Origin of the sequence: uncultured Algoriphagus sp. (assembly GCF_963974365.1) — a bacterium.
GTDB lineage: Bacteria > Bacteroidota > Bacteroidia > Cytophagales > Cyclobacteriaceae > Algoriphagus.
Genome location: NZ_CAXBBX010000002.1, coordinates 1 through 461,373 on the forward strand (window position 1 = coordinate 1; position 461,373 = coordinate 461,373).

General features: G+C 39.7%; 398 protein-coding genes, 5 tRNA genes, 1 pseudogene and 2 riboswitches (1 of these 406 only partly in view). Of the genes and pseudogenes, 201 read left to right on the forward strand and 203 right to left on the reverse strand.

Features of this window, described 5'->3' with window-relative positions; all coding sequences use genetic code 11:
* Positions 1–84: 84 nt before the first annotated feature.
* The 5 genes from AACZ87_RS02500 to AACZ87_RS02520 form a co-directional block, all read right to left on the reverse strand.
* A complete protein-coding gene (locus tag AACZ87_RS02500; RefSeq protein WP_339864530.1) occupies positions 85–2,190 on the reverse strand; it encodes a M28 family peptidase in 2,106 nt (701 codons plus the stop codon).
* A 2-nt stretch (positions 2,191–2,192) separates the two neighbouring features.
* Positions 2,193–3,362 carry a C40 family peptidase gene (locus tag AACZ87_RS02505; protein ID WP_339864532.1) on the reverse strand — a complete coding sequence of 390 codons (1,170 nt, stop codon included), beginning with the start codon at positions 3,360–3,362 and terminating at the stop codon, positions 2,193–2,195.
* 84 nt (positions 3,363–3,446) lie between these two features.
* A complete protein-coding gene (locus AACZ87_RS02510) occupies positions 3,447–4,748 on the reverse strand; it encodes an amidohydrolase family protein (RefSeq protein WP_339864534.1) in 1,302 nt (433 codons plus the stop codon).
* 20 nt (positions 4,749–4,768) lie between these two features.
* Positions 4,769–6,154, reverse strand: a complete 1,386-nt coding sequence (locus tag AACZ87_RS02515; protein ID WP_339864536.1) for an amidohydrolase family protein — start codon at positions 6,152–6,154, stop codon at positions 4,769–4,771.
* Positions 6,155–6,158: 4 nt separating this feature from the next.
* The gene (locus tag AACZ87_RS02520) at positions 6,159–7,850 is read right to left on the reverse strand and encodes an amidohydrolase family protein (RefSeq protein WP_339864538.1); all 1,692 of its coding nucleotides are present in this window, start codon (positions 7,848–7,850) and stop codon (positions 6,159–6,161) included.
* 320 nt (positions 7,851–8,170) lie between these two features.
* Here AACZ87_RS02520 and AACZ87_RS02525 point away from each other — a divergent pair, with 320 nt between their 5' ends.
* The 5 genes from AACZ87_RS02525 to AACZ87_RS02545 are packed head-to-tail and all read left to right on the forward strand — an operon-like array spanning position 8,171 to position 13,958.
* Positions 8,171–8,533, forward strand: coding sequence for a response regulator transcription factor (locus AACZ87_RS02525; RefSeq protein ID WP_339864539.1), 363 nt, complete (start codon positions 8,171–8,173; stop codon positions 8,531–8,533).
* Between the two features lie 5 nt (positions 8,534–8,538).
* On the forward strand, positions 8,539–10,089 hold the full coding sequence (locus AACZ87_RS02530) for a hypothetical protein (protein ID WP_339864540.1): 1,551 nt from the start codon (positions 8,539–8,541) through the stop codon (positions 10,087–10,089).
* Positions 10,090–10,108: 19 nt separating this feature from the next.
* Entirely contained in the window at positions 10,109–11,545 is a 1,437-nt protein-coding gene (locus AACZ87_RS02535; RefSeq protein WP_339864542.1) for a glycosyltransferase family 2 protein, read from the forward strand.
* Positions 11,546–11,547: 2 nt separating this feature from the next.
* Positions 11,548–12,777: a YaiO family outer membrane beta-barrel protein gene (locus tag AACZ87_RS02540; protein WP_339864544.1), complete on the forward strand. Its 1,230-nt coding sequence runs from the start codon at positions 11,548–11,550 to the stop codon at positions 12,775–12,777.
* A complete protein-coding gene (locus AACZ87_RS02545; protein WP_339864545.1) occupies positions 12,777–13,958 on the forward strand; it encodes a hypothetical protein in 1,182 nt (393 codons plus the stop codon). Before AACZ87_RS02540 ends, AACZ87_RS02545 begins: the two co-directional genes overlap by 1 nt.
* A 13-nt stretch (positions 13,959–13,971) precedes the next feature.
* Here AACZ87_RS02545 and AACZ87_RS02550 read toward each other — a convergent pair whose 3' ends face one another.
* Positions 13,972–15,975 carry an LTA synthase family protein gene (locus AACZ87_RS02550; protein ID WP_339864546.1) on the reverse strand — a complete coding sequence of 668 codons (2,004 nt, stop codon included), beginning with the start codon at positions 15,973–15,975 and terminating at the stop codon, positions 13,972–13,974.
* 80 nt (positions 15,976–16,055) lie between these two features.
* Here AACZ87_RS02550 and AACZ87_RS02555 point away from each other — a divergent pair, with 80 nt between their 5' ends.
* From AACZ87_RS02555 to AACZ87_RS02575, 5 genes are all read left to right on the forward strand, one after another.
* Entirely contained in the window at positions 16,056–16,598 is a 543-nt protein-coding gene (locus tag AACZ87_RS02555; RefSeq protein WP_339864547.1) for a methyltransferase, read from the forward strand.
* A 9-nt stretch (positions 16,599–16,607) separates the two neighbouring features.
* Complete coding sequence (locus tag AACZ87_RS02560; protein ID WP_339864548.1) at positions 16,608–16,847, forward strand: DUF3253 domain-containing protein; 240 nt, start codon at positions 16,608–16,610, stop codon at positions 16,845–16,847.
* A 36-nt stretch (positions 16,848–16,883) separates the two neighbouring features.
* On the forward strand, positions 16,884–17,462 hold the full coding sequence (msrA, locus tag AACZ87_RS02565) for a peptide-methionine (S)-S-oxide reductase MsrA (RefSeq protein ID WP_339864550.1): 579 nt from the start codon (positions 16,884–16,886) through the stop codon (positions 17,460–17,462).
* Between the two features lie 38 nt (positions 17,463–17,500).
* Complete coding sequence (locus AACZ87_RS02570; RefSeq protein WP_339864552.1) at positions 17,501–19,168, forward strand: hypothetical protein; 1,668 nt, start codon at positions 17,501–17,503, stop codon at positions 19,166–19,168.
* Positions 19,169–19,230: 62 nt separating this feature from the next.
* A complete protein-coding gene (locus AACZ87_RS02575) occupies positions 19,231–19,575 on the forward strand; it encodes a hypothetical protein (RefSeq protein ID WP_339864554.1) in 345 nt (114 codons plus the stop codon).
* A gap of 318 nt (positions 19,576–19,893) precedes the next feature.
* Here AACZ87_RS02575 and AACZ87_RS02580 read toward each other — a convergent pair whose 3' ends face one another.
* Positions 19,894–21,270, reverse strand: coding sequence for a prolyl oligopeptidase family serine peptidase (locus AACZ87_RS02580; RefSeq protein ID WP_339864556.1), 1,377 nt, complete (start codon positions 21,268–21,270; stop codon positions 19,894–19,896).
* Positions 21,263–21,754 (reverse strand): GyrI-like domain-containing protein, encoded by a 492-nt coding sequence (locus AACZ87_RS02585; protein WP_339864558.1) that lies wholly within the window; start codon positions 21,752–21,754, stop codon positions 21,263–21,265. The genes AACZ87_RS02580 and AACZ87_RS02585 overlap by 8 nt, the downstream gene beginning before the upstream one ends.
* 297 nt (positions 21,755–22,051) lie before the next feature.
* On the opposite strand from AACZ87_RS02585, the gene AACZ87_RS02590 reads away from it, so the two are divergent.
* The 3 genes and pseudogenes from AACZ87_RS02590 to AACZ87_RS02600 all read left to right on the forward strand — a co-directional run bounded on the left by AACZ87_RS02590 (position 22,052) and on the right by AACZ87_RS02600 (position 24,799).
* Positions 22,052–23,446, forward strand: coding sequence for a DEAD/DEAH box helicase (locus AACZ87_RS02590; RefSeq protein ID WP_339864560.1), 1,395 nt, complete (start codon positions 22,052–22,054; stop codon positions 23,444–23,446).
* A 75-nt stretch (positions 23,447–23,521) separates the two neighbouring features.
* Positions 23,522–24,346, forward strand: a pseudogene (locus AACZ87_RS02595) (N-acetylmuramidase family protein).
* 9 nt (positions 24,347–24,355) lie between these two features.
* On the forward strand, positions 24,356–24,799 hold the full coding sequence (locus AACZ87_RS02600) for a DUF1572 family protein (RefSeq protein WP_339864562.1): 444 nt from the start codon (positions 24,356–24,358) through the stop codon (positions 24,797–24,799).
* A 71-nt stretch (positions 24,800–24,870) separates the two neighbouring features.
* Here the strand turns inward: AACZ87_RS02600 and serA are convergent, their stop codons facing one another.
* The gene (gene serA, locus AACZ87_RS02605; protein ID WP_339864564.1) at positions 24,871–26,763 is read right to left on the reverse strand and encodes a phosphoglycerate dehydrogenase; all 1,893 of its coding nucleotides are present in this window, start codon (positions 26,761–26,763) and stop codon (positions 24,871–24,873) included.
* Positions 26,764–26,988: 225 nt separating this feature from the next.
* On the opposite strand from serA, the gene AACZ87_RS02610 reads away from it, so the two are divergent.
* From AACZ87_RS02610 to AACZ87_RS02620, 3 genes are all read left to right on the forward strand, one after another.
* Positions 26,989–27,507, forward strand: a complete 519-nt coding sequence (locus AACZ87_RS02610) for a DUF4920 domain-containing protein (RefSeq protein ID WP_339864566.1) — start codon at positions 26,989–26,991, stop codon at positions 27,505–27,507.
* A gap of 1 nt (position 27,508) precedes the next feature.
* Entirely contained in the window at positions 27,509–27,715 is a 207-nt protein-coding gene (locus AACZ87_RS02615; protein ID WP_339864568.1) for a hypothetical protein, read from the forward strand.
* A 78-nt stretch (positions 27,716–27,793) separates the two neighbouring features.
* Positions 27,794–28,168, forward strand: a complete 375-nt coding sequence (locus tag AACZ87_RS02620; RefSeq protein ID WP_339864572.1) for a DUF983 domain-containing protein — start codon at positions 27,794–27,796, stop codon at positions 28,166–28,168.
* Here AACZ87_RS02620 and AACZ87_RS02625 read toward each other — a convergent pair.
* On the reverse strand, positions 28,162–29,700 hold the full coding sequence (locus AACZ87_RS02625; protein WP_339864574.1) for a BCCT family transporter: 1,539 nt from the start codon (positions 29,698–29,700) through the stop codon (positions 28,162–28,164). The genes AACZ87_RS02620 and AACZ87_RS02625 overlap by 7 nt on opposite strands.
* A gap of 82 nt (positions 29,701–29,782) precedes the next feature.
* On the opposite strand from AACZ87_RS02625, the gene AACZ87_RS02630 reads away from it, so the two are divergent.
* From AACZ87_RS02630 to AACZ87_RS02655, 6 genes are all read left to right on the forward strand, one after another.
* Positions 29,783–30,163, forward strand: a complete 381-nt coding sequence (locus AACZ87_RS02630; protein ID WP_339864576.1) for a MauE/DoxX family redox-associated membrane protein — start codon at positions 29,783–29,785, stop codon at positions 30,161–30,163.
* Positions 30,164–30,279: 116 nt separating this feature from the next.
* Positions 30,280–30,957, forward strand: coding sequence for a TetR/AcrR family transcriptional regulator (locus AACZ87_RS02635; protein WP_339864578.1), 678 nt, complete (start codon positions 30,280–30,282; stop codon positions 30,955–30,957).
* Positions 30,958–30,976: 19 nt separating this feature from the next.
* Positions 30,977–32,659, forward strand: a complete 1,683-nt coding sequence (locus AACZ87_RS02640) for an ATP-binding cassette domain-containing protein (RefSeq protein WP_339864580.1) — start codon at positions 30,977–30,979, stop codon at positions 32,657–32,659.
* 4 nt (positions 32,660–32,663) lie between these two features.
* Complete coding sequence (locus AACZ87_RS02645; protein ID WP_339864582.1) at positions 32,664–34,016, forward strand: HlyD family efflux transporter periplasmic adaptor subunit; 1,353 nt, start codon at positions 32,664–32,666, stop codon at positions 34,014–34,016.
* A complete protein-coding gene (locus AACZ87_RS02650; RefSeq protein WP_339864584.1) occupies positions 34,016–35,404 on the forward strand; it encodes a TolC family protein in 1,389 nt (462 codons plus the stop codon). The genes AACZ87_RS02645 and AACZ87_RS02650 overlap by 1 nt, the downstream gene beginning before the upstream one ends.
* Positions 35,405–35,449: 45 nt before the next feature.
* Positions 35,450–35,734: a DUF1330 domain-containing protein gene (locus AACZ87_RS02655; RefSeq protein ID WP_339864586.1), complete on the forward strand. Its 285-nt coding sequence runs from the start codon at positions 35,450–35,452 to the stop codon at positions 35,732–35,734.
* 67 nt (positions 35,735–35,801) lie between these two features.
* Here the strand turns inward: AACZ87_RS02655 and AACZ87_RS02660 are convergent, their stop codons facing one another.
* Positions 35,802–36,437, reverse strand: coding sequence for a peroxiredoxin (locus tag AACZ87_RS02660; RefSeq protein ID WP_339864588.1), 636 nt, complete (start codon positions 36,435–36,437; stop codon positions 35,802–35,804).
* A gap of 237 nt (positions 36,438–36,674) precedes the next feature.
* Between AACZ87_RS02660 and AACZ87_RS02665 the strand changes: the two genes are divergently transcribed.
* From AACZ87_RS02665 to AACZ87_RS02680, 4 genes are all read left to right on the forward strand, one after another.
* Positions 36,675–37,268 (forward strand): TIGR04282 family arsenosugar biosynthesis glycosyltransferase, encoded by a 594-nt coding sequence (locus AACZ87_RS02665; RefSeq protein WP_339864590.1) that lies wholly within the window; start codon positions 36,675–36,677, stop codon positions 37,266–37,268.
* Positions 37,269–37,378: 110 nt separating this feature from the next.
* Positions 37,379–37,993: a DUF6134 family protein gene (locus tag AACZ87_RS02670; protein ID WP_339864592.1), complete on the forward strand. Its 615-nt coding sequence runs from the start codon at positions 37,379–37,381 to the stop codon at positions 37,991–37,993.
* Positions 37,986–38,693 carry a TIGR04283 family arsenosugar biosynthesis glycosyltransferase gene (locus AACZ87_RS02675; protein ID WP_339864594.1) on the forward strand — a complete coding sequence of 236 codons (708 nt, stop codon included), beginning with the start codon at positions 37,986–37,988 and terminating at the stop codon, positions 38,691–38,693. The genes AACZ87_RS02670 and AACZ87_RS02675 overlap by 8 nt, the downstream gene beginning before the upstream one ends.
* Positions 38,694–38,711: 18 nt before the next feature.
* The gene (locus AACZ87_RS02680; RefSeq protein ID WP_339864596.1) at positions 38,712–39,773 is read left to right on the forward strand and encodes a VOC family protein; all 1,062 of its coding nucleotides are present in this window, start codon (positions 38,712–38,714) and stop codon (positions 39,771–39,773) included.
* Between the two features lie 6 nt (positions 39,774–39,779).
* Here the strand turns inward: AACZ87_RS02680 and gap are convergent, their stop codons facing one another.
* Positions 39,780–40,790, reverse strand: a complete 1,011-nt coding sequence (gene gap / locus AACZ87_RS02685; RefSeq protein ID WP_339864598.1) for a type I glyceraldehyde-3-phosphate dehydrogenase — start codon at positions 40,788–40,790, stop codon at positions 39,780–39,782.
* Between the two features lie 190 nt (positions 40,791–40,980).
* On the opposite strand from gap, the gene AACZ87_RS02690 reads away from it, so the two are divergent.
* The 3 genes from AACZ87_RS02690 (at position 40,981) to AACZ87_RS02700 (ending at position 44,930) form a co-directional block, all read left to right on the forward strand.
* Positions 40,981–41,052, forward strand: a tRNA-Glu gene (locus AACZ87_RS02690).
* A 47-nt stretch (positions 41,053–41,099) separates the two neighbouring features.
* A tRNA-Glu gene (locus tag AACZ87_RS02695) sits at positions 41,100–41,174 on the forward strand.
* A gap of 336 nt (positions 41,175–41,510) precedes the next feature.
* A complete protein-coding gene (locus AACZ87_RS02700; protein ID WP_339864600.1) occupies positions 41,511–44,930 on the forward strand; it encodes a HEAT repeat domain-containing protein in 3,420 nt (1,139 codons plus the stop codon).
* A 394-nt stretch (positions 44,931–45,324) separates the two neighbouring features.
* Here the strand turns inward: AACZ87_RS02700 and AACZ87_RS02705 are convergent, their stop codons facing one another.
* From AACZ87_RS02705 to AACZ87_RS02745, 9 genes are all read right to left on the reverse strand, one after another.
* Complete coding sequence (locus AACZ87_RS02705; protein ID WP_339864602.1) at positions 45,325–48,309, reverse strand: carboxypeptidase-like regulatory domain-containing protein; 2,985 nt, start codon at positions 48,307–48,309, stop codon at positions 45,325–45,327.
* Between the two features lie 320 nt (positions 48,310–48,629).
* Entirely contained in the window at positions 48,630–48,968 is a 339-nt protein-coding gene (gldC, locus tag AACZ87_RS02710; RefSeq protein ID WP_339864604.1) for a gliding motility protein GldC, read from the reverse strand.
* Positions 48,969–49,063: 95 nt separating this feature from the next.
* Complete coding sequence (locus AACZ87_RS02715) at positions 49,064–49,723, reverse strand: 3-oxoacid CoA-transferase subunit B (RefSeq protein ID WP_339864605.1); 660 nt, start codon at positions 49,721–49,723, stop codon at positions 49,064–49,066.
* Positions 49,724–49,774: 51 nt separating this feature from the next.
* A complete protein-coding gene (locus AACZ87_RS02720) occupies positions 49,775–50,473 on the reverse strand; it encodes a CoA transferase subunit A (protein ID WP_339864606.1) in 699 nt (232 codons plus the stop codon).
* 11 nt (positions 50,474–50,484) lie between these two features.
* Positions 50,485–51,408, reverse strand: coding sequence for a bifunctional riboflavin kinase/FAD synthetase (locus AACZ87_RS02725; RefSeq protein WP_339864608.1), 924 nt, complete (start codon positions 51,406–51,408; stop codon positions 50,485–50,487).
* A complete protein-coding gene (gene truB / locus AACZ87_RS02730) occupies positions 51,395–52,078 on the reverse strand; it encodes a tRNA pseudouridine(55) synthase TruB (RefSeq protein WP_339864609.1) in 684 nt (227 codons plus the stop codon). The genes AACZ87_RS02725 and truB overlap by 14 nt, the downstream gene beginning before the upstream one ends.
* Before the next feature lies 1 nt (position 52,079).
* Entirely contained in the window at positions 52,080–52,874 is a 795-nt protein-coding gene (locus tag AACZ87_RS02735; RefSeq protein WP_339864611.1) for an undecaprenyl-diphosphate phosphatase, read from the reverse strand.
* A 9-nt stretch (positions 52,875–52,883) separates the two neighbouring features.
* Positions 52,884–53,096 (reverse strand): DUF3098 domain-containing protein, encoded by a 213-nt coding sequence (locus AACZ87_RS02740; RefSeq protein ID WP_339864613.1) that lies wholly within the window; start codon positions 53,094–53,096, stop codon positions 52,884–52,886.
* 4 nt (positions 53,097–53,100) lie between these two features.
* Entirely contained in the window at positions 53,101–53,991 is an 891-nt protein-coding gene (locus AACZ87_RS02745) for a permease-like cell division protein FtsX (protein WP_339864615.1), read from the reverse strand.
* 728 nt (positions 53,992–54,719) lie between these two features.
* Between AACZ87_RS02745 and AACZ87_RS02750 the strand changes: the two genes are divergently transcribed.
* A complete protein-coding gene (locus AACZ87_RS02750; RefSeq protein WP_339864617.1) occupies positions 54,720–55,163 on the forward strand; it encodes a DUF2147 domain-containing protein in 444 nt (147 codons plus the stop codon).
* A gap of 45 nt (positions 55,164–55,208) precedes the next feature.
* Here AACZ87_RS02750 and metX read toward each other — a convergent pair whose 3' ends face one another.
* From metX to AACZ87_RS02815, 13 genes are all read right to left on the reverse strand, one after another.
* On the reverse strand, positions 55,209–56,264 hold the full coding sequence (gene metX, locus AACZ87_RS02755) for a homoserine O-acetyltransferase (protein ID WP_339864619.1): 1,056 nt from the start codon (positions 56,262–56,264) through the stop codon (positions 55,209–55,211).
* A gap of 8 nt (positions 56,265–56,272) precedes the next feature.
* Positions 56,273–57,577 carry an O-acetylhomoserine aminocarboxypropyltransferase/cysteine synthase gene (locus AACZ87_RS02760; protein ID WP_339864621.1) on the reverse strand — a complete coding sequence of 435 codons (1,305 nt, stop codon included), beginning with the start codon at positions 57,575–57,577 and terminating at the stop codon, positions 56,273–56,275.
* A 171-nt stretch (positions 57,578–57,748) separates the two neighbouring features.
* Positions 57,749–57,857, reverse strand: a riboswitch (SAM riboswitch).
* Between the two features lie 92 nt (positions 57,858–57,949).
* Complete coding sequence (locus AACZ87_RS02765; RefSeq protein ID WP_339864623.1) at positions 57,950–58,597, reverse strand: carbonic anhydrase; 648 nt, start codon at positions 58,595–58,597, stop codon at positions 57,950–57,952.
* Complete coding sequence (locus AACZ87_RS02770) at positions 58,594–60,135, reverse strand: SulP family inorganic anion transporter (RefSeq protein ID WP_339864625.1); 1,542 nt, start codon at positions 60,133–60,135, stop codon at positions 58,594–58,596. The genes AACZ87_RS02765 and AACZ87_RS02770 overlap by 4 nt, the downstream gene beginning before the upstream one ends.
* Before the next feature lie 109 nt (positions 60,136–60,244).
* Positions 60,245–61,579 (reverse strand): argininosuccinate lyase, encoded by a 1,335-nt coding sequence (argH, locus tag AACZ87_RS02775; RefSeq protein ID WP_339864626.1) that lies wholly within the window; start codon positions 61,577–61,579, stop codon positions 60,245–60,247.
* A gap of 2 nt (positions 61,580–61,581) precedes the next feature.
* The gene (locus tag AACZ87_RS02780) at positions 61,582–62,652 is read right to left on the reverse strand and encodes a M20 family metallo-hydrolase (RefSeq protein WP_339864627.1); all 1,071 of its coding nucleotides are present in this window, start codon (positions 62,650–62,652) and stop codon (positions 61,582–61,584) included.
* A 21-nt stretch (positions 62,653–62,673) separates the two neighbouring features.
* Positions 62,674–63,474 (reverse strand): acetylglutamate kinase, encoded by an 801-nt coding sequence (gene argB, locus AACZ87_RS02785; protein ID WP_339864629.1) that lies wholly within the window; start codon positions 63,472–63,474, stop codon positions 62,674–62,676.
* A gap of 13 nt (positions 63,475–63,487) precedes the next feature.
* On the reverse strand, positions 63,488–64,459 hold the full coding sequence (locus AACZ87_RS02790; protein ID WP_339864631.1) for an acetylornithine carbamoyltransferase: 972 nt from the start codon (positions 64,457–64,459) through the stop codon (positions 63,488–63,490).
* Positions 64,460–64,462: 3 nt separating this feature from the next.
* Entirely contained in the window at positions 64,463–65,608 is a 1,146-nt protein-coding gene (locus AACZ87_RS02795) for an aminotransferase class III-fold pyridoxal phosphate-dependent enzyme (RefSeq protein WP_339864633.1), read from the reverse strand.
* A gap of 157 nt (positions 65,609–65,765) precedes the next feature.
* Positions 65,766–66,734, reverse strand: a complete 969-nt coding sequence (argC, locus tag AACZ87_RS02800; protein WP_339864635.1) for an N-acetyl-gamma-glutamyl-phosphate reductase — start codon at positions 66,732–66,734, stop codon at positions 65,766–65,768.
* A complete protein-coding gene (locus AACZ87_RS02805) occupies positions 66,727–67,920 on the reverse strand; it encodes an argininosuccinate synthase domain-containing protein (protein WP_283413344.1) in 1,194 nt (397 codons plus the stop codon). The genes argC and AACZ87_RS02805 overlap by 8 nt, the downstream gene beginning before the upstream one ends.
* 37 nt (positions 67,921–67,957) lie before the next feature.
* Positions 67,958–68,641 (reverse strand): GNAT family N-acetyltransferase, encoded by a 684-nt coding sequence (locus AACZ87_RS02810; RefSeq protein ID WP_339864640.1) that lies wholly within the window; start codon positions 68,639–68,641, stop codon positions 67,958–67,960.
* A gap of 417 nt (positions 68,642–69,058) precedes the next feature.
* Positions 69,059–70,318 carry an aminotransferase class V-fold PLP-dependent enzyme gene (locus AACZ87_RS02815; RefSeq protein ID WP_339864642.1) on the reverse strand — a complete coding sequence of 420 codons (1,260 nt, stop codon included), beginning with the start codon at positions 70,316–70,318 and terminating at the stop codon, positions 69,059–69,061.
* Between the two features lie 244 nt (positions 70,319–70,562).
* Here AACZ87_RS02815 and AACZ87_RS02820 point away from each other — a divergent pair, with 244 nt between their 5' ends.
* From AACZ87_RS02820 to AACZ87_RS02830, 3 genes are all read left to right on the forward strand, one after another.
* A complete protein-coding gene (locus AACZ87_RS02820; protein WP_339864644.1) occupies positions 70,563–71,270 on the forward strand; it encodes a DsbA family oxidoreductase in 708 nt (235 codons plus the stop codon).
* Positions 71,271–71,489: 219 nt separating this feature from the next.
* On the forward strand, positions 71,490–73,904 hold the full coding sequence (locus tag AACZ87_RS02825; RefSeq protein WP_339864646.1) for a TonB-dependent receptor plug domain-containing protein: 2,415 nt from the start codon (positions 71,490–71,492) through the stop codon (positions 73,902–73,904).
* Positions 73,905–73,925: 21 nt separating this feature from the next.
* Positions 73,926–75,290 (forward strand): hypothetical protein, encoded by a 1,365-nt coding sequence (locus AACZ87_RS02830; protein ID WP_339864648.1) that lies wholly within the window; start codon positions 73,926–73,928, stop codon positions 75,288–75,290.
* Positions 75,291–75,405: 115 nt separating this feature from the next.
* On the opposite strand, the gene AACZ87_RS02835 is transcribed toward AACZ87_RS02830, so the two are convergent.
* The gene (locus AACZ87_RS02835) at positions 75,406–76,317 is read right to left on the reverse strand and encodes an SMP-30/gluconolactonase/LRE family protein (RefSeq protein ID WP_339864650.1); all 912 of its coding nucleotides are present in this window, start codon (positions 76,315–76,317) and stop codon (positions 75,406–75,408) included.
* A 9-nt stretch (positions 76,318–76,326) separates the two neighbouring features.
* Positions 76,327–77,205, reverse strand: coding sequence for a hypothetical protein (locus AACZ87_RS02840; RefSeq protein ID WP_339864652.1), 879 nt, complete (start codon positions 77,203–77,205; stop codon positions 76,327–76,329).
* 50 nt (positions 77,206–77,255) lie between these two features.
* Between AACZ87_RS02840 and AACZ87_RS02845 the strand changes: the two genes are divergently transcribed.
* From AACZ87_RS02845 to AACZ87_RS02855, 3 genes are all read left to right on the forward strand, one after another.
* Positions 77,256–78,335, forward strand: a complete 1,080-nt coding sequence (locus AACZ87_RS02845; RefSeq protein ID WP_339864653.1) for an oxygenase MpaB family protein — start codon at positions 77,256–77,258, stop codon at positions 78,333–78,335.
* 109 nt (positions 78,336–78,444) lie between these two features.
* The gene (locus tag AACZ87_RS02850) at positions 78,445–78,750 is read left to right on the forward strand and encodes a DUF2752 domain-containing protein (RefSeq protein WP_339864654.1); all 306 of its coding nucleotides are present in this window, start codon (positions 78,445–78,447) and stop codon (positions 78,748–78,750) included.
* Positions 78,743–79,123 (forward strand): TM2 domain-containing protein, encoded by a 381-nt coding sequence (locus AACZ87_RS02855; protein ID WP_283413353.1) that lies wholly within the window; start codon positions 78,743–78,745, stop codon positions 79,121–79,123. Before AACZ87_RS02850 ends, AACZ87_RS02855 begins: the two co-directional genes overlap by 8 nt.
* Positions 79,124–79,253: 130 nt before the next feature.
* Here the strand turns inward: AACZ87_RS02855 and AACZ87_RS02860 are convergent, their stop codons facing one another.
* The 3 genes from AACZ87_RS02860 to AACZ87_RS02870 form a co-directional block, all read right to left on the reverse strand.
* Entirely contained in the window at positions 79,254–80,105 is an 852-nt protein-coding gene (locus AACZ87_RS02860; RefSeq protein ID WP_339864658.1) for an alpha/beta hydrolase, read from the reverse strand.
* A 136-nt stretch (positions 80,106–80,241) separates the two neighbouring features.
* A complete protein-coding gene (locus AACZ87_RS02865) occupies positions 80,242–81,681 on the reverse strand; it encodes an alpha-L-fucosidase (protein WP_339864660.1) in 1,440 nt (479 codons plus the stop codon).
* A 136-nt stretch (positions 81,682–81,817) separates the two neighbouring features.
* Complete coding sequence (locus AACZ87_RS02870) at positions 81,818–82,528, reverse strand: hypothetical protein (RefSeq protein WP_339864662.1); 711 nt, start codon at positions 82,526–82,528, stop codon at positions 81,818–81,820.
* 48 nt (positions 82,529–82,576) lie between these two features.
* Here AACZ87_RS02870 and AACZ87_RS02875 point away from each other — a divergent pair, with 48 nt between their 5' ends.
* Entirely contained in the window at positions 82,577–83,104 is a 528-nt protein-coding gene (locus tag AACZ87_RS02875) for a HEAT repeat domain-containing protein (protein ID WP_339864664.1), read from the forward strand.
* Positions 83,105–83,152: 48 nt separating this feature from the next.
* A complete protein-coding gene (locus tag AACZ87_RS02880) occupies positions 83,153–83,791 on the forward strand; it encodes a hypothetical protein (RefSeq protein ID WP_339864666.1) in 639 nt (212 codons plus the stop codon).
* Here AACZ87_RS02880 and hrpB read toward each other — a convergent pair.
* Complete coding sequence (gene hrpB, locus AACZ87_RS02885; protein WP_339864668.1) at positions 83,788–86,274, reverse strand: ATP-dependent helicase HrpB; 2,487 nt, start codon at positions 86,272–86,274, stop codon at positions 83,788–83,790. The two genes, AACZ87_RS02880 and hrpB, sit on opposite strands and share 4 nt — an antisense overlap.
* A gap of 175 nt (positions 86,275–86,449) precedes the next feature.
* Between hrpB and AACZ87_RS02890 the strand changes: the two genes are divergently transcribed.
* On the forward strand, positions 86,450–88,072 hold the full coding sequence (locus AACZ87_RS02890; RefSeq protein WP_339864670.1) for a M28 family metallopeptidase: 1,623 nt from the start codon (positions 86,450–86,452) through the stop codon (positions 88,070–88,072).
* 40 nt (positions 88,073–88,112) lie between these two features.
* Here the strand turns inward: AACZ87_RS02890 and AACZ87_RS02895 are convergent, their stop codons facing one another.
* The 4 genes from AACZ87_RS02895 to AACZ87_RS02910 all read right to left on the reverse strand — a co-directional run bounded on the left by AACZ87_RS02895 (position 88,113) and on the right by AACZ87_RS02910 (position 92,296).
* A complete protein-coding gene (locus AACZ87_RS02895; RefSeq protein WP_339864672.1) occupies positions 88,113–88,829 on the reverse strand; it encodes a spheroidene monooxygenase in 717 nt (238 codons plus the stop codon).
* 364 nt (positions 88,830–89,193) lie between these two features.
* Positions 89,194–89,700 (reverse strand): DUF2911 domain-containing protein, encoded by a 507-nt coding sequence (locus AACZ87_RS02900; protein WP_339864674.1) that lies wholly within the window; start codon positions 89,698–89,700, stop codon positions 89,194–89,196.
* A 164-nt stretch (positions 89,701–89,864) separates the two neighbouring features.
* Positions 89,865–91,013 (reverse strand): Gfo/Idh/MocA family oxidoreductase, encoded by a 1,149-nt coding sequence (locus AACZ87_RS02905; protein ID WP_339864676.1) that lies wholly within the window; start codon positions 91,011–91,013, stop codon positions 89,865–89,867.
* Between the two features lie 146 nt (positions 91,014–91,159).
* Entirely contained in the window at positions 91,160–92,296 is a 1,137-nt protein-coding gene (locus AACZ87_RS02910; protein ID WP_339864678.1) for an MBL fold metallo-hydrolase, read from the reverse strand.
* A gap of 271 nt (positions 92,297–92,567) precedes the next feature.
* Here AACZ87_RS02910 and AACZ87_RS02915 point away from each other — a divergent pair, with 271 nt between their 5' ends.
* Both AACZ87_RS02915 and AACZ87_RS02920 read left to right on the forward strand, forming a co-directional pair.
* Complete coding sequence (locus AACZ87_RS02915; protein ID WP_339864680.1) at positions 92,568–93,026, forward strand: (2Fe-2S)-binding protein; 459 nt, start codon at positions 92,568–92,570, stop codon at positions 93,024–93,026.
* A gap of 2 nt (positions 93,027–93,028) precedes the next feature.
* A complete protein-coding gene (locus tag AACZ87_RS02920) occupies positions 93,029–95,194 on the forward strand; it encodes a molybdopterin cofactor-binding domain-containing protein (RefSeq protein ID WP_339864681.1) in 2,166 nt (721 codons plus the stop codon).
* Between the two features lie 238 nt (positions 95,195–95,432).
* Here AACZ87_RS02920 and AACZ87_RS02925 read toward each other — a convergent pair whose 3' ends face one another.
* Complete coding sequence (locus tag AACZ87_RS02925; protein WP_339864683.1) at positions 95,433–95,777, reverse strand: hypothetical protein; 345 nt, start codon at positions 95,775–95,777, stop codon at positions 95,433–95,435.
* Positions 95,778–95,881: 104 nt separating this feature from the next.
* On the opposite strand from AACZ87_RS02925, the gene AACZ87_RS02930 reads away from it, so the two are divergent.
* Positions 95,882–97,036: a cysteine desulfurase family protein gene (locus tag AACZ87_RS02930; RefSeq protein ID WP_339864685.1), complete on the forward strand. Its 1,155-nt coding sequence runs from the start codon at positions 95,882–95,884 to the stop codon at positions 97,034–97,036.
* 57 nt (positions 97,037–97,093) lie between these two features.
* Here the strand turns inward: AACZ87_RS02930 and AACZ87_RS02935 are convergent, their stop codons facing one another.
* Complete coding sequence (locus tag AACZ87_RS02935) at positions 97,094–97,675, reverse strand: nucleotidyltransferase family protein (protein ID WP_339864687.1); 582 nt, start codon at positions 97,673–97,675, stop codon at positions 97,094–97,096.
* Between the two features lie 4 nt (positions 97,676–97,679).
* Positions 97,680–98,789 (reverse strand): XdhC/CoxI family protein, encoded by a 1,110-nt coding sequence (locus AACZ87_RS02940; RefSeq protein WP_339864689.1) that lies wholly within the window; start codon positions 98,787–98,789, stop codon positions 97,680–97,682.
* Between the two features lie 198 nt (positions 98,790–98,987).
* On the opposite strand from AACZ87_RS02940, the gene AACZ87_RS02945 reads away from it, so the two are divergent.
* From AACZ87_RS02945 to AACZ87_RS02955, 3 genes are all read left to right on the forward strand, one after another.
* The gene (locus AACZ87_RS02945) at positions 98,988–99,461 is read left to right on the forward strand and encodes a hypothetical protein (protein ID WP_283413373.1); all 474 of its coding nucleotides are present in this window, start codon (positions 98,988–98,990) and stop codon (positions 99,459–99,461) included.
* A 178-nt stretch (positions 99,462–99,639) separates the two neighbouring features.
* Complete coding sequence (locus AACZ87_RS02950; protein ID WP_339864692.1) at positions 99,640–100,446, forward strand: polysaccharide deacetylase family protein; 807 nt, start codon at positions 99,640–99,642, stop codon at positions 100,444–100,446.
* Positions 100,447–100,472: 26 nt separating this feature from the next.
* Positions 100,473–102,005, forward strand: coding sequence for an acetylxylan esterase (locus tag AACZ87_RS02955; RefSeq protein WP_339864694.1), 1,533 nt, complete (start codon positions 100,473–100,475; stop codon positions 102,003–102,005).
* 61 nt (positions 102,006–102,066) lie between these two features.
* Here the strand turns inward: AACZ87_RS02955 and AACZ87_RS02960 are convergent, their stop codons facing one another.
* Complete coding sequence (locus tag AACZ87_RS02960) at positions 102,067–103,176, reverse strand: hypothetical protein (protein ID WP_339864696.1); 1,110 nt, start codon at positions 103,174–103,176, stop codon at positions 102,067–102,069.
* Complete coding sequence (locus AACZ87_RS02965) at positions 103,176–104,300, reverse strand: hypothetical protein (RefSeq protein ID WP_339864698.1); 1,125 nt, start codon at positions 104,298–104,300, stop codon at positions 103,176–103,178. The genes AACZ87_RS02960 and AACZ87_RS02965 overlap by 1 nt, the downstream gene beginning before the upstream one ends.
* Positions 104,301–104,568: 268 nt before the next feature.
* Between AACZ87_RS02965 and AACZ87_RS02970 the strand changes: the two genes are divergently transcribed.
* Together AACZ87_RS02970 and AACZ87_RS02975 are read left to right on the forward strand one after the other, a co-directional pair.
* Complete coding sequence (locus AACZ87_RS02970; protein WP_339864700.1) at positions 104,569–105,741, forward strand: hypothetical protein; 1,173 nt, start codon at positions 104,569–104,571, stop codon at positions 105,739–105,741.
* Positions 105,741–106,940 (forward strand): ChbG/HpnK family deacetylase, encoded by a 1,200-nt coding sequence (locus AACZ87_RS02975; protein WP_339864702.1) that lies wholly within the window; start codon positions 105,741–105,743, stop codon positions 106,938–106,940. Before AACZ87_RS02970 ends, AACZ87_RS02975 begins: the two co-directional genes overlap by 1 nt.
* 101 nt (positions 106,941–107,041) lie before the next feature.
* Here the strand turns inward: AACZ87_RS02975 and AACZ87_RS02980 are convergent, their stop codons facing one another.
* Entirely contained in the window at positions 107,042–107,953 is a 912-nt protein-coding gene (locus tag AACZ87_RS02980; RefSeq protein ID WP_339864704.1) for an oxidoreductase, read from the reverse strand.
* A gap of 165 nt (positions 107,954–108,118) precedes the next feature.
* Here AACZ87_RS02980 and AACZ87_RS02985 point away from each other — a divergent pair, with 165 nt between their 5' ends.
* From AACZ87_RS02985 to AACZ87_RS02995, 3 genes are all read left to right on the forward strand, one after another.
* Positions 108,119–110,146 carry a M13 family metallopeptidase gene (locus AACZ87_RS02985; protein WP_339864706.1) on the forward strand — a complete coding sequence of 676 codons (2,028 nt, stop codon included), beginning with the start codon at positions 108,119–108,121 and terminating at the stop codon, positions 110,144–110,146.
* A gap of 105 nt (positions 110,147–110,251) precedes the next feature.
* Positions 110,252–110,512, forward strand: a complete 261-nt coding sequence (locus AACZ87_RS02990) for a hypothetical protein (RefSeq protein ID WP_339864707.1) — start codon at positions 110,252–110,254, stop codon at positions 110,510–110,512.
* Positions 110,513–110,639: 127 nt separating this feature from the next.
* On the forward strand, positions 110,640–113,483 hold the full coding sequence (locus AACZ87_RS02995) for a pitrilysin family protein (protein ID WP_339864708.1): 2,844 nt from the start codon (positions 110,640–110,642) through the stop codon (positions 113,481–113,483).
* 133 nt (positions 113,484–113,616) lie between these two features.
* Here AACZ87_RS02995 and AACZ87_RS03000 read toward each other — a convergent pair whose 3' ends face one another.
* A complete protein-coding gene (locus AACZ87_RS03000) occupies positions 113,617–115,662 on the reverse strand; it encodes a glutamine--tRNA ligase/YqeY domain fusion protein (protein ID WP_339864710.1) in 2,046 nt (681 codons plus the stop codon).
* A 413-nt stretch (positions 115,663–116,075) separates the two neighbouring features.
* Here AACZ87_RS03000 and AACZ87_RS03005 point away from each other — a divergent pair, with 413 nt between their 5' ends.
* Positions 116,076–117,596 (forward strand): GH3 auxin-responsive promoter family protein, encoded by a 1,521-nt coding sequence (locus AACZ87_RS03005; RefSeq protein WP_339864712.1) that lies wholly within the window; start codon positions 116,076–116,078, stop codon positions 117,594–117,596.
* Here the strand turns inward: AACZ87_RS03005 and AACZ87_RS03010 are convergent.
* Complete coding sequence (locus AACZ87_RS03010; protein ID WP_339864714.1) at positions 117,580–118,245, reverse strand: hypothetical protein; 666 nt, start codon at positions 118,243–118,245, stop codon at positions 117,580–117,582. The genes AACZ87_RS03005 and AACZ87_RS03010 overlap by 17 nt on opposite strands.
* A 204-nt stretch (positions 118,246–118,449) precedes the next feature.
* On the opposite strand from AACZ87_RS03010, the gene AACZ87_RS03015 reads away from it, so the two are divergent.
* Positions 118,450–119,247, forward strand: coding sequence for a prohibitin family protein (locus tag AACZ87_RS03015; protein ID WP_339864716.1), 798 nt, complete (start codon positions 118,450–118,452; stop codon positions 119,245–119,247).
* Between the two features lie 147 nt (positions 119,248–119,394).
* On the opposite strand, the gene AACZ87_RS03020 is transcribed toward AACZ87_RS03015, so the two are convergent.
* Positions 119,395–120,150: a sulfite exporter TauE/SafE family protein gene (locus AACZ87_RS03020; RefSeq protein WP_339864718.1), complete on the reverse strand. Its 756-nt coding sequence runs from the start codon at positions 120,148–120,150 to the stop codon at positions 119,395–119,397.
* Positions 120,151–120,496: 346 nt separating this feature from the next.
* On the opposite strand from AACZ87_RS03020, the gene AACZ87_RS03025 reads away from it, so the two are divergent.
* The 4 genes from AACZ87_RS03025 to AACZ87_RS03040 all read left to right on the forward strand — a co-directional run bounded on the left by AACZ87_RS03025 (position 120,497) and on the right by AACZ87_RS03040 (position 124,501).
* The gene (locus AACZ87_RS03025; RefSeq protein WP_339864720.1) at positions 120,497–121,963 is read left to right on the forward strand and encodes a DASS family sodium-coupled anion symporter; all 1,467 of its coding nucleotides are present in this window, start codon (positions 120,497–120,499) and stop codon (positions 121,961–121,963) included.
* Between the two features lie 215 nt (positions 121,964–122,178).
* Positions 122,179–122,367 (forward strand): hypothetical protein, encoded by a 189-nt coding sequence (locus AACZ87_RS03030; protein WP_339864722.1) that lies wholly within the window; start codon positions 122,179–122,181, stop codon positions 122,365–122,367.
* 26 nt (positions 122,368–122,393) lie between these two features.
* Positions 122,394–123,794 (forward strand): histidine kinase, encoded by a 1,401-nt coding sequence (locus AACZ87_RS03035; RefSeq protein ID WP_339864724.1) that lies wholly within the window; start codon positions 122,394–122,396, stop codon positions 123,792–123,794.
* Positions 123,795–123,820: 26 nt separating this feature from the next.
* Entirely contained in the window at positions 123,821–124,501 is a 681-nt protein-coding gene (locus AACZ87_RS03040; RefSeq protein ID WP_339864726.1) for a LytTR family DNA-binding domain-containing protein, read from the forward strand.
* A gap of 40 nt (positions 124,502–124,541) precedes the next feature.
* On the opposite strand, the gene AACZ87_RS03045 is transcribed toward AACZ87_RS03040, so the two are convergent.
* The gene (locus AACZ87_RS03045) at positions 124,542–125,420 is read right to left on the reverse strand and encodes an AraC family transcriptional regulator (protein WP_339864728.1); all 879 of its coding nucleotides are present in this window, start codon (positions 125,418–125,420) and stop codon (positions 124,542–124,544) included.
* A 196-nt stretch (positions 125,421–125,616) separates the two neighbouring features.
* Positions 125,617–125,997 carry a hypothetical protein gene (locus AACZ87_RS03050; protein WP_339864730.1) on the reverse strand — a complete coding sequence of 127 codons (381 nt, stop codon included), beginning with the start codon at positions 125,995–125,997 and terminating at the stop codon, positions 125,617–125,619.
* A gap of 401 nt (positions 125,998–126,398) precedes the next feature.
* Between AACZ87_RS03050 and AACZ87_RS03055 the strand changes: the two genes are divergently transcribed.
* Positions 126,399–126,656, forward strand: coding sequence for a hypothetical protein (locus AACZ87_RS03055; RefSeq protein ID WP_339864732.1), 258 nt, complete (start codon positions 126,399–126,401; stop codon positions 126,654–126,656).
* A gap of 326 nt (positions 126,657–126,982) precedes the next feature.
* Here the strand turns inward: AACZ87_RS03055 and AACZ87_RS03060 are convergent.
* From AACZ87_RS03060 to AACZ87_RS03070, 3 genes are all read right to left on the reverse strand, one after another.
* Positions 126,983–127,055: transfer RNA gene (locus tag AACZ87_RS03060), tRNA-Thr, on the reverse strand.
* A gap of 99 nt (positions 127,056–127,154) precedes the next feature.
* Positions 127,155–129,314, reverse strand: coding sequence for a DUF349 domain-containing protein (locus AACZ87_RS03065; protein ID WP_339864734.1), 2,160 nt, complete (start codon positions 129,312–129,314; stop codon positions 127,155–127,157).
* Between the two features lie 48 nt (positions 129,315–129,362).
* Positions 129,363–129,932 carry a YqgE/AlgH family protein gene (locus AACZ87_RS03070; RefSeq protein ID WP_339864736.1) on the reverse strand — a complete coding sequence of 190 codons (570 nt, stop codon included), beginning with the start codon at positions 129,930–129,932 and terminating at the stop codon, positions 129,363–129,365.
* Positions 129,933–130,035: 103 nt separating this feature from the next.
* On the opposite strand from AACZ87_RS03070, the gene pdxH reads away from it, so the two are divergent.
* Positions 130,036–130,668: a pyridoxamine 5'-phosphate oxidase gene (gene pdxH / locus AACZ87_RS03075; RefSeq protein WP_339864738.1), complete on the forward strand. Its 633-nt coding sequence runs from the start codon at positions 130,036–130,038 to the stop codon at positions 130,666–130,668.
* On the opposite strand, the gene bshB1 is transcribed toward pdxH, so the two are convergent.
* The 8 genes from bshB1 to AACZ87_RS03115 all read right to left on the reverse strand — a co-directional run bounded on the left by bshB1 (position 130,669) and on the right by AACZ87_RS03115 (position 139,331).
* Positions 130,669–131,388, reverse strand: a complete 720-nt coding sequence (bshB1, locus tag AACZ87_RS03080; protein WP_339864740.1) for a bacillithiol biosynthesis deacetylase BshB1 — start codon at positions 131,386–131,388, stop codon at positions 130,669–130,671.
* 12 nt (positions 131,389–131,400) lie between these two features.
* Positions 131,401–132,444, reverse strand: a complete 1,044-nt coding sequence (locus AACZ87_RS03085) for a M23 family metallopeptidase (RefSeq protein ID WP_339864741.1) — start codon at positions 132,442–132,444, stop codon at positions 131,401–131,403.
* Between the two features lie 9 nt (positions 132,445–132,453).
* Complete coding sequence (gene trxB / locus AACZ87_RS03090; RefSeq protein WP_339864743.1) at positions 132,454–133,398, reverse strand: thioredoxin-disulfide reductase; 945 nt, start codon at positions 133,396–133,398, stop codon at positions 132,454–132,456.
* A gap of 175 nt (positions 133,399–133,573) precedes the next feature.
* Positions 133,574–134,437 (reverse strand): sigma-70 family RNA polymerase sigma factor, encoded by an 864-nt coding sequence (locus AACZ87_RS03095; protein ID WP_057936313.1) that lies wholly within the window; start codon positions 134,435–134,437, stop codon positions 133,574–133,576.
* Positions 134,438–134,504: 67 nt separating this feature from the next.
* The gene (gene pnp / locus AACZ87_RS03100; RefSeq protein ID WP_339864745.1) at positions 134,505–136,646 is read right to left on the reverse strand and encodes a polyribonucleotide nucleotidyltransferase; all 2,142 of its coding nucleotides are present in this window, start codon (positions 136,644–136,646) and stop codon (positions 134,505–134,507) included.
* A 98-nt stretch (positions 136,647–136,744) separates the two neighbouring features.
* Complete coding sequence (rpsO, locus tag AACZ87_RS03105) at positions 136,745–137,020, reverse strand: 30S ribosomal protein S15 (protein WP_057936311.1); 276 nt, start codon at positions 137,018–137,020, stop codon at positions 136,745–136,747.
* A gap of 60 nt (positions 137,021–137,080) precedes the next feature.
* Positions 137,081–138,865, reverse strand: a complete 1,785-nt coding sequence (locus AACZ87_RS03110; RefSeq protein ID WP_339864747.1) for an LptF/LptG family permease — start codon at positions 138,863–138,865, stop codon at positions 137,081–137,083.
* Positions 138,866–138,935: 70 nt separating this feature from the next.
* Positions 138,936–139,331, reverse strand: coding sequence for an START-like domain-containing protein (locus AACZ87_RS03115; protein ID WP_339864749.1), 396 nt, complete (start codon positions 139,329–139,331; stop codon positions 138,936–138,938).
* A 366-nt stretch (positions 139,332–139,697) separates the two neighbouring features.
* Here AACZ87_RS03115 and AACZ87_RS03120 point away from each other — a divergent pair.
* The 4 genes from AACZ87_RS03120 (at position 139,698) to AACZ87_RS03135 (ending at position 141,682) form a co-directional block, all read left to right on the forward strand.
* Positions 139,698–139,760, forward strand: a tRNA-Met gene (locus AACZ87_RS03120).
* A 29-nt stretch (positions 139,761–139,789) separates the two neighbouring features.
* A tRNA-Met gene (locus AACZ87_RS03125) sits at positions 139,790–139,863 on the forward strand.
* Between the two features lie 43 nt (positions 139,864–139,906).
* Positions 139,907–140,167 carry a GIY-YIG nuclease family protein gene (locus AACZ87_RS03130; protein WP_339864751.1) on the forward strand — a complete coding sequence of 87 codons (261 nt, stop codon included), beginning with the start codon at positions 139,907–139,909 and terminating at the stop codon, positions 140,165–140,167.
* Positions 140,168–140,437: 270 nt separating this feature from the next.
* A complete protein-coding gene (locus tag AACZ87_RS03135) occupies positions 140,438–141,682 on the forward strand; it encodes an Nramp family divalent metal transporter (protein WP_339865303.1) in 1,245 nt (414 codons plus the stop codon).
* Positions 141,683–141,704: 22 nt separating this feature from the next.
* Here AACZ87_RS03135 and AACZ87_RS03140 read toward each other — a convergent pair whose 3' ends face one another.
* The 9 genes from AACZ87_RS03140 to AACZ87_RS03180 all read right to left on the reverse strand — a co-directional run bounded on the left by AACZ87_RS03140 (position 141,705) and on the right by AACZ87_RS03180 (position 152,447).
* Positions 141,705–143,117: a TlpA disulfide reductase family protein gene (locus AACZ87_RS03140; RefSeq protein WP_339864753.1), complete on the reverse strand. Its 1,413-nt coding sequence runs from the start codon at positions 143,115–143,117 to the stop codon at positions 141,705–141,707.
* A gap of 28 nt (positions 143,118–143,145) precedes the next feature.
* Complete coding sequence (locus AACZ87_RS03145; protein WP_339864755.1) at positions 143,146–144,414, reverse strand: carboxypeptidase-like regulatory domain-containing protein; 1,269 nt, start codon at positions 144,412–144,414, stop codon at positions 143,146–143,148.
* A gap of 104 nt (positions 144,415–144,518) precedes the next feature.
* Complete coding sequence (gene rplT / locus AACZ87_RS03150) at positions 144,519–144,863, reverse strand: 50S ribosomal protein L20 (protein WP_086501406.1); 345 nt, start codon at positions 144,861–144,863, stop codon at positions 144,519–144,521.
* A 107-nt stretch (positions 144,864–144,970) separates the two neighbouring features.
* A complete protein-coding gene (gene rpmI, locus AACZ87_RS03155; protein WP_087941465.1) occupies positions 144,971–145,165 on the reverse strand; it encodes a 50S ribosomal protein L35 in 195 nt (64 codons plus the stop codon).
* A gap of 23 nt (positions 145,166–145,188) precedes the next feature.
* Complete coding sequence (gene infC, locus AACZ87_RS03160) at positions 145,189–145,743, reverse strand: translation initiation factor IF-3 (RefSeq protein WP_339864760.1); 555 nt, start codon at positions 145,741–145,743, stop codon at positions 145,189–145,191.
* A gap of 87 nt (positions 145,744–145,830) precedes the next feature.
* Complete coding sequence (thrS, locus tag AACZ87_RS03165) at positions 145,831–147,777, reverse strand: threonine--tRNA ligase (protein ID WP_339864762.1); 1,947 nt, start codon at positions 147,775–147,777, stop codon at positions 145,831–145,833.
* A gap of 289 nt (positions 147,778–148,066) precedes the next feature.
* Positions 148,067–149,284 (reverse strand): 6-bladed beta-propeller, encoded by a 1,218-nt coding sequence (locus tag AACZ87_RS03170; protein ID WP_339864764.1) that lies wholly within the window; start codon positions 149,282–149,284, stop codon positions 148,067–148,069.
* Between the two features lie 82 nt (positions 149,285–149,366).
* Positions 149,367–149,939, reverse strand: a complete 573-nt coding sequence (locus AACZ87_RS03175) for a hypothetical protein (protein ID WP_339864766.1) — start codon at positions 149,937–149,939, stop codon at positions 149,367–149,369.
* A gap of 30 nt (positions 149,940–149,969) precedes the next feature.
* Positions 149,970–152,447 carry a DUF5686 family protein gene (locus AACZ87_RS03180; RefSeq protein WP_339864768.1) on the reverse strand — a complete coding sequence of 826 codons (2,478 nt, stop codon included), beginning with the start codon at positions 152,445–152,447 and terminating at the stop codon, positions 149,970–149,972.
* Positions 152,448–152,613: 166 nt separating this feature from the next.
* Between AACZ87_RS03180 and lhgO the strand changes: the two genes are divergently transcribed.
* A complete protein-coding gene (gene lhgO / locus AACZ87_RS03185; protein ID WP_339864770.1) occupies positions 152,614–153,813 on the forward strand; it encodes an L-2-hydroxyglutarate oxidase in 1,200 nt (399 codons plus the stop codon).
* Between the two features lie 137 nt (positions 153,814–153,950).
* Here the strand turns inward: lhgO and AACZ87_RS03190 are convergent, their stop codons facing one another.
* From AACZ87_RS03190 to AACZ87_RS03215, 6 genes are all read right to left on the reverse strand, one after another.
* Positions 153,951–155,468: an FMN-binding glutamate synthase family protein gene (locus tag AACZ87_RS03190; protein WP_339864772.1), complete on the reverse strand. Its 1,518-nt coding sequence runs from the start codon at positions 155,466–155,468 to the stop codon at positions 153,951–153,953.
* A gap of 276 nt (positions 155,469–155,744) precedes the next feature.
* Positions 155,745–156,482 carry an alpha/beta fold hydrolase gene (locus tag AACZ87_RS03195; protein ID WP_339864774.1) on the reverse strand — a complete coding sequence of 246 codons (738 nt, stop codon included), beginning with the start codon at positions 156,480–156,482 and terminating at the stop codon, positions 155,745–155,747.
* A gap of 127 nt (positions 156,483–156,609) precedes the next feature.
* A complete protein-coding gene (locus AACZ87_RS03200; RefSeq protein WP_339864776.1) occupies positions 156,610–156,963 on the reverse strand; it encodes a hypothetical protein in 354 nt (117 codons plus the stop codon).
* Positions 156,964–156,968: 5 nt separating this feature from the next.
* Positions 156,969–158,174 (reverse strand): NAD(P)/FAD-dependent oxidoreductase, encoded by a 1,206-nt coding sequence (locus AACZ87_RS03205; RefSeq protein ID WP_339864778.1) that lies wholly within the window; start codon positions 158,172–158,174, stop codon positions 156,969–156,971.
* A gap of 37 nt (positions 158,175–158,211) precedes the next feature.
* The gene (locus AACZ87_RS03210; protein WP_339864780.1) at positions 158,212–159,750 is read right to left on the reverse strand and encodes a helicase HerA-like domain-containing protein; all 1,539 of its coding nucleotides are present in this window, start codon (positions 159,748–159,750) and stop codon (positions 158,212–158,214) included.
* Positions 159,751–159,926: 176 nt separating this feature from the next.
* Positions 159,927–160,334: a DUF4332 domain-containing protein gene (locus tag AACZ87_RS03215; protein WP_339864782.1), complete on the reverse strand. Its 408-nt coding sequence runs from the start codon at positions 160,332–160,334 to the stop codon at positions 159,927–159,929.
* Positions 160,335–160,671: 337 nt separating this feature from the next.
* Between AACZ87_RS03215 and AACZ87_RS03220 the strand changes: the two genes are divergently transcribed.
* Complete coding sequence (locus AACZ87_RS03220; protein WP_339864784.1) at positions 160,672–161,271, forward strand: molecular chaperone DnaJ; 600 nt, start codon at positions 160,672–160,674, stop codon at positions 161,269–161,271.
* 200 nt (positions 161,272–161,471) lie between these two features.
* On the opposite strand, the gene AACZ87_RS03225 is transcribed toward AACZ87_RS03220, so the two are convergent.
* Both AACZ87_RS03225 and AACZ87_RS03230 read right to left on the reverse strand, forming a co-directional pair.
* Complete coding sequence (locus AACZ87_RS03225) at positions 161,472–162,074, reverse strand: tetratricopeptide repeat protein (RefSeq protein ID WP_339864786.1); 603 nt, start codon at positions 162,072–162,074, stop codon at positions 161,472–161,474.
* A 10-nt stretch (positions 162,075–162,084) separates the two neighbouring features.
* The gene (locus tag AACZ87_RS03230; protein WP_339864788.1) at positions 162,085–162,900 is read right to left on the reverse strand and encodes a 2,3,4,5-tetrahydropyridine-2,6-dicarboxylate N-succinyltransferase; all 816 of its coding nucleotides are present in this window, start codon (positions 162,898–162,900) and stop codon (positions 162,085–162,087) included.
* 150 nt (positions 162,901–163,050) lie between these two features.
* On the opposite strand from AACZ87_RS03230, the gene AACZ87_RS03235 reads away from it, so the two are divergent.
* The 8 genes from AACZ87_RS03235 (at position 163,051) to mnmE (ending at position 170,740) form a co-directional block, all read left to right on the forward strand.
* Positions 163,051–164,043 (forward strand): glycosyltransferase, encoded by a 993-nt coding sequence (locus AACZ87_RS03235; RefSeq protein ID WP_339864790.1) that lies wholly within the window; start codon positions 163,051–163,053, stop codon positions 164,041–164,043.
* A 314-nt stretch (positions 164,044–164,357) separates the two neighbouring features.
* A complete protein-coding gene (locus tag AACZ87_RS03240) occupies positions 164,358–165,020 on the forward strand; it encodes a metal-dependent transcriptional regulator (protein WP_339864792.1) in 663 nt (220 codons plus the stop codon).
* On the forward strand, positions 165,017–165,931 hold the full coding sequence (locus tag AACZ87_RS03245) for a zinc ABC transporter substrate-binding protein (protein WP_339864794.1): 915 nt from the start codon (positions 165,017–165,019) through the stop codon (positions 165,929–165,931). Before AACZ87_RS03240 ends, AACZ87_RS03245 begins: the two co-directional genes overlap by 4 nt.
* Entirely contained in the window at positions 165,928–166,716 is a 789-nt protein-coding gene (locus tag AACZ87_RS03250) for a metal ABC transporter ATP-binding protein (protein ID WP_339864796.1), read from the forward strand. Before AACZ87_RS03245 ends, AACZ87_RS03250 begins: the two co-directional genes overlap by 4 nt.
* A 1-nt stretch (position 166,717) precedes the next feature.
* Positions 166,718–168,010: an iron chelate uptake ABC transporter family permease subunit gene (locus tag AACZ87_RS03255; protein WP_339864798.1), complete on the forward strand. Its 1,293-nt coding sequence runs from the start codon at positions 166,718–166,720 to the stop codon at positions 168,008–168,010.
* On the forward strand, positions 168,000–168,896 hold the full coding sequence (locus tag AACZ87_RS03260) for a metal ABC transporter permease (RefSeq protein ID WP_339864800.1): 897 nt from the start codon (positions 168,000–168,002) through the stop codon (positions 168,894–168,896). Before AACZ87_RS03255 ends, AACZ87_RS03260 begins: the two co-directional genes overlap by 11 nt.
* A 12-nt stretch (positions 168,897–168,908) precedes the next feature.
* Entirely contained in the window at positions 168,909–169,361 is a 453-nt protein-coding gene (locus tag AACZ87_RS03265; RefSeq protein ID WP_339864802.1) for a thioredoxin fold domain-containing protein, read from the forward strand.
* A complete protein-coding gene (mnmE, locus tag AACZ87_RS03270; protein ID WP_339864804.1) occupies positions 169,358–170,740 on the forward strand; it encodes a tRNA uridine-5-carboxymethylaminomethyl(34) synthesis GTPase MnmE in 1,383 nt (460 codons plus the stop codon). Before AACZ87_RS03265 ends, mnmE begins: the two co-directional genes overlap by 4 nt.
* A 127-nt stretch (positions 170,741–170,867) precedes the next feature.
* Here the strand turns inward: mnmE and AACZ87_RS03275 are convergent, their stop codons facing one another.
* The 5 genes from AACZ87_RS03275 to AACZ87_RS03295 form a co-directional block, all read right to left on the reverse strand.
* Positions 170,868–173,567, reverse strand: coding sequence for a DUF4184 family protein (locus AACZ87_RS03275; RefSeq protein WP_339864807.1), 2,700 nt, complete (start codon positions 173,565–173,567; stop codon positions 170,868–170,870).
* Between the two features lie 11 nt (positions 173,568–173,578).
* Complete coding sequence (locus AACZ87_RS03280) at positions 173,579–173,965, reverse strand: response regulator (RefSeq protein ID WP_339864809.1); 387 nt, start codon at positions 173,963–173,965, stop codon at positions 173,579–173,581.
* Positions 173,966–174,136: 171 nt separating this feature from the next.
* A complete protein-coding gene (locus tag AACZ87_RS03285) occupies positions 174,137–178,219 on the reverse strand; it encodes a PAS domain S-box protein (protein WP_339864811.1) in 4,083 nt (1,360 codons plus the stop codon).
* A complete protein-coding gene (locus AACZ87_RS03290; RefSeq protein ID WP_339864813.1) occupies positions 178,216–178,758 on the reverse strand; it encodes a heme NO-binding domain-containing protein in 543 nt (180 codons plus the stop codon). Before AACZ87_RS03290 ends, AACZ87_RS03285 begins: the two co-directional genes overlap by 4 nt.
* A 135-nt stretch (positions 178,759–178,893) precedes the next feature.
* Positions 178,894–180,252, reverse strand: coding sequence for a sigma-54 dependent transcriptional regulator (locus AACZ87_RS03295; protein ID WP_339864815.1), 1,359 nt, complete (start codon positions 180,250–180,252; stop codon positions 178,894–178,896).
* A gap of 179 nt (positions 180,253–180,431) precedes the next feature.
* Here AACZ87_RS03295 and AACZ87_RS03300 point away from each other — a divergent pair, with 179 nt between their 5' ends.
* From AACZ87_RS03300 to AACZ87_RS03340, 9 genes are all read left to right on the forward strand, one after another.
* Positions 180,432–181,310 (forward strand): glycosyltransferase, encoded by an 879-nt coding sequence (locus AACZ87_RS03300; RefSeq protein WP_339864817.1) that lies wholly within the window; start codon positions 180,432–180,434, stop codon positions 181,308–181,310.
* Between the two features lie 31 nt (positions 181,311–181,341).
* On the forward strand, positions 181,342–182,421 hold the full coding sequence (locus AACZ87_RS03305; protein WP_339864819.1) for a mannose-1-phosphate guanylyltransferase: 1,080 nt from the start codon (positions 181,342–181,344) through the stop codon (positions 182,419–182,421).
* Between the two features lie 15 nt (positions 182,422–182,436).
* On the forward strand, positions 182,437–185,460 hold the full coding sequence (locus tag AACZ87_RS03310; protein ID WP_339864821.1) for a hypothetical protein: 3,024 nt from the start codon (positions 182,437–182,439) through the stop codon (positions 185,458–185,460).
* Positions 185,457–186,281, forward strand: a complete 825-nt coding sequence (locus AACZ87_RS03315; protein ID WP_339864823.1) for a hypothetical protein — start codon at positions 185,457–185,459, stop codon at positions 186,279–186,281. Before AACZ87_RS03310 ends, AACZ87_RS03315 begins: the two co-directional genes overlap by 4 nt.
* The gene (locus AACZ87_RS03320; protein WP_339864825.1) at positions 186,278–186,838 is read left to right on the forward strand and encodes a hypothetical protein; all 561 of its coding nucleotides are present in this window, start codon (positions 186,278–186,280) and stop codon (positions 186,836–186,838) included. Before AACZ87_RS03315 ends, AACZ87_RS03320 begins: the two co-directional genes overlap by 4 nt.
* Positions 186,835–188,016, forward strand: a complete 1,182-nt coding sequence (locus AACZ87_RS03325; RefSeq protein ID WP_339864827.1) for a glycosyltransferase — start codon at positions 186,835–186,837, stop codon at positions 188,014–188,016. Before AACZ87_RS03320 ends, AACZ87_RS03325 begins: the two co-directional genes overlap by 4 nt.
* The gene (locus tag AACZ87_RS03330) at positions 188,013–188,504 is read left to right on the forward strand and encodes a GtrA family protein (protein ID WP_339864829.1); all 492 of its coding nucleotides are present in this window, start codon (positions 188,013–188,015) and stop codon (positions 188,502–188,504) included. Before AACZ87_RS03325 ends, AACZ87_RS03330 begins: the two co-directional genes overlap by 4 nt.
* Before the next feature lie 230 nt (positions 188,505–188,734).
* A complete protein-coding gene (locus tag AACZ87_RS03335; RefSeq protein WP_339864831.1) occupies positions 188,735–189,310 on the forward strand; it encodes a Crp/Fnr family transcriptional regulator in 576 nt (191 codons plus the stop codon).
* Positions 189,311–189,379: 69 nt separating this feature from the next.
* Entirely contained in the window at positions 189,380–189,820 is a 441-nt protein-coding gene (locus AACZ87_RS03340; RefSeq protein WP_339864833.1) for a carboxymuconolactone decarboxylase family protein, read from the forward strand.
* Between the two features lie 90 nt (positions 189,821–189,910).
* Here AACZ87_RS03340 and AACZ87_RS03345 read toward each other — a convergent pair whose 3' ends face one another.
* Positions 189,911–190,792 carry a YihY/virulence factor BrkB family protein gene (locus AACZ87_RS03345; protein WP_339864835.1) on the reverse strand — a complete coding sequence of 294 codons (882 nt, stop codon included), beginning with the start codon at positions 190,790–190,792 and terminating at the stop codon, positions 189,911–189,913.
* Positions 190,793–191,002: 210 nt separating this feature from the next.
* Here AACZ87_RS03345 and AACZ87_RS03350 point away from each other — a divergent pair, with 210 nt between their 5' ends.
* The 5 genes from AACZ87_RS03350 to AACZ87_RS03370 all read left to right on the forward strand — a co-directional run bounded on the left by AACZ87_RS03350 (position 191,003) and on the right by AACZ87_RS03370 (position 196,833).
* Positions 191,003–192,838: an alpha/beta hydrolase-fold protein gene (locus AACZ87_RS03350; RefSeq protein WP_339864837.1), complete on the forward strand. Its 1,836-nt coding sequence runs from the start codon at positions 191,003–191,005 to the stop codon at positions 192,836–192,838.
* A 375-nt stretch (positions 192,839–193,213) separates the two neighbouring features.
* Positions 193,214–193,429 (forward strand): type II toxin-antitoxin system Y4mF family antitoxin, encoded by a 216-nt coding sequence (locus AACZ87_RS03355; protein WP_339864839.1) that lies wholly within the window; start codon positions 193,214–193,216, stop codon positions 193,427–193,429.
* Between the two features lie 296 nt (positions 193,430–193,725).
* Positions 193,726–194,556 carry an alpha/beta fold hydrolase gene (locus AACZ87_RS03360; protein WP_339864841.1) on the forward strand — a complete coding sequence of 277 codons (831 nt, stop codon included), beginning with the start codon at positions 193,726–193,728 and terminating at the stop codon, positions 194,554–194,556.
* A 910-nt stretch (positions 194,557–195,466) separates the two neighbouring features.
* A complete protein-coding gene (locus tag AACZ87_RS03365) occupies positions 195,467–196,084 on the forward strand; it encodes an NAD(P)-binding domain-containing protein (RefSeq protein ID WP_339864843.1) in 618 nt (205 codons plus the stop codon).
* A gap of 134 nt (positions 196,085–196,218) precedes the next feature.
* On the forward strand, positions 196,219–196,833 hold the full coding sequence (locus AACZ87_RS03370) for a DUF4230 domain-containing protein (protein ID WP_339864845.1): 615 nt from the start codon (positions 196,219–196,221) through the stop codon (positions 196,831–196,833).
* A 1-nt stretch (position 196,834) separates the two neighbouring features.
* On the opposite strand, the gene AACZ87_RS03375 is transcribed toward AACZ87_RS03370, so the two are convergent.
* The 6 genes from AACZ87_RS03375 to AACZ87_RS03400 form a co-directional block, all read right to left on the reverse strand.
* Entirely contained in the window at positions 196,835–197,617 is a 783-nt protein-coding gene (locus tag AACZ87_RS03375) for a hypothetical protein (RefSeq protein ID WP_339864847.1), read from the reverse strand.
* 23 nt (positions 197,618–197,640) lie between these two features.
* On the reverse strand, positions 197,641–198,918 hold the full coding sequence (locus tag AACZ87_RS03380) for a hypothetical protein (RefSeq protein WP_339864849.1): 1,278 nt from the start codon (positions 198,916–198,918) through the stop codon (positions 197,641–197,643).
* 3 nt (positions 198,919–198,921) lie between these two features.
* Positions 198,922–199,968, reverse strand: a complete 1,047-nt coding sequence (locus AACZ87_RS03385) for a hypothetical protein (RefSeq protein WP_339864851.1) — start codon at positions 199,966–199,968, stop codon at positions 198,922–198,924.
* 4 nt (positions 199,969–199,972) lie between these two features.
* A complete protein-coding gene (locus AACZ87_RS03390; protein WP_339864853.1) occupies positions 199,973–201,247 on the reverse strand; it encodes an OmpA family protein in 1,275 nt (424 codons plus the stop codon).
* A gap of 98 nt (positions 201,248–201,345) precedes the next feature.
* Positions 201,346–201,984 (reverse strand): response regulator transcription factor, encoded by a 639-nt coding sequence (locus tag AACZ87_RS03395; protein ID WP_339864855.1) that lies wholly within the window; start codon positions 201,982–201,984, stop codon positions 201,346–201,348.
* Between the two features lie 42 nt (positions 201,985–202,026).
* Complete coding sequence (locus AACZ87_RS03400; RefSeq protein WP_339864857.1) at positions 202,027–204,276, reverse strand: histidine kinase; 2,250 nt, start codon at positions 204,274–204,276, stop codon at positions 202,027–202,029.
* 1,028 nt (positions 204,277–205,304) lie between these two features.
* On the opposite strand from AACZ87_RS03400, the gene AACZ87_RS03405 reads away from it, so the two are divergent.
* The 13 genes from AACZ87_RS03405 to AACZ87_RS03465 all read left to right on the forward strand — a co-directional run bounded on the left by AACZ87_RS03405 (position 205,305) and on the right by AACZ87_RS03465 (position 224,253).
* Positions 205,305–206,153: an alpha/beta hydrolase gene (locus AACZ87_RS03405; protein ID WP_339864859.1), complete on the forward strand. Its 849-nt coding sequence runs from the start codon at positions 205,305–205,307 to the stop codon at positions 206,151–206,153.
* A 184-nt stretch (positions 206,154–206,337) separates the two neighbouring features.
* Positions 206,338–207,402: an arabinan endo-1,5-alpha-L-arabinosidase gene (locus tag AACZ87_RS03410; RefSeq protein WP_339864861.1), complete on the forward strand. Its 1,065-nt coding sequence runs from the start codon at positions 206,338–206,340 to the stop codon at positions 207,400–207,402.
* A 1,020-nt stretch (positions 207,403–208,422) separates the two neighbouring features.
* Positions 208,423–211,497: a TonB-dependent receptor gene (locus tag AACZ87_RS03415; protein WP_339864863.1), complete on the forward strand. Its 3,075-nt coding sequence runs from the start codon at positions 208,423–208,425 to the stop codon at positions 211,495–211,497.
* Positions 211,498–211,508: 11 nt separating this feature from the next.
* Positions 211,509–213,356 carry a RagB/SusD family nutrient uptake outer membrane protein gene (locus AACZ87_RS03420; protein WP_339864865.1) on the forward strand — a complete coding sequence of 616 codons (1,848 nt, stop codon included), beginning with the start codon at positions 211,509–211,511 and terminating at the stop codon, positions 213,354–213,356.
* 13 nt (positions 213,357–213,369) lie between these two features.
* On the forward strand, positions 213,370–214,047 hold the full coding sequence (locus tag AACZ87_RS03425; protein ID WP_339864867.1) for a DUF3823 domain-containing protein: 678 nt from the start codon (positions 213,370–213,372) through the stop codon (positions 214,045–214,047).
* 243 nt (positions 214,048–214,290) lie between these two features.
* Positions 214,291–214,403, forward strand: a riboswitch (TPP riboswitch).
* A 30-nt stretch (positions 214,404–214,433) separates the two neighbouring features.
* Positions 214,434–215,060, forward strand: a complete 627-nt coding sequence (pnuC, locus tag AACZ87_RS03430) for a nicotinamide riboside transporter PnuC (RefSeq protein ID WP_339864869.1) — start codon at positions 214,434–214,436, stop codon at positions 215,058–215,060.
* On the forward strand, positions 215,038–216,111 hold the full coding sequence (locus tag AACZ87_RS03435) for an acyl-CoA dehydrogenase (protein ID WP_339864871.1): 1,074 nt from the start codon (positions 215,038–215,040) through the stop codon (positions 216,109–216,111). Before pnuC ends, AACZ87_RS03435 begins: the two co-directional genes overlap by 23 nt.
* 218 nt (positions 216,112–216,329) lie before the next feature.
* A complete protein-coding gene (locus AACZ87_RS03440; RefSeq protein ID WP_339864873.1) occupies positions 216,330–217,832 on the forward strand; it encodes a rhamnogalacturonan acetylesterase in 1,503 nt (500 codons plus the stop codon).
* A 57-nt stretch (positions 217,833–217,889) separates the two neighbouring features.
* Complete coding sequence (gene rhaM, locus AACZ87_RS03445) at positions 217,890–218,207, forward strand: L-rhamnose mutarotase (RefSeq protein WP_339864875.1); 318 nt, start codon at positions 217,890–217,892, stop codon at positions 218,205–218,207.
* A 10-nt stretch (positions 218,208–218,217) separates the two neighbouring features.
* The gene (locus AACZ87_RS03450; RefSeq protein ID WP_339864877.1) at positions 218,218–220,998 is read left to right on the forward strand and encodes a glycosyl hydrolase; all 2,781 of its coding nucleotides are present in this window, start codon (positions 218,218–218,220) and stop codon (positions 220,996–220,998) included.
* A gap of 259 nt (positions 220,999–221,257) precedes the next feature.
* A complete protein-coding gene (locus AACZ87_RS03455) occupies positions 221,258–222,682 on the forward strand; it encodes a hypothetical protein (protein ID WP_339864879.1) in 1,425 nt (474 codons plus the stop codon).
* A gap of 2 nt (positions 222,683–222,684) precedes the next feature.
* On the forward strand, positions 222,685–222,873 hold the full coding sequence (locus AACZ87_RS03460; RefSeq protein WP_339864881.1) for a hypothetical protein: 189 nt from the start codon (positions 222,685–222,687) through the stop codon (positions 222,871–222,873).
* A 102-nt stretch (positions 222,874–222,975) separates the two neighbouring features.
* Entirely contained in the window at positions 222,976–224,253 is a 1,278-nt protein-coding gene (locus tag AACZ87_RS03465; RefSeq protein WP_339864883.1) for a sugar isomerase, read from the forward strand.
* A 73-nt stretch (positions 224,254–224,326) separates the two neighbouring features.
* Here AACZ87_RS03465 and AACZ87_RS03470 read toward each other — a convergent pair whose 3' ends face one another.
* Together AACZ87_RS03470 and AACZ87_RS03475 are read right to left on the reverse strand one after the other, a co-directional pair.
* Positions 224,327–226,390: a hypothetical protein gene (locus tag AACZ87_RS03470; protein ID WP_339864885.1), complete on the reverse strand. Its 2,064-nt coding sequence runs from the start codon at positions 226,388–226,390 to the stop codon at positions 224,327–224,329.
* A gap of 102 nt (positions 226,391–226,492) precedes the next feature.
* Positions 226,493–227,008, reverse strand: a complete 516-nt coding sequence (locus AACZ87_RS03475; RefSeq protein WP_339864887.1) for a lipocalin family protein — start codon at positions 227,006–227,008, stop codon at positions 226,493–226,495.
* Positions 227,009–227,229: 221 nt separating this feature from the next.
* On the opposite strand from AACZ87_RS03475, the gene AACZ87_RS03480 reads away from it, so the two are divergent.
* From AACZ87_RS03480 to AACZ87_RS03520, 9 genes are all read left to right on the forward strand, one after another.
* Complete coding sequence (locus AACZ87_RS03480; RefSeq protein WP_339864889.1) at positions 227,230–228,471, forward strand: hypothetical protein; 1,242 nt, start codon at positions 227,230–227,232, stop codon at positions 228,469–228,471.
* A 288-nt stretch (positions 228,472–228,759) separates the two neighbouring features.
* A complete protein-coding gene (locus AACZ87_RS03485) occupies positions 228,760–228,990 on the forward strand; it encodes an acyl carrier protein (protein WP_339864891.1) in 231 nt (76 codons plus the stop codon).
* Between the two features lie 99 nt (positions 228,991–229,089).
* The gene (locus AACZ87_RS03490; protein WP_339864893.1) at positions 229,090–230,301 is read left to right on the forward strand and encodes a hypothetical protein; all 1,212 of its coding nucleotides are present in this window, start codon (positions 229,090–229,092) and stop codon (positions 230,299–230,301) included.
* 171 nt (positions 230,302–230,472) lie between these two features.
* Positions 230,473–231,054: an RNA polymerase sigma-70 factor gene (locus tag AACZ87_RS03495; protein ID WP_339864895.1), complete on the forward strand. Its 582-nt coding sequence runs from the start codon at positions 230,473–230,475 to the stop codon at positions 231,052–231,054.
* Between the two features lie 12 nt (positions 231,055–231,066).
* Complete coding sequence (locus tag AACZ87_RS03500; protein WP_339864897.1) at positions 231,067–232,041, forward strand: FecR domain-containing protein; 975 nt, start codon at positions 231,067–231,069, stop codon at positions 232,039–232,041.
* A gap of 145 nt (positions 232,042–232,186) precedes the next feature.
* Entirely contained in the window at positions 232,187–233,902 is a 1,716-nt protein-coding gene (locus AACZ87_RS03505) for a hypothetical protein (protein ID WP_339864899.1), read from the forward strand.
* A gap of 118 nt (positions 233,903–234,020) precedes the next feature.
* The gene (locus AACZ87_RS03510; RefSeq protein ID WP_339864901.1) at positions 234,021–236,249 is read left to right on the forward strand and encodes a heavy metal translocating P-type ATPase; all 2,229 of its coding nucleotides are present in this window, start codon (positions 234,021–234,023) and stop codon (positions 236,247–236,249) included.
* A gap of 136 nt (positions 236,250–236,385) precedes the next feature.
* Entirely contained in the window at positions 236,386–236,595 is a 210-nt protein-coding gene (locus AACZ87_RS03515; protein WP_339864903.1) for a heavy-metal-associated domain-containing protein, read from the forward strand.
* A 105-nt stretch (positions 236,596–236,700) separates the two neighbouring features.
* Positions 236,701–237,486, forward strand: a complete 786-nt coding sequence (locus AACZ87_RS03520) for an AAA family ATPase (protein WP_339864905.1) — start codon at positions 236,701–236,703, stop codon at positions 237,484–237,486.
* Positions 237,487–237,488: 2 nt separating this feature from the next.
* Here the strand turns inward: AACZ87_RS03520 and AACZ87_RS03525 are convergent, their stop codons facing one another.
* Entirely contained in the window at positions 237,489–238,706 is a 1,218-nt protein-coding gene (locus AACZ87_RS03525; protein ID WP_339864907.1) for a DUF2254 domain-containing protein, read from the reverse strand.
* 271 nt (positions 238,707–238,977) lie between these two features.
* On the opposite strand from AACZ87_RS03525, the gene AACZ87_RS03530 reads away from it, so the two are divergent.
* Positions 238,978–239,319, forward strand: a complete 342-nt coding sequence (locus tag AACZ87_RS03530; RefSeq protein WP_339864909.1) for a CHY zinc finger protein — start codon at positions 238,978–238,980, stop codon at positions 239,317–239,319.
* A gap of 107 nt (positions 239,320–239,426) precedes the next feature.
* Here the strand turns inward: AACZ87_RS03530 and AACZ87_RS03535 are convergent, their stop codons facing one another.
* Complete coding sequence (locus AACZ87_RS03535; protein WP_339864911.1) at positions 239,427–241,709, reverse strand: TonB-dependent receptor; 2,283 nt, start codon at positions 241,707–241,709, stop codon at positions 239,427–239,429.
* A 111-nt stretch (positions 241,710–241,820) separates the two neighbouring features.
* Here AACZ87_RS03535 and AACZ87_RS03540 point away from each other — a divergent pair, with 111 nt between their 5' ends.
* The gene (locus AACZ87_RS03540) at positions 241,821–242,480 is read left to right on the forward strand and encodes a metal-dependent transcriptional regulator (protein ID WP_339864913.1); all 660 of its coding nucleotides are present in this window, start codon (positions 241,821–241,823) and stop codon (positions 242,478–242,480) included.
* Positions 242,481–242,536: 56 nt separating this feature from the next.
* On the opposite strand, the gene AACZ87_RS03545 is transcribed toward AACZ87_RS03540, so the two are convergent.
* From AACZ87_RS03545 to AACZ87_RS03555, 3 genes are all read right to left on the reverse strand, one after another.
* A complete protein-coding gene (locus AACZ87_RS03545; RefSeq protein WP_339864915.1) occupies positions 242,537–242,890 on the reverse strand; it encodes a DUF3892 domain-containing protein in 354 nt (117 codons plus the stop codon).
* Between the two features lie 58 nt (positions 242,891–242,948).
* Positions 242,949–244,061 carry a hypothetical protein gene (locus tag AACZ87_RS03550; protein WP_339864916.1) on the reverse strand — a complete coding sequence of 371 codons (1,113 nt, stop codon included), beginning with the start codon at positions 244,059–244,061 and terminating at the stop codon, positions 242,949–242,951.
* 343 nt (positions 244,062–244,404) lie between these two features.
* On the reverse strand, positions 244,405–244,665 hold the full coding sequence (locus AACZ87_RS03555; protein WP_339864918.1) for a hypothetical protein: 261 nt from the start codon (positions 244,663–244,665) through the stop codon (positions 244,405–244,407).
* A 187-nt stretch (positions 244,666–244,852) separates the two neighbouring features.
* On the opposite strand from AACZ87_RS03555, the gene AACZ87_RS03560 reads away from it, so the two are divergent.
* A complete protein-coding gene (locus AACZ87_RS03560) occupies positions 244,853–245,665 on the forward strand; it encodes an amidohydrolase family protein (protein WP_339864919.1) in 813 nt (270 codons plus the stop codon).
* 9 nt (positions 245,666–245,674) lie between these two features.
* Here the strand turns inward: AACZ87_RS03560 and AACZ87_RS03565 are convergent, their stop codons facing one another.
* Together AACZ87_RS03565 and AACZ87_RS03570 are read right to left on the reverse strand one after the other, a co-directional pair.
* Positions 245,675–246,901 carry a hypothetical protein gene (locus tag AACZ87_RS03565; RefSeq protein ID WP_339864921.1) on the reverse strand — a complete coding sequence of 409 codons (1,227 nt, stop codon included), beginning with the start codon at positions 246,899–246,901 and terminating at the stop codon, positions 245,675–245,677.
* Between the two features lie 222 nt (positions 246,902–247,123).
* Positions 247,124–249,202 (reverse strand): alpha/beta fold hydrolase, encoded by a 2,079-nt coding sequence (locus AACZ87_RS03570; protein WP_339864923.1) that lies wholly within the window; start codon positions 249,200–249,202, stop codon positions 247,124–247,126.
* 207 nt (positions 249,203–249,409) lie between these two features.
* On the opposite strand from AACZ87_RS03570, the gene AACZ87_RS03575 reads away from it, so the two are divergent.
* Positions 249,410–250,492 carry a serine hydrolase domain-containing protein gene (locus tag AACZ87_RS03575; protein WP_339864925.1) on the forward strand — a complete coding sequence of 361 codons (1,083 nt, stop codon included), beginning with the start codon at positions 249,410–249,412 and terminating at the stop codon, positions 250,490–250,492.
* 233 nt (positions 250,493–250,725) lie between these two features.
* Positions 250,726–251,286 carry a DUF664 domain-containing protein gene (locus AACZ87_RS03580; protein ID WP_339864927.1) on the forward strand — a complete coding sequence of 187 codons (561 nt, stop codon included), beginning with the start codon at positions 250,726–250,728 and terminating at the stop codon, positions 251,284–251,286.
* A 6-nt stretch (positions 251,287–251,292) separates the two neighbouring features.
* Here AACZ87_RS03580 and AACZ87_RS03585 read toward each other — a convergent pair whose 3' ends face one another.
* The 4 genes from AACZ87_RS03585 to AACZ87_RS03600 all read right to left on the reverse strand — a co-directional run bounded on the left by AACZ87_RS03585 (position 251,293) and on the right by AACZ87_RS03600 (position 257,518).
* Positions 251,293–254,064, reverse strand: coding sequence for a carboxypeptidase-like regulatory domain-containing protein (locus AACZ87_RS03585; RefSeq protein ID WP_339864929.1), 2,772 nt, complete (start codon positions 254,062–254,064; stop codon positions 251,293–251,295).
* Positions 254,065–254,298: 234 nt separating this feature from the next.
* Positions 254,299–255,684, reverse strand: a complete 1,386-nt coding sequence (locus AACZ87_RS03590) for an arginine decarboxylase (RefSeq protein ID WP_339864931.1) — start codon at positions 255,682–255,684, stop codon at positions 254,299–254,301.
* 118 nt (positions 255,685–255,802) lie between these two features.
* Positions 255,803–256,237, reverse strand: a complete 435-nt coding sequence (locus AACZ87_RS03595; RefSeq protein ID WP_339864933.1) for a hypothetical protein — start codon at positions 256,235–256,237, stop codon at positions 255,803–255,805.
* Positions 256,238–256,369: 132 nt separating this feature from the next.
* The gene (locus AACZ87_RS03600; RefSeq protein ID WP_339864935.1) at positions 256,370–257,518 is read right to left on the reverse strand and encodes a methionine aminotransferase; all 1,149 of its coding nucleotides are present in this window, start codon (positions 257,516–257,518) and stop codon (positions 256,370–256,372) included.
* A 326-nt stretch (positions 257,519–257,844) separates the two neighbouring features.
* Here AACZ87_RS03600 and rocF point away from each other — a divergent pair, with 326 nt between their 5' ends.
* From rocF to AACZ87_RS03645, 9 genes are all read left to right on the forward strand, one after another.
* Positions 257,845–258,795, forward strand: a complete 951-nt coding sequence (gene rocF, locus AACZ87_RS03605) for an arginase (RefSeq protein ID WP_339864937.1) — start codon at positions 257,845–257,847, stop codon at positions 258,793–258,795.
* Positions 258,796–258,840: 45 nt separating this feature from the next.
* Positions 258,841–259,242, forward strand: coding sequence for a GxxExxY protein (locus tag AACZ87_RS03610; protein WP_339864939.1), 402 nt, complete (start codon positions 258,841–258,843; stop codon positions 259,240–259,242).
* A gap of 46 nt (positions 259,243–259,288) precedes the next feature.
* The gene (gene argS / locus AACZ87_RS03615) at positions 259,289–261,079 is read left to right on the forward strand and encodes an arginine--tRNA ligase (protein ID WP_339864941.1); all 1,791 of its coding nucleotides are present in this window, start codon (positions 259,289–259,291) and stop codon (positions 261,077–261,079) included.
* Between the two features lie 2 nt (positions 261,080–261,081).
* Positions 261,082–261,669, forward strand: coding sequence for a glutathione peroxidase (locus AACZ87_RS03620; RefSeq protein WP_339864943.1), 588 nt, complete (start codon positions 261,082–261,084; stop codon positions 261,667–261,669).
* 18 nt (positions 261,670–261,687) lie between these two features.
* On the forward strand, positions 261,688–262,608 hold the full coding sequence (locus tag AACZ87_RS03625; protein WP_339864945.1) for a 1,4-dihydroxy-2-naphthoate polyprenyltransferase: 921 nt from the start codon (positions 261,688–261,690) through the stop codon (positions 262,606–262,608).
* A 64-nt stretch (positions 262,609–262,672) separates the two neighbouring features.
* Positions 262,673–263,524 carry a universal stress protein gene (locus AACZ87_RS03630; protein WP_339864947.1) on the forward strand — a complete coding sequence of 284 codons (852 nt, stop codon included), beginning with the start codon at positions 262,673–262,675 and terminating at the stop codon, positions 263,522–263,524.
* Between the two features lie 54 nt (positions 263,525–263,578).
* Positions 263,579–263,932, forward strand: coding sequence for a translation initiation factor (locus tag AACZ87_RS03635; RefSeq protein ID WP_339864948.1), 354 nt, complete (start codon positions 263,579–263,581; stop codon positions 263,930–263,932).
* Positions 263,933–263,963: 31 nt separating this feature from the next.
* On the forward strand, positions 263,964–264,365 hold the full coding sequence (locus AACZ87_RS03640; protein ID WP_339864949.1) for a DUF1801 domain-containing protein: 402 nt from the start codon (positions 263,964–263,966) through the stop codon (positions 264,363–264,365).
* A 12-nt stretch (positions 264,366–264,377) separates the two neighbouring features.
* Positions 264,378–265,265, forward strand: a complete 888-nt coding sequence (locus AACZ87_RS03645) for a DMT family transporter (RefSeq protein WP_339864951.1) — start codon at positions 264,378–264,380, stop codon at positions 265,263–265,265.
* Positions 265,266–265,290: 25 nt separating this feature from the next.
* On the opposite strand, the gene AACZ87_RS03650 is transcribed toward AACZ87_RS03645, so the two are convergent.
* From AACZ87_RS03650 to AACZ87_RS03660, 3 genes are all read right to left on the reverse strand, one after another.
* Positions 265,291–266,172: a transglutaminase family protein gene (locus AACZ87_RS03650; RefSeq protein WP_339864953.1), complete on the reverse strand. Its 882-nt coding sequence runs from the start codon at positions 266,170–266,172 to the stop codon at positions 265,291–265,293.
* A gap of 61 nt (positions 266,173–266,233) precedes the next feature.
* A complete protein-coding gene (locus tag AACZ87_RS03655) occupies positions 266,234–268,774 on the reverse strand; it encodes a circularly permuted type 2 ATP-grasp protein (RefSeq protein ID WP_339864955.1) in 2,541 nt (846 codons plus the stop codon).
* Positions 268,775–268,814: 40 nt separating this feature from the next.
* Complete coding sequence (locus tag AACZ87_RS03660; protein ID WP_339864957.1) at positions 268,815–272,159, reverse strand: transglutaminase family protein; 3,345 nt, start codon at positions 272,157–272,159, stop codon at positions 268,815–268,817.
* A gap of 249 nt (positions 272,160–272,408) precedes the next feature.
* Between AACZ87_RS03660 and AACZ87_RS03665 the strand changes: the two genes are divergently transcribed.
* The 5 genes from AACZ87_RS03665 to AACZ87_RS03685 all read left to right on the forward strand — a co-directional run bounded on the left by AACZ87_RS03665 (position 272,409) and on the right by AACZ87_RS03685 (position 278,448).
* Entirely contained in the window at positions 272,409–273,083 is a 675-nt protein-coding gene (locus tag AACZ87_RS03665; RefSeq protein WP_339864959.1) for an ROK family protein, read from the forward strand.
* 194 nt (positions 273,084–273,277) lie between these two features.
* Positions 273,278–274,555: a serine hydrolase domain-containing protein gene (locus tag AACZ87_RS03670; RefSeq protein WP_339864961.1), complete on the forward strand. Its 1,278-nt coding sequence runs from the start codon at positions 273,278–273,280 to the stop codon at positions 274,553–274,555.
* A gap of 233 nt (positions 274,556–274,788) precedes the next feature.
* Complete coding sequence (gene mnmA, locus AACZ87_RS03675; RefSeq protein ID WP_339864963.1) at positions 274,789–276,003, forward strand: tRNA 2-thiouridine(34) synthase MnmA; 1,215 nt, start codon at positions 274,789–274,791, stop codon at positions 276,001–276,003.
* Between the two features lie 210 nt (positions 276,004–276,213).
* Positions 276,214–276,915 (forward strand): pseudouridine synthase, encoded by a 702-nt coding sequence (locus tag AACZ87_RS03680; protein ID WP_339864965.1) that lies wholly within the window; start codon positions 276,214–276,216, stop codon positions 276,913–276,915.
* A gap of 60 nt (positions 276,916–276,975) precedes the next feature.
* Positions 276,976–278,448: a M28 family peptidase gene (locus AACZ87_RS03685; protein WP_339864967.1), complete on the forward strand. Its 1,473-nt coding sequence runs from the start codon at positions 276,976–276,978 to the stop codon at positions 278,446–278,448.
* Positions 278,449–279,327: 879 nt separating this feature from the next.
* On the opposite strand, the gene AACZ87_RS03690 is transcribed toward AACZ87_RS03685, so the two are convergent.
* From AACZ87_RS03690 to AACZ87_RS03710, 5 genes are all read right to left on the reverse strand, one after another.
* Positions 279,328–279,693: a hypothetical protein gene (locus tag AACZ87_RS03690; RefSeq protein WP_339864969.1), complete on the reverse strand. Its 366-nt coding sequence runs from the start codon at positions 279,691–279,693 to the stop codon at positions 279,328–279,330.
* Positions 279,694–279,965: 272 nt separating this feature from the next.
* Entirely contained in the window at positions 279,966–281,252 is a 1,287-nt protein-coding gene (locus AACZ87_RS03695; RefSeq protein ID WP_283411084.1) for a nucleoside transporter C-terminal domain-containing protein, read from the reverse strand.
* A gap of 289 nt (positions 281,253–281,541) precedes the next feature.
* Positions 281,542–282,138, reverse strand: coding sequence for a bifunctional nuclease family protein (locus AACZ87_RS03700; protein WP_339864975.1), 597 nt, complete (start codon positions 282,136–282,138; stop codon positions 281,542–281,544).
* A gap of 6 nt (positions 282,139–282,144) precedes the next feature.
* Positions 282,145–283,113: an electron transfer flavoprotein subunit alpha/FixB family protein gene (locus tag AACZ87_RS03705; protein ID WP_339864977.1), complete on the reverse strand. Its 969-nt coding sequence runs from the start codon at positions 283,111–283,113 to the stop codon at positions 282,145–282,147.
* Between the two features lie 34 nt (positions 283,114–283,147).
* Positions 283,148–283,885: an electron transfer flavoprotein subunit beta/FixA family protein gene (locus AACZ87_RS03710; protein ID WP_339864979.1), complete on the reverse strand. Its 738-nt coding sequence runs from the start codon at positions 283,883–283,885 to the stop codon at positions 283,148–283,150.
* Between the two features lie 74 nt (positions 283,886–283,959).
* Between AACZ87_RS03710 and AACZ87_RS03715 the strand changes: the two genes are divergently transcribed.
* Positions 283,960–284,292: a tetratricopeptide repeat protein gene (locus AACZ87_RS03715; RefSeq protein ID WP_339864980.1), complete on the forward strand. Its 333-nt coding sequence runs from the start codon at positions 283,960–283,962 to the stop codon at positions 284,290–284,292.
* A gap of 111 nt (positions 284,293–284,403) precedes the next feature.
* The gene (locus tag AACZ87_RS03720; RefSeq protein ID WP_339864982.1) at positions 284,404–284,889 is read left to right on the forward strand and encodes a hypothetical protein; all 486 of its coding nucleotides are present in this window, start codon (positions 284,404–284,406) and stop codon (positions 284,887–284,889) included.
* Here the strand turns inward: AACZ87_RS03720 and AACZ87_RS03725 are convergent.
* Both AACZ87_RS03725 and dnaB read right to left on the reverse strand, forming a co-directional pair.
* Complete coding sequence (locus AACZ87_RS03725; RefSeq protein WP_339864984.1) at positions 284,886–285,884, reverse strand: zinc-binding dehydrogenase; 999 nt, start codon at positions 285,882–285,884, stop codon at positions 284,886–284,888. The genes AACZ87_RS03720 and AACZ87_RS03725 overlap by 4 nt on opposite strands.
* A gap of 121 nt (positions 285,885–286,005) precedes the next feature.
* On the reverse strand, positions 286,006–287,586 hold the full coding sequence (gene dnaB, locus AACZ87_RS03730) for a replicative DNA helicase (RefSeq protein ID WP_339864986.1): 1,581 nt from the start codon (positions 287,584–287,586) through the stop codon (positions 286,006–286,008).
* Between the two features lie 325 nt (positions 287,587–287,911).
* Here dnaB and AACZ87_RS03735 point away from each other — a divergent pair, with 325 nt between their 5' ends.
* Positions 287,912–289,267: a Mur ligase family protein gene (locus AACZ87_RS03735; RefSeq protein WP_339864988.1), complete on the forward strand. Its 1,356-nt coding sequence runs from the start codon at positions 287,912–287,914 to the stop codon at positions 289,265–289,267.
* A 2-nt stretch (positions 289,268–289,269) separates the two neighbouring features.
* Complete coding sequence (locus tag AACZ87_RS03740; protein ID WP_339864990.1) at positions 289,270–290,073, forward strand: exonuclease domain-containing protein; 804 nt, start codon at positions 289,270–289,272, stop codon at positions 290,071–290,073.
* A 112-nt stretch (positions 290,074–290,185) separates the two neighbouring features.
* On the opposite strand, the gene AACZ87_RS03745 is transcribed toward AACZ87_RS03740, so the two are convergent.
* The gene (locus AACZ87_RS03745; RefSeq protein ID WP_339864992.1) at positions 290,186–290,980 is read right to left on the reverse strand and encodes a M48 family metallopeptidase; all 795 of its coding nucleotides are present in this window, start codon (positions 290,978–290,980) and stop codon (positions 290,186–290,188) included.
* An 81-nt stretch (positions 290,981–291,061) separates the two neighbouring features.
* On the opposite strand from AACZ87_RS03745, the gene AACZ87_RS03750 reads away from it, so the two are divergent.
* On the forward strand, positions 291,062–291,568 hold the full coding sequence (locus tag AACZ87_RS03750) for a DUF4442 domain-containing protein (RefSeq protein WP_339864994.1): 507 nt from the start codon (positions 291,062–291,064) through the stop codon (positions 291,566–291,568).
* Between the two features lie 117 nt (positions 291,569–291,685).
* On the opposite strand, the gene AACZ87_RS03755 is transcribed toward AACZ87_RS03750, so the two are convergent.
* Complete coding sequence (locus AACZ87_RS03755; RefSeq protein WP_339864996.1) at positions 291,686–292,423, reverse strand: hypothetical protein; 738 nt, start codon at positions 292,421–292,423, stop codon at positions 291,686–291,688.
* A gap of 130 nt (positions 292,424–292,553) precedes the next feature.
* Here AACZ87_RS03755 and AACZ87_RS03760 point away from each other — a divergent pair, with 130 nt between their 5' ends.
* Entirely contained in the window at positions 292,554–293,432 is an 879-nt protein-coding gene (locus AACZ87_RS03760) for a glutamate--tRNA ligase family protein (protein WP_339864997.1), read from the forward strand.
* 143 nt (positions 293,433–293,575) lie between these two features.
* Here AACZ87_RS03760 and AACZ87_RS03765 read toward each other — a convergent pair whose 3' ends face one another.
* The 4 genes from AACZ87_RS03765 to AACZ87_RS03780 form a co-directional block, all read right to left on the reverse strand.
* Positions 293,576–295,057: a carboxypeptidase gene (locus tag AACZ87_RS03765; RefSeq protein WP_339864998.1), complete on the reverse strand. Its 1,482-nt coding sequence runs from the start codon at positions 295,055–295,057 to the stop codon at positions 293,576–293,578.
* Positions 295,058–295,140: 83 nt separating this feature from the next.
* Entirely contained in the window at positions 295,141–295,842 is a 702-nt protein-coding gene (locus AACZ87_RS03770; RefSeq protein ID WP_339864999.1) for an ion channel, read from the reverse strand.
* Positions 295,843–296,637 (reverse strand): PhzF family phenazine biosynthesis protein, encoded by a 795-nt coding sequence (locus AACZ87_RS03775; protein ID WP_339865001.1) that lies wholly within the window; start codon positions 296,635–296,637, stop codon positions 295,843–295,845.
* 2 nt (positions 296,638–296,639) lie between these two features.
* A complete protein-coding gene (locus AACZ87_RS03780; RefSeq protein ID WP_339865003.1) occupies positions 296,640–297,155 on the reverse strand; it encodes a DinB family protein in 516 nt (171 codons plus the stop codon).
* 68 nt (positions 297,156–297,223) lie between these two features.
* Between AACZ87_RS03780 and AACZ87_RS03785 the strand changes: the two genes are divergently transcribed.
* The 4 genes from AACZ87_RS03785 to AACZ87_RS03800 all read left to right on the forward strand — a co-directional run bounded on the left by AACZ87_RS03785 (position 297,224) and on the right by AACZ87_RS03800 (position 301,595).
* Positions 297,224–298,570 carry a M20/M25/M40 family metallo-hydrolase gene (locus tag AACZ87_RS03785; RefSeq protein ID WP_339865005.1) on the forward strand — a complete coding sequence of 449 codons (1,347 nt, stop codon included), beginning with the start codon at positions 297,224–297,226 and terminating at the stop codon, positions 298,568–298,570.
* A 99-nt stretch (positions 298,571–298,669) separates the two neighbouring features.
* A complete protein-coding gene (locus AACZ87_RS03790; RefSeq protein ID WP_283411104.1) occupies positions 298,670–299,212 on the forward strand; it encodes a ferritin in 543 nt (180 codons plus the stop codon).
* A 201-nt stretch (positions 299,213–299,413) separates the two neighbouring features.
* A complete protein-coding gene (locus tag AACZ87_RS03795) occupies positions 299,414–300,424 on the forward strand; it encodes a hypothetical protein (protein WP_339865008.1) in 1,011 nt (336 codons plus the stop codon).
* A 73-nt stretch (positions 300,425–300,497) separates the two neighbouring features.
* A complete protein-coding gene (locus AACZ87_RS03800; RefSeq protein WP_339865010.1) occupies positions 300,498–301,595 on the forward strand; it encodes a formylglycine-generating enzyme family protein in 1,098 nt (365 codons plus the stop codon).
* Positions 301,596–301,650: 55 nt separating this feature from the next.
* On the opposite strand, the gene AACZ87_RS03805 is transcribed toward AACZ87_RS03800, so the two are convergent.
* The gene (locus AACZ87_RS03805; protein ID WP_339865012.1) at positions 301,651–302,247 is read right to left on the reverse strand and encodes a riboflavin synthase; all 597 of its coding nucleotides are present in this window, start codon (positions 302,245–302,247) and stop codon (positions 301,651–301,653) included.
* Positions 302,248–302,357: 110 nt separating this feature from the next.
* On the opposite strand from AACZ87_RS03805, the gene AACZ87_RS03810 reads away from it, so the two are divergent.
* The 6 genes from AACZ87_RS03810 (at position 302,358) to AACZ87_RS03835 (ending at position 306,897) form a co-directional block, all read left to right on the forward strand.
* Positions 302,358–303,020: a protein-L-isoaspartate(D-aspartate) O-methyltransferase gene (locus AACZ87_RS03810; protein ID WP_339865014.1), complete on the forward strand. Its 663-nt coding sequence runs from the start codon at positions 302,358–302,360 to the stop codon at positions 303,018–303,020.
* A 118-nt stretch (positions 303,021–303,138) separates the two neighbouring features.
* The gene (locus tag AACZ87_RS03815; protein WP_339865016.1) at positions 303,139–304,242 is read left to right on the forward strand and encodes a 6-bladed beta-propeller; all 1,104 of its coding nucleotides are present in this window, start codon (positions 303,139–303,141) and stop codon (positions 304,240–304,242) included.
* Between the two features lie 128 nt (positions 304,243–304,370).
* Complete coding sequence (locus tag AACZ87_RS03820; RefSeq protein ID WP_339865018.1) at positions 304,371–304,889, forward strand: acyl-CoA thioesterase; 519 nt, start codon at positions 304,371–304,373, stop codon at positions 304,887–304,889.
* 89 nt (positions 304,890–304,978) lie between these two features.
* Positions 304,979–305,554 (forward strand): hypothetical protein, encoded by a 576-nt coding sequence (locus AACZ87_RS03825; RefSeq protein WP_339865020.1) that lies wholly within the window; start codon positions 304,979–304,981, stop codon positions 305,552–305,554.
* Positions 305,554–305,871: a DUF3817 domain-containing protein gene (locus tag AACZ87_RS03830; protein WP_339865022.1), complete on the forward strand. Its 318-nt coding sequence runs from the start codon at positions 305,554–305,556 to the stop codon at positions 305,869–305,871. Before AACZ87_RS03825 ends, AACZ87_RS03830 begins: the two co-directional genes overlap by 1 nt.
* Before the next feature lie 3 nt (positions 305,872–305,874).
* Positions 305,875–306,897 carry a hypothetical protein gene (locus AACZ87_RS03835; protein ID WP_339865024.1) on the forward strand — a complete coding sequence of 341 codons (1,023 nt, stop codon included), beginning with the start codon at positions 305,875–305,877 and terminating at the stop codon, positions 306,895–306,897.
* Between the two features lie 6 nt (positions 306,898–306,903).
* Here the strand turns inward: AACZ87_RS03835 and rfbA are convergent, their stop codons facing one another.
* On the reverse strand, positions 306,904–307,764 hold the full coding sequence (gene rfbA, locus AACZ87_RS03840; protein WP_339865026.1) for a glucose-1-phosphate thymidylyltransferase RfbA: 861 nt from the start codon (positions 307,762–307,764) through the stop codon (positions 306,904–306,906).
* Positions 307,765–307,957: 193 nt separating this feature from the next.
* Between rfbA and AACZ87_RS03845 the strand changes: the two genes are divergently transcribed.
* The 12 genes from AACZ87_RS03845 (at position 307,958) to AACZ87_RS03900 (ending at position 321,211) form a co-directional block, all read left to right on the forward strand.
* Positions 307,958–309,238: a glycosyltransferase gene (locus AACZ87_RS03845; protein ID WP_339865028.1), complete on the forward strand. Its 1,281-nt coding sequence runs from the start codon at positions 307,958–307,960 to the stop codon at positions 309,236–309,238.
* On the forward strand, positions 309,239–310,726 hold the full coding sequence (locus AACZ87_RS03850) for a glycoside hydrolase family 32 protein (RefSeq protein WP_339865030.1): 1,488 nt from the start codon (positions 309,239–309,241) through the stop codon (positions 310,724–310,726).
* Positions 310,727–310,788: 62 nt separating this feature from the next.
* Positions 310,789–311,133, forward strand: coding sequence for a hypothetical protein (locus AACZ87_RS03855; RefSeq protein ID WP_339865032.1), 345 nt, complete (start codon positions 310,789–310,791; stop codon positions 311,131–311,133).
* A gap of 67 nt (positions 311,134–311,200) precedes the next feature.
* Complete coding sequence (locus AACZ87_RS03860; protein WP_339865034.1) at positions 311,201–311,695, forward strand: hypothetical protein; 495 nt, start codon at positions 311,201–311,203, stop codon at positions 311,693–311,695.
* A gap of 180 nt (positions 311,696–311,875) precedes the next feature.
* Positions 311,876–312,310 (forward strand): (4Fe-4S)-binding protein, encoded by a 435-nt coding sequence (locus AACZ87_RS03865; protein ID WP_339865036.1) that lies wholly within the window; start codon positions 311,876–311,878, stop codon positions 312,308–312,310.
* A gap of 10 nt (positions 312,311–312,320) precedes the next feature.
* Entirely contained in the window at positions 312,321–312,881 is a 561-nt protein-coding gene (locus tag AACZ87_RS03870; RefSeq protein WP_339865038.1) for an NAD(P)H-dependent oxidoreductase, read from the forward strand.
* 11 nt (positions 312,882–312,892) lie between these two features.
* Positions 312,893–314,791, forward strand: coding sequence for a monovalent cation:proton antiporter-2 (CPA2) family protein (locus AACZ87_RS03875; RefSeq protein ID WP_339865040.1), 1,899 nt, complete (start codon positions 312,893–312,895; stop codon positions 314,789–314,791).
* A gap of 31 nt (positions 314,792–314,822) precedes the next feature.
* Positions 314,823–315,455: a TetR/AcrR family transcriptional regulator gene (locus AACZ87_RS03880; RefSeq protein WP_339865042.1), complete on the forward strand. Its 633-nt coding sequence runs from the start codon at positions 314,823–314,825 to the stop codon at positions 315,453–315,455.
* Positions 315,456–315,513: 58 nt separating this feature from the next.
* A complete protein-coding gene (locus AACZ87_RS03885) occupies positions 315,514–316,869 on the forward strand; it encodes a TolC family protein (RefSeq protein ID WP_339865044.1) in 1,356 nt (451 codons plus the stop codon).
* A 2-nt stretch (positions 316,870–316,871) separates the two neighbouring features.
* Positions 316,872–317,924, forward strand: coding sequence for an efflux RND transporter periplasmic adaptor subunit (locus AACZ87_RS03890; RefSeq protein WP_339865046.1), 1,053 nt, complete (start codon positions 316,872–316,874; stop codon positions 317,922–317,924).
* Between the two features lies 1 nt (position 317,925).
* Entirely contained in the window at positions 317,926–320,958 is a 3,033-nt protein-coding gene (locus AACZ87_RS03895; protein WP_339865048.1) for an efflux RND transporter permease subunit, read from the forward strand.
* Positions 320,959–320,962: 4 nt separating this feature from the next.
* Positions 320,963–321,211, forward strand: coding sequence for an acyl carrier protein (locus AACZ87_RS03900; protein ID WP_339865050.1), 249 nt, complete (start codon positions 320,963–320,965; stop codon positions 321,209–321,211).
* Positions 321,212–321,299: 88 nt separating this feature from the next.
* Here the strand turns inward: AACZ87_RS03900 and AACZ87_RS03905 are convergent, their stop codons facing one another.
* From AACZ87_RS03905 to AACZ87_RS03915, 3 genes are read right to left on the reverse strand one after another with little or no spacing between them, the layout of a single operon-like run.
* Entirely contained in the window at positions 321,300–321,770 is a 471-nt protein-coding gene (locus AACZ87_RS03905) for a hypothetical protein (protein WP_339865052.1), read from the reverse strand.
* A 7-nt stretch (positions 321,771–321,777) separates the two neighbouring features.
* Positions 321,778–322,239: a hypothetical protein gene (locus AACZ87_RS03910; RefSeq protein WP_339865054.1), complete on the reverse strand. Its 462-nt coding sequence runs from the start codon at positions 322,237–322,239 to the stop codon at positions 321,778–321,780.
* Positions 322,240–322,261: 22 nt separating this feature from the next.
* Complete coding sequence (locus tag AACZ87_RS03915) at positions 322,262–322,720, reverse strand: hypothetical protein (protein ID WP_339865056.1); 459 nt, start codon at positions 322,718–322,720, stop codon at positions 322,262–322,264.
* A gap of 169 nt (positions 322,721–322,889) precedes the next feature.
* Here AACZ87_RS03915 and AACZ87_RS03920 point away from each other — a divergent pair, with 169 nt between their 5' ends.
* Positions 322,890–323,105 carry a YwbE family protein gene (locus tag AACZ87_RS03920; protein ID WP_339865058.1) on the forward strand — a complete coding sequence of 72 codons (216 nt, stop codon included), beginning with the start codon at positions 322,890–322,892 and terminating at the stop codon, positions 323,103–323,105.
* Here AACZ87_RS03920 and AACZ87_RS03925 read toward each other — a convergent pair whose 3' ends face one another.
* The 8 genes from AACZ87_RS03925 to AACZ87_RS03960 all read right to left on the reverse strand — a co-directional run bounded on the left by AACZ87_RS03925 (position 323,106) and on the right by AACZ87_RS03960 (position 329,970).
* On the reverse strand, positions 323,106–323,570 hold the full coding sequence (locus AACZ87_RS03925) for a DUF1456 family protein (protein WP_339865059.1): 465 nt from the start codon (positions 323,568–323,570) through the stop codon (positions 323,106–323,108).
* 348 nt (positions 323,571–323,918) lie between these two features.
* Positions 323,919–324,356, reverse strand: a complete 438-nt coding sequence (locus AACZ87_RS03930; RefSeq protein WP_339865061.1) for a VOC family protein — start codon at positions 324,354–324,356, stop codon at positions 323,919–323,921.
* Between the two features lie 52 nt (positions 324,357–324,408).
* Positions 324,409–324,723: a hypothetical protein gene (locus AACZ87_RS03935; protein ID WP_339865063.1), complete on the reverse strand. Its 315-nt coding sequence runs from the start codon at positions 324,721–324,723 to the stop codon at positions 324,409–324,411.
* A gap of 35 nt (positions 324,724–324,758) precedes the next feature.
* The gene (locus AACZ87_RS03940; RefSeq protein ID WP_339865065.1) at positions 324,759–326,138 is read right to left on the reverse strand and encodes an MATE family efflux transporter; all 1,380 of its coding nucleotides are present in this window, start codon (positions 326,136–326,138) and stop codon (positions 324,759–324,761) included.
* A 134-nt stretch (positions 326,139–326,272) separates the two neighbouring features.
* Positions 326,273–326,452 (reverse strand): hypothetical protein, encoded by a 180-nt coding sequence (locus tag AACZ87_RS03945; protein WP_339865067.1) that lies wholly within the window; start codon positions 326,450–326,452, stop codon positions 326,273–326,275.
* Positions 326,453–326,473: 21 nt separating this feature from the next.
* Positions 326,474–327,187, reverse strand: coding sequence for a 6-phosphogluconolactonase (locus tag AACZ87_RS03950; protein WP_339865069.1), 714 nt, complete (start codon positions 327,185–327,187; stop codon positions 326,474–326,476).
* Positions 327,188–327,274: 87 nt separating this feature from the next.
* Positions 327,275–328,663 carry an MATE family efflux transporter gene (locus AACZ87_RS03955; RefSeq protein WP_339865071.1) on the reverse strand — a complete coding sequence of 463 codons (1,389 nt, stop codon included), beginning with the start codon at positions 328,661–328,663 and terminating at the stop codon, positions 327,275–327,277.
* 347 nt (positions 328,664–329,010) lie between these two features.
* A complete protein-coding gene (locus AACZ87_RS03960) occupies positions 329,011–329,970 on the reverse strand; it encodes a tryptophan 2,3-dioxygenase family protein (RefSeq protein WP_339865073.1) in 960 nt (319 codons plus the stop codon).
* 119 nt (positions 329,971–330,089) lie between these two features.
* Here AACZ87_RS03960 and AACZ87_RS03965 point away from each other — a divergent pair, with 119 nt between their 5' ends.
* The 5 genes from AACZ87_RS03965 (at position 330,090) to AACZ87_RS03985 (ending at position 334,052) form a co-directional block, all read left to right on the forward strand.
* Entirely contained in the window at positions 330,090–331,295 is a 1,206-nt protein-coding gene (locus AACZ87_RS03965) for an acyl-CoA dehydrogenase family protein (RefSeq protein WP_339865075.1), read from the forward strand.
* A 154-nt stretch (positions 331,296–331,449) separates the two neighbouring features.
* Positions 331,450–332,199, forward strand: coding sequence for a hypothetical protein (locus tag AACZ87_RS03970; RefSeq protein ID WP_339865077.1), 750 nt, complete (start codon positions 331,450–331,452; stop codon positions 332,197–332,199).
* Positions 332,200–332,339: 140 nt separating this feature from the next.
* Positions 332,340–333,380 carry a serine hydrolase domain-containing protein gene (locus AACZ87_RS03975; RefSeq protein ID WP_339865079.1) on the forward strand — a complete coding sequence of 347 codons (1,041 nt, stop codon included), beginning with the start codon at positions 332,340–332,342 and terminating at the stop codon, positions 333,378–333,380.
* Positions 333,381–333,433: 53 nt separating this feature from the next.
* Complete coding sequence (locus tag AACZ87_RS03980; RefSeq protein ID WP_283411134.1) at positions 333,434–333,661, forward strand: hypothetical protein; 228 nt, start codon at positions 333,434–333,436, stop codon at positions 333,659–333,661.
* Positions 333,642–334,052 carry a putative toxin-antitoxin system toxin component, PIN family gene (locus tag AACZ87_RS03985; protein WP_339865081.1) on the forward strand — a complete coding sequence of 137 codons (411 nt, stop codon included), beginning with the start codon at positions 333,642–333,644 and terminating at the stop codon, positions 334,050–334,052. Before AACZ87_RS03980 ends, AACZ87_RS03985 begins: the two co-directional genes overlap by 20 nt.
* 69 nt (positions 334,053–334,121) lie before the next feature.
* Here AACZ87_RS03985 and AACZ87_RS03990 read toward each other — a convergent pair whose 3' ends face one another.
* From AACZ87_RS03990 to AACZ87_RS04000, 3 genes are all read right to left on the reverse strand, one after another.
* Positions 334,122–336,452: a T9SS type A sorting domain-containing protein gene (locus tag AACZ87_RS03990; protein ID WP_339865083.1), complete on the reverse strand. Its 2,331-nt coding sequence runs from the start codon at positions 336,450–336,452 to the stop codon at positions 334,122–334,124.
* Complete coding sequence (locus tag AACZ87_RS03995; RefSeq protein ID WP_339865085.1) at positions 336,431–337,810, reverse strand: hypothetical protein; 1,380 nt, start codon at positions 337,808–337,810, stop codon at positions 336,431–336,433. The genes AACZ87_RS03990 and AACZ87_RS03995 overlap by 22 nt, the downstream gene beginning before the upstream one ends.
* Before the next feature lie 120 nt (positions 337,811–337,930).
* Entirely contained in the window at positions 337,931–339,025 is a 1,095-nt protein-coding gene (locus AACZ87_RS04000) for a DUF1573 domain-containing protein (protein ID WP_339865087.1), read from the reverse strand.
* A 70-nt stretch (positions 339,026–339,095) separates the two neighbouring features.
* Between AACZ87_RS04000 and trpS the strand changes: the two genes are divergently transcribed.
* Complete coding sequence (gene trpS / locus AACZ87_RS04005) at positions 339,096–340,070, forward strand: tryptophan--tRNA ligase (RefSeq protein ID WP_339865089.1); 975 nt, start codon at positions 339,096–339,098, stop codon at positions 340,068–340,070.
* Between the two features lie 520 nt (positions 340,071–340,590).
* On the opposite strand, the gene fabF is transcribed toward trpS, so the two are convergent.
* From fabF to AACZ87_RS04020, 3 genes are all read right to left on the reverse strand, one after another.
* Positions 340,591–341,844, reverse strand: a complete 1,254-nt coding sequence (fabF, locus tag AACZ87_RS04010; RefSeq protein ID WP_339865091.1) for a beta-ketoacyl-ACP synthase II — start codon at positions 341,842–341,844, stop codon at positions 340,591–340,593.
* 138 nt (positions 341,845–341,982) lie between these two features.
* Positions 341,983–342,405, reverse strand: a complete 423-nt coding sequence (locus AACZ87_RS04015; protein WP_339865093.1) for a hypothetical protein — start codon at positions 342,403–342,405, stop codon at positions 341,983–341,985.
* Positions 342,406–342,478: 73 nt separating this feature from the next.
* A complete protein-coding gene (locus tag AACZ87_RS04020; protein ID WP_339865095.1) occupies positions 342,479–343,459 on the reverse strand; it encodes a zinc-dependent alcohol dehydrogenase family protein in 981 nt (326 codons plus the stop codon).
* A 116-nt stretch (positions 343,460–343,575) separates the two neighbouring features.
* Between AACZ87_RS04020 and AACZ87_RS04025 the strand changes: the two genes are divergently transcribed.
* The 3 genes from AACZ87_RS04025 (at position 343,576) to AACZ87_RS04035 (ending at position 347,705) form a co-directional block, all read left to right on the forward strand.
* Positions 343,576–344,343: a glucose 1-dehydrogenase gene (locus tag AACZ87_RS04025; RefSeq protein ID WP_339865097.1), complete on the forward strand. Its 768-nt coding sequence runs from the start codon at positions 343,576–343,578 to the stop codon at positions 344,341–344,343.
* A 21-nt stretch (positions 344,344–344,364) separates the two neighbouring features.
* Positions 344,365–345,243: a 3-hydroxyacyl-CoA dehydrogenase gene (locus tag AACZ87_RS04030; RefSeq protein WP_339865099.1), complete on the forward strand. Its 879-nt coding sequence runs from the start codon at positions 344,365–344,367 to the stop codon at positions 345,241–345,243.
* A gap of 74 nt (positions 345,244–345,317) precedes the next feature.
* The gene (locus tag AACZ87_RS04035) at positions 345,318–347,705 is read left to right on the forward strand and encodes a 7TM diverse intracellular signaling domain-containing protein (protein ID WP_339865101.1); all 2,388 of its coding nucleotides are present in this window, start codon (positions 345,318–345,320) and stop codon (positions 347,703–347,705) included.
* 43 nt (positions 347,706–347,748) lie between these two features.
* On the opposite strand, the gene AACZ87_RS04040 is transcribed toward AACZ87_RS04035, so the two are convergent.
* Entirely contained in the window at positions 347,749–348,873 is a 1,125-nt protein-coding gene (locus AACZ87_RS04040) for a carboxypeptidase-like regulatory domain-containing protein (RefSeq protein WP_339865103.1), read from the reverse strand.
* Positions 348,874–348,901: 28 nt separating this feature from the next.
* Positions 348,902–351,229: a type I DNA topoisomerase gene (gene topA, locus AACZ87_RS04045; RefSeq protein WP_339865105.1), complete on the reverse strand. Its 2,328-nt coding sequence runs from the start codon at positions 351,227–351,229 to the stop codon at positions 348,902–348,904.
* A 155-nt stretch (positions 351,230–351,384) separates the two neighbouring features.
* Here topA and AACZ87_RS04050 point away from each other — a divergent pair, with 155 nt between their 5' ends.
* Positions 351,385–351,852, forward strand: a complete 468-nt coding sequence (locus AACZ87_RS04050; RefSeq protein ID WP_339865107.1) for a histidine phosphatase family protein — start codon at positions 351,385–351,387, stop codon at positions 351,850–351,852.
* A 527-nt stretch (positions 351,853–352,379) separates the two neighbouring features.
* Here the strand turns inward: AACZ87_RS04050 and AACZ87_RS04055 are convergent.
* The gene (locus AACZ87_RS04055; RefSeq protein ID WP_339865109.1) at positions 352,380–353,153 is read right to left on the reverse strand and encodes a DUF1080 domain-containing protein; all 774 of its coding nucleotides are present in this window, start codon (positions 353,151–353,153) and stop codon (positions 352,380–352,382) included.
* Between the two features lie 206 nt (positions 353,154–353,359).
* Here AACZ87_RS04055 and AACZ87_RS04060 point away from each other — a divergent pair, with 206 nt between their 5' ends.
* Entirely contained in the window at positions 353,360–354,259 is a 900-nt protein-coding gene (locus AACZ87_RS04060; protein ID WP_339865111.1) for a neutral zinc metallopeptidase, read from the forward strand.
* Between the two features lie 6 nt (positions 354,260–354,265).
* On the opposite strand, the gene AACZ87_RS04065 is transcribed toward AACZ87_RS04060, so the two are convergent.
* A complete protein-coding gene (locus tag AACZ87_RS04065) occupies positions 354,266–355,630 on the reverse strand; it encodes an exonuclease domain-containing protein (RefSeq protein ID WP_339865113.1) in 1,365 nt (454 codons plus the stop codon).
* Between the two features lie 185 nt (positions 355,631–355,815).
* On the opposite strand from AACZ87_RS04065, the gene AACZ87_RS04070 reads away from it, so the two are divergent.
* Both AACZ87_RS04070 and AACZ87_RS04075 read left to right on the forward strand, forming a co-directional pair.
* Positions 355,816–358,161 (forward strand): TonB-dependent receptor, encoded by a 2,346-nt coding sequence (locus AACZ87_RS04070; protein ID WP_339865115.1) that lies wholly within the window; start codon positions 355,816–355,818, stop codon positions 358,159–358,161.
* A gap of 10 nt (positions 358,162–358,171) precedes the next feature.
* On the forward strand, positions 358,172–358,771 hold the full coding sequence (locus AACZ87_RS04075; protein ID WP_339865117.1) for a hypothetical protein: 600 nt from the start codon (positions 358,172–358,174) through the stop codon (positions 358,769–358,771).
* A 70-nt stretch (positions 358,772–358,841) separates the two neighbouring features.
* Here the strand turns inward: AACZ87_RS04075 and AACZ87_RS04080 are convergent, their stop codons facing one another.
* From AACZ87_RS04080 to AACZ87_RS04100, 5 genes are all read right to left on the reverse strand, one after another.
* Entirely contained in the window at positions 358,842–359,354 is a 513-nt protein-coding gene (locus AACZ87_RS04080; RefSeq protein ID WP_339865119.1) for a hypothetical protein, read from the reverse strand.
* A gap of 112 nt (positions 359,355–359,466) precedes the next feature.
* Positions 359,467–360,915 carry a potassium transporter TrkG gene (locus AACZ87_RS04085; protein ID WP_339865121.1) on the reverse strand — a complete coding sequence of 483 codons (1,449 nt, stop codon included), beginning with the start codon at positions 360,913–360,915 and terminating at the stop codon, positions 359,467–359,469.
* A 3-nt stretch (positions 360,916–360,918) separates the two neighbouring features.
* Positions 360,919–362,265 carry a Trk system potassium transporter TrkA gene (gene trkA / locus AACZ87_RS04090; RefSeq protein ID WP_339865123.1) on the reverse strand — a complete coding sequence of 449 codons (1,347 nt, stop codon included), beginning with the start codon at positions 362,263–362,265 and terminating at the stop codon, positions 360,919–360,921.
* 165 nt (positions 362,266–362,430) lie between these two features.
* Complete coding sequence (gene rmuC, locus AACZ87_RS04095; RefSeq protein WP_339865124.1) at positions 362,431–363,675, reverse strand: DNA recombination protein RmuC; 1,245 nt, start codon at positions 363,673–363,675, stop codon at positions 362,431–362,433.
* The gene (locus AACZ87_RS04100; RefSeq protein WP_339865126.1) at positions 363,665–364,672 is read right to left on the reverse strand and encodes an alpha/beta hydrolase; all 1,008 of its coding nucleotides are present in this window, start codon (positions 364,670–364,672) and stop codon (positions 363,665–363,667) included. Before AACZ87_RS04100 ends, rmuC begins: the two co-directional genes overlap by 11 nt.
* A 94-nt stretch (positions 364,673–364,766) precedes the next feature.
* Between AACZ87_RS04100 and AACZ87_RS04105 the strand changes: the two genes are divergently transcribed.
* From AACZ87_RS04105 to AACZ87_RS04115, 3 genes are all read left to right on the forward strand, one after another.
* On the forward strand, positions 364,767–365,996 hold the full coding sequence (locus tag AACZ87_RS04105) for an Nramp family divalent metal transporter (protein ID WP_339865128.1): 1,230 nt from the start codon (positions 364,767–364,769) through the stop codon (positions 365,994–365,996).
* 433 nt (positions 365,997–366,429) lie between these two features.
* Positions 366,430–368,469: a hypothetical protein gene (locus AACZ87_RS04110; RefSeq protein WP_339865130.1), complete on the forward strand. Its 2,040-nt coding sequence runs from the start codon at positions 366,430–366,432 to the stop codon at positions 368,467–368,469.
* 9 nt (positions 368,470–368,478) lie between these two features.
* A complete protein-coding gene (locus AACZ87_RS04115) occupies positions 368,479–369,366 on the forward strand; it encodes a hypothetical protein (protein WP_339865132.1) in 888 nt (295 codons plus the stop codon).
* Positions 369,367–369,387: 21 nt separating this feature from the next.
* Here the strand turns inward: AACZ87_RS04115 and AACZ87_RS04120 are convergent, their stop codons facing one another.
* Positions 369,388–369,936 (reverse strand): GNAT family protein, encoded by a 549-nt coding sequence (locus AACZ87_RS04120; protein ID WP_339865134.1) that lies wholly within the window; start codon positions 369,934–369,936, stop codon positions 369,388–369,390.
* The gene (locus AACZ87_RS04125; RefSeq protein ID WP_339865136.1) at positions 369,936–371,060 is read right to left on the reverse strand and encodes a histidinol-phosphate transaminase; all 1,125 of its coding nucleotides are present in this window, start codon (positions 371,058–371,060) and stop codon (positions 369,936–369,938) included. Before AACZ87_RS04125 ends, AACZ87_RS04120 begins: the two co-directional genes overlap by 1 nt.
* Before the next feature lie 198 nt (positions 371,061–371,258).
* Between AACZ87_RS04125 and AACZ87_RS04130 the strand changes: the two genes are divergently transcribed.
* Positions 371,259–372,050, forward strand: a complete 792-nt coding sequence (locus tag AACZ87_RS04130) for a hypothetical protein (protein WP_339865138.1) — start codon at positions 371,259–371,261, stop codon at positions 372,048–372,050.
* A 76-nt stretch (positions 372,051–372,126) separates the two neighbouring features.
* Here AACZ87_RS04130 and AACZ87_RS04135 read toward each other — a convergent pair whose 3' ends face one another.
* From AACZ87_RS04135 to holA, 17 genes are all read right to left on the reverse strand, one after another.
* Complete coding sequence (locus AACZ87_RS04135) at positions 372,127–373,317, reverse strand: MFS transporter (protein WP_339865139.1); 1,191 nt, start codon at positions 373,315–373,317, stop codon at positions 372,127–372,129.
* A complete protein-coding gene (gene mgrA, locus AACZ87_RS04140; protein ID WP_339865141.1) occupies positions 373,314–374,333 on the reverse strand; it encodes an L-glyceraldehyde 3-phosphate reductase in 1,020 nt (339 codons plus the stop codon). Before mgrA ends, AACZ87_RS04135 begins: the two co-directional genes overlap by 4 nt.
* Before the next feature lie 22 nt (positions 374,334–374,355).
* Complete coding sequence (locus AACZ87_RS04145) at positions 374,356–375,690, reverse strand: Na+/H+ antiporter NhaC family protein (RefSeq protein WP_339865143.1); 1,335 nt, start codon at positions 375,688–375,690, stop codon at positions 374,356–374,358.
* Positions 375,687–376,808, reverse strand: a complete 1,122-nt coding sequence (locus AACZ87_RS04150; protein ID WP_339865145.1) for a serine hydrolase domain-containing protein — start codon at positions 376,806–376,808, stop codon at positions 375,687–375,689. The genes AACZ87_RS04145 and AACZ87_RS04150 overlap by 4 nt, the downstream gene beginning before the upstream one ends.
* A gap of 94 nt (positions 376,809–376,902) precedes the next feature.
* Complete coding sequence (locus AACZ87_RS04155; RefSeq protein ID WP_339865147.1) at positions 376,903–377,835, reverse strand: DUF5996 family protein; 933 nt, start codon at positions 377,833–377,835, stop codon at positions 376,903–376,905.
* A 49-nt stretch (positions 377,836–377,884) separates the two neighbouring features.
* Complete coding sequence (locus tag AACZ87_RS04160) at positions 377,885–378,583, reverse strand: NAD-dependent deacylase (RefSeq protein WP_339865149.1); 699 nt, start codon at positions 378,581–378,583, stop codon at positions 377,885–377,887.
* Positions 378,584–378,776: 193 nt separating this feature from the next.
* Entirely contained in the window at positions 378,777–379,436 is a 660-nt protein-coding gene (trmB, locus tag AACZ87_RS04165) for a tRNA (guanosine(46)-N7)-methyltransferase TrmB (protein ID WP_339865151.1), read from the reverse strand.
* The gene (locus tag AACZ87_RS04170) at positions 379,437–380,768 is read right to left on the reverse strand and encodes a folylpolyglutamate synthase/dihydrofolate synthase family protein (protein WP_339865153.1); all 1,332 of its coding nucleotides are present in this window, start codon (positions 380,766–380,768) and stop codon (positions 379,437–379,439) included.
* A gap of 57 nt (positions 380,769–380,825) precedes the next feature.
* Complete coding sequence (locus tag AACZ87_RS04175) at positions 380,826–381,251, reverse strand: putative toxin-antitoxin system toxin component, PIN family (protein ID WP_339865155.1); 426 nt, start codon at positions 381,249–381,251, stop codon at positions 380,826–380,828.
* Positions 381,238–381,396 (reverse strand): hypothetical protein, encoded by a 159-nt coding sequence (locus AACZ87_RS04180; protein ID WP_339865156.1) that lies wholly within the window; start codon positions 381,394–381,396, stop codon positions 381,238–381,240. The genes AACZ87_RS04175 and AACZ87_RS04180 overlap by 14 nt, the downstream gene beginning before the upstream one ends.
* 114 nt (positions 381,397–381,510) lie before the next feature.
* On the reverse strand, positions 381,511–382,467 hold the full coding sequence (locus AACZ87_RS04185; protein WP_339865158.1) for an energy transducer TonB: 957 nt from the start codon (positions 382,465–382,467) through the stop codon (positions 381,511–381,513).
* A 4-nt stretch (positions 382,468–382,471) separates the two neighbouring features.
* On the reverse strand, positions 382,472–382,861 hold the full coding sequence (locus tag AACZ87_RS04190; RefSeq protein WP_339865160.1) for a biopolymer transporter ExbD: 390 nt from the start codon (positions 382,859–382,861) through the stop codon (positions 382,472–382,474).
* A 1-nt stretch (position 382,862) separates the two neighbouring features.
* Positions 382,863–383,552: a MotA/TolQ/ExbB proton channel family protein gene (locus AACZ87_RS04195; protein ID WP_339865162.1), complete on the reverse strand. Its 690-nt coding sequence runs from the start codon at positions 383,550–383,552 to the stop codon at positions 382,863–382,865.
* A gap of 1 nt (position 383,553) precedes the next feature.
* On the reverse strand, positions 383,554–384,348 hold the full coding sequence (locus AACZ87_RS04200) for a hypothetical protein (protein WP_339865164.1): 795 nt from the start codon (positions 384,346–384,348) through the stop codon (positions 383,554–383,556).
* 69 nt (positions 384,349–384,417) lie between these two features.
* On the reverse strand, positions 384,418–386,133 hold the full coding sequence (locus AACZ87_RS04205; protein ID WP_339865166.1) for a TonB-dependent receptor: 1,716 nt from the start codon (positions 386,131–386,133) through the stop codon (positions 384,418–384,420).
* A gap of 3 nt (positions 386,134–386,136) precedes the next feature.
* Positions 386,137–389,127: a tetratricopeptide repeat protein gene (locus AACZ87_RS04210; protein ID WP_339865168.1), complete on the reverse strand. Its 2,991-nt coding sequence runs from the start codon at positions 389,125–389,127 to the stop codon at positions 386,137–386,139.
* Between the two features lie 105 nt (positions 389,128–389,232).
* Complete coding sequence (gene holA / locus AACZ87_RS04215; protein WP_339865170.1) at positions 389,233–390,261, reverse strand: DNA polymerase III subunit delta; 1,029 nt, start codon at positions 390,259–390,261, stop codon at positions 389,233–389,235.
* 271 nt (positions 390,262–390,532) lie between these two features.
* Here holA and AACZ87_RS04220 point away from each other — a divergent pair, with 271 nt between their 5' ends.
* Positions 390,533–391,261 (forward strand): tetratricopeptide repeat protein, encoded by a 729-nt coding sequence (locus tag AACZ87_RS04220; RefSeq protein WP_339865172.1) that lies wholly within the window; start codon positions 390,533–390,535, stop codon positions 391,259–391,261.
* 117 nt (positions 391,262–391,378) lie between these two features.
* Here the strand turns inward: AACZ87_RS04220 and AACZ87_RS04225 are convergent, their stop codons facing one another.
* Entirely contained in the window at positions 391,379–392,221 is an 843-nt protein-coding gene (locus AACZ87_RS04225) for a universal stress protein (RefSeq protein ID WP_339865174.1), read from the reverse strand.
* 7 nt (positions 392,222–392,228) lie between these two features.
* Positions 392,229–393,149 carry a glyoxylate/hydroxypyruvate reductase A gene (locus tag AACZ87_RS04230; RefSeq protein WP_339865176.1) on the reverse strand — a complete coding sequence of 307 codons (921 nt, stop codon included), beginning with the start codon at positions 393,147–393,149 and terminating at the stop codon, positions 392,229–392,231.
* 187 nt (positions 393,150–393,336) lie between these two features.
* On the opposite strand from AACZ87_RS04230, the gene AACZ87_RS04235 reads away from it, so the two are divergent.
* Entirely contained in the window at positions 393,337–394,182 is an 846-nt protein-coding gene (locus AACZ87_RS04235) for a DUF2911 domain-containing protein (RefSeq protein WP_339865178.1), read from the forward strand.
* A 61-nt stretch (positions 394,183–394,243) separates the two neighbouring features.
* On the opposite strand, the gene AACZ87_RS04240 is transcribed toward AACZ87_RS04235, so the two are convergent.
* From AACZ87_RS04240 to AACZ87_RS04285, 10 genes are all read right to left on the reverse strand, one after another.
* On the reverse strand, positions 394,244–395,965 hold the full coding sequence (locus AACZ87_RS04240) for a sodium:solute symporter (RefSeq protein ID WP_339865180.1): 1,722 nt from the start codon (positions 395,963–395,965) through the stop codon (positions 394,244–394,246).
* Between the two features lie 103 nt (positions 395,966–396,068).
* On the reverse strand, positions 396,069–398,525 hold the full coding sequence (locus AACZ87_RS04245; RefSeq protein ID WP_339865181.1) for a PIG-L family deacetylase: 2,457 nt from the start codon (positions 398,523–398,525) through the stop codon (positions 396,069–396,071).
* An 82-nt stretch (positions 398,526–398,607) separates the two neighbouring features.
* Positions 398,608–399,738, reverse strand: a complete 1,131-nt coding sequence (locus AACZ87_RS04250; RefSeq protein WP_339865183.1) for an acyloxyacyl hydrolase — start codon at positions 399,736–399,738, stop codon at positions 398,608–398,610.
* 187 nt (positions 399,739–399,925) lie between these two features.
* Complete coding sequence (locus AACZ87_RS04255) at positions 399,926–401,137, reverse strand: tetratricopeptide repeat protein (RefSeq protein ID WP_339865185.1); 1,212 nt, start codon at positions 401,135–401,137, stop codon at positions 399,926–399,928.
* 27 nt (positions 401,138–401,164) lie between these two features.
* Complete coding sequence (gene gyrA / locus AACZ87_RS04260) at positions 401,165–403,738, reverse strand: DNA gyrase subunit A (RefSeq protein WP_339865187.1); 2,574 nt, start codon at positions 403,736–403,738, stop codon at positions 401,165–401,167.
* Positions 403,739–403,834: 96 nt separating this feature from the next.
* Entirely contained in the window at positions 403,835–404,815 is a 981-nt protein-coding gene (locus AACZ87_RS04265) for a hypothetical protein (protein ID WP_339865189.1), read from the reverse strand.
* Between the two features lie 135 nt (positions 404,816–404,950).
* Complete coding sequence (locus AACZ87_RS04270; RefSeq protein WP_339865191.1) at positions 404,951–405,460, reverse strand: hypothetical protein; 510 nt, start codon at positions 405,458–405,460, stop codon at positions 404,951–404,953.
* Positions 405,461–405,573: 113 nt separating this feature from the next.
* Complete coding sequence (rpe, locus tag AACZ87_RS04275; RefSeq protein ID WP_339865193.1) at positions 405,574–406,233, reverse strand: ribulose-phosphate 3-epimerase; 660 nt, start codon at positions 406,231–406,233, stop codon at positions 405,574–405,576.
* Positions 406,234–406,287: 54 nt separating this feature from the next.
* Entirely contained in the window at positions 406,288–407,952 is a 1,665-nt protein-coding gene (locus tag AACZ87_RS04280; protein ID WP_339865195.1) for a S8 family serine peptidase, read from the reverse strand.
* The gene (locus AACZ87_RS04285) at positions 407,939–408,598 is read right to left on the reverse strand and encodes a hypothetical protein (protein ID WP_339865197.1); all 660 of its coding nucleotides are present in this window, start codon (positions 408,596–408,598) and stop codon (positions 407,939–407,941) included. Before AACZ87_RS04285 ends, AACZ87_RS04280 begins: the two co-directional genes overlap by 14 nt.
* A gap of 128 nt (positions 408,599–408,726) precedes the next feature.
* Between AACZ87_RS04285 and AACZ87_RS04290 the strand changes: the two genes are divergently transcribed.
* The gene (locus tag AACZ87_RS04290; RefSeq protein WP_339865198.1) at positions 408,727–409,347 is read left to right on the forward strand and encodes a phosphoribosylanthranilate isomerase; all 621 of its coding nucleotides are present in this window, start codon (positions 408,727–408,729) and stop codon (positions 409,345–409,347) included.
* Between the two features lie 73 nt (positions 409,348–409,420).
* On the opposite strand, the gene AACZ87_RS04295 is transcribed toward AACZ87_RS04290, so the two are convergent.
* The 5 genes from AACZ87_RS04295 to AACZ87_RS04315 form a co-directional block, all read right to left on the reverse strand.
* A complete protein-coding gene (locus AACZ87_RS04295) occupies positions 409,421–410,374 on the reverse strand; it encodes an aldo/keto reductase (protein ID WP_339865199.1) in 954 nt (317 codons plus the stop codon).
* 154 nt (positions 410,375–410,528) lie between these two features.
* Positions 410,529–411,935, reverse strand: coding sequence for an NAD-dependent epimerase/dehydratase family protein (locus AACZ87_RS04300; protein WP_339865200.1), 1,407 nt, complete (start codon positions 411,933–411,935; stop codon positions 410,529–410,531).
* A gap of 55 nt (positions 411,936–411,990) precedes the next feature.
* The gene (locus tag AACZ87_RS04305) at positions 411,991–413,361 is read right to left on the reverse strand and encodes a putative oxidoreductase C-terminal domain-containing protein (protein WP_339865202.1); all 1,371 of its coding nucleotides are present in this window, start codon (positions 413,359–413,361) and stop codon (positions 411,991–411,993) included.
* A 12-nt stretch (positions 413,362–413,373) separates the two neighbouring features.
* Complete coding sequence (locus AACZ87_RS04310) at positions 413,374–414,744, reverse strand: Gfo/Idh/MocA family oxidoreductase (RefSeq protein ID WP_339865204.1); 1,371 nt, start codon at positions 414,742–414,744, stop codon at positions 413,374–413,376.
* Positions 414,745–414,793: 49 nt separating this feature from the next.
* Positions 414,794–415,762, reverse strand: coding sequence for a PmoA family protein (locus AACZ87_RS04315; protein ID WP_339865206.1), 969 nt, complete (start codon positions 415,760–415,762; stop codon positions 414,794–414,796).
* An 80-nt stretch (positions 415,763–415,842) separates the two neighbouring features.
* Between AACZ87_RS04315 and AACZ87_RS04320 the strand changes: the two genes are divergently transcribed.
* Entirely contained in the window at positions 415,843–416,769 is a 927-nt protein-coding gene (locus AACZ87_RS04320; protein ID WP_339865208.1) for a ThuA domain-containing protein, read from the forward strand.
* 116 nt (positions 416,770–416,885) lie between these two features.
* On the opposite strand, the gene AACZ87_RS04325 is transcribed toward AACZ87_RS04320, so the two are convergent.
* Together AACZ87_RS04325 and AACZ87_RS04330 are read right to left on the reverse strand one after the other, a co-directional pair.
* Positions 416,886–417,227: a zinc ribbon domain-containing protein YjdM gene (locus tag AACZ87_RS04325; RefSeq protein WP_339865210.1), complete on the reverse strand. Its 342-nt coding sequence runs from the start codon at positions 417,225–417,227 to the stop codon at positions 416,886–416,888.
* Positions 417,228–417,326: 99 nt separating this feature from the next.
* Positions 417,327–418,577: an NAD(P)/FAD-dependent oxidoreductase gene (locus tag AACZ87_RS04330; RefSeq protein ID WP_339865212.1), complete on the reverse strand. Its 1,251-nt coding sequence runs from the start codon at positions 418,575–418,577 to the stop codon at positions 417,327–417,329.
* Between the two features lie 293 nt (positions 418,578–418,870).
* Here AACZ87_RS04330 and AACZ87_RS04335 point away from each other — a divergent pair, with 293 nt between their 5' ends.
* The 4 genes from AACZ87_RS04335 (at position 418,871) to AACZ87_RS04350 (ending at position 422,351) form a co-directional block, all read left to right on the forward strand.
* A complete protein-coding gene (locus AACZ87_RS04335; protein ID WP_339865214.1) occupies positions 418,871–420,091 on the forward strand; it encodes a serine hydrolase in 1,221 nt (406 codons plus the stop codon).
* A gap of 88 nt (positions 420,092–420,179) precedes the next feature.
* Positions 420,180–420,887 carry a ribose-5-phosphate isomerase RpiA gene (gene rpiA, locus AACZ87_RS04340; RefSeq protein WP_339865216.1) on the forward strand — a complete coding sequence of 236 codons (708 nt, stop codon included), beginning with the start codon at positions 420,180–420,182 and terminating at the stop codon, positions 420,885–420,887.
* A gap of 100 nt (positions 420,888–420,987) precedes the next feature.
* Positions 420,988–421,821 (forward strand): PAS domain S-box protein, encoded by an 834-nt coding sequence (locus AACZ87_RS04345; RefSeq protein ID WP_339865218.1) that lies wholly within the window; start codon positions 420,988–420,990, stop codon positions 421,819–421,821.
* A gap of 134 nt (positions 421,822–421,955) precedes the next feature.
* Positions 421,956–422,351 (forward strand): hypothetical protein, encoded by a 396-nt coding sequence (locus tag AACZ87_RS04350; RefSeq protein WP_339865220.1) that lies wholly within the window; start codon positions 421,956–421,958, stop codon positions 422,349–422,351.
* A gap of 36 nt (positions 422,352–422,387) precedes the next feature.
* Here AACZ87_RS04350 and arfB read toward each other — a convergent pair whose 3' ends face one another.
* Positions 422,388–422,819: an alternative ribosome rescue aminoacyl-tRNA hydrolase ArfB gene (arfB, locus tag AACZ87_RS04355; RefSeq protein ID WP_339865222.1), complete on the reverse strand. Its 432-nt coding sequence runs from the start codon at positions 422,817–422,819 to the stop codon at positions 422,388–422,390.
* 159 nt (positions 422,820–422,978) lie between these two features.
* Between arfB and AACZ87_RS04360 the strand changes: the two genes are divergently transcribed.
* Entirely contained in the window at positions 422,979–424,007 is a 1,029-nt protein-coding gene (locus AACZ87_RS04360) for a sugar phosphate isomerase/epimerase (RefSeq protein ID WP_339865224.1), read from the forward strand.
* A 135-nt stretch (positions 424,008–424,142) separates the two neighbouring features.
* Here AACZ87_RS04360 and AACZ87_RS04365 read toward each other — a convergent pair whose 3' ends face one another.
* Entirely contained in the window at positions 424,143–424,565 is a 423-nt protein-coding gene (locus tag AACZ87_RS04365; protein ID WP_339865226.1) for an Rrf2 family transcriptional regulator, read from the reverse strand.
* Between the two features lie 54 nt (positions 424,566–424,619).
* Entirely contained in the window at positions 424,620–425,492 is an 873-nt protein-coding gene (locus tag AACZ87_RS04370; RefSeq protein ID WP_339865228.1) for a sulfite exporter TauE/SafE family protein, read from the reverse strand.
* Positions 425,493–425,635: 143 nt separating this feature from the next.
* Between AACZ87_RS04370 and AACZ87_RS04375 the strand changes: the two genes are divergently transcribed.
* Complete coding sequence (locus AACZ87_RS04375) at positions 425,636–428,431, forward strand: TonB-dependent receptor (protein ID WP_339865230.1); 2,796 nt, start codon at positions 425,636–425,638, stop codon at positions 428,429–428,431.
* A 168-nt stretch (positions 428,432–428,599) separates the two neighbouring features.
* Positions 428,600–429,217 carry a 2OG-Fe(II) oxygenase gene (locus AACZ87_RS04380; protein ID WP_339865232.1) on the forward strand — a complete coding sequence of 206 codons (618 nt, stop codon included), beginning with the start codon at positions 428,600–428,602 and terminating at the stop codon, positions 429,215–429,217.
* Positions 429,218–429,309: 92 nt separating this feature from the next.
* Here the strand turns inward: AACZ87_RS04380 and AACZ87_RS04385 are convergent, their stop codons facing one another.
* The 5 genes from AACZ87_RS04385 to AACZ87_RS04405 form a co-directional block, all read right to left on the reverse strand.
* Entirely contained in the window at positions 429,310–429,801 is a 492-nt protein-coding gene (locus tag AACZ87_RS04385) for a DNA starvation/stationary phase protection protein (protein ID WP_339865234.1), read from the reverse strand.
* 268 nt (positions 429,802–430,069) lie between these two features.
* The gene (locus AACZ87_RS04390) at positions 430,070–431,482 is read right to left on the reverse strand and encodes a sigma-54 dependent transcriptional regulator (protein ID WP_339865236.1); all 1,413 of its coding nucleotides are present in this window, start codon (positions 431,480–431,482) and stop codon (positions 430,070–430,072) included.
* Between the two features lie 4 nt (positions 431,483–431,486).
* On the reverse strand, positions 431,487–431,909 hold the full coding sequence (locus AACZ87_RS04395; protein WP_339865238.1) for a response regulator: 423 nt from the start codon (positions 431,907–431,909) through the stop codon (positions 431,487–431,489).
* A 92-nt stretch (positions 431,910–432,001) separates the two neighbouring features.
* A complete protein-coding gene (locus tag AACZ87_RS04400) occupies positions 432,002–432,253 on the reverse strand; it encodes a hypothetical protein (protein ID WP_339865240.1) in 252 nt (83 codons plus the stop codon).
* 174 nt (positions 432,254–432,427) lie between these two features.
* The gene (locus AACZ87_RS04405; protein WP_339865242.1) at positions 432,428–432,580 is read right to left on the reverse strand and encodes a lmo0937 family membrane protein; all 153 of its coding nucleotides are present in this window, start codon (positions 432,578–432,580) and stop codon (positions 432,428–432,430) included.
* 188 nt (positions 432,581–432,768) lie between these two features.
* On the opposite strand from AACZ87_RS04405, the gene AACZ87_RS04410 reads away from it, so the two are divergent.
* From AACZ87_RS04410 to AACZ87_RS04450, 9 genes are all read left to right on the forward strand, one after another.
* Positions 432,769–434,208 (forward strand): CHASE3 domain-containing protein, encoded by a 1,440-nt coding sequence (locus AACZ87_RS04410; RefSeq protein ID WP_339865244.1) that lies wholly within the window; start codon positions 432,769–432,771, stop codon positions 434,206–434,208.
* 99 nt (positions 434,209–434,307) lie between these two features.
* Positions 434,308–434,751 carry a response regulator gene (locus AACZ87_RS04415; protein ID WP_339865246.1) on the forward strand — a complete coding sequence of 148 codons (444 nt, stop codon included), beginning with the start codon at positions 434,308–434,310 and terminating at the stop codon, positions 434,749–434,751.
* A gap of 8 nt (positions 434,752–434,759) precedes the next feature.
* Complete coding sequence (locus AACZ87_RS04420) at positions 434,760–436,205, forward strand: ATP-binding protein (RefSeq protein WP_339865247.1); 1,446 nt, start codon at positions 434,760–434,762, stop codon at positions 436,203–436,205.
* A gap of 86 nt (positions 436,206–436,291) precedes the next feature.
* A complete protein-coding gene (locus AACZ87_RS04425) occupies positions 436,292–437,776 on the forward strand; it encodes a hypothetical protein (RefSeq protein WP_339865249.1) in 1,485 nt (494 codons plus the stop codon).
* Positions 437,773–438,282 carry a YdeI/OmpD-associated family protein gene (locus tag AACZ87_RS04430; protein ID WP_339865251.1) on the forward strand — a complete coding sequence of 170 codons (510 nt, stop codon included), beginning with the start codon at positions 437,773–437,775 and terminating at the stop codon, positions 438,280–438,282. The genes AACZ87_RS04425 and AACZ87_RS04430 overlap by 4 nt, the downstream gene beginning before the upstream one ends.
* Before the next feature lie 62 nt (positions 438,283–438,344).
* On the forward strand, positions 438,345–439,064 hold the full coding sequence (locus tag AACZ87_RS04435) for a LamB/YcsF family protein (RefSeq protein WP_339865253.1): 720 nt from the start codon (positions 438,345–438,347) through the stop codon (positions 439,062–439,064).
* Positions 439,061–439,756, forward strand: coding sequence for a 5-oxoprolinase subunit PxpB (gene pxpB, locus AACZ87_RS04440; protein WP_339865254.1), 696 nt, complete (start codon positions 439,061–439,063; stop codon positions 439,754–439,756). Before AACZ87_RS04435 ends, pxpB begins: the two co-directional genes overlap by 4 nt.
* The gene (locus AACZ87_RS04445) at positions 439,753–440,625 is read left to right on the forward strand and encodes a biotin-dependent carboxyltransferase family protein (RefSeq protein WP_339865256.1); all 873 of its coding nucleotides are present in this window, start codon (positions 439,753–439,755) and stop codon (positions 440,623–440,625) included. Before pxpB ends, AACZ87_RS04445 begins: the two co-directional genes overlap by 4 nt.
* Positions 440,626–440,697: 72 nt before the next feature.
* A complete protein-coding gene (locus AACZ87_RS04450; RefSeq protein WP_339865258.1) occupies positions 440,698–442,209 on the forward strand; it encodes a DUF4301 family protein in 1,512 nt (503 codons plus the stop codon).
* A gap of 69 nt (positions 442,210–442,278) precedes the next feature.
* On the opposite strand, the gene AACZ87_RS04455 is transcribed toward AACZ87_RS04450, so the two are convergent.
* Positions 442,279–443,442: a class I SAM-dependent RNA methyltransferase gene (locus tag AACZ87_RS04455; RefSeq protein WP_339865305.1), complete on the reverse strand. Its 1,164-nt coding sequence runs from the start codon at positions 443,440–443,442 to the stop codon at positions 442,279–442,281.
* Positions 443,443–443,724: 282 nt separating this feature from the next.
* Here AACZ87_RS04455 and AACZ87_RS04460 point away from each other — a divergent pair, with 282 nt between their 5' ends.
* The 4 genes from AACZ87_RS04460 to AACZ87_RS04475 all read left to right on the forward strand — a co-directional run bounded on the left by AACZ87_RS04460 (position 443,725) and on the right by AACZ87_RS04475 (position 451,623).
* Positions 443,725–445,107, forward strand: a complete 1,383-nt coding sequence (locus AACZ87_RS04460; protein ID WP_339865260.1) for a DUF1080 domain-containing protein — start codon at positions 443,725–443,727, stop codon at positions 445,105–445,107.
* Positions 445,108–445,122: 15 nt separating this feature from the next.
* Positions 445,123–446,469 (forward strand): Gfo/Idh/MocA family oxidoreductase, encoded by a 1,347-nt coding sequence (locus AACZ87_RS04465; RefSeq protein WP_339865262.1) that lies wholly within the window; start codon positions 445,123–445,125, stop codon positions 446,467–446,469.
* A 459-nt stretch (positions 446,470–446,928) separates the two neighbouring features.
* Positions 446,929–449,946, forward strand: a complete 3,018-nt coding sequence (locus tag AACZ87_RS04470; protein WP_339865264.1) for a TonB-dependent receptor — start codon at positions 446,929–446,931, stop codon at positions 449,944–449,946.
* Positions 449,947–449,952: 6 nt separating this feature from the next.
* Positions 449,953–451,623 carry a RagB/SusD family nutrient uptake outer membrane protein gene (locus AACZ87_RS04475; protein WP_339865266.1) on the forward strand — a complete coding sequence of 557 codons (1,671 nt, stop codon included), beginning with the start codon at positions 449,953–449,955 and terminating at the stop codon, positions 451,621–451,623.
* An 88-nt stretch (positions 451,624–451,711) separates the two neighbouring features.
* Here AACZ87_RS04475 and AACZ87_RS04480 read toward each other — a convergent pair whose 3' ends face one another.
* A complete protein-coding gene (locus tag AACZ87_RS04480) occupies positions 451,712–452,734 on the reverse strand; it encodes a LacI family DNA-binding transcriptional regulator (RefSeq protein ID WP_339865268.1) in 1,023 nt (340 codons plus the stop codon).
* A gap of 166 nt (positions 452,735–452,900) precedes the next feature.
* Between AACZ87_RS04480 and uxaC the strand changes: the two genes are divergently transcribed.
* From uxaC to AACZ87_RS04500, 4 genes are all read left to right on the forward strand, one after another.
* Complete coding sequence (uxaC, locus tag AACZ87_RS04485; RefSeq protein WP_339865270.1) at positions 452,901–454,340, forward strand: glucuronate isomerase; 1,440 nt, start codon at positions 452,901–452,903, stop codon at positions 454,338–454,340.
* Positions 454,341–454,342: 2 nt separating this feature from the next.
* Positions 454,343–455,161, forward strand: a complete 819-nt coding sequence (locus tag AACZ87_RS04490) for an SDR family oxidoreductase (RefSeq protein WP_339865271.1) — start codon at positions 454,343–454,345, stop codon at positions 455,159–455,161.
* 57 nt (positions 455,162–455,218) lie between these two features.
* Positions 455,219–456,394 carry a mannonate dehydratase gene (gene uxuA, locus AACZ87_RS04495; RefSeq protein WP_339865273.1) on the forward strand — a complete coding sequence of 392 codons (1,176 nt, stop codon included), beginning with the start codon at positions 455,219–455,221 and terminating at the stop codon, positions 456,392–456,394.
* A 314-nt stretch (positions 456,395–456,708) separates the two neighbouring features.
* Entirely contained in the window at positions 456,709–457,641 is a 933-nt protein-coding gene (locus tag AACZ87_RS04500; RefSeq protein WP_339865275.1) for a UDP-glucuronic acid decarboxylase family protein, read from the forward strand.
* Positions 457,642–457,688: 47 nt separating this feature from the next.
* Here the strand turns inward: AACZ87_RS04500 and AACZ87_RS04505 are convergent, their stop codons facing one another.
* The 3 genes from AACZ87_RS04505 to AACZ87_RS04515 form a co-directional block, all read right to left on the reverse strand.
* Entirely contained in the window at positions 457,689–459,113 is a 1,425-nt protein-coding gene (locus tag AACZ87_RS04505) for a sulfatase (protein WP_339865277.1), read from the reverse strand.
* Positions 459,114–459,252: 139 nt separating this feature from the next.
* Positions 459,253–460,821, reverse strand: coding sequence for a sulfatase (locus AACZ87_RS04510; RefSeq protein ID WP_339865279.1), 1,569 nt, complete (start codon positions 460,819–460,821; stop codon positions 459,253–459,255).
* 247 nt (positions 460,822–461,068) lie between these two features.
* Positions 461,069–461,373, reverse strand: partial view of an AMP-binding protein gene (locus AACZ87_RS04515; RefSeq protein ID WP_339865281.1) — the 3' end only. 1,378 nt of this gene lie beyond the right edge of the window; 305 of the gene's 1,683 nt are visible here — the last part of the coding sequence; the start codon falls outside the window, past its right edge; the stop codon is at positions 461,069–461,071.

The window sequence follows — 461,373 nt, forward strand, 5'->3', positions numbered from 1 at the left end:
ATTGAATAGAAAAGGCTATTTTAAATTATGAAAATCAATATGAGACAGCCTCTTTCTTATGTCTTGACTGTTCTGTCTAAAATCTCATTTCAAACTCTTCGTCATCTTCTCCACTTTCTTACTTAAGTGCAAAATGGCTTTAGCATAGCGGGTGTCCCATTCTTCCAGACGTTCAGTTGAATTAGTCTCAACCTCGTATTTGATGCCAGGCAAAATCCAAGAAGCATAGCCTGAAAATGGATCTGTACTTACGTAAAGTGATCTGTACCAGCTACCGAAATACATTCCTTTGGGATCGATCCAGCTTTTCTCTAGGCTAATCAGTTCCTTATTCAACGTTGAGATTTGCTTTTCAGAAAGATTTCCTGAATCCAAAGCCTTATTCATCGCCTTTTCATAGTCCTTTGAACTTGAGCTTAATTCTTTAATAGCTTTATCAACTTGGTCGAAGGAAATGAAAGAAGTGTCAATTTCTTTTACAGAATTAACAGCATTATCGAAATGCAGTCTCAAATCCTGCGCATATCGAGGCACATCGTAAGGGATGATGGTAGCATTTGCCAGTCTCAAGGTCAGGACTCCAATCACAGAAGCAACTGTTCCACCCATTTTGAAGGTAGGATCAACGAACTTGCTGTAGTAGTGGAAGTTATCATAGTTGGAATGATAGGCTGATGTGCCACCAGATCCTCCACTCATGCTAGGTACGCCAGCATACATATAGAAGGCAATATGATCCGATCCGCCACCTAGATTACCTATTCTTGGTTCCTCATTTTTTCCTGCCCAGACCTCAAAAACTGTCTTGGAGGAATCAGGATAAGCCACTTCCTTAGTAGCTTCAATAATTAGATTTTTCAGGGTAGGAGCCGCAGAGATTCCAAAGTTTCTCCCCGAAACAGCCCCGTCAAAGTTCATATAAATAACTGCCTTTGCACCCAGCTCATCTTTGAATTGCTCCACCCATTCGGTAGAACCGATGACACCTTGTTCCTCAGCGTCCCAGTGCCCAATCAAAATCGATCTCTTAGGTCGCTCACCATTTTTGATTAATTCACCCATAGCTTCCGCCAAAGTCAACATCATCGCAGTGCCTGAATTTGGGTCGGTGGCGCCAAAGCTCCATGCATCGTAGTGAGAGCCAAGAATAATCCATTCGTCAGGATATTCGCTTCCTTCGAATTTACCTACAATATTATTTGCTCTGATGTAGTCTACAGGTTGCTCTACTTTTACACGAACTTTCAGGTCTGATCCTCCAGTTATCTTGTATTCAAAAGGTAATCCACCTTGCCATCCTTCTGGAACTGCAGATCCTTTCATTCTGCTCAAAATCTCCTTTGCGGCACCATAACCAATAGGGGAAACTGGAATCGTGTGGAAAGGCACATCTTTTGGATCCAGCCTTTTCACCTTTTTATCTCCGTCCAAAGGAAGGGCTGGCTCAAAAGGAGTCAATGGATCTCCGGTATAGTCTAAAGTCAATAAAGAGCCACGCTGTATAGTGGTTTCGTTATAAAACGGACCGTCTGGATACACATCTCCTTTACCAAATCCTGAGTCTTTTGGATCAGTGAAAATGATCAAAGCCGCAGCTCCATATTGCTCCGCAAATTTTGCTTTGAAACCTCTAAAATTTCCTCCATAACGAGCGATGACCACTTTTCCTTTCAGGTCAACACCCATTTCGGCCAGTTTTTCGAAGTCAGCTTTGACTCCATAATTAGCATAAACCACCTCAGCGGTCACATCTCCTGAACCAGAGTAGGCATTAAATCCCTTGTAGAGCCTTGGGTCTGTAGAAAAGGGATCACCTTCGATGGGACCTTCCTGTTGTGACAAGGTGATTTTATCCGGGGTAATAATCTCCAAAAGTGACTCTCCCGGGTGATTTGGCAAATACACATCATATGGGTAGGAGGTTACATCCATTCCTGCATCAGACATCACCTTGGTCATGTATGCTGCTACGGCTTCATTTTCCGGTGTGCCGGCAATGTGAGGTGCTTTGGTAAGCTCTTTTAAGTGAACTTTAAACCGATCAAAGTTGACTGCTTTCAAATAGTCCTGTTCTATGGATTTCTCCTTGGAAATATCAGCAGGAAGGAAGCCAGTAACTTGCTGGGCATTAGCAGAAAGACCTAAGGCGAATGCGAGAGTAAAGCCGAAAAAGGATTTGTTTATTGACATGATTAGTTGTTAGTTAAAAGCTCAGAAACAGACAATACATGTTCTGAAGGTACATTTACAATTCTTTTTGTCCTCAAATACCTGCCTAGTTCATACTCATCGTAATTAGGGTTTTCTGGGTCAAAGCTTGAGATTCTCACCAAGCCGCGAGAATGTATAAACTCGCCATTTCCTATCCACATACCCACATGGACTACGCGTTCTTTTTTCTCTGGAGTGCCTTTTACTCCGAAAAATAGTAGATCACCAACTTGAAGTTTATCCCAATTTTTATCCGCATCGACTAGTTCACCTTCGTTGATTTGCTGGGAGGCATCACGGGGAATTATCTGACCATTCAGGTAATAAATGGTTTTGGTAAAACCGCTGCAATCTACACCTTTGATAGATGTGCCACCCCAGAGGTAAGGAGTTCCCATCATTTGCTTTGCTGTTGTAATCAACGCTTCTGGGGAAGTATTTCTTGAGGCAATCCAACTTTGCCAGTCTTGAGCTTCATTTGAAGAAATCCAGCCCTGGCGACCGTCTGGAAGATTGACTTTCAACTGATCTTTAGTTTCTTCCGCTATTGTCAGAATATCACCGGCCACAAGGTCTGATACCATTTCCGATTGATCTTCAGTTTTCCAGACATAGCCAATGAGTGAAGTGAAAACCACTTTCGGCTCTCTAAACCAACGCTCTAATTCTGCCTCAGTCATCAAATGAATCCCGGCTCTATCTACCCAAGAAAGGTAGCCGTCTGGAGTTTGTACTAAGAACCAACCATCGTCTTGTTTTAAAACAGTTAATGGTGTTCCCATCAAAGCTTGAGTCGCGAGCTCGGCGGAGTGCTTTGGATTGCTTCGGATATTAGCTACAGAGATGGTGACCAAAGCTTTGGTTTTATCGCCCAGAGCTGCATCAGGTAATATTGAAACAGCATCTGTAAAGTTAATCTCCTGAGACTTGAGTTCGTCGATTAAAGCGTCTAATGCCTCAGGTTGATCAGTTTCTCCCTTCAGGGAATCGTTTTCAAATCTCAGGTCCCAGAGCGCAACTCGTTTGTCAGGGGCGACTTCGGCTCGCTTCTCTTCTATGAGATTATTTACCTCTTCGCTATTATCCTTGCTGGCGCAGGAAAAAAGGACGGTAATCAGGGATGCTAGTATTGGGATATATATTCTTTGCATAACAAGGGCAAAATAAAAGAAAACCACAAGCAAAGCCCAATAGTTGAACTCTCCTTGTGGTTTAAATTGATTAAAATCTTCCGATTAATTCATTTTCAATCCAGGAGAACGATCTAAGAACTCTTGGTATAGTCTGATTTGACGGTTAGAAAGTGGCATTCGGTAGCCATCGATAAACACGTGCATGATATTGGTTTTGGTCTCGAAAGGATCACCATCAGCCACGATCAAGTTGGCAACTTTGTCTGCTTCTACAGAACCATATTGATCTGCTAAGCCGAATATCTCAGCAGGATTGATGGTAACAGCTTTCCAAGCTTCTTCTTTTCCCATGCCATAAGCAGCGGCAAAAGCAGCGAAGAAAGGCAAGTTTCTTACATTCTCCTGTCCGTTTGTTCTGATGGCTACTTTCACACCTGCTTTAGCCATTTTACCGGCATTGGCATAAGGCGCATCATAACGATCTGAATCTCGGGTAGGCAATGCTTGGATTGGACCGGTAAGCACTGGGATTCCTGCTTCGGCGATTTCGTCCGCAACTCTCCAGCCTTCAGATACGCCTGTGAATATCACTTTGGCATCTTTTCCTTCCAACCATTTGATAGCGGCCTGAATGTCAGAGGCAGCATTTACTTCAATCAATAGCGGAAGTTCTCCCGTAGTTGCTTTTGCAAATTGCTCCATCTCTGGATAGTATTCCAATTCTGCACCATCTGCTGCCATAGAAGCGTAGCTTTTTGCGTTATCCCAAAGATCATTTGCCTCTTTAAGAGCTTTCTCATTTGCTTTTTTGATCTCATCATCAGACCTGCGGTCAAATCTACCTCTGCGTCCAGAGCTAGGGAAGTTCATCACTATCCCTTTAAATCCGGCGTACATTTGATCTGGAGTGTAGCCATTTAGGTTAATCAAAGCGGCTGTACCTGGGAATAATCCACCTGCAGGAACTGTAAGTACAGTCGTAACTCCAGAAACTCTAGTCACAGGAATTGCAACAGAATTTGGATTTACAGCGGTCAATGCCTGCATATTTGGAGAGAAATTTCCTATTTCAGCGTAATCAACAGTCTCCGGTACAGAACTTACTTCTACCAAACCAAGTTTGGTACCGCTATCAATCATGCCTGGGTAGATAAATTTCCCAGTACAATCAATCACTTCAGCATCCGAAGCTGAGATATTAGCTCCAATTTCCTTGATTTTTCCATCTTCTACCAATACAGAGGTATTGTTCAGTACACCTTTAGTAATTGTAACTACCGTAGCATTTTGCAACAAGAACTTGCCTGGTCTTGGTTTGATAAATTCCCCGTCAATCTGAGCCATGGCCATCATAGGCAACAAGGCAAGAAGGAAGGCGAAAAAGGTTTTATTTAGTCTTTTCATGTCTTCTTTGATTACGGTGATTATTGATTTAAAAGGAAAAGTGATTCAGTAGTCTCGAAAAGACTCTCTGTATCCTGCATACACCTGCTGTCGTGTCCTTCGTAGATCATGACAGGTTCCACCATCTCTGTTGGGCTCACTTTCATTCGCTGATCATCCGCATCTTCTTTGATATCGAAGTATTTTACACCATCGACAAAAGTCATCTGAGGAATGGCGTAAGAGGAGAGTGGGTGCCCTTCAAAGATTACCAAATCAGCCTGCTTTCCTTCTTCAATAGAACCAACCTTATCTGAAATCCCTAATTGCTTCGCTGGATTAATTGTGATCATAGAAAGAGCCTGCTCATCTGTCATTCCACCATAGCGCTGAGTTTTTGCAGCTTCATGATATAAGTGACGGATCAATTCAGCATCATCAGAATTGATCGAAGTGATCGCTCCATTTTCTGTCAAGATTGCTGCATTGTAAGCAGTGGAGTAGTACACTTCAAATTTGTATGCCCACCAATCTGCGAAAACTGAAGCTCCCATGGTATATTCCGCAATTTCTGGAGCCACTTTGAAGCCTTCGTTGGTATGCTGGAATACCAGCTTAGTAATCCCAAAGTCTCTGGCGACATTGATCAACATGTAGATCTCATCGGCACGATAGGAGTGACAGTGAATGATGATCTTTCCATCCAAGATATCGGCTAGCGTTTGAAGTCTTTCGTTGTGGACTGGAGGCATTGCAGTGCTTCCTTTCTGGGAAGATGCTGAATTGTAAGCAGCCCAAGCTTTTTTGTACTGAATTGCTTCATTGAACCCATTACGAAGAATCGCTTCTACTCCCATTCTTGTACGTGGTTGGATACCATTTCCTCTTCCGTGAACTCGAGTGGGATTTTCGCCCAAAGCGAATTTGATCGTGCGAGGTGCGTCCTGCATGATAATATCAGCTGGATCTGTAGATCCCCATCTGTGTTTCAAGGTAGCATTCTGGCCACCAATTACATTAGCTGATCCGTGCATTGCGTGTGAGATTGTGACCCCACCGGCAAGGGCGCGATAAATTCCAACTTCAAATGGATTTACCATATCCTTCATTCTCACTTCGGCAACGATAGGTGAAGTAGCTTCATTGACTACATCAAGTCCCAAATGTGAGTGAGCGTCAATAATACCTGGCATCAGGTATTTTCCGCTGGCATCTATAGTTGTTACTCCATTAGGAGCATTTAGATTTTGGCCCACCTTTTTGATGATACCATCTTGAACAAGAACATCTGAATTTTCCAGAGTTCCTTTTGTCACTGTGAGAACTGTGGCGTTCTTTATCAATACACTGCCTGTTTTTACTTGGGCTGATGCAAACTGAATACTCAGACCCAACAGAGCGGCAAGAAAATAAGTTACTTTTTTCATGTCTTTACTTGTTAGCGATTAGAGTTGGATTGAGTGTGCCTTCGAATGGAAAAGATCCGAATTCGCCTACGTTCATCGTGCCATTAAAAGTATCTGCGTCTACATCTCCAGAAACTTCTACTAAGATTTGCATCCCGCCCGCAGTGACATCAAATGAGAATGATAACCTCTTGCCATCCAACACTACATTTTTGATTGGAGAAGTCATTTTTCCAGAACCATCAGGATCATCGTAAGAGATGGTTCCTGTGTAATCTGTGCCATCCTTTTTTATCGAAAGTATTCCTCCGGAAGAACCGGCTGGACTTTCAGAAGTATAATCCCAATTTCCTTCAATTTTCACTTCTCCATCACCGCCCTTAGCCGCTTTTTTCTTCGCTTTGGTCTCGTAATCAAATAGATATCCGTCTACTACCATATGTTTGATTTGCGAATCTTCTGCGAAAAGAGAATCTGTACTCAGAATCATATTTGCCATTTTGCCTTTTTCTATGGATCCAGCGACTTTGCTAAGTCCCAAGATTGAAGCAGAATTGGTAGTGAGTGCAGCAAGTGCAGCTTTTTCTGAGAGACCATGCTTGATCATCGCTTGAAGTGCCTTCATGATATCACCTGATTTCACTCCAGCAGTGGTAAAGGCAAAAGGAATCCCGGCAGCTTCTAGCTTACTAGCTTGCGCAATTGCAGCATCGTAGGCTTTCTTTACGCGCTCATTCAACACTTTTACCTCATCCTCAGCATCATCCTTCTGAGCTTTGATAGCTTTATCATCTGGAATATCCAGTTTCACAAGTACGCTGGCACCTGAGGCTTTGATTTCATCTATTACGCCTTCGTAATCTTCCAAGCCAGTTAATACCAGTTTGAATCCCTTTTCTTTTTGAAGGCTGATAGCCCTTCTAATTTCAAGTTCTGATGAAGTAGAAAACATCACCGGTATCTGACCTGTAGTCACTTCCTGCATTGCGCTATATGTAGGGATAATTTCAGGACGTTTCAGTCCAGCAGCAGATTTGTAGGTTTGAGTTCTCTGTGAAGTGAGCTTAGTGTTGTCGTATATTTCGCGAAACTTTGCCATCACACCTACGGCAGTACCAGGGTACATTCCTCTGGATCCTCTGAAGCTTGCTACCAAGGCGGTGTTTTCCATCAGGAGATTAGTTGAGTTCTCTTCTCCTAAAAGCACTACTGCAGCTTTTCCTGCAATCATTCCACCATCAGGCATAATCTGAGCGATGGTAAATCCTGCTTTTCTCAGGTCAGCTACTTTGTTGTCTTTACTTGAATACTGATCTAAAGCAGATCTCCAAGGAGTGATACCGGCGATTTCATCAGGAGGATTTGAAGAGACAAAGTCCTCTGGTCTATCTGGATCCTTCGGCTTGGTGATGCCAACATCACTAGCAGCATCAATAAAACCTGGATAGATAAATAAAGAATCTCCGGCTATTGTTTTTGTTTCTTTTGGTAAGCTAATATTACTTCCAACGCCAAGGATTAATCCATCCTTGATCAGGACAGTAGCTTTTACTCCAGACTGTCCCGGAGCTGTGAAAACAGTCGCATTCGTGATTGCATAAGTGTCAGTGATTCGTTTCTTCCCAGATGGATCGCTTTGCGCAAATGCTACCGAGGAAGAAAGCCATCCTGCAACCAACAAGCAAAAAGCACCTGCATGCAGTAGTTCTTTTTTCATATAATTTAATTGGTTTTGTTTTAAGGATTTGAGGCTAAGAAACTTAACTAAGGAGGAACCTACTTCGATGTTTTTTATCCTTTTTCCTTTAGGTTGATGGTAATATATATTGAAAGCAAGCTAACAAAAGCGATTTCAGAATCCTTTTGTATTTATTTTTTACAGCTTATTATTTGATCAATGGCAATAATTTTGATTTGAAATGCTCTTTAAATTCTGTAAGATTCTCCTGCCTGGATATAAAATTATTTGATTGGTAAATTACGTATGGTTTTACACTTATGATATTATCTTTGGAGGTAGACTCACCCACCCGAAGAATGAAAAAAATCCTGATTATCGAGGATGATTTGCTTATTTCTAGCCTTGTACAATTCCGCCTGAAGAAGGACGGTTATGCTACTGTATTGGTAAAAGATGGGAATGCAGGCATTATAGCGATTGATTCAGAATCCCCTGATTTGATTATTACTGATGTCATGATTCCTTTTAAGAACGGGATTGAAATCATACATCACGCTAGGAATACGATGCCCAATGTCCCTATAATAGTCCTGAGCTCCCTAGGAGAGGAAGAGAAAATAGTTTTAGAAGCCTTTAATTTAGGTGTAGCAGACTTTATCCCTAAGCCTTTTAATCCAAATGAGTTGGCGATCCGCGTAAAACGCATCCTCAGACCTTAAATGTCATGAAAGTTAAAAACGCAGTTTCTTACGTGTTTTTATTTTTTCTGATATTCAAGACAGGGGCTGTTTTGGGTCAGGAGGAGAAGATTTTTAGTGATTCCATTTCTTTCGTTAATTTCTTAAAAAATCAAGGTGAGATCCCTGGTTTGAGCTACCGCTTGGTTGATTCGTTTCAAGTGGCAAATTTGGATACCACAGGGCTTGGTGCTCAGGAACTTGATTTACAATCAAGATTTGATAGCACCCTCTTGATGAAGAACACTTTGTTAGCTTCAGATTTGGAGGTCCAATATCTTATCTATAATGATCCGTATACTTTTGAAGCTACTCAGGAGTATGTCTCTAACCTTCTTCGAAACGGAGACATAGAGCCAGCTACAACAGATTTCTCTTCGGGAAAAGATCTAATTTCCCTCGCAAGTAGAGTAAGGTATACGCCTAAACTCTACGGACCAAATGCCTATTTCGGTGATCTCAAGATTTTTGCGGTATCCATCATCATTGCAACATTTTTCATTTTCGCTTTCTCCATGATTCTCTTTATGATCATTTTCAAAGCGAGAAGAAATAGAAAGGAAATGCTTCTCCAGACACATGATGAAGAAGTGGTAATTCCACTTTCGGAAATCCTATTTGAGAAAACGCTGGAAGAAATTGAGTCATTGACGAGTGAGGAGCTTTACCTAAGTTTTCCTGAAAAACAGCTAAAAAAGCCTCTTTATAGACAAGTGCTTGTTGAAAGAATTTTGGCCCTGAACAAAAAAATGAAGGGTGACTTTAAATTGAAGTTGAAGGCACTTTATAAAAGATTGGAATTGGATAAAGCAACCGTAGAAAAATTGAATAGTTCGAAATGGGACACGGTTGTTACCGGATTGGTAGAAGTGAATGAAATGGATTTGACTGAAACGCTGAAGGTTGTTAAAAAGCTTATCAACTCACCTAATTTTCAAATCCGATCTCAGGCTGTTGCCACTTTACTTACACTTTCAGAAAATGAGGATCTTGCTTTTCTACGTGATCAGGCCTTTCCTTTATCTCGGTGGCAACAAATGAACTATCTAAGGATAATAAAGTATTTGCATTCTTCCCGTACGCTCCAAATTGAGAACTTATTTGACTCTAACAATCAAAGTATCCGCCTATTTGGCTATAAACTAGTACGGGTGATCGGCAGGGTGGACCTCTTGACTATTTTGGAAGAAAAGTTTTATTCTGTCGCTGATGAGGAGAAAATGGAGATTATTAAAACCTTCGAATATTTAGGTGTGCCTGCTCATACTGAGTTAGTAAACGGTAGTCTCAAATCTGACAACATTGAATTAGTGACCATGGCTGCAAAAGCAGTCGGAGTAATAGGTGATGCTACCTCTATTAAGATTATTTGTGAGTTGCTAAAGAGTGAACCTGGTTTCAAACTTCAAATGACGTTGTTGAGAAGTTTACAAAGTCTAGATAGCACCCAATACAACCAATTTGTGCAAGACAACTCTTTTGAAGGCTTGCAAAGAATTAATCTACACCTTTCAGATCCCCTCTTACAAGATGTATAGTTTCTTATTCTATCTTATCATGGAGATTTTAGGTGGGATATTTTTGGTCCTGAGCTTCTCTGTAATCTTAATCTATTTGTTGATTATGATCTTAAGTGCATTGGAAATGCGTGATCATAGGAGAAAAAATAGGTTTGCTGATTATCAGGATATCATTACTTCTCCGATTGCTCCTGGAGTTTCTATTCTAGCACCAGCTTACAATGAAGGCGAGACGATTGTGCAGAATGTAAAAAGTTTGCTTTCCCTGCATTATGGAAAATTTGAAGTAATTGTCATCAATGATGGCTCAAAAGATGACACCTTGAATAAACTCATTTCGGCTTTTGAAATGGAGGTCACAGATTTTGCTTACTTCGAGGAAATTGATGCTGAGCCTGTGCGGGGAATTTATAAGTCCAGAAACAGGTCTTACAATAGGCTGATAGTAATTGATAAAGAAAATGGTGGAAAGGCGGATGCTTTGAATGCGGGAATCAATGTTTCTTCCAAGGAACTATTGGCTTGTATTGATGTGGATTGCATCCTTTCCAATGAATCTATTACGAGAATGGTCCGTCCATTTATGGAGGAAACCAACCGTAAAGTTATTGCCGTCGGTGGTGTGATAGGTATTGCAAATAACTGCGACGTTCAGGATGGCACAGTGACCAAGTATCGTGTTCCAACTACGCTACTTGGAAGATTTCAGGTGATAGAGTATTGCCGGGCATTCCTGATGGGTAGAATGGCGTGGACCAGATTGAATGGGTTGATGCTTATTTCTGGAGCCTTTGGTTTTTTCAAGCGTGACTTGGTAGTGGAAGTAGGAGGGTATTTCCCGAAAACTGTGGGAGAGGATATGGAGCTGGTTGTTAGAATGCGACGCTATATGGAGGAAAGAAATATCCCTTATAAAGTAAGTTTTGTGCCCGATCCGCTATGCTGGACTGAGGTGCCTGAGCGGGAAGATATTCTTTCTAGACAACGTAATCGCTGGATTCGAGGAACTATAGAAACACTTCAACTTCACCGTGTAATTCGGCTAAACCCTAGCTATGGGATAATGGGTGTTTTATCTTATCCTTACTGGAATGTATTTGAGAAAATGGCACCTGTGCTTGAGCTTCTGGGGCTCATTTATACGCTTGTGTTGATCATTATTGGTGATTTTTCTGCATTCTATTTCATTGCTCTGTTTGTTGTGTTATACTTATTGTCAATCTTGGTATCCTCATTCAGCATCCTATATGAGCAGATTTCTTACAATAATTATAAGGATAGGAAAGACCTCAATAAGCTTCTAATGACAGTTTTCTTGGAGCCTATATTGATTCATCCTAAGATCGTTTATTGGGGCTTGGGGGGGCATTGGGACTTTATCAAAGGTAAAGGTGGTTGGGGAAATATGATCCGTGCTGGCTTCAAGAAGTCAGAGGACAAAAAAAATATGGAGCCAAATACTGTGAATTCATGATCATGAAAAAAGCATTTGTTTTTCTGGTACTTACCATGGCATTTTCCTATGGTTTGAAAGCTCAAGATTCATTCGACCCGGATGTTTTGCTAGGTGATGCGAGGACATTAATCCTGGATGGAAAGTATATAGAGGGAAGAAAAATAGCTTTTAGAGCGCTTTCTCAATATCCAGATTATGCGGATATTTTAATTTTAGTAGGTAGGAGTTATGCTTGGGAAGGCAAAAATGATTCTGCCTCTATTTATCTGGAAAGAGCCATAATTGCTTCTCCGGGATATGTAGATGGATATTCAGCTTACTTGGATAATTTATCCTGGGCTGAGCAATACGCACAGGCGGATGTGGTCTTGGCAAAAGCTAAAGATAACCTGGGAACGCCACTACCAAATGAATTGCGATACAAGGAATCTAGGCTACTTTATTACAAAGAAGAATACACTGAAGCCTATCAGATAGCTGAAGATCTTTTCGAGAAAAAATACAAAAATGAGGATTTGCTAGACTACATGCAGACCTTGCAAAGACTTAGGAGGAATAATGCTGTAGGTGTTACCTATGACTACGATAGTTTTCAAGGAGATATTTCGCCATGGAATACCTTTTCTTTGTATGGCCGAACGAGAACCAAATTAACAGGAACGTTGATAGCCAGAGTGACCCAATCTTCTCGCTATGATGCCAATGGAACGCTTTTCGAGCTTGATGCATATCCATCTCTAGGCAAAAAAGCATATGCTTATGTGAATATTGGTGGTTCTGGAGCTAGCTTCTTTCCTGAGTTCAGATTTGGCACATCCATTTACTTTAATTTACCAAAGGCTTGGGAATTGGAAGGTGGTTTTAGATACCTACAATTCTCAGAAACTACTTATATCTACACTACTTCCCTGGGAAAATACGTAGGTAATTGGTGGTTTAATCTTCGAGGAAATTTGATTCCCGGTACAGGCAATAGCCTAGGAACTTCTGCTAATTTACAGGCAAGGTATTACTTCAAAACCGGAGAGGATTACTTCTCGATACAGTTGAGTACAGGAGTATCTCCTGATGAAGAAACACGTGATCCTACCCAACTTCTAAATTCCTACCGTGCAAGGGTTGGTTATCAGCAGCTGTTAACTTCCCGATTTATGATTTACGGTTTTACCGGCTATAGTAGAGATGAACTTGGGCCAGATAGGTTTAGAAACAATTTGAACTTATCCCTCGGGGCTGAATATAGATTTTGATGAAAAAAATCTTCACTGAAGAATTTAAGGTTTCTTTTGGGCGGCTATTGCCATTCCTTATCATTCTGATTTTTATCCCATTGATTAGCTTTTTGGCTTGGCAAGTATATCCTTCCAAAGAGTTAGGCATTGTGGTCATAGATAAAACTGTTCCGGTAGATTCTTACCAAGAGCATCATGCGCTTTTCTGGGCTTTGGAGCATTTGAAAATCAAAAACAGCGAAGGCGACTATTACAATGAATCAACCGATTATTTTGGCTTCTTTCCAGATAAGACTCCTTCTTTTGGAACTTCAAAAGACCTAAGGGATCTGTCTAAAGATGAGATACTAAAAAGAGCCACGGATCTGGATGTGCTCTATTTTGCAGATACCTATGGTGTTTTCGAAGATGATTTTGCCAAGGTAAATTCTGAGGAGATTTCTAAGAAAATTTATGGAGGGCTGAATCGAGGCGATATCAATTTATTGCGGGCAGCAGCTGAGCAGAAAAAAACGGTAATTGCTGAATTCAACACCATGGCATCACCTACTCCAGTTGGCATCCGAACGGAGTTTGAGAATTTGATGGGGATTAAATGGACAGGGTGGATTGCTAGGTATTTTGATGAGATGGATACAGTGATCAATGCTGATATCCCAAAATGGTTTATTAGACAATATGTAGAGCAACATGAGAATTCATGGGTTCCAGCTGGCCCCGGGATTATTTTTGTCCATGAAAACGGTACTGTAGAAGCTTTTTCAAATGAGCTGGATTATTTTGGAGAAACTCCGAAAATCCGAACGCAAAAAATTAACCAACATGGTTTCAAGCTTCCTGAAATCGTTCCATATCCAGATTGGTTTGATATCGTTCTTATAGAGCGGGACTATCAGGTGATTTCTTATTACGATATCAATCCATCTGAGTCAGGAAAGGAAAAACTAAGAAGTATGGGATTGCCTCGGTTTTTTCCTGCAGCTGTGATGAAAGATGTGGGTGCTGGACAATATTATTACTTCTCTGGTGACTTTTCGGACATGGTGAATTCTACCGGATCTCCCCGATTCTTTGGATTACCTACGCTTTGGAGAGGGTTTCATATTGTCACTGATTTTACGGATAGGGAAAGCTTCTACTGGAATTATTTTTATCCGCTACTTTCTCAGGTTTTGGCAAGAAATCCTGCTGAGAAATAAGTCTAAGTGATTGTTATTCAACAGGAAGTAATTTTCGTGTCTGTATAGTGTAATTGTTTTTGTTCTTGAAATCTTCGAATTCCCCAGTCAATTTGTTCCTTAAATTTTGATCTTCCACAGGATCTATATTTAGGTTGTCTGTAATTACAAATAGCTGATCATCTGAAAGGAAATATTCCCCATTGATGTATTCCATCAATTGATTTTTATTTCGCATCAGCGGCATTGCAATCTTTGACTGGAATACGCGGGAAGTATCAAGAACTTGTCCCATCCAAATCTCCTGCTCTGGGAGCTGAATCCCTACCTGAGCATTTAAAAACGCCAAAATAGAAGGCGTAATTTCAAAGTGACTAATCATTCCTTTGAAATAGGAAGGCCGATTAATCAAAGGGGAATAGATGATCAAAGGAACATGAAATCTATCGAGTCTGGATGCCATAGGAATATCGGGCAAGCGATGGTCACCTGTAAAGACGAAGATAGTATTGGCGAATTCAGGTTTCTGGCTGTAAGTAGTAATGAAATCCTTTACCGCATCATCAGCATATAGAATTGTCATGTAAACATCCTGATACTCCCTGTATTCAGACTTTTTGTCTTCTGAGATGTTTAGATAATTTGACAAGTGATCCTCAAATTTTGCGGAATAATAAGCTCTCTCAGGTACCAAATAAGGATCATGCGATGTAATGGTTTGGAAAATGCCAAGTTGCGGATTTCCATCACTTTTTGGAAAGAAGGAAAGACCATTACTAAAAATCTCTTTATCTCCATAGCCCCAAGTGAAACCATTAGCAGGAGGCATTTTCTTATATTTTGGATCAAAGCGGGTAATATCGATCAATTGTGAAACACCTGCATATCGAAGGAATTCTTTCTGATGGTCAAAGTTGACATCACTACCAATAAAAAAACTTGACTCATAGCCATTTTCATTCAACACACTTATCAGACTCTCATGGTGTGGAAAATCCTCATATAACTCCTGAAAGCCTCTTTCTCCGTAAGGAAGGCCAGCAAAAACACCTGGCAATACACCGAATGTTCGTCCTGTAGAAGAGATAGCATTAGTCCACACCAGACTATGTGCTTCAAGGGAATCCAGAAATGGTGTGAAGCTCCCAAGGTATGCATCCTTCCCAGAATAGGCTTTCCCCAAACTTTCTACTAAAACGAAAACAATGTCAGGCGCGGTGGTAAGACTATCAAAATAAGGGCTCAGAACATCTGGATACTCTGCCGTATGTAGAAAAGGATAGCTTTGATCTAGATATTCTTTCTTCACAAACAGGTTATCAGTAAGAGACCTTAGGTAAAAATCGAAATAGTATTCATTTTCATACATGAAATAATCGAAGGTTTGTTCAGAAAGATACTTCGACTTATTCAGCTCAATATTCGCTCTGGTCTCATCCAGTTTGTCAGGATTCCCAAATGGGAAAATATAGAGTAGGATCAAAAACCAATACATAGCAATAGTAAAGATCATTGATGTCTTTGTGCTGAAAATCAGGTATTTATTACTTAAATTAAATAGTACAAAAATCAATGCGCTCAATAGAACGCCACCTCCAATACTGAATACGTTCAGCTGTCCAGAGGATCTTATTGTAAGTAGAATATCGTCTAGATTATAGGCAAAGAGATCTTTTCCTAGAGGCAAGAGTGTCTGGAGGAAGTAGAAAATCAAGGCAGTTTGGATCAGTAGTGCTATTACAAGCCATACCTGAGTAAATCGCTTAGCAAAGCGAGTTGAAAACAGACTATTTATCACATGAAAAATAAATAGTAAGCCCAGGAAATACATTATCCAATGCAAATCCTCAAACAAACTATAGCCAATTACCTCTCGGAAAGTGATGCGTATTGCATGAGAATTGAAGATTAATACCAATTCCAATAGTCTTAATAGAACTATTAAGAGCGAGAAAATCAGGGACATACTCCAAAAATCGCTAAGAGTAGTTTGAATTTTTGCAGGAAGGGTTGATCGAATTTCAGCCTTTTGGGCCATATTTGTGCGTTAACTTTTTGGGTGAAGACTGAAAAGATAGGGCAAAATCAGGTATCTTCAAGGGGAGAATCAAATATAATATGGGTAAATCGGATTTGTTGTTGGAGTTGTACTCTAATCTTGGTACTACTGGAGCTGTGGCATTCAGTTCAAAGACATTAGTAAAAAAAATGCTTACTCATGTTGATTTCAAGGGAGCCAAGTTAATTATTGAATTAGGAGGTGGAGATGGAAGTATCACCAAAGGAATTGTAGAAAAATTAAGTCCTGATTCTGAACTGCTTGTTTTTGAAATTAGTAAGTCATTTTGCAAATCCATGGAAAAACAGTTCCCTCAAAAAAATGTCATAATAATAAACGATTCAGCTGAAAATATAGGGGAGTATTTGCATGGTAGAAAAGCTGATTATGTGCTTTCCAGTTTGCCCTTTAGTTTTTTTGCTCCAGAATTAAGAGATCAGATCCTTTCTCAAAGTAAATCGGCTCTTACTCAAAGTGGATTTTTTATTCAAGGGTGCTATTCGTATTTGCTGAAAAATTTATTCAAAAAGCATTTTGGTAAAGTGAATACCAGTTTTACATTGAAAAATCTTCCACCAGCATTTGTGATGGTTTGTAATTAACGCTTTACTATGGAAGTTCTCAGAACAGCCATATTGGATATGCTCAGGAGAAAAAAGGAGTCTATTTTCAGCTCTTCTGAGGTTGTAAAACAAATGTACCCTGAGGACTGGGATCAATTTTTACCGGAAATCAATAAGGAAGCGATGGCATTGCATAGGGAAGGACTTCTTATTGTTTGCGATGCTGAGAAATATACAGAGGCTGATTTGAGAACTGAAGTTGAGCTAAAAATATCGCGCATTAAATAATTTTGGGAAGCTTCTCCTTTTACGTCTTCCGAAAGAATGAAAAATACATTGAAGCTGCCTACCACAGAAATTGATATCCCCGAAGGCTTGGATGTAGTTACTCTTGGGGCAGGGTGTTTTTGGTGCGTAGAAGCAGTATTTCAAATGCTGAAAGGAGTTCATAAGGTAGTTTCAGGCTATTCTGGTGGGATAATTGAAAATCCATCTTACACATCCATTTGCAGCGGAACTACTGGACATGCAGAGGTAATTCAAGTTTATTATGATCCTGGAGTAATTAGTCTGGCAGCGCTTTTGGAGATTTTCTGGGCAACACATGACCCTACTACCTTAAACCGTCAAAGAGCAGATATGGGGCCACACTACAGATCCTCTATTTTTTATCATAATGAAAAACAAAGAGATATCTCCTCTGATCTCAAATTAAAATTAAGCCAAGCTTTGCCTGAAAATCAGTCTATACTCACTGAGATCACTGCATTTACAAATTTCTATCAAGCTGAAAATTCTCATCAGGATTATTTCAATCTCAACGGAGGTCAGCCTTACTGCCAGTTTGTAATTATTCCTAAAATTGACCAACTGAAAAAATTCTTTTCAGAGCGCTTAAAATAGTATTTAGTATTTTTGCCTTGCAAAACCCATTTGCATTTATGAAGAGAACCCGAGCACACGAGTCCCGAGCTGCAATCGAACGATTGTACATCACGATGAGACACCTTTTTACCCGCGGTAGCTATAAGCCGATGGGCGTTTCTGGTGAAAGTTTGGTAGACGCACTTCGCGTATTGAGTCCTGAAATCTATGGATTGGTGACGGACAACGAAAAGATCGAATTAGATGGCCTGCTCTATGTGATGGAGCGACTTCCGAGAGGGATAGAAGAATGTAGATTTGTCCGCCTGATCAGTCGTGAGGGCTACGAAACGTCCAAACTGGAGGCTATCGTACCCGCAAAACGTAAGCGGAATTGCTATAGACTGGATGAGCACATCATGTATGTAGAGATGACCCGAGGGCGATCTGATATTTATGATATTTTGACACACCTCACATTCTTATACATAGAGTCCAATAAGATTTACAACAACAGTACCGATCCGAAAGGGAAGATTTCTACCAACTGGCTAATGCTGGAAGAGTTTGTACAGAAAGAAGCAGCGGGAGAGGAGTTTGAGAAAGAAGCCGCCAGCGCTTACTTGAGTCATTTAATTGGAAGAACATTCGAAGAGACGATTCAGGCGGTTGATAAATTTGAGAAAAGTAGTAATTCGAACAGTCTGTTTTCCATTGTCTACCATATGGGTAAACTCGCTCAGGAAGAAGCTACCAAGAATCTAGACCGGGAAATTTCATTTTCCACAACGCTGAGAGAACGCATCGGGCACCACGTATACGGGGAAATGTGGGCAAGGAGAATTAAGATTGCGCTAGATGAGCATGACTTACTAAAGCGGCCAATCCACATTATCTCTGCGAATCTTCACTCAGTAGTGAACACAATCTACGCTCCTCAGTTATTAGGTCTGAAAAACTACGAAGCACTTGAAAAAGTGGTAATGGATATTTCGGTTAAAGCTAAAAATAACAAGGGAGACGCAATTGATAAATATGCCGCAAAGCATGGCTTTATCAATCTTCCAGATGAGTCAGGAACCAATATTGGCGCTCAGATTATTGATACTGCACTATTGGAAAAAGAAGAGTTGATTCCTGGTGTGAAATTACCTGTAGAAAAGGATAAAAGGCCGGTATTCGTAGTGATGGATTATGCCTTTGGAGAACAAGCATATGAATGTTTTGACGAGCTACTTAAGCCTTACGAGAAGGAGGGAAAATCTATTCCTCTTGACGTGGTCTCTACCTCTATCATGGGAAAAGCTGGGATTCTTTACGGTGGAAAAGGAGATCTTATGATTCCAAATGCTCACGTGTTTGAAGGGACAGCGGATAATTACCCATTCAAAAATGAATTGAAGAAAGCTGATTTTGAAGGTTTTGGATTAGGTGTATATGAAGGTCCAATGATCTCGGTATTAGGGACATCACTTCAAAACAAGGATATTCTAACCTACTTTATGCAGTCTTCCTGGAAAGCTGTTGGTCTGGAAATGGAAGGAGCTCACTACCAGAAAGCAATACAATCGGCTTCAAAAATCAGAAGATCAATCCGAACCAATGTAAAAGTGCTTTACGCCTACTACGCTTCAGATAATCCGCTGGAGACTGGAAGTACGCTGGCTTCAGGTGCGTTGGGAATGGAAGGAGTGAGGCCAACTTACTTGATCACCTATAAGATCTTGGAGAAGCTTTTCGGATAGAAATAATAGGCTGGGCTGTAGCGTCCAGCCTTTTTTTTTCGTTTTTTTCCTAAAGGATAATTATGAAATACTATTTAACTCTTTCGATTCTACTTCTCTTTTTACTTCAAGGTTGTCAAGAGGATAATGTACCGCTAAACCATTTAGAATTCTTCTGGGATCAAACGGGTTGTTCTGATCCATGGAAAATAAGCACTAATAACTCTAATGAAGAAATCCTACACGCCGTAGGTGATTACTTGAGTGATCAAGGAGTAAAAGGCGCAAAAGTTTTATCGATTACTAGTGATGGGGTACAGCAAGGATGCTATGCATGTTTTTGTACAACTGGAAATCGTATTCGTGTGACAGTTCCTAAAAATCAGAAAAGTAAGTTGATAGATTTGGGATTTCAGGAATCAAATTAGATTATATGATTATCCGGAATGATGCCAGTCACCTTAGATTCTATACTTGTCAGGTTGGATGACTGAAGTGGCCTCCATTCTTAAGTTTAACAAATCTTACATTGCCTTTGTCTCCTTACAGGTAGAAAAGCGGATATCCATATAGATTAATTTTAAAGAGGATTTTCCGATAATTTTAAGCTTGCGTTTTTAAGAATATGTCCGTCCAAGAAGAGTCGGGGACAATGTAAACTTGCCTTCGACTTCGCTCAGGCAGACATGGATCTATATAGTCAACAAAAAACTACTATTTACGACTTACCACTTTTTACACCAAAATCACTCTTTCCTCTGCGAAAATAGCCAAGGCCATAACTCGGGCTCATCACTTACTAGATTCCAGATATTATGCATCTCATTTTCGTATTCTGTGTATTTAGGAGATTTACCCGCAGCTTCCATAGCTGCTATCATCTCTCTGGATCCTGACACAGGTACATTCTTATCCTTTTCACCATGAAAAGCCCAAACTGTTACATCATTTATCTGAGAAGCTAGCTTTGGCTCACCTTCACCGCAAACGGGAATGGCAGCAGCAAACAAATCGGGTCTTTCTGTGATAAAATGCCACGTACCATATCCACCTCGTGAAACCCCTGTGATGTATCGGCGTTTCGGATCTATGTTTTCTTCATGGTCTAATCCCTCTAAGGCCTCGAAAACCAATCGATCAATCACAGGCGTATTTGGAACTCCGCCCCAACCTTCTCCATCAGGGCAGAAGGGTACAAAAATGTATGAAGGATATTTTATTCGATTAACATTTTCTGAAAGAATCAACGCTGCACTTGCTTCATAGCCAGCATAGGGAAGGGAAATAACAACTGGATATTGCTTTGTCGAATCAAAGTCAAGGGGTTTTAGCAGTAGGTAGTTTAGACTATCACCTTTGCTTCCTACAAACGTTTTTTCCTCAAAAAGTGCCTTCATTTGTTCGGCTCTTTCTTGATTTTTTCCCTGCCAGTAATGGGACATGTAACTGTCTTTTACAAAGAGAAATCCACTAGCAACAAAAGCAACGAACAAGAGGAATTTGAAAATCACATATCTGTTATCCGCTATTTTGGAAGCAACTTCATTCATTGATTTTAATTCCTCCTGGAAAGCTAGAACAAAGAAAATCGGGATAAGAGTTGTACTAAGGGAAACCCATCTGGATACTTGATCTAGCATATAAAGAGTAGAGCTTTCTTGAATTCTCAAAGCAATTAAGCTTATAAACAATAGAAGGCTACTACTGATAAGGATCAGAATTCCTGCTGGTTTAAGCCATTTTTGTCGTGATGCTTTTGAGAATACAAGGGTGCCACCAAATGCCAGTGAAGAGCAGAGTAGGAAAATTACAATTGTAAAATATATACTTGCAAGACTTCGATCAGATAGCATCTTATATAAGACAATCATCTGAACCAAGGTGGAAACGGCTGTAAGCAATAATGTATAAAAGGCAGATTTGTAGCCTTTTTGATAGAAATGCTTAGCTAGGATAGCAGTCCCAGCGAAATAAATAATATTCGAAATAAGGAAATAATACCCATACACGTCCAGGAAAAACACCTGTGCTCCAATACCTATATACGCGCCTGCATAAAGAAAACCCGTAATCAGGGTCAGAATCATGGCAAATATCCCGAAACTATATTCGCTTTTATTCATGGCTTTTGGGTTTGATGGGAATCCATAACTCCTCCTCGGAATCCGGGTCATTATTCTTATATTTTTCTCCCATTACAGCAAAATGAGGCCTATTGTCAAGTTGATATTTTGAATTTGGAAGCCAATTTCCTAGAATATGTTGATACATGGCAGGAGCTTCACTAGCTAATCCTTTGAAGGGAAATACCGCATATAGTCCAGCGGGGATAATTAAACTTTCCATTCCAACAGGTGAATCTTCAATAGTTGCAACTGGAACAGCCGCCCATTTTTCAAAATTAGTAGCAGGATTGAATTGATCGAAGTACGAAAGGGATGAATATACTTCCACTGAATACTGCTCATTGGATACTTTCCCTTCAATTTCATTTTTTCGGGGCATAAATTTCTGCCAAAGTTCCTGCGTTCTATTGGTTATGAAATTCATGTGAACTCGCATCCCAATAAGTTTGGTTACTGGAAGAGTTGTAATAGTAGGGGGCATGTGTTTACTTTTTTGGATTGTCTTTACTAAGACAGCTTTAAGATGAAAACTCTCCTAAATTATAAGCCAATTTATGTATTCTTGAAGAAAATGAGTGCAATAGGTATTTTCCAAGAGTAGTATGAATAAGCAAAGGAATGTGTGTTGTATTCAATTGACCTACTTAATATTGGCATTAATGAGGAGTCTTTGTATCTTAGAAAACTCAACTATTTGTGTTTCTGTACAATTAGGGGCTATATTTGGCAGGACGTAATTGATAACGTCTTCTTTTTACAATACTTCACTCACCACAATTTGGACTTCTCATCATTTAATTTCGAAACCTCGCTCCAGGAAGGACTGGACGCAATGGGTTTTGAAAAACCAACCCCAATCCAAGAAAAGGCTATTCCAGTCATCATGGAAAATAAGGATCTTATCGCTTGTGCCCAGACGGGAACAGGAAAGACCGCAGCCTTTATTCTGCCCATTCTTAACAAATTAAGTAAAGACGGTACGACTACATTGAATACACTAATTCTCGCACCAACACGAGAACTGGCCATTCAGATTGATCAACAAATACAAGGTTTTGCCTATTTCCTAGGTATCAGTTCTATTCCAATATATGGAGGAGGTGATGGCATCGTCTGGGAGCAACAGAAGAAAGCCCTGGAAACGGGAGCTGAAATTATCGTAGCTACCCCTGGTCGCTTGATTGCTCTTCTTGCTGGCGGTAAAATAGATTTATCAACACTAGAGCATTTGATTCTGGACGAAGCAGATCGAATGATGGATATGGGATTTTCGGATGATATCCTGAAAATCGTCAATTACCTACCAAAGAATCGCCAGACTATTTTATTCTCTGCTACCATGCCGCCGAAGATTAGGCAGTTTAGCATGAAGTTTCTGAATAATCCATCAGAAATTTCCATCGCTATCGGTAAGACAGCAAAAGGTGTAACTCAGACTATGTACTCTGTGTATGACACCCAAAAAGAAGAGTTAGTTAGAAATATACTCTCACAAAAAGCTTACGAAGCCGTAATTATCTTTGCATCGACCAAGGATAAAGTAAAGTCGCTTTATAAGGTGTTGAGAAAGCAATTTGAAATTGAAGCTTTTCACTCTGATTTAGAGCAGGTTGAGCGTGAAAAGATCATGTCTGATTTTAAAAACAAATCAGTTAAAATTCTGATCGGAACAGATATCATTTCAAGAGGTATAGATGTAGTGGGAATAGAGTTGGTAATCAATTATGACACACCATCGGATCCTGAAGATTATGTCCATCGGGTGGGTAGAACAGCCCGTGCTGATGCTGAAGGAGCCGCAATTACTTTTGTAAACCCAAAGGATCAATACAAGTTTGATAACATCGAAAAGTTGATCGGGATGAAAGTAACACAAAGTCCACTTCCGGAAGGATTTGAAGCTGGCCCTACCTATTCTGGAACTCCAGAAAAAGGAAAATCCGACTTTGGTTCAAAAAAGAAGTCCGGATATAATAAAAATAAAAAATCAGGTTCAGGAGGCAATAGAAAGCCTTTTCCAAGGAGAGAGAATTCTAATTCTGAACAGCCAAAGGCAAATCATACAAAGCCAGTAGAAGTTAAAACTCCAACTGAAGCTAAGGTTGCATCTCAGCAGAAACCTGGAAAACCGGGAAAATTTGGAACGCGAAAAAATGTGATTGATCCTGAGTAATTGATTAGCATCCGATTGCGATTATGAAGTACTTCAATTAACTTGAAGTACTTTTTATTTTTAAATCGTATCGTAATGCAATACATAAAACTCAAATCGCGAGGCTCTTCTGTATCATTTTTACAAGAGTTACTCGGAAAACTAGGCTACACAAATCCTTCATCGGGGTATTTTGGCGTTGAGACGGAAGTAGCTGTAAAAGACTTCCAAAGCAAAAACCAGCTAGTAGTGGATGGTGAAGTTGGAATTAAAACCTGGACCATGCTTTTTGACAAGACAAAGCCTGCCAATGTTCTTGGTGATATTTTTCTTGGTGAGCAGGACCTTGTTGATTTTTCAAAAAGATACCAGGTCGATCTCGCTGCAATAAAAGCGGTGAATGAAGTAGAGAGTTCTGGCAAAGGTTTTTTTATAGATGGAAGACCGAAGATTCTTTTCGAAGGACATGTTTTTTGGAGGCAGTTGAAGTCCAGAGGAATCAATCCTGAGGATTTCTCCAATACTTCCAACTCCTCAGTTTTATATAAGAATTTTAGCAAAAGTCATTATTTAGGTGGGGTAAGAGAATATGAACGTCTGGATCAGGCTGCTTCTATTTCCCCAGATCCAAAATTCAAAGAAGCAGCTTTGGCCTCCGCTTCATGGGGAAGTTATCAGGTAATGGGCTTTCATGCGATACCACTTGGCTATCCATCTGTACAGCAATTTGTGGATGAAATGTACACCCATGAGCGAAATCATTTAGAGGTATTTGGTCGATATATCCTGAAAAATGGCTGTTAGGAGTTTTTACAGGCCAAGAACTGGGCTAAGTTCGCAGCGTGCTATAATGGTGCGGCATATGCTCAAAATAAATATGATGAAAAGATGGCTAAAGCCTACTTGAAGTTTTCCAAATAATAATAAACTATGGTACTTGAAGAATTTATAAGACTTTTTGAGCGTGATATAGAACGATTGAAGCTTGAGATAAATGCGTATTCCAAAGAAGAGAATCTGTGGAAAGTAGAACAAAACATAACCAATTCGGCTGGTAACCTCTGCCTTCACTTGGTAGGGAATATGCTCCATTTCGTAGGTAAAGAAATGGGAGGGTTTGAATACGTCAGAGATCGTGAATTTGAATTTGCCGGGAAAAATGTTTCAAGAGCCGAACTGGTAGAGATGATTGAAAAGTTGAAGGGAGTGGTGACTGCTAGTTTGGAAGGGTTAGATGAATCTATGTTAGCAAAGGATTATCCATTAGAAGTCTTTGGTTTTCGGATGTCACATAGTTATTTCCTCATTCATTTGTTTGGGCATTTCAGTTATCACCTAGGTCAGATTAATTACCATAGGAGGTTATTAGACTAAGTCAATTCAAAAGTCAACAAAAAGTCCCGCTATAACGGGACTTTTCAATTGATTGTAACAATACTTAAATCTTAATAAAGAACTCTAAAGCGGATAGTTCCAGGAATATGCTTCAGCGCATCGATCGCTTCATTGGAATAAGCTTTATCAATATCTGTGATCACATAACCGATCTTCTCATTTGTCTTCAGGTATTGACCTACTATATTAATTTCGAAGTTTGCCAAGATTTGGTTGATTTTAGCCAATACCCCTGGCTCATTCATGTGAATGTGAATCAGTCGGTGTGCATTCTGTAGGAATGGAAGTTGGATATTAGGGAAGTTCACAGAGTTGTATGTATTGCCAGTGTTGATGTATTCCATGATTTTACCTGGAACAAATCGTGCAATGTTCTCCTGAGCTTCGGAGGTACTACCTCCGATATGAGGAGTAAGAATTGTATTTGGAAGTCCGATTAATTCCGACACTAAAGGTTCGGAATTGTTTTTCGGCTCTTCAGGAAATACGTCCACCGCACAACCTGCAAGGTGCCCGGAAAGAATCGCGTCTCTAAGAGCCGGTATTTCCACGACATGTCCACGGCTTAGATTGAGCAATATTGCCCCCTTCTTCATCAAGGCGATTTTCGATCTGTCCAAGATGTTTTCGTTCTCTTTTCTACCATCCACATGTAAAGTAATCACATCGCAGGTGCTTAGTAGCTCATCCAAACTTTCGATTTTGGTTGCATTTCCTAGTGCCAATCGCTCAATTACATCGTAATAGAAGACGTTCATTCCCATATTCTCAGCTAGCACAGAAAGTTGGGCACCAATATTACCGTAGCCTATAATGCCTAATTTTTTGCCTCTGATTTCAAAGCTTCCACTTGCAGATTTGTCCCATTTGCTTTGATGCAATGCGGCAGTTTTATCGGCAAACCCCCTCATCAGGAAGATGATCTCTGCGATTGCCATTTCCACCACAGATCTGGTGTTACTGAATGGCGCATTGAAAACTGCAATACCTTTCTCCTGACAGCCTTCAAGGTCGATTTGGTTCGTTCCTATACAGAACGCACCAACTGCGATTAATCGATTGGCATTTTCAAGTACTTTCCGTGTAATATTGGTCTTAGAACGAATACCAATGATGGAAACGTTTTTGATTTTCTCGCAAAGTTCTTCCTCAGACATTGCCGAGCTTACAACTTCTACTTCGTAGCCTTCTTCTTTGAGTAAATCGACACCGATTTGGTGGACATTTTCAAGGAGCAATACCTTGATTCTGCTTTTTGGGTAAGAGAATTTCGTATTCAAATTATTAACGTAAAGGATTTCATCCAAACTAGGCGCAATATGATCTGCCTCTTTGGTTACTTTAGGACGGTTTACATTTTCTGTAAATGCATAAAACTTATTGGCAAGGCCGGATTTCTTGATCTCATAATCAGTATAGCCATCACCGATCACGTAGATTTCACCTTCAAGATTGATTTTTTTGATGGTCTCCGCCTTTCCATTATTCTGGGAAAGGGGATTGTCTCTGTTGAAATCTACAATATTATCTGCACCATCGTAGACAAATTCGTTTGCAAAAACATTGTCTTGGTGGATCCCATAATCTCCTACAATTGGAATAATGAAATCCTTAAAACCGTTGGAAACTATGTAGATATTGTCTGCATTCTCTTGAAGAAACTCCTTATTTCTCTCAAAAGACTTGGATACTTTTAGTTTCAACGCTGCAATTAAATCCGTGATTTGGGATTTAGTTGCCTTGAGGATATCGATTCGTTGGATCAAACTATCGCGAAAGGTAACGTTGCCTTCCATTCCTTTATCGGTGATATCCTTGATGGCTTTTAATTTTTCATCTCTTTCTGGATCATTTAGAAGACTGATTTCTCCTAATATGTCCAGCGCTTCTACTTGCGTGAAAGTACTGTCAAAATCAATGATGAACTTAGTAGGGTGGGGCATGTGCAGGGTCAATAGGTTAATTTGAGTGTAAAATTACAGGATTGTTAAAAAAATCGAAGTTTTATTGAAAAAATTGTTTCAAATCTTTTTCGCAATCGATTTATTTGTAATAGATAGGCTAAATAGGCAGGAATTCCGAATTGCTATTAGTTTGCCAAACATTTATCTTATTCTTTTTCTCTCCAAATCTAAAGCGTATTTTTGGAGTATCAATCTCATACGACCATGAACAAATCTCATTTACTTATACTCGCTTTTGGTGTGGCTATTGGCACATCCTGTCAAAATCAAAAATCTGATTCAGAACTTCTAGGAGCTGAAACAGAAATTGCAGCGACTGATTCAATTCCAGGAAATTACGGAGCTGATTTGAAAGCTGATGAGATCATAGCTACATCTCAGATGATCGAGCAAGTAAATGAAAATGGTACTTTCGAAGGAAAAATCTCTGGAGAGATAAAAGAAGTTTGTACCAAAAAAGGATGCTGGCTTACCATGGATCTACCAAACGGTGAAAGTATGCGAGTGACATTTAAGGATTACGGTTTTTTCGTCCCAACGACCTCTCAGGGATATCCTATTGTTTTAGATGGTGTAGCAGTTTTGACCGAAACAGATGTGAAAACGCTAAGACATTATGCTGAAGATGAAGGTAAAAGTGCAGAAGAAGTTGCCGCTATCACTGAGCCTAAGCGTGAGATTACTTTTGAGGCAGTAGGGGTAGAGATTAAAGATAAAGCCTAATATGCCAATAGCGCTTGATAACCTGCGAGTAGGCAGAAAGTATCAGTTGATTAATATGGGTGAAATCAGACATGTTGAAATTATAGCTCGTCTGCGAGGTGCCAATTTCAAAGTCAAGGATCTTGATACCCTAGAATTTTACACCATTGAAGAGTTGCTGCAGTGGGGAATAGGAAAGGATTATGACATCGATGAAATCTATCGATAGGTCTAACTGTTTACCTGCAGACACTTGAAAACGTATAGTGGAGAAATCCAGTAAAATCACTCTTTATAAATTAAAAACATGAGTAAGGATAGTACTTTAAAGGCTATTGCTGGAGCAAAATGTCCACAGTGTCATGAAGGGAATCTTTTCTCAGTGCCAGTTTATAGCTTCCGAAAGCTTTCGCATGTGAATAAATCTTGTTCAGTTTGCGGAGCAAATTTTCACGCTGAGCCAGACTTCTTTTACGGAGCGATGTATGTGAGTTATGCTTTTTCAGTGGCTTTGGTGATCACGACGATGGTAGCTTTGAACGTGTTGATGGAACGTCCTGAGCTATGGATGTACCTTACCACTGTCGCCGTTTCTAATCTGATTCTGATGCCAATGATGCTTCGGTATTCAAAAGTCCTTTACCTCTATAATGTCGGGAAATTGAAGTATCGAGGTTATTGATTTGTTAGATGTTTTTTTGGTGAGAGAAGAATCATCAATAAACAAACCGATACAAGGAGCAGGAAAAAAAGTGCCGGAAATCCGCCAATCACAGACAAGATTCTCACTCCGTCTATTCCAGAATAAGTGATCATCACCCAAGACAAAAAACCGATCAATACTCCCCAAATTACTTTTAGGTTGGTATCTGATCGAAATGGATCTCCAGTCTGCTTTTTCATACTGATACTTGCCAACGCATCAGTGCTTGAATCAGCAGCCGTCACATAAGAGATAAAGATTCCTAGAATAAAGAGCTGTGCAAAGACCTTGAAGTATCCCATGTCTTCAAATACTTGATAGATAATGGATTCTGGACCAAAATTTTGGAAAGTGTCTTTGTATTCTTGGGTATTAATGGATGCAAAATCCAAGGTGGTACCTCCAAAAATCCCCATCCATATCAAACAGAAAAGAGCAGGAAAAAACCAGTTTACCAAAAGGAATTCGCGAACAGTTCTACCTATAGCTATTTTCCCCAGAAACAAAGCTGTCATCGGTGCCCACGCCATCCACATGGCAAAATTAAAAGTAGACCAATCGAAGGTCCAAGTATTTCCTGCTCCACTTAGCTGTAAGCTCAAATCTGTGAAATTCATAAAGTACTGGCTAAAACCAGTCAGAACGGAGGCGAGGATTTTTTCTTTTTCTCCTAAAATCACAAATAAAATGGCGATCAGAAAGAAGAAGCCAAGGTTGAAAAGGGACAGATTCTTTATTCCTTTTTCGATTCCTGTAGAGGCAGAAATAACGAAAGTGACTAGAATCCCTAGTGTGATTAGGGCAGAAAGTATAACAGAATTTAGCTCTGGGAAAAAAGCTAAAAATCCTCCGGACAGGCTCAAGATTCCAGCTCCAAGTGCAGCAGCCATTCCAGTTACGAGGGCAAATAGGCTAAACATATCCAAGCCAGTTTCCCAGAATCTATTTGGAGATGTACCAAGTATAGGCCTCAGCATGATACTGAGACTAAAATTGTTTTTGCCCGAATAATACATTAACGCAAAAACTAGGGCTGGAACGGCGTATATTGCATAAGGTGTAAATCCCCAGTGGAAGTATAAAGCTCCTAAAGCGAATGATTTGGCGGCATCTGAATTTGGTTCAAAATCCTTAAAATCCGGAGGGAAAAGAAAATGGGAGAGAGGCTCTGCACTTCCCCAAAACAAGATTCCAACTGCGATAGTTGTACACAGAACAATGGCAAACCAACTAATTCTTGTTAATCTAGGTGTGGCTGATTTTCCTCCTATTCTATAGTTTCCCAAAGGAGAGAAGAACACGGCAACTGCCATTAGAGTCATCGCAAATGATACCCAGCTAAATCCAATTGAAAAAATGATGAGTATAGTTTGCTGAAAACTTCTAAGTATGTCAATAAATGAAGTAGGAAAAAGAATACTGCTAAGTACAGCGAGTATTAGTAGTATAAAAGGTGGCCAGAAGACCCAAGGACGGACATTGAATTTGAAAAATGTGCTCTTTTTTGCCATGGAATGAGTAAGATACCTGAAATTGGTTTTCAACAAAAATCTAAAGTTCAATACCAGAAATATTGGTTAAGAAATTCTTTAAATGAAAAAGCTAAAAATCATTTCACTTTATGTGATGGCAGTGTTTTATACACTTGCCGGTATCAACCATTTCATTAACCCAGATGGCTATCTTAGATTAATTCCTGAATATCTACCCAATCATGTGCTGTTAAATTGCTTGGCTGGTGTTTTTGAAGTAGTATTTGGCTTGGGGCTACTCTTCCCCAGTTCACGTAGATGGGCTGCTTGGGGAATTATTCTGATGCTACTCGCTTTTATTCCTGCACATATATACTTTATTGAGATGAATTCCTGCGTAGAAAATGGGATTTGTCTACCTCCTTGGACAGGTTGGTTCAGATTGCTAATCATTCATCCTATTTTGCTTGTTTGGGCATTTTTATTTACTCGTAAAGTGTAATGCATGAAGTTGACAAAATCAGATTACATTGAGTCTGTTAGTATTACTAACTTTTTGAAAGATTTGTTAACTTTTTTCACTTACATGCGTTCTATGGGGAGTTACATTAAATTTCGATGGAAAACTTATTGAGTACAATGAAGATGGAGGTGCACGACAACCTTTATCTGAAGGAGCCTTTCAGCTCAGAATTGGGGAGTTCCATAGTGGAAGAGGGGGCAACTTTGATCCGTGATTTGGGGATGGAGCATTTTACATTTAAAAAGCTGGCCTTACAGATCGGCGTGACCGAAGCTGCTGTTTATCGGTACTTTGAAAACAAACACATGCTTTTGCTTTACCTTACAGCATGGTATTGGGCATGGATGGAAGTGAATTACGTGTATGCCACCGCCAATATGGAGAGTAGCAAAGATCGGTTGTCTATTGCTATGAAATTGATGGTGAATGGTCCCGTTTTTACTAAAAACACACATATCGATCCTCTTGATTTGAGAAATATAGTCGTCAATGAATCCCTAAAAGGCTATCTGACCAAAACTGTGGACATTGAGCATGAGAGTGGTATTTTTGCTCAAGTATATAATTTTGGAGACCGCATATCTAAGCTGATATTTGAAATAAACCCAAACTATCTCTATCCAAAAACTCTGGCTTATACGATCATGGAGTCTAGTTTACTTCATGCTTTCAATGCCAAGCATTTACCAGACATGACAGAGCAATCACTGGACTCAGAAAATCGACTGGTCTTTTTTGAAGATCTAATTCTAAAGGCAATTTCAAATGAATAGTGCGACTAAAATTACTCCAATGAAGCGATTCTTCAATTTGCTGAAGGAGGAGAAGGGTCAAGTATATTCCATATACTTTTATGCCATCTTGAATGGTTTGGTAACTCTATCCCTGCCATTGGGGATTCAGGCTATTTTGAATTTTGTCCTGGGTGGGAGGATTACTACTTCGTGGGTAATCCTGGTACTGATCGTGGCTGCAGGTATAGCTTTTGGTGGTTTTTTACAGATCTCTCAGTTACAGATTACCGAGAAACTTCAACAAAGAATATTTGCCAAATCTGGTCTTTCCTTAGCCTATAGACTTCCTAAGATAAAATCTGAGCTTTTTCATGGGACCTATGCTCCTGAAATTGTAAACAGATTTTTTGATACGGTAAACCTTCAAAAAGGAGTTTCCAAAATTCTGGTGGAATATTCAACGGCATTGATTCAAGTGGTGTTTGGTTTGATATTGTTATCATTTTATCACGCCACTTTCATCTTATTCGGTATCGTACTGGTACTCATTCTTGTGACAATATTTTATTTTACCAGTCCAAAAGGTATGGCCACGGCTATGAAAGAATCTACTTATAAGTATGAAACTGCTTATTGGCTGGAAGAGATTGGAAGGACGCTCAACTCCTTTAAGTTAGTTGGGGGGAATTCTAAACTCCCGATTCTCCGGGCAGACAAGCTTTTGAAGCGCTATGTGGAATTTCGAACTCACCACTTTTCGGTATTGATATTCCAGTATAAGGTATTAATAGGTTTTAAAGTACTGATTGTTGCAAGTCTCTTAATAGCTGGTAGTTTGCTCTTGATCAATGAGCAGATTAGTATTGGTCAATTTGTAGCAGCGGAAGTCATCATTCTGATGGTAGTAAATGCTGTGGAGAAATTGATTCTATCTCTTGAGACGGTTTATGACACGTTGGTGGCCACGGAGAAATTAGGCCTAGTAATGGATATGGAAATGGAAGGTCATAATGAGGCAGAGAAAGACATTACGGCACTTTCTAAAGGAATCAAGTTGGCGATGGAGAACGTTACTTTTCAACCAAGAGATGTCAGTAAACCGATTTTAAGTGGAGTTAGCTTTTCTATTGATGCCGGTTCGAAGGTTGTAATTACTGGAAAAAGTGGAAGTGGTAAAAGTGCGATGCTTGCGTTGCTTTCTGGGTTATATGAGAGCTATGACGGGGAAGTAAAAGTAAATGATCTTCCTCTTGAAATGATCAATTTGGACAAATACAGATCTGTGGTTGGGGATTGCTTGGAGTTGCAGCAAATATTTCATGGGACAATTGGGGAGAATATTATGGTAGGTCGTGATATTGATCCCATTCAGCTTGCTTCATTAATCGAATTGGTAGGTCTGAAGGATTTTATCTACCAATTGCCTGAAGATATGGAAACCGTACTTCTACCTGAAGGTAGAGGGCTTTCTAGAAAGTTAGCTCAGGCTATACTATTGGCTAGAGCTTTTGTGGGAGAGCCAAGAGCACTTATCCTGGAAAATGCCCTTCTGCATGTAGACAAGGATATAAAATCCAATGTAATGGCTTATTTATTTGGCGGAAACTGGACTTTGGTTATGGTATCTCAAGATGAAGAAGTTTTGAAAATGGCTACTCAGATTATAGTAATGGACGATGGTAAACTTGTTTATAACGGTAATCAGTCGGGTTATCAGAAGTTTTTAACCCTTAACTCTTAAGACGATGTTGAATATTTCTGAAAATGTAATCAAAGACAGAGGGCCCTTTGATGAGGCAGAAAGCCTCAAGATGACAGTAGCGAGTGAAGAGAAGCGTAAAAGGGTTAGAATTCTACTTGTGTCCTGTTGTGCAGTTTTTATCATGCTTTTCCTGCCTTGGACCCAATATATTAGGTCTAAAGGCTACGTGACCATGCTTCAGCCAGAGCATAGGGCTCAAACCATTCACTCTGTGATAGCGGGTAGAATCGATAAGTGGTATGTGAATGAAGGTGCATTCGTATCCAAAGGAGATACAATAATTAGTATCACAGAAGTAAAAGATGAATACTTCGATTCTTTGCTGTTGCCAAGAACTCAGCTCCAAGTGGAAGCTAAAAATCTCTCTGCCCTTTCATACAAAGAGAAGGTTCGCGCTCTTGACAGTCAAATAGCAGCTTTGAAGCGAAACAATGTTCTGAGAAAGGAGCAAGGGAGAAATAAACTTCAGATGGCTGAGTTGAAGGTAGAATCTGACAGCATTCGTTTTGAGCAAGCCAAAGTCAATTATGAGATTGGTCTGAAGCAACTAGGCCGTGCGGAAAAACTTTACGAGGAAGGCTTGCGATCGCTTACAGATTTGGAGACTCGAAGGCTAAAATTCCAGGAGGTGCAAGCGAGTGTAATCAGTGCTGAGAATAGTCTCTTGAGTAGTAAAAATTCATTCGTTTCAGCACAACTTGAATTGGACGCTATTGACAATGATTTTCAAGATAAACTGGCAAAAGCGGAATCGGATATGTACACCGCACAATCAAGTCAATACGATGCTGAAGGTTCTGCTTCGAAACTTGAAAACCAATATTCCAATTACGAAGCTCGTACTGGCTTTAGACATATTGTGGCACCTCAGGATGGATTTATCTCAGAGGCTATTCAAGTTGGACTTGGAGAGACAATCAAAGAAGGGGACCAAATAGTTAATATCGTTCCTTCCAATGGTGAATTGGCAGTAGAGATGTATGTGTCTCCAGTGGATTTACCGTTGATGGAGGTGGGCAAAAAAGTCCGTTTCATCTTTGACGGTTGGCCAGCAATTGTATTCTCAGGATGGCCAAAACTATCCAATGGAACTTTTGGAGGTGTGATCGTTGCGATAGATCAATTCGCTGGTAAAAACAATCAATTCAGAATATTGGTGGCTGAGGATCCGGAAGAGCAAGCTTGGCCAGAAGTTTTGCGTGTAGGCTCTGGTGCAGATGGGATCGCGCTTCTGAATGATGTGCCTGTTTGGTATGAAATCTGGCGACAACTCAATGGTTTCCCTGCAGATTACTACACCAGGATTCAGAAGGAAGAAATAGCAAAAGGAAAGTAATGAAAAGGACTCTTTTAATTTTCTTATTCTTTGCAAATTGTCTGACTATCAAGGCACAGGAATCTGATACCTTATCGTTTGATATCTATTTGGATTGGGTGAAGTCTTATCATCCGCTATCAGCTCAAGCTGACATTATGCTTACCATGGGAGACATGGAAGTTCGTACAGCCAGAGGTGGCTTTGACCCCTTGCTTTATGGTAACTTGGATAAGAAAAGCTACGATGAAAAGACCTATTATGACAAACGCGAAGCAGGAATTTCCATACCTACTTGGGCAGGAATAGAGTTGAATGGAGCCTTTGAGCAAAACTCTGGTCAATACCTAAATCCTGAAAACTCGGTACCGGCTGGAGGTCTGTTATCAGCGGGGGCCTCAGTGAATCTTGGTCAGGGATTGATATTGGACGATAGGAGAGCTGGATTAAGAAAGGCTCAGATCTACCAGCAATCCACTGATTCCGATCGCAAAAGGCTGCTAAATGAATTGTATCTTCAGGCAACAGGTGCCTACTGGAATTGGTCCTTAGCTCATGCAAATAGAAATTTGCAGGCTGAAGGAGTGATGCTCGCTGAGACTAGATTTAGAGGTGTGAAAATCAGTTTTGAACAGGGTGATTTTCCCGCAATAGACACGGTAGAAGCTGCTACTCAGCTATTGAACAGAGAATATAATCTTCAGAAGGCCGAGAATGAGCTTTTTATGCGGACTCAGGAGCTTAATAATTTTCTGTGGGATGATTCTGGTAATCCAATTGCACTGGATGCTGGGACTTATCCTGAGAAGCTTCATTCTGAACTTCCCCTGATTTTGAATGAAGAAGAACTACGTGTGCTCATAGCTGAACATCCCGAGCTTATGTTGGTAGATTATGAATTGGCTAGTCTTGATGTGGATATGAGGCTGAAGGCTCAGCAGATAATTCCGGTTGTCAAGCTTAAATATAATTTCCTCACCGAGGAGCTAAATCAATTTGATCAAGCAGGTTTCTTTGAAAATAATTACAAATGGGGTCTTTCGGTTTATACTCCATTGATGTGGAGAAAAGCCAGAGGAGGTATGCGATTGGCTGAGGCAAAAATAGAATTCAAAGAGAACTCCAGAGATCTGAAAGAGCTTCAACTACGCACTAAACTAGAGAATGAATTGAATAGCTGGAGTGCATTAAATGCCCAGATAAATACCTACACCCGGAATGTTGCAGCTTTGGAAATGTTACTTCAAGGAGAAATTAGGCGATTTGAAATAGGCGAGAGTAGTTTATTTCTCGTAAATAGTCGGGAAGTCTCTGTTTTCAGTTCTAGAATGACACTTAACGAATTGCTTTCAAAGCGGAAGGTCGCTTATGCAAAAACAAGGTTCGCTGCCGGAGTTGGCTTTGAATGATTCCTCTAATTGAATTAAATTAAGTACTAATTAAAGATAGATTTTATGCCTGCATTTGTCATAGTAGAAGTCGATATCACTGATCCTGAAAAATACAACGCTTACAAGCAACTCACTCCGGCGACAGTTTCTGCCTTTGGTGGAAAGTTTGTATTGAGAGGAAATCCAGTGAAAGTATTAGAAGGAGAATGGAATCATGAACGTCTGGTGATGCTGCAGTTTCCTACCAAAGAAAAAGCTGAGGCTTGGTATAACTCAGAAGGATATCAGCACGCCAAATCAATAAGAGAAGGTGCAGCTAAGGCAAAATTCTTGTTGATAGAATCTTAAGTTTCACTAATAGAACTAGTAATAAATAAGGCTTCCAGTGGAAGCCTTTTTATTTGATTGACAGCTGCTATAAGTCTGGCTGTGGTGTCATTCTAAGATAAGGTTTGATGACCTTGTGACCTTTTGGGAATTTGGCAGGAATGTCTTCCGTCTTAATTCCTGGAGAAACTACCACATCTTCTCCTTGCTTCCAGTTAGCTGGCGTAGCTACCGAATAGTTAGCTGTAAGCTGTAAAGAATCGATTACCCTGAGAAGTTCGTCAAAGTTTCTGCCCGTACTTGCCGGATAAGAGATGATTAGCTTTACTTTCTTATCATTTCCAATGATGAAGACCGATCGTACAGTAAAGTTTTCACTTGAATTCGGATGAATCATATCATACAATTCAGATACTTTTCTGTCCTGATCTCCAATGATTGGAAAATTAACGGTGGTGTTTTGCGTCTCATTGATGTCTGAGATCCACCCTTTGTGATTTTCCAAACCATCTACACTTAGTGCAAGTACCTTAGTATTTCGCTTCGCAAACTCACCTTGAAGTTTTGCCACAGCACCAAGTTCCGTAGTACAAACAGGAGTGTAATCTGCAGGGTGGGAAAATAAGACTCCCCAACCATCTCCCAGATACTCGTAAAAATCGATTTTTCCTTCAGTAGTATCGGCCGTAAAATTTGGGGCCGTGTCGCCTAGTCGTAATGCCATTTTTTTTATTGTTTAAAAGTTTTGTTTTCTATACGACCAATATAACGTTCATGAATCTTTTCAGTTCGTGTTTTTTTAAATCTTTACGGGAAAATGGTATATCGTTAAACTCATTACTCATTTTACCAGTTGTAAGTCCAACTAGCGTCAAAACATCGTAAATGAACTTAATCAAATTTTCAAATCTTTTGAGGCAAACTCAAGGGGGTTCTATTTTCAAATGAACCACTTCCAACTATGAAAAAAGGACTACTTATTTTTCAAAAAAACGCAGAAATGGGAAAGGTGAAAACCAGACTCGCGGCCAGTATTGGGGATGAAGCTGCTTTGGAAGCTTATAATCAGCTAGTGGACTATACGCATAAGGTTGTCAAAAGAACTCCGGCAGATAAAATACTTTTTTTCTCAAATCACTTAGAAGAAGACCTGTCCAATTATTCAAAAGAATATCGTTTTGAACTGCAGTCAGGAAAGGACCTGGGTGAAAAGATGAGTAATGCTTTTCAACAATTATTTAAAGAGAATTATGATCATCTCGTAATAATAGGAACGGATTGTGCAGAGATTACTGCAAAGCTAATTTCGGCAGCATTTGAGACATTAGAAGAAAGTGAAGTGGTAATAGGGCCAGCTCATGATGGTGGGTATTATTTACTTGGAATGAGATCGTTTATTCCGGGATTATTTAAAGGAATCCCATGGAGTACTGATCAAGTTGCAGCATTGACTAAGGAATATCTTTCACAGAATGAGATTTCCTTTGGGTTGCTACCAGTGCTTTCTGATGTTGATTTTGAAGAAGATTGGGTGAAGTGTAAGGATAATCTTTGACCTTTTTAATTCGTCAGTTATTGGGGAATTAAAGGGAATACCCCATCTTTCTGCGGAATATGTTTATTTAAAACAACAAAAAAAATACCCTTACCCCTTGATAGAAATATATGTTATTAAAAAGCTATAAATCAGCCTGTTTTGTATTGTTATTTATGGTAGGAGCAACCTTGAATGCTTTCTGCCAAACTAAAACTAATACCTATGATATTGTGCTAGCAGGGTTTACCATTGGCACCATGCAAGCCGACAAAACTACTTCTCCAAAAGGTGAGGACTATCAGATTCACAGTAAAGTTGAATTCTGGTTTTTTGGTAAAATTCATGTTGAATTTCTTCAAAATGTAAATTTTCAGAATGGACAATTGATGAAAGCGACCACTAAGTCAGATTCTAACCGTGGCAATTTTGTCACTACTGTCAATTGGAATAAGGATCACTACGATATAGATGCAAACTCTTACAAGTTTCATAACGAGGAGTCTATCAAACAAGCTGTTTATGGTACCCCTGCAAAATTGTATTTCCACGAACCTAAAGATGGAGATGTATTAATCTCAGAGAATTTTGGAATGTTAACTAAGGTAAATGAGATTGAAAAGGGCGTTTATGAAATCGATGTGAACGGAAATATCAATCGCTTTTATTACGAGGGAGGAGTTTTGCAAAAGGTGATTTTGGAAAATAACATCAAAAATTATTCAATAAAACTTCGAGTTGACTGAATCTAATACGCTATCTGTAATTATCCCTTGTCTCAATGAAGAGAGGAATTTGAAGGAATTGCTTCCTTTTCTTATAGCAGAAGGGAAAGCTTTAATAGAGGAAATTATAGTAGTAGATGGAGGTTCTTTAGATAATTCTATGGCTGTTGCTAAATCTTTTGGAGCAACCGTAGTTCAATCTTCTGTCAAAAACAGAGCAGCCCAATTAAACATGGGGGCTCAGCATGCCAAGAGCAGAATTCTTTATTTTGTCCATGCTGATTCCAGACCTGTGGCCGATTTTGCAAATGTGATTAATGAGAACCTAAATAAAGGCAAAAATGCAGGTTGCTTTCGCTACAGGTTTGACTCTGACAGCATACTTCTACAGTTTAATTCTTGGTTTACACGATTCAATGGGATTTTATCCGGGGGAGGCGATCAAACCTTATACATCAAAAAATCTATTTTTAATTCTCTAGGTGGATTCGATGAGGACTTTTGCATTATGGAAGATTTTGACTTGGTGAGAAGAATTCGCCAAAAATCTGATTTTCATGTCCTTCCAAATGAAATAATTGTTTCCGCCCGCAAATACATAGAAAATAGTTGGCTAAAAGTGCAACTGGCTAATTTCGCGGCATTTTCTCTTTTTTTGTTAAAAGTTAAGCCAGCATGGATCAAAAGTTTATATTTAAATTTTTTAAACCAAAAGAATTAAAAGTATAACTGTAGTTGAATGAATCAAGCGACAATTAATGGCATCCAACAAGTAGGGATTGGAGTAAAAGATGCGAACCAAGCTTGGGCTTGGTATAGGAAGGCTTTCAAGATGGATGTGCCAATTTTTCAGGATAGTGCTGAAGCTAAATTAATGACTCGCTACACCTCTGGCAAAGTAGAAAGTAGACATGCTATTCTTGCATTAAATATGCAAGGTGGTGGCGGGTTTGAGATCTGGCAATACACTTCTAAAGTGCCTTTAGCTTCCGAGGAAGAGCTTACTTGGAAAGATTTGGGGATTTTGGCTGTAAAAATGCGTTGCCATGATATCCAAAAAACATACGACCATCTAAAAAGCGTAGGAGCAGTGATGCTTGGAGAGCCAGTCAAAAACCCAATGGGAGTTTGGCACTTTTACGTGAAAGATCCTTATGGAAATAGGTTCGAATTGATTGAAAATGACTCTTGGTTCAACAAGAACAAAGACCTAACAGGTGGTGTTTTGGGGGTTGTCATGGGAGTTTCTTCTATAGATGATGCTTTGCCTACTTATCAAAAACACTTGATGCAAACAGAGATTCTTTTTGATGAAACTGGAGTTTGGGAGGATTTTGCACAAGTGGGAGAAGGATCTACAGAATATAGAAGAGCTATTCTTCAAGGTTCCTCAGTTATGACTGGAGCTTTTGGGAAATTGTTTTGTCAGACTCAGCTTGAATTGATCGAAACGAAAAATCAACCTAGGAAAAAGGCATTTGAAAATAGAAACTGGGGAGACCTAGGCTTTATCCATGTTTGCTTTGATGTGAACGGAATGGGGGCGATCAAGGAGAAGCTTGCCAAAGACGGTATTGAACTTACCGTGGATAGCGGAAATGAATTTGATATGGGTAAAGCTGCCGGAAGATTCTCCTATTTAGAAGACCCTGATGGTGCCTGGATCGAAATGGTAGAAACTTTCAAAGTTCCAATCATGGAGAAGATAGGCTGGTATTTGAACCTGCATAAGAGGGATAACACCAAGAACCTTCCAAACTTTATAGTGAAATTACTTGCGCTAAATCGTGTAAAGGATTAACAATTTTCAGCTAGCAGATATCAAGCGGGCTAGGTCGACCAAACGGTTGGCATAGCCCGCTTCGTTATCATACCAACCTACCAATTTGATCATTTTTCCTTTGGCAGATGTCAAAGCAGAATCAATAATGCAAGAATGGGAATTTCCTATGATATCAATGGATACGATAGGAGAGTCCTCAACTTCGAGAAAGCCTTTCAAATAGCCTGCGCTAGCTTGTCTGAAAGCATTATTTATTTGTTCCTCGCTTACTTCCTGCTTCAATTCCACGATCATATCTGTAAGTGATCCGTCCGGCACAGGTACTCTCATGGCGGAAGCTTCAATTTTTCCGGCTAGTTCAGGCAATATTTCATCCAAAGCTTTGCCAGCATTGGTGGTGGTAGGAATAATAGAATAGGCAGCAGCTCTGGCACGTCTCAAGTCACGGTGAGGAGCATCGTGTAAATTTTGATCGTTGGTGTAGGAGTGGACTGTGGAAGCAAAGCCTTTGACGACTCCGAAGTTCTCATCCAATACTTTGACCATTGGAGCTAGGCAGTTTGTCGTACATGAAGCATTCGAAACAATTTTTTCATCTCCTGTTAAAATTGAATCATTCACTCCTAAAACCACCATTTTGATCGTAGGATCAAGTGAAGGAGCTGAAATGATCACTTTTTTCGCACCAGCAGTTATATGTTTTTCAGCTCCGAGACGATCAGTGAATCGACCCGTACACTCTATTACCAAGTCAATATCTAATTCTTTCCATGGAAGTGTTGCAGGGTCAGATTGTCCAAATAATTGAATTTCTTGCTCATTTACCTTTAAAACGGAATCCTGAAGTTCAATTTTACTTTCAGTTTTTCTATGAATGGAATCGTACTTTAGCAAGTGCGCTATGGCAACTTGATCAGCTAAATCGTTTATAGCGACGAGGTTAAAACCTTTTTTCTCTAGGATTAATTTTGCTGTATATCTTCCTATCCTTCCAAAACCGTTTATGGCAATTCTAATGTCTCTGGTTGGTCTCATGAGTAATTTTCAAATTGGAGATCAAAAATAGGAAAATCAAATACAAACCCTCCTAAGAAAATTTTATTCCTTTTAAGTCAGCTTTTTAACTCATTTCAAAAGAAATTTTCGAGCCCAAATTGTTTTTAAAAACTTAACCTTCTATATTTGCACAACCATTCAGAAAAGCACGTTTTCGAAGGGTATTAATGGTCGGTTCGTCTAGGGGTTAGGACACGTCCCTTTCACGGATGAAACACGGGTTCGATTCCCGTACCGACTACATTGTCGCCTGAATTTCAGGAAGTTGTGAAAATTTTTATTGAGTATGGTCGGTTCGTCTAGGGGTTAGGACACGTCCCTTTCACGGATGAAACACGGGTTCGATTCCCGTACCGACTACCAAGACGTTAAAGCTCAATCCCCGCTTTGTCTTAAGATATTTTTGTTTTATGGTTGTTAGTGGTTAAAGTGAACAAAATCCCGATCCTTGGTCGGGATTTTTGTTTTTACAACCCTTTTTGATTAATGGCAAGCAAGCCACATTTAATTTTGTTAATTTCAAGATTGGAATAATAAAATATGATTATCCCCAATGATGCCAGTCACCTTAGATTCTTTGCTAATCTGGTCGGAAGACCGAAGACCGAATCGGCCTCAATTCTTAAATTTAACATTCCCTACATTGCTTCTACCAACTTACTGGTAGAGAAGCTGATATTCATATAATAAAATTAACCTATGCCTCAACCCAAAATTAAACATCACTACGCCAAAATCATTTTGGCAGCAGCAATTCCACTCTTATTTTCCTGCGCTAAAGAAGAGGAAGTGGACCTCAGAGAACGCACACTTACCAAAGAAGAGATCGCTCCAATGGTGGAAGCTGCAGAAGGAGCAATCAACCCCACGCTAAGTCCTGGTCTTAAACTTTCCCTTTGGGCGGTTGACTCGTTGGTTTATGATCCAATTTCTATTCAGGTGACGGAAGATGGTAGCTTGTACTATACGAGAACCAACCGTCAAAAAAATTCCGAATTTGATATTAGATCTCATCAGGATTGGGAAATCGCATCTATAAGCCTTCAGACTGTAGATGAAAAAAGAGCTTTTCTTCAAAAAACTCTTTCTCCGGAAATGTCTGATAAAAATACCTGGCTTGGAGATGTGAACGGTGACGGATCGCATGACTGGAGAGACATGACTGTGGAGAGAGAAGAGCTATACAGACTTGAAGATAGAGATGGGGATGGTCTTGCAGACTATTCGCAGATTATGGTTCAGGATTTCAACGATGTGACTACTGATGTGGCGGGTGCTTTGCTCAAACTTGATGATAATTTATTTATTGGAGTAGGACCTGATCTTTGGAGACTTAGTGATAACAATGGAGATGGGATCATGGATGAAAAAGTATCCATATCTCACGGCTATGGGGTTCATGTAGGTTTTGGAGGACATGGAATGTCTGGGCTAAAGCAAGGGCCTGATGGACGTATTTACTGGGGAATAGGAGACATTGGGTTTAATGGTGTAGGGCCAGATGGCACAGAATGGAAGTATCCAAATAGAGGGGTAGTGGTCCGAGCGAACCCCGATGGATCTGACTTTGAGGTCTTCGCAATGGGCGTAAGAAATACACATGAATTTACTTTTGATGAGTACAATAATCTGATCTCGGTAGATAATGATGGGGATCATGGGGGAGAAAGTGAAAGGCTAGTATACTTAGTGAATGGATCTGATACGGGCTGGAGAACCAACTGGCAATTCGGAAAATACCGTGATCCAGATAACAATACCTACAAAGTCTGGATGGATGAGAAACTTTATATCCCTAGGCATGAAGGTCAGGCAGCATACATCACTCCACCAATTCAAAACTACATCAATGGCCCAACAGGAATGGTTTACAATCCAGGGACTGCTTTGGCTGAAAAGTGGAAAAACACCTTTTTCGTAGCATCTTTTGTAGGTAACCCTACTAGATCAGGAATTCATGCCTTCAAATTGGTACCTGATGGAGCTTCTTTCAAAATGTCCCAAACAGAAAATATTATGTCAGGTGTGTTGGCAACTGGTTTGGATTTTGGCCCGGATGGATCACTATATTTTGCAGATTGGATAGAGGGTTGGAATACCAAAAACTACGGTCGGGTTTGGAAAATTGAGGATGAGGCAGGTGCAAATTGGGAAGCAAGGAAGGTCACTGCTCAAGTGATGAAAACTGACTTCAAAACACTTACGGATGCAGAACTTGGGGGTTATTTGAGTGATGCGGATTTGAGGATTCGAAGAAAAGCGCAATTTGAATTGGCAAAAAGAGGAGAAGATGGAGCTAAGGTGTTTAGCGAAGCTATCAGCCAAAGTACGAATCAACTAGCTAGAATTCATTCAATAGTTGGGATCAGTCAACTGGCAAGAATGGAGAAAATGGATTATGCAGACAAATTGATTCCGCTGCTTAAAGATCAGGATGCTGAGATTCGCGCACAGGCGGCGAAGTGGCTTGGAGATATAAAGTATGCTAAAGCTGGAGCGGAATTGATGCCATTATTATCAGATAGTGAGATTAGAGTTAGGTTTTTTGCCTCAGAAGCCTTGGGTAGAATTGCTTACGAGCCTGCGGTCAATGGATTGATCGCAGTACTGGAAGCAAATAATGATGAAGATGCGTTTTTACGCCATGCAGCAAGTTTAGCTTTGGCAAGAATCAATAAGAAAGAGCCAATTTTAGCACTTTCATCGCATCCTTCTAATGCAGTTCGTCTGGGTGCAGTGCTGGCGCTTCGTAGAATGGCTGAGCCAGGGATTGCTGTTTTCCTTGGTGATACTGATGAATACATCGTGACGGAAGCAGCTAGAGCCATCAATGATGATTTTTCTATAGAAGGTGCTTTACCAGCTTTGGGTGATCTTTTGGTTACCACCAAGTTTGAAAATGAACCATTGATCAGAAGAGCGATTGGGGCAAACTTGAGAGTGGGAACTCAGGAGGCAATGGATAATCTTTTAGCTTACATTGCTAAACCGGGCGTAAATTCGGTTTTGAAGGCTGAAGCAATTGCCACTTTAGGTACTTGGGCAAAACCATCTGTGCTTGATCGCGTGGATGGAAGAAATCGTGGCGAAGTGGAGAGAGAGCTTGGCCCAATACAAGAGTCTGCAAAAACAACTTTAATTGGTTCTTTAAATAATAGAGACGAGGAAGTTCGTGTAGCTGGCGTGAAAGCAATTGGCAAATTGAAGATTGCGGATGCTGAAGCTAAGCTAGTGTCTTTATTGAAAAATGATCAATCAGAAAATGTTCGTGTTGCGGCTATTTTGGCACTTTCTAATGCTAATCCGGAATCAATATCGGGTCCTATCGAGATAGCAATGAAGGATAATTCAAGAGCTGTTCGAGTGGTCGGTCTGGATTTATTGACAAAGACAGATATTTCTCAAGAGCTGATGGTGAACTTACTTCAAGATGTGATCCAAAACAGAACTACAGCAGAGAAGCAGTCCGCTTTACTTAGTTTGGGTAATCTTGAAAATTCAGCGGAGCTTCCACTTTGGAATACTTTATTGGATGATCTGTCAAAAAATAAATTACCAAATGAAGTGATGATTGAGTTGGAAGAAGCTATTGATGAAACTGGCTCTGCTGATCTCAGAACTAAATATGACCAGATTCAGAAAGAAAGAACTGGAGGAGATTTAGTAGCTCTTTACAGTGGGGCTCTGGAAGGCGGAAGTGTGCGAGTAGGTAGAAATATTTTCTTCCAGAATCAGACGGCTCAGTGTATCCGTTGTCACGGTTACGATGACATGGGTGGAGTGGCTGGTCCTCATTTGAACGGCGTAGCCAATAGAGCAACTAAAACTGAACTTCTGGAAGCTTTGATCGATCCAAGTAAGCGATTGGCTCCTGGATATGGTTTGGTACAACTTGAGCTAAAAGATGGAACGTCTATCAATGGAACATTGATGGAAGAAAAGGAAGAGGGCTTAGTGGTTAAAGTAGGAGCCAAGCCTGATACATTGATTCTGAATACCAACATAGCTGAGCGTAAGAATTCACCTTCCAGTATGCCTGATATGAAAGCGTTACTTACTAAAAGAGAAATCAGAGATCTAGTGAGTTTTCTTGGTACCTTGAATAAAGAATGGGAATAGTATAGCTGAATTGCAGTTAAAACAAATAGGATCATCACTTTCAGTGATGGTCCTATTTTTGATTAAAACCAAAGTTCAAACCTCTTTCCAAGAACAATAGCAAGACAGAATTGGATCTTAGGTGTAGGTTTAAAAGTATTAAAAGTTGTGGAGAAGGCAGTGAGCGAATCAATGGTATTGATTTACTACAGACATGAAGTTTTTTATTGGATTTGTCTTACAGCCCTTAATGCGGATAAGTCAGAATTCAATAGGATGTTTGTAGATAAGACAATTAGGTTTTTTATTCTTTCAGCCTTTGTCTGAAATCAGTTGCAAAACCCACTAATCCTAAAATCAAAAAAGCCTTCCTATAAATAAGGAAGGCTCTAGTGTAAATTGGGTTATGTTAATTTTAATTCAAGAATTCGTCAAACGTTAAGCTGACAAAATACATAGTTCCTACAGTAGGGTTTCCCCAAGCTTGGGTATATCCTTTGCTGAAGAGATTTGATCCACCTACTTTCAAGATAGATTTGATGCTTTTCAACTTATAACTAACCTGGGCATCAAAAGTACCAAATGCAGGGACTACAGATAATTGTTGACTGGAAACTGATGGGTTCACAAAGGTAGACTGCCAAGCAAACTCTCCTTGCCATCTGTAAGCAAGTGCAAATCCAAGATTATCGATAACCTCACGGTTAGCAAAGTTCAATACATAACGATACTCTGGCGTATTGAAACTAGGCTGGAAGCCGGTCTCAGCTAACTCATCCAAGTTTGAAAGAGTGTTGAATGACACATTACCTCCAACAGTGTATCCTTTTGGAAGTTTGTAATCCATACTTGCTGCCCATCCCCACGATTTGATAATCTCAGTTCTGTTGACTGGCATAGAATAGATATTTCTAGCTCCTGTGATCGCTCCAATTAAGTTCAAGCCTGTGATCGCATTAGGACCAGCAAGACCTGCATCTGTAGCATCTTGAACTAACACTTGACTACCATTGAAGTTTTCAAATCTATTGAAATATGCATAAGCATCAACCAATAATTTGGTACCCCAGATGCCCTTGTAACCTACTTCAAAAGATTTCACTCGCTCAGGTTGGAATTCTTTGATTTCATAGGGTTGAAGTTGACCAATGTTAGCTTGGGCAGCTAAAAAGCCGACTGTCTCAGCAACCTTAGCAGGTGCTTGTTCAGGAGTGATTATACCAGCAGCTACTTGTTGTTGTACTATTGCCAGAGCCTGAGCTTGAATGGTAGGATCTTGAGTAGACTGTTGAACTGCCGCTCCATAACTAGTCACATTTGCAAGCGTATAACCTGGATTAGCATTCAAGTTATACTGATTTGCAAAGAATGGTAAACCACCAATCAGGCGAGCTTGAGGGGTATTCAAATCAATGTATTGATCTTGATTGGTAGGAATGCGGAAACCTGTTTGATAAGAAGCTCTGAAATTGTGATTACCCTGAGTAAATACTCCTGAAACTCTTGGAGACCACTGGCCTGCAAAATTCTCATTTTTATCGTATCGAGCTGAAGCGGTCAATTTAAATTTATTGTTGAACAACTTCTTAGAGCCTTGAATGTATCCACCATATTCTTGGATATTAAATTCATCTCCATTTTCATCAAGCGCGAAAATGGTTCCGTTTGAATTTAAGTCATAAATTCTATAGTTAGCTCCAATCACAATTTCCGCAAATTTGATTTGCTCTGAAAGATTATAAGAGCCCTCAAAGTGATACAAATTGCTACTATCCACGAATCTTGCACCAACACCATTCTGATCGCCTGGAATAGGTTTAGAGGTGACTGTATTTAGTGCATTCTGGAATTCAGGAGAACCAGGCATGTATCGTCCTTGATCTGCAAAAGCTCTTGCTGCTAAATGAGCCTGGTCTGAAGGAAGACCTACTCCAACTGCTTGCGCATAAGCACCTACGTATTCAGGGAACCATTGAGTACTTGCTTTCCAAGCCTCGTTGATACCTTGGGCAGCTGTTCCTACTGCGAATGCATCTCCAGAACGCTCCTGAGTAGTATATGCTCTTACATACCAGTTGGAAGCCCTTAGCTCAGCTTTGTATTGGCCTATGGTAAAATCCTTGAGAGAATACCTATCAGCACCTGTGTAAACAGTGGTTCCAAAACCAAGATTTCCTTGTAGTACAGCTTCAATATTATCATTGATTCTGTAATGAAGGGCAGCATTTAACTTAACAGACTTAGTTCCATAATCTGCCAAGTCTCTTTCTAAATAGCCAGTTCTAGAAACAGCAGTACTTGGTATAGAAACTAAGGCGGCTTGTGGCAACACACCCGCGGCAACCATTGACTGTGCTACTGAAAGCATATTTACGTTAGTTTCATCACCGTAACTATTTACACCATTATAAGCGGGGTTATTGAGTGTATTTCCTGTTTCTATAGTAGACCCGTTCAAAAGTGATTGATCTCTGAAATCATTTGCTTGCCAATCGTCAGCTTTTAAATATTCAAAATTCACTTTGAAGGCAAACTTGTCACTGATGGCTTTAGCATATCTCGCACTGAAATTATAGAAACCAGTAGCTGCCTGAGATTGACCATTTTTATCCACTCTATCTCCTTGATCCATGATTCCTGTCTTCACATTGGCAGAAAGGCCTTGATATAGAAATGGACTTTTAGAATTCATTAATAAAATACCATTGATGGCATTTGGTCCATAAAGCGCTGAAGAGGCACCCGGAAGCAATTCTACACTTTCGAGATCTAATTCGGAAATACCTACAATGTTACCCACTGAGAAATTCAAGCCTGGTGCTTGATTATCCATCCCGTCAATCAATTGGACGGTTCTCACATTGCCATTTGCATTAAATCCTCGGGTGTTGAAGGATTTGAACATAAGCGACTGTGTGCTCATTTCTACGCCTTTCATGTTGTTAAGTGCATCATAGAAACTAGCCTGAGGCGCATCTCTAATTGCAATTATGTCCAATTTCTCAATGGATACGGGCGATTGTAGCACACTTTCCTCCATTCGTGATGCTGATACTACCACTTCCTGGCCGAGAATAGCCGTTTCCGACATTTGAATATCAACGGTCGACTGACTGGTGGTGATTTCTACTTCTTGAGTGTCATAGCCCACCATGGAAAAGACAAGAGTCAGTGGTGGTTCCTGATTTACATTTAAAGTGTACTTACCAGAAAGATCTGAGATAGTACCGATTACCTTTCCTTTTACCAGGATATTCACACCCACCAAAGTTTCCTTCGTGTCGGCATCCGTCAATGTTCCAGAAATAGTGGTCTGTCCAAAGACCTTGGTAGAGGTAAGGGAAACCAGGAGTACGAGTAAAAACACTGAGGTCCTGATTTTGAGTGTAAAATTGCTCATAGGCTATTTTATTGAATAGTTAGGTTTATTGAATTCAGGGTGAGAATTCATCTTGTAATACGCGAAAATTAGCCTAAAAAACGAATAAATGGCATTTTCGTAGCAAAATATAATATGAATCTAAAACCTTAAAAAATGGTTTTATTTGGAAACTGAGCGATTCAATTCAAAATCAAAAATTAATAGGTGATTTTATTGAGAATCCTGAATTGAGTTAACTGTTTCGTTAAAAATTCAAAAAAGAGTAAATTTTTGCCTTATTAGCTACAAAACCCAAAAAGCCCAGTCAGTGCCGGGCTTTTGGATTTTTTTTGGACTTATCAACCGCCCTTATTTTCTTCATTAACATGTTTTACTAGGCGATCACAAAGTTCCTTAATCTCTTCGGACATATATTCATCTGCCGTACTATTCAGAATTGTTTGAGCCATACCGCCAAGTATGTCTATGTAAAAACGCTTCATTTCCACAACGGACATTTCTTCGGTCCATAAGTCGATTCTCAGTGTGCTATGGTTTTGATTGTCCCAAACATTGAGACTTATGCTTTTGGTGTCTTCCAAGCCTGCACCTTCTTTATCTGAAGCATCCCATTTGATTGTCTTTGGGAAACTGTTTTCATCTAAATCGACTTGGAATTTTATCTCTGAGTTCTTCATACTTTATAGTTTGATTCCTATAGAATCTTGTTTTGATTTTGCAAAATTAATCAGGTTAACTTCATGACTGTTCCCTGAGTTCATTTTTCCGGATTTTATTCAAAAATCATTTCTGGCACATCGCTGTCTATGAATAGTTTTCCTGCAGTTTTGGATTTAATTTCTTCTACAGTAACACCTGGAGCACGTTCTTTTAAGACAAAGCCTCCTTGTGGCGATATTTCAAGAACTGCCAAATCAGTTACTATTTTCTTTACGCAACGGATTCCTGTGATGGGAAGGGAGCATTCTGGCAGCAATTTGGATTCGCCGGAGCGCGAGCAATGCTGCATAGCGACGATAATATTTTCGGCAGATGCTACAAGGTCCATAGCACCACCCATTCCTTTGACCATCTTTCCAGGTATTTTCCAATTGGCTATATCTCCATTTTCAGACACCTCCATGGCTCCAAGGATAGTCAGATGCACATGGCCACCCCGAATCATCCCGAAGGATTCTGCGGAATTGAACAATACAGAGCCTTTGGCCATGGTTACCGTTTGCTTTCCAGCATTGATGAGGTCTGGATCGATTTGATCCTCCGTAGGAAAAGGGCCAATACCTAGCAATCCATTCTCTGATTGCAGGACCACCTCCAAATTATCCGGGATGTAGTTGGCAACTAGAGTGGGGATTCCAATTCCTAAATTTATGTATTGCCCATTTTGCACCTCTTTGGCGATTCTCTGAGCTATTTGATCTTTTGTAAGCATTTTGGGTTGTTTTTGGATTCATCGAAAAAAATGAAGTTAAAGTTGATCTATTCACTTGCTGGTGACTGTCCTTTGCTCAATTCTCTTTTCATAATTTTCTCCTTGGAAAATACGCTGCACGTATATTCCAGGTGTATGAATTTCATTTGGATTGAGTTCTCCTGCTTCAACCAGTTCTTCTACTTCAGCTATACAAATCTTGCCAGCAGCGGCCATCATCGGATTGAAATTTCTCGCTGTTCCCTTATAAATCAAGTTGCCTGCGGTATCACCTTTCCACGCTTTGACGATGGAGAAATCAGCTTTGAGCCAACTCTCTAGCAGGTACATTTTGCCGTCAAATTCACGGGATTCCTTACCTTCAGCTACTTCAGTGCCGACTCCAGCAGGAGTGAAGAATGCTGGGATTCCAGCTCCTCCAGCTCTAACTCGTTCTGCAAGAGTTCCCTGAGGAATCAGATCTACTTCAAGCTCTCCGCTTAATAGTTGTCTTTCAAATTCAGCATTTTCTCCTACGTAGCTGGAAATCATTTTCTTGACCATTCGCTTTTTTAGCAAAAGGCCGATGCCAAAATCATCTACTCCGGCATTATTGGACACAATGGTCAAGCCTGAAATATTTCTTTCTAAGAGAGCTGAGATACAATTCTCTGGGATTCCAGTCAGGCCAAATCCTCCCATCATCAGCATACTGTTGCTAGGAATGTCGGCTACTGCTTCACGTGCATTTTTTACAGTTTTGTTGATCATCTATTTTGGGTTTATAGCAAGTTCTTTGCATTCTTTTGATCTAGAAAAAGCTGTTCTTTCAAGGCTTCCAAGCCATCAAATTTTCGTTCGTCACGAAGGAAAGCTTTGAGGTAAATGGTAATTTGTTTGTCATATAAATCACCTTGAAAATCAAACAGATTCGCTTCTACAGTCTTTTGAGTTCCATTGACTGTAGGTCGATTGCCGATATTCAACATGGCTTTATACAGCGCTCCATTGACCAAAGCCTCTACTGCATAAACGCCATCTTTGGGGATAAGTTTGTAATCGTTCGGGATATGAATATTGGCGGTAGGGAATCCAATTGATCTTCCGATCTGCTGGCCTTTGATCACCAATCCATTCAATTCATAAGGTCTGCCTAGGTAATTAATGGCAGTAGCTATGTCACCGGTCTCCAGTGCATGTCTTATTTTGGTGCTAGAAACACCAATATCTTCCACATCTTGTCTGGATATTTCTTCGAGATCAAAGCCATATTGTTCGTGATGTGCCTTTAAATATTCGAAACTTCCTTCTCGATTTTTCCCGAACCGATGGTCGTATCCTATGACTAGTTTTTTGGTTCGGATAGAATCAACCAATACAGATTCAATAAATTCCTTGGAAGTAAGCTGAGAAAATTCTTTGGTAAATGGAATGGTGATCAAATGATCAATTCCTGCCTCGCGAAGAAGTTTTGCTTTCTCTTCAAAAGTGCTCAGCAATCTAAGGTTGTGCTCTTCTGGATAGAGAACCAATCTTGGATGTGGCCAAAAAGTTATTAAAACTGTCTCTCCATTGATGGATCGGGCGATTTCTCGGATTCTATTCAGGATTTTCTGATGCCCGAGATGTACTCCGTCAAACGTCCCGCTGGTAACGACCGCATTTGAGAACTTGGGGAAATCACTTAGGCCTTCATAGATCTTCATTCGTTCTTGCTTTGATTTCTTCTACCAAAGGTAAAAGCTCATGTGCTTCTGAGAGTTTGAAATTACCAATTCTGGTTCTGCAAAGCGAACTCATATACGCTCCAACTTTGAGTTTCTCACCTAAATCTCTGGCCAAGCTTCGGATATAGGTGCCTTTGGAACATACAATTCTAAACTCGACAACTGGATTTTCAAACTTTGTAATTTCAAATTGACTTACAGTGACAGGACGGGGATCCATCTTCACTACCTTTCCTTTTCTCGCCGACTCATAGACGCGCTTTCCATCTACTTTGATTGCAGAGTGCATAGGAGGGACTTGCAAAATATCTCCAGTGAGCTCAGCAACTGCTTCTTTCACATTTTCAAGCGTAATGTGCCCAGGATCTGCAACTGGGAAAATTGGTTGCTCCAGATCAAAGGAGTCTGTAGTAGCACCAATTACAAACGTCCCAGTGTATTCTTTTTCCTGACCCATAAATGAATCAATCTGCTTAGTCATTTTGCCTGCGCAAACGATGAGTAAACCAGTTGCTAAAGGATCCAATGTTCCGGCATGCCCCACCTTCTTTATTTTCAGTGCATTCCGAACTTTTCTGACTACATCAAAAGATGTCCATTCAAAAGGTTTATCTATTAAAAATACTTCTCCGTAAGGTTGATCTTGCATTCTATAAATATAATCCAGCGATAATTGCGATCACACCCACAATAAGGCAGTAGATGGAAAAGTAGCTGAGTTTACTGTTTTTTACTAGTTTGATCATCCAAGTACAGGCAATAATACCAGCTACAAATGCAGCAAGAAATCCTGCACTTAGATAGCCAATTCCTTCGGTTTCGAGAGAAAGTCCACCATCTAAAATGTCTTTGGCTATTTTACCCAAAATCAGAGGGACAACCATCAAGAAAGAAAACCTTGCAGCTTTTGCCTTATCAATTCCCAGTAACACGGAAGTGGAGATGGTAGCTCCTGAACGGGATATGCCAGGAAGAATTGCAATTGCTTGGGCAACTCCAATGATCAAAGCTTGTCCGAAAGTAACGGGTTGATTGGTAAATTTTGCTTTGTCCGCCAAAAACAGAAGTACAGCTGTCAAGACTAGCATACAGCCTACGAAGAGAATTTGTCCGTCAAATAAAGTCTCCAATTCCTCTGCGAAGACAACTCCGACAATAGCTGCAGGAATCATTGAAAGTATTATTTTCCCTACAAATTGTGTTTCCTCATTCCATTGGAACTTGAATAAGCCCTTCAGGATTTCTGCTATGTCCTTTCGGAAAACGACTACTGTACTTAGTGCTGTTGCAAAATGAACAACAACTGTAAACATTAGACCTTCAGCAGGCATTTTGCTTTCTCCTAAAATTGCTTTTCCCAATTCTAAATGACCGCTGGAGGATACAGGCAAAAACTCAGTCAAACCTTGAATGATTCCAAGGATAATTGCATCAATTATTTCCACGTTTACTTCTTATTTGTTACTCTCTGTTTTGGCAAAAATCGCGTAGAATTCAAAGATAAAACCGGCCAATGTTATTATTGGACCAATAGTCAATCCAAGAACTCCATTTCCGTGAGGCTCACTATCAAGTCCAATAATGACAAAGCCAAGAATGATAAGACCGATGCCAATGAACATCAGCTTGTAATTTTTTCGGGAAAAAGGGAAAGATGATTTGCTCATTTTATTAATAGAGTTCGTCCAAGGACATATTTAAATACTTATTCACTGCCCGCAAGGTACTCAGTACAGACAAAATTCCGCCAACAGTAATCAAAATACCAAAGAGCACCATTAGCAATTGCTGATTTTGAAGCATTGCAAAACCTTCAATATTGGCTTGGGTATATTTCACTAAACCAAAGAGAATTACCGACGCAAAAGCCCCAGCCATCATACCAAAAAGAAAAGCCCTTGAAAGAAATGGCTTTCTGATAAAACCTCGTGTAGCACCTACCAACTGCATGGAGCGGATAAGAAAGCGCTGTGAAAATAAAGCCAATCGTATGGTATTATTGATCAACATCACGACAGTGATAATCAAAATCAATATAAAGCCACCCATTACTAAGCTTACTTTCAGTAGGTTTTTGTTGATGGAGTCTACTAAATCTGTCATGTAAGAAACCTCAAAAACACCTGGTATAGCTTGAATTTCTTTAACGATAGCTTCCAACTGTTCAGAGGTTTGAAATTCTTCAGCAATAGTCAATACAAAGCTATCTCTAAGAGGATTGTCTTCAAGGAATTTTGTAAAATCTTCTCCTGTGCTTTCTATAAAGGTAGCAGCAGCTTCCTCATCCGAGACAAATTTAAGATTCAGCGTGTCTCCTTTTTGAAGAATAAATGAGCGCTGAGCAAGGTTATCATGGATAGCATCCAGTTGTTTTTGCTCCATTTCTTTCTCTAAAAATACCTGTACCTCAATATTCTCACGAATCATGCTGGTCAGCGTCTTAGCTTGGATCAAGATTACTCCGAAAAGACCTACAATAAAAAGTGATAAGGTGGTGCTGAAAAGAACACTTCCGAATTTGAAGTGTCCAAGTGTCTTTTTCTTTCTTGGATATTTGGCCATGGATTACAATTTCTGTTCAAAAGTAACTTTCCCCAAGGATATTGCCAATCTATTCCTGATAAAGGATTTTAAAGATATAATTCTCAGATTTCTTCATAATTGTAAGAATTGTGATGAATTAAATATTTTACATTTTTAGTTGACGATAAAAATTGCCAAATACTGTTTAGGGTTTTCGCTGTGAAAAGGAAGCTTCAATTTATAGGAAGGTCTAGGATTTAGGATTGAAATCTTAGATCCAGTGTGCTTCAAATAGCTTAATAAATGACGGTTTTAGTCGATTTATGAGAAAGATATTCCCCAAAACGTTTACTATTAAATCTATAGTGATAGTCATTCTTTACAGGAAAAGCTTTTAATCCTTGTGTATTTGTGTGACTTATACTGCTAGAAATCCCATTCTAACTTCTCATTTTATTGTTTTATATCCTCGCTCAAAATTCAAGCTTTCATATATTCAATCTGGAGATAAAGCAACTGTAAACTACTCTAAATGAATTACTTGACTTTGGGGTGGTTTTTAAGAATGAATTTGAAAACATTTCAAAAACAATACTGAGAAAACAATTGTTGGCATATTATAAATCCAATTGGAAGGTAACCCAGTAAATGAAGTTAGATTCCAAAAATTGGTCAAGTCGGCATAATTGCCAGTTGGGTATGGTTTTAGGATTAGTTTCAGTAAATTAAAATCAGCTCAACTCCATACTACACCAAACTTATTTTTTATGAAGAAATATCATATTGCATTACTATCGCTTTTATCGATTCTGCTTGGCACAGAGTCTTTACAAGCACAATCCAATTCAAAGGTTTTGGGTCTGTGGTACAATACTGAAAAGACCGCTCAGATTGAGATTATTGAAAAGGAAGATCAGTTGATTGGTAAACTAGTTTGGATCAAGCATGAGGATGGCGACCCAGAGACTTTTACTGATTTGGTGAATTCGGATACCAGCCTAAGAAATCGCCCGCTGATGGGACTGACAATTTTGGAAGGACTTCAATATAAAAATGGTGTGTGGGCTGATGGAAAAATTTATGATCCTGAATCCGGCTTAAGCTATGCATGTGAACTTCAGCTCAAGAAGAAAGATATTCTTGAGGTAAAGGGATTTCTTGGGGAATCCTGGGTAAGTAGAACTGTAGAGTGGAATAGAGTAAAGAAATAAGGCAGAGATTTCTGCCTTATTTCTTTTACTACTACCTAATTCCAATTAATTCTTTTGCTGCAAGTAAAATGACTTCAGAATATAAGAAAGCTGCTCAAATTCAATCAGAAATGCATCGTGACCAGCTGTTGATGTAATTTCCTTGTAAGTGCCTTTTTTCACCTTTTGACTGATGTATTGAGATTCTTCTGGAAGAAAGAGCAAATCAGAGTCTACTCCAATTGCCAATACATTAGCTTCAATATTGCCCAGAGCCTGCTCCAAGCCACCACGGTTTCTACCCAAATCATGGGAATCCATGGTTTTGCTCAGAGTCCAGTAGGAGAGTGCGTTAAAACGCTTAGCTAACTTTTGACCTTGGTAACGGAGATATGAAGAGGCTCGATAATTATCCAATTTATTTTCTGGATCTGCCTGCTTTGTAGCTAGATCATTTGGATGTCTATATGTAAGCATTGCGATAGCTCTTGCCGTTTCCAACCCTTTTTGCCCAGCATTTTCTCTACATTCACCCCAGGTGCAATCTGATTCTATCGCCATACGTTGGGTTTCATTGAAGCCTACCACCCAAGGTCTAGATTTGGAGGTAGACGCAAGAATAATTGCATTCTTAAGCTTGGTACCTAATTCATAAGCCCATTCCAGTCCAACTTGACCGCCTAAAGACCCGCCGATAAGGCTATGAATAGTATCTATTTTCAAATGAATCCTTAAGCGTTCCAGACCTTGCGCCATATCCCGCGTGGTCATCTGAGGGAAATCGTAATAATAGGGCTTACTAGTTTTGGGATTCTCACTGAACGGCTGAGTAGAGCCATAGCAAGATCCTAGGAGATTTGCACAGATTATAAAATGATTTGCCGGATCAAAGAATTTATCTTCTCCTATCAAACCATTCCACCATTCTGAAGCATTTGAATCTCCAGTAAGCGCATGAATGACCCAAATTACATTTGATTTTTCAGAATTTAACTGGCCATAAGTGGTATAGCCAAGATCAAATTCTGGGAGAACTTCTCCTGATTCCAGATGTAGAGGCAAACTAGAATGAAATATTTTCTGGGTCATGGTAATCGAAGCGTACTGACTTTTAAGATTCATTTGTTGGTTTAGATTTTATCGAATGCTTGTTGTAGATCCGACTTAATATCTTCTATGTGTTCGATTCCACAGGAGATTCTTAGTAAGGACGGCGTAACACCTGCAGCAAGCTGTTCTTCATCTGATAATTGCTGATGCGTAGTTGCGGCCGGTTGAATAATTAGCGTTTTAGCGTCACCCACATTAGCTAGGTGAGAGATTAATTCCAAATTATTGATCAAAGCAGAAGCTTGGTCTTTATCTCCTTTGAGTTCAAAACTCAACACGCCTCCAAAACCATTTTTCAAGTATTTTTTAGCCAATTCATGGTAAGGTGAAGATGCTAATCCTGGGTAATTAATTTTTTGTACAGCAGGATGTGATTCCAGCCATTTTGCCAAAGCCAAAGCATTATCAACTGTTTTTTGTACTCTAAGTGATAGTGTTTCTATGCCTTGCAATAGCAAAAACGAGTTAAATGGACTGATCGCTGGACCAAAGTCACGAAGACCTTCTACTCGAGCTCGAATCGCAAAAGCTATATTTGGAAGTCCAAGAGGGTTGTTTTCACCAAATACCTCCCAGAAATTCAAGCCATGATAACCTTCTGAAGGCTCAGAGAACTGCTTAAATTTGCCATTTCCCCAGTTGAAGTTTCCTGCATCTACAATAACTCCACCGATAGAAGTACCGTGTCCACCTATCCACTTAGTCGCTGAAGAAGTGACAATATTAGCTCCATGTGCGATTGGTTGGCATAAAAAACCACCAGCTCCAAATGTATTATCAACCACCAAAGGGATATCGTGCTTTTTAGCTACTGCAGCAATAGCCTCGAAATCAGGAATGTTAAACTCAGGGTTTCCTATTGTTTCCAGATAAATCGCTTTAGTATTCTCATCAATGAGAGCTTCGAAATCTTCAGCGTTTTTCCCTTTTGCAAATCTTGCATCGATTCCGATTCGTTTAAAGGCTACTTTAAACTGATTGAAGGTACCTCCATATAGAAATGGGCTAGAGACGAAATTATCGCCCACTTCCATGATATTATTCAGTGCTAAAAATTGAGCAGCCTGACCTGAACTGGTTGCAACTGCAGCCACACCGCCTTCTAAGGCAGCAATTCTTTTTTCAAATACATCTGTGGTCGGATTCATGATCCGTGTATAGATATTGCCAAATTCCTTTAGTCCGAACAGGTTGGCGCCGTGCTCAGCAGAATTAAACACATAGGATGTGGTCTGATAAATAGGAACTGCACGAGAATTAGTTGCTGAATCTGGCTCTTGACCAGCGTGAACTTGCAATGTGTCGAAGTGAAGATTTTTTGACATGTTATTATGGATTTATGGTTTGAAAAACGTGTTAAAATGAAAACTAACTCATAAAAATTAGAGCTAGTCCAAAATAGGCATCGTATGCCAGAGGTAAGCCAAAAGCTTAACTGCAAATAAATTTTGAAAGAAAAGGGAAGAAGGGGAGTATCCTAGGTGCATATACTTATGAACTTATAGTTCCAAATAAGATTATCTCATTTGGCAGGAATTGGCACCTTGGACTTTCCAGGTTGCCAGAGGGTCAATGAGCCTGTCTCTCGCCTCTTCTATATAAATCCGAGCACTAAAAGTGATAGGATGCTGCAAAGTAAAGGTCAGCGAGTGGGAAATCAAAATATATTTTCACTCGCTGACCAAAAAACTTGAAGTTTATTTATCTAATTCCTCAGCGTCAAATCTGAAGATTGGATTGATACTACTAAGATCAGGTTCGATATTGACTAGTTCTTTCACCAAACCATCTTTCAGACCGTAAGCCCATCCATGGATTGTTGGCGCATTTCTGGATTTCCAAGCTTTTTGAATTGTAGAAGTTTTGATTAGATCTTGGCATTGTTCGATCACATTCAATTCTACTAATTTGTTTACTTTATCCTCATGTACTTCAATAGCATCGATCTCATTCTGGTAAGTCTTATAAACTTCTTTGATATTCAATAGCCATTTATTGATAATCCCGTAGCTCTTATTTCCTAATGCAGCATCTATTCCACCACATCCGTAATGACCACAAACAATGATATGCTCTACCTTGAGAACTACAACAGCGTATTCCAACACACTAAGTAGGTTAACATCCGTATGGACAACCATATTAGCGATGTTTCGGTGTACAAAGATCTCACCTGGGTCTGTCCCGGTAATTTGATTAGCTGGAACTCTACTATCAGAACATCCAATCCAAAGGAATTTAGGTGATTGCTGCTTTTCTAGTCTTCCAAAAAAATTCGCATCAGCCAATTTTTGATCAGCTGACCACGCTTTATTTTGTATTAAGAGTTTCTCGTAAGGGTTCATATATTTTCGTGAATTTTATATTGATATCCTTCTATTGTTACACTTATATTTTTGTCTGGACATGAGGCAATGAAGTCGTTTAAAACTTCCTGAATGTCGTGATCAATGAATTGGGATTTCTGAGCATTGATAATCAGTTTGGAGCCAGAAGGAATTCTCTCCAATTGCTTCATTAATAAAGCTTTATTCAAAAATGACACATCTTTTTGAAGTTTTAGCAAATAGTTACCATTCAACTCGGTCAAAGTTACAGCGCGAACGAAATTTGTCTTCACCACGAAGAATAAACCAAACACCATACCTATTCCAATTCCTACCAAAAGGTCAGTAAATAGGATAGCAACTACGGTTACGATAAATGGGATAAATTGATCCCAACCATTCCTATAGATATTTATGAAAATTGATGGCTTTGCAAGTTTGTATCCTACTACAAATAAGACAGCAGCCAAACAACTTAACGGAATCAAATTAAGCGTAGTAGGAATCGCAAGCACCAAAATCATCAACAAGACACCATGAAGGATTGCAGATAGTTTTGTCTTCGCTCCAGTAGCGATGTTAGCTGAACTCCTCACAATTACAGCTGTAATTGGTAAACCACCAATTAATCCTGAAACAGTATTTCCAACGCCCTGTGCAAATAATTCTTTGCTTGGCGGACTGGTTCTTTTCATAGGATCAAGCTTATCAGCAGCATCTATACTTAGCAGAGTTTCAAGACTTCCTATGATAGCAATGGTCATTGCCACTATCCAGAAGGTACTTTCACCTATCATTGAGAAATCTGGAAATGTCAGCAAATCACCTATTTCTCCCAAATTATTTAACACAGGAATACTTACTAAATGCTCTCCGTCCAATTGCCATTCTGGTTTCCAAATGCCATACAAATAGTTTATTACTATTCCGGAAATTACTGCCCACAATGCTCCCGGAACAACTCCAAAGATTTTATGATTTTTAAGCTTTGGTTTTTCAAAAGCAATTAAAATTGCTAAACCTACTAATACAATAGGGATAGCTCCGAAGCTGCTATATTTGAAAGCATACCAAATCTCCGAGAATGTATTGTGGTCATCTGCTTGTAAAAAGGCTTGATCTCCCATCAAATCCACATCGTAGCCTAAGGCATGTGGGATTTGCTTTAATATTAGAATCAAACCTATCGCCGTAAGCATCCCTTTAATGACAGAGTGTGGAAAGTAGTATCCAATTACTCCAGCTTTTGCAAGTCCTAACCCAACCTGAATCAATCCTGCTATTACGAGTGTACCAAGAAATAGGGGTAAACTACCCATGCTATTGATGGAATCGAGTACGATTACTGTCAATCCTGCTGCAGGACCACTGACACTTACATTAGACCCAGAAAGGCTTCCTATCACTATTCCGCCTACAATACCCGCAATTAGACCAGACATTGGCGGAGCGCCACTTGCTACTGCAATCCCCAAACAAAGTGGCAAAGCCACCAAGAAAACCACTAAACTGGCTTTCAAATCATATTTGAGATTACTTCCAAAAAGGTTAGTCATTTTATTGGGTTTGTTCGGAAGGATATAAGAATTTTGTTTTCTAATTCTTATAAAAATAAATTATTGTATTGAATCATTCTAATTTATCATATAAAAACTGGCAAAAGACTTATTTTAAAAGAGCTTCAATGGATTGCTGAACGGCTCTATAATTAAATTGTTCTATTGCTGTTTGCATTTTTTTCTCTATTTCCTGAAGATTCAAATTACCTATGCTCCCTTCATGCGAGTGATTCAGCTTAGTTTGGTCTGGAGCAAAATTATCAGACTCTATATCCATCCCCACTTGCTTGTAGGCATCTCTAAAAGGTGTTCCTTTCAATACCAAGTCATTTACTACCTCGACAGAAAATAAGTGTTTGTAAAATGGATCGGATAAAATATTCTCTTTCACCTTGATAGACTTTAGCATAAAAGTGGTCATGCTCAAACAGGATTTTAGACTTTCCAAAGCAGGGAAAATCTCTTCCTTAAGTAATTGCAAATCTCTGTGATACCCAGTCGTTGTGTTAGTCAAAATCATCGAAACTGCATTCGGAACTGACTGAATCTGATTTGTCTTTGCTCTGATCAACTCAAAAACATCAGGATTTTTCTTATGTGGCATGATACTACTTCCTGTAGTCAAATCATCCGGGAATTTTATAAAGGCAAAATGCTGATTCATGAAAATACAAACATCAGATGCCATTCTATTTAGCGTTCCTGCCATTCCTGCCATGGCGAAAGATAAAGTTCTCTCAGTTTTTCCTCTACTGTTTTGAGCATTCAGCACATTGTGATGAAGATCAGCAAAACCTAGAAGTTCTGTAGTCATTGTTCTATTCAACGGAAAACTAGACCCATAACCAGCGGCAGAACCCAGCGGGTTTTTATTAGCCAGATCAAAAGCAGCTTTCAGCAAACCCAAATCTTCTGATAACCCCTCGGCAAAAGAACTAAACCAAAGGCCGAAAGAGGAAGGCATTGCAAGTTGCGTATGAGTATAGCCTGGCATTAAATCGCCTTTATGCTTTTCGGCTAATTTGATCAGCAAATCAAATAACTCTTTGCTTTCTTCTACCAAACCCTGAATTGCGGCTCGGTAATATAGCTTTAGATCAACCAGAACCTGATCATTTCGGCTTCTTCCACTATGAAGTTTCTTGCCAACATCTCCAAATCGCTCAGTAAGTAGAAATTCCACCTGAGAATGCACATCTTCTACGCCTGTTGCTATTTCAAACTGACCTTTTTCAATTTCGAAGTAAATGTCTTTCAGTCCACGCTGCAGAATTTCATTTTCCTCAGCGGTCAAAAGACCAATCGTAGACAGCATCTCGGCATGAGCCATAGATCCAAGAACATCAAATGGTGCCAAAAGTATATCAAACTCAGGATCGCGGCCAATAGTGAAGGATTCCACTTCCTTTTTGCTTCCTGTTTCTTTTTGCCAAAGTTTCATTTCTAATTAGTTTGAGTAAGTATAGCTGCGTAAGTTTCAAGGATCTTGATATAGCCTTCTATGCCTTCTTGAATTTCGTTCAAATAAATATATTCATCTGCAGAATGTGACCTAGCTGAATCGCCAGGGCCGATTTTGACAGATGGGTAGGGGATTAAAGCCTGATCCGAAAGAGTAGGACTTCCGTAGGTTTTGAGGCCAAGTTGCTCGCCAACTTTTAGAATCAAATGACCTTCCGGTACATGGGAAGATTGAAGTCTGAGTGAGCGCGGGGTAAGCTCAGCATTAAGAGATCCTTTTAATTCGTCTAATGCTCCTTCCAAAGAATAAACATCAGTCACTCGAACATCCAATACAAATTCGCAAAGATCAGGAACTACATTATGCTGCTGCCCAGAATGAATCACAGTGGCAGATACTTTCGTCTTACCCAGAAACTGGGAAACCTTTTCAAATTCAAAATCTTTAATCTTTTGCAAATCATCCAATGCCAAATAAATAGCATTTACCCCCTCTTCTCTAGCGGCATGCCCTGCTTTTCCATAGACTTTTGCATCAATCACCATTAGGCCTTTTTCTGCAACTGCCATATCCATTAAGGTAGGTTCTCCTACGATTGCCAACTCACAGGGAGGAAGTTGATCAATCACTGAAGCGATTCCATTTTTTCCTGAAATCTCCTCCTCAGAAGAAGCGATCATAATTAGGTTAAATGGAAGCTCTTGGCCGTAGAAATGCGAAAAAGCTGCCATTAAGCTTACTAACGGTCCTCCGGCATCATTACTTCCTAGACCGTATAATTTTCCATCTTCGGTAATTGCCAGAAAGGGATCCTTAGTATAGCCTGCGTTTGGTTTTACGGTGTCATGATGGGAATTCAGCCAAATAGTAGGTTTATCCTTATCAAAGGGGTTCGCAAAAGCCCATATGTTATTTCCTGATTTATGTACTTCAATATCTCTAGCCGTGAAGAATTCTTCGATAACTTCTGCAGTGGAGCTTTCTTCCTTCGAATAGGATGGAATCTCTATTAGCTGAGTAAGAAGCTGAACTGCATTGTCATATAATTCCATCCTTACTTTCTAATTATTGTATTAATAGAGGTCATAGCGGCTTCGCTCTATAGTAGTTCCAGAGAGCTTACCTTTTGCTGCCAAATGAAGGTTTTCAGCTTTACCGATCCAAACGTGATTCACGCCTTTCTCCAAAGCTTCAAATGCATTATCCAATTTTGGGATCATTCCTGAATGAATTACATTTTCCTTGCGTAGTTCTTCGTATATATCCTCATTGATCAGCGGAATGATAGAGTTTTCATTCTTTTCGTCAATCAAAACTCCGCTCTTATTGAAGCAGAAATAAAGGTTTACTTGATGCTCTTTGGCCAGGCTCGTTGCTAGGGCAGAGGCAATGCTATCAGCATTTGTATTGAGCAATTGACCTTTTGCATTGTGTGTAATGGCATTTACTACAGGAAGTAAATCACCTGAAAGTAAATGATCAATGAGCTTGGTATTAACTTCCTGAATATCACCTACAAATCCATAATCAATTCCTTTGACAGGACGCTTGATGGATCTGATAATATTTCCATCTGCTCCACACATTCCAATCGCATTTACTTTTAATGCCTGAAGTTTAGCGACAATGTTTTTGTTGATCAAACCAGCGTAAACCATCGTTACTACATCGAGCGTTTCCTGATCGGTAATTCTTCTTCCGTCTACCATTTCTGGCATTACACCGAGGGATTCGCCAAACCGGGAAGCCATTACTCCGCCTCCATGAACCAATATTTTGTGTCCAGGAAACTTGGCAAAAAGGGCTAAAAATTCATCTAGTTTTTCAGGAAAGTCGATGACATTACCTCCGATTTTAATAATACTTATTTTCATTGGGCGTAAGTCTTTAATTATTTCCTAGCAGATGGCTAATTGCCGCCTGAGCTGCGAAAATTCTATTTTTTGCTTGCTGTTGAACCAAAGATCGAGGACCATCCAAGATTTCATCTGACAGTTCAAGATTTCTTCTAACAGGAAGGCAGTGCATTACTTTAGCATTTTTGGCATTTTCAAAGTGATTTTCGGTAAGCATCCATGAGGAATCAGTAGATAATATCTTGCCGTAATCATTAAAAGATGACCAATTTTTAACATACACAAAATCAGCGTCTTCTAACGCTTTACTTTGATTATATTCTATAGTAGCGCCTTTAGTGAACTCTTCGTCCAACTCATATCCTGTTGGATGGGTAATTGTCAAATCATGTTCCATACCGAGCGTCCATTCTGCAAAGGAATTAGCTACTGCGTGTGGAATTGCTTTGATATGTGGGCCCCAAGTCAAAACAACCTTTGGTTTGTTTTTTCCTGACCAATTTTCTCTGATCGTAATCTGATCAGCAAGACTTTGAAGTGGGTGACGGGTTGCAGATTCCAAACTCACAATTGGAACGCCAGAATATTTAACAAATTGAGAAAAGGTAAAATCACTCATGTCTTCTTCTTTATTAGTCAAAGAAGGGAAAGCACGAATGGCTAAAATATCAAAATAAGATCCTAACACAGCTGCAGCGTCCTTGATATGCTCCACAGTGCCGCGATTCATTATTGCACCTTCCTGCATCTCCAGAGCCCAACCTTCCTTATCCATATTCAGCACAATAGGCTCCATTCCCAAGTTCATAGCTGCTAACTGTGTGGAAACACGTGTTCTCAGAGATGGATTTAAGAAAATACATCCAATGCGTTTCCCTTCACCTTTTGCCTTATCAAGTGTCGGGTTTGCTTTGTATGCTAAAGCTTGCTCGATTAATTGGTTTCCTAACTCGAGGGATTCAAATTTTGTAAAGTGCTGTAGTGGCGGGATATTATTGGCCATTAGTTAACTGGTAGGGGATTGACTTAAGATTTCTTTTAATGCGGATATAAACGAATTTAATTGATTCCACTCGATATTTAAAGGAGGCAGGAGTCTTATCGTATTCTTTCCTGCGGCACTTCCTGTGAACATGTGGTATTTCTTTACTAATTCTGATCGTACTGGTCCAGCTTCACGGTCAAGATCGATACCGATCATCAAGCCTGTACCTCGAATAGCAGTGATTCCAGAAATTCCTTTCAATTCTTCTAAAAGCTTTTCGCCAAGTTCAGAAGCATTTTCCAATAGGTTTTCCTTTTCAATAACTTCCACAACTGCCAATCCAGCTGCACATGCCAGGTGATTGCCTCCAAAAGTGGTTCCAAGAAGTCCGTATGTAGCTTTGAAAGCTGGAGAAATCAAGATCCCACCGATAGGAAAACCATTTCCCATTCCTTTTGCCATGCTGATGATATCGGGACTAATTCCATCTACCAATTGATGTGCAAAGAATTTGCCTGTACGACCAAAACCTGACTGGACTTCGTCCAAAATCAATTTTGCCTCATATTTTTTGGCAAGTGAAGCTAAGCCCTGAAGGAATTCTGCACTTGGAACTTGAATTCCATTTACACCTTGGATTCCTTCAATGATTATCCCAGCTATTTCATTTGATTTCAAAGCCTCTTCTACAGCCTCTAAATCTTCCCAAGGAAGGATATGAAAATCCTCGCGTGCATTGCAAGGAGCAACGATTTTTGGGTTGTCTGTCAAAGCGACAGCACCTGATGTTCTCCCGTGAAAACTTCCAGAAAATGCTATAAAGCCAGATTTTCCAGTTGAAAAAGATGCAAGCTTGATTGCATTCTCATTTGCTTCAGCGCCGGAATTACAAAGGAAAAGCTCATAGTCAGGATAACCTGAAAGCTCACCCAATTTTTCAGCATATTCCTTTTGAATTGGAATCTGGACTGAGTTTGAATAAAAAGCGATTTGATCCAACTGATCTTTTATACGCTGTACATAGTGTGGATGCGTGTGACCAATGGAAATCACAGCGTGACCTCCATAGAGATCTATATATTCTTGTCCGTTTTCGTCCCAAAGTTTTGCTCCATCAGCTTTTGCTATGGTCACAGGGATCAGGGGATATACATCGAATAATTTCATGTTGAATTACGATATGTGAAATACGATTTACGGCTTTATTTAGAACTTCGTAAATCAATTTCTAGGTTGGAGAATGATGAATGTTAAATGAGAAATGATGAATTACAAAGTATCACTCACCAAATCTTGAATCTTGAGTCTAACGTCTAATATCTAATCAGAACGCTATACTTTTCAGATTCAAGCCCATCCTCTCCTCAAGTCCAAATGCCAAGTTGTAATTCTGAACTGCCTGTCCTGAAGCTCCTTTGAGCAAGTTGTCAATAGCAGAATAAATCACCAATTGACCCGCTTCTTTCTGCACGTAAACAATCGCTTTATTTGTGTTCACTGCTTGCTTCATGTCGATGTCGTTGTCAGAAACATGTGTAAATGCAGCATCTTTATAGAATTCCTTGTAAGCTGCTACAGCTTCTTCCTGAGTTCCTTCGAATGGGAAATAAGCTGTAATCCAGATACCTCTAGGGAAATTCCCACGATATGGAACAAATAGAATCTCAGAAGAAAAGCTTGTATTTAGCTGCTTGAAAGTCTGGTTTATTTCCTTCAGATGCTGATGCGTAAAAAGCTTATAGACAGACATATTTGAAGATCTATAGCTGAAATGAGATGTCTCAGCAAGTTTCTTCCCAGCACCTGTACTTCCTGTTACTCCAGAGATCTGGATCGTATCTTTTACCCAGCCTTTTGCGATAGCTGGAAGTAATGCCAGTTGGATTCCGGTAGCAAAACAGCCTGGATTTGCGATCTTCTTCGCAGTCTTGATTTTCTTAGCATTCACTTCTGGAAGACCATAGGTAAAGCCGTTCGACTCGTCGCGGAAATCAGTGGACAAATCGATCAAAACTGTCTCAGGAGAGAAGGAATGTTGATCTAGAAATCCTTTGGTCTCACCATGTGGCAATCCTAAGAATACAGCTTCAATTCCTTCCGTTTGTACTTCATCTGAGAAAATAAGCTCACAATCTCCGATTAGATCCGGATGAACCTCAGATACTTTTTTGCCCTTCTGGCTATTGCTATGTACGTAGACCAGTTCGCAAGCAGGATGATGAACCAAAAGACGAAGTAATTCGCCTCCCGTATATCCTGCCGCGCCTATGATCGCTGTTTTTATTTTAGTCATTGTCTGAGTTTACCTTATGGAAAATTGAAGTTTGGTTACCCAAAATACGGGTAAAGCCCTTCACATCTTCAGCAGTATAGCCTTTGTTCATTTCACCATAGCTGCCAAACTTGTTGGACATCAGGTCATGATCAGAAGTGATTCCAAGTAAAGTAAAACGGTAAGGCTGAAGGAGAACACGAACGTTACCAGTCACGAAAGTCTGAGTGCTCTCCATGAATTCTTCCAAGTTTCTCATCACTGGATCTAAGTAATGACCTTCATGTAGGTGATTACCGTAGAATTCAGCTAATTGATTTTTCCAGAAAAGCTGCCACTTCGTAAGTGTGTGCTTCTCTAGCAACTGATGACCTTTGATGATGATCAGAGGTGCTGCAGCTTCAAATCCTACGCGGCCTTTGATACCGATAATCGTATCACCAACGTGAATGTCACGTCCGATTCCATAAGGAGCTGCCAAAGCTTGAAGTGATTGGATGGCTTCAACAGAATCATCGAATTGTTTTCCATCAACACCCTTAAGTTCACCTTTTTCAAATGACAATATTACTTCAAGAGGCTCTATTGCTGTAGCTTTAGTAGGCCAAGCTTCTTCTGGAAGATAATCTGAAGAGGTTAGTGTCTCTTTTCCTCCTACAGAAGTCCCCCAAATGCCTTTATTGATTGAGTAAGCAGCTTTCTCAAAATTCATTGATACACCATGCTTTTTCAAATAGTCAATTTCCTCAGCGCGGCTCAATTTCAAGTCACGGATTGGAGTGATGATCTCTATGTCTGGAACAATCGTTTGGAAAATCATATCAAAACGAACCTGATCATTTCCTGCTCCTGTAGAACCGTGAGCGACTGCTTTTGCACCGATTGACTTTGCGTATTCAGCTAGAGATTTTGCCTGAAGAATTCGCTCGGCTGATACAGAAAGGGGATAAGTTTGATTTTTCAGCACATTACCATAAACCAAATACTTGATCACCTCATTATAATAGGTGTCCATTACATGGAGAATCTTAAAAGAAGCTACGCCTAAGCCTTTCGCCCTTTCTTCAATATCTTTCAATTCTTCCTCGGAAAATCCGCCAGTGTTCACTAAAACTGCATGCACTTCATAACCGAGTTCTTTGGAAAGATGCAAGGCACAAAATGTGGTATCCAAGCCTCCACTGTAGGCTAATACTATTTTCTTCATTGTTATAGGATTTTGCTTCCAAAAAGGAAGAATTGATTTATAAAAAGATGCTTGAAATAGTGTCTTTTGACTTGTTCAATTTAAGCATCACATATTTCTTTAATCTTACCCAGCGATCAAATAATTTGAGATCTTTTTTGAAATCCTCACGAAGGGCCAACTCCTGCGTGTGATTGCGCTTGGAATTTGGATCGTAAAGCATCGCTGTGCAAAGACAGTTTTGTCTGTTTTTACTCATTAAGATTTCGTAATTCACACAGCTTTGGCAGCCTTTCCAGAACTCATTGTCATCCGTAAGATCTGAATAGGATACAGGAATATAGCCCAACTCAGAGTTGATTTTCATTACTGCAGCTCCCGTAGTTAATCCAAAAATATTGGATTCTGGATATTTCAAACGGCTAAGTTTGAATACTTCATTTTTGATCTTGCGGGCAAGGCCGTATTTTCTGTATTCAGGAGAAACGATCAAACCAGAGTTTGCTACATATTTTCCATGACCCCAGGCCTCGATATAGCAGAAACCTGCCCATTTACCATCTGAGGTTAGTGCGATTACAGCTTTGCCTTCGTCCATTTTGGTTTCCACATAGGCAGGGCTACGCTTGGCAATACCAGTGCCGCGCGCTTTTGCAGAATTCTCCATCTCTTCAGTAATCTGAGTGGAGTAAACCTTGTGGGTAGGATTAGCTACAATAATCTGAAATGAAATGTTATCCATTAGGGATTGCATGTGTTAATTCCGAAGAAATCGGAAATTGGTAAATAAATCAAAGTGTAAAAGGGCGAGCACGTACTCCACGTAGGAATACAAATATTTATCAAAGGGTTAAACCCTATAGAAAAATCTACACGTCCTTATAGGAGTGAAAAAAGCAATAGCATCAGCCTTCATTGCCACAGGAGTAGCTTGAAAGAAAGTTGGCGCTATGTGATTTACTTGTGTCATGCGTAATAGGGAGGCAAAATTCATTCCTTAGCAAGGAAAATGCAAGAGTTTTAAAGAATAATTTAGAGCAAAAGCCAAATTTTTATTGAATTCAGAATATAACAAGGTCTATTCCGCCCAAATAAGCAGCTACAGAATAATATTTGGCAAGTAATTATCAAAAATACAATTGAGAGTAGCCCAAAAGACTTATGCATTTCCAGACATTTCCTTCAGAGCTTGAACAAATTTGTCCATTTCGGCCTCCGATGTATAAACATTTGGGGAAATCCTACAGCCATTCACACCTCCAGCCCCATTGATCGCTACTGTAAAAATTTTGTACTTATCCATAAGTGTCTTGGCCATGTCTGCCGGGGTCATTGCATCCAAATCTACATTGGCTATAGCACAGGAACGTTGCGGATCTTTTGGGGTATTCACATTTATTCCTGGAAGATCTCTTACTTGATCTGACCAGTAGCGCTGAATGTATCTCAGTCGATCTTCCTTTCTCCTGCTTCCCATTTTATTGTGAAAGTTGATGGCATCTATAACCGAAAGATCTGTAGACACTGGGTGTGTTCCCGTATGATTAAGATTTAGAAGTGTCTTTTGATCTAGTTCATAAGGAGCTAGAAGCGGTCGGATTTGTCCACTCTTGCCTTTTTTGACATAAAGCATTCCGCAACCAAGAGGAACGCTAAGCCACTTGTGAAGGCTAGAACCGTAATAGTCACAATCTAGCTTAGAGATATTGAAATCAAAATGACCAACTGCATGAGCTCCATCAAGCATGATTTCAGCCCCGTAACTGTGGGCCATATCAGCAATTTTCCTAACTGGCAAAATATGACCTGTGATATTTACAATATGCGGAACCATTAATAATCTTGTGTTCGGAGTCATTGCTCTTTCAAAAGTGGCTACAATCTCCTCATCATTTTCCGGATGCATGGGGATGTCAATTCTTTTGACCTTGATTCCATATCGCCTTTCAGCGAGTTCAAACATATTGAGCAAACTACCATAATCCTGATTGGATACGATGGCTTCATCCCCGGCTTTCCAAGGATATCCTGAAATGATCAAATCAATAGACTCAGTTGTATTCCTAGTCAGTACGACTTCATCGGGAGAAGCTCCAACAAGCTCAGCCACCATCGCAGCACTTTTGACTTTATTGTCCCATTGTACCGTCCGCATGTAACTTGAAGCTTGATAATTCACTTCTCGTAGATGCTTGATATAATTTTCTAAAGTTTCTTCGGGCAAAAAGCAGTAATACCCATTTTCAAGGTTGATGTAATCAGGTTTGAGCTTATATGCAGTACGGATTTGATCCCAGAAGTCAGCAGCATTAGGATCAAGATCTACTATTGATTTTGCCTTTGCTTTTTCTGGAGAAAAAATTGAACCAGATCCAATTCCTAGGAAGGCTAAAGACTTTAAGAATTTACGTTTGTTCATAGCTGAGAGGAATTGAAGTTGGATTGGTCAAAGTATATAGCTTATTATCCATACAATTAATAATATGATCGCAACCCAAGTAATCCAAGGGGATCTCTGAGGGAATTCGAATTTACAGATAGGGCAAATCTTTGCTTTGGAATCTACCTCCATAGCGCAGGAAGGGCATTCTTTGGTTTTCAAATCAGATGAACTCTTTTGGCTTAATTTCTATTTCATCATAAGTTAATTAAAGAATTTAGCTATGAAAATAGAAATATGGTCAGATGTAGCATGTCCATTTTGTTACATTGGCAAGAGAAAAATTGAAAAGGCAATTGAAAAATTTCCTCAGAAAGATAAAATAGAGATTGAGTGGAAGAGCTTCTTGCTTAACCCAGATCAAGTCACTCAACCAACTAAGAGTTCCCAGGAATATCTGGCTGAAGTAAAAGGATGGTCACTGGAACAAACAAAGGAAATCACTGCCAATGTAGCCAATATGGCTGCTCAGGAGGGGTTGGAATACCACTTAGACAAAACTGTTGTAGCGAATACTAAGAAAGCTCACAGACTTTTGCATCTGGCTAAAACCGTAGGAAAAGGGGATGAGATGAAAGAAAGCTTGCTCAAAGCATACTTTACTGATTCGGTCAATATAGATGATAATGCGGCTCTGCTAAACTTAGCAAATGAAATAGGTTTGGAAGAAAATGCTGTCACAGAAGTACTGAATTCAGACAAATTCGAAAATGAAGTAGATCAGGATATATACGAATCAAGACAGCTAGGCGTGAAGGGAGTTCCTTTCTTCGTTCTGGACAGGAAGTTTGGGATATCAGGAGCTCAGCCAGATGAAGTATTTGACCAGACATTGGAAAAAGCTTGGAATGAATATGCCAAGACTAATCCAGTACTTGATATGGCTGAAGGTGATGGTGGGGCTTGTGATGTGGACGGAAAGAATTGCTAGAGAGTCATAGTTAGAATTTAACTTAAGGCTATTGGATTTATTTTCAATAGCCTTTTCTATTATATTTGTTTTTATTTAGATTTTTTATAAATAGTAAACGCTTGATTTATAAAGGGATAAGTTCGTTCCTGAATTTAGGACCATTAATTTTTATAATCGTTATTTAGATTAATTATAATTAAAAGCTAGTTTTGCCTCCTGATACATCGCAGGCGGTCCATGAAAACAAGTCTTACCTTTTTATTTTTTACGTTCGGAATATTGCTTTCTGATTTTACTTTTGCCCAAACAGGCAACGTATCAGGAACATTGACCTTTGAAGACGGGGCTCCTGTGGCATATGCTTCTGTTTTTATCCAAGCATTGAAAAAACATGTACTCACTGACGAGAAAGGTAGATATACACTGGACGAAGTTCCATTTGGAACACATCAGGTAGAGATTAATAGCATAGAAATTCAAAACCTAAGTTTTTCCATCGCTTTGGACAAGTCCTCATTGAAAGTGACAACCAACGCAAAAAGAGTTGATGATAGCGAGCTAGCAGAGGTTCTGGTTCAAGGGGAATCCTATAAGACACAGGTGGAAAAATCAGGATTTGCAGTAAATGTGATAGATACCAAAGAAGCCAGCCTTAGAAATATTCAAACAAACGAATTGTTAAATACGACTGTAGGAGTAAAAATCCGTCAAAATGGCGGATTAGGTTCTGAGGTAAACTATAGCTTGAATGGCTTGTCAGGAAGTGCTGTTCGGATTTTTATCGATGGAATTCCCATCTCTGCATATGGCAATTCATTCAACCTGAATAGCATTCCCCCTTCAATGATTAAGGAAATTGAGGTGTATAAGGGAGTGGTTCCCGGACACTTGGCTGACGATGCCTTGGGCGGAGCTATCAATATTGTGCTCCAAAACTCCACTCAGTCAAATTTTGGCGCTTCAGTTTCTTATGGTTCTTTTAATACACTTCAGGCTAGTATAAACGGCCTGCATCGCTTCAAGGAATCAGGATTCACTGTTAAAGGATCTCTTTTTTATAATTACTCAGATAATGATTACAAGGTCTCCGGCAGAAGTGTGGTGGTTACTGGAATAGGAGGCGTGCAGACCCCTGTGACTGCCAGAAGATTTAATGATGCTTACAGATCCTCAGGAGGAATGTTGCAGATTGGCTATACGGATGTAAAATGGGCCGATCAATTTTTAATTGGATTCACAGGATCCAGTGATTACAAAGAAATTCAGCATGGGGCTTTTATGACCATTATGCCTTACAAAGACAGATTTATGGAATCTGATGCTATGCTGATGAATCTTACTTATCAAAAGAAAGATCTATTTGTAAAGGGGCTGGATGTAACTATCAATGGATTGTATGGCAAACGCAATCGAATGGTGAGCGATACGCTAGCATGGGCCTACAGCTGGAATGGAGAACGGGCAATTGATTTTAGAGGAAATGAATATCAGTATTCATGGAGATCCCAGCAGGAAGGTAGCGGGCCTACACTGGCTAAAATCAACAGGAATGTATCTTCCATCAGAACAGGCTTGTCCTATGCCATAAGCAAGAATCACAGAATCATGCTTAATCATGTTTACAGTGGCATAGATCGGGTGGATAGTGATCAGTTGAGATCAGTTTTGGAAAATACCTTCAGAGGTACCAGAGATTTGCGAAAAAACATTGTCTCCCTAACCTATGAGCTAAATGCTTTAGATGAAAAACTTAGAGCTAATGTATTTGGTAAATACTACCAGCAAGAAACGATAAATATTGACCCAGAGATAAACAAAGAAACCAATGAAATAGTAGATGATATTACCAGTGCCAACAAAGTAGATGAAGGCTACGGCTTTACTCTTTCCTATGCAGTACTTCCGAATATCACCTTGTTAACTTCTGCCGAAAAAGCGATCAGACTACCCAATGAAAGTGAAGTTTTTGGTAACGATGGGGATAATGTGGTAGCCAATCCAAGTATCCGACCGGAACTCAGCAACAACTTTAACCTTGGGTTTCGACTAGGGACATTCCATATAGACCAACACAATTTTACGGTTTCTTCCAATCTATTCACCCGTAATATTAAAGATAGAATCGGTTTGCCGATTGAGACATCCTTGAATGTCAATGATGAGACTATACTTTATGAAAATCAAGGGAATGGCACATCCAAAGGATTTGATGCCCAATTGGATTACACCTTCAACAACAATTTTGGATTCAATTTCAATGTATCCCGTTTTGATTTGAAAATAGTGAATAGAGGTGTAGAAATTGACGTACCAAACACGCCGTTTTTCACCATGAATGGGAATTTGCGCTATTCCTTCGAAGATTTAATTCAAAAGGATTCACGCTTGAATCTTTTCTACACCATGTACTTCACGGATGCGTTTTCATACCTCGTACCTCAGGGTGCAAATACAGTAGGTGATGAATTTTTCAAAGTACCCCAACAACTAGCCCAAGATTTAGGACTTAGTTATGTTTTTCCGAGCAACAAGCTGGTCATGAGTTTTGACATTAAAAACATATTCGACAAACCTGTCTATGATAACCTGTCTGTCCAAAAACCAGGAAGAGCATTTTACCTCAAATTAAACTATAGAATCAATAATAATTAACCAATTAATACCAACTAACTAATGAAACACACTTTTAGAAATTTCCAAAAACTGACTGCTTTGATCTTAGCAGGTGGGCTAATGGCAGCATGTACAGAAAACCCTGATCCCAACCCAAATCCGGATCCGGATCCAGTTGGAGAAAGCAGATGGATTACTGTTGCCGCTGCTAAAATGGGTGATAATCCTGGTGATGGAAATGGAGGGACATTAATCTATTCCATATCCAGTGAAGAGGCCAAAGACCCTTCTGTATCCATTGCCCCGTTTGATAATGGTTTTATAGTGCCTTCTAACAGAACAGCAAGATTACAGTCTTCAGAAGATGGTAGCACAATGTTTAACATTAGCTATGCTGGTGATACGGGAGGTCAATACACGAAATACACAGTTGAAGGTGGACAGAATTTCACTCAAAATGGTACTGGAGTAAGTATTGCACCTTACGTAGGATCTGCACCGAGATGGATAAAACTATTTGATGGAGACCAAACAGGAGCAGCTGTATATGTCAATACAGAGGCTCAATTTGATGACAATGGTACACCAACTGATGCAACTGATGACACCTATTTGCGTCACGAAGCAACCATGGGCGTTGTAACATTGAATCTGGTAAATTCATCTATCATAGAATTTCAGGAAAGCGACCTAGTCTTAAGTGAAGAAGAGGAGGCAAATGGGTATTATATTTCCAGAATTGACATGCCCACTTTAAATGCAGCAGGTGATAAACTGTACATCGGCGCGCGCCTAAGCAAAGTAGACCCTGCCACCGGAGAATCTGATAATTCAGGCGAAATTTTAAACGCCAAAACCATTGTATTGGATTATCCATCTTTGCTGAATCCAACTGTAATTTCATCTGGTGTAGGATACGGGAATACGAATGGCTATCGTAGCATTAATGCTTTTGAATTGCAAGGAAGTATTTATCAAGCTAATCAAGGCGATCCCAACGGTTCTCACATCCTAAAAATTGGTGCAAACAATCAATATGACGATTCTTATGTGTTTAATCTAGACGATGCTCTAGGTGTAGAAGGTGCGTATATTCTGGCATGGAGACCTGCTGCAAACGGAAAAGCAGTTATCGCTTATCGTCATGATGGTTCCGAAGAAGGAGTGGCTGGTGCTCAGGGATTCTTTGCTTTGGCCGATCTAAATGCAAAAACAGCTGTAAAACTTAATGATATACCTTACGACCCAGATTTTTACTTATTTCAGTATCAAGGATTTGTAGTGAATGGATCAGATATTTACCTTACTCAAGCTCCTGTTGGTGAAAACGGAAACATATATGTAGTAGATACCGAAACAGGTATGGTTACAAAAGGAGCTCAACTAGAAAACGTAGCTGGAAGTCACTTTATAGGTGTATTTTAATTCTATATCTTATGAAAGAATAGATTAGCAACAGCTAACTATCCAAACATAGAAAACCCGGAAGATTAATTTTCTTCCGGGTTTTTTATGTTTATAATCTATTTTAAAAATGCTTTTACCAAACGCCTCTGGTTTTCATCTGCAAGGTATAAACTGCATCCGAAGCGGTGATAAACAATGTTTTTCTATCTAAGGCCCCAAATACCACATTTGCTGTCCAGCCCGCAGGAACAGGAATATGGGCGATCTGCTCACCTTTACGATCAAAAACAGTAACTCCTTTTCCTGTTAGGTAAAGATTTCCCCTGTCGTCTATTGTCATACCATCTGATCCCATTTCACAGAAAAGCTCTTTATTGATCAAATATCCATCATCCCGAACCTCATACTTATAAGTCTTTTGTGCACCAATATCAGAAACAAACAAGTATTTACTATCAGGAGAACCCACTATACCATTTGGCTGTACTAGATCATCCGTCACTGCAAATAGCTCTGTTTTGTCTGCTGACAAAAAGTATACATTCTGACCAGTTTGCTCAGACTCCTCACTTCTTTCCCAATAAGGTCTGACATAAAGCGGGTCGGTAAAGTAAATTCCACCTCGGGGTCTAACCCAAAGGTCATTCGGTCCATTTAGTTTTTTCCCCTTAAAAGCAGTTATCCAAACTTCGTGATTTCCATCCGTGTCAATAGCCCAAAGTTCATTTTTGTTGTCTGCAGCAGTTATCAATTTGCCATCCAACATGAAATACATGCCATTTGATCTTCCTGCATCTTCTTTGAAAACACTTACCTCATTGGATAAGGCATTCCATTTATGAATTCGATTATTTGGTTGATCTGTGAAATAGACGTCTCCAAAGCGATTGACAGCTGGTCCTTCAGTGAAGGAAAATCCATCCTGAACTTTCACTAATTCAGCATTTTTAGCAACAATGCCTTTTTTATCTTCTATTTCTTGGGAAAATGCCTGTGCTCCAATCAGAAGCGCGGCCATAAAAAGGGTTGATTTAATAGGGTTCATAGTGTATTGTTATTTTCTATTCATTGCGACCACTAGCACATTTTGATCTTCGCTGTAAGCCATTCGGGTGATGTTTTCGTGCGTGTTGGACTCGATTATACCGAGTGATTCCCAATCTGGACTGTTATATTTTCTTATAAACACTTCATTTCCTGAAGCCATTAGCAGGTGGTTTCTATCCAGCCAAATAAAATCTTGGGAACCAGCTATTCCCTCAAGATATACTTCACGCTTTTCATTTTCTATATCGTAGCTTTTTATTACTCCAACTTGATTTTCGGCGGGTTGAGATAAGTAAGTGATTTCAGATGTTTTAGGTCGTTTCTTGATGGATCTTTCGACAGCGGAATCAATCTCGATAAGATCATTTCTTCCTCTTGCATAAATCAACTTATTAGGCTCTCCAAGCACAAACATAGCAGCTTTATTGTCATACCAATCATAATATCCTACGGGTTCTATATCATCATACAGTAATTCGGCTGGCTCAAAACTAGTAGGGTAGAGCCAAATTCGCTGCTTCTCGTCTTCTTCCATCACCACTGCAGCGATGTACATGCCACAATCTGTAATGCTAGGGGAAAACTCACTACGATCAGAGGTTTTAGAAAGATTGGTGAATTTATCCGATTCAAAATTATAGACAATAATGTCATGATTGCCATTTTCATCTGCAGCTGAGAATACAAGTTGATATTCATTGATGAAACTAGGTTGGTTGTCATATTCAGGCCTGTCAGTGAGTGTATGAGCTGTTTCTGTCAGTAATTCTAATTTGCCGCCCTTTCCACTTGTAGGGATCACCCAAAGATCCGTTCCTACCTGAGCAAGAACCGGGAACGACTCGAATACCATGGATAAAAGCACTAAGCAAAAACTCTTTTTCATCTTGTTACTAAAATTTTTCAACCAAAATACAAAATCAAGGTTAGAATGATGTGAGCAAATTACAACTATACAAGAATATCGAATTTGATAGATTGCGAACTATTCAAGATCCTCTTGCTGATCAATTAGTTAGCCAATTATTACTAAATCCAGAATTAATCCAATTAATTAATTCGTGGGAAGAAATACCAGAAAGGATCGAGACTTCATTTCCAAAAGAGTTTCAGGACTATTTCAATTTTTTCCTGAATCAAAATCAATTGCAAGAAGAAGTGTTGGTTCAAGGTCAGAAACTATTTGATGAAAAGGGAGATTTGTATTTAGCCATGCTGGGTTTTTATTCTCTTCCCTACACCTATTCATTTGGAGATGGTGCAGAAGTCCTTGTCAGATCCAAGAGAATCCTCAATGACATCGGCCGCAGGTTGGGAGAAACAGGAAGTTTTATCCTAGATATTTTTGAACCTGGAGCTTTTCTTACCAATAAGAAAGCATTTCTGACATGTGCAAAAGTTCGTTTGATCCATGCGTTTAGTCGCTATTTGATTTCAAAATATGCTACTGATTGGAATGAGGAATTTGGCAAACCCATTAATCAAGAAGATCTACTTGGAACCAATATTTCCTTTAGCCTTATAGTGATTCGGGGATGGAAGAAAATGGGATTTAAGGTTAACTCCACTGAAGTAAATGAGTTGATGTCCTATTGGAAATGGATAGGCAAGATGTTGGGAATTCATGAATCCTATTGGCCAGAGAATGCCAAGGAAGCATTTGCATTGGAAAAATTGATGAGAAAGCGTCACATGAAATACTCAGATGCAGGAAATCAATTGATGAGGGCTTTGGTTAAACATTACAAATCCACTATTCCTGATCAACTTCTGGCTACTCAAGTTGAGCCAATTTTAAATTTTTTTCTTGGAAAAGAAGCTTCTGCAGCTGTGGGGATCCAAAGCTCAATTCCAGTAAATGGAGAATTGTTAGGGTTGGTGTTTAAGTTTTCCGGCTGGAAAACCTATGGAGCAACTAAAGGCTATGCACAAATCGCTAGACAGTTTGATTCCAATCAAAAGTTACTTTTTGGAGAGCGCTTGAAAATAAATCTCCCAGTTCTAAATCGTTCATAAGTGAACACTTTTATGTACGATTGCATGTACATAGTTAAGTACCAACTGTTAATTTAGCCAAATTAGAGGCATTTTACGAGATGGCATCTTTTTCGTAATTAAGCATAGCATGAAAGTAATTACCCAATGGATATCAAACTTGCCGCTGGAGCTGATCTTTTGGATCGGAAGTCTAGTAGCAGTTCTTCTCTTGGATCCTCATGGTGGAAGTCATTTAAGTCTTTGCCCTCTGAGTCAACTAGGAATTGATTGGTGTCCAGGCTGTGGCTTGGGAAGGTCTATGAGTCTCCTTGCAAAGGGTGAATTTCAAGCTTCCTGGGAAATGCATCCACTAGCTTTGCTAGCTTATGTGGTGATTATTTCTAGAATCTGGCAACTTATTAAAAACTTAAAAACAACACACAATTATGGCTAATGTATTAAGACATCTTCCTGAACTGGAAGGAATGGAACTGGGTTACATCCAGGGTTTGATGAAAAATATGGATGAGGATCAAGCATCTCTTTTTGCACAAGTTTATCGAGCTAGAAGAAAAGACTCTCAGATGATTTTGATCCTAACACTTCTTGGTTTCTTTGGTTTTGCCGGACTTCATAGATTCATTCTTGGTCAAATAGGATTGGGGATACTCTACATCTTGACGATAGGACTTTGTTTTATAGGTACGATTGTCGATTTGGTGAATTACAAGAGTCTTGCCTATGAGTATAACATCAAAGTGGCTCATGAGACGATGAACATGCTGAACGCGAATTATCCTGGAGATGTGACCAACACTACTACCTAATTATAAACTTAACTAGTGCTAAAGCCGGAGGAAACTTCGGCTTTTTTTGTTCAAATTTTTACCGCTAAGTTCACTGAGACTTACAATAAGTGCACAGCAGGGATAATTTTCTAAATTGAACTTTGCTAATCTATTCAATCTTTACTTCTGGGTCTTTTACCAAATACCCTAATGACTGAAGAAAATCATCAGCAGCTTGAACTGTTTTTTGGTAATTCTCAAAATTTGGGTAGTTGAAAAAACCATGTGGCTGATCTTCATATAAAATCAAATCACATCTACTCCCAACTTTTTCCATCACCATCTGAAAGTATTGGGCGGTAACTACTGGAATAAGTTTGTCTTTTGTTCCCAGTAAAAATAGGGTAGGAGGTGCACCGGCATGGATATTAAGCATTGGTGAAAAATTCACAAACTGCTTTCCGATTCTTTCATATCCATATCCACCTGGGCCATTATCGATGACAGGATTGAAAAGTACCAAAGCATTCGGAATCGCACTGAAGTTGACATCATCGCCAGGATCATTATATCCTTTGACCAAGGCAGTGGCAGCTGCTAAATGTCCACCCGCAGAACCACCAGAAGCGATGATTTTGTCTGGGTCAATGTGGTATTTACCCGCATTTTTGCGCAAGTATCTTATGGCCGATTTGGCATCTGAAACTGATTCATAAGGGCTAGTTTGATGTTGTTTTTTGGTTCTGTAATCAACCAAAAAACAAACCATACCTCTCTTGGCAAAGTAGGCTGCTTGAGGTTCAATTTGAGCTCTTGAGCCTGAATTCCACCCTCCACCAAAAAAGAATACCAACGCTGGATAATCCTTCTCAGGCTTTATTTGCTCAGAATAATGCACCTCCATAAATAGCTGGGTTGTATCTATTTTCTTGTAAAGAAATAGCTCCTGTGCGAATGCTAAATTGGTTGTGAAAAGAAGAAATACTAAACCAATTGAAGTAAAGAAGGGCAGTTTAATCATAGCGGTAAGGATTATTCTGGGAATTCTAAGATACTAAAAGTGAAAATTCAATTGTGATAATTATTTAATCCGTTAAACAAAGAAGCCAGCTGAATTCAATTCAACTGGCTTTTCTACTTCAATTATTATTGAAGAATTATTCGCTTTCGTAACTCAACACGATTGCTGGAGAATTTGCAAGTTTTTCCTGTAAACTCTTTGGAATGTACACTACAGTTTTTCCATTCTCTGTCTTCCATTTTAGGCTTTTCGTCTCGCCCAAAAGGGTAATTTTACTTCCTTTTTCAGGAGGATTCAACGCCCAAGAGATTGTCTCTCCAAGAGTTGAACCTTCCTCAAGTGGCATTAGGGCATACATTTCATTTGCTTTGCCTTTTGTGAAATAAAGCTTTCCATCCTGAAAAGTCTCAATAGCTCGAGTATCATAAATTCCAGCACCATTCACTTCTAGCCATTTCCCGATTTCTTCCAATCTAGAAACTTGCTCTGGAAGGAAAAGCCCATCAGCTGTCGGGCCAACTCCAAGTAACAAGTTTCCGCCTTTAGCTACAATTTCAATTAATAAATGAATGACCTTTCGAGAGGGTTTGAACTTGTCATTTGGCACATATCCCCAAGCTCCACCTAGTGTTATACAACTTTCCCATGGATCAGAAGACATTTCAGAAGGTATTCCCTGCTCGGGTGTTCTATAGTTTTCAAATGGCCCATGGACAGTTCTATCTACAATCAAAATACCTTCTTGATTTTTCCTCACTATCTCAGCCACTTTCGGCATGTCGATTTGCTGATCAAAGTCCGGAATAGGAGCCCCCCAACTCAATACCTCTTCATTCACGGTGGACTTTGGTCTTACCCAGCCTCCATCTAGCCAAAGGATATCAATGTCGCCATAGTTGGTTGTGATTTCATTGAGTTGATTGTGGGTGAACTGCACGTATTGACTCCATCTCCATGGATGCTTTCGTATATCGTAATTGACATTGCGATCTGGAGTGGCCCTATAATCCCACCAGTAATATTGAGAATGCCAATCTGGCTTAGAGTAGTAAGCTCCGATCATCATGTCCTTTTCGCGGAATGCTTCAAAGACATAGTTGGCTACGTCAGCTTTTGGATTTTTTTTGAATGGTCCGTTGGAAATTTTATAGTCAGAAAACTGGGTGTCATACATATTGAAGCCATCGTGATGTTTGGTTGTGAAAACCACATATTTCATCCCAGCTTTGGCAGCGGCGTCGGTCCATTGGCTTGGGTCAAATGCCTGTGGATTGAATTTATCACTTAAGCCAAAGTACCATTTCTTATAGTTCTCATAACTCTGTGTGGTATCTTTTCTATTGATCCAATCCTCATTATTGATACTCCATGATTCTACTATTCCCGGAACGGCATAGATTCCCCAGTGAATCAGAATCCCAAATTTCTGATCTCTCCATTCTTCTAATTTCTCAGCAACTTTAGGATCGGTGGGGTATTCATATTCTGAAGAAGTAGGATGAAGGGTGTTTTGTGCTTTTGCAGCGAATGGAAGGGCGAAAACAAACACAAGTAGCCAATTGAATTTTTTGGACATGGGAAAAGAATGGGATTTAGTAAAGATTTCTACTTTGATCTGCTAAAGTAAAGTGCAAAGCAATGAGTCAAAAGGGAAATCATTTCAAATTGCTTTATGTCGATTCTCATTTGTTTTGAAAACTGAGAGTTCTTATTTACCAATTTTCATCATCATTTTCCAAACTAGTTTCTCTGTCCTCCAATTGACTAAAAATCTCCAGACCTTTTTCAGAAAGCAACAAATGAACTCCAGTCAACTTCTTGTGGATTGCTTGCAAAGTCTCAAAATCAGGTTGCTGCACATGAAAAGGAATACTAAATAAATTCTCCTGTTTTTTGTCAAAAGGTGGTGGGGTATCACTGGCGAAGAAGTATGGATAGAGGGTCATTCCACAACTGATGCCCCAAGTTGTGATGGGAAAATCACTCTCATATCGCTGTAGTCGCTCATTGATCTCTTCAAAAAATAGTTCGGATTCTCCTAGCCTCAATCTTGATCCGGCTCTTGATTTTCCTTTGGTTTTAAGATATTTGATCTGGCTTTTGCCCTGCTTTTGCCTCACCATATAGGCCCGGAACACCTTATGATCCAGCATTACGCCATTGTGAAAATAGCCAGTCACTGCGATTCCAGCACGAATCATCACCAAAGCCAAATGGAAATCATCTTTAACTGATAAGTTACCTGATTCATTTGGTGACCTATTCCATGGTAGAAATATGCGGGCAAGCCAGGATTCAGAATCAGAAATCACCCATTGATGCTTAACCACTTCTAAAGTGCCAGATAAGCCCAACTCTTCACTTCTCGTCAAAATTGACTGGTACTTTTCAAGACTAATTAACTTCGGGTTGCCAGAAATCATAGCGGGGGAGGCATTTCAATTATATTTGCACAAATAAACCGAAAAATCATGGAGGAAGAAATCCAAGGCTTGATCCAGCGCATGTGTGATCCAAATGAAAAGGAAGCATTCTATTTTGCTGACAAACTAGGTAAAAAGCTGGACGAAAGTGGGAGAGACACTGTAATCGAACTTGTGAAAGGTGATAATTGGGAGCAGGCTTACCTTGCTTGCCGTGCACTTTCTCAGTCTGCTTTCAATGAGGAGTCACTTGATGCGATTTTCGAAGCAATCAATGACAAGAAAAACAGAGCCCATCAAGGTGCCTTCGTTCAGATTTTGGAAGAGTTTGATTTGAGTTTGCGCTTTGTGGATATTTTTAGGGTTTTTCTATTTGGCAATTTCAAAGCTCAAGCATTGGCTAAGATGTATTTGGATGAAGTGGAATTTGATATGACTCCAAGGACTCTCAGAAAAGCAGAAAAACACTGGAATCACTACTTGCACAATCCAGAAGATGAGGGAAGCTTGCAACTCAAAAAACTAGAAGTAGAACCTATTCTAAACGAAATTAGAGAATTATTATCTGAGGACTAAACAACATTTGCCCAATTCTTGTGTTCTTATACATACAATCAAAGGTAGATGATCATGAGAAAATTGGATGTTGTTGGGCTTCACTCGGAATTTTTCGCAGAACATGGGTTTGAGCTAAACCCAACTCAGTTCCTATTTGAGAAGGTTTTTCCTCATGGTAAGCAAGTTATCTACGTGCATTATGTGCAAGGTTCTAAGGAAAGTCACCTTGAGTATCACTTGGCAGTTCGAATAAATGAGATAGAAGAACTGGTTGTAAAGTTTCTTGCAACTCCCACAAATTATGCAGGGCGATCAATAACATTGTCCCAAACACCGGACAAATTGGGGCATTTTTACCCGAAAAAAATCACGGTTTCAAATGACCAGGAATTAGCTCAGGTAATTAATGACTTCGAAATCTTTTTCTTAACAAAAGGATTTAAGTGGTTAGATCAAATGATTGATCCAATTATTCTGGAGCAGGAATTTTTGAATCACAAGGAAGATGGCTATGAAAAGTTCAACTTGGAAGAATCGGCATTTAGAGCAACTGCGCTAAGTAAATTGTATAACCCTGATGATTATCCAATTCTTCGTCAGTTTTATTTGGAGAAAATCAATTCACAGGAAATGACTCCATTCACCATAGCCTTGTTTCTTCAATTCCTAAATTACCTTGACAAACTAGAGCAAGTCGCTGCTTAATATCTTTTCTTAACTCCGCTAATGGCTTGGGCTTCCAAAGGATTCTCAGGCCATTCGTGTTTTGGATAGCGTCGTTTTAATTCCTTTTTCACTTCGAAATAGCCATTCTCCCAAAAACTTTTGAGATCCTGCGTAAGCTGGACAGGCTTATATCCCGGCGAAAGCATCTCGATTAATACGTTCACTTTTCCATTGTTCACAGTTGGCGTATCCAGGAGTCCAAAGAGTTCTTGCAGTCTCACTGCTAAAAGCGGAATTTCATCTTTCCTATATTCCAGCTTTATTTTGCTTCCCGAAGGAACAGAAATAGTTGCCGGTGCAAGCCTATCAAGTTCCTTTTGCTGCTCAAAATCAAGAGAGTGTAAAAGTATTTGACTCAGGTTTAACTTTTTGAAATCCTCATTTTTCGTGATGTGCTGTAAATATGGAGCGATCCAAACTTCTGGTTTTTCACATAGTTCGGCTACGGACCAGCTAGGCCAAGATTGCTCAGGATACCAGCTTTTTAAGCTTTGCACTCGCAAAATCAATTGCTCTACTTCTTCATTGAAATCAAGCAAATACTCTCCATCCTCGCGGATCGCCTCTAGAATTGCTTCTGTCACGTCTCCATCGGAATACTTTGCCAATGGTCTAGTACCAAGGATAATCGATCCAATGCGAATTTCAGCATGTGCTTGCAATCCACCTTTTTTTCTATCCCATTTCAGCACTTCTTTGGTTTTCAACATAGGGGCCAAGTCTTTTGGATTAATTGGAGCAGCCATCCAGATTTTCCCCATTCCTTCCCGAGCGTCTACGTGAGCCACAGCAAGCCAAGACTCATGAGCCAGATCATCCTTATGTCCAATTTGGGCTATTTTTCCATTGGCTAATTGAAATTGAGCATTATTTCCAGGACGAGCTGCAGCGATTCGCTCAGGATAAGCATAGGCTAGGAGTAGACCTGTTTGCCATGGATCAACAGGACTATTGTCGGGCTGAATATTGAACATGCGACGGTAAGAACGCGCCATCTTTTCAATCTTTTTAATGCGAGGGATAGCTACATCATGTTTCCTATATCGGCGAAGTGCTTCAATTCTTAGATTCAAATCCACCCCAGCATCAGGCCCCAGCGGATCACGCTCATCCAGAATAGCTGCTATATCTGTAGCCAAACCTAACTGATCAATCTCTTCTGCATTGATTAGCATGTGCGCAATTCGCGGGTGTGTTGGTAACTTATGAATTTCATTACCGTGTGGTGTTAGCTCACCATCTACAATAGCTTCTATGGATTCCAATGTTTTTTCTGCCAAAGCCAAAGTGCCAGCTGGAGGAGGTGTAAGCCAAGTCATGGAGCGAATATCCTGTTTGCCCCAAGCTTTCATATCCAGCACCAAACCAGTCAAGTCAGCTTCCATCAATTCCGGCGTTCTATACTCATTCAGTTGATTTTGAATGGATTTTGTCCATAATCGATAAGAATGACCAGCAGTCAATCGTCCTGCTCGGCCGGACCTTTGATCAGCAGAATCCTTGCTGATTCTATGCAAAACCAGTCTTGATAAACCAGATCTTGGATCAAATCTAGATGATTTGGCGAAGCCTGAATCCACCACCACTTTAACTCCTTCAATAGTCAATGAAGTCTCAGCAATGTCAGTAGAAAGTACAATCTTTCTTTTTCCCGAAGGATGAGGCATGATCGCTCTGTTCTGATCTCCTGGTGAAAGCTGACCATAAAGTGGCAATATAAGATCATCAGGAAGTGCCTTTCGTAGAATTTCCTGAGCTTTTCGGATTTCCCCTTGACCAGGTAAAAACACTAAGAAATCACCCTCATGAACTTTGGTCAATGGAATAATCTGTCTCGCAGCATCCTCTCCGATAGCATATTCATCCAACTCATTCATGTAATTCACTTCCACAGGATACTGCTGACCTTTACTCTCGATTACTGTAGACTTAAGCATGCCCGAGAGGACTTTCGAATCGATTGTCGCAGACATTAACAAAATCCGAAGATCAGGTCTCAGTACTTGTTGCACTTCCCTGCAAAGAGCCAAGGCTACTTCAGAGTGAAGATTGCGCTCATGAAACTCATCAAAGATCACCAATCCCACATCCTCCAACGCATTATCTGAATGCAGCATGCGCGTCAAAATACCTTCAGTAATTACTTCCAATCTTGTATTAGCAGAAATAGCCGATTCAAATCTGATTCTATAACCTATCAGATCGCCCAACTTGGTATCCGTCATAGAAGCCATTCGCTGGGCAATCGTCTTTGTGGCCAATCTTCTTGGCTCCAGCATTATGATCTTCTTACCAGCTAGCCAAGGCTCATTCAGTAAAGTCAGCGGAAGCAGCGTGCTCTTTCCAGCCCCAGGAGGCGCTTGGATAATCAAAGAATTAGCGGAAGAAAGCTGGGATTTAACTTGAGGAATAATCTCCGAAACAGGAAGATCAAAAGAAATGGAATCAAAATTTTCGAGCATGGGATGCAAAAATAAGGGATTCTCAGTAGAAAGGGAATTGGAAAAATGGGCTGGCAGTTGCGATGTTACTAATCCTTCTATTCAATTCTCAGTTATTTCAAGTAACTTATTCACCATTAGTAGATTCCATTGTCGCCGGAATAAGCACTATGTTCTTTTACTTAAACGATAAATCATGAAGAGCCACTTACTATTTTTTGTACTAGTCGTTTGCGCTAGCTGTGATGCAGATTCGAATAAGATCACAAAGGTGACTGAGGTAGACGAATCTACCATTAGTGATCATATAGCACGTCTAGCTTCCGATGAGTTTTTGGGAAGAAAACCATTTACAGAAGGAGAAGTCAAAACAGTGAATTATCTGAAAGATGAATTCGAGAAATTAGGTCTTGTGCCAGGGAATGGAGATAGTTTTTTCCAGGATGTGCCTATGGTCGAAATCACAGGTACTCCTTCAGAAAAGATGATGATTTCTGGTAATAATGGGAGCGTTGAATTAACTGTTTTAAAGGATTTTGTAGCTACGACGAACAGAATAGAGTCCAAGGTCAGTCTTGATAACTCAGAGCTTGTTTTTGCAGGATATGGGATAGTGGCTCCGGAATACGGATGGAATGACTATGAAGGGATTGATTGGAAAGGCAAAACGGCTGTTGTGCTGATAAATGATCCCGGCTTTCAGTCAGGAGATTCTACTTTATTCAAAGGCAATGAAATGACTTACTATGGCCGATGGACTTATAAGTATGAGGAGGCGGCAAGACAAGGTGCAGCTGGATTAATTATTATTCACGATACCGAACCTGCTTCTTACGGTTGGAATGTTATTGAATCAGGTTGGACAGGAGCCCGATTAATTATAGAAAGCGCTTTACCACAGCTAAATGTCGAGTCATGGATCAGTGGGGAAAGTGCTGCGAAAATGTTTAAAGCTTCGTCTATGAAAGGTCAGGACTATAAAACCCTTTCCCGGGATCAAAACTTTAAACCAATTCCATTGGATTTGAAGGTATCGGTTTCTATTCAGAATGAGATCAAAAAGGATGTTTCCAAAAATGTGGTGGCTATGATTCCCGGTACTGATAGAAAAGATGAGGTGATTATTTACTCTGCACATTGGGATCATTTTGGAGTTGGTAAAGCAATAGAAGGTGACTCCATCTACAATGGCGCTGTAGATAACGCTTCAGGAACTGCTGGCTTATTAGCTATTGCAGAGGCATTTAAGAAAACTATTGCAACCCAACGCTCTGTAGTATTTATCGCCTTGACAGGTGAAGAGCAAGGTTTATTGGGATCAGCCTATTATGCTGAAAACCCAATTTTTGATCCAAAGAAGACAGTAGCAAATATCAACATTGACGCACTTGATAGTCCTGGAAAGATGAAGGACCTTACGATAACTGGCTATGGTCAATCAGAGATGGATGAATATGCTAAGGAAGTTGCTCTGGCGCAAGGAAGGTATATCATCCCAGACCCTGAAGCCGAAAAAGGTTATTTCTTCAGATCTGACCACTTCAACTTTGCCAAAATCGGAATTCCAGCTTTATACGCTAGCGGCTCTTATGAGGGTTTTGAATACACAATTCCCGAGATAAAAGAGTATAATGATAACTATCGAATCAATAAATGTCATCAACCCTCTGACGCATACGATCCATCAACTACCAATCTTAACGGAGTACAATTGGATTTACAGCTATTTTTTGAGGTAGGAATGAAAATCGCGAATGAGGATTACTTCCCGAAATGGTATGATGGCAGTGAGTTTAAGGCAGCCAGAGATGAATTTTAGTGTAAGGGTGAAAAATCGCTCACCCTTACTTTTTATAAGCTTATAATTTACCGTCCAGTTGATCATGTAGTTTACCCCAAGTTCCTTCAGTTCTGTAGGGGATAAAATTTGCAAAGAGTTCTTCTGCGTACCAGCCTAGCTCTCGTGTTTTTTTGATTACTTCGAGGTGAAGTGGATTTCCATACGCATAGTTGTGCATAGCTTCGTATGATTCCCAAATGCTAAAAGTTGCCTGCATAAACCATGGATATTCTCCTATTCCAATGGAATAAATTGATCCATTCACCTCATCGACTTTTTTTCCCAAAGAGGGTACTTTACTCCAGAATTTTGGGAGAAACTTCAATTTTATTCTAGCCCTGGTGATTACTGCAATAGGTCCAGTAGGGTTTAAGTTCTGAGTTTGATAAGGGTTTGACCCTGACCAAAGGCCATGTGCTCTGGTGGCCTTCAAGAAGATGGTATACAGTTCGGAAGTTCTATTTCTGAATTCTGAAAAGGTCTTAGATTTTTCCAAGAACTCATCAGCATACTCTTCTGAATCCCAGACACAGTGAAGCGCATAGATATTGACATTCAGCATTTTAGAAAAACCATTCTTTCCACCGCTACCCATTAGTTTGAAAAAATTAAGACCAGGAACTTTCGCCAATTTTTTCGGAGCCTTTTGCATCTGAGCGAATATCCAAAAGGCATTTAATCCTTGAAATCTTAATAAAGTGACTGTACTGACTTGGGAGGTTACTTGATCGCTCATAAGTTGGGTTGCCTAAATCAATTCTGTAGAGCAGAAAAACTATTTTCTACCCAGTGATTTACATAAAAAGACATGCCAACAATGGAATCCTATATTTATGCTTTTAGCAAATGTTGACTTAAACAAGGGAATACAGCTTCCATAAAAATCTTCTGAATGTAAATCAGAGTATTAATTCCCCGTCAGCGCATATTGTTTAAAAAAGAGCCCATTCATTGAAGCGAATTTGCTTCTAATAGTGATGTTAATGTAAGACTATCAATAGTTACTTTGCAAAACCTCAGCGAGTTACCACGGTAAATATTTTCATAAAAAAAACCACGAGATAAATCCCGTGGTTTCAAATTCGTTAAGATTGAGAATCTTATGATCCTAGCTTCGCAGAAGCTTTTCCGTATTCCCATCTGATTTCAAAGCTCGCTGGCTTTACTTCGTACACCAAACGCTCTTCCAGAGTAGAAGTTTGTCCAGAAGGAACAGAAACTCTTAAGACATCTTCAGCGGAATCATAATCAAATGCTCCCCATTGCTTAGCAACTTTGTTGAAGATAAAAGTAGAAGAAGTTTCACCTGGGATCACAAAGAAACCATAAGTTCCAGCTGGTAGTTTTTTACCTTCAACCATGATGTCTTTTGTAGTAGTGAAAGTAGTAGCTTCATTAGCACCTGCTCTCCATACTTCTCCTAGAGGGACCAAGTCTCCCCAGATCATTCTACCTTTTACTGCAGGAGAAGAGTAATTGATTGTGATTTTAGCATCACCTACCATTCCTTCTGCAGTTTTGGCTGGACTAGCTTTCTCTTGTGCAAATGCCGCAAGACCGATAAAGGCCATCAGGGCTGTTGCTAGTAAAGTCTTTTTTAAATTCATTGTCATTGGTTTTAGATTTGCCTTCAAAATACGACTTTTTATCAAAATAGAACGTCTCTTATTCTATGAATATCGACAGATGTCGGATGTACGATGTTTTAAAGATGTTATGAATAACTCTAGCGCTACATCGGACATCCAACACCCGACATCCTACATTCTTTTTAAATCTTTACCCAAGCTTCCTTGGTATTACTTTCCACAATAGCTTCACCAATAATCAACTCTCTCAAGCCGTCAGCAAAAGTTGGGAAAGTAGGGGCTTCTGGCTGTTTGCCATCTCTGATAGCTGCATAAACTTCTTTGAAAAGTTGCTTTGAAGTATCAGGGAAGCCTTCTTGGTGACCTCCTGGGAAGGATACCAATGAACGAGCTCCTTCATCCACCAAAGCTGGATCTTTCATTAAAATTGAATTTGCTTTATCTCGATGACCAATCCAAAGTTCATTTGGCTTCTCAGCATTGAATTCCATATTTGATTTGGAACCAGAAATCTCAATATTCAAGCGGTTTTTACGGCCTGCATTTACCTGACTTACTACGATAGATCCAGTTCGACCATTGTCAAAGCGAAGCATAATTGTAGCGTAATCTTCAGAGGTCACTTCATATTCTTCATAGTCCTTTGGATCAAGCGCTTTTCCAGAGAAGGACTCCACAGCTTTTAATGGTTTCAAACGAGTAGGATGGACGATAGAGAAATCAGCCATAACAGCAGTGATTTTCAAACCAGTCACATATTCAGTCATATCCAACAAATGAGAACCTATATCAGCTACTACTCTAGAACCACCTGACTGCTTAGGATCCAATCTCCAGCTATAGTCAGTTTTGTGAATCAGCCAATCCTGAAGGTAGGAACCCATTACTGAGTACACATCTCCTAATTCACCTTTTTGACGCATTACTCGCATCTGGCGAACCATCGGATAATATCTCAAATTGAAGTGAACTGCGTTGATTAATCCTGTTTCTTTCGCCACCTTCACAAGCTCTTCAGCTTCTTCAATCGTCATCGACAAAGGTTTCTCACAAACCACATGCTTACCGGCTAGCATACATGCTTTTGCCTGCGGAAAATGAAGGAAGTTAGGCGTACAAATATGTACTACATCTATGCTGTCATCTTTCAGCATATTATCAAAAGTGTACGCATTTGGGATTCCAAGCTCTGCGGCTTTGGCATCTGCTACTTCCTGATTTACTTCTACAAGGCCAGTTACCTCGATGTTAGGAATTCTTCTAAGTGCTTCTAAATGAGCTGGGCCGATAAATCCGGTTCCCACGATAGCTGCTTTGATAGTCTTAGCCATAGGTTTTTTAGGTTGTTTTTTGTTTTATTTCAAAATGTCAAATTAGGAAAAATGCCTCAAAACATTCCCATTACAGGAAAGTGATTTCAGGTTAGACTTTTTTTGATTTCTGGAAAAGCCCTAGAAATAGGATAAGAATGAAAATTCTATTGCTTGGAAATCATCGTATTAGAAATCGAGGAGGGTTCTAACCACCATTTTCTTCCGGTCTGCAGATTTTTATCCAATTCAATAAATTCTCCAATTTCAGGAACGTAGATCGGCTGATTTATTTCCTTAGCCTTGGCAATAACCCGTTCTACAGGATCAGTCCATGAGTGCATAGCAAGGGTAAAAGCAGCCCAGTGTATAGGCATAAAGGTTTTTGCTTGGATGTCCTGAGCTGCTTGAGCTGTTTCCTCCGGCACCATATGAATATCTGTCCAGCGCTCATTGTATTGACCACACTCCATCATTGCAAAGTTGAATGGGCCATATTTCTCACCGATCTGCTTAAAGTGCGGGCCATATCCGCTATCTCCACTGAAATAAATATTGTCAGATTCTCCTTGAATTACCCAGGATCCCCAAAGGGTAGAGAAACGATTGTTCAAACCTCGGCCAGAGAAATGTCGAGCCGGTGTGAGAGCTAGAAGCAAGCCATCCGCCTGAATCTCATCCCACCATCCTAATTCATGGATTTTCGAAGCATCAACGCCCCAATCCTCGAAATGTGCTCCCATGCCCAATGGCATATAAAAAGACTTAGTCTTATCCTTCAACTTTTGAATAGATTCATAATCTAAGTGATCGTAGTGATCATGGGACATAATGATCATATCGATCTGTGGTAACTTCTCAACTTGTATTGGAAGCTCTTTACTGTAGCGTTTCTTACCCAAGAGCGGATTCGGAGCAGGAACTTCCCCAAACATTGGGTCTATAAGTATGGTCTTTCCATCGATTTGAAGCAAAAACGAAGAGTGTCCAAACCAAACCAGACGAGTGGGATGATCTTTATTTACCAATTCCAGAGAATCCCGGTGCTCAATTGGTAATTCAAAATCAGGACGTCTGGAAGGATCGTTTTTGAAAAACTCCGGAAGCATTTTGATAGCTTCAGTAAAATCCATGTCCATGTTGGTGGGCATGAGATTACTGAATTTCCCATTTTCGAAATAGTCCAATTTTTCGTACTGAAGAACCTTTTCTTTGGAAGGATTTGCGCCAAATTGAGGACTAAGATTTACAAATAAAATAACGACAATGACGACGAGGACTATGAGGGAAATGACGGTGAACATTAGATATTTTAATGTTTTAAAGAAAACCTTAAGCATATTGAGCTGTAAAAGCGGGAATTAAACTATTGGCTTTAACTGAAAAGAGAAGCAAAAGGTGCGAGATAGGAGATTTTTCTTCAGTATTCTTTGACCTTCCGATTCACCTGCTCAATGATGATTTTCTCGCTGCGTCGCTACCTCGCCGCGAGAGGCTATTCTCATTTTTTTATAATCGGTTTCTCTAGAGCTCTGATTTTCTTTATCTTAATACCCTAAACTTAAATAATAACCCATGGCAATAATTAATCTCAAAATCAACGGAAAGGCTCATTCGGTTGATGTAGAAGAAGATACCCCTCTTTTATGGGTGCTTCGAGATCATCTTGGATTAGTCGGAACAAAATACTCTTGCGGTGTCGCTCAATGTGGAGCCTGCACGGTCCATAGAAATGGAGAGGCAATGTTTTCCTGCATCACACCTGCCGCTAGTTTGACCGAAGATGAAATCACCACGATTGAAGGACTCTCCAAAAATGGTGATCATCCCGTACAAAAAGCCTGGGCTGAAGTGGATGTGGCACAATGTGGTTATTGTCAAGCAGGTCAGATTATGAATGCTTCCGCTTTTCTCAAAAAGAACCCAGCTCCCTCAATGGATGAAATAGATGAGGCGATGAATAGAAATATCTGCAGATGTGGCACTTATCATAAAATCAGAGAAGCCGTTGCAATGGCTGCTAAATCCGAATAATCATGGCTACACTGACAAAAACTAACAGAAGAGACTTCCTTAAAATAGCCGGAACTACGGCTGGAGGTCTATTTATTGGCTTTAATTGGATGAGCTGTGATTCTCCAAAAATGGATGTGCTCAGCACTGAAGAAGTACTCGCAAATGCTAAGAATTTTAATGCATTTTTAAGTATTGCACCTAGTGGAGATATCGTGATTTATTCTCCTAATCCTGAATTAGGACAAAACATAAAAACTTCCTTTCCAATGGTGGTGGCTGAGGAATTGGACGCAGATTGGAGTAAAGTAAGAGTGCTTCAGGCAAATCTCGATACAGATAAGTATGAACGACAATTAACTGGTGGCTCTGGAGCTATGCCTCATTCATGGGAGCGGCTTCGCAAAGCCGGAGCTACAGCTAAATTTCTTTTGGTAGCTGCTGCTGCAAAAAAATGGGAGGTTTCAGCTGACGAGTTGAGTACGTCTGAAGGGATTATTTACCACAAAGCTAGCGGAAAGAAAATAGGTTATGGAGAAGTAGCTAATGATGCAGCTTTGTTGACTGCACCTAAAGAGATTACTTTAAAGGATAAGAAAGATTTTAAAATCATCGGGACTCCAGTTAAGAATGTGGAAAATGGAGCAATTTTCACTGGAGAGCCACTATTTGGACTTGATTTTTATAGAGAAGGGATGCTCCATGCAATGATTCAGCGGGCACCCTTTGGAATGAAAATCAAATCCATAGATGATGCCGCAGCTAGAAATGTAGCTGGTGTTAAAGATGTGGTAACTTTTGAGAATAGTGTGGCAGTGGTCGGAACGTCTACTTGGCCGCTGATGAAAGCAAAGAAGCTCTTAAAAGTGGAGTATGAGGCAGATGGAAAAGTAGAGAGTTCTGCAGATCACGATCAGATTTTCAAAGATCTACTTGCAAATGGAAAGGCTGAAGTAAAGCGGGAAGACGGAATTGTTCAAGCAGCTTTCAAGAATGCCGCACAAGTTGTCTCTGCTGAATATCAGTGTCCTTTCCTTTCACATTCGCCTATGGAGCCAATGAATTTCTTTGCGCATGTGCAGGCAGACAAAGTGGAATTGATAGGACCAACACAAACTCCTGAAAGTGCAAGAAGGGCTGCTGCAGAGGTTACTGGAATTGCTCCTGAGAATATTTCAGTAGAAATCACCCGATTAGGTGGTGGATTTGGAAGAAGACTTCGCGCAGATTATGTATCTGAAGCTGTTCACGTTTCCAAAATGATGAATGCTCCAGTGAAACTTACATGGAGCAGAGAAGATGACCTGACTGGAGGAGCTTACCGGCCAGCTGTTCGCTATAGATTTGAAGCGGCATTGGATACAGACGGAAATTTGATTGGCTACAAACTCAGAGGAGTAGGTATGAATGCCGGTAACAGTACTAGAGAACATAATTTTCCGGCTGGGGCAGTTGATAACCTTCTGATCGAGAATGTCAATTATGAATCATCCATTACTACAAATGCTTGGAGAGCTCCGATTACCAATTTCTTGGCTTACGCGGAGCAGTCATTTTTGGATGAAGTTGCCTTTGCTGCCAAAAAAGATCCTGTGGAATTCAGAATGGAATTGTTCCAAAAAGCCAAAGCAAATCCTGTAGGTGGAGAACTTCGCTATGATGTGGACCGAATGATTGGAGTTACAAAAATGGCTGCAGAGAAATCAAATTGGGGTAAAAACCCGAATGTTAAACAAGGCTTCTCTGTCTATTTTTCACACAGAACTTATGTCGCACAAGTAGCTGATATTGAAATGGAAAACGGTACTCCATCTCTAAAAAAGATTCATGTGATTACCGACTGTGGAATGGTGGTAAATCCTACCGGAGCTGACCACCAAGTTCGTGGTGGAGTGGTCGATGGAATGGGGCATGCGATGTATGGAAACCTGACCTTCGAAGGAGGACTTCCAACACAAACGAACTTTGATAAATACCGATTGATCAGAATGAAGGAAGTTCCTGCAGTGGATACCTATTATGTAGACAGTGGCTTTGACCCAACTGGACTAGGTGAGCCTTGCTTGCCGCCAACAGGTGGAGCTATCGCAAATGCTATCTTTAGTGCCACTGAAAGGAGATTGAGAAGTCAGCCTTTTATCGAGCAAAAGGAATTCACTGACCTTAAGTTGGGTATAAAAAGAGCTTAGAAAGTATCAAGACGTTAGACATAAGTATCTAGATGCTAGAATCAAGTAACAGGATTAAATAATCAAGAAAATAGATTCAAGAACTAAAAGAAAAGCACTTCCATAAATTTTTGGAAGTGCTTTTTATTTGATTTTAATGCCGCAAGTAGTTTATCAATGAGACTGTAAACTTTACTCTTGCCTCTCACTTCTTAGGTCTTAAGTCTAAATACTTATGTCTTGCTACTTGATACTAACTCTAAATCTCATCCATCTCTCTCTCAGGCCAATAAGGTCCTTTGAGATTCATATTGACTCCTTCAATTTCAAAAGTGATTTTAATTTGATCCCGCTTTTGATCGTGGATAGCAAGGCAAGCATTGTAATGGATAAGGTCAAATTCCAATTCGAAATCACCTGAGATTTCATCTTGAAAATTAATATCAGAAGCCAAATCCACCTTCTCGGTATGAGCACCTTCTTTCCTGAAATAATAGGAGAGAAAGATTCCCAAATCTTTTTGGTTTTCTCTTAAAACCTTCTTGAGTTCTTCTGAAGTTGGCTTTTCCGATGAGGGGAGTGTTAAGGTCCATGATTCTTGCATGGTTAAAATTAGTCAATTATTGTTTGTTCATCATTTAGCTGACAAGGTGAATTATGATTGATATATGTAATTCCTCACGCTTAAAAAATCCCTATTTTGCACTTATGAATTACCCGATTTACCTTGATTACAACGCTACCACTCCTTGTGTTCCAGAAGTAATTGAAGCTATGATTCCATGGTTTGGAGAACATTTTGGCAATACAGCGAGCAAGTCACATGCTTTTGGTTGGATGGCTGAAAATGCTGTAGATGAAGCTAGGGAAAATGTGGCAAATCAGATTGGGGCACTGGCCAAGGAAATCATTTTTACTTCTGGAGCTACTGAAGCAATTAACCTTGCAATCAAAGGGACTTTCGAGATTTTCAAAGGTAAAAAGCAACACTATATTACCTGCCAGACAGAACATAAAGCAGTATTAGACTGCATGAAATCCATTGAGGAAGCAGGGGCAGAGGTTACATATTTGTCTGTAGATAAACAGGGAAATATCAGCTTAGCTGATCTGAGAGCAAGCATCCTTCCGAACACCAAAATGATTTGCCTGATGTGGGCAAATAATGAAACTGGTATCATTCATCCAATCACCGAAATAGCAGAATTGGCAGAAGAAAAGGGAATAGTCTTCTTTACAGATGCAGTGCAAGCAGCAGGCAAAATCCCAATCTCTGTTGAGGGTGTGCACCTGATGGCTATTTCAGCACATAAACTTTATGGCCCGAAAGGGATAGGAGCGCTATACGTCAGACATAACCATTCATTGCCTAAGCCCCTGGCACAGATTCATGGAGGCGGGCATGAGAAAGGTTTTAGAAGTGGAACATTGAATGTCCCCGGAATTGTAGGTTTTGGTAAAGCTGCTGAGTTAAGAATGTCGGAAATGAAAGCAGAATCAAATCGACTGGAAAAACTTCGTGATCTACTGGAAAACAAACTCTTATCACTAAAAGATACTTTTTTGAATGGAAGTCAGAATAGACTTTCTCATGTAACAAATATCGCTTTCGGTGGAGTAGAAGGGGAGGATTTGCTCCGCAAAGTTTGCCAGAAAGTCGCGGTAAGTTCAGGTTCCGCCTGTACCAGCATTTCCCCAAAACCATCTCATGTGCTTCAAGCAATGGGATTAAATGCAGATCTTGGTAGAGCTTCGATTCGTTTTAGCTTAGGAAGGAATACTACCGAGCAGGATGTGTTGGATACGGTGGCTTGGGTGGAAAAGGTGGTGGGGGAATTGAGGGGGAAAAGTGGTAAAGTTTGAAAGTTGTAAGGCTAGGTAATCCAGACCTTGCAACTTTTATACTTTCCAACTTAAAACCTATAGGTTCAAGTCCCTCAAGTCCTCCTCAGTATCAATATCTACTTTGCCTTTAGTGAAAGTTACAGTGACCATATCATCTTCGTGCGCCATTGCAATTTTCTTCGCACCTTCATCACCTTTAAGCTCCATCAATTCTTTGAAATAAGCCTTTCCAAATAGAATAGGAACGCCAAATGTCTTGGAATATGCACAGGCTACAATGCCCTTTTCTTCCTTCTTCTGAGTCGCAATAAGCTTATTTAGGATCTTCGCATCCACAAAAGGCTGATCGCAAAGCATAATAATCACTTGATCAGGCTTGTCGAACTTCAACATGTACTCAAGTCCAACTTTTATGCTGGATGACATGCCTTTTTCGAAGTGTTGATTAGGAATATTGGGAATGCTTGCTCCTGGGAAAGTCTTTTTAATTTCGTCACGGTTTGCACCCAGCACCAAAACTCTTTTATCCACTTTAGCATCATTTGCAGCATCAATAGCGAGTTGAAGCAAGGTCTTTTCCTTATATTTTGCTATCTGTTTTGGATAGCCAAGTCTGGTTGATTCTCCTGCTGCTAGTATGATGATTCCTGTTTTCATGAGTTTAATCGTGTATTGGGCCTGTCTTATTTCGCAGAAAGGTACCTTGTTTTTTTGCCAAAACCGCTTTCACTTCTGCTAAAATGGACAAAGCAATCTCTTCCGAACCCTCAGCCCCAATATCCAAACCCATGGGAGAATAGATAGTTGCTTGATTGACAGGGATTCCTTTCTTAGCTAAGCGCTCAATTAATTTCTGGGACTTTTTTTTCGGACCCAAAATTCCCAAATAGGGCAGATCGAGTTTAGACAGCTCTTCCATTACCAAAGCCTCATATTCAAAATTATGAGTCATTAAAAGTGCTGCTGAATGTTCATCTGTTTCGAGGTGCTCAACGACTTCTTCCCCAGAACCAGTGATAATTTTCAACGCTGAAGGAAAGCGAGTAGGCGTAGCCAAGTTCTTTCTCCCATCAATGAGAATTACATCCAAACCAAGAATATCAGCCATCTTGGCTAGAGGAATTGTATCATTTCCAGCCCCAAAAAGTAAAATTCGAATGGTTGGTTTGATGGATTCGATAAATACTTGAATATCATCTAAGCTTTCATACTTACGAATTTTATGATGGTTTGTGTCCATGGATTTTAACTCGTCTTGGATTTTTTCCCAAAGAGGAGTTTCCAACTTATCTTCATCCCCAAAAACATGATTTCCTTTCAAAAGTATCTTTGTTCCAATCTGTTCTTGCTTAGAATATTTGACTGAAAAGACTGTAAGTAATCTGCTGAAAACCCGATCTTGGAGAGCGATTTTCAACAACTCTATTGGATTTATAGTGTTTTGATAATCAATGGGTTCTATCAATACATGAATAATTCCATTACAGCCTAATCCAACTCCAAACTTTTGGTCATCTTCATCTGTAGTATCGTACGTAACCAACATCGATTTCTGCTGGAAAATTACAGTTTGAGCTTTGCGTAGCGCGTCCCCCTCCAAACAGCCACCGCTTATAGCGCCTGTCAATCCACCATCTTCAGACACTAACATTCTCGCCCCAGGTCGTCGATAGGCAGAGCCATCCACCTGGACTACTGTTGCCAGCGCAGTATTCTTTCCAGCTACTTTATATTGCTCATAGGCCTCAATGATGGCTTTAAATTCTTTCATAGATAGATAATCTGTAAGCTTTCGTGATTTAAGTTAGGCTTCTGTTTTTTCAATATCAAAAGAATAAATGTGAACGGAGGCTAAGGTTTGAAATTCGTAAATATTTATTTGTTTTACGAAGCATGGAATTTTGCGATGAATGAAGCTTGATCAATATATTATGTTAAAATTTGAAGTTATTAATCACACCATTGACCAATGAAAATCCCAAGTCTAGCACAACTCAAAAAAGAACTCAGCTTTCTCAATGAGAAGGAATTGATCGAATTGGTGGCAGATCTTAGTAAATTCAGTAGAGATAATAAGTCTTACCTATTTTTTAAACTTAACGAGAAAGACCAACCACAACTGTATGTAGAAATGGTGCAGGAAGAGTTGGAGCTCGATTTTCAAACTGCAAGAGGTGATCATTCCTATTATGCAAAAAAGTCAGCTCAAAAGCTTCGCCGTAAGATGAACAAGCTACTTAAACTCAGTAAAGTCAAAACTGATCAAATAGAAGTGTTGTTGTTTTTCTGCGAAAAGCTTAAGGAATATGGCTTTTTGCGCCATAGAAATCAGGTGTTGGATAATATCTATCAAATGCAATTAGCAAAAGCAGTTAAACTAATCTCTGGATTGCATGAGGATTTGCAATTTGATTATGAGGGCAGAATTGAGGAGTTGACCTAAGCTTAAAACTCTTAGTTGACTTCAAGAAAAGTGTTGGTCGGTTTGCATGGTAGCAAGGCAAAAGATACTTTGTATCTAAATTGATAATAAACCTAGATAATACTAGCAGATTGTAGATCAACAAGCTATGTGTTCACCTTAGGATTAATTTCAATGAACCCAACCTAAAACCTGTAGAATGAAATCAATTTTTAAAATCCTATCACTGGGATTAATCTGTGTTTCCTACCACAGTTTTGCACAACAAACTTCCACTTCAAATGAACTTTGGCAAGGAAGACAAGCTGCTGTAGTTCTCACATACGATGATGCGCTGAATGTACATTTAGACAATGTAGTTCCTGCGCTAGAAGCTCATGGACTTAAGGGCACATTTTATCTTTCTGCATTCTCTGATGGTAGTAAGAATAGAATAGAAGATTGGAAAAAAGCGGGTTTACTAGGCCATGAATTAGGCAATCACACACTATATCATCCCTGTGATGCTTCTTTACCTGGAAGATCCTGGGTAAGTCCAGATAACGATTTACATAACTACACGACAGCCCAAATTCTGAAGGAAATCCGAATGACCAATGTGTTTTTGGAGACGTTGGATGGGAAAAAGGAGCGAACTTTTGCCTATACCTGTGGAGATACAGCAACTGGCGAAGGTTCATTCATGGAGGCTATCAAAGATGATTTTGTAGCTTCCAGAGGAGTTCGAGGTGCTTTGAATTTGATTGGAAATATAAATCTTCTCAATGTAGATAGCTATGGAATCAATGGAGAATCAGGTGCAGAATTGATTCAATTGGTAAAAGAAGCGCAAGAAAAAAATGCTTTGATAACCTTCCTTTTTCATGGAGTAGGAGGAGAGCATAACTTGAATGTGTCATTGGAAGCGCACCAGATGCTTATTGACTATTTGGCAGAAAATGAGGAAACCATCTGGACCACAACCATGCTGGAAGCAGCAAAACATGTGAAGGAACACCAGAACTAATACGCTCAATATACCCGAAACCTATTATGAAAAAGACAATTATTATAACCTTAATGCTTGGAATTGGCGGCTTTGCCACTGCTCAAACGACCAAAATTGACGCAAGCAAATATCCCGCACCTGTTACGTTTACCAATGAACAGGATCACGCCAATATGCAGCAGCAGTTGGGTATCAAAGTGCTTCGACCTGGGCCAAGCGGAAATGAATCTGCTCCAAATGCGGCAAATTACGATGAGGCAAAAGCAAACCCATGCCCTGAACTCCCAGATATTCTGACTACGAATAGTGGTCAAAAAGTGACTTCAGAGGATATGTGGTGGGAAACCAGAAGGCCTGAATTGGTAGAAGCTTTGGAGCGGGAAGTATATGGTAAGCTTCCAGAAAACATCCCTGATGTAACCTGGGAAGTGAAAATCACCGATCGGGAATTTGTTGCTAGAACTCCGGTAATTGCTAAACAGATCATCGGGCATGTGGATAACAGCTCTTATCCATTAATAAATGTAGACATCAATATGATGCTGGTAGTACCTGCGAATGCCAAAGGTCCAGTTCCAGTTCTGATGATGTTTGGTCGTCCATCTTTTCCCGCACCGGCACAACCGAATGGGGAGGATATGGAAACTTTGAACACATCTTTTAAGGAGATGATGATTAAGAACGATCCTTCCTTGCAAGCACTTTTTGATAAATATCCTGCTTACAATCCAGTGACTCGTTTACCTGGTCCAAACTTCTTTGCGCCAGCACCAACAGGAGATTCTCCATCCACAGAGCAATTGCTGGCTGCTGGATGGGGCTATGTAACTATTGACCCGAGCAGTATTCAGTCTGATAATCATGCCGGCATCACGAGAGGAATTATTGGTTTGGTGAACAAAGGTCAACCTAGATCTCCTGAAGATTGGGGAGCACTTCGTGCTTGGGCTTGGGGAGCGGCTAGAGCCTTGGATTTCTTGGAAACAGAACCATTGGTAGATGCTAAAAAAGTTGGAATTGAAGGTGTTTCCCGATATGGAAAAGCAGCTTTAGTAACGATGGCATTTGAGCCCCGTTTTGCGACAGCTTTAATCGGGTCATCTGGAAAAGGAGGCACCACTCTTCACAGACGAGTTTTTGGCGAAGCAGTAGAAAGCCTTACTGGTGGTGAAAACTATTGGATGGCAGGAAACTACATGAAATATGGTGCTGAAGAGTCGGTTTTTGGAAGAATGGATGGTTGTGATCTTACAGTTGATTCTCATGATATGTTAGCATTATGTGCTCCTAGGCCAGTTTTTGTGAGTTATGGCATTCCTGAGAGTGGAGATGCAAAATGGCTGGATCAAAAGGGGAGTTACATGGCTGTTGTGGCTGCTGGTGTAGCTTACAAACTATTAGGAGCAACTGATCTCGGCGTATCAAATGATTATATGAAAGAAGAAATGCCGCCTTATAATACTGATATGTTGGACGGAGATTTAGCTTGGAGACAGCACGATGGAGGACATACCGATGGACCGAATATGCAGCATTTTATTCCTTGGGCGAATCGGGTGTTGGATTACATGAAATAATTTTGGATTTATTGAAAAAGTTAGTGATGCAAAATCACGTTTGAAGTGAAGGAGTAAAGTATCATTCCTTCACTTCAAACGCTATAAATTGAAATTCTGAATCCTCTTGCTCAGAAGTCTGAATTTTCAGATCTGTTTCAAATAACCGATTCAAATTGTTCCCCACTAAATCCTCCAATCTACCTGAAACCCTAAACTTGTATTTTCCTTTTTTCCAATTTGAAAAAGGAGTGAATTCTATGCTTTTTTCCTCATTTCCAATTTTCCACACGCCTGCGATTTCTTGATTTTCTTGAGAAAAAATCTTGAAAACCTCATTGAGCAAACTATAATCGAGTGATTCTTCAAAGTTAACTTTTAAGGGTGATTTGGATCCTGAATGTGGAATATCTAAAAGCCAATCTTTCGGAGTCGGAGAAATACTATCACGAGCTATCACGGTAAAATCCTTTAGATAGTACCTATCTAAAACTTCACCATTTAGTCCTTTCCAATCAGATGAAACTATGAGCTTATATTTTTCAGATTTACTCAATGGAGCTCCCAATTTTTGATTAGGAATCAAGTCACGTTTGATTCTTCCGGGATCAAGCCAGACCGTTAGCATCGTCTGATCATCATTCCACAGCTCGGGTTGCAAATCCAAAAACACCCCTGATAGCGTATCAGAATCCCCCTTAATTAGTGTCAAATAGTTGATGGATTTACCTTCGCGCATTGGTTTCGAAAATTTCAAAAACAGCTTCAAGAGATTTTCAGGAAGACTATCCTGAGTAGGGTAGATTTCTATTAGTGAAACACCAGATTCAGTCGAGCTAAGATTAGGAATCAAAACATCACCCAGCTTGCCTTCCCCCTTAAACACCTCATAGCTCTGACCTCTGGTGAGTGGAATCAATGGAGAAAAAATTATCATTCCCCTCTCTTCTTTTAATTCTCCAAGAATTGGAACTCGATTACCTTCTTGCACTAGCCGAACTTCTATTTGAGAATTTCCAAGTTTATAATTGCTAGGTTTTTCAAATTGAAGTGCTACTGCTTTATCATTTTCCCAAACAATGGAAATTGATTCCTCAGACTCTTTAGAGCAGGAATAAAAGAGGAATATGAAAACAAAAAAAATCAGGTTAAGTGAAATGCTTAACCTGATTTTAAAAATCTTATTCATCATTATTTTAGCAAATCCTCAGCTTTATCTGTTGACCAAAGATCGAGTGATCCATTTGGCTTTTTTTGTAAAAACACCATCATATTGTCATCAAATTTCGCCAATTGCTGTACGTTGGTAAGAGGGGTAGATACAAAATCAACTCCTTCCGTTTTGACATTATCAGCCAGTGGTTCAGTCAATGATCCTTCAAAGCTTTCAATATCCTTAAAATCTACTTGGAAAACTGGATGTCTAGAATTTGCCATAACTAGGTATGATTTACCATCTTTTTCCATACTTATTAGGTCTAGTGGTTGATTTCCACTACCCATCTCTGCTATAGTTCTTCCCTTCACATGAGTACCAGCTTTTAATTCATCCAAAGGAAATAATACCAGTGGAGTACAAGTGTAGCTAGCAATCAAATATAATTTGCCATTAACGTTTCCAGTTGTAAAAGCCTTAATTGGTGAAGTCGTCTCATATCGGCCATGTGCTGCGTGAAAAATTTCTAAGGAGGCATAATCCTGCTCATTTGTAAATGGGAAAGGAATGCTTCTAAATGTTGAACTGAATTCTTTATTGGATATTCCGCTCACCATCAATTTGCCATCAGTATATTCTATATCTGAAATAGTAGAAACTCGAAGTGATCTTCCACGTCCATCTTTCTCGTCTACTCCTGGAGAGTTATTAAGCTGAACTTCGGCAAATTCTACATTGCTAAGAGAAACAGGAGAAAACTTATCCTCCGATAAGGTCATCAGAACTGGAGTACCATCTCCTGATTGGATTGCAAGGTAAAGCTTCTTAGAAACTGGATTGACCGCAATATCCAAAATAGAAATATTGTCAACTGTGGTTCCAAGTAGGGCAGCTATTTTTTGATCAATTGCTTGAACATTGATAGGAGAAACAGATGCAGGAATCTTGGTGTCCTTAGTGTTTACTGCATAAACTGCTGCGCTTTTGGAGTCTCCAATAAATAAAATCCCTTCGGGACCAAAAGTCAAAGAAGAAATAGACTTGACCTCCGGAGTACCCATCTTTAAATTATAGGGCAATTCGTCATTACCTCTAAAGGTCATAGCAGCTAGAAGTACCATGAGCGTGCTAAATGCAACTAGTAAAACTGACTTTTTCATATTAGGTTATAGTTAAGGTATATCTTATTGTTAATTAGGAATTTATGAATAATTAAATTCGATTCAAAGAGACTATTTACTAGCGGTAGAAAACCTGTTTTGCCACCTAATTGATTGCAACAAACCCACCTGAAGACAAATTGCTTTGCTGTCTTAAGCCTAGAAATGCTGTCTGCCAATTAGTTAGCAGGATTTATTCAAAAATTAATTAATTTGTAAATACTTTGTTTTGCACACTTTTTCTCAAAATTTTTAAAATCAAAAACATATGACCGGCTTAGCTGTTCTCGACGTCTTCATCAGTCTAGTTTTCCTTTATCTACTTTATAGTCTCTTTGCAATGACCATCATTGAGACGATCACTTCTGCATTTAGCTCTAGATCAAAGAATTTGATTACTGGAATTGACCGACTATTGGCCGATGATCATTTATCAACTACGATTAATCATACCTTTTTGAATCTCTTTTGGGTAAAGACAATTAATCCACTTACGAAGGCTTTTTACAAGCATCCAGCTATCAAATACCTTGGACACAAAGGAATTAACTCAAAACCATCTTATATCGCAAAGGATAGGTTCGGCAATACACTGATAGATTTACTTCGAAAAGGAGCTTACCTAGATGATATTCACAATATCTCAGCAACGCTTGGAATCATTCCTGAATACGATTCAAGTGCTTTGGCTTCACAAATAAAAAATCTAGAACTAGAGTTGGATGAGATCTCCAAAGGAGAAGAGGTTGTAAAAAAGGAGATAGATGAGTTAACGGAAAAGCTCGATTATCTCAAGAATGAGCTATTTCAACGGACTAACAAAGAGCATCCTTGGGAAATCGAAGGACTTTCAATTGGAGCCGAGACAAAATACCAACTCAAAAATCTATGGCTGCAGGCAGCAAATGACAAGGAAAAATTCAGAGCATTAATTGAAAACTGGTATGAAGATCAGATGGATAGGATTACAGGATGGTATAAAAGGAAATTGACTTTTTTGACCTTTATCGTTGGGTTTGCCATTGCGGCGATGTTCAACGTGGATACGATCCGACTCACGACCGAATTGGTGAATAACGATGAAATAAGAACTTTACTCGTTGAGGAAGCTAAATCCTACATGGCCACTAATTCAAATGGTACCACGACTGAATCGGCTGCGAATCAGAAAGATTATTTAGATTCTCTGAACACAGAAATGGCCAAATACAACTATGTTTTAGGAGTGGAGCGTAAGGAAAATCTTACTTTTTGGCAAAAACTATACGTTGGCCTTGGCTGGGTGATCACTGCGTTTGCTATTTCACTGGGTGCGCCATTCTGGTTTGACTTGCTGAATAAGCTGATGCAAGTCCGAAACTCTGTCAAGATTCCAATTTCTTCGACCAGTTCAAGCAATCCATCTACTTCATTAGATAACAATACAAAAGCAATAGGGTGATGGACACTTACAAAGGAATAGCAAGTCTATATGTGAATGTAAGGTTGGAAAGGCCTTCAGTCAATGCTCCAAAGTCACGAGTTTTGTCTCCTGGTACTGAAGTGGAAATCTCGCACGCAATAGTTGGCGAAGACTACTTGGATTCAAATATCTGGTATGTATTGACCAATCATAGTTTTATTTGGAGCAAGTCCATCTATACCACTTCAGAAGTGCCTTTAATTCCGAAAAAGGTAATTGTAACTGCAGATGACATAGGAATAGTAGATGAGATAGATGCTGGAGCTAAACTGGCTTTAAAGCAAGGGTGGATCAATTCCATCGCCGTACTCGTGAATCGACCAGACGATAAGGGTGAAAGCTATTTGAAGGGGTTTTGCGAGGAATTGAAGAATTATCCTGTCGGCGATCCTGAAAATTCACTTTTCAACACAACTCATATTGGGCTTCATTTTACAATTACTTCAGGCTCACCAGTCTCAGATTGGTCTCGCATATGGCTTCTGGTTGACGATGAACATAAGTTTCTTGACTTCAGGAAGTTTGATAAGAATTTTGAAGAGCCGAAATACATAGATCAAATCAAGCTTGAATTCTTTGCCCAATACGAAAAATTCAAACGAGCTTTTGGACGTGAACCAGACCATCTGACTTCACATCATGACGTGCTAACATTCAACAATCCCCTGTTTAGCTTCATGCAAAACTGGTCCCGCGAAAAGGGAATTCCTCTTCGGAACCATCGCTTCCTGCCTGAATCTAAACGCTTTTGGTACGATACGCTTGTACTTAGAAGTGTTGATTTACCTTCCATTACCAAGATGAATACTTGGGAAAGCAGCTTTGGTCCTTTTACCAAAGAAGGTGCTCAGCATACGATAGTTGATCATTATGGTCCAATCCCACCATTTGGAATCACTAGCTATGAAGAAGTTGTCTACAAAAAGCAAAGGTCATTGGACGGTTGGATGAAGGACTTTTTGATTAGTAGGGATACGCGAAGAGAGGTGGTGATTCACTTGATGAAATCAGGGTTTAAAGTCCAGTCTGATTTTGTGAAAGCATACAAACCTTTAAAAAAATCCTATCCAGGAATAGAGATTAAATACTTTGATGGGAGAGTAGCGGAATACTTATCACTCCAGAAAAACTGTTTCTGGAACAATGAACCTTGCCTGGGTCTTCACGAGAGAATCTGAAATCATTTGCCTATAAACGTAAGCAAATCCTCTCATCTGCAGATAATTCATAGTATAAGGTATTTGCTTTGAAACCTAAATAGTCCTAAAATTAGGATTGATCAAAGTGTAAATTCTTGGCCTGTCAATTTTTCAGAAGCTGCCCAAAGTTTACTTGCTACTAATAAATCATGAGATCTATAGGAAGAGTAGACTTGCACTGGTTTGCCCTTTACTTCTCTAAAACCTGATGGACCGAAATATTCTCCGCCTTTCACTTCAGGATCTAATGCTGCTCTCAAAGTAGGCAATGCCCCAGCTCTTGCGCTTTGACCAATCAGGGAAGCGAAAGGAGTAAATAGTGACGCTCCAATTGATGGAAGCAAATGCCCTAGGTTGGTACCAGAAAATCCTGGGTGAGCAGCCACTGATTTTACAGACAGACCGGATTTATCAATTCTTCGCTGTAATTCGTAAGTGAACATTAAGCAGGCTAGTTTGCTTTGCCCATAGGCCTTCCAAGTTGAATAGGATTTCTCCGCATTGAGATTGTCAAAGTCAATTTTTGCATGGGTATGTGCCAAACTACTCAGCATTACCACTCTCGAATCTTTGGTTTTACTAAGAATAGGAAAAAGCAGATTTACCAATAAGAAATGGGCCAGGTAATTCACCCCAATTTGGCTTTCAAATCCCTCCTTAGTTTTTTGGAAAGGCGGCATCATAATTCCCGCATTAGCAATGATAAAATCAAGTCTTTCGTATTTCTTGGAGACTTCCTTTGCAAATGCCTCCACAGATTCCAAGCTCATCAAGTCGATCAATATAATTTCAAGATCGGCATTGGGCACTTTTTTTAGAATTGAATTCATGGCTTCCTGCGCTTTGGGTAGGGAGCGGCAAGCTAAAATCACCGTTGCTTCTTTTTTTGCCAATGCCAAAGCAGTTTCGAATCCAAGACCAATGTTTGCTCCTGTTACGAGAGCAACCTTGCCTTTTTGTGAAGAAATAGATTCAAGAGAAAAGTTTTCCATGTAGATCAATAACTATAAGTACTTGAATGTAAGAAGGAAATGCTAAAACATAATATTATCTTTTGGTAATCCTACCACCGGTGGAAGCTAGGCTAGGGTCACTAACCTTCGGATTTGCCAACTCAGTTTTTTCATTTATCTTTTCCAAAACACCAGCAATCAGATATGAAAAATATACTTTATGCCTCAGCATTACTGATACTAATAGCTGCATGCAACCAGCAAGAATCGGCTGAGACTCCTCCACAAAGAGAATTTGTCAGTGTTGCCGGAATAGATCCATCTATCAAACCAGGCGATAATTTCTTTATGCATGTGAATGGGATCTGGTATGATTCTGTCAAAATAGCTGATGATCAATCTGGGGTTGGGTCCTATTCATTTTTGAATATTCCTCAAAAAGAACTACTCGAGGATATTTTAGAGGAGGTTTCAAAAGCAGAGAATCCAGCTGGAAGTATTGAGCAAAAGGTTGGTGATTTTTATGCCTCTGGGATGGACACAGATGCAATTAATAAAAGAGGATTTGAGCCAATCAAACCTATTCTTGAGGAAATTGAGGCAATTTCAGATTTACCTTCATTGTTGAGCTTTGTCACAGATGAGATCAAATCCAATACCGAATCTATCATAGGTCTTGGGATTTCTCCGGATGCCGAAAATAGCAGCATAAACATCGCTCATTTTAGCCAAACTGGGCTGGGTTTGCCTGATCGCGATTACTTCTTCAATACTGATTCTTCTACGATCGCTATCCAAAATGCATATAAGGATTATGTTTCGACACTTTTCGAATTAACTGGAAGTGAAACAACTGAAGCTCAGAGGAATGCGGAGAAGGTGTATGAAATTGAAAAACAGCTGGCTCAATCTCACAAAACTCGTATCGAACGAAGAATTGTAAAAGAAAATTACCATAAAATGTCCGTAGCCGAACTGAATCAAAAGCAACCGACAATTGGCTGGAGTACCATGCTTGAGCAGTTAGGTTTGAATGCAGATTCGGTGGATGTTCGTCAACCAGCCTATTATGAGACGTTGAATAAAATGCTGAAGTCAGTTCCTCTTTCCGATTGGAAAATTTATGTCAAAGCCCATACTCTGGATTCATTTGCCGAGGTGCTAAGCAAGCCATTTGAAGATGCCTCATTTGATTATCAAAAAGTAATTAATGGTCAGTCAACCCAATTGACCAGAGCTAAGCAAATGGTACAAAAAGTGGATAGACAATTAGGGTTTGCTTTGGGCCAATTGTATGTGAAACGCTATTTCAATGAAGATGCCAAAAAGCGGGTTCTTGATTTGGTCAATAATCTTCAAAAAGCTTTTGAAAGCCGAATCAATCAATTGGACTGGATGAGTGACAGCACCAAAACTCAGGCGAAAGAAAAGCTGTATGCAATCACAAAAAAAATAGGCTATCCAGACGAATGGAGAGAATATGATGTCACTATTGATCCAACCAAGTATTTTGAGAATGTACTTGCCCTTCGCAAGGATCAGAGTCGCTATCAATTGGATAAATTCGGCAAGGCTCCAAATAAGCTAGAGTGGGGTACGACTCCTTCTACTGTGACAGCGTATTACAATCCATCTTTGAATGAAATCGTTTTTCCGGCAGGAATCTTACAGTATCCTTACTTTGATCTGTATGCTGATGATGCGATCAACTACGGTGGAATCGGAATGGTAATTGGACATGAGTTAACCCATGCTTTTGATGATCAAGGAGCGCAATATGATAAGGATGGTAATGTAAAAAACTGGTGGACTGCTGAGGATTATGAGAAGTTCAAAGGCAAAACGCAGCAATTGATCGAGCGCTATGACACGTTCACTGTCTTGGATTCTGTACATGTGAAAGGCGCAATGACTATTGGAGAAAATACCGCTGATAACGGCGCTTTATACATTGCTTATGAAGCCTTTAAGTTGACAGAACAAGGTCAGGATACTACAAAAATCGATGGATATACTCCTGATCAGCGATTTTGCCTTTCAATCGCCAGAATCTGGAGAGTGAAAACAAGGGATGAGTTTTTGAGAACTTATGTTAATACAAATTCGCATTCGCCTGCTGTTTGGCGAGTAAATGGACCGTTGATGAATTTTGACCCTTTCTATGCTGCCTTTAATATTCAGCCAGGTAATTTGAATTATAAGTCAGAAGAAGAGCGCATTAAGATCTGGTAAATAAGCTGGAAGTCTGGAGACTGAACACTGTAGAAACAAATCTTTGGTCTTCAGTCTCAAGGCTATTTCTTATCTTTGAACGAACCAACAACCTCACTTATATACATGTTTGAAGGACCTGATTATCCTGGATCAATCACAGAAGAAGAGTTTGAAACCTGGTTGGAAGAGGGAAGAGCTAGTAAAATTAGCTATCATTTTTTGCTGATAGTCTGGAACGTTTATGACGAAAAGTACAATCCAGTCTATGTAGAAAGCCGAGGAGAAATAGGCAAATATGAGTTGTATCCTGATGCAAGAGGTTCTGAAGCTCTTATTGCAGTTTATGATCTCTATTCAGAATCTAGAATTAGTATAGGAGTTTGATTTAGACCAAATCATAGCCCATTTCAGCCAAAGTTAGCTCAACTAAAGTAGGGTAGGCCGATCAAACAATAATCGATTGAATATGAGTGATTATTCATTTATTTAGCGTCTTGAAAACCATCCTACCATGATAAAAAGAGCCACGCCACTACTATTTCTTGTACTCATTGCATTTGGCTGTGAAAAGAAAACTGAAACTTCCTCAAAGGAATTCAAAGTTGAATATGAAAAATTCGAGCTAGACAATGGTCTTGAAGTTATTTTTCATATTGATAAGTCTGATCCCGTTGTCGCTGTGGCATTGACTGCTCATGTAGGTTCAGCGCGTGAGAAAGAGGGGAGAACCGGCTTTGCTCATCTTTTTGAGCATTTACTTTTTCTAGAATCAGAAAACTTAGGTAAAGGCGGTTTGGATAAAATGACTGCCAGAATAGGCGGATCAGGTGCGAACGGCTCTACCAGTCGGGACAGAACCAATTACCTGCAAACAATACCTAATGATGCCTTGGAGAAAATGATTTGGGCTGAAGCGGACAAGCTTGGCTGGTTTATCAATACAGTTACTGATCCTGTTCTAGCGAAAGAAAAGCAGGTAGTGAAAAATGAAAAGCGTCAGGGTGTGGATAATCAGCCTTACGGACATACTTCTTATGTAATCGATAAAAACCTCTATCCCGAAGACCATCCATACAATTGGCAAGTAATCGGTTCTTTGGAAGATCTTCAAAATACAAAGTTGGAGGATGTAAAGGAGTTTTTCAGAAGGTGGTACGTTCCAAATAACGTCACGCTAACTATTGTAGGCGATTTCGATCCGGAGCAAGCAAAGACTTGGGTGAAAAAGTATTTTGATGAAATAGCTTCTGGAGATCCTATTGAGCCGATGACACCAAGACCGGGTAAGGTAGAAGAAATCAAGAAGTTATACCATGAGGATAACTTTGCAAAGCTTCCTGAACTAACCATGACTTGGCCAGCTGTGGAGCAGTATAGTGATGATTCCTATGCATTGGATGTACTTACAGATTACCTCTCTAACGGTAAATCTGCTCCATTAAACGTTGTCCTGGTGGATGAGAAGCAGTTGACCTCGTCTGTGAGGATGTATAATAGAACATCTGAATTGGCAGGTCAAGTGCAGTTGTCAGTTCGAGCTTTTGCGGATAAGGATTTGGATGAAGTTGCTGTGGCTATTGAAGAGGGATTTGAAAAATTCGAGTTGGAAGGCATTTCAGAAAAGGATTTGGCTAGAATCAAAGCTGGGCAGGAGACAAGCTTTTACAATGCACTTTCCAGCGTTTTGGGAAAGGGAGTTCAATTGGCTCAATATAATATTTTTGCTCATGATCCTGGATATATCAGTCAAGATATTCAAAAGGTTTTAGCAGTAAGTACAGAAGATGTGATGCGCGTTTATCATATGTACATCAAGGATAAGAATTACATCGCTACTAGTTTTGTGCCAAGGGGAAATCGGGAAGCAGCACTTGAAGGATCAGAGAAAGCTGAAGTAGTGGAAGAGAAAATAGTGCAGGGAGCAGAAGAAACCTTTGATGCATCGGTCCAAGCTAGCTATGAAAAAGCTCCTTCGACTTTTGATAGGTCTATAGAACCTCCTTATGGCAAGGCGCCTGAGGTGAAAATCCCAGCTGTTTGGGAAGACTCTTTGGTCAATGGCTTAAAAGTATATGGTATTGAAAATCATGAAGTTCCGTTAGTTCAGTTCAATATGATGATTGATGGTGGACAGTTATTAGATGATCCAAATAAAGTGGGGGTAGCAAATCTTTTGGCACAGCTAATGACTAAAGGCACAAAGACGAAAACGACCGCCGAGCTAGAAGATGCAATAGAACAACTGGGGGCCTCAGTAAATGTATACGCGACTACAGAAAGCACCACAATTTCCGTTACTACTTTAAGCAGAAATTACGATGCTGTAATGGCTTTAGTGAAAGAAATCATTTTGGAACCACGCTGGGATGTTGCTGAGTTTGAACTCGCCAAGCAAGCAACTTTGAGTAGAATTCGTCAGCTGGAAGGTAGTCCAAACATGGTGGCTCAAAATGAATTTAACAAGCTAATCTATGGCGAAGGAAATATCCGCTCGCAAAATATCCTTGGCTCGATTAAATCTGTTGAGGAGATTACCATGGATGACCTGAAGTCCTATTATGATAATTACATTTCGCCATCAGTGACGAGAATGCATGTGGTAGGTGATTTAGGTAAAGTAAATATTATAGCTTCTCTCCAAAACCTCATTACAGGTTGGGAGAGCAAAGAAGTAAGTATTCCTACTTTCGATGCTCCTGTAAGACCGGAAAATGCGCAGGTTTATTTCTATGATATTCCTGATTCGAAGCAATCCATGCTTCAGATTGGCTATCCAGCTCTTGCATCAACCAATCCCGATTACTATCCTGCTGTGGTGATGAATTACATCTTAGGTGGGGGAGGTTTCGCTTCTAGACTAACTCAGGAACTACGAGAAGGAAAAGGCTATACGTATGGAATCAGATCTTCATTCACAGGTGGAAAAATCGCTGGGCCATTTAGCATTAGCAGCGGTGTGAGAAGCAATGTGACTTATGAGTCAGCGCAACTTGTCAAAGATATTCTATCTGACTATCCATCAACATATTCTGCAGCGGATCTTGAAACGACAAAGAGCTTTATGATTAAAAGTAATGCAAGAGCTTTCGAAACTGCAGGAGCAAAGCTAAATATGCTTGAAAATATCAGTGAATTCGGTTGGGATTCAGATTACGTAAAAGATCAAGAGCAGCTTGTAAATGAGATGACTGTAGAAAGAATTCAGGAGTTGTCTGGTAAATACTTAGACCCTAACCAAATGATCTGGCTGATCGTTGGCGACGCCAAAACCCAATTGGCAGGTTTAGAAAAACTAGGCTTCGGAAAGCCAATTCTTATCAACAAAGAAAAGGTATCCATGGACGTGGATAAGTAGGAACGTATTTGTCATGGTTGCAAACCTGACCATTCTCTAACTGTAGTTTAGTAAAAAATCGCTCGTCGAATATTCACGACGAGCGATTTTTTTACTTATACCTCGACACTGCAAAGTACACCAGAAATCAATTTTAAATTTTCTTAGCTTCTCCTACCAATTCTTCGTTTCCATCTGACAAACCGGCTTCTATAAAAGCATCAATTTCAGCATTTCTCTCCTGTCCTTTATTCAATAAGACTCCTAAAGCGATCATTACACCGATACGAGTTCCGACTTTTTTAGCAGCAGTATTGAATAGGGGAGCCAATTCCTCGTAGCTCACCTCTTCGGCTAATTTCGCGATATCAGCTCTCGCTGCAGCCAATTTATCACCAGATAAATTGGTGTATTTCTTCGCAATTTTCTGAATTTCATTGATAGCGGAACGCTGACCCTGAGCTTGTCCACTACCTTGGTTAGGTTGCTTGGTAGGCTGACTTTGTGGTGAAGAAGCAGCTGGTGCTTGCTTAGCCCATGAATCTCTCAACCCGACAGTTTTGTTGAATACCAACTTCTCGGCAGAAGAGTCTTTATCCAAAGTGAAATAGCCTAATCTCTGAAACTGAAACTTATCATCAAGAGTAGCCTCTTTAAGGAAAGGCTCCAAATAGGCTTCTTTGATCACATTTAGAGAGTCTGGATTTACGAATTCCATAAAATTCTTGTCCTCATGACTGTCTGGAGCTTCGTCCAAAAATAGTCTATCGTATTCTCTAACTTCTGCTTTTACCGAATGCTGAATAGATACCCAGTGAAGCGTTCCTTTTACTTTTCTTGTACTAGCTTCAGTTCCAGACCCAGATCTTGAATCCAAGTCAGCAGTACAATGAATCTCTGTAATATTGCCTACCCCATCTTTTATTACTTTCTCACCTTTGATGATGTAGGCGCTTTTCAATCGTACCTCATTCCCCAAAGTCAAGCGGAAAAACTTATTGCCCGCCTCTTCTTTGAAATCTTCTCTTTCTATATACAATTCACCGCTAAACGGTAGGTCGTGAGTTCCTGAATTAGGATCTTCAGGGTTATTTTCAGCGGAAAGTATTTCAGTTTTCCCAGCAGGATAATTGGTGATTACCAACTTCACTGGATCCAAAACACCCATCACTCGGGTAGCTGTTTTGTTCAAATCCTCACGGATGCAAAATTCCAACAGAGAAACATCTGTCACAGAATCACGCTTGGAAATTCCGGAAACATCAGAGAATTTACGAATAGAATCAGGCGTATAACCTCTTCTTCGAAGTCCGGAGATAGTAGGCATGCGTGGATCATCCCAGCCCGTCACTGTTTTGCTTTGTACCAATTCAAGCAACTTTCGTTTGCTCATCACGGTGTAGCTCAGGTTTCTTCTGGCAAATTCACGCTGCTTTGGTCTCAAAAGGGTAGGGTCATAGATTTGATCCAAAAACCAATCGTATAACTCCCGGTGCATTTTAAACTCCAGTGTACAAAGCGAGTGAGAAATCTGCTCGATATAATCCGACTCACCATGTGTCCAATCATACATTGGGTAAATACACCAATCCGTGCCCGTACGGTGATGTGCTTTTTTCACAACTCTATATAAAATAGGGTCACGCATCAGCATATTTGGTGAAGCCATATCGATTTTGGCACGAAGCACATAGCTTCCTTGCTCAAATTCTCCAGCTTTCATTCTCTCAAATAAATCAAGGTTTTCTGCTACAGAAGTATCACGAAAAGGGCCAGCCACACCAGGAGTAGTAGGAGTACCTTTTTGTGCAGCCATAGCATCCGCAGATTGCCCATCTACATAGGCTTTTCCTTCCTTAATCAACTGAATCGCCCAATCGTAGAGCTGCTGAAAGTAGTCTGAAGAATAACATTCTGTAGCCCATTGGAAACCCAACCATTGAATATCACGCTTGATCGCATCCACATATTCCTGTTCCTCTTTGGCAGGATTGGTATCATCAAAGCGAAGATTAACCGGTGCATTATGCGTCTCACCCAAACCAAAATTCAGGCAAATGGAAGCAGCATGACCAATATGTAAGTAGCCATTTGGCTCGGGCGGGAACCGAAAACGAAGTTTATCAGGAGATAAACCTGCAGCCAAATCGTCTTTAATAAGTTGTTCTAGAAAATTAAGTGATGAGGATTCTTCAGTCATAGATCAAAATTGAAAGTCAAAATTAAGTCAATTGACTTGAAAAGCAATTAATGAAAGGTGCGGTTGTCTGTTGAAAAGTTTGTGAAGAATTATTGATTAGAAGATTGAAAAATTAGCTCTGGATGAGCGACAGATTAATTAAAGGTGCCTTTGGCCACAAACTATGGGTTGAAAATAGTACTTCTAATAAAATCCAGCCCTGCCTTTAGCTACGGCACAATGAATAAGTGCGGTATCTAAAGGTACTTCTTGCTCAAAAACATAATCGCCAAAAGTATCAAATTGAAGGTCCCAAATGCAAAGAGGCCGTAAATCCAAAATTATAATTCGTAAATAAAAGATGATGAGACTTCGAATTTCTCATTACTAACCAAGGCATACTGTTTGTTTATTTCCTTTGTAAAAAAACACACATGGCCATATTAGGTAAGCTCATAAAAGCAGGAATAGACATTACTTCAAAACTACAATTCGCAGAGGACTCGCCTGGCGTTTCCCAGGAGAAACAGCTCAGAGAGCTTATAAACCAAGCCAAAAACACGGCTTTTGGAAAGTATTATGGTTTTGAAGAACTCCTACAAGTGGAGGATTTGATTTCAGCTTTTAGAACTGAGGTTCCTATTTTCAATTACGAAGAAATGCATGCCCAGTGGTGGTCTAGACAGGAGCGATTTGCAGATATCACTTGGCCAGGTAAGCCTGATTTCTTTGCCAGAAGCAGTGGAACTACTGGCAAAAGCAGCAAGCGGATTCCTATTACCAAGGAATTTATGGGATCAATGAGAGCTGTGGGAACATCTATGATCAATTCCCTACATGACTTCGATTTTCCAGAAACTTTATTCGAATCGGAAGTCTTGATGTTAAGCAGCTCAGCCAATTTGGATGAAAATGAGCAGGGCTTCAAGGAAGGAGAAATCTCGGGTATCAATGTGAGTAATTTCCCCGGATGGTACGATATGTTCTACAGACCGGGAAAGGAGATAGCAGCTATCTCGGATTGGGATGAGCGTGTAAATGCCATAGCAGATCAGGCACCTGAATGGAATATTGGAGCGATAGCAGGTATTCCTTCTTGGGTACTGCTGATGTTGCAACGTATTATTGAACGACATCAACTGAGCAATATCCATGAAATCTGGCCAAACTTCCAGGTATTTGCTTCGGGAGGAGTAGCTTTTGAAACGTATAGAGAGGATTTTGAAAAGGTATGCAAGACCCCGATTACAATCTTAGATACTTACTTGGCTTCAGAAGGATTTATCGCTTATACCTGCCAACCTGAGACGATGAATATGAAATTGGCGCTGAGTCATGGCTACTTTTTCGAGTTTATTCCTTTTGATGAACGAGGAATGAATGAGTCGGGTAATTTAAAAAAAGACCCTGTAGTGCTGGGTATCGATGAGGTAGAACTAGGGCAGGAGTATGTGTTGATTCTCAGCTCATGTGCTGGGGCTTGGAGATATATGATTGGTGATGTGATCCGCTTCGAATCACTATCTCCCCCACAAATTAAAATCACCGGGCGAACGAAATTTTTTCTCAATGTCGTCGGCTCACAGCTTTCAGAAGAGAAGATGGATAAAGCAATATTGGAATTGGCTGAAGAAAATAACACATCTATCAACGAGTATATGGTGGCTGCTGTGAAAGATGAAGTTGGTGAATACTTCCATCAGTGGGTGCTTGTAAGTGAGGTAAAACCGGATGGATTAGCCGGGAAACTAGATGATTTATTGAAATCAGCGAATAAAAATTACGCTGTTGCGCGATCCAAAGCACTCAAGGGAATTGATGTGAAAGTGATCTCTAAAGATCAATACACAGCCTTTCTAGCTCAAACCAACAAAAAAGGTGGGCAGACCAAAACTCCTAAAGTGATGAAAGAGGAAAAAATGAAGTTACTTCTTGAGTTTATATCTCAACCTTAGGTAATACAGGAACTCGCTCATCTGGACAAAGCTCAGCACCTTGGATAGTCATGTAATATCGTTTGATCTGATCCTGGTATGCCGGAGAGATAAAATCGTTTTCAAGAATGTATTTTTTGGCAGCAATCACATCTGTACGGAAGCCATGCCGGATCGCAATACTATCAGCTTCATGCTCACGCTCACGCTTATATTTTTCTGAAAGTACGTATCGGATTCCATACGCTATCATGCCTGCATTGGAATGATTTTCATAATCTACGATATGTCCAAGTTCATGTGCAAACCAACCTCTCAAAACATTCTCGGGTAAATCCGCAATAAATAAATCCTCAGAATCCAGCACTTTTTCTGCCACGTCCAATTTATATTTTCGGTTTTTGCCAAAAATGTCACTAAGCTCTATTACGGGCTGAGCCTGCATAGTCGAGGAGCTGAGATTACTTTGTATGACGTCAAAACCATAGCTGTGCAGTTCCTTGTATTGTTGCCAAACATCTAGAAAAGCATTCTTGATATTGGCATGGATGCCTGGAGAAAAGTTGGGAGTATCTGTCGGAAGGGAAGGAGTTTGAAGTGATTTGAAGGTGATCACACCCAAAATTATAAACGCCACTGCTCCTGCCAAAACTTTGTGTTTGTATTGCATCAACTTAATTCGAACAAAGAACATACCAAGGAATTATACATCAATTCTTAGAGGTTTTTGAGTTTTACCACTGAAATCTAAAAGAATGAGTGGATATTAAGGTGCGCACTGGAGTATGGGCTGATCTATACTTGGGCCGTAAATCAACAAAACATGAAGAATAAAAATATGAGTGAATTTAACAGTGTATTAAAAAATGGGCCCATGAGGAATTTAGTAATTGCCGGAATAGTGGTAGTTATTCTATTCATCTTGAAGCCTTGGGTGCAGATCGGGGCAGGTGAGAGAGGCATAGTTTTGAATTTTGGAGCTGTTCAGGACAAGGTTTTGAGTGAAGGAATTCACTTTAAAATCCCGATAGTTCAGACCGTTGAGGTTATGGATGTGAAAATCCAAAAGGCTACAACAGATGCAGCTTCTTCCTCTTCAGATCTTCAGGATGTAGATATGTCGGTAGCTCTAAACTATCATGTAATCCCTGAGGAGGCGAATTTGGTTTATCAGACGATAGGAGTTCAATTTAAAGACAGAATTATTGATCCGGCCATTCAGGAAGTGATGAAAGCGGTTTCTGCACGGTACACTGCTGAGGAATTAATAACTAAGAGACCAGCCGTTAGCTCAGAAATGAAAGATGCTTTGACTACCCGATTGTTGGAATCTAAAATAGCCGTAGATGCGTTTTCCATCATTAATTTCAGCTTTTCCCAGACCTTTACGGATGCGATTGAGGCAAAGCAAACAGCAGAGCAGAATGCACTTAAAGCTAAGCGTGATCTGGATAGGATTAAGGTAGAAGCGGAACAAACTATCGCGGCGGCAACTGCAGAAGCCGAAGCTTTAAGATTACAGAAAATGAATATTTCCCCGGATCTAATTGAGCTGAGAAAAATTGAGGCCAATCTGAAAGCCATTGAGAAATGGAATGGAATTTTGCCTGAGGTTACTGGTGCTGGTGCAATACCGTTTATTGGAGTGGGAGAGGCGGCAAAGAGGAATTAGTCTAACGACTGGAAGTCTGAGGACAGAAGTTTTCCTAAGCAACCTACCTAGATTTAAAGTTTTCAAGGCTACCGTATGCTTTCTTTCGGTAGCCTTTTTCTTTTGGATTTGAGTGATTTTTTGATAAAAAGCTTACTTACTTCGGCTTTATTTAAATAGAATAATAATGGCTCCCAAAGCAGTCAAAACCAAGATCATTTTTCTGAAAAATGCTTCATTGATCATTTTCACTAGTTTAATTCCCAGTACAAATCCAAGAATAATCCCAGGAACTAATTTCAAATCGAGAAGGAGGGTTTCCTCTGAAATAGTGTTCCAAATGAAAAAATGAAAAGGTAACTTGAATACATTGATAATGAGAAAAAGCCACGCAGCAGTGCCAATAAAGTGGTTTTTTGGCAGACGCATCGCTAAAAAATAAATATTGGATATAGGACCAGCTAAGTTCCCAACCATGGTCGTAAAGCCTGCCAAAGTCCCAACTCCGCTAGCAAAAGCCCAGTGTGTTGGGATCTTTTGTACTTTTTTCTGATCCCACCAAACGATAATAGCCAAGACTAAGAAGATAATGATTGCCATTGCGATTTTAAAGGTTTGCTCAGGTAGATCCATACCGATCCAACTACCTAGAATAATCCCTAAAATCATCCATGGAAGAAATTTAGCCACGTATTTCCATTGAGTATGCCTGTTATAATAAATCACAGCAAATACATCAGCCACCACTAAAAGTGGTAAAACGATCCCAGTGGACTGCTTGGCTTCAAATGCTATTGCCATAAATGTCACATTGATAATTGCTATTCCTTTGATTCCGGCTTTGGACAATCCGATCACAAAAGCAGCTAAAAAACTAAGAATCCATGAAGTGGCACTGATCTCTGAGGCAATAGATAAAAACATGTGTTGGAATAAAAATGAAGAGCTAAACTATTTCTATTTCCCAAACATATAAAAAGAAGAACGAAGACTCGTGACCGAAGCGATATCAAGGCGAGGAAAGTCATCCTTATAAAATTTTACTAGAGATTCTTCAAGACCCTGAGATTCGCGTATATGAAGTTTATCTTGACATTATCCCGTTTAGTTAAAAATAGAATGATTAGCACTATGGGGTTTTCTTGACTGTGACAAATTATATTTGTTACATAATTTATATTATGTTAAATAGATATCGAGATATCCCCATTTTCTAATAAATCAGTATCTTAAAGCCATAGAATCAATCCTACTCTGATATCTCTACTTTATGATCAAACAGCTTCCCCGCTTGGGACTTTTTTTTGGGCCTGTAGCGTTTCTGCTAATTTATTTTTTTGTGAGTTCACCAGATTTAAACCCAGCAGCTCAAGCTATGTTAGGCTTGGCTGCATGGATGGCCGTCTGGTGGATCACTGAAGCGATACCTATCGCTGCAACAGCTTTTTTGCCGCTAATTTTTATGCCTATGCTTGGCATACTGCCAATCGCAGATGTCTCTGAAAATTACATGCACCCCACAGTACTTCTTTACATGGGAGGCTTTCTCCTGGCTACTGGGATTGAGAAATGGAGCCTTCACAGAAGGATTGCACTTAACATAATAAATCTAATTGGAACAGATCTGCGGAAGATCGTACTGGGTTTTATCTTAGCCACAGGAATTCTCTCGATGTGGATCTCAAATTCCGCCACTTCGCTAATGATGTTGCCGATTGGTTTGGCTGTGGTCAATCAGTTCAAAGATCAACTAGGCACTTCAAAACTAGCTATTTCTGAAAATCTCGGTAAAGCCATTATGCTCGGTATTGCATATAGCGCATCCATCGGTGGCGTAGCAACCTTGATCGGAACGCCGACGAATATCATTTTAGCCTCAGTAGTATCAGATTTATATGGCTACGAAATCGGCTTTAATGAATGGATGTTGTTTGGATTGCCTTTGTCTGCAGTGATGCTCTTCATTTGCTGGTATTACCTAGTCAATTTTTCCAATCCCCTACCCGCCCGCTTTAGTTTAAGTGATGGGAAAAGCATTATCAAAACACAGTTAACAACCTTAGGTAAAATAACTTATGAGGAGAAAATGGTAATGATTGTTTTTGGATTAGTTTGCTTTTCCTGGATTACCCGCTCATTCTTATTACAACAATTTTTGCCAGGATTGGACGACACCATTATAGTATTAGTTGGTGTTGTAGCCTTGTTTATTATCCCTTCTTCAACTAAAGGTGAACGGATTTTGGACTGGAAAACTGCTGAGCGAATTCCCTGGGGAGTTTTAATTCTTTTTGGAGGCGGTTTGGCTTTGGCAGCTGGATTCAAAGAAACTGGTCTTGCTGAGTGGATAGGAACGCGATTTACTTTGATCGAAGGTATTTCCTTCTTCCTGCTCCTGTTGATTATTATTGCATCTGTCAACTTCCTTACTGAAGTTACTTCCAATGTTGCGACAGCTTCTATGCTATTACCTATTTTGGCTTCGGTAGCTCTGAAACTTGATTTGCATCCTTTTGGATTGATGGTCGGAGCTACATTGGCTGCGAGTTGCGCCTTTATGCTTCCAGTGGCCACACCACCCAATGCGGTCGTATTCGGTTCGGGCTATCTGCAAATGAAAGATATGGTGAAGGCAGGCTTTTGGTTAAATGTGATTTCAATTATTCTGGTGACGTTGATGGTGTATTTTGTGCTGCCACGGATGTGGGGAATTGATTTGTTGAGTAATCCTTTTTGATTTTCAACTTACGTTTTGGGATTTATGGCGTTGTTGACTGTACACCGATCAGTTTGGACTTCAGCAGCTTGTGAGATAATGACTCTTCATTATTGCTACAAGCTCATGCTTCTCTTTCGCAATGACGAACATCCAAAATTAAAACTCCCATAATAGAAATTGAAAATTCCGTCCCTCGATTACTCCATTTCATCACATTCTTTTGCGGTCAAAACATGAGTCGCGTATTCTTGTCCTATCAATTAGGAAGGGAATTAATGAACACCAAGAAAGTCTTTTATTTACTGATTCTTTTAGCACTTATTTATAATATGATGCTGATGTTTGTGGGCTGCTCTGCTGACAGCGAGAATTCAGAAAAGGTCACCTTGGACATTAAAACAAATCTGATTGAACAAAAGTAGTTCAACTTATTTATTTACAATAGTTTATGAAATCAAAAAGATTAGTATTTAGAGATGTAGAATGGTGGATCATCACTCTCGTATTTTTGATTATCGTGCTCACAAACATCGTAATTGCGATGTCAGCCTATAGCTATCCTATGGAGAAATTCTTTGGGATAGTAGTACAGCCAATTGTGCTATACATAGGTTTTTATGTGATGCACTTGGTAATTATCCCCAAATACCTTAAGGATAAAAATGTACTGCAGCTCATTCTATTCAGCTTGCTTGCCGCTGTTGTTACAGGGGGATTAACAGGAGCTTGCGCTGGCGTCAATGACGTAGATCCAGAACGTTTTTTCCGTTTCTACTTTAGCACCATTTTACTCTATGCAGTCTATTTAGTCATTGCAAACTTGTTGAGGAAAATGTTTTTGCCGCCAATATTTAAGGACTATCAGCTTTATAACGGCATTCGTCTTTTTATGATTTTCTTGTTTGTAAGCATATTCTTATTTGTTTCACGCCTCTTTGTGAATGAAGTTATTTTGGTCATTCTTCTAATGGTAATTCCCTGCATTGCCTTCTTTGTATTTTACAATTACTTTTTGCTGTACAGAAACAAGCTCAAAGGAAATATCAAAGCTTATCGATGGTTCCTCTGGGGATTGATGACTATACTATTTCTTGTTTTCGTCATTATCTCAGCTGAAAACAATGTTCCTGAAATCATGCTGCTTGGCCTTGGGATGATCGCCTTATTGATTTTTGTCATTTTCCCAATTTCGAATATCGTCTTTGGAAAGTATAAAGATTACATTGGAAAAATAGATACCCTCTCCGTACAGGTAAATCAAAGCTCTGCCAACCTTAGTTTCCTTCGCTCTCAGATCAATCCCCACTTTCTTTTTAATGCCCTAAACACCCTTTATGGGGCTGCTTTGATGGAGAATGCTGAGAAAACCTCAGATGGAATTCAAAAACTTGGAGATATGATGCGCTTTATGCTTCATGAGAATCAGATGGACAAAATTCCTTTGACCAGAGAGATTGATTACTTGAGAAATTACCTTGACCTGCAGATGCTGCGATTCAAAAATGAGGAAAACCTAGAGGTGGAAATCAAATTGTCTGATGATATCTGTGAGGGAAGCATCTCACCTATGTTATTGATTCCTTATGTAGAAAATGCCTTCAAACACGGGATCAGCACAAAAAGTAAATCCTGGATTAAAATCAACCTAAGATGCCTTCAAGGCTCAGTTCATCTGGACGTGGTAAATAGCATTCATGCCAAAAAACAAACTGAAGATCCACGGGATGAGTCTGGAATTGGCTTGGAAAATGTCAAGAGCAGATTAGCACATTTCTACCCTCTAAAACATAACTTGACCATCGTGGCAAATGACATAGAGCATTTTGTCCACCTTTCTGTCCAGCTATGAGAACCTATTATATAAAACCTTAAATAATGATTAAAGCAATCGCTATTGACGATGAAAATATGGCTTTGGAGGTAATAAAAGCACATGCTTCCAAAGTTCCTTTTTTAGAACTGAAAGCCACATTTACAGATGCTGTCCAAGGGTTGGAATACCTCAAAAGCAATCCGGTAGAACTCGTCTTTCTTGACATCAATATGCCGGATATCTCTGGAGTGGAATTAGCGACTTTGCTGCCAAAGGAAACTCAAGTAATCTTCACTACTGCCTATTCTGATTATGCCGTTCAGGGATTTGAACTTGATGCGATTGATTATTTATTGAAACCCTTCAATCTGGGACGCTTTCTGAAAGCTTGCCAAAAAGCCCAGGAATGGCTGCAGCTACAGCCAGCAACGCTTCAGCAATATATATACATCAAAACCTCAGAGGGTCAAGTTAAGGTGAAATACAAAGATCTCTTCTGCTGCGAAGCAACAGGGAATTATGTGACGTTTCACCTACGAAATGGCAACCTGATGAGTAGAATTACTTTGGCAGAAATAGAGAAAGAGCTTCCCTCCTCTTTTATCCGAACGCACCGCTCCTACATTGTGAATTCGGAATTGGTGGATAAAGCCGAACGACATCAGTTGGTTTTAGAAGGACATTCTTTCCCTATCAGCATGTCCTTTATGGATGAGGTGATGCGCCAGTTCGAAAATGAATGAGTTAGGGGTAGAACTCAATGAGCATCTACTCTACGGTATTTTAATTATTAAATGCCTCTCTAATGTCCTTTTTGTAAGCTAAAGGTGTTTTGCCGATTCGATCTTTGAACTGCTTATTGAAATTGGAGAGTGTAGGAAATCCACTTTCAAAACAAACCTGACTAATATTCAAATCTTCATCCTGTAATAATTTGCGAGCATTACTGATTCGCACATCACCTAGAAAATCCGAGAATGATTTGTTCACTCTTGTCTTAAAGTATCTGCTAAAAGCACTTTCGGACATGTTGGCTAGGGAAGCTACCTCTTGAAGCGTGATTTTCTGGTTGAAGTTCTTTAGCACATATTCCAAAATTTCGGAGATTTTATCCTTTTCATGCGCAGTGTAATTGCTCTTATAATCCATTTGGGTGATAGGCTCCAATTCGGATGAATGAGCCAACACGTTTAAGATTTCCAGAAGACCTATAATGCTTGTTACTCCAGTTTGGTTTACCAGGTCTTTCATCATTTTGATTACGACCTTATTAGTCTGACCGGTAATCTCCAACCCTCTACCGGCCATATGGAGTAATTTCCCTATTTCTGCAAACTCTTCCTTTTGAAGAGCATCCTTGCCAAGGAAACTCTCCGGGAAATATATTACGATATCGTGTGTTTCCATCGTACTCTCGGCATCGAAATATGCATTGTCACACCTCCATACATGAGGGAGATTTGGACCAGTCAAAACTAGATCGCCCTCCTTAAAAGGCTTCATGTGATCACCTATATAGCGCGTTCCCCTACCCTTTAAGATCACGTTCAATTGGTATTCTTCATGCGAATGCCAGTATTTATCAAGATATGCCTCACGTAGTTCTCTGATTACAAAGACTTTATTATCTGGGATTTTCGATTTTTGAAGAGGCTTCTTCATTATTTATAGCTGGTTTAATTTATTCAATCACAAGTAATAGGCTTTAATTAAGCATAATTCAGTCATTTTTCAAGTCTAAAATAAGAATTTCACCTTATTTATTTCAGGTAAATAGCTTTGTATGGAAGGATCAACAATAAAAAAGACAGCAATGAGAATTGCTGTCTTTCATTTCAAAGCCTGTATAAGCTAGAAATTACTTTTTAGGCACTCTTGTACCTTCTGCATCAAACATCCCCATAAGGTCTCCTTTTGCATGGTCTGCGTCGACCTTCTTCAAGTATAGAGTCACATCATATCCACTGATATTAAAGGCTGTATTGATAGCGTCACCAGAAATGGTGGTACTGCTCATTTTTTTCTCTTCAGTAGCGCCTTCTTCAGTAAAATATCCTGTTGTCTTTCCATCCTTTGTTTCAAATCTAACCGGGATGGTAGCGTCCCCTTGAGGCGTACCTTTTACTAGTACATTCCATTTGCCTTCAAAATATTCTGGAGATGGATTGTAAGAGGTAAATGCAAAGCTTATTGTAGCCAAAAGGACAAGTGTGCAAACTAATGTAATTCTGTTTTTCATGATGATGTGGTTATTGTTTGGTAAGGACACAATAACTACAAAATACCTGAATTCTCAAATAGACAGTCGTCACTATTGGTGAAAATGTTAATCAAATGCCATTCAAAAGTACTTAATACTTAAAAAGAGTCACCGCCAAATGGAATTTAATGCTATAAGATAGTGAATGAGCACATGAGCTATAATATTCCAGATAGCGACATCTTTTACTTATATACAGCTCTTCCATTCAAAATTGCTTGATCGTAACTCTTACCCACTGATGAATAACAAGATAATATTCTAACAATGAGTTGGTTATCTAACTAAATAATAGTAAATTTTTTAAGTAAGATTTCTGTATAAGTAATAGTTCTCGTTAACTACTCAGTTCCTTAATTAACATTAGACCCAAAGTGATTATGAAAAGCCCAAAAAAGCACCTTGCACCAAAACTGCGTATCAATTCCAAGTATCACCCTGCAATAGCTGTCGGAGCCAAAGCAGTCAAAGCATTGGCTTTGGTAATCTTCTTAACTCCCTTTTTCATGAGGATTTATCAAGATACGAGTATAAACTCCTTCTTTATCACATTTTTTAGCTGCTTAGGAATATCCATCTTCCTGATGATTGCAGCAGAAATCTCAGAAGCTGCAATCGACCAAGAGATACAGGTGTAGCCTTCTGAGTATATAAGATTAGGAGATTTCCATATTCATACAATTCCACCATGACCAAAAATTTTGCTCTACTCCTATTGTTATTCCTAGCTATTGGCTGTACAGAAACAGAAAATCCGAAACAGGATTTGATTCCAAGTGATGCTGTGGAAATAGGAGATCAGGTATGGATGAAAAAAACCTGGATGTCAAGATATTCAAAAATGGATTGTGTCAATTCCCCCAACTTTTAGGACTGATCCAAAACAAGATCAATACGAAGAACATTAAAGTGGCACTAAATCCACTTAAATACAAAAAGGGAAACATTTCTGTTTCCCTTTTTGAGCCTCCTATCGGGATCGAACCAATGACCTACTGATTACAAGTCAGTTGCTCTACCAGCTGAGCTAAGGAGGCTTATTCCGTTATTGTGATGCAAATATAGACGTTCACTTTATTCGCTCCAAACCCTCAGAAAAGAAAAATCCTATCTTCCTTATTCTGAGTGAGAAAAATTTAAAACTCCCTTAATATTGAAAGCTTACTTTTCAGTTTTTCTATTTCTTCCTCTGCTTTTTGGATCTTCACATCAAATTGATCTTTCAACTTATCTGCAGTTTTTGATGCTGCAAAGAACTCCAAATTGTTTTTCCACAAAGTAATGTTGTTCTCCAATTCAGATATCTGCTTACGAATGCCGTGCTCCTTCTTATTAAGGGTTTTCACTGCATTAGGATCGGACTGAATTCTGGTTAGATTTAATCTGAAAAGGAAATCTTCTCTTCCTTCTCCTTCTGGACTCAACTTCTCCATATAAGCATCCACAGCAGTTTTAAATTGAGCCTGTATCTCTTTCATGGCCTTTCTAGGTACAAATCCAAGATCGTTGAATTCACCTACCAATTTGGTCAACTCTTCTTCTGAAACTTCATTCCCAGCAGCTGCATCGGTTAGTTGCTTACAAATTGCTTGTTTCTTTACAAGATTCTCCTCAAACTCAGCATTTGATTGCTTATTGGAATCTCTTCTATTGTCAAAGAAGGTATCACAGGCGAGTTTAAAACGCTTGTAAAGACTATCTCTGTTTTTCTCAGGAGTTGGACCTAGCTTCTTCCAATCCTGTTGCAACTTAACCAGTGCATTGGAAGTATTTTGCCAATCCGTATTATCCTTAAGCTCTTCTGCTTTCACGATCAACTCCTCTGCTTTTGCTAGGTTAGCTGCTCTTATTTCATCAAGCTCTTTGAAAAACAAATTTTTATTGTGGAAGAATTGCTTGAAAGAAGCCCAGAAAGATTTATTGATATCTTTTCCGGATTCTCTAGGAACAGGTCCTATTTTCTCCCACTTCTTCTGGATTTCTAGGATTTCTTTGGTCTTAAGATTCCATTCACGGATTCTGTCTGCTTTGAATTCAGCAAATGGCTTAAGCGTCTCAATTAATGCTTCTTTTTGATCTTGATTTACTTTGAAAACCTCCTTTTGACCTTCGTAGAAATCCTTTCTTCTGTCGTAAACTGCATCAGATGCACCTTTGAATTTCTGCCACAATGCTTCCTGCTCATCTCTAGGAACCGGACCAATGTGTTTAAATTCTTCATGAAGATCATTCAGCGACTTGATAGCGTCCTTCAGATCTTTTACATCCTTTAGTGCTATTGCTTTTTCTACGAGCTCTAGTTTGCTTTCAAGGTTTTTCTTACGATCTAGCTCTTTTAATTCAAAGTAAATACTTCTATTGTCATAGAAACGATCCATGAGCGCATTGTAGCTAGCCCACAGACTTCTGTTTTGTGAAGCATGTACTTGACCTATGCTTTTCCACTCTTCCTGCAAGGCTTTAATTGTAGCCATACTCAAAGTAGTTTCTTCACCGTCTACTAAGTCTCGTAATTTATTTAACAACTCGGTCTTTGCAGCCAGGTTATTCTCTTTCTGCTTCTCAGCTTCTTTGCGAAGCGCTCCAAGTTGATGACGGTATTCGTAATAATAGGTATTGAATTCTTTTTCTTCATCACTAGGACGGAAGTCAAAATCATCTTCTACTCCTCCTTCAGCCTTGAAATTTTCAAGTGCATCTTCCTTCTCCTTATGTGTGAATTCATCGAAAGCAGCCTTAATTTCGTGAACAAGCTTATCGATTCTATAAATATTGTCCTGCTTAACTTTACTTTTCAGCAGCGCAACTAATTCTATTTTGGACATAGAGGAAATATCAATCTCCTCCTCATGATGCTCCTCTTCTTCTGTTTCTTCCTCATCCTCAGAAGTAGCTTCGGTTGAATCGTCAGCTACAGCCTTTTTCACAGATGATTTCTCCGCAGTTTCAAGCGGGGTTTCTTCGATTTCAGGAGATGGGGCGGTTTCTTCAACTGTGGATTCAGAATCAGATGTTGATTCTGTCTCCGTTTTTTCTTCGGCCTTAGCGATTTTTTCTTCAGTAGTCTTTTGGACAGCTTCTTCAGTTTCCACAATCTCTTCAGCTTGTTCAGGTACCACTTCAGGCGAGTCTTCTATAGCTTGTTCAGCTTCAACTTCAGGCCCACTAGTCTGATCCGCTTCAATTTCTTCTTTAGCTTCAGAATTAGTTTCCTTTTCGATACCCTTTACCTCTTCCGATTTGGAGGTTTGGGTCACCTTGTCCTTGTCGGACAAATCATTACTTTTATCAGTCATAAAAACAGTACTATTAGGCGGCAATATGGGCAAAAGTAGGGATTTTGCCTAATTTAATCTTGGATCAAGAGGATAATTTGCTATTACCTTAAACTCCCCTCCCATATTTTTAAGCAGGTTTTTCCAGAGTTCTTCGGGAGTAAATTTGAAGGTTTGCTCATCGAGATTTTCTCTGCAAATAATCCAAGTCTCATCGGAAAGCTCCTCATCCAATTGATCAGAACCCCATCCACTGTATCCTATGTAGAACCTTACTGAATCATGGTCAAGTAGACCTAGCTTTAATTTTTCTACCAAAGAATCGTAATCTCCTCCCCACCATATATTCTCACCCAGCGAAATACTGCCTTCCAAAGCTTTTTCCCCTACGTATATAAAGTGTAAGGTATTTTGTTCCACTGGTCCTCCTACAAATACATCTTTGTCCAAAAAGTCTAATGCTTCAACAAGCTCTCCTAGTTTAAGAATAGAAGGTTTATTGATTATGAGGCCAAAGCTTCCCTCTTCTGAATGCTCACATAGTAAAACCACAGAACGAACGAAGTTCTCGTCCTGCAAAAATGGCTCGGAAATTAGAAGATCGCCAGCTTTAGGATTATCTAGTTGTTCTTTACTCATTCTGCTTTTAAATCTAAATTCTTGAAAAATATAAATCATAATTTTTTAAATGCAATGCCTATGGTAATTTTATCTCAAAGATTTTATTGAATAACAACCTACTATGAATATCTCAGCAATACGTAAAGACTACTCCATTAAATCACTGGATATCAAGGATGTAAATACGAATCCAATACGCCAATTTGAGGCTTGGTTTGAAGAGGCAGTAACTGCTGAAGTTCTAGAGGTCAATGCAATGACCGTTTCTACCTTAGGCTTAGATGGTTGTCCGAATGCGAGAATCCTACTTCTGAAAGGTGTGGATATAGGCTTTGTGTTTTTCACAAACTACAAAAGTGAAAAAGGAAGGGAATTAGAAAAGCATAACGCCGCTTCGTTAACATTCTTTTGGCCGGAATTAGAGCGACAGGTGCGGATACGGGGAAAAGTGGAAAAAGTAACTGAAGAAGAATCGGACTCTTATTTTTTCTCAAGGCCAATAGGCTCTCAGATCGGAGCTTGGGTGTCACCCCAAAGTCAACAGATTAGTTCTAGAGAAGCTATCAACGTACGCCAATTAGAAATTGAAAAGAAATTTGAGGGAAAGGCTATGATTCGCCCGCCTCACTGGGGAGGCTATAGATTAATGCCAAACACAATGGAATTCTGGCAAGGAAGACCTAGTCGATTACATGATAGAATTAAATACGAACTAGTGGATGAGAAATGGTCTATAAACAGACTTGCTCCTTGATTATTTCAGATCGTAAAGATTATCTGAACCTATCATCCTTTCCACGGTGAATCCTTCTCCGTATTTCACTAGGATTTTGTGACCAAATTCTCTTGCTCTTGCTTCTATGAATGGCAGAAAATCTGGGTCTGAAATAAAACTAACTGGTTCTTCACTTGTCGGGTCGTAGAACTGTGATTGAAAAGCAAGGATGCTATCTATTTTAGTTTGCCAAAATGGCGTAATATCCATTACAAAATCTGGCTCGATGTAGTTGTTCTGAATGTAGTGATAAACAAATTTTGGCCTCCAAGCTTCCTGAGCAACTCCATCCAGTTTTGTTTCGATCTTTCTGAGCCCACTCATGAAACAAGCTGTGGACGCCAAACTTGAACCTTTTCCATGATCCGGATGTCTATCCGAAACCGCATTAGCCAAAACAATTTCAGGCCTATATTTCCTGATCATTTCTATCAATTTTAACTGATGAAACTCATCATTTTGAAAATAAACGTCTTTAAAGCCTAAGTTCTCTCTTGCAGATAATTGAAGAATTTTGCTGGATGCTTCAGCCTCCTGAAGTCTAAGTTCTGGAGTTCCACGTGTCCCCATTTCTCCCTGTGTAAAGTCAACTACCCCTACTTTATGGCCACGAGCCACATGGGAAGCGATAGTTCCAGAGCAACCAAGTTCTGCATCATCAGGATGTGCAGCAAAAACTAATATATCTAGGTTTGTCATTTAATTCGTTGGCTAGCGAACACGAAGGTTCTGTCCTATTTTTAAAATTGTACGCGTAGAGATGCCATTGAGCCTAGTCAAGGCACTCACTGAAACACCGTATTTACGAGCAATTGAACCGAGGTTTTCACCCTTTTTTACTTTGTGATAAGCATTGGTTCTGGCTTGAACAATATTTCCGAAAAGCGCAGGAGTTATTTGATAATTTTGACTCAGAATTTTATAATCCGGAAAATCATAGACTTTTTCTGCATCAAAAGCTAAGCCCCTATACCGTAATTCATAATGTAAATGAGAGCCTGTACTTCTTCCGGAATTTCCACCTTTGGCAATTAGATCTCCAGCTTTCACCTCTTGGCCTACATCCACAAGTTGCTTAGACAAGTGCCCATAGAGAGTTTCGAGGCCATTTTTGTGACGTATGACTATGTAATATCCATATCCATACCTGTCATAAGATTTGACTCGAACGATACCATCAAAACCGCTGAAGACAGGATCACCTGTATTCAAATCTAGGTCGGTTCCATAGTGCCATCTTCTCCACCTGTAACCATATGGGGAAGTCACCGGAGTTGTCTCTAATGGCATTTTCCAATCGTAACCAAAAAACTCATCGTAAAGACGAATGTTAACAGTGTCTTTGAAGGTTTTTGGATCGAAATTGTAGATATCAATTTTGTTGGAATCCCAAGAAGAATAGTATTCAAAGGCAGTGACCCAAATACTATCGATTTGAATTTGCTCCGAAACTTTAATGAGCTGATTTGTGGGTGCCCAGATCATGATATTCTGATCCTCGCTAATAATGGATCTAACCCGGCCAAGGTTCACATTATTTTCGAAAATAATAGAATCTGTCACAGAGGATAAAGTCCTCAGATAGGATTCCTGGTCAAAAGCCCTCAACTCAATATTTTTCCTTTCCTGGTTGGCTCCAGAGGATTGAGTTGTACTATTTTTCTTAATAATCTTAGGAAAAATTTGAGCATTGGCGTTTAAAGCGCCAATGCTCAGATTTAAACAAAAGACTACAAATAGGATCGAATACCTCATTTATTGGGTTTAATCATTCTCGAACTCAGCTAAATAACGCTCAGCATCCAATGCTGCCATACAGCCTGTTCCTGCTGCAGTGACTGCTTGTCTGTAAATGTTATCCTGCGCATCACCACATGCAAAAACGCCCTCAACATTTGTTTTTGTACTTCCTGGGATAGTTTTAATATAGCCGGCATCATCCATATGAATATAATCTTTGAATATGCCGGTGTTTGGTTGATGACCAATAGCAACAAAGAAGCCAGAAATAGCGATTTCTGATTTTTCTCCAGTTTTATTATTGAAGATTCTTACTCCATTTACTTCATCCTCACCAAGGATTTCTTCTGTCTCAGTATTCCACAGAATTTCGATCTTAGGATTATTCATCACACGCTTTTGCATGATTTGAGAAGCTCGCATTTCGTCCTTACGAATCAACATGTAAACCTTACTGCAAATATTTGATAAGTAAGACGCTTCTTCACAGGCAGTGTCACCTGCTCCAACTATCGCTACTTCCTGTCCTCTGAAAAAGAACCCATCGCATACTGCGCATGCTGACACACCTTTTCCATTAAGTCTGGTTTCGCTTTCAATTCCTAACCATTTGGCTGATGCACCTGTGGAAATTAATACAGTATCCGCATGGATAGTTACTTGTTCATCTATAATGACCGTATGAGGTTTGGTAGTGAAATCTACACTCGTTGCCAAGCCATATCTCACCTGAGTACCAAATCGTTCTGCTTGTTTTCTAAAGTCTTCCATCATCTCAGGACCTGCTACTCCATTCGGATATCCTGGATAATTTTCTACATCATTTGTTATGGTCAATTGACCACCTGGTTGTCCGCCAGTATATAATACAGGAGATAATCCTGCTCTTGAAGCATATACAGCTGCAGTGTAACCTGCCGGTCCTGATCCAATGATCAAAACCTTAACTTTTTCAATTTCTGGTTTCATTAATAAGAAAGTATTAAATCGGGCAAATTTTATGATTTCTGCTCTAGTAACAAAGTTGCATATTGTTAAAATTCCCTAAGCATTGACAAAAGAGAATCGCTTTACTTCAAAAAACTAAAGCAAAATGGTATGAAATAAAAAAGGGGGCTAAACCCCCTTTTTATAATGTGCTTGCTTATCCGAGGTAAGGTTTCAGCGTCTTACTACGGGAAGTATGTCTAAGTCGGCGGATTGCCTTCTCTTTGATTTGTCTTACTCGCTCTCTGGTCAGGTTGAATTTCTCTCCGATTTCTTCAAGCGTCATCGCATGCTCTCCATTTAGGCCAAAGTAAAGCGTGATTACATCAGCTTCTCTCTGTGTCAACGTGGAAAGTGCGCGTTGAACTTCTTTACGAAGAGAATCATTCATCAAGCCATCATCTGGCTTTTCATCTCCATCATTTTCTAAAACGTCCAAAAGGCTGTTTTCTTCACCTTGTACGAACGGCGCATCCATAGATACGTGACGACCAGAAATCTTCATCGTATCAACGACCTCATTGGCAGTCACTTCTAGAACCTCAGCCAATTCCTCTGGAGATGGCTCACGCTCAAATTTCTGCTCAAGCTCGCTGAAAGTTTTGCTTATCTTATTCAAAGAACCTACTCTGTTCAAAGGAAGACGAACAATTCTAGACTGCTCTGCAAGTGCCTGAAGGATAGATTGTCTAATCCACCAAACGGCATAGGAAATGAATTTAAATCCACGAGTTTCATCAAATCGCTGTGCAGCTTTGATCAAACCAAGGTTACCCTCATTGATCAAATCTCCCAAAGAAAGTCCTTGGTTTTGGTACTGCTTGGCAACTGATACTACAAATCGAAGGTTGGCTTTGGTCAATTTTTCAAGTGCCAATTGGTCACCTTCTCTAATTCTCTTGGCCAGAACTACTTCTTCATCTGCTGTCAACAGGTCAACTTTTCCAATCTCTTGAAGATATTTATCCAGGGATTGACTTTCTCTGTTGGTAATCTGTTTGCTAATCTTTAGCTGCCTCATTCAGGAATATGATTTGTGAAATTTAATAGTTTATGAAAATCAAATTAATCAATTGTTTCGATTAACCTTAAGAATTTGATGCTGGTTTTTCTGGTTTTGGCAATAAAGCTTTTCTTGAAAGCTTGAATTTGCCAGTTTTCTTATCGACATCGATCAATTTAACCTGTATTTCTTCTCCTGGCTCAAGTACACCGTCCATAGTTTCTACACGCTCATGCTTGATCTCGGAGATATGAAGTAAACCATCCTTACCCGGCATAAATTCCACAAATGCTCCAAAAGGTTGAATGTTTTTCACTTTTCCAGTGTAAACCTCTCCTATCTCCGGCTGAGCCACGATCGCTTTGATACGTGAAAGAGCTGCATTTAGTTTATCCTGATTAGCAGAGAAAATATTGATTTTACCCTGATTATCTACTTCTTCGATAACAATAGTTGCTCCAGTATCTTTCTGGATTTCCTGAATTACTTTACCACCTGGTCCAATCACCGCACCGATCAATTCCTTAGGAATCATCATGATGAATGATCTTGGAGTATGAGGCTTCAATTCAGCCTTAGGAGCTGCAAGAGTTTTAGTGATTTCATCCAAAATATGAAGTCTACCGTCTTTTGCCTGAAGCAACGCTTCTTTCAAAACAGAATAGTCAAGTCCTTCTACTTTCAAATCCATTTGACATGCAGTAATTCCTTTAGAAGTTCCTGTTACTTTGAAATCCATATCACCTAGGTGATCTTCGTCTCCCAAAATATCTGAAAGGATAGAATATTTACCTGTTTTCGCATCAGAGATCATACCCATTGCGATTCCAGTCACTGCAGATTTGATAGGAATACCTGCATCCATCAATGCTAGTGAACCCGCACAAACGGTAGCCATAGAAGAAGAACCGTTAGATTCCAAAATATCGGAAACGATACGGATGGTATAAGGATTCTCCTCAACCGGAGGAAGTACTTTTTTCAAAGCTCGCATGGCAAGGTTACCATGACCTACTTCTCTTCTTCCTGGACCTCTGTTAGGCTTTACTTCACCTGTAGAGAAACCAGGGAAATTATAGTGAAGGTAGAATTTGTTGTATCCTGATATAGTCGCACCATCTACCATCATCTCGTCCATTTTAGTACCCAATGTACAAGTGGTCAATGATTGAGTTTCGCCTCTGGTAAACACTGCAGAGCCGTGAGCAGAAGGTAAATAATCTACGACAGACCAGATTGGTCTTACTTCGTCCAATTTTCTACCATCTAATCTCTTCTTCTCATTCAACGTCAAGTTTCTAGCAGCTTCCTTGTGGATTTTACTGAAATATGGACCGATAAGGCTTGCTTCGTATCCGTGATCTTCACCTAAGCTAGCAATGAACTCTTCCTTAATTTCTTTAATTAAAGCAGATCGCTCTGATTTGTTTGCGATAAGTTTACCTACAGAAGCATATAGCTTGTCGTAAACATCTGCACGCATTTTATCGAAAAGAGCTGGATCAGACTTCTCGTGATTGTATTCTCTTTTTACTTCTTTACCTACAAGCTTTGTCAACTCGATTTGAGCCTGGCAATGTCTCTTGATTTCCTCATGAGCATATTGCATCGCTTCAAGCATTTCTTCTTCCTGAATCTCGTTAGCTTCACCTTCTACCATTAAAATGAAGTCAAGCGAACCTGCAACGATAAATTCCAAAGAAGCCTTTTCCAACTCCAAAGGAGATGGATTGATTTTCAATTTGCCATCAATCTTCGCTACGCGAACTTCAGAAATAGGCCCATTGAAAGGGATATCAGATACAGCTAGCGCCGCGGAAGCAGCAAGACCAGCCAATGCATCTGGAAGCACATCCTCGTCACCACTGATTAAAGTAATGGCGATCTGAGTATCTGCATGGTAATCGTCAGGAAAAATTGGGCGAATAGCTCTATCAACGATACGGCTAATCAAAATCTCGTAATCGGAAAGTCTTCCTTCTCTTTTCAAAAATCCTCCTGGAATTTTTCCTGAGGAAGCAAATTTCTCCTGGTAGTCAACAGACATAGGTAAAAAGTCCACTCCTTCTCCAGCTTCCTTCTTGGATACTACTGTAGCCAAAAGCATAGCTGTTCCCATCTTCACTACTACTGACCCATCAGCTTGCTTCGCCAATGCTCCAGTTTCTATTATAATTTCTCTGCCATCTTCTAGGGTGATGGTCTTGGTGATTAAGTTCGGTAACATAAATGATTGTTAGTTTGCGTCGTTAGTGATAAAAGTCCTCGTATAACCGTAAAAATAAAAAAGTAAGGTTCTCACTCAAGAGAACCTTACTAGTTTGGTTATTTTCTGATTCCTAGCTCTGCGATAATAGATCTGTATCGCTCGATTTCTTTCTTATGAAGATAATCTAGTAGGCTTCTTCTTTTACCTACAAGCTTCAACAAACCAAGTCTTGAGGAGTGATCCTTCTTATTTGACTTCAAATGCTCAGTCAAATGCTTGATTCTGTGTGTAAAGAGGGCAATCTGAGACTCAGGAGATCCTGTGTCAGTAGCAGATTTTAACCGTCCATGATTCTTAAATAACTCTTCTTTAATCTCTGAGGATAAATACATGTTTAGCTAAATTTTGTAAAACAACCACAAAGGTAAGGTTTATTTCCAGAAAAAGAAAGTCTAATTCGCTTTTGAGCGAAGAACTTTGAAACTGTTTTGAACCCCTTTCCAGGCACTCAAATAAAAATCTGGTTCAAACAATCTCGCGTCCTTTCTGGCCTGCTTCACAAAAAACAATCCAAAAGGAACCAAACAAAGATTTGAAAACCAAGTACCAAATAGAGGGTCTACCACTCCTTCTTTAGCCCATTTCTCCCCTGTCATTGTAAGCATATAAAATACGATGAAGAATATGATAGAAATCAATACCGGCATTCCCAATCCTCCCTTTTTGATGATTGCACCAAGCGGAGCACCTATTAAAAACATAGCAAAGCAGGCAAATGCCTGAGTGTATTTCTGATACCAAGCTATCTCAAACCTTCTATAGTCTCTCTCATAATTATCGATTTCTGTATTTCTGATAGAGAAGTTATTCTTCAAACTCCGAGAATTGCTCAGCGCCATCATCACCGCATTTTTAGTAAAGCCTTGTTTTTCAGCCAATGAATCTATTTTTTGATGCTCTTCATCGGTTAGCAAAGCAGTACGAACAACTTTGACAGCAGGCTTTGGTGTCACTTTTGGCGGAGTAGGCTTGTTCGATTGGCTATTACTGTCAGCTTTGGATTTACTTTGGAGAAAAATAGAATCTGTCTTTGAAGGTTTAGCAGATGCGATTACGTTCCTTGAATTTGATTTAACTGAATCCTGGGAAGTAGTAAGGGTACGTACCTCTGGATTTTCTATCAAAAGCATGGAAGTGTCCTTCACAGGATTGTTGGCAACTCGCTCCAAGGAATCTGAAATTTTCCTATCTCTAGTCATTTTTTCATTTCGGATGGAATCATCCAAAGCTTTTCTCTCAAGAATCTCGTCAGTAGGTGTGAATTTTCTATCTCGGGTGAAAAAAGGATAAATACTCTCGGAACTCTGATAATTTTGATAGCGCTTATCATTCACCAAAGTCGCAATGGAATCTAGACCTAGTTTGATTTCACTAATGTTCTTGATGGATCGATTTGTGGACCAGGCATCTTCTGCGGTTCGGTTGAGTTTGAAGGTATTATTCAAATCAAAAACTATTTCATTTGCATCAAATGAGGTACGATCAAATTCTACAGGCTTATCAATTATTCCTCGGGACAACTTAGCTTCTCTATAGTTTATCCCATTGTAGAGAGAAAGCTTCATGTAATTATCGCTAAAAAACGGCTCCATTCTTCCTGAATCTGCGAGCGTTAAATCAAGATTTCCGGATGCACCTGAAGAATGGTTGTATATCAAAATTCCCTTCAGCCCGAACTCCCCTACTTTTTCATTTACCTTGATGCTATATCCAGGAATCCCGTCATAGAATACACCCGCTTTGATGTCTAGGGAAGGAGATTTCATACGAATATCGTAAAGCAAGCTAAAAGTCTTAAGGTTTACTTTCGGTACTAAATAGTTATTGGAAAGGTAAGCGGCGAATGATAGCACTATTACAAATACGCCGATGGGCCGTAATGCGCGGAGCAAAGATATGCCGCTACTTTTGATAGCAGTAAGCTCAAAATGCTCTCCGAGATTTCCAAAAGTCATCAGACTGGAGAGCAGCACAGCTAATGGCAATGCCATGGGCGAAATACTGATTACAAAGTAACCAATCAGCTCCATGTAGATCCAAAACCCCAGACCTTTCCCAAAAATTTCATCGAAATATTTCAGCATGTTGACAGTCAACAGGATGAAATCCACGACAATAAAAGTCAATAAAAATGGGCCTAAAAAAGACCCAAGTATAAGTTTATCTAGTTTCTTCATTATTCAAACTGCTCTAAGGCAAATACGAAGCCTCTGAGCTGAAGTTCAAATTTGGTAAAATCAATTGAGATTACCCACCAATAATATCTTTCAGTCTTCCGATTAGTCCTTCCCAGATAGCAACTAACTCATCATCTTCATAGCTATCAGAGTAATCGATCACTTTTAAAAAGAGTGTTTGGGTGAGTTCATTTTCTTCAAGTTTAAATTCAATGAAAGAATGATCTGACTCATCTGGGTTTTTAGGATCGTAAAATTCAAATTTTACATGAGAGTTACTACGTTGTGAAGCTAGTCGAGCATAATGATCTTCGCTATCGAAATTGAAAATGTAGGTCTTATCTTCGTTTATTTTCACTTCATCGGCAAACCACTCTTCTAAGCCACTGGCAGTACTCAAATAATTGAATACTATTTTTTTGGAGGCATTGATTTGATAATCAGCCACAAACTTGTTTTTAACCATGATAATCGTTTTTACACTATGTAAAAAATCACTTTTTTAAAGAACGTCAACTTGCATTTCACAATACAAGACCTCATATTTGCATTCCCATTCGAAAGGGAGGTTTTCGGAGTTGATAATAAACGGTTGTCAACTAATAATTTTGACAAATGAATGTGCTTTAATATAGGCATTAATTTCAAAAATCAATACCCAAAAAATGTTTCTCATTGATTAGAAACTATTTGAAGTATTAGAACCAACATAATAATATAAATGGCGAGGTATCCCGATAGCTATCGGGAGTAGGATTCATATCCGCCGCGGCGGACGGGAGTTCAAATCTCCTAATTGAAATATTGAATAGAAATTATAAAATGGCGAGGTAGCTCAGTTGGTTAGAGCGCAGGATTCATATCCGCCGCGGCGGACGGGAGTTCAAATCTCCTAATTGAAATATTGAATAGAAATTATAAAATGGCGAGGTAGCTCAGTTGGTTAGAGCGCAGGATTCATAACCCTGAGGTCGGGAGTTCAAATCTCCCTCTCGCTACATAGAGGCTTTCGAAAACGGAAGCCTTTTTTTATTTTTATTAATGGATGAATTTGTTGTGTACGTTCTCTATTCATTTTCATCAGGAAAAACTTATACAGGGATGACTTCAGACCTCATTACTAGATTCCACTTTCACAATTTCAAATCCACAAAAGGATACACATTAAAATACCGACCATGGACTGTGATTCATGTGGAGTTTTATAAAAGTAAAAAGGAGGCATTGATTCGTGAAAAAGAACTTAAATCAGGAAAAGGTAGAGATTGGTTAAGACTAAATATCCTACCAAATTATTCTTAAACGCAGAATTCATATCCGCTACGACATGGCGCACAGGCGCGGCGAACGGGAGCCAACCAATAGTTGGTAAATTCAAATCTCATCCCGAATGAATTCGGGACTACTTAAAGGCTTCCGGAAACGGAAGCCTTTTTTTGTTTGTATACTAGCTGCTCACTCTTACTTATTTACCAGCTAATAATTCATTATTTTTAGTAGATGACTTCGCCTGAAATAAAGAACCCTCCTGCTTCTTTTTTTGAAAAGCTTAAGTTTTTATGACCTGGATTTATCCTCTCAGCCTCAATTGTCGGATCCGGTGAATTAATCGCAACAACGGTTCTAGGTGCTGAAGGAGGATTTATCACCTTTTGGGTCATTCTAGTTAGCTGCCTGATAAAAGTCGCTATCCAATTGGAATTCGGTAAGAATGCCATCGTAACTGGTAAGCCTTTGATGACTTCATTCTCATCATTATCTGGACCAAAAAACTGGGCAGTTTGGAGCACCTTCTTATTGACTCTATTTAAAATAGTACAACTGGGCGGTATGATCGGAGGAGCAGCCATTGCCTTAAGCATGCTTTTACCAATGCTATCTCCTATCCTACTGGCCTTTATTTTGGGAGCTATTACAAGTCTTTTGATTTACAGAAATTACTACAGATTAGTGGAACGAACCTCTATGTTCATGGTTTTTGGCTTTACTGTTTTTACCCTAGCTTCTGTAATCGCAGTAAGTTATAGTCCTTATGCCTTTACGATTGATGATATCCTAAGCGGATTAACTTGTGAATTGCCCTCAGAATTGATTTTCGTAGCTATAGGTGCTTTTGGAATTACAGGAGTTGCCAGCGACGAGATAATCGCCTATACTTATTGGTGTCTTGAGAAGGGCTACGCCAAATATGTTGGGGAAAATGATGGCAGCGAACAATGGAAGACACGCGCAAATGGCTGGATAAAGGTCATGAATTTGGATGCCACTGTAGCAATGATTATTTATACCATTGTCACAGCAGCATTCTACCTATTAGGAGCATCTATCCTTTATGGAAATGAGTCTATCCCTTATGGAAATCAACTCATAGAAACATTAGCTAATATTTACACCCAAACGCTGGGAAAAAATGCACGCCTAGCCTACATCACAGGTGCCTTCTTTGTTCTTTTCTCAAGTGTGTTCGCGACGCTAGCGTATTGGACTAGGCTGTTTCCAGATATCTTCGGAGAACTGAAATGGATAAATTATGATGATTTAAAAACAAAGAAGCGCTGGGTTGCTCTATTAGCTTGGACTTTACCAATTGTTTGGGCACTCGCATTTGCTTTTGTGAAGCTCCCTGCCTTTATGGTTTTATCAGGAGGTGTAGTTGGTTCCGTACTTCTTATTCTAGTGGTTTTTGCCGCAGTTCAGTTTCGATTTAAAAACAGTGTTTTAAACTTGGACTCAGGATTTATATCAACCATTCTGTTCTGGCTAAGCGTACTTTCCATAGGATTGGTATCCATTTATGGAATTGTGAAGCTATTCTAATTGATTGCCAACTGAAAACCAATCAGTCCTTAAGAATAGAATTAAAATATAATTTGATCTCCTCAGTATCTGGCCTAGGAGCATTTGGATGAATTAATTTCCCCTCTGGATCAAAAATCAAATATCTCGGAATCAGTGCTACATCCAAAGCTTTCAGATATTCCGATTCCTCTTTTTTAATGGCTACAAATGATAGCTCTGGAATTGCAATATCATATTTGATAGCCACCTCTTCCCAAAACTTATAATTATCATCTACAGATAAAAAGATTACTTCAACTCCTTTGCTTTTATAGGCTTCATTTAAGGCCAAAGATGCCGGAAAAGCTTTGATACAAGGAATGCACCAAGCAGCCCAAAGATCAACATATAAGAACTTACCTTTCTTTTGATCTAGAAGCTCTTCAAAGTTGCTGTAGCTTTTTTGCAGTCCCATCAATTCTATATCGGACTCAATAGCTTGAAGAGCCTTATTAGATGAATTCAATTGAACCATCTGGGCGGGATTAGCTAATTTGGCCTCATATCGCTCAAGAACTTCATCAGCTTCTATAAATGATAGATTAGGGATTTCCTTTTGCAAATAGTGAAGGAGAAGAGATTTATCGTTGGAATTCAGTTCACCTCTAGCTATCAATGAATCTATTAAAGCTTCGGATTCCCCTTCAGTTTGATTGGTTATTATCAATTCAGAAAACTCATCCAAATACACGCTGTTGGCAAGCGGAGAATTATCTGTTTGTAAAATTGAATTAAGTGCCATTTGGGTATTGATATCTAAACTTTCAGGATCATAAGCTTCCAGTTTCTTTTGAGCCATTCTATTTTTAGAAGTGTAAAAGGCTTTGATTTCCTCGGAAAAAGAATTGGTATTTGCCAAAGAATCCAACCAGCATAGCTCTCTTTCAAATCCCTGAATGGCTTCATCTTTAATTTGCTTCAAGTCATCATTCATGCCTAATTCGAAGGGAAACGCCTTTGTCTCATTCCACAAAAAGTAGAAATCCTGGACTTTGGAATGAGGTTTCCCAAAGAGTTCAGTGTTTCTAAGAAGCTCTAGATTGTAAGGATATGAAGAGTTATCCTTATTAATAGAAGTAAGCCATGGCTTTTTGTCTTTCACTAGAATCAAGACAGAGTCACCTTTTTGTAAGAAATAAGTAAACTCTACCTGGCTATTGTCGCGATAAACTAAATCAAGAAATTCTCTCGTAGTTTTAAGTACAATTTCAGAACCAGCTTCCTTTGAATTGAATGCAATCTCAACTGGTAACTGATTATCATCCATGTATTTGAAGACTGATTTTCGCTGCTTAAAAAATCGACTTGCAACACTATCCTCGAAAACCAATACAATTTGACTTATAGCTTCATCTGCATTTTGGACTTCCGATTTTTCATCCGAACTGCAAGAGCAAAGAGCTATGAACCCCAAGAAAAAGCAAATTAAATAAACCTTTATTTCAATCTTTCGCATTGCGCTTAAATTGTTGTTCCAAACTTTTATTCTTTTCTAAGCTTCTTATAATAGCTGAATCCAGTGGATGCTTATTGATTAAATCATAGGCCTTCCAAAAACTTGAATCAAGTTCATAATCATTGGATTCAACCTCTTCATCTCGATCCAATGCATCTTTCGCCCGAATCTTTTTTATATCCTCAGTTTTGGGCAAATCAAACCAAAATGTACTAATATCCATTTGATGTGTACCCACATCACGATTTATCAATCTTAATTCCTTGTTACGAATCATTTCAGGGTAATAGACTCCATCTACTTCTCGAAACTTTGCAAAAGTTTGGTATTCACCTGATAGCCAACTTATTTGATATTCTACAACAGCATGGTTTCTACTGTTTATTTTCAGATAACTACTTCCATTTGGAGGATCTTTAGTGCTAAAAGCTATTTGATGGATAGTGTCCTTTCCTATGATCTCCTCTCCCATGAATTTATGGTAAGTAGGAAGCTCGGGAATACCCATAAATCTGTCCCCGTCTTTTCCAAACCAAGTTTTGGAATTATAAGCATCACCACGAAATCCATTATGTTGATAGGTTCCAATAATTTCGTTTGATGGTCCGAGAGCGCTTCCTGTTGATTTAATTTGCTCCCTAATTCTTTGCTTCAGAATTGTCATAGTAGAGTCAACCTCACCCAATTCATCACTTTGTCTTAAGGATTCCAATTTAACTCTAAGTGCAGATCCTTCTTTTAGATAGCTAATATCTTCTACAACCACAGCTGCCTCTACTAGCTTGGTGAATTCCTCATAGTTGGTAGAGACTTTTCTGTAAAATCCTCTCAGCTGGTGACGTTTGTCAGGATAGTTATTGGGGATATTATCAATCGCTTTCGAAATCATCTCTTCCATAGAATGATCCTCTGGCATTACTGTCACCTCATTCAGAGAAAGTAATTGCCTTTGGAGCTTGAGAGTATTTCCTGTTTTGGAAAGCGAAGAAATCGGGACCTCAAGCTTCTGAAATCCAATGGATGAAATTACTACGATTTCATCCCCAAACTGGGAAGGGAAAAAGAACTTAAACTCTCCTCGCTCATCTGCCAAAGCTGAAAAATCAGGGTAGTTCTTTAAGTATAGGTATGCAAACTGGACAGGAGAGGAATCCTCCTTATCTGTCACGAAACCGGAAATATTATTTGTTTGCTGATTTTGGGCTAACGCTACCTGAACACAGAGAAAAAAAATAGTGGTGCAAAAAAAATTCATCACCTAATAAAATAAAATTCATGGATTTTATCAATAAAAGAATAGCCCAAAACCAAAAAAGCCTCCCGAAAGGAAGGCTTTTAATAAAATAAGGCAGTGCGTCCTTATTTTACAGTTTCAACTACAGCTTTAAATGCTTCTGGGTGATTCATGGCTAGATCTGCCAAAACCTTACGGTTAAGTTCGATCTCACCTTTCTTCAATAATCCCATCAATTGAGAGTAGGATACGCCGTGCATTCTTGCACCTGCGTTGATACGCTGAATCCATAAAGCTCTGAATTCTCTTTTCTTCGCTTTACGATCTCTGTACGCATACTGAAGACCTTTCTCATACTTGTTTTTGGCTACTGTCCATACGTTGCTACCTCTTCCGAAGTAACCTCTTGTGGCTTTTAGCACTTTTTTTCTTCTTGCTCTTGACGCAACCGCGTTTACCGATCTAGGCATAGTGTTTTGTTTTTTGACGCATGGTGCTCATTTCTAAGACTTGTAAACCAATGTGTCTGGTGAATAAATAAACCTTAATTAATTAATTTTTAAGCTACTGCGGAGAATCAGATTCTCAACATGTCTCTTACTCTACCTTCGTCAGATTCGTGAACTAGACCAGTTTTGGTCAAGTTTCTCTTTCTTTTGGTAGCTTTCTTGGTTAGGATGTGGCTTTTGAAAGCGTGTTTCCTTTTGATTTTGCCGGTTCCCGTTAAAGCGAACCTCTTCTTTGCACTGGATTTGGTTTTTACCTTTGGCATTGCTGTGTATATTTAGTTGAAATTTATTTCTTTCCTGCCTTCGGAGCGATGAAGATGTTCATTCTTTTACCTTCCATTTTTGGAAGCTGCTCTACAGCTCCATATTCTGCAAGTGCCTGAGCAAATTTCAATAGCAACATCTCCCCTCTTTCTTTGAACACAATGCTACGACCTACGAAATGTACGTAAGCCTTCACTTTTGCGCCTTCTTTTAAGAAGTTGATGGCATGCTTCAATTTGAAATTGTAATCATGATCATCAGTATTCGGTCCGAATCTGATTTCTTTCAAAACAATCTTCGCCGCATTGGACTTGATCTCCTTTTGCTTCTTTTTCTGCTCGTACTTAAACTTCGCGTAGTCAAGAATTTTACAAACTGGAGGATCGACATTTGGAGAGATCTCTACAAGATCCAAATCATTGTCCTGAGCGAGTTTGATGGCTTTATCCAGAGGAAGTAGTGCGTTGCCGCCTTCGACGAAATCTCCAACCAGCCTCACTTCCCGGGCTCTGATTTTGTGGTTTACTTTATAAGGTTCTTCCTGTCTACCTCTATAGGGTTGTCTTTGGTTTCTCAAGTTTGCGTTGATTGTTTTTATGAAATTGGATGCAAATATCGGAATTATTTCTAATTAAGAAAAACTGAATCAAATAATACCTAAGTATTACTTGCTCAATGATGCTGAAATAATGCCTTGAAAATAATTTATAAACTCCTCCGCTGAGAAGTTACCTAGATCTCCTTCACCATGTTTACGGACAGAAAGCTTTCGCTCTTCCTGCTCCTTTTCCCCTACAATCAGCATGAATGGCACTTTTTTCACTTCAGAGTCACGGATTTTTCTTCCGATCTTTTCATCTCTGTTGTCAATAGAACCTGATATTCCTGCATCTTCAAGAAGTGACTTAATTTCTTCAGCATATTCTACATATTTTTCTGAAATAGGTAAAATATTAATCTGTTCGGGGGATAGCCATAGCGGGAAATTACCTGCACAGTGCTCGATTAGCACAGCTACGAAGCGTTCCAAAGAGCCAAATGGCGCTCTGTGAATCATCACAGGTCTGTGTTTCTGATTATCCGAGCCGATATATTCCAACTCGAATCGATTGGGTAATTGATAATCTACCTGGATAGTTCCCAACTGCCATTTTCTTCCCAACGCATCTTTGACCATAAAGTCCAACTTAGGGCCATAGAATGCTGCCTCTCCAAGTTCAGTGACGGTATCCAATCCTTTCTCTGCTGCAGCTTCGATGATCGCAGATTCAGCTTTATCCCAAGCTTCGTCTCCTCCTATATATTTGGAAGGATTCTCCGGATCTCTCAAGGAGATTTGGGCAGTGTAATCTTCAAAACCCAATGCTTTGAACACATACAGAACCAAGTCAATCACTTTGATAAATTCTTCCTTCACCTGATCTGGACGGCAGAAGATATGCGCATCATCTTGAGTAAATCCTCGAACACGAGTCAAACCGTGTAGTTCTCCACTCTGCTCATAACGATAAACAGTCCCAAATTCCGCATAGCGAATTGGTAGCTCTTTATAAGAATGCGGCTTATGCTTATAGATTTCACAGTGATGCGGGCAGTTCATCGGTTTCAGCAAAAACTCTTCTCCTTCATGCGGAGTAGTGATAGGCTGAAAAGAATCCTTACCATATTTCTCATAGTGGCCAGAAGTTTCATACAAAACTTTGTGACCAATATGAGGAGTAGTCACCTGCTGGTAGCCTGATTTGTCCTGCGCCTTTTTCATGAAGTTCACCAATCGCTCACGCAATAGTGTCCCTTTAGGAAGCCAAAGCGGAAGTCCTGCTCCTACTTTCTCTGAAAACATGAAAAGCTCTAATTCACGACCAAGCTTTCGGTGATCGCGTTTCTTTGCTTCTTCGAGCAAAGTCAGGTATTCAGTAAGTTCTTTGGCTTTCGGGAAAGTCACACCGTAGATACGGGTAAGCATTTTGCGTTTCTCATCTCCTCTCCAATACGCACCAGCGATATTTGTCAGCTTCACAGCCTTTACAAAACCAGTGTTTGGAATATGCGGTCCACGGCATAGATCTACGAAGTTTCCTTGCTGATAAAAGGTGATTGAACCATCCTCAAGTCCTTCCAAAAGGTCCAATTTATACTCATCTCCCTTTTTCTGGAAATATTCAATGGCATCTTTTTTGGAAACATCAGAGCGGAGGTATTCATTCTTCTCACGAGCTAATTCGATGATTTTCTTCTCGATGGCTTCTAGTTCAGTTCCATCTAACGTTTTATCACCAAAGTCTACATCGTAATAAAAACCTGTTTCAATAGGAGGTCCGATACCGAATTTGATCCCTGGATAAAGTGCTTCCAATGCCTCTGCAAGCAAGTGAGCGGATGAGTGCCAAAAAGTATTTTTGCCTTCTCCGTCATTCCAGGTCAATAATTGAATGGAAGAATCGGCATTGATCGCTCGGGTAGCATCCCAAACCTGTCCATTTACTTTTGCGGCTAGAACGTTTCTCGCTAAACCCTCGCTGATACTTGCAGCAATCTGTAGTCCGGTAGTTCCTTTTTCGTACTCCTTCACAGTGCCATCCGGAAGGGTAATGTTAATAAGTTGTGACATGAGTAAAATTAGTTCTGCCCATACAAAAAGGCATAAAGATTAAGTTGCAAATATGCACAAGTGTGCTGCAATCAAAAAATATATGGGAAGGGAATGTGGAAATGATCGCCAATTTTTTAATTACCTCCTCTCATGGCTTTTACCTAAATTTCTTTTCTTGCTTTGGCTTGAAGACCGATGACGGGTGACAGAAGTAGCCTCAATGCTAGTGTTTAACTTACAATAAGTCGCTTTTTTGTCTTTTACTGATCCGAATAGCAGAAACACCCACTTGCTGGATAAAGACATCTTATTTCTTCACGGTATAAACGATTAACACAGGATTTTCAGAGTCTTTGGCTGCAAATGCTGCTTGCGCAAAGTTCTTTCCTTTGCCTTTCACATATTCCTCAAATCCCTCCTGACCGAGTTTTGCTTTCTTTTTCTGTAAATCTTTGAAAAGGATTTTTCCCGGTATTGTACACCCTACTTTTCCTTCCGAGAATTGATAAAAGAAAGAATTTACATGTGGACTTTCATTCAAATCATTTACAAATTCGTCGTTTATTACATGAGTCCTATTATCCTCTCTCGTATAGAAAATATTGTAAGATTCTTTTTCATGGCTCGCTTTTAAATAAAGCTGACTATCTGTGATATGCCAGATGGTACTGAGGTAAAGTTTCGCTCGATTATTTAAAAATTCCATTTGCTGAAGAGGCTCAAGATTTTCTTTGATCTTTATCATTTCTTCCTGACCCTGACCATACTCCCCAAAATCAAAAACTAGCTTAGGAATAAAATTACCGTCATTTGCTATAAAAATGGTATCCTGAAAAGGCTGCCCGAAATAAATACGGCCATTAAAAGACTTCAAATTATTTCTATCGGAATAGCTTCCGTAATAGATTTCCGGATCAAAGGGAATAACCTGCACCGTATCTTCAAATGATTCATTTACACTTTCAATAAAAAACTGCCCTGATTCAGATGCCTTATTGAAAAGATAATAACGCTTTTCACGATCAGAATAGATTGCTCCACCAAATCGCTGCGATACTTTTTGCTCCCTTAGAAATTCTCCGTTCAGATCAAACCACATCAATTTTCTAGGAAATACCCCCACAAGCATTATTTCTCCATTCCTAACAAGAGCCCCATCAAAATCAAGGTATTGCCCTGTCCCTTCCCCATAGCTTCTCAATTTATTCAGGAATTTGCCTGATCGATCAAAAATCTGAATGCATTGGCATCCAAAAATATCCATTACATAGATCCTGTCATCATGAAAAAATATCTGGGAAAGCTCCCTTCCCAATAGCCCCTCTTCGACGTCATCCTTCAGCCAGATATATTCTATCTCAGGCTCAAAGAATTCGGAGAGTTTCCCATCTCTAGCTTCGGATAGGTCCACTTTTATGATTTCTAAGCCATCACTGGCTTGATCTGAATTGCTTCTATCATCTGAGGAACATGAAATAAAAATGCCACAAAAAAAGAAGAGTAAATAAGCATATATCTGTTTCATTGTGATGATTGGTTCAATGCAACTTAAAAGATGATCTTTTAATTGTGCGATCGCAGCCATATTGGATATAGTGACTATCTAATTAAAAACTCTTTCCAAAACTTACTCCTGCCCAATAAGGAACTATAGACCAACTCTTCCCTGCTCTTACTGGAACATCAATAATAGGCGTATAACCAACCCTAAAAAAGAATCCCCCTTCAGGTTTTTGGTATCGATATCCGACTCTAAGTGGAATGAAGGCACCAAAAACCACTTTGTCACTGAATTCAAATGTTTCCGAATTAATATTTAAAGTTCTGCCTAAATATGAAGTAAACCCAAAACCCAATTCCAGATGATGGTTTGACTTGCCATATAAGGCTGATACCTCTAAAGGCACAATGGGAAGCCAAATCGTCTTGAAATCATTTAGTTGATTACGCCACATAGAAAAACCTGCACTGGCATTCAGCTTTAGTTTCCCTTTTTGATAAAAAATCTTACTGTAGCTAATCGCGTATCTTCCAGAACTTCCGCCTACTTCAAGATAAATAGAGTTTTTTGCGGTAAATGTCTCAGTTTCAGTTTGTGCTGAAGTATTGAAGGAAATCACCAAACCCAGAGCTAAAGTGAGAATAAAGGCGCGTATTAAGAAGGAGTTACCGCTTTGCATCTACACAATGTAGCAAACAAATTCCAATAACTAAAGAATAATCTGTCCGGATATTTTCACTGCAAATGGCTTTGCACCAGGGTTATCCAAGTAGGTGATTCTATGGAAAAAGTCTATTCTGAAGAATTTGAAGATGTTTTCAATCCCATACCCTAGCTCTACATAAGGCTTGGTAGGATCCAGCCTTCCAAATGTCTCCAATGGGTTACCCTCAGGATCTACAGTCGGCGCATTGGCTATATTCTTATTACTTACAGATCCGTATAGGATATTCGCATTTCCTACCGCCCGCCATTTCAGTTTTTTAAGCAATGGGATTTTATTCAGCAAAAAGCCTTCGAAATAATGCCTGTATCTCAAGCTTGCATACTGATCTGAAGCAAACTCATTGAAGTTCATCGTGTTAAAAGCAGCTGAGGTATAAAATAAGGTCTCGTTACCCAGATGATTTTTCATTACTGGATAGGGAACCTCTCCAAAGACCTTCCCAGCATCAAACTCATAACGTGACACACCGAACATACCTACATTCAGTTTTTGATAGATGTACAGGTTTACCTTATGATAGTTTATATCACCTCCAAGCCAGTCCATTCCTCTCGCGTAGCTAAAGTCGAAAATAGGCCATCTCAAAGGCCCCAAAGAAGACCTCTCATTATCATTGATCAGAATCACTTCATCACGACCATATCGCAAACCAAATCTAGCTTCTGTAGTTTCAAAATTTGATTTGTAATCTCCCGTGCCTTTTTCCAAGTAATAGAAATTATAGAGTGGGTCAAATTTCATGAATGTCAAATCAGAATACATCAGAAATCCTTTGAAAATCTCTCTCTTAAATTCGAATTGATGTCGTCTGCTGAAATACGGCCTCCTTAAGGTACCAAATCTACTTGCCGCCAAAAATACACTATTACCTTCTAAGCTAGCTATCTCTAATCCAACCTGATCGATTTCTTTCTGGGTGGAAAATGCTACCGAAGTCCAGTGTATTCTATCCAATATACGGGTAACTTTTGCCGAATATTTCAATTCTGCATCTTTGAAACCATAACCCGCATAGCCTGTAAAAGCCCATTTATTACTGAATTTAATATTGGTGCGAAAGCCCATTCCCAGTCTTACCCCTTCTATATTATTGTAGTTGAAAAAACCTGGCCATGGGCCTATATCCACTTTTCCCACAGGCAAATAACCCGTACCAAAGAACTTGAGACCCTCGGAATAAAATCGCACAATAGGTATTCTCTTCAGCGTATCCACCATTTTCAGCACAGCAAGATCCTCTTCAGTGAGAATATCTTGCCGATTATCCTTCCAAAACTCTTCTGTCCCCTCATCATATCCCGGAGACAAAACAACTTGCTGGTTGAAAAACGACTTAGGCTGAGGTTCACCGATTTTAATACTATCCGCAGACATGTAGAACTTTGCCAGCAAACCTGCTGTTTTGGGAGTCAGCTGACCTATCTTGATCTGAACCCTAGTTTTCGAGGGGATCAAAGGGCCTGCTGTAGTAGCTGTCAATTCCTGCTGGATTTTGATTCGCTCGACAAAATTTAGATTTGCTTCCTTAGGAATCGTCAAGTCAACCTGCTTCAATCCATACGTTTCCTTATTTATCCAGATAGTTCCAGAGAAAGCTAAGTCTTGTTCTCGCAAAGGATAAACCTTCAGTAAGTAACAGCTATCGCTTCCTACCAAAACAGAATCCACCAAATCAAAATCATAGAATTGTTTCCATCCATCTGCGATCGGTGAAACAAACTCCTTACCCACTATGGATAGCCAGTTTCTATAAAAATTGTATTCCTGAAAGGCTGAACCTGTGATCTGCGAAGTGGTAGATCCATCGGTTATTCCTACCCCTGTCATTTTTGATTTCTCCACTACTTCCTTTCTAAGCTCCGGATTATTTCTGAAGTAGAATTTCGAAAGTGTTTCAGAGAAGAAAACAGGCAATATTTTCTCCCCTTCATCATTGGTTAGTTGTTTGATGGAATCTAAAACAGCCGTTACTTTTTGAACAGTTTTCCGTTTGGTAAATTCCTCGGAAACGTGATCAATATCAATCTCTATTTTAGTATAATTATTTGTCTGATAAGCAGATAACTCTCTTTTATCAAAGTCCTTTTTTCGATCAACAGCCTTTCGAATTACCTCAAAAGCAGGATTTTCCCCAGCTTCAAACACAAAGGCTTCCATCTCAAAATCTGAGGGTTTCAGCTGGAAATTTACCGTCTGTTCGGCTTTTTTTTGCAGTGGCTTTACAGCAGTGATATAGCCCAAATAACTTACAGAAATGCTGTCAGTCAATGACTTCGCCTCTAAGCTATAATTTCCTTCAAAATCTGTAGAAATCCCTGTCGTGGTGCCTTTCAATAAAACAGATGCAAAGGGAATGGGATCTCCAGTAGTAGAGTCAGACACCTTTCCTTTCACCAGAAATTGGGCGAAAGTCTGTGTACTAAGCAGAAAGAAGAAAAGGAAAAAGTAATTGTGCTTCATTAACTATTTATTGCTCTTCGAACAAATCCCTGCAAAATAAATTCATTCATGGTGCAAATTGCTACCTGCCTCGTTAAAAATTATAAAGTTTTACCCAAACAGGATAGAGATACAAATGGAAAATTGAATAATCCACTAGTATATTTGACCCTGTAAACAGATCAAGATGATATACGATATAGCAATAATAGGTGGCGGAATTGTAGGGTTGGCAACTGGATTGAAAATTCAAAAAGCACGTCCAGACCTCAAAATCGCTATTTTGGAGAAAGAGGATCAATTAGCAAAGCATCAGACAGGTAATAATAGTGGCGTGATTCACTCAGGATTATATTACAAACCTGGATCTCTGAAAGCCACCAATTGCATAGGCGGATATCATGAACTCATCCAATTCTGTGAAGAAGAAAAAATCCCTTTCGAAATCACCGGGAAAGTAGTCGTGGCGACTCGTGAGGAGCAAAAGCCTTTGCTGAACAACCTTTTTGAGAGAGGAATTCAGAACGGCTTGGAGGGAACAAAATACATCACCATGGAGGAATTAAAGGAGTTCGAACCCCACTGCGCTGGAGTTGCAGCTTTGCATGTTCCTCAGACTGGGATTGTAGATTACTTTAAGGTAGCCTTAGCTTATGGTAGGAAAATAATACAGGATGGAGGAGAGATATTCCTAAATCATAAAGTGCTAGAAATTAAGCAACAAGAAGGAATCAATTACATTGAAACTTCTAAAAAAACTTTCCAAAGTAAATTGGTTATCAATTGTGCTGGACTCTACTCTGATAAGGTAGCCCAGATGAGTGAGAATGATCCCATAGATGTGAAAATCATTCCTTTTAGAGGAGAGTATTTTAAGCTGAAAAAAGATAGGGAATTTTTAGTTAAAAACTTGATCTACCCTGTGCCAGATCCCAATTTCCCTTTTTTGGGAGTACACTTCACCCGAATGATGAAAGGTGGCGTTGAAGCTGGACCAAATGCCGTTTTGGCATTTCGAAGAGAAGGATATAAAAAATCCCAGATCAATCTGAAGGAATTAACTGAATCCCTAGCCTGGCCTGGATTCCAGAAAGTAGCTGCGAAATACTGGCAAACTGGTTTTGGTGAGATGTATAGATCTTTTTCAAAAGCTGCATTCACTAAAGCTCTCCAAGAGTTAATTCCTGAAATCCAAGAATCCGACTTAAGCGAAGGCGGTGCTGGCGTTAGAGCACAGGCATGCGACCGTACTGGAGGTCTTTTGGACGACTTTTCAATCAGAGAATCCGTACATGCCATTAATGTATTGAATGCACCTTCTCCAGCTGCTACAAGTTCGCTTGCTATTGGAGGAACTGTGGCTGAGCTAGCACTGAAGAGGTTTTAAAAAGTCTATCAAAATACTACTCCCGCAACGGCGCAATTTCGGATTACTTTATGGTAAATAGAAATACTGTTTGGCATAAGTCTTCAGACGGCTATGGAATTGGTCCAAGACTCCCTTAGGGATATTTTTTAGTGCACTTATACCTGAGTATTCACAGAATCAGGCAGGTATCTATTTGCCAACTTAATCATCTCATCACCTTTCACTAGATCGCTGGCACTAAGTTGGGAGGTATGAGTATGCCCGGAAGCTCCAAGAAGTTCCTGAACAGCATGAACGGTGTTTTTATGGAAATTATAAACCCGCTCAGCTTTATCGGTAATTACTAATCCTTTTACCAAACTTGCTCTTTGAGTAGCAACTCCAGTTGGACATTCATTCGTGTTACATCGAAGTGCCTGAATGCAGCCTACGCTGAACATGAATCCTCTGGCAGAATTACACAAATCAGCCCCAAAGGCAATATTTTTCAAAATTGCAAAAGCAGAGATAGCTTTACCCGAAGCAATGATTTTGATTTTATCTCTAATCTGAAATTTCTCCAAAGTCATTCTTACAAAAATCAGTGCAGGCTCAAGAGGTAGCCCTACGCTGTCTGAAAATTCCAGAGGTGCGGCACCTGTACCCCCTTCAGCCCCATCTACAGTAATAAAATCCGGGAATACATTAGTAGCCACCATTTCTTTACAAATAGCAGTAAATTCTTCCGTTCTACCCACACAGAGTTTGAATCCTATCGGCTTCCCACCTGACAAGTCCCTAAGTTTTGTAACGAACGCTACCAATTCCTTGGCATTCCTAAATGCACTGTGGGCTGGTGGAGAGAGGATGGTTGTGCCTTTGGCTACTCCCCGTATCTCAGCTATTTCTTCCGTATTTTTCACTCCAGGCAGTACCCCTCCATGACCTGGCTTGGCCCCCTGAGAAATTTTTATCTCAATCATTTTGACCTCTGGCCAATTTGCTTTTTCAGCAAATTTCTCCTCATCAAAATCACCATGAGTATCTCTACAACCAAAGTATCCTGTACCGATTTGCCAAACTAGATCCGCACCTTGTCTATGATGCGAAGAAATCCCGCCCTCACCAGTATTGTGATAAAAGCCACCTTTTTTAGCTCCTAAGTTTAAGGCTTTGATTGCATTAGAACTCAGAGAGCCAAAACTCATCGCAGAAATATTAAAGATGGAAGCGGAATAAGGTTGCTTGCAAAGCTCATTTCCAATCATCACTCGTGCATCCTCGTCATTGGTGTGCACAGCATAAATAGAATGCCTGAGAGCCATATAATCTTCACCATTGATGTCACGCTGTGTACCAAATGGATGTGTATCATTTACGTTTTTTGCTCTGCGATAAACTAGCGATCGAAGGTTGCGACTGAAGGGTCTTCCATCCGTATTAGTTTCGATAAAGTACTGTTGAATTTCAGGGCTTATTTTTTCCAATAAATACCTGAAATGGCCTATTACAGGGAAATTTCGTAGGATAGCATGGGATTTTTGGTTGATGTCGTAAATCCCTATTAGTAATAGCACCACCAGTATTCCTAAGATAAAATATCCAAATTTGAACTGGACAAACTGAAAGTACCACATTAAAAAAAATGTAAGCATGGCCAATAGCATCAAGCTACCGAAAAACATTTTTCTCATATCAAATTCTTTTGGTGATTAGGATTACAATATAACAAAAGCCTCAGGGCTAAGCTTGTTTAAGGAGGAAATCTTGAACCCTATGTTCTGCCCAAGTGAACTCCTGTCCTCGGACTATAAACCCAGTATGCCCTCCCCTTTTTGGCATTTCTAACGTGAGTAAATCCATTTGCTCTGCAAGCTTAACTGGATAGCATTCTGGCCCTAAAAGTGGGTCATTTAAAGCATTTAATACCAGCGTAGGGATTGTAATCGACGGCATCCAATTATCTGCACTTACTGATCTGTAGAATTCTGGGCATCTTTGAAGCCATGAAGCTTAGCAGTGAAAATGGTATCAAAAGTGTCAAAATCAGAAACTTTATCAAGTAATTCCAAATCAATCAAATCAGGAAATTGGGCTGCTTTAGCCTGGATTTTGAGTTTAAGCTTTCCTAAAAATCGATTCTTGTAAAAACTGTTACTTCTTAATTTCAGCGTATTCGCACTGGAAAGCAGGTTACATGGTGTGGAATAAACTGCTGCCCTCCTTATTTCTGCAGGTAGATCGGCGCCTTTTTCACCAAGATATTTTAGCGTCTGTGCACCTCCCATACTTATGCCCGTCAAATAAATCTCTTCATAAGAATGATTCTTCAAGACATGCGAAATGGTTGTATCCAAATCATAACTAGCTCCATGATGATACAAAATAGGTCTCAAATTGATCTCTCCACCACATGAACGGTTATTCCAAACCAAGACATCTATTTTGCTGGAATTGAAGAGTTTAACCATTCCCTTCACATAATGCCGCTCTGAATCTCCTTCCAGTCCATGGGAAATAATAAGAAGCTTGGAGCTTCCAACTTTAGCCCAATCTAAATTCAAAAAATCATCGTCTGGTGTGTCAATTTTTTCTCTGATGTAGGCTACGTCAGAGACTTTTCTGAACAGGCTTGGAATTATAGTTTCCAGATGCCCATTAAATAAATAAGCCGGTGGCCCGGTATAAGTGGATGTGATAATACTCATGAGGCTTCAAAAATAGAAAGCATTTAATGAAATCAATGTCCTCCCTAAATTCTACTTGTATTACTACACTTATTGAAATCTTTTCCGATAAGAAAATAAACCACGAAATTAAAGAATTCTACTGCTCCTATTCTTGAATCAATTTATAGACTCGAGCGATTGCCACATCTAATTTCTCATTAAGCCTTTGAAAATGCAACTTAAAGTCAGCGCAATCAAAACCCTCACTTTCAATGATTTCCTTGCCAGCTTGTAGTTCGTCTATGATATGAGTTAACTCAAACATCATAAGGGTCGGCTTCAATTTATGGCGTATTTGCTGGATTTTATGGTCGTCCTTTTCCGTTGAACCTTCAGCATATTTTTCCTTAAGTTCCTCAAGTCCTTGATGAATCGCTAAGGTCAATTGTGATTTAAACTCACTATCACCATCTGCCATCTCACTAATAAGCTGGTCAAGTTCCGGGTAAATTTGTTCCATAGAAGTTATTTTAATGAGGATTTACCTGCAAGAAACCCAGTAGACCAGGCTGCTTGAAAATTAAAACCGCCTGTAATTCCATCAATATTGAGGACTTCTCCGGCAAAGTAAAGGTTAGGGTGATATTTACTTTCCAAAGTTTCTGGATTTACCTCCTCCAAGGCAATTCCTCCGGCAGTTACAAATTCTTCTTTAAAGGTAGTTTTTCCTTCGACTTTCAAAGTATAGCAAAAAAGATTCTGTACCAACTTATTGATTTGCTTTTTCGAAAGAGTGCCATATAATTGCCCATTTTCTACTGCAGATCGCTGACAGAAGTGCTCCCAAAGTCGGGATGGGATATCAAAAAGTGAATTGCTTGCTACTTTTCTGTTGGGATGGGCTGAAAGGTAGCTTTTGATATGAGCGTTATATTCCTCCTCACCCAAAGCTCCATTCCAGTTAATTAATGCTGTAGCTGAGTAATTTTTTTCCTTGAGCCACTGAGCGCCAAAGGCGGATAATTTAAGAACTGCCGGCCCACTCACTCCCCAGTGCGTCACTAAAATCGGGCCGCGATACATCATTTTTGTTCCTTCGATTTTTACTATTCCATCTCCTACTGATAAGCCCATTAATTCCCTAAGGGATTCTTTAGGAGTATTGAAAGTAAACAAGGAAGGTATTGGTTCTAAAATGCGGTGATTTAGCGTTTTTAGAAAGGAATAGCTATCCAGTTTTGGGTGACCACCAGTAGCAATTATCAATTTATCTACTTCAAAAATTCCTAAGTCTGTTGAAAGGATAAATTGCTTGTTCTTAAGGGTAATTGATTTTACACCACAGGATTTTCTGATGAAAATATTCTGATTTTGAGCTTCTTTGAGCAAAGCGTCAATGATGGATTGGGAGGAATCTGAAACAGGAAACATCCTGCCATCAGCTTCAATCTTCAATTCTACTCCTCTACTTTCAAACCAATTAATAGTGTCCTCAGATTTGAATTGGGGAAATACTCGCTTGAGAAATTTCTCACCTCTGGGATAGTTTCTGACCAACTTAGATATCTCCATCGGCCGATGAGTGACATTGCACCTTCCACCTCCGGACACTTTTACTTTAGATAAAAGCTTGGGTGATTTTTCGAAAATACTAACACTTCTCCCTGGTCCACTCGCATGGATTGCCGCAAAAAAACCTGCTGCCCCACCTCCAATTACTCCTATTTTCAAAGCTTATATTCTTTTGAAATACAATATGTTAATACGATTACCTTTTTCTAGTAAATGAACCAAGAATACCTCTAGCCAATTCTCGGAAAATAGTTCTTCCTATCTGACGAACCATGGTGTTTTTACTCAACTCTTCGATCAATGACTCTTCCTTGGCAGTTCTGGTAGTAGTTCTCGTTTTGGATGTTGGTCCAGGCAATTCTGCTTTTTTCTGGACCTCTTCCAGTTCCATCATCTTCTTTTCTAACAGCTCAAAAGCACTCTCACGATCAATATCTTGATTGTATTTATAGATCAAAGCAGAATTTGAAACCACTGCATCTATTTCGGCAGGATCTAATATATCCATTCGGGTAATAGGTGCTCTTACCAAGGTATGAGCTAGCGGAGTAGGAATTCCCTTTTCATTCAAAGCTGTAATCAAGGCCTCCCCAATTCCCATCGCTGTCAAGACTTCAGAAGTCTCATAATAAGGCGAATCAGGATAATTTTCTGCCGTTTTGGTAATTGCCTTACGGTCTTTTGCTGTGAAAGCCCTTAGAGCATGCTGCACTTTCAAACCCAATTGTCCCAAAATATTGTCGGGTACATCTGTGGGAGTTTGAGTACAGAAATATACCCCAACACCTTTGGAGCGTATCAGTTTTACAATGGCCTCAATTTTCTCCAGCAGGTCTTTGGAAGCATTAGAAAAGACTAAATGAGCTTCATCGATAAATAGACACAACTTAGGCTGATCTGCATCTCCCTGCTCAGGAAAAGTCTCATAAATCTCCGAAAGTAAGCTCAGCATGAATGTAGAGAAGAGTTTTGGCCTACTTTGAATATCAGTCAGTCGAATCACTGAAATCACTCCTCTGCCATCTTTGGTTCTCAAAAAGTCCTCTACCTCAAATGATTTTTCCCCAAAAAAACGCTCTGCACCTTGCTGCTCCAGTTCTATAATCTTACGCATAATCGTGTTCACCGAAGCGGAGGAAACCTGCCCGTATTCCTTTTGGATAGCCTCTTTGCCTTCATTGGTGATAAACTGAAGTACACGTTTTAAATCTTTCAAATCTACCAGTGGCAGATGATTCACATCACAATAGCGGAATATCAGCGAAATCACTCCCTGTTGGGTATCGTTCAATTCTAAGATCTGAGCGATCAAAACTGGCCCAAATTCAGAAACTGTAGCCTTCAACCGAACACCTTTCTCGTCAGAGATAGACATCAGTTCTATTGGCAGTGGCATCGGTTCATAGTCCACACCAATTACTTGCGATCTATTTTTGATAAAATCATTGGCAGTGCCTGGCTGCGCAAGTCCGGAAAGATCCCCTTTCAAATCCATCAAGACAGAAGGGACTCCCTTTAAAGCCAGTTGCTCAGCAATCACCTGCAAAGTTTTCGTCTTCCCAGTACCAGTAGCTCCGGCGATCAAGCCGTGCCTATTCATTGTTTTGAGAGCTATTTTTATTTGAGCTCCTGTCACAGGAACTCCGTCTAAAACTCCCGTACCCAAGATAATTGAGTCCTTCTTATATTTCTGACCTTCGGCCAAATGAGTGATAAATTCTTCTGTTTTACTCATGGTAAAGATGATTAGGAAACCAAACTACAAAAAACAATTTTGAAAAGGGTCTTACTTGTTGCGGTGAAAGGAAAATCAAGGATTCGATATCAAGTCACAAGACTTCCCAATTATCCAATAAAAAACCTCTATGTCGCAGACATAAAGGCTTTCTAAAAAAGGTATTTATACTAAAATTAGTAGGTCACTACTGGTTCAAGAGACTTAGCTTGATCTATAAAATCTGCAACTTTGGAAGCGGCAGGCACCACTCTAGTAAGGCCTTTTTCCTCCTGAGTCTTCACCAAAGCAGCATGAAGGTTTTCAGCATTTCTGTTTCTCAATTCTTTCACAGTATCTACACCGGCAGCTTTTAGAAGTTCAGCAAATTGACTTGCAATTCCATTGATTCTAAATAAATCGGCCATATTGACCCAAACCAGGACTTTACTTTCGTCCAAGCCAGACGCATCAGCGATAGCTTTTCTTCCGGCTTTGGTAGCACCTTTTTCCAACAGGCCTTCAACAGTTGAGACACCAGCAGCAGCTAGTTTCTCTTTCATAGCAGGACCGATACTTTCGATCATTGTAATTGGTTTTCCCATTTTTTTAAAATTAAGAATTATAGTTATTTGACTGAAAATTCAATAAAGCAGCTCAACTTTAACCAAGTTGGGCTTAAAACAGAATTTAATCCTAAAATAAAGACAATTTTTAACTTCCAAAATCCATTTCGCAGATTATGGACAAAATTGCCCTTTTGGAAACATTAACTTTACGATAAAGAAACTTCTACCTTTATTGCTTCTCTAGAAAAACAATATTACTGTGAGATTTAGAATTCACCTCCCACTATTCTTATTCATACTATTCATTTTCTGTTCCATTAGCCAAGTTTCACTTGCGCAAATCGGCCCAAACCTTGGCCAAACTGACCATTGGATGAAAGGTGCCAAAGCTGCATTGGAAAGAAATGACTACGAGGCGGCAAATACGATCTTCCGAAACATGATTGACTCCGGTCAGCCACTTCCAGAGGAAATGCCTTACCTGTTTGCTGAAACTCTTTTTCAACTCAAGCAATACGATAATTCAGCCAATTTTCTCAATAAGTATTTGGAATTGACTGGCTTCACAGGCTCGCACTATGAAGGAGCACAAGCCCTTCACAAGAGGCTTGAAACTCCATTGAAAGAGATCATAGAATGCCAACTTTGTGATCGTAGAGGATATCGCTACAAAGTCTGTTTTACCTGTGAGGGCAAAAGGCAAATCGAACAAGACTGTAATTATTGCAAAGCTAAAGGAGTGGTAGGCTGCAGTAGATGCAGCGGCTCAGGGATGGTCACAAAGATGAATATCTTTAAAATCGTGGAATACTTCGAATGCGATAGATGCGCAGGAAAAGGTAGACTAACTTGTCCCGTATGTGAAGGAAGCCTGAAGGAAGTCAGCTCTTGCCAAACCTGTAATGGAAGCGGTAAACTGAGTTCTGAAGACATTTGTGATCATATAGCTGAAGAAGCGCACGAGCATATATAGGAAAGAATGTAGACTGGATACTAGTTTTCATCAGCAGTATTCAGAGATCAGTTAGCAGTTGCAGTTTTTGAAAATTAGCTAACTACTATATACCCAGCTTTTTTAGAAGAATTAATCTAAGCCGGGCCCCCTACGATTTACTTAGGTCCTTATCGGGTAAAAAAATCACAAAAAAAAACCGGCCTAAGCCGGTTTTGATATTATTTACAATATTTCGCGTAAGCCTCATCTGCTCCGGGATATTCCAGAGCCTTCGCAAGCTGGAAATCCTCACAGGAAGCCCCTAATTTTTTCATTGCAACTTTTAACAAGCCTCTATTATAATAAGCCTGGCCAAATTCCTTATCCAATGAAATAGCATTACCATAAGCTTTCAAGGCTTCGTCTGGCTTTCCAAGCTGTTGCAAAGCACGAGCCTTCATAAAAGAAGCCATAGCTGGCGCACCGGATATTTCCGCTGCCTGATCAGCATAAAGCAAGGCATTCGTATAATTTTTCTCATTGTAATGGACATTAGCCAAACTTAAAAGGACCTGAAAATTATTAGGATCCACTTCCAGCGCCTTTTCATAATCAGCTTTTGCATCCTCATAATTCCCCTGCTCCTCATTCGCTCTACCCCTATTATAAAGCATGCGAACATCATTTGGCTTATATTTCAAATCTTCCGAATACTCCAGCGCTGCTTTCTCATATTCTCCTTTATTGAAATATACATCTCCAGAACTTGTTTTCTTTTCAGAACAAGACCAAAGAGAAACTGAAATAAATAGAGCTATAATCGCTCGTGTACTCGTTTTCATTATAATTTGTTTAAACTGCTACACTATTGTCTCTAAGCGCGTCATTAAGTGATGTTTTAAGATCTGTGGAGGCTTTTCTTTGACTAATGATCAACGCACAAGGAACTTGGAAAGTACCTGCGTTGAAGTTTTTAGAGATTGAACCTGGGATCACGACAGAACGCTCAGGAACATATCCCTTGTATTCTACAGGCTCAGCGCCTGTCACGTCAATGATTTTAGAGCTTGCTGTCAATGTTACTCCCGCTCCTATCACCGCTTCTTTACCAATGCGAACCCCTTCTACTATAATAGCTCTAGAGCCTATAAAAGCCCCATCCTCAATAATTACAGGTGCTGCTTGAATAGGTTCTAACACCCCTCCAATACCTACTCCACCACTTAAATGAACATTTTTGCCGATCTGCGCACATGAACCGACAGTAGCCCAAGTGTCAACCATCGTGCCACCGTCCACATAAGCACCGATATTAACATAACTTGGCATCATCACCACTCCACTAGCCAAATAAGCTCCGTATCGTGCTACAGCATGAGGAACTACTCTTACACCTTTCTCTGCGTAGTTAGTTTTAAGCGCCATTTTATCATGGAATTCAAAAGGACCTACCTCAATCGTTTCCATTTTTTGTATTGGGAAATAAAGAATTACTGCCTTCTTCACCCAGTCATTTACCTTCCAGTTGCCATCTTCAGTAGGCTCAGCTACTCGGATAATACCAGCATCCAAATCAGCGATTACAGCTCTTATTGCTTGTTGTGTTGTCTCTTCTTTCAATAATTCCCGGTTGTCCCAGGCCTTCTCAATGATTGCTTTCAGTTCCATTATTTTGGTTAGTTTCGTTTAATGAGTGAAAAGTCAGCTTCTAAAATTCCAGTCTTGATCGCGTCAAGCCTTAAGCCCGCCAAAGATACAAGAGCTTATGGAAAGCTTGGCCTTTCGTTGCGAGAAACAGGGGTATACAGCCTAAATTTTATGGGATTTTCACAAATTCCATATGAAAATTGCGAAGGTGAAAACTTTTACACTTCAGTTTCAAAAGCAAACCCAAGCTGGGGAAGACTCTCCGCACAAGGCAGATTTTTAAGTGTATTGGTGAAAGTTCGTCCCAAAATCCTGATTTGTTGTACCTACGAATACCTTCCAATTGCGGCATTTTTCAAACCCTTTTTTGGCTATAAACTAGTCTATGATGTACAGGAAAACTATGTCAAAAACTTGCAGCTAAATCCAAAATTAAGTCCTGCCAAGAGGGCTAGACTAGGCAAAATAATCCAGCGAATGGAATACGGAAGAGCCGTGGATCTATACCTTTTTGCAGAAAAATGCTACGTAGAAGAGATGCCTGATAAGACTCCATTTTTAGTGTTGAAAAATAAATATGCAGGAGAAATAAGACATGTAAACCCATTAAGATTTGAGAAAAAATCAGGTTACAATTTTCTAATTTCCGGAACACTGACTCCTGCTTTTGGGACACTTGATGCAGTGAATTGGTTTAAGGAAATCATCAAAGAATTTCCAGATTCTTCACTCAAAATAATTGGACATTGTACGCTTTTAAGCTTCAAAAAAGAGCTTGAAAAAGCATGTGAAAACACCTCCCAAATCCAGCTAAAACACTCCAGTTTCCCTGTCCCACATGAGGAAATTATCGCTGAATATTCTACAGCAGATTTTGCGATTTTACCCTATCAAAATAGAGAAGCTATCAAGGATAAAATACCCACCAAATTATTCGAATCTGCGGCGCTAGGAATACCAGTTCTAATTGGTGGCAATCCAAAATGGCTGGACTTTATAGCACCATACTCCGGAGGTTTCCCTATAGACTTTTTCGACTTAGCACAGTCTGCTCAGCAATTCAATGCAGCACTCAATCTGGAATATTTCACCCAAAGTCCTGCTGAATCTATCCTGTGGAAATCTCAACATTCAGATTTCATCTCAGCAATTGCCTCCCTTTAAGTTCTAAACAGGATGTGGATTACTATCCACACTTATCCACCTACACCCTATTTTCTACACTCATTTCCTTAAAATGGAAACTGGGATATTTTTGACTTTTCGTGGGATTAGTTTAGATGAACAAATTATCAATTAACTTATTATCAATAATTTAAGACGATATTAAATACTACCTAATCTTATTTTTAGCCAAGGCTAAAACCCTAAACACAATTGAAAATAGGTTGTCCACACCTGATTTAGCCTATATGGAAAATATTTTTAGCTATATCTAAATTAATTTTTATATTTGTCATGCCACTAATTGTAACAACATGGTCTTAACCACAGCTGAGGAGAATTACTTGAAAGCGATCTATCACCTATCGGACGGTGGAACCAAAAGCGTATCCACCAACGACGTGGCGGCAGAGATGAAAACCAAACCAGCATCCGTCTCTGACATGCTAAGAAAACTAGGAGATAAAGAGGTGATAGAATACCGGAAGTATTATGGAGTAAACATCACTGAAGAAGGTAAAAAAAGAGCGCTTAACACGATCAGAAAACATAGACTCTGGGAAGTGTTTTTGGTGGACAAATTACAGTTCGCATGGGACGAAGTTCACGAGGTAGCAGAGGAGCTAGAACATATACAATCCCCCCTACTGATTCAGCGCCTGGATGAGTTCCTGAACTACCCCAAATTCGACCCGCATGGCGATCCCATTCCAGATGAATTTGGAGATGTAAAAGCTAGACCGAGACTAGCATTGAATGAAATGGAAATTGATTCTTCAGGTCAAATCGTAGCAGTCAAAGACAGCTCTGCAGCCTTCTTAAAATACCTCGATAAAGTTGGTGCTTACATCGGAGCGAGAATCAAGATTTTGGATAAAGTAGAGTTTGATGGGTCAATGGAAATTCTCGTTGATCAGAAGAAAACGCTCTTTATGTCTAAGGATGTCGCAGCAAATATTCTGGCAATTCAATCATGAGAAACTACCTACTCATACTGACTATCTCGCTCCTCTCCTTTGCATGCAAATTCGAAAACAAGGAAGAAAGATCGAAGCCACAAATCGTAGCGACCACAAGTATTCTCGCTGACGGAATTAGAAACATCGTGGGAGAAAACGCGGACGTAGTTTCTCTTATGCCGGCGGGTGTGGATCCGCATTTATACAAGGCCTCTGTCCGGGATTTGGATTTACTTCAGAATGCAGATTTAGTCATTTACCACGGCCTTTTTCTGGAAGGAAAAATGACGGAGATCTTTGAGAAACTTGCCTTCAGCCAAAACCTGATAAACGTCTCTGAAGAGATTCCTCAGGACTTACTTTTAAGATCTGGACCTGAAGCTCACTCCGTAGATCCTCACATCTGGTTTGACGTGTCACTGTGGTCTTTGGCACTGGAGCACGGCGCGAAAGAAATTATCAAATGGCAGCCAGAGTGGAAATCAGTAGTCAACAAAAACACAGAAGACTACCTTTCCCAATTAGCTTCCTTGCATCAGGACAACCTTACCAAGGTGGCGCAGCTTCGCCAAGCCAATCAAGCGCTCATCACTGCGCACGATGCCTTCTCTTATTTTGGAAGAGCTTATGACTTGGAGGTTTTGGGACTTCAGGGTCTTTCTACTTTGAGTGAACCTGGACTTAGAGATCTGACAGGCCTGGTAAGTTTTATAGTGGAACGAAATATCCGTGCGGTGTTTGCAGAGCAGACGATCTCTCCAAAAGCTATAGAAGCTGTGGTCGCTGGCTGTGCAAATCAAAATCACGAAATTAAACTGGCTGGCCCATTGTATACAGATAGTTTGGGAGCTCCAGAATCTCCAGCCGGTACCTACATAGGAATGGTGAAAACCAATGTTCAAGTAATTTTTGAAAGCCTTACGAAATGATTATAAACGTAGAATCACCTATTTTAGAAATACATGATCTGACTGTTAGTTATGATCAAAGTCCGGTTCTTTGGAATGTGGACTTGAGCCTTCCAGCTGGGAAACTAATCGGAATACTTGGTCCTAACGGCGCAGGTAAATCCACGCTCATCAAAGCAATTATGGGCTTGGTTCCTGTGACTGGCGGATACGTGAAGATTTTTGACCGGGAGTTAAACGATGTCAGGAGCCGAATTAGCTATGTACCTCAGCGGGAATCGGTGGATTGGAATTTCCCTGCTTCTGTGCTTGATGTGGTGATGATGGGGACTTACGGTAAACTTGGACTTTTCCGTAGACCTGGAAAAAAGGAAAAGAAAATCGCCATGGATTGCCTGGAGAAAGTCGGAATGCAATCTTTTGTGAACAGACAAATATCTGAGCTTTCTGGAGGTCAGCAGCAGCGGGTTTTCATCGCGAGAGCTTTGGCTCAGGAAGCAGATCTGTATTTGATGGACGAACCTTTTGCCGGAGTAGATATGGCAACGGAAACTGCCATTTTCAAGCTATTGCAAGAAATGACCGCAGCAGGTAAGACCGTCATCGTGGTACATCACGACATCCATTCTGCTATGAACTACTTCGACTGGATCATTATGCTAAACCTGCATTTGGTAGCATCAGGCCCAAAAGCAGAAGTGGTCACAGAGGAGCTACTTAGAAAAACGTATGGAGGAAAACTAAACCTGCTTACCAAGGTCACCGATATTATTCGACAGAAAGACTTCAATCCTTTGAAAAGCTGATATGAGCGATTTTGTCTATTTCTTTACTTTTCAGGATGCATCCATTGCTTTTGTGGTGATTGGGATTACCCTTTTGGGGATAGGATCTGCCTATGTAGGAACCTATAGTTTCCTTGACAAAAAAGCTCTGCTCGGAGACGCGATTTCCCATGCGGTACTTCCAGGTATTTGCTTGGGCTTTATGCTGGCGGGGGAAAAGAATCCCATATACATAGTAACCGGTGCATTTCTATCCGGCGCATTGGCTACCTTTCTTACTTCTTGGTTGAAAAGTAACACCAGGCTAAGTGACGATGCCATCATCGCCTCTATCCTATCCATTTTCTTTGGATTCGGAGTTGTTCTGCTCACCGTAATTCAAAAATCAGGCAACCCGGAAATGGCAGGACTTAATCAGTTTATTTTCGGAAATGCAATCGCCATTCTGGAAGAAGATCTCTATATCTATGGAGGTTTAGCTGTACTGATCATCATTACACTCTCAGCATTCCGCAAGGAATTCTCCATGCTGGTATTCAATGCTGACTTTGGAAAATCAATAGGTTACCCGATGGGTGCGATTCGCTTGATATTTAATGTACTGATGATTTTGGCCGTAGTGATTGGAATCCAAGCTATAGGAGTTGTGTTGATGGCAGCCTTGCTGATCGCTCCCGGAGCTGCTGCCAGGTTCTGGACAGATAAGCTCGGCAAGCTTTTGTTGATAGCTGGAGCATTTTCAGCAGTTTCCGGAATCATGGGCACCTTCGTTTCCTTTGTGATTCCACAGATGCCAACAGGTCCATGGGTAGTAGTATTCCTTTCTCTTTTCGCTTTCATTTCTTTTCTTTTCGCACCAAAAAAAGGAGTGCTTTCCCGCTTCATTGCCAGAAGGTATTACTTGAAAAAAACGAATCAAGATCACATACTAAAAGCAATTTTCCACGGAACAGAAAAAGGTCAGAGTTCCTTCCCTATAGAGGAAATCTATCAGTCCTTTCCCTACAAAAAGCGTGAAACAAAGCAAACTATTGATGATTTAATCAAATCTAATTTATTGATTAATAATCAAGGTTTTATAGACTTCACTACAGAAGGAAAATCAGAAGCAAAGCGAATCGTGAGATTACACAGACTTTGGGAACTTTACCTCAATGAGTACATGAATATTGCCCCGGATCACGTGCATGATTCTGCCGAAAAGCTAGAACATATACTTACCCCTGAACTTGAAGCTTTGCTGGAGAACAGGCTAAATTATCCTAAACTCGATCCTCACCAGGAGACTATCCCCCGCGACAACGATGAGCTTTGACCAAAACGCATTTCTAATCATTCTAACCGCCTCGATCATCTCCATTTCCTGTGGGCTGCTGGGTGTATTTATGATGCTTCGCAAAATGTCTATGACGGGAGATGCCATCTCTCATGCAGTGCTTCCCGGAATTGTAATTGGCTTCTTTGTATCAGGAAGTCAGCGAGGGCTGGAAGTTATTATAGGAGCTGGCCTCCTTGGTATTTTAGCAACGCTGATTATCAATTGGTTGAAAAACAAAGCTAAAGTGCAGCTAGATGCATCCATAGGAATCACATTTACACTGCTATTTGCAGTAGGAATTATCCTGATCAATATGCTTGCCTACAAGGTGGACCTTGATCAGGAATGTGTGCTTTATGGAGAGATTGCCTACCTGCCGATTGACCTTTGGATCACAAAAGCAGGCTTCAGTATGGGCCCTAGAATCACCTATTTAGCGGTCTTGAATTTAGTTTTGGTAAGTACCTTTATATTCCTATTATATAAGGAGTTAACGCTGACAAGTTTCGATGAAAACTTTGGTTTGGTTATTGGACTTCCTGCTGGAGCAATTAACCTTGCGCTGATGAGTATGGTGTCCTATACCACGGTAAGTAGCTTTGAAGCCGTTGGAGCTATTTTAGTGGTTGCTCTTTTGGTGGTCCCTCCTGCTACAGCTTTCCTATGGACTAAAAAATTAACCTCGCTCATTAAACTTACCTGTACATTAGGTATTTTTATCGCAATAGCGGGATATTATATGGCATACTTGGTGGATAGCTCCATAGCTGGAATGATGGTTGCCGTGGCCGGAGTAGTATTCTTAGGAAGTGCTTTAGTTAAAAGCATTAAACCTAATTTGCTTTTCGGAACTTCCACTTCCATTGAGCCGTTGGAGAATTGATAATACAAAAAGATGAAAAAATTAGTATTCATAGGCCTTCTTTTACTCACTGCCAATTTTGTGCAAGCACAGGAAAAAATAGAATGGCTGAAATTTGAGGAGGCTGTGGCCGCTACAGAAGCAAATCCAAAAATGCTTTTAGTGGATGTATATACTGACTGGTGTGGCTGGTGCAAAAAAATGGACAAGGAAACCTTCACGGATCCAGATGTCATAAAGTACATCAATGAGAAATTTTACGCTGTGAAAATGAATGCTGAGGACAACAAGCGCGAATTTGACTTCAAAGGAAAGAAATACTCTGAAGCAAAAATGGCAGCAGCTATGCGTGTTCAGTCCTATCCAAACTTTGTGATTATAGATCCCACTTTAAAAAATATCACCCAAATGCCGGGCTATAGACAGCCAGCGGAATTTCTGGATGGATTAGGTCAGATCATTCATAATGGATTTGGTACAAAATGAGTTTTTCACTTTCCGAGCAAAATGATACAATCATAGCATTGGCCACTCCTCAGGGAGTTGGAGCTATTGCAGTGATCCGCCTCTCCGGCAAAGAAGCTATCCAACTAACGAACGAGGTCTTTTTTGGGAAAAATCTGGAAAAACAGGAATCTCACACGATACATTTTGGTACCATCCGTGATGGAGAAAAAATCATCGATGAAGTCTTGGTTTCTCTTTTCATTGCTCCCAAATCATTTACCAAGGAAAACGTGGTGGAAATCTCCACTCACGGCTCCTCCTATATTATCAATCAAGTTCTCAAATTATTTATTCGCAAAGGTGCGCGTCCAGCTAAGCCTGGAGAATTCACTCAGCGGGCATTTCTGAACGGACAATTCGATCTGGCGCAAGCTGAAGCTGTAGCCGATCTGATTCATGCCGATTCTGAAACTTCACATCAAGCTGCACTAAGCCAGATGCGTGGTGGATTCAGTTCTGAAATACAAGAGCTTAGATCCCGTCTGATTCATTTCGCTTCAATGATAGAATTGGAGTTGGATTTTGGTGAGGAGGATGTGGAGTTTGCTAGTCGGAAAGAATTGAGAGCCCTTGTGGAGCGCTTACTTCGTGTGGTGGAAGAATTGATCTTGAGTTTTGATCTGGGAAATGTGATCAAAAATGGTGTGCCTACGGTGATCGCCGGAAAGCCAAATGCCGGAAAGTCCACCCTACTCAATGCCCTACTCAATGAGGAAAAAGCAATCGTTTCGGAGATCGCGGGTACTACTCGTGACTTCATCGAAGACGAAATTAATATAGGCGGAGTAATCTTCCGCTTTATAGATACCGCGGGGTTACGAGAGACAACTGATACCATTGAAGCCATAGGCGTCAGCCGAACTCAGGAGAAAATGAAGTCCGCATCCTTGATATTGTACCTCTTTGATTTGGGTGATACAGACTTGGTAGAGATCAATCGTGATGTAAATAAACTGGAAAATCAAGGCGTCCCTTTCTTAAAAGTTGCGAATAAGGTAGATAAAGGTAATACACAGTTAATTAGTGAGTTAAAAGAAAAGCACCCTGATACTATTTTTATCTCTGCAGGGCAAAAAGAAAACCTGGAAGATCTCAAGGCACGGATTCTTGTACTGGTGAATCTGGATAAATTCAGAACAGGAAATACGGTAGTAACCAACGTACGCCATTACGATTCCTTAGTCAAAACCCGTGAGTCCTTACTGGATATTCTGGATGGATTAGACAACGAAGTAACTAATGACTTTGTGGCCATGGACATCCGCCGCTCCCTACATTTCCTTGGTGAGATCACAGGAGAAATCACCACTGATGACCTGCTGGAGAACATTTTTAGGAATTTCTGTATCGGGAAGTAACAAAACAACTATAAAATAAAGCCTAAAAATCAACATATAACCTGCAAATCATAAAGAAAGCAGAACCCTCTGCCGGAAGTTTAGATCCAAACAGAGGGTGGGTGTAAAGCAACTTTATCTCCTTTTATTAAAAACTTTTACTCACTCTGAAAGTGAAATATTGAAATTTATAGCCAGTTCCAGAAGATGCTGCCACGTTGCTGAATTGACCTTTCAGTCCTAAATCATACCCGTTGAATCGGTAATTGAATTCTGCCTCGGCTCTAAAGGAAGGATCCCAGCCGAGATGCTCTATTTGTTGAAGCCCTGCAGCAGCTTGTACTTTCAATGCTAATTTGGAAATTAAAGGCATCGGAGTACTAAAATCCACAAATATCTCTGTACTCAAGAATTGCTCTGGAGCGAAGTATAAAGTGGTTTCAGAGTCCGTGAAACTTAAAGCTGAGAAATTCACTCCTGTTTTCAATGTTGGCTCTGTACGTAACAACCTATATACAGATCCAAAAAACTGGATTCTGCTGTTCTGGTCATTTAGCATTCCAAAACTCCCCTGAGAGTAGAAACCTGTTTTTCCATCCAACATTAAGTGAGTTACATAGCCTAGGTTGTGGCTTCTGATATCTTTTCCTAAGAGGTCAGCGGTGAAATTGAGAATGTCAGAGCTATAATTCAATCCGAACATTCTTCTGTCATTTGGTTGGTATTTCGTTTCAAACTTTCCAGTTACTCCGGTAAAAGAATCTACTTCTTCCGGAGAGATCTGCTGTACCATAATTTCAGCTCTACTTTGCCAAGCTGGGCTCCATACACGACTTACTGAGGCAGCCACAAATGTACTTTTCGTCACTTGATTTGTAGCATCTTTCACTTGATTAGCTCCTACTCTCACCCCAACGTGAACAGGCGCACTGAATTGGTTTTGCCAGAAGATTGACTGCTCAGTTCTCGTGTTTTTAGCCACATCTGCAAAATACCCCACTTCAATTCCAGCAGATTGGGTTTTGCCTTGATTCAAAAGACCTTCTATTCTTTGTTTTTGGGATACTGATAAAGTTGAATCATATTCATCAACTAACGCTTGAGAATTACCCCATTGCTTTTTCCCTATCATTACCTCGGCAAACTCTTGGATGTAAGGTGCTTTTGGATATTTCTGCACCAAGGTATCGTAATAGGCTAACCCGTCAGAATAATTCCCTGCAGTAGTAGATAACCTAGCTTTCATCACTAGTACTTGATCAGGATCCACGATGCTCAAATTTTCTTCAAGGAATGCTTCAGCATCCTTGGTTTTTACATTCCAGAGAAGTGCATTAAAATAGTTTACTACAGCATTTTTGCTTGATCGGTCCTGATCCCATGCATCATATGCAGCGCTCAAAGCTTTAGAAGGCTTTTTACTCATAAAAAGTGCGTAAGAAAGATTCACCTGCGCGATGGTGCGCTCGTAATCCAAGGGAACTAATTTGGAATAGACATCCACAGCCTGGTTAAAATCCTGCTTCTGCAAACAAAGGTCTCCTTTGAAGAGCAAGATTTGAGCATCCTTCTCATTATGGTTAAGAATACTATCCAGCTGAGCAATAGCTCCTCCATAATTCTCCTCAGATCTGAGCTGAGTTGCCTGGTTAATATACTGCTCTCTCTTGGCTGGATCTAGGGCAGAGTCTTGTGCATTTGCTGCAAATGGAGACAAAATAATTGCTAAAAAACCTATAAGTTTAAAAGCAGTATTAATATATTTCTCAAAACCCTTACGAAAATGGAAATAACACTCAGTGATTTTTTGATTACAGGAGAAAACAAACCCGCTCTTAAAGTGGAAATCAGTGGTGAAGCCAAAGGAAGTGCTACTGAAACTCTCAGGAGCAGATTGAGTGACATTACTGCTAGTGATTTCGACTTGGTTTACCTTGATATAAGAGGTTTGGAGGAAAACGACCTTGGTTTTGTCAATGAAGTGATCCACATGCATTACACCCTTGCCGAACATTCCAAAAGATTTATCCTGCTTTACAAAAAGGGCTCTTCTTTTGAACCTTGGATCAGCACCTCTGGAATTGATAAATTCATCTCTTTGGCTATTACTGCCTGATACCTTGATTTGAATAAATTCAATTAAAGAAGCGAAAACGATCCCGTAAAGGAATGCACCTACGCTCATCATAAAACCGTCCCAAAAGGAAATGAATTCTGGGAAAAAGAAAATTCTACATGCAATAGCCAATACTGCGCCTAGTAATGTCAGCATCCAAAATTGTTTTGTACTATCATCTTTTGGAACCAAAATGATCCTTTTTTCCAAACTCTGCCAAAATGAGAATAAACCATACAATCCTAATAAACTTAAGCTGTATTGCAGCATATCATAGATTGGCAAAGTAAAATTTAGAAAACTGATTTTTTGAGTGAAAGCGGGGAATAGAACCACCATCCACCCATCGTGATGAGTCATGCCATCAAAAAGCAAATGGGTACCTACACCTATACAAATAGAAATAACAACTATCCATATTCTTTTTTGTAAAATCCAAACCCAATTATAATTCAGTATGTGATTTACTTTTGACTGAAACCATGCTGGGCTAGCCTTATAAAAAGGATATTTCACAAGTGTATGAAATACAAAAGCTACTAAGAATGCTACTGGTAAATCAAAAAGTAAAATACCCAAAGGTGTATGCCCGATATTCTCACCCAATCTCAACTTGAAATAAAATTCAAGATCAGGCACAATACTTCCTACTACTAAACCAGTCTGGGATAGACGTGAGGAAGTTTTAGTAAAAGGAAGAATAGCTGCTGGATGAGAAAATGTAAATGGCATATATTAGTGATTTAGGCTACTTGACTGGATTGAAAATTGGCTACGATTTCTTTGACTGATTGCTCTGTCACGTTACTTTTCAGCAAGTATTCTACTGAACCATATTCTATAGCAGTAAGAGCTACTTCAAGGTTTTCCAAGGCTGTGCAAAAAACCACTTCTATACCTGGGTAATAAGCTTTGATCTTCTTTAGGATATCGAGCCCATCAGAATTTTCCATTTGATAATCCAAAAAGACTAATCTTGGATTAAGATGAATCTGATCCATGCAGGTTTGTCCGTCTTCAAAAGTGTGTATGTCAGTGAAACCGATACCGGTAAGAATCTGCTTCAAAATTGCTGTCCAGAATGGATCGTCGTCTACGATAAATGCGGGGAATGTTTGAATGTTTTTCATAGCTGTTTATTTACAACAGCTATTTGCCAAACTGAGGCCAAAACCAAAAAGTGCCTCTATATAGATTTAGAGGCACTTCTTAAATAAATATTTTCCATTTTTTGGAAAATTATTCTAATATCTGGATTTGGCTTTTTACCACATACAAAAAATTCAACCCTCTTAGTTGGTTCAATATCCTTTAGCTTTGATATCACGAGTGACCCGTTCCAATACCTCAATGATATGGGACAGCAGATATGACATTCTCTCTGAGTCTTTTTGTTCTACTATTTCATTTTCCAGTTCACTGACTTCCGCAGCTATTTCTTGAATTTGGAGCATCTTGATAGATGGCTTTATTCGGTGAACAAGTTTTCTAACTTCATCGTAATCTTTTGCTTTAAATGCAGTGTTTATCTCTATAATAGTTGAGGTTACTGTATCCTGAAAAAGAGTCATCATTTTACTTATAAAATCAGTATTTCCATTAGCAATAGCCTCCAACCCTTGAAGACTATACCATGATTTTTGCGGTTCTATGACTTCTTCGTTTTCAGATTCAATAAGAAAATCATTTCCTTTTTCATCCCCCAATAATTTAGATATAATATGTAGGAGGTCATCTTCTTGAAAAGGCTTCGCTAAAAAGGCATTCATACCTTTTGCCATATATTTTTCCTGATCGTCCTTCATCGCAAAAGCAGTTAACGCGATGATTGGAATATTGGATTTTAGTTCTTCCCGAATGATTTTGGTAGCCATCACTCCATCCATTACGGGCATTTGCATATCCATTAAAATTAAATCATAGTGGTTTTTTTGTACTTGTTCTACCGCTTCTTTACCATTGACTGCAGCCCCGATTACGACTTGGTACTGCTCCAACACGGTTGATGCCAACAAGCGGTTAAATTCATTGTCATCTACCACAAGTATTTTCTTTCCTTTAATTAAATCAAAGTCAATGTCCTTGGGAACAATCGAGGGCAGATCCTTCACGTCTCCTTTTAATAGTGTAAGAAAGACGGAAATATTAGTTCCCTTACCTTTCTTTGTGTCTATTGTCATCTTACCACCCATGAGGTTCACTAGCTCAGTAGTAATGCTTAATCCAAGTCCAGTTCCTCCATATTTTCGGGTAATGGTAGAATCCTCCTGTTCATATTTTTCAAAGCCCCTACTTACAAAATCCTCATCCATGCCGATTCCGGTGTCACTGACTCGTAATGCAATTTTTTGCTGAGAATAGGTATCCTCGATAAGCTCACTTTGAATAGTTACCCTACCTTTTTCAGTAAATTTGATTGCATTAGATAGCAGGTTAAGCAGTATCTGGCTGATTCGAATCGGATCACCAATTAGCACCTCACTTATTTTGGTGTCTTTTTCCGGTATGGAAAAATCCAATCCTTTACTTTCCGCCCGCGCTATCATCATCCCAACTATATGATCCAATAATTCATGTAGGTTAAAACCTATTGCCTCTATATTCAGCTTCCCTGCTTCCAGCTTGGACAGATCCAATATATCTTTGATGATCACCATCAGATGGTTTGCTGAGTTTTGTATGGCTGAAATGTATCTTTCCTGTTGCTGGTTTAGTGAGGTTTTAGCCAATTGCTCTCCCATTCCCACTATGGCATTCATAGGGGTTCGGATCTCATGACTCATGTTTGCAAAGAAAATCTCCTTCGCTCTTTTAGACTTTTCAGCATCTTCTCGCTGACGGATTAGTTCTTCCTCCAATCCTTTCTGAGCAGTAATATCCAAATGAATTCCTATGGACCCAATTAGTTCATTTTTGTCATTGTAGTTCGGGGCTCCGCTGATCAGCCACCAGCGATATTCTCCATTGGGCCTTCTATACCTTAATTCATACGAATCAGATATTCCTGATTTTCTGCTGTTTGACTTTTGCTGCAATACTTCTTTAGAAGCATCATCCAAAAGCAAATCCGTAGCTTTCCTACCAATTAAATCTTCAATTTTCTGGCCAGCCATACTGCAAAAAGTCTGATTGGCATGCAATACTTTTTCATCCAAATCCACTTCCAACAACCCTAAATTCATGTTGGTAATGATATTTCTAAATTTTTCTTCTTGCTTGACTATTCTGACCTCTGTTTGCTCTCTTCTTTGTACGTTAACCAGCATCTGTGCGAAAACAAATAAAAGCTCTATTTCCTTTTGAGAATAAGAATGCTGATTACGTACCGAATCAAACCCCACAAACCCTAGGAGCTCATCATTATACATCATCGGGATAGCAATTAAACTTTTGATTCCCTGAGGCTCCAATATTTCATAAAGACCATCCATTCCCTGCTCCTTCAATGAGGAGGTGTTTTCTACGATAAATGGATCCCCTTTTGCATGAGCATTGATCCATTGAGGCACATACTCCAAGGGAACATTCTGAGTATTTTCTATTTCTTCCGAGATGCCCTCAGCACACCATTCATGGGTACAGCTACAGGTATTTTCTTTTAGATTGTAGCTGAAAATATATGCCCGATCAGCATATACAAACTGGCCTATTCTTTTCAGCGAATTATTGACCTTTTCATCTACTTCTTTAAGGTCAATATTGATGTAAGTTGATGAAATCTCAATTAAAATATTCTTCAGCTTCTCCTGAGCTTCAAGTAAAGTTTCGGTGTTTTTATGTGCAGTAATATCGACCAAAATACCATTTAGTCGGACTGGGATTCCATCTTCGAAGATAATTTTCCCTTTATTCTGTACCCACTTCAGCTTCCCTGAAGGAGTAATGATTCTATACTCTTTTACATATTCCCTGTTTACCTCGATCTCTCGTACTATATCTTCCATCACACCCGAATCTTCCGGATGAACTGTTTCTCTCCACCAACTTGTATCGTTAAGGATGGTATCCATATCTATTTCAAACAATTCTTCCACCGAAGGAGTGAAAAACACCCCATCCATTTCCGGGTAGGAAACTGACCAAATCACATCCCGAAGCTCATTTAGAACACTACCGAGCTTTTTATTTACATTGAGAAGTTCCTTCTCAGAATTCTTCTGCTCTGTGATATCTGAATGCGTTCCAATGATTTTAACAGGCAAACCGGTACTGGTTCTTTCGATCACTATGCCACGGTCTTTGACCCATTTCACCTCACCAGCCTCATTGAGAATTCTATATTCGAGTTGGTGTGAGGAGATTTTTCCGCTTTTATAATTAAGTTCGTTTTCTATCAGTAAGTGTTGATCATCTGGGTGAAGTTGAGAAAACCATTTTTTCCCGGAGTTTTCAAGTTCGTTAAATTCCAGTCCTTTAAAATTCTCTGCTTTGTAAGCAAAGAATGTTTTCCCTTCTCTGAATTCCAATTCCCAAACATTATCACCAGAGAACTCCAGTACTTTTCTATATACTTGCTCAAATTCCAGGATTTTATTCTGGGAATTTTTCTCTTCTGTGACATCTTCTACCTGTGTAAAATAATGAACAAACTTGCCTGATTTGTTGTGGATGGCCTGCCCATTTATCCTAGCCCAAAACCAAGTTCCGTTTTTTCTATAATGCTTTAATTCGATCTTAAACTGCTCCTTGTTAAAGAAAGAAGTCAGCATGCTATCAAGCTCTATTTTCGCAGTTTCCTCACCTCTACCTATTTCTAAAGGAAACTTTCCTAGCACATCCTTCGCATCATAACCTGTCTGCCTTAGGTACCCTTCATTAACATAGGTAATAAATCCCTTTTCATTCATGAAAAGAATACCGTCCGAATTAGCACTCGCCACATAGGAGAGTTCTTCCAAACGTTCTTTCTGCTCTGTCATGGTACTTATCAGTTCCTTTAGATCTGAGGTGACGAGCTCATGATTTTTAATCAAATGAAGTAAGTCCACTAAAGGATCCAATGGTGCAAAGTCTGAAATTGCTAGGTCATTGTAAGCCAATTCCTCTATGGAACTAAACCAGGGAGAGCCCAAAAAAAGCAGAAGATCATCAGTGCCAAAATGTTCAAATTGACCTCTAAAAAGTGTAGCCTTTGGATTTATGGCTTTCAGCAAAAATGCTCTATCATGCATTTTGCATAGGAGTTGAAAATCAAATTTAATATCCTTTGGTCTATCGATTACAAATAAATCATCAAAGTACAAGCCTGATAGATCACCCATCATCTTGGAAATACTTGGCCCAAAAAATTGTACAAGCCCCTCTTTATTTAGAGCAAAATGAAAGGGAAAAGTCTTGTCAAGATGACTTTTTGTGATTTCTATATGTATGTTTTCTTTATTCACCAACTCACTTTAAATACTTCATGGGTATGACCTGATTCCTTGCTATTTATATGACCGATTTCAACCGGGGTATTAAACATTTTACCTAAGCCTGAAATCAATCCTTTCATAAAATCAACCAAACCTTCCCTTTCTGAGAAATAATGAAGGACTAGAGAATTATCTTGCACTTCTTCAACTTTAAATTCAGGCGGCATGAGATTGGGATAAATCAACATTATCCGGTCATGAAAGAGAGGTAGGTTAATCAAAAACTCTTTGAGATTACTTCCTCCCGCTTTCATCAATCCACCATATTTTTCATTGCCTGTTTTTAATATCCACCACTCTCCAAAAGTGAAGAGCACATCGGCTACAGAAATCCCCAATTCTTCAGAGGCCGCCTCGGCCAAGAGATAAGTTATGGCATCATCATATGGCTCTGTACTGATAAAATAATCAATATCAACTCCACTTTTTTCTTTTATTGCTATCCATTTATCAATTCCAAAATTGGTCGTGATCAAATCCTGAATTGACTTATTTACTAATCCATACATAGCTTAACGGTTTTTTACAACCTAGCCTAATGGAAAATCAAGCCATAAATAAATACTTCCTTCAAATGAATTCTTAAAGGTTTATGAACTAGTTACCCCTTAAATATTCCAGAATATGGAAATATTTTCCAGATTCTAGACTTGCTCTAATGCTATTTCTCCCTCTTTTATCATTTTATAAATAGTACTTTTACCTATATCCAATACCCGCGCAGTTTCTACTACATCCTTATTACATTTTTTAAGGTAATGAATTACAATGTCACAGGTATGCTGCCTCAGTGTTTTATTTTCCATCAAAAATGACTGCTCTCGCTGAAGTGAAAAAAAGCTAATATCATCCGCCACAATTTCATTGGAGTCTGCCATCACAGCAGCCAAATCTATCAAAGCTTTTAATTCCCGAACATTCCCTGGATAGTGATAATTCATCAGTTTCTCTTTTGCATCGGGACTTAGTGACAAGGGAGCAATCTTATTACTCTTGACAAATTCGCCAATAAAATGCTTAGCTAATATTAGAATATCAGCTCCTCTTTCCCGTAAAGGCGGCAGTTCAATTGGCAAACCCATCACTCTGAAGAATAAATCTTCCCTGAAATTCCCTTTTCGCACCTCCTCCGACAAATTTTTATGGGTTGCAGTGAGTATCCTCACATCTAACTTCACAGATTCGTTTCCTCCTACTCTTGTCAATTCTCTTTCTTGAAGCACTCTGAGCAACTTAGACTGAAGATTCAAATCCATCTCAGCTATTTCATCCAAAAAAATTGTACCTCCATTCGCTTCCTCAAACTTCCCAATCTTCCGGGTCATTGCACCAGTAAATGCACCTTTCTCATATCCAAACAATTCACTTTCCACCAGATCTTTAGGAATCGCGGACATATTGACGGCTATGAAATTCTTTTTCTTGCGCTCACTGTTATAATGTATGGCCTTTGCCACCACCTCTTTACCTGTTCCCGTTTCTCCGGTAATTGATACATTGATATTCGTACGAATGGATTTTTCTATGAGCTTAAAGATCCTTTTTAGCGCTGGACTGGTACCTAGGATGCTCTTCTCAAAAGAAAACTTATGGCCCAATTCTTCTTTCAGTGTTTCTACTTCCTGCTTCAACGATTGATTTTCTCGGATCTTGATAACACTATTCCAAAGAAGATCTTTGGTGGCCTCATCTTTTACCAGGTAATCACTCACTCCTGCTTTAAGTAGATTAACCGCCACACTTATATCTTCCTGAGAACTGATGACCACTACCGGAATACTAGGATTGAAATCTTTAATCCTCTGGAATAACTTATCTCCTGTCATATCAGGCAAGGAAAAATCAACCGTGATCAAATCCGGCTTTTCCTGGAGTTTGGCAAGACAATCCTTTGCTGTGGAAAAAAGCTCTACCTCATAATCGGGGTTGAGACTCATGTGGTATTGAAGAATCTGCCCATACCAAGGATCGTCCTCAACGATGAAAATTTTAAACTGGCTCATAGCTTTTTAATCTTCCCATAATTTACAAAAAGAATCAAGCAGCGATACGTTTTCTGGAATATTTTCCAAAATATGGAAATCCTTCAGTTACCAAAATAATATTAACTACTGATTTACAGACATTTACAAAAATGGCTATCAGTTTGCAAAAGTATTGGCACACAGAAAAACAACTCGATATGAAATCAATACATACTAACTCGCAAGCAAGCAGCATTGATCAATTACTACAAAATGCGCTTAACTACTCACCACAAATTCAGCATCAATACGCAATTGTAGTTCCCTGCTACAATGAGGAAAGTAGATTTGCCTATGAGGAATTCAAAAACTTCGCACAGCATCATCCTGAAGTTTTGCTATGCTTGGTAAATGATGGAAGTAAAGACAAAACACTTGCAGTGCTGCGCGGCATACAAACCGAAAGTCCAAACAATATTGTAGTCGTAGATATGGCGCAGAATGGGGGGAAGTCAGAAGCTGTGAGGCAAGGAATGTTGTTTGTTCATAAAAATTACGATTCAAAATTAATTGGCTTTTTAGATGCCGATCTAGCTACTACTCCTGAAGAATGGTTGCTCATGGCCAAATACAAAGAAAATCATCCTAAGTTCGGAGCAATTGTCGGGAGCAGAATTCAACGCTTAGGTGCAGAAATCAACCGTGATGATAGCCGCTCTTTGGCAAGCACAGTGATCAAAAAAATCATTAAAACCATTTTGAAAGCAAACTTTCAGGATACGCAATGCGGAGCAAAAATTTTCCAACGAAACTTAGTTCCTTTTTTATTCAAGAATCAATTCCAAACACCTTGGCTTTTTGATGTGGAAATCTTCTTGAGACTTCAAGAGAAATTTGGTAAAACCACTTTGCAAAGAGGTGTATTGGAATACCCTCTTCTACACTGGTCAGAGGTGGGTGATTCCAGGTTGAAATTGAAAGACACCATCAAAATACCTCTTCAGCTTTTAGGACTTTACTACCATTACCAAGTGAAGAGCAAACCAAAGAGCATCTGGGACAATAAGAAATCAAAATTTGTCCTACATCAGAATTAATCATAACCACTTAACTAATAAAAAGAGCCTTATGAAAAATCAAAACCATTACGTCGCAATCATGGCTGGAGGAGTGGGAAGCAGATTTTGGCCTGTGAGCAAAACATCCTATCCTAAGCAATTTTTGGATATCCTAAACACTGGAAAAACGTTGATCCAATCTACCTATGAACGTTTTGCAAGCTTCATTCCTGAAGAGAATATCTTCGTGGTGACCTCTGCAGACTATTCGGATATCGTCCAACAGCAACTACCAAGTCTTCCAGTTGAAAACATTGTAGCTGAACCGGCTCGCAAAAACACAGCTGCCTGTGTGGCCTATATTTCCTTCAAGTTGAAGAAAATGAATCCAAATGCTAATATGATCGTTGCACCTAGCGATCACCTGATTGGAGATCTTGATCTTTTTAGAGACACCTGTTTACAAGCACTCAACTATACTTCTGATAATTATGCGTTTGTTACGTTAGGGATAAAGCCTACTCATCCTAATACTGGTTTTGGTTATATCGAATATAAGGACGGTAAAAATGATATTTCCAAGGTGAACTGTTTTACCGAAAAGCCAGATCTTCCTACCGCCATGGCTTTCCTCGACAAGGGTAACTACCTCTGGAATTCAGGGATTTTTATATGGAAAGCTGAAGATATTGTGAGTGCATTCTGGGAGCATTCTCAGTATATGTATGACTTGTTTGACGCTGAATTAGCCTTTCTAAATACAGAATTTGAAGCGGAGTCAATCCAAAGAATTTACTCAAAATGTCCTTCTACTTCCATTGATTACGCCATCATGGAAAAAGCAAACAACGTCTTCGTTATTCCCTCAGATTTCTCTTGGAATGATTTGGGCACATGGAATAGCGCCTATGACAACTTTAGTAAAGATGAAGAAATGAATGCCAGCAATAGTTCAAGTGCAATTCTGGTAGATAGCAAAGGATGTCTGGTTCACTCCAATGAAAAGAAACTGATGGTGATTGGTGGATTGGAAGATCTGATCATAGTCAATACACCTGATGCTTTACTTATCTGCAAAAAAGAAAACGAGCAGCAGATCAAGGAATATGTAGCTAAAGTCAAAAAAGTAAAAGGAGAACTTTATATTTAGTAAAAGCAAAATCAAGTGAAAAATCAAGATCAAGTGTTATGGAGTGAATTTCTGGGGAAAAGGTTGCTTTTGGTAGCCTTATCTCTAGGCTTGCTGACGCATGGGATCATTGTGTATTTCACTTTGCCGCAGACCTACGATGCTTATGTGCATATGTTCTTTGCGGATCATTACTCCAGGTTTTGGTTTGAACCCTGGGAATACCGCTGGTACACCGGCTTTTTGACGATCAGCTATCCACCTCTGGCTCATCAGTTGATCGCACTGATCAGTAAGATTTTTCCTTTGAAAATTGCCTTTAGCATCTATGCTATTTTGATTTTCGAAGCGCTGATTCTAGGAATTTACCGATTCACTAAGATGTTTTACTCCAAACAAACTGCAGGAGTGGCAGCCATCTTGGCGGTAGTATTGAGTTCATTGGTTGAGACCTTGCATGTCTATGGGCAGGTTCCTACACTTACTGGGCTGGCATTTTTACTGAACGCGCTTCCTTTTCTTTACCAATACATCAAAACTTCAGACTGGAGATATTTGCTGATGTCTTTGGCGTTTATCTCCGTGACCGTGAGTTCACATCACGTCACTGCTATTTTCGGAATGGTATTTTTTATCGCTCCGGCCATGGTGATGGCTTTGGTAGATGGTAACCCTGAACTAGGCAAAAAGAATCTATTTGGCAGGTTTCTTCCTGCTTTGGTAGTAGAAGTCTGGAAGAAAAAGAAGGAGATACTACTCTTTGTATTCATCACCATTTTTCTAACCATAACACTTATTTTCCCTTACTGGTATTGGAGTCGAACTGACCCGATCAGTCAAGTATCAATCCCACATGGATCCAGAGATAATTTTCTTGAAGTAACTAGTTCAGGACTGGTTTTCTATGTCATTCCTCTTTTGTTGATTTTTGCACTTTTACCAGCTATCTCCTATTTGATTACTAAAAAGAAAAGACATATAGGCTGGGCTGTTTCTTTCTATGTATGTCTACTGCTCGGAAGCGGCGGCACCACTCCCCTTCCCAAATTAATGCTGGGAGAGACTGCTTTCAATATACTGACGCTAGACCGCTTTGGATTCTGGGCATCCATTATTGCCATTCCATACATCAGCCATTTCCTGGTAGCCTTTATTGGAGGCAGTGTGAAAAAATTCTGGGCTGGTAAACACGGTGAAACCTCCCACTTCCTCATCTCAGGACTAAGTGGATTTTCCTATCTCCTATTTATTATATACATCTTTCACTTAGCCAGCTTCCGCCCCTTGCAGCCAAAAGCTGTTGAAATTGAACCGATCATAAACTTTCTGAATCGGGATGATCACATGCGCTGGAGGTTTTTGACGCTGGGCTTTGGTGATCAGATGGCCTGGCTATCCTCCAATACGCTGGCTGCAACGATAGACGGCAATTACCATTCTGCAAGAAGACTTCCTGAGATGACTTCCCGCGCGGTAGAACGTCTGGAAAATGCCAAATACCTGATGGAAGAAGGCATGGCTTCCTTGGATGACTTTCTGACTAAAGCAGAAAAATACCAGCTTAAATATGTCTTTAGCAATGATCGTTACTATGATCCCTTGCTCTTTTATTCAGGCTGGAACAGGACCATTCGGCTAGAGAATGGAATTATGGTCTGGGAAAAAGGAAATATCTCTACCATTAAACCTGTCCAACCCACGGAACTCAATCCTATTCTCAAAAAGATGTGGGGAACACTTCCCCTAAGCATACTTTTCATTGCGATAGCAATGACCATGATCTACCTTTTTTATTTCAAAAAGTCTCAGGAAGAATTGATCGCAGAGGAAGAAGTGTCTTCTTATCCCAAATTTGTGATTTATTCCTCTGCTTGGTTTCCTTTTGTATTGTTCAGCAGCTTTCTGGTATATCAGATCTACGAAATGTTACTGATCGATGAGCAAAAAGATCCTGCTACTACCATTTATTCTCATTTTAATGATTTGGATTTCCAGCGGTTTGATGAGGCTTTTCTATTTTTCAAACCAGGCCCAGAATACAGCTTGGATCAATACCTCCTCGAAAAGTCAGTGAGTGATGGAGGACTTCTTCCTTCCTTTGCCAAACTCGACAAGTTGCAAATCGACACCCTGAAACTTACTGAAACCAGTGCGCAAATGAATGTGCATAGTACCTGGAGAACTTCTCTTGGTCCACGGGAAAAAGAAGAAGTGATGAATCTGGAAAGAATAGATAATAAATGGTATATCAATCCACCGAAAGTGGAATTAGAGATACCTGAAGAACAAGTGATCAGTTACACTTACACCCTTTTCAAGAAAATGGGGAAACGAAAGGTCAGCAGTTTTCCTACCGTAAAAGATGATCGAATCAAAAAGCCATTTGCAGGATTTTATCAAGCTAATTTGGTACAGGTAAATGGGGAATTAAGACTTACCGGTGAGTTGATCAATGCGGACAATATACCTATCACGCTAGCACTAAAAGCGGTGATCAGGTATGACAACGACAGTACAGCAACGTTTTTCCCAAAAAAGAATTTCCATTTCAACCTTGCTCCGAAGGCAAGTACCTGGTTCCAGTTACCTCTGGGATCACAGGAGCTGGAAGGTGAAAAGAAAATCATCGCTATCTCTTTGGAACTTGAAACAGATATCTCTGAGCGAGGCTATATCAGAGGCGGAGAGCTCAGTTATGAATTAAGAGCGGAAACAAATAATTCGGCAGTTTTCGAAGCATCTATGAAGAATCCGTTCACTGGAGAAATTACTATTCCTGGAGTGTTAATTTCTGAAAAAGATAGTCTGGGAAGGATCGTGCAAGTAGATCTCTGGACCTATCCAAAATCTATCCGACCTGGATTGGAAAGTAGCTTTCAAATCTCTGTGCAGAAAATTTCATCTACGGCAAAGATTCTGGATCAACTTCCAATCAATCTCACAATCAACGGGCAGGAACGAGAATTACTACTAAAACCAACAACGGAATCAGCTCTTTTTCAGGAGAAAATCAGCTTTCTACCACACTGCTTTTTGGCACAAGAAATTTACCTGCAATGATCAGAGTTATCCTATTTTCATTCGTCGGACTGTTTGCTTTTGGCTGTGTCGAAAAAGCAGTAGAAAAGCCAGTGTGGCTAAATACCAAATCTACTCTAAAAGTCAACCAAGATACTTTGGTGTTTGAAGCCGAAGCACAGGATTGGAAAGCTTCTTTAAGCACAGCTGTTCAGCTGATCTATCCTGAAATCGTGAAAACCGACGGAAAAATACTAGTCATTATCCGTCCAGTAAAAGGAATAATCGAAGGCAATGCCTTTCTGACATTGAAGTCAGGCACTTCCCAATTTGTCTATCCAATCTCTCTTAAAAACCAAGAAGAGGCGAGTCAATTAGCAGATTTACGCTCACCTAAAACCCTCACTACAGATTCCTCTATGGTGCAGCAGCAAATCCTTTATAGCTCTGACCCATCTGGAAATCTTACACTTGTGAATCAGGATGCTTATTTTGTAGAAAAAAACATAGAATTACTTCCTAAAACAGGGACATTTAAAAGTATAACCGGCACTGCAAGATCAAGTTTCTATGTTGATGCTGGAACAGTAAGAGAAATACCCCTATCCTATTCTAAAGACAGCCATAATCAGGAAATTACAATTCAAGCGGGACCTTTGGTCGATAGATTTGACAACAAAATAGCTAACGGCACATTGATCCTTTTTCACTTCCAAAAGGACCAGCAACACAAAAAAGTCGAGGCTGTGGTGCAGGATTCCTTTGCTATCCTGAGCCTTCCACTTGATGAGGCAGAAGGTAAAAACATAATAGCCCAGATAGCCCAGATTTATTCTCAACCCTTAACTATACCTCAACAATGACCAGATGGATATTTCTTGGTTTTCTGCTCATTGTTGGGTTTTTGCTCATTACGATGGCGAGAATTAGACATACAGACGATGTTATACCCTACTTTCTGAGGTATGACAGCCTTGCTATGAATTCAAATCCTTCTCTTGAAATAAAAATACAATCTGTTTATACTCCTACTGAGCAGCAACTGGAAAAGTTGGAACAAGATTACAAAGCAATTTGGGCACATTTAAATCACTTGTATCAACACCCCAACCCAACCCCAAGCAAGGACAGGTTTACAGAGCGCTTTTACCTAAAACTCGCTGAAAACTATACAAACGGGCAGCCAGGATCCATTCAAAGAAATGATCTAAGCCATTCCATATCTATTAAAACATGGTCTCGGGACGGACTTTCCTGCAATCTTCTGGATAGCCTTGCTGAGTTCAGTTATACTTTTCCCGATGGTTCTACTCAAATTACCTCTTCTCAAATTGCAGTCAGTTTGCTTTTCCAAGGCGATAACTGGCGCTTAGATGCCATCAGATTTATTGACGAAACCACTAAAAACCCCAACTTATGAAATTAGCTTTCATCACTCCCTACCCACCTAGTCAGGTGACTCTTAACGAATATGGCTACCACCTGAGTCGTAGTTTTATCGGCAAAAAAGAGGTGGATCAGATCTATATTCTGACAAATAATCTCGAAGACAATAGCCAATACTTACGATACGCAACGGACGGCTTGGAAATTATCCCATGCTGGGATTTCAACAGCTGGACAACGGTCTTGGATCTTCGCAAAAAGCTGAAAGAACTCAAACCCGATGCAGTAATTCTGAACCTTCAATTTATGACCTTTGGAGAAGGAAAAATCCCAGCAGCACTCGGTCTACTCACTCCTTGGATGTGCAAGCTTCTTGGTATCCCATCAGTGGTCATCCTCCATAATATCACCGAAACAGTAAAGCTTGACACAATAGGAATGGCTGACAGCAAGTTGAAAGGGAATATTTTCCTATGGATAGGTGAGCAACTTACTAAGTTCATCCTCAAAGCTGATTTGGTTGGTGTGACGATATCCCAATATGTCACCATTCTCAAGGAAAAATACCATGCAGACAATGTCATACTGCTTCCTCATGGGAATTTTGAACTTCCGGAGCGTAATTACCTGCCAGAAAATATGAGCAAAATTAACCTAATGGCATTTGGAAAATTTGGCACTTACAAAAAAGCTGAAGTTATGCTGGACGCCATGGAGATCCTCCAAAAAAAATACCCCAACCTAGAATTAACCTCCACAGTGGCAGGAACTGACAACCCTAATGTGAAAGGCTACATCGATGGGTTGAAAAAGACTTACGCTCACCTAGCCAATGTAGAATACACTGGATACATCCCTGAAGAAAAAGTCTCTGAAATTTTTTGGGACAGCACCTTTGTGATTTTTCCTTATACCACCACTACAGGTAGTTCTGGAATTCTCCACCAGGCGGGCAGTTATGGAAGAGCATGTATTCTGCCCAAAATAGATGATCTCGAACGGGTAGTGGATGAAGAAGGATATGGTGGAGCATATTTTGAGACAGACAATGCTGAGAGTTTGGCACTAGCTGTCTCAAGTTTGATAGATAATCCAGAGGAGAGAAAGAAGATCGAAGATCAAAATTTCAAAGCTGCCAAAGGTTTACCTATGGGAGAATTAGCTCAATGGTATTTAAGCCACATTTTTACTCTATTGCCCAAAAGGAAATGATCAGACTACTTAGCAATTGGATTGAGGCATTTCTACGGTTTTTCTACCCAATTTTCAAAAAATGGCTACCCTACGATGTATACGCTTACTTGGCCGTAGGTGCTATCAATACAGCTTTGAATATCATTCTTTTTGCTGTTCTCTATGAATATATTCTCCCTAAAGAAGGATGGTCAATTAAGGATTTCAATATTGCCTCATACACCATTGCTCTTCTGATTGCATTTTTTGTCACCATCCCTACAGGGTTCTGGCTGAGCAAAAACTTCGCTTTCAGAGATGGAGCTACGGGAACTAAGAAAACGACCAAACAACTTTTTAAATATGTATTGGTAGTCGGTCAGGGATTAGGTAGTGATTATCTGATTCTTAAGGCCCTAATCTTAATCTTTGACATGCAACCTACCGTAGCAAAAATCTTTTCGACAGTAATCGTACTGACGATCAACTTTCTATTACAAAAGTATTTTACGTTTAAGAAAAATTAGAGCAGGATTTACTGAATAGCAGTCAATCAGATTGGGATTTTCAAAGCTTTTCACTTTGAGAGGCATTCCTATTGACTATTAATCAGATATAAGTTTCAAAAGGTGCTTAGATGGGATACAAATTGAAGTCTGAATGAGTGGAAAAAAAGGTTGTGAAGTCTACCTTATCCAGTTCATTGCCTATTTTGGGATCTGATGGCTGCTACTTAAATTTCCTAAAATCTTTTCCCATGTCCCAAGTCCTTCTCGAACATATCCGAAAATTCATTTCTTTAACACCAGTCCTCAACCTACAGCTCCCGGAATACTTCGAGCGATTGGAAGTTGGTAAAAAAGAAATTCTTCTTTCCGCTAACCACCTTTGTGACTACTTGTTTTTTGTAGAAAGTGGTTGTATCCACGCTTTTTTTGTTGACCAGCGCGGAGTTGAAAAATCCATTCAATTTGCCTTGGAGAATTGGTGGATTAGCGACTACCAAGCTTTTTACAAAAAGAAAGTGACCGACGCAACAATTCAGGCAGTTGAGGACTCGGTAGTATGGCGCATTTCACGGGAGAAATACTCAGCTTTGCTCAAAGATCATCCGGAAATGGAGTCTTACTTTCGCCAAATGTATGAGATCGGCTATGGAGCCGTAGTTACCCGGCTAAAATACCTTTTCAATTATTCCAAAGAGGAGATCTTCTACAACTTCAGTGAGCAGTTCCCTTATTTTGTGCAGCGGGTGCCGCAGTATATCCTTGCCACCTACTTAGGTCTGACCCCGGAGTATCTCAGTAAACTTCGAGCAAAAAGACGATCTTAATCCAGTTCAAGTTTTTTCGGATTTGACTCCAATACTTTTGGACTATGTATTAACAAATCCTATAAAAACATGGAAACCAGACTACAAATCGACGAAGTAGAACCAAAAGGATATCAATCTCTTTTTGGAATGGAAAAGTATCTCCAGCAATCCGAACTTACTTCCACTCATAAGGAACTGATCAAAATCCGGGCTTCCCAGATCAACAAATGTGCATTCTGTATCGATATGCATACAAAAGATGCTTTGAAGCAAGGTGAAAATACCCAACGGATTCTATTGCTCAATGCTTGGAGAGAAACTGACCTTTTCACTCCCGAGGAAAAAATCATTCTCCAGATCACAGAGGAAGTCACACTGATCAGTGAAAAAGGACTGAGTGGAGATAGCTATAACCAAGCGTTAAAGGCTTTTGGAGAAAACTACCTTGCCCAGATTATCCTGGCAATAATCGCCATCAATGCATGGAATCGGCTGTCTGTCAGCACCAACAAGCCCATTCCAAATTAGGTCTCTGAGCATGGTAGAAAAGGCTGGAATCCTCTTTGTGGAGTCTGGCCTTTCCTTTCTTTGGCTGGGAAGGATTAGTGAAAGTAGACCTCAGTCTATACCATCGACCGATTTCCCCCTGACATGGTTTTCAATTCCATAATTCATCTCTGCACCCAAGAAAATAATAAAAGTGCTAATAAATAGCCACAACATGAGGAAAACAACAGCGGAAATCGAGCCATAGATTTCACTTAAATTCCAGAAATTACGCATGTAAAATGAAAATCCCCAGGAAGCCAGTAGCCACAAAGAGGAGGCTAAAACTGCACCGGGAATAACCCAAATAAAACTAGGTCGTCTTCTTTTAGGCCCAAAATAATAAATCATACTAATACTCCCCACCAGAATAAATCCCATCACTAGCCATCTCAACCACGTTATAAGGCTTTCAAGATTATCTGGCAAACCTATTTTCCCAATGATAGCCGGAAATGCTACAATCAAGGCAGCACTTAGAATGATTAGTATGATAGCACCAAAAGTGAATAATAATGTAAGCCCGTTGTTTTTTATGATCCCCCTTTTACTTTCGGTCTCATAGGCAATATTTATTCCCCTAAACAAAAATTTTGTCCCAAGATTGCCTATCCAAATACCCAGTAGAATTCCCAAAAAAGTACCCCAGCCTAGGGATTCACCTTCGGGTTTGATAAAATTATCCACCCTATATTGAAGGATTTCATGAGTCTGCTCCGGGATCATAGTACTGATTTTGGAAACCTGTTCCTCAATTTGCTGTGGATCCATTACAACCCCATAGATGGAAATGAGTGCCATAAGAGCGGGGAAAATGGCTAAAAAACCAAAAAAGCCTACTCCAGCTGAAATAATTATCAAATTATTTTCGACAATGCGTTCTTTTACTTTTATCAAAATGCTCTTCCATTCAGAGAATGATAATTTAGAAATGGATTGAACCGTTTTCTTCATAATTCTAGCTTAGATCAAATCGTCAAGCAAGATACAGGATGCTTTTTTGCTCTCTAAAATTAGTTTCCAATCTCGAAACAACTATTGAAGTATTTTCAATCCGACTTATTCAATATTCTTTCATGCCAATAGCTCCTTAAGCTTACCAAGAGAAGTTGGACAACTAATCATTTTGACCTATTTTCACAAATAACCTAAACCTAATAACCTATGAAACAAACTTTTTTAATTACCCTACTTCTATGCCTTGGATTGAATGTTACCCAAGCACAAATAGGCACCAAAGAGCGAGTCAAAGTACATAGCAGAGCACTGGAGGGAAACCTGATCGGTGATCCTGCAGACCGAGACGTGACCGTCTACCTCCCTCCTTCTTATCAAACTGATCCTGAGAAAAACTTCCCAGTTCTTTACATGCTTCATGGATTTACCGACACCGATTCCCAGTGGTTTGGATGGGAAGATCATTGGATCAACCTTCAGCATGTGATCGAGCAATCCCTCGAGGCTGGCAGTTCCAAAGAGATGATCGTGGTGATGCCCAATGCATACAACAAATTTAAAGGGAGCATGTATGCAAGTTCTGCTACAATAGGCGACTGGGAAACCTTTGTGACCAAAGAGCTTGTAACCTACATAGATTCAAACTACAGAACGCTAGCAAATAAAAACAGCAGAGGACTTGCCGGACATTCTATGGGCGGCTATGGAACGCTTCGTCTGGGAATGAAATATCCTGATGTTTATTCTGCCATCTACGCCTTAAGCCCCTGCTGTATGGACGGGGGAGCACCGACCAATCCTGAGATGATCTCTAAATTAGAAAAATTCACTACTGAACAACTCGAAGATGCATCTTTTGGCGAGATAGCTGCCCTCGCTACAGCTGCTGCCTTTGCACCCAATCCTCAAAATCCTCCCTTCTATTTGGATCTTCCTGCAAAAGATGGCTCGCCCCGTCAGGATATTATCAATAAGATCATCGCAAGCCGAACACTCACCACTATTGATCAATATATTCCAAACCTCAAAAGGCTAAAAGCTATAGGAATGGATGCTGGCACAGAAGATAGAGGTATTAGCGAAGCCACCAAAAAGCTGCATGAGGTACTGGATGCTTACCAGATCGATCACCTTTATGAAAGCTACGAAGGCGACCACCTCAACCGCATTGCCGAACGCATTGAAACCAAAGCTTTGCCATTCTTTTCTGAACACCTTGTTTTTCAAAAAAGCACAGTAAGCGAAATCATTGAAAATGGAGGTACAGGTCAGTATCCTGCAGTAATGACCTCAGAAAGCAGTTTGCCCACGCACACCATCTTTAGACCTCAGGACATAGCAGCTTTTGGTGAAGAAAAGAAGCTTCCCATTATCACGTGGGGCAATGGTGCCTGTTTTGATTCTCCTTGGGAGCATGTCAACTTTCTGAATGAAATAGCTTCCCATGGCTTTCTGGTCGTCGCGATAGGTACCATGCCCAAACAGACCGATGTTCGTTCTAAGTCACAAAAACTACTGGATGCCATAGACTGGGCAATTGCACAAAATAACGATCCCAATAGCCCCTACTATCAAAAAATCGACACCGACAACATTGCAGTGAGCGGTATGTCCTGCGGAGGTCTGCAGACTATTGAAGTTGCCGATGATCCTAGATTCACCACGGTTGGGGTATTCAACAGTGGCGTATTGGGGAACCCTGGAGGTGGAATGTCCGGCATGCCACAGGTCGGTAAGGAACAATTACAAAAAATCAAAGTTCCAACCCTCTATTTGTTGGGTGGTGAATCCGACATCGCATATGGAAACGGAATGGACGATTTCAGTCGCATCAATCATATTCCCGTATTTGTGGGTAATCTGGATGTGGGACATGGAGGCACCTATGCACAGCCTCATGGTGGAGAATTTGCACGGGTAGCTCTCAACTGGTATCAGTGGCAATTGAAAGGAGATGAGGAAGCTGGAAAGCTTTTCACCGGAGATTCTCCTGCATTAGGGAAATCAGAAGGCTGGGTAATAGAAAAGAAGAACATGGACTAAGTGAGCTAAAAAGATTAGTAAGCTTGATTTAGATTAAAACTGCCTCCAAAATCAAGTAGTGTTGATTCTGGAGGCGGATTTTCATTTACTTCATAGTCAGTCTTTTTAAGGGCTCCAAGACCAACCATTTCTGCTAAATCCCTGGTGCTGAAGAGACTATCAAGTCCGCAGCCTCAAATGGGAAATTTGGCCAATCCGGTCTTTCCCAAATCCATTTCATGATTTATTAAACATAAATCTATAGCTCAGAATTGCAGCAATTTTGAGCTATAGAATGAATTTCTATAGCTCACATATAAATAAACTCAGGCAAAACTATATCTAAAAGCATATAATTTGACCATTTTCTTAGATTTATATGCAAATACATATAGAATGAATCATATAGCTGAATTTGTAAAAACAAGAAGGAAGCAATTGGGTATGACCCAAGAAGAATTTGCCGAAAAAGCTGGGGTCGCACTTACTGTAATCAGGAAAATCGAGCAAGGAAAGGAAAACCTAAACTTATCAAAGGTTAATCATGTATTGACAATGTTTGGACATATTTTGGCTCCCATTAGTGAAAAAGATAATAAGTTGGTTAAATAAATAAAGTAGATGGTAAGTCGGGAATTCCGACATACCTGTATTAGAAAATTCTTGAGTTTGAAAATGGACAATCAAATTGAAATTTATCAAGGAAGTGACGGCCAGACTCAAATTGAGGTAAAGTTTCGAAAGATTCAACTATCCTGAATTTCCGGATAGTTCAACGTGAGGGAAAAAGAAAAATTGAAAGACGATTGTCAAGGTCATTGATCAACTAACTGGTTATCGCAAAATTTGCGACAACCAGTTAAAACTGTGTTATTAAAGAAATGCCACAAACCAAACAGGAAGGGTACATGAAAAAAACTGCGCTAGTACTGACTTTAGTGATTTTCTTATTAGCATTCAATTATGTCTTTGCGATAAATCCAGATCGGGAATACTTTATGACCCCGGACTCTGTGTCGTGGAACTACGAACAGTTAAAAATTACGACTAAGGATAATTATAGATTGAACACCTGGATCTATGAAGCGAACATTGAAAACAAAAAAGACACGGTCATTATTCTTGCCTATCCTGATGCGGGTAACATGTCATATTTTGTATACTATGCCGCAATTCTAGCCAATGAAGGTTATACAGTAGTTACGTTTGATTACAGGGGATTTGGCAAAAGTGACGATTTTGAAATTCAACCTGAATATCTTTACTACACTGAGTTTGCATTAGACCTTGAAGCTGTCGTCGATAACATTTCAAAGAAATTCAAGGATAAACAAATTGGCATTTGGGGAATGTCCATGGGGACAACAATAGCTTCCCGTGCCTACCCAGCTATAAAAGGAAAGATCGATTTTATCATCGGAGAAGGTTTTGTGACAGACACTTCAGCCATAATAGATCGTTATATAGCGCGTGACAAAGAGTTGCTGCTTCCCGAAAAATCCAGTATTTACGAAAAAGCAATTCAATCCATTAAACTTCCACTTTTAATATTTACAGCTTCCAAGGATGAAATCACCACTCACCAAGATGCTTTAATACTTCAAGAAACACTTGGAAATCGCTGTAAGGTCGTAGAATATGATGGTGATCACCTTACAGGATTTCAACTTGATGCTGAAAACATAGGGTTTGGTACCTGGTATGTAAAGCAAATTAATTCATTCTTAGAGAATAGCTAAGTCATTATCACTACTAAAAAGCATTGAAAAAGACAAAGCCCACTATTCGGTGAAGATCCAGAAAGTCCTGAAGGAAGTGCAACCGACCTGTTGTTGACACTGATCAATAAATACGAAAAAAAGCATTACCCTATTACCCTACCTGATCTTTATGAAGCTGTTAAGGAAACAATGGAAGGAAAAGGTCTTAAGGATAACGGTCTTTTTCAGTGAGTAATTTTCTCAGCGTAATTCTTAGCGCATGCTATGACTGTGGTAAAAAGAAACCACCCTTCGGGATGGGCGACTAAATGAACACTAAATTCAAATTCCAGCTCATTAGAATTACTATGAAACACCTTATTTATAACCCTACTTTTCTATAATTATTTTTAGATATCTCGTAAGATTCTAAGTTTAAGACACTAACCAATCAAATAGAACTTAGGTGATTTTCTGCAGCATAAGCTAAATTTACTAGCTCCAATTATCTGAAGTACAAAGAGATAATCGAAAGGGTAAACAAGGTTAGTTTTTTACAATCCATAAATAGCCTACCTATTCCATTATCATCCTATTTTCTTCAAAATAATACTATCTCAAAAAATTATTATTCTACCAATCAGATTTATAAACTCACTTTTTTGGGCTTTATAATACAACTATTGGCTTTCATAGTGTTTATTCATTTTTATCAAAATTTTCTTTTGAATTACAACTACTTTAGACTAGTTTTCAAGACTTTCTACTAAAAAAGCAATACATAAATTCGTAGAACCCAAAGAAAAATAAGGTAAAACAGGCACTTGATCTATCAGAAATCTCAATGCTCAAGTCCCTGTTTGCTAACAGTTACTAGTCATTTCAAACCAGTGTTTGTCTAGTTTGTTACCCATTTGCTCATCCTTCACTCACTCAAAAGCAGGATTATATGAAATTAGGAATCATTGGAGGAACCAATCTTGCCAAATCCCTTGGCCGAAAATACATTGACGCTGGCCTGGCTGTAGTATTTGGTGTCCGCACAGATTTTAACATTGAAGAAGCCGAATGGAAGGTTCTCAACCGTTTCTATGATAGACTTTGCCCCTATCAATCTGCTATCATTCAATCGGAGATAATTTTGATTTGCTGCGAAAACGAGCATTTACCCCAAGTTTGTGAAGCACTCAAAGAAGTGGATCTGGATGACAAGATTGTTATCGATTGTACCAACAGCTACTATGATAAAAAGTTAAGCAACTGCAACACACAGATCATTCGCAGGTCAGCGCCAAAAGCCATAATTTTTAAAGCATTCAATAACCTAGGACTTGATTATCCAAATTCAGACGTGCTGGGAATCGTGAAAGAAACCTACTTTTGCGGAGATGCCAACCTAGAGAAGATCCGTATCAAAAGATTAATTGAATTGATTGGCTTTAAGGCAATTGATGCCGGGAAAATGAACAATGCTACCCTTTTGGAAGCATTTTATCACCTGACTCGAGAGATCGCCTGGAACAAAAAGGAGGAGTCCAATTACCACTTTAAACTGATTTCAGTTTAGAAATTGAGTCCAAAATCTTGGAATTGAATACTTAAAATAAAATGAAGATTTAGCTCATTTTGGAGGATTTATATCTCTGCCAAAGCATTTTTCGTAGTTTACCTTAGCTTTGGTTAGTATTTCAATTTCTATTTATGAATAAATTTTTCCTAGGTTTCCTCGCAGCTCTTCTGATCATGGGAGGCTTTTGGTTTTTTTCAGATAAAAAAGATAACCAAGAAGAACTGAATGCCAATTCGGCATTGATTCAACAGCAAATTCAAAATGTGGGTAAACTGATCGTCACTGAAGGCTATTACTCCCAAGTTTACTCCTATAAAAACTCACAAAAGCTATTTCTCAGCCTTGTCAGCGCGGACAAAAAAGCGCTCATCATCGCCAAAGCAAAAGCAACCGTAGAATATGATTTGCGCAAACTGGAGACTAATGTTGACTCAGATTCAAAGAAGGTAACTATCACCAAAATCCCTGAACCTGTGGTAAACATCTATCCTGAATTCGAGTATTACGATGTGACTCAGGATTACTTGAATCAGTTTGAAGCAGATGATTACAATAAGATCAAAACCAGCATTACGGATCAATTTAGAACCAAAATCGAAGCTTCTGACCTCAAAAAGGACGCAAACGAACGCTTGATGAGTGAGCTACTCAATATCTTTATTTTAACAAAATCCTTAGGCTGGACCTTAGAATACAATGAAGTTATAATAGAAAATCCGGAGCAGATGAAGAATCTGACAAAGTGATTTACTTACTAATACTTATTATCCGGTTTGTAGATTCCAATTCCCCGTTCCTGTAGACCTCCGTTTTCAACACTCCCAATTCTGGGGTAAACCAAGTAGTAGCAGTCATAATGTTTTCTGATTGCATGCTAGCCATCATCTCCTTCATTTTTGCATCCATCCCCGGCACATCCATTGCTACGTTTATTTCATTACTGATCTTGAAGCATTTCCAGGTACCAGCTTCAGTGGTGATCGATTCTTCTGCTTCTACTTGTCTATTGGAAATAGTGAAAGTCATGGACATTTTCATCCCGCCTTGTTCAGATTCCATGCTGCTACTGATATCCGGCAAGGTCTCTCCCACTTTTACTTCCAATGGAAACTCAAATTCACCTGATTGAAAGGAAGAATCCTTGTTTTTGGCCTCCGTTCTGTACATAGAAGCAATGTCAAAAAAGACTGATTTGCCATTGCACTTATAGCTAAAAGTCACATTTGTCTCCTTTTTGGACATCAAATCTGTATTGACACCTTCAACTTTCGCAACTGTGAAACCATCTTGTTCACTCACTTCCAACACCTTGGTGAGTTGACTGGAGACTTCCACACCTGCCTTGTTGTAAGTCTTGGCTAGGATTTCTGCCCCTTTCTGAAAAAAGGCCATAGCTGTACAGGTGTTCACTTCCTTAGTAACTTTTATGGGCTTCTCCAGTAAACTTTCTTCTGAACTGGAGGCATCCAAGCTTTTGCTTCCGCAAGCTAAAGCAATGACAATCAATACGAAATAGCTGAGTCGTTTCATGAGTATAGCAGTAAGGTGATTGTTTATTTACATCTTTTGGTCATCGTTTCCATCACCAGTTTTCCTTTTTTTTGAGATAAAAGAGGATCATTTGGAATCTGGGTATTGAGTTTTTCAATTTCTCTTTTGGTTTGCTCCTGATAAGCCATTTGCTGCTCGAGGCAATTAATCTTTTCCCTAATCTCCTGCACAGTTCCTGGGCTCTTTGCATTGGCAGGTCTGCTAAGCATCTCCTGTTGCTTGCAAATGCTTAATTCCGTATCGTAAATCTCCTGCTGAATCATTTCCTCGTAGTTGAACATCGCCTGTGTAATAGCTTTTTGGGCATTTGTGTTTTGCTGTATATTACCTTGTCTGGCATGCTGCAGCTTTTCCTCTTGTCTAGTAAGCATGTCCTGTTTAAATTGGATATTCCTTTGTTTCAAGGTTCCACAATAGTCTTCAGTTCTAACTGCCTCAGATTTTTCATCCAATTTCTCTTTCTTATTGGCTATACTTTCGGTGACATGTGCAAAAAACTCCTCTTCCATTGAATTGAAAGGACGGCTGTCAAAGCAAACTTGCTCGCTTGTTATAGCTGTGATCTGGGAATTGTAGGAGGATCCGGAGACCTCCATTATTAGGAAAAGGCCTTCTTCCGCTTGTTGATAGCCAACTGCGAAATTGCCGAGGTACTTTTTGGGAGCAAAGCTTACTTTCTCAGGAAATTCTTTTCCAAAGAGATACCACTTTTCGTCTCCTGTATCAGATTTATAAACATATGCTTTGACCTTTCCCTCCAGATATTCCTTGGTCTCACCCGAGATTCTGAGAGTAACCACTTCGGGGCTCATATTATAAGCGTATTGAAAAGTCTCAGAATTCCCCGTGGAGACTCCATGCTGCAAGGTGTTATCCTTTCTATAATTGAAATAGTTAAACACATTTCCACTTAATCCCATCACGGTCAGATTGAAATTATCATCCTCCGTCTTAATCAGACATACCGGAGAATGATCCCTCTTGGGAGGGATGTAAGACATGAAACCTCCTTCAGTATCAATAAACAAGCATCCCGAAGCCTGAAGAGCAGTAGAATTGGTTTTAAAAGAGATGATTTTGTCGTAACAAAGCACATGGTCATTTGGCAAAATCCTGCGAGGTTCAGACATACCTTCCAATACCGGAGCCTGAAGAATCGAGAGCAAAAATGGTCGATGCGGAGAATCCAAAAAGGCTAGACTATCCGGTAGTTCCTCATCCTGAGCCCTCAAGATTGAAAATACCTGAAAAAGACATAACGTGAAAAGTAGCTTTTTCATCGGCTAGTAATAAATAATCAGAAGTCCTGATGCTCCTCTTGCGCTTTTCAGTGTGGCGATTCCGGTCATTTCCAACCCTCCTCCTCCGCCTCCACCAGGATAATTCCCGTCCTTGGCAGTCACATCCATCTCACGTAAGCTGATATGGATAGCCCCACTACCTCCAGCTCCTCCACGAGGTGCATTTCCACCTTTGCTACCATTGTTATAGAATTTGTAAACCTCAGTAGAACCTATTCGCTCAATAGGAATAGCTAGGGATTTCTCGCCGTCTTCACCTCGAATACTTAATGTATTTCCCGAAAAATTGCCTGTACTTTGATCTAAGTAACCTCCTCTAGCATCAAATCGCTCAATTCCACCCTCCATTTTTTGAGGAAACTTGCCACTTATAAGCGTGATTGAACCTGCCTCTGACTGAATTACCAGAGGATATAAATCTTTTCCACTCGCTGGTACCCTTATTCTAAAAACATATCCCTGTGTAACATCAATAACAGACATGAAATAGCCTCCAGCTCCACCGCCTCCGCCACTACCATAGCTTGCTCCAAATCCATCAGCTCCTGCACTCCAGCCTTCCATTCGGATAGAAGTTACTCCTTCAGGAACTGTCCAAGTATGCTCCGAAAATTGCTGAGAACCGCTTGGGTTGATGGTGCCAACATAGCCAAAGATTTTCATTTTGGACATCCCAACAGATCCCGTTCCTGGCTCAAACTGGCTCAATTCGTTTGGTTGCACAATGGATTGACCTGTGGTATTTAAACCTGTTCCAGAGATAGGATTACTGGGTTGAGTAGGAACAGCCACGCTCGATGAGGTTTCGAATCTCAATCTCACATTCGGATCCGTAATCAATCCAGAGTACATCAACTTGTAGCGAGCAGTATCGGCATAGCTTGGCACTCGAACAATCAGGTTTCTGCCGTCTTTCCGAATCATTCCAGAATCAATTAACGCTTCCAATGCTCTTTCTTTATCTGACTTTTGCGCAAATCCTGACAGACTTACCAAAACCAGTAGTATGATGAATCCCAGCTTTTTCATCAACCTAGTTTTTAGTGAATTCAACTCTACGGTTAGCTGCTTTTCCTTGGGCAGTAGTGTTGGCTTGAACAGGAGATGATTCCCCTTTTCCATCTATGGAAAGTCGACTTCCTGAAATCCCGTGTTTAGTGATCAAGTAGGTTTTGACAGAATTGGCTCTATTTATCGATAAAGCCAAGTTGTCAGCATCTTCTCCATCGCTGTCTGTATGCCCTGTGATTTTCAGGTTGACATTTGGATTGCTGACCAAGGCTTTTCCCACCTGATCAATGATCGCAAAAGAAGCAGGTTCTATTACGTCACTATTTACTGCAAAACGAATTTCGGAAGTAGAAGCATTTCCTTCCTCCATCAACTGCTTGATAAGTAAGCTTCTGGCATCTGTTTCTGCTGAGGCAATCCGAACATTCCCAATGTACATGGGAGTTTGAGTAGCTGGAATGACGTAGTTATTGTTGAAAAAGAAGTTGTTCAGCAAATCGGGAGTTAGAACTCTTGGAAGGTCAATCAATTTCTGACCATCCAAGTAAACACGAACTCTAGTTTTGTTCACCGCCATGTCTACATGAAGCACCTCATTCACATAAGAAGTGAGCGGAAAATCGCTCTTATTTCCGATGATATCACCTTGAAGCCCATACTCGATTGTCTTTCCGTCTGATTCGGTATACCTATGGATATTAAAGAAAAACTTATCATTATAATTGAGGTCTTCCCGGATTATATCCCTCACTTTCGTCAGACCGAATTGGATAAAAGGCGTAGAATTTCTTCCGTCTTTCACCAAAAGCAAGTCAAATTGTATGGTGCTATTTTCTGGTAGAACATCATCCATAACTGGATTTACTATGCTATTATGGGCGATTTGAAACCAATTGTTTCCATCAATCTCCACCACTGAGCCACTGCCAGTGGTATTCCATTGGGCAGGGAAATCACCGATTGCATCCTGCGAAAAATCATCGCTAAAAATCACCTCAACTCCCGGGATAAAATCGGATGTCTGACTAACATTCTTACCGGAATTTACTTTTGGAGCATTCTTATCCTGTGCCAAAGAATCAGAACCGCTCTCTCCATCTTTTGACTTTTTCTTGAATAGATTTTTTATGCTCTCTTCAGTTTTATTCAAGGCTGCATCAATGCCCTGGTCGATTTTTTGATCAGCTCGCTGATTCACCTTCTGCTCAGTCTTTTGCTTTGTTTTAGTCGGAAGACTTTGTGCAATAGCAGATAGATTGATTGTAAAAGCTGCAAGAATTAAAAATAGCTGTTTCATGGCTCCTGTTTTTTGAATAAAATTAGAGCCATACACATCCTAAATCAACTACATAAACATGTAGTAATCCACTTGAAAACAATCAGTTATCTGAAAAATTAACCCACTAAACGGTTTTTAATGGCCTTTGAAACAGCCTCAGTTGCGGAGTGTACATGCAACTTTTCGTAGATTTTTTTGATATGAAAACGCACCGTATCTATGCTTATAAAAATTTCGGCAGCAATCATTTTATAACTGAAGCCATTTACCAGGAGCTCCAATATTCTGGTTTCTCTTTCGGTGAGATTGAATTGCTCTTGCTCTTCAGATTTAGCTTTGGGAAGCATCTTGAGCACTTTTCTCGCAACTGAACCTGTCATAGGAGCACCTCCTTTTTGCACCATACGGATTGCATCTGCTATTTCTTCGCTCAGATGTCTCTTCAAAATATATCCGGATGCTCCTGAGTAGATGGCATTGAAAATATTTTCATTATCATCAAATACGGTCAGCATTATCACCGGAAGGTCTTCATTGATAAGGCGGATCCGCTCTACCGCTTGGACGCCATTTACCTCAGGCATATCAATGTCCATCAGAATCACATCCGGTCGCCACAGCTCAATATCTTTTTCCACTGTTTCAGCATTGGGAAGAGCAGCTACCAAATCCATATCGGGCTCGGCATCCACTAGCAATTCAATACTAGTTCTCAGCATTTCATTGTCATCGTAAATCAGGACTTTTGCATTCATTTTCAAAAGTAAAAAACAAATAACTCATTTATTACTACATAATTATGTAGCAGGAAAGCCAATATCAATGTTCGTTCCTTGTCCTAGAATACTGTTGATCTCAAAGGTTCCGTTGATTGATTTGGCTCTGGAAAGCAAGTTTTTAAGACCATTTGAAGAAGATTTAATAGTGGTATCAAAGCCATTTCCATTGTCTGAAATAAAGAGTTTTAAAAGCTGCTGATGCTGCTCGAGTCGGATAATGACATGATCAGCTTGAGAATGTTTTGCGATGTTATTGATCACTTCTTTAAACATGAGCAGAAAATCCCTTCTTCTACTCATCGCTATATGCCTGTTCAGAAGCTGTTCATCAATTTTCATTTCAATATGGATATTTTTAGGCTCCAGCGTTTGTGCAAGGTATTCCCGCATCCTCACCACCAGATTTCCCAGTTTATCATTTTCAGGATTTACAGCCCAAACTATATCACTGATTCCTTGTTGCGCCTCCGCAGATTGCTCGGTGATTTTGCTGAGATAGGGAGAAATGTTGGTCTGAGCATCTGCGATTTGCCTAGTGGAAACCTCAGACAGGATTTTGATACTAGTCAGCGTGGAACCGATCTCATCGTGGAGATCTTTGGCAATATTGCCTCTGATTGCCAACATAGCTTCTTGCTCCTCAATTTTCCTTTTAAGTTGGTACCTGGCAAAGAGAAAATATACCAGCACAGATAGTAAAGCAAATACCAGGTAACTGATATTCCTGAATTTCTTACTATCACTTAGCTGCCTATCCTGAAGCAATTTCTCGGTCGCAGCCAAATTCAGCTGCTGCTCCTTGGTTTTGGCTACCAGATCCTGTTTGATCAGTTTTTCATTTTGCTGAAGAATCCTAAGTTCATTGAGCTCCTGCTCTTGTGTAAGCACAGTGATTTCCTTTTCCTTTTGCTCAGCCTCAAGAAAATTTCTAGCTAGTATGGCCTCTTGTCTTTGTATTTCTAGCGCCTTTAACTGTTCCGAATTACTCAATCTCAGAATTTCATTATCCTTCTTTTCAGCTTCGTATTTTGTTTCGAGCTCAGCTATGTTTCGAATCGTCTTTTCATTGATAATGCTATCTCTGTAAAGAATATGGAGATTATAAAAATCAAAGGCTTTGCGGAAGTCATTTTTGCTTCTATAAAAATAAGCGAGTTGCTCATACAGATCTCTGAAATTCAGTTTATTATGATCAACAGAAGTTAGCTGAAGCGATTTATTAAAGTACTGCATGATTTCCAAAGAATCCTTATCCAAAGCAACTGCATGCATTCCAAGCGATAGATACCTTCTAGCCAACATCGAAGGGTCCTGATTATTTTTAAGAAGAAGTGCAACAGCCTTTTCTTCGTAAGCCATCGCATTTTCCCGGTCTCCTTTGTCGCTGAAAAGCAAGGCTGAAGTCACATAAACCTGAGTCATCCTGGCTTCATCTTCCGACTGTTCAGCATATTTCTCGCATAGTTTGAGGTACTTTTCGACTTCTGCCTGATCCTTCCCACGGTAAAACTGACTGAGATTACAATATCCCAAAGCCATCCTGCTGATGTCTCCAGCTTCTTTTCTGTATTCTATGGAGCGTAGGGCAAATTCTATGGCTTTATCCAACTTGCCCATTCCATAGTATGCAATTGAAATATTATTGAGTGTCACTGCCAATTCAGCGGCATTATCCGGGCTAACAGCTTCGAGAATTTCTAGAGATCTCACCAGATTTGTAACCTGTAAATCAGTCTGACCATCCACGCCTAAAGCATAGCCATAGTCATTGTAGGCAAGTGCAGCATAAGAAGATAGGTTATTTTCAAAGTGTCCTGAAATGGCTTTTTCGAAATATGGAAAGGACTCCTTGATCTGGTTACGGTAAAGAAGAATTTGCGCCTGAAGTAAGTTGTAAATCGCCTCAATCAGCGGATCTCCCAGCTTTGAAATCAGTGGGGATAAGTCTGAAACAGCCTTTTGAGCTAAATTCAAGTCATCTAATTCTATGAAAGCCTCTGACTGTTTAATATAAGCATAAGCCAACCCAAAATCATTTCCATGGTTGTTTGCATAATCAATCGCCTCCTCACATATTCTCAGCACTTCAGTAAAATTCCCGTCTACAAATTTCAATTCTGCTTGTTCAAGAAGCTTAAAAACCTGAATTGAATCCTTTTGATTTGCTGTTTGTGCAGATGCAGCAAAGCAAAAGCATATGAGTGCCAAAAGTAGAAAAGTAGAAGCTTTCGGCGTTTTTATAATGTAAAAGCAATGAAGAAGTGCCATTCCATTCTCGGATTTTCCAACTGAGCCCACACCTAATTTTTATCAAATTACAAAATTTCAGTTGTAGTTTTTGCTAAAAAAATAAGGACATTTCCACTAGTATGACTAATGGCTTTGCAAATAAATAGCAGTAGGAATCTCCTAGAACACCCAACAAACTAAAACCCTATTTTAAAGTAATTGCAGATTTTCGAAATGCCTTTTTCTTGATTAATATCTGATTTACAATACAATTCAGGAGCTATGCAAGTAATAATTAGCATAATTCAGTCACTTTTTACATCAAAACAGGAAGAAATTCAATATTTAAAAAATGACATTAGTAAAGTAATTAATGAGGAGTCATTCGAAGCAGAGAAAAATTGAGAAATACACTTTCTATTCTGAATCTCAGAGCGGGAATCGAACTTGTTGTGATTAGTTCAATAATATCAATTCAAACCTTCAGACTATGTAATTAATAGGAAAAGGAAAACTTTTCAATTTTTAGTCAAATTAGGCTGACTTGATTTTGATGTAGTTTTAGTGAATTGTAGAACTTGGAGTATGAGTTGCTAATTTTGGATTTAAAAAGGATAGAGTAATAAATCTACTCCGATTTCTATTGTCAAAAAAAGTATAAATAATTTCGAGAAAAATCTTTATTAATTCAGTTTGGAAATCTGAATTTTTTAATTCCAAATAGAGATTAATAGAAACTTTAACGATAGCTGAAAAAATGGCCAATCTGGCCAAAAAATTTATTAAGTAAACAGACTATATTAAAAGTAAATTTTAAATAGTTTGAGATTGGGTTCAAGTATATTAAGAGGTAGTAGATTGTTCTACTACCCCTTTTCAACCAGTTGTAATAATTTCTTTCTGTGCACCTTATTTATTTTAATAGGGGCTAAAAGTTACAGCCAAAAAAATCCCACTATTTGTTTTGTTAGGAAGTTACCAACAATGCATATTTTAGAATAAAATGTGTACTGTAAGGTATCGTCTTATACATAATAAACCCTGAATTGACTAACCCCAAAATAATCATGTTCAAAAAGTACCTGCAATTAACTCTGCTGCTAGTGCTATTATTTTCTATAGCTACAATAGCGCAAGGTCCTAAAAAAGATCCTAGTGTAACTTTTGAGTACGGAGCTATATCTATTACAAAAGATATTGTTTATCGTGAAGGTGAAAGTAATGCTTGGAAACTTGATCTAGCCACTCCCAATGATCTCGGGTCCGACTTACGTCCCGCCCTTGTGATAGTACATGGAGGTGGATGGTCAATGGGCTCTAAGTCTGTGGATGTATACCAAAAAATGATGGTTGATTTTGCCGAGAAAGGATATGTTACGATCAACGTAGAATATAGATTAACAGGAGAAGCGGGCTTCCCAGCCTGTATCGAAGATGTAAAAAATGCTGTTCGCTGGCTACGTGCACACGCTGAAGAATTACGTGTAGATCCTGAAAGAATCGGAGCTTATGGTCATTCGGCCGGAGCACACCTAGCTTTAATGCTAGGCATGACTTCAGAGAAGGATGGATTAGAAGGTGATGGAAGTTATCAAGAATATTCAAGTCATGTAAATGTGGTAGCTGCAGGTTCGCCACCAACAGAATTGGGTCGTGAAACTCCAATGTCCAGACCAATCTGGTGGCCAATAGGCTATATTTCAGCTGACCATCCTCCTATGCTTTTAATTCAGGGCACGGAAGATCCGGTCGTAAAACCTGTGCTCACGCGAGATTTTGTAACCAAGATGAAGGACGCAGGTGCGGATATAGAATACCTAGAGGTAGCAGGTGGTCATGATGTGGCATATTCTAGCCAACTCGAAGTGACTGATCCAGCTATCGAGAAGTTTTTTGGCAACTATCTGAAGCCGTGACAATGTGATTTAAACAAATTCTAAGAGACAATACTTAAGTAAATAATAATCAAATAGATATAAAAAAATTTTCTTCTGTTATTCTTTAATTCACGACTTTGAAAACCACATTTCCTATTTATTGATTTTCTACTGATTGAAATAGTTACTTGCTCTATTTAATCTTCTTAACCCTACTACCCAAATGACTAATTCTATTCAAGTAAACTATAGACTAATTCAAAGTTTTCGGAGCTATCCAAAATTAGTTCTTTACCTATCTTTCTTTTTATTTGTCTACTTGCTTTCTGCCACTGGACTATTGGCTCAACGTGTCCAAGATGATAGTAAAGGATTAATTGTACACGATCCCGTGATGATGAAACAGGATAGTATCTACTACCTATTTATGACTCACGGTGGAGTGGCAAAAAGTAGTGATTTAGAAAATTGGACAAGAATTGAACCTCTTCCAAGAAATTTGGAATGGGTGACAGACGATATTGTTCCCGGATATAGGGGAGGTTTCTGGGCTCCAGATATTCAATTTTATGATGGCCTCTATTACTTATATTATTCACCTTCTGCCTTCGGAAAAAACACTTCAGCAATTGGAGTAATGTCCAATAAGACTTTGGACCAACAAAGCGCCGACTACAAATGGGAAGATCATGGAATGATAGTGCAGTCAATACCTGGTAGAGACTTTTGGAACGCCATCGACGCTAATGTGATTTTTGTAGAGGATGAATCGGAGAAAACTACGGGATGGTTATCCTTCGGTTCATTTTGGGGAGGATTGAAGTTAGTGAAACTTGCGCCGGACATGAAATCATTAGCAGAACCTCAAGAGTGGTACGGTATTGCTCAGCAAGAGCGCACCTTTGGAAGACCTGACGATAATGGAGGAAATGGAGCAATCGAAGCTCCCTATATTTATCAGAGAGGAGAATATTTTTATCTTTTTGCTTCCATAGACTATTGCTGCAAAGGCCTGAATAGCACCTATAAAACAATCGTTGGTAGATCCAAGGATATCCGTGGTCCCTATTTAGACAAGGAAGAAAAACCTATGTATGCAGGTGGTGGTGAATTAATCGCAGGAGAAACGGGTAAATATGCAGGTATTGGTCACTGCTCAGTGTATGATTACGATGGCAAAACACTGTTTGTAGCTCATGGATATGATAAAGAAGACAACGGAAAATCCAAACTGGTTATTAAAGAAATAGTTTGGGATGAAGAAGGTTGGCCAGCTATAAATTTATAACTTTTACAGTTAAAAAGTATATAGCTTTAAAGAAACTGAAATGAATAATTTATTATTTTAAAAAAAAATATTAATTTTCTCAACTAAAGCCAGATTACTACTGGTGTCTTTTGATAAATATTCGTAACAAAATAATTCAATTTATGTTACTATTATTAAATACCTACTTTAAAATAGATTATTAATATTGAAAAATCAGTAAAATTTAAGGAGATAGACCCAAGGTAATTTTTATGCACTTTCTAGAAAAGTGAAATCATCTCTCATCTCCATGTGTGATAGCTAATACTGCTATCTAGTTCGAACACTTTTGTTCAATTTCCCCCATTTAAACTTATTGATTTTCATCTCTATTTGGAAGTATTCCAATATTAACTTGACGAAATATTCGAGCCAAATTATGATTTATCAACTTAATTAATTGTCATAAAACAGTAAATAATAGGTTTCATACAGTTAGTTTTTATAATCCTATATTAATAAATTAGTATCAAGTAAATAGTAAAGTAAAAAAAGATTACGCTTTGTCACAAAACGAAAATTAACCCTTGGCTTACCTTTGGGAAAAAGATTCGTCGAGTGAAAAATCTGACCGTCCCTTTTTAAATTATTTATTTAACTAAACCCAAAAACCAATGTCTAAACACTTCATGCAGGTAGTATTTACCTGTACGCATGGCTTTCTCTGAAAAGCTCTCAACAAAAATTTCCAAAAGCCCCAACAAAAAGCTTTAATTAGCTGCTTATCAGCAGATTAATCTAGTTTCATTATACATCTAGAAGTCCTGTTCTTTTAGGAATCTTCTCTACTGATTTTGAAATTTGTATTAGTGGTACTTGACTAAATTAGTCAGGGTAGAATCTTATTGATTTTAAAATAATATTTATTTCAATCTAACACATAATAATATGAAATGTAATTCTTTACAAAAGAGTGCCTTTTTTATCTGTATGTTGTTGTCATGTTTTATAAGTATCTCCAAGAGTAATGCTAATGAGTTAGAGCCAGCAAATACTTCAATGGACGATATGGCAATCGATGTCAGCGGTACCGTATATGATTCTAAAGGCTTACCACTACCAGGGGTCACTGTCATGGTAAAAGGAACCACAACAGGAGTCTCCACGGATTTGGATGGCAGGTTTTCCCTTTCAGTACCCAGTTCAGAGAGTATTTTGATGTTCACCTTCATTGGATTTAATACGCAAGAGATCCAAGTAGGAAACCAATCGACTTTTACTGTAACCTTAACTGAAAATCTAGCTGATCTCGAAGAGGTTTTGGTTGTAGGATATGGAGTACAAAAAAGAGGAACCATAACAGGAGCTGTCAGTGAGGTGAAATCCGATGATCTTTTAAGAACACCTGCTGTCACCACTTCAGGTGCTTTGGTAGGTAAAATGCAAGGAGTAACTGCAAGGCAAACTGATGCGAGACCAGGTGGAAATACTACCATTCAAATTCGAAACATGGGAACGCCTTTATTTGTAATTGATGGAATACCTTCAGATGCTGCGCAATTCAACAACCTAGGACAATCTGACATTGAGAGTATTTCAGTATTGAAAGATGCTGCAGCTGCTATATACGGTATGCGAGCTTCTAATGGAGTGGTACTGGTGACCACAAAAAGAGGTGGCCAAAATCAAAAACCTGAAATTACCTTATCAGGATATTATGGCCTCCAGAACTTTACCAGATACCCACAGCCTGCCAATGCTTACCAGCACGTAAGAGCAAATGCTGAGTCAGAAGTTAACCTGGGAGGAACACCTACTATTAGTCAGGAGGATTTAGGAAAATGGCAACAGGGCACTGAAAAAGGTTTTCAGAGCTTTGACTATTATGATTTCATCATGAAGCCAAACGTCCCCCAATCCTCATTCAATGCCAGTGCTACTGGCGGGTCTGAAAACACCAAGTACTTCTTTTCTCTTTCACATTTGGGACAAGATGCACTTATCGATGATTACCTATTCCAAAGAACCAACTTTCAGTCGAATATCGATATGACGTTGGCAGATGGCTTTACGGTAGGTACTCAAATAAGTGGTCGTCTGGAAAACAGGGAACAAGTCGGCGTACCGGGTTTGGATGATTATTTCAATCCATTCTTAAGTATTTTCACTATGTGGCCAACTGAAAGACCCTATGCGAATGACAATCCTAATTACGTAAATGGAGATGTACACAATATCAACGTGAACCCTGCCACCTACACCAAGGAAGTTACAGGATATGTCAATGAAGTAAATAGAGCAATCAAGGCTAACTTCTTCGCTCAATATGAGTTTGATTTTGGGCTTTCTTTAAAAGGTACTTACTCTTATAGTTTTAATAATTTTGATTTTGATGGCTTCGAGTATACTTATGATGGTTACATCTATAATGAGGATACTGACATCTATGAAACTCGTCCCGAATGGGGAAACCAAAATCCATGGAGAGAAAGAAGAAAGCGTAACACTATCGATCAAGTAGCTCAATTTCAGGTTAACTACAGCAAGAAATTTGGAGATCACTTCGTGTCAGCTATTGGTGTATATGAGCGTTGGAAAAACAACTCAAACTACATGGTAGTACATACAGTCCCCCCTAACAATTACATTCCTATCATGTCTTTTGCCGATCAGGATGTATTAATTGATGAGATCTATCAGGAAGCCAGAGAAGGGTACTTAGCTAAAATAAACTACAACTATAAGGAGAAATACCTCTTAGAAGTTTTTGGAAGATATGACGGAACCTTTCTTTTCGATGAAGAGAACCGTTATGGTTTCTTCCCAGGAGTATCTGCAGGATGGCAAGTGTCCAATGAATCTTTCATGGACAATGTCACTGGTAAGGTTTTAAGTGGCTTGAAACTTCGTGCTTCATGGGGTCAAACTGGTAGTGATCGATTTATAGGAAGTAACAATTTTATTGTCGACCCTTTCAGCTATTATTCTGGCTACAATTTCATTCCAACAGCAGGAGGTAGTGCAATATTGAATGGTTCCTTTGTTCCGGGAGTTGATCCAAGAGGGATACCAGTAAGAAATCTATCCTGGATCGTCAATACCAATATCAACTTTGGTTTAGACACTTATTTCTTTGATAATAAGTTGTTTTTACAAGCCGATATTTTCGAAAGAAGAAGAACTGGCTTACCGGCTGGTCGATATGATGTATTGCTTCCTACGGAAGTTGGGTACACCCTACCTTCTGAAAACCTAGAGTCTGATGCTCACCGAGGAATTGAAGGTATTATTACATACGCGAGTAACATAGGAGACTTGAATTTCAGTATCAGTGCAAATGCTACCATTTCCAGATTGAAAATTATAGATCGATACAAGCCTAGATTTGGAAATTCTTGGAATGAGTATCGAGATGACCAAGAAGACCGATGGGCAAACATCAACTGGGGATATGAAGTAGAGGGAAGATTTGAAAGTCAAGAGCAAATAAACAATCACCCAGTCAACATTGATGGTCAAGGAAACAGAAACTTATTACCAGGTGATTTAATCTACAAAGATGTAAATGGTGATGGTCTGATAAACGGCATGGATGAGCGTCCTATCGGATTTGCTGAAGGATCAAACCCATACATGAGTTTTGGTATCAACGGTTCTATGAACTATAAAGGGTTTGATCTCTTCTTCGGCTTTGCTGGAGCTTCTATGCAAACATTTAACAGAAACTGGGAATTGAAATATCCATTCCAGAATAATGGTACTTCTCCAGACTTTATGTTTGAAGACAGATGGCACAGAGAAGATCTTTATAATGCTGACAGTGAATGGATTCCTGGACACTATCCAGCAATTAGAAGATTTGGAGCAGATCACCTGTACAATAGAAAGAGTACTTTCTGGTTGACCAACGTGAAGTACATGAGACTGAGAAACCTAGAATTAGGATACCGTCTATCTCCCACTGCTTTGGATAAAATCGGAATCACTGCACTACGTGTGTATGCAAGTGGCACAAACCTATTCTCTTTTGACAATGTGAAGGAATTTGGAGTTGACCCGGAAATCGGTGCTGCAAATGGACTGGTGTATCCTCAACAGCGTTTGTTCACCTTTGGATTTAGCGTCACCCTGTAAACCCTAGACTTATGAAAAAATTTAATATTTATATTATAGGCTTAGCACTAATAGGTGCTGTAACTACGTCTTGTGATCCGGATTATCTGGAGCTTGAGCCACCAAATATTCTGCTTGATGATCAGGTTTGGAATGACACAAAGCTAGTTACAGGAGTCCTTTCTAATTACTATGATAGACTCCCTACCCACACTAGTTTAACAGGCGGTTGGGCAGATTTTGCCGCCTATGATGAAGCAATGTGGTCAGGATATTCAGGAAATGATGGATTAAATAACATTGGTTCCTATGGCTTTAATCGCTGGCAATTATGGGATTACGGATTGATTAGAGACATTAATCTTTCAATCAACAAGATAAACACGATATCTGAACTCCCTGAGAATCAAAAAACACAGTTTCTAAGTGAACTTCGTTTTATTCGTGCTTATGTTTATTTCGAGCACGTAAAACGAATGGGCGGAGTCCCAATCATCACGGAAGAATTAATTTATGACTTCAGTGGAGATCCAACTTACCTTCAATATCCTAGGAATACGGAAGCTGAGGTTTATGATTTCGTCATTAGTGAAATGGAGGAGATCATGCCAACTCTAGGTAACAATGGTAGCAATAGCAGGGCAAACAGATTTACTGCACTTGCATTAATTAGCAGATCTGCACTATACGCAGGTTCAATAGCTAAATATAATTCAGCGATGAGTGCTCCCATTAGTTTGCCTGGAAATGAAGTAGGCATAGATGGATCACGTGCTGAAGGCTATTACACTAAATCACTGGCAGCATCCAAAACTATTCTTGCTGAAGGTGGATATAGTCTGTATAATTCTAATCCAGACTTAGGTGAGAACTTCTATGAAGCTGTCATCAACAAAAATGGCAACTCTGAGGTAATTTGGGCACAGGACTTTCTACTTTCTGCTGATAAACGCCATGGTTTCACCTATGATAATGTAGCCAGATCAGCACGCGAAGATAACTTAGGCTCTTCAGCTATTACTCCTGGTCTTAGTTTGGTAGAAGACTTCCAATATTTAGATGGAAGTTCAGGAGAGTTAAAAATCCGCACAGCTGATGACTCTGACTACATTTATTATGATGAAGCAAGTGACATATTTGCAAATAAAGATGCCCGACTTTACGGTACAGTTATTTATCCAGGCGCTCCATTTAGAGGTCAAGAGATCTTTATGCAAGCCGGCGTTATGGCATGGAATGGCAACAGTTATGATAGAATTGAATCTGATGGATTAGCTACTGAATATACAGATGGTGGCGTCTTAGTTGCAGCTGGCGGGCCACATAGATCTATTCAAGAAGTATCAAACACTGGCTTCTATTTAAGGAAATATGTTGACAATGCCGTTGGAGCAAGTACAAGAGGTATCCGAAGTGAAGTGTGGTGGGTAAGATTCAGGTTAGGAGAAATTTATCTGAATGCTGCAGAAGCCGCACTGGAACTTGGTCAGCCTGAAGCTGTAGGATATATCAATACACTTAGAGAAAGAGCTGGATTCGGCCCCAATAGCTTAAGTGAGCTCACAATGGAGGATGTAATGCATGAGCGAAGAGTGGAATTGGCCTTTGAAGATCATGTAGTCTGGGATTACAAAAGATGGAGAGTGGCACACGAAAAGTGGTCAGGTAACCCAAATAATCCTGAAAGCATGATTTATAGTCTTTACCCTTATCGGGTAATTCGTCCAGGTGACCCACGGGATGGTAAAATAATATTTATCAAATCTGTGGCGCCTAGATTCCGCGCACCGAGATTCTTTCAGATGGGAAACTATTATTCTGAGATTAGTCAGGGCGTCATTGACGCTAATCCGAAAATTGTAAGAAACCCATTCCACTAAAACAGGAAACGCTATGAAATTAAAATCAATAAATACTTATTTGATCCTTCTGATAGGCCTTATAGTAGCCAGTTGCGAGTTTGATAACTTCGAAGAACCTAAATCCACACTTTCCGGAAGAATAGTCTATAACGATGAGCCTTTAGGATTAAGAAGTAACGGTGTACAACTGGAACTTTGGCAGAGAGGATATGACCTATTCCAAAAGATACCAGTATATGTGGCTCAGGATGGTACATTCTCAGCTGTGGTTTTTGATGGGGATTATAAGATGACTTTAATCAGAGGAAATGGTCCTTGGATGGACAGAACTGATTCTGTAGATGTTCAAATTAGAGGCTCAAAAATGATTGACGTAGAAGTACAACCCTATTTCGTTGTCAACAATACAAGTTTTAGCGTGAATGGAAATTCTCTATCGGTAACTTTTACACTTGAGAATACTAATAGCGGTCGAGAACTAGAGTATGCATCCATATACATGGGGAGAACCATGCTTACTGATGCCGTTAGAAATGATGGAGTTTATCGCTTACCTATGGACCAAGTTACCTTTGGCACACCTATTACAGTCGATATTCCAATCCCAAGCGGGTTGGCTGGAAGAAGCGAGATATTCGTAAGAGTGGGTGCTAAAACACAAGGTATCGCAGAACTCGTCTATTCACAAGCACAGAGTAATACATTGTAAATCTTTAGCATAGGGGTACAATGGGAAGCCAGTCGACGAAAGTTGACTGGTTTTTTTTTGCTCATGCAACTGATTATTCAAACAGCCTGAAAATTCGAAATGAAATCTGATGATGTTGGTTTAATAATTCAAGTGAGCAAAAAAAATTAATATATGTAACTCCTGATACCTTCTTCCCTTTGGTTTGAAACTTTTTTGACCTTAATTTTTCTTCCGAACGAAATATAAATTTCTATCTTAGCATCATCAATTAAGGGGTGCCCTAAAAGTTACGGGCTGAGATCATACCCATCCCGATTTATCGGGAGCACCTGATCCGGGTAATGCCGGCGTAGGGACTAGATTACTGTTCTCCCTTTTTTGAATAATCTTAAAACGTTATTCAAATGTTATTTTCTATTGACCTGAATCTGCTCGCCGAGCAGATCAAAGCCACCAGTTTACTGGAATGGATTGCTGTGAGTTTTGGAGTCACTGAAGTGCTTCTTGCTCGCAAAAATAATGTCTTACTCTACCCTGCTGGAATTATTGGAATTCTGTGTTCAGGCTTTCTGCTCGTGGATGCCAAACTCTATGCAGAAACTTTACTCCATGCCTACTACCTCGTCATGAGTATTTACGGCTGGGCTATGTGGAAAAATCGCTCTTCCAGCGGAGCTTCTTCTATCTCCAGAAGTACGGCAAAAGAACAGAAAATCACTTGGGCCATTGCTTTACTAGGCTGGGGATTTCTCTATTTTATGCTCACCAATTTCACAGATTCGGATGTGCCAGTGGTTGATGCTTTTGTTTCCTCAACGGCCTGGGCTGGTATGTGGCTTTTGGCCAAAAGAAAGCTGGAAAATTGGATTTGGCTGAACGTATCGAATATTATTGCCATTCCCTTGCTCTTTCATAAAGACTTGATTTTAATCTCATTACTTACCATTTTCCTTTTCATCGTAGCTATTTTCGGCTACTTCGATTGGAAAAAAGAACTGGACCAACCCAATGCAAAACTCAAAACTGTTTAATCAGGAACTTGCCCAGGAGGCAGAAAAATTGGGACAGCTTCCAAAAGAGTGGCTGACAGAAATTTATGCTAAAAAGTACTTTAAGCTTTTCGTTCCAAAAGATCTAGGAGGACTGGAATGCACCTTACCCGAAGCGCTAAAAATCGAAGAGAAATTGGCAAAGCTGGATGGAAGTTTGGGCTGGACCGTGACTCTATGCGCAGGCGCAGCTTGGTTTGTGGGTTTTATGGATGAGTCAGTGCGCAAAGACATTTTTCCTGACGAAAAACTCTGTCTAGCTGGAAGTGGCTTTGTAGGAGGAAAAGCCGATAAAATCGGAGAAAACTACCTGATTTCGGGAAGCTGGACCTATGCTTCGGGAGCTTTACATGCCACACATCTTACTGCCAACTGTGAGATTTATGAAAATGGAAAAGCTCTTCTCGATAAAAAAGGAAAGCCAGTCGTAAAAGCATTTGTACTGGATAGAAAAGACGTGGAGATTCTTGATGGCTGGAATTACATGGGAATGATCGCAACCGGAAGTCATGCTTTTAAATGCGAAAACTTAAGCGTTCCTCGAAGTCGCTGCTTTGAAATCCTTCCCAACAAAGCTCAACTCAACGCTTCAGTTTACCAATATCCATTTTTGCAATTTGCTGAAACTACACTGGCGGCAAATATTCTAGGCATTTCCAAACACCTAAAAGAATTGATAGAACAGTCTTTCTGGAAAAGACATGAGTATAGAAAGTATGATAAAAAACACCTGCACTACTTCCAAGATCTTCTAACTAAACAAGATAAAAAGCTTCAAAAACTCAGAGATGAATTTTATAGTCAAGTGAACTCATCTTGGGAAGAACTGGAGCAAAAGGGCAAAATCTCTGATTCAAGATTAAAGAAAGTCAGCAAAATCAGCCGTAAACTTACCCAACAGTGCAGAGAGATAAATGGAAAACTTTATCCATTCTCCGGTTTGGAAGCTGCAAAAACTCACACAGAATTGAATCGGGTATGGCGTGATTTTAATACTGTGGGACAGCACGCCTTGCTGATATTTCCATTTTAGCCAAGGTTAACTGATATTTTCCCGCAGACCTGCTCAGATTTATTTCGCAGGTTCGTGCAGAGAATTTTCTTTTTAGGTTTCAACTGTTTACAATCAAATTTATAGGCAATTCGATCAAATACACCTTTAAAAGGTAAGCACAGGCAGGTTGGTCAACTATTCTTCCTTACATTGGGTCAGTAAAAGACAGCGATTGTTATTGCAAACCCTTCTAACAAATGAATAGTAAAGCAGCCCTCAAAACCTTTTCAATCCTTGTTCTAGCACTACTTTTTACTGCCTTTCATCAATACAGAGATGAGAAGAAAACTCTCTACTTAATTGGTGATTCTACAGTTAGAAATGGTGGAGAAGGCAATTTGCAACGAGGTTGGGGAAATGTACTTCAGGAGTTTTTTGATAGCACAAGACTTGAAGTAAGCAACCAAGCCATGGCTGGCAGAAGTACCCGAACCTTTACCAAAGAAGGCCGATGGGAAAAAGTTCTAGAAACCTTAAAGCCTGGGGACTACGTAATTATGCAATTTGGTCATAACGAAGGTTCTGTTCCTGATACCACAAAGGCTGGTTATAGAGGTGTGTTACGCGGATTGGGAGATGAAACCAAGGAACTCATCTGGCCAGATGGAACAAAAGAAACTGTACATACCTATGGCTGGTATCTTGAAAAGTTCATCACCGATACTAAAGCTAAAGGAGCAACTCCTATCGTGGCATCCATGATTCCCCGCAATAAATTTCAGGATGGAGATGTAGAAAGAGCCAATCACGACTTTGGGAAATGGGCCAAAGATGCAGCAAGAAGACATGCCGTTCCATTCATTGACCTCAATTCAATAGTTGCGGATCAATATGACAAATGGGGTCAGGAAGTCGTAAAAGGACTTTTTGAACGAGATCATACCCATACCAATGAAGCTGGGGCGAGAATCAATGCTTGGTCAGTTACGGAAGGATTGCGAGATCTGAAGAATTGCGATTTGAAAGATTATTTAAAAAAGGGTAAGCCCACGCTATTTCTAATTGGTGATTCTACGGTGAAAAATGGACAAGGTGATGGCGCGGGAGGACTTTGGGGATGGGGAGATTTTATCGCTCCATATTTTGATGGAGAAAAGATCAAAGTGCAAAACCATGCACTTGGTGGAACCAGCAGTCGAACCTTCCAAACTTATGGGATGTGGCAGAAAGTTCTGGACAAATTAGAGCCTGGAGACTTCCTGATCATGCAATTTGGTCACAACGATTCAAGCCCGCTTGACGATGAAGCCCGTGCTCGCGGTACAATCAAAAGTGCTGGTTTGGAAGCTGAAAACATCTACAATCCAATCACAAAAAGTCAGGAAACAGTCTATTCCTATGGCCAGTATTTACGCCAGATGATTTTGGCAGCAAAAGCCAAAGGCGTCACTCCTATTGTCTGCTCGCTAATTCCTAGAAATAGCTGGAAAGATGGCAAAGTTGTCACTGCTGAAAATGATTATGGACTTTGGGCAAAACAAGTTGCCGAAGATACCGAAACCGCCTTTATAGATCTCAATCAATTAGTAGCTGATCAATATAATGAGCAGGGTGAGGAATATGTAAAAGCACATTATTTTAACGATACCGATCACACACATACTATAGAAGAAGGAGCAATATTGAATGCTAAAATTGTGGCAAATGCCATAGAAAGTCTAAACGGAATAGCACTTAAAGACTTCTTAAAAAATGAATAACTTTTAATTCTATAACTCCGAATCCTTTTTTTTATTAACGTACAAACTCAACCCAAAATGCCTCAAAAACTAGCCTTTCGGATGAAACTGATTCCAGGTTTTGAAGAAGAATACGAAAGAAGACATCGAGAGATTTGGCCTGAATTGGTCACTTTACTCAAAGACACAGGAATCATTGATTATCAGATATTTTTGGATAGAGAAACTTCTAACCTTTTTGCCTTTCAGGTAATAGCAGGAGAAGCAAATTCTCAGGATCTTGGAAGTACCGAGATCGTCCAGCGCTGGTGGAAATACATGGCTGATATCATGGAAACTAATCCTGACAACTCTCCTATTTCCGTTGCATTGCCGAATGTTTTCGACCTACAATAACCCTTTACCAATGCTTTCAAAATCCAAATACTTCCTACTCCTTTTTCCCATCCTAGCATTTTTAGGCTTTCAACTATTAGATACAAAATCCCCTGCTTCAGCTGAATGGCCAGAGATCACTCAAACGGCCAAACCTTGGACTCGCTGGTGGTGGATGGGAAATGCAGTAGATGAAAAAAACCTCTCCAAACTGCTGGAAACCTATCACGATGCAGGACTTGGCGGTGTGGAAATCGCTCCTATCTATGGAGCAAAGGGCTATGAAGATCGATACATAGACTTTCTTTCTGAAGACTGGCTGAGCATGTTAGACTTTACGGTCACGAAGGCTCATTCACTTGGAATGGGAGTTGATATGACCCAAGGCACGGGCTGGCCATATGGTGGACCCCAAGTAAGTGTGGAGAATGCCGCAACTCGTATGGTGATTCAGGATTATGAAAAGGTAGATGGTCAACCGTTGTCAACTCCCATTACATTCCAAAAGAAAAAAGAAAATCCATATGATGCTGAGCTTGTAGCAGTAATGGCTTACGACAAAAACTTAAATGTAAAGGATATCACCTCATATGTAAATGCTAGTGGGCAACTTGATTGGAATGAATCTGGAAACTATCAGATCAAAGCTATTTTCTTAGATAAAACAGGTCAAATGGTAAAACGCGCAGCTCCAGGCGGCGTTGGCTTCACGCTTGATCACTTCAGCAAATCTGCGGTAGATTCATACAATGAATATTTTGAAAAGGCATTTGCAGGAAAGAATTACGGTTTCCGTTCTTTTTATAACGACAGCTTTGAAGTCTATGGAGCAGATTTTACGAGTAGTTTATTTGAAGAATTCAAGAAGCGAAGAGGATATGATTTGAAAGAGTTTCTTCCATATCTAGAGAGTGAGGAAAACACGGAGATAGTGCGTAGAGTAAAGTCCGATTATCGGGAAACTATCAATGATCTCCTATTGAATAATTTTACTAAGAACTGGACTGATTGGGCTCATAGTCAATCCAAACTCACCAAAAATCAAGCACATGGATCGCCGGGAAACCTTCTTGATCTCTATGCCGCAGTTGATATTCCGGAATGTGAGACTTTCGGATCCAGTTACTTCCCTGTTCCTGGACTGAGGAGAGACAGCGCAGATATCAGAAATGTAGATCCTGATCCTATTATGTTGAAGTTCGCCTCTTCTGCAGCTCATTTGACAGGCAAAAACCTAGTTTCCTCAGAGACATTCACATGGTTGGGAGAGCATTTCAAATCCTCATTTTCACAGATGAAACCTGAAGTGGAGCAGGCGTTTTTGGCAGGGGTAAATCACATTTTCTATCATGGGGTCACTTACAGTCCTGAAGATGTCTCCTATCCGGGTTGGCTTTTTTATGCATCGCTGAATCTTACGCAACAAAACAGTCTTTGGCCACATTTTAAAGGCTTTAATGATTACATAGCTAGATCACAAGCCATTTTGCAAGCAGGTCAAGCAGACAATGAATTGCTGATTTACTGGCCAGTTTACGACGTTTGGGCGGAGCCAAAAGGCAAAATGGAAATGATCACGGTTCATGCTGTCGATGAATGGTTGCATCCAACGGAGTTTTACAAGCAGTCGAAAAGCTTAATGGAAGCAGGTTATTCCCTCGATTTTATCTCGGATGAAATGATAGCAAATTCAAACGTGAAAAATGGGCACATTCAAACCTCTCCTACTAACTCAGCGAAAGTGTTACTCATTCCTGAGACTGAGTTTATGCCTTTGGAGACATTGGAGGATATCTTGAAATTAGCTGAAAATGGTGCGAAAGTTATCTTTCAATCTAAGCCAAAATCAATCCCAGGCTATCATTCTGACCAAAAGTCAAAACAAGCGGAATTTGATGCATTATGGGCTTCAATAGCATTTCAAGATGGAAAAGTAAACTTTGGAAAAGGCCAGGTCATTTTGAATAGAAACTCTCGTGCAGCTTTGGAAAGCTTAAAAATCAACAGAGAAAAGTTGGTGGATTCTGGACTTGATTTTATTCGTAGAAAAGTTGCTGACGGCACCTATTATTTCTTGGTAAATCACAGTGCAAATATTATTTCTCAAAGCATTTCTCTAAATGCGAAAGCAGGAACAGTGATGATAATGGATCCACTGACCGGAAAAACGGGTACACTTCCTACCACCTATAATTCAGAAAACACAACTGTTTCCATCTATTTAAAATCAGGGGAATCCATTTTTCTGAAGACTTTTGAAGATAAAGTAAACTTAGCTATTCCTGCTTGGCCTAACTATTCCCAATCATCAAAAAGCACGGACATTTCGAATAACTGGAAACTTACTTTTACCCAAGGCCAGCCAAAGCTACCAGCAGCACAAACCATGGAAACAATCAAACCATGGACAAGTACAAGTGATGCAGAGGCGGATGACTTCTCTGGTCAGGCAAGCTATACCAGTGAATTTGAATTTAAAAAGGTAGAAGGCAAGCAATACTTATTGACAATTGATAAGGTCTATGAATCTGCTAAAATATGGATTAATGGAGAGTACGCAGGGAATATCTGGAGCATTCCGTACCAATTGGATGTCAGCGAGCAATTGAAAAATGGCAAAAATTCAATCAAAATAGAAGTTGCAAACCTAATGGCTAATAGCATTCGCTATCTGGATAGAAATGGAATCGAATGGAGAAATTATCACGAAATCAACTTTGTGAATATAGATTACAAACCCTTTGATGCCAGTAACTGGAAAACTATGCCATCGGGATTAGAAGGAAAAATTCAGATTTCAGAATTTGAGTAGGCTTTTGGATATTCAATTGAGTTTTGAATTACTATTTCTGAGTTCAACCTACAAAAGGATAAAACAAAATAGAATTTGCTCAACTCTCTCATACAGGCTGCTTCGGTCTTCTGTCTCCCGTCTTCCAGCCAGAAAAGCAAAGAAAATAAGTAACTGACATCATTTCGCAGTATTATATTAATAATACACACCCATATAGCACAGGATACATGAAACTGTCCTCTAACCTAATTTCATCTTTAAGCCCAAAAGAAAATCAATGTCTGAAAAACAAAATCTTAAACAACGGCTCGAAGCTGTAAACGAATACGAACGTACTCCCATTCCGAAAAACAAGCTTAAAGGCTGGAAAAGCTTTATAGGAACCTATGCCGGTGAGCATACCGCAGGAACTGAGTTTGTATTAGGCCCACTTTTCGTAGCTCATGGAGCTTCTGCTGGTGATCTGGTGAGTGGTCTGATTGTTGGAAATATTCTCGCCATTCTAAGCTGGGCATTTTTCACAGGAAAAGTAGCTGTGAAGACCAGAACTACATTGTATTATCAATTGGAGAAAATTGCTGGAAATCGATTTACCATGATTTACAATGTCGTAAATGCAGCTTTATTCTGCTTTCTGGCAGGTTCTATGATAGCAGTCTCAGCCACAGCAGTTGGAATTCCTTTCAATCTTCCTATGCCCTCTCTCACTGATGTCTATCCAAATAGTGTAGGTTGGATTGTCACAGTATTTGCGATTGGTACTATCACTACTTTTGTAGCCATGTTTGGCTTCGGTGTGATATCAAAATTCGCCAATATCGCAGCACCATGGATGATTATGATCTTTATCGCTGCAGCAGTGGGCGTACTTCCTAGATTAGGAATCACCTCATTTTCTGAGTTTTGGCCGGTAGCAGACAGTACAATTTGGAATGGAGTTCCTTTAGAAGGTCAAAGCAAATTCACCTTCTGGCATATCATGTTTTTTGCTTGGTTTTGTAACATGGGCATGCATATAGGTATGGCTGATATGTCACTTTTGCGCTACGCAAAAAAATGGACCTATGGCTTTTCATCTGCAACAGGCGTTTTCTTAGGCCACTTCATCGCTTGGATGGCCTCTGGAATTTTGTATTCTCTTTTTCTATTGGAGTCAAAAGGCAGTTTAGTATTTGCTCCTGGCCCTATTGCTTATGAAGCAGCGGGAATAGCTGGCGCAGTTTGCGTAGTGATCGCGGGTTGGACTACTGCGAATCCAACTTTATATCGCGCTGGACTCGCTATCCAATCTATCAATCCGAAATGGAAAACCTGGAAAGTGACTTTGTTTGTAGGATTGATAACAACAATCGCCGCTTGTTTCCCCGCTTTGGTGATGCAGTTATTGGAATTTGTTGCGCTTTATGGATTGATTTTGATGCCACTTGGAGCCGTGATTTTCTTAGATGTATTTGTCCTGCCAAAAATGGGACTTGCCAGCAACTATGCAGAATTGACCAAATCACATTTCAATCCGGCAGTAGGAATTACTTGGGCCATCTCGCTCATTTTCTGTTTAGGTTTGAATATTTATGGAGGAGTTGAAATCTTCTTCCTAGGACTTCCTGGCTGGTTTGTAGCAGTGGTTGTTTACTTGATTGCTTCAAAAGCTATCCAGAAAAAATCAACGAATGTCTCTCCTACTATTCCGTTAACCTACTGATTGTGAAAAATATACTAAAAATAATACCATTCGCTGCTTTAGCATTGACACTTATCCCTTCCTTTCTGGTTTTGAAGGGTAGCATTACTCCTGAACTTTCCAAAACCCTGATGCTGATCGGCACCATAATCTGGTTTGGCACTGCCTCCTTTTGGATGAATAAGTCCGAAGAGGAAGAAGTGGAAAGTTGAATTAAAGTCCAGCTTCTGGAGAAGCAAGACATCAAATATATTCACTATTACTCTGTGTACTCCGCGTGAACTCCGTGTCCTCTGCGGTTAAAATCTAAAACAATGAAACTTACCCTAGATCAAATACAAGCTCAAAATACTTCTCTTAGCGCCGAACACACAAGAAGCTTCGACTTCCTCGCAGAAAGCCTGGACAAAAAAGGTAACAACATAGAAGACCTGATTTCCAAGCTTCAAGCCTTACAAATCGCAATACCTAGTTGGGCACTGGGAACAGGAGGAACACGATTCGGGAGATTCTCCGGAGGCGGAGAACCTGCTACTTTGATTCAGAAAATTCAGGATGTAGGAATTCTTCATGCGTTAAACCAATCGAGTAATGCCGTTTCCCTGCATATTCCCTGGGATATTCCATCAGATTACCAAGCGATAAAAGATAGTGCATCAGAGGTTGGAATAGGCTTCGATGCTGTCAATTCCAATACTTTTCAAGATCAAGCAAACCAAGCACATAGCTATAAGTTTGGTTCTTTGGCGAATTCCGACACTGCCGTCCGTGAATTAGCTGTGGAGCATAATAAGCAGGTAATAGAGATTGGAGAGAAACTGGGTTCCAAAGCACTAACCGTTTGGCTAGCTGATGGCAGTAGTTTCCCCGGTCAGCATAGTTTGAGAAATGCGCTTGAAAACACGCATTTATCTCTTCAGGAAATCTATAAGGATATACCCGAAGACTGGAAGCTCCTTATTGAGTACAAACCTTACGAACCGAACTTCTACAGTACAGTGATTCAGGATTGGGGAACGTCTTTTCTCCTAGCTAATAAGCTTGGTAAAAAGGCTTATACGCTCGTAGATCTAGGTCACCACCTTCCAAACACGAATATTGAGCAGATTGTAGCGACGCTAATGACTGAAGGAAAACTGGGTGGATTTCACTTCAATGACTCTAAATACGGAGATGATGATTTGACAGTTGGAAGTGTAAAACCATATCAATTATTCCTGATTTTCCAGGAATTGGTAAAAGGCTTTAGCGAAACGAACAATCCCCCACTTTCCTGGATGATCGACGCCAGTCATAATCTAAAGGATCCAATGGAAGATCTGATTCAATCTGTTCAAGCGATCAAACTTGCCTATGCCCAGGCGCTTTTGGTAGATAGCAAAAATCTAGAAGCTGCTCAGGAAGTCCATGACGTGGCAGGTGCTCAGGAGATTTTGCAGCATGCTTATAGAACAGATCTTCGTCCATTACTTGCCGAAGCGATCCGCAGATCAGGAGGAGCAATTGATCCAATTAAAGCTTTCCGATCACTTAAAGTAAGAGAAACTCTAATTGAAGAAAGAGGCTTAAAATCAATAGCTTCTGGGCTTTAATAAATAGTAGATTTCAGAACAAAACCAAAGTTCTTCCATCCCTAACCTTTTATTTCTATCACTGAAAATGAGGTTAGGGATTCATTAGCAAGGAAAGGTCTAATTCATAAATTAGGGCATTCCCGTTTTGTTTGACATAGTAAAACTTCCCATCTACATACACTAGTGTTTGCGGAAACAAATCGTAATTATTCGATTTGCCTAAGTATTTTACAGTAAGGCTGACAGGATTGAACAGGTAGAATTCATTGCCATTGCTTAGATAAACTCCTTCATTTGATGAAAATGCTTTAAAGTCTACATCAAATTTGGCTGGGAAGGAATTCATGAAATCCCAGTTGTTTGTCTTTGAATTGAAGCGCTCGAGCCTATCCAAAAATAAATCCTTCGCTGCATCATAATATTGGATGAAGCGATAATTTCTTCCCTGCCATTCAAAGTTCTTTCCAACCCCATAAAGGTCTGGTTCGACCAACTTCTCTCTTTTAAGCAATTCCCATTCTGAGTTATAGAGTCCATTCCATGCCCATAATTCTTGTACATAATCATATCCCTCAGTATAGCTTACTTCATAATACATCCGATCGTCCTCGACAAAGGAACCAGTCACCCTTCCACTCATGGGTAGATAGCCCACTGTAGTGCTTTGTCCCGTGAGAGGATTGTACTCAAATAATTCAGTGTAATTGACTAATCCATGAAACTGAGGTTCATTTGAATAGTAAAATTTCCCATTCAATGAAGCCCTGAATAAACTGGGCTGATTAAAGCTATTGTGAGGTTGTCCTAGTTGTGAGGAGCTTTTCGTAGCAATATCATATTTATAAGAGGAGGTATTAGAAATGATATGCATTTCCTTTCCATAGGCAAATGCTAAAGCTTCATCAAGCAATAACTCATCTCCGGATGAGTTCACATAGCTGATTGGGAATGCAGGAGTATTATAAGTAATTTCCAGTGGTACTTTTCCTTTAACCTTCTGATTGTATCCATACAGATTGAATTTCCTGCTCTTTATAGGCCCTTCCAGATTAAAAGAAAATGAAATCGATTCTGGGTCTGCCTGAGTCACATAAGTCAATACCTGACCCGGAGTATCGATTATTAATTGATTTCCACCCTTAACAAAAGTGTTAAAGTCTTTGGCATTCACTGTTATCGTTTCGTTTGGGGTAGTAATTAGACGTTTCTGTCCAGGGGCAAATTCTGAAGTTCGAATCTTGATATGTCGAGTAACGTAGTTGCTGTCTCTTATGTAAAAACCCAAGGTGGGTTCGTTGGTATTGGGCACAAAGTTGGGACTAAAGGAAATAGTGTCATGTGAGACATTATGCAGCGTGTAATTTCCATACAACTCCGTTTCTTCCTCAGCATGCATAGAGAGAAAAATCCAATACAGGTACTTCCCTGAAAGTTTCCAGACCTCAGACATGGAGACCTCTGTATATTCCGGAAATTCCGCTGGTCTAAATCTAAAGTCTTGATATAAATCACTATGCACTTTATTTATCCTGAGCTTCATTTCAAATCCATCCTCCCTATAATTGCCGCCAAAAGGCACATCTGTAGGAATGGTATAGCTAAAGCTGCTGTCTGTTAGATTAAAAAGATCGGCATTGATCAGGTCATATTTGACATTGATACTATCCAGACTATTAGGTAGATATTTTCCGACAATGGTCACAGTATCGCCGAAATAGAGCAATTCCGGGAAGATGCTTCTTACGTACTTAAAGCTAGGAGGATCACCTCCTACAAATTTAAAAACAGGAGAATAAGTAATTCCGATCTGCGTGCGAACAAATGCCTGTAGGTAGTAATTTTTCCCTTTTTCCACGATCTTTTCGAAAGACAAATCGAAACTTTGGCCAGGATTCCCCTCCGCTTGAAAGATCTGATCTCCTGAATAATAAAGAATAGACTCGTCAGAAAACAGAAACCCATGTTCGAGTATAGGCAGAGAGCCACTTTCTTCTAATTTCGCGACTACTTCAAAAAGTGCAGGTTCAATCTCATTGACTCCAGTAATCACCAAAAATGGATCTACTAAAGGCTCTTCCTCGTTATCTTTTTTGCAGGAAAATAGTAGCGTGCTTACTAACAAAAGCCTGAAAAGTTGATTTCTAGTTGTATTCATAAAGGATTTTCTAGAAGCAATCAAATGGTAGGATTGACATAAATAAAAGAACAGAGCCATTCCGAAAAAAATAGCTCTGTTTATTTAATAAAATAGGATAAGTTATTTAGTCAAAACGTAAACTCCATCCATTTCAAACACATTCTCTACCCCAATAGCTGCTTGTGACATGGTGCTACTCATTTTCAAAACCAACTCATTAGCTGTTTGGGAAATGATTTGAGCCTCTTCTGGACCAGATAAAGTTTGAAAATAAATTTTGTCTCCATTTGCCTCCCATGTGCCTGAAAAATTGGATCCACTAACTGGGATCTTGTATTCTACTCCTGGAAATAGATCATACTCCATACTCATATTAAAACTCCCTGAAGCGAGCAGTTTATCACCTTTAAAGTCAAAGGTCATGTCAATGTCGGATGCTTCCCCTGTGAATGTTCCTTCATCAAGCAATTCACCTTGTTGATACGCGGAATACTTCCCATCATAATCCATAGACTTGAGAGACCATACTCCTTCAATATCACTTGTACTTTTGGGATCATTGTCATCATCTCCACATGAAAATAAGAATCCAGAACAAAGGATTAAAAAAAAGAAATTCGTAAACGTGTTTTTCATAAAGTTAATTTTATAGTTAAATTTTATGAATTAATTAATTAAAAGTCAAACTACAACACTATCCAAAAAAATATTAGTTAAACAATTGGTAATTAATAACTTAATTTTTATTTGGAAATGAAACCTAATATTTACCCCCTCAACCTTATAGCTAAGATTTAGTAATACTTGTTTCAATTCACACTAAGGCAGTTATTAGCAATTATTTCAGAGATAGATATATGTACCACAGAATTTTAATAGCATTGTTTTGTTCCACATTTCTAATCGGATGTAGCAAAGATGAGGAACCTTACCAAGAGCTGATGGTCAGTGCAGATGAGACATTTTTGTATGAAGATGTGTATGGCTACGTTTTCCTACAAGAAGCGAATGAAAGCAAAACAGAGTTTCATTCCATTGCAAACAGTGAAACGGTCTATTTCAAAACACTGGCATCTAAAGACTATCACCTAACCTATTTCACGGTGTACAAATATCCCAGTTATGATAGGATTCTACTTACTACCTATACTCATGTCAAGCCTGAGGGAGAAATCATTTTAGGACTGGGTAATGAAAGACCTATCTCTCCAGCTGCAGACGGCACATTTACTGTCACAGTCAGTGATAAAAATGGCGAAGTGATGGACCCGATAGCTTCTAGTTCGTTTGGCTCCTCCAACTCATCGGTATCCTATTCTAATGGAAATGCAGTAGTAGAGGTATTCTACTTCCCTACTTCAGAAAAATACCTTATCTCTGCGAAAGGAGCAGATGGAATAAATAAATTCAAGTACTTATCCGGCGTAGAAAAAGGTGGCTTCTATACAATCGATATAGACGAAATGAGTCTATTTGATCAAAGTGTTGAATGGGATTTAAGCTCCTACGAGGCAGTATATACATCTACCTTTTCTTTATCGCCGCAGAGTGCCTTTAATGAGGAAGGCTACCAAACTTCTCTAAATGAATATGAAAAATTTAAAGAGAAATTCCCTGGTAGTCCAGTTACCCTCTCCTATCCAAATGGATATCAGCGATATTTGACCTATTTAGAACTCTATCATAAAGCAGGATCTGATCAAGGAAGAACCATGCTTTCGAAATATGGTGGGTTACCTGACCCTCTGCAATTCCTTCCTTCGGATCAGAATATAGAAGTATCAAAGACTTCTATTAGCGATTTTGAGTTTACTCCCTTGCCCTGGTCTAATCAATGGTCGGCAATTTTTGCTTTCAACTCTAATGGAAATCGAAGAATCCTTTGGTCAGTATCAGGGGAAGTATCCAGTTTCAAATTAGTAATACCAGAAGAATTAAAGAATATGTATCCTGAATTTGAGCGATTGGAGGATTTCGAGAAAGGCCCGATCCTAAGCAAACTCCACAGTCAGTCCTATAAAGAATCACTCAGGAGTATTTTTTATAGGGGTCAGCAGAAGCTGGACTTTCAGGAAATCCAATACATGCTTACTTATTAATTCAATTTCAAATTGACGAATCTCAACCAGCAACTGTTATTAGCACTTGGATGCTTTTGTCACTCAGACCTTTGGTTCGATGGATTATGAAAAGTTTGTTGAGAAAAGTCATCAAGGCTTGGATCAAAAATTTGAACTTGAGGGGCTGGGTTACATGAAAAAGGTTGTAGATAAATATTGATTCATTTTCTACATTAATTCTCTTTCCTTTATTTTTTCCAATCCCGCTAAGGGTAATCTCTTCCAATGCTGTCACTTATATGACCTCACAAAACGTCATAACAGCATATGGGAAAATATAGCCAACTCCGAAAAATTACTAAGGTTTTCAGTGAATACGGTATCGTTTTAACTGGCCAGAGAAAACACGACCACTTCCTTTTAGATCTCCAAATGGACAAGATCTTCCTTAATGGATTGATCTACGAATTGGAATATGCTCTCAACATAGAGCTAGAAGATCACAAAGTCATCAATGTGGATGCCCCATCCAACTTGATTGCCTTGCTGCTTGACTAACTGCTTAGGAAAACCTCACTACACAAATACAATTACAACGCCAAGTAAAGCACGCTATGCTGTCTCCTATGGCTTGTGGACATATTAAAATTCCCCCTAATGAAAACTCTAGCATTGAAATCATCTCTCTTTTCACTTATCTTCTTTACATTCTTTTCAATCTGCTTCGCCCAAGAAAAAAGTCCTGCGCATCTTGGTATTTTCTACCCCATTTCTACCCATGGAACTGAAGCTGCGAATTACACCAACAATTTCAGTTTACACGTGCTCACAGGACTCTCCGGAGGAGAAAATGGAGCGGCTATTTATGGATTGGCAGGAATGGTCAAAGGAGATGTAAACGGAGCTCAAATTTCTGGACTTTGGAATCATGTCACCGGAAAAGTTGTCGGCGCTCAAATCGCTGGATTACTGAATCAAACTTCCGAGGCAAGTGAAGCAGCTCAGTTAGCTGGTTTAAGCAATATTAACCTAGGCAATTCGGCTTTCCAGGCTTCAGGTATCTTCAATAAGGCAGTTTTGGTAAATGGGGGGCAGTTTGCAGGAATCTCAAATATTGCAGATCAGATTGACGGAATCCAAGCTTCTGGAATTGCCAGTCTTTCAAAATCAGTGACTGGAATGCAGGTTTCGGGGATCGCAAGTATTTCTCCTAAAATAGATGGAGCACAGATAGCTGGCATTGCAACTATATCGAAAACTGTCAAAGGTGTCCAAATAGCAGGAATTTCCAATGTAGCTGAGCACGTAGACGGAGTTCAGATTTCCGGTCTTGTCAATCAGGCTAAAACGGTAAAAGGAATGCAAGTAGGTCTAATCAATATCGCTGATAGCAGTGATGTGACGATTGGTTTGATCAACATTGTGAAAAATGGAGATCATAGATTAGGTGTTTCCATAGATGAAAACTTCAATTCCTTTTTGACTCTTCGATCAGGTGGAAAGCGAGTTTATGGAATCCTTGGATTAGGAACTAATTTGGAAGTAAAAGACCTGAAATACGGTTTTGAAGCTGGTTTAGGTTTAAATCTAGCAGAATCCAGGCATTTCAGACTAGATGTAGAAGGAGTCAGCAAATATTTGACAGATTTTGAAGGCAGCGATTTCTCCAAGTTCAGCTTTCAATTACTTCCAACTTTGAAGATTTCCCAAGGCATACATCTATTTGCTGGACCGAGCCTCTCCTATATGCATTCAAGTGATATTGAAGCTGTAGATCATACTGGCTTGACAATTTGGGATGAGACTTGGAGAGAAAATTACCAAGCTGTTCTATTGGGATTTACTGGAGGAATAAATGTGAAGTTTTGAAATAAGTGTTTTATGTTGGATGCCCAATGACCGATGTAGGCTGCATCGGTCACCCGACATCGGACATCCAGCAAATACCACATTTCCCAATAATCCCATATTTTTACAAGCCCCACTAAGGGTAAATTCTTTTCAGCTTGTCATTTTAATGAAAGCATCAAAAAATTGAAAGTGACTGAGATACACTTAAATCCGTTTAACGCTCCCACACTCGTTGATGAAGAGTCATTCGAGGCCGTTTTCAAAACCTATTTTAAGGCTTTGCATGCCTATGCCATGGCGATTCTCAAAGAATCGGAAACTGCCGAGGAAGTCGTACAGAGCGTTTTTCTTAAGCTGTGGGAAAAGCGGGAAACCTTAGAAATCAGCAGTTCGCTAAAGGCTTACCTCTACCGAGCTGTTTACCACGACAGTCTGAACCACATCAAGCATCTACAAGTGAAACGAAAGCATTGGGACCATGCACACTACGAAATGACTCAGGGCAAACCTGAGCAGGTCGGCGAGCAGATAAAGGGCCAGGAAAATGAATTATATGAGCGCTATCATTTGGCTTTGGAAAAACTTCCAGAGAAATGTCGGATGGTATTTAACCTTAGCAGGTTTGAGGAATTAAAGTACCAAGAAATAGCCGATCGGCTAGAGATCTCCATCAAAACGGTGGAAGCACATATGGGAAAAGCACTGAAAACTTTGCGGGTGGAACTCGCAGAATTTCTTCCGCTGCTTTTGATGTTTTTGATAAATCTATAAGCTATGGAAACCATGAACGAAGAAAAATTGATCAAATATTTGCTTCAGGAAAGTGACGCCGAGGAGACCAAAGCTATACAGAAATGGATTTCGGAAGATGAAGCAAACCAAAAACAGTTTGAAGAAATCAAGTGGATCTGGGATTCCAGTAGCTTGCTTTTGGAGAAAAGCGAAGTGGATGAAAACCAAGCTTGGCAGAATTTCACACAGCTTAGAGACAAACAACAAGCTAAAAAACTGCAGTCGAATCAACGCTTTTTACAGAGCACCTGGGTTAGAGTAGCAGCTGCAGTTACTTTGATTTTCGTATCCGCTTGGGTTTATTCAACATTCCTACCACAATCGGGAAAAGCTTATTTTAGCTCCGTTGAACTTCAGTCAGAAGATTCTCCTATCGAAGTTCCGTTACTTGACGGAACCCAGATCACGTTAAACAAGAAAACTGCTTTAAACTATTCCCAAAAACTTTTCGCAAGCCAAAGAAAAGTTAACCTGAAAAGCGGAGAAGCCTTTTTTGATGTGAAAAGGAATGAAAATAAGCCGTTTGTAATTCAATCTGAAGGCGTTCAAATCACTGTGCTTGGAACAAGTTTTCATGTAAAAACAACTGGAAATATCACTGAGGTAATCGTTGTTACTGGTTCAGTACAAGTTGAGATTGATGGTAAAAAAGAAGTTCTAAAACCAGAAGAAAAACTTTCTGTAAATCAGGAAACCGGAGAAATGCTGAAGACTACGCCATCCAATAACCTTTACAATTATTACGTCAGCAAAAGATTCCAAGCTGATGGAATTCCGTTGCAGGAATTAGTCGCGTCATTAAATGAAGCCTACGATTCAAACATAGAAATCGCTAGAGGAGAATTGAAAGAATTAAACATCACCACCACGTTGGAATATGGCTCACTAGAAAAGAATCTTGAAGTGCTAAGAGAAACGTTGAACCTCACAATCGTTCAACAAAGCGGGAGAATAATCATACAGTAAGAGACTTTCTCATGGAAATAAAGGACTATGGTTGAAAAAATCATAGTCCTTACTTTGTTAAATTAGCCCAGATTAATATCCTAAGTTATCAATGCTGCGATTCAACTCATTTTTTAGATTCTGTCTCCTTCCCCTGGCTTTTTTGATGTGTTCATTAGAAGGTTTTTCACAAATGATGCTTGAAAAGAAAATCAAAATAGAATCAGATGAAGAATTGAGTTTACGGCAAATGCTTGACTCCCTTTCGGCCCAAAATAATTTCTATTTCTCCTACGAAAGCAGCCTTTTGGAACTGAACAAAACGCTGGAAGCCCCCAAATTCTCAGGTTCCATAGGCGATTTTTTACTGAAAGAATTGGGAGATGACTATGAATACAAGGAACTCCCCGGCTATATTATCATTCGATTTGCTCCGGAGAAGCTAGATCTGGATGCAGAAATGGACACCCGATTCAATACCGTAACGGTAAAGGGCTACATCAAAAATGTACAGACACAAGAGGTGGTGAGCCAAGCGAGTATTTATGATAAAAACAGCCTTGCTTCCACCCTGACGGACAAAAATGGCTATTTCAAATTAAAATATAAAAAGAAGGATTCTTCAATTTGGCTTACCCTGAGCAAGGAAAATTATCGTGATACCACCTTTTTGCTTTTGCCAACGGTGAGTATTGTTGCAGAGAAGGAGAACCGTCGCTTTCGATATATCCCTGGTGATAGTGCCACCAAAGCATTGGAAGAGAGTTTTCTCGGTAAGGCATTTATCGGTTTTAAGCAAAGGCTTCAGGGCATCAACATGGGAAATTTCTTTGCTGAAAGCCCTGTGCAAATGTCCTTGATTCCTGGTTTAAGTACAAAAGGAATGTTCAGCAGTCAGACGATTAGCAAGTTTTCGCTCAACCTAATCGGCGGATATACAGCTGGAATCGAAGGAATGGAAGTAGCTGGGATTTTTAACATCAACAAGCGGGATGTTAAGTCACTACAAGTAGCCGGGATTTTCAACTTGGTTGGGGGAAGTTCCAAAGGCTTGCAAGTAGGTGGAATTTATAATTCTGTCTATAAAAATGTGGATGGACTGCAAGTTGGTGGAATTTTAAATCAAGTAAAGGGAAATGTAAAAGGCCTTCAGGTAGGCGGAATAGCCAATTATGTCAAAGATACAGCTACGGTGCAAATTGCCGGAATTGTAAATCTCGCTGATCAATCTCAACACTTTCAACTTGCCGGAATCACTAATAATACCTCAAAATCAGCTGGCTTCCAGTTAGCGGGCATATCAAATATCGCAGGAGAGTCTGTTGACAATCAAATAACCTCCATTTACAACCGAGCCAAAGTTGTCAATGGATTTCAATTTGCTTTGATCAATAGTGCCCAGGAAAGTGATTATCCTATTGGCCTGTTGAACTTCATAAAAAATGGAGAGAAGAATCTTGGACTTTCCATTGATGAGTCTGGGTTCACGCATTTTGACTTTAGATCAGGTGGCAGAAAAATGTATGGAATTCTCGGAGTGGCATACAACCTTAGAGATATAGATACTCCAATCGGGCTTGAAGCAGGATTGGGTATTCATCTGATTCCTGAAAGAAAATTTTCCTTGGACACAGAATTTGTTTCGCTTTCAGCAAGTGATTTTGTGGAAGTAGCAAATCACATCCAGTCTTTTCGACTTTTCCCAGGCTACAAATTCGGAAATCATCTGCGAATCTTTGCTGGACCCAGTTTGAATTTTGCTTTCTTAGATCCTGGCCAAGGAGATTTTACAAGCGGTTGGAATATCCTAGAAAAAACTACGTCAAATGGTATTTATAGAAGTTTCGGAGGAGTTTCTGGTGGATTTCAGGTTGTCTTTTAAGAAATAATTGCAAAATGATGCGGAACAACAAAATCTTATAACTTTTCCACATAATTACATAACACCTACCGCCCTGAGTCTCCCTAAGTTTGTATTGTCAATCAAAGACAAAGAACTCATGGCAGATTCAAATCAAGTAATTCATAAAGAAACATTCCCTGTTACAGGCATGACCTGCGCAGCTTGTGCCTCCAGTGTGGAAACTATATTATCCTACACTGAGGGCGTAAAGTCCGCACAGGTAAACTTTGCTTCGAGTACTGTACTGGTCGAATACACAGACGAAATCAACCCAGATGGCTTAAATAAAGCACTAACTGCAATTGGCTACGGGCTAATTACTGAGAAAGAAAATGTAGAAGAAACAGTTTCAACTAATCAAAAAGAGCACTATGCCGAGCTAAAAAAACACACGATTGGAGCAGCTATTTTAACGCTCCCAATTTTTATCATTGGGATGTTTTTCATGCATTGGAAGCCTGGAACATGGATTTCCTTGGCATTAGCGATTCCCGTATTATCTGTTTTTGGAAAAAGATTTTTCGTCAGCGCATGGAAGCAAGCCAAAAATAAAAGTGTCAATATGGACACGCTGGTTGCGCTGAGTACTGCGATAGCTTTCATATTCAGTTTATTCAATACCATTTTTCCTGAGTTTTGGATTAGCCGAGGCTTTGAACCTCATGTGTATTATGAAGCCGCAACGGTAATTATCACTTTCATTCTTTTTGGAAAATTGCTGGAAGAGAAAGCGAAGTCAAGAACTTCCACAGCACTCAAAAACCTAATGGGACTTCAACCCAAGACATTGAAAGCCTTGATCAATGGAGAGGAGAAAGAAATTCTGATTTCTGAAGTTCAAAAAGGCTATGAAATCATCGTTCGGCCAGGAGAAAAAATTCCTGTTGATGGAAAAGTGATCTCGGGAAATTCCTTTGTGGACGAAAGCATGATCAGTGGGGAACCAATAGCCGTGGAAAAATCAGAAAATGAGAATGTTTTCGCAGGAACCATCAATCAAAAGGGAAGCTTTCATTTCAAGGCTGAGAAAGTTGGAAGTGAGACATTGCTTTCGCAGATCATAAAACGAGTGCAAGAAGCTCAGGGATCTAAGGCTCCAGTTCAAAAGTTGGTGGATAAAATTGCTTCAATTTTCGTCCCTACCGTAATAGCTATTGCCATAGTAACCTTCGCTGTATGGATGATTTTCGGTGGAGAAGATGCACTCTCTCATGCGATTTTGAATGCTGTAGCCGTCTTAGTGATCGCCTGTCCATGTGCATTGGGACTAGCTACCCCAACTGCAATCATGGTGGGAATCGGAAAAGGCGCTGAAAACAACATATTGATTAAAGATGCAGAAAGCTTGGAAATCGCTCATAAGGTAAATGCAATTATTCTAGACAAAACCGGTACTATCACGGTCGGGAAACCAACTGTCCCTAATATTCATTGGGAAACAGAAGAGTTGAAAACCAAGTTTGCTCCTATCCTACTTGCCATTGAATCAAAGTCAGAACATCCTTTAGCAGATGCAGTCAGTAAAAAATTGAGTGGAGAAGGTTTCAAATCAGCCGAGATTAAAGACTTCCAAAGCTTAACTGGAAAAGGTGTAGAAACTAAAAATAATTCTGGAGAAGCTTTTTATGTCGGAAACTTAAGCCTGATCGAGGCACAGGGAATTTCATTGAATTCAGAAATTCAAGACAAAGCAAAAGCCTGGAGTAATGAAGCCAAGACCGTTGTTTTCTTTGCAAATAAAGAATCCGTTCTTGCTGTCATTGCAATTTCTGATCAAATCAAACCAAGCTCGAAATCTGCTATTGAGAAGCTAAAAGAAATAGGAATTGATGTTTACATGCTTACTGGCGACAATCAGCAAACAGCCGCTGCAGTGGCGAGACAAGTTGGGTTGAAAGACTTCAAAGCTGAAGTGATGCCTTCTGACAAATTTGATTTTGTGAAAGAGCTTCAGGTCAAAGGTAAGATTGTTGCGATGGTCGGAGATGGAATCAATGACTCAGAAGCTTTGGCACAAGCCGATGTCAGTATTGCAATGGGTCACGGATCAGATATCGCAATGGATGTAGCAAAGATGACGATCATTTCTTCAGATCTTGAAGTCATTCCAAAAGCGTTGAATCTATCAGACTTGACCGTAAGAGGAATCAAAGAAAACCTCTTTTGGGCGTTTATTTATAATTTGATCGGAATTCCAATTGCGGCAGGCGTGTTGTATCCAATCAATGGATTTCTGCTCGATCCCATGATCGCAGGAGCTGCGATGGCGTTTAGTTCTGTTTCTGTTGTGTTGAATAGCTTACGGTTGAAGGGAAAAAGAATTTAGTGTTTGTGTACTATGTACCATATTCAAAGTACCAATTATCCAAAATCATGGACATAAACCATTACTACTTTACCACTTTAAAACCTTCGAACTAATTTTCCAATATTTTAATTTTCCAATCTTCCAATTAGTAAAAATGAAAACTCAAAAATTCAAAACCAACATCAACTGTGGCAATTGCTTGGCAAAGGTCACTCCTATATTAAACGCTGAACCTAAGATCGAATCCTGGTCTGTAGATTTACAAAGTGATGACAGAATTCTCACCGTAGAATCTGAAAATATTACAGCCGATGAAGTCTTTAAAACAGTACTCAAAGCTGGATTCATCGCAAAACCAGAGTAAGTTTAACAAAACGGCAAACTTACTTAGAGACGAAATTCCCAATCTCTATTCACCAAACTCTATTATCTTAAGTCTAACATATTATGTCTTAAGTCTACTAAAATCATGTACTATCTCCGTCAAATTCATCTTCCTTCTGGCTCTGATCGGCAGTTTCCTTTTTCGCTGAAAGCACTGAAGGAACTGGGCACCATGTCTTTTGAAAGTCCGATTACAGTTTTTGTCGGAGAAAATGGCTCTGGAAAATCAACGCTTCTGAAGGCCCTGGCTATCAAGCTGAATTTACCGGCCATAGGAAGTACAGATTTAGAGAGTGATGAGACCCTCGATGGAGTAAAAAGCTATGGTGAGCAAATCATCACCCAATGGAAAGACAGGGCTTTTCGTGGGTTCTTCTTCCGGGCTGAGGATTACTTTGGCTTTGTCAAGCGTCTCCAAAACATGGATTCTGAGATGAAGGGCGATATTGTAGATTTTGAGAAAAGGTTGAGCGGAACAGGTCTAAAACTAGCTGTAGGATCAATCTTAGGTCAAAAAGAAGCACTACTTCGGAAATACGGAAATCTTACCGAAGTTTCACACGGAGAAGGCTTCTTGAAAGTCTTGGAAGGGAGATTGCAAAATGAAGGCATTTACCTGATCGATGAACCCGAGGCTGCACTCTCTCCGCAGCGTCAATTGGCGCTTTTTTCCCTGATCAAAAATCTAGCGGAGAATCATGGTTGCCAATTTATCATCGCTACCCACTCTCCTATATTGATGACCTTACCGAACGCTACTATTTTCCAGTTTGGAGAGAAAATCCAGAAAGTAAATTACGAAGACACCGAACATTTCACCATCCTAAAAAACTTTCTCAATAATCCTGATGCCTTTTTGCGGCATTTATAGGTTTAGACTTTTTCATCCTCAATCCTTTTTGCCACAACATCTAAAATGGCAATAACCGAAGGTGACGATGTGATTAACGACAACTGGTCCAGCAATAGCTTAAACTCGTGCCGTAACATTCGATCTTCTTTTCCATAATCCCAGATTGGATAAATAGCCTGCTCAAACAACGTATCAAAATCAGACTCTTTACAATGGATCATATAAGGGCCTTTTTCGACTGAAATAGTGGAAGGAGGAAAATGCATAGCTCTAAAACCTAGCAAATCTATCAACGCGCGAAAACTAAGAATTGCTGTTCCCGGATCATTAATCCCAGGACTTAGTGCTTTTAGTGCGATTTCTGAGAGTTGCCGAAAGCCGTATTCATAGTTGCGAATGATGGATTCCTGATTACTGACTATTATCCCCAGCATAGCTTCTTTCATCTGATCATCATCGAGCATTCTACTACATTTCACTACCGGCTGCCCTCTCAGAACGTAAGTTCCCATAGCATAAATAGCAAGAATACTACATTCATTTTTTGACATGAAATCCTGAATTTCTTTCCTATCAAAACCTTCATAAACTCCAGACCGGGGTGCTCTTATCATTGATTGAGCAGCAAAATCCTTTAGCTCAGTGACCTCTTCATTTGCGGTGCAAAAATTTTGCATTCCATCAAAAGTAGATTTTTTAATTCTGTCAATAATGACGTTATACTTGACAGACTGGGTGATGTAGTGAAGGAAATAGATGAAAAGGAAAATATCAAAAACTGTGATAATAGTAAGCAGAAAAATACTTAGGGAAGGAATCTGAAAAGCATCCCCATCTTCTCTAATCGTGATGAAAAGGAAAAAAGTGTAAATGATCGTACCGATATAAATACCTAACACGGTCTGCTGAAATCGGTTTCCTATGAGTTTGTCCAAAACCCGATTGCTCATCTGAGAAGCTGCCTGGCTCAGCACAATCATCACCATGGAGAAGCTAAATACAGTAAGCGAGATAATTCCTCCAGCGATAGCTCCCAAAATACTTCTAGCCGTGGATGGATCCTTTATTGCAAGCCAAGGTATATCCGACTTCAATTGCTGACCTACTTCAGCAAAGTCAAACGTAATCACCAAAGTCGCCATGACTAAAAAGAACAAGCTTATCAAGCCAGGAATAAAAGCAATACTTGACACAATCGTCTGATACCTGAGAACCAGCCATACTCTAATTTTGTCCATTAATTGAAGTAGTTATTACTTTTGTATTGTGATTGAAAATTTCATTTTATTCACGTGGTATAGCTTTTGCCTTCCAATTAGTTGAAAAACACCCAACTAACTAGCTTTTAAATTCAGAGAACAATTTTAAAATTTTGGTAGGTGAAATGTATATCTTTCAACTTTCAAAGCCTTTACCTTCTCACAAAAAACAATGAAATCCCTTCTCATTTCTATATTTCTATTCTTTTCCTATCAAGCTTTTTCGCAGCAAACACCAATTCTCCCTCTCGTGAAATCTAATATTAAAGGCATCAATATTTACGGACAGACTATTGACAATCAAACCCGTTGTCAGCATTGGCATTCTGATTTGGATGTGATCGCGATCAAATTCAAATGCTGTGAAAAGTACTATCCATGTTTTTCCTGTCACGAAGAAGAAGCTGATCACGAACCTCAAGTATGGCCAAAGACAGAGTTTGATACCAAAGCGATCCTTTGCGGAGTGTGTGGCACAGAACTCACCATCAGTGAATACCAAAAAAGTGGTAACACATGTCCGAAATGTACAGCGGCTTTTAATCCGGGATGTAGTAAGCATTATCACTTATACTTTGACACGGGGGATTAATGATCAATGTTCAAACTCAATTTTCAAGTTCATTGATAAAGAATAAAAATTTAGAATAGATTGTTTTATCCGTGTTACAATTCGTGACCTCAGTGGTTAAAAAAAACTTAATCAACTAAAGTAAACCTCAATCCCAAAAATCCTCTAATCCCTTGATTTGGAGCATAGACATACGTTGGGTCAAAAGTCAAAGCATTCGGATTTTCCGGAGTAGGAATAACCGTTCCATTAGGACCAAAAACAACATTTTTATCAAAAGGATCAAACGCTCTGGCAATGGAATTTGCTGCAGGAGTGAAATTCATCAGATTTTTTACTCCTCCATACACTTCCCATTTTTCTCCCAATTTCTTGGTCAATTGGATATTCTGCAAACTATACCAAGGAGAATACGCTGGCCTATCATCCAAAGGACCCAACAATGGTAAGCGCATAGGACTATAAACATTTCCGGTATAGTCCACCGTCAAACCCAATCTGAAGAACTCATAGCCAATAGACCAAACTCCTGAAAATCGCTCGGTGAGCAATTGGCGCGTTTTGACTCCCTCCTCCTCTATACTTACATCCATGAGCGTTCCACCTGCTGTGATCGTCAATCCTGTGGCCCAGGCTACATCCATATTCAATGAAATTCCTTTTGAAATCGCAGAACCATCGAGATTAGAATAAATTATCTGATTTGGATTCGTCTCATAATCTGGAATAATCCGATTAGTAAAATAGGTGTAAAATGCTGATCCGTCCAATCCTATGAAAGTCCCCTTATCAGTATAGAATTTCTTCACCAGATTCGCATTTACGTTCCAGCTTTGCTCCGGTTTCAATTCCTCAGTAAAAATCACTTCCCTAGCACCAGTCAGTGCCGCATGATCTTCCGTAAATACATTTGCCACTCTAAACCCATTTCCAGCAGACAGCCTAAAAACCATACTCTTGTCGTCAGAAGCCAATTTGTAATTCACCCGGGGAGAAAAAATTGACCCGTGAATGGAATTGTAATCGTATCGAGCTCCTAATAGTAAACTCTGGTTGGGAGTAAATTTAATTTCGTCCTGAACAAAAAACCCGGGTAAATGAATGACTGAAGGTGTATTTTCTTCCGAAGCCAAGGAGAAAGTAGCCGTAGTATTGTCATCATAAAATGTATATCGATAAGCTACTCCAAGCAATAAACCATGTTTTTGAGCAGATTTCGCCCAAGTCAACTGACCAAAACCAATGTATTGATCAGCTTTAAAAATGGTCGTGCCATAAACCGAATTTTGGTTATGCCCGTTTACAGAAAATTGAAAGTTCATCGTCTCTGAAGTTGGCAATTGCCAAGTACCAAAAGTCTCCCATCTGCTGGTATAAATACTCTCGCCGTATACCTGATCCCCACCTCTTTCTTCATTTGTCCAATTCATCTCTCCTCCCCAGCGATCTTCATAGACATATCTTCCGGCAACCGTAAAAAGTCTATTTTCTGGTCGGCTTACATTGATTTTCTGGAAAAAAGATATTCGCTTAGAAAGGGTCACATCTGTAAAACCATCTCCATTATTATCAATTGGATTATCATAGTAAAAAGCATTCACGCCCGTAAGAGATTGAACTTTTTCACCCCAATTAGACCGCAACCCTAAATCCAGATTCATCTCTCCCCAGCAAGTGACAAAGAAATCAGTAGAAACTAATGGCGCCAAATCCGGTTTTTTAGTGATCACATTAATCAAACCACCTACAGCTTCCGAGCCATAAAGCGTGGAAGCTGGACCCTTCACTACTTCCACCCTATCTATTAACGCCTGAGGAATCCCCGTCAATCCATAAACTGTAGCCAAGCCACTCACTATCGGCATCCCATCGATCAGAACCATAGTATATGGCCCTTCCAAACCGTTGATATGTATATCGCCCGTGTTGCAAACATTACAATTGATCTGAGGTCGAACACCGTTTACATTTTGTAGGGATTCAAAAATTGAAGGTGTGGGATTTGCCCGGAAAAAATTGGCGCTATAAACCTCTACTGGCACTGGACTATCCAATTTGGACACTTCCTGCATTGTACCACTGACTACCACCTCATCCAATCCCCCATCCATTTCTTTCAATGTAAATACCAACCCAGTTGATACTTCACTTGGCACTTTTATTAGCTGCTGTGCAGTTTGAAATCCAACCATTGAGGCCTGAACAGTAAATGTTCCAGTTTCAGTTATTGAAATCGTGAATTCTCCATTCACATTTGTCACTGCACCTGTAGCCAATCCTTTCACAAAGACATTAGCAAACTCTACCGGCTCATTCTGGAAAATAACTTTACCACTGAGCACATATTTTTGCCCAAAAGATACAGAAGACAACAGGCTAAAAAACAAAAATGGCAGGTACTTATAGCTCATATTCTGGGAGTTGATTTAAAATTAGATACGACAAATATAAATTGTTAGATTGATCTAACAAAATTGTTTTAATAAATAATTCATCATATTTGAATACTAAAGAAATAGGATATGGCATCACAGACAGAAGAGAACTACCTCAAATCACTTTTCAACCTCGCAAACGAAAAAAATGAGGTGAATATCTCTGAATTAGCCGCACAGATGCAAGTCAGTATGCCTACAGTGAATAGCATGGTGAAAACGCTTCAGAAAAATGGCTGGCTGATTTACGAAAAATATAAGCCAGTCACCCTTACTTCCAATGGAAAAAAAGAAGCAGCATTAATTATCCGAAAGCACAGATTAACTGAAATGTTTTTGGTGAATAAAATGGGGTTCGGTTGGGAAGAAGTACATGAAATCGCGGAGCAAGTGGAGCATATTCATGCACCTAAGTTTTTTGAAAGAATGGATGAAATGATGGGACACCCTACTATAGATCCACATGGCTCTCCTATCCCAGACAAACAAGGTCGAATTCAGGAAATTCATTACCTCAGTTTATCCGATTGTAAGTCTGGACAGACGGTAATTCTAGCAGCACTGACGAATTCATCTACTGAATTTTTGGAATTCCTGAATAGCAGGAGTCTAAGCTTGGGGACCGAATTAACAATCAATTCTGTTGAGTCCTATGATAAAAGCATGGTTGTCACTTATGCTAATCATCCAACTGAAACGCTAAGCGAGAAGGTATGCGAGAGGTTATTAGTAAGAGTGATCGGGTAGGTTTATTAAAGTAATAATATTCTAGGAATCTATGATTTGCAAAAAGTGCATGGATTTTACTTTAGAAAAGCATTCTCTGGAAATGTACTGAGATAATACTCTAAGTAATTGAGGTCAAGAGACACAAAACTCTGTCCAACAGGAGTTCCATTTTCAATCTCTTGAACAATTTTTTCTTTAGAATACGTTTCGCCATTCAGTGTTGAAACCATCATATTTTCCTCCGAAGATTCGTATCGCTTAATGGCAAGTCGGATACGAGAATCCTTATCCCATTTATCTGATGGATATATTTTCTGCTCACCATTTGCCACTCTATCGTAATAAGCAAACTCACAAGTCTGGGGGTTGTAGCTAAGAGGTTTAGGTTTTGCTTCTAATGCAATGGGCGGTAGGGATATTTTTTCCATAATGATAAAGTTAAAAAATAGCAGCTGTTCTTTTTTTAAACAGCTGCTATTTGAATTCCTATAAGCGTTTCATCGTGAAATCTGACAGTGTCATATTGTAAAATACATAAGGCTGTATTCGAGCGGTTTTACTTCCCCAAGCAGCTCCTGACATCGCGGAGCGCATCAAGTCACGGTCTTGCATCAATAAAGCTGCAGTAGTGGTCCCTGGAACAGTAGCCATTCCAGCATTAAACTGAGCAACGGAATCAGCGACAGCCTGCTGAACTGTACGCCCAAGCGCCATACTGATGTCATATTGGGAGTCAGCCTTCCAAAAGAGAGTTGAATTGGCCCAAGTAAATGTGAAATTTTCAGTATAACCCATATAGGAAACTGCACCTTTAGTGACTGTATTTGGCCCCAAATCCCTTCCTGTTCTACAGCTCAAAAAGTGGATGGAACTGTGATCGACTTCTGTGGGATCATAGGAGCCAACTCGGATCAGGCTAGAATTACCATGACCAGTATAATTGTCGTAATTCCCATGACCAATTCCACTGATGTAGGTGACACGTGACTCCTTTGCTCTTGCTGCGAAATTAGTTCGATTATCATTCACGCCCATTAGTTTGATTACCTGGAAACCTCGACTCTCAAATACAGGGTGAACATTGTTTTGTCTGTAAGTAGCTACTTCACTCGTGACACTGTCAGTCGTGTTCTCACAAAACAAAACCTTGTTGGAAAATAGCTTCCACTGATTTTTTGGTATTATTTTCCATTCAGTAGGAATGGTAGGTAAAGCTTCGGCTTTTGGCATCACAAATCGAAGCGGTACTACTGATATTTTACCTAACATCTGATTGAGCATGTATTCGGCATACTTTACTTCGGCATCTGCAATCTGTTTTCCGAAGGAAGTTTGATTTTCGATGTGAGAAATTATCTCCGCTTTGTTGTAAACACCTTCGTTGATCACACCAATCTTCAAATCTGGCTCAAGCTTTATTCGTTGAATTGCAAGCTTAGCTTTATTATCCAATGAGCTAAGATCTATTCCAAACTTTGGCGGTATTTTTCCAGATATCACCTCTTTCGCGTACATCAGGGAACCATCACCTCGCACGCCAATTGCTTTTTCTGCAGCAAACTCTGGTAAGGTTAGTTTGCCTAGTTTTATTGTCTTCATTTTGAAATTTTAATAAAATTTTCGCCTACTCTTAGCGGTTTCGGCCATCCGTTCCTAAACAGATCTAATAATCCTATTTAGTTAAAAATTAATCAGTTACTTAAAAATCTGTGTCGCGGCACAGTGTCAAATGTAGAAAATCATCAGAATTTACAATTTCAATTTTTACTGATTTTACGGAGATTTTTGTGAGTATTTAATTTTTGAAAAAATCTGATTTTAGTACATGCATTTTACTTGTCTCAAAAAAACAATGACAATTTACGTTTTCATCTAAAAGGAAATTAAATAGATAAAAAAAGAAAATTGCGTGTTCAAAGTGGTAATCATTGAACGGACTTACCTAGCTAAGTTTCTCCAAGAGCTCCTCATAACTCCCTTCGTATTCCCAATAAACCAACCTCCCAAAGGCATAAGTGGTAAGAATAAACTTTTCACTGACGGATTGAATCCGTTCGATCGCAACAAATTTCTTGGCTGCTTTCTCTACGACTACTTCTTCTATGATTTCCTTATTATCGTCATCGAAGCCGTGAAGAATCTGATGATTACCAACGACAATTTCGATGAAACCTTTACTGTTTGATTTGGATGATTTGCTCATGTTTTGAAAAATTGAAACAATAGAATTGTTAAGTATAAAATGAATATGAAAAATACTACTTACCTATTGCACTTCCACATTTTCGGTTAACTATTGAGCTGGAAACTTATAACTTCCCAAATCACCCACTCACATTTCCCCCTTGGTCAAATAATTGTTACATTTTGACCCTAACAATTTTTGAAAAATGATCATAGACGTACACACCCACATCAATAATTATCATGAAGAGCGAGTTGTCTCCTTAGAGGACTGCCTAAATAAGTTGACTGAAACTATGGCCGAAAATCAGGTGGATTACTCTTTGGTATTGACTTCATACAAAGTCAATGAACACAGACCTAGTACCAAAAAGGTGGTTGAAGCTATTGCTGACAGGAAAAACTTAGGCGTGGTTGCTGGCATCAGTTACCTTAATTACAATCACCATGATCTCCGAGAAATCGCAGAATACCTGGAGGCTGGCCTCATTAAAGGATTGAAACTTTATCCTGGCTATGAGCCCTTTTACCCAAGTGATGCTCGTTTGAAAGTCGTGTATGACATGGCGATAGAATATGATGTGCCCGTCATGTTTCACTCCGGGGACACCTATGCTCCCACTGGACGGGTAAAATATTCCCACCCTATTCATCATGATGACCTAGCTGTGGATTATCCGGATTTGAAAATTGTGATTTGCCATGTGGGAAATCCGTGGATCAAAGACTGCATGGAAGTAACCTACAAAAACAAGAATGTTCATGCGGATTTTTCTGGTTTAGTCTTAGGAGATTTCTCAGAGAAATTTGAGCGCTGGATGAAAAATGAACTGGAGCAAATGATCACTTATGCAGGAAATCCCAAGTATCTCCTTTACGGAACGGATTGGCCAATTTCTTCTATGAAATCTTATTTAAACTTCATGAAAAACTTAGAGCTGCCTGAGGAAAAGAAAGAAATGATCTTGTGGAAAAATGCGGCTGAATTATTCAAGCTTGATGTCAGCAGTTTTAAATAGGTTTCTAAACTATCGATTGTAAGGGTATTCATTAATCCAATGAAACCCTCTTGCGACAAGTGGATATTCTGACACCAGTTTTCGAGTACCATTTACTTTGCTGATATTCTCGCCTATCCTCAACTCAAGTTCATATTCCTGATCAGAGAGTTCTCTTATGGATAGCTCATCCGGCTCTTCTTCATTCTCAAGGTTTTTAATGCTGATTTTCCCATCAGGATTGATTTCTTGAATAGATAGAAACTCCCTTTCTCCATCTTTTCTTATTAACATTAAGTAGTTAGATTCCACCACTACTTTGTCCCAAGCTATAGCCTCATCAGCCTCGAATCCACTATAGATTCCCTCCCACTCATTTTGGTGTACCCGAAATTTTTGCCCTTGATAATGACCAACCATTCTCGTAATTGGAATAACACCAACATAGTAGATATTGATTAAAAGCCAGATAATCTGGTATTTCCTTTTCGTGAAATACGGCTTTAGCTCTCCCAAACTGGTAGTCTTTTGAAGAAGAAAAAAATCAAAAATTGCTTTCAAACTAGGTAATAATACCAGAATGGAGAAAACGAGAAGATGCGATGAAAATAGCTTTACGGGTACGTCGAAAGAGAAATTCACTAAAACTATATTGGTACAAACGGCAATTGAGATTAAAGCACCTAATACAACGGTACGTCTGAAAAGCAATAAAAATCCAGCAAGGATTTCAGATACACCCATGAATATCTTATAGGTATCAGAATAACCAAAAAACCTCCATGCTAAGCCCATAGGCGACATTTCCCCGTAAAGTACGTCCATACTATATAGACTTGGTCCAGGGAATTGACCAACCAGAAATTTGGCTACTCCATAGGAAATGAGCGTTAGCCCAACAAAATAACGTGCATACACCAATGACCATTTGTAGAAACCACTGGCATTTTCCCGCACTTTCTTTATGAAAATCATGATCAAACTAATGACGAATGACACGATGATCATTGCTGGAATCATTACATAATCAAAAGTAGTATCACCACTTCCAGTCATCTCAATTTTTTCAAGAGTTTCAATTCCAAGAATAGATTTGCCGAAAAAAAGTATAAAACTGGTCTTTAACTGAATAAAATACTTGCTGAATAATTCGTAAGTAAAAGGGATGTTATCCAGAGGAAAAGGAAATCCATAAATAAAAATATAGAGACCTACCCAGATCATCAAAAAGCCCTTTAAAACAGTTATTTTCTTCATAGTTTAGATAAATTACCTTGTCAAAATAGGTGAAAATCTAAAATTAAGGAAACGAAAATCAGGCTCTTAACTAATTTTATGAGTGCTTCTGAATAGAACTTTTTCAAATATTTCAAAAAGAAAGTCACCTACCTCATTTCCTGAAACACAAGACGCCTAAAAAGCAAAAAACCACCTGCCGATCGCTCAGCAGGTGGTTTTTGTATGAAAATCTAAATAAGGTTAGCGAACTACTTTTTTGTAATCGGTCACCAAGTGCTTAATGAAAAATTCCATCATTCTGTCTCTGTTCAAAGCCGTGTGACCTCCATCGGGAGCTACTTGCACTTCTATGCTTTTACCAGCGTCTTGGAATGCTTTAATCAACATCAGGGAATTGGATGGATGAACATTATTATCAGCAGTTCCGAAGAAAACCAATAATTCTCCTTCCAGTTGATCCGCTTTATTCATCAAGCTGAATCTATTGTATCCTTCTTCGTTGTTGTCCAGCGTGCTCATGAAGCGCTCTGTGTAGATGTTGTCATATAACCTCCAGTCAGTCACCGAAGAATTGGCAACAGCAGCGTGAACTAGCTCAGGGAATCTAAGCAACATGGAAGCTGCGGTAGTTCCTCCATATGACGTCCCGTAAACTCCTACTCTATCCTTATCGAAATAAGATCTGTCATGAAGTGATTTGATGCCTTCGGCAAAATCATCCATCTCAACCAAACCGAGATTTCCGTATAACTGATCTAGTAATTCCTTACCTCTACCTTTTACATTTCTACCATCGATATTCAATACCAGAAAGCCATATTCTGTCAATGGATCCGGAAGTGTAAAGTTCTCGCGAAATGCATTTGTAGCTGGTCCACCGTAGTTACTTAAGATAACAGGATACTTTTTGCTAGGATCAAAATCAGATGGGAAGTGAATCATTCCATGTAATTCCGTCACACCGTCTTTAGAAGTAAAGGTGAATACCTCAACTTTTTTCAAGCCAAGCTCCTCAAATTTGCTCATGTCACTTTTCGCCAACTCAGCGACCACTTTACCTTTGGCATCCACCAAATTAGTGAATGGAGGGATGTCATGAGTTTGGGCTATATCCACAAAATATTTTCCGTCCGGAGAAATCGAGACTGAGTGATTTAGTGAAGGATCAGTCAATCTAGTATCTTTCTTACCATCCAATTGTACTCGGTGCAGCTGCATCAACATGTGATTGTCTCCACTACGAGCCATGTAATAAAGTAACTCAGCATCCTCATCCACTTTTACGATATTGGATACTTCAAAAGGATGAGTGGTAATCGCATTGACCAGTGTTCCATCAAAATTATACAAGTAGTAATTATTGAAACCTGATCTCTCGGAAGCCCATATAAAGTGCTCACCATCTTCCAAAACTTTCATTTCAGGAGAATTCTCCACAAAACTTGGAAGCCACTCTTCACGGATCACGGTTCTACTTTTACCAGTTTCCGGGTTCGCAGCGCGAAGCTCAAGGATATTCTGACGTCTATTGGTACTGTGGAAAAGCAATTCTTTACCATCAGGAGTCCAAGACAGATCATAAATGTAAGTTCCCAAATCTCCGTCGTCGTATGGCTTACCGTCTCTGATATCCAACTCGGTCATCTTTTTAGTAGCCACATCATAGACCATCAGATCTACTGGAAGATTTGGCTCGCCCACTTTAGGATAGGCTTCTATCTCAAGTGAATCATATAGACTCAATTGATTTAAAAGCACATAATATTTCTTCACATCTTTCTCTACAAATCTGTAGAAAGCAATTTTACTTCCGTCAGGAGACCACCACATAGCAGTGTTTTGGCCAAGCTCTTCCCCATAAACCCAAGTCGCGATACCGTATTTCACTTGGTTTTCCTCGTTACCATCTGTAGTGATAGCGATTTCATTGCTTCCATCAGCATTGCTAAGGTACATATTGCGGTCCTTGGTGAATGCTTTGTATTTGCCATCGGGAGACTCTGCTGAATCAAACTGACGCCCTCTGGCTGGACGGTTCCAGGCTCTTCGCTCAGGAGTTGGAATTTCTCCAACTTCCGTCGCTTTTTTTGTTTTTACAGAAAAGGACTGAAGTTTGCCATTTTCGGCATATTCAAACGATTTGCTGTCTTCAGCCCAAGTTACATTTAGGCTTCCAGGTTTTACTGCAGACCTCAATTGAGGGGCTATTTTTTGATATTGCTCATAGCCAGGCATACTCTTCAGCTTGTCCTGTGCCTGTGAAACTGAAATGGTTGTTGCTAAAGCCGCAGCCATTGTAAGGAAGAACTTATTCTTCATATACTATTCGGGTTAAGTTTATTCTAGTTGCGATGATACTATTTTTAGCTGTAAAAAGCAGGGATAAATACACGATAGGTTGCTAGGACTCATTAAATAGTACTTTTCACGCTAATGTCATTCAGGTAAAATCTGATTACTCGGCTCACAAAATTGTAACCAATAAGGAACATTATGCATCCTAAGGATAATCAACTGACTTTCATTATGAAGCCCTTTAATTCAGCATTTAAGCTATTCTTAGGAATATTTTTCCTCTTACAACTCAATTCTCCATCTGCATTTTCTCAATCACTAGAAGTTAAGATTGACTCTTTACTGGAAACCACTTTTACACCAGATGGTCCAGGAGCAGTTTTCTTGGTGGCAAAAGCTGGCGAACCTATTTATAGAAAAGCATTTGGGAAGGCAAACTTAGAACTCAATGTCTCCATGACTCCCGAAAATGTCTTCGAAATTGGTTCCATGACCAAGCAGTTTACTGCCATTTCTATTTTGATGCTACTGGAGCAAGGAAAGCTTCAGCTTGATGATGAAATCACGAAATTTATCCCAGACTACCCTACTCAAGGCAAAAGAATCACAGTCCATCATCTGTTAACTCACACATCTGGAATAAAAAGCTTCACGAGTATGAAGTCTTTAAGAGCTATCGAAAGGCAAGATCTTACACCAGCAGAATTGATTGATTTTTTCAAAAACGAACCCATGGATTTTGAGCCCGGAGAGGAGTTCAAATACAACAACTCAGGCTATGTGGTTTTGGGATATATCATCGAAAAGCTATCGGGAAAAACTTTTGCTGATTTTGTCCAAGACAATATTTTTCAAAAACTCGGAATGAATTCTTCCCAATACGCCAGCCATTCCCAGGTCATAGAAAACCGAGCCTATGGTTATCACCAAAAAGAAGAGTATGTAAATAAGAATTACATCAGTTTGAGTTTGCCTTATTCTTCCGGCTCGCTGATGTCCACCGTAGATGACATGCTCAAATGGAATGAAGTGCTCAAAAAGAATTCGCTTATCAAAGCAGAAACCAAGGCCAGCGCTTTTGAAAATCACACCTTGAACAACGGCGACAAGATCAATTACGGCTACGGCTGGCATATCAGCAATATAGCTAACTCCCCAAGTTTAGAGCATGGTGGAAGTATTTTCGGCTTCAAATCCATGGGAGTCTATTTACCCGAAGAAGATATTTATGTGATCGGATTGAGCAATTGCGACTGCAATTCGCCTACTACTTTGACTAGAGATATTGCTCAGCTAACCTTGGAGAATTTTTAGCTACCAGATTAATTTATATGTTCTATTGAGATCATCTCTGCAACAATCCCCTGATCCTTATGAATTGAATTTCCCTCCTCACAAAATCTCCATATATTGGATTTGTAAAGTAAAAAAACCTACTATAACCTTATTTATGGAATACAGAAAGTTAGGAATCACTGGTTTGGACCTTTCCATTCTAGGATTTCTCATTTAATAAGCATTTTGCTGACTCACAAACTTTTATCCTTATGAAAAAACTTTCTCTTTTATTCTCCTTGGTTTTGCTTAGCTCAACCTTGCTCTTTGCACAAAACACGATGAACCCTCCAAAAGGATACGATCATGATACAGGAATAATGGTTTCTATGCTAGAAAACCTTAGAGCAAGAATTATTCATAGTACCCAGGGACTCAATCAAGATCAGACAGATTTCCTCTTAGATGAGAAAGCCAACCGAATCGGAGCAATGATTATGCACTTGGCCGCTACGGAAGTTTACTACCAAACTTATACTTTTGAAGGCAGAGGATTTAATGAGGAAGAAAAAGAGAAATGGGAAACTGCTTTGAACCTAGGCGATGAGGCAAGAGCTGAATATGTAGGAAAACCAATCCAATATTACTTGGATATATGGGCGCAGGTTCGCCAAAAAACCCTGGAAACCCTTAAAGAGAAAGACGATAAATGGTTTGCGAAGCTTGCAAAAGGAGGTCAGACAGATAATCACTGGGCTTGGTTCCATGTGATGGAGCATCAGGCTAATCACATGGGACAAATCAACATGCTCAAAAGCAGATTGCCGGAATAAGTACTATTACTTCACCGCTATTTCAAATGTCTTTTCAAAGGCCATACCGTCCTTTGTAACTCCCTCAACCCTCAAATTCATCTGCTTGAGAGCTTGAGGGATTTTTACTTTAAAAGTGTAGATGCCTTTATCAGTTTCTCCATTTGCATCCCAAAACAGTGTAGGTTTGATTTCTAGTGCTTGATCGTTCTCATAGCTATCAGGAAAAGGTATCTCTCTGGAAAAGCCACGAATCTTAAACTGCTGAAATTCGGAAGAGTTAAATGCTGTTTGTTCCGTAGCTTCGAATCTGTGGCCTTTTTTAGTGGTAATCATAATTACCCCTCCAAATCCTGCCATTCCAAAAGAGGTGGCATTGAAAGTATATACTTTAATTGACTCCAATTCCGCTGGAATAAATGAGCTCATAATCGCATCAAACTGTTCATTATTCAAGAAAGGATACTGAGCTCCGTCGATTATTAACAGGGGATTTGAAGCGTTTAATCCAAAATTATAATTCCCAATACTTTTCCCTCCTCGCTTTAATCCTAAGTATCCAGCCAACGCTTCTGGTGAAATCGTCGCTAACCTATCTTCCCCAATCTCTCTATCAGGTGTTCCATAACCATAGTTCCTTTCTTCCATCGTTTCCATTATCGCATCCTCTTTCACAAATTCCTCCAGCAGCACATAATCCCCCGAAACATCAAATCTTAAATCATCTATTTTTCTCACATAGGTATCATAGCTGAGTTTAGGAATGGAGCCTTTAAAAGCGGGTTTGCTTTTTTCATTGAGGGTCACCGATCCATAATGTCTTTGCTTTGAATCCAAAGCTGCTATTGAAATCGTCGCCGTGTCCATAAAATACAATCCTGTGGCACGGAAATACCCCGAAGAATCAGTATTCACTATTCCGTAATCCGATAAATCATCTCTGACAATGGTGATGGGATTGATCACAGGATCACGCTTTTTGTCTTTGGTGAATTGGCCTTCTACAGTAATCCCAAACTCTATCTGATGGTTGCCAAGCGTTAGATTCCTTGGAGCATCTTTTTCATCCAGCCATTCTATTGCTTTTAAAATCGTAGTCTGATCCGGAACCGTCGAAACCAAGTCGGCATCTGTCAAAGAAATGGTAAACTGCACATCTGTCAATTCCTCCGTCTCATCCAGAAACGACAGTTGAAATTCCATTTCTTTTACAGGATCTCTATAAAATACAGTGTCTTTCAAATAGATAGTGAGGTCCCCAAAAAGATCAGGATTTGTAATTGCCACCGCTTGAACATTTTCTTCTTTATCCAAAATTGGAAGTGCTCTTAGAAAAATATCCCGTTCAGGATAATTGCGCATCCACTCAGTATATGCCCGAAGAAAGTAATCACCAGATTCAAGTTCTTTAGGTAAAACCAAAGCACCTGAAATCTTTCCATTCGCAATCGGAAAAGCTTGAGACTGAATCAACTCCAATTTTTCATTCATCAAGTCCACATATAATACTCTGCTCAAGGTATCTGACATGATTGGGTTTTGATAGAGCATTCGTCCTCCTAGCCAAACCGTCTCTTCAGGATAGTAATAAGGCTTATTGGTAGTGATGTAAGGCTTTTCCCTCAGATTATTCCACCGAGTAAACCTCAACTGTGTACTATCAACTTCTGCTAGGTATCTATATCTATCTAATCCTTCAGAAGGCATGTAGTCATGTGGCAAAAACCTTCCCATTCGCTGCCTACCCATATATCCGGACAATATTACTTGAGATGGGTTAACTGGAATTCCATTACGATCAATATCAAAGTAGCCTAAAGGAGCAGAAACCCAGCTAATTGGAGAATAAACATCAGAATAATAATCATTTACCCAGGATTTCCCTCCATAAATAATTTCGGCATCAAAAGGCCATATGACTCTATAATTCCCATTTTCTAAAGGAATCCGTTGAATAGAATCGGCAAACACCCGTTTTATGGATTGGTCAAGCTCTTCGGAAAACACATTTGTACGCACTCTAAAATGATTTACAGGAAGTAATTCAAAAATCTGGAAATCTTCTTCATACACCTTCGCCAACAAAACTGATTTTAACAGGTGTCTAATTGACCCCATATAACTACTTACCTGATTAATTTCCACTTTGGCTTGATCAACTGAATCAGTTAAATCCTGAGAATCAAAAAACACAAATCCAACGTAGCTAGACTGGTGGTGATAAAAACGATAATCCTTCAAATAATAAGTCACCTCGTAGCCTAAAGCATTGTTTACAATCTTCAATGGCTCCTGTGCAGTAGCGTGAACATAGTTAGGCCCATTTGCTTTTACAGTTTCAAAGTCCAGCACCCAAGGATTTTTAATATCAAGCTGAGAAGCAAAAGGGTCATCCGGTAATGCCAAAAACACTTCCTTAAATCGACGTAGATCACGTTCCCATTTTTTATCCCTTTTACTTTTTAACTGAACCTCTGTAAGCATAGATTCCAATGGTTCTAATTTAAAATTCACTGTGACAGAACCAGAAAGATTCAGTGTCTTAGTAGCAGTCTCGTACCCTACAAAAGATGCTACAAGCTCCACATTTCTTGGTAGGTTTCCTGCAATTCGATAATTACCCTCTTCATCTGTGGTACTTCCTAAGGTGGTATTATTGATGAAAATATTTGCAAAAGGCATAGCCTCTCCAGTTTTTGCATTTTTTACTGTTCCGGAAATTGTTTGAGAGTAGCTAGAAAAATGAATACAACCTATAGCAAGCAAAAAGCACAGTAATCTAGCTGCGAATGAAGTCATTAGGTTAAAATTGGGTTAGTCCACTAAGATAAAAGTTTTGGTCAAAAATCACATGGATACATTTTTGATTTTAGAGAAATAGGATATACCATATAAAAAATCTATCTGTTGTTATGCTACTTCTCCAGAAGCAGCTGAATCCAAAAAAAGTCCAGCTTCTGGAGAAGCAGGACAACTCGGGTTTTGAAAAATAGGCACAAAAAAACCGCTCTCTTTCGGGAGCGGTTTTAAATTTTAATATCCCAGAGTTTTTAACATACTCTCCTCAGTTTGGTCTTCTGCGAAAAGTCGATGGGTAACATTTCCGTCCTCATCTCTATCAATCAACACATGTTTAGGTGCAGGAATCAAACAATGTTGAATACCTCCATATCCTCCGAGCGATTCCTGATAAGCCCCTGTATGGAAGAAGCCTAAATACTGAACTTTCTTCTCCGGTTTTGGGAGGTAAATATTGAATTGGTGAGCTTCCGAATTATAATAATCCATGCTATCACAAGTCAAGCCACCGAGATTGATGTTATGATACTCAGCATCCCAGTTATTTACGGCTAACATGATGTATTTCTGGTTAAGACCCCAGCTATCAGGCAATTGCGTAATAAATGAGCCGTCTATCATATACCAAAGCTCCTTGTCATTTTGAAGCTTTTCCTCCAAAACAGAATAAAGCACTGCTCCACTCTCTCCTACTGTATAGCTTCCAAATTCCGTGAAAATATTAGGTTCGTCGGTGTTGTTTTTACCACACATCCACTTGATATTCTTCACGATTTGCTCCGCCATGTATTGGTAGTCATAGTCGAAAAAGACGTTCGTCTTGATCGGCCAACCGCCTCCAATATCCATGGAATCCAATGTTGGTGAGATCTTTTTCAAATCCACATATTTCTGGATAAAACGTGTCAATTCCGACCAGTAATACGCTGTATCTCTAATTCCGGAATTGATAAAGAAATGAAGCATTTTCAGGCTTACATTCGGATTATCCTTGATTTTATCTTCGTATAGTTTGATGATATCATTGTATCGCACACCTAATCTAGAAGTATAAAACCCAAACTTTGGCTCCTCATCTGCAGCGATTCTGATCCCCACCTGGAAAGGAACTTTCACATGCTCCAGGTAATAATCGATCTCTGTCAAATTATCCAAAACCGGCACGCAGTTTACAAAACCGTCATTCAATAACTCAGTAATGTATTGCTTGTAAAGCTCACGCTTGAAACCGTTACAAACGATAAACGTATTCTTAGTGATTTTTCCTTGGGCATAGAGACTTCTCACCAAAGGGATATCAAAAGTCGAGGAAGTCTCAATATGAATGTCATTTTTTAGCGCTTCATTCAGCACGAAGCTGAAATGAGAAGACTTGGTGCAATAGCAATAAGTATAATTACCCTTATAATCATGCTGCTCCATCGCATTCTTAAAATACGTCTTCGCATTCTGAATACTTTCAGAGATTTTGGGCAAATAAGAAAGTTTGAGCGGAGTACCATAGGTTTCTATGATCTCCATCATATTCACTCCATTGAAATGCAGTTCATTGTTTTCAACTTTAAATTCCTTAGTTGGAAAATCAAATGTCTGCTCAATCAGATCCTTGTATGTATTCATTTGCAAAAATAATTGGTGTTAAAGCCCTACAAAAATTGCTTTTTATCGGATGAATTCAAATGAAAAAGGGACAAATCCCTGAAGACTGTCCCTATTATTAATGAATCGTAATGATTTCTTAATTTACTGCTGAATCCATCATCGCATTTTGTAGCAAAAATTGTTCGGATTTAAATTGATTTCTGTTCACAATCACCTCTTTCAGTACTTTTTTGAATTTCACTTCATTTTGTAAATGCAAAATCAACTGTGAAAAGAAAAGAGACACCTCAATCTGGCTGGATAATGGATAGTGAAAATAAACCGATTTTTCAGAAGAAGAAAACCGCAAATTCAAACTAGCTGGCTTTCCTGCTTCACTTAAGCCCCTAAATAACGGGTATAAATACTCAAAATCCTGCTCAAACTTGCACATCCCTTGCATTACCATTCCAGCTTTTTGATTGAAAATCTTCACGATTTCCTTCTGATTAGCAGATACTTTAGAAAATCCATTGGCCAATACATTCACCTGTTCTATGGATGAAGGTTTTATTTGTGGTAATGCGCTCATTGTTTTGAGTTTTAGAATTAAACTATAAGCCAAATATAGAGGTGATTTTTATATTATCCTATATTCCCTATAATATTTATAGGGTTATTAAATAATGCTAATCTATTTATCCATAACAGATTGATTATTAGACTATAATTTAATTTCTTTAATTTTATCCAAAGCCAAAGAAAGATCTGAATTCTTCTTTGCGAAACAAAATCTAAGAATCTTGTGATCTTTCTTATTAGAGAAAAACACGGAGATAGGGATGCTCGCCACTCCTATTTCCTGGGTAAGGCGAACAGCCAAATCATAATCTGATTCTTTGGAAAGGTGTGCATAGGACACCATTTGGAAGAAGCTTCCTTGGGCTGGGGTAAACTTAAAAGGGCTCTCCTTAAGTCCTTGACAGAACAAATCCCGTTTCTGCTGGTAAAAATCTGGCAAACTCAAATACCGATTTGGATCAGCCAAGTAATCTGCCAAAGCATACTGTAATGAAGGAGCCAAGCTGAATGTCAAAAACTGATGAATTTTCCTGAATTCTGCTGTGAGTTGAGGTGGAGCGAAACAAAAACCAATCTTCCACCCCGTCACATGAAAAGTCTTCCCGAAAGAGCCACAGACAAAAGTTCTTTCCTTCAAAACTGGGTGAGTCAAAAGTGATAAATGCTTCCTCCCGTCAAACGTGATATGCTCATAAACTTCATCGCTAACAACTAAAATATCTCTGTCCTGAATCAAATCTGCTAAGGTGTCCAAATCCTCTTGTGTCCAAACGTAGCCACTTGGATTGTGCGGGGTGTTCACCATGATACAGCGTGTCTTATCTGAGATTGCTGATTTCACCTTTTCCCAATCCACACAAAAATCAGGCATTTCAAGCGAGACATAAACAGGAATTCCTCCGTTCAATGCTATAGCTGGGGCGTAAGAATCATAGGCTGGATCAAATAATATAACTTCATCTCCCCGCTTCACTACAGCCGTCACCGCCGCATAAAGTGCTTCAGTAGCTCCCGAAACAACGGTTACTTCATTTTCTGAATTCAAGTCAACATCATAGACCAACTTAGTTTTCTCAGCTATTCGCTCACGTAAAACAGGTATTCCACTCATGGGAGCATATTGATTGTGTCCAGCTCTCATGTATTTATCTACCAAATCAAGTAATCCAGAATCACAATCAAAGCCAGGGAAACCCTGAGAAAGATTAATAGCTCCACAATCACTTGCAAGCTTGGACATTACAGTAAAAATCGTGGTCCCTACGTTGGGAAGTTTAGATGAAATAGGCATAGTTCAAAACTATTGATTTTGAGGTAAAATCTTATAATTCGTCTTGATTTCCCGCCGATGTGCGCAACTAAATACCGCAGATTTACGCGGATTTAACTAATGGGAAATTAACACTTACTAGACTATCAGATCCGCAGAAATCTTCTACCCTTATCCCCGAGAATCTGCGGGAAAAACTAGAATCTAATAAATTGGCATTTCTATAATTTTAAAATTTGAACTTTGTCCAGTGTCAATTGAACTTTGATTATTGATCATTTAAAGGCATTTTTAACTACTTTTGCCTCGCTTTACCCAACCCAATATAACTTTAAATTCCCCTGAGAATGCGTGATATAAAACTAGTAGAAGTACGATCTGAGATAGCAGCAGGAACCCGTGGAGCAAGTATGGGGATTGATGCTTTGAAAATTGCCAGCTTGGATAAGAAGTCTGACTTCTTCACTCAGTTTGATCCTATCAACGTTCCTGACGCGAATAATTACCTATGGAAAGGCAACAATTTTCCCCATGCTAAATACATCGATGGAGTTTATCAGGTATTGAAAAATGTCTATTCCACCATCGAATCACTACGGATGGAAAAGAAATTTCCTATCGTTTTGGCGGGAGATCACAGCACTGCGGCAGGCACTATCATGGGTATCAAAGCTGCTGACCCGGACAAGCGTTTAGGAGTGATTTGGATAGATGCGCATGCAGATTTACACACACCATTCACCACTCCTTCCGGAAATATGCATGGAATGCCCTTGGCGATGGTTTCTCAGTTGGACAACATGGATTGTCAGGTGAATGAACCCTCAGAAGAGACTTTGGCTCTCTGGAAACGAATCAAGGCTATCGGCGGTGAATCTCCAAAAATTGATCCCAAGGATATCGTATTCATCACGGTACGCGATACCGAAGCACCGGAAGATCATCTGATCAAAAATTACGGAATCAAAAATTTCAGTACTCAGGAAGTCCGTTCAAAGGGGATTGATCAAATCTCTGCTGAAGCGTTGGAAACGCTGAAAGATTGCGATCAAATCTATATTTCCTTTGATGTGGATAGTTTGGATAGCTCCATCTCTGTGGGTACTGGTACTCCCGTTCCAGATGGCTTGACTGTACAGGAAGCGATAGAACTTAATGTCAAACTGATTCAGGATAAGCGAGTATGCTGCTGGGAGATCGTAGAAGTGAATCCTACCCTTGACTCGGAGAATCTGATGGCCGAAAACGCTTTCGAAGTTCTCGAAGCAACAGTAAAGTCTTTGGTAGATAATTTTTAAGTTTATTAACCGCAAAGAGCACAAAGTGACACAAAGATGGAGCTAATGAAAGATCTGAATGAAGACGAACTATCAAACATTGTACTAGGTGCGGCAATTGATGTTCATACCCAGCTTGGTCCAGGTTTGCTCGAAAATGTTTACAAAAAAGTTTTAGCAATAAAACTGCAAAACTTAGGTTTGCATGTGGAAGTGGAAAAGAATATGCCAATTTTGATTGACGGAATTTCAATTGACCTAGGGTATAAAATCGACTTATTGATTGAAGACAAACTGGTTATTGAGTTAAAATCAGTCAAAGAAATCTCTGACGTTCACGTAGCCCAAACTATTAATTACTTAAAAATGGGAAAGTACAAGTTAGGGTTGATCATAAACTTTAATGTTTCAAAATTAAAATACGGTATCAAAAGAGTAATCAACACTAAAGGCCCAAGACCTTTTTAAATAATACCTTTGCGAACCTTCGTGCTCTTTGTGGCTCAAAAAAAACATGAACATACAAGCATCAATACATAACGGCATACAGCTTGCCTTTCAGAATATCTTCAATCACGATCTACCAATAGATCAGATCAGCCTCGCTCCTACACGGAAGGAATTTGAAGGAACTTACACTTTTGTGGTTTTTCCTTACCTGAAAGTTTCCAAAGCAACCCCAGAAGCTACAGCTAATCTAATCGGTGAATACCTGAAAGTAAACGTGGCTGAAGTTGCTGGTTTCAATGTTGTTAAAGGTTTTCTGAACCTAGAACTCAATAACCTAATCTGGGTGGATGTTTTCCAAAGGCTATTTGCCAACGAAAACATAGGCCAACTTCCTGCAAACGGTCAAAAGGTGATGGTGGAATATTCTTCGCCAAATACCAACAAACCACTCCATCTCGGTCACCTCAGAAATAACTTTTTGGGATTTTCGGTCGCAAACATCCTGGAGGCAAATGGGTACGAAGTCATAAAAGCCAATTTGGTAAATGACCGAGGAATTCACATTTGTAAGTCGATGGTGGCATACCAGCATTTCGGGAATGGAGAAACTCCTGAGTCTTCCGGATTGAAAGGTGATCATCTAGCTGGAAAATATTATGTGATCTTTGACCAGAAATACAAAGAGCAAATTGCTGAACTGAAGGAGAAAGGTCAATCTGAAGATGAGGCAAAAAAGAACGCTCCTCTATTCCTTGAAGCTCAGGAAATGCTTCGCAAGTGGGAGGCTAATGACGAGGAAGTTGTCTCACTTTGGAAGCAAATGAATACCTGGGTTTACGCTGGTTTTGAAAAGACCTACAAACGTATGGGAGTCAGCTTTGACAAGTATTACTACGAATCTGATACGTACCTTCTAGGAAAAGACATAGTTACCGAAGGGTTAGAAAAAGGAGTATTTTTCAAAAAAGAAAATGGCTCGGTTTGGGTGGATTTAACTGATGAGGGACTGGACGAAAAACTGGTTCTTCGCGGTGATGGAACCTCTGTTTACATCACTCAAGATATGGGTACAGCTGATTTGAAGTACGATGATTTTGGAATAAGCAAGTCAGTATATGTAGTTGGTAATGAGCAAGATTACCACTTTGATGTTTTGTTTAAGATTATGCGTAAACTAGGCCGTCCATATGGAGAAGGACTTTACCATTTATCATACGGCATGGTAGATTTGCCAACAGGTAAAATGAAGTCCCGAGAGGGAACCGTAGTAGATGCTGATGACTTGATGCAAGAGATGGTGGACACTGCCGCTCAGCACACCAAAGAACTTGGTAAAATTGACGGCTTCAATGAGGAACAGGCAGCTGAACTCTATGAAACTCTAGGAATGGGTGCTTTGAAATACTTCTTGCTAAAAGTGGATCCTAAAAAACGAATGTTGTTCAACCCGCAGGAATCCATTGAATTCCAAGGAAATACCGGGCCATTTATCCAATACTCCCATGCACGAATCGCTTCTATTTTGAGAAAAGCGGAACAGATAGGTGTAGACTTCAAAAACGCTGATTTCTCTAAGATTTCGAAAATCGAGGAATCAGAATCCAGTTTGATTTATTTATTGAATGATTTCGAAAAGAAAATATCTCAAGCCGGATTGGATTATTCCCCCGCAATTTTAGCACAATACCTTTTCGATTTAGCGAAGGAATACAATAGATTCTATGCGGATCTTCCTATATTTCTTGAAAATGATCCTATAATCCTTGCTTTCCGGGTGGCACTTTCTGCACACACTGCCAAAACACTCAAGAAAGGAATGCAACTACTTGGAATCGCTGTACCAGAACGAATGTAATTATGAAGAAGTTATTATTTCTAGGATGCCTTGTATTACTTGTGGGTGCTTATACCATTAGTAAGGCACATATTTCAAAGGCAAAATCGCCCTCATTATCCGAAGAAACTATGGCACCATCATTCTATGAATTCACCATGAAAGATCTAAATGGTGAGGTAGTTGATTTTAGCTCCTTCAAGGGAAAGAAAGTGATGGTAGTCAATGTCGCTTCCAAATGCGGATATACGCCGCAATACGAAGAATTGCAGAAACTTTATGCAGAGCACAGCGACAAAATCGTGATTTTAGGCTTCCCAGCTAACAATTTTGGCGGTCAGGAGCCTGGATCAAATGAAGAAATCAAATCTTTCTGCTCTGAAAACTACGGTGTGACATTTCCAATGTTTGAGAAAGTTTCTGTAAAAGGATACGACAAGCACCCTATCTACAGATGGCTTTCAGATGCTAAGCAGAATGGCTGGAACAACGAAGAACCTAGCTGGAATTTTTGCAAATACATTCTAAATGAAGAAGGCGAGCTTATCAACTATTTCCCTTCCAAAGTATCGCCATTGGATCAGGAAATACTAGATCTTATAAATGCCTAATAGAAGATTTCGAACTGAGTGAAACAAGCTATTCAAACAAAAAAAGAAGCCTGGCTGCATGCGGTCAGGCTTCGTACATTACCACTAGCCCTAGCAAGTATCTTTGCAGGTTCTTTTTTGGCAGTATACAAAGAGGTTTTTCGTTGGGAAATCTTATTACTCGCTTCTTTGACTACCATCTCTTTGCAGATCCTGTCAAATCTTTCCAACGACTATGGAGATACCGTTCATGGGGCTGATCATCAGGATCGCCAAGGCCCGATGAGAGCAGTACAATCTGGTTTGATTACTTTACCTGAAATGAAAAAAGCCATGTATCTCTTTGGGGCTTTGGCATTGATTTCAGGTCTGCTTTTGCTCTATTTTGCTGTTCAGGATTGGGTGCTTTTCGGGATATTTTTGGGATTAGGATTGGCCGCCATCTGGGCAGCTATTTCTTACACTTCAGGAAATAATCCCTACGGATATGCAGGATTGGGAGATATTTCGGTGTTTATATTCTTTGGTTTGCTCGGTGTTTTTGGCACCTTTTTCCTCCATAGTTTGACATGGGATGATTCCATCATTTGGATCGGGATTGCTTTGGGATTATTCAGCACAGCTGTGTTAAACATCAATAACATCCGTGATATTGAGTCAGACACCACTGCTGGTAAAAAATCTATTCCTGTGAGAATAGGAAGAAAAGCTGCAAATATTTACAATTGGTTCTTGATTTTAGGGGGCAATTATTGCCTGTTGATATTTGCCTTTGTCACCAAAGAGTGGACTACTTTATTGGCGTTAGCGCTTTTCCCGCTAATGATCCGCATTGGCATAAGTGTACAGAAAGGAAAGAATTCAGAAGCGATTGATCCCAATCTCAAAAAAATGGCACTCAGCACCTTGGTTTGGGTGATATTATTCGGAATTGGTTTAGTTTTTTTAGGAAAAAGCTGATAAAAGTCCTTTTCTATTCTTTTAAATAAGGCTAATTTGGGGTAAACCAATGAACTCAACTATCATGACAAAAGTACTTGTGCCTTACGACTTTTCAGAGCAAGCTAATAACGCCCTGAATTTTGCTACCACGATATCATCCAAATTTGATCATGTGGAAATTATAGTATTACACGTAGTTGAAGTGCCTAGTTCTTCGGGTATGGGAACAATGGGTGGAGGCGAAGTAATGCCAGAAATGGAAAACCAAATGTTCTTCATTGAGCTGATGGATAGACGTAAGGAACAATTCAAAGAATTGGAAAATAAGCATGCAGGAAGCAAGTATGGCTTCAATACGAAAATCGTATTGGGAAATGCTTTTCAAAATATTTCTTCGGCTATTATAGATGAAGATCCTGATTTGGTAATTATGGGATCAAAAGGCTCCGACGGAATAGAAGAGGTATTGATAGGAAGTAATACTGAAAAAGTAGTCAGAACCTCGCATTGCCCTGTGATGACCATAAAAGCAACTACCAATCCAGAGAAAATCAAGAAAATAGTTTTTGCAAATGATTTCAGAGAAGGTCAGGACGAATTAGCCAAACGTATAAAAAATCTTCAGGAATGGTTTGACGCTGATCTTTATTTAGTGGTGATCAATACTCCTGGAAGCTTTGAAACTACTCGGGAATCGGCTGCTAGAATTAAATATTTTGTCAACAAATACGAAATAAAGCACGCCGTGGCAGAGATATACAATTCAGATTCCGAGGAATCTGGAATCGTAGAATTTGCAGAAGATATCGATGCCGACCTGATCGCAATGGCTACTCATGGTCGTACAGGTCTTATTCATTTATTTACCGGCAGTATTGCCGAGGATGTGGTAAACCATGCCAAGCGTCCTGTTTGGACATTTAAAGTAAAATAATTCAAAAATTTAGTTACGAATACCTACTCTTCGGGGTGGGTATTTTCATTTGATATGGCGAAAAAAAATAACGACTGGAAAAAGCGCGATGGCGTCGTGTACTCTACTAGCGATGATTTTGAGTTTCAAACTGGAAATGATGAATACGAAGATACACTGCCTGCAAATCAGCAAAACCTAAAAGTGTTGCTTGACAAAAAGGCTAGAGCGGGCAAAAAAGTTACCTTAATTGAAGGTTTTATAGGTAGTGAGGAAGATTTGAAAGAGTTGGGGAAACTGCTGAAAAACAAATGTGGTGTCGGTGGATCTGCTAAGGATGGAGAAATCCTGATTCAAGGTGATCACAGAGACAAGGTAGTCCAAGTCCTTCAATCCGCAGGGTACAAAGCCAAAAAGTCTGGGGGATAAAATCCTGATATAACTTTCAACGATTCTTCTCATGCAATTTAATTCTGATGTTACGGATTTCCTGGATTCCCTCAATCATCCAATGAGAGTAGAAATTGATTATTTGCGGAATCTATTTCTTCAATCGGGTTTAGGATTATCAGAAAACATCAAATGGAATGGCCCAAACTTCATGCATGAAGGACTGGACAGGTTCACGATGAAAATTCATCCATCCACTAAAATTCAGCTTATACTCCACCGGGGAGCAAAAGTTTTGGACCAACCTAAAAATAGACTTGTCGAAGATCCCACCAAGTTGATGTCCTGGAAAACAAATGATAGGGCTGTACTAACTTTTAATAATAAGGCAGAAATAAGCGCCCAGTCACCTGAGTTAATTCGTATCTGCAGCGATTGGATTAAAGCTTCTAATGAACACGTATCTAGATAAACTGAGAACTTTTTGGCTGAAATACTACTCATTTCACTTGCAGTTTTTCTAAGGGTTGTCTCAAACCCGGTTGGAAATGTATTTCAAAAACAAATCACTCAAGAAGGTTCTCATCCGCTTTGGGTCAATTTTCTGACCTACCTCCTACTTTCTTGCATTTGCCTGCTTGCTTTCAGCTATGTGAAAGTTGGTAAACTTGGTTACGACTTTTGGTTTTATTCTCTACTCGGAGGAATATTTGGAGCCCTAGGAAATGGACTTTTGGTCAAAGCGCTTCAAGAGGGAAACCTCTCTATTCTAGGCCCAATCAACTCCTATAAATCTATTGTAGGTTTGATTTTCGGCTTTGTTCTACTGGGAGAAATCCCAAATATTTGGGGAATTATTGGAATCGCAATCATCATCTTCGGAAGTTATTTGGTTCTAGATACTACAGAAGAGCGTTTTACTCCTGCTTTGCTGAAAAACAAAGAAATACAATATCGGATTGGAGCGATGGTTCTTACAGCGATTGAAGCCGTTTTTGTAAAAAAAGTCATCCTAGCTTCTTCACCGGCAATCGCCTTTATCTCATGGTGTATTTTTGGAGCAATATTCTCGTATTTCTTGGTCTTCCTTTTCAGGGTTGATCAAAAAAATCAGATTTCAAATCTAACGTTGAACACGATCAGCAAGCTTACTTTCTTGGTTGTTTGTATTGGAACTATGCAGCTGTCAACCAACTTAGTTTTCGAAAAAATAGATGTTGGTTACGCACTATCCCTCTTTCAACTCTCCATTCTGGTGAGTGTCCTTCTCGGTTATCGAGTTTTTCAAGAAAAGGATATTAAGAAAAAGGTTATCGGTTCTGCAATTATGATAGCTGGATCTGTGATGATTATACTATTGAAAAGTTCATAAAGTCACTACCTCAAGTGAAGATTCCCTATCCTTCCTCTATATTCCTCACATCAACACTTACCTTCATTTCCTGCTTACTACCGCTGTACACTATTCCTTTTAAAGGTGTTACATCTGCGAAATCTCTCCCTACAGCTACCCGAATATGCTTATCATTCACCAAAAGATTATTGGTGGCATCCAATTCTACCCATCCATGTCCTGGTACATAGACTGCTATCCAAGCATGGGAAGCATCTGCTCCTACTAACTTTGGCTTTCCAGGAGGAGGAAGGGTTTCCAAATAACCACTTACATATCTCGCTGAAAGTCCAATCGCGCGTAAACAAGCGAGTGAAAAGTGAGCAAAATCCTGACAAACTCCCTTCCTGTGTTTAAAGACTTTTTCCAGTGGGGTGCTGATGTCAGAAAAGCCCGGAGTAAAAGCAAAATCATTAAAGATTCGTGTATTTAAATCTAAAGCTGCTTCCAAAATTGGTCTACCTGGAGTAAATGACTTTAAGACATATGCACTTATGCCTTCAATGAATTGAACATGATTCGATTCAAGGTAATATTGGCGAATATCTGCGGTGGATTTAACCGAATGCAGCAATTCTACTACTTCTTCCCAAGGCATGGTATCGGCAGGCTTGATAGAAGCCCAAGGTGGAGATGAAAGCTCGACCACGCTTTTTGACGTCACACTTAGGTTCTTATGTGATCGTTCTACAGAAAAGTACAAGTATTTATTCCCGAAAAAATCCTCCCGCTCGATCTCTGAGCTAGGTTTTGGGCTAATATCGCAGGTATACTCCAGTACTTTTTGAAATGAAAGTTCCGGCGGAATCTGAAACATGAGATTGTGACATAGTGTCGCTGGAAACTCATAGATATAATCTGTGATATGTGTTACCTTATATTTCATCTGTTTCTACTAGTCCTATTATAGGAAATCCGGCCTTCGATTAGCTGAGTCATGTTAGCTATCATATTTCAGGTATTACTGAGGATTGTATCATACTATATCGCGTGTCTGTATGACTGAAGTATTTCTCATAAATAGCATCTGAAGTTTCATGAAGAAGCACGATAATTTGATCTAAAAGAACCGTCATCTCATCAAATTCCTGAGTCATCTCATTTGGAACAGAAATAACTTCAATATCACAAAGCCTGATTTTGGTTATTGCCTTGAGTAGTTTTTTACGCTCTATGCTGAAATACTCTTTTTCATCCTGATTCGGAAGTGTTTTCAAGTGATTATCTATTTCCAACAATTGGTAAATCAATGATCTAGGATTGTCTTCGTGAAGTATCAACAAACTCAAAACGCCATGCATTTCCAGATTTGATCTATATCGGTATCGATAAGTCACCAAACTTTCATTGCATCGTAGTGTATCTTCCATCAGCTCCTTATTCGATTCGGAGTCGAAAGATTGACCTAGCATACCTTTCAAAATCAAGCAGTTATTTGCAGCAGACTCGATGAATCGACCAATATTGAGCAAGTGCCAAGTAGGTTCACGGGTCATGTTGTCAATATTCAACCCATAAAAAGCCATCAGCTTTACCACCATATTATCCAAACTCTGATACGCCTGCATGAGCGAAGTGTCTGATTTACGCATCTGAGTAAGCTCTTCAGATATACTGTCTAATATCCGCCAGGTATCCAGACTTAATCTATCACGTACTGCATAAGCATTCGTAAGAAATGACTGAATAGAATAAGCCAGACTACCTGATTTCTCCACATCATGCACGAGTGCGAGCAATTCATTCTCTGGATTCTTCAGGTTTTTTCTCACGGTAAACCCAGGCAAGGTACCTGTCATCACGGTGAGTGTTTGAAGCAATGTGCTCAATACAGGATTTTCATTTATATGAATATCCTCATCGGCTTCATTGTAAGAAAGTAGGGTCATCCGCATCAGTCGAACGGAATACGCCGATCTTTCTAGATACCTCCCTAGCCAGAACAATCGCTCTCCAGTACGGCTTGGCAGGACGTTTCTAACCAAAGGTTGAGATTTTATTGCTCTCGTCACAGGAACAGCTACATCCTTCCCTTTCCCAAGCACCCAGGTATCTTTACTAATCCCACCGGTTTGATTTGAAACCAAAAAGGCCCCCTTTTCAGGTGAACTTCTGGACAAGCCACCAGGCATAACTTTGTAAGTTTTATTCTCTGTATCAGCGACCACATAGCTTCTGAATACGGCGTTTCTAGCTTCCAACTTATTATTTATCCAAGATGGAGAAGTAGAAAACTCAACCATCTCCTGTCCTACATACATGTACGGGCTACGACGAATTTCTTGTTTCAAAGCTTCCAATTGGGCTTTGGATAGATCCCCTCCGAAAACAGATTTTTTCTGGGTACCACGATAGATATTTCTAATCACGAGCGTTTCTATCTTTTCAAAAACGTATTTCAACGCTGAAGGCTGACCGCACCACCAGGTAGCAACCGAAGGCAATAGAAGTTCCTGTCCCAGCAAATGCCTACTAATTTTCGGCAAGAAGGCCATTAAGCCCGGATTCTCTAATACCCTGCATCCTAATGGATTAATCACCAATACTTTTCGCTGTCGCACGGCCTCCATCAATCCTACTACTCCCAAGTGAGAGTCATTTTTCAACTCCAGAGGATCACAAAAGACATCATCAACTCTCCTGATAATTACATCTACTTTCTCAAGGCCTTTGATAGTCTTCAGCCACACATAGCCATCACTTACAGTGAGGTCGTCCCCAAAAGCAAGCGTAAATCCCATAAAGGACGAAATGTAAGCATGCTCAAAAAAGGTCTCATTAGTAGGGCCAGGTGAAAGCAAAACTACCCTAGGATTTTCCTTATTATTAGTTGTAAGGTTACTAAGCGTGTTTTTGAACGTTTGGTAATAGGAGGTGATTTTACGGGCATGATTTTCACGGATTAGATCAGGAAAAACCCGTGTCATCGCAGCTCTATTTTCAAAAGTATATCCAGAACCAGAAGGAGCGTCTGTCCTATCGTGAAGCACCCACATTTTGCCATTTGGACCACGAGCTAGATCGGAAGAATACTGGATAAGTTGCTGCTCACCATCTAGCTTGATGTTATGAGCCTGTCGCAAAAAACCGCCGTGATTATAAATCAATTCAAAAGGAATATGACCTTCCTTTATCAAAGTTTGATCTCCATATAAATCACTTAAAATCAGATTCAAAAGTTCTGATCTTTGAAGTAAGCCTTTCTCTATTCCTTCCCATTCTTCATTGCTGAAAACCATAGGTACAGGATCCAACATCCACGGTCTGTTCATCCCATTGGGATCACCATAGACATTGTAAGTCACGCCATTTTCACGCAACTGACGACCAACCTCTTCATGAAACTGCCCCATACGCTCAGTTCCTATCTGATCGTAATATTTGGCAATTTTCTCCCAATGAGGATGGATTTTACCTTGGTCGGTTGCCATTTCATCCAAAAATGGCGCATTATTGAACATTTTGTCAATAAGATAGGACTCAATCATATCGCAAAAATGAACTTATTGGGGGTGAAATAATAAACAATTATCGTTTTTTATACCGTCTGAGATCCATAGTGTAGGGGAATTCAGGATTAATAATCTCAGCAGTAGCTTCATAGTGACTTTGGCCTTCTGATTTAGTAATATATCGACCTGATTTATGGTCTTCTTGTACAGCAGTCTTTGCTTCATTTGGTGTAGGCGTAATTGTATGGCCAAAATCGAAGAACCGGGAAATTCTCCGCGCTTCAGCCTCGTTGCTATTAATAGGGAAATTGTCATAACTCCTGCCTCCTGGATGCACTACATGATACTGACAGGCTGCCACAGATTTCTTTGTCCAGGTATCATACAAGTCAATCACTAATGGAGTATCGATCCCAATTGTAGGGTGCAACGCAGAAAAAGGCTGCCAAGCCCGATAGCGGATTCCCGCTACAAACTCGCCTTGCACTCCCGTATTTTTCAGTGGAATTCTATATCCATTACAAAGCAAATGATATCTGGAATCAGTCAAGCCTGTGATTTTGACTTGTAACCTTTCCAATGATGAATCTACATAACGAGCTGTTCCGGAGCTCGACATCTCCTCTCCCAACACATGCCAAGGCTCGATCGCCATCTTCATATCTATATGAATATCACCCGATTGAAGCTCTCCAATAAAAGGAAAACGGAAGGAGAAGAATGGGTCAAACCAAGCAATATCAAAATCATAACCAGCCCCTTTTAGATCATTGACCACTTCCAGCATGTCCTTTTCACAATAGTGTGGAAGCAAGAATTTGTCATGCAATGAAGTCCCCCATCGCACGAGTTTGTGATCGTATGGCTGTTTCCAAAACCAGCTCATCAAGGCCCGGATTAACAGCAACTGCACCATGCTCATCCGATAATGCGGCGGCATATCAAAGCCTCTGAATTCCAAAATACCCAAGCGACCACTACTGGAATCGGGAGAATAAAGCTTGTCAATGCAAAACTCAGCTCGATGCGTATTTCCGGTAATATCAACCAGCAGGTTTCTGAAAATCCGATCTACCATCCAGAATGGGATCTCATTTTCATTACCATTGGGAACTTGTTGGAAAGCCAATTCCAACTCATAAAGCATATCATCTCGTCCTTCATCTACTCTTGGAGCCTGACTAGTTGGACCAATAAATTGAGTAGAAAATAAATAGGATAATGCAGGGTGATGTTGCCAATACGTGATAAAACTCTTCAACACATCAGGCCTTCTCAGCAAAGGACTGTTTTCAGGCGAGGAACCTCCAAGCGTAATGTGATTTCCCCCTCCAGTACCGGTATGCTTTCCATCTACATTGAATTTTTCAGAAATGAGACGGGATTCACGGGCTTTTTCATAAAGCACTTCGTAATTATGTGTCACCTCTTTCCAGCTTTTTGCAGGCTGTACATTCACTTCAATTACCCCAGGATCTGGAGTAATCATCATTTTTTCTATACGCTTATCCGAAGGAGGATCGTATCCTTCGATTAGAATCGGTACTTTAAGCTTCTGAGCGGCCCTTTCTATCGCATTCACCAAATCCAGGTAATGCTCTAGGTAAGATACCGGAGGTAAGAATACGAAAAGTTTTCCCTCTCTAACTTCCGCCACCAAAGTCGTCTTGAAAATCCGCTTGGAATTGATAGGCTTAAGTTTGGCCGCTTTAGAACGTGTTTTGGAAGGAAGTGCACCGACTTCAGCAAACAAATCATTCTGTGGCTTGATTGGCTCATCTTTTGGATCCGTATGTTCAATGGAGTCCAAGGGCAATCTCAAACCTGCAGGAGAATTCCCTGGTACTAGATAAAGTTCTTTAGAACGGAATTTCCAGCGACAACTTTGCCATCTATTTTGATCGTATTCCCACTCCAATGGAATCGAATAGCCCACAGGCTTTCCCAGTCCTTTTTTGAGAAGCTTGGCTAACTTTTGCCGCTCTAAAGAAGATTTGAGGTTATATTTTGCAGGGTTGATATTCACAGGGACTTTTCCCTCCTGCCAGATAAAGTAAAAAGGATCTTCGTATAGAGGAGTAATATTGAGCGGATCTACATTTAGTTCTTTGACCAGATTATTGATGAAAGTCTTTGACTTTTTGTGGGTCAGCTTGTAATCCTTTGACAAATCAGCCATCAACGCATCATTTTTCCACATTGGAATACCATCCTTTCGCCAGAAACAAGCTAATTTCCACCTAGGCAAAGGCTCTCCGGGATACCATTTTCCTTGACCATATTGCATCAAAGCTCCGTTACCAAACTCTCCTTTTAGCTTGTGAAAAAGTATATTGGATAAACTCCGCTTGTGCTCGCCATCAGCGTCTGTATTCCATTCAGGAGCATCCTGATTATCTACAGACACAAAAGTAGGCTCACCTCCCATGGTCAGCCGCACGTCATTTGCTTCTAAATCCTCATCCACCTTATCTCCTACTGATAGTATTTTTTGCCACTGCTCTTCAGAATAAGGTTTAGTCACCCGAGGTGTTTCTTCTATTCGAGTCACTTCATTTTTGAAGAAAAACTCAGTCTCCGCAGGTTCAGCCATGCCTGTAATAGGTGCTGCATCCTGAGGACTTGGTGTACAAGCCAATGGTATATGCCCCTCCCCTGCAAACAATCCAGAAGTGGAATCCAATCCTATCCAGCCAGCTCCCGGCACATAAACTTCCGTCCAAGCATGCAAATCGGTAAAATCCTCTTCCGGACCAGAAGGACCATCCAATGATTTCTCATCTGATTTCAACTGAACCAAATAACCAGAAGCAAATCTTGATGCCAATCCCACGTGTCGCAAAACCTGTACAAATAACCATGCAAAATCACGGCAAGAGCCTGACCCCAAAGTCAATGATTCTTCACAAGATTGCACACCTGGCTCCATTCGCACATTATAGCGCAATTCCTGATTGATCATAGTGTTGATCGCTACCAGATAATCCACCGTGATGATATCCTTTCTCATCAAAGCTTTGGCCTTTTCTACCAATTTCATCAGAAGCGGATCCGATTCTTTGATCTCCAAATATGGGCCCAGCTGCTTCTTCACACTCTCATCGTACTCAAATGGAAACTTATCAGCATAATCGTCCACAAAAAAATCAAAAGGATTAATCACCACCATATCAGCGATTACTTCCACATCAATTTCAAAATATTTGACCTTTTCAGGAAAAACAATCCTAGCCAAGTAATTGCCAAAAGGATCCTGCTGCCAATTGATAAAGTGATTTTCTGGTTTGATGTTCAAAGAATAACCTTTGATATGTGTGCGTGAATGCGGAGCAGGTCGCAAACGGATCACCTGAGGCCCCAAACTTATATTCTTTTCGTATTCGTACTTGGTATAATGCCGTATGGCAACTTTGATAGACATAGGATAGGTTTAATATGCTGTTTCAAAAAGATTCAAATCATGACGTGGTCAAAAATGATTTGGGTTATCTGGGCGCTGGTATTACCTGTAATTTAAAGTAAGAATTGAGAGATCACAGCATTTGATAAAAGAAAAATCAAATCAACCCAACATTTAATTTGTTTTATCAAAATGCTAATTCTTATCAAAAATTCAGAATTGAATCAATTTCTTCTTCGGTAAGTAAACATTTCTATTTAGTTTCAATGGATGAAAAAAAATAACCCGAAAACTCTTGTCATTGATATTGGCGGTTCTAATGTCAAAATACTTGCAACAGGTGCTTCAGAACGCATAAAAATCCCTTCAGGCTCCGATTTTTCTCCTGAACAAATGGTGGAACTGGTTAAAGAAAACGCTTCAGAATGGGAATACGACAGGATCACAATGGGTTTCCCGGGAGTAGTCAAAGAAAACAGAATAGTATCCGATCCAGTAAACCTTGGAGAGGGCTGGAATAAATTTGACTTTCAGGCTGCATTTAACTGCCCTATTAAATTTATAAATGATGCAGCCATGCAGGCTCTTGGTAGTTACGAAGGTAAAAAGTTACTTTTTTTAGGCTTCGGAACTGGATTAGGCACCGCCATGGTCATTCACAATACGATATTACCCTTAGAAGGCGGACATCTTCCTTTCAAGAAAAAGACCTTTGAAGAATATGTTGGAAAGGAGTATCTGACGAAGAGCGGATCTAAACGATGGGAGAAAAACGTGCTAAAAACCGTGGAATATTTCAGAGCAGCATTTCAACCTGATGACGTATTATTAGGCGGTGGAAATTCAAAATTATTAACGACAATTCCTGAGGGATGTAGATTGGGTACAAATGAAAATGCCTTCAAAGGCGGTTTCAAGTTCTGGGAAGAGGATTTTAAGTTGTAAGATTTTGACTTAACTCAAAATCGCAGTAAGAAAGCACAACGCCTTACATTGTCCATCCTTGGATACACATGTTTTTATCAGCTTGAGCAAAGTCAACAGCTATTAATTACTGTTTCGTCTGCCGTTTGTTTTTTCGTATTTTTCTATCTGATTGGATTTAAACAATCAATTACCTAATCCCAAAATCCAAACCTATGAAACATCTATTCCTCTATGCCTTTGCGATCTTAATTTTTTCAAGTTGTGAGAAAAAGCAGACAGAAGATACCACTGAAACTCTCCTAGTAAATGAGCAGGTCCGGGCAAGAATTGACTCTACCCTATCCAGCTTCGTAGAAAGCGGGAATCTAGCCGGAGTCTCTGCCTTGATTTTTGAAAAAGACCAGGAGGTTTATTACAATGCATTTGGCTATGCGGATCGGGAAAATCAGGTAAAAATGGATAGAAATACGATTGTGCAGATCTATTCCATGACTAAGCCGATCACTGGCACGGCATTAATGACACTTTACGAAGAGGGTAAATTCCAATTGGATGATCCGCTTTCTAAGTACGCACCTGAGTTTGCTGATATGAAAGTGTATGACGGTGTAGATGAAAATGGAAACATCAAACTCGTAGATGCAGACAGACCGGTTACCATCCGTGATATTACACGCCATACCGCTGGCTTTCCAAACCGAGCTGATATTCCTGGTTTGAGTGAGATTTTGGCAGAAAAAGACCCAAGAAGTTTTGAGATCGATTTGAACGAAATGGCCAAAAGAATCGGTGAAATACCGCTTTGGTTCCAGCCTGGAACGCAGTGGGAATATGGTCAATCGGTAGATGTTCAAGCTTTTTTGGTAGAAAGAATAGCTGGAGTTCCCTATAAAGAATATGTACAAACTCATGTTCTTGATCCACTTAAAATGAACGACACAAGATATTTCGTTCCTGAATCGGACAGAGCAAGAATGTCTGCTTCCTATAGAAGAACCGGTGAAGGTCAACTCGAGCAAATGCCAAATGAGGAAGCCCATAAATTCAATATAAATGAATGGCCTCTTACTCCAGGTGGATTTGGATTTACTTCTACTTTGGATGATTACATGACTTTTGCCAGAATGTTGGTTCACAAAGGGGAATTTGGGGAAGCTAGAATCCTCAAGCCAGAAACAGTAGAACTAATGAGTACAAATCAACTTCCCGATTCAGTCTCAGAGAGATCCTGGCTTCCAAGCAAGGGGAATGTGGGGTTTGGAATTGACTTCGCAGTACGAGTTGCACCACCAAAAAGTGCCGAGGAAATGAATGGTATCGTAGGAGAATTCTTTTGGGATGGAGCTGCCAGTACGCTATTCTGGGTAGATCCAGTGAATGAAATCACAGCTGTACTTTTCGTCCAGCTTTTTCCTTACGATCAGATCAAGCTTCATAAGAAGTTTAAAGATGCTGTATATGGTAAATATCAGCCTAGCGTCTCTAATTAAAATCAGCTAACCCACCGTTCAAGTCATCACGATCGTTATAAAATCTTTGCTCATTACATTTCTCTTGCCGTCGTTCGTATCATCACGAACGACTTTTTTGTTTGAGTACTTTAAACAATCAGAGAACAGTAGATTTCCTTAACTTTGTCCCAATCAGAACCATTTTCAGAAGAAATTATGTTCTGACCACATTGTAACCTAATGGACCTTGAATCCATTACTTATTACAGCGCATGAAGACAAGACCAAGAGTAGTAGTCGGCCTCTCCGGAGGGGTCGATAGTTCCGTCGCCGCTCACCTACTCATCGAGCAAGGCTACGAAGTCATCGGGATGTTCATGAAGAACTGGCACGATGAATCTGTCACAATTTCCAATGAATGTCCATGGATGGAAGATTCCACCGACGCAATGCTAGTGGCAGAAAAGCTGGGAATTCCATTTCAAGCCATAGATCTCAGTGAAGAATACAAGGATAGAATCGTGGATTATATGTTTGCAGAATATAAAGCCGGCAGAACTCCCAATCCTGATATTCTTTGCAATAGAGAAATCAAATTCGATATTTTTCTAAAAGCTGCCGAAAAGCTTAAGGCTGATTTCGTGGCAACTGGTCACTATTGCCAGAAAGGTGAAACCATAGGAGCTGATGGAAAAACAGCATACCAGCTGCTTGCAGGAGCAGATCCGAATAAGGATCAAAGTTATTTCCTTTGCCAATTGAACCAAAGTCAGTTAGCAAAAGCGCTCTTCCCTATAGGCCATATGCAAAAGCCTGATGTACGAGCAAAAGCCAAAGAAATGGACTTGATCACTGCTGATAAAAAAGACAGTCAAGGATTATGCTTTATTGGAAAAGTGAGGTTACCGGACTTTTTACAGCAGCAACTGAAACCAAAAAAAGGCCAAATCATTCAAATTCCTGAGGACTTGGCAATCTATAAAAAACAGCTAATTCCTGCTGGAATTGCACCAGAAGACTACGATCAGGAAACCTTGAACGCGATTTCTCTTCCTACTCACTATACTCAAGATCAAGGCAAAGTTTTGGGTGAACATAACGGTGCCCACTATTTCACTGTTGGCCAAAGAAAAGGGCTACATGTAGGTGGCACAGGAAAGCCTTTGTTTGTGATTTCTACAGACACGCAAGAAAATGTTATTTACACAGGCTTGGGAGAAACACATCCTGGGCTTCTTCGTGATGGTTTATTTGTGAAGACTGAAGATATCCACTGGATCCGCGAGGACCTGAAACTAAACGTTGGTGAGACCAGAAGGTATGATGCTCGCATTCGCTATCGTCAACCGCTAAGTGGAGCCACCTTGATTCAAAAAGAAAATGGCCTCTATGTCATCTTTGATCAACCTCAAAAAGGAGTAGCTTCTGGCCAGTTTGTAGCTTGGTATGATGGAGAGGAAAGTATAGGATCAGGGACGATATTTTAGGATAATCGATTTACGATTTACGATTTACGGGGCTAGTGAAATGTGAAACCTTAAGTTCAGTTCATTAGCCTCTTTAGTTTACGTTTAAAAAACCGCTCTAGTCCTACTGTAAAGCAGGATTAGCCAAACCTGAACATCAATAATTACTTACAGATAGTTATTCATTAGCCATTATTTTAAATTCTTAATTCATTCATTTTAAATTCCCCTGTGTTAGATATACTATTCGAGGACGAATACCTTATTGCCATTAATAAACCGGCTGGTTTGCTGGTTCATCGAACTTCCATCGCAGCGGAAGAAACCATTTTTGCTTTGCAAATGCTTCGCGATCAGATTGGTCAACATGTGTATCCAGTTCATAGACTCGACAGACCGACCAGTGGGGTTTTGCTTTTCTCAAAAAAGGAAGAAATTCTGCCCATTTTGAAAGAGCAGTTTGCTGATCGATCAGTTCAAAAAACTTACCTGGCAATTGTACGTGGGATTCCTACCATAAAATCAGATTTGATTGATCATCCGTTGACAAGCGAGCGCTCTAACAAGCTTCAGGAAGCTCAAACTCATTATAATGTGCTTGCAGAGGCCGAAATTCCTTTTGATACCACAGGAAGATATCCTACCAGTCGATATGCGTTATTGGAATTGAAACCTGAAACCGGCCGCACGCATCAACTCCGACGTCACCTGGCTCATATTCGACATTATATTTTGGGAGATAAAAAGCACGGCGACAACAAGCAAAACCAGTTTTTCGAGAAACAATTTAGGATGATGAACCTACTTTTGCATGCCAGAAAATTAGAATTCACTCATCCAGTTACCAAAGATAGAATCTCAGTTGTGGCAGAACTTCCAACCCATTTCCAAAAAACAATTACAGATCTGGGCTGGCGAGAACTTGATTTATAAGGTGAACAGCCTCCTTTTCCTAAAATTGAATTACTTTAGAAAGCACATTAAATTAACCCTATGAACAAATCACTTTTAGGCCTTAGCCTTTTACTTTCTGTGTCTTTTGTAGCAGAAGCTCAACAAAAGAAAATTGATAAAAAATTCAATGAAAAAGCTGCTGTTGCTGAATTAACCTATCTCGCTTCTGATGAATTGAAAGGAAGAGATCCTGGAGCTCCAGAGATGGCTTTGGCCTATAATTTTATAGCTAAGCAACTTGAAGCTGCAGGTGCTAAACCATTATCAGGTGGCGATGGCTATTTCCAAAATATTCCTTTCATGATGTCTTCTCCTCCAAGCAAAGGCGAAATCAAATTGAAAGATTCGGTTTATTCCCAAGGTAAAAACATGCTTGTCATCAATGGTGATGCGATTTCCGGGAAATACGAGTTAGTGGACGTTGGTTTTGGGCTTGCTGATGATTTGGAGGGGAAAGACCTGAAAGGCAAAATCCTACTGACCAATGTAGGCGCTCCAGATCGTATGAGTCCCGCTGATTTGTTTGCCTTAGGTAGCGAGAAAGCTAAACTTGCCGAAGCTGCTGGGGCGATTGGAGTCATTGAGCGCTTCAATATTCCATCTATTCCTTGGCCATTAATTGTCAACTACCTCAATCGAAGTCAGATGGTCATAGATAATGGCGAATCAAGCAAAATGCCATACATCTGGATCGAGGATGTGAAAAACATGCTTAAAAATCAATTGACTGCAGGAAAAGTTGAGGCAAATCTTTTAGTAGAAGGCAAGAAAAATACTCCTGTGGAAGGTAAAAATGTACTCGCCTGGATTGAAGGGTCAGACAAAACGCTGAAAGATGAATTCGTAATGCTATCTGCGCATTACGATCACGTTGGAATTGGAACACCAGATGCAAGTGGCGATTCCATCTACAACGGTACTCGTGATAATGCTGTAGGTACGGTAGCAGTGATGAATGCAGCTAAATTCTTCGCTAAAAACCCTCCAAAAAGATCTATCCTTTTAGCACTCTGGACTGCAGAGGAAAAAGGGCTTTTAGGCTCAGCCTATTTCGCAGAAAACCCATTGATTCCTCTGGATAAAATCATTTACAATCTCAACATCGACGGTGCGGGCTACAATGATACCTCAGTAATTACTGTGATCGGATTGGGCAGAACTACCGCAGATGACTTAGTTTCTGAGGCTGTTGCAGATTTTGGTTTGAAAGCCATCGCAGATCCAGCTCCAGAGCAAGGACTTTACGACCGATCAGATAACGTAAATTTCGCCAAAGAAGGGATCCCTGCTCCTACTTTCAGCCTTGGGTTCACAGCTTTTGATGATGAGATCAACAAATACTATCACAAAGCTGGTGACCATGTGGATTCCATGGATTTGGATTATGTGACGCTTTATTGGAAATCATTTATCCTTGCTGCGCAAAATATCGCCAACGCCGAAAATCAACCAATGTGGGTTGCAGGTGATAAGTACGAGGAAGCAGGTAAAAAGCTATACGGGGATAAGTAACTACTGTAAGTTGTATGATTTGTAAGTAGTGTTTTTGTAAGAAGTTAAAAGTGAGAGGTGGTAAGTTGGATCCTGATGGATTCAATTTACCGCCTCTTTTTATGGATTATAGACTGTTTTACGGTTCGTTCCTTTGGCACTCAGGAGAATCTTTGGATAATTTATAAACCCAGAATTTCATTCTGGGCTTTTACAGGTTGTGCCTTCAGCCCAATACTCATCATACTTTCTGAGTAATATCATTCCACTTTCAACTAATTCAGATTCCGAGAAATTGCCAAAGGCAATTACAATAAAAGCCCCGAATACAGCGAAGTGAAATTCGGGGTTTGGTCAAGAAATTAGGTGCGCAAGAGTGCTAAAAGCACGATCGGTAAGAAATGCTATATGTAATGAAATGTAAACGCATCTCATTTTTAACCTCTTTTATTTCAAATAATCAAGTGAAAAATAGATTATGTAAAATCTCACTCAAGCTATACGCTAATGTCCTCTGTTAAATTTATAACCTTAACTCAGAATTATTAATCATGACGAAAACTTCAAAAGCATTATTATCTATTAAGCATAAAAGCTATGAAGACAATTGAGAAACTAGTAAATATTATAAAATCTATCAACAGTATTCTCCTGATCTGTATTCTAATTTTAAAATATTTTTTATTATATAGTTAATAAGTCCAACCATTGCAAGGATCACAAGTCCATTTATCAAATTAAAAATCAATCTATTCGTGAAAAATTTCCAATACGAATTGTTAACCAACTCATCAAAATCATCTTTAGTACCCATCCAAATCAAAGCTGCAAAGAATAAGATACCAATTCCTAAAACAACCAATACGACATTTAGGAATACGATTAATGAATTATTTGTTCTCATAATATTTCTACTATTGCGCCTCGTTCGGGCGATAACTTCATTAAGTAAAATGAAAATACTGCACAATTATCCTGTCTGAACTCGATTTCTGTTGGTATTCCTCTATCATCATTAGGTAATTCGGAACTAAAAACAAAACGACTCTCGTCTATTTTGGACTCAACAACTTTAGCGTTGTTAACTACTAATTTCCATTGATAAAGCTCATTTTTCCAACAAATACGGAAGTCCCTCATTATTCGATCTGTATTACTCATATCAAGTTTAATATAATCTGAATTAGGAATCTTTTTATGTTTACCATTGACAACATACCTAATATCACCTCTGTCAATAACTGTAACACATTGTGATTTGTCCAAGGAATAAAAGTGTACTGTTCTACCATTACAGCTACACATAAGAAAAATAAGTAAACACATTACCAAATTCCTCATATACTGACAAGTTTGTTTTGTGTTACAGGTATATTTGAAGGCTCATCCCATCTGCACTATAGCATTCATAACAAAGATCTCAAGCATTATTATATCAAAACTTCACTTCCACAATAAATCATCTTGTCTCATATCATGATTCTTGATTCTAGATTCTAAAGTCTTGCGTCTTGATACTTGAGTCTAATTTTATTTATCTACCCAAACAGCATCCCCGCAATCGTCGCGGTCATCAGGCAAGCAAGCGAAGCGGCAAGTAGTGACTTGAGTCCTAATCGGCTAATATTTGCTTGTTGATTTGGAGCGATAATCGCTATTCCCCCTAACTGAATTGCTATAGAGCTGAAGTTAGAGAATCCGCACAGCGCATAAGTAGCGATGACTATTGACTTGGCGCTCAAGCTACCCATCTCCTTCATTTCCGAAAGGCTGAGGTAAGCAACAAATTCATTGATCACAGTTTTTTGCCCTAGTAAACTCCCTACTTGAAGCGTATCTGCCCACTCTACTCCTATCACCCAAGCAAATACTCGAAAGACCTGGCCAAAAAGATATTCCAAAGAAAATCCCTGAAACTGGCCTCCAGTGGTTCTTACTACAAACTCATTTAATCCTGTAACATCACCTAAAATTCCCATCAACAAATAATTGACAGCTGCGATCACTGCGATAAATGCCAAAAGCATTGCTCCCACATTCAACGCAAGTTTAAGACCCTCAGAAGCGCCAATCGACATGGCATCAATCAAGTTTACACCCATCGCTTCTTCGTTTACCTCAAGCTTATCCTGCACTCTTTCCTTTTCTACCTCTGGAATAAACATCTTGGACATCACAATCGCCGCTGGAGCGTTCATGATACTTGCACCTAAAAGATAAGCTGCGAATCTACTTTGCTCCTCTAAGCTGTCACCGCCTAGAAAGGCCACATATCCAGCCAAAACTCCACCTGCAATAGTCGCCATTCCGCCTGTCATTAAGCACATCAATTCAGATTTACTCATTTGAGGGATAAATGGACGAACGAGCAAAGGAGCTTCTGTTTGCCCTAGAAAGATATTTCCTGCAGCGGACAAACTTTCAGGTCCAGAAAGCCTCATAGTTCTAGCCATTACCCAAGCAATTCCGAAAACTACTTTCTGAAGTATTCCTAAGTAATATAATCCAGCAGAAACAGTGGAGAAGAAAATGATGGTGGGAAGTACCTGGAAAGCAAAAATGAAACCATAGCTATCTCCAGCTAAGTCCCCAAAAATAAATGCTGCCCCGTCACGACTAAAGCTTAGAAACTTTACAAACCCACGACTAACCATCGCAAAAGCACTTTCCACAACAGGAACTTGGGTAATCAAAAAGCCAAACACCAATTGAAGTAAAATCCCAATCCCAACTAATCTCCAGTCGATTTTCTTCCTATTGCTTGAAAAAATAAAAGCCACCAAAACGATGACGGCCAGTCCAAAGACCCCTCTTAAGTAATCCATTCAGTAATTATTGCAGATAAGGCCTAAAAATAAGGAACACAGGATCATAAAACAATCCTGCATTACGAGGTTAAGCTATAAATTGAGAATTAGGGGAAAATAGTGAGCAGTGATCAGTCGCAGTTCACATTTCGCTACCTTTCAATATTAGATAAATAAGTTGTTATGGGTACCTAATTTTGCTTAATGTCCGGCTTCTGGAGAAGCAGAATAACTGCGCTCTTGGCGCAATCCATTTCGAATACTGCCGTCAAAAAAAAAGCCCGAGCTAGCTCGGGCCATTATGGAATTAGTTTCTCTTATTGATTTCATCTCGAATACGAGCAGCTCGCTCATAATCCTCATTGTTTATCGCTTTATCAAGCATCTGGTTGAGCTTATCTAAGCTGAAGTCTTTCAGTGAAGGTTCTTTTTTAGTTGCGAACTTTTGAGTGGAAGGTTTTGGCTCCTTTTTCTCGTCCTTACTTTCGACTTCATAATGCTCAACTGCCCCTTCGGACATGGCTTTTTCGGTACAAAAAACAGGACTTCCAAACCGTATCGCAATTGCTATAGCATCAGAAGGCCGAGCATCTACATCTGTCTCAATTTTGTCTCCTTTACACTGGATTTTAGCATAATAGACACCTTCTTTCATGTCAGTTATCACGATCCTTTCAATATCGAAATTGAACCCAGATGCAAATGACTTAAATAAATCATGCGTCATGGGACGATTTGGAACAATCTTTTCGATTTCTAAGGCGATCGCCTGAGCTTCAAACATACCGATCACGATCGGCAAACGTCTTGCTCCACCAACTTCCCCTAATACCAAGGTAAATGACCCGGATTGGGAATGATTGGACGAAAGTCCCAGAATCTCAAGTTCTATGAGTTTTTCCACAAAAATTTATAATTCAGCTTTAAATGCTTGGTTTAGTTTTGGCACAACTTCAAAAGCATCGCCCACGATTCCGTAATCCGCAGCTTTGAAAAAAGGAGCATCAGGATCTTTATTGATGACCACAATACACTTTGAAGAATTGACTCCTGCAAGATGTTGAATAGCACCTGAAATTCCTATCGCTATGTATAAAGTTGGGGCTACTTTTACACCAGTTTGCCCTACGTGCTCATGATGAGGTCTCCATTCCAAATCAGAAACAGGCTTGGAACAGGCAGTTGCTGCACCAAGAATCTTTGCCATTTCTTCTACCATTCCCCAGTTTTCTGGACCTTTCAAACCTCTACCTCCTGATACCACAATATCTGCTTCTGGAAGTAATACGTCGCCCGTAGCTCGTTCAGTAGATGTGATTTTAGAAGCAAAATCAGCGTCTTCCAGAGCCACATCAAAAGTCTCAACTTGAGCATCTGCTCCATCCTGTTTCAAATCAATTGCATTCTTCTTGATTGCAAGGATTTTATTTTCAGTCGTCACAGAGGTTTCTGCAAAAGCCTTTCCTGTATAAATACTTCTTTTCACCACATATCCCCCATCAGTTTTTGGTAATTCTACCACGTTGGATACCAAGCCTGCTTTAAGTTTAATTGCAAGTCTTGCTGCAACAGCGTCACCCAGTGATGATTTAGCTAAGACCAAGGTCTTCGCTCCTATGAGGTTGAAAGCCTGAGCTACCGCAGACGCATGTGCCTGGATCACTCCAGCATCTAACTTACTTTCTGCACCATGCATTACTTTCGCTGCGCCAGCTTTTCCTACTGCAGCAAGTTCATCATTACCGATGGTACCAAGTGCTACTGCCACCACATCTCCTTCTCCAGTTTGCGCCGCTAAAGCATTGGCAAAAGAGACCGCCTCAAGACTCGTCTTTTTTACTTTTCCTTCAGCTTGTTCTATATATACTAAAATTGACATAATATCCTAATTTATAACAAGTTATTGGGTTTCATTAAAGCACTTTCGCTTCATTTTTCAAAAGCCTGACAAGCTCTGCTACATTGTCTTTATCCACCAATTTCACAGCTCCCTTGGCAGGTGGTAGCTCGTACTTGGTGGCTTCAGCTTGAGTTTCCTGAGAAACTGGCTCTACTACATTCAAAGGCTTGGTTCTAGCAGACATAATCCCACGCATATTTGGGATTTTCCACTCTGCGATAGGCTCTTGACAGCCAGCAATCAGCGGAAGACTTGCTTCCAGCATTTCCTTACCACCTTCTATTTCTCTAGCCATTTTCACGGTAGATCCATCGACATCTAGTTTCATCACTGGCGAAAATGAAGGCATACCCAACAACTCTCCAACCATGCCATGAACCATTCCTCCGTTGAAATCAATGGATTCTCTGCCCATCAATATCAAATCATATGCTCCTTCTTTGGCGTAATGTGCAATCTGCTGCGCAACGAAATAAGAATCCTTCGGTGAAGAATTTACTCTTATAGCCTCATCAGCGCCAATTGCCAAAGCTTTTCTCAAAGTTGGATCAGAATCCGCTTCTCCTACATTCAAAACTGTTAACTTTCCACTCGCTTGATCTCTAAGCTCCACAGCTCTAGCCAAAGCATAATCATCGTACGGGCCAATAATGTATTGAACACCAGTAGAATCAAACTTAGTATTGTCGGCCGTAAACTGAATCTTGGAGGTAGTATCAGGTACGTGGGTGATACAAACAAGAATCTTCATTGGTTTAGTATTAGATTATTTTAGATTTATTTCTCGTGAAAATAACAGTAAGCACTTAATTAAAAAAACTATTGATGAGCAATCTGGACAGGATACAGCTACTTAGACAATTTACCGAAGAAGAACCTGAGAATCCATTCAACTGGTATGCTTTGGCCATTGAATTCCGAGAATCGGATCCTGAAGAGGCCTATAGTCTTTTCGCCAAACTACTATCCGATCACCAAACTTACTTGCCCACCTATTTCCCAGCTGCCCATTTATATGCAGAAATGGGTGATATAGAGCAAGCTAAAGAGATTTTTGAAAACGGAATAACCCTTGCCCGTGAGCAAAAAAACATAAAAGCTCAGCAGGAATTGCAGAATGCTTATCAGAATTTCCTTTTTGAAAATGACCTGGATTAAGACTTACAAAAATTAAGAAACTGTACTAAAATCATCTTAAAAGTAAGCAATCCTTAATTTGTTATTCTTAGTTTTATATGACCTATATCAAATAATATAATCCTCTATTCCATGATCACCCAACAAGAAATGCTTGCCCATTTTCTTCCAATTCTAGAAAAAAGCGGCAAACGCTATAAAAAGAAAAGCATGGTTAGAGCTAAAAAAGCGGTACCGGGACTAGTGGTGGTGACTAAAACTTCAGATGGAGAAGAGACTAAAAACACTGCTGAAGCAGGAGATTGGTTAGTAGAAAATCAAACAAGTACAAATGAAGTTTACCTGGTAAAAGCTGAAACCTTCAAGAAAAAATACTCCCTAATTCAAGCTCTGGAGCAAGGCTGGGGATGCTATCAGCCGAAAGGAGAAATTCTGGGTGTCGTAGTGGTCGATGCGCATTTAGACTCCTTTGAAGCAACAAATGTTATGGAATTTCAGGCACCTTGGAAAGATTCAATGGTGGTCAAACCCGGCGATATGCTGGTTGTGCCTCTAGACAAGGATGAAATCTATAGAATAGCTAAAAAGGAATTCGGTGAAACCTACGTGGAGATTTAAGGTATCAAAACGATTTTACCCATTTGCTTCCCGTCGCGCATGCGATCAAATGCTTCTTCAGCTTGATCAAATTTGAAAACCTGGTCTATGATAGGCTGTATTTTCTTCTCGCTAACAAAAGAAACCATATTCATAAAATCCGTATCTGAACCCATCGTGGTTCCCATTATTTTAAGCTGATTCCAGAATATTTTTCGAGCTTCCAACTTTGTAGGATTGCCAAGAGTAGCGCCATAAAACACGATCTTACCTCCTGGTTTGGCGACTTGAATCAGATGATTTAAGGTATCGCCCACAGCTCCATCTATAATCAAATCAAAGCCTCTGGTCTCTTCATTCGCTTTTGAGATCCAATTGTGATCCAAATAGTTAAACGTATTTGAAACACCCAATGATTTAGCTTTCTCTAGTTTCTCAGGACTGCTACTGCTTGTGGACACATTGGCGCCAAGAGCCATTCCAAACTGTACAGCAAACTGAGCTACTCCGCCACCAAATCCAGTTACCAATAAGTTCTCTCCAGGCTGAATCTCACCTTGGTAAGTAAGTGCTCTGAATGCTGTTAATCCTGCTAGTGGCAAAGCCGCGGCTTCTTCCCATGTCAAATGTGCTGGTTTGGAATATAGTCGATCTACCGGAACAATTACAGATTCAGCCAAAGTCCCATTTCTCGGCATACCCAAAATCTCAAAAGAAGCACTTTGGACTTTTTGATTATCACCCCAATTTAACGCTGGATTAATAATTACCTCTTTCTGCAATAGCTCATAATCAACTCCCTCTCCTATCTCACTAACTATACCAGCTCCGTCAGAACCTAGGATAACACCATCTTTAATATTTGGATAAAGTCCTTGCCTGCACCATTCATCCCGGTGATTTAACGCAGCAGCTTTAATCAGTACCCGTACTTCTCCAGGAAGCAAATGTCTAGTCTGAACCTCAGTCAGTAAAAGTTTTGATGATTGAGTGCTGGTAAGAGTGATTGCTTTCATCCGTTTATAATTTGTTTTTAAAAGGTCAGATAGCCTGTCCTGATTTTTCTTCGGGAGAATCTCGCAATTATAATCATCCCAGTGTGTGTTTCCTTCTCGTCGTGCACGATTTCATATATTATTAAAATGCATCTTCTGAGTTATTTCTATTCAATAAATCATCCCCGTCATCACTATTCGCTTTACTCTGAAGTTTAATGGTATTCCCTGAGTCAAACTCAGAAACACCACTTGACTGAGAGGCAAAAGTTGGTCGGTAAACAGCATTTCCTCCTTGAGGATCTTGCATACTACCAAATCCATCCAAATCCTGAAACTTGGTGTATCTACCTATAAAGCGCAGTTTCACATTATCCAACGAACCATTTCTGTGCTTTGCAATGATCACCTCACCAACTCCCTGAGTCGAATGCCCATCCTCATCTTCGGTGATCCCATAATATTCCGGACGGTAAAGGAACATAACCATATCGGCATCTTGCTCGATGGCTCCTGATTCCCTCAAATCCGAAAGTTGTGGTCGCTTATCTCCTCCTCTAGTTTCCACCGCTCTGGAAAGCTGAGATAAAGCAATAACAGGTACTTCCAATTCTTTAGCGATTTTTTTCAAGGCTCTGGAAATACTCGCAATTTCCTGCTCCCGGTTTCCACCACCTCCACTTTTGGAGTCACCTGACATCAGCTGCAAGTAATCAATCACAATCATCTGGATATCGTGCTGTGCTTTCAGTTTTCTGCATTTTGCTCTCAATTCCAGAATAGATAGTGCAGGAGTATCATCTACGAAAAGTGGAGCTTTGGAAAGTTTTGCAGTCTTATGAACAAGCTGGGCCCATTCGTGCTCAGCCAATGTTCCTTTCTTTATTTTCTCTGAATCCAGTTCAGCCTCCGAGGAAATCAGACGATTCACCATCTGAATAGCCGACATCTCCAGAGAGAAAATAGCAACTGGTCTATTGTGATCCACAGCTGCATTTCTCAAAACAGAAAGTACAAAGGCGGTCTTTCCCATCGCCGGACGAGCTGCTATAATTACCAAATCAGATTTTTGCCAGCCTGCAGTCACACGATCCAAAGCTGTCAGACCGGAAGGAACACCAGTTAAACCATCCGTTTGACCTTTCCTCGCCTCCAATTCAATAATTGCCTCGCGCATGATGGACTTCATGTCGGAATAATTCTTTCGGATATTTTTCTCAGAAATCTCAAATAGATTCTGCTCCATTTTATCAAGCAACTCGAAAACGTCCGTTGTCTCCTCATAAGCATCCCTCTGAATATCCGAAGCAATCCTAATCATCTCACGCTTAATGGATTGCTCTGTGATAATCCGAGCATGGTATTCAATATTGGCAGCAGAGGCTACTTTGGAAGTAAGTTCTGTTACGTAAAAAGCTCCACCGGCTATCTCCAATGCACCACTTTTGCGAAGCTGAGAAGTAACGGTAAGCAAATCTATCGGCTGACTTTCGGTAAAAAGATCAAGAATCGCCTGAAAAATAACCTGGTGAGAATCCTTGTAGAAACTCTCCACCTTCAAAATATCAATCACATTGGTCAATGCATCCTTCTCTAACATCAACGCACCAAGTACAGCCTCCTCAAGATCAATGGCTTGTGGCGGCACCTTCCCTAGCATACTAGAATTTTGATGAGTTGGCTTATTTCTGGTGATACGGGGATTGCTACTTTTCTCGGTCATAGAACAAATGTATTGTGAAAAAGGCAAGAGTTTTAAACAACTTCTGCCAGAGTTATCAACATTTAAACTCCTCAATAACCAAGCCTCGAAAAGGAAATCAACCTATTAATTATTACAGAAATCCAGCCTTAACTCCGATTATTAGAGAATAATTCAGACCCTCAGCTAGTTGCATTCATTGGAATAACAAACTCAAAATCCATTTAACTAACCTGACAAAACTAAACAATCAAATAAAATCTTTTGAATTAGAATTGCTATGCCCCCAAGCTGCCAATAATTATTTTTAAGTTTGAAGTGTAATTCCCACTCGTTATTTTACCCAATGAATAAATATCACTTTATAGCCGTCGGTGGAGCAGTGATGCACAATCTAGCCTTAGCTCTGGTTCAAAAAGGCTATCAGGTCACCGGTTCCGATGATGAAATCTATGAGCCTTCACGTACAAGATTAGAAAAAGCCGGCATTTTACCTGCTGAATATGGCTGGTTTCCCGAGAAAATCACCTCTGATTTGGAGGGTATAATTTTAGGCATGCATGCTCGCATAGATAACCCTGAGCTAGTAAAAGCCCAAGAATTGGGAATTCATGTCTACTCTTTTCCAGAATTCATTTTCAATCAAAGTCAAAATAAAAAGCGGGTTATCGTCGCTGGATCTCATGGAAAGACCTCTATTACTTCGGTAATACTTCATGTCTTGAAAGATCAAAATGTAGATTTTGATTACTTGGTTGGTGCTCAGATTGAAGGTTTTGATTTGATGGTAAAGCTGTCAGATGCGCCTGTGATCATCATAGAGGGTGATGAATACCTAACTTCTCCCCTAGACAGAACGCCGAAGTTCTTCCATTACAAGCATGACATAGCGCTGGTAAGCGGAATAGCCTGGGATCATTACAATGTGTTCCCAGACTTCGACGAATACAAAGAGCAGTTTAGTAAGTTGATGAATCTGACTCCAGATTCTGGTGAGTTGATTTATTGCGAAGCTGATCCTTTGGTAAAAGAAGCTGCTGAGAAAACCACAATTTCAGCCAAGAGAACTTCCTATAAAGCTCATCCAGCTATCATTAAGGACGGGAAAACCTTCTTGGAAACAGAGAATGGTTTGATTCCTATATATATTTTCGGAGAGCACAACCTGCAAAATCTTCAAGGCGCGATGGACATTTGCCAAGCTTTGGGATTGACGAAGGAGGAGTTCTACGAAAGCATACAGTCATTTAAAGGTGCGGCAAAACGTCAAGAACTATTGATGGAAACAACTAACTCAAGTCTTTTCCGGGACTTTGCGCACGCTCCTTCCAAATTGAAAGCAACAGTTTCCGCTGTGAAAACTCAATTCCCAAACAGGAAGCTAATCGCAGTTCAAGAATTGCATACCTACTCCTCTCTGAACAAGGAGTTTTTACCAAATTATGCCAAATCAATGGAAGCTGCTGATCTGGCAATTGTGTATCTTGATCCTCATGCAGTCGCTTTGAAAAAGCTCGAATTGATGGATGAAAACACGCTAAGAGAAGGCTTCCAGCGGCCAGATTTAAAATTATTTACAGATAGTAAAAGCCTAAAAGAATTCCTTTTGGCACAAGACTATACAAATTCCAACCTACTTTTGATGAGTTCTGGATCCTACGACAAAATGGATTTGGAGCCGATTAAAGCTAAATTTAACTAACCATGAAGCTAAACTTGAAGAATTCCGTTGCATTTTTTGACCTGGAAGCAACTGGAATCAACATCTCAACAGACCGAATCGTAGAGATTTCCATCGTGAAGGTAAAGCCAGATGGTGGTCAGGAAATCTACACCAAAAAAATCAATCCTACCATTCCTATTCCTCTTGAGTCTTCCTTGATCCACGGCATCTACGACAAGGATGTGAAAGATGAACAAACATTCAAGGATTTAGCGAAGGACATCTATCAGTTTATTGGTCAGTCAGATTTGGCGGGCTTCAATGTTCTGAAATATGACATTCCTTTACTTGTGGAAGAATTTCTAAGAGCAGGAATTGAGTTTGATCTAGATAAGCGAAATTTATTAGATGCGCAGAAAATCTTTTTCATGATGGAAAAGCGCAATCTGACTTCAGCCTACAAATTCTATTGTGGCCAAGCTCTGGAAAATGCCCACAGTGCCGAAGCTGACACGTTAGCTACACTTGATGTTTTTAAAGCACAAATAGAACGCTATCAGGGTGAGGAAATGGAAGATCTGCAAGGCAACAAATTGGGAGTCATCGAAAATGATATGAAGAAACTTCATGATCTCCTCAATGAGAAAATGGTAGATCTAGCCGGAAGATTTGTTTTCAATAACGACGGAGTTGAGGTCTTTAACTTCGGAAAGCAAAAAGGAACTCCTGTTTCTCAAGTATTGAAAGATGAACCTGGTTACTACGACTGGATGATGCGTGGCGATTTTCCTCTGGATACCAAAAGAAAGCTTACTCAGATTAAGTTGCGAGGCTTTAATATGTAGGTTGGTGGGCTGGAAGACGGGAGCCCGAAGAACGAAGCAACCTAAAGTTATCCTTTGTTTATAAACTGAAATATGTAAAAGAAAAACCCGGAGAAGACTCCGGGTTTTCTTATTAGTTTCCTTTATAAAATTTCAATGCCTCAGGCATGTGTTTATTAAGTTTGTCTATCCTGGTCTGGGAAGCAGGGTGAGTGGAAAGAAATTCCGGTGGAGCTTGACCGTTTTCATTGGCTAGCATTCTTTCCCAGAAAATTGGCGCCTCACGTGGATCATATCCTGCAATAGCCATAAAGGTCAACCCAAGTTCATCAGCTTCTAATTCATGTTTTCTTGAGAAACTTAACATTCCCAATTCTCCGCCAATACCAACTGATTGTAGGAATATGGCCTGGGTCATAGAAGGATTTTGTCCGATTGCACTGGAAAGCACGCTAACTCCTAAATTGGCTACCATTCCATTAGACATACGCTCTGCTGAATGAGATGCTACAGCATGGGCAATCTCATGACCCATCACTACTGCTATTCCTGTTTCAGTCTGGGTGAGCGGCATAATCCCAGTATAGAAAGCTACTTTACCGCCTGGCATACACCAAGCGTTCACTTGATCACTTTGAAGTAAATTGAATTCCCAATCAAAGGAATTAGCCAATTCCGAATAACCTTGAGAAGTCAAATAACTTTCTACCGCCTGAGCCATGCGTTTCCCCACTTTGAGAACTTTTTGCCCATCTGCTGTATTCGTTACAACTTTGTCTTCTTTTAACACTTGATCGTATTGTTCATCGACCATAGGTTGTATTTCTTCATTAGAAACCAATGAAAGTTGATTTCTTCCTGTCAAAGGTACTTTTGCACAAGAGTAAAGTATTAGTCCGGCGCAAAACACTAGTGCTATTTTTTTCATGGTGGTTTTTTTTTATCAATTGTTCCAAATTAAATACCAGAAAGCATTTTTCACTACTTTAAGATTCCAATTGAAGTAAATATGAATACTGTTAAAGACGGAATCCCTTTAAAACCAGAAGCTTTAGCTTATCAAAGAAAAATGAGCAATCCGCTCTATTTTTGGTTCGGTATGCTGGCTAAGCTGCCATCAGCAATATTTTGGAAGTTTCGGATCAAAGAATTAGATGGTGAAAAATGCGTTGTTACTATTCCCTATTCCTGGCGAACTCAGAATCCTTTCAAATCGATATACTTCGCAGCCATGGCTGGAGCGGCAGAGTTAAGTACCGGCGCACTATGTCAGTTGGCAATCAGCGGGCTGGGAAAATATTCTATGCTTGTAGTGGACTTCAGAGCTGAATACTTCAAAAAAGCTAATCAAAAAATCACGTTTACCTGTTTACAAGGTCAAGAACTGTTTAGAATTCTAGAATCTTTACAGCAAAATGACACAGGGAAGCTGACAATGGTATCTTCTGGTAAAAACCCACAAGGAGAAGAAGTAGCGAAATTTTATGTGACTTGGTCATTTAAGAGGAAGTCTTAATTCTGAAGACATAAAATAATGTGCTAAATCACAATAATAGATTTCTCATTAATTGGACTTTGGAGCCACAGACCACGGCATCGAATTCATTGTGAGTTGGTCCTTCTACAGGAAGACCTAATTAATCCAGCTACTCTCTCTGTTGATAAATTCACTTAGCGTTGCATAAACGCGGTCCTTGCTCCAGTCCAGAAATTCATGATAGGCATTTCCCTCATTGAATCTGATAATTAATCTATCCCACTCTGAGCGCTCTAGTTGATATTTTACCATCAAATTTTGCCGAACTGAATCCGATTCAATCACAGCGTAATATCCGGCTCTCCTTCTATCCCACTCTAGTTTTTTCTGGTATTCCCGCTCTTGTCGTGCTCGTTTGGTAAGCGAGGAAAGCACTCCTGCTATTGCTACTCCTCCTGTTGCATTGGGAGAATCAAGATATCCAGCACTAATTCCACCTTTTTTGGAAGGTTCCTTTTCCTCATCTGGATCTATGAGGGTCAGTTTCCCGTCTTTAAATCGAAACGTATAGGGTTCAGATTTCACTTCAAACGTTGGTAAAAAACGGGCCCTATCCTGAAGCTGAAGTATTAAAAAAGTCTCCTCGGCCAACACTATTTTCTGTTCCAAAAACCCAGGAAAATTCAATTGAAGTGTATCTCCGAGTGAACCTTTGACCGAAAAATAACCTCTGATATTGGTCATTTCTACCTGTCCAGTACTTAATACTTCTACAGAAACTCCCTCGATGTATTTTTTATCGTTAGCATCTAGGACATTTCCCGAATAAGTCCTTTGGGCCAAAATAGCTGGAACAAATGCGAAATAGATAAACAGGAGGAATTTGAATTTCATAAAGCCCAAAAATAAGAAGGCTTTTCGTAGGTATTAAATTTATGAAAGTTAAAGATGCTTAAGAGTCCTCCCAAAAGTGAAAGGATGAATGATAACACATTTTATGCTGTAATCTCTTTAATTTCACGCAATGGATTTTAAGCTTACACGATTCGCCCCTACTCCCAGTGGATTTTTACACTTGGGAAACCTTTATTCTTTTTTAGTAACCAAAGCCCTAGCCGAAAAGACAGGTGCAAAGATTTTGTTGAGAATTGATGACTTAGATCGGGAGCGCTACAAATCTGAATACGTTCAGGATATTTTTGACACGCTGGAGTTCATGGAAATCAGTTATGATGTGGGGCCAAAAACTGTTCAGGAGTTTGAGCAAGAGTGGTCGCAGATTCATAGAATGAATAACTATCTAGAAGTTTTGGAGCAAATCCGGGAAAAGAAATTAGTCTTCGCCTGCGATTGTACCCGGAAGAAAATCCAACAACTAGACTCCTCAGGTTATTATTTAGGACATTGCCAAATCAGAAATATTCCCTTGGAAAGAGCTGAAACTTGCTGGCGCATGGATACTTTTGATACTGACTTTATCAAAGTCAAAACCTTTTCAGAGGGAGTTAAATCCTACACGCTTCCTGAAGATTCAGCATTTTTTATCGTTAGAAAAAAAGATAAACTACCAGCCTACCAATTGACATCTGTTATTGATGATGTGCATTATGGTGTTGATTTGATTGTAAGAGGAAATGATCTGTTGGGATCCACGTTAGACCAGCAAATCTTAGCTACTTCACTAGGTTTAACTTCTTTTCAGGAAGCTACTTTCCACCATCACCACTTGTTGAAAGGTCCGAAAAACAAAAAACTCTCGAAATCAGAAGGTGCCACTTCTATACAGTTTTTAAGAAAAGAAGGAAAGAAGCCTCAGGACGTTTATCAGATTCTAGGAGACATGATTGGATCAAAAGAACTAATTCAGGATCTTGAATCCTTCAAATCTTCGCTTTCCTTCTAAAAATAAAGCCAGAGAATTTAATTCTCCGGCTTTCGTATTAATTATTCATATAAATCATTCTGTCAGTAAAGTGACAAAAGCATCGCATAAGGAAAAACTCGATAATTGAGGCCCTTTCGGGCTTCCATCATCTGTTTTTCAACTTAATCGTACTTCGCAGGCATATCAGGCGCTACCATAGATTTCTTAATAAACTCACGAATATCTTCATTGGAAGTCTCCAAATCCTCTGCTCTCAGATACATCATGTGACCACTTCTGTATCCTTTCCAGGAAAGTCTATCTGCCATTCTACCGGAAGGATCCATTTGCCAATGATTGTATTTTGCATTGAAAAAATCTGTACCTCCATCGAAATAACCAGATTGAGTCATGACATGCAAGAAAGGGTTTTGGCGCATGGCATCCGCCAAATCATACCCTGTATTCTCGTTGGAGCGATTCCAAGGATGAACAGGACCGAAAAGGTTATAGGTAAGATCAGTTTTGTAATTCAAATTCTCTCTCACATAAATCTGGAAAGATGGAGCAAAAGCATGATTCCAAGACGATAGAGCAGGATCGAAATCAGGCCTAGAACCTGTTCCTGCATTATCAAATCCCTTATATCTACTATCTAGTCTGCCTATCGTCATTCCTTGATCTCTTAACAGTTCCTTCCAGAAGAAATTGGTAGGAATCAGTAAGTTATGCTCAAGAATCACCTCTTTGCTTAGGCCTGAGTACAAGGCATATTTGGTAGCAATCGCATCACGTTCTGAATCACTGAGCAAACCGCCTTTCACTACAGCTGGGATCAGTTCATTGATGGTAAATGCTTCCACTTCCGGGAGGAAATCTTCTAAATCCTGGCTTTGAAGTGATTCGTCCAATGCTTTATGATACCAAGCTGTAGCTGCATAATATGGAAGGTAGTTAGAAGTATGAATTGGTGCTCCTCGCTCGATCCCTAACTCTGTAGGAGAAACCATAATGACGCCATTGAAATACATCCAGTGGGAGTTTTGAAGCTGAGCTACCAGGCCTGCCACTCGAGTAGTACCATAACTCTCTCCGATCAGGTACTTTGGCGAAGCCCAACGACCAGAACGAGTCACAAATGTATTTACCCAGTCTGCCAAATACTTAATATCAGAGTTGATCCCAAAGAAAGTGGAGCGATCTACTTCTTCATCTACAATTCTGGAATAACCCGTATTCACAGGATCTACATAAACGATATCAGCTACATCAAGAATAGAATGTGGATTTGACTTGGTGCCGTATGGCTGAAGTGGATAGCCTTCATCGTCAATATTCAGAACCACTGGACCAGTGTAGGCGATGTGCATCCAGATGGAAGCTGAACCTGGACCGCCGTTAAATGAGATAACTAATGGACGCGTAGTCCTGTCCGAGATATCTGTTCTTTCATAGAAGGTGTAAAACAAAGAAGCTATTGGCTTTCCTTTTTCATTCCAAACAGGCTGAGTTCCAGCCGTCGCCTTATATGGGACTTTTTTGCCCTTGATAGTAGTTTCGTGGGTCGTAACCACCGCAGATTCTACTTCGATTTGCCGCTCAGTTTGTGCTATTACAGCCGATAAGCAGATCGCAAAGAGTAATGTTAAACTTAATTTTCTCATAAAGTGTAGGGTATAATTATTCAGTATTGAAACTAATAATACTAAACTGGATTCAGTGAAATTTTATATGGATGGAACATATCTCATCCTTTGCCAGCAGATACCAAACGCGCAATAACTACGGCTGGGTAAAGAATTCCAATTGTGGAAAGAAAAACAGAAAGCATCTTAGACATCACCTGAACTGGATAAAGATCTCCAAAACCAACTGTAGTAAGTGAGACTAAGCTAAAGTAAATGTAGAGAGCGAAATCTTTGTCAATTCCTTCTAGAGCTACATCTCCACCAATCCCCGAGCCTGTAGTCAAATAAATGATTTCAAAGATGAACGCGCCTAATATGGCAACAAGTAAATAAACGTTGATAGCACCAATTACTCTATAAATGTTTACTTCATCATTCCTAAATAAAAGCCTGATGTTGAGAAAAATAAATACCATCATATTTAAAATACCAACAATTCGTTCAATCAGGTAGAATTCGAAATCGTAATCTGAAAACCTTAAAATTCTAAGACCTAACTGAGTCATAAAAAGCACAGTAGTCAGCACTACCAAAAGTCTGTATCTGGAAGACCAAATGCCTGTAAAGAATAAAAATAGAAAAACAGTATTGACAAAAAGTGCATGCACATGCCCGTACTCAATCAAAATCGGCAATACAAAAACCGTGAAAATTAAAATCAAAAGTAGCACAGCGAAACTCGCATCTGTCAACCAATAATCTGTAAAAGAATTGAAAGCATGTTTTACTTGACGTCCTCTTTTGTTTACGAATTGATTCATCTAAAATTCCATTTCACCAGACATGACTTTTACTGCTTGCCCTCTTATGATTACCCTATCACCTATTTTCTCCAAATTAAGTGCTCCTCCTCTTCTACTCGCCTGATAGGCTTTTAAGTTATTTTTTCCACCTCTCTGAAACCAATAATCCATCAAAGCACAATGTGCAAATCCTGTGACTGGATCTTCATCTATCCCTATATTAGGAGCAAAGTAGCGACTGTAAATATCATATGAACCTTTGCCCTCAGCGGTAATAATAATCCCTTCTTCACTATGCTTTTTTACAAGTGAAAAGTCTGGATTACAGGATACTACAGCGTCCGCATTTTGCAATTCCAGAATCCAGTTCTTCTGTAACTTTGCTGCACGAATGATTTTTGATCCAAAGAAGTCAATTCCAAAAAATGGATGCTGCTCAACTACAGTAGAAATCAACGGAAAATTCATCTCAACCCATTCTCCATCAATTTTTACTTGCAGTTCTCCACTTCTGGTTTGAAATCTAACCGTTTGGTCAGATTCTGCCCACCCTGAATTCACCATCCAATATACTGAAGCCAATGTTGCATGTCCACAAAGATCTATTTCTACTGCTGGAGTGAACCACCGTAAACCGAAGGAATCTGATTCTGAGGTTCTTTGCACAAAGGCAGTTTCGCTAAGATTCATTTCCATAGCGATGGTCTGCATCTGATTAGTGGTAAATTCCTGATCCAATAAGCAAACTGCAGCGGGATTGCCTGAAAATGGACTCTCTGTAAAAGCGTCAATAATAGCTATAGCTTGTTTCATAGTTAATATCGATCCTTAAGGATATTCAAATGATGGATAAAATGCCCAGGAATTATCCAGAACAATGCTCTAGGTGTAATAGGATTTCCGCTGGCTCTACCCACAAAATCAAAAGCATCGTCTGGCAGAATTTTAATCATAGAGACTAACGAAAGACGCTGAGCTACAAAATCATCAAGCAACAGATTTAGCGGAACTTGCCCAAATCTTGCATTCAACACATAAGGATCTTGGTCGAAGCCTGGAAGCGAAGATTTCTCTCCTCTTGCAAAACAAAGGGCCCTGAAAGTCATAATCCGCTCAGTATCTATCATATGTCCTAAAACCTCCTTCGGAGTCCATTTACCCTCTTGATAGGGTTTCTCAGCCCATTCTTCTCCTTTACTATGAAATAGAGATAAAAGCATATCAGCTTGTTTTATTACCTGTTCTTCGTAATTATTCCCTGAAAGCTGCTTCAGGTAGGTAGAGAAAAAAGCTGCATATTCACCTTCTTTCGGTTGTTCTAGGGTTTTCATGTAAAAATTCTTTGGGATGATGATTAATGCAATAAATTTAAGTCTTATGAATAAACCACCCTTATATCATGCATAAATATTTACTGATTCTATCTTTGGCGCTTTATAGCCATGTTACTAGTTCACAAACTACCGTAATAAGAAACCCCGAAATTGCGCAGATGATCTCAGAGATTTCTTCAGATTCTCTTGAGCATCACGTGAGAAAATTAGCATCCTTCAATTCCCGCCACACGTTAAGCACCAATACTGAAAATGGCATGCCAGCTGCCCAGCAGTATGTCCTTTCAAAGTTTCAGCATTTCGCAAAAAAATCAGGCGGTCGAATGAGTGCTGAAATTGAGCAATTCACTATTCCAGCTGATAAAAGAAGAATTTTAGAAGACTCTCCAGGAGCAAATGTAATTGCAACACTAAAAGGAACTGATCCGTCGGACACTAGAATATTTATCCTTTCTGCGCATATGGACTCCCGTAATAAGGATGTGATGGATGCAGAAGGTAATTCTCCAGGAGCGAATGACGATGGTAGTGGAACGGCTGCCGTAATCGAATTGGCCAGATTGATGGCATCTCATGAGTTTTCTGCTACCATCATTTTCGTTGCCTTCACCGGCGAAGAGCAGGGCTTAAAAGGAGCGACTTACTTGGCAGATAAAGCTAAGAATGAAGAATGGAATCTTGCAGCAGTTTTGAATAACGATATAGTAGGTAACAGCAGCTCATCTGAGACACTGATTAAGGACAATCTAAAAATGCGTGTGTTTTCAGAAACTATTCCTGCAGCAGAAACAGAACAAGAAGGAAATATCCGTCGCTATACCAATGCCGACAACGACAGTAAATCCCGTCAACTTGCTCGCTATATCAAGGAGCAAGGCGAGCGCTATGTAGACCAATTTGAGGTAAAGTTAATTTATAGAGCAGATAGATTTTTGAGAGGTGGAGATCAGACTCCATTTGCTAGAAATGCTTTCACAGCCGTTCGCATGTCTGAAATGAATGAGAATTTCATCCATCAGCATGAAAATGTCCGAGTGGAAAATGGAATTCATTATGGCGATTTGCCTGAATACATGGATTTTGAATACCTGCGAAAAGTGTCAGCGGTAAATTTGGCTTCGTTGGCTTCCTTAGCTAATTCGCCAGATCAACCCCAAGAAGTTAAAATAGATGTACGAGGCTTGAGTAATAAGTCAACCTTACTTTGGGAAGCACCAGAAATAGGCAAAGCAAAAGGGTATTATGTGCTCATGAGAGAAACTTCATCAGCTATGTGGGAAAAGAAGTTTTGGACCACAGAAACTTCTTTGACCTTGCCATATTCTAAAGACAATTATTTCTTTGCTGTGCAATCTGTCTCTGAATCAGGAGCTGAAAGCCTTCCGGTATTTCCAACTCCACTTTCTAGGTAGTAAGAATTCTTAATTAAATTAATTCCAAATTCAGCAAAAAAGATAGCATACGGAACCTCAATGGTTATATTTAGTTTATAACATGAAACACCATAAACTATGAAAGCTAAAGAAATCGTAACGCTACAACGTTCATTGCTTGTCGATACAGAGAAATTGCTCAACAAACAGGTAGAAATGGAAGGTACTTCTTCTGCCTATTACTTATCCATGGCATCTTGGTGTCATATGATGGGTTATGAAAATTCGGCGAAATACCTCTATACTCATGCCGACGAAGAGAGGATGCATATGATGAAGATATTTCAGTACATCAATGAAGCTGGTGGACATGCCATTCAGCCCGAGATTACAGGAATTAGACATAATTTCAATTCATTAAGAGAAATCTTTGAATTGATCCTTGAACATGAAATCAACGTGACCAGATCTATCAATAATATTGTGGATCATGCATTTTCTAAAAAGGATTTTGCCACGTTTAGCTTTATGCAATGGTATGTGACAGAGCAAAGAGAAGAAGAGACCATGTCAAGAAGAGCTCTTGAACTTTTCGATATCATCGGAGAAGAAGGAGTTGGACTTTGGACTATCGACCAAGAACTTGGAAAGCTGCATGCCGCAGCCCATCCTACTGCTTAAGTTGTAGAGCGGCCTTCGGGTCGCTTTTTTTTTGCTCATTTACCATATTATTAGCTGTCAAAACAAAATGTAATCATACTATAGTTTGACTATTAGGGTTTTGACACAAATACTTTTACTTACATAGATTTTTTCTTATTCTTCTTTATTTTATCTTAATGAAGATTTAATAACTCCAGTCCACTAACCTAACTTGTTGCTATGAGTTTCAATAAAAGCCAAGCGGCATTTTTCCAAACTCTCAAATTATCCTTACCAAGCTATACTTCCTTAGTGGATGAGATAGCTGAAATCCTAGAAATCAGTATCGATAGTGCGTACAGAAGAATCCGAGGTGAAAAATTATTAGACTTTAGTGAGCTGGAAATTTTGTGCAATCGGTTCAATACCTCGGTAGACACGTTTTTCAATCTTCACTCTAATAGCATTCTCTTCCAGGGAAATCAAAATGATTACCAGGAAAACAGTTTCATGAAATGGATGGAAGATGTATACGCCCAGTTAAATCTGGTCAATAGTTTTTCCAAAAAGCATATCTATTGGCTAGTGAAGGACATGCCTCCATTTCACCATTATTACCACAAGGAATTAGCTTCCTTCAAATTCTTTTTTTGGAGAAAATCTATCCTTTTCACAGACAGCCTTAAGGATACAAAATTCTCTATTAAGGATAATTCCTACGATCAGTTTGCAGAGATTACAGACAAGATTCTCAAAGCCTACCATAAGATTCCTACCACAGAAATATGGAATATTGAAGGGATAAATATCACCCTTCGGCAGATAGAATTGTATCATGAAATGGGGATAATGACCTCTACTGAGGATACTTTATTTCTATACCATTGTATGATGGAAGTGATTGATAATTTGGAAAAAATGGCAGAAAAGGGTAAAAAAATACTGCCTTCGCATCCTGATATTGTGGGAGCAGATTATAGCTTTTTTGTCAACGAATTCATTATTGGGGACAATACCTTTTTTGCCACGATGGATGAAAATAAAGTGACCTACCTCAATCACAGCGTGATTTATTTCCATGGCACATCAGATCCCGCGTTCAATAATGCGATGTTCAGGAACTTGGATAATTTGATCAAAAAATCAACTCAAATCAGCATTGTTTGCGAAAAAGAGCGGAAACAGTTCTTCAATAAATTGCGCAAAAAAGTTGTAGAAAGGATAAATGCTATCCCACAGGAAGAAGAGTAAATTCCCTTTAGATCTACTATTCTTTCGAATAAAGGAAAGAAACCACTACTTTTAAACCTGAAGTAAGCCAATTATGAACAATTCAATAAAATACAGTTTTGCCAGCATTGCCTTGGTTAGTACGTCTTTTTTCGCTTGCCAGGAGAAGGCAACTGAGCAAGTAATCGATGAGAATAAAATGGTGATCGCCAGCATGCCTGAACCAACCGAAAAAATGGAAGGAATGGCTTGGATTCCCGGTGGTGAATTCGTCATGGGAACCAATGAAGTTGATGCCTATTCTGCTGAGAAACCTGCCGTAGACCTGAAAGTAAAAGGGTTTTGGATGGATACACATGAAGTCACTAATGCGGAGTTCATGAAATTCGTTGATGCTACTGGCTATGTGACGTTAGCAGAGAAAAAGCCTGAATGGGAGGATCTCAAGAAACAATTACCTCCTGGCACACCAAAACCAGATGAATCGCTTTTAGTGGCTGGATCCATGGTATTCAGTCCACCACCCTACGCTGTCCCAACTCAGGATATTTCCTTGTGGTGGGTGTGGGTCGAAGGTGCCAGCTGGAAAAACCCTGAAGGTCCTGAATCAAATTTGGAAGGCAGAGAAAATCATCCTGTAGTTCATATCGCTTTTGAAGACGCAGAAGCTTATGCAGATTGGGTAGGAAAAAGACTTCCTACAGAAAATGAATGGGAATTTGCTGCCCGTGGCGGTGCTGAAGGCAAACGCTTTGCCTGGGGAGATGAGTTGACTCCTAACGGTCAATACTTGGCAAACACATTCCAAGGGAATTTCCCAAATGACAATCAAATCTTAGATGGATTCGCAGGTACTTCGCCTGTAAAATCTTTCGCTCCAAATACTTTCGGGCTATATGATATGATAGGAAATGTCTGGGAACTTACGGGAGATTGGTACGATGCACTGAAATACGCAAGACTTGCTGGACAAGCTCCGAAATTGGATGCTAACATGAAGCAATGCTATAACCCTGACAATCCCTATGCTATGGAACGAGTGATCAAGGGCGGTTCTTACCTTTGTGCTGATAACTACTGTGTGAATTATCGCCCATCAGCCCGTCAAGGTCAGGCATTTGATAGCGGTACTTCCAATGTAGGCTTCAGATTGGTAAAAGATGCTGAAGAGAAAACGATCAGTATGAAGTAATTCCGATTATACATTAAAAAAGGAGGTTTCTTATTGAGAAACCTCCTTTTTTGCTTTAAGGCAAATCGTATCCTTTAGTAATTCGCTGGATATACTTTCCTAGAATATCAAACTCCAAATTAACCAAATCTCCAGGCTTCAACTGATGGAAATTGGTGTGGTCAAAAGTGTAAGGAATAATAGCTACAGAAAATCTACCGGGAGCGGAATTGAAACAAGTTAAACTGGTGCCGTTGATTGTGATTGACCCTTTTTCTACAGTGACATTTCCAAGACTATGATCAAACTCCAGATCAAAAACCCATGAGCCATTCTGATCAGTAATAGTTTTAACAGTTCCCACTTGATCCACATGACCTTGCACAATATGTCCATCAAAACGACCATTTGCAGGCATGCACCGCTCCAAATTAACCTTCTTCCCTACTTTCCATTGCGATAGATTTGTCTTCTGAATCGTCTCATCTATGGCTGTGACGCGATAAGATTCAGGGGTAGTTTGCACCACGGTGAGACAAACCCCATCATGAGCTAATGATTGATCTATTTTTAATTCTGAGGCAAGTGAAGAGTCCAAGTCAAAATGAACATTGCTGCCATCTTGAGTTATAGTATTTATGGTACCCGAAGCTTCTATTATTCCTGTAAACATGGAGGTGAATTTAACTTTCAATGATTCAATGACTAAGCAACAAATGCCCTATTCAAGTTCAAATTAAGCCAAATATTCTTTTATCTTCGATCGCAGAACCACAAAAAACCATGCCCCTACTCAAACTCGAAGACACGTATTTACATAAAGGAAAACGGAGAGCTCTAGTAACTTTGCTACGGGAAAAGGGAATCAAAAACGAGCGTGTTCTTCAGGCTATCAACACGTTACCCAGACATTTTTTCTTTGATTCGGCGCTTATTTCCCATGCTTATGAGGACAAAGCCTTCCCAATAGGAGAAGGTCAGACTATTTCACAACCTTATACCGTAGCATTCCAAACGGAACTCTTGGAAATTAAAGAAGGAGATAGAATATTGGAAATCGGAACCGGTTCTGGATACCAAGGAAGTATCTTACATCTACTTGGTGCAGAAGTATTTACGATCGAATATCAGAAGAAATTATTCGAAGGCACCAAGCGATTCTTAACCAGATTGGGAATAGAAATGCATCTCTTCTACGGAGATGGTACTGGTGGTCTTCCTGCCTATGCTCCATATGATAAAATAATTGTAACTGCTGGTGCTCCAGTGGTCCCGGAAGCGTTGATTCAACAATTGAAAATTGGTGGAATCTTGGTCATCCCAGTGGGCGATAAGCGCAAGCAAGCTATGCTGAAAATCACCAAAAAATCTAGTACCAAAGTTGAGCAAGAAGAATTCGAAGGTTTTGCTTTTGTACCACTTTTGGGAAAAGACGGATGGGGATGAGTTGATTTAGGATTTAATGGCACTAAACATCTTTATTTCAAATTGCTAATTATTGTTAATAATTAAAACTATAAAACAACGAAATTAGTTTTTTAGTCAAACTCCGTTAATTTTAAAGATGGAGAGATTTTTAAAGAGTACATCGATTTACGATTTAAGTCTAATTCGGAGTTTAATAACATTTTTAATTATTGCATTCACGGCAATAAGTTGCTCTCAAACTACTGATCCAGGTTTACAAATTATAGAAATCCCAAAGAGCAGTGATTCTGAATTGTATTTGTCCGATTTAGCAAAATCCGTTGAACAAATTCAACTTGAAACTAAAGAAGGATCCTTTATAGGAGCCATTTTGGAACTCCAACAAAATAATGAAAAGCTATATGTGCGAGATGTAGGAGATAAAGTTTTAGTGTTTGATAGGAAAGGTAATTTTCTAAGAACATTAGGAACTTTAGGTGAAGGCCCAGGTGAGTATAGAAGTGCCTATTCTCTTGCAATTGATAAAAAATCAGGCAAAATCTATTTAGGATCGTTTAATAAACTTTTAGTCTATTCGAGTGAACACGAATTCTTGAGCGAAAAGAAGTTTTCCTTTTTTGTCGATTATCTTAGTATAGTAAATGAAGCGCCAGTAATCATAACCGACAGAAGTCTTATTCCTGTGGAAAATGGTTATGAAACTCAATCCATATTATTTCAATTGGATCAATCACTAAATATTAAGGACAGTTTACTTTTAAGAAATGCTTTTGTGAAAAAGCAACTTTTAATGGGTTTTACCGACAGACACTTCATTTCAATTACCAGTGAAGAAACATTTCTATATAAGCCTGTTCTAACCCCAGAAAACTTTCTCCGAGATACACTTTACCAACTTAGTGAAGCTAACTTAACGCCTGCTTTTAAACTTGAATTTGGTCAACCTCATTTTGATGATAAGGGAGAAAAAATCGTGAAAATCTATAATATCATGAACGCTTTTTCCTATGTGATTTGCCAATACACAAGAGGAAAATATAAAATGCTTTTCATTTATGATAAGATAAATGAGAAAGGATTCAATTTAAAGGATGGAATTCTAGATCAGGATGGAAACCCTGTGGTACTTCACCCCTTAGATCTAGAAAACAACATTTTCTATTATACCAAGTCATCAGAATTTGTAAATGGAGATACGGAAGAGTTAAACCCTATGATAGGAATAGTGAAATTGAAATAGGTTCCTCTGATAAATGCTTATATTTAAACGGATTCTTAATAAATAAATTTCAATATAATATTTCGATAAAATCAATTAAATGGTTTTTCAGCCAAATTTTATTTCTATTTTTGTTAAAATTTAGATTTATGAGCACCAAGAAATTTGCAAGAGAGTCCGCAGTGATCATGACCGAAATGGTCCTTCCCAATGACACCAATACATTGAACAACCTCATGGGTGGTAAACTGATGCATTGGATGGATGTGGTAGCTGCAATTGCTGCTCAAAAGCATTCGAATAGCATTGTAGTGACTGCCTCAGCAGATAATATTTCTTTCCAGCAACCAATAGCTCTGGGTAATGTAGTGACGCTAAAAGCACAGGTTACCCGTGCATTTAACTCTTCCATGGAGGTTTTCATAGAAGTGACCGCAGAAGATATCCCTGCCAATAAAAAAGTGATGACCCACAGAGCCTTTTTCACCTTTGTGGCGGTAAATGAGAATAATAAACCCTCAAGAATTCCTGAGTTAGTTCCAGAAACTCCCGAAGAGATTGAAAACTTTGAAGGTGCATTGAGAAGAAGACAATTGAGACTAGTACTGGCAAAAAGAATGAAGCCAGAAGATGCTGTGGAGCTGAAGTCTATTTTCAATATGGATTGATCTAATTAAAAGACATTAAATATTCGAGGGACAATAGAGATATTGCCCCTCTTTTTTTGTGTTAAGGCGAATTTTGAGCAATTTCCGACATGGAAAATATGAGCATTCAGGAGCTCCAGCACATCATCACCGAGGAACTTTTTTTCTTTGAAAAAGAACCTAAAGCCGATCTGGCGAAACAGGATTCAAATCTTTCAGCAGAGACAGAAAAACCAAAGACTCTTCCGAAAACTGTACATCTAGCGGGTGCTAAACCTCCCAAAGAAGAACTTAAACCGGAGCCTTTGGTAGTTCGCGGCAAATTCGAAAAAGGTATTCTTGTCCTGCATGAAGAGCCGCAGTTAAAACAGGAAGTGATGGAAATGCTGGTAAATATGATTAACGCTGTAGGACATTCCATGAATGAAGTTGGGATGCTTTCTTCCACAGAACTAGAAGGTAGAACACTAGCTGAGCTCTATGATCTGAATGCACACATCGTTCTGAAGTTTGGTCGTATAAAACACCCGATCAATGCACTACCTGCTTCAGATTACCAGATCCATATGGAGAAGGAAACTGAATACCTTTTCGCGGATGCTCTATCTGTAATTTCAGAAGACAAAGCACTCAAAGGAAAGCTTTGGAACACACTTAAAGTACTATTTAACATAGCAAAAAAATAATGAGTCTTACTCCTCAACAACACACTTGGGCGAAGCGCTTTCGTTGGATTTCTCTTATCGAAGGTATTTCCACTCTAATTTTGTTCTTCATTGCCATGCCACTCAAATATATATTTGAATACCCGTTGGCGGTAACTTATGTAGGCTGGATACATGGAGTACTCTTCATTATTTACATCTATACTGTATTTCCTACAGCTCATTCACTTAAATGGAATTTCACCAGAACTTTATTTGCACTTATCGCATCGGTTATCCCTTTTGGGCCATTTATTTTTGATAGATATTTGAAGAGAAGTCAGCACGTGGAATTATAAATCATGGCCTTAATCAGTAAAAAGAAGCGCATCTACCCGATCAGTACTGGACTACGGCGCTACCTGATTAAGTATTCCCGGGAAGTGGATATCCCAATTCACTACCATGAATTGCTACGCTATTCTAGTTCTATTGCACTTTACGATTCTAAGGAACAAGACACACTTTGGGAAACAGTTTTCTACGATCAATCCGATCGTGAGGAAATACACCTGAATGTCAAAAAAATCTATGCGCTATTGAAAGCTGGCGGAGATATGTCTGTCATGGAGCATCTTTATGTAGACAGAATTGATCTCTGTGTATATGGAAACACACAGCCATTTCGGGTGAGAATCGTAAATAGAATCAACGATAACTTTGATTACTTCTATGTCAAAAACGCAGATGCTTCGAGGGTTTACGGATTGGAGTTCGAGCATTTGCTATCACCCAATAGGATTTCCTACCTAGTTCATCAAAACACGCTGATCGAGGAGCATATTGCTGGTATTCCTGGCGATTTATTCATGCGTGCTCACATGACGGATCCGCATTTGAATCCCATTCGATTAGCCAAGGAATTTGTCAAATTCAACGAGCGCTGCTTCGTAAGACTTCTGGGAGATATGCATTCCTCCAATTTCGTGATTGACGTTACGCCCGATTTCGAGGAGACGCATTATAGAATCCGAGCGATTGACTTTGATCAGCAATCCTATGAGGGCAAAAAATCGATTTATCTTCCCCAATATTTTAAGGAAAACAATGTGTTGATTCAGTTGGGGATGAAGTATATCACCCCCGAATCAATGGTTCAATACCAGAAAGAAGAGCGTGCATTGATCGCAACACGGCTCAAATCTTCCCGGCAAGGTATTCTTGATATTTTGCGCTCAATGGAGCACGATACGATCTCACTTCCCGAAAATATAGCTTCATTGAAAGTGGATTTGGCAAAGCATTATGGAAATGATAAGTTCCTGGAATGCAAGAATATGGGACATATCATGAAAACAAGCCTTGAGGAACTTATCAAGAAATAGCAGCTCTTATTTCACCAATTTTCTTAGGTAACCTCCATAGCCACTTTTTCCTAATTTATCTGCTGCTTGAAGTAGCTTTTCTTCCCCAATAAACCCAGCTCTATAGGCGATTTCTTCTATACAGCCAATCTTCAAACCTTGGCGCTCTTCTATTACTTCTACGAATTGAGCAGCTTGCAATAGAGATTGATGGGTGCCTGTATCTAGCCAAGCAGTTCCCCTATTTAGGATAGCAACTTGCAACTCACCCATTTTCAAATACTCCGTATTGATATCCGTTATTTCGAGTTCACCACGAGGACTTGGTTTGATTTTCTTGGCGATTTCCACCACTCTATTATCATAAAAATAAAGCCCAGGAACAGCAAAATTTGATTTTGGATTTTCAGGCTTTTCTTCGATAGAAATTGCTTTCTGGTTATTATCAAATTCCACGACTCCGTATCGCTCAGGATCATTAACATGGTAAGCAAAAACTACCCCACCTTCGGTTTCTGTGTAAGCTTGCAGCGTTTTATGAAGACCAGAACCGTAGAAAATATTATCACCTAGAATCAATGCGACTTTGTCATTTCCAATGAATTTCTCCCCAATAATAAAGGCTTGAGCCAAGCCATCAGGACTTGGCTGGACCGCATATTCGAAAGAACATCCAACTTGAGAGCCATCGCCTAAAAGTCTTTGAAACGCCTCACTGTCATCAGGAGTGGTAATAATCAGCACCTCTTTGATCCCTGCCATCATCAAAACTGACAGCGGGTAATAAATCATCGGTTTGTCATAAACCGGCATGAGTTGCTTACTCACTGAAATCGTCAAAGGATAAAGGCGAGTGCCGGATCCTCCAGCCAAAATAATTCCCTTCATATTTTTTGTTATATAATTTTCAATTTTTAAACCTCCTTCTGCATCCAAAAATGAATCCAAATCTCTCCTTTTCTGATTTTACTAAATCATAAACCCAAGGATCCTAACTAGGAAGATCAGAGGTTGAAGAAAGAAAATAGTGTTAGATTATAGGTTAAAACTACTTAAAGCACAATTATTAAAAAAATAAGATATGAAAACTCTCTTTGCTTCCCTGGGTTCTCGAGGAGATATAGAGCCATTTTTGGCGCAAGCAGAGATTTTCGCGGAGGCTGGACATGAGGTGATATGCCTTTTCCCTGAGCAATTTCGTGAAACTGTGTCCCAACTTGGGTACCAATTCATCGGCTTTGATCCTAGGTTTTTGGAATTGCTTAGCTCTCGAAGCGGAAAAGTCATCATGGGTGGCGGCGGAAGTTCCTGGAGTCAATTTTCAAATTTTTTCAAACTGGCAAAAAGCTCCCTGAGCCTTCAGCGATTGCTCATCGACCAGCAGCGGGACACGCTCACTACTTACAAACCTGACAGGGTAATATTCCATGCCAAATGCATCTACTATTATGTAGCGGCCATGGCAGAACCAGCACGTTTTACTTTTCTCACTCCCCTACCTTGCCTAACTCATCCTTCTAGGGATTTTCCTCATATGGGTTTGGCGAAATGGAAGCCTTTTAGTCCAAAATGGAATTTGAAATCCTATGATTTAGTGAATGGAGCACGATATCTTACTATAAAGAAGTTTATTGGAAAATACTCCTCAGATTTCCCAACTCTAAAATTTAATTCCAAAGCCCAAAAGGAATTTGAATTGAACCGGCTTCAAACGATCTATACTATCTCTCCCTCCTTATTCCCAAAACCTAATACCTGGCCTGCCACTGCGCATTTGATTGGATACTATTTTAGAGATCAAATAAAAGATTACCAACCTTCACTTGATCTTCAAAACTGGTTAGCAAAGTACCCCAAAGCAATCTTGCTCACGTTTGGATCTATGAGCAATACCAAACCAAAAGAGCATTCCAAAACAATAATTGACTTGCTACAAAAACATGGAATACCGGCCATAGTCAATACTTCTTGGGGAGGCTTGGAAAAAGTGGAAGGTAGCGACGAATCCATAATCTATGTGAATCAAATTCCTTACGATTGGATCCTCCCTAAACTTTACGGCATTATCCATCATGGAGGCTCAGGCACAACTCATCAAGGCGCTTCCCATTCCTGTGTTCAGATGATTATATCCCATATCATTGACCAATATTTTTGGAATAGAATCATAGAAAATCAAAAACTGGGACCTCTAGGCACAAGTATTCATAATTTGGATGCAGGCAAATTTGAGATAGCTTTGAAGGACTTTTGGACAAATCCTGAATATGCTGTAAATGCAACAGAGATCGCTTCCAAGATAAAACTTGAAGCGAAAAGAGACACTGTCCTTAACTTAGTATTGAACCCAAAATCCAGCTAAATGAAACTCTATTCTATTATTCTTCTCCTATTTACTTTCCTGATATTTTTAGGTTGCAAATCAGATCCTGAAATCATCTTTGACTCTACTGTAACGGAGGAATATAGGCCTATCTATCACTTTACTCCAGAATCAGGCTGGATGAATGACCCAAACGGCCTAATTTACTTTGAGGGAGAATACCATCTCTTTTACCAGCATTATCCAGAGGCTACTGTTTGGGGCCCTATGCATTGGGGACATGCAGTTTCCAAAGATTTAGCAAGCTGGGAGTCATTGCCAATCGCGTTGTATCCAGATAGTCTAGGATATATTTTCTCAGGAAGTGCAGTCTTTGATGCGGATAATAGTTCTGGATTAGGAACATCTGAAACCCCACCAATGGTGGCAATTTTCACTCATCATAATGCTGAAGATGCCAACACTTCATCCGATACTTTTCAGAATCAATCAATCGCTTTTTCACTGGACAAAGGAAGAACTTGGGAAAAGTATTCGGGGAATCCTGTCTTGAAGAATCCTGGTATTAGAGATTTCCGTGATCCTAAAGTTTCCCAAATTACCAATTCCGATGGTTCTAACTCGTGGATAATGACGTTAGCTGTGCTTGATCACATTAATTTTTACAGCTCTCCGGATTTAATAAACTGGTCATTATTGAGTGAATTTGGAAAAACAATTGGGGCACATGGAGGAGTCTGGGAATGTCCTGATTTACTTCCTTTCAAAACACCTTCTGGAGAGGACAAATGGGTATTGCTAGTTAGCATCAATCCAGGTGGGCCACAAAACGGCTCTGCAACTCAATATTTCATCGGAGACTTCGTCAATGGTCAATTTACTCCTGATGATGCTATAATTCGATGGATAGACTACGGCCCTGACAACTACGCTGGCGTCACGTGGAGTAATCTTCCTGCTGAGCAAAACAGAACCCTTTTTATGGGATGGATGAGTAACTGGCTTTATGCAAATGAAGTTCCTACAAAAGCTTGGAGATCTGCAATGACTGTTCCTCGCGAGCTGAATTTGTTTGATGTGGATGGCACGTTGCTGTTGAAATCAGCACCAGCCAAAGAACTTGAAAAACTTAGAGCCGAAGAGTTTAATATCTCTGACAAAAAATCTGGACTGCCATCAGAAGCAGTGGAAATTACAGCAGAAATTAGTACCGATTCTTTCTCTATGACCTTATCAAATGAATTGGGAGAAAGTCTGATTATTTCCAAAGAAAATGGGCTAGTGAGTATAGACAGAAGAAATTCCGGTAAGAGCGGTTTTCAGCGCGATTTTGCGGCTATACATTCGGCCCCGATGAGCTGGGAAGCAAAAGATTTAAGAATCTATCTAGATGCAGCATCAATTGAATTGTTTGTTAACGACGGGGAATTAGCTATCACATCCATTGTATTTTCCAATTCAGCTTGGAAAAATATTGAGGTTTCAGAAAATGTGACTTCCTTAAAAATTTATAATTTGAAAAAATAAGATCGCTAGCGTATTGACTATTAGATATATTTTATCTTACATTCATTCGTTGAAAAAGTAATATGAAAAAACAGCTTTCACTTGGTATGATTTCCCTAAGTTGGGTTGCCTGGCTGGTAGCTGTTTTTGTATTTCCTATTTCCGAAGATTCCTCTTCAATAGACTACTCAGTACATTCTGTCTCGAATATCAATGGGCTAGCCAAGATCCAATTCAATTCCGGACCAGAATTATTAGAAATCCCAGAATTTAAAGTTGATTGGAGCTTAAACTCCAAATTAAATCCTGATTGGTATTTTGATTTACTTAGTCCAAGTAAGGCCTATTTGTCGCCTTCATTTTTTAAAAAGTCAATCCCACTTTTTGACGTCAAAGATACCTTCATCCATTTTTTCTACACCTGGTAAACTTGAATAGAAACTAGTCTAGCGATCATCAATCGCCTAAAAATCTATTCATTCTAATTCCATTCTTATGATCTCAATTGATCCTGTCACCTTAGCTGTGACTTCTTTTGCCATAATGGCATCTGCTTCCCCGTTTGTATACTATAGCTACAAACTCAAAAAAATTAGCAGTATAAACCTTGCTACTTTTGAAGAATTTTCCACCACAAATAATGTGATTCCAACGCATCATGAACGGTGGAGAAATCACTACCATATAGGCTTGGACAGCCAGTACAAAAAGTTGATTTATCACCGATTTGGAACCTATCCTGAGCAAAGCCTAATTGACTTGCGAGATGTAAACAAAGTCAGTATTCAGGAGAAGATTCGACGTGTACAAGTAGGCAAAGAAAAACGCTACATCTTGGATTTTCTGGCCTTACAATTCCATTTTAAAGATATCACTCACGCTCCAAAAACCATTGAAATCTATGATGGAGAGCTCTTCACTGATGTGGCTGGAGAACGCGGAATTGCAGAAAAATGGCAAAAAATACTAGAAGAGCAGCTTAAAGATTAGTTTGACTATTTTCATTTTGACTCTCCCCAATAAAATTAATTAGTAGACAATGGTTTGATTGGTTGCAAAAGACTCGGTTAGGTAACTGAGTCTTTTTTTATATTCTACGGGCTATTTTTTCTTTGCTAAGAGGATTAATTTGTAATATTAAAAAGAGGTCAAACCACTAAATAAAAGATTATGCCGGATACGCCTATCCATAAAGAATATACAAATGGCGAGGTCACCATTACTTGGGAGCCACATAAATGCATTCATTCCAAAAATTGTGTCAAGGGACTTCCATCAGTTTTTGATTTTGAAAAAAGACCTTGGGTCAATGCAGAAGGAGCAAGTTCGGAGGAAATTGTTAAGCAAATAGATAAATGCCCAAGCGGGGCATTAGGCTATTATTTTGCTGAGCAGAAAGAAACAAGTTCTGGTGATGTGATGGCTGAGCAACTGGTAGAGGTAGTCGCAAATGGTCCACTCATGGTCTATGGAAATCTCCAAGTAAAACTACCAAATGGACAAATCAAGAATCAAAGTAAAGTCTCTGCCTTCTGTAGATGTGGTTCCAGTCAAAATAAACCATTTTGCGATGGCACCCACAAGAAAATAAATTTCCAAGGATAAAGCAGTATACATGCGTAAAGTACTCGTTCTTTTTGCTCACCCTAAATTTGAGCATTCTGAGGCCAACCAAGCTTTAATTCAGGCTATAGATGGATTAGAGAATATCGAAATAAGAGATTTATACGAGCTCTATCCTGATTTCAATATTTCAATTCAAGCTGAGCAGGAAGCACTTTTTGAATCTCAAGTAGTCATTTGGCATCATCCCATTTATTGGTATTCCTGTCCCCCACTTATGAAGCAGTGGATAGATCTGGTATTGGAGTTCGGCTGGGCCTATGGGCCCGGTGGAATTTATCTCAAGGGAAAATACATTCTGAATGCAATCACCTCAGGAGGTTCGCAAGAAGCCTACCAGCATGAAGGTAGAAATCAATATAAGATTGAAGAATTCCTGAGACCATTTGAGCAAACAGCCAGACTATGTCACATGAATTATTTGATTCCATTTCATGTAGCTGGAACTCATAAAATTTCCGATTCCGAACTCACCCAAAAAGCAGATTCATACCGAGAGTTCTTACTGAAACTTAGAGATGAAGATGACCTTACTACCTACCAAAACCGCTAAAATTTAAGCTTATGAATGGATTTTTAGCAAACGCCATCTTATACATTTTGGCAGCAATCATTTGCGTTCCTGTAGCCAAGAAATTAGGAATGGGGTCTGTTTTGGGATATTTATTTGCAGGTATTCTTATCGGTCCCTACCTACTTGGGTTTATTACTAATGAAGGGCAAGGGCAGGATATCATGCACGCAACTGAGTTTGGAGTAGTGATGATGTTGTTCCTGATCGGCTTGGAATTAGAACCAAAAAACCTCTGGAAGATGAGGCAATTGATTCTTCAAGTTGGCCTGAGCCAGGTTTTGGTAACTACTATTATCGTATTTGCCATCGGATTACTCCTAGATATTCGCGGGCAAATAGCATTAGCTGCTGGTCTATCTATTGCGCTATCTTCAACTGCCATCGTATTGCAATCTCTCAAAGAGAAGAATCAGATGAACAGCCCAAATGGCAAACTTTCATTTAGCGTTTTACTGATGCAAGATGTGGCTGTAATTCCTATCCTAGCCTTGTTACCACTCTTGATTTTCGGCGACGCTGCTCCTGTAGCTACCGAAGCTTCCGGAATGCACGGACTGATAGACAACTTTCCCGGGTGGGCACAGACGCTATCGATCTTTGCTGCAATTGGTATCGTGATTCTACTAGGACAGTTCGGATTTGGCCCGCTTTTGAATTGGGTTGCTAAGACGAGGCAAAGAGAGCTATTTACAGCTTCTGCCCTGTTGATCGTTGTGGGAATCTCCTATTTGATGGAACTTGTGGGCCTCAGCCCTGCTTTAGGAGCATTTTTGGCGGGAGTAATCCTGGCAAACTCACCCTACAGACATGCTCTTGAGTCAGATTTAGAACCTTTCAAAGGGCTACTTTTAGGGTTGTTTTTTATGGCGGTAGGTTCTACAATTAACTTCAGTCTAATCGCTTCAAACGCTACAACAATAATTTCCATCACACTCGGGATTATCGCTTTGAAAACTATCATTTTACTGGTAATTGGCAAAACCAAAAAGATGAGACTTGCGAATAATCTCAGCTTTGCAATCGGCCTTTCTCAAGTCGGTGAATTTTCCTTTGTTACCTACGCATTTGCATTGCAGCTTGGGATCTTCGACCAATCAATCTCCGATACATTAATGGCTGTGACGGCATTGAGCATGACTATCACTCCTATTCTTATGGTGATCCTTGATAAAGCAATCATTCCTATGATCAACAAATCCGCCAAGGCGATCGAGAAAGAAATGGATAGTATTGACGAGCACAATAAGGTAATCTTGGTAGGCTTTGGGCATTTTGGGTCCACTTTGGGACGCTTTCTCAGAGCAAATGGAGTCGAGGCTACCATTCTGGATGCTGATCCTGATCGGGTAGAATACCTGAGAAAAATGGGCTTCAAAGTATATTTCGGTGATGGAACCAGAGCCGAGCTACTCCATTCTGCCGGAGCGGAAGAAGCCTCTATTTTGATCTCAGCTTTGGACAATACTGAATACAGCATCAAGCTGGTAGAGCTTTGCAAAGAAGAGTTTCCTCATTTGGAAGTTATGATTCGGGCCAAAAATAGATTCGATGCATTTGAACTGATGGAAATGGGCGTGAAAAATATATATAGAGAACATTTGGATACTTCTATTCGAATGGGTGAAGATGTGCTGAAAAAGCTTGGTTTCCGTGCGCATACAGTTCATCGATTGGCAAAACAATTCCGGGATTACGATGAAGGTGCTTTGAAGGTGTTGGTGAACTTTAAGGATAATACTGATGAATATATTTCTAAAAGTAGACAGCAAATAGAAATGCAGGAAAGTCTATTAAATGGTGAATTGATGCGGAAGTTTTCAGTGAATGATCATACATGGGACAGCGATTCTATCAAAGATGCAGCAAAGTCAGAAAAAAAAGATAATTAGATTAGGAAAGTTAAACAGTGTTTAATTAAATTTGAACGTTCAAGGAAATACTATGGGAATTACAGATCGCAAAGAAAGAGAGAAGGAAGAACTAAGAGAGATAATTTTAAAAGCAGCAAAGGAATTGTTTCTTGAAAGAGGAATAGAAAAAACATCAATGCGAACTATTGCTGATAAAATTGAGTACAGTCCTGGGATAATTTATCATTACTTCAAGGACAAAAATGAGATTTTCCATGCGCTTCATCAAGAAGGTTTCAAAGCCTTAAGTGAAAAGATGGAAGTTCTTTCGGTCATTCAGGATCCTATGGAAAGAATAAAGGCCATGGGCAAAATTTATGTGAAATTTGCATTGGAAAACCCTGATATGTATGACCTTATGTTTATTAAAGACGCTCCTATGTGTCACGTCTACGATTCTGAAAAAGAAGAATGGAAAGAAGGCGGGTCTGCATTTAATGGGCTTAGAATGACCATTATAGAATCCCTTGAAAAAGGTTACTTCCCGGGTCATGATGCGGAGGCTCTTGCGTATATGGTGTGGTCAACGGTTCATGGATTGGTTTCTTTGAATATCAGAAAACGCTGCGAAGTCATTGATATACCACGAAGAGAAAACATTGTAATAGATGGCTTGGACGCTTTCTTAAAACTCTTGGGATAACTCCCTTTTTTTTGCCCATATATTAAACACTGTTCATTAATTTAACGTTGTATTTAAAATGAAAATTAACACTTGGATTTTACTCTTTCTTCTCAGCTTTCTAGTCAGTAAGCCACTACTAGCACAAGGCATTTTGAAGGAATATATTGAACTGGGAATTGAGAATAACTTGGTCCTTCAAGAGAAAGACATTTCTATCGAGAAAAGCATTTTGGCACTACAGGATGCCAAAAGTTACTTTTTGCCTGCAGTTGATTTTGGAATGACTTATAACCTGGCAAAAGGAGGAAGAAAGATAAATTTCCCTGTGGGAGATTTGCTTAATGAAGCCTACAGCACGCTAAATGAATTGACACAATCCTCTCAATTTCCTCAATTGGATAACGTCAATGTGAATTTTCTTCCAAATAATTTTTATGATGCCCGATTCCGGGTTTCCATGCCAATCATTAATCCGAACCTCTCCTACCAAAAAGACATTCGCGAAAAACAGGTACAGGTTACCGAGTATGACTTAGCCATTTATAAAGCCACACTTATACAGGACATTAAGCTGGCATACTACGATTATTGTACAGCCCACACTGCAATTGAGGTAATAGCCAGTTCAAAAGAACTGGTAGAGCATAACCTGAGAGACAATGAGTCACTTCTCCAAAATGGAACTGGACTACACGCTTCAGTACTTCGTGCAGAAAGTGAAGTTGAAAACATTAATGCATTGATGATTGAGGCTGAAAACAGAGAGAAAAATGCAATCTACTACCTCAACTTTCTCCTAAATAGACCATTGGACAGCCCGTTAGTTTTCGAAGAACAGGCTCCTGATTGGGATTTGATCAGTACGCTCACACAAGATGAAAACCTTTCAGGAAGACCCGAGCTATTGCAGATATCAACTTACCAAGCTATTCAGGAAACTCAATTGAAAGCCAGTCAGAATTTCTGGATTCCAAGACTAAATACATTCGCAGATTTGGGAAGCCAGGCTTTCAACTTTGAATTCAGTAGCCAAAACAGCGCCTATGTCTTTTTCGGCATTAATCTTTCTATGCCTGTCTTTCAAGGCGGTAGAAATAGAAACCAAATACAGCGCTCTCAGCTGGAACTTCAAACTATTTCTATCCAGGAAAACCTATTGGAAAACAAGCTTAATCTAGACCTCAAACTTGCCAAAAATCAATTAAAAACGAGTGAGGCTTCGTACCGATCCGCAGAGAAAAAGACCGAATCCTCGAGTGCCTATCTCAGATTGGTTGATCGAGGGTTTAAGGAAGGCGCCAATTCTTTGATTGAGTTTATAGACGCTAGAAATCAATACACGCAAGCCGCTTTACAGAAAACCATTAACGCCTACGCTTTGCTGAAGGCACAGGCGACACTTGAAAGACAACTGCTCACTGACACTTACTAATCATGAAAAAATCTACACAACTCTACGCTATTTTTCTCTTCGCAGGATTGCTTTATAGCTGCAGTGAAGCAGAAACAAAAAGTCTGATTCCACCAAAAGGTGAGGTGATCCCAGTCAAAGTGCAAGCTCTCCAAAAAGGAAGTTTTTCTACTCCCATTACCACAAGTGGGAATTTCACAACAAAAAACGAAACCACACTTTCATTTAAGGTTGGCGGGATTGTTTCTAAAGTGTATGTGCAAGAAGGTGAACAGGTTAAGAAGGGACAATTACTAGCCACGCTAAACCTGACCGAAATTCAATCAGGCTTAAATCAAGCCAAAATCAGTTTGGAAAAGGCACAAAGAGACTTTGACAGAGCTTCCAGACTTTTTGCGGACAGTGTAGCTACTTTAGAGCAAAAGCAAAATGCAGAAACCGCACTAGAAATAGCCAAGCAGCAGTTCAACGCTTCTCAATTCAATCTGGATTTTTCTCAGATCAGAGCAAATCAAAGTGGTTTTGTCTTGACAAAATTTGTAAATGAAGGCCAGCAAGTGACCTCTGGATCGCCTGTCCTAAGAATAAACGGAGCCAATGCTAGTGATTGGGTGTATCAAACCAGTGTAAATGATCAGAATTGGGCATCTATTTCCTTGGGCGATTCTGCAAGTATTGTTACAGATACTGATGAGAAAAACTCTTTTTCTGGAAAAATCATCCGTAAGAGCCAAGCTGCTGATCCAGTCACTGGCGCTTTTTGGATAGAAATTTCTCCAGACTATCCTGCTGATATGAAATTGGCCTCAGGCATGTTTGGAAGAGCAACTATTTTCCCAAGTAATCGAACTGAAGCATGGCAAATCCCTTACGAATCTCTCTTAGACGCACAAGGTGATCAAGGCTATGTATTTGTCACCAAAGACAAGAAAACGGCCGAAAAGGTGGAAGTAAAGCTGGGCAAAATCTCTTCCCAGTCGGTGCAAGTAACTGCTGGATTGGCAGAATATCCCATTTTGATTATCTCCGGATCAGCCTACCTCACAGATCAGTCTCAAATCCAAATTCAGAACTAAGATGCGAATATCAGATTTTGCTGTAAAAAATTATCAGTTCACACTGATCATTTTCCTGATGGCTATTGCCGTTGGCGTGACGACTTTTCTCAACATGCCGAGAAGTGAAGACCCTGTAATTGAAGCCCCTCAGTTCCCCGTTGTAGTCGTTTATCCCGGTGCTAGTCCAGAGGACATGGAAGAGTTGGTTGTGGATCCGCTTGAAAATGTGATTTATGGGCTGGAGGATATTAAGCGAGTTAAGACGGAGATTCAGGATGGTGTGGCTGTGATCTTTGTAGAGTACAACTACAATGAGGATGTAAATGAAAAGTATCAGGAATTGGTACGAGAGGTAAATTCCCTCCGACCTGATCTTCCAGCTGATATTTACAGCATAGAAATCCGAAAAGTCAGGCCTTCTGATGTAAATATCCTTCAGCTTGCTTTGATCTCAGAAAATGCCTCGAAAGAACAAATGAATCGTTATTCCGACCGACTTCAGGATGCCTTAGAGAAAATCAACGAGTTGAAGAAAGTAGAAATTCATGGGATTCCAGATCAAATCGTCAGAGTTGACTTAAGCTTGGATAAAATCTCCGAAATGAATATTCCGATTAATGCAATCATCGGAAGTATCCAAAGTGAATTGGCGAATATTCCCGGAGGATCCGTGGAAGCTGGAAGCAAATCCTTTAATGTAAAAACCAGCGGAAATTATACTTCTGCATCAGAAATCGCCGAGACTATTATATTCTCCTATCAGGGAAAAAACATAGCATTGAAAGATGTAGCCACGGTACAAAATGACTTTGAAGATCAAAAGCATCTGACCAGACTGAATGGCTATCGGTCTCTTTTCATCACAGCCGCCATGAAGGAAGGAAACAACATTTCCTCTCTTCAAGAAAAGTATCTTCCAGTACTGGAATCCTTCAAATCCGAATTACCTGAAAATATTGCTTTGGTCACAGCTTTTGATCAGGCAGACTATGTAAACCGACGTTTGAGTGGCTTAGGTACAGATTTTCTGATAGCCATAGGATTGGTTTTCATTACGCTTTTGCCACTTGGAAATCGAGCTTCACTGATAGTGATGATCTCCATTCCTCTTTCACTTGCCATAGGTTTGGTATTGCTAAACGCCTTTGGGTTTGGACTGAATCAGCTGAGTATTGTTGGGTTGGTAGTCGCGCTTGGGCTATTGGTAGATGACAGCATCGTGGTGGTTGAGAACATTGAGCGATGGATACGTGAAGGCCACTCTAGACTTGATGCGGCACTTTTGGCCACCAAACAGATATCTGTTTCTGTCATAGGCTGTACCATTACACTGATCATTGCTTTTATGCCTTTGGTATTCTTGCCCGAGGGTTCCGGAGATTTCATTCGCAGTTTGCCTTTGGCGGTTATCATGAGTGTGCTCGCCTCCATGCTAGTTTCTCTTACCATTATTCCATTTTTGGCATCCAGAATCCTAAAAGAACATGGTGGGAGCGAAAATCGAGTTTTAACATTCGTCCAAAAAGCGATACATGCTAGCTATGCGCCGGTTTTAGAGAAAGCTTTAAATAAGCCTGTACGCACGTTGACGATTGCAGGAGGAATATTCGCTGCTTCATTGGTTCTATTTCCTATTATTGGTTTTAGTCTTTTTCCTCCATCCGAAAAGCCGCAATTCCTTATCAACATTACCACTCCTCTACAATCCAACCTGGCAACGACAGATCAGGTAGCTCAGGAGGTAGAAGCTGAACTCAGCAAAGTACCTGAGCTAATGAATTTTTCCACCAATGTGGGAAAGGGAAACCCTAGGATCTATTACAATGAAATCCCAGAGAATGAGCGCACGGATTACGCCCAAATCTTTGTTCAGCTTGATCCAAGTACTTCCCCACCCCAAAAAATGGCTCTTATTGAAGATCTTAAAAATAAATTTATTGGGTATGCTGGCGCAAAAATAGAAGTAAAAAACTTCGAACAAGGCCCTCCTGTGACAGCTCCAGTGGAAGTAAGACTTAGCGGAGAAAACCTGGACACGCTCAGAAATCTAGCCACACGGGTTGAAAATCTCCTCAAAAACACTGAAGGAACACTCTACATCAACAACCCAATATCAAATCTAAAAACAGACATCAGAGTAGATATTCAAAAGGATAAAGCAAGACAACTGGGGATCAATATTGCAGATATTGACCGGACGGTGAGATTGGCAATAGCAGGATTAACCTTGGGGACTTTTACTGACGAGTTAGGATCAGAACGTGACATCGTAGTCACAAGCCCACGTGTTGCAAAGGCTACTCTGGCTAATTTTGATGGCCTACACATCAATAACCAACAGGGAGCAGCAATCCCTTTATCTCAGATTGCAGACTTAAAATTGGAAAGTAGTAACCTTTCCATAGATCATTTCAATAAAATACGATCCGTTTCCGTCTCTGCATTCGTAAATCCTAATTACCTGAATGACCGAGTGATAGCAGACGTTAATTCAAAAATGGATCAAATATCATTACCGGAAGGATACAGTTTCACTATGGGTGGAGAATATGAAACAAGGCAAGAATCCTTCGCAGGATTTAATACAGTAATAATTGTCACCGTTTTCTTATTCATTGCCGTTTTAATTTTGCTTTTCAAAACCTTTAAGAGCACAATTATCGTATTGTCTGTCATCCCTCTGGGAATGGTAGGAGCTTTAATTGCACTTTGGGTAACTGGGAACTCTTTATCCTTTGTAGCGATTATTGGCCTGATTGCGTTAGCAGGAATAGAAGTGAAGACATCAATATTACTAGTGGATTTTACAAACCAACTCAGATTAGAAGGAAAAGCATTGAATGAAGCGATTCGTGAAGCTGGTGAAGTTCGCTTCTTACCTATTGTGCTGACTACAGTTACTGCAATAGGCGGTTTGATTCCAATAGCAATCTCTACCAATCCGTTAATCTCGCCTTTGGCTATAGTTTTAATAGGCGGTTTGATCAGCTCTACACTACTCTCAAGAATCGTAACTCCAGTGATGTATAAACTATTACCACCTAAAATATAATCCTATGAACCAACACTTTACACTACTAAAAAAAGCCATTGAAGTTTTTCACTCCTATGGTATCACTTTGACAGGTCAGCAGAAAAATGCGGACTTTGTACAGCAATTGCACATGGATCAAGTCTTCATTAATGGTCTGATTTTCGAATTGGAATATCAGCTTCAGGTGATTTTTCAGGATGAAAAACTAGGTACTGTACATACGCCGAAGGATTTGATAGCGTTACTTGTAAACATCCCCCAAGACAATTGATGGGTGTTTTGAAAACTAAACCAACTTAAAAGGGCTGACTTCCATTGGAAATCAGCCCTTTTTTGTTCTGGTAAAGAAACTGTAAACATTATTTTTCTACTCTAGTATAAATAATTCCCAAGGAGCTAGCATATAGAGGCATAATGGTATGGAGCTCTGATTTCTTATTTCTGAGTTGAAATTCTCTGGTTTCGTTTTCTCTATCGATTAAACTTAGACCTTCCTTGTCCGAATACATCGTTCCACCTAAGTTCATGTAATGCTCTGTAATCGAAACAGCTACTTTATTTTCAACGATTTGGTAGTTGCCAATAAAATATTCCAGAAAGCCTAACACATTCTTGGTCTCCATATCTCTAACAGAAACCTCAGAATAAACTTCACCATCTGACTTGAAATCAATTGAATACACTATATCATAGGACTGATAAGCATCTGTATATTCAATGACCTTTTGCCATTGGTTTTGAGTCAATACTTCGGGGTTGATTTCATCATTATCTTTGCATCCAAGGAGCAATAGCATAAGAAATACGGCAGGAAATAAGTTGATTTTCATAATTTTTCTAATCAATCTTAATAAAAGGTTTTGGTGGGGGGCAACTCTCATTCACTCCACATATGTAGTAGAACTTTGAGAAGTCACTTTCAATAACATATTCCCTTATAGTTCCCCCATCCTCTACCGACATTAGGAGTTCCTTATCCGAATATTGAAGTTTAGAATCTGCTGGAAGGGAAAATTGGTTTCTTGTAATAATCAGCTTAGAATCTTCTACACGATAGATTCCTATAAATTCGCTTGAATAGCCCAAATCGACCCGCGAACCTTTTTGGCGTAGGGTCACACTTCCTTTAATTGTACCAGCAGGAATAATTTCAAATGTGCTTACTTGGTCATAATCTTCGAGATGCAAAATAGATTGCCATGTCCCTGTAATAGTTCTCTCTGGAGTTACTTCCTCATCACTACAGCCTACCAGGAATAAAACACTTGCGATCAGATAAAGTAATTTTTTATTCATCATAGTACTATAATTTTTGAAGAGTTTATTTGATTTTCAAATAAGGTTTTGGTGGAGAGCAAATATCGCCGGGACCACAGCTATAATATAATTTTGTAAAGGAATCATTTATAGTATACCAATCCTCACCTAAATCGCCTTCAATACTGGTTAAATTCTCCTTATCTACATAGTCCAAATCAGGATTAGTCAAGTAAGCAGCCTCATTTTTTATAATTATTAGATTAGCCCCTTCAATACTATAAGTTCCTGAAAATACGCTCTGATACCCTAAAACCGTGCGGGAGTCTTTTTTTCTGATAGTATTCATTCCTTTGATAGTTCCATCAGCACTGATTTCAAAAGTACTTGCCCCGTCAAATTCCGAACCTTTATTAACTAATTCCCAAGTTCCAATCAGTGTTTTATCCGGATTCTTATCTTCATTATTACAGGAAAGGACCAGAAACGCAACTAATAAAAAACACAATACATTTGCTTTCATATAGAAAGAGATTTGAACAGAAGAAATATGTGATTAACAAAAAGAAAATCAACACGTTAATTTATAACGGAAATGCCTAACAAAACGCTACAACTTAGAGAACTGCTTAAAATTATTTTAGGAGCAAAGTCATAAGTAAATTGCAATTTCATTTAAGAAATTAATTCTCATGGAAAAGAAGACTCTCCCCGGAACCATCCGGAAAAATATCCAAATCGACAGCGAAGTCACCATTGTACAAAAACACCATCAGCGATCTGGTGAACTCACCGAAGGCTTCGTCAAGCGAATCTTAACCTCCTCTCCAACACATCACCATGGAATCAAAGTAATGCTGGATACCGGAGAAGTGGGAAGAGTAGTAGACGTCTTTGTCGAAGACTAATTAGACCGTTGGACGATATTTCTTTTTTAATCCATTCAAGAAATTCCTGAGAATTTGGTCTTTACAAGGTCTGTATTGGGATTGGCTAGGCTTTCTAAAGAAGGCACTCAACTCGTGTGGACTGATATGCATGCCTACGGAAGAGAGAATTTCAAGCACATCGTCTTCCTTCAGATTCAGGGCTATTCGAAGTTTCCTGAAAATGATATTGTTATTTAAGGACTTTTCAGGCTTTGGGTCTTCACCATCTTTTTTCCCTCTCTTGTCAATAATAAAACCGTTCAAAAAAGCCGCCAGATCCTTATCGATAATAGCTTGAAAATACTCCTCGTCATCATTTTTCAAAAAATTTGCAACCTCCTCCCGCTTTAGATCCAATCCTCCGGCTTTAAAAATGGCTACCATTTCAGGGTCTTTGTAATTGAAAATATACCGAATGGTCCGTAAAATATCTGAATTTGTCATGAATGCTCTTTGCTGAGTGTAACTCAAAGGTAAGGATGAATTAGGAATTGCTGCCTGGAAATTAGCATTGAAATGTTATTCAAAAATTCAGTCAGATAAAATCTAGCATGACTTAAAAGCCACAAACTGGGATGATTTCTGGTTCAAATCTCCCGATTTGGACCCACAATAATGAAGTCTTCTGACTTCTATTTCAGTTTCATACAGCAATCTGAAGACTGCAATAAAATAGGCACAAGCCTGCCTGCTGCAGGCAGGTCTGAAGACTCATATCTTTAAATTAAATCAATACAGGTTTGTAGGATTGTCATGTGCCGAGCTGGATTGGATTAGATATCGAACGCCTGATCAACTCTGAGGAGCAGCTTCAGCAAAAGAAATCATCCAATTAATTCCAAATCGATCAGTAAGCATCCCAAAATAATCTCCCCAGAAAGTACTTGCCATAGGCATTGTCACCTTTCCATCGGCGGAAAGTTTTGTAAAAAAGGCATCAGCTTTCTCCTTAGAATCAGTGGTAATAGAAATAGAGAAATTATTACCCACAGTTAAAGGACCACCATGCCCTCCTGTATCAGATCCCATCAAAATACATTCTTTGCTTATAGGTAAACTGATATGCATGATTTGGTTTCTAAACTCATCTCCGATAGGATAAGTGGGGTCTGCGGGCATGTCAGAAAATCTTCCCACATGGGCAAATTCTCCTCCGAAAACAGAGCGATAAAAATTGAAGGCATTCTCACAGTTTCCTTCGAAGGTCAGATAAGTGTTTAAAGTAGTCATAGTGATTAGGGTTATAATGGATAAAATTTTAATGCTGTTTAGCTGAAGGTTATCAGCACTGTTTTTGAATTAATTCGTCAATGTAAATATCAATTTGAGATAAGAAAGTAGTAACAGTTCGGTAATCTGCCTGCACTTCATCAGCCGCCGAAAAACAAACAGGAGAGGTAAATTTGTCTAAGCTTATCTCGTTGTTTTTACTATCAACTTTAGGATTTTGTAAGTCCTTCATTCTAACCCTGATTCTTTCGATCAAATATTCATTAGTAGGAAGTGGACCAATACTAGCATTGCTAAGAGCAAGGACAAGTTTCTGTAGAATACGTCGTTCAAATTCCATAGCTGTAGATTTTGCTGTAGAGGCCATTTAATTTAACAAAATCACCTGACTTGACCCTGCTTCTAAACCTCCTTTAGCTTCCATTTGCCTTTTCTAAAGAAATAAAGGGAAACTACAGAATGGAAACTATGGCTAAATGCGATGGAAATGAAAATTCCCAAATGAGCCAACCCTAAAGGAAAAGCCAACACATAAGCTAGCGGAATTTCTATAAACCAAAGTACACCTATGTTGATCCAAGCAGGTGTTTTGGTATCTCCTGCCCCATTGAAAGCCTGTGTCAGCACCATGCCAACAGCGAAGAAAACGTAACCAAGCGCGACCACCCAAAGTCCCTGAGCAGCTACTGACTGCACTTCGGGAATAGAGGTGAAGAATCCAGCCAATTGCTGATTAAAAAGCAGATAAATGCCTGTGACTGATGCCATGAAAATCACCGTGTATCTGGTGGTTAACCAAACAGCTTTCTCAGCACGATCTGGTTGCTTGGCACCCAAGTTCTGACCCACCAAAGTAGATGCAGCTCCAGATAAACCCCAAGCAGGTAACAGTGTAAAGATCAATATTCTAAATGCTATAGTAAATCCAGCTAAAGAGGCAGATCCAAACTCTGCGTTCATACGAGTTAGCGCAATCCATGACACGGAATCAATCAGAAATTGTCCCATTCCGCCTATAGCGATTTCCATGATTCTCTTGATGATTTCCCAGGAGATCACAATGTTTTCCTTTAGGATTTTCAGCTTGTGCTTTCCGTTGAATAGATGATACAACTGATAAACAACACCAACTCCTCTTCCAAGAGTCGTTGCAATTGCTGCTCCTTCTAAGCCAAAACCTTCAATATTTCCAACTCCAAAAATCAGAATTGGATCCAAAATCATATTCAGGCCATTAGCAATCCAAAGTGATCGCATCGCATGATGTGCTTGGCCTGCCCCTCGAAATGCTCCATTCAGAAGAAATAAGAGCATAATGGCAGTATTTCCGGCAAAAATAATTCGGGTATAATTGACTCCGGTTTCTATCACTTTTGGCTCTGCTCCCATCAAACCCAGAATGTCTGGGGCAAAGATCCAACCTAGCACTCCAAGTACAATAGAAATAGCTCCACCAACAATTAGCAATTGGAAAGCTGCAGCTCCCGCCTCGAAGTATTCTTTTTCACCAAATCTTCTGGAAATTAAGGCAGTCGCTGCCATGCTTATACCAAATCCCATGGCATAAACCAACACCACAACGGACTCAGTCAATCCAACCGTAGCAATGGCATGCTCGCCAAGTTTGGCTACAAAAAAGATATCAACTACTGCAAAAGCTGACTCCATCATCATCTCGAGGATCATGGGAATAGCAAGTACAAAAATTGCTGTTTTGAGGGAAAGACTAGTGAAATCCTGCTCTTTGCCACGCAGGGCATCTTTTATTAATTGCCAGGTCATTTGAAAATTGGAAAAATAATGAGGGGTGAAATAAAAGGAAATTTCCGCTGATCGAAAAGCAGCAAGAGTTAATAAACAGTTACTAATCGCATTTCAGACACATTTTGTCGCTTTTAGCCTGGGCTTCCCATTTTTCAATCAACAGCTCTATCCCATAATTTGAGTATCTGCTTTTCTGCAAGCAGAGAGGCCAAAGCACTATAAGTATTGGTCAAAACTATCGCTAAGCCCGCTTCAGCCTGTCCCGCCAGTGCGGGAGTCACCCGTCTTCGGTCACCTAACAGAATGAGCAAAGGGATTTTGGCTGAAGCCATCTTTGCGGGTATCGAGATTTATCAATGAACTGACTTCCTATCCACGATTACATGCGCATTTGGGTGAAGCCAGAGAACTGAAGCGGGAAGGTCTGTCCGGATTTTCCCTTCCATTAATAAATCCAAAGCCTGCTTTTTGCCCTTTCCAGTGATAAAGAGAATGACCATTTTCGAAGCCATAATATTTCCCACTCCCATTGTCATTCCTTGAGTTAAGGGAATTCCTACTTTCTCAATCATTCCACTCGCTAAAGTAACCGGATGCAAATTGGCTACATGGCAATCTGGTTGGAGATAATCTCCAGGCTCATTTAACGCGATGTGACCATTTATACCTATCCCCAGAATACAAATATCTATGCCAGTGAATTCAACAATTTTATCCTGAATCCTATCGCATTCTGACTCCGGGTCATCTGTTTCCACATCAAATGAGAAGTATCTATCATCCTTTATCCCCAATTTTTTGACCAACTTCTCCTGAATATCATATTCGGAAGTAAATGTGGAATCCTTGGGCAATCCCACCCACTCATCGAGTTTGATCACATTCATCCAATCGAAAAAGCCAGGTGAATCGAGTTGTTTTTCCACCATCAATTCATACAATCCAGCGGGGGAATTTCCACTTGCTGCGCAAAAAAGCAAATCAGGATTGATCTCAACCTCTGCATGAACGAGCTCAGCTCCTAGCTGTGACATTTCTTGGTAGTTTTTGCAATTATGTAGCTTCATGATCTAGGGTTAGTATGTGAAAATGAATGTAAGTGATGACTAAAATAAGTTGATTTTCAATTGAGGTGATCCTGATAGTTCAAAATTTCAACCTATTCCCGTTCCCAGCCAATCCCCTCGATGTCTGATCGTTCGTATTTTCCAATGGCCGGTTTTGAAATAAATAAAGGCAACCAATGCTGCTATAAAATTGGAAATTGGGAAAGCCCACCAAATCCCCTCGAAAGCCAGCGTTGTTTTCTGAGAAAGCACAAATGCTGTAGGAAAGCGCACGATCCACAAACTAAAGATGGAAATCAATAAGGAAGCTTGGGTAAATCTTGCTCCGTTGAAGAGTCCATTCAGAACTTGGTTGACACCAAGTAAACCAAAGCTAGGTGCCATAATTCTTATAAAAGTTGCTCCATCTCTGATCACTTCAGGATCATTTGGGACGAAGAATGCCGTTAGATTCTCCGCAAAAACAAATAATAACAGACCAATTCCAGTCAGGCCAAAAAAGGCGACTTTTACGCTTAGATTTCCAATACTTTCGGCTTTCTTAATTTTAGAAGCTCCAATATTCTGACCTACCATGGTCGTCGTCGCCATGGCTAATCCTTGTGCCGGAACAATTACCAAACTCAAAATCCTTGCTCCAATTCCATAAGCAGCAACTACCCCACTACCAAAACTCGTAACCAACATCACCAATACCGTCAAGACTGCGGAGCGAGAGGATTGCTCCAAACTGGCTGGAATACCCAATTCAAACATTCGCTTGATCCACTGGAAGTCTGGTTTCATGTCAGCAAGTCGGATTTTAATCCCTTTTTTACCACGAAACAGAATCACAATTCCTACGAGAGCAGATAAGCCCTGCGTGATAATACTCGCCACAGCTGCACCAGCTACTCCATAGCCCTCAACGGATCCATAACCAAAAATGAAAAGTGGATCCAAAACCAGATTTAGCAGAACGGTACCCAAAACGATATACATCGGCATCAACACATTTCCAATGCCTCGCATCAGGGACTGGAAAGTGAAAAACATAAAGAGAAAGACGAACCCAAAGGATGAAACTTGGAAATACTTAACCGAATCATCCAGCGTTTCTGGCCCTGCACCAACCAAATTCATTAATGGTGAAGCACCAACGTAGCCTAAAACTGCCAGCATGGCAGACACAAAAAAGATCACTAAAACGGTTTGCGAAGCACTGAAATCTATCATCCGCTGATCATCGGCTCCTTTATATTGGGAAACGATAACTGTTCCCGCCAAGGTAAGTCCAGCGCCAAGAGATAGCACCAGAAATAAAATCGGAAAACTAATACTCACTGCAGCTACAGCGTTTGCGCCTAATCTCCCCAGCCAAAAAGTATCAATTAGTTGATATGCAGTCTGCAGAATATTTGCCATAATAATCGGCCAAGCCAAGGTAAAAAGGCTCCGTATTAAATTCCCTTGGGACAAATCTGACTTTTTACTCATGAATCCAAAATCTAGCTTTTCACTTGATATCCTAAGATGCTAGTAAAATTCTGGAATCAGAAATTTGAACCGTCAGAAGAATGTAAATCCTTATAAAACACCCAACTTCATTAGACTTAAGATCATGTAAAATTTAAACGCTTAGAAATCCATGAGGCTCTTCACAAATCTTATAGGACAAATCCCCCTTAAAAATTTCACACCAACGAGGATTCCCAACAAAGCATCTATGAAGCTATTTTCCTTTTATCCCTTCAGGCTTCACTCATGTTAGAATTGACACCTTCTGCAAACCTCTTGATTCTAGCGTCTTGCTTCTTGCTACTTATATCATGCTACTCTAAAATCTACTCTTCCCCAAAAATCTCCTTAACTACCCAACCTTTGCCCCAGTCTTCTCTTTCCTGCTCAGTCCAAAGTTCCGGGTAGAAAATCACCTTCTGGAAGCGCGGAGGAAGGTATTTCTGCCAGTTGGTTCCACCTGTCGCAGCAATATCCACAGGATCTCTCTGTAGAAATCTCACAGCAGATTTGTAATGAGCCAGTGGCCAAAACACATTAGCCTTCAGGTCAAACTGCTTCATCTCTTCCGTCAATTCAGCTGAAGGATCAGGAAGATCTATGTACTTCTGCCATAGATTTTTGCGTCTATAATCATCGATGAGATCCATCAACTTTTTACTGTACTTCGCTTCAAAATTCTTAAGTGTAAGCGTTTTCTCTCCAGTCGCCAATTCAACCGCTCCCTGCTGCCAATATAGATTTTCAAAAATCTCATCCGTTGGCGTATGGAAATCAGGATCAGTTCGCTTATCCAATGCAACGAGGTTAAATGCATCCGCAGCCATCAATTCTATCTCTCTATACTGTGCACTTTGGAAACCACTCGCAGGAAGCAGAGACATGCGGAACTTTAAAAATTGCTCCTGCTCCATCCCTTTCCACATCATAGCAAAAGAACCGATCAACTGATCAAAGTACATATTAATCCGCTCCAGTCTTGCCTTAAAAAATTGCTCTGTAATCGGCTGTAAATCTGAAATTTGCTCCATTTCAGAAATAATCAACTTAAAATAAAGCTCAGTGATCTGATGATAGATGATGAAGATCTTTTCGTCTTTGAAAGAAGTCTTAGGTTGCTGCAGAGAAAGCAACACATCCAAATTGATATAATCCCAATAGGCCAAATAATCCGCATACTGCAAACCTTCTAGGTAAGAAAGCATATCCTGTCCAGAAGCTTTAAATTTCTGCTGAAGCAGTTCAATTTTATCTAATATCTTGGGGTCAAATTGGGACTCTTCCATAAGTACTTTTAGGACAAAAAGGTAGTATTTTCGTGAGCGATCCGTTTAATTAGGATCAGCTCTGGATTTTTAAAATCCCGACAAAAGTCACAGATTCATTCTATAAAACCAAAAAAACCATGGAGTCAATTGAAATCCGAAAGTCATTAAAGCAAGATACCTTCGAGGGCGTTGATTTTTTAGACCTTGATGATTTGCTTACTGATGAGCATAAATTGATTAGATCTTCCATCCGGGATTTTGTCAAAAAGGAGATCTCTCCTTACATAGAAGACTGGGCTCAGAAGGCTCACTTCCCTAGCGAAATCGTCAAGAAATTCGGTGACGTGGGAGCTTTTGGACCGCAAATTCCTGAGCAATATGGAGGTGGTGGCTTGGACTATATTGCCTATGGCTTAATCATGCAGGAAATCGAACGGGGTGACTCAGGTATGCGCTCGACGGCCTCTGTGCAGGGTTCGTTGGTAATGTATCCTATTTATAAATTCGGTTCGGAAGAACAGCGAAACAAATACTTGCCAAAACTAGCTTCAGGAGAAATGCTCGGCTGCTTCGGGCTCACAGAACCAGACCATGGTTCAAATCCATCTGGCATGGTGACCAACTTCAAAGATATGGGCGATCATTACTTGCTGAATGGCGCCAAAATGTGGATTTCAAATTCTCCAGAAGCTGATATTGCTGTGGTCTGGGCAAAAAATGAAGAAGGCCGAATTCATGGTTTGATCGTGGAGCGGGGAATGGAAGGGTTCACTACTCCTGAAACTCATAGTAAGTGGTCGCTTCGTGCTTCCTGTACTGGAGAATTGGTATTCGATAATGTAAAAGTTCCTAAAGAAAATCTCCTTCCTGGCAAATCAGGTTTAGGCGCTCCACTGATGTGCTTGGATTCTGCAAGATTTGGAATCGCTTGGGGAGCGATCGGCGCTGCGATGGACTGTTATGAGTCTGCGAGAAAGTACGCCGCTGAGCGTATCCAATTCGGTAAACCAATTGCGGGTTTTCAACTGGTGCAGAAGAAGCTCTCTGAAATGCTTACCGAAATCACAAAAGCTCAACTCTTAGCCTGGAAAGTCGGAAAGATGATGAATGAAGGAAAAGCCAAAACTGTCCATATCTCCATGGCAAAGCGTAACAATGTGGAAATGGCGCTAAATATCGCTCGCGAAGCCCGACAAATCCATGGTGGAATGGGTATTACAGGAGAATATCCGATTATGCGCCATATGATGAACTTGGAATCGGTGATCACATACGAAGGAACACATGATATTCACTTGCTGATATTGGGTCAGGAGATTACTGGGATACCGGCATTTGTGTAGGGGGTTTTACCGCGGAGGTCACGGAGGGAAACGCGGAGGGCGCAGAGTAGAGATTTAATTTTAAAATAAGAGTTCTTGAAAAGAAAAATCTATGAAAAATATACCTAACTGGTTGCGTATAGCGACACGTTAGTGGTAATTTTAGACAGGCCGTATGAAACTGAATACTCTTTTAATTTTAATCTACTTTTCCTCTTGCACCGCAAGACCTACTGACAACGAAAAAAAAGTTTCTGTTGCTGACACTAAAGCAAGTAAAACTACTATTACCGACACTACAATTGCCAATACAGAAATTATAGAAACATTTGCGGACAGTTTGAACATCGGTGAAAAAGGAAAAAACAAAATTCAACTAATAAAGCACAGAGTTTTTGACGAAAATTATGTAATCCTGAAATTTTACACAAAAGCACCTCAACATAATCGTTGGTATATTCAAAACACATACATAGTTAAGAGTAATGCACTTATGGACTTAGAGCCAAACATTGCAGACTTCAACAATGACAACTTTAATGACATTACATTTATTTCAGCACAAGCGGCAAGAAGTGCAAATGAAGTTAGACGACTTTTTATTTATGACGACTACAAAAGAGAATTGACATCAATCGTAAACGCAGAAGACTATCCAAATATGCTTTACAATAAAGAACTAAACTGTATTGACGCATTTTTAATTCACGGAGGTAGTTCAACGATTTATGCAAGAATTAAAGGTGACAGTTTAAAACAGTTTGCCAGTGTTCATAATGACAGTCATCGTACAGTTTATGAAATTGATAAATTTGGAGAAGAAAAGCTTCTTAGAAAGGACAAAATAAATCCTGAAGACGTTTACATTCGCTACATCAATTACAAACCATTGAAAGAATATAAAGATTTAAAAAACAGCCACTAAAAGCTCGTTTGCCGCAATGGGGGCTGATATTTTTAATTCAAATGCAGTGCTTCTATCAACATTGTTGCTTGGTTGACAGTGAAGTTCTCCGCCCCCCAATGCGCCATGCGCCAAAACATTAATCAAGCCTCATTAAAAAAATGCCCTCCCCCAAAATCAAACAAACTCTCCGAATCCTATTTATTCTTGCAAGCATTGGTTCCCTGTATTTCGTTCCCTGGCCATTGCTGAAAGCATGGATAAGACCTCTACCGGACTCTGTTCAGGAACAGTTGGAAGAGGGTGTTGAGCAGGGTTTCGATGGAATGATTGTTTACGTGGATCAAGGCGGGAAGTCCCCGGAGTTTTATGCCGCTGGCTGGCATGATCGGGAAAAGAAAATAGCTGCATTTCCACAAGCATTATTTAAGATAGCCAGTATCACCAAGCTTTATGTTGCAGTTTCTGTTGCCAAACTGGCCAAGGATGGGCGCTTATCCTTGGATAAAACGGTAGCAGAATACTTTCCGGAACTGGCAGGAAGGATTGAGAATTCGGATAGAATCACGCTGAGAATGATGGTTCAGCATAGATCTGGCATTCCCAACTTTGTAGATCATCCTGACTACTGGACTAATCCTCCCAAGAATAAGGAAGAGACTTTGGCTTACGGATTGGATTTACCCGCTGACTTTGAACCCGGTGAAAGCTATGGCTATTCGAATACGAATTACATGTTGATCTCTGATCTCATTGATAAAACAGTCGGCTATCCTCATCAGCAATTTATCCGAGAGGAGATTTTGACTCCGCTTGGACTGAAGAACACCTACACTTCGCTTAGTGAGGTGGATATGGATGAAGTAATGAGTGGGAATTATGTGGGAGTTGACCAAGACTTCAAGACGGAAGACACGGGTTTGATGCTCGCTACCGCGGAAGATGTGGGCATTTTCCTTCGGGCATTAAACGATGGCTCCGTTTTCAAAGAAGGCGAACAGGAGATCTATTCAGAGATTTATGTCTATGAACATACTGGTTTGCTTCCTGGATATCAGAGTATAGCCAAATACCACAAAGACATTGATACCGTCATTATCCAGTTTAACAATACCACCAACTTTGATGGCTATGACTGGAGCTTGGCAGAAATCATCTATAACCGTGTTGTGAAAATAGTGAGGAAGGACAGAGAAGAATAGATTGTCAACCTGTAAGGAAAAAAAACGTAAATTAGAACTTAAACCTAAGTGTTATGAAATCTCTAAACCTCCTAATATCTGATTCTGAATTCGACCAATTAGGTCTTGATAAAAACACGTTGTCTTTTTCTGAACTTATCGAAATCGTCGGAAAAAAGATTACAAAGCAGACATTAGAAAAAAGCGTGCAGTTAGCTAACAAATATGGGCTTTCCAATATGACACTGGAGGAAATTGATGAAGAAATAAACGCTCACAGGAATGCAAAAAGTAATTCTTGATACGAACGTAATCGTCTCTGCCTTAATCCAAAAAAAATACCCTTATTTAATTCTTGAGCATTGCATTGAAGGAAATGCTATAATTTGTCTATCAAGTCAAATACTTCAAGAATATACTGAAGTCCTTAGTCGTCCCAAATTCGCAAGATTTTATGATTTTAAAACAAACGTCGATTTTCTAATTGCAAGATTGAGCGAAATATCAGAAATCTCTGATCCAAACGACACATTGAAAATCATCAAGGATGAGCCTGACAACCGACTTTTAGAGTTGGCACAGATATCAAAAGCAGATTATTTGATAACGGGTAACACAAATGATTTTACAATGAAAAGCTTTAAAGACACTAGAATAGTTACGCCAAAAGAATACTGGGAAAATCATAAATAGGTTATCAATCATGGCGAAAAAAGCCTCACAAACTCATTTTGTGAGGCTTTTTAAATGGTATTTGTATTCCTACTGTTTAATCATCTTTCCTACAAACACTCCGCTATTCTGACTTTCAACCATGATCACATAAGTTCCTGCTGAAAGCCTAGTTATCGCTAGGGTGACAGATCTCGAACTCTGACGGATCACCTCCACACTGGAACTCACTTCCTTGCCGCTATTATCATAAATTCGCATAGAATTCTCGGCAAATTTCAAATCTCCTAAGGCTTGGATTTCAACTTGGGATGAAGCAGGATTAGGATAGATTTTCAATTCCTCAGACACTAGGATCCCTGGATTGAAAATGCCTGAAATAGTCATAGTCACTGACGAAAGGCGAGTCGCACAGCCAGCCTCATTAGTCAACTCCACAGTGAATTCACCCATTTGATTCACTGTGAGTTTCTGCTTCGTATCTCCCTCCAGTTTTTCTCCATTTCTAAACCACTGATAGGTAAAATTACCTTCTGGAGCTTTCAGAATATTTCCGTCCACTATGATCTCTCCACTAGGTTTAGCAGCTGATTCCACAACAAATTTCTCCGTTTCAACAAGGCAACCACCTGCTAATCGAACAATCGCATGGTAACTTCCACCCTCTTCTATTTCAAGGGTTTTATTAGTAGCTCCAGAAATTTCCGTTCCATTTCTTCTCCATCTAACCACCTCAAATTCGGCTTCTGAGGCTAATGTCAACATCTGTTTGTCTCCAGCGCAAATAGCAGCAGGACCGCTAATTGAAACTGCTGCACTGGCGCTTTCTTTCACAATGAAATCTGCTGTTTCAACAAGACATCCACCTGCAGTTCTAACAATTGCCTGATACGTTCCTGCAGTTTCGATTTCCAAAGTTTTTCCTGTTGCTCCAGAAATTTCCGTTCCATTTCTTCTCCACTTCACCACCTCAAATGCAGCTTCTGACTTGAGTGTAAGCGTTTGCTTAGTACCAACACAAATAGACTCAGAACCTGTGATGGTCACTGGAGTGGAACTAGCTTCTTTTACAATGAAATTCGGAGTTTCAACTAAACATCCTCCACCATTCTTTACTATAGCCTGATACGTTCCTGCAGTTTCGATTTCCAAAGTTTTTCCTGTGGCTCCAGTAATCTCCGTTCCGTTTCTTCTCCATTTCACCACCTCAAATGCAGCTTCAGACTTTAACGTTAGCGTTTGCTTAGTTCCCCCACAAATAGATTCTGAACCTGTAATGATCACTGGAGTGGCATTGGCTTCTTTTACATTGAATTCATCCGTCTCAAAAAGACAAGCTCCAGCGTATCTGATAACAGCCTTGTAAGTTCCAGTTCCTTCTATCTCCAAGGTTTTTCCTGTAGCACCTGAAATCTCTGTTCCATTCTTTCTCCATCTTACTACTTCAAATGGAGCTTCCGAATTCAAAGTCAGAGTTTGCTTTGTGCCACCACAAATGGATTCAGAACCTGTGATCTTCACAGGGCTGGAAGTAAAGCTTTTTACAATTACTAGGGCATTTTTTTCAGTGACATTGCCAGAAAAATCTACTGCCCGAAGTTCTACAACAATCTCTTTTCCTACATCCTCACAGGTGACTTTGGTTTTGCTGATAGTCACCTCTTTTACAGCACAATTATCAGATATTGATTGAATAAAATCCTCTGGATTCAATTCGAGTTGACCAATTGTTAAATCAAGTTCAACTTCCAGATTGTTTGTTTGCACCACAGGCGCTGATTTATCCTGAACAACCACTTCAATTTTATCCTCCCAAGTATTCCCCTTATCATCTTTGGTTATTACCGTTACTTCTTGAGCTCCTAGATTTTCACAGGAAAAATCTGACTTACTCAGGGTTACGGTGTAAATCGAACTTATGGGCCAATTCGTGAAAACCTGCTCTGGTTTTAAGGTAGCCTTCCCTTCAGCATTAAGCACCAACTCGACCCTATCCTTCACAGCAGGCTTAGTATCAGTTTTTCTCAATGGAATTTTCAGGCTTACTTCATCATTGTAAATCCGACGTTCTACCTTCTGCAGATTGTAGTTTTGATCTAATACTGGAAAAATATATACGGGTGTAAAATTGACTATAGCAAACTCCTGATCTCCCTCCACCTTTTTCTCCAAATTCACTTCTAAATGCCCATAGTGTTTCCCTCCATCAACCAAAACGGGATTAGCGCCCGAGGTATTCCATACCTCAACAGAACTCTGGTCTGCGGACCATTTTCGATAAGGATTGTAATCGAGCGTATTAAATGGATTACCCAACCAATCTCTCTTTTCCCCCCGAAGACCATCACCAGCCACACCTACATCGTAATACATAATGCCTTTGCCGTCATTATCTTCATCTACAAAGCTTCGTTCAAACAATTCATCATGTCCTGAAAAAACGCTACTACACCATATTTTTCCAGCATGGGATTTAAGACACGCATTGGCGTTCCAACCTGGCCAATAGAAAGCTCATGATTCAACGGCACACCATGCTCGCCTGATGAAAAAGCAATGTGGTGATACTGTACAAAGATTAACTGACAATTTTCACTGGCATCTTTCAGATTTTCCTCCAGCCAGATATACTGATCAGATCCTGGACCAAAGCTGCTCAAATCCTTTCCTCCACGCGCCTTATAGGTTGCTTCGGTATAGTTTTCTTGAGTATCTGTGCCTGGAGTGGTAAATTCCTTTCCTTTCAACTTAGTAGTCCCGTCAAAATCTGAGGCAAGCTGATCAGGTGTACCATTGCTCGAATCAACAGTAAGAATAGTGACTGGACCATAATCTGACCGATAATAACTTTGTCCGTGTTTTTGAAGTGGATCTGAAACGGGAGTTTTAAAATAGGCCTGATAACGTCTTCTAGAAACAAAAGGAGCGAATTCCCCGCCTTCACCATCTCCATAACCGCCATTCAAGGCACCAAAATTTTCCCAATTCCCAAATGATGGAATAACGGGATACTCAGTAAATCCCTGATCAAATTCACCTGCATTGTGACGAAAAAACTCATCCCAACCTGGCTGATACCCTCCACCTTGAACTAAATCCCCAGGCATAACCATAAAGTCAATATCTCGGGAATTAATAATCTTCAAATTTTCGGCATACCCCTTTTGTTCAGAGAGGACATAGTTCGGTATCTCAAATCCTTGAATAGTTGAGGTCCCGAATTTTTGTTTCCAGAGTTGAGGTATCGTAAATGGTCGAAATAAAGGCTGGCCTGGAAGCCATTCCCTATAAGTCACTCTTCCTTTGGGCTCCGTTTCAGAATCTGCCAAAGCAACAAACCTAATTTTCTCCCATTTGTCTTTATCCTTTGGGGTTTTGAAAGAAGATTCAAAAGGAAAACCTCCCAATAAAACCCGGTAGGAAACTTTAACTCCAGGAGGCAAAGTGACTTGGGCTTGGTATTTAAATGCTTGGTCAGATTGTAGCCAGCTCCCCTTCTCCAAACCTGGAATACTTTGATTTTTTTCTGCTTCTGTATAAAAAACCTCCGGTAAAGCTTGTCCTACGACATCTTGGGAGAAAAGAATTACTCCTTCCTGACTCTTGATTGTGATTGAGCTAGTAGAAAGTGTACTTCCTATCCAGGTCAGCTGAATTTTTCCTTGATCATAAACTTGTAAATAGGGAAGTACACGGTATGGATTTACAGCTGTTGGCTTTAGCGAAGTAAAGACCAAACTAACCAAAAATCCTACAAGAAATAGTACCTGTTTTTTCATAGTTAAATTCAGAAAAATAGCATTTTCATTTTTCTCAAACTCTTTGAAAAATGCTTACTAAGCTACAAATAATCAAGTGAATAGATGAGCATATTTATAGCGTACTTTTACTAAGAAAAATTACTCCACTCTACTCTTTAACAAGAACAACTGAACAGGATTCAATGGATCATTGCTGAAAATGTAAATATTTCGTTGATCTATTCCTTGTCTTCCTTTCGGATCAAATACCACTTTTAATAGGATTGATTCTCCCGGGTCTAACGACGTTTTAGGCAATTCAAGTCTGAGGCATTCACAATTACCCTGAACCTTTTTAATTTCTAAAACTTGTCTTCCTCTGTTATTCAAAACCACATTCTCAACTTGTATTTCACTTGCTTTAATGGTTCTAAGATCTTTTTCTTTTGGATCAATGACTAGCTGAGGAACTAGATTCAAGTCATCTTTCGCGAAGGGCGCATAATATTCAAAAACATCTGCCAACACATCCAATTGTATGAAAGTGGTGCTATCCTTCCAATTCAAAGAAACTTGATCCTCAAAGTAGCCAAGATCAGCTTTCATTGCACCATCATAATATACCTGCAAAAGACCTCGATCATTTGGCATTATAGAATCTGTCAGCTGACTCACTTGGATGTATTCTGGACTCAAAAACTCCAAGCTATCCCTGTAGAAAGGAGTTTCCCCAAAATTATAAACCTCAACCTGCTTCAGTTTAGGCTCATTAGTAAAAACCTCCCCCACATTCACTTTGGCAAGTCTAAAACCCAAATCTCCCTTTCTAGTGGGGTAAGCCAGAGTTGGATCACTAGCCCTCGGAATAGCATTTCCTTCAATATATAGCGTATCCTGTACCCCTTGAAGATTGCCTTTTACTACGATCATTCTAGAAAAAAATCCAGCTCCGGAGGAAGGGTCAAAAGAAACCTGTAACCTACCAGTTTCTCCTACCTGCAACGTATCCTTAGTATATTCTACGGTTGTGCAACCACAATCTGTCACCACGGTCTCGATATAAAAAAGAGAATCCTGCGTATGGGTAAACTCAAACTCTGCCACCTGCGGACCTTGCTCTTCCAAGATTGTACCCAAATCCACCTTATTGACAGCCCAGATCAATTTGGGAGTTATAGTTTCTTGAGCCTGTGTGAGTTGGGAGAAAAAAGAGAATACTAGTAAAATATAAAGGGTCTTTTCTATTCTAATCATACTCGCAATTAACGCATAATTTCAAACGTATTCAGGACTGTTTTACTTAATTTGCACCAAAATCAGACCAATGGCAAGAGTATTAACAGGCATTCAAAGCAGCGGCAGACCACACTTAGGAAATATCCTAGGCGCGATCGTCCCTGCAATTGAATTGATCAAACAGAACAAGGAAGAATCTTACATTTTTATTGCAGACTTGCACTCACTTACCACTTCAAAGGATGGCGAAGTTCGCAAGCAAAACACACTCGCTGTGGCTGCTGCTTGGCTGGCTTTCGGATTGGACATTGAACACACTACTTTTTATAGACAGTCCAGAAGACCCGAGGTAGCGGAACTGACTTGGTACCTGAACTGCTTCACTCCTTTTCCTATGCTGGCAAATGCACATAGTTTTAAGGATAAAGCAGAGAAACTTTCAGATGTAAATGCAGGACTATTCACCTACCCGGTTTTGATGGCAGCTGATATTTTACTGTATTCAGCGGATTTGGTTCCAGTAGGAAAAGACCAGATGCAGCACCTGGAAATGACACGTGATATTGCTTCTACGTTCAATAGAATCGTAGGCGAGGATATCCTGACAATTCCAGAAGCTAGAATCGACGAAGTGGTAAAAACCATTCCAGGCACAGACGGCCAGAAGATGAGTAAGTCCTACAATAACTTCATTGATATTTTCCTTCCGGAAAAGGCATTGAAGAAAAATGTAAACAGCATCGTAACAGATAGCAAGGAACTGGAAGATCCAAAAGATCCTGATACTGATAATGTCTTTAAGTTATATAGTTTGATCGCTTCAAAAGAGCAAACTCAGCAGATGCGAGCAAATTACGAAGGTGGTAATTACGGCTATGGGCATGCAAAGAAGGAGTTTATGCAACTGATCCTGGATAAGTACAGGAAAGAGCGTGAGCTTTTTGACTTCTATATGAATCACCCAGAAGAAATCGAACGAAAACTAGCCGCAGGCGAAGAAAAAGCTAAAGCTGTCGGAGCAGAATTGTTGGATAAAGTGAGAGTTAAGTTGGGGTTCAAATAAATCAAAATCCTTTGAGGTGTAACTACTACTGAAGCACGAAGTAGAAATCTCGTCTAAGGTTTAAATCCCATTTTTTACGAGCTATTCTGTATTTGTCATTATGAAAATTTATCAGAGGATTTGGAATCCAAAAATTAAATTGGCTCCGTCAGGTTTTAACGGAGCCAATTTTTTTAAAGTACAGATCGTGCCTTTGGCACTCATCATATCCAGTTTTGCTTTTATCCCTGAATTTCACTGCGCTGTATTCAGGGCTTATACACTTAGTGCCGTTGGCACAACTTTTCAAAAGCATTCAAAATCTCCTTGCCAAAGGCAAGGTCAGTAGTAGCCCAGAATGGAATTCTGGGTTTTAAAGGAAGTGAGGACTTAGAGAGTGCCAACGGCACGATCAGTATTCCTCTAGATTAAAAAACATACCACAATACAAACCTTAACGGAATTCTTTGGGCTCTTTGCGATTTGGCAGATTAAATGAAAGAAACCTCCGAGGTCCATGAGACCTCAAAGGTTAATGGAATCACACAAATTCCCTAAATATCACCGAAGCATTATGTCCGCCGAAGCCAAAGGTGTTACTCAAGGCAACAGAAACTTTTTTCTTGATAGCAGCCTTGGTAACAATCTGAATTCCCTGAGGAATGGCAGGATCCAGCGTTTCCGTATTGATCGTTGGAGGTACCACTCCTTCATTGATAGCTTTAACACAGAAGACCGCTTCTATCGCTCCAGCTGCTCCAAGCAAATGACCAGTCATAGATTTGGTAGCCGAGATATGCAAGTTTTTATAGTTTCCATCAAGCAGTGTAGAAATTGCTTTGATTTCACTCAAATCACCCGTAGGCGTTGAAGTCGCATGCGCATTCAGGTAATCGACATCCTGCATTGTCAATCCTGCCTCTTCCAAAGCAAACTTCATGCATTGCAGAGCGCCAGCACCTTCTGGATGTGTAGCCGTCAAATGATAAGCATCAGCGGTCATTGCCGCTCCGACTACCTCTCCATAGATTTTTGCACCACGCTCTTTAGCATGCTCGTACTCTTCCAGAATCAAAGCCGCAGCTCCCTCTCCCATCACAAAACCATCGCGATCCATGTCAAAAGGTCTTGAAGCAGTTATTGGATTATCATTTCGAGTAGAAAGTGCTTTCAAGGCATTGAAACCTCCCATTGAGGCTTCTGTGATTGGCGCATCTGAACCTCCAGTGATGATCACTTTGGCTTTTCCCCATTTGATATAGTTGAAAGCATCCATGATCGCACTATTCGAGGAAGCGCAAGCCGTCACCGCTGTATAATTGATCCCCATCAAGCCAAACTTCATTGAGATCACTCCCGAAGCCATATTCACTAGGAATTTTGGATGGAAAAAGGGATTGAATCGAGGTGAGCGATCATTTACTATAAATTCGTTCATCTCCTTTTCGAGTGTGTTCATACCACCTTGACTCGATCCCCAGATTACTCCTGCATCAAAGGGGGAGTTCAAGTTAGATACATCCAATCCGGAATCCTCCATTGCCTCCGAAACGGCATATAAGGCATATTGAGTGTAAAGATCCGAACGCTTGATATCACTACGATCTAATCTGACCGTAGGGTCAAAGTCTTTCAATTCACTGGCAAATCGAGTTTTGAATTTTGCGGAATCGAAATAGGTGATTTGACTTGCTCCGCTTTTTCCTTCTTTGGCATTCTGCCAATTGGACTTTACATCGTTTCCTAGCGCAGACAACGCTCCCAAACCTGTGATTACTACTCTTTTTGATTTCATCTTTTACTATATCTGAAAAAACTCCTGTTTGAATGAAAAAACCCGGCTATTGACCAGGTTCTTTACTTTACTCCTATTTTTTATCTAGACTCTTGTTTCTAAAATCTAACATCTTAATACTTATGTCTTGATACTAGTCTATCTGCTTCTCCAAAGATCCTTCAACTGTCTCCCGTTAATCAGCATCACAAAGCGCGCTGGGTTTGGGATCAAAACAATTCGGACATCTTGCTTATCAAATTGCTCAGACTCAATCGGCACACCCTGCTGACCTGAAACTTCATAACTAATAATGCCATTTGCATCAGGAAGAAGCGGCTTGTAAGCATTTGCTATGTAAGCTGTAGGCAAAAGAATATCTGTATCAGACTTCAGCTTATCCTGAATTTTCTCAATTTCAGTTTCAAGTCTGTCCTCATAGTTTTCGTTGAAATCATCTTCCAAGTCATGAAGTGCTTCTTCAAGATCGTCATAACTCTCGTCGCTATAATCCATAGCGGCTAATTGATTTCTTTTTTCGACTATTTCGGTAAGCTCTTTATCCAGCGTATCCCAATTCATTCCGTTCTGTTTTTTTGATTTGAAGTGCAAAGATGGGAAATCCCTTTTTTTATGAAGAACTATTTCAAAGAAATTAACTTACCAAAAGGATTTTTCCATTTCTGCCTGGTTTATTGTAAGCCTCAATAGCAGCCTTCACTTCTGCAAGAGGGAATGACGCTTCTACCTCTACTTTGGAGTCTTCATCCATCAGAAAAACCTGGGTTTCCTCATAAAGTTTAGCTCTATCTTCATTGCTGATCCGCTGTAAAATACTGCTCAGCCAGAATCCTTCTATAGTAATCTCTTTGAATATCATCAATCCAGTATTTAGGGGCGTAGCCTCTCCACTCAGCAAACCAAAGGCGTACATCTTCCCAAATTGCTTGAGACAAGTCAGAGCTTTGGCAGCTAATTCTCCTCCTACTGCATCAAATACCGCAGAAACACCTTCACCAGTAACCTCACTGACCACCTTTTTCAAATCTTCTTTCTCGGTATTGACCACCAAATCAGCCCCCAGATCAGACAGATACTTTTTCTGCTCATCGTGACGTACGGTGCACGCTACATTAATCCCTTTACTTTTAGCTACCTGAATTGCGAATTTCCCAAAAGCTGAAGCTCCTGCGGTAAGTAGCAGCCATTCTCCTGCTTTCAAATCAGATTTATTCACCATCGCTACTGCAGTCACGGGATTGACAAATGCCTGACAGGCTATCTCAAAAGACATCCCTTCTGGCATTGGAATCACCTGCTTGGCTGGCAGGGTAATGTACTCCCTCCAAGTGCCAGTATTAGTACCTTGCGCAGTGAACATTACTCGGGTTCCAACCGGGAATTTCCCTTCAGCATCAGATTTACTTACAATTCCAGCTGCTTCAAAACCTGCACTACTCGGCAAATTCGGTTGAATCCCATATCTCCCCTGAATAAACATCAGATCTGAAGGATTGATATTTCTGGCTTTTACTTGGATCTGAACCTCATGTGGCTGTGGCTCTGGAGCAGGAGATTCCTTTACCTGCAAAACCTCCTCAGGCAGCCCCACTTTTTCAAAAATTACTTCTATCATAGTTCTCTAAAATTTCAGATTTGCAATTAATACTCTTATAAACTAAGAATAATGGCCATTCGTTCAGGGTTCCTCTTTATCTTTTGATAACTTGAAAAGAGAAAACAAACCTACTTATGGATCTATCCACTCTATTCTCCCTGCAAGAAAAAGTTGCACTCATAACCGGAGCGAGCAAAGGAATCGGTTTTAGTATAGCTGAAATTTTTGCTGCTGCTGGAGCCAAAGTCGTTCTATGTAGTCGTAAACAGGAAGCTGTGGATAAAATGGCTGCGAAACTTCGGGCTAAAGGATACGAAGCTATAGGTATAGCCTGTAATGTCGGGCACATGGATGAACTTCCTATTTTGATAGGGAAAACAATTGAAGCGTACGGACAGCTAGATATTTTAGTGAATAACGCTGCTTCAAATCCAGTTTTCGGCCCAGTTCATGAAACGAGCACAGAGGCATTTGACAAAATAATGAATGTGAACCTCAAAGCACCTTTCGAACTCTCAAAGCTTTGCTGGCCGCACCTTAGAAAATCTTCCAATGCCTCAGTAATCAACATCAGCTCTATAGGTGGAATTACCCCTGAGCATGGATTAGGAATTTATAGTGTGAGTAAAGCTGCGTTGATTTCCATGACCAAGGTTTTAGCTAAAGAATGGGGAGATGCCAAAATCCGGGTTAATGTTATTTGCCCTGGTTTGATCGAAACTAAATTCTCCGAACCTCTTTGGTCAAATGACAAAATCATGAGCATGGTGATGAAGAAGCTCGCGATCAAACGTGTAGGATCTGCTGAAGAAATTGGCGCTATGGCCTTGTTCCTTGCTTCACCTGCAGCTTCATACACTACTGGATCAGTATTTACAGCAGATGGAGGATTCACTATTTAATTTACTGGAAATCTAAGTTTTATGAATATTTCTAAAATTGGAATTATAGGTGCAGGAAATCTAGGAACCCGAATTGCGCTCCAAGCTGCTATTTCTGGTTTTGAAGTGAGCGTCTATGATATAGATGAAAAAAGTCTGCAAAGATCACCCAGTTCGATGATAAAGCTTCTTTCTCAATTGAGAAAATCAGCGCGTATTTCTATAGAAGAAGATGCTATCGTACTTGCTAAAATTCACTTTACTTCCAAGCTTGACGATGCTCTTCAAAATGCAGATATCATCAGTGAAAGTGTAACAGAAGACCCCGAAATCAAGACCACAGTATGGAGGCAAATAGGTAACACTGCTCCTTCACACACTATCTTCACCACCAACACCTCCTATCTCCTCCCTTCACAATTTGCAGAAATTTCAGGTAGACCGGAAAAATTTTGCGCATTTCACTTTCATGACGTGTTCCACTCCAGAGTAGTGGACATCATGCCTCATCCGGGAACTTCTCCTGATGTTGTAGAATTTTTAGGAGATCTTAGTAGAAAACTCAATCAAATCCCCATTCTAGTAAAAAAAGAACATTCAGGCTATATCTTCAATACCTTGCTGATAGCTTGGATCGATGCAGCAGGAAGATTATTGACTGGAGAAATTGCAGAAATAGAAGCAATAGATAAATCCTGGATGATAAATTTCAATATGCCTGCTGGACCATTCGGGATTTTGGATAATGTAGGCTTAGATACAGCTTGGCACATTACCAATTCACGTAGAAACCCCTCTTCACGTGCATTCGCAGCACTTCTAAAAACTTATGTGGATCAAGGAAAGTTAGGAACTAAAGCCGGAGAAGGGTTCTATTCTTACCCAAACCCTAGCTACCAGCATCAGGATTTTTTGAAATAAATTAAACAATTTTGCTCCAAATTAGATCTAGATTAAGTATCGCCTCGTAATTCCCATTTCACCTAATCACCCCGATGAAGTCCCTTATTTTCAAACTTGCTTTTGGCTTGCTATTTCTGCTTGCCAGAAGTGGTTACTCCCAGCTCATCACGAGTAAGCAAGTAGCGTTTCCAATTTCAATTCATGCCCAAGCTGAGTTTGTTCAGGTGGATTCTGCTGACTATGATTTGGCAGAATTCTTAGCGATTGAGAATTCATTGGAATTCCAATTCTTAAAAAACCCGATTACGGATCTTGGATTTACAGATGGCACCTACTGGGTGCGATTTTCCTTAGAAAACAAGCAAGACAAGCCTCAGACTTATTTCCTCGAAACGGCGAGACCCATCACAGATGTAGTGCATCTATATCAGTTAACTCAAGGCAAGCTGGTTTCTGACCAATTAAGTGGTGATAAAGTAAAATTTGAAGACCGGCCTTTCCAACATAGGAAAATGATCTTTCCTATTACCCTTGAAGCAAATTCCCATTCAAATTTCTACATCAAATACCAAAGTGATGGTGAAGTAATCAGCTTACCTCTCCTACTCAATGATACGTCTTCCCTTGTAAATTCCTCTTTTTTCACTCAGTTGATTTTTGGGTTTTTCTATGGGATTCTATTCCTAGCTGGATTTACATATCTCTTCTTTTATTTTGGAATAAGGGAAAGTAGTTTTCTTTATTATGTTGCTTACGTAGTCACTATTGCATTATTACACCTGAATTTGGATGGATACTTTTTTCAATACATCACCTTGGAGCCAGGCTGGTTTGCAAATCGTTCACTTCTGATTTTTGCTACTCTGAGTTCAATGGCACTTGGAGGGTATAGTTATTCGTACCTTAAAATAAAAGAGCTTTCTACTCTTCTCAATAGAGCGTTTTACTTTCTGATTGTGGTTCATGCAATTCTCTTTGCATTCATCTTACTGTATTCGGCAGGTCAGCCTCTCTACTATCCAGCTATCAATATTTTGGGTGTCTTGATGCTTGTTTTGATCATCATTGCCATTTTCACAAGGTATCTAAGCAATACCTACGTCGATTTCTTTTTTACGGTAGGTATAGCCTGCTTGGTCATTGGTTTTGTGATATTCATTTTGAATAATTTCTCGGTGATACCCAATTCATTTTTCACAGCAAATGCTTCCAAAATAGGAACTGGAGCGGAAATTATCTTTCTATCTCTTTCCATGGCAAATAGAATTCGTCTGCTCAAAACTGAAAAGGAAGAAATGCAAGAACTTGCTTTGATCCGTTCCGAGGAATCCAACGATATGAAATCCTATTTCCTATCAAATATGAGTCATGAACTCAGAACTCCATTGAATGCGATTTTAGGACTTTCTAAGTCAATAATTAGTAATACCGAGGACCCTACAATTAAAAACAACCTGGAAGTCATTCAATATTCATCCATGTCTTTACTTGGATCGATCAATGATATTCTGGACTATTCAAAAATAGAAAAAGGAGAACTGAAACTTGCCCATGTGGATTTTGATCTTCAGAAAATCATACAGGAATTAAAGGTGGTGACCAATCAAAAATCCCGCGAAAAAGGCCTGAAATTCATTTATGAGGAAAGTAATTCAATCAATGATAAGCTGATAGGTGATCCCATTCGCTTGAAGCAGATCATTTCAAATGTCCTTGACAACGCCACGAAATTCACTCACAATGGCGAAGTCAAAATGAAGGTGAATACGGAAGAAAGCCAGCGAAACAGAATAACACTTTTCTTGGAAATTGAAGATACTGGCGTTGGCATTGCACCTGAAAAGCTCAACCGAATTTTTGAGTCCTTTAATCAGGAGCAGATAAATGACAAACGCAAATATGGGGGTTTTGGAATTGGACTCTGTATTGTGAAGGCATTGGTGGAACTGCATCATGGAAACATAGAAGTATCTAGTGTGAAAAATCAAGGCACTCAGGTACGAATTAATATTCCCCTAGAAAAATCTGAATCTGCCAATCAAGCACTAATGACTCCTGCTCAATCGGAAAAGCTTATGTCTGGTAAGCATTTTCTAGTTGTGGAAGACAACAGAGTCAATCAGCTCGTGATCAAGTCAATCCTCAGAAAGTGGAAAGGTGTGAGTTTTGACTTTGCAAACCATGGGCTAGAGGCACTGGAAGCCATGAAAAAGCAAGCTTATGATGTAATACTCATGGACTTACAAATGCCAGAAATGGATGGTTATGAGACTACAATTCAGATTCGATCAGGGAATTCGGGAATGAATTCAAGTAGCATTCCAATTATTGCAGTTACTGCAGATACAACCGAAAAGACCAAAGCTAGAGTTTTTGCCATCGGAATGGACGATTACATTACCAAGCCAATCGACCAGGAATTACTTTATTCTAGTGTGGAAAAAGCACTTTATCTAGAAAAAATCACGCTTGATATTTAGTCGCAAATCAGAAAGTGTGAGTCAGCACAAAAACACCTAATCCTTATTTATTGCTAGATTCTGGCTTATAATCCATTGGCAGCAAATCACCAACTCGTTCCCAGGCGATATATCCTTCGACCAAAATCCCAAAAGGATCAGCATAGCTACCATTTGCATATATTTCTAGTTCCTCCATTTCGAGATGAATTATAGAAACCTGATTTCCCAACTTTTCAGAATTCGCTCGACCTTTAAACTCAATGCTTTCCAATTCCTTAGTATAAGTGACATGCAAGTAATCCTTAAAACTTAGGAGAACTTTTCCTTCCGTATTCCTCACTATAATTTCCTGTGCAGAAATGGGATTTCTGTCCAATTGATTGACAAATTTACCAGGATTTGTTGGATCAGGAACTCGGTACAGTTTCCTAAGAATAAAGCCTTCTTGCTCCACGCTCCCATCAAAGATAGACCTCATAAGGTGCTGCAAACTTCCTCTATAGGCCTTTTCACGTTGTTTTTCGACTTTTCTCTGCTTTCCTCGAGATAATGTTGTATCAGGTACAAAAAGCGGATACCCAGCATAGAAAACATAGCTATCCTTACTTTGAAACCTAAACTCTTCAAGCAAATAGTCAAGACGGTAGCCTAGAGCAGGATTTTCAATTTTCAGAATATCTGCTGCAGTCACCTTTAGCACTCCTGCTTCGCTTTGATCATCCAGTCTTAACACCGTTTCATTGAGAAACTTGCATTGGATTCCATTTTTTGAAGTTCCAAGAAAATAAGCTTTAAAACTCTCCAAATTCCTGTACCATGCTGGGTCACGGTTTACGTTCACCTCTACCTCGTCCAACTCCTCCTCACTTGGGCTAAGTAAAAACCTGTATCCTTGAGGCTTCAAATCATCAGTTGATAAACTGAATACCAAACCATTATAGCCTAGCATACGAATAATCACTTCATAGTTTCCTTCAGGTATAGATAGAGAGAATTTCCCATTGTCATCAGCAGAAACACCAAAGGTCGTATTCGTGATAAAAACTGTAGCGTAAGGAATACCCTCTCCTGTATCGTAATCTGCTACGGTACCCTGAAAGACATGCTGCGCAAAAGCGATATTTACTACCAAAGACAAAAAAAAGCCTAAAACAATCTTAAATAAAATTGAATTAGGCTTGCTCATATGTTTTCAATCAGGAATTGATTACTCTTTACTTTTTCTTGGCGAATCGACCTCCCTTTTTCTTTGGTTCAGGCTGGTTTTCTATGATATGAATCGTCTCTTCGTAGGTAAGTGTTTCGGCTTCTTTATCCTTAGGGATTTTATAATTGTTCTTTCCCATCTTGATGTAAGGTCCCCATCGACCATTCAATACTTGGATTTCAGGGTTTTCATCAAAGGATTTGATATGCTTTTTGGCATCAGCTTCTCTCTTGTCCTTTATCAACTGAATTCCTTCTTCCTCTGTGATGCTCAGCGGATCCATTTCTTTTGGAAGGGAAACAAAATTGCCATCATGACGCACATATGGACCAAATCTCCCAATAGCAGCCACCATCTTTTTATCCTCAAACATTCCAATGTCTCGAGGTAATTTGAACAATTCCAATGCATCTTCCATCGTGATATTTTCGATGAATTGGCCTTTTTTCAAACTAGCAAATTGCTTTTCCTCATCTTCAGAATCTCCAATCTGAACCAATGGTCCAAATTTCCCAAGTCTAGCAATCATAGGCTTGCCACTCACTGGATGATTTCCTAGTTCACGACTAGTATTGAGATCTTGTCTTGCAATCTGCTCCGTATCTTCTACATTCTTATGGAAATTACCATAAAAAGAATCCAGCATGTCCTGCCAAACCTGCCCACCGGCAGCGATATCATCAAACTCCTTTTCTACTCTTGCAGTGAAGCTGAAATCAATCACATTGGGAAAATGCTCTACGAGAAAGTCATTTACCACCATCGCAATATTCGTAGGGAAAAGCTTTTGTTTCTCTGCTCCCGTATTCTCAGTTTTGGTTGAGTCTTTGAAATCTCCTTTGGCGATGATCATTTCTACATAATCTCTAGGCGTACCATCTCTGGATTCCTTGATCACATATTCGCGACGTTGAATTGTAGAAATAGTAGGTGCATAAGTAGACGGTCGGCCGATTCCTAGTTCTTCCAGCTTCTTCACCAAGGATGCTTCTGTATACCTTGGAGAGGCTCTAGAGAACGTCTCACGCCCTTTCATTTCTTGAAGTGCAAGACTTTGACCTACAGTCAAAGGAGGCAGTAATGCCTTACCTGCATTCGTTTCTTCCTCTTCCGGCTCATCGTCAGTATCTTCCAAATACACTTTCAAGAAACCATCAAATTTGATAATTTCACCAGTTGCCACCAGATTTTGAGGTTGATTGGAAATATCAACCGTGATGATCGTCTTTTCAAGTTCAGCGTCAGCCATCTGAGAAGCAATTGCCCGCTTCCAAATCAGCTCATATAAACGCTGTTCGTTTCGCTCACCAGTGAAGTTAGCAACACCAAAGTCCGTTGGTCGTATGGCTTCGTGAGCTTCCTGAGCACCTTCAGACTTGGTAGTGAATTTTCTTGATTTATGGTATTTATCGCCGTATGAATCATGAATGGCATTTTTGGCAGAAGCCATCGCATCATCCGATAGATTCACACTATCTGTTCTCATATAAGTTATCTTACCAGCTTCGTACAGTTTCTGCGCCACAGACATCGTCTGAGCTACTGAGAAGTACAGCTTTCTACTTGCCTCCTGCTGAAGTGTAGAGGTAGTAAATGGTGCGGCTGGAGACTTTTTCCCTGGCTTTTTCTCAAGGTTAGCCACAGAGAAAGTAGCGTCAAGGCATTTCTTTAAGAACTCCTCAGCTTCAGCTTTTGTATCAAATTTCTTTGGGAGTTCCGCTTGGAAGGTTCTTCCTTCTACTTCGAAAATAGCTGTAATTCTAAAGCTTGATTTTGCTTTATGCTGCTCAATTTCCCGCTCACGATCTACGATCAAACGAACGGCCACTGACTGAACACGTCCCGCAGAAAGGCCAGTTTTTATTTTCTTCCAAAGAATTGGGGAAAGCTCAAAACCTACCAAACGATCCAAAATTCGTCTAGCCTGCTGTGCATTTACCAAATCAATGTCTATTCCTCTCGGATTCTCGATTGCCTTTGTAATTGCATTTTTGGTGATTTCTCTGAAAACGATCCGCTTAGTATTCTCATCCTTCAACTTCAATACTTCTTTCAAATGCCAAGAAATCGCCTCTCCTTCACGGTCATCATCACTCGCTAGGAACACGGTCTCAGCATCCTTTACTAAAGCCTTCAAGTTTTTGATCACTTCCTTTTTGTCGGCGGTGACTTCATACGTAGGACTAAATCTATTTTTAATATCGATCGCTTTATCGCCTTTTGGCAGATCCCGCACGTGACCGTAGCTGGATGCTACCTTATAGTCTTTGCCCAAGTAACCTTCGATGGTTTTGGCTTTGGCAGGTGACTCGACGATAACAAGGTTTTTTGACATAGAAAAGCAGTTTTTCTGGGTTTTCAAGCCCGATAAGAAAAGCTAAAAATAGATGGCATTGTTGTCTCGTCCAAATAATTAAAATTGTGGAACCCTGATTTGGAGGGATTTTTGATTAAAGTATCAGATACTTTTAAGGGTATAAACCACTTATCATGAAGCAATTGTTTTTACTCAGACACGGAGAAGCAGGTTTTTCTCAAGATTCAGATTTTCAACGACAGCTAACCATAAAAGGAAGAGAAAACCTTATTAGAATGGGAAAAAGCCTGTTAGGAAAGCTGAATTCGGTGGATTTGATGTATTGCTCACCTGCAAAACGAACCATGGAAACTGCTGATCTGATACAGAAGAATATCACAGTCAAGGATAGTATCTACACAAAAGATATCTATCAAGGAGACTTAAATGATATGATTTCTATTTTAGAAAAAACTTCACCGAGCGTAGAATCTTGCCTATTTGTAGGGCACAATCCTACGATAAGCTTACTGCTTTCTCATATTTCAAGCGAAAATTACCTAGGAATGCAGCCTGGAATGATGGCTATCATTGAGTTGGAAATAGAGGATTGGAAAATGATCGGTTTTGGAACTGGGATTCTAAAGGAGATTATCCAGTAAAGCGAAATAAGAAGAGAACATCTCAAACCAATTTTAAACCATATTTCTAATTTTTTACATTTTTTATCCTAATCAGAGATCTATTTACACCCAACCCACGTTATATTCGCATATTGTTTCTTAAAAATAGGACGTTTATAATTCAAACATTTTAATTTTACAATTCCTATAATTTGAGAAACCCTTAAAATTCGTGTTTTTAGCACCGAAGTCTAGCCCAAAATATTCAGAAGAATCCATTGCCATGGAACCAAGTTTGATTTCAATCAAATGGCTAAATCATTGAGTACCCTTTAAAGTATATAACTACCCAAATTTCGATTACCCCGATTAAAGCTCTTGCTTTTAACGCTGCATTGCGTTAGTAACTAAGCCACTTTATTCACCACTACATCTAAATCGATGTAGCTCAAAAGAACTTAAGGAGGTCAAACAGCCTCCTTATAGTTTACAAAAAGCATTAATTGCTTAATGCGAAAAAGCCCTGAATCTTACGATTCAGGGCTTTTTCATTTGGACTTTAAAGATTAAAAATCTGTTGATTTTCCGTCAAGGTCAAGCTTTTTGATCCAGATATTTCTATAGTAGACATCATGTCCTTCTGCTTGTAACTTTAATCCGCCTGGTCTATCTGTAATTCCTTTGCCGCCATCATTTCCTCCATCAAGACCAGAGTTTGGTCCTCCCCAAACTTGCTGGATTTCTTTATCCTCATGGATTTTGACTCCGTTTAGATAGACAGTTGCTCTTGGCTTAGCCACTAATTTACCATCTTCAAACCGTGCAGCTTTAAACTCAATATCATAGGCATTCCACTTTCCAATACCATAATATTCCTCAGAGGTTGGAATATGTTCATTGATCAATGCACCTAAACCATGATCTCCGTAGTCACCGTCCAAAATCTGAACCTCATACCGGTTTTGTAAATAGACCCCACTATTACCACCTTTATCTTTGATAAAAAACTCCACGTGAGCACGAAAATCTTCAAATTTATCTTTAGTAACAATATCTGCAGCTCCATATAACCCCCCAGCCGAAGCAGGATCATTGCTACTAATTGCCTTTCCTCCATCTACTGGATCAGCCACTTCAGCCCATTTGATAGGCATTTCCGCTCCAAACCTAGGTCCTTCCCAATATTCCCAGTTCTTTACAAGCGATTTCTTGGATCCATCTAAATATAATTTCGCTCCTTTCTCTGGCTTTGCTCCTACGCCAGTTTGAGCTTGTACTAATGTGAAGACACAGGCAAGTGAAAGAGTCAATGCAAGTCTTTGAAAAACTTTATTATTCATAGATTTTAGGTTTATTTATTTTATCAAAAATAACTATAAGTCAATGTGCAATTGTTCAATTTGGTTAATTTTAAACAAAATCAAACTTTTTATTATCTGAAATTGAGCTTAATCTGTACTTAGGAAAAGGAAGAGTAATTGCATCCTTTCTTTGGGTTAGCAGGTAAAGCACGGATATAAGACCTTAAAATTTAAATATTACACCTATGAAATGGGAAGGAAGAAGACGTAGCTCAAATGTAGAAGATAGACGTGGTCAACGAGTTGGAGGTTCCGGAGGAGGATTTAGCCCCATGCTGATTGGCCCATTACTTAGGTTGCTATTTTCCAAAACTGGACTGATAATCGTTGGAATAATCATTGCCATTTCAGTAGTCACTGGTACCAATCCCCTTACTTTTCTAGGGAATTTCATGGGTGGCGGTGGTAGTCAGGGATTCACCACGGAGACCAACTATACTCCTTCTGCCGAGGAAGATCGTTTGGCAGCGTTTAGCGAGGTTATTCTTGCAGACACAGAAGATGTCTGGAATCAGCTTTTAGATAATTACAGAGAGCCCACTTTGGTGCTTTTCAGCGGACAAGTTTCCTCTGCATGTGGCATGGCATCAAGTGCAACAGGCCCATTCTATTGCCCTGGAGATGAAAAACTGTACATAGACTTAAGCTTTTTCAAAGAAATGGAAGTAAAACTGAATGCACCTGGGGACTTTGCCCAGGCTTATGTCATCGCGCATGAAGTTGGCCATCATATTCAAAAAATCTCCGGAATCACTGCTGAAATGGATAAAATCCGTGGTCAGGTAAGTGAGAAAGAGTACAATCAGTTCTCTGTAAAATTGGAATTACAAGCTGATTTCTTAGCTGGCGTATGGGCAAATCACAGCCAAAAGTCCGCTGGATGGATGGAAAAAGGTGATTTGGCCGAAGCGCTCAATGCAGCAAATGCTATAGGAGATGATCGCCTTCAAAAACAAGCAACTGGACGGGTGACCCCGGATTCTTTCACACACGGAACCTCAGCTCAGCGAATGAAATGGTTTAAAAAAGGTTTTGAGACTGGAGATATCAATCAAGGAGATACGTTCAACACGAATAGCCTGTAGACTAACTCAATTGGATTCAAGAACCGAAATCTGGGCTGGGTGGATCTGATGAATAAATTGTCGAAGAATGTAGTACGTCTCAGGAACTTGGGCTACAAGATCGAGTTTAGACGGAATATCATCGTATAGCACATCGTTTTCCAAAAAGGCAAACTTACTTAGCATGCCACTTTCAAACATGCAGTACGCGGATTCATTTGGATTCCGACCGTCAAGTTTGATCAGGATTTCCTTTTGACTTTCCTTGATCTTTTCCATAAACTCTGACACGCGGGTATTATACACTTTTGGTTTTTCTGTGAAATTGCAAGCGCCCTCACAACTAAATTCGTCTTCCGGTTCGCAATTCACTTTTCTCAAGCCAGAAAGTTTCGGACATAGCCCATAGGTTTTAATGCCAGTTTTGAGAAAAGTATTTGCCTCCTCCATAGAAAAAAAGGATTCAATCGGCTTGAAAAACTTGGTAATCTTGGACACCTGAAATCTCCCATACCCAGAATTATCCTCATAATGGAAAAGCCCAAACATACGCTTAGGCAGTTTCAAAGCTGAATTATATTTTGGCCATAATCTTTTGATTTCCAACGACTCAAATAGAAGTGCCATAAATTCACTTCCAGTCAATTCCCATTTCAAATCAAATACTTCAGTCTTCAGTTTTTGCTTCAGGTTTGGAAGTAATTGCCCTGAAAAGTGACTTTTAAAACGCTCCCGGATATTAATTGCCTTGCCTACGTAAATTACTTTACCCCGCTCATCCAGCATGTAGTAGACTCCGCAAGCATTGGGGATTTCCTTGAATTTGGAATGAGGAAAGTTTGGAGGTAAAAAAGCTTCTCCAGTGTTTTTCTTCAGCGATTGATTGATGATCTGATAGTCAGATTTGATCATTCTGTCAAACAAAATCGCTGTCGCCTTAGCATCACCCATAGCACGGTGCCTAGCTTCTATCTCTATTTTTTGACTTTCACATAAGCGACCCAAGCTGTAAGAACCCAGCCCAGGATAGACTTTTCTACTTAATCGAACAGTACAAAGTTTAGGGGTTTTCAGCTCCTTCCCTACTTTCAAAAATGCCTCACGAATAAAGCCGTAGTCAAAACTAACATTATGTGCTACAAATACACGATCATTGAGCAATTCCCATAATTCCTCCTGTATAGCTTCAAAAGTCGGCTTATGTCGGACCATGAAGTTATCGATTCCAGTCAATCCAGTAATGTAGGTAGGTATCGCTTGCTCAGGATTAAGCAGTGTTTGATATTCTCTTATGATAGATTCGCCATCGTGAATCAATACGGCAATCTCTGTAATACCACCATATTTCGGCGCTCCGCCCGTGGTCTCAATATCTACTATGGCAAATTCCATTGGCTAAAAGTATGAAATAGATATTTCTATTATGAGTTAGATGTCACAGAATGACAAGAATTGAATCAGTTTTCTGTTTGAATGACCAGATTGAACCTGAAATTCTGCTCCAAAAAAACAGCAGAAACCCTCATTCCTCTCTTTTATTTTACCATTTATCCTATAAATGCAACTTTGTTACAAATATGCTAGTTAATAAAATCAACTCGATCTATGTTTGCATTGTGAATTTGAAAACAGGAATACTAGTAACACTTACGCTACTGCTTGGCTATAAAACTCAAGCTCAAAATTGCAACCTTTCAATTCGGGGGAAAATTATCCATTTGGAAAACAACGAACCTATTGAAGCTGCCTACGTGTGGGTGCTCGAAGCTAAGGAAGGCGCAATCACTGATCAGAATGGGAATTTTACGGTGAAGAACCTTTGCAGTGGAACTTACACTCTGACTATTCAATATCTTGGGCATAAGGAAATTAAAGATACTATAAATCTAGAATCAAGCACATTCAGCAAGACCTATAGAATGGAGGAGGAAGCGCTCGGTCTTCAAAGTATAGAAGTACATGGGCATCGGGATGCTGTACAAACTACCACTGCGGTTTCGGCGCTGTATGGAGAAGATCTTCTAGAATCCCGAGGTGAGAATCTCGGTGAAAGCCTGAAAAGAATCTCTGGCGTATCTACATTTTCTACTGGAAATAGCATTTCCAAACCCGTGATCCACGGCATGCATAGTAATCGGATTATGATTATGAATAATGGAATCCGATTGGAAGGACAGCAATGGGGAGCAGAACATGCGCCTGAAATTGACCCTTTTCTAGCCGATGAAATCACCGTGGTAAAAGGCGCTGAAACAGTGCGGTACGGTCCCGAAGCGATGGGAGGAGTCATACTGGTAAACCCTGCTCCTCTTCCTACAAAAAAAATAAGCAAGACTAGCCTTACTCTCGTGGGTGGTTTAAATGGACGAATGGGCAACGCAAACCTAGTTCATGTAGGAGGCTCGGAAAAAATCAAAGGCCTAGGCTATAGAATTCAAGGCTCCGCCAAAAGATCCGGTAACGTGAAGTCTCCAGATTATTTCCAAGTAAATACTGGGGTAAGCGAATTAAACCTAAGCAGTTCGGTAGGTTATAGCAGTTCCAAACTTGGCGTAGAAGCCTACTATAGCCTTTTCCACACTGAATTGGGAATTCTGAGCGATTCTCACACAGGAAATCTTTCTGATCTTGAAAATATTATTGAAAATGGTCGTCCTTTCGCCGATGGTGAATTCTCGTATGAGATAGTCAACCCAAAGCAACGAGTCACTCATCAATTGGCAAAACTGAAGTCGCATTATCATATTTCCGAAAGCTGGAAATTGAACTTCCAGTATGGATTTCAACTCAACCACCGCCAGGAATTTGATAAGAGAAGAGGAAACCTCAATGAAAAAGCAAGTCTTGACCTGGAGCTCTATACCAATACAATCGATCTATACGTCAACCATACACACAAAAATGAATTGAGCGGTACCTGGGGAATCAACTTCATTCAACAGGCAAATAGTAATGTACCGGGCACAGGAGTCACTCCCTTGATCCCAAACTATGACATGCTGAATACTGGTCTTTATGCAATGGAGAAATACTCCAAAGGACCACTTGAGATGGAAGCTGGAGTGAGATATGACTTTAGCAATGTAACTACAGCCAGATACATAGATGAAGAGCTCAGAGCAGCTGATTTGGACTACCAAAATTTCTCAGCCTTCCTCGGCGGACTTTACCATATCAGTCCAGATCTTACTTTCAATTCTAACATAGGCTCGGCATGGAGACCTCCGAATGTAAATGAATTATTCAGTGAGGGCCTACATCATGGCGCTGCAGCTGTAGAGATTGGCAATCCGGATTTGAAATCAGAGAAATCATTCAAATGGATCAATGAACTACAGTATGATGGACAAAAAACACATTTAGAGTTCACCGCATACCTCAATCCTATCAATGATTACATTTACTTAAATCCTACGGGTGAAATCTATGTGAGCCTAAGAGGAACGTATAATATTTATGAATATTTACAGGCAAATGCCTTGTTCTATGGATTTGACTTTGCAGGTAGCTACGAATTCACAGATAAACTCAGTGCTTATTTGAAAGGCTCAATCGTTCAAGCGAAAAATACTGTAGAAGACAACTATTTTCCTTTTATCCCTCCAAATAGAATGGATTGGGGAATCTCTTATGACTTTGCAAAGGATGTGGATGCAAGAACCAATAAGCTAACGCTTAGTAATGTATTGGTTGCTCAGCAAAAAAGGGAACCTGATTTTGATATCGCCCCTGCTCCGCCAGCTTATGCCCTTTTTAATGTAGCATATTCTAAGCAATTGAACATCGGTACAAACAAACTGAACCTAGGATTACAAGTTCAAAATATCCTCAATACCAACTACAAAGATTACATGAACCGCTTCCGATATTTCACTTATGATATGGGAAGAAATTTCCTTTTAAAAATCAATTACGAATTCTAACCAACTATTTATGAACACAAAACACAAAGTTTACCTCATCGCGCTTGCATTTGCATCTTGTACTTTCTCTAGCTGTACCAGTGAAGATCCAGTGCCAGAAAATGACGGAGAATTGATCACAGATGTCACACTTACTTTTCAGGAAATTGATGCAAGTGGCAATTCAGTAGGCGCTCCTTTTGACTTCACTGCTTCAGATGCTGAAGGAATCGAGATCGGTTCTACTCCTACGGTAGAAACTGTAATGCTGGCCAAAGGAAAAACCTACCAGATGACGATTGATGTTTACAATGCTGTGGCAGGAGAAGATATCACGGAAGAGATTGAAGCCGAAGGTGACGAGCATCAGTTCTATTTCCTTGGTTCGGCTTTCACAAGCTCGCCATTCCTCTCCTATGCATACGATGATAATGGAGAGGAATTGATCGGACTCAAAGGAATTGTAACCGTGCAGCAAAGTCCTGGTTTCAACAATGCCAATATGCAGATTTTGCTTCGTCATGCACTTGACAAAAACTATCCTGGAGCGGATAATCCAAATTTCACAAATTATGCTCAAGCTGGTGGAGAATCTGATTTGGACATCACATTCCCGGTAGTAGTTGAGTAATTTTCAACATCATTTAAAACAAAAAAGCAGCCTTAGAGCTGCTTTTTTGTTTTACTGTCAATCAGAAATTCTAAAAATTGGGTGAGCAACTAGTCAATTTTGAAGCATCAAATTCCAAAGCATCATTGAGATTGGATCCAATATTTCCTGCTACCAATATCACTTTATAATCAGGCCCTTCACTTGCCAAGTGCACTTTGACATGTCCATCAAAATTCTTCATATCGTCAAAGCTTAGCTTATCCCCATTCATCAATGCGCCTAGAACGGTAGTACTTTTGAGGTTGTCCCCATTTACTTGATTTAGCATAAATGCCATCGGAGCGTCTGGTTCGGAGTAGTTACCATAATGTAAATGTGCGGGAAAAGAAGTTGAGGCATTGCTCGAAGGTCCGGATAGCTGAAGAGTCAATTCCAAGTTTCTATCAGTTAACTCTCTAATGGTAAGTGTTCCAGTGTAGTCGTAGTCATTTGCTTTGAAAAGCGGATATTCAAGTTGCTGACCTGTATAAACCTCTGGATCAGATTCCTTGCAAGACCATGCTGCTAGTAATACAATCAGAAATAGAAGTGATTTTCTCATAAGATTGACTTTCAATGCTCAACGCAAAATTAAAGAACTCTGTTCTCTATTCTCCCAAATATATCTTTTTGCCTAAAAATCTGTGGGGTAGATTACCAATATTCGTTAAAATTTAATTGGCTCTCCAAAAGAATGGAGTAAACAATATCAATAACGTAAATAGCTCCAATCTTCCAAGAAGCATAATTATAGAAAGGAAGATTTTGGCTGCTGGCGAGAAGAATGCAAAGTTATCAACAGGACCAACCTTACCTATTCCCGGACCAACGTTTGCCAAAGAAGTAGCTACAGATCCTAAAGAGGTAGCGAGGTCATATCCCATCAGAGAAAGAGCTAAAGCTCCCAAAACAAAAGTCAGTAAATAAATCAGAAGGAAGTTCATTATGTGCGTGATGATCCTCCCAGTTACTCGATCCCCATTTATAATCAAAGGTACAATTGCTCTAGGGTGGACTAGGCGCTTGAATTCCAACCAAGAATTTTTAATAAAGGTTAGGTGACGTACAAACTTGATCCCACCTGCAGTAGATCCCGCGCAACCTCCCAAAAACAACAGCATAAAGCAGATAAATGTCACTCCTTGGCTGTATTGAGTATAATCATCAGTGACAAAACCGGTAGTAGTCACAATAGATACTACTTGAAATAATGACTTTCTGAAAGCCAATTCATGACTCACGCCTCCATTTGCAAAAATTGGATAATACAAAACAATCGCAATAGCCAGCAAAGCAAGACCGTACGTTTTGAATTCATCACTCTTTAAGACTCTTTTGAACTTCCCTATTAATCCAAAATAGATCACCGTAAAGTTAGTCCCCGCCAAAAACATAAAGAATATGGCTACATACTGAATGAAAGCAGAATCATAATATGCCATACTGGCATTTTTGGTAGAGAATCCACCAGTCGCCATTGTAGTTAGTGCATGATTGATTGCATCAAAAAAGGTCATTCCCCCTACCCAATACAGCAAAGTCGCCACGACTGTAAGTCCCACATAAACGTACCAAAGTCGCTTGGCTGTTTCGGAGATTCTAGGATGCACTTTATCTGAAGTCGGACCTGGAGATTCAGCCACGAAAAGCTCAATCCCGCCAATTCCCAGCAATGGAAATATTGCCACGGTAAGAACAATGATACCTAAACCACCGATCCACTGCGTCATACTTCTCCAAAAAAGCAAGCCTTTTGGCATTGCTTCTATATCAGTTAAAATAGATGCTCCGGTAGTGGTAAGGCCAGACATAGTCTCAAAAAGAGCATCTGCAAAACCATTAATCTGATGACTGAGAATGTAGGGTAGCATCCCAAAACCTGCCATAAAGATCCAGCTGAGCGCTACTATCAAATATCCTTCACGCTTTCGAATATTTTGATCTTGCTTGGAAAATGAAAAGAAAAGCGTCACACCGATAATCATGGTAATAACCACTGAGCTCAATATAGGCCAAGGATCTTCGTCAAAATGAATTGAAAAAATTACACCAGGAAGCATCAATAGGGCAATAAGCACCAAGAGTGCTCCCATGATTTTCCCGATTTCTTTGAAATGAATCATACCTTAATGAAACAATTTTTCGAGTGCACTCTTCGCCTCAGGCAAAGCCAATACAATCGCTTTATCATTCAAATCCAACTGAAAATCTCCGTCCGGAATAAATACTTTTTCTCCACGGATCACACCGGCCACAATTGCAGAATCTGGAAAATGTAGTTCCCGCAATGACTTTTTTATCAATCTGTTATTCTTGCACACAGAATACTGAATAAACTCAGCATCCACTCCATATATACCAGAAACAGCCTCTACTGTGCCTTTTTTCAAGAATCTTGAAATCTCATTCGCCGCCACAAGCTTCTTGTTGATAAGCGAATCTACTCCTATACTGTGCGAGATATGAATGTATTCACGCGTATCTACGTGTGCGATAGTCTTATAGACCCCATGATTTTTGGCGGTCAAACTCGCAATAATATTAGTTTCCGAAGATTCAGTCAACGCAAGAAATGCATCCATCTGCTCCAAACCTTCTTCTATAAGTAGTTCCACGTTTTTGTAATCTCCATTGATTACTAGTGAGCTTTTGAGATTCTCAGCAAGCCACTTACAACGCTCCTTATCTTTGTTGATCAGCGTCACTCTGAAATGATCTTCTAGCTTCAACGCAGTAGTCAGAGCCATATCATCACCACCAATAATCATTACATTTTTGATCGTGTGTTTTTCCTGACCAAGAACTTCCATGATGGTCTGCGTATTTTTCTTATTTGAAATGAAAAATACGTGGTCATTATTTCGGATGATCGTACTTCCTCGCGGAATGATCGTTTTCTGGTCGCGAAGAATAGCGATGATTCTGATGTCCTCAAAGATCGGATTGGACTTGGTATCCATGATCCGTTGATTCACCAAAGGATTGCTTTGATCCAAAGTGATACCCACGATATTTAGCTTGCCACCTTCAAAATCAAAAACCTCCGTAAAGCTGGAGTTCTCAATCATATTGAAAATATGCTTGCTACAAAGCATGGTGGGCGAGATCAAATTATCAATCCCAAGATTTTGGAAATACGATAGGTTTTCAGAATCCATGTAGGAGTGATTTCTCACTCTGGCCATCACACGCTTTGCCCCCAATTGCTTAGCTAAAACAGCTGTAACAATATTGGTTTTTTCGGAGGTAGTAACCGCCAATACCATACTTGCACGATTAACATTGGCACGTTTGAGAACCTCAAATGCAGTAGCATCGCCTTGTACTGTTAATACATCAAGTTTGGAAGAGACGTAATCGAGGACTTCTCTGTCAGTATCGATCAGCGTGATGTCCTTATTATCGAAACTTAATTGCTCAGCGAGGTGGTAACCCATATCTCCAGCACCGGCAATCACAATATTCATCCCCATAGAGGTAATTCAGGTGATTTTTGAATTGGCAAAAATAATAGCTTTCTAAATGGTAATCAGCTAATAAGCTATTTCTTTTATGCCTTACAGGCCAAAGTAACAAAGGTAACTTTGAAAAATTCAATTTTAGGAAGGTTTTTTCAGCTTTAAAACCAGCTCCCTCTCCTATTCATCCAATAGCTTGGTAGTCTCAGAATCCGGCATTTCTTGGATATCCTTCAGTTTCCGTTGGATCACCCGAGTTCTTGCTCCTACCAATTTATCCAGTTCAGAATTTGCTTCTGAAAGCTTCTTTTGTGTCTTTTCTATCAGCTCACCAAACTTCCCAAATTCAGTCTTCACAGCTCCCAAAATCTGCCATACTTCTGAGCTTCTCTTTTGAATTGCAAGTGTTCTAAAGCCCATTTGAAGGCTATTCAGGATAGCTGAAAGCGTGGTTGGACCTGTTACCAGCACTTTATAGTCTTGCTGAATCTGCTGGGAAAGTCCAGGTTCGCGAAGGATCTCAGCATAAAGGCTTTCTACAGGTAGAAAAAGTATGGCAAAATCCGTGGTATGGGGGGCATTTATGTATTTATTTTGGATATCCTGAGCTGCTTTTTTCACCGCTTTGAACAACTCATTTCTGTTCATTTCGATCTCAGGCTTTGACGCAAGTTCATAGGCATCCACTAATCTTAAATAAGATTCCTGAGGAAACTTAGAGTCAATCGGCAATAATACAGGCTCATGTTGACCAGGCATTTTCACAGCAAATTCCACTCGCTCTCGATTTCCCTTTCCTACTTCGGCATTTAGCACATACTGATCAGGAGAAAGCAGATTTTCCAAAATTGCCTGAAGTTGGTATTCTCCAAGTACTCCTCGACTTTTCACATTTGTCAGAACTCGCTTAAGATCTCCAACTCCCGTTGCTAGATTCTGCATTTCGCCCAAACCTTTTTGCACTGCCTGAAGCTGGTTACTAACCATTTCAAACGATTGGCCAAGGCGCGTTTCTAGCGTTTTTTGAAGCTTTTCATCGACTGTCTCACGGATTTTTTCCAACCTCAATTCAGTAGTCTTCATAAGATCTTCCTGTCTACGATTGAGCTCCGAAAACTTCTCACGCTGCAGCGTATTGAAATCCTGTACATTCTGTCGAAATACCTCCCCAAAGGTTTTCAACGCTTCATTTTGATCTTTTGAGTTGGCTCTAATGCTATTGAAAACCAGTTGGAATTGATTCGTCAGATTTTCATTGGCTTCCTTGCGGGATTGAGACAAAGCTGATTCCAGCTCCTTACTCATTCGGGCCAATTCCAGTTGCAGAAAAGCTTTTTCCTGGTCATTTCCTTTTTTCAAGAAAAACAAGACCAGTAAAATCACCTGCAAAAAGGCAATAGCTATTAAAATATAATCAGTCGGCATAAGTGATCATTTGAGGTGCATGAAAGTAATCCTTTCGAACTTCCACCCCTAAGAACGAGAGATATTTAGCGACAGATTCCGTCGGTATTTCTTCCATTGGAACATGACCAGCATGATCAAAAACCACCAATTTAGCGTCTGGGATCAACTTTTCGAGCGCATAAGCCCTATCCACTGGAATCCAGGAATCCTCTTTTCCCCACATAATCAAAGTAGGCATAGTCAGCCGATCAAAGTCAATTCTTGATTCCCTTGGAGCGCCCAATCGATCCAACGTTGCCTTTCGATTCCCTTTTCGTAGCATCAGTTCATAATATCGGTTTACTGTCTCATCAGTGATTTTTTGATCATCTGAGTAGACTTGTCTCATATTCATTGAGAACAAAAACTTCGGAGTACATTTAAGAAGAATTGATGAAAAAACTGGGCTTTCAGCAAGTTTGAAAATCCAAGCTTTGTCTTGGTTAGAATCTTTTGCATTAAAAGAATTCAAATTTTGCGGAGCGCCTGCTGCATCAATCAGATTTAGAGAAATGACCTTATCAGGACGCGTAGAGGCTATCTGCATCGCTACAGCTCCTCCCATTGAGTTTCCCGCCAGATGAAAATGATCCAAATTTAGCTTCTCGGATAACTGGAGTACGAGCTGGGAGTAGTCTGTCAAACTATAGCGCTTGAGTTCATCAGGACCAGTCAATCCATGTCCAGGAAAATCGAGGGAAATAGTCAGAAAATAGGGACTCAACTCCTGTTGCCAGACATCCCAAGTATAAAGTGAAGAGAAACTGCCATGCAAAAGAAAAACAGGATCACCTTCCCCCATAATCCTCACATGAACATTGATGCCATCTACCTCTATAAAGTGCGATTGAGGGGTAGCGTATTTTTGTTCAATCTCTTCAGGTGCGATATCGGATCTAAAAAGCAACAGTAAAAAGAAAACACAAGCCAAACCAATAACCGCTAATACTTTCAAAATTCGTTTGATCCAATGCATAAAATTGGCTTTTTTGAGTTTGTGTAAAATCCAGCCTGAAAGGAAAAAGTACAAAATTCTGCTCTAATCTCTAGCTTGGCATAAAAGATAACCCTTGAATCATAACTCAGTTTTCAAAAACCTAGGCCCAGGCCCGATCATAGCCGCCGCATTTATCGGTCCAGGTACAGTGACAGTCTGCACCCTAGCAGGAGTCAATTTTGGTTTTTCGCTACTATGGGCTTTGGGCATCTCGGTGATATCAACCATTTTACTTCAGGAGATTTCAGGCAGATTAGGTTTGATTACTGGCAAAGACTTGAGTCAGTTGATTAGAGATCAGAAAGGAAATCCAGTTCTACGATATTTTTCCATGGGATTGGTACTTGTAGCAATTGGATTAGGAAATGCCGCTTACGAATCCGGTAATATTTCTGGAACTAACCTAGGCCTTCAGGTATTTTGGGACGCCCCTACGCTAAGCTTGGCTGGAATGGAAGTTCTGTTAGGTAATCTAACCCTCGGGATTCTCGCATTCACTTTACTTTGGTTAGGCAATTACAAAGCACTTGAAAAAGTATTGGTCGGATTGGTGATTTTTATGTCAATTGCTTTTACAGCGACTGCCATCCTCACAAAACCAGATTGGTCCGCGGTCTTTGCTGGTTTTATCCCAAGTTGGAATGATGCAAACTTACCTACCCTAGTCGCCTTAATCGGCACTACTGTTGTCCCTTACAATTTATTTCTCTACGCTAGTTTGGCGAAAAATCGATGGTCAGGCGCTGATGGGATTCCTTGGATGCGAAGAGATATTGTGATTTCCATAGTCTTTGGAGGAATCGTCTCCATGGCGATTTTGATGGTAGGAGCTGCAAATGTCAGCACCGAAATCAATAGCGCATTAGATGTTAGTAAGGGATTAGAAGGAGTTTTTGGAAGCTTCGCCAAATACATGATGGGCTTTGGATTGATGGCGGCTGGGCTTACCTCAAGTATCACCGCTCCGCTTGCAGCTGGATTGGTCATCTGTGGAATACTGGGATGGGATCAGGATATTCGCTCAAAACAAATGAGAGCCTCTATGGGAGTAATTATGGGACTAGGTTTAGTTTTCGCTTCCTTAGGGATCAAACCTATTCAGTTGATCACGCTTGCTCAGTTGGCAAATGGAGTTTTGCTTCCACTCATCAGTGGTTGGATTATTTGGGTTGCTTCACAAAAAACCATTTTAGGAGACTTCCGCAATAAAACTGGACATACAATTCTTGCAGTCTTGATTTGGTTGGTAACCGTAGTTTTAGGATTGAAAAGTGTGTTGGCTGTGCTTGGAATAAGTTTATAAGTATAACTTCTGTATGAACCATTTTATATCTTTTTTATGACTATACGGAATCTTGGAACTAACCACCTTATATTCTTTAAGTACCTCGGTTAGCTCGATTTACTGGGAAATTAATTCTCACCTCCTTCTCACAAACAATTTTCGGTGGCCGAGCCTGTCCGGCGACAGATGGGCTTGCCGAGGCCATTTGGCAAAACACATATTATTGGCAATGAAGCCTATAATCACATTTTTTTTCGAAGAATCTTATCTAAATCTGTTTGGCCTGAATTCTATTTATTAAAAACCCAATAGGCATTTTGCGCAAATTTTTAATCTTGAAATTGCTTGATTCAATAATTTCAGAAGCGTGATTTCCTGTTTTTAAAATGATGACAATCTAGATTTGTCCTATTATTTAATTTCAATTTTTACTAGTTAAACTTTTATTACAATGGGAAATCTTAATGATACTCAACTAAAAAAATTACAATCCAGTCGTAGCTTAAAGACTAGATTTCAGGCCATGCAAGTGATGCAGGTAGACAGAAAAAACCTTTCACAAGTACTGAAAGGTAGCGAGGATAAGAGTGCATCAGATCTAGACTTAACGTCTAAAACTATTTTACTAAGGAGCCAGCAAGGCGATTTTGAAGAAGCGTTTGAATTGGCTTCTTGGTCTTCCAAAGCAAAACCTGCATCCAGAAAAGTAGTTGTCAAAAGTTTTATCAAGAATAAGCAGGCTCCACTTTTAGTACACCAGATAGCCCGAATGAAAAGATCCGAGGCCGGAGATTTGATGAAAGATTACTTCGGTGAAGGCGGAGATCTCAAAGACGTGGCTGAGTGGCTAAGTGCAGCTGGAAAAATCCTAAAAACAGGTGTTGTACCTGATGATACCGATGGACTTTGGGGCTGGATCAAAGATACGGCTGGCAAGGTAGTAGATGCTGTAGTTGGAGCTATCAATACTGTCGCAGATGCCATAGCAGCGGCTGGCAAAAATCTAGCGGATGCGGTATCTAAAGTGTTGAGCTGGACCCAGTCCAAAATCGATGATTTTGTAGAAGCAGTTTTGGCTGCTGGCAAATCCATCTCACAACTTTTATCCGAAGCAGTTAAAAAAGGAGCTGCTGCAGTAAAGAAATTTGTTCAGGCAATTATTGAAGCAGGCAAGAAAGCCTTGGATATATTAAACTGGGCCATTAGCCAAGTAGAAAGTATGCTCAAAGAAGTGCTGAAAAAGTTGGAGGAACTTTTGGGTTCATTCACTTCTCTTTTGCTTGAAATTACAAAAATGGCTGCTTCCAAATTAACCGCAATTGTGAGAGCATTAGTAAGTGCCGGCAAAAGGGTGGTAGATTTTGTCTCACGATTAAATCGCTTTGCACTTGATTTTGGGAAAAGATTGGTACAAGAATTAAAGAAATTAGGCAAAACAGTACGAGAAATTATGCTGGCAGTGATCAATCGAACTCGTGGAATGATCCGAGTTGTAATCCAGGCGCTTAAGGAATTAGGCACTACCGTTTTCAGCATGTTGAAAGAAGTAATTTCGCGAACCTCACAACAACTTTCTGCTTTTATTGGTGCTTTGAAAGACATGGCTATTTCCCTGAGTGCCATAATCAATGACATTGCCAGATTTGTAGCTGCTGAAGCCCGGAAATTAATGCAAGCCTTACGGGTAATTTGGACTAGAATCAAAGATATTTTGGAAGTCATTGCTCAGAAATCTGTCTCTGTAATCCGAACGCTAATCACAGCTCTTGTAGGAACGGTCAATCATTGGAGAGAAGTTTTGAAGGAAATTCTGACTAATGTTCGTGATGCATTTAGAGAAGGTCTGATTAAAGGTTTGATAGAAATTGGTAAATCAGCTGTTATGTTAATGATCGAAGCAACCAAATTGGGAGCTTCCATAGCAGCTGTTACTTTTGCGATTTTGATGGACATTTTTGGTTCGCATCGTGGTCTTAATGCCGTCGAGCGAGCAGAGGCTGAGAAGATTTTTGGAAACTCTATTGATCTGAACCGCGTGAAGCTGACTGATGCTAGTCTTGCGGCAGATTTGATCATGTGGATGAACAAAAACCGTCCGTTTACTACGATGTATGTGATCAACCATAAATCAGGCGCCACGCTATCAATGGCAACCCTAATCCACGAACTAACTCACGTGTGGCAGGCAGTTACTTCCGGCGGAGTCTACATGATCGAGGCGTTACATTCTCAGTTCTTCGGAAAAGCTTACAATCTCTCAGAAGATGACTTGAAAAAAGCTAATGGTAAGCTGCTGAACTTAGAAAGAGAGCAGCAGGCTGTTGTAGTGGAAGAGTATTGGAAAGCCGAATTCGACCAGCAAAGAACAAAAATCCCAGTAGAGCTACTTCGCCCATTTGCAAAGCAAGTATACAAAGGCAAGTTTGTCATCAATAAATTCGCTCTAAAGGATTTGCAGCTTTCCTCTAAACTGATTTTTGCTACTAATTGATTTTTGGAAGTGAATAAAGCAATTGTTTTACCAGGTGCATGGTCAGAGCAAGCTGAGAATTTTATGGCAAGGTTGAATGAGATTCAGCCTTGTTTTTTCTCTATTGCAATACCTTGTGGATCATACGAAGACTCACCTTCTTTTTTGAAATTGCAATCTAAATTGCTAGCACAATCGGGCGCTCAGTCTGCATTAATAGTAGTGCCAAAATCCTGGGCAAAAGTTGAATTCATGAAGCATTGGCAAACCGTCATATGCAATGACTCCAATGATCCAGTAATTTGCTCGCTATTCTTTGCTGATGAATGGCATGAGGTTGAAACTCTATTACAGGAGTTTTTGGAAGAGAAAGTAGATAAATCCCCTAAGACTCATCTTACCTGTCAATACCAACCTCCTTACACGACTACGCTAAAACTATGGGCAGATGCAGGAGCTGAAGAATATCATCCTGGAGATTATTTCAAATCTGAAATTCTAAATGCAATAGCTATAATGACCGGAAACTGGGTCTATTGGGGACATGGAGGGGGAAGTTATCTCAGAGGATATGGCCATTTAGAAAAAGTTGAATTATTACTCTACGCGCCTAAAAACCCGTTAAATGCAACACTTTGGTTTACCTGCTCTACATTAGACGCTGCTGTACCTGAGAATATTGCTTTGAGCTGGTATCTAAGTGGTGCAACTAAATGTCTTTTGGCAAGTCCAGATAAGGTGAAAACTGATGCGAATGTTGCCTTGTCCAAAGCTTGGCTAGCTGAAGCTCAATCAAAACAAGGAATCTGTGTAGCTGAAATACTTTTGAAGCTCATTAAGCAGAATTCCAAAGAAATTAATGAAGTATTAACACAATACTACCTCATTGGAAACCCTTGGGTGTGTGCCGGAATTTAGACCTCAGTTTGGGTAGAATTGTTACTTCTTTAATTCTTTCCACTCACTGTCCAAAACACTGTAATAAATCGTATCTCGTCTTCTGCCATGCGTAAGTAGTGTATGACTTCTCAGAACTCCTTCTTCTACTGCACCAGCCTTCAGTAGTGCAGTTCTTGCTGGCATATTCAGCACATCTGTTTTAATCTCCACTCGTTTCAGTTTTAATTTTTCGAAGCAATACTCAAACATCAGTGATTTCATCATTTGGTTGACACCTGAACCGTGAAATTCCCTTCCGAGCCAAGTCCAGCCTATTTCTATGCGCTCATCTCTCTCCGAATAATTTCCAAATGCAGTGCTTCCTACCGCTTTATTAATTCGCTTATCCCAAACTATGAATTGCAAACGCTGACCTGCAAAAGCTGGTTTTACCCATTCTTCAAATTCACCCGGGACACTTAGATCATAAGTGAAATAGATCCAAAGTGAAGGATCATTTGCCAAGGAAATTAAACTAGGAAAATCCTGCTCAGAAATAGGTCTAAGAAGGATTTTTTCATTTTCTAAAATCAAATTCTGATCTAACATCAACCTAATATTTCTTGGATTGCTTTATTGTAAAGAGCTACTTCTTCTATGGTTCCGGTAGATATTCTGCACCAATCATTCAAAGGCTCAAAAGGTCTACCCACTATAAATCCTTTAGCCAACATAGTTTTATTAAATTCTTTGATATCTCTGCCTGATTGAAAAAAAATGAAATTCGCATGTGAATTCAAATAGGGTAATTTCAAGTCATCAAGCGTTTTAGTCAACATGGCCTTTGCCTCTTTGGTCTTTTGCAATGAAAACTGATAGAATTCCTTGTCCTTAAGTGCAGCTTTACTGGCCTCGATTGCCATTATATTCGTATTGGCGACGACGCGGTCTGAAAGGAGATTGGCTAATTCTGGCCTTGCAATCAAATACCCCATTCTAACTCCTGCAAGCCCATAGACTTTGGAAAATGTTCTGGATACGATAACATCATACCCTAGCTTCACCAGCTCAACCATAGAAGGATAATTCGGCTCAGTGATGTAATCGTAATATGCTTCATCAGAGAAGACCACGGCTTGTTTACTAACAGTTTTACAAAAATCAAACACCTGATCTGCAGGAAGCAGTTTGCCAGTAGGATTATTTGGATTACATAGAAAAACCATCTTGGTTTTATAGGAAACGCGTTTTTCAATTTCCTCCAAGTCAAAATCTAAGTCTTTATTCAGAGGAACCCAATTGATCCCTGTATTCCAAAGCTCGGCATAGCTCATCATCGTAAGAAATGTAGGCGTGCAGGATATTATCTCTCCACCACCTCCAAAAGTGATTCCAGCTATCTTCAACCCTTCTGTCGATCCTGCTACAAGAACTATATGATCTTCAGGCACTCCCTCCTTTTCAGCGATCATTTTAACCAACTCAGCATTGTATCCCCAAGGATAACGACAACCATTATCAAACCCATTGACCATCGCCTTTCGCATGGATTCGGACGGTCCATATGGGTTTTCATTGGATCCCATACGAATAGGTCCATCTATGGTCCGCGGATTAAACTTTCTAATTTCTTCGGCTGACAGCGAATTGACTATCCCTGTCGCCCCAAAAGCTGCTAAGCCACTTCCGATAGAAGCTTTTTTCAACCATGATCTTCTTGAAATTCCTGACATGATTTTTCTATTTGATTGTTAAAATAATAATGTTTTGCCTACCCTATTATTAAATTTTCATTCAATCTGTAATTCTATTAACTATAGCATATTTGGTAAAAATAGCATGCAATAAAATTATCTCTCTCAATTATGAATATCAACAAAATAATTTTTTAAATTATACAAAAGCGAAATTAACCCTAAACCCATATATAAATGAAAAAGCTATTACTTTTCCTCGTCTGCGGGTTGCTTTGGGTAAATAGTCTCAAAGCTCAGCAAACAGAGTACATGGTATTCGAATTTGTCAAGGTTGAAAACGATCAACTTTTTGATTATATCGAGTTTAAAGACCTGATGGAGAAAGTTTACAGGCAAGCGCTAAACGACAAAAGAATCAAAGGCTGGGATTTTTGGGCACTTCAGTCCGGTGGAGATCACTCGGACTTTCAGTACATCATGGTGACATACTATAATGATCCGGTACAAATGATGAATGGTCTGGATGAACAATCAATGATGGAATACACAAAAATTGCCTATCCACATTTGAACAGCATTCAGATCAGCAACTTATTCCAAGAATCGCTTTCTATGCGTGATATGCCGATGAGACTTTACATGAGACAAATCTCAGAAACCAATGATAATTTCCAGATGAAACCTGGAGTATTGGCTTCTTTTGACTTGATGAAAGCGCGGGAAGGAAACTTTGAAGTTTACGAAAAAGCTGAATCTGAGATTTTCAAGCCTATTCACCAAAAATTCGTGGAACAGGGATTGATGGGACATTGGAGCTTGTTGAGAACAGCTTTGCCTTTGGGTTCTGAGGCAAAATCTACTCACTTAACAATGAATGTTTACAAGGATTACATGCAGTTTTTCAATGCTCAATCCTATGAAGACATGAATCAGACAGCGGCACAACGAGAAGCTGTAAATGAAGGTCTAAACTCTAGGGACCAAAAATGGGTCTACCTAGCAACATTAGAAAACGTAGTTCGATAGTCCGGTTGAAAATTACGTGGAGAGGCTTTGAAAAAAGCCTCTTTTTTTGTGCCTTCCTTTCAATTTGCGATGGATTTCAAGCCATTTCTAAGCTAGCTTTTTTGTGATATACTCTAAAAAGCCCGACTCCCACCACAGGACCAACAAATAGCAGTGCCAATGTTTGATCAATTTCAATCCATTGTAGAAGAACTTGAGTAGCTTGAATACTTACTATTGAAAGCGCAAAGCCTATTGAATTAACCAATGTTAAAGCAGTCCCACGGTATTCCGAAGGCACACTTTGAGCGACTAGCGTAGAAAACTGCGGTGAGTCCGCCGTAATTAATATACCCCAAATCAATAGGAGTCCAATCCAAATCCAGCTTGGCATACCACCAACAAATAGCACCAATACACAGCAAACCCCAGAACCTACAAGCGCAAATTGCGCTACAAACCTACTTCCCTTTCTCTGAGCGATAATTCCCCCAACTGCACACGAAACTCCTCCTATGGCAATGACGAAAAATGAGAGTAAACTCACCTCAGAATCCATAATTTCACCCTGACTAAAATATAAAATCAATACAGGCACAAAAGCCCAGTAAGTATATAACTCCCACATATGCCCAAAATATCCAGAAGCAGCACTTTTCAACTCTCTGATTTTGGAGAGTTTGGGTAAAATCCCGATATCGAATTTAGCATTACGATTATGAAAAGGGCCAATGGGTACTATTAACCCTATTAAAAGCCCGCCCAATAAAGCTAATGCAGAAGTCAATCCAAGCACAAGCTTCCAAGACAAATTTAAATCCAAGCCTTTTAAAAGATGAGGAAAAGCAGTCCCCAAAACCAAAGCACCGACCAAGAAACCTAAAGCAGATCCTAGCCCTTTTTGAAAATAATCAGCCGCAATCTTCATTCCCACAGGATAGATTCCTGCCAGGAAAAAGCCTACCATAAACCTGCATGCTAAAACAGTACTTAATTGAAGTGGCAAAATGATAATCAATAAATTGAAAGTTGCCGCTAAAATGGAACTGATAAAAAAAACACGGCTTGGTGAAAATCGATCCGGAACTGAAAAAATTGCAAAAACCAAAGTGCCCAAAATAAAACCAAATTGAACGACCGAAGTGATGGTAGCCAAAATCTCAGTTCGTCCCAACAGAAAACTGATTTCCGGTGCTACAGCGTTACCTGCAAACCAAAGAGAAGTGCCCAAAAATTGAGCAATGATGATCAAAATCAGGGCACTTCTAGATGTTAGTTGAGAATTCAAGCTCCCAATATTCCTCTAATCGTTGTCACTTCTTCTTCACTGAAAATAGAATTTTTAACTGCTGCTACGTTATCATCCAACTGTTCAGGCTTAGACACCCCAACAAGTACAGAAGTAATACGTGGATCTTTCAGTAACCAAGCGATTGCCATTTGAGCAAGAGTTTGTCCCCGTCCAAGTGCTATGTCATTTAGTTTGGAAATCATATTAATCTTCTCTTCAGAAATCTGAGATGCATTCAGGTATCGCCCATCCTTGGCTGCACGGGAATCTTTTGGAATTCCTTTAAGGTATTTATCAGTAAGTAAACCTTGCTCCAAAGGAGAAAAAGCAATACTACCTACCCCTTTTTCGCCCAGTACTTCCATCAAACCATCTTCTACCCAGCGATCAATCATTGAATATCTAGGCTGATGAATCAAAAGTGGAGTTCCAAGTCTTTCCAAAATCTCATAAGCTCTTGCTGTATCTTCTGCAGAATATTGAGAAATACCCACATAAAGCGCCTTTCCTTGTCTTACCAAAAGGTCAAGTGCACCCATAGTTTCTTCAAGTGGCGTATCTGGATCCGGTCTATGGTGGTAGAAAATATCCACATAGTCCAAGCCCATGCGCTTCAAGCTTTGGTCGCAGCTTGCAACCAAATATTTTTTAGAGCCAAAGTTTCCATAGGGACCTGGCCACATATCCCAACCTGCTTTAGAAGAAATCACCAATTCATCTCTCAGTGATGAAAAGTCTTTTTTCATGATTCTACCGAAATTTTCCTCAGCAGATCCAAACGGAGGACCGTAATTATTTGCCAAATCAAAGTGACAAATCCCAAGATCAAATGCTCTTCGAAGAATGGAACGGCCAAGTGTAAAATCTGCATTATGTCCGAAATTATGCCACAGGCCTAGGCTGATTTCCGGTAATACTAAGCCACTATTTCCGCATCTTCGATACTTCATCTGATGATAGCGGTCTGCGGCAGGTTGGTAAGGTAAAAGTGGGGAATGATCGTTAATATCCATTATTTCAGGTTTGAGTGATTGATTAAGCGAACCAAAATAGAGCGATAAAAACTGAAATCAAACCTAACGCCATAAGAAGTAGCCAACTTTTCCATAAGTAGCTGATCCAGCCATTGTATTTAATTCCAGCTGCTGCTACCACAGCCATCATCCCTCCGTTTGTGGGCGCAATCAGATCCATCAATCCTGCTGGGTATTGATAGGTGAGAACAGCTAGTTGGCGGCTAACTCCCAACAAATCCATTAGTGGTACAGCGAGAGGTGTAGTCAAGACAGCCTGACCGGAAGTACTTGGAACAGGCAAATGGATGATCGCTTGGCTGAGATATAAACCCAACGCTGCAATTTGTGTCGGCATAGTTTCCAGCGGCTGAAACATACCTTGAATAATAGGATCAATGATCGATGTATTCTGCAAAATTAAATACACACTTCGTGCTAATCCTACTATGACTCCAGCAAAGATCATTTCCCCAAAACCCTCTGTATACGCTCTTGCAGTACCGTTGATTCCCATTTTGCCAACCAGTCCACAACTTATCCCAACTATAAAAAACAAAGCACTCATTTCATTATAGCCCCAATCTTTGTAGACAATCCCCCATGCCATTGCGACTACACCTCCAAAAGCCAAAAAGAGAATCAATGAATGTTGTAAGGATATTTTTGAAGGTTTTAATTCAACAGCCTCTGCGGAGGGTGTTTTGAGTTTGCCAAACTTGATGTGATAACCACACCAAATCGAAATTGCTAAAATGAGGAAAACCATTCGATAGGCAAAACCCTCATTGAGATCAAGTTCAGCGATGGTTTGGGAAAGTAAAGAACCAAATGGATTGACTGGAGAAAAACTAGCTCCAACTAACGCTGAGCCCAGTGCTATTGCAACTATTGCCCGTATATCATAATTGATTTTTTTAGCCAGAAGAACTAAAATTGGGGCTAAAGCAATGAGTTCCTCCTGCATTGCAATGGTTGCTCCACAAAAGGCAAAAATTAACCCAATGATATAAAGTAAAAGATATTGCCTATTCCTGAATTTATAAATCAAAGACGCGATGCCTTCCTGAAGTGCTCCAGTTTTTTCTATAACATAAAAAGCGCCCCCAATAAGCAAGATTAAGACTACAACATCAGCACCTAGGATGATTCCTTCAGGTATAGAAAGGGCGATATCGTAAATACTCGCATTGCGATCAGCTATCCTATGAAAACTCCCTGGAACAATTATTTCTCTTCCAGACTCCAGATCTAAAACTCGTTCATAGCTTCCCGATTGAATAAAGTAGCTTGATAATGCTGCTAGAATAATAAAACCTAGGAGAATGATGATAGGGTGTGGAAAAGATAGTTTCATGGAGAAATGTAAGAGATGACTTGATTCGCGATTTCAATTCTGAAATCCGATGTATCACGAGCGTTAGAGAATAAAAAAATGGCTGTTTTTGCATCTTTAGAAAAAAACAAAAGACTGGAATAACCAGCTTGGCCTCCAAAATGCCCTATCCATTCTCTTCCATTAATTTGAGTTTTCTGAAAGCCTAAGGGGGTATCTCTGCCTTCAATAGTAAGCCATTTCAGCGCTTTTTGATGTGCTCCATTGTCCCCGCGAAGTAATTGAACCAAAGCCAAACTCATGTCTTTTGTAGTAGTCAGTAAACCCGAAGATGGAGAAGGAAGTATTGGGAATCTCATTCGTTTGGCCACAATTCTTTTCCAGAGAAAAGTTCGCTGATAGCCTGTAAGTCCATTTTCATCTATTGGCCAAGTAGAAATAAACTTGGAATTAAACATTCCTGAAGGCATTAAAACTTCTTCCTGAAGCACTGAATCAAAGTCAATTCCAGCCGACTGACTCAAAAACAGACCTAACAAATCATAATTCGCATCGGCATAATTATAGGCTTTAGAACCTTTTTGATAGTCATGTGCATTTGTTATGAACTCATCTCCCCACTCTTGCAACGATTGAAGTTTTGAAGAAGAAAAAATCTCCTCAGAAAAATTCTTGTCTCGGATACCAGTTTGATGGGATAAAAAATCTTGAATCCTTAGTGTAACTAATGAAGGTGATTTGAGATTATTGGAAAGTCCCAGCGCATACAAATTATCTTCTGGAAGTAACTCCAACTTCTGGAAAACATTTGCCAGCGCTAATGCTGTAAACAGTTTTGAGACTGAGGCTACCAAGATTTGACTTTCGATAGTTAAAGAGTCTTTAGTCTCCAAATTTTTAAAACCAAACGCATTCAGGTAAGAAACCTTGCCATTCTTCACTACAGCTAGAGATATCCCTGGCAAAAGGTAAGTGGCCATGGACTGGTTCAGTATTGAATCAATTCCATCATTCTCAGAAGAAACCTGTAATGCAGGCTTAAAAACATGTTTGGGGAAGCTATACCACCATTCCCATGAAATGAACAGCGCAACCCAGAAAACCAAAACAGCCAATATAATTTTGATTTTCTTGCTCATAGAAAAAATTATTTTTTTCAGTTTAGACTAAATACGTACACAGTTTACAATCCTCTATCTTACTTTCTAAAAGAGAATTTCTGCCTTTTTTAACCTATTTATCCATGTGTGAAAAATCACAATCAAGATCTTCACGGTTCCAATTCCCACATTTAGCAGCAGCTTCGTAGGTACTCTGCAAAAATTCAAGAAGCATCATAGTCGGGTCGGCAGACTTCTGTACATCTTCGTAGGTCAGCATAAACTCACCCATGTCGTTGTTCCAATACGCTTTCTCAGGAGATATTTTAGCATCCTTGAAGTCATCATAATTTGGATAACTGTATGCGTAGAAAACCGGAGTTTTGAAGGCTTCGCTACCTGGCCAAAATCCAACGCTAAACACTTCATGTGAATACGCTTCCTGCATGACGGAAGCAGGAATATTTGGAACCTGACCTTTAAATTCCGGTGCTTTATTTCCTGAAAAACGTGTATAAGCTAAATCAAAAGATCCCCAGAAGAAATGAATAGGGCTATTTTTCCCGGTGAATTTCGTTCTAAAAAAGCCAAAAACGTTCTGAATATGTACCAACACTTTCCAAAGACTTTGGGCCGTATTTGCCTGGTACATGATTCTTTTCTTGTTTTTGGGAAATGGAATTGGATCAGGAATTTCATTTGGACTCTCGTGGATTTTCACATCTATCCCCAAAAACTTCAATTTCTCCATCAACTGCTCATAGAAACTAGCAACAGTCTGTCCTCCAAGAGCAAAGCGATCACGAGTGCCATTACTGGTCTTCAGCCTCAACTCATGATGAATGAAATCAAACTTAATTTCAAACACGCCAACTTCATAAGGAATATTCCCCGTTGTCAATCCTTGCGCATCAACATATAAGGAAACATGCCAGGAATGATTTTGCCATGGAGATTTTTTCAGCCTTACCTTCCCTACAATCTGAGTCCACTGATGCAGCAAATAAATGGTATCTTTATTTTCCTCAAATTGAAATATCGGCCAAGAATTCTTTTTAGGTGCCATAGGTAAAAGTTTATCCTTCAATTTATAGGTTTTCCTTCCTGAACAAAAATTAAATTTCAGACTTTAACAATTTCTCCAAAGTCTTCATGCCTTTTGTGGCATTTTCAAGGATATTAATCACTTTCCTTCTAAAATTTACTTCTGGGTTTCTTGGATCAATAACATAAATCAACTTTTCATCTGCCACAAAATCCACCAAACTAGCAGCTGGATATACTTGAAGAGAAGTCCCAATCACCACAAAAACATCCGCTTTCATGGCAATTTCTATAGCAGTTTCCATCATAGGAACTTGTTCCCCAAACCACACTATATGCGGTCTAAGTTGACTTCCCTTTTCACATTTATCCCCTTCTTTTAATTCCCAGTGATCCAGGTCATAAACCAATGTTGGATCCAAAGTACTTTGAGCTTTTTTCAACTCACCATGTAGATGAGTGACGTTAGTAGATCCTGCACGTTCGTGAAGATCATCTACGTTTTGAGTGATGATAGAAACCTGAAAGTCTCTCTCCAGCTCCGCTAAAATAAGATGTGCCTCATTAGGCTCACAATCCAGCAATTGCTTTCGACGTTGATTATAAAAATTTTGAACTAGCTGCCGATTCCTTCTCCACCCTTCTGGTGAAGCCACTTCCATCACGTCATGACCTTCCCAAAGTCCTCCAGAATCGCGGAAGGTTTTTATCCCACTTTCTGCAGAAATTCCAGCACCGCTGAGTACAACCAAATGCATCTTTTTGCTCATGGTTTATTGGGATTTTGGATCTTGTAAATTTCGAATGACCACAGTTGAATCTACCTAATTCCACGCAAATTAATACTGTAAAGGATCGATGATAATCGCAGATTTTTCTATAGCGATCAAAGTAAATTCAACGAGTCATTTGAGCAAATCTGCATCATTTATTCGCGAAGCTCTGCGGGAAATCTAGTAAATCTTAAATAAACCTACACTTGAGGTATTTGATCTTTTCCCCCTTATCAGAAAACATCTTTTCGTATCGCGTCTGTATGCCAAAGTGGTCATCTTTCCACTCAGACTGATAGAAATCATGCGTAAAACCAATCACCTCGATGTCTTCTCTACTTTGGAATAGCTCCAATGAGTAATTAAATAGATCCGTATTGTCAGTTTTGAAGTGCAAAAAGCCATCCTTCTTTAACATAGGCTTATACATATCCAAAAAACGTGGTGATGTCAATCTACGCTTTTCATCTCCATCCCGAGGAAATGGATCTGGGAAAGTAATCCAAAGCTCAGAAATCTCATCCGCAGCGAAGTACTTTTCGAGAAGTTCAATCTGGGTTCTTAGAAATGCCACATTGTGAATCCCCTCTTTGGTAGCTGTCGAACTGCCCCTCCAGATTCTGCTTCCTTTGATATCTACACCAATAAAGTTTTGATTTGGGAAATTACGGGCTAACCCTACTGTAAACTCACCCCTACCGCAAGCGAGCTCTACTACGATTGGGTTAGGATTTTGGAACTGTACTTCATTCCAGTTTCCTTTGATTGTTTCAAAAATTGGCTTTCCAGCCTGGATTACATTTGGATTCTCCTCATTTTCTTGGAAGCGAACCAGTTTTTTTCTACTCATCTAAAGCTCTTCGATTTCTGCAACCACAAAAGTACTCCCTCCTACAAAAATCAAGTCATCTTCCGCTGCATTTTTTCTGGCAAATGCTAAAGCTTTATTTATGCCAGGAATAACTTCACCTTTCAAACCCGCTGAAACCGCTTTATCAGCCAATTGATCGGCAGGTAAAGCTCTTGGGAGTTTTGCTTCGCAAAAAACATAGTTTGCCGATTTTGGAAGCATGGATAGCACTTTGGAGATGTCTTTATCCTGAACCATGCCCAAGACAAGCCATAGTTTTTCAAAACTATATGTCTCTAATTGGGAAAGGATTTCTCGAAATCCAGCTTCATTATGTCCTGTGTCACAAATGACTGTCGGATTGGAGGACAACATCTGCCATCTTCCCTTCAAGCCAGTTAATTCTGTCACATTTTTCAAACCTTCCAAAACTGCCCCAGTTGGCAAATTCCAGCCCATTTGCCTCATTTGAGCTACGGATTCAAGAATTCCCGGAAGATTGTACTTCTGATAATTCCCATTAAGACCAAAAATCAGATCAATCGTTTCTTCTCCCTGTGCCGTGGTCTGTGTCTTCACAGACCATTCTGACTCTTCACTATTGACAACTTTATATTTGGTTTTACCTTCCTCTTCAGCAACTTTATTAGCTTTCCAATTTTGATCCGCAAAAGTGATAGTCGCGTTCATCGTCTTGGCTTTTTCCAAGAAAACAGCCTTCGTCTCTTCATGCGTCTCGCTGATCACCACAGGAACCTCTTTTTTAATGATTCCAGCTTTCTCCCCTGCAATCAATGGCAAAGTATCTCCGAGGAACTGCACATGATCAAAACCTATATTGGTAATCAGAGAAAGCTCGGGGGTGATAATATTGGTACTGTCAAAATTGCCGCCCATGCCCACTTCAATGATTGCAATATCTACTTCCTGCTCTGCAAAATGCCAGAATGCCATTCCAACTGTCATTTCGAAAAAGCTTGGTTTGAGTTCATCTAGAAAGCTCTTGTTTTCTTCCACAAACCGAACTACTAGCTCAGGGCTTATTTCCTGTCCATTAATTCTGATTCGCTCAGTGAAAGATTTCAGATGAGGCGAAGTGTAAAGTCCGGTTTTATAACCAGCGCTTTGAAAAATAGCAGCTAAACTATGGGAGGAACTTCCTTTCCCATTTGTACCTGCTACGTGAATTGATTTGAATTTCTTTTCGCGATTTCCTAGGTGATCACAAAGTGCAATTGTACTCCTTAGATCCTTTCTGAAAGCAGATGCTCCCACTCTCTGAAACATAGGAAGGGAGTTAAACAAGTAATCCAGCGTCTCCTGGTAATTCATTAATAATTACAATTTATAGAATTGAAGTTTTATGAAAAAAATACATTATTCCTAAAATCACTCTTTAGTGAGTTTATCCAAAAAATCAGAAATTTTCAGAATTTCCGTTAAGCCCGACTTTTCAATCACCAATAAATCATTATCTCCTGTCACTAGATAGTTTGCGTTCCCGTCTTTTGCCAATTCTAAGAGAAAATCGTCATTTGAATCTCTGCAAACTTTCATTTTGCTCGTAACATCAATCAATTCAATGAAAGGTTCAAAAACACCTAACATTTCGTTAAAGGAATATTCATCAAAATATTTACAGAGTTTAGGCTTTTTGATTGTTTCCCGAATCTCTTCAATAAATTTTTCACTAAACAGAAGCTTTATTTTATTGGATGATAATATTGGCTCAAGTTGATTAATACGATTTGATATAATAAAACTTATCCAAAGGTTGGTATCAATAACAACCCGGATTTGTTTATTTTTCTTCATTTCTAGAAGTCCTTACTTCATCAACCATTTTAGCTATTTCTTCAATGGATGGAGCAGAATCAGAATCTTTTCTCATTCGCATCAAATAGGCCTTCATTTTAGAAATAGGATCGCTACTAACCTTAATAAGATTCAAGTCTTCCATATCTCTAATTAGTTTTAGAGCTTTTGGATTTAGAATTTCAATTTTGAGCGCCTCCATAGTGATTGTAGAATATTATTCTAATCAAATTTAAAGAAAGAGAACGATAAATTGTTCTTAATCAACCTTAATAACAAACGTGATTTTCCCAGTGGAAAATTCAGCTGCAGCACCACCTTGTTTTTTGAAAGAGATCTGATTTACTACCTGACGGTAATAAGCAAGCACATCATTGGAAACATTGTACTCCAAGGGAACTGCCTGTACAACCCTTCCCAAATCGTCAATGGTAATTTTAAAAACTATTCTACCATTTCGAGTAGATACTCTATCATTGATATTAGGTCGCTGTGCGAAATCCCATCCAGCAAGATCTAAGCTGTAACCATCTCCTGAGTTAGCTCCTTTTCCAGACCCAACACCCATAATAGCTCTTCCGTCAACTGTACCCTTTGGATCACCTTCATCGCCTTTTTCGTTGGACGTACCTTGAGCACCTCCAGATGCTGGAGTAGTTCCTTTTCCTGATGTTCCGCCTGCGCCAAAGATTGCTCTTTGGTCAATTTTCGGTTTTTCAGGAGCTTTTTGCACAGTTTCTTTTTCTTCAGCTTTTGCTGGAGTTTCCACCGGTTTAGCCACTTCTTTCTTAACTGGCTCAGGTTTTTTAGTTTGTTCTGTAGCTTTCTCCTCTCCTCTGATCGGAGAAGGCTTCGTAGTGACAGCCTTATTCACAGAAGGTTTTGGCTGAGCTGTAGGCTTAGCCGTTTCAGTTTTTGGACTTGGAGGAGGTGTAGCTGGTTGTGTTACCACTTCAGCGACTTGGCCAGGAGCAGCATCTTCTACTACTGGAGTTGGAGTTTCTGATGGAGGTGCAGGGCTATTTCTTTCACCTGAGCCAGTCGGTGTAAATCCTAGGTTCAATTCCAAACCAAAAGTAGGTAATGGAGGAACGGGCTGCTTCCAAACCACAATAAAGTAGACCGCAATCAAAAGCAACACGTTGAAGATAATGGTGATTATCCACGATTTCTTTTTGCTTTCGCTCTCTATTTTATCTGCATTCCAGTATTCCATTGCTTTAGAATGGTTTTGTTGCGATTGAAACATTTGCTTCCAATCCTGCTGCAATTCCTCCTATCTCCACTAGATATTCCACTGGAACATCTTTATCGATGTGAAGTACTACTTGACCATTTTTATCTTTAAGTAAAGAAGTCAATTCATCCTTAATTTGTTCCCTTGGTACGATTCGATCGTTCACTGAGTATTTAAGATCCTTAGTAACTGTAACGGTAACTTCCTGCATAACGATGTCTGAAGTTTCGCTGGAAGGCAAATTCACAGGCAATCCAGATGGAGTAATGAAGGAAGATGTTAGCATAAAAAAGATCAACAACAGAAAGATGATATCTGTCATGGATGACATGCTGAATGCCGGATCTACTTTATTTTTAGCCTGTAGTCCCATTTTATTTGTCTTGTAACAAGTCAATAAATTCGATCGAAGAATACTCCATATTGTGGACAAGCTTCGACACTTTCGATACTAGAAAATTATAACCCAAGTAAGCAATAATACCTACCACCAAACCTGCTGCAGTAGTGATCATAGCTTCATATATACCCTCAGAAAGAAGTTTTGGTGAAACCATTCCTTCTTCTTGTGCTATAGCAATAAACGCTTGTATCATACCTGCAACCGTCCCCAAGAAACCAATCATAGGTGCCGCTCCAGATACCGTTGCTAAAAGATTCAAGTTTTTCTCCAACTTATAAATCTCGATTTTACCAACGTTCTCAATTGCTACTTCAATATTTTTCAATGGAGAACCAATACGTTCCACTCCTTTGGCAATCATATTTGCTACCGGAGTATGTTCACCTGCACAAAGAATTTTTGCTTTTTCAGTTTGTCCACTTTGTACTAAAACCTTCACCTGGTCCATCAGATGCGAAGAGGTAGTTGAAGCTTTATTTAGTGTGATTAATCGTTCGACAAAGATGAAAATAGCAAGTATGAACAAAAGGTAAAGTGGGACCATCATATATCCGCCTTTGATTAGAAGGTCAAGAAGTCCGATATCATTGTTGGTGGCACCCATCGCCAGGCTATCTGCTGCAGAAATTGTATCTGTAGAGAGCGTTTGAAGTAGAATCATATTAATATTTCAAAATCCATAAATCTTCTGTGTATTGGTCCTTGACCCGAGCGAGCTCTTCATTGATGGCTGTCCATCCTCTTGAAGTTCCTATTGCCAAACGATAGTTTGTTACATCTTCGTATGGCAAAATCAGATAAACTGTCTCTGCTCTATTCTTATATTGCTCTGCTTCTTCCAAAGCCAAAGCCTCATTTGGGAGGCTTCCTACGATAATATAGAATTGAGGTCGATCAGCTTTTTCTTCAACTCGAACCAAAGTTCCTGATACCTCTGACGCAATAGTTGTACCAGTTTGAGCTGATTCTGCGACAGGTGAAACAGAAGTTATAGAATCTGAAATATTTCCTTGATTATCAGTTAATTGCGTTTCTTCACTTGTGGTAGAATTGATAGCTACTTCATCATTTTCTTCGATTGCTGCATCTTCTTTTGATTGAGCAACTAACTCTGTAGATTCTGGAACTTGCACTACAGATTTATTCATTTGCCAGATAATAACTACAACTACTGCCAAAGCTAAAAGAGCTGCGATCCAAACCCAGGAATTATTGGATTTCTTTTGCTCCACTTTTTGTGCTTTTTGCTCAGGTTTAGAGACTTTTTCTGCTTCGACAAAAGAAGGTTTTACAGCTTGTATTGTTCTCTTTTTAACTTCACTTACATCAACTGGAGCTATAACTTCTTCCTCTTTTTTAGCTGCCTCAGTTTGAGTCAGAGGCACAACTTCTACATAAGGAAGCCCATAGTCTTTTGGATCTGTCCAATGCTTATTACCTGTAGTTTTTTCAGTCATCTCTATCGGGGAATGTTACGAAACTAAACGAAATGAGCCTAAACCCCAACCCAAAGCATCAAACAAATCTTAGAATTTAAAAGAAGCTCCGCCAATAAACTGAATTCCTCTTGTAGGATAGTTTAACCACCGCATATTTTTTCCATTAAGTAGATTGTTGCCTTCGGCAAAAACTGAGATCCTATCCGTAATACCGTAATCTGCCTTCAACTGTAAATCAGCAATAGTTTTCAATTTTACTACTTCAAAAGGTCCCGTAATTCCCACAACATCACTTAAATCTTCACCTCTGGCTTTGATTCCACCCATTAGATTCAGATTAGCCTGCACAATCAAACGCTCAATCGGAGTCACTTGATTATTGATTCTCAATTCCCAAACAGGCCTACTCCAAGCTTCAGCCTGTGTACTTAAATCGTATTGGTACAAATCCAATCTACTGTTGAGCGAATACAAATCAGAGAATTTATACCCTAGTTCAGCATTGATATTGAAGACGGTCGTCTTTTCATCATATACCAACTGGAATTTCTCGGTTTCAGAATCAAGTGTATTTGAAGTGTAGTTATTCACAAAGAAATACATCTGATTGTATCGACTCATGTTGATCGCACCACGATAGCTGAATGCTCCTTGAAACTGACCTTCTATCCCACCTTCGATCTTATAGTTTTGAACGGTATTGAGCAATTGCTCACTTGGACCTAAATAAGGATTCTCCATCACAAAGCTGTAATAGGTATTACGCTTCACATCGCCTGAAAACTCACCAAAAAACCCAAACTCTTCCGCAAATTGATAGCTTGCTTTAAGCACTGGAAACACATGAAAATCACTTGATTTGTTTTCTAAGGAGTCATTTTCAGACACAAGATTCAAACCTGCTGTGAAATTAAATGCTTCATACTGATAAGACACCGTTGGTCTAACAGCAAAGTATGTTCGTTTTAACGAATAATTTAGATCCTCTGGACTAGTAGAAAAATAGGATAAACCAACCTTGCCTGCCCAATCTTCGGTAGGTCGAAATGTTCCGCTGGCTTCCACTCCGAATTGATTCTCCTTCACCATGTAGCTGTCAGTGAAGTTTCTGAAACTCAGTTGTCCTTCATAGGAAAAAGGACCTACTTTCTCGATCTCACGAATCCCCGCTTTTGCCTCAATTGCTTGTAGGACATTTCCCTCAAAGCCTCCCTCAACTTCTGTATCTGATACATATCTAGGATCAACTCCATAGAACTGATAGCTATCCTGATTCCAACTTAAGCCTCCAAAGACTTCGACTTGATCTGTGAAGTAACTTCCATCAAATCCAAGATTTGTATGGGCCTCCTTAGATTCTTCAGCCAGTACAGGTCCTTTTCCAAAACTCTGATGATTCAACTGCAAGGAATAATTAAAATCCGCGATGTCCGTACCCATGTATCGTGCTTCCAAAAGTGGGGAAGCAAAATTACCATACCCAGCTCGGATATAACCTCGATAGAGATCCATTCGTTCGGGAGAATACACTTTCTGAGATGGCTCAGGCTTTAACTCCAAAGGTTTTAAATTTAAAGGATAGCTCGTCACCAAATAGTTATACTCATTCAATCCTGTAGGCTTAGGAAGCACGGGAAGTTTCTCATACATTCTTGGCTGTACAGGAACAGTAAGCACTCTGTCTTTTCTGATGACAAATTCCTGATCAGTCACAGCTCCTTTTTGCTGCGTTTGTGACATTGCCCATCCGGATGTCAAACCGATAAATCCTGTCAAAAGGATAGTTTTCGCTAGCTTTTTCATGGTTTACTTAAGGGTTTGAAGTTTGGATTGAGCCATTTCTTTAATTTCTGGATTGGTAGAATTCTCTACGATAGATTCCAAGGTCGCTTTTGCTTGGAACTCCTCTCCGCTTTTCAAATAGTTGTCTGCCAAAAGAAGGAAGATCCTCCCGTACCAATAATCGTAATTGACAAAAGGCCCTGACTGATCAAAAATCAGTTCATTCGATTGTTGGATTTCACCTTTTTCCTGAGAGGCTAAAGCCAAAAGATAAAGTCCCTCGGCACCTTGCTCTGTTTTGTAATCTGCAACCAGCGCGGTTAAGGTCAGTTCTGCTTGTGGTTTTTGATTCAAGCCAATCTGAGATTTTGCTTTGATTAGCAATGCTTTAGGAGAAGTCTCCGGAATCACACCATCTAGTGTTGCCAAGCGTTCAGCTTGCGTAATCGCTTGTTGATATTTTCTTGTTTCAAAATTCGCAATCATTAAGCCCTGGACTGCCTCTGCCTCTTCGGGCTTACTGCGTGCATTTTGAACTGAAGTTTCTAGGTATGGAATTGCTTGCGCAAAATTCCCTCTCTCCAACTCGATCACTCCGATCTTCTGCATTGCGCGGATACGCTGAGGAGAGGCAGGCTCTCTTTCCAAAGTCTTAAATTGAGCCAAGGCTCTTTCCGTATCACCTACCTGCAAGTAGCTATCGCCTAAGAAATATAAAGCATCTGCCCGCTGAGCTGACTGAGGATAACTTTTAAGGTAATTTTCTAAACTGCGTATAGCTTGAGTATAATTCTTATCAAAGAAAGCTCCCTTTGCTGCTTCAAATTCCAAGGATTGGACACTTCCACTGCTAGGATTAGAACCTTTATATTTTGTCAAGTAATCAGAAAACTCTCCTGATCTACCTTGGAGTGCAAGAGTCTCTTGAAGACCTTTCAGTGCAGTTTCAGCATTCTGAGCATTTGGGTGATCATTCAAGATAGTACTGTAATCCTTAATCGTCTGATCGTAATTCTGAAGTGAGAAATTTGCAACAGCTCTACCCTCTAATGCATAAGGAACAAATGGGCTATTCGGCTTAGAACTCAACAAATCTGAGAAAGAAACTGAAGCAGCTTGGTAGCTCGTCTCTTCCATGTAGATCTGTCCACGTTGATAAAGCGCATCTTCTAAATACAGGCTATTCGGATATCTTAAGATCAAAACATCCAATTGTCCTAAAGCCTCCTGATTTCTTGACTGGAAATTCTGTACCACTGCCAATCTGTAGTAAGCATAATCCACTCCTGAATTCCCTTCATTAATGGCCCGTTGGAAAGTAGAGGCGGCTTCACCAAATCTCTTCTGCACATAATAACAATCCCCCAATCTCAAAACAGCATCATCGTATTGCTGCTTGTTTGCAATAATTTGTCTGTTTTCGGTAAATTTCCTGAACTGATCTTCTGCTTTAGGGTATTGCTGAGAGTTGAAGTAAGCGTAGCCAAGTCCGTAATATGTCTTCGCAACAGTGCCATTGGCTCCAGAGGGACGATTGGCAAGTACGGATTCATAGGATTTGATTGCCTGTGGTAAATTATTCGCGGCAGAATTGATCTCCCCTTTCCAAAAATGCGAGTCTAAAACCAGATTTTTATCAACTGGAAACTTCAATGATTTATCTAGATAAGCTAAAGCTGGATTCCATTTCTGGTCACGGTAATAAACCATAGCTTGATAGAAAGCCACTTTCTGATAAGCCTCTTGAATTCTCGGCGACTTATTGGTAATTCTGTCCATCTGATCGATGGCACGTAAGTAGTCATTGGTATTTACCAGTGCTTCAGATAGTAAATTCTCCGCTTCAGCTCTATATTTTCCCGAAGGATAATTCTCTACATATTCATCTAATGCCGTGATTGCATCCTGAAAGCTTCCTTTCTGCAAGTTCACCTTCGCATAGTTGAAAATTGACTCCTCTTTGATCGCAGGATTAAAATCAGATTTGGCAGCTGACTGAAAACTAGTAGACGCAAATTGATAATTCTCCAACTTCAAATACGAATGAGCCAAGTAATAACTGGAAGCTTGGCCAATCTCATCTGTGGAAGATGCGGACACTTTCAGGTAATCTGTAGCACGTTGGTAGTTTTTGATTTCAAACTGAGATATCCCAGCCTTATAAATTTCATTTCTTCCTAGCTCCTCACTCGGACGAGAATTGATGAAAGCGTCATAGTTATTAGCAGCCTTTGGAAAGTTTTTCTTTGCGTAATACGCTTCAGCAAGATATAAATAGATCAAATCCTTTTTCTCCAAATTCTGACCATTCGTCAACTTAGGCTCTGCATAGCTGATCAACTGATCATAGCTGCCTTGCTTATAATATAGTGCTGCCAGTAGATAGGGTACCTTATTGGCGTAATATGGAGACTGCGAAGCTGTTTGAAGGTCAGCAATTGCTTTGGCAGTATTCCCATTTTCCATAGCGATAAAACCGCTGTAATAGTAGGAATCAAAACTAGCCTGTTGATTTAGTGCTTTTCCTTTATCAAAAAATGGGGCAGCCTCTGTGTATTGATTCAACTGAAAATGAGAATATCCCTGCTTGAAAAGTACTTCAGCCTGTTGCTCCACAGGTAATTTTTCAGCATCTACCAATTGATAGCTGTCAACCGCTTCGGCAAAATTTCTTTTGAAGAAAAAATGATCACCGAGATACAAACCTGCAGTGGTCACTGAAGGATCATTTCCGTGATCATAAATGTATTGCTTCATCAAGCCAGCACCATCCGGGCTTTCTATCTGAAGTGCCGACATGGCTCGGTTTAGTTCTGCGGCTTTAGCTTGTCCAGAGTTTATAGGTTTTGCCAGCAGCCTTGTATTATCATAAATACTTGCAGAAAAAAGCTGCTTATCAAAAAGCTCCAGATTGTGGTCTAGCTTCTGTTGTGGACTTGTCTGATAGAGGCTAGATTGGGAATACGCCTCCAAACTAAGTCCAAGGCTCGCAAGGAGCACAAGGTGATATTTCATCTGTCTGTATTTTATTTATTATGGCCAGATGGAATCTCGAAAAGTGAAAATCATGTCATTACCTGACATTCACGTATACTCGATTTCATAGTGTGGCTTAGGTAATCAATGCAAAATCTTGTAAACAAGCTCACGGAGGTTTTCAGCTTCGCTCATACTTCCGGAGTCAACTCCTTTGAAACGAAGATCAGCCTCTTTGATGTATGCGAACACATCAATTACCTTGCCCAAATTGTAGTTTCTGGACGCTACTAAATATTCTTTCACCACAAAAGGTGGAAGCCCTAAAAGGCTTGCTAATTGCTGCTCACCTGCGCCATTTCTCTTTGCCTGGTGAATCAAAGCAATTCTGGTGAAGTAGTTAAACAACAGCGAAAACATAGGAATCACTGGATTTGCTTTCGGGTTTTGGATAAAATAATGGATGATTTTATTCGCTTTCACCACATCCTTAAATCCAATTGCATTCAAAAATTCAAAATTATTATAGTCTTTATTTATTCCGATATACTTGGAAATGTGCTCGTTAGTAATTTTTGTCGGCTCTCGGAAATTAATCAGCATCTTCCCTATTTCATTGGAAAGCACTTCCAGATTATTTCCGATAGAATCAGATAATAGTTGAGCTGAGCGTTTATCTATCGAGTGTTCAGTTTCTTTGATGAAACCCTCAATCCAATCTGTCAACTTATAATCCTTGACCTTATCTGAACGCACATAAACCGCCTTTTTATCGAGTTCTTTATACAGAGCAGATCTACCATCCAATTTTTTGTACTTGTGAGCAAAAACCAGAATTGTACTTGGAAGTGGATTTTGCACGTAGCTAATCAATAGTTTTTGTGATTCCTCTTTGGTAAGATCCGACAAACTCTGAGCTTCCTTGATAATCACAACTTGGCGATCAGCCATCATTGGGAATTTTCGAGCATTATTAAGGATCAATCCCACATTTGAATCTTTTCCATATAGCACCACTTGGTTAAAACCACGCTCATGTTCAGCAATCGCATTCTTCTCAATGAAGTCTACAATCTCATCAATAAAGAAAGGCTCCTCCCCATCCAAAAAGTAAATTGGAGCAAACTTTTTCGCTTTCAGTTCTTTAAGTACAGCTTGTGGTTGTTGGGGCATAAATCAGAAGTAATCTCAAGCCTTAAAGATAACAGGCCTATCCATTTGCGTGCAAAAACCTAAGAAAGATTCTTTGGTAAACTATTCAGGCGTTAACTTTGTATTTAAAGGTGTAGATAGTTGGAAAGTGGAAAGGTTTGAAGTTTGAAAGGTGTTAAAGTTTTAAGTTATAAGATATAAGGGAAAATTGATTGATCGTAGGAAGTTTGATCATTAATAACAATTTGCACCCTCTGCGAAACCTCCGCGCACTACGGTTAAATAAGAAATCATGAGCTTCGAAAAAGGAATAGAATTATATAAATCAGGGAAGTTTGAGGAAGCTTTGACCATTTTCAATGGATTGGTCAAGGAGACTCCTAATCATCCCCAGCTTCATTTGAACCGGGGAAGAATTCTCTCCAGACTTGGGAAAACTGAAGAAGCTTTGGTTGATTTTGATCTGATCACTTCTCTTGAGCCATACAATACCGATTTTATCTCCGACAGAGCTGTGGTTTTACACTTGCTCAAACGAAATGAAGAGGCACTATCCGAATTGGATCGTGCAGCAAATCTGGATCCTAAAAACCCCTATCGATACAGCAGTCGCGCCTATCTAAAAGATCGAATTGGAGATCTGGAAGGAGCAATAGCAGATTATGAAAAAGCAATCGAATTAGATCCTGAAGATGCTGTTTCTCACAACAACAAAGGATTGGTAGAAGAGAAATTGGGATATCAAGCCAAGTCAAAAAAGAGCTTTGAAAAAGCCGATGATCTAGTAGGCTACAAACCAACCGAGAGTTCGAAGCAAAATTCTACCTCTTCTGAGGAAAACTCGGAGCTTCCGAAAGTTGGTTCGATACCAAAAGAAGAGCCGATTGCACCAGTTCAAAAAAAGGAAATGACTTTTAACCATTTTTTGAACACCTTAGGCTCTGTTTTCAATAATGCACATACCCGAAAAGAATTCGGTAACTATTTGAAGGGATTGTTTGGTGGGAAAAAGAGCGATTAGCATCTATGCAATATCCAAACATGTCAGATGGGACGAAGTGGAGATTTATCTAAATAAGGATTTGGCTTCTGCGACCTCTCTGTCTTTCTTCATGCACTTGGTGGTTCAAAAAATCACTCAAAAAGACTTAATCACCCACAATGGCTTATTGATGAAATAGGCCATTTTTTTTGATAAACTTTTTGAAAAAATCTGATCAAAGAAGGACTTCTTTTCACTTAACGTCACTAGAATATCACCTTTGGCAGTTTGCAGGTAATTCTCCAATCCCAAGGCAATATCATCTCGGAAAGACTTTAACACAAAATTGACTTTATCATATTTGATAAATGGCTCAATCTCTTCCACCATTGTCTCGTGCAGTGATTTATCCAACGCTTTATGCGTACTACTGACATGGACTATATCTATCTCTGAATCAAAAAATCGTGCAAACTCAACAACTTTTTGAATCGCAATTTTATCCTCTTCCAAGTAATCGCTCGCATAGACAAGTTTTCTTGGCGACTTGAAATACACTTTTCTAGGAACAACTAAAATATCCCTGTCCACTTGTTCAACTATTCTACTAGCTCTGGACCCTATGATATTTTCTCTGAAATCATTAACTCCCTCGGTGCCCATTACGAGTATATCGGCATTCATTTCCTCCGCATATGCTAGGGTTTCCTTGACAATATTCCCTTCTTTCACTACGGAGATGCATGTATTCAGGCCCTTTTGAATACTCTCTTTAAGAACAGCCTCCTGAAGATTTTGAAGTTTTTCTAGCACAAAGTCCATTTGATTTTTTCCAGTGACATCTGAAGGAGATAATTTCTCATAATCCTCCCTATTCAGCACATGAAACAGAATCAAGTCAGCTTTATATTTTTCACCCATTTTTGCGGCATACTCAATTGCATTCAATGAGCACTCCGAAAAATCTGTGGGGCAAAGAATCTTAAAAATCTTTTCCATATAAAAATCAGTAACCTTTGGACCGGTTAACGAGATTAACGAGCTCTCTGTTCTCCCGTATACGTTTGATGTTTTCTATCACCTGAGGTGCTGCTGCTTGCGGGTTCGTTACGCTCGCTATATGTGGCGTCATGGTTATTTTCCAGTTTTCCCAAAAAGGATGACTTTCTGGGAGCGGCTCCTCTCTATACACATCCAGCATGGCTCCTGAAAGCTGCCCCACTTCCAGCGCTTTTATCAAATCATCTTCTACCAAATGCCTACCTCGAGCTACGTTAATTAGGTAGGTATTCGGATTACATTTTTCAAAAAGGGAAGTGTTTAATATGTTTTCTGTATCTGGAGTAAGCGGCAGTAAGCAAACCAATACGTTCACTTCCTTCAAAAATTCCTCTAATTTATCTTTTGTGTAATAGGAATATTCAAAATCGCTCTTCTCCGAGAATCCAAAACCAACCACAGAGAATCCCATGTAATTCAATTTATCCATCACATCTTTCCCCAAAGCTCCCACTCCCATCACCCCTACGGTCACATCAAGCTCAGGATAGCTCATATCCCAAACTTTCCTAGTCTGGTTCATTTGAAATCGAGGTGATCTTCTATGGTAATTAAGAACAGCCATCACCACATAGTTTGTCATCGAAAATGTCAACTTTTCATCGACAATCCGTACAATGGGAATATTTTCAGGAATTGACTTATCCCTCAAAATATGATCTACACCAGCTCCCATGGAGCTAATCAACTTCAAATTCGGGAAGTCAGAAAGAATTCCTTCAGGATGTTGCCAAAGGAAAACGTACTCTACCTTTTCAGGGGAGGTGATTTCTGGATAAACTTCAATATGCAACTCTGGCGCAAGTGCTTTAAACTCTTTGATCCAAACCTCAGGATTTTTACCAGGACTTATAATAGCTAAACTCATATTGTTCTATACGGGTGAAAAAGGTTGAAGATTGGAAACAACAATAAACGTTCTATTTGATGTGGAAAAATGAGCAATGCTCGTTGTTATTTTGCCTTAAAAAGCATCAAATTGCAGCGATATTCAGAACATAATCTCAGCTTTTACGCTTGTGTAACTCATTACTAAAATTAAAAATTCAATTTCAATGAAACAAAAAATAGCTTTCACTTTAGCCTTTTTACTTTGCTGCGCTGTTTCTTTTGCCCAGCAAATCCAAATGCCTCAGGCATCCCCATCGGCTAAAATTGCCCAAAAAGTTGGCTTGACGGATGTGACCGTAGATTACAGCAGACCCAGCACCAAGGATCGTAAGATTTTTGGAGAGCTTGTTCCTTATGGACAGGTTTGGAGAACAGGTGCCAATGGCGCAACAGTTCTTTCTTTTTCTACCGATGTAATCATTGACGGTAAGAATATTCCCGCAGGTCAATATGCGCTATATGCCATTCCAGGCAAATCTGAGTGGACGATGATTCTCTCTAAGAACATCAAACTCTGGGGAGCGATCGGTTACGATCAAAATGAAGACCTTATCAGATTCAATACTAAGCCCGAAAAACTTAGCAAGAAGGCGGAAACCTTTGAGATCAGTTTTGCAAATATGACTGATACCGGTTCTGACATTTCTCTGAAATGGGAAAATACGAGAGTTGATTTCAGAATTGAAACAGAAGTAGATCCACTAGTGATGGCTCAAATCAAAGAATTTGTAATAGATGGCGATAGTTCAGACCCAAGTCTGCTTTATTCTGCTGCAAGCTATTATTACACAAATAATAAGGACATCAATCAAGCTTACAGCTGGATAAATGAGTCTGTAGATGCCGATCCGAAATACTGGACCATGCACTTGAAGGCAAAAATAGAAGCTGCTTTGGGAAAGAAAACAGAAGCGGTAGAGACAGCAACGGAAGCAATTGACTTGGCTGAGGAAGCCGGAAATCCAGACTATGTTGGACTAAACGAACGATTGATTAAATCATTGAGGTAGTTGAATGTACGATGCTAGATGCTTGGATTACAAAAGCCTCCTGTTGGGAGGCTTTTAATATTTATGATAGACTCGTGTCTTTTGAAGGAATGATCATCTGAAGCATTGCTGCAAAAAACATCACAGAAAGACAACCGATAGGATTATACCAAAGGAATCCAATGTCCCAAAGATTACCATCCATTACATCGCCGTTGCTGAAATGGACAAATAAAACCAATGCCTGCGAAAGCAAAGCAGCAATAAATACAGCCTGACCTTTCACCCACTTCATAAAGAATGCCACCAAAAATATACCGAGAATCGTCCCATAAAATAGAGAACCTAACAGATTAACTGCCTGAATGAGGTTCTCAAATAGAGAAGCATAAGTAGCAAAGAGTATAGCCCCCATTCCCCAAAATGCCGTGAATAATTTGGATGATGTTAAATAATGCTTGTCACTCGCACCCTTTTTAATCGACCGTTTATAAAGATCAACTGTGGTTGTAGACCCGAGCGCATTAAGTTCAGATGCCGTGGAGGACATCGCCGCTGAGAAGATCACTGCGAATAGCAACCCTATAATACCTTTTGGCAAATTATCCATCACAAACCGCATAAATACGTAATCTGTATCGCGGGTTTCCGCAACTGGATCGTTGATGACGATCAGTTCTTTCACTTCATCACGAATAGCTTGCTGTTCAGATTTCAATACTTTTAATTTCGAACGAATTTCAGTCTCCTTGCTCTTGTCCTCTTGTTCAATCGCATCAAGCATTTCCAGATAAGAGGATTTACTTTCTTCGAAATTCTCAGCGTATTGGCTTTCTAAACCCTCAAATTCGCCAACATACTCACTTTGGCGAAGCTTGTCAGTTTGTACTTTGTTAAAAACTACTGGAGGCAAAAAGAACTGATAAAAAACAAATACCATCACTCCAATAAATAGGATAATGAACTGCATGGGAATCTTTAAGAATCCGTTCATGATCAATCCCATTCTGCTTTGCGAAAGTGTCTGACCCGAGAGATATCGCTGCACCTGACTTTGATCAGTACCAAAATAAGAAAGAAATAGAAAAACTGCCGCAGTCATTCCTGACCAGACATTGTAGCGATCAGAAATATCGAATTCAAAGTTGATCATGTTCAATTTATCCATTTTTCCAGCTACGTGCATAGCTTCTTGGAAAGAAATTGGGAGCATTTGGATAACGATAATCCCAGCCAAAATCATCCCTCCCATCATCACCGCCATTTGCTGTTTTTGGGTGATAGATACAGCCTCAGTGCCACCAGACACGGTGTAAAGAATGACCACGGAGCCAATGAGGATATTAGTAAAAGTAAGGTTCCAGCCAAGCAATGTAGATAGAATAATCGCCGGAGCATAGATAGTGATTCCAGCAGCCAAACCTCTCTGAACGATAAATAGTAAAGCTGCTAGTGTTCGAGTTTTCAGGTCAAATCGATTTTCGAGAAACTCGTATGCTGTATAAACTTTCAGTTTGTAATAAATCGGAATAAAGACAACCGAAATAATGATCATTGCTAACGGCAACCCAAAGTAAAACTGAATGAATCGCATTCCGTCTTCATAAGCTTGTCCAGGAGTGCTCAAAAAGGTAATGGCAGAAGCCTGAGTAGCCATTATAGACAATCCAATCGACCACCAATTCATGGAGTTTTTTCCACGCAAGTAAGAGTCTAAACTCTTTGGCCCATAGGTTTTATACACCCCATAGGTGGCTATCAGTGCCAAAGTTCCAAAAAGGACTACCCAATCTAACGTGCTCATGCGTATGCTACTTTAAGCCAATAAAAAATAGCCATTAGTATCAATAAGCATGCAATTAGACCTGCATATAGGTTTTTCCAGCGAATCTGTTTCTCTTCCAAAATTATTGCTCGATCAAATTGATGAATAATTTAGTAGCGCCTGGTACACCTGCGGGCAACTCTCTAAAGAATGATATCCCAGTATAAATGAATGTCCCTTTTCCATACTTTGCATAGATCAACGATCCATTTAACGGTTTTTCGCCTGGATCTTGGAAAGTAAGTGGCGTAGCGTACTCAGGAGCAATGTCAGATTCAAAATACAATCCTCTTTCTTGGATCCAGCCATCAAAATCTTCCTTTACAATCTGATTTGGCCCAGACAAAATAGGGTGTGCCCAATCTGCTGTGAATGGAGAATTTTCTACCGTCACTCGATCTCTACTGATAGTAAATGGATATGGCCCTAGGTTCTCAATGAGAAGCGGTCTGCTCACATTGTATTGGGCCACCACCGTTCCACCATTTTCTACGTAAGCCAGTAGATTTTGCTGATTAGCAGCCAACTCAGAATTCGTATTGTAAGCTCTGATCCCAACTACAATGCTCTTGTATTGGCTAAGGTTTTCCAAAGAGAAGTCTGTAATTTCATTGACCTGATATCCTAGGGATGAAAGTACTGCTGGCACATCATCTCCAGCTCCCATGATGTATCCGATTTTTGCACCGGACACGTGCCAGTTTTCCTGAATCAGATTCATCGAAGCCGGAGAGAAATAGGTCAAATTAGGAATATGCTTGTAGGAAATCCGGTGAGTTACCTGGTCAAACGTTTTTCCATCAGCCGTTTTAAATTGAGCTACAACTTCTCGCTTTTCATTTTTATCCAATTTGAAAGAAACTTGATAGATCCTTTTCTTCTGAGTGACATTATCCTCTACACCCACTATTTCAAATTCAGAATCAGAAAGGTTTTTGAAAGTCAAATCTCCTTTCTTCAGGTTACCATTGAAATTAACAGTCACGGTTACTACTGGATTTATACCCGGAATCAGAAACACGTTCAGATCTGATACTTGCAAATCAATCTCTGGAACAATGGTAAATGGCTGCTTTACTTCCCCATCTACCTGATCATTGTATTTGTATTCCAAAGGGATGGCGGATTTAAATAGTTGCCCATCAATTTTAAAAGTCAATTCTCCACCTGCTTTCATGTCGTTAAAAGGCTTGCCGATCATTAGCTGGTCTTTCACATCGTATATTGCAGTAACCACAGGGTTCAAGAGCCAATACGGTTGAGACAAGGGGGTATCCTCTGCCAATTTGAATTCTACAGGAACTACAGCAGGAATGTTATTAGCTACCGCCTTATTATCAGCAGCATAATCGCTGTCATAAAGCTGTAAAGAAACGTCCGTGAGCAAAACAGGCGAAGGGTTATTCACTACAAGGCTGGCTTTGATTGTCTCCCCTGCAAACCCTAGTTCCTGATTGGTCACAAATTCAATTTTCAAACCAAGTATTTCAAAAATCACTTGATCCAGCATCTTCGCCTTTTCTGATACCCAATCAGGTTTGTTGGAAAGCCGCGTAAGTTTGGAGCGGATTTCAGTTAAAGCTTTTAAATTGACAAGAGGATCTACAAAGGAAAACTTCTCAATTGCACTTTGAATCATCGCCTCAATCTCCATACCGCCTTCTAGCTCGAGCCACCGATCAGCGACTCCTTCAAAAGCTGAGGTTTCAAAAAAGTCTCCTTTGATGAATTGCAAATGATCATCTGAAGCTCCAATTCTAGGAGTTGCTCCAAATCCTTGGGATTTATGCATTGTACGGCTATTCGCAGCAATTTCGCTGTAGGTCACTCCTAGTAAGCTATTGAATTCTCCAACCGGGATGACTGCATATTTCTCTGTTTCGATAGCTTTGAACTCTCCTCCAAAATTGTAAGAGTTCCAAAACATTCTTCGGGGCTGCCAAGTTTCTACATACTTCAGCTGCTCTGGAAAAGCTTTCGGATCCGCAGCCAAATCAAAAGCTTCTTCAGCTAAAATAGCAGAAGTAGTATGATGTCCGTGATTTCCACCCGGAATTGTATTGAATCGTGTGATGATGATATCAGGCCTGAATTTTCTCACCACCCACACTACATCAGAAAGCACCTTCTGTTTATCCCAATTTTGTAGCGTTTCATCAGGATTCTTAGAATAACCAAAATCCATTGCTCTGGTGAAAAATTGTCTACCGCCATCGGTCTCCCGTGCTCGAAGCAGTTCCTGAGTCCGGATTTGTCCCAATTCTATTCCGAGTTCTTTACCCAATAAATTCTGACCTCCATCTCCTCGAGTCAAACTTAAGTATGCTACCTGAGCATGTTCGCCATTTCGTAGCGCTGCTATTAGTTGGGTATTTTCATCATCCGGGTGAGCCGCCACATATAATACTCGCTTGGTTTCATGGAGTTGCAGTAGCTGATGATATATCTCAGAGGAAGGCACTGTCTGTGCAAAACCTGTAAAACTGTAAATCGATATAAGAAGTAAAGAAAAACACTTGATCAAATCAGAGTTGGTCATAATTGGGCGGAATTTATATGCACAAGCTAGAATAAGCCAGATTGAAATAAAAATATTATTTGATCAAAGGATCTAGAATTGGTTAAGGATTTACAATTTTCCTGACTTTCCCAGGAATTGTATAGCCTAGAGTGAACTCAAAAAAATCGGCTTTGGCTTTGTGAGCCTTGATCTGAACTCCTGCAAAAACATTATTTTTCATTCTGTAGCGCACGCCTATCCGTTCGTAGAAACCATTTACCTCCTGGTTATAATGCGCTCTGCTTAGATATACTCCGAGTGCTATGGGCATATATAAACGCTCAGTGAGTTTCCATTCCCAGGAACCTACGATCGCAAAAGAGTTTACATCGAAAAATCCAATGTTCTCGTCTGGATACCGCTCTTTGGCGCCAGCCCCATAAAACCAATCTATACCTAAACCTCCCCTGTATTTGTAAGAAAGCTCCCAAAGGTAATTCACTCCCAAACCTCCACGGAAATAGGTTTTCTCACCTACATCATAACTTTTCAAGCCTGTATAAGCCGCAATATTCCAAATGCCTCTTTTCTCCAAGGGAGGAAAATCAGGCTTAGTGCCAGGGTTAAATTTTTCTTTATCGAGATTTACTCTCAGGCCCAGCGCTATGGGCACAAAATTTATCCCTGAATTCGGTTTTTTGATGGATCCATTGGAGTAATGCTTAGTGCCAATGGAAGTGAAACCTTCTAGAGTGCTTGAAAATTGGTAAGAAGCCTTCAACCCAAAATGCACATGGGCATTTATAGCCGTACCTACGAAACCATTTATTGGATTTGTCTCTGCATCATAAGGATTCATGTTGAAACCCAAACCTATTTGAGCGTAGTAACTGAAATTCAGTTTTCTGTCAAAATCATTCTTTCCGAAAGGAAACTCCCCAAATGCGTAAACGCCCATTGGTCGTCCTATCTCCTTATAATAATTCACTGCTGAAGTAAAGCCAAGCCCATAACTCGGATATCTATTGATATAATTGTAGTAGATATTTTTCCCACTCCTCCAGCCAATTCTCACATCGACTCCCGAGTAATCGATTATATCGATTAATTCATCAGCCCAATCCTTATTATTACCAATTATCGGCCCTTGGTCGTAGGAAAATTCAATGAATTTTTTCGATTGGGCATCTACTTTAAAAGAAATTACTCCAAAAATTATAAAAGTTAAAACTGGTACTATCTGCAATCGCATCGCTAATTTGGATTTCTGGATGCAAAGATAAAAATATTGTAAAAGCCAGCCTATTTAAAATGTAACTCAATTGCGGGTTAATGAAGAACTATATTTCTGCAAATACAACAATTTGTTAGTACTTACAGAAACGAAAAAAGCCTCTGAATTCGCATTCAGAGGCTTTAAAATTCTTCAAATCCGAAGATTAGTTATTTTCCATCCAGTTCGCACCTTTCAATTCGATTAGCATTTTATTGTATTTCTCAGCTTCAGCATCATTTTTCAAACGCGTGTGCACTTGATAAAGAATTGCCATTATATCTGTGTTATCAGGTCTGATTTCCAAAGCTTTTTCGAAATATGGTATAGCTTCCTTGTAATGAACATTTGCCTCGTCTGTCATTGATTTTGATTTGGCTTCCCACTCTTCATCAGACAGGGCTCCTATTGCAACAACAATTTCTCTAGATTTCTCCAAAAGTAGTGCTCCAGTATAGTAGTTACCATCATAAAACTCAGGATCTGCTACCACAGACTTTTTGTAATCTTCCAATGCACCATCCATATCACCAGCTTGCTCCTTCAGATATCCAGATCTCAATAGAATTCCAGCATTGTTAGGATCATTCTTCAAAGCATCCTGAATAGAAGCCATAGCCTCATCCATTTTATTCAGCTGAAGAAGTAATTGTATTTCATATTCTGCAAGAACTTTGTCTTCAGGATAATCTTCTCTACCTGCCATGATCATATCGTAAGCAGCTTCTGGATTTTCGTCCTCTCCACTTAAGATCTGAACCATTAGATAGTATACAGTCAATTTATTGTATTCTTCTACTTCAAGTAGGTATCCGTAATGCTTCTTAGCTTCTTCGAATTTTCCCAACTCCTGCGCAATGAATCCTGCATTATAATGTACCGTAGTATCTGTAAGATCTACTTGACCAGCCAAATCGAAAAACTCATATGCCAACTCTTGATCTTCAGCATTATATCTTTCCAATGCTTTGTCAAATGCCATATTTTTAAGCGTGAAGATAGAATAAGGTCGAAGATTATCAGGAACACCTGGCATATCATCAGCATAAATGTCTTTTCCTACTCCATCTTCCTTATTGCTTCCTCCCATTTCGAAAGCCTTATTATAAGTATCAAATGCAGCTTGACCTGTCTGAACAGTAGAAGCTGTATTTGTGGAATCATAACCAAACATTTTGGTTTCAATCTGAGCTTTAATTAGGTATGTTCCTGGGTCATTTGCAGTTTCTGGATCCTTGCTAGCAGCTTCTATATCAGCCATAGCTTCAGTTAGATCTCCAGATTTAAAATTTTTCTCTGCAGAACGAACCACTTTTTTTTGTCCAAAAGCCAAGGTCGTTGCACCGATCAAGGCCATTGATAGAATTAGCTTCTTCATTTCTTTTTATTTTTCTTGTTTGGTTGGTTATTCGTTAATTTCATTTGGCTCATCTGAAGCTTCATCAGCTTCGTCAGTGGAAGCTTCATCAGTAGTATTTTCAGCATTTTCATCTGTAATTACTGTTGCATCTTCTGCCAATTCTTCCTCTTCTTCTTTTGATATTTTCTCTACGGAGGAGATTTCGTCATTCTCCCCTATTTTAATCAATCTTACTCCTTGCGTAGCTCTTCCCATGACGCGAAGTCCATCTACAGAAATACGAATGGTGATACCTGATCTATTGATGATCATCAAATCATCAGTTTCGACTACTTCTTTGATTGCGACTAGAGCACCGGTTTTCTCCGTCACACTCATTGCTTTTACTCCTTTTCCTCCACGATTGGTGATTCTATATTCGTCAAGGTTGGAGCGCTTGCCGTATCCTTTTTCAGAAACTACGAGTAGCGTTGCATTTTCTTCAGATGCACATACCATGCCAATCACATAATCGTTATCATCATTTAACCTCATCGCTCTTACACCTGTAGCTGTACGCCCCATTGGTCTTACAGCCTCTTCATTGAAGTGAATAGCTCTGCCTGATTTAGCTGCGATTACGATATGTTGACTTCCATTGGTCATCTCCACATTTACTAGCTGATCATCTTCACGGATGTTCAATGCAATGATTCCGTTTGTTCTTGGTCTGCTGTACTGCTCTAGCGTAGTCTTCTTAATGATACCTTTTTTAGTGACCATCACTAGGAAGTGATTGTTCAGGTAATCTTGATCATTCAAATCCGCAACCTGAATAATAGAACGGATCTTATCATCTTGTTGGATACTGATCAAATTTTGGATTGGTCTCCCCTTAGAAGTTTTGGATCCTTCAGGAATAGCATAGGTTTTCAACCAGAATAATTTCCCCTTGTCTGTAAAGATCAATAGGTAATTATGTGTAGAAGCTGTGAATAAATATTCTGTAAAATCATCCTGCTTGGTACTTACACCACGTGATCCTACTCCTCCTCTACCCTGAGTTCTATATTCTGTAAGCGCAGTACGCTTCACATATCCTTCATGAGATACAGTGATAATCACTTCCTCATTCGGAATCATATCTTCATAGCTGAAATCTTCCGCATTATGCTCGATTTCAGTTCTTCGGTCATCAGCATAGCGAGTTCTCATTTCTGCAAGCTCCTCTTTGATGATTTCCATTCTCTTATCTTCGTTTGCAAGGATTTCTTTGAGTTCTTCGATCAAAGCCATGATCTCATTGTACTCATTGATGATCTTCTCTCGCTCCATTCCTGTCAATCGCTGCAATCTCATATCGAGAATCGCTCTTGCTTGGATTTCACTCAACTCAAACCTCTCAATCAAGCCGTTTCTCGCTGTCTCAGGATCTGCAGAGCTTCTAATCAAAGAAATCACTTCATCCAAGTGATCTAGAGCGATCAAATAACCTTGGAGAATATGAGCTCTTTTTTCAGCTTCTCTCAGTTCATATTCAGTCCTGCGAATCACTACCTCATGGCGGTGATTTACATAGTGAACAATCATATCCTTCAAATTCAAGGTATGAGGTCTACCTTTCACCAAGGCCACGTTATTCACTGAGAATGAAGTCTGTAACTGCGTATGCTTATAAAGATTATTAAGAACAACACTGGAAATCGCGTCTCGCTTCAATTCGTATACGATTCGCATTCCTGAGCGATCAGACTCATCACGAATAGCAGAAATACCGTCGATCTTCTTTTCATTGATCAAAGCGGCAGTTTTCTCCACCATGTTCGCCTTATTCACCATATATGGAATCTCAGTGATGACAATCATCTCCTTGCTTCCACCATCTTTGGTTTCTACGTTGGCTTTTCCACGCATTACTACTCTACCACGGCCGGTTTCAAAAGCAGATTTAACTCCATTATAACCGTAAATAATACCACCAGTAGGGAAATCAGGTGCAATGATATGCTCCATCAATCCTTCAACAGTGATCTCATTGTTGTCAATGTAGGCTATAATACCGTCTATGACTTCACCCAAATTGTGAGGCGCCATGTTCGTTGCCATACCTACCGCAATACCCGAAGCTCCATTCAAAAGAAGTGCAGGTACTTTTGCAGGCAAAACAACAGGTTCCTTTAGGGAATCATCAAAGTTGAATTGAAAGTCTACCGTCTCTTTGTTGATATCCACCAAAAGCTCTTCAGCGATACGCTTCAGTCTTGCTTCTGTATATCGCATCGCTGCAGGATTATCTCCATCGACAGAACCAAAGTTTCCTTGACCATCCACCATAGGATATCTCAGAGACCAAGGTTGCGCCATACGAACCATCGTTTCGTAAACAGCAGAGTCACCATGTGGGTGATACTTACCGAGTACCTCCCCGACAATTCTGGCAGATTTCTTATAAGATTTGTTATGTAATACACCCAGTTCCTGCATTCCAAAAAGGATTCTGCGGTGAACTGGTTTTAGTCCGTCACGGACATCAGGAAGCGCTCTTGAAACAATAACCGACATCGAATAATCGATGTAGGCACCACGCATTTCCTCTTCAATGTTAATGGGTATGATGTTCTCGTTTTCTCCTTGAGCCATATAATGCTATTCACGGGGTCGATTAAGCTTGCAAGATAGTAAAAACCTACTCGATTTGAAAAGAGATTACGAAGACCGAAGAGGATAATCAAGACTTTAATACCACTGCCCCACTTTCCTGTTCTGAAAATTGAAAATACCACTTCCTCGATACTCAATTCCGTTGTGCATATGTTTCATCACTACACCACATCCTCCGATTTTACATCGCTTGGTTCCCGGGAAGCGAACTGCAAGTCCTACTTGCATTGCATATACCTTCTGGTCAAGGTCTTGCACTTCTGAGAAGTCTGCCGCTGCATAGGTGAATTTCCTGAAATCTGCTCCTCCCTTGACAAACATCTTGGTGTATTCAGAGAAATCACGCTCTATTCGTAGGCCTATACCGTAGTAGTTTTTATCAGAAACAGCTAACCTCGGCACATAAGGAGTAACAGCATCATCCAAAGCTGCATCGTATGCTTTTTTTAGAGTTAATGTTCCGAATTCAGCTTCAGCAATAAATCTCCACGGATAATTCTGTCTGGCTCGCTGTCTAAGTTCAGACTGCATGTAGAGGTTCGACGAAGAATAATTTCTATATCTCCAATTTAAAAAAGCCCTTCTTCTATTCGCATCGTAAAGGACCAAGCCTACCGTTCCATACAATTTATTGACTTGATAAGTGGCTCCTTCAAAATCAAATTGATAATCTCCACCCTGCATAGGAGCAAGATTTCCCCATTCTTGACCAAAGCCTCCACCGATAGTCAATAGGTTGAAAAGGTTGATTCTAATACCGCCATTCCAATTCGGAAACACCCAGTCACCACCTTGCATCTTCAATGGATTTTCTTCTGATATATCCAACGGATCTCCATCTAGGTTTTGATATCTAGAAAACGGATACAAGCCGGGATTGGCAGAATAAAAACTTGTTCCAAATTGCTGATAACCTCCTCCCCCAGAAATCTCTGCACTGAACATTTCCAAAATGTTACGCGTCACGTTTCCAAGTCCTGATTCACTTTTAGGATTTTTGGCTTTATCTGAAATTCCAAAAATGTCTTCTTGCTGTGCAGAAACTGACGTTATCACAAAACAAAGAATAAAACAGAGGGGAAGCTTTTTAATATTCATACTTTTCTAAACGTTGGCAGTGTACTCTTGGTGTGAAATTAAAAAAAAATGCCTCCCAATTGGGAGGCATCTTCATATTAACTTTGCAAATTCTTATTTTCCGTCTGTAGGTTCAGCCGTATCTTCTTTCTCAGCTTCTTGTTTTGCCTTCATTTCAGCGATCATGGAATCCAATTTTTCTTTTACAGCTGGATCTTCTTTTGTTGCTGCCAATACTTTATTATAAGTACCTGCACCCAAAATCTCCTCGTCCATGATTAGACCTGTCTTATACTCTTTCAAGACATCTTGAAGTCCACCTTGAAATTCTTTAACTTCTTCAAAAGCTGCTTTTTCTTCGTCAGTGACATTAGCTTCAGTCATTTTAGCCTCGTCACCCCAAGCTGCTTTAATTTCATTATATCTTGCACCGCCTTGGAAAATCTCATTTTCCAAAATCATAGCCTTTAATTCTTCTGTTTTTGAATTTACATAATTATCAAATGTCACCTCAACATTTGCATATTTAGCCAAGTCTTCATCTGTGACTTTCTCCTCATCTTGTGCATAAGCAGCAAATCCTAGGAACGCGAACAACGCTCCGAAAAGCAATACTTTTTTCATAAACTATGTGATTTTAATTTCTGTATAATCTTCAATTAAAAACTCACAAGCTAAAAAATCAAGAATTAAGGAGCAATTTTAAGGTTTTTTATGATAAATGGTAAGTATCACCCTCAAATCAGAGAGATTTCCTTAAGCTCACTTATAGTCTGAGCTGGATTTAAAGAATTGAAAACAAAACTACCTGCAACTAGGATATCAGCCCCAGCAGCAAGCAAATTTGGTGCATTATGAATATTCACTCCACCATCAATTTCAATTTTGGTTTTCGCTCCTTTTGCTAAAATCAAATCCTTCAGACGGGATACTTTCGAATATGTATTTTCTATAAACTTTTGGCCTCCAAACCCAGGATTTACAGACATGATTATTACTTGGTCTATATCCTGAATTACATCTGTCAATAATTCCACAGGAGTATGTGGATTGATCGCTACTCCAGCTTTCGCCCCTAGATTTGCTATAGCCTGTAAACTGCGGTGCAAATGATCACATGCTTCATAATGAACTGAAATCACTTCCGCTCCGGCTTTTCTAAATGCTTCTAGGTAATTATCAGGGTTCACGATCATCAGATGAACGTCCAGTGGCTTTTTTGCATAGCGATGTATTGCCTCTGTCACCGGAATACCAAAAGAAATATTGGGAACAAACACCCCATCCATGATATCCACATGGATATAATCAGCTGCAGAGGAATTGAGCATCTCCACTTCTCTTTGAATATTTGCAAAATCAGCTGCTAGTATTGAAGGGGCGATTATTGGAGACATGGATTATTTATTGATGGTGTGAAAAAACTAAATTACTACTCAGGCCACAAATTCCTATTGTCTTATCAATTTGCTTTGCTTGATTAAAGATCCGTCCTGCATTTGTATGACATAAAAGCCTGGCTTTACGCCCTGCAATAGAATTCGGAAAGGCTCTTTAACTGTAGCTCTGTTTAAGGTTTCATTTTGTAAGGCTCTTCCATTAAAGTCAATGAGCGCAAATTCTGCACTGAGGCTATTTCCAAAATAAATATTCAATTGATCGCCTAGTACTGGATTTGGATAAACACTCCAAACTAAAGCTTCCTCATTATCCTCCACTGCGAGGATCTCACCATAGTATGCTTTGAAGAAATTTGGGATCCCATATCCCAATATAGTATCAGGATCTTCAGCTTGGGTCCCACTATTTAATAGTGCTTCTATTAACTGATCCTTTTTCCATTCTGGTTTGGCTTCCCAAAGACCCGCAGCCAAAGCTGCAATCTGTGGAGCCGAAAAGGAAGTTCCGTTGGAATAGCCGACATCACCATTCGAACGAATCAATGCTACTCCTTCTCCAAACGTTGCCAAATCAGGCTTTATTCTTCCATCTCCTGAAGGACCTCGGGAGCTAAAACTTGCCACCTCCAACTCTCTGTTGACTGCGCCAATTGCTAGTATACCTGCTGCATCTGAAGGAGAATTCAATGATGAGGTCGATGGCCCCGCATTACCAGCACTATTGACAACCAAAATACCTTTGGAAGCTGCGAAGCTTGCACCTCGGGCAATGATTGTAGTTTCTCCATCCAAATCTTCCAGGGTATAATTCATCTCTGGATCGTCAAAGTCCCAATAGCCCACCGAACTACTGATAATGTCAGTCCCTAGACTATCTGCGTATTCCGCTGCGCGTACCCAGTTGTACTCTTCCACCCAATATTCTGTAGCAATCTCTTCGGTCATCGCTAGAAAATAATTTGAATCGGGAGCACCAGCAAGCATTTTTCCTGGCTCCTTTGAAGCAATTAAAGAAAGTACATTGGTACCGTGCTGATTGTCGGTGTAGACGTTGTTACTCCAAGGTCTTACAAAGTCTTTAGTCGCAAGAATTTGTCCATTGGTCTGCAAATGCACCAAAGGACTGGCTACATCTGTGCCAGGGAAACCAGCGTCAAAAACTGAAACTATTACACCTTTGCCAGTGAAACCTTCTTCATGCATCAAATCAATTCCTAACAGGGAATTCTGAAAATCATAAGTTTCTTCATTTGTAGCTAATAATCGGGCACTTTCAGCGTCAGGAGGGCAATACTTATTCGTTACAGAAGCATAAATTCTCTTTCCGATTCTGGCATTTGGACTTGGGATAAATCCTCTTCCTACCAACTCTACCCTATCTACAAAAGGCAAAGCTTCAATCTCTTTAACCTTGCTTGCATCAGTAACCAATAATGTGGCATTAAACCATTTGCTTGAATAAAGGATATAATTAGACTTCTTATACACTTCATCCACATATTTCTGTGAAACAGGAAGATCCAAACTATCAGGTGTTACTCCTTCTTTGCTTCTTCGATCCAGCGCTTTTTGAGAAAGGAATTCATTTGGTTTATCCAGCGAAAGTGTTTCCTGTGGCTTATATTTATAGAAAACAGCAAAGCGATCTTGCGCAGCCAAATTTCCTGAAAAGGCTAGTCCAAGTAAAAAACACGCTAAAAATTTAATCCTTTCCATTCCCTATCAACTTCATTTGAGATTTAAATCCAGAGTCTATCAACATATCACCTAAGCAATCATTTCTTGAGCAGTAGGTTAACACCTCATCGTACTTTTCCACCAAGCCTATACCCAAGTCATAAACTTCAAACCGAATATCTCTGTAAGTTACTTGATCATCGCTATCTTCTTGATTGACCCGGATAGAATTCCCCGAATTAATTAACTCGAAATCATCTTCTAACTCATCTCTATAGATATTCCCATTCCAAACGGTGCCGTCCTTAGGTGGAAAAACCAGGGTAACCAATGGCTGATTTTCAATCGTTCTCACAAGTGAAAGATCCCGCTGGATCAATGTGTATGCTAGGGCTATATCCCATTCAATCCGATCATAGGATTTGGTACGCACGATTACAAAAACCTGCTCTCCTTCTTCATTTGTATAAAAGCTCCTAATCCGGTCCTTATAGAAAAATTGCTCTTGCTCGAAATCATTTTCACCAAAATAGATGGTTTCATCCACTTCATATAACCAAAACAAGCCTACTTCCAGCGGTTGAAAGTCAAATCCAAAATCCATTTTCGGCTCTTCTATTTCTCGATCGCAAGAAGTAAAAAGATTAAGTACTAATACTAAAATAAGCGGTAGCTTTCTTTTCATATTTACTATTCAATGACTAAAAATACTAGTATTTTCCTAAAGATAGACTAGGGAGATTACAGACAGTTTCGAAATACTTTTTTCAAGCCAATCATCCTGATTAAATTAGCACCTTTAAAACTTGAATCATGGCTTTAAGCACTTTTGTAAAAATAAGCGGCATCACCAATCTTTCAGATGCCAGGTATTGCTCGGGAATGTATGTGGATTTGTTAGGTTTTTCCCTGGAAGAAGAATCCGAAAAATTCATCAACCCCACGCAGTATAACGAAATCACAGGTTGGGTTTCCGGACTTGAATTTGTAGGAGAATTTCTGAGTTACGATTCAGATAAAGTTCTAAAAACGTTAGAAAACTACCCTACTATAAAGTGGGTTGAGCATGATAGGATTGATCCATTAGTAGATTTGGAAGGCAAGGGATTTGGCTTGATTTATAAAATGGATTTAGAGGAAGTTCGACACATTGAACTGGAAGTTGCAGAGAAATTAAATGCATCAGGAATCATTTTTCACGTCACCTCCATCCACGAAAAGCTTACTGATGAGGATAAGAATGCAATAAAATTATTAAGTGAGAATTGCCGGGTGATTTTGGGCGTTGGGATTTCTGCAGAAAACGTTCAGAATCTTATTGCTGAACTGGGAATTTATGGCATTTCACTTACTGGCGGAAAAGAAATTAAAACTGGCCTAAAGGACTTCGATGAACTAGCAGATATTCTTGAAGAATTAGAAGTAGAGGATTAAGCAAGGTCTCAAAAAAGCAAAAAGGCTATTGGAACTTATCCAATAGCCTTTTTTGTATCAAATCCTGAATGCTTTAGGCTTGATCAAATAAATCAGATGATTCGTAAGGGCTGTTATCACCTGTGAAAAATGACCCATCGATAAATCGGTGGCTTACTCCGATATCTCTTAATTCCATCAAATCGTGATCGTCTAAATTAATTTTAGCAGCCGCTAAATTTCCAATAATTCTATCCTTATTTACAGACTTTGGAATCACTGCAATGTCTCTTGCTATTGACCAAGCGATCAAAATTTGCCCTGGGCCTACATTATGTTTGTTAGCAATCTCCTTTACCACAGGATCCACCAAAAGCTTAGGATCATCTGCATGCTTCTCCGCTCTGGAATCCGGTGACCCGAGGGGCGAATATGCTGTCATCAAAATCCCTTGCTCTTCACAAAATTCCACTAAACCTTCCTGTGGCAAATACGGTTGCATTTCCACTTGATTCATTTCTGGAATCTGCCCCCCTATCTTCAATATCTCCGCTAACTTATTTTGGTTAAAGTTGGAAACCCCAATATGCTTAGCGAGTCCTTCTTTTTTCACCTCCTGCATGGCTGTCCAAGTTTCACCTATGGACACTTCTTCGTAAGTATAAAAGTCTTCTCTATCCTTTGGAAATCCCACCCCAGATTTAAAAGCAATAGGCCAGTGTATTAGGTATAAATCCACGTAATCCAACTTTAAATCTGACAGTGACTTCTGCAGTGCGGGAAGCACTTGGTCTTTCTTATGTGAGTTATTCCAAAGCTTGGAAGTCACAAAAAGCTCTTCTCTTTTGACAAGTCCTTCAGAGATCGCTTTTGCAATTCCTTCCCCAACTTCGTTTTCATTTTGATATACTGCCGCACAATCAATGTGACGATACCCAGCTTCAATTGCCCAGAAAACAGCCTGACTCACTTCTCCAGGCTTACTTTTCCAAGTTCCTAATCCGATAATTGGGAGTTTATCTCCGTTTTTAAAGCTTAAGTTTTTCATATGAGTATAATTTAGTCTTTTAAAAGCTGTTTGAAATCTCGCAAGCAGTATTACAATCCCAGCAGTGTAGGAAGTATTAAGTCATGCAAGGTTTCATAGATTCAAAAATTTAAATGTTGAGTTTGTCTTTCGATAAAAGTAAAAATACTACAGGTTAGTTCTGTCGATTCGCTAGATATTTCTTAAATCTATTCATTACCCAAAGATGAATTTTAGCCTGAGTATTCACATAGATCAGCCATGGCAATCTTGGCACAAACTCATGAATAGCAGTTATTATATACTTATTATCTAAAACTCCTCGAAACTCCAACCAGCCGTGATCAAATCGCTTCACTAGCCAACCACCGGAAATATAAAAAAGTTGTCTACTCTCCTCACTTCTATCCGGAATCATCGTCAACTGAAGCATAGGTTTTTTGGTCCACAGAAGATAAAACACGATTTCCCCGCTATCCAACATTTCTCCATTGATCCAAAATTTAAAGAAGGTAGGCAACCAAATATTATAGCGCTGAGCTACCCATGTAGCTGTATCTCCGTGAGTATTTGCCATTCGCTGAATACTTCTCACCGTATTTTTGACTTTGTCCAACGGATAAAAACTTGGCGTTTTCAACTCGATATCGGAATCAAGAGCTGCCCTCACAGATTCCTTATAAGTAAGGTAATCAATCTGCTTTTCTCTAAATTTCAATTCCTCAGACACCGTCAACGTATGCTTCAAACTTTCCACTAAGGGTGAAACCAATTGAGGTGGAGATTCGCCAAAAAAACCAACCCAAAGCTTAGAAAGCCCTAAAGAAAATACTGGAACAGAGAAAACCAAGCGTTTCTTTCCGAGTTGAATGGAAGTCAATTCAAGCATATTTCGGTAAGAAATCACTTCTGGATTTCCAATCTCAATTGCCTCTCCAAATACATTTTTATTGCCAACGCAGGTATCTATAATGTCCAATGTGTCCTGCAAAGAAATAGGCTGCGTCAATGATTCAGTCCACTGAGGACACATTAGAATTGGTAGATTTTTGACCAGATTTTTGATCATGTCAAAAGAGGAACCTCCCGGGCCAACAATAATCGAAGCACGAATAGCTGTGAGCTTGGCAGATCTGGAGCCTAGCGTCTGCTCCACTTCTAGGCGACTTCTAAGATGTCTGGATAGACTTTCTCCCGTCTCCTTCGGCAAAAGTCCACCTAGATAAATGATCTGCTTGACTTTATTGAGGTGTGCTGCCCGACTGAAATTATCAGCCAGAAGCAAATCGGTATCTTCAAAACTTCCTTGGTTAAGTCTAGTCGAAGCATTCATTGAATGAACCAGGTAAATGGCAACATCCACTCCCTTCAAAACCTCAACTGTACTGGAAATCGAATATAATTCAACCTGCTTCCAGGTCACTTCAGGATAAGGGTTATCCTTGACCTCCTTTCTACTTAAGGCGATGATATTGTATTTGTGGCGAAAATGGTGAATAAACCAGCGCCCAACATATCCTCCAGCGCCTGCAATGGCGACAGTAGGTTTTGAAACAGAAATAGGTTGATTAGTTAATTCCATAAGTTTAGAGCTTAACTAACCAACCTATTAATTGGTGGTCCTGTTCAGGATAAATCTATTTTTCTTCGGCTTTTTCTAACGCTTCAGTCGTAGTGAAGTACTTCACGATCATATTTGGCACTTCCCAATCCGGCATATTTTTATTGGTGAAATATTCCAAATACTTTTCAGTCACCTGTGCAAAGTGCGCTTCATGCCCATTATGATACACTTCAGGGATTATCACTTTGTACTTTCCATTACTGATTTTCTCTAAATCAAGACCAGGAAAACGATCCTGAAGCGTCTCTTTAACCAAGCTAGTCAAAGCTTCATCCTGTCCATCCAATAGTTCTACATACAAAGTAGCGACATAATTCTCAGCAGCACCTTGCTGAATTACCAAGTTGGCTTTGGTTCCTCGCATCATGCTATAGTGCGTATCAGCAGCTCCTTCTGGTGCCTGAAAATTCCAGATTACACTTACTTTAGAATGTACACCCTTCAGTGTGTAATTCATTTCGCCATTACTATTGACACTCAGCTTACCGTCAGACACGTTTTTCTGAAGAAAATCGGGGAACTCGGCTTTACCTGTCACCAACTTGAATTGTTCCAAATCCAAATCTGTAGACCAAAGCTTCGCTGTTTGCATATGAACGTCAGAAGTATCCAAAGTTACTCCTGGAAAAGCCTCCCACTGGATCAAATCTACGAGGTGCGTAGTCACATCCACGATACCTGTTCCTTCAATATCAGTGTCGAAAAACCAATCAGGTCTTACTAGAGGATTTCCAGAAACGTACTTGAAGAAATGATGCACAGATTCCTTTGTAATGGCTGGATTCTCAGGCGTGCCTTTTTCCAATTCTCCGAAAACGGCAGGCACCATAGAAAGCTCTTTTTGCAAAATCGTGCTAATCTCAAAACGCTCCGTCATGATATCATAAAGCAAGAGATCCTTTTGAGCAGCCTCATCAAAAGCATTTAGCAACTTTTTGAAACCAGCCTTATTAATTACCAAGGGCTTGTCTGCATAGACATTGATTCCGTTAGAGATAGCTGCAGAAATGTAATCAATCTTTCGGTCATTTTTCCCTGCCACCATCATGACGTTACCTGGTTTGGCAGAGATCATTTGATCCAAATAATCCTCCCCAGTACTTACCTGCAAACTCCACGCAGTCGGATCCTCTGGACGATTATTGTAGCCAGAAAGTCTATTCATATAGTCTTTCAATTCTGGACCTTCTGGAGCAAAAACATAGACGGTAGAATCCACTTGTGGATACATGGATTTGTGAATCAATCCAGCGTGAAAATGTCCAGGATCGAGAGACATGATCGTAATCTCAGCTTTGGATTCAGGAGCTTCAGTCACAGTTTCTTTATTTTCGCAAGAAAACAACAATCCTGCCGCAAATGCCACTAGAGCAGTATTTTTCAAAATATAATAGAATTAAAATTTCACATAATTAGTACCGTAAGGTGCTCTCTGTGGTCTTTCCAACATAGAATTTGCTTCAGCATCACCTATGAATTGCTCATTGTTTGCATCCCATTCAAGTTTTCTACCCAACTTCATAGAAATATGAGTCAATAGACATACGGAGCAAGATCGGTGTCCTATTTCTACTGGAGATAGCAATTCGTTATTTCCTTGAATTGCCCCAAGCCAGTTCCCGTGATGCTCATCACTTCTGATCAACTGAATCTCATCTGGACCAATTACTGATTTCATAATCTTAGGGTCAGAAGCATCCAACGCTTTAGCACTATTTCCCTGCGCGACAGGGTCAGAGGTAGAAGCTACATAATTGCCTCTCGATACCCAAATCCAACCTTCTGTACCTTCATAGCGAATACCATTTGGATAGCCACCACCCGTATACATGGTGATGCCATTGTCATATTCAGCTTTTGCATAAAAATCTCCATGTACATCCCATAGGCCTGATTGTGGAAACTCAGCTACAGCTTGAATAAATCTAGGACCTGTTAATTCTGTATCCATTCCCCATGCCGCTGAATCGTAGTGATGCTGTCCCCAGCCAGTAATCATACCTGCACCAAATTGCTCTCTTCTCAACCAGCCTGGTCTGCCATATCCAGTAGCTGGATGCACTCCAATTTCAGTATATGGCACTTCTGGTGTAGAACCTAACCACATGTCGTAATTCAAATTCTTGGGAATTGGCATCGGCGCTGCCTCTGGACCTGCTGGATCTCCAGGAAGGCCTACTTTCACGGTGTGCAGTCTTCCGATTCTACCATTGCGAACCAGTTCCGCCGCAATTCTAAATTGCTCGCTAGAACGCTGCTGTGTACCTAGCTGAAGAACTGTTCCAGATTTCTTAACAGCTTCTACAAGCTGACGTCCTTCACGTATAGTCAAAGAAGTCGGCTTTTGTACATACACATGCTTGCCAGCTAAAGAAGCTTCCATAGCTGGCTGGGAATGCCAATGATCTGGAGTGCTGATTACAATTGCATCTATATCTTTATTCTGAAGCATATCTTTGTAATCCCCATATTGAGCTACATCTATGTAAGCTGAACCTAATTTCTTGGTATAGTAATCTTCCACAAGTTTTTTACCGTCAGCCATACGGTTACTGTCCAGATCAGAAACTGCAATTACTCTGGCAATATCATGACGCATTACTCCTGGTAAATCATGGTCACGGGCAATTCTACCACAGCCTATTTGACCAATATTAATTTTATTACTTGGGGCATTTTTACCAAAAACGGATGAAGGTACTATGGTTGGAAAACCAATTGCTGCACTTGCAAGGGCGCTGCTTTTAATAAATTCTCTTCTTTTCATATTTAAAGGGGGTTATTTACTATAGGGTTCTGATTAAAATCCACTCAACTTATTTAACAAATGCTCTCCAATAAGCCTCCGCTTCCTCGGCGGTCATCTTTCCATCATATACAATCATTCTGTATTTTAATGTATAGCGGTTATTTGGTAAAATCTCCCAAGACTCATGTCGGATAGGAGTAAATTCTATAAACACATTTCCAATACCATTGTAGTTATTCTCCGGCCAAACTCTCAGCGGCTCAGGGTAGGATTTATTCGTATTGTGACTTAGGAATAATATTCCGCTTTCTCCGGAGACATCATCAGTTTCTCCCTGCACAATGATCCACTTGGCATTTGTACTATCTGCATCTTTTCTTGTTTTACCTTCAGAAGTTAGGATTTTACTGTTGTCAGAGCCCCATTTCTCTGTGGCCCGAAAACCAATTCCACCACCATAGCGGTAATCATCCAGCAAAATCCCACCTGGTATCTCAGTCTCAATAGTGCTGGTATAATCTACCATGTACCGACCTTTATCAGCAGGCTTCACTTTGATGCGCAAATCTTCTGCAATTGCTAATCTCTCAGATTCTGGGGCTTTTAGATCCAGGTGATTTTGTCGCACGTTGAGCTCGGCGGCCCCTCCTGCTTCTTTTTGAGAAAGGACATGAGAAAAGTCCACTCTACCTTTTCCATCTCCCAAATTCCAGAAGTCAACCTCTCTTCCACTTATGGTAGCACGAGTCCAAGGGCCCCATATTCCATAGTGGTGATAATGATCTTTTGGTTGAATTCTGGTGAGAACTTGTCCTGAAGGTGATTTTAGTGGATGAATAAATCCAGATTTTGCAAAATCTTTTTTAATCCCTTCTGGGACGTCCTCAATGGCTGTTTGGTAGGTTAGAACTGACTGATTACCAATCACGAAATCAATTCCGTTGGAGGTCTCTTTTAATGTTACTTTTTGCGCAAAAGCCACTACCATTAAGCATTGATAAACAGCTAGTACGCAGAAAATTCTTTTGAATATCATATAAAATTCAGGTTATTGGGTTCGAATTTTAAAGATAGAAAAACTAAAATAATGACTAACCCCGTTTATCCAAATACCCCATGAAGAAGATTATTATCTACGGAATCGTTTTCCTTGCCAGTTTCAATATTGCACTTGCACAAAACCCTACCGAGATCCCATTGGATCAAGTTTGGAAAGATAAAATCACTGATTTGGCTCCAGAAAAAGCCACTTTCCCATTCAAAAAGAAAAGGAAAATTCTTGTTTTCTCCCTTCACACTGGCTTTTGGCACTGGGTAAATCCACATACTGCTGCAATGATTGAAATCCTCGGAAAGAAAAGTGGTGCCTTTGATGTGACTACAAGTACGGACATCGCTATGATGGAAAAAGACAAGCTAAAGGAGTTTGATGCGGTTGTATTTGACAATACCAATTCGAAACCCAAATACAGAAATCTATTTGTTGATGTATTCAGTGAAGACGCTTCTATGGATAGCGTAGCCGTATGGAAAAAAGCAAACCAACTAGAGAATAACATTATCCAATACGTGAAAAAAGGAGGAGGAATTCTCGTAGTACACGGAGGAAATACCATGCTGAATAACTCTATGGAGTTTTCAAAACTTACGGGAGGTAGCTTCGATTACCACACCAAGCAGCAGGCTTTCCAGGTAAGAATTGAAGATCCTTCTCACCCATTGACTAAGTCACTTCCAGCTGAAGGATATAACCACGTCGATGAGCCATATTTCTACAAGAATGCTTATGATGACTTGGATTTTCATCCTTTGACTTACTTCAACAATGCTGAGATCGAAGGCCAGAAAAAAGGTCAGGAGAAGACATCGGGCAAGACCTATGTGTCTTGGATCAGAAAAGACGGCAAAGGTAGAGCAATGTATATTTCCACTTCGCACAATGCCCAAAGCTTTGAAAATTCTGCTATTCTTGCCTACTTCCTCGATGCACTTCAGTATGTGGCTGGAGATGTAAAAGTGGATGAAACGCCGATTGGTAAGTGAAAAATTTGAAGTTTGAAATTTAAAATTTGAAAGTCCAGTAGTTGAATTGTGCATTTAACTACTGGACTTTTTTTATTTCCAAAAATCCGAAATCAAGTATCCAAAATTGGCATTCATCAGGCTTTCTTCACAAACTCACTTTTCAGCGCCATAGAGCCAAAGCCATCTATCTTACAGTCAATGTTATGATCACCTTCAACTAAGCGAATGCTCTTAACTTTTGTACCCGCTTTGATTGGTTTGGGAGCTCCTTTTACAGGCAAATCTTTTACGATGGTCACTGCATCACCATCTGCCAGTACAGTTCCATTTGCATCTTTAACTACTAGTCCTTCAGCTACTTCTTCTTGGGAATCTTCAAAAGTCCACTCGAAACTGCATTCTGGACAGATCAGTTTACTATCTAATTCGTAGCCATAGGGCGATTTACAGGCGGGGCAAGGAGGTATATTTTGCATGCGGCAAAGTTAGGGAAATATGGCAGGATGAGGAATATGACTTTTGTCAAATCCTGCATAGATCTAGCAAGGTGCGAAACTGACTCAGCCAAACAACAATCAATACATCGGCTGATAACTATGGACCACTGCTTCAGCGGCAATTCTGCCTGAGGCCATCGCTGCATTGATTGAGCCATTTAGAAGATAATCACCCGCCAAAAACACATGATCTGCAATCTTACATTCTGTAAATGGAATGCTATTTTTCATATCGTCCACTGTAGGGATGGCATAGGTAATATAATAGGATTTCACAAACTTAAAATACTCTGCATTAATGCGAGTAAGTGATTCCAATTCACTTTGCACATTTTTTATTAACTCTTTCTCTTTCAGCTCACTATCAAGTATTGAAACAGAAAGTAAAGCTCGCCCATTTGTAGCATAAGCAGCTGACACATCACTCATAAACACCAGGTTATTGATGAGGTGATTTTCTCGTGGAACCAGCCCAAGCATTGCCCTAGACATAAATGATTTATGAAGTGAAAAATATAGCGTAATCACAGACTTTGGCTTGGCAAATTGCCCTTCCAGTTGCTTCATAAACTTATCCGGCTGAGTAGCGATGATCAGTCGATCTGCATGAATTACCTCCCCACCTTCCAGTTGGATCTCTGTTCCTTGAATAGCCGTTACCTTACTACCGAAAATAATCTTTGTAGATTTCAACTGCTGCCTCAGCATATTGGGAATTTGGATTATGCCTTTTTCAGGTACTGCTCCCATCCCCTGAGAAAACATCTTGAATACAAATTCAAACATCCTTGACGAAGTATTCAGGTCTTTTTCCAAGAATATTCCTCGAAAGAAAGGTTTGAAAAAATTCGATATAAACTGATCTGTAAAGCCGTAATCAAGCAAATACTCGTGTGTAGGAACAGAAGGTTCTGCGAAGATTTCTTCAATCCTCTTGTTTTTCAGCATTTGAGTTAGGTTAAACATTTTCACCTTATCCAAAAAACTTCCTACATGAGAGAATGCCATACTCACTACCTTGAGTGGGTTACGAAGCGGATCTGAGATGATAAACGTCTGTTTGGATCCAAAAATCACAGCTCCAGGTTCAAAATACTTAAGGTTCAAGGCTGAGAAATCCAGGTACTTTTTAGCTTCAGGATATGCCGTCAACAGTACTTGAAAGCCATGATCCAATAAAAACCCATCAACTTCATCAGTTTTCATTCGACCTCCAATTCCATCACTACTTTCTAAAATCACTGGTGCATAGCCGGCATTTTCTAATTCTATGGCTGCAACCAACCCTGAAACACCAGCCCCAATTATATATATGTTTTGTTCAGTCATGAAAGTAGACGCTATGTAAAAAACTATTTCTCGTATTTTGTTTAACTATGTAGTGCTAACCCATTTATTTAGGTATTGTTCATTATTTTATGCAATTGTTGCAAATCAAATAATTTTTTATGTATATCCACTTTTCTACCAGTTAAAAGGGAAAAGCAATCTAGTTTGTGTTAAAATTTAAAATTGAGGCCACTCCGGTCTTCGGTCATCGGTCTTCCGACCAGATAAGCAAAGATTCTAGGATGACTGGCAAGCTTGCGGATAATCAAATAATTTTTAATTGAAATAAGACTATGATAAAATTTATACTCACTGCTCTGGTTTTTGGCTCTATTTACACTAATCTATCAGGCCAGAACTATTTCCCTGAAAAAGGCAACTGGGAAACTAAAAAACCTGAGGAACTTAATTTGAACAGAAATAAAATCCTAGAAGCAATAGAATTTGCTATCAGCCATGAAAGTCAGGAAGACCCAAACTTAAAAATTGCACATTACGAGAGTGGGTTTGGTCGTGAGCCTTTTGGTTACCCTGTTGGTCCCATGAAAACCCGCGGTCCTGCAACTGGCTTGATTATTTACAAAGGTTACGTCGTAGGAAAATGGGGAGAGCCAAATCGTGTAGATCTGACGTTCTCAGTTGCAAAAAGCTTCCTTTCTACAACCGCAGGACTTGCTGTGGAAGCAGGTCTAATCAAGTCAGAAAATGATGCAGTTTACCCATACATGGCTCCTATTTACCCCTATGACCCCAGTAAACTCAGCATAAACAAAGCGGATCATTTTGAGCAAGACGACACCTTCGAGCTATTCGACACGGAGCACAATCGCACCATCACCTGGGATCACCTCCTCAGACAAACTTCCGACTGGGAAGGATCACTTTGGGGCAAACCCGACTGGGCAGATAGACCTCGCGAAGGGGCAAAAGAAAAACGGGCAAGAGCACAAAATACGCCAGGATCAGTTTATGAATACAATGACACTAGAGTCAATGTGTTGGCGTTGGCCTTGATGAATATATGGCGAAAACCGCTTCCTGCAGTTCTGAAGGAGAAAATCATGGATCCTATAGGAGCAAGTGATACTTGGCGTTGGACTGGATATGAAAATTCATTTGTGATCATCGACGGTCAGATTATGCAATCTGTTTCCGGCGGCTCCCACTGGGGAGGTGGAATGATGCTTTCTGCTTACGATCAAGCAAGATTTGGGTACCTCACCATGAACAATGGAAGGTGGAAAGACGCACAGTTAATTCCCACTTCTTGGATCGAAAAGTCTAAAACTCCTACTCCGGCAAATGAAGGATATGGATTTATGAATTACTTTTTGAACTACGATCAAAACGATATTCCTGCCGCACCAAAGACTGCTTTTTCCCATATTGGAGCTGGAACGAATATGATCTATGTAGATGAGGAAAATGACTTAGTGATCGTCGCTAGATGGATTCCCGGAGGGGACAAAAATGAGTTGGTGAGATTGGTCATGGAAAGTTTACCTAAAATGTAAAAAAGGAGTGATTTATTATTTATTAAACCATTTAAAATCAGAAGTATTCCAATTCAATCCTATCCCATGTGTTAACTGAAAAATCTCCATGTCAAACTCAAAGAATAAAGAATCGATAGAACTTGAAAAGGTAATGGCAGCAAAAGAAGCTGTCACCCATATTCGAGATCATCACATAGTTGGACTTGGCTCTGGGACTACGGTTTATTATGCCATTCGTGAAGTTGGTGAGCTTGTCCAGAAGGGTATGCAGCTCAAAGCAATCTCAACTTCAAAGAAAACTCAAGAGTTAGCAGAATCCTTTTCTATACCAACCATTGATAGCAATAGTGTGGATCACATCGACGTGACAATTGATGGGGCAGATGAGATTAATGAAGACTATGTCCTGATCAAAGGCGGTGGCGGAGCTTTGCTGAGGGAGAAAATCGTGGCATCGATGACTCGAAAGCAAATCATAATCGCAGACTCAAGTAAGCAAGTAATTCAACTTGGAAAAGCATTTAAACTACCGGTAGAGGTAATTCCTTTTGCAACAAAACATGTGGAAAATCAACTTAAACAATTAGGAGGAAAACCTATAATCCGTACGCTGTCAGGAGAAAATTTTCTTACTGATGAAGGAAATTGGATCCTGGATGTAGATTTTGGACACATTTTAGATCCTCGCACCCTTTCCGATTCTCTCAATGGTATTGTAGGTCTAGTTTGCCATGGACTGTTTATTGATCTAGCAGATTTGGTGATCATAGGCTCAGATAGAATCACGAAAACAGAAATTGTATCTAGTAGTTAATGTAAAAACACCTAATTGTATTCTAACTCAGATAATTCATATCTTACTTTAATGAACTAGTTGTACTTTTAAAGGAAATGAATTTGAAATCAATGTGCGTATGAGAAAACCCAAGTTCTTATCCATTAATCAGCCCTGGTCTATCACATTAGTATATCTGTTGGTGGGAATAATTTGGATCTTTTTCAGTGACAAATTGACCTCTTATATTTTCAGCGATGATATGCAGGAGATGTCACGGTTTCAGTTGATCAAAGGACTTTTTTATGTCCTAGTTACAGGGCTATTGCTTTACTACATGATCAAAAAGCTATATGATAAGATCAATGGTGGAAAACAAGAAATTGAATTGCTCTTTACAAATCCAAATCTCGGTATTTTCAAAGTAGATAAAGCAGGCATTTTTACTTATGCCAGTCAAAATGTCCTTGAAATTATTGGTTACTCCAAAGAGGAAATTATAGGGAAAAATCTACTGGAACTTACCCCGAGTGAGTTTACGGAAGAAGATCAAAGAAAGCTTTTGGAAATATCTGAATTGGACTCAAAAAACAGCTTTATCTTCAATAAGTACCTGCAAGGAAAAAATGGCAAGGTGATTATCGTAAAAACCTACGGAATCGCCATAAAAGACAAAGAAGGAATGGTAACTGGCTATTTGGCTGCGTTCCAAAACATCACCGATCAGGAGAAATTTCTAAAGTCACTGGAGTCTAAAAACAAACAGCTTAGAGAACTAGCTTCGGATCAATCACATTTGGTAAGAGCCCCATTGGCGAGAATTCTAGGTATTATTGAGCTGATTCAAGCTGTGGATTTAAAATCATCTGAGAAAGGAGAATTACTTAAACATCTCAAAACTTCTGGTGAAGAGTTAGACGCGGCGCTGAGGGATATTTCTAAAAAAATGAATTCAACTCCTACCAAAAACTAGCAATCGAATATCCCTGAAAATCATCATGAGTTAGAGCTAAACATCTTTTAACAAGCTATTTAGCCACAAATTGACCTGAATTTAATAAATTAGGTTTCGACTTATCTCGAACATGAAACATAAAATCGGTTAATATGAAAAAGCTTTTACTGTTGATTTTGATAGGTAGCATGATATCCATTGGTACACATGCTCAGGGATTCATTCCAAAATCATTAAGTCCTGAATTGAAAAGTAAGGAGCTGGATTCTATTCCGCGAAATTTAGATAAAAGAGATACGATTGATTTTGGGAAGTTTTATTTTTCACCACCAAACAATCTCAAACTTGAGATGCCTGATACGCTAGAGGCTAATATTCACCTGCACAAACGATTAAATTTAGATCTCAATCAAGATCAAATTTATCTCGTACCAAACCCAGAAAAAGTTTATTCTTTACGCATCGTAAAGCCTACAGGAAATTATCATCTGAAAATCTATGAGCCCGACTCTACCAAAAACTACACACTTCTTATCAAAAAATATTGAGCTCTTTTCTTTGAAACAATAAATTGCCAAAGTTCATTACTCTTTCCAACTTCTATTTGCCTTCTTCTCCGCTTGATTTTTTTTTGCTTTTAGGCGCTTTTCTATGGCTCCTTTTTTAGGCTTGGTTGCTTTTCTGATTCTCTTTTTGTGAAAGGCCTTCTTCATCAAATCTTCAAACTTTCGGATCACCAACTCTTTGTTTTGGATCTGTGAGCGCTTTTCCTGAGACTGCAACTGGAGCACTCCATCTTGATCGATTTTCGTCCTTAACTTCTCCAAAAGTAAGCTTTTCTCCTCCTCGCTTAAGTTTCGGGAATTTGGAATATCAAATTTGAGCTGAACTTTAGTTTCCACTTTATTTACATTTTGCCCCCCTGCTCCACCGCTACGGGAAGTGATGAATTGCAGCTCACTCAGAAAGTCTCCCCTACTTATTCTTACCTGTATATTATTATCGTCAATAGTCATATTCTAGTAGCTTCAAATACCCTTCCAGATCCAAACTAGTATTTGACCAGTCAGCCTGAAAATGGAATTAGGCGTAAACTTTTCTTTAAAGAAAACAAAGTAAATACTAATTTGAAGTTTGACTTAACACTCAAACCCAAAACAACAACTCAAAATAAAATGAAAAATAGAAGAGAATTCCTCATCAAATCGGCACTTGGCGCTGCAGGATTGGTCGCTGCACCAGCTTGGCTTCAAGGAGCGCCAGCATTGATCAAATCGTATAACAAACCAAATTCCCTAATCAATGGTGTTCAGATAGGCTGCATAACTTATTCATTCAGAACTATGGCTGATCAAAGTGCGGAAGCCACCTTGAAATATGTGTTAGATTCTGGACTCTCAGCAATCGAACTAATGGGCGATCCCGCTGAGTCTTTTGCTGGAAAACCAGCAAATCCTGTAAATATGAGGGAAATGTATCCTCTTCTTGCCAAGCAGAGGAGGAATGAAGAGCTGACATCGGAAGAGAAAGCAAAACTTGCAGACATGTCAGATCAGGCTGAGTCCTATGCCAAAGTCGCTGCAGAATGGCGAAACAAAGTTGGTACGGCGCCATTTGAGAAGCTGCGAAAAATGTATAATGACGCTGGTGTAACCATATATGCATTCAAGCCTAATGCATTTGGGGTGAATGCAACGGATGAAGAGATTGCTTATGGAATGACAGCAGCAAAAGCATTGGGCGCGACACATGTGACACTTGAGCATCCTTCCAATGATGCGCATACACTTCGACTAGGAAAGCTTGGCGAGAAATACAAAATGTCTGTAGGCTACCATGGTCATGAGCAAGAGACCTTCACATTCTGGGATACTGCGCTAGAGCAAAGCAAAAGAAACGGCCTAAATCTAGATGCAGGTCATTACATCGCTGCTGGCAATACGGATCTAATTACCCTTATAGAAAAGCAACATAGCAGAATCTTAAGTATGCATACAAAAGACCGTCAAACACCTGAGCATGGCAAAGGAAATTTACCTTGGGGAACTGGAGATACTCCTATCCCCGAACTATTAAATCTGATCGCAAAAAACAAGTATAAGTTCCCAGCAACCATCGAGTTAGAGTATCAGGTACCAGAAGAATCTGACGCCGTAAAAGAAGTTCAGAAGTGTGTTGAATTTTGTGAAAAAGCATTAGCTTAGTATTGAGATTCGATTTTCCATTTAGCTTTTCAAACTATTTTTCAAAGCGGCAGCCTACACTCTGCCGCTTTACGTTTTTAGTGATTATCGGAAATGACTCAACTAATCATTCATTAATTAAATCTCGAATAACGATTAAGATAGACTACTGTCGCTAGCAAGTGTGGTGATCGGACGTTCCAGAATAGGAAGCATTTCATTTCGAAGCTCGGAAAAAAGCTTTCTAATTCTACAGGTTTCTTCATCAGTACACTCTCCACAAGACTCATAAAATCGTTCGGATACGCAGGGGATTAATGCAATTGGTCCATCCACCACCCGCATAATCTGCGCTATGGTGATTTCCCCAGGATCCTTTGCGAGTGTATAACCTCCTTCTGCACCACGCACACTTTTCACGAGTTGATGGGTTTTAAGATCACGAAGTATATTTTCCAAAAACTTATAAGGGATATTTTCATGAACCGAGATCACTTTAGCTGAAAGCGGTCTGTCTTCCACATGATCTTGAAGATAAAGAATAGTTTTAATGGCGTATTTCGCTCGTTTCGATAGCATCTGAGAATTTTTGGTAGTTGAAATTACAAAAATCCTTTAGAAGCAAAGGGGTCTTCAGGCAACAGTAAGGTACATAGTACGAATGCTTAGGAAAATGATCAACAGTCCGACCATGATCATCAAGTATTTAGGCTTAATTAATTTGCATATATAAGCCGCAAAGGGAGCAGCAACGACTCCTCCAAGTATCAATCCAAGCACTGGAGCCAGACTTAATTCCTTCACAAAGTACAAGAAGGTACTTGCACTAGCCAATGAGACAAAGAACTCAACAAAGTTACCCGTTCCAATCGCATACCTCGGGATTTTACCTTTACTAAGCAAAGTACTGTTTACTATGGGACCCCAACCTCCCCCACCAATAGCATCGGCAAATCCGCCTGTACTAGCCAGTACTGGCAGACTTCTACTATTAGGGTCAAATTTTGGTTTATTCTTCTTGAAGACTTTACTTAAGATCACAATTCCCATCACAAATAAGTAAATCGCAATCACTGGCTTTATCAAATTCCCATCAATATTAGAGAGTAGAAATGCTCCAGCTACAGAGCCAAGGACCCCGGGTATCAAAAGTTTCTTGGCTAGCTTCCAATCCACATTTCCCATCTTCCAATGAGAAATACCAGAAGCTAAGCTTGTAAAAACCTGTGCAAAATGAACCCAAGCAGAAGCTGATGCCGGGGGTACTCCTATTCCAAGCAAGATTGAATTACAACTTACTCCATAGGCCATACCCAAGGCGCCATCTATACTTTGTGCTATAAAGCCCACCAAAAGAAACCAGAGGAACATTTCTACATCCAGCTCCCAGCTATTGATAGCCTGCGAAAATGTCTGCGTCACGACTAGCATAAAAATCATTAGTGAAAACCCAAAAAACATGGCCCAAAAAGGCTCGGTCTTAAGTCTAAGTAAAATCCGCTGCATAGAAGTGATTAGTGAAAGTTTGAGTCCCAAAATTAATTCACAAATATTTTATTTCCTACCAATATTATAGGATTTATAGGATTTGTCAGGTTTAAGTTTTTCATTTGTATCATTCTTATCCTACCAATATAATATGATATAAAATGAAAAAACTTTTCTATTCTTCGATAGTACTGTTGCTTCTCTCCAGTTCTTTACTTGCACAACAGATCGAGATTAAAGGGAAAATTACTGACAAAGAATCCAATGAGCCATTAGTGGGTATAGCAATACTGATAAAAGGTAGTCAGGAAGGTGTTGCAACAGATATAGATGGGAATTTCACTCTTAGATCAACACATAGTGTACCTCTCACTCTAGTGATAGCTGGCTTAGGTTATATAAGAGAAGAATTTGCCATTGCAGAAATAAACCAAGAGATACAAGTGCTGCTACGTCCTTCAGTTTTGAACACAGATGAAGTAGTCATCACGGCTTCGCGGGTAGAAGAATCTGTCATGAAATCTCCCGTGGCCATAGAAAAATTAACAATCCGGGATCTTAAAGAATCTCCTGCCCCCTCGCTCTTTGATGCCATTGAAGCGGTAAAAGGGGTTCAAATGACTACTTTAAGTATGGGCTTCAAAGTCCCTAACACGCGAGGCTTCGCCAATACTACCAATGCCCGGTTCCTCTCCATGGTGGACGGGGCTGACACACAAGCTCCTGGCCTGGGAGTCTCGATCGCAAATACGGTGGGTCCGACAGAGTTGGACGTAGAAAGTATAGAAATCATTCCTGGGGCCTCTTCAGCATTATATGGATTGAATGCACTTAATGGTACCTCCAATATGATCACTAAGTCTCCTTTTCTATACACCGGATTCAGTCTCTATCAGCAAGTCGGTTTAAATCATGTAAATAGCTCTGATTTCGATCCAAAAACATTTAATCAAACTGCACTTCGCTATGCTCATAAAATCAATGAAAAATGGGCCTACAAAGTAAATTTTGGATGGATTAGAGGTACAGATTGGGTGGCAAATAGCTCCGAGGAACTGAGTCCCAACTCCAATCAATCCACTGGATTATTTGGCGAAGAAAATCCAGGCTCCGATCCACTGAATTCCTATGGAAATGAAAACCAAAACCGCAAAAATCTAACATTGGCAGATGGTAAACGATACGAAGTACGGAGAACAGGCTATTATGAAATAGATCTTGTAAATAAAGACTATCAGGTAGGTAACATCAAAGCTGATGCAGCAATCCATTTCAAACCTAATGAAAAAACTGAAGCCTCCTATGCTTACAGAATCGGTTCTACAGACGCGATATACCAAAGAGGTAACCGAATCAGACTTGACAATTATCAAATACAGCAACACAAACTGGCGCTTAAAGGAGACAACTATTTTTTACAAGGCTATCTCACCAAAGAGCATACCCTTGATTCCTACAACCTCCGCCCAATTGGAGAGAATATGGATAGAGTCTTCAAGTCTGACCAAAATTGGTATGCTGATTACACCAATGCGTATAATCAATCATATCTTCAAAATCAAGATCCAGCCAAATCTCACTCATTAGCCCGCGCAGCAGCAGATGCAGGAAGATTGCAATCAGGCACCCTGGAATTTGATCAAAAACTAAATGAACTGTCGCACATAAATAACTGGGATACAGGCGCTCAATTGATCATGGAGCATAGTTTCTACCATGTTGAAGGCCAATATGATTTCAAAAATCTCGTAAAATCCGTGGATATTTTGGTTGGAGCTGATTTCAGGGATTTCAACATTCATCCTGAGGGCAACAGTTTTAGTAATCCAATTGGTGAAGATCCATTCGCTACACTTCACTACAAAAAAATTGGTGGCTTTGCGCAAATTAGCAAGCGGTTTTGGGAAGAAAAGTTGAAGGTTATTGCCTCTGGAAGATTGGATAAAACTCAGTATTTCGAGACGAAATTCAACCCCAGAATAGCCGCAGTTTTTTCCCCGAATGAACAGCATCACATTAGAGCATCTATTCAAAATGGATTCAGATTCCCTACTCTTTTTGAGGCATTCAGTACGGTAAACAATGGTGGAGTGATTCGTTATGGAGGTTTGGAGTTGATGTCAAAGGATCAGCAACTTTTTGAAAATTCATACTTACGCAGTTCCGTCGATGCATTTCAGCAAAAAAACACAGCAGATATCAACAATGGAACTCCAAGTCAAGATGCGGTAATAAATAATTCAGGAATGTTGATCAGAAACGAATATACTTATTTGGTACCGGAAGAAATTAAAGCAATTGATGTGGGATACAAGGCTAGCATGTTCGGCAACAGATTGTATCTAGATGCTGACTTTTACTATAACCAATACAAGAATTTCATAGATCAAATTGAAATTGCAGTTCCCAAGGTAGGGGAAATTGGGACGGACGAAGGTGGGATTGACCAAACCTGGTTTGAAATGGAAAACAACACCTTGCATACCCGATATCGTATGTGGACTAATTCAAAGAGCGTTTACCAAAATTTCGGATTCTCCCTTGGGCTTTCCTACAATTTCTTCCAGAAAATGGTTCTTTCAGGAAATTACAGTTTCGCACAGCTGAATAAGGTTGATGTCAGGGATAATGGACTGGAAACACCTTTTAACACACCTAAAAATATTCTGAATCTTACTATTTCAGACAGAGAATTGATGAAAAATGTGGGGTATAGTATCGCTTGGAGATGGCAAAGTGCTTTTGAATGGAATGCGCCACTGGCCAATGGAACAGTTCCAACCTACAATACTATTGACGCGCAAATTTCTTATAAATTCAAAGCAATTAAAACCGTCTTAAAACTTGGGGGAACCAACCTTCTGAATAAAAAATATACACAATACACAGGGGGGCCGGAGATCGGTGGATTCTATTACCTAGCTCTAACTTTAGATGGACTATTCAATCAGAATTAATAAGTCTCAACTAAAAAATACTTTCAAATAAAATATCCTGCTCTCAACACTTAATCTCTAATAAAATTAATTTAGTGGTGATCGGTTAGAATACGGGTTTTAATGGTGTACTTTCGGCAGCTCATTTTGGAATTCAACGTGCTTGGCTAAAAACATATCAAGTACATAATGGAAGAAGAAGAGATTCTAGAGCGAAATCAATTTGAAGAGCTAATTCAAGGCCTTATTGATCGTAAATATGGCTGTAGTAATAATTTCATTTTACCAAGTACCGTAACTGGCTTAAGAGACACCATTCAAAATCTCTCAGAAATGGGTAAAATGAAACTTGCTGGCGTAGGCAATGCATCTAGTAAAAAGCAGGACAATGAAATAAGAGGAGATAAAATAAATTGGATACAGGATACAAGCGTTAACCCATTTGAAATCATCTATTTAAAGAAAGTTGGGAAATTCATTGAACATTTGAACAAAACCTGCTTCACCTCTATTAAAAGTTTTGAAAGCCATTACGCGAATTATGAGAAAATGAGTTTCTACAAGAGACACATTGACCAATTCAAAAGTGAGAAAGGCAGAAAATTCTCCATCATCGTTTACCTAAATCAAGACTGGCAGGATCAGGATGGCGGTCAGTTATCTTTATATCCCGAAGAAGGAAAAGCACAAACTATCTCTCCTGTCGGAGGTAGAATTGTTTTTTTCAGAAGTGATGAAATGGAGCATGAAGTACACCCATCATCTACTAGGGATAGAAAAAGTATCGCTGCATGGTTTAAAAACTAGCTATTGCTTTAAAATATCTAACAAGGATCTAAAAATAAAAGACCGCGGCTTTCGCCACGGTCTTTTACAGTTGGACTTACTATTCTTGAGTATTACTTAGAGAACATAGTAAACATCCACATTCTCTTCTCAATATCTCCTACAAACTTGGTAAGCAAATCAGCGGTAGCAATGTCATCTGCTTCTTCTGCTACTTTAGCTGCTTTTCTATGTGACTGAGCCAAGCTTCCTAATCCGTCGATGACATGCTTTACGCATTCATCTCCATTGGAAACATCAGTAATTTCCTTGTGTATTGTGTTTTTCAAATAGTCGGAATAAGCATGCAAAGGCTTAAAACCTATAGTTACAATCCTTTCAGCTAGTTCATCGATATTTTCATAGAGCTGCGTATACAATTCCTCGAATTTGACGTGTAGGTCAAAGAAATTTTCACCTTTCACATTCCAGTGAAATCCTCTTACATTTTGATAAAAGATATGATAATCAGAAAGAAGATCATTCATTTTATCTGATACATTTTTCATGGATTTAGTGTCCAACTTCAAATGATTCGCCAGAGTTGCTTTGTTAGTGGTACTCATATATAGTTCTGTTTAAGTTAAAATTACATTACTATAAGACCAAGTGGCGTGCCATCAAACTCACTTCCAAAGGATACACTTCATGAGATGCTCTTAAGCCTATTCTCTTTTGATTTATACAAAATACAGCGAATATTAGCTGGAAATACAGTTTTTCAGTCTTTGAAGCAAAAAAGGAAGTCAGAAAAAAATTCCCCACTTCGCTGAAGAAAAGGCACAAAAAAACCCGGAACAAAGTCCGGGTTGGGTGCATCTTTCATCCACTTTTTTACAAATCGTATTGCTTCATTTTATTGAAGAGCGTTTTGCGGTCAATACCTAATTGCTTAGCGGCTTGAGTCCTGTTATACTTAACTTCTTCCAGTACTTTTTTTAACACTTCGGCTTCGGCTTCTGCAGCGGCATCTTTCAAGTTTAATGGCATTTTGCCGGCCTTACTTTCAGATTTTTCTGCATCAGAGTCCCAAGAATTAAACTTCTGTGCATAAACAATTTCTGGAGGAAGCGCAGAAACAGACATTTTACCACCATCTGTTAAAAGAGTTGCTCTTCGGATCACGTTGAGCATTTCTCGCAGGTTACCAGGCCATGGATATTCTTTAAATACTTCCATTACTTGCTCATCAAAGCCAAAGACCTTCTTATTTAATTCCGCATTAGAAAGTTCCAAGAAATGATAAGAAAAGGCTTCGATATCTGCTTTCCTATTTCTCAATGGTGGAACTGTAATACTAAATTCATTGAATCTGAAGTATAAATCTTCTCTAAATTTACCCGCAGAAACAGCCTTTCTCAAATCTTCATTGGATGCAACTAAGATTCGCACATCAATGGATTTATCTTTGGTTCCACCTATTCTTCTCAGTTTTCGCTCCTGAACCAATCTAAGCAGACCAACCTGAGTTTCATACGTTAAGTTGGCGATTTCATCCAAAAATATTGTACCACCGTCCGCAAGTTCAAACTGCCCTGGCTTCTCAGCCAATGCTCCTGTAAATGCGCCTTTTTCATGCCCCCAAAGTTCACTACCAGCAAGCTCCTTTGTAAGTGCACCGCAATCCACCGCTATAAAAGGCTTACCTGCACGCTCACTTTGATCATGAATAGTTCGCGCAATATTTTCCTTACCAGCACCACTTTCTCCATAGATTACCACACTAAGGCTTGTCGGTGCAACTAATGAAACTTCCTTATATAGTTTTTTAGATTCGGCTCCACTTCCTTTGAGGTATTTAGAATCAGATTTTTGTGATTTAGAATCTGATTCCTTCTTCAGCTCAGAAGCTTTGGTGAAGGTCTGCGTATTGGATTTACCAGCCTTTGAAGCCGTTAATGCTCGTTCTATCAGGTTAATAATCTCATCAGGAATTAGTGGCTTGGTTACATAATCGAATGCACCATTTTTGATCACTTCCACCGCAATTTTCACATCTGCATATCCAGTTATGATTGCTACCTGAGTCCCAGGAGAGATTTCTCTTACTTTCATCAGTACATCCCTACCTTCCATGTCCCGCAATTTGAAATCACAGAAAATCAGATCAAAAAAAGTCTTTTTAACCATATCTAGGCCATTTTTCCCAGAGATGGTTGTCTCTACTTCATACCCCTTTTTAGTTAGAAATCGCTCTAAAAGCTGACAGATATCTATATTGTCATCAATTACTAGAATCTTAGCCATGATATTAATTGGTATTGTTTGAATTGATTAATTGCTTCTGAACCACTTGGTCCAGACGCGCAATGTTAAAAGGTTTGCTTAGAAAATCTAAGGCACCATATTGTATAGCCTCCATCTTCACTTCTTCATGATCAAAAGCACTCATCATAATTACCTTGGACTTGAGTTTACCAGAATTAATATGTCTGAGTTCGAGTAAACCGTTCCCATCCGGAAGGTTTACGTCCAAAAATACCAATTCGGGTTTAGATTGAATAAATAACCTTCTTCCTTCTTCAAGAGTACCCGCAGATAAAACAGAAAAGCCATTTTTTCTTAGAAACCTGGATAAAAGGGCTCTTATCTCTGGCTCGTCATCTATCACTAGAATTTGTTTATTCTTCATCACATAGTCATCTACTCTCTTGATATTGAAAATCGGATTCATTTATTAAATTGAAAATCGAATTGGTTTAAAAATTGGCAAATAGAAAAGGTGCCGCTAAAGGCCGCACCTTTTCATTTTCTAAACCTATTACTTTACTTCACTTTATCTACTTTATCTTTCGCTGACTGAAGGGCAGCTTTTGTAGCATCCAGACCTTCAGATTTTGCATCTAAAATTTTTACTTTCAAATCGCCAAGCAAGGATTGAAAATCTCCAAGGAGGCTATTCAATTTTTCTTTTTGTGGGCCAAAATCGTCCTTATTCTTATAAAGATACGCTCCTACTAGGGCGCCGGTAACAAGTCCGCTTAGCCAAAGTGTTTTATTTGCTGCTGATTTAGTCATTGTCGTGTGTTTTGTGGTTGTAAATACATTAAGCTGTGAAGATCAATTTAAATTAATTTCTAAAATCAAGGAAAATTTTGATCTTCTAAAATTCTGCGAATTTTCTATCTAGTTGGTTGGTTTAGAATTTCAACTTACTTTGATCCAAAATAAATTAATTCATGAATTCACCTTCTAGACTCCCCTACCTGAGATCAATCTGAATAATACAGCGATCACTGCTAGAACTAATAGCACGTGAATTAATCCTGAGGCACTGTAAGCAAAAACTCCTACTAGCCATCCAATAAGAAGAATTACGGCGATGAAATACAATAAAGAACTCATAGTTTTGATGTTTAGGTTGTGTGATTTATTTAGAAGATATTAACCAACACCTATGCCTCAAAAAAGAATAATTAGTAAAATCAAGCCTAAATGAGTCAATTAGGCATTTAAAGCTTGTTTAGCTATACAGATCAAAACAAAAACTCACTATATACGAGTAATTAATTCCCCAATTATGGGAAATAAAAATGAAAAACGACAAGAAACCATCTATTCACCAAGTCAAAGTTTATTCAATAGTTACAATCATTCTTATAATTGTAGGAAGTGGAATTTCCTATTGGACGGCAAATCGAATCGAGTACTATACAATGGCAGTAATGCACACTTCAGAAGTACTTCAAAGGACGGATGAACTCTATTCCAGTATTTTGGAAAGGGAAACAAATATTAGAGGTTTCGTAATTACTGGAGATAAAGCGTTTTTGACATACTATAGTCAATCAAATATCGATGCTGAACTCCTGCTAACTCAGCTGCAAGCATTAACCATGGATAACGCTCAGCAGCAAAATAATATTGAAGAACTTAGAGGCCTCATAAATGCCCGAGTGAGAACTTTTGATGCAACTATATCTTATATGCAAGAGCACGGTGACTTAGAGGGATTCTTAGACAGTACACGTGTGAATAATGCTATTGTAGGTTACCAAATGGTAAAAGAAGTAGTCAGGCACATTAACGATGTTGAAAATGAACTATTCAGAGAAAGAAACGAGAGCTTACTTAACAATATCAATGCTCTTCCCTTTATAGTTGGACTCATTTCTGTCTTCTCTATTACTATAGGAATTGTGACTTTCTTCTCTATATATCAGTACAATAAAGCCCAGCTAGAGGCAAATAAAGAGATATCTCTTTATCAAAACAAGATGAAGGACCAGATCAAACTCCTGGATGATTCAAATAAAGAGCTTGAGCAATTTGCCTATGTCGCCTCACATGATCTGCAAGAGCCACTTCGAAAGATTTCTGCTTTTTCAGATCTTCTTAATGAGCAATTTGCTGACAAATTAGAAGGTGAAGGAACCCTGTATCTCCAGCGGATCACAGCTGCTTCTGTAAGAATGAGAAGATTGATTACTGACTTACTGGAATACAGCAGAGCAGGAAGAGTGGAAGTAGATAAAATAACTACTGTAAAACTCTCAACTATCATTTCTGGAATTTTAGAAGATTATGAAATAGCAATAGAAGAAAGATCCGCAAAAATCACAGTGGATAAGCTGCCAAAAGTCAAAGGAACTGACACAGAATATCGACAGGTTTTTCAAAATCTCATCTCCAATTCACTTAAATTTTCCAACCCAGATTCAAGTCCCGAAATCACTATTTCTTCAGAAAGTGCAAGTGAAGAATTTCTTGAAAATTTCCCCAAGCTGGATCAAAATTTAAAATACCATTTAATAAAGGTGAGTGATAATGGTATAGGCTTTGCAAAAGAACATTCAGAAAAGATATTCTCCATTTTCCAACGCTTGCACGGAAAGATGGAATACGAAGGAACTGGTATTGGTCTTTCTATAACACGTAAAATCATTGAGAAAAACGGTGGAACCATTTTCGCAGAAAGCAGCCCTGGAAATGGATCCGTTTTCAATATTATTTTACCAGAATTAAAAAATTAAATCTTAGCGGGTTCAACTTTTGAATTCATTATTTTCTTAACAAAATCATAGTTACCTTTTCATTTATTTTAACAGTATTTCGTCATAGACTCTATGCTCATGTCATTCGAGAAACCAATACAAATCCTTGTCGCAGAAGATGACGAAGATGATAAGCTTTTGATTCTAAAAGCTTTTGAACGAACCTTACCAAAGGAGAAGGTTACATGTGTAGAAGATGGTGAAGCTCTTATAAAATACCTTAAGAGATGCCCCCCTTTCGACGATTTAATTAAATATCCCAAACCCGATATTATTCTTCTGGATCTTAATATGCCGCGTAAAGATGGCAGAGAAGCTTTGGCCGAAATTAAAAGTAACGACGAGCTAAAATCTATTCCTGTGATAATTTTCACTACATCAAATAGTGCGGATGATATTCAGGTAACTTATAAAATGGGCTCTAGCAGTTACATTACCAAGCCTGGTTCGTTTGAGGAACTTGTCAGAGTTACAGAAGAAATTGAAAATTATTGGTCTAAAACCGTTTTGTTGCCTCAGTAAAGATTGCCATGTTCTCTAATCAAAAATTAAAGATTCTATATGTAGATGATGATCCAGATGATTTATTTCTGGTAACGAGTTTACTGAAAAGAATCAACGACGTACATTATGAAATCGATGGTGCCACTAGTATAGAGGAGGCCATACCCAAACTGGATCAGAGTTTCGATCTTTTTCTGGTGGATTATAGACTGGGAAAAGATACAGGTCTAGAGCTAATCAGTGAGATAAAAGCCATCAAAAAACATGCACCTGTGATCATGCTCACAGGTATGAATTCAGGAAATATAGATCGCGAAGCGCTCAATCTCGGCGCATCAGATTACCTGGTAAAAGGGGAATTCGATGCGAATTCTTTGGACAGAACACTTAGATACGCTATCCGAGATGCCAAATTGATGGAATCTTTGGCGAGCGCCGCAGTTAAGTTCCGTTCCATATTTGAGCTGGCTAGTGATCCTTTTCTTTTGATGGATGATGAGGGAGAAATCTTAGAAGTAAATCCTGCATTTCAGAAGAAATTTGGTCTTTCTGCCTATGAACCGAATTCTGAGAAAAGCTATTCTTTTAAAAAATTATTGACCGAAGACGCTTCCCGCCAGGAATTAGACACCCTTTTTGCCAACGGGCAAGAAATCTACGACTTAGAGGCATTAATGACGATAGAAAATGGTCAGACTATCAATAGTTTAATTAGTATAGTAAAACAAGACACCAGTATATTTCAAGTCCTTATCAAGGATCTAAGTGCAATCAAAGCAAAAGAAGAGGAAGAATTGAATCTTAAAAAATTCTCCTCCACAGGCAGAATTGCAAGAATACTGGCGCACGAAGTGAAAAATCCACTAACTACGATACTACTTTCTGCGGACCAACTTACCTTAGAGCTTCCTGAAGAGGTGCTAGCAGAAAGTGGAGACTTGATAGATGTCATCCGCAGAAACTGTGATCGGATCAATCATCTAGTCACTCAATTGCTGGATAGCACAAGGTTCTCGGAATTGGACTCCAAAAGCCATTCGATTAATGACCTGTTGGATCAAGCTTTAGAGCATGTTCAGGATAGAATTGACTTGAAGGAAATTGCTATAATCAAACAATACCAAACCGATATTTGCTCAATAGAAGTAGATGGTGAAAAAGTGAAAATTGCATTGATCAACCTTATCGTAAATGCAATAGAGGCTATGGAGGATAAGGCTGGAAAGCTTATACTTAAAACAAGTGTAAAGGGAACTCAATGCCGAATCGAAATTAAAGACAATGGAGAGGGAATTCCTAAGGAGAACTTGGAGCGACTATTTGAACCTTTCTTTACCAGCAAACCTACCGGCTCTGGCCTTGGACTCATAAACACTCAGAATATTATTCTTAGTCACGGAGGTTCTATTCGAGTAAAAAGTGAGTTGGGTAAAGGAACTTCCTTTACCATTTTATTTAATCTGCCGAGCTAAGACAAAGTATTCTTTAGATTTATGATCCTTTCAAACCGATAATTTGAAAGGATTTTTTACTTTAAAGCAACAGTAAACTTAATCTTATGTATTGTTTAAAAGTTCTTGCGTGTGTTGTACTTGCTTTTGGCTCCCAGTTTACCTGTTTCTCACAGAACAAGCCCATCAAACTACTTCCGGAAAACCCTCACTATTTTGAGTATAAAGGAAAACCTCTTGCCCTCATCACCTCAGCAGAGCATTATGGAGCAGTGTTGAATGCCGATTTTGACTATGAAAAATATCTCCGCACACTTCATGAGGAGGGAATGAATTATACGCGAATCTTTATGGGGAGCTATTTCGAAATTCCTTCAAAGAGCTTCTCCATAAAGCAAAATACCCTCGCACCTAACATCAATAAAGTCCTAACTCCATGGTTATCCAAAACAGAAAACGGCACTTTAAAATACGACTGGAGCACAACCAACCTTGCATATTATGAGCGCTTGGCAAAATTCATGAAGCTCGCTGAGGAATTGGATATTATCATCGAAGTCACGCTTTTTTCTTCCATTTACAATGATGATCACTGGGTAATGAACCCACAAAACCCAAAAAATCGGGTAGGTGGAAAAAACACACTAGACAGAAAATTAGTCCATACCCTAGAAAATGGAGCATTATTGGAATTGCAAAAAGATTACGTTTCTAAATTGGTAAAAGAATTAAATGAGTTCGACAATTTCTTCTTCGAAATCCAAAATGAACCTTGGTCCGACAGACCCACCGCAGCTGTAAATATTGCAAACACCTATGCCCTGGATGGGCCAAACTGGCAAGTCAAGGTGGATTTGGCAGATGATAAATCACTTGAATGGCAGGATGAAATTGCTAAAACGATCGTGAATACCGAAGCTACACTTCCACAAAAACACCTGATCGCGCAAAACTACTCCAATTTCAAAGCGCCAATACCTACCGTATCTGAACACATATCCATTTTAAATTTTCACTACAATTGGCCTGAGTCAGCTACCTGGAACTACCACTATAATAAGGTTATTGGATTTGATGAGTCAGGATTTGCTGGCTCCGAGGATATGGTTTACCGAAGACAAGCTTGGGCATTTATGCTCTCTGGAGGTGGGTTATTCAATAATCTGGACTATTCCTTTTTTGTAGGAAAAGAAGATGGAACTGGCGACAATGAGGCTCCAGGAGGAGGAAGTACAACGCTGAGAAAAGAATTGAAAATCCTTTCTGATTTTATTCATAGTTTGAATCTAAACCAAGTTAGGCCTTCAAATGAAAGTGTTATCGGAAGTCCAGGAATGCTTTCATTTACTCTAAAAGATGGCAGTGGAGGTTACGCTATTTATCTAGTCGAAGCAGGTAAATCCGAATCAACTATCACTATTGAAGCATCAAATGGAACAATCTATACTTTTGAGACGATGAATACAAGGACAGGAGAAATCAACAACCTACCAGCTTCATCGCTAGTAACCAATGGAAAAATAACTATTCCTATCACGCTTCAAAATGGTGAACTAGTTCTCCGTGTTCATTTAGCTATGGCAAGGAAATGATAGAATTCCAAGGGAAATTAGCAGCTTTTGAGTTTAACCATTGGCAATTCCACATCCCCATTTCGGATGATATTTCTAGCCAGATGATGGACAAAAACCATCGGCGGGTTTTAGTATGGATAAAGAATGAAGGCCCATTTCATATGGCCTTGATGAAAGCAAAAGAATATTGGTACGTCTTGGTAAATCAAGAACTCCGAACACGCTTGAAGCTAGATGAAAAGAACTCTTTTCCAGTTAAAATAGATAGAGATCACAGCGAATACGGCCATGAAATGCCGGAGGAACTTCAAGTACTCATGGACCAAGATGAGGAAGGCGCTCTTTATTTTAAAAAGTTAACACCTGGCAAGCAACGCATGATGGTGTATACTGTCACAAAAGTTAAAAGCCCGGAAAGTAGAATGAAGAAAGCGTTGGCAATTATTCATCATCTCAAACTCACTAAAGGAAAGCTAGATTACAAGCAACTCAACGAATTAATTAAATATTACAATAAGTTATAGGAATCATTCGATGCCTTAGTTGACATTTTGTATTTTAGACTTTACTCAATTTTTCCCCTATAATGAAGAAACTGCCAGAAATAAACTGTGATTTAGGTGAAGGCATGCCAAACGAGAACGAGATCTTTCAATTCATTGATACTGCCAGTATCGCCTGTGGAGGGCACTTTGGGGATGAGAACACTATAAATGAAAGTTTAGAATTGGCTTTGAAATACAAGAAAAAAGTAGGTGCTCATCCCTCCTATCCAGACCAAAAGCATTTTGGAAGGAAGACAATGAAGATCTCCGAGAAAGAGTTGAAAAAGTCAATTTTGATTCAAATACTAAAATTTGAGCAATTGGCAGAGAAATCCGGGACTCCAATGGATCATATCAAATTCCATGGAGCTTTATATAATGAAGCTGCTGCTGACCCCGAAATGGCAGATACCCTAACTGATTTCATAGCCAATCACTTCCACAATACCCCGATATTCGCGCCTCCACATTCTCAGTTGGAAAAGTACCTCAAGCAAAAGAATTTGCATCAACGAGTAGAGGTTTTTGGGGACAGAAGGTACTTGGATAATTACCAATTGGTTCCAAGGTCTGTATTTGGATCTCATTTGATTTCAGAAAGTGAGATCTCACCTCCGCTGAAATCCCTTCTCGAAAATGGCTATTTGCTATCTGACTCGGGAAAAAAGCTTCCCTTCAATCCAGATACTATATGCTTTCATGGAGACAATCCAGGAATACATGAATTTTTACCGAGCATCAGAAAAAAATTCTGGACATGAAACCCAAGTTCCGGCAAATCTCCCCATTGATTGGTGAATTTGAATGGGATGCCGAAATTTCAGATCATCTTCTACAACAGCAATTAGCCTTCAAATCATTGCTGGAGATAAACTACAGCTCAGAAATATTGGAGCTTCGAATGGGATACAAAACCTTATCGATTTTGCTTTCAACACCTCTAAAAGAATTGGATCTAGAAAAGTCTTTGGGGTCAATAAATCTGGAAAAATCAACCAAATCGCTACCTGAGAAAATCTGGCAAATCCCGGTTTGTTATTCTAAAGATACTGGACGTGATCTGGAAGCTTTGGCAATAGCAAAAAGCTTGTCGATCGAAGAATTAATAAACTTGCACTCCCAACCACTGTACCGACTTCATTTCTATGGATTTCTACCAGGATTCATGTATTTGAATGGACTTCCCAAAGCCCTAAATACTCCGAGAAAAAGTGTGCCTGATCGAGAAGTCCCCATTGGTTCCGTTGCCATCGGCGGTTCACAAACTGGCATTTATCCATCGTCGAGTCCCGGCGGATGGCATTTGATTGGACAGACTCCAGTTGCTCTTTTTGATCCTAAACTTGACAAGCCTGTCTTTGCGGAAGTTGGAGAAAGGATCGAATTGACACCAATAACTTTCTTGGAATTTGAACGCCTGAAAAGGCATCCACAACATCCAAAATTCAGATGATACGGGATATTGGCTATCTGAAAATCTTAAAATCTGGACCGGGAACTTCTATTCAAGATAGAGGGAGAATAGGTTTTGCATCCTATGGTGTTCCCACTTCCGGAGCATTAGATCAGCGCTCTTTCAATTGGGTGAATCACTTACTTCAAAACCAAAAAGATGCTGCTGCTTTGGAAATTTGCCAGCCAGGATTAAAAATTCTCTTTGATGCACCTACATTAATTTGCCTAGCTGGAGCTAGGTCTGATATCAGGCTCAATGGTAGTTTAATATCAAGCTTCGGGATCATAGAAATAAGGGGAAATGATGAATTAGAAATTGGAACATTTCATCAAGGTTCTATTCTTTATCTAGGGATTAAGCATGGCTTTCAAACTGAAAAAATCATGAATTCCAGAAGTTGGTATCAAGGAATAACCGAAGAAGGGTTTGCTAAAAAAGGACTAAAAATTCCATTTTTCACCAATCAGGAGGTTCCAAAAAATACAGCTTCAAAAGTAAAATGGGATTTTAATTGGACTCAGAGCAAAGTCATAGAAGTATATCCTGGCCCTGAATGGGAATTACTACCTACTATTTCTCAAGAATTCTTGGAACCTAAAGAGTTCAGCATTTCTTCCCTCAAAAATAGGATGGCAATTCAATTGGTAGAACTTCTGCCAAATTCTTTGCCTGAAATGGCAACAGCACCAGTTTTTCCAGGTACAGTTCAATTAACTTCTGGAGGAAAACTGATTGTCCTGATGAAAGACGCGCAAGTCACTGGAGGATATCCCAGAATTCTACAGCTCGAAGAACAGGCAATTTCGATTCTCGCTCAAAAAAAACCACAGGAAAAAATAAAGTTTTCCCTGAAAACATTCTCCTAAAAAAACGGCTTTCCCTCTTGAGGAAAGTCATTTTCCCTATTATCTTACACTTTTACTTTGACAATAGACCAGATGGATAATAGCTTAAAAGAACAAATTATTGGACAGGGAATGAACCCTGATACCGTAGCACAACAAATTCAACATTTCGAAAACGGCTTTCCCTTTTTAAAAATCACCGCCCCTGCCACGCCAGGAGACGGCATCAAGGTGTTGACTGATAAAGAGTTGAACCATCATCTTGCGACTTATCCTGAGAAGGCTGCTCAGATAGAGGTTTTGAAATTTGTACCTGCGAGTGGAGCTGCCTCACGGATGTTCAAGGATCTTTTCGCTTTTCTAGAAGGAGATGGGGATATAAGCAAATCTGCGTTTGTACAGAAATTCATGAATAACATCGAGAAATTTGCCTTCTACGAGGATCTGGATGAAGTCTTGGAAAGTCAGGGAAGTAGCATATATCATGCGCTAGACACCAAAGATTATAAAAGCATTTTGGCAGCGCTACTTTTGGATGAAGGCTTAGGCTATGGAAACTTGCCGAAAGGCTTATTGAAATTCCATCGTTATAAAGATGGACGAAGAACTCCTGCTTATGAGCATCTGATCGAAGGAGTTCAATATGCAATTGGAAAAGGATCGATAGTAAAAATACATTTCACAGTTTCTCCGGAGCATGCTCCAAAATTCAAAGCTGAAATAGAGAAAATTCTACCTGGAATTGAGAAAGAATTCGGAGTAAATTTCGAAATCAGCTACTCTCAGCAGAAGAAATCTACGGATACCATTGCCGTAAATACAGATAACAGCCCATTTACTGAAGAGGATGGCAGTATACTCTTCAGACCAGCTGGTCATGGAGCTTTACTGGAAAACCTAAATGAGGTTTCTGCAGATCTGATCTTTATCAAAAACGTGGATAATGTAGTTCCTGATCGCTTAAAAGACGAAACTAAAACCTACAAAATGGCAATAGGTGGAATGCTGCTGGAAGCTCAGGAAAAAGTCTTTGAGGCCCTACATGCGCTGGATAAGGAAGAAAATGAGGAATCAGTGTCAAAAGCAGAAGACGTATTGACACAAGCTTTGGGAGTGAAAGTACCGGAAGATTTTTCACACCTCTCCATTGAAGCAAAAGCAGCCTTTCTAAAAGTCAAACTCAACCGTCCAATTCGTATATGTGGAATGGTGAAAAATACTGGAGAGCCTGGCGGAGGTCCTTTTTGGGTCAAAGAAGAAGATGGATTCCAATCACTTCAAATCTTAGAAACTGCCCAGATCGACCTGAATGATCCAGCATCAAAAGAGCATTTCAACGCAGCAACGCACTTCAATCCGGTTGATTTGGTATGTGCTACCAGAAATTACAAAGGTGAGTCTTTTGACTTGCTACAATACAGAGATATGATGACTGGATTTATCACGGAGAAATCCAAAAGTGGCAAAGACCTTAAAGCCCTGGAACTACCTGGACTTTGGAATGGTGCTATGTCAGGCTGGAATACCATCTTCGTGGAAGTTCCGCTGATTACTTTCAATCCTGTGAAGACAGTGAATGATCTTCTAAGAGACGAACATCAATAAAAGTTAAAAAGCTGAAGTCTAAAATCTGAAATTTTCAGATTTTAGACTTCAGCTTTCAGCTTTCTGAATTTACTCTTCTTTTTTCCCTTCGTACAAGTCGTACTTTAGTAAGCGGCAGTCAATAGTTCCGTTCCAGAATTCTATCCTTCGGTTCGCCTTTAAACCTATTTTTTTAGCCAATTCTAGATTTCCTGTAAAAATATACCCTCTATATCCAGCACATTTCTGCTTTAGGAAATCCCCCATTCTCTTATAAGTAATTTCCAATTCATCGTTCTCCCCTAGCCTTTCGCCATATTCTGGGTTGAACATGATCACGCCGCGTGGTCGTTCAGGTATTTCGGTTTCTGCAAAATCACAAACCTGAAATTCTATCATGTGATCCACTCCTGCTGTGATTGCATTTTCCTGTGCAAAAGAAATCGCTTGAAGAGAAATATCAGAGGCTATGATCTTGAGATCAGGAAGCTCCATGATTTTACTTTCGAGCTTCTTTTTCTTTGCTAAAAAAGCCTGCTCATCATATCCCAAAATATGCTGGAACGAATAATGGTCTCTGTAAAGCCCCGGATAACGTTTAGTTGCCATCAGCGCAGCTTCGATTGCCAAAGTCCCGGACCCACACATAGGATTGATAAAAGGAACTCGGGTATTCCATTCTGTAGCATAAATCGTCGCTGCCGCCAAAGCTTCCATCATCGGTGCTTTTCCAGGAATCTTACGATAGCCATGCTTGGCTAAGGTATCTCCAGAAGTATTGATGTATACCGAACACTGGGTTTCTTTCCAATAAACCTGAAAAACCAAGCCATTAAAATCTGAACCAGAATCCGGTCTGCGTCCTTTCAACTCCCTGAAACGATCCACAATCGCATCTTTCACCTTGACATTTACAATCAATGGAGTCGTGATACTTTCATTTTCTGCAACAGAATTTACCGAGAAATACCCATCAACATCCAGGTAATCTTCCCAGGCAATCGCTTTGAATCTGCGATAGATATCATCGGCATTTCTTAGGTAAAAAGATTTGATTTCATACAATACTTGGGAAGCTGTGCGCAGGTATAAATTAAGGTCCATGCATTCCTCCATGGTAGCCCTAAGTTCTATGCCTGTTCTGGTGACAGATTCAGGTACGAATCCAAGTTCACGAACTTCCTTTTCCAAGTAAGAAACTGAGCGATCCTTACAGGTAACAAAAACTTTTCCTTTGAGATTAAAATCAAGCATGCGCAAAAGTAACAAATCGAGCACAACTAAAAGTGATGCGAAGTAATGATTATTCCCAGCGAGATTCTCCCGAATCAATTTCGGCATAAGCTACCTCAGCACTAATCATCAAAAAATAAGAAGAGGAAAGATCAAGGGAATGAATTCATTGATCCTTCAGCGTTGATATTCATCAATTTCGGAGGATAAACTCGCAAACGATTGCGTAACTTAACAGAATTGGGTTTGCTGCACTGATAGTAAATCTTGAATTTTAGAATGAAAAAACAACACCTCAATTTTATGAAATACAACCGAAATATGCTCGCGGTTTTAATTACATCAATGGCTCTTGTCAGTTGCGCTGGCGAACAAAAGGCAGATGATGGCTGGACTGATTTATTTAACGGAACCGACTTAACTGGCTGGAAAACAGTAGCTGGAACAGCAACATTTGAAGTAGTTGATGGTACTATTGTGGGATCATCAGTCGCCGATTCCCCTAACACATTCCTGATCACAGAAGAAACTTACGGAGACTATATTTTGGAACTTGATCTCAAGATCGAGCATCTTTCAAGTAACTCTGGAGTTATGACCCGTGGACAATATGACCCAGCAGCAAGAGAAGGTAAAGGTCTTGTATATGGTTATCAGATAGAAGCCGATCCTTCGGAAAGAGCATGGTCAGGTGGATTATATGATGAAGCAAGAAGAGGATGGTTATACCCTTTGGATCTTAACCCTGAAGCAAAATCAGCTTTTAAAATGGGGGAATTCAATCATTACAGAATTGAAGCTATAGGTGATGAGATTAAAACTTGGATCAACGGTCAGCCTGTAGCCTATGTAGTAGATGATATGGACAAAACAGGATTTATCGGTCTACAGGTACATAGCATTCGGAATGCTGAAGATGCAGGCAGAAAGACATCCTTTAAAAATGTGAAGATTCAAACTGAGAACCTTGAATCTATGCCATTTGACAAAGATATTTTTGTTGTAAACAATCGTTTAAACTCCTTGACTGATTATGAGACAAGCAATGGATGGAAATTGCTTTTCAACGGTCAAAATTCCGAAGGATGGAGAGGAGCCTATAAGGAAACATTCCCAGAATCTGGCTGGTCTGTAAACGAAGGAGTTTTGAATATTGCTGCTTCTGATGGTGGGGAATCCACTAATGCTGGAGATATCGTCACTACGGAACAATTTTCTGCTTTTGACTTAGCTTTTGATTTCAAATTAACAGAAGGTGCTAACTCTGGAGTGAAGTATTTTGTGACGTTGTCAGAAGGAAATAAAGGTTCTGCCATTGGTCTTGAATATCAGGTTTTGGATGATGAAAAGCATCCAGATGCAAAAATGGGCAGAGATGGCAATCGTACTTTAGCTTCTCTTTATGACTTGATCAAAGCGGACAAACAGCCGAGATTTATTAAGCCAATCGGAGAATGGAATAAAGGACGGGTGGTTGTGACTCCAGACAATAAGGTGGCTCATTACCTAAATGGAGTGAAAGTTGTAGAGTATGTACGTGGATCTCAGGAATTCCGTGACTTAGTGGCCATTAGTAAGTATGCGAAATGGGAAAACTTTGGGGAAGCTCCTGAAGGTCATATCTTGCTTCAAGATCATGGAAACGATGTTAGCTTCAAGAACATCAAGATCAAGGAGTTAAAATAAACACCCAAAATAATCATGAAAAATAACAGAAGAGAATTTATCAAAAAATCTACTGCTGCTACTTTAGGCTTCTCAGCTTTGGGTTCTGCTGCTTTCACAGCAAAATCGTATGCAAATATTATCGGGGCAAATGATCGATTAAATGTCGCGATAGCCGGATTAGGCAGACGATTAGGTGCGTATTATGAACCAATCGGACTGAAATCCAGCAATGTGAATCTTATGTATCTCTGTGATGCAATGGAATCTCAAATGCCTAAGGCAGCAAAGAACTTTCAGAAGCATATAGACTATACTCCCAAATTGGAGCAGAATGTCATGAAAGTGATGGATGACAAAGAAGTGGATTGTATGATCATCGCTACTCCCGATCACTGGCATGCACCAGGCACTTGGCTAGCTTTAGAGCGAGGGAAAAATGTTTACGTAGAAAAGCCTTGTTCCCACAATCCTCATGAAGGTGAATTGCTCATTGCTCTGCAGAAGAAGTATAACAAAGTAGTGCAAATGGGAAATCAGCAGCGCTCAGCTCCTGAAAGCCGGGAAATCATAAAAGCCATTCATGAAGGAGCTATTGGCAAAGCATTCATGGCAAAAGCATTTTATAGTAATAACCGAGGTGCAGTCCCAAATCCAGTCGCTGCGCCTGCCCCTGCTGGTTTAGATTGGGACATGTTCCAAGGACCAGCACCAAGAAGAGCCTATACCCATGACACATGGGATTACAATTGGCACTGGTATGGATGGGAATATGGAACGGCTGAAACGGGAAATAATGCAACTCACGAACTTGATGTAGCGCGGTGGGCGCTTCAGGTAGATTACCCAAGTGAAGTTTTGGTTACAGCTGACAAGCGCCACTTTGCTGAAGATGGCTGGGTGATGTATGATACGATGGACGCTACATTTAAATTCGGAGATGGATCGGTAATTCAATGGGATGGAAAAAGCAGAAATAGTTATAAAACCTACGGGTCAGACAGAGGAACAATCATCTATGGCACTGAAGGTTCAGTTTATGTAGACCGAGGAGGCTACAAGCAATTTGACAGATCGGGAAAAGAAGTAAAAAGAAATCTATCCGGAGGCAATGAAGCTGGTACTGCGCTGGGAGGCGGTGGAGATATGAGTACCATACATATTGTCAATTTCTTTAATGCTGTTCGAGGTTTAGAAAAGCAAAACTCCAATATTGAAGAAGGAGCAGTAAGTACTCTACTTTGCCATCTTGCCAATATCAGCTATAGAACGGGAGAAAATCTAATCTGTGACCCAAGCAATGGGCATATCAAAAACTCGAAGAAGGCTTCGGCACTTTGGACTAGAGCATATGAGAAAGGTTGGGAGCCGCCGAAGGTTTAATTTGTTTGTTAAATTATTTATATAAGTCTATTGATTTAGAAAAATAATTTTTCAAAAAATTTTATAAAGTTATACTAAAGAAGGCCAGCTAAACTGGCCTTCTTTAGTATACTATCAATTCTAGTTAAATGTAGAATTGATAGTTTTAGTATAAACAAATTTTAGCCATAAAGCCTAAATATCATTTTTAGAGCAAACAGCACATTAGTTGCACAGCCAGATACTGAGGACAAAACACAACCTAAAGCCATTCACTGGGTATTTTTTACCAAACACAAATCCTTTTAACCGTTTAACTGCGCAATCGATTTCGTAGATAGGATTTAACTTTTTTTAAAATTTATCACTAATGTTATACCTTAATTGATGGTAATAAATTTCGAATTGCGTCATATACCAAAGGCATTATTTTGAAAATTAGCACCAATCCCAATTTTCTATTAACAAAAACCCAAAATTATGAAAGCAAAACTTTACACTTATTTAAGTGTGCTATTCTTGCTGCTAATTTCCATTTCAAATGGATACGCACAAGATGTACAAGTGAGGGGTACTGTCTACGATGAACTCGGACAACCCTTACCTGGAGCCACCATTCTCGTAAAAGGAACCACCAATGGAACTACATCCGATCTAGACGGAAAGTATGCCATTTCTGCAGCTAGTAACTCAACACTGATTTTCTCCTTTATAGGGTACAATCCTGTAGAACAAGTTATTGGCAATCAAACCGTAGTAGATGTTAATCTAACACCAGATATAGATGACTTGGAAGAAGTCGTAGTGGTTGGATATGGTACCGCTAAGAAAAGTCAATTGACTGGAGCAATCTCCTCTGTAGGCTCTAAAGAAATCACTGAACTACCTATCAAGGATGCGAGGCAGGCACTTCAAGGTCGTGCTGCCGGCGTGGATGTGACCCAACCAGGTTCCAAGCCAGGCTCATCCCCACAAGTTAGAATTAGAGGTAGACGTTCTATCACAGCATCAAATGAACCTCTTTACGTTGTTGATGGAATTCCACTAGTTGGAGGAATTGACGACATCAACCCTCAGGACATTACTTCAATGGAAGTTTTGAAAGATGCTTCTGCTACAGCCATTTACGGATCTAGAGGCTCCAATGGGGTTGTATTGATCACTACCAAAAGAGGAACTGTAGGCAAAACAGTTGTATCTCTTGATGCCTATTATGGTATAAATAAATCATTGGGCAGAATCGATGTGTTTAACGGGCCTGAATTTGCTGAATACAAAAGAGAATCACGAAGAGCAGGTGAAGGATATCCTGCCGGACCGGCTACTCCTGAAGCAGATGCTACTATTTTTGAACCAGTGGAACTTGATGGGATTGCTCAGGGAAGAACAACCGACTATCCTGCTGGACTAATGAGAAATGGCTCGATTCAAAGCTATCAGCTAGGTGTGAGCGGTGGTAGTGACAAGACTACTTTCTTCGTGTCTGCTAACTACTTTAAAGATGAAGGGGTGATCATCAACCAGGATTATACCCGCTATACATTCAGGGCAAACTTAGATCATAAGATCAGTAAAAACATCAAATTCGGTACATCTACCTTGGTTTCTTACAGTGAAAGAAATGGAGAAAATTTCAATCCACTTGGAGGTGCTTTAGCTGAAAATCCACTCGGAAAACCTTACGACGAAGATGGAAATCTTATTTTCTTACCTACACAGGATGGATTGAGAACCAACCCATTTGCAGAGATCGTAGATGGAGCACAAATGGATTTAACAAAAAACTATAGGATCTTCAATAGTATTTTCGCACAGTATGATATCCTGCCTGGATTAAGCTATAGAATGGTTTTTGGTCCGGATATCACCATTAGCAGAAATGGTAGATTCACAGGTTCTCAGACAAACTCTAGACGTGGTGGAGCGCCTACTGGCAGTGTATTTGAAGAATTCCGATTCAATTACACCCTTGAAAACATCGTGAACTACACGAAGACTTTCAATGAAGACCATAACATCAATATCACTGCGCTACAATCCATTCAAGAAGATAATCTTGAACAGACTGGCATCAGTGTACTTGGTATCCCTGCTGAATCTCAACTATTCCATAGACTAGGAGACGCTTCTCAAATAACAGGAGCCAATACCAATCTTGTGAAATGGTCACTGATGTCCTTCATGGGAAGAGCGAATTATGACTACAAAAACAAATACCTAGTTACTGCTACTTTGAGAGCTGATGGTAGCTCCAGATTTGGAGCCAACAATCGTTTCGCTTATTTCCCTTCTGTCGCTGTAGGTTGGAATATTCACTCCGAATCATTCATGCAAAACTCATCATCCATAGATCAGTTGAAACTACGAGCTTCCTATGGTTCTATCGGTAGCCAGGCGATCAACCCTTACCAGACGCAAGCGCTATTGGGCAGAACTAGCTATGCATATGATAATACAGCTGCATTTGGATATGGGCCAAGTACTATCGGTAATCCTGATTTGAGATGGGAAACCTCTACTACGCTGAACATAGGCTTGGACTTCGCGCTTTGGAAAAGTAGAATATTTGGTTCCTTGGAGTATTACATCACGAATACTTCTGATTTGCTAGCGCCACAACCACTTCCAAATTCTATAGGTTTCGGTGGATTCACTACCAATATTGGTGAAACACAAAATAGAGGTATCGAGCTAACACTATCTACTTTAAACATAGAAAAGGGTAGCTTCATCTGGTCTTCTGATATCGTTTTCACTAAAAATAAAGAGGAAATAATCTCTTTACCGAATGGAGATGACATTTCAGCAGGAAGATTTATTGGTCAACCACTGACAGTATTTTACGATTTGAAAAAAATTGGAATTTGGCAATCGGATGAAGTAGATGAAGCCAAATCATTCGGTGGCGTTCCTGGCGAAATTAAAATTGAAGATTTTAATGGAGATGGAGTAATCAACTCACTAGATCGACAATTCCTTGGTTCCGCGGTGCCTGACTTTGCACTTGGATTTACCAACAGATTTAATTTCAAAGGCTTTGATCTTTCATTCTTCCTTTATGGACGCTTTGGCTATATGATCAGATCTCAATTCCACACTCAAAATAACTCACTAGCAGGTAGATACAATAACTTGGATATTGATTATTGGACTCCAAACAACCCTACCAACTCTTATCCTAGACCAAACGTGAATCAGGAAAGCGCAAAATATGCAAGCTCAATGGAGTACTTTGATGGAACATTCATCAAAGTCCGAAATATCAACTTCGGATATACTTTCACTCCTGAGACCGCAAAGAAAATGGGATTGTCAAGCCTGAGACTTTACTCAAGCATTCAGCAGCCATTTATTTTTGCTAACTACAGAAAAGAACATAAAGGAATTGATCCAGAAGTTTATTTGGATGGTGAGCAAGGTGTAGGTGCTGGCGCAGTCAATTCAAACGTCTCACCTGCTGTCACTTCATTTACATTTGGTATTAATGCTAAATTCTAATCAATCATGAAAAAACTAGCAAAAAATATAAACTATTGGGCCAAGTCAACCGCCCTTATCCTTGGACTTTCAGCTGCAGTTTCCTGCGATGGATTTCTAGAAGAAGATGTTATTTCACCGATTGGAAATGATTACCTCAACACTCCTAAAGGCATGAATGACGGTATCAACGCAGCATACAGTACTATGAGAGCATGGTATGGTACCGAGCGTGGAAATAATTTTACGATTTTCGGTACCGATATTTTTACCAATGGTGCTGATGGGTCATGGAAATTCATGAATACCTATACCAATCAATTTGATTCTCAAAATGGCCATGTGCGTGAACTATGGGATGAGTTTTATAGAGGTATAAACACCTGTAATGCGGTGATTGACAGATCTGTCAACCTTACAGGTATCTCACAAGACCTGATAGATCAAAGAGTCGCTGAAGCTAAATTCATTCGTGCTCATCACTATTTCATTTTTGTACAATTATTCGGCGCTGTTGATCTACAACTGAGCGAAACCACCGTGCCTACCAAAGAGGTAACTCGTACTCCTGTAAATCAGATATACGCAGCAATCATAAAAGATCTGGAAGAAGCAATACCAGATTTGGAAGATAAAGCAAAATCGTCTGATTACGGAAGAGCTACTAGGCCAGCAGCCGAACACCTATTAGGACGTGTTTATCTGACTAAAGGTAGTTCTGAAGCTGGAGAGGCAAGTGACTATGCTAAGGCAGAACCTTTACTGCAAAGTGTGATTGATAATTATGGTTTTGAATTGCTTTCTAATTTTGGTGATGTACATGCATTCGGAAACGAAATCAATAATGAGGTGATTTGGTCTACTCAGTATACTCGAGACCCATTGACTAATGGAGGAGGAAATAACGCTCACGTTTTCTTCCTTATGGAATATGATGTGCAGCCAGGGATGATCCGGGATATAGAAAACGGAAGACCATTCAAACGCTACAAATCCACTGATTACACACTGAATACAATCTTTGCAGACCGTGTAAATGATTCTAGATATAAAAACACGTATGTGGATTTCTTTCTATCAAACAATCCAGGCACCTTTAATACTACCTTTGATAAGTCTAAAGCTTCCGTAACTTTTGCAGCAGGAGATACCACAATTTGGCTTCCTGGCTACAATATGTCTGAGGCAGAGCGAGCGAAGTATCCATATCAAGTGCTGACTCCAGAACTTTACACAGAGAGATTATTCCCTGCTATGAAGAAGCAGAAAGATCCGGGACGTGTGGATCGAACTCAATTTGAAGGTGGAAGAGATTACATTGCTATGCGTCTTGCTGATACCTACTTACTTCTTGCTGAGTCTCAATTCAGACAAGGAAAAATTGGCCTGGCTACTGAGAATATTAATAAGGTAAGAAGAAGAGCCGCATTCCCTGGAAAAGAGGCTGAAATGGAGATTTCAGAATCTGAACTAACATTCGAATTCATCACTGAAGAACGAGCAAGAGAACTTATTGGTGAGCAGACTAGATGGCTAGATCTTAAAAGATGGGGAATATTGATTGATCGTGTGAAAAAATACAATCCTCAGGCGGCACCAAATATTCAAGACTACCATACCTTAAGGCCTATACCTCAAAACCAAATAGATAGAGCTGAAGGAAATGCAAGTGCATTCCCTCAGAACCCCGGGTATTAAAGATAAATTAACCTAAAGTAAAAAAGCTGTTCCGGATATCGGAACAGCTTTTTTTTTTTGACTTATGAGTCACTAGCCTTCTCAGAATCTAATTTGCCATAGTCGATTCCCTAATTGTAATCTTAGAAGGAATTGTGATCACTTGATCGACCAAGTCATAGTGTTTTGGCTTGGTCAATTTCTTGATCAATAGTTTGGCGCATTCATTTCCTATGGAGAAGGCAGGCTGGGTAATCGTGGTTAAAGATGGATTCAGCAAGCCAGCAATTGAAGCATTGGAAAAACTAATCACCTTCAAATCTCTAGGAATGCTGAGATTGGTTTTCCTTACTGCCATGTAAGTAGCAAAAGCCAATTTCTCTACAGATGCAAGTATTCCATCAGGACGATTGGGAGCATTCAACAGTTCTTCAATCAACCTCACATTGCTCTCTTCCTCATGACTGCAATAAAGCGTCAGAGCCGGATCTACCTCCCAGCCCTCACTTCGTATGGCATCATTGTATCCACGTTGTCTTTCTTTGCTGATCGAAAGATCTTTACTCAACATTAATAAAGCTACCTTTTTACAACCTTGCTGAATAAGATGCTTTGTTCCTTCAAATGCACTGTCATAGTCATTCGTGATAAACTTGGTAGTGGGGATTTCTGCTCGGATTCTGTCAAAAAATATAACAGGAAGTCCTCGATCGTGCAGTTTTTTAAGATGAGAAATATCACTCGTCTGGCTGGTAACAGACATAGCTATTGCATCAGCTCTGCCATTCAATAGCAGATTTACAATTTTTCGCTCCCGCTCTATATCTTCATGCGTATTATAAATCAAGAGATGGTAGCCTTGATCTTGTGCAATTTCTTCAATTCCATCCATCACTTGCGCAAAAAAGTTGTTTATACGTTCGGGGATGATCACTGCAATAGTTTTACTCTTATTTTCCCGCAGACTTCTTGCGAAAGGATTAGCATGATAATTTAGCTTCTCAGCCATGCTAATCACCTTTTTCTTAGTGGCTTCACTGATTTCATAGCTATCATTCAATGCTCTTGAAACCGTAGATGGGGCCAGCTTTAATTCAGCTGCCAACTCTTTTAGACTAATACCTCCGGCCATAGTTATTGGGTTTTATTATGCAGCCAAATTACAAATCATTGCCCGTATTAGGCCTATACCGCTTGCATAATTTCGAAATCGTTTCCGCATTTTATTGCCCAAATCCAGCCGATTCAGGGTATTTTTAGGTCAATAATAAGTTATAGAAATTTAGCCTAAATAACCGATGTCCTATTCAACGACGAAAGCGTCATTCCTATCTGACGATTTTCTATTACAAAATGATTATGCCAAAATTCTTTACCACCAGTACGCCAAGGACTTACCTATTATAGATTATCATAATCACCTTCCTCCAAATGAGATAAATGCGGACAGGAAGTTTGAAAATATTTCAAAAATCTGGCTTGCAGGAGACCATTACAAATGGAGAGCAATGCGGACCTTCGGAATCAATGAAAAGTTCATCACCGGAGATGCTTCTGATGAAGAAAAATTTACCCAATGGGCTAAAACCTTACCTCACACACTGAGAAACCCACTTTATCATTGGTCACATCTCGAATTGAAGAGGTATTTCGGTGTTGACGAATTACTCTCTGAAGCAAATTCCGCCGAAGTTTATAAGCATTGCAATACCATCTTGGAAAAGGACTCCTACTCTACCCAAGGCCTACTGGCACAAATGAAAGTGGAGGTAGTTTGCTCTACAGATGACCCGATAGATTCATTGGATCAGCATGTCTCTTTTCATAAAAAAGGCAAAGACCTAGGAATGTATCCTGCTTTCAGACCGGACAAATCATATGGAGTAGAAAACCCTGCGACCTACAATGCATATATCGCTGCTCTAGGAGATCGTGCAGGCTTTGCAATAACATCCTTCGAAAAACTACTGGAAGCGATGAGTGCTAGGATAGAGTACTTCCACGAGCGTGGCTGTAGACTTTCTGATCATGGCTTGGAGCAATTGTATTTCTTTAAAAAGGATGCGTTTTCTATAGACGAAATTTTTGGAAAGGTGACTTCAGGCCAAGAACTCTCCAAACAAGAAATTGATTTCTTCAAATACACTACCTTACTGGCACTTTGCAAAATGTATCAGGCAAAAGGCTGGGTGCAGCAATTCCATTTGGGTGCACTGAGAAATACCAATGAACGCTCATTGAGAATCCTTGGGCCCGATACGGGATACGATTCCATTGGGGATTTTGATCAGGCAACAGCGATGTGTGGCTTTTTCAACGAATTGAATTCTGACGATCAACTGACCAAAACGATCATTTACAACCTCAATCCTCGTGACAATGAGGTTTTTGCAACTATGATCGGCAATTACAATGACGGCTCGGTGAGAGGGAAAATCCAATTCGGCTCAGGCTGGTGGTATATGGATCAAAAAGACGGCATGGAAAAGCAAATCAACACCCTTTCAAATATGGGCTTGATCAGCTGCTTTATCGGAATGCTGACCGATTCCAGAAGCTTCCTTTCATTTCCGCGACATGAATATTTCCGCAGGATACTGTGTAATCTTTTTGGCCAGGACGTAGCTAATGGTGAGCTTCCTTGGGATGAAAAATGGCTTGGTGGAGTCATTTCCGACATATGTTACAATAACGCAAAAGGCTATTTTGACTTTAGCCCAAAAAATATCAACGTATAATTATGAGTAATGCATTGTTCTCTCTTGAAGGGAAAAAAATCGCTTTTTCAGGAGCTACGGGAGTCCTTGGTAAATCCATGAGTTTATACCTTGCTAAGGAAGGCGCTGAAGTCCTGATTTTGGGCCGTACGCCTGCGAAAGTCGAAGAATTGGTAAAGGAAATAGCAGATGCTGGTGGAAAAGCCTTTGGATATATCTGTGATGTGACGGACGAAAGCAGCATACTGGGAGCTTATTCTGAAATAGAAAAAGAACATGGCTACATTGATATCCTGATCAATGCTGCCGGCGGGAATATGCCAGGTGCAGTTATCACACCGGATAAAACAATCCAGGATTTAGAATTAGATGCACTACGGAAAGTAATGGATCTGAATTACCTGGGTACGGCAATTCCTTCCAAAATTCTTTTTCCGCTGATGCTGAAAAACGGCAAAGGAAACATCATCAACATCAGCTCTATGGCAGCATCTAGACCGATGACTCGAGTAATGGGTTATGCTTCCGCAAAAGCTGCAATTGACAATCTGACTAAATTCCTTTCTGTGGAATTATGTACCAAACATGGCCCGGCGTTTAGAGTAAATGCTATTGCTCCTGGTTTTTTCCTGACTGAGCAAAACAGAGCCCTACTCACCGAATCAGACGGAAGTCTAACTGGAAGAGGAAATCAAATAATCAGCCATACGCCAATGGATAGATTTGGCAAACCAGAAGATCTGAATGGAGCTTTGCATTGGCTTTGCGCTGAGGCATCTGCATTTGTCACTGGAACAATTGTGGCAGTGGATGGAGGATTCGGAGCCTACGCAGGAGTCTAAAAATTTGAAATTTCAGATTTCAAATTTCAAATTGTATAATTATTAAACCCCAATATTATGACCTATAAAATGGAACAAACCATGCGCTGGTATGGCCCAAATGACCCTGTAAGTTTGAGAGATATTCTCCAAGCTGGCGCATCAGGAATCGTGACGGCTCTCCACCATATTCCCAATGGCGATACTTGGTCGAGGGAAGAAATAAAGAAACGCAAGGATATGATCGAAGCTGCAGGCTTGACTTGGTCAGTGGTAGAGTCTGTTCCAGTTCATGAGGTAATAAAGACCCGTTCTGGAAATTACCTTCAGGTGATTGAAAACTACAAGGAAACTCTTCGGAATCTAGCCGCAGAAGGCATTTTCACGGTTTGTTATAATTTCATGCCTATTCTGGACTGGACTAGAACAGATTTAGAATACGAACTTCCCAATGGCGTGAAAGCCTTACTTTATGAGAAAAAAGCTGTGCAGGCTTTTGATCTTTTTATCCTGGAAAGAGAAGAAGCCAAAGCCGAGTATTCCGAAGAAGAATATGCTGAGGTAAAAGCTTACTACGAAGCTCTCAGTCCTGCCAAACGTCAGATGATCTTCGACAATATGCTGAAAGGACTTCCTGGATCTGAGATCGGCTATACATTGGAGGAATTCAAATCTATGCTAGCGACTTATGACGGGATAGATGCTGCTAAGCTTGCGGATCACCTCCGATTATTTCTGGATGCTATCATTCCAGTTGCAGAAGAGAATGGAGTTTCGATGGCTATTCATCCAGACGATCCGCCTTTTCCGCTTTTTGGCTTAGCCAGAATTATGAGTACGGCAGATGACGCAAGAAGAATCTTGAGAGATCAACCAAGTCCATACAATGGATTGACTTTCTGTACAGGTTCATTCGGTGTAAGAGCTGACAATGATCTTCCTGCTATGGTCAAGGAATTTGGGGATCACATTCATTTCATCCATTTGCGAAGCACCAAAAGAGATGAGGCAGGTAATTTCTTCGAAGATAATCACCTGGAAGGAAATGTACCTATGGTGGCAGTGATCGATGAAATCATCCAAGTGCAGCAGAAACGAGGCAAAAGCCTTCCGATGCGACCAGATCATGGACATCTGATGCTGGATGATTTGAATAAAAAAACCAATCCAGGCTATTCAGCTATTGGAAGATTGAAAGGATTGGCTGAAATCAGAGGTGTGGAAGCTGGCTTACTTTATAGCCAGAAAAAATAACAGAAAAAGAATACTTTCTGGCAAACGAGCACTAACAACATCAAGAGTGCCTGAATGTCAGAAAGTTGTTCTATACATTTAATTAAGCCTACCTGAATTATAAACTTAGCTGCAACTCCTTTTTCTTTATTTCGCAAAACATTTGCGTATTTTTGACTACAAGTATTTTTAACCCTTTTGTATTAAGTGAATGAAATCTAGCCTGCCTGAGGAAGTCAGGCATGACTAAAACGTCACATGCATAGAAGAATAGAATGCAAGCTAGATTCCTCCCGATAGTTATCGGGATGGCCTAAAAATTCAATTATAATCATATGAAACGAGTACTAGTTAGTGGTGGTGGAGGATTTCTTGGTAGCCATCTGTGTGATAGACTTCTGAAAGAAGGAAATGAAGTTCTGTGTGTAGATAATTTTTTTACCGGAAATAGAAGAAACATTCATCATTTGCTTGACAACAAGAATTTTGAACTGCTTCGCCACGATGTTACGCATCCACTTTATGTAGAAGTAGATGAAATCTATAATTTAGCTTGTCCTGCCTCCCCTGTTCATTATCAGTTTGACCCAGTTCAGACTACCAAAACTTCCGTGATTGGAGCGATGAATATGCTGGGCTTGGCAAAGCGATTGAAAATCAAAATCCTTCAGGCGAGTACTTCTGAGATTTATGGTGATCCTGAAGTTCATCCCCAGCCAGAATCTTATAAGGGAAGTGTAAATACCCTTGGCCCAAGAGCTTGCTATGATGAAGGGAAGAGATGTGCTGAAACACTATTTTTTGACTATTACAGACAGCATAAAGTTGCCATCAAAGTCATGCGTATTTTCAATACTTATGGTCCAAGAATGCATCCAAATGACGGGCGCGTTGTAAGTAATTTTATCGTACAAGCCCTTCAAGGAAAGGACATCACCATGTATGGAGACGGTATGCAAACCCGCTCTTTCTGCTATGTGGACGATAATATTGAGGGAATGTACCGCTTGATGAATAGCCGTGATGGATTTACCGGACCTGTTAACATCGGTAATCCTGGTGAATTCACTATGCTGGAGTTAGCTCAGCAAATTATTGATCTGACAAACAGTAAAAGTAAGATGATCTTCCTGCCACTTCCTCAAGATGATCCTATGCAGAGAAGACCGGTTATTGATCTGGCTAAAAAAGAACTGGATTGGGAACCTACTATTAACCTTAGAGAAGGATTGACCAAAACGATAGAATACTTCGAATCAATAATCTGAGAAATCCATCAATCAAACTAGAAAAAGCAATCAAATGATGGCTTTTTCTAGTTCAAAGCTTTTTCAATCTCTGCTTTCTCGAAGGCAGGATCGTAGTCAGGATTCTTTGTAGTGGGAATAGGAGCTCCATTTTCCAACCTCCACTTTTCCAATTTCTTTAAAAGCTCCTTAGTATTTTCAGGATTTGAAGACGCTAGGTTATTCCCTTCGGAAGGATCATCCTTTAGATTATAAAGTTCTAATCCTCCATCTTCAAAATACTGATGCAACTTCCAATCTCCTGAACGAATGACTGAGCCAGGTCGAGTACGGAAAAGCGGATCTCTAGAACCATCCTCCTTCGGATCGTAGGCCTCCAGATATATTGGAAAATGCCAGTACAGATCCCTTTCATCCAATTCCTGATCAAAAAGCAGAGGCAAAATACTTTGCCCATCCAGCTCCAGTCCTGTATTTGGGGCAATCAATGCTTGGAGGGTAGGATAAAAATCCATTTGTGTCACGGGGGTGTTTTCTATTCCCGGTTTAACTTGATTTTGCCACTTGATGAGCATAGGCACTCTAATTCCACCTTCGTAGTAACTCCCCTTTCCAGCTCTCAACGGATCTTGATAGCTGGTAGCGCGAATGCCTCCGTTATCTGAAGTGAAGATAATAAGCGTATTATCCGTCAGATTCAAGCCATCAAATACACTTAACAGTTTCCCTACATTTTCATCCATGCTTTGGATCATGGCCGCATAGACTGGATTATTTTGGCCTTTGCTACCTTTCTTGTTTTGATATTTTTCTACCAAATCCGGTTTTCCCTGCAAAGGAGAATGAACTGTATAAAAAGGCAGGTAAAGGAAAAATGGGCTCTTTTGGTTATTCTTTACAAAGGCGATCGCTTCATTGGTTAGGCGGTCAGTCAAATATTCCCCTTCTACCACAGGTTCCAAACTGATATTATACGGGCTAAAATACCCATCCTTTCCAGGATGGCCTCTATGGCTTCCACCGATATTCACATCGAATCCATGGATAGCCGGATCATCCGAAATATGCCACTTCCCAAACGTACCAGTTGTATAACCTTGATCTTTGAAAAACTTGCCCAAAGTGTAAAGACTATCTTGGATAACTTTTGCATTTGGTGAGGCAAACAGCTGCCGAGTTCTCTTATCACCACGATCTGCTGGGTCTACCGTGTAAATCCCATGAGTCATAGCATAACGACCCGTAATCATAGTCGCTCTACTAGGAGCACAATTAGAAGCTCCTGCATAGGCATTCATGAAGACCTTGCTTTCTTTACTGAGTTTATCAAGGTTAGGCGTCTCGTAATACTCCGAACCCATAAATCCCAAATCAGCCCAGCCCAAATCATCCACATTGATCAGCACAACATTTGGCTTCTCAGATTTAAGCTGCGCAAAAGAATCTCCAAGCCCACCGACCAGCAAAAGACACAGAACTATATACTTTTTCACTATTTAGAATTTAAACAACACCTAATTAAACCTCATATTTCCAACCACTACCAATCGCACCCTCCACACTTCAAACTTTACCACATTACAACTTTACCACCTTCCAAACTGTCAACTGAAAACCGACAACCGTCTCCCCTCAATCCTTCGTCACTTTAGATCCCCACCAGTCAGCATTTGGTGTATAACCCGGACTCAACATTTTCACTCGCTCTGCTTCCAAATTTGGCATTCTTACATTTTTGTTTCTATCCAAAACTTCCTGATGCAAGGCTGCATTATATTCAGGATCATCCAATGGCTGATTTGCAAATTTACCAGTCAAATAAAATAGCAAGTCACCAGCAAGTTTAGTAGTTACTTTTCGATTTTGCTTTGCTACATCATTTCCCTCCCTTGGGTCTTTGCTTAGATCATAAAGCTCCACACTTTTATCCTCCCAATAGTAAATCAATTTCCAATTTCCCTCACGCACAATAGAACTTGGATCTCCACCCTGATTGCCATAGTGCGGGTAGTGCCAATAAAGCTGACGAGAAGCAATTTTTTTTCCTTGCATCGCCGGAGCCAAACTTACCCCCTCCATATACACTCCTTCGGGCATCTTCACATTTGCAAGTTCCAAAAGAGTAGGGTAAAAATCTATCCCGCTGGCAGGAACATCTAACGTGATCAATTCCTTCTGTCCTGGGACTTTGATGAAATACGGCACGCGTAGGCCACCTTCCCACTGATATCCTTTGCCGCCTCTTAGCGGAAAATTTGAAGTGGAAAAGGCATCTCCAGACGCTACTCCGCCGTGATCTGAGGTAAATACGATAATGGTATTTTCATCCAAACCTGCTTTCGCCAAAGCTGCAGTCACTACTCCCACTGCATCATCCATGGCCTCCACTAGTCCTGCATAGACTGGATTATCCTGATACTTCCGGATCGGAAGTCTCCTTTCCATTTCAAATCCATGATCAGCTATCCCTAAAGCCTCAGCCTTTGCTCTATACTTTGCCCATTTTTCTTCAGTAGTCTGAATAGGTCCGTGAACTGCATAAAAAGACAACATGGCAAAAAACGGTTTCTCATGCTCTTGACCGATAAACTTGGCCGTTTCAGTGGCGAGACGCATACTTAGGTTTTCACCATCAGGCCCTTGTTCCAGCTTGGGATTATCGTAAGGAGCAAAATACCCACCTTTCGGGCTCCCGGCTTCGAAACCTCCAATATTGGTTTGGAAACCATGATCTTCAGGATAAGAACCTTCGCCTCCCAAATGCCACTTGCCCGCAAAAAATGTCTCATAACCCGAATCTCTCAATGCCTCAGGGAGCGTCACATACGATGCTGGCAAATCATGTGAATAAGTAGGTGGCAAAAGCTTGGTATGCCTACCGTAATCTCTCCAAGCCTCCCCTTCCGGTGCCCCTATCCAATCTGTAATCTTGTGAACCGCAGGAGTTACACCAGTCATAATACTGGCTCTAGCTGGACTGCAAACAGGCGAAGCGGTATATCCTTGAACAAATTGATAGGAATGGGAAGCTAGCTCGTCAATATTCGGAGTTTCATAGTATTTGCTTCCTGTCACACTGAGGTCATGATACCCTAAATCGTCCACTAAGATAAATACAATATTGGGCTTGTCAGCAGATTGGGCAAAAGCCTGATAAAATCCGAGCAAAAGCCCAGCCACAGGTAGTAATTTCTTCAGCATTGGAAGGTATTGTTATTTGAAGAAACTAAGATGGTCAAGAAGATTTAAAATCAAAAAAGTAATGTGATGAGGGGAATAGAATTCAGTGGATTTAATTCTTGTCAAAACACCCTAAAGAGCCTATAAAGTTAAAATATTGGAAGAAGATAGAATACAACAAAATAAGAATAGCACTGATTCAGTCCCAGTCTTCAGTGCATGCTGTCAATAAACTGACCAACTGCGACTGAAAACTGAAGACTGCTCCCTAATTCCCAATCTTCTCCAAATGCGCCTCTTTAATCTTCCTTCTCAGAATCTTACCAACATTGGATTTAGGCAATTCATCTGTGAAATGAACTTCCTTAGGGCATTTATAATTCGTTAGGTACTCATGGCAATGTGAGATGATTTGCTCCTTAGTTATTGATTTATCTTTCACTACTACATAAGCCACTACGCGCTCAGTGGATTTAGTATCAGGAATACCAATCACTCCCACCTCCAAAACTCCTGGAAAGGATGCTATGGCATCTTCAACTTCATTTGGATAGACGTTGAACCCAGACACAA

Excerpts from the sequence above, each read along its gene's own strand:
- AACZ87_RS02890 (WP_339864670.1), top strand. The coding sequence starts at position 86,450 with ATGAAGAGCCACTTACTATTTTTTGTACTAGTCGTTTGCGCTAGCTGT.
- AACZ87_RS03490 (WP_339864893.1), top strand. The coding sequence starts at position 229,090 with ATGAAAACTCTAGCATTGAAATCATCTCTCTTTTCACTTATCTTCTTT.
- AACZ87_RS04350 (WP_339865220.1), top strand. The coding sequence starts at position 421,956 with ATGAAAAAGCTTTTACTGTTGATTTTGATAGGTAGCATGATATCCATT.
- AACZ87_RS04020 (WP_339865095.1), bottom strand. The coding sequence starts at position 343,459 with ATGATAGAAGTAATTTTTGAAAAAGTGGGGCTGCCTGAGGAGGTTTTG.
- rocF (WP_339864937.1), top strand. The coding sequence starts at position 257,845 with ATGCGTGATATAAAACTAGTAGAAGTACGATCTGAGATAGCAGCAGGA.
- AACZ87_RS03815 (WP_339865016.1), top strand. The coding sequence starts at position 303,139 with ATGGAGAGATTTTTAAAGAGTACATCGATTTACGATTTAAGTCTAATT.
- AACZ87_RS04315 (WP_339865206.1), bottom strand. The coding sequence starts at position 415,762 with ATGATATTCAAAAGAATTTTCTGCGTACTAGCTGTTTATCAATGCTTA.
- AACZ87_RS03590 (WP_339864931.1), bottom strand. The coding sequence starts at position 255,684 with ATGAATACATACAAGGATCTGATTGAGCAGACATTTGATTTTCCAACT.
- rpmI (WP_087941465.1), bottom strand. The coding sequence starts at position 145,165 with ATGCCAAAGGTAAAAACCAAATCCAGTGCAAAGAAGAGGTTCGCTTTA.
- AACZ87_RS02895 (WP_339864672.1), bottom strand. The coding sequence starts at position 88,829 with ATGAGCGATCAAGTAACCTCCCAAGTCAGTACAGTCACTTTATTAAGA.
- AACZ87_RS03145 (WP_339864755.1), bottom strand. The coding sequence starts at position 144,414 with ATGAATTTTTTTTGCACCACTATTTTTTTTCTCTGTGTTCAGGTAGCG.
- AACZ87_RS03655 (WP_339864955.1), bottom strand. The coding sequence starts at position 268,774 with ATGATTGAGTCCTATCTTATTGACAAAATGTTCAATAATGCGCCATTT.
- AACZ87_RS04250 (WP_339865183.1), bottom strand. The coding sequence starts at position 399,738 with ATGCGATTGCAGATAGTACCAGTTTTAACTTTTATAATTTTTGGAGTA.
- AACZ87_RS02780 (WP_339864627.1), bottom strand. The coding sequence starts at position 62,652 with ATGGAATTATATGACAATGCAGTTCAGCTTCTTACTCAGCTAATAGAG.
- AACZ87_RS02570 (WP_339864552.1), top strand. The coding sequence starts at position 17,501 with ATGAAGAGAACCCGAGCACACGAGTCCCGAGCTGCAATCGAACGATTG.
- AACZ87_RS02855 (WP_283413353.1), top strand. The coding sequence starts at position 78,743 with ATGGCTAATGTATTAAGACATCTTCCTGAACTGGAAGGAATGGAACTG.
- AACZ87_RS04325 (WP_339865210.1), bottom strand. The coding sequence starts at position 417,227 with ATGCAAAATATACCTCCTTGCCCCGCCTGTAAATCGCCCTATGGCTAC.
- AACZ87_RS04500 (WP_339865275.1), top strand. The coding sequence starts at position 456,709 with ATGAAACGAGTACTAGTTAGTGGTGGTGGAGGATTTCTTGGTAGCCAT.
- AACZ87_RS04490 (WP_339865271.1), top strand. The coding sequence starts at position 454,343 with ATGAGTAATGCATTGTTCTCTCTTGAAGGGAAAAAAATCGCTTTTTCA.
- AACZ87_RS02650 (WP_339864584.1), top strand. The coding sequence starts at position 34,016 with ATGAAAAGGACTCTTTTAATTTTCTTATTCTTTGCAAATTGTCTGACT.
- AACZ87_RS03400 (WP_339864857.1), bottom strand. The coding sequence starts at position 204,276 with ATGGCACTTCTTCATTGCTTTTACATTATAAAAACGCCGAAAGCTTCT.
- AACZ87_RS02830 (WP_339864648.1), top strand. The coding sequence starts at position 73,926 with ATGAAACACACTTTTAGAAATTTCCAAAAACTGACTGCTTTGATCTTA.
- AACZ87_RS04190 (WP_339865160.1), bottom strand. The coding sequence starts at position 382,861 with ATGGGACTACAGGCTAAAAATAAAGTAGATCCGGCATTCAGCATGTCA.
- AACZ87_RS02870 (WP_339864662.1), bottom strand. The coding sequence starts at position 82,528 with ATGATTTCTGGCAACCCGAAGTTAATTAGTCTTGAAAAGTACCAGTCA.
- trxB (WP_339864743.1), bottom strand. The coding sequence starts at position 133,398 with ATGAAACCAGAAATTGAAAAAGTTAAGGTTTTGATCATTGGATCAGGA.
- AACZ87_RS03455 (WP_339864879.1), top strand. The coding sequence starts at position 221,258 with ATGTCTGAAAAACAAAATCTTAAACAACGGCTCGAAGCTGTAAACGAA.
- pnp (WP_339864745.1), bottom strand. The coding sequence starts at position 136,646 with ATGTTACCGAACTTAATCACCAAGACCATCACCCTAGAAGATGGCAGA.
- AACZ87_RS03375 (WP_339864847.1), bottom strand. The coding sequence starts at position 197,617 with ATGAAACGACTCAGCTATTTCGTATTGATTGTCATTGCTTTAGCTTGC.
- AACZ87_RS04445 (WP_339865256.1), top strand. The coding sequence starts at position 439,753 with ATGATACGGGATATTGGCTATCTGAAAATCTTAAAATCTGGACCGGGA.
- AACZ87_RS04380 (WP_339865232.1), top strand. The coding sequence starts at position 428,600 with ATGGAAGAAGAAGAGATTCTAGAGCGAAATCAATTTGAAGAGCTAATT.
- AACZ87_RS04035 (WP_339865101.1), top strand. The coding sequence starts at position 345,318 with ATGAAGTCCCTTATTTTCAAACTTGCTTTTGGCTTGCTATTTCTGCTT.
- AACZ87_RS02905 (WP_339864676.1), bottom strand. The coding sequence starts at position 91,013 with ATGGCTAAGACTATCAAAGCAGCTATCGTGGGAACCGGATTTATCGGC.
- AACZ87_RS03300 (WP_339864817.1), top strand. The coding sequence starts at position 180,432 with ATGAAATCAATACATACTAACTCGCAAGCAAGCAGCATTGATCAATTA.
- AACZ87_RS03405 (WP_339864859.1), top strand. The coding sequence starts at position 205,305 with ATGTTCAAAAAGTACCTGCAATTAACTCTGCTGCTAGTGCTATTATTT.
- AACZ87_RS03570 (WP_339864923.1), bottom strand. The coding sequence starts at position 249,202 with ATGAAGAATAAGTTCTTCCTTACAATGGCTGCGGCTTTAGCAACAACC.
- AACZ87_RS03975 (WP_339865079.1), top strand. The coding sequence starts at position 332,340 with ATGCCCTCCCCCAAAATCAAACAAACTCTCCGAATCCTATTTATTCTT.
- AACZ87_RS03360 (WP_339864841.1), top strand. The coding sequence starts at position 193,726 with ATGAAAAAAACTGCGCTAGTACTGACTTTAGTGATTTTCTTATTAGCA.
- AACZ87_RS02680 (WP_339864596.1), top strand. The coding sequence starts at position 38,712 with ATGAATCAAGCGACAATTAATGGCATCCAACAAGTAGGGATTGGAGTA.
- AACZ87_RS02510 (WP_339864534.1), bottom strand. The coding sequence starts at position 4,748 with ATGAAAAGACTAAATAAAACCTTTTTCGCCTTCCTTCTTGCCTTGTTG.
- AACZ87_RS03415 (WP_339864863.1), top strand. The coding sequence starts at position 208,423 with ATGGACGATATGGCAATCGATGTCAGCGGTACCGTATATGATTCTAAA.
- AACZ87_RS04450 (WP_339865258.1), top strand. The coding sequence starts at position 440,698 with ATGGATAATAGCTTAAAAGAACAAATTATTGGACAGGGAATGAACCCT.
- AACZ87_RS02965 (WP_339864698.1), bottom strand. The coding sequence starts at position 104,300 with ATGAAAAAGTCAGTTTTACTAGTTGCATTTAGCACGCTCATGGTACTT.
- AACZ87_RS03910 (WP_339865054.1), bottom strand. The coding sequence starts at position 322,239 with ATGATGAATAAAAAATTACTTTATCTGATCGCAAGTGTTTTATTCCTG.
- AACZ87_RS03900 (WP_339865050.1), top strand. The coding sequence starts at position 320,963 with ATGAACCAACACTTTACACTACTAAAAAAAGCCATTGAAGTTTTTCAC.
- pnuC (WP_339864869.1), top strand. The coding sequence starts at position 214,434 with ATGTTATTTTCTATTGACCTGAATCTGCTCGCCGAGCAGATCAAAGCC.
- AACZ87_RS03365 (WP_339864843.1), top strand. The coding sequence starts at position 195,467 with ATGAAATTAGGAATCATTGGAGGAACCAATCTTGCCAAATCCCTTGGC.
- AACZ87_RS03650 (WP_339864953.1), bottom strand. The coding sequence starts at position 266,172 with ATGAAATATAAGGTAACACATATCACAGATTATATCTATGAGTTTCCA.
- AACZ87_RS03985 (WP_339865081.1), top strand. The coding sequence starts at position 333,642 with ATGCAAAAAGTAATTCTTGATACGAACGTAATCGTCTCTGCCTTAATC.
- AACZ87_RS02655 (WP_339864586.1), top strand. The coding sequence starts at position 35,450 with ATGCCTGCATTTGTCATAGTAGAAGTCGATATCACTGATCCTGAAAAA.
- mgrA (WP_339865141.1), bottom strand. The coding sequence starts at position 374,333 with ATGGATATTAACGATCATTCCCCACTTTTACCTTACCAACCTGCCGCA.
- AACZ87_RS03315 (WP_339864823.1), top strand. The coding sequence starts at position 185,457 with ATGATCAGAGTTATCCTATTTTCATTCGTCGGACTGTTTGCTTTTGGC.
- AACZ87_RS04065 (WP_339865113.1), bottom strand. The coding sequence starts at position 355,630 with ATGGAATTTGCCATAGTAGATATTGAGACCACGGGCGGAGCGCCGAAA.
- AACZ87_RS03830 (WP_339865022.1), top strand. The coding sequence starts at position 305,554 with ATGAGTCTTACTCCTCAACAACACACTTGGGCGAAGCGCTTTCGTTGG.
- rpe (WP_339865193.1), bottom strand. The coding sequence starts at position 406,233 with ATGTCTCCAATAATCGCCCCTTCAATACTAGCAGCTGATTTTGCAAAT.
- AACZ87_RS03875 (WP_339865040.1), top strand. The coding sequence starts at position 312,893 with ATGAATGGATTTTTAGCAAACGCCATCTTATACATTTTGGCAGCAATC.
- AACZ87_RS02705 (WP_339864602.1), bottom strand. The coding sequence starts at position 48,309 with ATGAGCAATTTTACACTCAAAATCAGGACCTCAGTGTTTTTACTCGTA.
- AACZ87_RS03305 (WP_339864819.1), top strand. The coding sequence starts at position 181,342 with ATGAAAAATCAAAACCATTACGTCGCAATCATGGCTGGAGGAGTGGGA.
- AACZ87_RS04320 (WP_339865208.1), top strand. The coding sequence starts at position 415,843 with ATGAAGAAGATTATTATCTACGGAATCGTTTTCCTTGCCAGTTTCAAT.
- AACZ87_RS03130 (WP_339864751.1), top strand. The coding sequence starts at position 139,907 with ATGGATGAATTTGTTGTGTACGTTCTCTATTCATTTTCATCAGGAAAA.
- AACZ87_RS03970 (WP_339865077.1), top strand. The coding sequence starts at position 331,450 with ATGAAACTGAATACTCTTTTAATTTTAATCTACTTTTCCTCTTGCACC.
- AACZ87_RS03640 (WP_339864949.1), top strand. The coding sequence starts at position 263,964 with ATGCAATTTAATTCTGATGTTACGGATTTCCTGGATTCCCTCAATCAT.
- AACZ87_RS03180 (WP_339864768.1), bottom strand. The coding sequence starts at position 152,447 with ATGAAGCACAATTACTTTTTCCTTTTCTTCTTTCTGCTTAGTACACAG.
- holA (WP_339865170.1), bottom strand. The coding sequence starts at position 390,261 with ATGCCCCAACAACCACAAGCTGTACTTAAAGAACTGAAAGCGAAAAAG.
- AACZ87_RS02880 (WP_339864666.1), top strand. The coding sequence starts at position 83,153 with ATGATCATGAGAAAATTGGATGTTGTTGGGCTTCACTCGGAATTTTTC.
- AACZ87_RS03785 (WP_339865005.1), top strand. The coding sequence starts at position 297,224 with ATGCATAAATATTTACTGATTCTATCTTTGGCGCTTTATAGCCATGTT.
- AACZ87_RS02810 (WP_339864640.1), bottom strand. The coding sequence starts at position 68,641 with ATGGATAACATTTCATTTCAGATTATTGTAGCTAATCCTACCCACAAG.
- AACZ87_RS03330 (WP_339864829.1), top strand. The coding sequence starts at position 188,013 with ATGATCAGACTACTTAGCAATTGGATTGAGGCATTTCTACGGTTTTTC.
- rpsO (WP_057936311.1), bottom strand. The coding sequence starts at position 137,020 with ATGTATTTATCCTCAGAGATTAAAGAAGAGTTATTTAAGAATCATGGA.
- AACZ87_RS03930 (WP_339865061.1), bottom strand. The coding sequence starts at position 324,356 with ATGACTACTTTAAACACTTATCTGACCTTCGAAGGAAACTGTGAGAAT.
- AACZ87_RS02835 (WP_339864650.1), bottom strand. The coding sequence starts at position 76,317 with ATGAACCCTATTAAATCAACCCTTTTTATGGCCGCGCTTCTGATTGGA.
- AACZ87_RS03980 (WP_283411134.1), top strand. The coding sequence starts at position 333,434 with ATGAAATCTCTAAACCTCCTAATATCTGATTCTGAATTCGACCAATTA.
- AACZ87_RS03950 (WP_339865069.1), bottom strand. The coding sequence starts at position 327,187 with ATGAAGCTACATAATTGCAAAAACTACCAAGAAATGTCACAGCTAGGA.
- AACZ87_RS04460 (WP_339865260.1), top strand. The coding sequence starts at position 443,725 with ATGAAATACAACCGAAATATGCTCGCGGTTTTAATTACATCAATGGCT.
- AACZ87_RS02850 (WP_339864654.1), top strand. The coding sequence starts at position 78,445 with ATGAAAGTAATTACCCAATGGATATCAAACTTGCCGCTGGAGCTGATC.
- AACZ87_RS03850 (WP_339865030.1), top strand. The coding sequence starts at position 309,239 with ATGAAACTCTATTCTATTATTCTTCTCCTATTTACTTTCCTGATATTT.
- AACZ87_RS03225 (WP_339864786.1), bottom strand. The coding sequence starts at position 162,074 with ATGAAAACGAGTACACGAGCGATTATAGCTCTATTTATTTCAGTTTCT.
- AACZ87_RS04050 (WP_339865107.1), top strand. The coding sequence starts at position 351,385 with ATGAAGCAATTGTTTTTACTCAGACACGGAGAAGCAGGTTTTTCTCAA.
- AACZ87_RS04120 (WP_339865134.1), bottom strand. The coding sequence starts at position 369,936 with ATGTTAGATCAGAATTTGATTTTAGAAAATGAAAAAATCCTTCTTAGA.
- rhaM (WP_339864875.1), top strand. The coding sequence starts at position 217,890 with ATGCCTCAAAAACTAGCCTTTCGGATGAAACTGATTCCAGGTTTTGAA.
- AACZ87_RS03775 (WP_339865001.1), bottom strand. The coding sequence starts at position 296,637 with ATGAAACAAGCTATAGCTATTATTGACGCTTTTACAGAGAGTCCATTT.
- AACZ87_RS02600 (WP_339864562.1), top strand. The coding sequence starts at position 24,356 with ATGGTACTTGAAGAATTTATAAGACTTTTTGAGCGTGATATAGAACGA.
- AACZ87_RS04040 (WP_339865103.1), bottom strand. The coding sequence starts at position 348,873 with ATGAGCAAGCCTAATTCAATTTTATTTAAGATTGTTTTAGGCTTTTTT.
- AACZ87_RS02760 (WP_339864621.1), bottom strand. The coding sequence starts at position 57,577 with ATGTCAAAAAATCTTCACTTCGACACATTGCAAGTTCACGCTGGTCAA.
- AACZ87_RS02615 (WP_339864568.1), top strand. The coding sequence starts at position 27,509 with ATGCCAATAGCGCTTGATAACCTGCGAGTAGGCAGAAAGTATCAGTTG.
- AACZ87_RS03780 (WP_339865003.1), bottom strand. The coding sequence starts at position 297,155 with ATGAAAACCCTAGAACAACCGAAAGAAGGTGAATATGCAGCTTTTTTC.
- rmuC (WP_339865124.1), bottom strand. The coding sequence starts at position 363,675 with ATGCCGACTGATTATATTTTAATAGCTATTGCCTTTTTGCAGGTGATT.
- AACZ87_RS04270 (WP_339865191.1), bottom strand. The coding sequence starts at position 405,460 with ATGAAAAAAGTATTGCTTTTCGGAGCGTTGTTCGCGTTCCTAGGATTT.
- AACZ87_RS03920 (WP_339865058.1), top strand. The coding sequence starts at position 322,890 with ATGGAAAAGAAGACTCTCCCCGGAACCATCCGGAAAAATATCCAAATC.
- AACZ87_RS03515 (WP_339864903.1), top strand. The coding sequence starts at position 236,386 with ATGAAAACTCAAAAATTCAAAACCAACATCAACTGTGGCAATTGCTTG.
- thrS (WP_339864762.1), bottom strand. The coding sequence starts at position 147,777 with ATGTCACAACTTATTAACATTACCCTTCCGGATGGCACTGTGAAGGAG.
- AACZ87_RS04425 (WP_339865249.1), top strand. The coding sequence starts at position 436,292 with ATGTATTGTTTAAAAGTTCTTGCGTGTGTTGTACTTGCTTTTGGCTCC.
- AACZ87_RS02630 (WP_339864576.1), top strand. The coding sequence starts at position 29,783 with ATGAAAAAGCTAAAAATCATTTCACTTTATGTGATGGCAGTGTTTTAT.
- AACZ87_RS03725 (WP_339864984.1), bottom strand. The coding sequence starts at position 285,884 with ATGAAAGCAATCACTCTTACCAGCACTCAATCATCAAAACTTTTACTG.
- AACZ87_RS03580 (WP_339864927.1), top strand. The coding sequence starts at position 250,726 with ATGAAAAAACTTTCTCTTTTATTCTCCTTGGTTTTGCTTAGCTCAACC.
- AACZ87_RS03760 (WP_339864997.1), top strand. The coding sequence starts at position 292,554 with ATGGATTTTAAGCTTACACGATTCGCCCCTACTCCCAGTGGATTTTTA.
- serA (WP_339864564.1), bottom strand. The coding sequence starts at position 26,763 with ATGCCCCACCCTACTAAGTTCATCATTGATTTTGACAGTACTTTCACG.
- AACZ87_RS02530 (WP_339864540.1), top strand. The coding sequence starts at position 8,539 with ATGAAAGTTAAAAACGCAGTTTCTTACGTGTTTTTATTTTTTCTGATA.
- AACZ87_RS04390 (WP_339865236.1), bottom strand. The coding sequence starts at position 431,482 with ATGGCTAAGATTCTAGTAATTGATGACAATATAGATATCTGTCAGCTT.
- topA (WP_339865105.1), bottom strand. The coding sequence starts at position 351,229 with ATGTCAAAAAACCTTGTTATCGTCGAGTCACCTGCCAAAGCCAAAACC.
- AACZ87_RS03545 (WP_339864915.1), bottom strand. The coding sequence starts at position 242,890 with ATGGAAAAAATATCCCTACCGCCCATTGCATTAGAAGCAAAACCTAAA.
- AACZ87_RS04030 (WP_339865099.1), top strand. The coding sequence starts at position 344,365 with ATGAATATTTCTAAAATTGGAATTATAGGTGCAGGAAATCTAGGAACC.
- AACZ87_RS03935 (WP_339865063.1), bottom strand. The coding sequence starts at position 324,723 with ATGGCCTCTACAGCAAAATCTACAGCTATGGAATTTGAACGACGTATT.
- AACZ87_RS02935 (WP_339864687.1), bottom strand. The coding sequence starts at position 97,675 with ATGAAAACAGGAATCATCATACTAGCAGCAGGAGAATCAACCAGACTT.
- AACZ87_RS03320 (WP_339864825.1), top strand. The coding sequence starts at position 186,278 with ATGACCAGATGGATATTTCTTGGTTTTCTGCTCATTGTTGGGTTTTTG.
- AACZ87_RS02900 (WP_339864674.1), bottom strand. The coding sequence starts at position 89,700 with ATGAATTTAAAAAAGACTTTACTAGCAACAGCCCTGATGGCCTTTATC.
- AACZ87_RS04480 (WP_339865268.1), bottom strand. The coding sequence starts at position 452,734 with ATGGCCGGAGGTATTAGTCTAAAAGAGTTGGCAGCTGAATTAAAGCTG.
- AACZ87_RS03475 (WP_339864887.1), bottom strand. The coding sequence starts at position 227,008 with ATGAAAAACACGTTTACGAATTTCTTTTTTTTAATCCTTTGTTCTGGA.
- AACZ87_RS02720 (WP_339864606.1), bottom strand. The coding sequence starts at position 50,473 with ATGATCAACAAAACTGTAAAAAATGCACGTGAAGCAGTAGCCGACATT.
- AACZ87_RS03565 (WP_339864921.1), bottom strand. The coding sequence starts at position 246,901 with ATGAAGAAAATAACTGTTTTAAAGGGCTTTTTGATGATCTGGGTAGGT.
- AACZ87_RS03420 (WP_339864865.1), top strand. The coding sequence starts at position 211,509 with ATGAAAAAATTTAATATTTATATTATAGGCTTAGCACTAATAGGTGCT.
- gyrA (WP_339865187.1), bottom strand. The coding sequence starts at position 403,738 with ATGGCTCAAGGAGAAAACGAGAACATCATACCCATTAACATTGAAGAG.
- AACZ87_RS03635 (WP_339864948.1), top strand. The coding sequence starts at position 263,579 with ATGGCGAAAAAAAATAACGACTGGAAAAAGCGCGATGGCGTCGTGTAC.
- AACZ87_RS03390 (WP_339864853.1), bottom strand. The coding sequence starts at position 201,247 with ATGAAACAGCTATTTTTAATTCTTGCAGCTTTTACAATCAATCTATCT.
- AACZ87_RS02910 (WP_339864678.1), bottom strand. The coding sequence starts at position 92,296 with ATGTTCACCGTCATTTCCCTCATAGTCCTCGTCGTCATTGTCGTTATT.
- AACZ87_RS03005 (WP_339864712.1), top strand. The coding sequence starts at position 116,076 with ATGGCCATATTAGGTAAGCTCATAAAAGCAGGAATAGACATTACTTCA.
- AACZ87_RS04240 (WP_339865180.1), bottom strand. The coding sequence starts at position 395,965 with ATGAGCACGTTAGATTGGGTAGTCCTTTTTGGAACTTTGGCACTGATA.
- AACZ87_RS03905 (WP_339865052.1), bottom strand. The coding sequence starts at position 321,770 with ATGAAAATCAACTTATTTCCTGCCGTATTTCTTATGCTATTGCTCCTT.
- AACZ87_RS02555 (WP_339864547.1), top strand. The coding sequence starts at position 16,056 with ATGGGTAAATCGGATTTGTTGTTGGAGTTGTACTCTAATCTTGGTACT.
- AACZ87_RS03695 (WP_283411084.1), bottom strand. The coding sequence starts at position 281,252 with ATGGATTACTTAAGAGGGGTCTTTGGACTGGCCGTCATCGTTTTGGTG.
- AACZ87_RS03110 (WP_339864747.1), bottom strand. The coding sequence starts at position 138,865 with ATGAAGAAACTAGATAAACTTATACTTGGGTCTTTTTTAGGCCCATTT.
- AACZ87_RS02940 (WP_339864689.1), bottom strand. The coding sequence starts at position 98,789 with ATGAAAGAATTTAAAGCCATCATTGAGGCCTATGAGCAATATAAAGTA.
- AACZ87_RS02700 (WP_339864600.1), top strand. The coding sequence starts at position 41,511 with ATGCCTCAACCCAAAATTAAACATCACTACGCCAAAATCATTTTGGCA.
- mnmE (WP_339864804.1), top strand. The coding sequence starts at position 169,358 with ATGAGTTTTTCACTTTCCGAGCAAAATGATACAATCATAGCATTGGCC.
- AACZ87_RS02915 (WP_339864680.1), top strand. The coding sequence starts at position 92,568 with ATGGCAATAATTAATCTCAAAATCAACGGAAAGGCTCATTCGGTTGAT.
- AACZ87_RS02545 (WP_339864545.1), top strand. The coding sequence starts at position 12,777 with ATGAAAAAAATCTTCACTGAAGAATTTAAGGTTTCTTTTGGGCGGCTA.
- AACZ87_RS02920 (WP_339864681.1), top strand. The coding sequence starts at position 93,029 with ATGGCTACACTGACAAAAACTAACAGAAGAGACTTCCTTAAAATAGCC.
- AACZ87_RS03845 (WP_339865028.1), top strand. The coding sequence starts at position 307,958 with ATGAAAACTCTCTTTGCTTCCCTGGGTTCTCGAGGAGATATAGAGCCA.
- AACZ87_RS02640 (WP_339864580.1), top strand. The coding sequence starts at position 30,977 with ATGAAGCGATTCTTCAATTTGCTGAAGGAGGAGAAGGGTCAAGTATAT.
- AACZ87_RS04370 (WP_339865228.1), bottom strand. The coding sequence starts at position 425,492 with ATGCAGCGGATTTTACTTAGACTTAAGACCGAGCCTTTTTGGGCCATG.
- AACZ87_RS03805 (WP_339865012.1), bottom strand. The coding sequence starts at position 302,247 with ATGTTTACAGGAATAATAGAAGCTTCGGGTACCATAAATACTATAACT.
- AACZ87_RS02525 (WP_339864539.1), top strand. The coding sequence starts at position 8,171 with ATGAAAAAAATCCTGATTATCGAGGATGATTTGCTTATTTCTAGCCTT.
- AACZ87_RS04300 (WP_339865200.1), bottom strand. The coding sequence starts at position 411,935 with ATGGAATTAACTAATCAACCTATTTCTGTTTCAAAACCTACTGTCGCC.
- AACZ87_RS04195 (WP_339865162.1), bottom strand. The coding sequence starts at position 383,552 with ATGATTCTACTTCAAACGCTCTCTACAGATACAATTTCTGCAGCAGAT.
- AACZ87_RS04000 (WP_339865087.1), bottom strand. The coding sequence starts at position 339,025 with ATGATTAGAATAGAAAAGACCCTTTATATTTTACTAGTATTCTCTTTT.
- trpS (WP_339865089.1), top strand. The coding sequence starts at position 339,096 with ATGGCAAGAGTATTAACAGGCATTCAAAGCAGCGGCAGACCACACTTA.
- AACZ87_RS03425 (WP_339864867.1), top strand. The coding sequence starts at position 213,370 with ATGAAATTAAAATCAATAAATACTTATTTGATCCTTCTGATAGGCCTT.
- AACZ87_RS04150 (WP_339865145.1), bottom strand. The coding sequence starts at position 376,808 with ATGAGCAAGAAAATCAAAATTATATTGGCTGTTTTGGTTTTCTGGGTT.
- AACZ87_RS03215 (WP_339864782.1), bottom strand. The coding sequence starts at position 160,334 with ATGGGAAAACCAATTACAATGATCGAAAGTATCGGTCCTGCTATGAAA.
- AACZ87_RS02715 (WP_339864605.1), bottom strand. The coding sequence starts at position 49,723 with ATGCTTACAAAAGATCAAATAGCTCAGAGAATCGCCAAAGAGGTGCAA.
- AACZ87_RS03190 (WP_339864772.1), bottom strand. The coding sequence starts at position 155,468 with ATGAGAAAAATGTTTTTCGGTAGCTTGATGCTATTGGCCATGCTTACA.
- AACZ87_RS02740 (WP_339864613.1), bottom strand. The coding sequence starts at position 53,096 with ATGAGCAAATCATCTTTCCCTTTTTCCCGAAAAAATTACAAGCTGATG.
- AACZ87_RS03275 (WP_339864807.1), bottom strand. The coding sequence starts at position 173,567 with ATGCCATTTACATTTTCTCATCCAGCAGCTATTCTTCCTTTTACTAAA.
- AACZ87_RS04110 (WP_339865130.1), top strand. The coding sequence starts at position 366,430 with ATGGGAAATCTTAATGATACTCAACTAAAAAAATTACAATCCAGTCGT.
- AACZ87_RS03085 (WP_339864741.1), bottom strand. The coding sequence starts at position 132,444 with ATGAGGTATTCGATCCTATTTGTAGTCTTTTGTTTAAATCTGAGCATT.
- AACZ87_RS03955 (WP_339865071.1), bottom strand. The coding sequence starts at position 328,663 with ATGAGTAAAAAGTCAGATTTGTCCCAAGGGAATTTAATACGGAGCCTT.
- AACZ87_RS03660 (WP_339864957.1), bottom strand. The coding sequence starts at position 272,159 with ATGTCTATCAAAGTTGCCATACGGCATTATACCAAGTACGAATACGAA.
- AACZ87_RS03595 (WP_339864933.1), bottom strand. The coding sequence starts at position 256,237 with ATGAGCGCATTACCACAAATAAAACCTTCATCCATAGAACAGGTGAAT.
- AACZ87_RS02980 (WP_339864704.1), bottom strand. The coding sequence starts at position 107,953 with ATGGAAAACTTTTCTCTTGAATCTATTTCTTCACAAAAAGGCAAGGTT.
- AACZ87_RS03195 (WP_339864774.1), bottom strand. The coding sequence starts at position 156,482 with ATGAGTATTATCACATCCACTTATACCGGGCCACCGGCTTATTTATTT.
- AACZ87_RS02770 (WP_339864625.1), bottom strand. The coding sequence starts at position 60,135 with ATGACTAACCTTTTTGGAAGTAATCTCAAATATGATTTGAAAGCCAGT.
- AACZ87_RS03770 (WP_339864999.1), bottom strand. The coding sequence starts at position 295,842 with ATGAATCAATTCGTAAACAAAAGAGGACGTCAAGTAAAACATGCTTTC.
- AACZ87_RS03600 (WP_339864935.1), bottom strand. The coding sequence starts at position 257,518 with ATGCCTATTTCATCTAAACTTCCCAACGTAGGGACCACGATTTTTACT.
- AACZ87_RS03670 (WP_339864961.1), top strand. The coding sequence starts at position 273,278 with ATGAAACATCTATTCCTCTATGCCTTTGCGATCTTAATTTTTTCAAGT.
- AACZ87_RS03015 (WP_339864716.1), top strand. The coding sequence starts at position 118,450 with ATGAGGAATTTAGTAATTGCCGGAATAGTGGTAGTTATTCTATTCATC.
- AACZ87_RS03745 (WP_339864992.1), bottom strand. The coding sequence starts at position 290,980 with ATGAAAAAAATAGCACTAGTGTTTTGCGCCGGACTAATACTTTACTCT.
- AACZ87_RS04385 (WP_339865234.1), bottom strand. The coding sequence starts at position 429,801 with ATGAGTACCACTAACAAAGCAACTCTGGCGAATCATTTGAAGTTGGAC.
- AACZ87_RS04160 (WP_339865149.1), bottom strand. The coding sequence starts at position 378,583 with ATGAGCAAAAAGATGCATTTGGTTGTACTCAGCGGTGCTGGAATTTCT.
- AACZ87_RS04155 (WP_339865147.1), bottom strand. The coding sequence starts at position 377,835 with ATGGCACCTAAAAAGAATTCTTGGCCGATATTTCAATTTGAGGAAAAT.
- AACZ87_RS02660 (WP_339864588.1), bottom strand. The coding sequence starts at position 36,437 with ATGGCATTACGACTAGGCGACACGGCCCCAAATTTTACGGCCGATACT.
- AACZ87_RS02820 (WP_339864644.1), top strand. The coding sequence starts at position 70,563 with ATGAAAATAGAAATATGGTCAGATGTAGCATGTCCATTTTGTTACATT.
- AACZ87_RS02805 (WP_283413344.1), bottom strand. The coding sequence starts at position 67,920 with ATGAAGAAAATAGTATTAGCCTACAGTGGAGGCTTGGATACCACATTT.
- AACZ87_RS02950 (WP_339864692.1), top strand. The coding sequence starts at position 99,640 with ATGAAATCAATTTTTAAAATCCTATCACTGGGATTAATCTGTGTTTCC.
- AACZ87_RS03505 (WP_339864899.1), top strand. The coding sequence starts at position 232,187 with ATGTGTTCATTAGAAGGTTTTTCACAAATGATGCTTGAAAAGAAAATC.
- AACZ87_RS03995 (WP_339865085.1), bottom strand. The coding sequence starts at position 337,810 with ATGAAAAAACAGGTACTATTTCTTGTAGGATTTTTGGTTAGTTTGGTC.
- rplT (WP_086501406.1), bottom strand. The coding sequence starts at position 144,863 with ATGCCTAGATCGGTAAACGCGGTTGCGTCAAGAGCAAGAAGAAAAAAA.
- AACZ87_RS04475 (WP_339865266.1), top strand. The coding sequence starts at position 449,953 with ATGAAAAAACTAGCAAAAAATATAAACTATTGGGCCAAGTCAACCGCC.
- AACZ87_RS03740 (WP_339864990.1), top strand. The coding sequence starts at position 289,270 with ATGAAGCTAAACTTGAAGAATTCCGTTGCATTTTTTGACCTGGAAGCA.
- AACZ87_RS02520 (WP_339864538.1), bottom strand. The coding sequence starts at position 7,850 with ATGAAAAAAGAACTACTGCATGCAGGTGCTTTTTGCTTGTTGGTTGCA.
- AACZ87_RS03240 (WP_339864792.1), top strand. The coding sequence starts at position 164,358 with ATGGTCTTAACCACAGCTGAGGAGAATTACTTGAAAGCGATCTATCAC.
- AACZ87_RS04080 (WP_339865119.1), bottom strand. The coding sequence starts at position 359,354 with ATGAGAAAATCACTTCTATTTCTGATTGTATTACTAGCAGCATGGTCT.
- AACZ87_RS04375 (WP_339865230.1), top strand. The coding sequence starts at position 425,636 with ATGAAAAAACTTTTCTATTCTTCGATAGTACTGTTGCTTCTCTCCAGT.
- AACZ87_RS04025 (WP_339865097.1), top strand. The coding sequence starts at position 343,576 with ATGGATCTATCCACTCTATTCTCCCTGCAAGAAAAAGTTGCACTCATA.
- AACZ87_RS02790 (WP_339864631.1), bottom strand. The coding sequence starts at position 64,459 with ATGGCCAATAATATCCCGCCACTACAGCACTTTACAAAATTTGAATCC.
- AACZ87_RS04235 (WP_339865178.1), top strand. The coding sequence starts at position 393,337 with ATGAAACAAAAAATAGCTTTCACTTTAGCCTTTTTACTTTGCTGCGCT.
- AACZ87_RS04200 (WP_339865164.1), bottom strand. The coding sequence starts at position 384,348 with ATGACTGAAAAAACTACAGGTAATAAGCATTGGACAGATCCAAAAGAC.
- AACZ87_RS03115 (WP_339864749.1), bottom strand. The coding sequence starts at position 139,331 with ATGGTTAAAAACAAGTTTGTGGCTGATTATCAAATCAATGCCTCCAAA.
- AACZ87_RS03250 (WP_339864796.1), top strand. The coding sequence starts at position 165,928 with ATGATTATAAACGTAGAATCACCTATTTTAGAAATACATGATCTGACT.
- AACZ87_RS02540 (WP_339864544.1), top strand. The coding sequence starts at position 11,548 with ATGAAAAAAGCATTTGTTTTTCTGGTACTTACCATGGCATTTTCCTAT.
- gldC (WP_339864604.1), bottom strand. The coding sequence starts at position 48,968 with ATGAAGAACTCAGAGATAAAATTCCAAGTCGATTTAGATGAAAACAGT.
- AACZ87_RS04145 (WP_339865143.1), bottom strand. The coding sequence starts at position 375,690 with ATGAAACTATCTTTTCCACACCCTATCATCATTCTCCTAGGTTTTATT.
- AACZ87_RS03170 (WP_339864764.1), bottom strand. The coding sequence starts at position 149,284 with ATGAAACAGATATATGCTTATTTACTCTTCTTTTTTTGTGGCATTTTT.
- AACZ87_RS03280 (WP_339864809.1), bottom strand. The coding sequence starts at position 173,965 with ATGAAAAACATTCAAACATTCCCCGCATTTATCGTAGACGACGATCCA.
- AACZ87_RS02825 (WP_339864646.1), top strand. The coding sequence starts at position 71,490 with ATGAAAACAAGTCTTACCTTTTTATTTTTTACGTTCGGAATATTGCTT.
- AACZ87_RS02970 (WP_339864700.1), top strand. The coding sequence starts at position 104,569 with ATGACCGGCTTAGCTGTTCTCGACGTCTTCATCAGTCTAGTTTTCCTT.
- AACZ87_RS03210 (WP_339864780.1), bottom strand. The coding sequence starts at position 159,750 with ATGAGTAAAACAGAAGAATTTATCACTCATTTGGCCGAAGGTCAGAAA.
- AACZ87_RS03235 (WP_339864790.1), top strand. The coding sequence starts at position 163,051 with ATGGGATTTTCACAAATTCCATATGAAAATTGCGAAGGTGAAAACTTT.
- AACZ87_RS04100 (WP_339865126.1), bottom strand. The coding sequence starts at position 364,672 with ATGCATTGGATCAAACGAATTTTGAAAGTATTAGCGGTTATTGGTTTG.
- AACZ87_RS02610 (WP_339864566.1), top strand. The coding sequence starts at position 26,989 with ATGAACAAATCTCATTTACTTATACTCGCTTTTGGTGTGGCTATTGGC.
- AACZ87_RS02560 (WP_339864548.1), top strand. The coding sequence starts at position 16,608 with ATGGAAGTTCTCAGAACAGCCATATTGGATATGCTCAGGAGAAAAAAG.
- AACZ87_RS02620 (WP_339864572.1), top strand. The coding sequence starts at position 27,794 with ATGAGTAAGGATAGTACTTTAAAGGCTATTGCTGGAGCAAAATGTCCA.
- AACZ87_RS02750 (WP_339864617.1), top strand. The coding sequence starts at position 54,720 with ATGAAGAAATATCATATTGCATTACTATCGCTTTTATCGATTCTGCTT.
- trkA (WP_339865123.1), bottom strand. The coding sequence starts at position 362,265 with ATGGGGATGAATATTGTGATTGCCGGTGCTGGAGATATGGGTTACCAC.
- AACZ87_RS04415 (WP_339865246.1), top strand. The coding sequence starts at position 434,308 with ATGTCATTCGAGAAACCAATACAAATCCTTGTCGCAGAAGATGACGAA.
- AACZ87_RS04170 (WP_339865153.1), bottom strand. The coding sequence starts at position 380,768 with ATGAATTACCAGGAGACGCTGGATTACTTGTTTAACTCCCTTCCTATG.
- AACZ87_RS03540 (WP_339864913.1), top strand. The coding sequence starts at position 241,821 with ATGGCATCACAGACAGAAGAGAACTACCTCAAATCACTTTTCAACCTC.
- metX (WP_339864619.1), bottom strand. The coding sequence starts at position 56,264 with ATGAATCTTAAAAGTCAGTACGCTTCGATTACCATGACCCAGAAAATA.
- AACZ87_RS04245 (WP_339865181.1), bottom strand. The coding sequence starts at position 398,525 with ATGACCAACTCTGATTTGATCAAGTGTTTTTCTTTACTTCTTATATCG.
- AACZ87_RS02960 (WP_339864696.1), bottom strand. The coding sequence starts at position 103,176 with ATGATGAATAAGATTTTTAAAATCAGGTTAAGCATTTCACTTAACCTG.
- AACZ87_RS03685 (WP_339864967.1), top strand. The coding sequence starts at position 276,976 with ATGAACAAATCACTTTTAGGCCTTAGCCTTTTACTTTCTGTGTCTTTT.
- AACZ87_RS03040 (WP_339864726.1), top strand. The coding sequence starts at position 123,821 with ATGATTAAAGCAATCGCTATTGACGATGAAAATATGGCTTTGGAGGTA.
- AACZ87_RS02995 (WP_339864708.1), top strand. The coding sequence starts at position 110,640 with ATGATAAAAAGAGCCACGCCACTACTATTTCTTGTACTCATTGCATTT.
- AACZ87_RS03585 (WP_339864929.1), bottom strand. The coding sequence starts at position 254,064 with ATGACTTCATTCGCAGCTAGATTACTGTGCTTTTTGCTTGCTATAGGT.
- AACZ87_RS03510 (WP_339864901.1), top strand. The coding sequence starts at position 234,021 with ATGGCAGATTCAAATCAAGTAATTCATAAAGAAACATTCCCTGTTACA.
- AACZ87_RS03470 (WP_339864885.1), bottom strand. The coding sequence starts at position 226,390 with ATGAATACAACTAGAAATCAACTTTTCAGGCTTTTGTTAGTAAGCACG.
- AACZ87_RS03395 (WP_339864855.1), bottom strand. The coding sequence starts at position 201,984 with ATGAATGCAAAAGTCCTGATTTACGATGACAATGAAATGCTGAGAACT.
- AACZ87_RS03945 (WP_339865067.1), bottom strand. The coding sequence starts at position 326,452 with ATGGCTTCAGCCAAAATCCCTTTGCTCATTCTGTTAGGTGACCGAAGA.
- AACZ87_RS03055 (WP_339864732.1), top strand. The coding sequence starts at position 126,399 with ATGAAAAGCCCAAAAAAGCACCTTGCACCAAAACTGCGTATCAATTCC.
- AACZ87_RS03795 (WP_339865008.1), top strand. The coding sequence starts at position 299,414 with ATGAGTTTCAATAAAAGCCAAGCGGCATTTTTCCAAACTCTCAAATTA.
- AACZ87_RS04420 (WP_339865247.1), top strand. The coding sequence starts at position 434,760 with ATGTTCTCTAATCAAAAATTAAAGATTCTATATGTAGATGATGATCCA.
- lhgO (WP_339864770.1), top strand. The coding sequence starts at position 152,614 with ATGATATACGATATAGCAATAATAGGTGGCGGAATTGTAGGGTTGGCA.
- AACZ87_RS02925 (WP_339864683.1), bottom strand. The coding sequence starts at position 95,777 with ATGCAAGAATCATGGACCTTAACACTCCCCTCATCGGAAAAGCCAACT.
- AACZ87_RS04430 (WP_339865251.1), top strand. The coding sequence starts at position 437,773 with ATGATAGAATTCCAAGGGAAATTAGCAGCTTTTGAGTTTAACCATTGG.
- AACZ87_RS04410 (WP_339865244.1), top strand. The coding sequence starts at position 432,769 with ATGAAAAACGACAAGAAACCATCTATTCACCAAGTCAAAGTTTATTCA.
- AACZ87_RS02815 (WP_339864642.1), bottom strand. The coding sequence starts at position 70,318 with ATGAACAAACGTAAATTCTTAAAGTCTTTAGCCTTCCTAGGAATTGGA.
- AACZ87_RS02865 (WP_339864660.1), bottom strand. The coding sequence starts at position 81,681 with ATGTCCAAAAAATTCAATTGGCTACTTGTGTTTGTTTTCGCCCTTCCA.
- AACZ87_RS03485 (WP_339864891.1), top strand. The coding sequence starts at position 228,760 with ATGGGAAAATATAGCCAACTCCGAAAAATTACTAAGGTTTTCAGTGAA.
- AACZ87_RS04130 (WP_339865138.1), top strand. The coding sequence starts at position 371,259 with ATGAAAAAGCTATTACTTTTCCTCGTCTGCGGGTTGCTTTGGGTAAAT.
- AACZ87_RS03925 (WP_339865059.1), bottom strand. The coding sequence starts at position 323,570 with ATGACAAATTCAGATATTTTACGGACCATTCGGTATATTTTCAATTAC.
- AACZ87_RS02500 (WP_339864530.1), bottom strand. The coding sequence starts at position 2,190 with ATGTCAATAAACAAATCCTTTTTCGGCTTTACTCTCGCATTCGCCTTA.
- AACZ87_RS03380 (WP_339864849.1), bottom strand. The coding sequence starts at position 198,918 with ATGAAAAAGCTACTTTTCACGTTATGTCTTTTTCAGGTATTTTCAATC.
- AACZ87_RS03835 (WP_339865024.1), top strand. The coding sequence starts at position 305,875 with ATGGCCTTAATCAGTAAAAAGAAGCGCATCTACCCGATCAGTACTGGA.
- AACZ87_RS02945 (WP_283413373.1), top strand. The coding sequence starts at position 98,988 with ATGAAAATCCCAAGTCTAGCACAACTCAAAAAAGAACTCAGCTTTCTC.
- AACZ87_RS03915 (WP_339865056.1), bottom strand. The coding sequence starts at position 322,720 with ATGAAAGCAAATGTATTGTGTTTTTTATTAGTTGCGTTTCTGGTCCTT.
- AACZ87_RS03535 (WP_339864911.1), bottom strand. The coding sequence starts at position 241,709 with ATGAGCTATAAGTACCTGCCATTTTTGTTTTTTAGCCTGTTGTCTTCT.
- AACZ87_RS03825 (WP_339865020.1), top strand. The coding sequence starts at position 304,979 with ATGGAAAATATGAGCATTCAGGAGCTCCAGCACATCATCACCGAGGAA.
- AACZ87_RS02580 (WP_339864556.1), bottom strand. The coding sequence starts at position 21,270 with ATGAATAAAAGCGAATATAGTTTCGGGATATTTGCCATGATTCTGACC.
- AACZ87_RS03710 (WP_339864979.1), bottom strand. The coding sequence starts at position 283,885 with ATGAAGATTCTTGTTTGTATCACCCACGTACCTGATACTACCTCCAAG.
- bshB1 (WP_339864740.1), bottom strand. The coding sequence starts at position 131,388 with ATGACAAACCTAGATATATTAGTTTTTGCTGCACATCCTGATGATGCA.
- AACZ87_RS03705 (WP_339864977.1), bottom strand. The coding sequence starts at position 283,113 with ATGTCAATTTTAGTATATATAGAACAAGCTGAAGGAAAAGTAAAAAAG.
- AACZ87_RS04175 (WP_339865155.1), bottom strand. The coding sequence starts at position 381,251 with ATGAAGAAAAATAAACAAATCCGGGTTGTTATTGATACCAACCTTTGG.
- AACZ87_RS03175 (WP_339864766.1), bottom strand. The coding sequence starts at position 149,939 with ATGCAAAGCGGTAACTCCTTCTTAATACGCGCCTTTATTCTCACTTTA.
- AACZ87_RS04335 (WP_339865214.1), top strand. The coding sequence starts at position 418,871 with ATGATAAAATTTATACTCACTGCTCTGGTTTTTGGCTCTATTTACACT.
- AACZ87_RS03575 (WP_339864925.1), top strand. The coding sequence starts at position 249,410 with ATGAAGCCCTTTAATTCAGCATTTAAGCTATTCTTAGGAATATTTTTC.
- AACZ87_RS02955 (WP_339864694.1), top strand. The coding sequence starts at position 100,473 with ATGAAAAAGACAATTATTATAACCTTAATGCTTGGAATTGGCGGCTTT.
- AACZ87_RS04070 (WP_339865115.1), top strand. The coding sequence starts at position 355,816 with ATGCTAGTTAATAAAATCAACTCGATCTATGTTTGCATTGTGAATTTG.
- AACZ87_RS04205 (WP_339865166.1), bottom strand. The coding sequence starts at position 386,133 with ATGAAAAAGCTAGCGAAAACTATCCTTTTGACAGGATTTATCGGTTTG.
- AACZ87_RS03325 (WP_339864827.1), top strand. The coding sequence starts at position 186,835 with ATGAAATTAGCTTTCATCACTCCCTACCCACCTAGTCAGGTGACTCTT.
- AACZ87_RS02840 (WP_339864652.1), bottom strand. The coding sequence starts at position 77,205 with ATGAAAAAGAGTTTTTGCTTAGTGCTTTTATCCATGGTATTCGAGTCG.
- AACZ87_RS03010 (WP_339864714.1), bottom strand. The coding sequence starts at position 118,245 with ATGCAATACAAACACAAAGTTTTGGCAGGAGCAGTGGCGTTTATAATT.
- AACZ87_RS03860 (WP_339865034.1), top strand. The coding sequence starts at position 311,201 with ATGATCTCAATTGATCCTGTCACCTTAGCTGTGACTTCTTTTGCCATA.
- AACZ87_RS03940 (WP_339865065.1), bottom strand. The coding sequence starts at position 326,138 with ATGACCTGGCAATTAATAAAAGATGCCCTGCGTGGCAAAGAGCAGGAT.
- AACZ87_RS04225 (WP_339865174.1), bottom strand. The coding sequence starts at position 392,221 with ATGGAAAAGATTTTTAAGATTCTTTGCCCCACAGATTTTTCGGAGTGC.
- AACZ87_RS03525 (WP_339864907.1), bottom strand. The coding sequence starts at position 238,706 with ATGGACAAAATTAGAGTATGGCTGGTTCTCAGGTATCAGACGATTGTG.
- AACZ87_RS03435 (WP_339864871.1), top strand. The coding sequence starts at position 215,038 with ATGCAAAACTCAAAACTGTTTAATCAGGAACTTGCCCAGGAGGCAGAA.
- rpiA (WP_339865216.1), top strand. The coding sequence starts at position 420,180 with ATGTCAAACTCAAAGAATAAAGAATCGATAGAACTTGAAAAGGTAATG.
- AACZ87_RS04345 (WP_339865218.1), top strand. The coding sequence starts at position 420,988 with ATGAGAAAACCCAAGTTCTTATCCATTAATCAGCCCTGGTCTATCACA.
- AACZ87_RS03630 (WP_339864947.1), top strand. The coding sequence starts at position 262,673 with ATGACAAAAGTACTTGTGCCTTACGACTTTTCAGAGCAAGCTAATAAC.
- AACZ87_RS04085 (WP_339865121.1), bottom strand. The coding sequence starts at position 360,915 with ATGATTCATTTCAAAGAAATCGGGAAAATCATGGGAGCACTCTTGGTG.
- AACZ87_RS04210 (WP_339865168.1), bottom strand. The coding sequence starts at position 389,127 with ATGAAATATCACCTTGTGCTCCTTGCGAGCCTTGGACTTAGTTTGGAG.
- AACZ87_RS04125 (WP_339865136.1), bottom strand. The coding sequence starts at position 371,060 with ATGTCAGGAATTTCAAGAAGATCATGGTTGAAAAAAGCTTCTATCGGA.
- AACZ87_RS02585 (WP_339864558.1), bottom strand. The coding sequence starts at position 21,754 with ATGCCCCCTACTATTACAACTCTTCCAGTAACCAAACTTATTGGGATG.
- AACZ87_RS03750 (WP_339864994.1), top strand. The coding sequence starts at position 291,062 with ATGAATACTGTTAAAGACGGAATCCCTTTAAAACCAGAAGCTTTAGCT.
- AACZ87_RS03870 (WP_339865038.1), top strand. The coding sequence starts at position 312,321 with ATGCGTAAAGTACTCGTTCTTTTTGCTCACCCTAAATTTGAGCATTCT.
- AACZ87_RS02645 (WP_339864582.1), top strand. The coding sequence starts at position 32,664 with ATGTTGAATATTTCTGAAAATGTAATCAAAGACAGAGGGCCCTTTGAT.
- AACZ87_RS04055 (WP_339865109.1), bottom strand. The coding sequence starts at position 353,153 with ATGAATAATAAAGTTTTTCAAAGACTTGCATTGACTCTTTCACTTGCC.
- AACZ87_RS03200 (WP_339864776.1), bottom strand. The coding sequence starts at position 156,963 with ATGGAACAAATTTACCCGGAACTTGACCAGCTTATTAGTGAGATGGCA.
- AACZ87_RS02765 (WP_339864623.1), bottom strand. The coding sequence starts at position 58,597 with ATGAACCCTTACGAGAAACTCTTAATACAAAATAAAGCGTGGTCAGCT.
- truB (WP_339864609.1), bottom strand. The coding sequence starts at position 52,078 with ATGCAAGATCAACCTTACGGAGAAGTATTTTTAATAGATAAACCTTTT.
- AACZ87_RS03890 (WP_339865046.1), top strand. The coding sequence starts at position 316,872 with ATGAAAAAATCTACACAACTCTACGCTATTTTTCTCTTCGCAGGATTG.
- AACZ87_RS03865 (WP_339865036.1), top strand. The coding sequence starts at position 311,876 with ATGCCGGATACGCCTATCCATAAAGAATATACAAATGGCGAGGTCACC.
- hrpB (WP_339864668.1), bottom strand. The coding sequence starts at position 86,274 with ATGCTCGAAAATTTTGATTCCATTTCTTTTGATCTTCCTGTTTCGGAG.
- AACZ87_RS04510 (WP_339865279.1), bottom strand. The coding sequence starts at position 460,821 with ATGCTGAAGAAATTACTACCTGTGGCTGGGCTTTTGCTCGGATTTTAT.
- AACZ87_RS02535 (WP_339864542.1), top strand. The coding sequence starts at position 10,109 with ATGGAGATTTTAGGTGGGATATTTTTGGTCCTGAGCTTCTCTGTAATC.
- AACZ87_RS02505 (WP_339864532.1), bottom strand. The coding sequence starts at position 3,362 with ATGCAAAGAATATATATCCCAATACTAGCATCCCTGATTACCGTCCTT.
- AACZ87_RS03345 (WP_339864835.1), bottom strand. The coding sequence starts at position 190,792 with ATGAAGAAAACGGTTCAATCCATTTCTAAATTATCATTCTCTGAATGG.
- AACZ87_RS03035 (WP_339864724.1), top strand. The coding sequence starts at position 122,394 with ATGAAATCAAAAAGATTAGTATTTAGAGATGTAGAATGGTGGATCATC.
- AACZ87_RS03765 (WP_339864998.1), bottom strand. The coding sequence starts at position 295,057 with ATGAGAAAATTAAGTTTAACATTACTCTTTGCGATCTGCTTATCGGCT.
- AACZ87_RS03350 (WP_339864837.1), top strand. The coding sequence starts at position 191,003 with ATGAAACAAACTTTTTTAATTACCCTACTTCTATGCCTTGGATTGAAT.
- AACZ87_RS03480 (WP_339864889.1), top strand. The coding sequence starts at position 227,230 with ATGTACCACAGAATTTTAATAGCATTGTTTTGTTCCACATTTCTAATC.
- AACZ87_RS02550 (WP_339864546.1), bottom strand. The coding sequence starts at position 15,975 with ATGGCCCAAAAGGCTGAAATTCGATCAACCCTTCCTGCAAAAATTCAA.
- AACZ87_RS02875 (WP_339864664.1), top strand. The coding sequence starts at position 82,577 with ATGGAGGAAGAAATCCAAGGCTTGATCCAGCGCATGTGTGATCCAAAT.
- AACZ87_RS03755 (WP_339864996.1), bottom strand. The coding sequence starts at position 292,423 with ATGAAATTCAAATTCCTCCTGTTTATCTATTTCGCATTTGTTCCAGCT.
- AACZ87_RS03370 (WP_339864845.1), top strand. The coding sequence starts at position 196,219 with ATGAATAAATTTTTCCTAGGTTTCCTCGCAGCTCTTCTGATCATGGGA.
- AACZ87_RS03335 (WP_339864831.1), top strand. The coding sequence starts at position 188,735 with ATGTCCCAAGTCCTTCTCGAACATATCCGAAAATTCATTTCTTTAACA.
- AACZ87_RS03265 (WP_339864802.1), top strand. The coding sequence starts at position 168,909 with ATGAAAAAATTAGTATTCATAGGCCTTCTTTTACTCACTGCCAATTTT.
- AACZ87_RS03295 (WP_339864815.1), bottom strand. The coding sequence starts at position 180,252 with ATGAGCCAGTTTAAAATTTTCATCGTTGAGGACGATCCTTGGTATGGG.
- AACZ87_RS03245 (WP_339864794.1), top strand. The coding sequence starts at position 165,017 with ATGAGAAACTACCTACTCATACTGACTATCTCGCTCCTCTCCTTTGCA.
- AACZ87_RS02515 (WP_339864536.1), bottom strand. The coding sequence starts at position 6,154 with ATGAAAAAAGTAACTTATTTTCTTGCCGCTCTGTTGGGTCTGAGTATT.
- AACZ87_RS02975 (WP_339864702.1), top strand. The coding sequence starts at position 105,741 with ATGGACACTTACAAAGGAATAGCAAGTCTATATGTGAATGTAAGGTTG.
- AACZ87_RS03610 (WP_339864939.1), top strand. The coding sequence starts at position 258,841 with ATGAAAGATCTGAATGAAGACGAACTATCAAACATTGTACTAGGTGCG.
- uxaC (WP_339865270.1), top strand. The coding sequence starts at position 452,901 with ATGTCCTATTCAACGACGAAAGCGTCATTCCTATCTGACGATTTTCTA.
- AACZ87_RS03340 (WP_339864833.1), top strand. The coding sequence starts at position 189,380 with ATGGAAACCAGACTACAAATCGACGAAGTAGAACCAAAAGGATATCAA.
- pdxH (WP_339864738.1), top strand. The coding sequence starts at position 130,036 with ATGAATATCTCAGCAATACGTAAAGACTACTCCATTAAATCACTGGAT.
- AACZ87_RS04075 (WP_339865117.1), top strand. The coding sequence starts at position 358,172 with ATGAACACAAAACACAAAGTTTACCTCATCGCGCTTGCATTTGCATCT.
- AACZ87_RS02985 (WP_339864706.1), top strand. The coding sequence starts at position 108,119 with ATGAAAAATATACTTTATGCCTCAGCATTACTGATACTAATAGCTGCA.
- AACZ87_RS02930 (WP_339864685.1), top strand. The coding sequence starts at position 95,882 with ATGAATTACCCGATTTACCTTGATTACAACGCTACCACTCCTTGTGTT.
- AACZ87_RS03960 (WP_339865073.1), bottom strand. The coding sequence starts at position 329,970 with ATGGAAGAGTCCCAATTTGACCCCAAGATATTAGATAAAATTGAACTG.
- AACZ87_RS03665 (WP_339864959.1), top strand. The coding sequence starts at position 272,409 with ATGAAAAAAAATAACCCGAAAACTCTTGTCATTGATATTGGCGGTTCT.
- AACZ87_RS03290 (WP_339864813.1), bottom strand. The coding sequence starts at position 178,758 with ATGTATGGATTAGTAAATAAGTCAATTCAGGATTTGATCACGACCAAT.
- AACZ87_RS04060 (WP_339865111.1), top strand. The coding sequence starts at position 353,360 with ATGAAATGGGAAGGAAGAAGACGTAGCTCAAATGTAGAAGATAGACGT.
- AACZ87_RS04285 (WP_339865197.1), bottom strand. The coding sequence starts at position 408,598 with ATGAAAAGAAAGCTACCGCTTATTTTAGTATTAGTACTTAATCTTTTT.
- rfbA (WP_339865026.1), bottom strand. The coding sequence starts at position 307,764 with ATGAAGGGAATTATTTTGGCTGGAGGATCCGGCACTCGCCTTTATCCT.
- AACZ87_RS02860 (WP_339864658.1), bottom strand. The coding sequence starts at position 80,105 with ATGATTAAACTGCCCTTCTTTACTTCAATTGGTTTAGTATTTCTTCTT.
- AACZ87_RS03230 (WP_339864788.1), bottom strand. The coding sequence starts at position 162,900 with ATGGAACTGAAAGCAATCATTGAGAAGGCCTGGGACAACCGGGAATTA.
- AACZ87_RS03045 (WP_339864728.1), bottom strand. The coding sequence starts at position 125,420 with ATGAAGAAGCCTCTTCAAAAATCGAAAATCCCAGATAATAAAGTCTTT.
- AACZ87_RS03030 (WP_339864722.1), top strand. The coding sequence starts at position 122,179 with ATGAGTCGCGTATTCTTGTCCTATCAATTAGGAAGGGAATTAATGAAC.
- AACZ87_RS04015 (WP_339865093.1), bottom strand. The coding sequence starts at position 342,405 with ATGAATTGGGATACGCTGGATAAAGAGCTTACCGAAATAGTCGAAAAA.
- argB (WP_339864629.1), bottom strand. The coding sequence starts at position 63,474 with ATGAAAATAAGTATTATTAAAATCGGAGGTAATGTCATCGACTTTCCT.
- AACZ87_RS03885 (WP_339865044.1), top strand. The coding sequence starts at position 315,514 with ATGAAAATTAACACTTGGATTTTACTCTTTCTTCTCAGCTTTCTAGTC.
- AACZ87_RS03050 (WP_339864730.1), bottom strand. The coding sequence starts at position 125,997 with ATGAAAAACAGAATTACATTAGTTTGCACACTTGTCCTTTTGGCTACA.
- AACZ87_RS03070 (WP_339864736.1), bottom strand. The coding sequence starts at position 129,932 with ATGAGTAAAGAACAACTAGATAATCCTAAAGCTGGCGATCTTCTAATT.
- AACZ87_RS04255 (WP_339865185.1), bottom strand. The coding sequence starts at position 401,137 with ATGAAGAAGCTAATTCTATCAATGGCCTTGATCGGTGCAACGACCTTG.
- AACZ87_RS03065 (WP_339864734.1), bottom strand. The coding sequence starts at position 129,314 with ATGACTGATAAAAGTAATGATTTGTCCGACAAGGACAAGGTGACCCAA.
- AACZ87_RS03095 (WP_057936313.1), bottom strand. The coding sequence starts at position 134,437 with ATGAGGCAGCTAAAGATTAGCAAACAGATTACCAACAGAGAAAGTCAA.
- argH (WP_339864626.1), bottom strand. The coding sequence starts at position 61,579 with ATGAAACTTTGGCAAAAAGAAACAGGAAGCAAAAAGGAAGTGGAATCC.
- AACZ87_RS02745 (WP_339864615.1), bottom strand. The coding sequence starts at position 53,991 with ATGGCCAAATATCCAAGAAAGAAAAAGACACTTGGACACTTCAAATTC.
- AACZ87_RS04465 (WP_339865262.1), top strand. The coding sequence starts at position 445,123 with ATGAAAAATAACAGAAGAGAATTTATCAAAAAATCTACTGCTGCTACT.
- AACZ87_RS03550 (WP_339864916.1), bottom strand. The coding sequence starts at position 244,061 with ATGAAGACAATAAAACTAGGCAAACTAACCTTACCAGAGTTTGCTGCA.
- AACZ87_RS02635 (WP_339864578.1), top strand. The coding sequence starts at position 30,280 with ATGGAAAACTTATTGAGTACAATGAAGATGGAGGTGCACGACAACCTT.
- AACZ87_RS03855 (WP_339865032.1), top strand. The coding sequence starts at position 310,789 with ATGAAAAAACAGCTTTCACTTGGTATGATTTCCCTAAGTTGGGTTGCC.
- AACZ87_RS03385 (WP_339864851.1), bottom strand. The coding sequence starts at position 199,968 with ATGAAAAAGCTGGGATTCATCATACTACTGGTTTTGGTAAGTCTGTCA.
- gap (WP_339864598.1), bottom strand. The coding sequence starts at position 40,790 with ATGAGACCAACCAGAGACATTAGAATTGCCATAAACGGTTTTGGAAGG.
- AACZ87_RS02575 (WP_339864554.1), top strand. The coding sequence starts at position 19,231 with ATGAAATACTATTTAACTCTTTCGATTCTACTTCTCTTTTTACTTCAA.
- AACZ87_RS02990 (WP_339864707.1), top strand. The coding sequence starts at position 110,252 with ATGTTTGAAGGACCTGATTATCCTGGATCAATCACAGAAGAAGAGTTT.
- AACZ87_RS02725 (WP_339864608.1), bottom strand. The coding sequence starts at position 51,408 with ATGAAGATCTATGAAGGCCTAAGTGATTTCCCCAAGTTCTCAAATGCG.
- AACZ87_RS03620 (WP_339864943.1), top strand. The coding sequence starts at position 261,082 with ATGAAGAAGTTATTATTTCTAGGATGCCTTGTATTACTTGTGGGTGCT.
- AACZ87_RS03355 (WP_339864839.1), top strand. The coding sequence starts at position 193,214 with ATGAATCATATAGCTGAATTTGTAAAAACAAGAAGGAAGCAATTGGGT.
- AACZ87_RS03465 (WP_339864883.1), top strand. The coding sequence starts at position 222,976 with ATGAAACTTACCCTAGATCAAATACAAGCTCAAAATACTTCTCTTAGC.
- argS (WP_339864941.1), top strand. The coding sequence starts at position 259,289 with ATGAACATACAAGCATCAATACATAACGGCATACAGCTTGCCTTTCAG.
- AACZ87_RS03440 (WP_339864873.1), top strand. The coding sequence starts at position 216,330 with ATGAATAGTAAAGCAGCCCTCAAAACCTTTTCAATCCTTGTTCTAGCA.
- AACZ87_RS04290 (WP_339865198.1), top strand. The coding sequence starts at position 408,727 with ATGGCTTTAAGCACTTTTGTAAAAATAAGCGGCATCACCAATCTTTCA.
- arfB (WP_339865222.1), bottom strand. The coding sequence starts at position 422,819 with ATGACTATTGACGATAATAATATACAGGTAAGAATAAGTAGGGGAGAC.
- fabF (WP_339865091.1), bottom strand. The coding sequence starts at position 341,844 with ATGAAATCAAAAAGAGTAGTAATCACAGGTTTGGGAGCGTTGTCTGCG.
- AACZ87_RS04400 (WP_339865240.1), bottom strand. The coding sequence starts at position 432,253 with ATGACTAAATCAGCAGCAAATAAAACACTTTGGCTAAGCGGACTTGTT.
- AACZ87_RS04230 (WP_339865176.1), bottom strand. The coding sequence starts at position 393,149 with ATGAGTTTAGCTATTATAAGTCCTGGTAAAAATCCTGAGGTTTGGATC.
- AACZ87_RS04435 (WP_339865253.1), top strand. The coding sequence starts at position 438,345 with ATGAAGAAACTGCCAGAAATAAACTGTGATTTAGGTGAAGGCATGCCA.
- AACZ87_RS04455 (WP_339865305.1), bottom strand. The coding sequence starts at position 443,442 with ATGCTTGATTTTAATCTCAAAGGAAAAGTTTTTGTTACCTGTAAGGAT.
- AACZ87_RS03735 (WP_339864988.1), top strand. The coding sequence starts at position 287,912 with ATGAATAAATATCACTTTATAGCCGTCGGTGGAGCAGTGATGCACAAT.
- AACZ87_RS03560 (WP_339864919.1), top strand. The coding sequence starts at position 244,853 with ATGATCATAGACGTACACACCCACATCAATAATTATCATGAAGAGCGA.
- AACZ87_RS03965 (WP_339865075.1), top strand. The coding sequence starts at position 330,090 with ATGGAGTCAATTGAAATCCGAAAGTCATTAAAGCAAGATACCTTCGAG.
- dnaB (WP_339864986.1), bottom strand. The coding sequence starts at position 287,586 with ATGACCGAGAAAAGTAGCAATCCCCGTATCACCAGAAATAAGCCAACT.
- pxpB (WP_339865254.1), top strand. The coding sequence starts at position 439,061 with ATGAAACCCAAGTTCCGGCAAATCTCCCCATTGATTGGTGAATTTGAA.
- AACZ87_RS03895 (WP_339865048.1), top strand. The coding sequence starts at position 317,926 with ATGCGAATATCAGATTTTGCTGTAAAAAATTATCAGTTCACACTGATC.
- AACZ87_RS03715 (WP_339864980.1), top strand. The coding sequence starts at position 283,960 with ATGAGCAATCTGGACAGGATACAGCTACTTAGACAATTTACCGAAGAA.
- AACZ87_RS03520 (WP_339864905.1), top strand. The coding sequence starts at position 236,701 with ATGTACTATCTCCGTCAAATTCATCTTCCTTCTGGCTCTGATCGGCAG.
- AACZ87_RS03220 (WP_339864784.1), top strand. The coding sequence starts at position 160,672 with ATGAAAGGTGCCAAAGCTGCATTGGAAAGAAATGACTACGAGGCGGCA.
- uxuA (WP_339865273.1), top strand. The coding sequence starts at position 455,219 with ATGACCTATAAAATGGAACAAACCATGCGCTGGTATGGCCCAAATGAC.
- AACZ87_RS03020 (WP_339864718.1), bottom strand. The coding sequence starts at position 120,150 with ATGTTTTTATCTATTGCCTCAGAGATCAGTGCCACTTCATGGATTCTT.
- AACZ87_RS04330 (WP_339865212.1), bottom strand. The coding sequence starts at position 418,577 with ATGACTGAACAAAACATATATATAATTGGGGCTGGTGTTTCAGGGTTG.
- AACZ87_RS04280 (WP_339865195.1), bottom strand. The coding sequence starts at position 407,952 with ATGGAAAGGATTAAATTTTTAGCGTGTTTTTTACTTGGACTAGCCTTT.
- AACZ87_RS02625 (WP_339864574.1), bottom strand. The coding sequence starts at position 29,700 with ATGGCAAAAAAGAGCACATTTTTCAAATTCAATGTCCGTCCTTGGGTC.
- AACZ87_RS02795 (WP_339864633.1), bottom strand. The coding sequence starts at position 65,608 with ATGAAATTATTCGATGTATATCCCCTGATCCCTGTGACCATAGCAAAA.
- AACZ87_RS03500 (WP_339864897.1), top strand. The coding sequence starts at position 231,067 with ATGAACGAAGAAAAATTGATCAAATATTTGCTTCAGGAAAGTGACGCC.
- AACZ87_RS04220 (WP_339865172.1), top strand. The coding sequence starts at position 390,533 with ATGAGCTTCGAAAAAGGAATAGAATTATATAAATCAGGGAAGTTTGAG.
- AACZ87_RS04295 (WP_339865199.1), bottom strand. The coding sequence starts at position 410,374 with ATGAAAAACTTAAGCTTTAAAAACGGAGATAAACTCCCAATTATCGGA.
- AACZ87_RS04310 (WP_339865204.1), bottom strand. The coding sequence starts at position 414,744 with ATGAAAAGAAGAGAATTTATTAAAAGCAGCGCCCTTGCAAGTGCAGCA.
- AACZ87_RS03790 (WP_283411104.1), top strand. The coding sequence starts at position 298,670 with ATGAAAGCTAAAGAAATCGTAACGCTACAACGTTCATTGCTTGTCGAT.
- AACZ87_RS03255 (WP_339864798.1), top strand. The coding sequence starts at position 166,718 with ATGAGCGATTTTGTCTATTTCTTTACTTTTCAGGATGCATCCATTGCT.
- mnmA (WP_339864963.1), top strand. The coding sequence starts at position 274,789 with ATGAAGACAAGACCAAGAGTAGTAGTCGGCCTCTCCGGAGGGGTCGAT.
- AACZ87_RS03720 (WP_339864982.1), top strand. The coding sequence starts at position 284,404 with ATGATCACCCAACAAGAAATGCTTGCCCATTTTCTTCCAATTCTAGAA.
- AACZ87_RS04360 (WP_339865224.1), top strand. The coding sequence starts at position 422,979 with ATGAAAAATAGAAGAGAATTCCTCATCAAATCGGCACTTGGCGCTGCA.
- AACZ87_RS04405 (WP_339865242.1), bottom strand. The coding sequence starts at position 432,580 with ATGAGTTCTTTATTGTATTTCATCGCCGTAATTCTTCTTATTGGATGG.
- AACZ87_RS03000 (WP_339864710.1), bottom strand. The coding sequence starts at position 115,662 with ATGACTGAAGAATCCTCATCACTTAATTTTCTAGAACAACTTATTAAA.
- AACZ87_RS04365 (WP_339865226.1), bottom strand. The coding sequence starts at position 424,565 with ATGCTATCGAAACGAGCGAAATACGCCATTAAAACTATTCTTTATCTT.
- AACZ87_RS03025 (WP_339864720.1), top strand. The coding sequence starts at position 120,497 with ATGATCAAACAGCTTCCCCGCTTGGGACTTTTTTTTGGGCCTGTAGCG.
- AACZ87_RS03260 (WP_339864800.1), top strand. The coding sequence starts at position 168,000 with ATGAGCTTTGACCAAAACGCATTTCTAATCATTCTAACCGCCTCGATC.
- AACZ87_RS03810 (WP_339865014.1), top strand. The coding sequence starts at position 302,358 with ATGCCCCTACTCAAACTCGAAGACACGTATTTACATAAAGGAAAACGG.
- AACZ87_RS04395 (WP_339865238.1), bottom strand. The coding sequence starts at position 431,909 with ATGAATCCGATTTTCAATATCAAGAGAGTAGATGACTATGTGATGAAG.
- AACZ87_RS04180 (WP_339865156.1), bottom strand. The coding sequence starts at position 381,396 with ATGGAAGACTTGAATCTTATTAAGGTTAGTAGCGATCCTATTTCTAAA.
- AACZ87_RS03410 (WP_339864861.1), top strand. The coding sequence starts at position 206,338 with ATGACTAATTCTATTCAAGTAAACTATAGACTAATTCAAAGTTTTCGG.
- AACZ87_RS04185 (WP_339865158.1), bottom strand. The coding sequence starts at position 382,467 with ATGGAATACTGGAATGCAGATAAAATAGAGAGCGAAAGCAAAAAGAAA.
- trmB (WP_339865151.1), bottom strand. The coding sequence starts at position 379,436 with ATGAGTAGAAAAAAACTGGTTCGCTTCCAAGAAAATGAGGAGAATCCA.
- AACZ87_RS02670 (WP_339864592.1), top strand. The coding sequence starts at position 37,379 with ATGTTATTAAAAAGCTATAAATCAGCCTGTTTTGTATTGTTATTTATG.
- AACZ87_RS02665 (WP_339864590.1), top strand. The coding sequence starts at position 36,675 with ATGAAAAAAGGACTACTTATTTTTCAAAAAAACGCAGAAATGGGAAAG.
- msrA (WP_339864550.1), top strand. The coding sequence starts at position 16,884 with ATGAAAAATACATTGAAGCTGCCTACCACAGAAATTGATATCCCCGAA.
- AACZ87_RS04470 (WP_339865264.1), top strand. The coding sequence starts at position 446,929 with ATGAAAGCAAAACTTTACACTTATTTAAGTGTGCTATTCTTGCTGCTA.
- AACZ87_RS03450 (WP_339864877.1), top strand. The coding sequence starts at position 218,218 with ATGCTTTCAAAATCCAAATACTTCCTACTCCTTTTTCCCATCCTAGCA.
- AACZ87_RS03555 (WP_339864918.1), bottom strand. The coding sequence starts at position 244,665 with ATGAGCAAATCATCCAAATCAAACAGTAAAGGTTTCATCGAAATTGTC.
- AACZ87_RS03820 (WP_339865018.1), top strand. The coding sequence starts at position 304,371 with ATGAGCACCAAGAAATTTGCAAGAGAGTCCGCAGTGATCATGACCGAA.
- argC (WP_339864635.1), bottom strand. The coding sequence starts at position 66,734 with ATGACTAAAATAAAAACAGCGATCATAGGCGCGGCAGGATATACGGGA.
- AACZ87_RS03800 (WP_339865010.1), top strand. The coding sequence starts at position 300,498 with ATGAACAATTCAATAAAATACAGTTTTGCCAGCATTGCCTTGGTTAGT.